At 33.6% G+C, this 372,728-nt stretch carries 327 protein-coding genes and 3 pseudogenes; 150 read left to right on the top strand and 180 right to left on the bottom strand.

The features are described 5' to 3' along the window. Both DMB71_RS13630 and DMB71_RS13625 read left to right on the top strand, forming a co-directional pair. Nucleotides 1–1,981: T9SS type A sorting domain-containing protein (locus tag DMB71_RS13630; RefSeq protein WP_162614823.1), on the top strand; the 1,981-nt coding region annotated here is incomplete at its 5' end. 218 nt (nt 1,982–2,199) lie between these two features. Next, on the top strand, nt 2,200–2,727 hold the full coding sequence (locus DMB71_RS13625) for a hypothetical protein (RefSeq protein WP_111366945.1): 528 nt from the start codon (nt 2,200–2,202) through the stop codon (nt 2,725–2,727). 68 nt (nt 2,728–2,795) lie between these two features. Here DMB71_RS13625 and DMB71_RS13620 read toward each other — a convergent pair whose 3' ends face one another. From DMB71_RS13620 to DMB71_RS13610, 3 genes are all read right to left on the bottom strand, one after another. Continuing rightward, the gene (locus tag DMB71_RS13620) at nt 2,796–4,616 is read right to left on the bottom strand and encodes a T9SS type A sorting domain-containing protein (RefSeq protein WP_111366944.1); all 1,821 of its coding nucleotides are present in this window, start codon (nt 4,614–4,616) and stop codon (nt 2,796–2,798) included. A 162-nt stretch (nt 4,617–4,778) separates the two neighbouring features. Then, on the bottom strand, nt 4,779–5,750 hold the full coding sequence (locus tag DMB71_RS13615; protein WP_111366942.1) for a TerC family protein: 972 nt from the start codon (nt 5,748–5,750) through the stop codon (nt 4,779–4,781). A 216-nt stretch (nt 5,751–5,966) separates the two neighbouring features. Then, nucleotides 5,967–6,983: a glutamine synthetase beta-grasp domain-containing protein gene (locus tag DMB71_RS13610; protein WP_111366941.1), complete on the bottom strand. Its 1,017-nt coding sequence runs from the start codon at nt 6,981–6,983 to the stop codon at nt 5,967–5,969. A 430-nt stretch (nt 6,984–7,413) separates the two neighbouring features. On the opposite strand from DMB71_RS13610, the gene DMB71_RS13605 reads away from it, so the two are divergent. From DMB71_RS13605 to DMB71_RS13595, 3 genes are all read left to right on the top strand, one after another. Then, nucleotides 7,414–9,603 carry a glutamine synthetase III family protein gene (locus DMB71_RS13605; protein ID WP_111366939.1) on the top strand — a complete coding sequence of 730 codons (2,190 nt, stop codon included), beginning with the start codon at nt 7,414–7,416 and terminating at the stop codon, nt 9,601–9,603. Between the two features lie 186 nt (nt 9,604–9,789). Further along, complete coding sequence (locus DMB71_RS13600) at nt 9,790–10,968, top strand: AIR synthase related protein (RefSeq protein WP_111366976.1); 1,179 nt, start codon at nt 9,790–9,792, stop codon at nt 10,966–10,968. Between the two features lie 153 nt (nt 10,969–11,121). Beyond that, nucleotides 11,122–11,478 carry a hypothetical protein gene (locus DMB71_RS13595; protein ID WP_111366937.1) on the top strand — a complete coding sequence of 119 codons (357 nt, stop codon included), beginning with the start codon at nt 11,122–11,124 and terminating at the stop codon, nt 11,476–11,478. Between the two features lie 82 nt (nt 11,479–11,560). Here DMB71_RS13595 and DMB71_RS13590 read toward each other — a convergent pair whose 3' ends face one another. After that, nucleotides 11,561–12,184 (bottom strand): M949_RS01915 family surface polysaccharide biosynthesis protein, encoded by a 624-nt coding sequence (locus tag DMB71_RS13590; protein ID WP_111366936.1) that lies wholly within the window; start codon nt 12,182–12,184, stop codon nt 11,561–11,563. Between the two features lie 136 nt (nt 12,185–12,320). Here DMB71_RS13590 and DMB71_RS13585 point away from each other — a divergent pair, with 136 nt between their 5' ends. Together DMB71_RS13585 and DMB71_RS13580 are read left to right on the top strand one after the other, a co-directional pair. After that, nucleotides 12,321–14,648 carry a GH92 family glycosyl hydrolase gene (locus DMB71_RS13585; RefSeq protein WP_111366934.1) on the top strand — a complete coding sequence of 776 codons (2,328 nt, stop codon included), beginning with the start codon at nt 12,321–12,323 and terminating at the stop codon, nt 14,646–14,648. Nucleotides 14,649–14,836: 188 nt separating this feature from the next. Further along, a complete protein-coding gene (locus DMB71_RS13580) occupies nt 14,837–15,280 on the top strand; it encodes a hypothetical protein (protein WP_111366933.1) in 444 nt (147 codons plus the stop codon). 102 nt (nt 15,281–15,382) lie between these two features. On the opposite strand, the gene DMB71_RS13575 is transcribed toward DMB71_RS13580, so the two are convergent. From DMB71_RS13575 to DMB71_RS13505, 15 genes are all read right to left on the bottom strand, one after another. After that, complete coding sequence (locus DMB71_RS13575; protein ID WP_111366931.1) at nt 15,383–17,239, bottom strand: M61 family metallopeptidase; 1,857 nt, start codon at nt 17,237–17,239, stop codon at nt 15,383–15,385. Nucleotides 17,240–17,349: 110 nt separating this feature from the next. After that, entirely contained in the window at nt 17,350–17,628 is a 279-nt protein-coding gene (locus DMB71_RS13570) for a DUF2805 domain-containing protein (RefSeq protein WP_008462445.1), read from the bottom strand. A gap of 121 nt (nt 17,629–17,749) precedes the next feature. Further along, entirely contained in the window at nt 17,750–18,577 is an 828-nt protein-coding gene (locus DMB71_RS13565) for a sterol desaturase family protein (protein ID WP_111366930.1), read from the bottom strand. A 125-nt stretch (nt 18,578–18,702) separates the two neighbouring features. Further along, the gene (locus DMB71_RS13560; protein WP_111366928.1) at nt 18,703–18,942 is read right to left on the bottom strand and encodes a GlsB/YeaQ/YmgE family stress response membrane protein; all 240 of its coding nucleotides are present in this window, start codon (nt 18,940–18,942) and stop codon (nt 18,703–18,705) included. 40 nt (nt 18,943–18,982) lie between these two features. Beyond that, nucleotides 18,983–19,690: an aquaporin Z gene (aqpZ, locus tag DMB71_RS13555; protein WP_111366926.1), complete on the bottom strand. Its 708-nt coding sequence runs from the start codon at nt 19,688–19,690 to the stop codon at nt 18,983–18,985. 25 nt (nt 19,691–19,715) lie between these two features. Continuing rightward, on the bottom strand, nt 19,716–20,072 hold the full coding sequence (locus DMB71_RS13550; RefSeq protein WP_111366925.1) for a DoxX family protein: 357 nt from the start codon (nt 20,070–20,072) through the stop codon (nt 19,716–19,718). 87 nt (nt 20,073–20,159) lie between these two features. After that, nucleotides 20,160–21,062 (bottom strand): EamA family transporter, encoded by a 903-nt coding sequence (locus DMB71_RS13545; protein WP_111366923.1) that lies wholly within the window; start codon nt 21,060–21,062, stop codon nt 20,160–20,162. Between the two features lie 224 nt (nt 21,063–21,286). After that, nucleotides 21,287–22,417 carry a peptidylprolyl isomerase gene (locus DMB71_RS13540; RefSeq protein ID WP_111366921.1) on the bottom strand — a complete coding sequence of 377 codons (1,131 nt, stop codon included), beginning with the start codon at nt 22,415–22,417 and terminating at the stop codon, nt 21,287–21,289. Between the two features lie 30 nt (nt 22,418–22,447). Further along, nucleotides 22,448–23,524, bottom strand: coding sequence for a peptidylprolyl isomerase (locus tag DMB71_RS13535; RefSeq protein WP_111366920.1), 1,077 nt, complete (start codon nt 23,522–23,524; stop codon nt 22,448–22,450). Between the two features lie 15 nt (nt 23,525–23,539). Beyond that, nucleotides 23,540–24,196 (bottom strand): gliding motility-associated peptidyl-prolyl isomerase GldI, encoded by a 657-nt coding sequence (gene gldI / locus DMB71_RS13530; RefSeq protein ID WP_111366918.1) that lies wholly within the window; start codon nt 24,194–24,196, stop codon nt 23,540–23,542. 8 nt (nt 24,197–24,204) lie between these two features. Next, nucleotides 24,205–25,209: a DHH family phosphoesterase gene (locus tag DMB71_RS13525; protein WP_111366917.1), complete on the bottom strand. Its 1,005-nt coding sequence runs from the start codon at nt 25,207–25,209 to the stop codon at nt 24,205–24,207. 132 nt (nt 25,210–25,341) lie between these two features. Then, nucleotides 25,342–26,586, bottom strand: coding sequence for a voltage-gated chloride channel family protein (locus DMB71_RS13520; protein ID WP_111366916.1), 1,245 nt, complete (start codon nt 26,584–26,586; stop codon nt 25,342–25,344). Nucleotides 26,587–26,687: 101 nt separating this feature from the next. Then, nucleotides 26,688–27,068 carry a RidA family protein gene (locus DMB71_RS13515; RefSeq protein WP_111366914.1) on the bottom strand — a complete coding sequence of 127 codons (381 nt, stop codon included), beginning with the start codon at nt 27,066–27,068 and terminating at the stop codon, nt 26,688–26,690. Between the two features lie 145 nt (nt 27,069–27,213). Continuing rightward, nucleotides 27,214–27,519, bottom strand: coding sequence for a chaperone modulator CbpM (locus tag DMB71_RS13510; protein WP_111366913.1), 306 nt, complete (start codon nt 27,517–27,519; stop codon nt 27,214–27,216). Beyond that, complete coding sequence (locus DMB71_RS13505) at nt 27,516–28,442, bottom strand: DnaJ C-terminal domain-containing protein (RefSeq protein ID WP_111366911.1); 927 nt, start codon at nt 28,440–28,442, stop codon at nt 27,516–27,518. The genes DMB71_RS13510 and DMB71_RS13505 overlap by 4 nt, the downstream gene beginning before the upstream one ends. 295 nt (nt 28,443–28,737) lie before the next feature. Between DMB71_RS13505 and DMB71_RS13500 the strand changes: the two genes are divergently transcribed. Further along, entirely contained in the window at nt 28,738–29,451 is a 714-nt protein-coding gene (locus tag DMB71_RS13500) for a hypothetical protein (protein WP_111366910.1), read from the top strand. Between the two features lie 152 nt (nt 29,452–29,603). On the opposite strand, the gene DMB71_RS13495 is transcribed toward DMB71_RS13500, so the two are convergent. After that, a complete protein-coding gene (locus tag DMB71_RS13495; RefSeq protein WP_111366908.1) occupies nt 29,604–30,131 on the bottom strand; it encodes a hypothetical protein in 528 nt (175 codons plus the stop codon). Nucleotides 30,132–30,355: 224 nt separating this feature from the next. Here DMB71_RS13495 and guaA point away from each other — a divergent pair, with 224 nt between their 5' ends. The 4 genes from guaA (at nt 30,356) to DMB71_RS13475 (ending at nt 36,430) form a co-directional block, all read left to right on the top strand. After that, nucleotides 30,356–31,885, top strand: a complete 1,530-nt coding sequence (guaA, locus tag DMB71_RS13490) for a glutamine-hydrolyzing GMP synthase (RefSeq protein WP_111366907.1) — start codon at nt 30,356–30,358, stop codon at nt 31,883–31,885. Nucleotides 31,886–31,948: 63 nt separating this feature from the next. Further along, complete coding sequence (locus tag DMB71_RS13485) at nt 31,949–33,862, top strand: lytic transglycosylase (protein ID WP_111366905.1); 1,914 nt, start codon at nt 31,949–31,951, stop codon at nt 33,860–33,862. A 94-nt stretch (nt 33,863–33,956) separates the two neighbouring features. Continuing rightward, on the top strand, nt 33,957–36,029 hold the full coding sequence (locus tag DMB71_RS13480) for a PBP1 and LysM peptidoglycan-binding domain-containing protein (protein ID WP_111366903.1): 2,073 nt from the start codon (nt 33,957–33,959) through the stop codon (nt 36,027–36,029). Continuing rightward, a complete protein-coding gene (locus tag DMB71_RS13475; RefSeq protein WP_111366901.1) occupies nt 36,029–36,430 on the top strand; it encodes an OsmC family protein in 402 nt (133 codons plus the stop codon). The genes DMB71_RS13480 and DMB71_RS13475 overlap by 1 nt, the downstream gene beginning before the upstream one ends. Before the next feature lie 154 nt (nt 36,431–36,584). Here the strand turns inward: DMB71_RS13475 and DMB71_RS13470 are convergent, their stop codons facing one another. The 8 genes from DMB71_RS13470 to DMB71_RS13435 form a co-directional block, all read right to left on the bottom strand. Next, the gene (locus tag DMB71_RS13470; RefSeq protein ID WP_239452971.1) at nt 36,585–37,922 is read right to left on the bottom strand and encodes a Gfo/Idh/MocA family protein; all 1,338 of its coding nucleotides are present in this window, start codon (nt 37,920–37,922) and stop codon (nt 36,585–36,587) included. 147 nt (nt 37,923–38,069) lie between these two features. After that, on the bottom strand, nt 38,070–40,253 hold the full coding sequence (locus DMB71_RS13465) for a M1 family metallopeptidase (RefSeq protein ID WP_111366897.1): 2,184 nt from the start codon (nt 40,251–40,253) through the stop codon (nt 38,070–38,072). Between the two features lie 21 nt (nt 40,254–40,274). Next, the gene (locus DMB71_RS13460; protein ID WP_111366895.1) at nt 40,275–43,370 is read right to left on the bottom strand and encodes a DUF5107 domain-containing protein; all 3,096 of its coding nucleotides are present in this window, start codon (nt 43,368–43,370) and stop codon (nt 40,275–40,277) included. 261 nt (nt 43,371–43,631) lie between these two features. Continuing rightward, the gene (locus DMB71_RS13455; RefSeq protein ID WP_239452970.1) at nt 43,632–46,634 is read right to left on the bottom strand and encodes a glycoside hydrolase domain-containing protein; all 3,003 of its coding nucleotides are present in this window, start codon (nt 46,632–46,634) and stop codon (nt 43,632–43,634) included. 37 nt (nt 46,635–46,671) lie between these two features. After that, nucleotides 46,672–47,667: a c-type cytochrome gene (locus tag DMB71_RS13450; RefSeq protein WP_111366975.1), complete on the bottom strand. Its 996-nt coding sequence runs from the start codon at nt 47,665–47,667 to the stop codon at nt 46,672–46,674. A 112-nt stretch (nt 47,668–47,779) separates the two neighbouring features. Then, nucleotides 47,780–49,186 carry an aryl-sulfate sulfotransferase gene (locus DMB71_RS13445; RefSeq protein ID WP_111366891.1) on the bottom strand — a complete coding sequence of 469 codons (1,407 nt, stop codon included), beginning with the start codon at nt 49,184–49,186 and terminating at the stop codon, nt 47,780–47,782. Nucleotides 49,187–49,283: 97 nt separating this feature from the next. Further along, entirely contained in the window at nt 49,284–50,795 is a 1,512-nt protein-coding gene (locus tag DMB71_RS13440; protein ID WP_111366973.1) for a RagB/SusD family nutrient uptake outer membrane protein, read from the bottom strand. Between the two features lie 36 nt (nt 50,796–50,831). Then, entirely contained in the window at nt 50,832–53,918 is a 3,087-nt protein-coding gene (locus DMB71_RS13435) for a SusC/RagA family TonB-linked outer membrane protein (RefSeq protein WP_111366889.1), read from the bottom strand. Nucleotides 53,919–54,598: 680 nt separating this feature from the next. Between DMB71_RS13435 and DMB71_RS13430 the strand changes: the two genes are divergently transcribed. Then, the gene (locus DMB71_RS13430) at nt 54,599–55,237 is read left to right on the top strand and encodes a sugar-binding protein (RefSeq protein WP_111366887.1); all 639 of its coding nucleotides are present in this window, start codon (nt 54,599–54,601) and stop codon (nt 55,235–55,237) included. A gap of 273 nt (nt 55,238–55,510) precedes the next feature. Here DMB71_RS13430 and DMB71_RS13425 read toward each other — a convergent pair whose 3' ends face one another. Beyond that, nucleotides 55,511–56,551 carry a LacI family DNA-binding transcriptional regulator gene (locus tag DMB71_RS13425; RefSeq protein ID WP_111366885.1) on the bottom strand — a complete coding sequence of 347 codons (1,041 nt, stop codon included), beginning with the start codon at nt 56,549–56,551 and terminating at the stop codon, nt 55,511–55,513. 231 nt (nt 56,552–56,782) lie between these two features. Here DMB71_RS13425 and DMB71_RS13420 point away from each other — a divergent pair, with 231 nt between their 5' ends. The 12 genes from DMB71_RS13420 (at nt 56,783) to DMB71_RS13365 (ending at nt 69,793) form a co-directional block, all read left to right on the top strand. After that, complete coding sequence (locus DMB71_RS13420) at nt 56,783–57,874, top strand: mevalonate kinase family protein (protein ID WP_111366883.1); 1,092 nt, start codon at nt 56,783–56,785, stop codon at nt 57,872–57,874. A 6-nt stretch (nt 57,875–57,880) separates the two neighbouring features. After that, on the top strand, nt 57,881–58,762 hold the full coding sequence (locus tag DMB71_RS13415; RefSeq protein ID WP_111366881.1) for a sugar phosphate nucleotidyltransferase: 882 nt from the start codon (nt 57,881–57,883) through the stop codon (nt 58,760–58,762). Nucleotides 58,763–58,927: 165 nt separating this feature from the next. After that, nucleotides 58,928–60,307 (top strand): sugar MFS transporter, encoded by a 1,380-nt coding sequence (locus tag DMB71_RS13410; RefSeq protein WP_111366879.1) that lies wholly within the window; start codon nt 58,928–58,930, stop codon nt 60,305–60,307. Nucleotides 60,308–60,331: 24 nt separating this feature from the next. Beyond that, nucleotides 60,332–62,260 (top strand): glucosamine-6-phosphate deaminase, encoded by a 1,929-nt coding sequence (nagB, locus tag DMB71_RS13405; RefSeq protein WP_111366877.1) that lies wholly within the window; start codon nt 60,332–60,334, stop codon nt 62,258–62,260. A gap of 292 nt (nt 62,261–62,552) precedes the next feature. Further along, nucleotides 62,553–62,783, top strand: coding sequence for a DUF3820 family protein (locus DMB71_RS13400; RefSeq protein WP_008462478.1), 231 nt, complete (start codon nt 62,553–62,555; stop codon nt 62,781–62,783). A 104-nt stretch (nt 62,784–62,887) separates the two neighbouring features. Next, nucleotides 62,888–63,298, top strand: a complete 411-nt coding sequence (locus DMB71_RS13395; protein ID WP_008462479.1) for a DUF4190 domain-containing protein — start codon at nt 62,888–62,890, stop codon at nt 63,296–63,298. A 13-nt stretch (nt 63,299–63,311) separates the two neighbouring features. Further along, nucleotides 63,312–63,701: a DUF2752 domain-containing protein gene (locus DMB71_RS22290; protein ID WP_111366875.1), complete on the top strand. Its 390-nt coding sequence runs from the start codon at nt 63,312–63,314 to the stop codon at nt 63,699–63,701. A gap of 217 nt (nt 63,702–63,918) precedes the next feature. Beyond that, a complete protein-coding gene (locus DMB71_RS13385; RefSeq protein WP_111366873.1) occupies nt 63,919–65,532 on the top strand; it encodes a CTP synthase in 1,614 nt (537 codons plus the stop codon). A 79-nt stretch (nt 65,533–65,611) separates the two neighbouring features. After that, entirely contained in the window at nt 65,612–67,534 is a 1,923-nt protein-coding gene (gene yidC / locus DMB71_RS13380) for a membrane protein insertase YidC (RefSeq protein WP_111366872.1), read from the top strand. A 96-nt stretch (nt 67,535–67,630) separates the two neighbouring features. Further along, nucleotides 67,631–68,356, top strand: a complete 726-nt coding sequence (locus DMB71_RS13375; protein ID WP_111366870.1) for a toxin-antitoxin system YwqK family antitoxin — start codon at nt 67,631–67,633, stop codon at nt 68,354–68,356. A gap of 21 nt (nt 68,357–68,377) precedes the next feature. Continuing rightward, on the top strand, nt 68,378–69,199 hold the full coding sequence (locus DMB71_RS13370) for a DKNYY domain-containing protein (protein ID WP_111366868.1): 822 nt from the start codon (nt 68,378–68,380) through the stop codon (nt 69,197–69,199). Nucleotides 69,200–69,235: 36 nt separating this feature from the next. Further along, nucleotides 69,236–69,793: a DUF4956 domain-containing protein gene (locus tag DMB71_RS13365; RefSeq protein ID WP_111366866.1), complete on the top strand. Its 558-nt coding sequence runs from the start codon at nt 69,236–69,238 to the stop codon at nt 69,791–69,793. Here the strand turns inward: DMB71_RS13365 and DMB71_RS13360 are convergent. Then, nucleotides 69,790–71,667 carry a PEP/pyruvate-binding domain-containing protein gene (locus DMB71_RS13360; RefSeq protein ID WP_111366864.1) on the bottom strand — a complete coding sequence of 626 codons (1,878 nt, stop codon included), beginning with the start codon at nt 71,665–71,667 and terminating at the stop codon, nt 69,790–69,792. The two genes, DMB71_RS13365 and DMB71_RS13360, sit on opposite strands and share 4 nt — an antisense overlap. 143 nt (nt 71,668–71,810) lie before the next feature. Here DMB71_RS13360 and mnmA point away from each other — a divergent pair, with 143 nt between their 5' ends. Genes mnmA through DMB71_RS13340 form a run of 4 tightly spaced genes read left to right on the top strand, consistent with a single transcriptional unit; the run spans nt 71,811 to nt 76,031 of the window. Continuing rightward, nucleotides 71,811–72,998 (top strand): tRNA 2-thiouridine(34) synthase MnmA, encoded by a 1,188-nt coding sequence (gene mnmA, locus DMB71_RS13355; RefSeq protein WP_111366862.1) that lies wholly within the window; start codon nt 71,811–71,813, stop codon nt 72,996–72,998. A 44-nt stretch (nt 72,999–73,042) separates the two neighbouring features. Then, nucleotides 73,043–74,650, top strand: coding sequence for a S8 family serine peptidase (locus tag DMB71_RS13350; protein WP_111366860.1), 1,608 nt, complete (start codon nt 73,043–73,045; stop codon nt 74,648–74,650). A 5-nt stretch (nt 74,651–74,655) separates the two neighbouring features. Then, entirely contained in the window at nt 74,656–75,600 is a 945-nt protein-coding gene (locus DMB71_RS13345) for an NAD(P)H-dependent flavin oxidoreductase (protein WP_111366858.1), read from the top strand. A 20-nt stretch (nt 75,601–75,620) separates the two neighbouring features. Beyond that, entirely contained in the window at nt 75,621–76,031 is a 411-nt protein-coding gene (locus DMB71_RS13340) for a hypothetical protein (RefSeq protein WP_111366856.1), read from the top strand. A gap of 148 nt (nt 76,032–76,179) precedes the next feature. Here the strand turns inward: DMB71_RS13340 and DMB71_RS13335 are convergent, their stop codons facing one another. Continuing rightward, nucleotides 76,180–76,617 carry a DUF4268 domain-containing protein gene (locus DMB71_RS13335; protein WP_111366854.1) on the bottom strand — a complete coding sequence of 146 codons (438 nt, stop codon included), beginning with the start codon at nt 76,615–76,617 and terminating at the stop codon, nt 76,180–76,182. Nucleotides 76,618–76,710: 93 nt separating this feature from the next. Here DMB71_RS13335 and DMB71_RS13330 point away from each other — a divergent pair, with 93 nt between their 5' ends. Together DMB71_RS13330 and DMB71_RS13325 are read left to right on the top strand one after the other, a co-directional pair. Beyond that, a complete protein-coding gene (locus DMB71_RS13330; protein WP_111366852.1) occupies nt 76,711–77,355 on the top strand; it encodes an NUDIX hydrolase in 645 nt (214 codons plus the stop codon). 132 nt (nt 77,356–77,487) lie between these two features. Next, entirely contained in the window at nt 77,488–78,297 is an 810-nt protein-coding gene (locus DMB71_RS13325) for a lysophospholipid acyltransferase family protein (protein ID WP_111366850.1), read from the top strand. A gap of 256 nt (nt 78,298–78,553) precedes the next feature. Here DMB71_RS13325 and DMB71_RS13320 read toward each other — a convergent pair whose 3' ends face one another. The 3 genes from DMB71_RS13320 to DMB71_RS13310 form a co-directional block, all read right to left on the bottom strand. After that, nucleotides 78,554–79,186 (bottom strand): hypothetical protein, encoded by a 633-nt coding sequence (locus DMB71_RS13320; protein ID WP_111366848.1) that lies wholly within the window; start codon nt 79,184–79,186, stop codon nt 78,554–78,556. An 8-nt stretch (nt 79,187–79,194) separates the two neighbouring features. Beyond that, complete coding sequence (locus tag DMB71_RS13315; protein WP_008462500.1) at nt 79,195–79,689, bottom strand: RNA polymerase sigma factor; 495 nt, start codon at nt 79,687–79,689, stop codon at nt 79,195–79,197. 154 nt (nt 79,690–79,843) lie between these two features. Next, complete coding sequence (locus tag DMB71_RS13310; protein WP_111366846.1) at nt 79,844–80,905, bottom strand: DUF3810 domain-containing protein; 1,062 nt, start codon at nt 80,903–80,905, stop codon at nt 79,844–79,846. A 178-nt stretch (nt 80,906–81,083) separates the two neighbouring features. On the opposite strand from DMB71_RS13310, the gene DMB71_RS13305 reads away from it, so the two are divergent. Beyond that, a complete protein-coding gene (locus tag DMB71_RS13305) occupies nt 81,084–82,544 on the top strand; it encodes an aminoacyl-histidine dipeptidase (RefSeq protein ID WP_111366844.1) in 1,461 nt (486 codons plus the stop codon). Between the two features lie 71 nt (nt 82,545–82,615). Here DMB71_RS13305 and DMB71_RS13300 read toward each other — a convergent pair whose 3' ends face one another. The 4 genes from DMB71_RS13300 to DMB71_RS13285 form a co-directional block, all read right to left on the bottom strand. Further along, the gene (locus tag DMB71_RS13300) at nt 82,616–82,954 is read right to left on the bottom strand and encodes a DHCW motif cupin fold protein (RefSeq protein ID WP_111366842.1); all 339 of its coding nucleotides are present in this window, start codon (nt 82,952–82,954) and stop codon (nt 82,616–82,618) included. 91 nt (nt 82,955–83,045) lie between these two features. After that, nucleotides 83,046–83,828, bottom strand: a complete 783-nt coding sequence (locus DMB71_RS13295) for a carboxypeptidase-like regulatory domain-containing protein (protein WP_111366840.1) — start codon at nt 83,826–83,828, stop codon at nt 83,046–83,048. A 173-nt stretch (nt 83,829–84,001) separates the two neighbouring features. Continuing rightward, nucleotides 84,002–85,915, bottom strand: a complete 1,914-nt coding sequence (locus DMB71_RS13290) for a DEAD/DEAH box helicase (RefSeq protein ID WP_111366838.1) — start codon at nt 85,913–85,915, stop codon at nt 84,002–84,004. Between the two features lie 203 nt (nt 85,916–86,118). Continuing rightward, the gene (locus DMB71_RS13285) at nt 86,119–86,697 is read right to left on the bottom strand and encodes a non-canonical purine NTP diphosphatase (protein WP_111366836.1); all 579 of its coding nucleotides are present in this window, start codon (nt 86,695–86,697) and stop codon (nt 86,119–86,121) included. A gap of 76 nt (nt 86,698–86,773) precedes the next feature. On the opposite strand from DMB71_RS13285, the gene DMB71_RS13280 reads away from it, so the two are divergent. Next, nucleotides 86,774–88,552 carry an ABC transporter ATP-binding protein gene (locus tag DMB71_RS13280; protein WP_111366834.1) on the top strand — a complete coding sequence of 593 codons (1,779 nt, stop codon included), beginning with the start codon at nt 86,774–86,776 and terminating at the stop codon, nt 88,550–88,552. On the opposite strand, the gene DMB71_RS13275 is transcribed toward DMB71_RS13280, so the two are convergent. Next, nucleotides 88,533–88,916, bottom strand: a complete 384-nt coding sequence (locus tag DMB71_RS13275) for a ribosomal maturation YjgA family protein (protein ID WP_111366832.1) — start codon at nt 88,914–88,916, stop codon at nt 88,533–88,535. The genes DMB71_RS13280 and DMB71_RS13275 overlap by 20 nt on opposite strands. 237 nt (nt 88,917–89,153) lie before the next feature. Between DMB71_RS13275 and DMB71_RS13270 the strand changes: the two genes are divergently transcribed. From DMB71_RS13270 to DMB71_RS13255, 4 genes are all read left to right on the top strand, one after another. Next, a complete protein-coding gene (locus tag DMB71_RS13270; RefSeq protein WP_239452968.1) occupies nt 89,154–89,756 on the top strand; it encodes a hypothetical protein in 603 nt (200 codons plus the stop codon). Nucleotides 89,757–89,936: 180 nt separating this feature from the next. Further along, entirely contained in the window at nt 89,937–91,115 is a 1,179-nt protein-coding gene (locus DMB71_RS13265; protein ID WP_111366830.1) for a glycoside hydrolase family 88 protein, read from the top strand. Between the two features lie 6 nt (nt 91,116–91,121). Next, on the top strand, nt 91,122–91,529 hold the full coding sequence (locus DMB71_RS13260) for a hypothetical protein (RefSeq protein WP_111366828.1): 408 nt from the start codon (nt 91,122–91,124) through the stop codon (nt 91,527–91,529). 267 nt (nt 91,530–91,796) lie between these two features. After that, nucleotides 91,797–92,228 carry a hypothetical protein gene (locus DMB71_RS13255; RefSeq protein WP_111366826.1) on the top strand — a complete coding sequence of 144 codons (432 nt, stop codon included), beginning with the start codon at nt 91,797–91,799 and terminating at the stop codon, nt 92,226–92,228. A 95-nt stretch (nt 92,229–92,323) separates the two neighbouring features. Here DMB71_RS13255 and DMB71_RS13250 read toward each other — a convergent pair whose 3' ends face one another. Both DMB71_RS13250 and DMB71_RS13245 read right to left on the bottom strand, forming a co-directional pair. Further along, nucleotides 92,324–93,838 (bottom strand): FMN-binding glutamate synthase family protein, encoded by a 1,515-nt coding sequence (locus tag DMB71_RS13250; protein ID WP_111366824.1) that lies wholly within the window; start codon nt 93,836–93,838, stop codon nt 92,324–92,326. Between the two features lie 37 nt (nt 93,839–93,875). Then, nucleotides 93,876–94,655 (bottom strand): NYN domain-containing protein, encoded by a 780-nt coding sequence (locus tag DMB71_RS13245; protein WP_111366822.1) that lies wholly within the window; start codon nt 94,653–94,655, stop codon nt 93,876–93,878. 379 nt (nt 94,656–95,034) lie between these two features. Here DMB71_RS13245 and DMB71_RS13240 point away from each other — a divergent pair, with 379 nt between their 5' ends. Both DMB71_RS13240 and DMB71_RS13235 read left to right on the top strand, forming a co-directional pair. Then, nucleotides 95,035–96,294 carry an aminotransferase class I/II-fold pyridoxal phosphate-dependent enzyme gene (locus tag DMB71_RS13240; protein ID WP_008462520.1) on the top strand — a complete coding sequence of 420 codons (1,260 nt, stop codon included), beginning with the start codon at nt 95,035–95,037 and terminating at the stop codon, nt 96,292–96,294. A 121-nt stretch (nt 96,295–96,415) separates the two neighbouring features. Beyond that, nucleotides 96,416–96,901, top strand: coding sequence for a hypothetical protein (locus tag DMB71_RS13235; RefSeq protein WP_111366820.1), 486 nt, complete (start codon nt 96,416–96,418; stop codon nt 96,899–96,901). A 105-nt stretch (nt 96,902–97,006) separates the two neighbouring features. On the opposite strand, the gene DMB71_RS13230 is transcribed toward DMB71_RS13235, so the two are convergent. Then, nucleotides 97,007–98,125 carry a GTP cyclohydrolase gene (locus tag DMB71_RS13230; RefSeq protein ID WP_111366818.1) on the bottom strand — a complete coding sequence of 373 codons (1,119 nt, stop codon included), beginning with the start codon at nt 98,123–98,125 and terminating at the stop codon, nt 97,007–97,009. Nucleotides 98,126–98,171: 46 nt separating this feature from the next. Further along, complete coding sequence (locus DMB71_RS13225) at nt 98,172–99,140, bottom strand: transporter (protein WP_111366816.1); 969 nt, start codon at nt 99,138–99,140, stop codon at nt 98,172–98,174. Between the two features lie 123 nt (nt 99,141–99,263). Here DMB71_RS13225 and DMB71_RS13220 point away from each other — a divergent pair, with 123 nt between their 5' ends. From DMB71_RS13220 to DMB71_RS13195, 6 genes are all read left to right on the top strand, one after another. Beyond that, entirely contained in the window at nt 99,264–99,557 is a 294-nt protein-coding gene (locus DMB71_RS13220; RefSeq protein WP_111366970.1) for a DUF4834 family protein, read from the top strand. Nucleotides 99,558–99,606: 49 nt separating this feature from the next. Continuing rightward, a complete protein-coding gene (locus tag DMB71_RS13215) occupies nt 99,607–102,060 on the top strand; it encodes a YfhO family protein (RefSeq protein WP_111366814.1) in 2,454 nt (817 codons plus the stop codon). Nucleotides 102,061–102,118: 58 nt separating this feature from the next. After that, entirely contained in the window at nt 102,119–103,405 is a 1,287-nt protein-coding gene (locus DMB71_RS13210) for a glycosyltransferase family 4 protein (protein WP_111366812.1), read from the top strand. Between the two features lie 32 nt (nt 103,406–103,437). Further along, on the top strand, nt 103,438–104,907 hold the full coding sequence (locus tag DMB71_RS13205) for an oligosaccharide flippase family protein (RefSeq protein ID WP_111366810.1): 1,470 nt from the start codon (nt 103,438–103,440) through the stop codon (nt 104,905–104,907). Nucleotides 104,908–105,004: 97 nt separating this feature from the next. Further along, nucleotides 105,005–106,657 (top strand): mechanosensitive ion channel family protein, encoded by a 1,653-nt coding sequence (locus DMB71_RS13200; protein WP_111366808.1) that lies wholly within the window; start codon nt 105,005–105,007, stop codon nt 106,655–106,657. A 280-nt stretch (nt 106,658–106,937) separates the two neighbouring features. Continuing rightward, nucleotides 106,938–107,186: a hypothetical protein gene (locus DMB71_RS13195; protein WP_236940403.1), complete on the top strand. Its 249-nt coding sequence runs from the start codon at nt 106,938–106,940 to the stop codon at nt 107,184–107,186. A gap of 91 nt (nt 107,187–107,277) precedes the next feature. Here the strand turns inward: DMB71_RS13195 and uvrA are convergent, their stop codons facing one another. After that, nucleotides 107,278–110,073 carry an excinuclease ABC subunit UvrA gene (gene uvrA, locus DMB71_RS13190; RefSeq protein ID WP_111366806.1) on the bottom strand — a complete coding sequence of 932 codons (2,796 nt, stop codon included), beginning with the start codon at nt 110,071–110,073 and terminating at the stop codon, nt 107,278–107,280. 524 nt (nt 110,074–110,597) lie between these two features. Between uvrA and DMB71_RS13185 the strand changes: the two genes are divergently transcribed. The 3 genes from DMB71_RS13185 to DMB71_RS13180 all read left to right on the top strand — a co-directional run bounded on the left by DMB71_RS13185 (nt 110,598) and on the right by DMB71_RS13180 (nt 112,991). Next, the gene (locus DMB71_RS13185) at nt 110,598–111,182 is read left to right on the top strand and encodes an RNA polymerase sigma factor (protein WP_111366804.1); all 585 of its coding nucleotides are present in this window, start codon (nt 110,598–110,600) and stop codon (nt 111,180–111,182) included. Nucleotides 111,183–111,233: 51 nt separating this feature from the next. Beyond that, entirely contained in the window at nt 111,234–111,377 is a 144-nt protein-coding gene (locus DMB71_RS22095; RefSeq protein WP_204251791.1) for a hypothetical protein, read from the top strand. 549 nt (nt 111,378–111,926) lie between these two features. Further along, nucleotides 111,927–112,991, top strand: coding sequence for a tetratricopeptide repeat protein (locus tag DMB71_RS13180; protein ID WP_111366802.1), 1,065 nt, complete (start codon nt 111,927–111,929; stop codon nt 112,989–112,991). A gap of 112 nt (nt 112,992–113,103) precedes the next feature. On the opposite strand, the gene DMB71_RS13175 is transcribed toward DMB71_RS13180, so the two are convergent. Continuing rightward, nucleotides 113,104–113,766, bottom strand: a complete 663-nt coding sequence (locus tag DMB71_RS13175; protein ID WP_111366968.1) for an endonuclease III domain-containing protein — start codon at nt 113,764–113,766, stop codon at nt 113,104–113,106. A gap of 324 nt (nt 113,767–114,090) precedes the next feature. On the opposite strand from DMB71_RS13175, the gene bcp reads away from it, so the two are divergent. Continuing rightward, entirely contained in the window at nt 114,091–114,543 is a 453-nt protein-coding gene (gene bcp, locus DMB71_RS13170; protein ID WP_111366800.1) for a thioredoxin-dependent thiol peroxidase, read from the top strand. Between the two features lie 258 nt (nt 114,544–114,801). Here the strand turns inward: bcp and DMB71_RS13165 are convergent, their stop codons facing one another. After that, entirely contained in the window at nt 114,802–116,262 is a 1,461-nt protein-coding gene (locus DMB71_RS13165; RefSeq protein ID WP_111366798.1) for a TonB-dependent receptor, read from the bottom strand. Between the two features lie 90 nt (nt 116,263–116,352). On the opposite strand from DMB71_RS13165, the gene DMB71_RS13160 reads away from it, so the two are divergent. Genes DMB71_RS13160 through DMB71_RS13150 form a run of 3 tightly spaced genes read left to right on the top strand, consistent with a single transcriptional unit; the run spans nt 116,353 to nt 118,107 of the window. Further along, the gene (locus DMB71_RS13160; protein WP_111366797.1) at nt 116,353–117,117 is read left to right on the top strand and encodes an MBL fold metallo-hydrolase; all 765 of its coding nucleotides are present in this window, start codon (nt 116,353–116,355) and stop codon (nt 117,115–117,117) included. A gap of 12 nt (nt 117,118–117,129) precedes the next feature. Further along, nucleotides 117,130–117,633 carry a hypothetical protein gene (locus tag DMB71_RS13155; protein WP_111366796.1) on the top strand — a complete coding sequence of 168 codons (504 nt, stop codon included), beginning with the start codon at nt 117,130–117,132 and terminating at the stop codon, nt 117,631–117,633. Between the two features lie 45 nt (nt 117,634–117,678). Further along, nucleotides 117,679–118,107 (top strand): hypothetical protein, encoded by a 429-nt coding sequence (locus DMB71_RS13150; RefSeq protein WP_239452967.1) that lies wholly within the window; start codon nt 117,679–117,681, stop codon nt 118,105–118,107. 90 nt (nt 118,108–118,197) lie between these two features. On the opposite strand, the gene DMB71_RS13145 is transcribed toward DMB71_RS13150, so the two are convergent. The 7 genes from DMB71_RS13145 to DMB71_RS13115 all read right to left on the bottom strand — a co-directional run bounded on the left by DMB71_RS13145 (nt 118,198) and on the right by DMB71_RS13115 (nt 123,988). Beyond that, a complete protein-coding gene (locus DMB71_RS13145; protein ID WP_111366795.1) occupies nt 118,198–118,767 on the bottom strand; it encodes a cysteine hydrolase family protein in 570 nt (189 codons plus the stop codon). Between the two features lie 24 nt (nt 118,768–118,791). After that, complete coding sequence (locus DMB71_RS13140) at nt 118,792–119,106, bottom strand: helix-turn-helix transcriptional regulator (RefSeq protein ID WP_111366794.1); 315 nt, start codon at nt 119,104–119,106, stop codon at nt 118,792–118,794. Between the two features lie 15 nt (nt 119,107–119,121). Continuing rightward, nucleotides 119,122–119,460 carry a type II toxin-antitoxin system RelE/ParE family toxin gene (locus DMB71_RS13135; RefSeq protein ID WP_111366793.1) on the bottom strand — a complete coding sequence of 113 codons (339 nt, stop codon included), beginning with the start codon at nt 119,458–119,460 and terminating at the stop codon, nt 119,122–119,124. A 172-nt stretch (nt 119,461–119,632) separates the two neighbouring features. Further along, nucleotides 119,633–120,277: an alpha/beta hydrolase gene (locus tag DMB71_RS13130; RefSeq protein WP_111366792.1), complete on the bottom strand. Its 645-nt coding sequence runs from the start codon at nt 120,275–120,277 to the stop codon at nt 119,633–119,635. Nucleotides 120,278–120,411: 134 nt separating this feature from the next. Next, nucleotides 120,412–120,738 (bottom strand): hypothetical protein, encoded by a 327-nt coding sequence (locus DMB71_RS13125; RefSeq protein WP_111366791.1) that lies wholly within the window; start codon nt 120,736–120,738, stop codon nt 120,412–120,414. A gap of 4 nt (nt 120,739–120,742) precedes the next feature. Beyond that, a complete protein-coding gene (locus DMB71_RS13120; protein ID WP_111366789.1) occupies nt 120,743–121,993 on the bottom strand; it encodes a dihydroorotase in 1,251 nt (416 codons plus the stop codon). Nucleotides 121,994–122,059: 66 nt separating this feature from the next. Beyond that, nucleotides 122,060–123,988 (bottom strand): BatA domain-containing protein, encoded by a 1,929-nt coding sequence (locus DMB71_RS13115; protein WP_111366787.1) that lies wholly within the window; start codon nt 123,986–123,988, stop codon nt 122,060–122,062. A gap of 250 nt (nt 123,989–124,238) precedes the next feature. On the opposite strand from DMB71_RS13115, the gene DMB71_RS13110 reads away from it, so the two are divergent. Beyond that, nucleotides 124,239–125,351, top strand: coding sequence for a lactonase family protein (locus DMB71_RS13110; protein WP_111366785.1), 1,113 nt, complete (start codon nt 124,239–124,241; stop codon nt 125,349–125,351). Nucleotides 125,352–125,470: 119 nt separating this feature from the next. On the opposite strand, the gene DMB71_RS13105 is transcribed toward DMB71_RS13110, so the two are convergent. The 4 genes and pseudogenes from DMB71_RS13105 to DMB71_RS22265 form a co-directional block, all read right to left on the bottom strand. Then, nucleotides 125,471–126,820 carry a DEAD/DEAH box helicase gene (locus DMB71_RS13105; protein WP_111366783.1) on the bottom strand — a complete coding sequence of 450 codons (1,350 nt, stop codon included), beginning with the start codon at nt 126,818–126,820 and terminating at the stop codon, nt 125,471–125,473. Nucleotides 126,821–126,922: 102 nt separating this feature from the next. Then, nucleotides 126,923–127,687: a TIGR02757 family protein gene (locus DMB71_RS13100; protein WP_111366781.1), complete on the bottom strand. Its 765-nt coding sequence runs from the start codon at nt 127,685–127,687 to the stop codon at nt 126,923–126,925. A gap of 120 nt (nt 127,688–127,807) precedes the next feature. Continuing rightward, a pseudogene (locus DMB71_RS22270) lies at nt 127,808–128,257 on the bottom strand (ABC transporter ATP-binding protein); the annotation flags it as partial. Between the two features lie 216 nt (nt 128,258–128,473). Then, nucleotides 128,474–128,686, bottom strand: a pseudogene (locus DMB71_RS22265) (ATP-binding cassette domain-containing protein); the annotation flags it as partial. A gap of 203 nt (nt 128,687–128,889) precedes the next feature. On the opposite strand from DMB71_RS22265, the gene DMB71_RS13090 reads away from it, so the two are divergent. Continuing rightward, entirely contained in the window at nt 128,890–129,174 is a 285-nt protein-coding gene (locus DMB71_RS13090; protein ID WP_111366777.1) for a hypothetical protein, read from the top strand. 34 nt (nt 129,175–129,208) lie between these two features. Here the strand turns inward: DMB71_RS13090 and DMB71_RS13085 are convergent, their stop codons facing one another. The 7 genes from DMB71_RS13085 to DMB71_RS13055 all read right to left on the bottom strand — a co-directional run bounded on the left by DMB71_RS13085 (nt 129,209) and on the right by DMB71_RS13055 (nt 137,287). Then, the gene (locus DMB71_RS13085; protein WP_111366775.1) at nt 129,209–131,989 is read right to left on the bottom strand and encodes a T9SS type A sorting domain-containing protein; all 2,781 of its coding nucleotides are present in this window, start codon (nt 131,987–131,989) and stop codon (nt 129,209–129,211) included. 362 nt (nt 131,990–132,351) lie between these two features. After that, nucleotides 132,352–132,654: a DUF6787 family protein gene (locus tag DMB71_RS13080; protein ID WP_111366773.1), complete on the bottom strand. Its 303-nt coding sequence runs from the start codon at nt 132,652–132,654 to the stop codon at nt 132,352–132,354. A gap of 31 nt (nt 132,655–132,685) precedes the next feature. Continuing rightward, a complete protein-coding gene (locus tag DMB71_RS13075; protein WP_111366771.1) occupies nt 132,686–133,120 on the bottom strand; it encodes a DUF6146 family protein in 435 nt (144 codons plus the stop codon). Nucleotides 133,121–133,284: 164 nt separating this feature from the next. Then, entirely contained in the window at nt 133,285–133,848 is a 564-nt protein-coding gene (locus DMB71_RS13070; RefSeq protein ID WP_111366769.1) for a DUF937 domain-containing protein, read from the bottom strand. 102 nt (nt 133,849–133,950) lie between these two features. Further along, complete coding sequence (locus DMB71_RS13065) at nt 133,951–134,901, bottom strand: D-2-hydroxyacid dehydrogenase (RefSeq protein ID WP_111366767.1); 951 nt, start codon at nt 134,899–134,901, stop codon at nt 133,951–133,953. Between the two features lie 148 nt (nt 134,902–135,049). Further along, nucleotides 135,050–136,120 carry a 3-phosphoserine/phosphohydroxythreonine transaminase gene (serC, locus tag DMB71_RS13060; protein ID WP_111366765.1) on the bottom strand — a complete coding sequence of 357 codons (1,071 nt, stop codon included), beginning with the start codon at nt 136,118–136,120 and terminating at the stop codon, nt 135,050–135,052. Nucleotides 136,121–136,213: 93 nt separating this feature from the next. Continuing rightward, nucleotides 136,214–137,287 carry an acyl-CoA reductase gene (locus tag DMB71_RS13055; RefSeq protein WP_111366763.1) on the bottom strand — a complete coding sequence of 358 codons (1,074 nt, stop codon included), beginning with the start codon at nt 137,285–137,287 and terminating at the stop codon, nt 136,214–136,216. 177 nt (nt 137,288–137,464) lie between these two features. Between DMB71_RS13055 and DMB71_RS13050 the strand changes: the two genes are divergently transcribed. After that, nucleotides 137,465–137,815, top strand: a complete 351-nt coding sequence (locus DMB71_RS13050; RefSeq protein ID WP_111366760.1) for a 4Fe-4S dicluster domain-containing protein — start codon at nt 137,465–137,467, stop codon at nt 137,813–137,815. A gap of 170 nt (nt 137,816–137,985) precedes the next feature. Beyond that, entirely contained in the window at nt 137,986–139,149 is a 1,164-nt protein-coding gene (locus DMB71_RS13045; RefSeq protein ID WP_111366758.1) for a peptidase associated/transthyretin-like domain-containing protein, read from the top strand. A gap of 89 nt (nt 139,150–139,238) precedes the next feature. Here DMB71_RS13045 and DMB71_RS13040 read toward each other — a convergent pair whose 3' ends face one another. Further along, nucleotides 139,239–141,872, bottom strand: coding sequence for a TonB-dependent receptor (locus DMB71_RS13040; protein ID WP_111366964.1), 2,634 nt, complete (start codon nt 141,870–141,872; stop codon nt 139,239–139,241). Nucleotides 141,873–142,167: 295 nt separating this feature from the next. Between DMB71_RS13040 and ychF the strand changes: the two genes are divergently transcribed. From ychF to DMB71_RS13000, 8 genes are all read left to right on the top strand, one after another. Continuing rightward, on the top strand, nt 142,168–143,262 hold the full coding sequence (gene ychF, locus DMB71_RS13035) for a redox-regulated ATPase YchF (RefSeq protein ID WP_111366756.1): 1,095 nt from the start codon (nt 142,168–142,170) through the stop codon (nt 143,260–143,262). A 331-nt stretch (nt 143,263–143,593) separates the two neighbouring features. Beyond that, nucleotides 143,594–144,271: a TIGR02117 family protein gene (locus tag DMB71_RS13030; protein WP_111366754.1), complete on the top strand. Its 678-nt coding sequence runs from the start codon at nt 143,594–143,596 to the stop codon at nt 144,269–144,271. A gap of 338 nt (nt 144,272–144,609) precedes the next feature. Continuing rightward, nucleotides 144,610–145,527, top strand: a complete 918-nt coding sequence (locus tag DMB71_RS13025; RefSeq protein ID WP_111366752.1) for a YihY/virulence factor BrkB family protein — start codon at nt 144,610–144,612, stop codon at nt 145,525–145,527. Between the two features lie 86 nt (nt 145,528–145,613). Continuing rightward, nucleotides 145,614–146,138 carry an NADPH-dependent FMN reductase gene (locus DMB71_RS13020; protein ID WP_111366750.1) on the top strand — a complete coding sequence of 175 codons (525 nt, stop codon included), beginning with the start codon at nt 145,614–145,616 and terminating at the stop codon, nt 146,136–146,138. Next, a complete protein-coding gene (locus tag DMB71_RS13015; RefSeq protein WP_111366748.1) occupies nt 146,139–147,113 on the top strand; it encodes a transglutaminase domain-containing protein in 975 nt (324 codons plus the stop codon). 82 nt (nt 147,114–147,195) lie between these two features. Further along, nucleotides 147,196–148,371, top strand: coding sequence for a nicotinate phosphoribosyltransferase (gene pncB / locus DMB71_RS13010; protein WP_111366746.1), 1,176 nt, complete (start codon nt 147,196–147,198; stop codon nt 148,369–148,371). Between the two features lie 163 nt (nt 148,372–148,534). Next, complete coding sequence (locus tag DMB71_RS13005; RefSeq protein WP_111366744.1) at nt 148,535–150,403, top strand: DNA topoisomerase IV subunit B; 1,869 nt, start codon at nt 148,535–148,537, stop codon at nt 150,401–150,403. A gap of 132 nt (nt 150,404–150,535) precedes the next feature. Then, the gene (locus tag DMB71_RS13000) at nt 150,536–153,250 is read left to right on the top strand and encodes a DNA gyrase/topoisomerase IV subunit A (protein ID WP_111366742.1); all 2,715 of its coding nucleotides are present in this window, start codon (nt 150,536–150,538) and stop codon (nt 153,248–153,250) included. Between the two features lie 56 nt (nt 153,251–153,306). Here the strand turns inward: DMB71_RS13000 and DMB71_RS12995 are convergent. Then, nucleotides 153,307–153,966 (bottom strand): annotated as a pseudogene (locus DMB71_RS12995) (AAA family ATPase); the annotation flags it as partial. A gap of 2 nt (nt 153,967–153,968) precedes the next feature. Here DMB71_RS12995 and DMB71_RS12990 point away from each other — a divergent pair. After that, nucleotides 153,969–155,735, top strand: coding sequence for a type VI secretion system baseplate subunit TssF (locus DMB71_RS12990; RefSeq protein WP_239452966.1), 1,767 nt, complete (start codon nt 153,969–153,971; stop codon nt 155,733–155,735). Between the two features lie 64 nt (nt 155,736–155,799). Here DMB71_RS12990 and DMB71_RS12985 read toward each other — a convergent pair whose 3' ends face one another. The 10 genes from DMB71_RS12985 to murQ all read right to left on the bottom strand — a co-directional run bounded on the left by DMB71_RS12985 (nt 155,800) and on the right by murQ (nt 165,626). Beyond that, nucleotides 155,800–157,584 (bottom strand): cytochrome-c peroxidase, encoded by a 1,785-nt coding sequence (locus tag DMB71_RS12985; RefSeq protein WP_111366740.1) that lies wholly within the window; start codon nt 157,582–157,584, stop codon nt 155,800–155,802. Between the two features lie 68 nt (nt 157,585–157,652). Then, nucleotides 157,653–159,131, bottom strand: coding sequence for a PhoX family protein (locus DMB71_RS12980; protein ID WP_111366738.1), 1,479 nt, complete (start codon nt 159,129–159,131; stop codon nt 157,653–157,655). A gap of 162 nt (nt 159,132–159,293) precedes the next feature. Continuing rightward, a complete protein-coding gene (locus tag DMB71_RS12975; protein ID WP_111366736.1) occupies nt 159,294–159,923 on the bottom strand; it encodes a 3'-5' exonuclease in 630 nt (209 codons plus the stop codon). 2 nt (nt 159,924–159,925) lie between these two features. Then, nucleotides 159,926–161,845, bottom strand: a complete 1,920-nt coding sequence (locus DMB71_RS12970) for a DUF294 nucleotidyltransferase-like domain-containing protein (RefSeq protein ID WP_111366734.1) — start codon at nt 161,843–161,845, stop codon at nt 159,926–159,928. A gap of 268 nt (nt 161,846–162,113) precedes the next feature. Further along, complete coding sequence (locus tag DMB71_RS12965; RefSeq protein WP_111366732.1) at nt 162,114–162,485, bottom strand: DNA topoisomerase IV; 372 nt, start codon at nt 162,483–162,485, stop codon at nt 162,114–162,116. Nucleotides 162,486–162,616: 131 nt separating this feature from the next. Continuing rightward, on the bottom strand, nt 162,617–163,081 hold the full coding sequence (locus tag DMB71_RS12960; RefSeq protein WP_111366730.1) for a hypothetical protein: 465 nt from the start codon (nt 163,079–163,081) through the stop codon (nt 162,617–162,619). A gap of 15 nt (nt 163,082–163,096) precedes the next feature. Next, entirely contained in the window at nt 163,097–163,672 is a 576-nt protein-coding gene (locus DMB71_RS12955; RefSeq protein WP_111366728.1) for a DUF1572 family protein, read from the bottom strand. Nucleotides 163,673–163,674: 2 nt separating this feature from the next. Then, entirely contained in the window at nt 163,675–164,247 is a 573-nt protein-coding gene (locus DMB71_RS12950; protein WP_111366726.1) for a pentapeptide repeat-containing protein, read from the bottom strand. A gap of 157 nt (nt 164,248–164,404) precedes the next feature. Further along, nucleotides 164,405–164,626: a DUF6095 family protein gene (locus DMB71_RS12945; protein WP_111366962.1), complete on the bottom strand. Its 222-nt coding sequence runs from the start codon at nt 164,624–164,626 to the stop codon at nt 164,405–164,407. A gap of 187 nt (nt 164,627–164,813) precedes the next feature. Then, complete coding sequence (murQ, locus tag DMB71_RS12940; protein ID WP_111366724.1) at nt 164,814–165,626, bottom strand: N-acetylmuramic acid 6-phosphate etherase; 813 nt, start codon at nt 165,624–165,626, stop codon at nt 164,814–164,816. Nucleotides 165,627–165,795: 169 nt separating this feature from the next. On the opposite strand from murQ, the gene DMB71_RS12935 reads away from it, so the two are divergent. From DMB71_RS12935 to DMB71_RS12925, 3 genes are all read left to right on the top strand, one after another. Continuing rightward, entirely contained in the window at nt 165,796–166,941 is a 1,146-nt protein-coding gene (locus tag DMB71_RS12935; protein ID WP_111366722.1) for a helix-turn-helix domain-containing protein, read from the top strand. A gap of 160 nt (nt 166,942–167,101) precedes the next feature. After that, nucleotides 167,102–168,148 (top strand): helix-turn-helix domain-containing protein, encoded by a 1,047-nt coding sequence (locus DMB71_RS12930; protein WP_239452965.1) that lies wholly within the window; start codon nt 167,102–167,104, stop codon nt 168,146–168,148. A gap of 153 nt (nt 168,149–168,301) precedes the next feature. Continuing rightward, nucleotides 168,302–170,680 (top strand): TonB-dependent receptor domain-containing protein, encoded by a 2,379-nt coding sequence (locus DMB71_RS12925; protein ID WP_111366718.1) that lies wholly within the window; start codon nt 168,302–168,304, stop codon nt 170,678–170,680. A 64-nt stretch (nt 170,681–170,744) separates the two neighbouring features. Here the strand turns inward: DMB71_RS12925 and DMB71_RS12920 are convergent, their stop codons facing one another. Together DMB71_RS12920 and DMB71_RS12915 are read right to left on the bottom strand one after the other, a co-directional pair. Then, nucleotides 170,745–171,413, bottom strand: coding sequence for a ZIP family metal transporter (locus DMB71_RS12920; protein WP_111366716.1), 669 nt, complete (start codon nt 171,411–171,413; stop codon nt 170,745–170,747). A gap of 87 nt (nt 171,414–171,500) precedes the next feature. Next, nucleotides 171,501–172,265: a class I SAM-dependent methyltransferase gene (locus tag DMB71_RS12915; RefSeq protein ID WP_111366714.1), complete on the bottom strand. Its 765-nt coding sequence runs from the start codon at nt 172,263–172,265 to the stop codon at nt 171,501–171,503. Nucleotides 172,266–172,400: 135 nt separating this feature from the next. Here DMB71_RS12915 and DMB71_RS12910 point away from each other — a divergent pair, with 135 nt between their 5' ends. The 3 genes from DMB71_RS12910 (at nt 172,401) to DMB71_RS12900 (ending at nt 174,698) form a co-directional block, all read left to right on the top strand. Further along, complete coding sequence (locus tag DMB71_RS12910) at nt 172,401–173,564, top strand: THUMP domain-containing class I SAM-dependent RNA methyltransferase (protein WP_111366712.1); 1,164 nt, start codon at nt 172,401–172,403, stop codon at nt 173,562–173,564. A 192-nt stretch (nt 173,565–173,756) separates the two neighbouring features. After that, the gene (locus tag DMB71_RS12905) at nt 173,757–173,993 is read left to right on the top strand and encodes a hypothetical protein (RefSeq protein ID WP_111366710.1); all 237 of its coding nucleotides are present in this window, start codon (nt 173,757–173,759) and stop codon (nt 173,991–173,993) included. Between the two features lie 12 nt (nt 173,994–174,005). After that, complete coding sequence (locus DMB71_RS12900; RefSeq protein ID WP_111366708.1) at nt 174,006–174,698, top strand: aspartate/glutamate racemase family protein; 693 nt, start codon at nt 174,006–174,008, stop codon at nt 174,696–174,698. A gap of 151 nt (nt 174,699–174,849) precedes the next feature. Here the strand turns inward: DMB71_RS12900 and DMB71_RS12895 are convergent, their stop codons facing one another. Genes DMB71_RS12895 through rlmD form a run of 3 tightly spaced genes read right to left on the bottom strand, consistent with a single transcriptional unit; the run spans nt 174,850 to nt 177,617 of the window. Beyond that, the gene (locus DMB71_RS12895; protein ID WP_111366706.1) at nt 174,850–175,689 is read right to left on the bottom strand and encodes a DUF6048 family protein; all 840 of its coding nucleotides are present in this window, start codon (nt 175,687–175,689) and stop codon (nt 174,850–174,852) included. Beyond that, the gene (locus DMB71_RS12890; RefSeq protein ID WP_111366704.1) at nt 175,661–176,197 is read right to left on the bottom strand and encodes a DUF6452 family protein; all 537 of its coding nucleotides are present in this window, start codon (nt 176,195–176,197) and stop codon (nt 175,661–175,663) included. The genes DMB71_RS12895 and DMB71_RS12890 overlap by 29 nt, the downstream gene beginning before the upstream one ends. A gap of 7 nt (nt 176,198–176,204) precedes the next feature. After that, nucleotides 176,205–177,617 carry a 23S rRNA (uracil(1939)-C(5))-methyltransferase RlmD gene (gene rlmD / locus DMB71_RS12885; RefSeq protein WP_111366702.1) on the bottom strand — a complete coding sequence of 471 codons (1,413 nt, stop codon included), beginning with the start codon at nt 177,615–177,617 and terminating at the stop codon, nt 176,205–176,207. A gap of 159 nt (nt 177,618–177,776) precedes the next feature. Here rlmD and DMB71_RS12880 point away from each other — a divergent pair, with 159 nt between their 5' ends. Next, nucleotides 177,777–178,826 carry a sensor histidine kinase gene (locus DMB71_RS12880; protein ID WP_111366700.1) on the top strand — a complete coding sequence of 350 codons (1,050 nt, stop codon included), beginning with the start codon at nt 177,777–177,779 and terminating at the stop codon, nt 178,824–178,826. A gap of 49 nt (nt 178,827–178,875) precedes the next feature. On the opposite strand, the gene DMB71_RS12875 is transcribed toward DMB71_RS12880, so the two are convergent. The 4 genes from DMB71_RS12875 to DMB71_RS12860 form a co-directional block, all read right to left on the bottom strand. Beyond that, the gene (locus tag DMB71_RS12875) at nt 178,876–179,286 is read right to left on the bottom strand and encodes a hypothetical protein (RefSeq protein WP_111366698.1); all 411 of its coding nucleotides are present in this window, start codon (nt 179,284–179,286) and stop codon (nt 178,876–178,878) included. 154 nt (nt 179,287–179,440) lie between these two features. Then, a complete protein-coding gene (locus DMB71_RS12870; RefSeq protein WP_111366696.1) occupies nt 179,441–180,427 on the bottom strand; it encodes an aldo/keto reductase in 987 nt (328 codons plus the stop codon). A gap of 102 nt (nt 180,428–180,529) precedes the next feature. Then, nucleotides 180,530–181,417, bottom strand: a complete 888-nt coding sequence (gene cysM, locus DMB71_RS12865; RefSeq protein ID WP_111366694.1) for a cysteine synthase CysM — start codon at nt 181,415–181,417, stop codon at nt 180,530–180,532. Nucleotide 181,418: 1 nt separating this feature from the next. After that, nucleotides 181,419–182,210, bottom strand: a complete 792-nt coding sequence (locus tag DMB71_RS12860; protein ID WP_111366961.1) for a serine O-acetyltransferase — start codon at nt 182,208–182,210, stop codon at nt 181,419–181,421. 190 nt (nt 182,211–182,400) lie between these two features. On the opposite strand from DMB71_RS12860, the gene DMB71_RS12855 reads away from it, so the two are divergent. Continuing rightward, complete coding sequence (locus tag DMB71_RS12855; RefSeq protein WP_111366692.1) at nt 182,401–183,102, top strand: DUF1003 domain-containing protein; 702 nt, start codon at nt 182,401–182,403, stop codon at nt 183,100–183,102. A 144-nt stretch (nt 183,103–183,246) separates the two neighbouring features. On the opposite strand, the gene DMB71_RS12850 is transcribed toward DMB71_RS12855, so the two are convergent. Continuing rightward, a complete protein-coding gene (locus DMB71_RS12850; protein WP_111366690.1) occupies nt 183,247–183,531 on the bottom strand; it encodes a DUF2752 domain-containing protein in 285 nt (94 codons plus the stop codon). 108 nt (nt 183,532–183,639) lie between these two features. Between DMB71_RS12850 and DMB71_RS22090 the strand changes: the two genes are divergently transcribed. Then, nucleotides 183,640–183,813, top strand: a complete 174-nt coding sequence (locus DMB71_RS22090; RefSeq protein ID WP_008462622.1) for a hypothetical protein — start codon at nt 183,640–183,642, stop codon at nt 183,811–183,813. Nucleotides 183,814–183,815: 2 nt separating this feature from the next. Beyond that, complete coding sequence (locus DMB71_RS12845) at nt 183,816–184,367, top strand: Smr/MutS family protein (protein ID WP_111366688.1); 552 nt, start codon at nt 183,816–183,818, stop codon at nt 184,365–184,367. A 149-nt stretch (nt 184,368–184,516) separates the two neighbouring features. Here DMB71_RS12845 and DMB71_RS12840 read toward each other — a convergent pair whose 3' ends face one another. Then, a complete protein-coding gene (locus tag DMB71_RS12840; RefSeq protein WP_111366686.1) occupies nt 184,517–185,503 on the bottom strand; it encodes a hypothetical protein in 987 nt (328 codons plus the stop codon). A gap of 87 nt (nt 185,504–185,590) precedes the next feature. Between DMB71_RS12840 and DMB71_RS12835 the strand changes: the two genes are divergently transcribed. Further along, nucleotides 185,591–186,715, top strand: coding sequence for a cysteine desulfurase family protein (locus DMB71_RS12835; RefSeq protein ID WP_111366684.1), 1,125 nt, complete (start codon nt 185,591–185,593; stop codon nt 186,713–186,715). A 65-nt stretch (nt 186,716–186,780) separates the two neighbouring features. Here the strand turns inward: DMB71_RS12835 and DMB71_RS12830 are convergent, their stop codons facing one another. From DMB71_RS12830 to DMB71_RS12820, 3 genes are all read right to left on the bottom strand, one after another. Further along, complete coding sequence (locus DMB71_RS12830) at nt 186,781–187,341, bottom strand: L-threonylcarbamoyladenylate synthase (RefSeq protein WP_111366682.1); 561 nt, start codon at nt 187,339–187,341, stop codon at nt 186,781–186,783. A 125-nt stretch (nt 187,342–187,466) separates the two neighbouring features. Further along, nucleotides 187,467–188,630, bottom strand: a complete 1,164-nt coding sequence (locus DMB71_RS12825) for an acyltransferase family protein (protein ID WP_111366680.1) — start codon at nt 188,628–188,630, stop codon at nt 187,467–187,469. Nucleotides 188,631–188,787: 157 nt separating this feature from the next. Next, complete coding sequence (locus DMB71_RS12820) at nt 188,788–189,759, bottom strand: CgeB family protein (RefSeq protein ID WP_111366678.1); 972 nt, start codon at nt 189,757–189,759, stop codon at nt 188,788–188,790. 60 nt (nt 189,760–189,819) lie between these two features. On the opposite strand from DMB71_RS12820, the gene DMB71_RS12815 reads away from it, so the two are divergent. Further along, entirely contained in the window at nt 189,820–190,587 is a 768-nt protein-coding gene (locus tag DMB71_RS12815) for a lipopolysaccharide kinase InaA family protein (RefSeq protein ID WP_111366959.1), read from the top strand. On the opposite strand, the gene DMB71_RS12810 is transcribed toward DMB71_RS12815, so the two are convergent. Beyond that, nucleotides 190,568–191,338, bottom strand: a complete 771-nt coding sequence (locus DMB71_RS12810; RefSeq protein WP_111366676.1) for a glycosyltransferase family 2 protein — start codon at nt 191,336–191,338, stop codon at nt 190,568–190,570. The two genes, DMB71_RS12815 and DMB71_RS12810, sit on opposite strands and share 20 nt — an antisense overlap. Nucleotides 191,339–191,359: 21 nt before the next feature. Continuing rightward, complete coding sequence (locus tag DMB71_RS12805; protein ID WP_111366674.1) at nt 191,360–192,424, bottom strand: glycosyltransferase family 9 protein; 1,065 nt, start codon at nt 192,422–192,424, stop codon at nt 191,360–191,362. Between the two features lie 125 nt (nt 192,425–192,549). On the opposite strand from DMB71_RS12805, the gene DMB71_RS12800 reads away from it, so the two are divergent. The 3 genes from DMB71_RS12800 (at nt 192,550) to DMB71_RS12790 (ending at nt 195,073) form a co-directional block, all read left to right on the top strand. Next, nucleotides 192,550–193,299: a glycosyltransferase family 2 protein gene (locus DMB71_RS12800; RefSeq protein WP_111366672.1), complete on the top strand. Its 750-nt coding sequence runs from the start codon at nt 192,550–192,552 to the stop codon at nt 193,297–193,299. Nucleotides 193,300–193,594: 295 nt separating this feature from the next. Further along, the gene (locus tag DMB71_RS12795; protein WP_111366670.1) at nt 193,595–194,308 is read left to right on the top strand and encodes a polysaccharide deacetylase family protein; all 714 of its coding nucleotides are present in this window, start codon (nt 193,595–193,597) and stop codon (nt 194,306–194,308) included. Nucleotides 194,309–194,317: 9 nt separating this feature from the next. Next, a complete protein-coding gene (locus DMB71_RS12790; protein WP_111366668.1) occupies nt 194,318–195,073 on the top strand; it encodes a glycosyltransferase family 2 protein in 756 nt (251 codons plus the stop codon). Between the two features lie 114 nt (nt 195,074–195,187). On the opposite strand, the gene DMB71_RS21970 is transcribed toward DMB71_RS12790, so the two are convergent. After that, entirely contained in the window at nt 195,188–195,706 is a 519-nt protein-coding gene (locus DMB71_RS21970) for a hypothetical protein (protein ID WP_162614822.1), read from the bottom strand. Nucleotides 195,707–195,878: 172 nt separating this feature from the next. Next, nucleotides 195,879–196,694: a 2,3,4,5-tetrahydropyridine-2,6-dicarboxylate N-succinyltransferase gene (locus tag DMB71_RS12785; RefSeq protein WP_008462641.1), complete on the bottom strand. Its 816-nt coding sequence runs from the start codon at nt 196,692–196,694 to the stop codon at nt 195,879–195,881. 262 nt (nt 196,695–196,956) lie between these two features. Between DMB71_RS12785 and DMB71_RS12780 the strand changes: the two genes are divergently transcribed. The 5 genes from DMB71_RS12780 to DMB71_RS12760 all read left to right on the top strand — a co-directional run bounded on the left by DMB71_RS12780 (nt 196,957) and on the right by DMB71_RS12760 (nt 200,304). After that, complete coding sequence (locus DMB71_RS12780) at nt 196,957–197,589, top strand: PAS domain-containing protein (protein ID WP_111366666.1); 633 nt, start codon at nt 196,957–196,959, stop codon at nt 197,587–197,589. Nucleotides 197,590–197,721: 132 nt separating this feature from the next. After that, the gene (locus DMB71_RS12775; protein WP_111366664.1) at nt 197,722–197,955 is read left to right on the top strand and encodes a hypothetical protein; all 234 of its coding nucleotides are present in this window, start codon (nt 197,722–197,724) and stop codon (nt 197,953–197,955) included. Next, nucleotides 197,945–198,226, top strand: a complete 282-nt coding sequence (locus tag DMB71_RS12770) for a type II toxin-antitoxin system RelE/ParE family toxin (RefSeq protein ID WP_111366662.1) — start codon at nt 197,945–197,947, stop codon at nt 198,224–198,226. The genes DMB71_RS12775 and DMB71_RS12770 overlap by 11 nt, the downstream gene beginning before the upstream one ends. 44 nt (nt 198,227–198,270) lie before the next feature. Next, nucleotides 198,271–198,684 (top strand): Holliday junction resolvase RuvX, encoded by a 414-nt coding sequence (ruvX, locus tag DMB71_RS12765; protein ID WP_111366660.1) that lies wholly within the window; start codon nt 198,271–198,273, stop codon nt 198,682–198,684. A gap of 126 nt (nt 198,685–198,810) precedes the next feature. Beyond that, a complete protein-coding gene (locus DMB71_RS12760) occupies nt 198,811–200,304 on the top strand; it encodes a malate:quinone oxidoreductase (RefSeq protein WP_111366658.1) in 1,494 nt (497 codons plus the stop codon). A gap of 39 nt (nt 200,305–200,343) precedes the next feature. On the opposite strand, the gene DMB71_RS12755 is transcribed toward DMB71_RS12760, so the two are convergent. After that, nucleotides 200,344–202,566, bottom strand: coding sequence for an FUSC family protein (locus DMB71_RS12755; protein ID WP_111366656.1), 2,223 nt, complete (start codon nt 202,564–202,566; stop codon nt 200,344–200,346). Between the two features lie 200 nt (nt 202,567–202,766). Between DMB71_RS12755 and def the strand changes: the two genes are divergently transcribed. From def to mazG, 3 genes are all read left to right on the top strand, one after another. Further along, on the top strand, nt 202,767–203,357 hold the full coding sequence (def, locus tag DMB71_RS12750; protein ID WP_008462650.1) for a peptide deformylase: 591 nt from the start codon (nt 202,767–202,769) through the stop codon (nt 203,355–203,357). Between the two features lie 61 nt (nt 203,358–203,418). Further along, nucleotides 203,419–203,904, top strand: a complete 486-nt coding sequence (locus DMB71_RS12745) for a DUF5606 family protein (RefSeq protein ID WP_111366654.1) — start codon at nt 203,419–203,421, stop codon at nt 203,902–203,904. Between the two features lie 97 nt (nt 203,905–204,001). Beyond that, nucleotides 204,002–204,772, top strand: a complete 771-nt coding sequence (gene mazG / locus DMB71_RS12740) for a nucleoside triphosphate pyrophosphohydrolase (protein ID WP_111366652.1) — start codon at nt 204,002–204,004, stop codon at nt 204,770–204,772. Here mazG and DMB71_RS12735 read toward each other — a convergent pair. Further along, a complete protein-coding gene (locus tag DMB71_RS12735; protein WP_111366650.1) occupies nt 204,769–205,452 on the bottom strand; it encodes a Crp/Fnr family transcriptional regulator in 684 nt (227 codons plus the stop codon). The two genes, mazG and DMB71_RS12735, sit on opposite strands and share 4 nt — an antisense overlap. A 202-nt stretch (nt 205,453–205,654) precedes the next feature. Here DMB71_RS12735 and DMB71_RS12730 point away from each other — a divergent pair, with 202 nt between their 5' ends. The 8 genes from DMB71_RS12730 (at nt 205,655) to DMB71_RS12695 (ending at nt 214,277) form a co-directional block, all read left to right on the top strand. Next, nucleotides 205,655–208,042, top strand: coding sequence for a heavy metal translocating P-type ATPase (locus DMB71_RS12730; RefSeq protein ID WP_111366648.1), 2,388 nt, complete (start codon nt 205,655–205,657; stop codon nt 208,040–208,042). A gap of 115 nt (nt 208,043–208,157) precedes the next feature. Next, nucleotides 208,158–208,349: a cbb3-type cytochrome oxidase assembly protein CcoS gene (ccoS, locus tag DMB71_RS12725; protein WP_095930917.1), complete on the top strand. Its 192-nt coding sequence runs from the start codon at nt 208,158–208,160 to the stop codon at nt 208,347–208,349. Between the two features lie 2 nt (nt 208,350–208,351). Next, the gene (ccoN, locus tag DMB71_RS12720; RefSeq protein ID WP_111366646.1) at nt 208,352–210,535 is read left to right on the top strand and encodes a cytochrome-c oxidase, cbb3-type subunit I; all 2,184 of its coding nucleotides are present in this window, start codon (nt 208,352–208,354) and stop codon (nt 210,533–210,535) included. Between the two features lie 7 nt (nt 210,536–210,542). Further along, nucleotides 210,543–210,737: a CcoQ/FixQ family Cbb3-type cytochrome c oxidase assembly chaperone gene (locus DMB71_RS12715; RefSeq protein ID WP_111366644.1), complete on the top strand. Its 195-nt coding sequence runs from the start codon at nt 210,543–210,545 to the stop codon at nt 210,735–210,737. 2 nt (nt 210,738–210,739) lie between these two features. Then, nucleotides 210,740–211,678, top strand: coding sequence for a cbb3-type cytochrome c oxidase N-terminal domain-containing protein (locus tag DMB71_RS12710; RefSeq protein ID WP_111366642.1), 939 nt, complete (start codon nt 210,740–210,742; stop codon nt 211,676–211,678). Nucleotides 211,679–211,688: 10 nt separating this feature from the next. Further along, entirely contained in the window at nt 211,689–213,107 is a 1,419-nt protein-coding gene (gene ccoG, locus DMB71_RS12705) for a cytochrome c oxidase accessory protein CcoG (RefSeq protein ID WP_111366640.1), read from the top strand. A 12-nt stretch (nt 213,108–213,119) separates the two neighbouring features. Further along, nucleotides 213,120–213,569: a FixH family protein gene (locus DMB71_RS12700; protein ID WP_111366638.1), complete on the top strand. Its 450-nt coding sequence runs from the start codon at nt 213,120–213,122 to the stop codon at nt 213,567–213,569. Between the two features lie 6 nt (nt 213,570–213,575). Next, the gene (locus tag DMB71_RS12695) at nt 213,576–214,277 is read left to right on the top strand and encodes a sulfite exporter TauE/SafE family protein (protein WP_111366636.1); all 702 of its coding nucleotides are present in this window, start codon (nt 213,576–213,578) and stop codon (nt 214,275–214,277) included. Between the two features lie 20 nt (nt 214,278–214,297). Here DMB71_RS12695 and hemN read toward each other — a convergent pair whose 3' ends face one another. The 7 genes from hemN to prfB form a co-directional block, all read right to left on the bottom strand. Then, nucleotides 214,298–215,662, bottom strand: coding sequence for an oxygen-independent coproporphyrinogen III oxidase (hemN, locus tag DMB71_RS12690; protein ID WP_111366634.1), 1,365 nt, complete (start codon nt 215,660–215,662; stop codon nt 214,298–214,300). Nucleotides 215,663–215,781: 119 nt separating this feature from the next. Continuing rightward, nucleotides 215,782–216,258, bottom strand: coding sequence for a hypothetical protein (locus tag DMB71_RS12685; protein WP_111366632.1), 477 nt, complete (start codon nt 216,256–216,258; stop codon nt 215,782–215,784). Between the two features lie 105 nt (nt 216,259–216,363). Beyond that, nucleotides 216,364–216,711: a hypothetical protein gene (locus tag DMB71_RS12680; RefSeq protein ID WP_111366630.1), complete on the bottom strand. Its 348-nt coding sequence runs from the start codon at nt 216,709–216,711 to the stop codon at nt 216,364–216,366. Between the two features lie 97 nt (nt 216,712–216,808). Continuing rightward, a complete protein-coding gene (locus DMB71_RS12675; RefSeq protein ID WP_111366628.1) occupies nt 216,809–217,231 on the bottom strand; it encodes a DoxX family protein in 423 nt (140 codons plus the stop codon). Between the two features lie 122 nt (nt 217,232–217,353). Then, complete coding sequence (locus tag DMB71_RS12670) at nt 217,354–218,982, bottom strand: acyl-CoA carboxylase subunit beta (RefSeq protein WP_111366626.1); 1,629 nt, start codon at nt 218,980–218,982, stop codon at nt 217,354–217,356. Between the two features lie 176 nt (nt 218,983–219,158). Next, nucleotides 219,159–219,605: a peptide-methionine (R)-S-oxide reductase MsrB gene (gene msrB, locus DMB71_RS12665; RefSeq protein WP_111366624.1), complete on the bottom strand. Its 447-nt coding sequence runs from the start codon at nt 219,603–219,605 to the stop codon at nt 219,159–219,161. A 60-nt stretch (nt 219,606–219,665) separates the two neighbouring features. Then, nucleotides 219,666–220,764 (bottom strand): peptide chain release factor 2 gene (gene prfB / locus DMB71_RS12660; protein ID WP_111366622.1). Its coding sequence is split into 2 segments (ribosomal slippage): nt 219,666–220,700 and nt 220,702–220,764, totalling 1,098 coding nucleotides; the frame shifts between segments, so codons are not numbered across the junction. A 152-nt stretch (nt 220,765–220,916) separates the two neighbouring features. Here prfB and DMB71_RS12655 point away from each other — a divergent pair. Next, the gene (locus DMB71_RS12655) at nt 220,917–221,936 is read left to right on the top strand and encodes a threonine aldolase family protein (RefSeq protein ID WP_111366620.1); all 1,020 of its coding nucleotides are present in this window, start codon (nt 220,917–220,919) and stop codon (nt 221,934–221,936) included. A gap of 132 nt (nt 221,937–222,068) precedes the next feature. Here the strand turns inward: DMB71_RS12655 and DMB71_RS12650 are convergent, their stop codons facing one another. After that, nucleotides 222,069–222,389, bottom strand: a complete 321-nt coding sequence (locus DMB71_RS12650) for a YbaB/EbfC family nucleoid-associated protein (protein ID WP_008462685.1) — start codon at nt 222,387–222,389, stop codon at nt 222,069–222,071. Between the two features lie 69 nt (nt 222,390–222,458). Between DMB71_RS12650 and DMB71_RS12645 the strand changes: the two genes are divergently transcribed. The 4 genes from DMB71_RS12645 to DMB71_RS12630 all read left to right on the top strand — a co-directional run bounded on the left by DMB71_RS12645 (nt 222,459) and on the right by DMB71_RS12630 (nt 228,204). Then, a complete protein-coding gene (locus tag DMB71_RS12645) occupies nt 222,459–224,594 on the top strand; it encodes a S9 family peptidase (protein ID WP_111366618.1) in 2,136 nt (711 codons plus the stop codon). A gap of 71 nt (nt 224,595–224,665) precedes the next feature. After that, on the top strand, nt 224,666–225,706 hold the full coding sequence (locus tag DMB71_RS12640) for a PLP-dependent cysteine synthase family protein (protein ID WP_111366616.1): 1,041 nt from the start codon (nt 224,666–224,668) through the stop codon (nt 225,704–225,706). Nucleotides 225,707–226,059: 353 nt separating this feature from the next. Then, complete coding sequence (locus tag DMB71_RS12635; protein ID WP_111366614.1) at nt 226,060–226,956, top strand: LamG domain-containing protein; 897 nt, start codon at nt 226,060–226,062, stop codon at nt 226,954–226,956. Nucleotides 226,957–227,298: 342 nt separating this feature from the next. Further along, a complete protein-coding gene (locus tag DMB71_RS12630; protein WP_204251790.1) occupies nt 227,299–228,204 on the top strand; it encodes a LamG domain-containing protein in 906 nt (301 codons plus the stop codon). Between the two features lie 481 nt (nt 228,205–228,685). On the opposite strand, the gene DMB71_RS12620 is transcribed toward DMB71_RS12630, so the two are convergent. The 3 genes from DMB71_RS12620 to gcvT all read right to left on the bottom strand — a co-directional run bounded on the left by DMB71_RS12620 (nt 228,686) and on the right by gcvT (nt 233,036). Further along, the gene (locus tag DMB71_RS12620) at nt 228,686–229,399 is read right to left on the bottom strand and encodes a YebC/PmpR family DNA-binding transcriptional regulator (protein ID WP_012024626.1); all 714 of its coding nucleotides are present in this window, start codon (nt 229,397–229,399) and stop codon (nt 228,686–228,688) included. Nucleotides 229,400–229,715: 316 nt separating this feature from the next. Then, on the bottom strand, nt 229,716–231,752 hold the full coding sequence (locus DMB71_RS12615) for a S41 family peptidase (protein ID WP_111366610.1): 2,037 nt from the start codon (nt 231,750–231,752) through the stop codon (nt 229,716–229,718). Between the two features lie 201 nt (nt 231,753–231,953). Further along, nucleotides 231,954–233,036 carry a glycine cleavage system aminomethyltransferase GcvT gene (gene gcvT / locus DMB71_RS12610; protein WP_111366608.1) on the bottom strand — a complete coding sequence of 361 codons (1,083 nt, stop codon included), beginning with the start codon at nt 233,034–233,036 and terminating at the stop codon, nt 231,954–231,956. A gap of 255 nt (nt 233,037–233,291) precedes the next feature. Between gcvT and DMB71_RS12605 the strand changes: the two genes are divergently transcribed. From DMB71_RS12605 to DMB71_RS12595, 3 genes are all read left to right on the top strand, one after another. Beyond that, nucleotides 233,292–234,137: an NAD(P)H-hydrate dehydratase gene (locus tag DMB71_RS12605; RefSeq protein ID WP_111366606.1), complete on the top strand. Its 846-nt coding sequence runs from the start codon at nt 233,292–233,294 to the stop codon at nt 234,135–234,137. 243 nt (nt 234,138–234,380) lie between these two features. After that, a complete protein-coding gene (locus DMB71_RS12600; protein ID WP_111366604.1) occupies nt 234,381–235,160 on the top strand; it encodes a HipA family kinase in 780 nt (259 codons plus the stop codon). After that, nucleotides 235,150–235,533, top strand: coding sequence for a DUF3037 domain-containing protein (locus tag DMB71_RS12595; protein ID WP_111366602.1), 384 nt, complete (start codon nt 235,150–235,152; stop codon nt 235,531–235,533). Before DMB71_RS12600 ends, DMB71_RS12595 begins: the two co-directional genes overlap by 11 nt. Nucleotides 235,534–235,923: 390 nt before the next feature. Here DMB71_RS12595 and DMB71_RS12590 read toward each other — a convergent pair whose 3' ends face one another. Beyond that, a complete protein-coding gene (locus DMB71_RS12590; protein WP_111366600.1) occupies nt 235,924–237,042 on the bottom strand; it encodes a pectate lyase family protein in 1,119 nt (372 codons plus the stop codon). A 245-nt stretch (nt 237,043–237,287) separates the two neighbouring features. On the opposite strand from DMB71_RS12590, the gene DMB71_RS12585 reads away from it, so the two are divergent. Beyond that, the gene (locus DMB71_RS12585; protein ID WP_111366598.1) at nt 237,288–237,860 is read left to right on the top strand and encodes a Crp/Fnr family transcriptional regulator; all 573 of its coding nucleotides are present in this window, start codon (nt 237,288–237,290) and stop codon (nt 237,858–237,860) included. A 326-nt stretch (nt 237,861–238,186) separates the two neighbouring features. On the opposite strand, the gene DMB71_RS12580 is transcribed toward DMB71_RS12585, so the two are convergent. The 3 genes from DMB71_RS12580 to DMB71_RS12570 all read right to left on the bottom strand — a co-directional run bounded on the left by DMB71_RS12580 (nt 238,187) and on the right by DMB71_RS12570 (nt 239,807). Further along, on the bottom strand, nt 238,187–238,735 hold the full coding sequence (locus DMB71_RS12580) for a HutD family protein (RefSeq protein WP_111366596.1): 549 nt from the start codon (nt 238,733–238,735) through the stop codon (nt 238,187–238,189). Nucleotides 238,736–238,742: 7 nt separating this feature from the next. After that, complete coding sequence (locus DMB71_RS12575) at nt 238,743–239,249, bottom strand: GNAT family N-acetyltransferase (RefSeq protein WP_111366594.1); 507 nt, start codon at nt 239,247–239,249, stop codon at nt 238,743–238,745. A 249-nt stretch (nt 239,250–239,498) separates the two neighbouring features. Beyond that, the gene (locus DMB71_RS12570; protein WP_111366592.1) at nt 239,499–239,807 is read right to left on the bottom strand and encodes a hypothetical protein; all 309 of its coding nucleotides are present in this window, start codon (nt 239,805–239,807) and stop codon (nt 239,499–239,501) included. A gap of 163 nt (nt 239,808–239,970) precedes the next feature. Here DMB71_RS12570 and DMB71_RS12565 point away from each other — a divergent pair, with 163 nt between their 5' ends. Then, nucleotides 239,971–240,363: a helix-turn-helix domain-containing protein gene (locus tag DMB71_RS12565; protein WP_111366590.1), complete on the top strand. Its 393-nt coding sequence runs from the start codon at nt 239,971–239,973 to the stop codon at nt 240,361–240,363. A 119-nt stretch (nt 240,364–240,482) separates the two neighbouring features. Here DMB71_RS12565 and DMB71_RS12560 read toward each other — a convergent pair whose 3' ends face one another. The 7 genes from DMB71_RS12560 to thrA form a co-directional block, all read right to left on the bottom strand. Next, nucleotides 240,483–240,884, bottom strand: coding sequence for a hypothetical protein (locus tag DMB71_RS12560; RefSeq protein WP_111366588.1), 402 nt, complete (start codon nt 240,882–240,884; stop codon nt 240,483–240,485). A gap of 97 nt (nt 240,885–240,981) precedes the next feature. Beyond that, nucleotides 240,982–241,191 (bottom strand): DUF5677 domain-containing protein, encoded by a 210-nt coding sequence (locus DMB71_RS12555; protein WP_111366586.1) that lies wholly within the window; start codon nt 241,189–241,191, stop codon nt 240,982–240,984. A 153-nt stretch (nt 241,192–241,344) separates the two neighbouring features. Then, nucleotides 241,345–242,169, bottom strand: coding sequence for a hypothetical protein (locus DMB71_RS12550; RefSeq protein WP_111366584.1), 825 nt, complete (start codon nt 242,167–242,169; stop codon nt 241,345–241,347). Continuing rightward, complete coding sequence (locus tag DMB71_RS12545; protein ID WP_162614821.1) at nt 242,159–243,364, bottom strand: hypothetical protein; 1,206 nt, start codon at nt 243,362–243,364, stop codon at nt 242,159–242,161. The genes DMB71_RS12550 and DMB71_RS12545 overlap by 11 nt, the downstream gene beginning before the upstream one ends. A gap of 202 nt (nt 243,365–243,566) precedes the next feature. Next, entirely contained in the window at nt 243,567–244,856 is a 1,290-nt protein-coding gene (gene thrC, locus DMB71_RS12540) for a threonine synthase (protein ID WP_111366580.1), read from the bottom strand. A 103-nt stretch (nt 244,857–244,959) separates the two neighbouring features. Beyond that, complete coding sequence (locus DMB71_RS12535) at nt 244,960–245,880, bottom strand: homoserine kinase (protein WP_111366578.1); 921 nt, start codon at nt 245,878–245,880, stop codon at nt 244,960–244,962. A 144-nt stretch (nt 245,881–246,024) separates the two neighbouring features. Then, on the bottom strand, nt 246,025–248,472 hold the full coding sequence (gene thrA, locus DMB71_RS12530) for a bifunctional aspartate kinase/homoserine dehydrogenase I (protein ID WP_111366576.1): 2,448 nt from the start codon (nt 248,470–248,472) through the stop codon (nt 246,025–246,027). Nucleotides 248,473–249,112: 640 nt separating this feature from the next. On the opposite strand from thrA, the gene hutH reads away from it, so the two are divergent. The 4 genes from hutH (at nt 249,113) to DMB71_RS12510 (ending at nt 253,867) form a co-directional block, all read left to right on the top strand. Then, entirely contained in the window at nt 249,113–250,627 is a 1,515-nt protein-coding gene (hutH, locus tag DMB71_RS12525; RefSeq protein WP_111366574.1) for a histidine ammonia-lyase, read from the top strand. 49 nt (nt 250,628–250,676) lie between these two features. Beyond that, nucleotides 250,677–251,321 (top strand): DUF47 domain-containing protein, encoded by a 645-nt coding sequence (locus tag DMB71_RS12520; RefSeq protein ID WP_008462731.1) that lies wholly within the window; start codon nt 250,677–250,679, stop codon nt 251,319–251,321. Between the two features lie 30 nt (nt 251,322–251,351). Then, nucleotides 251,352–252,683, top strand: a complete 1,332-nt coding sequence (locus DMB71_RS12515; protein WP_111366572.1) for an inorganic phosphate transporter — start codon at nt 251,352–251,354, stop codon at nt 252,681–252,683. Nucleotides 252,684–252,871: 188 nt separating this feature from the next. After that, entirely contained in the window at nt 252,872–253,867 is a 996-nt protein-coding gene (locus DMB71_RS12510; RefSeq protein ID WP_111366570.1) for a WG repeat-containing protein, read from the top strand. A 2-nt stretch (nt 253,868–253,869) separates the two neighbouring features. Here DMB71_RS12510 and DMB71_RS12505 read toward each other — a convergent pair whose 3' ends face one another. The 3 genes from DMB71_RS12505 to DMB71_RS12495 form a co-directional block, all read right to left on the bottom strand. Continuing rightward, entirely contained in the window at nt 253,870–254,388 is a 519-nt protein-coding gene (locus DMB71_RS12505) for a DUF421 domain-containing protein (protein ID WP_111366568.1), read from the bottom strand. A gap of 101 nt (nt 254,389–254,489) precedes the next feature. Further along, nucleotides 254,490–255,857 carry a 30S ribosomal protein S6--L-glutamate ligase gene (rimK, locus tag DMB71_RS12500; protein WP_111366567.1) on the bottom strand — a complete coding sequence of 456 codons (1,368 nt, stop codon included), beginning with the start codon at nt 255,855–255,857 and terminating at the stop codon, nt 254,490–254,492. 140 nt (nt 255,858–255,997) lie between these two features. Next, a complete protein-coding gene (locus DMB71_RS12495) occupies nt 255,998–258,544 on the bottom strand; it encodes an ATP-dependent Clp protease ATP-binding subunit (RefSeq protein ID WP_111366565.1) in 2,547 nt (848 codons plus the stop codon). Nucleotides 258,545–258,802: 258 nt separating this feature from the next. Between DMB71_RS12495 and gyrA the strand changes: the two genes are divergently transcribed. Both gyrA and DMB71_RS12485 read left to right on the top strand, forming a co-directional pair. Beyond that, nucleotides 258,803–261,448 (top strand): DNA gyrase subunit A, encoded by a 2,646-nt coding sequence (gene gyrA / locus DMB71_RS12490; RefSeq protein WP_111366564.1) that lies wholly within the window; start codon nt 258,803–258,805, stop codon nt 261,446–261,448. Nucleotides 261,449–261,484: 36 nt separating this feature from the next. Beyond that, complete coding sequence (locus DMB71_RS12485) at nt 261,485–262,753, top strand: tetratricopeptide repeat protein (protein ID WP_111366562.1); 1,269 nt, start codon at nt 261,485–261,487, stop codon at nt 262,751–262,753. A 62-nt stretch (nt 262,754–262,815) separates the two neighbouring features. On the opposite strand, the gene DMB71_RS12480 is transcribed toward DMB71_RS12485, so the two are convergent. The 7 genes from DMB71_RS12480 to DMB71_RS12450 form a co-directional block, all read right to left on the bottom strand. Further along, nucleotides 262,816–263,235, bottom strand: a complete 420-nt coding sequence (locus DMB71_RS12480; RefSeq protein ID WP_111366560.1) for an OsmC family protein — start codon at nt 263,233–263,235, stop codon at nt 262,816–262,818. Nucleotides 263,236–263,590: 355 nt separating this feature from the next. Continuing rightward, nucleotides 263,591–265,570 carry a DUF349 domain-containing protein gene (locus tag DMB71_RS12475; protein ID WP_111366558.1) on the bottom strand — a complete coding sequence of 660 codons (1,980 nt, stop codon included), beginning with the start codon at nt 265,568–265,570 and terminating at the stop codon, nt 263,591–263,593. A gap of 251 nt (nt 265,571–265,821) precedes the next feature. Further along, nucleotides 265,822–266,574, bottom strand: coding sequence for a lipid A phosphoethanolamine transferase (locus DMB71_RS12470; RefSeq protein ID WP_111366556.1), 753 nt, complete (start codon nt 266,572–266,574; stop codon nt 265,822–265,824). A gap of 55 nt (nt 266,575–266,629) precedes the next feature. Next, on the bottom strand, nt 266,630–267,382 hold the full coding sequence (locus DMB71_RS12465) for a shikimate dehydrogenase family protein (protein WP_111366956.1): 753 nt from the start codon (nt 267,380–267,382) through the stop codon (nt 266,630–266,632). A 2-nt stretch (nt 267,383–267,384) separates the two neighbouring features. After that, a complete protein-coding gene (locus tag DMB71_RS12460) occupies nt 267,385–268,779 on the bottom strand; it encodes a tetratricopeptide repeat protein (RefSeq protein WP_111366554.1) in 1,395 nt (464 codons plus the stop codon). Nucleotides 268,780–269,044: 265 nt separating this feature from the next. Further along, nucleotides 269,045–270,235 (bottom strand): aspartate aminotransferase family protein, encoded by a 1,191-nt coding sequence (locus tag DMB71_RS12455; protein WP_111366552.1) that lies wholly within the window; start codon nt 270,233–270,235, stop codon nt 269,045–269,047. An 89-nt stretch (nt 270,236–270,324) separates the two neighbouring features. Continuing rightward, on the bottom strand, nt 270,325–272,004 hold the full coding sequence (locus DMB71_RS12450) for an OstA-like protein (protein WP_111366550.1): 1,680 nt from the start codon (nt 272,002–272,004) through the stop codon (nt 270,325–270,327). 283 nt (nt 272,005–272,287) lie between these two features. On the opposite strand from DMB71_RS12450, the gene DMB71_RS12445 reads away from it, so the two are divergent. Continuing rightward, nucleotides 272,288–274,159 carry an alpha-amylase family protein gene (locus tag DMB71_RS12445; protein ID WP_111366955.1) on the top strand — a complete coding sequence of 624 codons (1,872 nt, stop codon included), beginning with the start codon at nt 272,288–272,290 and terminating at the stop codon, nt 274,157–274,159. A gap of 64 nt (nt 274,160–274,223) precedes the next feature. On the opposite strand, the gene DMB71_RS12440 is transcribed toward DMB71_RS12445, so the two are convergent. The 8 genes from DMB71_RS12440 to rsfS all read right to left on the bottom strand — a co-directional run bounded on the left by DMB71_RS12440 (nt 274,224) and on the right by rsfS (nt 280,976). Continuing rightward, on the bottom strand, nt 274,224–275,282 hold the full coding sequence (locus DMB71_RS12440) for a glycoside hydrolase family 130 protein (protein WP_111366548.1): 1,059 nt from the start codon (nt 275,280–275,282) through the stop codon (nt 274,224–274,226). Nucleotides 275,283–275,347: 65 nt separating this feature from the next. Then, nucleotides 275,348–276,127: a superoxide dismutase gene (locus DMB71_RS12435; protein ID WP_111366546.1), complete on the bottom strand. Its 780-nt coding sequence runs from the start codon at nt 276,125–276,127 to the stop codon at nt 275,348–275,350. A gap of 7 nt (nt 276,128–276,134) precedes the next feature. Beyond that, complete coding sequence (locus tag DMB71_RS12430) at nt 276,135–276,404, bottom strand: acyl-CoA-binding protein (RefSeq protein ID WP_111366544.1); 270 nt, start codon at nt 276,402–276,404, stop codon at nt 276,135–276,137. After that, nucleotides 276,405–277,058 (bottom strand): phosphatidylserine decarboxylase family protein, encoded by a 654-nt coding sequence (locus tag DMB71_RS12425; protein WP_111366542.1) that lies wholly within the window; start codon nt 277,056–277,058, stop codon nt 276,405–276,407. Further along, complete coding sequence (locus DMB71_RS12420) at nt 277,048–277,938, bottom strand: phosphatidate cytidylyltransferase (RefSeq protein ID WP_111366540.1); 891 nt, start codon at nt 277,936–277,938, stop codon at nt 277,048–277,050. Before DMB71_RS12420 ends, DMB71_RS12425 begins: the two co-directional genes overlap by 11 nt. A 1-nt stretch (nt 277,939) precedes the next feature. Further along, nucleotides 277,940–278,545, bottom strand: a complete 606-nt coding sequence (locus DMB71_RS12415; RefSeq protein ID WP_111366538.1) for a lactate utilization protein B/C — start codon at nt 278,543–278,545, stop codon at nt 277,940–277,942. A gap of 118 nt (nt 278,546–278,663) precedes the next feature. After that, nucleotides 278,664–280,589 (bottom strand): ATP-dependent zinc metalloprotease FtsH, encoded by a 1,926-nt coding sequence (gene ftsH / locus DMB71_RS12410; RefSeq protein ID WP_111366536.1) that lies wholly within the window; start codon nt 280,587–280,589, stop codon nt 278,664–278,666. A 15-nt stretch (nt 280,590–280,604) separates the two neighbouring features. After that, nucleotides 280,605–280,976 carry a ribosome silencing factor gene (gene rsfS, locus DMB71_RS12405; RefSeq protein WP_111366534.1) on the bottom strand — a complete coding sequence of 124 codons (372 nt, stop codon included), beginning with the start codon at nt 280,974–280,976 and terminating at the stop codon, nt 280,605–280,607. A 92-nt stretch (nt 280,977–281,068) separates the two neighbouring features. Here rsfS and DMB71_RS12400 point away from each other — a divergent pair, with 92 nt between their 5' ends. Continuing rightward, nucleotides 281,069–281,797, top strand: a complete 729-nt coding sequence (locus DMB71_RS12400; protein WP_111366532.1) for a biotin--[acetyl-CoA-carboxylase] ligase — start codon at nt 281,069–281,071, stop codon at nt 281,795–281,797. A 178-nt stretch (nt 281,798–281,975) separates the two neighbouring features. Here the strand turns inward: DMB71_RS12400 and DMB71_RS12395 are convergent, their stop codons facing one another. Both DMB71_RS12395 and pyrE read right to left on the bottom strand, forming a co-directional pair. After that, the gene (locus tag DMB71_RS12395) at nt 281,976–282,368 is read right to left on the bottom strand and encodes an SRPBCC family protein (protein WP_111366530.1); all 393 of its coding nucleotides are present in this window, start codon (nt 282,366–282,368) and stop codon (nt 281,976–281,978) included. Nucleotides 282,369–282,557: 189 nt separating this feature from the next. Then, nucleotides 282,558–283,205 (bottom strand): orotate phosphoribosyltransferase, encoded by a 648-nt coding sequence (gene pyrE, locus DMB71_RS12390; protein WP_111366528.1) that lies wholly within the window; start codon nt 283,203–283,205, stop codon nt 282,558–282,560. 7 nt (nt 283,206–283,212) lie between these two features. Here pyrE and DMB71_RS12385 point away from each other — a divergent pair, with 7 nt between their 5' ends. Beyond that, on the top strand, nt 283,213–283,863 hold the full coding sequence (locus DMB71_RS12385) for an NUDIX hydrolase (RefSeq protein ID WP_111366526.1): 651 nt from the start codon (nt 283,213–283,215) through the stop codon (nt 283,861–283,863). A gap of 184 nt (nt 283,864–284,047) precedes the next feature. Here the strand turns inward: DMB71_RS12385 and DMB71_RS12380 are convergent, their stop codons facing one another. Together DMB71_RS12380 and DMB71_RS12375 are read right to left on the bottom strand one after the other, a co-directional pair. Next, on the bottom strand, nt 284,048–284,461 hold the full coding sequence (locus tag DMB71_RS12380; protein ID WP_111366524.1) for a hypothetical protein: 414 nt from the start codon (nt 284,459–284,461) through the stop codon (nt 284,048–284,050). Between the two features lie 9 nt (nt 284,462–284,470). Continuing rightward, nucleotides 284,471–285,211, bottom strand: a complete 741-nt coding sequence (locus tag DMB71_RS12375; RefSeq protein ID WP_111366522.1) for a DUF6882 domain-containing protein — start codon at nt 285,209–285,211, stop codon at nt 284,471–284,473. A 165-nt stretch (nt 285,212–285,376) separates the two neighbouring features. Here DMB71_RS12375 and DMB71_RS12370 point away from each other — a divergent pair, with 165 nt between their 5' ends. Then, the gene (locus DMB71_RS12370) at nt 285,377–285,793 is read left to right on the top strand and encodes a helix-turn-helix domain-containing protein (RefSeq protein ID WP_111366520.1); all 417 of its coding nucleotides are present in this window, start codon (nt 285,377–285,379) and stop codon (nt 285,791–285,793) included. Nucleotides 285,794–285,890: 97 nt separating this feature from the next. On the opposite strand, the gene DMB71_RS12365 is transcribed toward DMB71_RS12370, so the two are convergent. Further along, nucleotides 285,891–287,339, bottom strand: coding sequence for a P-loop NTPase fold protein (locus tag DMB71_RS12365; RefSeq protein WP_111366518.1), 1,449 nt, complete (start codon nt 287,337–287,339; stop codon nt 285,891–285,893). Between the two features lie 223 nt (nt 287,340–287,562). Then, nucleotides 287,563–289,290, bottom strand: a complete 1,728-nt coding sequence (locus DMB71_RS12360) for a M14 family metallopeptidase (protein WP_111366516.1) — start codon at nt 289,288–289,290, stop codon at nt 287,563–287,565. 345 nt (nt 289,291–289,635) lie between these two features. On the opposite strand from DMB71_RS12360, the gene DMB71_RS12355 reads away from it, so the two are divergent. Next, nucleotides 289,636–290,997 (top strand): DEAD/DEAH box helicase, encoded by a 1,362-nt coding sequence (locus tag DMB71_RS12355; protein ID WP_111366514.1) that lies wholly within the window; start codon nt 289,636–289,638, stop codon nt 290,995–290,997. Nucleotides 290,998–291,209: 212 nt separating this feature from the next. Further along, nucleotides 291,210–291,656 (top strand): hypothetical protein, encoded by a 447-nt coding sequence (locus DMB71_RS12350; RefSeq protein ID WP_111366512.1) that lies wholly within the window; start codon nt 291,210–291,212, stop codon nt 291,654–291,656. A 174-nt stretch (nt 291,657–291,830) separates the two neighbouring features. Here DMB71_RS12350 and DMB71_RS12345 read toward each other — a convergent pair whose 3' ends face one another. The 3 genes from DMB71_RS12345 to DMB71_RS12335 all read right to left on the bottom strand — a co-directional run bounded on the left by DMB71_RS12345 (nt 291,831) and on the right by DMB71_RS12335 (nt 294,147). Continuing rightward, nucleotides 291,831–292,409, bottom strand: coding sequence for a PhnA domain-containing protein (locus DMB71_RS12345; protein ID WP_111366510.1), 579 nt, complete (start codon nt 292,407–292,409; stop codon nt 291,831–291,833). A gap of 171 nt (nt 292,410–292,580) precedes the next feature. After that, complete coding sequence (coaD, locus tag DMB71_RS12340; RefSeq protein WP_111366508.1) at nt 292,581–293,039, bottom strand: pantetheine-phosphate adenylyltransferase; 459 nt, start codon at nt 293,037–293,039, stop codon at nt 292,581–292,583. 136 nt (nt 293,040–293,175) lie between these two features. Beyond that, a complete protein-coding gene (locus tag DMB71_RS12335) occupies nt 293,176–294,147 on the bottom strand; it encodes a D-alanine--D-alanine ligase (protein ID WP_111366506.1) in 972 nt (323 codons plus the stop codon). Nucleotides 294,148–294,604: 457 nt separating this feature from the next. Here DMB71_RS12335 and DMB71_RS12330 point away from each other — a divergent pair, with 457 nt between their 5' ends. Both DMB71_RS12330 and DMB71_RS12325 read left to right on the top strand, forming a co-directional pair. Beyond that, on the top strand, nt 294,605–295,225 hold the full coding sequence (locus DMB71_RS12330; protein WP_111366953.1) for a PASTA domain-containing protein: 621 nt from the start codon (nt 294,605–294,607) through the stop codon (nt 295,223–295,225). Beyond that, nucleotides 295,215–296,255, top strand: coding sequence for an RluA family pseudouridine synthase (locus tag DMB71_RS12325; protein ID WP_111366504.1), 1,041 nt, complete (start codon nt 295,215–295,217; stop codon nt 296,253–296,255). Before DMB71_RS12330 ends, DMB71_RS12325 begins: the two co-directional genes overlap by 11 nt. Nucleotides 296,256–296,490: 235 nt before the next feature. Here the strand turns inward: DMB71_RS12325 and DMB71_RS12320 are convergent, their stop codons facing one another. The 6 genes from DMB71_RS12320 to DMB71_RS12295 all read right to left on the bottom strand — a co-directional run bounded on the left by DMB71_RS12320 (nt 296,491) and on the right by DMB71_RS12295 (nt 301,694). Further along, complete coding sequence (locus tag DMB71_RS12320; protein ID WP_111366502.1) at nt 296,491–297,102, bottom strand: hypothetical protein; 612 nt, start codon at nt 297,100–297,102, stop codon at nt 296,491–296,493. A gap of 19 nt (nt 297,103–297,121) precedes the next feature. Next, a complete protein-coding gene (locus DMB71_RS12315) occupies nt 297,122–298,345 on the bottom strand; it encodes an ATP-binding cassette domain-containing protein (RefSeq protein WP_111366500.1) in 1,224 nt (407 codons plus the stop codon). Nucleotides 298,346–298,425: 80 nt separating this feature from the next. Beyond that, entirely contained in the window at nt 298,426–299,271 is an 846-nt protein-coding gene (locus tag DMB71_RS12310) for a sulfurtransferase (protein ID WP_111366498.1), read from the bottom strand. Between the two features lie 3 nt (nt 299,272–299,274). Next, a complete protein-coding gene (locus DMB71_RS12305; protein ID WP_111366496.1) occupies nt 299,275–300,132 on the bottom strand; it encodes a ThuA domain-containing protein in 858 nt (285 codons plus the stop codon). 14 nt (nt 300,133–300,146) lie between these two features. After that, complete coding sequence (locus DMB71_RS12300) at nt 300,147–300,536, bottom strand: DUF1398 domain-containing protein (RefSeq protein WP_111366494.1); 390 nt, start codon at nt 300,534–300,536, stop codon at nt 300,147–300,149. A gap of 168 nt (nt 300,537–300,704) precedes the next feature. Continuing rightward, nucleotides 300,705–301,694 carry an alpha/beta fold hydrolase gene (locus tag DMB71_RS12295; protein WP_111366492.1) on the bottom strand — a complete coding sequence of 330 codons (990 nt, stop codon included), beginning with the start codon at nt 301,692–301,694 and terminating at the stop codon, nt 300,705–300,707. A 280-nt stretch (nt 301,695–301,974) separates the two neighbouring features. Between DMB71_RS12295 and DMB71_RS12290 the strand changes: the two genes are divergently transcribed. Next, nucleotides 301,975–302,667, top strand: coding sequence for a hypothetical protein (locus DMB71_RS12290; RefSeq protein ID WP_111366490.1), 693 nt, complete (start codon nt 301,975–301,977; stop codon nt 302,665–302,667). A gap of 92 nt (nt 302,668–302,759) precedes the next feature. On the opposite strand, the gene DMB71_RS12285 is transcribed toward DMB71_RS12290, so the two are convergent. The 5 genes from DMB71_RS12285 to DMB71_RS12265 all read right to left on the bottom strand — a co-directional run bounded on the left by DMB71_RS12285 (nt 302,760) and on the right by DMB71_RS12265 (nt 306,167). Next, on the bottom strand, nt 302,760–303,197 hold the full coding sequence (locus tag DMB71_RS12285; protein WP_111366488.1) for an acyl-CoA thioesterase: 438 nt from the start codon (nt 303,195–303,197) through the stop codon (nt 302,760–302,762). 116 nt (nt 303,198–303,313) lie between these two features. Beyond that, nucleotides 303,314–303,787: a DUF1203 domain-containing protein gene (locus DMB71_RS12280; RefSeq protein WP_111366486.1), complete on the bottom strand. Its 474-nt coding sequence runs from the start codon at nt 303,785–303,787 to the stop codon at nt 303,314–303,316. Between the two features lie 76 nt (nt 303,788–303,863). Further along, complete coding sequence (locus DMB71_RS12275; protein ID WP_111366484.1) at nt 303,864–304,325, bottom strand: SRPBCC family protein; 462 nt, start codon at nt 304,323–304,325, stop codon at nt 303,864–303,866. A gap of 55 nt (nt 304,326–304,380) precedes the next feature. Then, nucleotides 304,381–304,848: a hypothetical protein gene (locus DMB71_RS12270; RefSeq protein WP_111366482.1), complete on the bottom strand. Its 468-nt coding sequence runs from the start codon at nt 304,846–304,848 to the stop codon at nt 304,381–304,383. Between the two features lie 41 nt (nt 304,849–304,889). Continuing rightward, nucleotides 304,890–306,167, bottom strand: a complete 1,278-nt coding sequence (locus DMB71_RS12265) for a Na+/H+ antiporter (protein WP_111366480.1) — start codon at nt 306,165–306,167, stop codon at nt 304,890–304,892. Between the two features lie 363 nt (nt 306,168–306,530). Between DMB71_RS12265 and dnaK the strand changes: the two genes are divergently transcribed. From dnaK to DMB71_RS12200, 13 genes are all read left to right on the top strand, one after another. Further along, nucleotides 306,531–308,414, top strand: coding sequence for a molecular chaperone DnaK (dnaK, locus tag DMB71_RS12260; protein ID WP_111366478.1), 1,884 nt, complete (start codon nt 306,531–306,533; stop codon nt 308,412–308,414). A gap of 202 nt (nt 308,415–308,616) precedes the next feature. Next, complete coding sequence (corA, locus tag DMB71_RS12255; RefSeq protein WP_111366476.1) at nt 308,617–309,690, top strand: magnesium/cobalt transporter CorA; 1,074 nt, start codon at nt 308,617–308,619, stop codon at nt 309,688–309,690. A gap of 64 nt (nt 309,691–309,754) precedes the next feature. After that, nucleotides 309,755–311,848, top strand: a complete 2,094-nt coding sequence (pta, locus tag DMB71_RS12250) for a phosphate acetyltransferase (protein ID WP_111366474.1) — start codon at nt 309,755–309,757, stop codon at nt 311,846–311,848. A gap of 89 nt (nt 311,849–311,937) precedes the next feature. Next, nucleotides 311,938–313,122, top strand: a complete 1,185-nt coding sequence (locus tag DMB71_RS12245) for an acetate/propionate family kinase (RefSeq protein ID WP_111366472.1) — start codon at nt 311,938–311,940, stop codon at nt 313,120–313,122. Nucleotides 313,123–313,223: 101 nt separating this feature from the next. Continuing rightward, nucleotides 313,224–315,968 (top strand): helix-turn-helix and ligand-binding sensor domain-containing protein, encoded by a 2,745-nt coding sequence (locus tag DMB71_RS12240; protein WP_111366951.1) that lies wholly within the window; start codon nt 313,224–313,226, stop codon nt 315,966–315,968. Nucleotides 315,969–316,212: 244 nt separating this feature from the next. Further along, nucleotides 316,213–319,221, top strand: coding sequence for a SusC/RagA family TonB-linked outer membrane protein (locus DMB71_RS12235; protein WP_111366470.1), 3,009 nt, complete (start codon nt 316,213–316,215; stop codon nt 319,219–319,221). A 4-nt stretch (nt 319,222–319,225) separates the two neighbouring features. After that, nucleotides 319,226–320,689: a RagB/SusD family nutrient uptake outer membrane protein gene (locus tag DMB71_RS12230; protein ID WP_111366468.1), complete on the top strand. Its 1,464-nt coding sequence runs from the start codon at nt 319,226–319,228 to the stop codon at nt 320,687–320,689. A gap of 75 nt (nt 320,690–320,764) precedes the next feature. Then, nucleotides 320,765–322,144, top strand: coding sequence for a glucoamylase family protein (locus DMB71_RS12225; protein ID WP_111366466.1), 1,380 nt, complete (start codon nt 320,765–320,767; stop codon nt 322,142–322,144). A gap of 5 nt (nt 322,145–322,149) precedes the next feature. Beyond that, nucleotides 322,150–322,863, top strand: coding sequence for a carboxylesterase family protein (locus DMB71_RS12220; protein WP_111366464.1), 714 nt, complete (start codon nt 322,150–322,152; stop codon nt 322,861–322,863). Nucleotides 322,864–322,955: 92 nt separating this feature from the next. Then, nucleotides 322,956–325,256, top strand: a complete 2,301-nt coding sequence (bglX, locus tag DMB71_RS12215) for a beta-glucosidase BglX (RefSeq protein WP_111366463.1) — start codon at nt 322,956–322,958, stop codon at nt 325,254–325,256. 90 nt (nt 325,257–325,346) lie between these two features. Then, the gene (locus tag DMB71_RS12210; protein WP_111366461.1) at nt 325,347–326,120 is read left to right on the top strand and encodes a glycerophosphodiester phosphodiesterase family protein; all 774 of its coding nucleotides are present in this window, start codon (nt 325,347–325,349) and stop codon (nt 326,118–326,120) included. Nucleotides 326,121–326,151: 31 nt separating this feature from the next. Next, entirely contained in the window at nt 326,152–328,071 is a 1,920-nt protein-coding gene (locus DMB71_RS12205) for a discoidin domain-containing protein (protein WP_111366459.1), read from the top strand. 165 nt (nt 328,072–328,236) lie between these two features. Beyond that, nucleotides 328,237–329,628, top strand: a complete 1,392-nt coding sequence (locus DMB71_RS12200) for a M20/M25/M40 family metallo-hydrolase (RefSeq protein ID WP_111366457.1) — start codon at nt 328,237–328,239, stop codon at nt 329,626–329,628. A gap of 255 nt (nt 329,629–329,883) precedes the next feature. Here the strand turns inward: DMB71_RS12200 and DMB71_RS12195 are convergent, their stop codons facing one another. The 11 genes from DMB71_RS12195 to prmA all read right to left on the bottom strand — a co-directional run bounded on the left by DMB71_RS12195 (nt 329,884) and on the right by prmA (nt 339,143). Further along, nucleotides 329,884–330,189, bottom strand: coding sequence for a hypothetical protein (locus tag DMB71_RS12195; protein ID WP_111366455.1), 306 nt, complete (start codon nt 330,187–330,189; stop codon nt 329,884–329,886). Between the two features lie 4 nt (nt 330,190–330,193). After that, nucleotides 330,194–330,646, bottom strand: coding sequence for a hypothetical protein (locus DMB71_RS12190; protein WP_111366453.1), 453 nt, complete (start codon nt 330,644–330,646; stop codon nt 330,194–330,196). Between the two features lie 94 nt (nt 330,647–330,740). Then, nucleotides 330,741–331,421 (bottom strand): YiiX family permuted papain-like enzyme, encoded by a 681-nt coding sequence (locus tag DMB71_RS12185; protein WP_111366451.1) that lies wholly within the window; start codon nt 331,419–331,421, stop codon nt 330,741–330,743. A 100-nt stretch (nt 331,422–331,521) separates the two neighbouring features. Further along, nucleotides 331,522–332,427, bottom strand: a complete 906-nt coding sequence (locus DMB71_RS12180; RefSeq protein ID WP_111366449.1) for a hypothetical protein — start codon at nt 332,425–332,427, stop codon at nt 331,522–331,524. 19 nt (nt 332,428–332,446) lie between these two features. Next, nucleotides 332,447–333,265 carry a 3-deoxy-8-phosphooctulonate synthase gene (gene kdsA, locus DMB71_RS12175; protein WP_111366447.1) on the bottom strand — a complete coding sequence of 273 codons (819 nt, stop codon included), beginning with the start codon at nt 333,263–333,265 and terminating at the stop codon, nt 332,447–332,449. A 596-nt stretch (nt 333,266–333,861) separates the two neighbouring features. After that, nucleotides 333,862–334,308, bottom strand: coding sequence for a 2-dehydro-3-deoxyphosphooctonate aldolase (locus tag DMB71_RS12165; protein ID WP_111366443.1), 447 nt, complete (start codon nt 334,306–334,308; stop codon nt 333,862–333,864). A 14-nt stretch (nt 334,309–334,322) separates the two neighbouring features. Further along, complete coding sequence (locus DMB71_RS12160; protein WP_111366441.1) at nt 334,323–335,009, bottom strand: lysoplasmalogenase; 687 nt, start codon at nt 335,007–335,009, stop codon at nt 334,323–334,325. A gap of 8 nt (nt 335,010–335,017) precedes the next feature. Continuing rightward, nucleotides 335,018–336,289, bottom strand: a complete 1,272-nt coding sequence (locus DMB71_RS12155; protein WP_111366439.1) for a sterol desaturase family protein — start codon at nt 336,287–336,289, stop codon at nt 335,018–335,020. Between the two features lie 109 nt (nt 336,290–336,398). Beyond that, complete coding sequence (locus DMB71_RS12150) at nt 336,399–337,910, bottom strand: WG repeat-containing protein (RefSeq protein ID WP_111366437.1); 1,512 nt, start codon at nt 337,908–337,910, stop codon at nt 336,399–336,401. Between the two features lie 85 nt (nt 337,911–337,995). Beyond that, a complete protein-coding gene (locus DMB71_RS12145; RefSeq protein ID WP_095927736.1) occupies nt 337,996–338,271 on the bottom strand; it encodes an ATP-dependent Clp protease adaptor ClpS in 276 nt (91 codons plus the stop codon). Nucleotides 338,272–338,309: 38 nt separating this feature from the next. After that, nucleotides 338,310–339,143, bottom strand: a complete 834-nt coding sequence (prmA, locus tag DMB71_RS12140) for a 50S ribosomal protein L11 methyltransferase (RefSeq protein WP_008462980.1) — start codon at nt 339,141–339,143, stop codon at nt 338,310–338,312. Between the two features lie 110 nt (nt 339,144–339,253). On the opposite strand from prmA, the gene DMB71_RS12135 reads away from it, so the two are divergent. Next, nucleotides 339,254–340,396 carry a hypothetical protein gene (locus DMB71_RS12135; RefSeq protein WP_111366435.1) on the top strand — a complete coding sequence of 381 codons (1,143 nt, stop codon included), beginning with the start codon at nt 339,254–339,256 and terminating at the stop codon, nt 340,394–340,396. Next, nucleotides 340,356–342,692 carry a hypothetical protein gene (locus DMB71_RS12130; RefSeq protein ID WP_111366433.1) on the top strand — a complete coding sequence of 779 codons (2,337 nt, stop codon included), beginning with the start codon at nt 340,356–340,358 and terminating at the stop codon, nt 342,690–342,692. The genes DMB71_RS12135 and DMB71_RS12130 overlap by 41 nt, the downstream gene beginning before the upstream one ends. 188 nt (nt 342,693–342,880) lie before the next feature. Here DMB71_RS12130 and tpiA read toward each other — a convergent pair whose 3' ends face one another. From tpiA to DMB71_RS12110, 4 genes are all read right to left on the bottom strand, one after another. After that, nucleotides 342,881–343,633, bottom strand: coding sequence for a triose-phosphate isomerase (tpiA, locus tag DMB71_RS12125; protein WP_111366431.1), 753 nt, complete (start codon nt 343,631–343,633; stop codon nt 342,881–342,883). A 44-nt stretch (nt 343,634–343,677) separates the two neighbouring features. Further along, nucleotides 343,678–344,187 carry a TlpA family protein disulfide reductase gene (locus DMB71_RS12120; protein ID WP_111366429.1) on the bottom strand — a complete coding sequence of 170 codons (510 nt, stop codon included), beginning with the start codon at nt 344,185–344,187 and terminating at the stop codon, nt 343,678–343,680. A 428-nt stretch (nt 344,188–344,615) separates the two neighbouring features. Beyond that, nucleotides 344,616–345,716: a BT_3928 family protein gene (locus tag DMB71_RS12115; RefSeq protein ID WP_111366427.1), complete on the bottom strand. Its 1,101-nt coding sequence runs from the start codon at nt 345,714–345,716 to the stop codon at nt 344,616–344,618. 72 nt (nt 345,717–345,788) lie between these two features. Further along, on the bottom strand, nt 345,789–346,331 hold the full coding sequence (locus DMB71_RS12110; protein ID WP_111366425.1) for a DUF1599 domain-containing protein: 543 nt from the start codon (nt 346,329–346,331) through the stop codon (nt 345,789–345,791). Nucleotides 346,332–346,551: 220 nt separating this feature from the next. Here DMB71_RS12110 and folP point away from each other — a divergent pair, with 220 nt between their 5' ends. Continuing rightward, a complete protein-coding gene (gene folP / locus DMB71_RS12105) occupies nt 346,552–347,379 on the top strand; it encodes a dihydropteroate synthase (RefSeq protein ID WP_111366950.1) in 828 nt (275 codons plus the stop codon). A 178-nt stretch (nt 347,380–347,557) separates the two neighbouring features. After that, the gene (locus DMB71_RS12100; protein WP_239452964.1) at nt 347,558–348,193 is read left to right on the top strand and encodes a hypothetical protein; all 636 of its coding nucleotides are present in this window, start codon (nt 347,558–347,560) and stop codon (nt 348,191–348,193) included. Between the two features lie 60 nt (nt 348,194–348,253). On the opposite strand, the gene DMB71_RS12095 is transcribed toward DMB71_RS12100, so the two are convergent. The 8 genes from DMB71_RS12095 to DMB71_RS12060 all read right to left on the bottom strand — a co-directional run bounded on the left by DMB71_RS12095 (nt 348,254) and on the right by DMB71_RS12060 (nt 354,467). Then, nucleotides 348,254–348,601: a CHRD domain-containing protein gene (locus DMB71_RS12095; RefSeq protein WP_162614820.1), complete on the bottom strand. Its 348-nt coding sequence runs from the start codon at nt 348,599–348,601 to the stop codon at nt 348,254–348,256. Between the two features lie 269 nt (nt 348,602–348,870). Continuing rightward, nucleotides 348,871–349,344: a 23S rRNA (pseudouridine(1915)-N(3))-methyltransferase RlmH gene (rlmH, locus tag DMB71_RS12090; protein ID WP_111366411.1), complete on the bottom strand. Its 474-nt coding sequence runs from the start codon at nt 349,342–349,344 to the stop codon at nt 348,871–348,873. A 171-nt stretch (nt 349,345–349,515) separates the two neighbouring features. After that, nucleotides 349,516–349,818, bottom strand: coding sequence for an antibiotic biosynthesis monooxygenase family protein (locus DMB71_RS12085; protein ID WP_111366410.1), 303 nt, complete (start codon nt 349,816–349,818; stop codon nt 349,516–349,518). Nucleotides 349,819–349,910: 92 nt separating this feature from the next. Further along, on the bottom strand, nt 349,911–351,326 hold the full coding sequence (locus tag DMB71_RS12080; protein WP_111366408.1) for an amidohydrolase family protein: 1,416 nt from the start codon (nt 351,324–351,326) through the stop codon (nt 349,911–349,913). Between the two features lie 174 nt (nt 351,327–351,500). Further along, nucleotides 351,501–351,785, bottom strand: a complete 285-nt coding sequence (locus tag DMB71_RS12075; RefSeq protein WP_111366406.1) for a GNAT family N-acetyltransferase — start codon at nt 351,783–351,785, stop codon at nt 351,501–351,503. Nucleotides 351,786–351,790: 5 nt separating this feature from the next. Beyond that, nucleotides 351,791–352,186, bottom strand: coding sequence for an OsmC family protein (locus tag DMB71_RS12070; RefSeq protein ID WP_111366405.1), 396 nt, complete (start codon nt 352,184–352,186; stop codon nt 351,791–351,793). A 2-nt stretch (nt 352,187–352,188) separates the two neighbouring features. Then, nucleotides 352,189–353,070: a pirin family protein gene (locus DMB71_RS12065; protein ID WP_111366403.1), complete on the bottom strand. Its 882-nt coding sequence runs from the start codon at nt 353,068–353,070 to the stop codon at nt 352,189–352,191. Between the two features lie 296 nt (nt 353,071–353,366). Beyond that, nucleotides 353,367–354,467, bottom strand: coding sequence for a DNA alkylation repair protein (locus DMB71_RS12060; RefSeq protein ID WP_111366402.1), 1,101 nt, complete (start codon nt 354,465–354,467; stop codon nt 353,367–353,369). Between the two features lie 204 nt (nt 354,468–354,671). Between DMB71_RS12060 and nadC the strand changes: the two genes are divergently transcribed. From nadC to priA, 7 genes are all read left to right on the top strand, one after another. Further along, nucleotides 354,672–355,529, top strand: coding sequence for a carboxylating nicotinate-nucleotide diphosphorylase (nadC, locus tag DMB71_RS12055; RefSeq protein WP_111366400.1), 858 nt, complete (start codon nt 354,672–354,674; stop codon nt 355,527–355,529). A 76-nt stretch (nt 355,530–355,605) separates the two neighbouring features. Beyond that, nucleotides 355,606–356,529, top strand: a complete 924-nt coding sequence (locus DMB71_RS12050) for a YihY/virulence factor BrkB family protein (protein WP_111366398.1) — start codon at nt 355,606–355,608, stop codon at nt 356,527–356,529. A 1-nt stretch (nt 356,530) separates the two neighbouring features. After that, a complete protein-coding gene (locus tag DMB71_RS12045; protein ID WP_111366397.1) occupies nt 356,531–356,959 on the top strand; it encodes a DUF2147 domain-containing protein in 429 nt (142 codons plus the stop codon). Nucleotides 356,960–356,970: 11 nt separating this feature from the next. After that, nucleotides 356,971–357,705 carry a subclass B1 metallo-beta-lactamase gene (gene bla-B1-FLAV, locus DMB71_RS12040; RefSeq protein WP_111366395.1) on the top strand — a complete coding sequence of 245 codons (735 nt, stop codon included), beginning with the start codon at nt 356,971–356,973 and terminating at the stop codon, nt 357,703–357,705. Between the two features lie 86 nt (nt 357,706–357,791). Next, the gene (locus DMB71_RS12035; protein WP_111366394.1) at nt 357,792–358,028 is read left to right on the top strand and encodes a hypothetical protein; all 237 of its coding nucleotides are present in this window, start codon (nt 357,792–357,794) and stop codon (nt 358,026–358,028) included. Further along, nucleotides 358,028–358,432, top strand: coding sequence for a type II toxin-antitoxin system VapC family toxin (locus DMB71_RS12030; protein WP_111366392.1), 405 nt, complete (start codon nt 358,028–358,030; stop codon nt 358,430–358,432). The genes DMB71_RS12035 and DMB71_RS12030 overlap by 1 nt, the downstream gene beginning before the upstream one ends. 46 nt (nt 358,433–358,478) lie before the next feature. Beyond that, nucleotides 358,479–360,929 carry a replication restart helicase PriA gene (gene priA, locus DMB71_RS12025; protein ID WP_111366391.1) on the top strand — a complete coding sequence of 817 codons (2,451 nt, stop codon included), beginning with the start codon at nt 358,479–358,481 and terminating at the stop codon, nt 360,927–360,929. 10 nt (nt 360,930–360,939) lie between these two features. Here the strand turns inward: priA and DMB71_RS12020 are convergent, their stop codons facing one another. Further along, nucleotides 360,940–361,638: a LytR/AlgR family response regulator transcription factor gene (locus DMB71_RS12020; protein ID WP_008463025.1), complete on the bottom strand. Its 699-nt coding sequence runs from the start codon at nt 361,636–361,638 to the stop codon at nt 360,940–360,942. Nucleotides 361,639–361,815: 177 nt separating this feature from the next. On the opposite strand from DMB71_RS12020, the gene rpsF reads away from it, so the two are divergent. The 5 genes from rpsF to DMB71_RS11995 form a co-directional block, all read left to right on the top strand. Next, nucleotides 361,816–362,157 (top strand): 30S ribosomal protein S6, encoded by a 342-nt coding sequence (gene rpsF / locus DMB71_RS12015; protein ID WP_068842999.1) that lies wholly within the window; start codon nt 361,816–361,818, stop codon nt 362,155–362,157. 5 nt (nt 362,158–362,162) lie between these two features. Beyond that, nucleotides 362,163–362,459 carry a 30S ribosomal protein S18 gene (gene rpsR, locus DMB71_RS12010; protein ID WP_002987043.1) on the top strand — a complete coding sequence of 99 codons (297 nt, stop codon included), beginning with the start codon at nt 362,163–362,165 and terminating at the stop codon, nt 362,457–362,459. A gap of 65 nt (nt 362,460–362,524) precedes the next feature. Then, nucleotides 362,525–362,965: a 50S ribosomal protein L9 gene (gene rplI / locus DMB71_RS12005; protein ID WP_111366389.1), complete on the top strand. Its 441-nt coding sequence runs from the start codon at nt 362,525–362,527 to the stop codon at nt 362,963–362,965. Nucleotides 362,966–363,096: 131 nt separating this feature from the next. Continuing rightward, nucleotides 363,097–363,570, top strand: coding sequence for a DUF6495 family protein (locus tag DMB71_RS12000; protein ID WP_111366387.1), 474 nt, complete (start codon nt 363,097–363,099; stop codon nt 363,568–363,570). A 1,171-nt stretch (nt 363,571–364,741) separates the two neighbouring features. Continuing rightward, a partial coding sequence (locus DMB71_RS11995) for an Ig-like domain-containing protein (protein WP_111366948.1) occupies nt 364,742–372,728 on the top strand: 7,987 nt, incomplete at its 3' end.

The raw sequence follows: 372,728 nt of genomic DNA, 5'->3' as shown, positions 1-372,728 counted from the left end.
ATTGGATGCCGCTTTCGAAACCTTCAAAGCGGGCTTTAAAGTGAGCGGAGGATGCGATGCGAAAGGACAGATCCAAGGAAATCCTAAGGCTCCGAAACTATGCGACGGAGGCACAACAACAGTGACCTATAAAGTGACCGACAAATGCTACGAGACCACCATCAGCCGAGACTTCACCATCACGGCTCCTGCAGCAGTAGTTCCTTTATCACCTAATCCTTTTAGTGCTTCCGCTTGTGCTTATGCTGACCAAGCTGCAGTAAATGCTGCTTTTGAAATCTTCAAACAAGGCTTTAGTGTAAGTGGTGGTTGTGATGCCAAAGGTGTATTTGTAGGTAATCCGGTAGCGCCAAACTTATGTCAGGGAGGAACGACCAGTGTTAGTTATAAGGTAACTGATAAATGTTATACTACTACAATCAGCAGAGACTTCACTATTACTATTCCTGCAGCAGTAACGCCAGAGACTCCTGCAGCAGTAAATGCTTTAGCTTGCGCTTATGCGGATCAGGCCGCACTGGATGCAGCTTTCGAGATATTCAAAGCTGGTTTTAAAGTGAGCGGAGGATGCGATGCGAAAGGAGTTATTCAAGGCAGTCCGGTTGCGCCGAAACTATGCGAAGGAGGAACAACAACAGTCAGTTATAAAGTAACTGATAAATGTTATGAAACTACTATTAGCCGAGACTTCACTATTACTAAAGTTAATTTGCTTAATGTTTCAAGTCCTCCAAATAAAACAGTTGTTTGCGGTGAAAATCCAGATGGTGCATTTGCTGCATGGATTGCTGGATTTAAATTTACTGGAGGATGTACAGGAAATGTTCAAGCTACAGATTTATCTCAATTTGTAAAACCTGAGATTGGAACGGCATTAGTTATTGAATATGTTGTTTCGAATAATTGTGAAACGATTAAAAAAACATCAACATTTTTAATCACTCCATGTACAACTCCAATTTGTACATATACTCAAGGAGCTTACGGAAATATTGGAGGTATGGCCTGTGCAGGAGGACAATCTTACACAACTAAAGCTCTTATCGCAAAAGCATTAAGTGCGTACCCAGGAGGAACAATGACAATTGGTTTAGTTGGAAAATCTGTTTTAGTATCTAATAATCAGGCTGATATTAACGGTGTAATAGCAGTTTTACCAGGAGGAGGAGGAAGCAAAATGCTTGCAAATGGAAACCCTCACATTAGTGCATTACCTTCATCATATCTTAAAAATGGAAGAATCAATAATACTTTATTGGCTCAAACCATTACTTTAGGGCTTAATTTAGGTATTGATAGTGAGTTGAGTAAATTTAAATTGCAAGCAGGTATATTGGCAGTTGCTCAACCTGAAGGCGGTTGCGGATCTAAAACTCCAAAAGTGCGTTCTTGTAATCTTGACGGAACAGTAAGTAATGAGTACAAATATTACACTATTCCAAACAATGTGGTTAGTAAACTAGGAGGAGATAAAACAGTTGGTGATTTGTTTAATTTGGCTAATCAAGCATTAGGAGGCGGAAACACTAATGGAGTTTCTCTTTCTGATATTGCAAGCTTGGTAGATTTGATAAATAATGCATTTGATGAATGTAGAATCGCTATAGGATACAACATTCAACCACTTGCGTGTGGAGCTACTCAAGAATCAATAGTTACTCAGACACCTACTACTACAGAAAAACCTGTATTGGAAAGTACTGCAAAAGAAAGTAAAAAACCTGGTTTTGATGCTTATCCTGTTCCATTCAAAAATTACATTACTATTCGTTATAACTTTGATTATACGAGCAATGTCAGAATTGAATTGTTTGATCTATCAGGAAAATTGTTGTCTTCTAAAACAGATACAGATTCGTATTTTGGAAAAGAATATAACTTTAATATTGATTTCTACGTAGGTAAATTCCAAGTTTACATTTTACAAATTACGACTAATAAAGGCAGCAGTAGTAAAAAAATCATTTCTGCTGGTAATTAAATTCATTTATAAATCTTATTTAAAGCATCCGTTAAAAGCGGGTGCTTTTTTTTGAAAATTATTTTTCTTTTATCCTTTAATTATGAGTGTTTTACGAGTAAAATGATTTAGCGAATGCAGATGAGATTTAAAAAAAATAGAGGAAAAATCATGTTTTTCTTTTTTTTGGTTTAATTTTTGGAATACCTTTATATAGTATAATCCTTAAAAAAATAATTATGAAAAAGATACTTACCTTATTTGCAGTTATCGGTTTAATTGCATTTTCTAGTTGTGAAGGACCAGAAGGGCCTCCAGGACCTCGTGGTCCAGAAGGGCCTGTTGCCGAAGTTTTTGAACTTCAAAATGTAAATTTTGATTATAACAAAGATGATGGTTATAATATTTATAGAAAATTAACACCAAATATTGTGGATTCAGATGTTATTTTGATATATCGATTGTCAGGATTAATTAACTCTACAACTCCAATTTGGCAGCAAATTCCAAGAACACTTTTTCTGTCTCAAGGTGAGCTTGATTATGATTTTGATTTTAGTAGAACTGATTTCACTATTTATGCAAGAGGAACTTATGATTTGTCTTTAACTCCAGATCTTATTAGAAATCAAACTTTTAGAATTGTAATTGTTCCAGGCGATTTTTCAACAACAGGAAAATCTGTTAGCAAGCCTGATTATTCAGATTATAATGCCGTTATCAAGAAATATAACATTGACGATAGTAATGTTAAGCATTTAAATTAATATTTTTGAAATTGATTTAAAACATAAAAAAAGGAAATCGTAAAGATTTCCTTTTTTATTTAAAGTTGTTATTGTTTAATAAAAGATAATTTAGTGATTCTTGTTGGAGTTGATTGAATATTTATAAAATATATTCCCACTGGCAGATTTGAAATATCTATACTTATTATATATGGGGTTATAAGTGAGAAATTATTTAAATTGACAGTTTCTCCAATGTTATTGACAATACTTACTTGAGTAGTCTCTGTTTTATAAGCAAAATTTGTATTTTCAATGTTTATTACTGAAGTGGCCGGATTTGGATATATTTTTATGTCAGATTGGTTACCATTTCCAGTTAATGAAACCTCATTGCTGTAACTTTTTGATTTTCCAGAAATCCATTTGTTATTTTGGTCATAACCACTATAGGTGACTTCAGTAATTCTTCTGTATTTATAATTGTTTTTTAATGTTAACGATTCTCCTCTTCTTGAAACAATTTCTAATGGTTGTGTTGGTGTGTAATCTTTATTTGTTGCTCCAACTATGTTCTGCCAGGAATTATCAGTAATGTCACTGCCGTTTACTTGAAGTTGCCATTGGTATGTGACATAGTGCTGGTGGATTGTAACTATATTTGGATCAGACGTTATAGATGAACCACTTATAGATTCTGGAGATTCAATTTGAGTTGGAGATGAAATTTTTAAGACTTGATCACAGCATATTGTGTTATTGTTTCTAATTGTCCTAACTAATATTTTTAGTTCATTACTTACTCTTTTTAAATTTTGATATACTGCAATTCGTCTTACTAAATAGTAGTTATCTTCATTAAAATCAAGATCATTAGGTAAGAAATTTCCTAGACTCTCTGAGTTTTCATTTTGTATAGTTTTCCAATTTTTAATATTTGTTTTTGTGTATTCCCATTCATATCTATCCACATTAACAACGTTATCTCCTCTTTGTTCTGTTTGGTTTGGATTTTGTAAAATTGTTAAGTTTATTTTTACTCTTGCTCCATTAATGTTTTTTGAATTTGTGGATATTGTTTCAGCAAAACCATTTGTGTCAAATGGTCCGTCAATTGAAATTATATTTTCAGAAAATGGAGATTTGATTACAGTGATAGTTACAACATTACTTGTGTTTGGGTAGTCATTAAGATAACTATAGCCTAGCATTCTTTTTACTGTGAAGGTTCCAAGAGAACTTGTATAATCTAAAGCTATGCTCTGGTTAATGTTGTCCACATTCAAAAAGTTGGGAGGAAGCGGATTGCCATTTGTTTCCCAACTAGCTTTTATGCCATAAGGTTCATTATCGTATGGATTTAAGTATTTAGATCCGGTTATTGGTTGTGGTCTTTCTCCTAATCTAACCGTCTGATTACAGCATAATGTATTGGTAATATTTCTTGGATTAGGGGCATCTGCAGGAGGATTTAGAGTGGTGCCTGAATTCATAGTCGAATTTTTAATCACCGCTAAATTGGAGCTTCTATAAGCTGTTCCAGCAGGATTTTTGTATTCAGCATAAATGAATCCCCCGGAAGTTAGAAAATCACTCCAGTATAAATTTATTACAACGCTTCGAGTTGCAGTCCTTCCTCCACCAAAAAAAAGTGCGCCACCATCTCCACCAGCTGCTACATTAGCATTTGTACTGCTTAAATTGGAATAGTAAATTTTTAATGTTCCATAATCGTTAACAGCAACATTACTAGGAATATCAACTTTAATGTTTAATGAAATAGTTGAATTTGGCATCGAAGCTAAATTGATTGGACCAGTATTTATATTGGTATTATTTACTGCTGTAGGTGTTAATGTAACGGTTTGTGCGAACATTAATGTACTGAGCATTAATGTTGCAATTAGAAATAAGTAATTTTTTTTCATGATTATAATTTAAATTAAAAAGTCTAAAGTAAATGTTTATATGTAATTTCTTTAATTTTAAAAGTTAAATTATAAGAAAAGTAATAAAAAATAACTTATTGTTATAAAAAAAAAGGAAATCTTACGATTTCCTTTTTTTATGAATATATGTTTTGTAGCTAATTATTCTTCGCTTGACGAATCATTTAAAACTTTTTCTGGTCCGAATTTAAGGGAAACTAAAATTCCTACTAGAAGAGATAAAGCAATAAATCCTAAAGAAGCCCATTCTGGAACGTGGAAGAAATCGTGTAAAAGCATTTTTAATCCCACAAAAGCTAAAATTGCAACTAAGCTGTATTCTAAATAGCTGAATTTTGCCAACATATTTGCTAAGAAGAAATACATAGAACGTAATCCTAAAATAGCAAAAATATTAGAGCTAAATACTAAAAACGGATCTTTGGTAATGGCAAGAATTGCTGGAACACTGTCAACTGCAAAAAGAACGTCCATAACTTCAATAACAATTAAAGCTACGAATAATGGAGTAGCGGCTTTTTTTGCAGTTTTGGTTGTGATGAAAAATTTTTCTCCATCCGTTTCCGATGTAATCGGCATCACTTTGCCTAAAGCTTTATAGATAAAAGAATCTTTTGGGTGAAAATCTTCTTCTTCTCCAGAAAAAAGCATTTTTATAGCGGTAAAAATTAAGAAAACTCCAAATACATACGTTGTCCAAGCAAATTTATTGATCAACATTACTCCGAAGAAAATCATTAATCCGCGGAAAACAATAGCGCCTAAAATTCCCCAGAACAAAACGCGGTGCTGATACTTTTGCGGAATTTTGAATGAAGCAAAAATAATCGCAATAACAAATATGTTATCTACACTCAGCGAAAGCTCAATCAAATAACCCGTTATAAACTTCATTGAAGCCACAGTCGGCTTCAAATTGTCAGGGTTATCAATATAGTCTGTGGTGTAAAGCCAATAAATTACTCCTGAAAAAAGAAAAGATAAAGTTACCCAAACCAAAGTCCATTTACTGGCTTCTTTAGTACTAATGATGTGGGGTGTTTTGTTGAAGACACCTAAGTCTAAAGCAAGAATAAAAATTACAGCAAGTAAAAAGAGTGACCAGACTATCATAATGATTTTTTTTAATGATTTACAAAGATAAGTTTTGATATCTAACTTAAAAATTAAATTTATCAGAAACTTACTTTTAAAATTATGAGTTATAAGTTTTGAGAGAACTTTGTCAAAGTTTGAAACTTTGACAAAGTTGAACTTGCTAAGATTGTCTAAAAAAAAGTGCCAGCAATTATGCTGGCACTTTTTAGAATATATATTGTAAGCTTTGAATTATAGCGCTGAGTTAACAGTTTTGATAATTCTAGCAGCAATTTTGTAAGGGTCTCCGTTTGAAGCTGGTCTTCTGTCTTCTAACCAACCTTTCCAACCTTTTTGAACAGTCATCAAAGGAATTCTGATAGAACATCCTCTGTCTGAAACTCCATAAGAGAAATCGTTGATAGAAGCAGTTTCGTGTTTACCAGTTAAACGTTGCTCGTTGTAAGCTCCGTAAACCGCGATGTGCTCTTTTGTAACAGGACGGAAAGCCTCGCAGATTTTCTCGTAAGTTTCTTGAGAACCACATGTTCTAAGAACTGTGTTAGAGAAGTTAGCGTGCATACCAGAACCATTCCAGTCAGTATCTCCTAATGGTTTTGGGTGATATTCGATATAATAACCATATTTCTCAGTTAAACGGTCTAATAGGTAACGAGCAACCCAGATTTCGTCTCCAGCTTTTTTAGCTCCTTTAGCGAATAATTGGAACTCCCATTGTCCGCAAGCAACCTCTTGGTTGATTCCTTCAAAGTTGATTCCAGCAGCGATACATAAGTCAGCGTGCTCTTCAACTAATTTTCTACCGTGTGTGTTTTTTCCACCTACTGAACAGTAGTACATCCCTTGTGGAGCAGGGTATCCTCCAACTGGGAAACCAAGTGGAAGTTGTGTTTTAGTATCCATGATGAAATACTCTTGCTCGAATCCAAACCAAAAATCATCATTATCATCATCAATTGTAGCTCTACCGTTAGAAGGGTGTGGTGTTCCGTCAGCATACATAACTTCGCACATAACTAACCATCCATTGATACGAGTTGGATCTGGATAGATTGCAACTGGAACTAATAAACAGTCAGAAGATCCACCTTCAGCTTGTCTTGTTGATGAACCATCAAATGACCAATTTCCAAGTTCTTCTAATGTTCCTTTGAAGTTTTCGTGCTCTTCAACTTTAGTTTTACTTCTAAGATTTTGAGTTGGTTCATATCCGTCTAACCAAATGTACTCTAACTTAATTTTAGCCATAATAATATAAATTAATTTTTTTGTTTTTTTTTCGTTGGGTCAAATATAGATTTATTTTTTCAGTCCCAAAAATTAGGGGGCTATTTTGTTTTATGAAGTATAATTTTTTAGATAAGCGCAATTTTGATGGGGGTATATTTCAAAATAAGCAATTTTAATTACCTTAAAAAAATAAATTCGTAATAATTAAGGTTCATTTTTGAATTTATGAGTTAAGGAATTATGAAAAAATGTTTATTTAATCAATAATGCCGTACAGTTTTGTTATATTTCTGTAGTTTGAATTCATTATTCTTTGAAAAAAGCCTTTTATGTTGAAAAATTATAGTTCAAAAATCTAAAATTTATATTCCAAACAGGTGTTTTAATTGTTTATATTTGCTGATCATTTTTTAATGAAAATTATTACGAATTTAAAATATACATAACCATGTCAACATTACGTTTTCAAGCTTTACAACAAGCTTCTAACAGAAAGCCGGTGCATTTTGAAGAAATTGGCCGAAAATCAAATCTTTTTGGTGCCAATGTTTTTAATGAAAAGGCTATGAAGCAGTATTTAACTTCAGATGCTTTTAGAGGAGTAAGAGATGCTATCCAGCACGGAACAAAAATAGATAGAAAGCTGGCAGATTATATTGCCATGGGAATGAAGGAGTGGGCTCTTTCTAAAGGAGTTACTCATTATACGCATTGGTTCCAACCATTAACAGGAACAACGGCGGAGAAACACGATGCTTTTTTTGAAACTTCTTATGACGGAAGTGAATCTGTAGAAAAATTCGGCGGTGCTCAATTGGTACAGCAGGAACCAGATGCATCTAGTTTCCCGAACGGCGGAATCAGAAATACTTTTGAAGCAAGAGGTTATACAGCTTGGGATCCGACTTCTCCAGCTTTTATATATGGTACAACTTTATGTATTCCGACAGTATTTATCGCTTACACAGGTGAAGCTTTAGATAATAAAATACCTTTATTAAGAGCATTGTCTGCAATTGACGAAGCGGCTACAGAAGTTTGTAAATATTTTGACAAAAACGTAAAAAAGGTAACGGCAACTTTAGGATGGGAGCAAGAATATTTCTTGATTGACAAAGCTTTGGCAAATTCTCGTCCTGATTTAATGATGACAGGAAGAACATTATTAGGTCACACTTCAGCAAAAGGGCAACAGTTAGACGATCACTATTTTGGATCTATCCCAACTCGTGCTCTTACTTATATGAGAGATTTAGAGCAGGAATGTATGTTATTAGGTATTCCAGTAAAAACGCGTCACAACGAGGTTGCGCCAAATCAGTTTGAGTTGGCTCCAATTTTTGAAGAAACTAATTTGGCAGTTGACCACAACTCGTTATTAATGGATGTAATGCAAAGAGTGGCTGAACGTCATGACTTTAAAGTATTATTTCACGAAAAACCATTTAAAGGAGTAAACGGTTCAGGAAAACATAACAACTGGTCATTGGCTACAGATACAGGAGTTAATTTATTGAGTCCGAGCAAAACGCCAATGAGCAATTTACAGTTCTTGACTTTCTTTATTAATACGATTAAAGCAGTAAACGATAACGAAACTTTATTAAGAGCGTCTATCGCAACAGCAAGCAACGATCATAGGTTAGGAGCAAACGAAGCGCCGCCAGCGATTATGTCTGTATTTATTGGAGCGCAATTGACAAAAGTTTTATCTGAGTTAGAAAGCGTAACGACAGGAAAACTTTCGCCAGAAGAAAAAACAGACTTGAAATTGAATGTTGTTGGTAAAATTCCAGACGTATTATTAGACAATACAGATCGTAACAGAACTTCGCCTTTTGCTTTTACAGGAAATAAATTTGAGTTTAGAGCAGTGGGTTCAAATTCAAACTGCTCGAATGCAATGACAACTTTGAATGCGATTGTAGCAAAACAGTTAATCGACTTTAAAAATGAAGTAGAGAACTTGATTGAAAATAAAGACATGAAAAAAGACGATGCGATCTTCAATGTCTTAAGAGAATACATCAAACAATCTAAAAAGATTCTTTTTGAAGGAGACGGTTATAGCGAAGCTTGGGAAAAAGAAGCGGCAAAAAGAGGTTTAAGCAATTTTAAAACAACTCCAGAAGCTATAAAAGCAAAAGTTTCTAAACAAGCATTGGATTTATTTGAGCAATTAGGAATTTTTAATCATGTTGAAGCTGAAGCGCGTTACGAAATCGAATTGGAAGAATACACTAAAAAAATCCAAATTGAAGGACGTGTTTTAGGAGATATTGCTAGAAACCATGTTATTCCGACAGCAATTCGTTATCAAAATACTTTAATTGACAACGTAAAAGGATTAAAAGAAATTTTCGGAAAAGATTTTGAAGCATTGGCTAAAGAGCAAATTGTTCTGATAAGAGAAATTTCTGGCCATATTGAAGGAATCAATTCTAAAGTATTGGCTATGACTAACGAAAGAAAGAAAGCAAACCAATTGACTGATGCTCAAAAAATGGCAGAAGCGTATTGCAATAACGTAAAACCATATTTTGATGAAATTCGTAATCACTGTGACAAATTGGAGTTACTAGTAGATGACGAAAGTTGGACATTAACCAAATACAGAGAGCTATTATTTACGAAATAGTCATTTTTGCTGAATAGTTTTTGCCACGAGTTGGACTAATTCTCCCAGTTATTTTTTTATAAAGAATAGAAATTGGTGGAAATCAGTGTAATTCGTGGCAAACTTTTTTTGAATCAAATATGCGAATCATTCAAAGAATTAAAAAAAGGGATTATCTTTGCTGCACATCAACACAAACTAATTTTCATGAGTTCAGATTCTAGCAAAAGATATGCACAAAGAGGTGTTTCGGCATCAAAAGAAGACGTACATAACGCTATAAAAAATATTGACAAAGGTTTATTTCCGCAGGCATTCTGTAAAATCGTTCCTGATTATCTAACGCAGGATGATGAGCACTGCCTTATTATGCATGCTGACGGAGCAGGTACAAAGTCATCTTTGGCCTATATGTATTGGAAAGAAACTGGAGATCTTTCGGTTTGGAAAGGAATCGCTCAAGATGCCTTAATCATGAATATTGATGATTTATTATGTGTTGGAGCAACAGATAATATCTTACTTTCTTCAACTATCGGAAGAAATAAAAACCTTATTCCAGCCGAAGTTATTTCTGCAATCATCAACGGAACAGAAGAATTAATCAATGAATTAAAATCATTCGGAGTTACCATTCATTCAACAGGAGGAGAAACTGCCGATGTTGGTGATGTTGTTCGTACTATTATTGTAGATTCTACTGTAACAGCTAGAATGAAGCGTTCTGATGTTGTAGATAATGCAAACATTCAAGCGGGAGACGTAATTGTTGGTTTGGCTTCTTTCGGTCAAGCAACTTATGAAAAAGGTTATAACGGCGGAATGGGAAGTAACGGATTAACTTCTGCGCGTCACGACGTTTTCGGAAAATATTTAGCTAAAAAATACCCAGAAAGTTATGATGCAGCGGTTCCAGAAGAATTAATTTACTCAGGACAAATAAATTTAACTGACGAAGTTGAAAACAGTCCGATAAATGCCGGTCAATTAGTGCTTTCTCCAACAAGAACTTACGCACCAATTATCAAGAAAATTTTAGACAAATATACTCCAGAAGATATTCACGGAATGGTACACTGCAGTGGTGGTGCACAAACTAAAATTTTACATTTCGTAAAAGATTTACATGTTATAAAAGACAATTTATTTCCGGTTCCACCATTGTTCAAGTTAATTCAAGAACAATCAAAAACAGATTGGAAAGAAATGTATCAGGTTTTCAACTGTGGTCACAGAATGGAGCTTTACGTTCCAGAAAATATCGCTCAAGATATCATTGAAATTTCGAAATCATTCAATGTTGATGCACAAATCGTAGGTCGAGTAGAAGCATCAGATTCTAAAAAGCTGACTATTACTAGTGAATACGGAACATTCAACTATTAAAAAAATAACCATATAAGTGAAATAAGTTCATTTTAAGTTAGATTGTCAGGCTGAGCGAAGTCGAAGCACTGTTTTGATTTGACAGCTTTCTATTCTAATCAGAAAGAATTTATATTTTCTTATATCACTTATATGGTTTAAAAATATTTAATTATGTACGAATTACTTTTTTGGAAATATCTAGACGAAATCTACCTGAACAATCAGGAAGTTTATGAAGCGCTACTTGAAAAAGAAGAAGTAGAAGGTTTAGCTGTTCTTCAAGTTGAAGTAATCATAAATAGAATTAATTCTGTTTTTTCCGAATGGGAAAGGGTAGATGAAAACAGCTGGAAAAATCCAAAAGGAAAAGGTGCATTTCAAGTGATTACAACACCTCAAAGTGTAAAAATTGACTGCTACGGAACAGAAGGAAAAAACATGAATAAACTAGTTGATATCATGGAAGAATTCAAATGTCCGCTTTACGATCCGCAAGTTCCAGAACGTTACGATGAAATGAGCGAGTAAAAAATAATTGTAAATTGTTAATTGTAAATGGTGAATTATGAACAGCCATCAATCATTTACAATTAACAATTAACAATTAAATCTATCCATTTTTCAAAAGCACATCCTGCTCTTTTCTCATTTTTTCAGTCAATTGATTGATATGCGTTTTTATCTTCTGCGGAAGCGTATTCCAACTTTGATCTTTTTCAAAACTTCTGCAATTATCAAAATCGCATTCAACTGCACGAATAACATATTTTTTGTTTTTATAAATCGTAATAATTTTTACGCGTCTTATATAACCATCTTCGTTGCGAGTTCCATAAACAATAACAGGTTCAATATAACCGTCGTCATCAATATCTTTTGTACTGCAATATTTTGTCCAGAACCAAATGTTTGTTTCTTTTGGGAGAGTATCTTCAAGCAAATCATTAATTTTCCATTGATTTAAAAATCCGCCATGATCATTAATCACACAAACTGCTTGTATTTTGGTATTTAATGTATCTTTCTTAGAAATTGTTTTCTGATTTTCGCCCAAAACCAATTCATAAACACCGCCTTTATCGCTAAATTCAAATGCTCTGTAGATAGGAAAATCAGTTAGATTTTCGAGTTCGCGCTCTGCAATTTCCTGTTTGGTTAATTTATGGCTTTCAATTTTTTGAGAAAAAATAAATGAAGAAGAGAAAGAAAGTAGAATTAAAATATATTTTTTCATGTTTTGGATTCGCTTTTAGTATACCAAAGATATTTAAACCTTTTGAGTCCTGCTAAATTTATGTTTTTTAAAAATAGATTTTATTGTACTTTTCTACATTCAAATGACAACAAAGATTTAAAAGAAAAACTATAATATGATCAAAATAAAACACAGTAATTTTCTTCTTGCATTAATATTGCTTTCGGTTGTTAATGTAATGGCGCAAAAAAGAATTCAAAATAAAAACCTTATTCAGTACGTTGATCCAATGATTGGAACGGCAAAAATGGGGCACACCTATCCAGGAGCAACAGTTCCTTTTGGAAGCGTGCAATTAAGTCCCGAAACCGATACAATCGCTTATAGTTTAAATGGAAAATATAATGGCGAAGTTTATAAATACTGTGCAGGATATCAATATGAAGATAAAACCATTGTAGGTTTCAGCCATACCCATTTTAGTGGAACTGGACATTCAGATTTGGGCGATTTCTTAATTATGCCAACAACAGGAAAATTGCAATTAAATCCTGGTGTGGAATCAAAACCGTTATCAGGGTATAGATCGGCATTTTCGCATTCGACAGAAAGAGCTGAACCAGCCTATTATAGCGTTTTTCTGGAAGATCATAAAATAAAAGCAGAATTGACAGCCACAACTCGCGTTGGAATGCATCAGTACACTTTTCCAAAGTCTGATGAAGCGCATATCATTTTGGACTTGACTTCTGGCATTTATAATTATGATAAAAAGAATGTTTGGACTTTTGTTCGTGTAGAAAATGATACTTTGATAACAGGATACCGCCAAACAAATGGCTGGGCGAGAACTAGAACAGTTTATTTTGCGATGTCTTTCAGCAAACCAATTAAAAGTTACGGACAAGCGGCTCAAGAAAAAAGTGTTTACAGAGGTTTCTGGGGAAGATTTGATCAAACGAAAAACTTTCCAGAAATGGCAGGACAAAACTTAAAATTGTTTTTTGATTTTGATACGAATGAAGGAGAGAAAATCAAAATTAAAATGGCATTATCGCCTGTGAGTTCTGCTGGAGCATTAGAAAACATGAAAAAAGAAACTCCTGATTGGAATTTTGAAAAAGTGAAAAAGCAAAGTCAGGAAGTTTGGAATAGAGAATTGAATAAAATTCAGGTTGAAACCATTCAAAAAGAAGATTTAGTAAACTTTTATACCGGAATGTATCATGCTTTTTTAGGTCCAACTGAATACATGGATTTAGACGGAAATTATAAAGGTTTGGATATGAATGTTCATAAAGCCGAAAATTTTACCAATTATACCAGTTATTCGCTTTGGGATACGTATCGTGCTTTGCATCCATTATTTAATATTGTACAGCCAAAAAGAAACGCTGATATGGTGAGTTCGATGCTGGCGCATTCAGATCAGAGTGTTCATAAAATGCTTCCGATCTGGTCGCATTATGCAAACGAAAACTGGTGTATGATTGGATATCATTCTGTTTCGGTTGTGGCAGATGCAATTGTAAAAGGCAATATTAGTTTTGATGCCGAGAAAGCGCTTCAAGCTTGTGTGAATACTGCAAAAGTTCCATACTACGATGGATTGGAGTTTTATGTGAATAAAGGATACGTGCCAGAAGACAAAAGCGGTGCTTCGGTTTCTAAAACCTTAGAATATGCTTATGATGACTGGGCAATCGCGCAAGCTGCAAAGAAATTGGGTAAAACGGAAATTTATAATGAATTCATTGAAAGGTCGAAAAATTATAAAAATGTTTACGATGAGAAAACAGGTTTTATGCGTCCAAAATTGAATGACGGAACATTTAAGAAAGAATTTGATCCATTAGATACTCACGGACAAGGTTTTATTGAAGGAAACTCTTGGAATTACAGTCTGTATGTTCCGCAAGATCCTGCCAATATGATTCAATTGATGGGAGGAAATGAGAAATTTAAAGTTCGTTTAGATTCGTTATTCAACATGCACTTGCCAGATAAGTATTTTGAAAATACAGAAGATATAACAAGAGACGGAATTATCGGGAATTATGTTCACGGAAATGAACCTTCGCATCATGTTGTGTACTTATACAATTGGACAGATTCTCCGTGGAAAGCGCAGGATAAAATTAGAATGATCTTGAAAAAAATGTACCGAAATGGCGCTGACGGTTTAGGAGGAAATGATGATTTCGGACAAATGAGTGCTTGGTATATTTTCAGCAGTTTAGGATTTTATCCAGTTGCTCCAGGTTCTGATGAATATGCATTAGGAAGTCCGCTGATGAAAAATGCTGTTTTGAATTTAGAAAACGGAAAAACTTTTGAAGTAGAAACCATAAATCAATCAGATAAAAATGTATTTGTTTCAAAAGTACTTTTGAATGGAAAAGAACTTTCTAGACCTTTCTTGAAACATGAAGATGTTATGAATGGCGGGAAAATTACGTTTTATATGAGCAGTAAACCGAATAAAAGAGTTATTAAGAGATAGGTGCTGAGATTCTAAGGTTCTAAGGTGCTAAGTTTTTTGACTTTTTTGGATCTAAATCTAGATATAAACCTAACAGGTTTTAAAAACCTGTTAGGTTTCATTAGAATAATAATTAGTATAATTCGTGAATTCGTGGCAAATAACAAAAAACTTCACGAAATTTGCACTTCAAATAAAGACAAGTATATATGAAAATTAATCTAAAATCGGGAATTGACAAGTTGCTTTTCGGAATGAAGCAGAATGACGTAACAGCTGCTTTAGGAAAACCTGATAAAAATTATAAAGACGAAGATGACAACGTAATTTTTGTTTACAATGCTCATAAAATGAGATTAACTTTTTATCAAGAAGAAGATCTCAAATTAGGATATATTGTAGCATCAAGTAATGACTTAGAAGTTTTCGGATTCAAATTAATCGGAAGAAAAATTGCTGATGTAAAGAAAGATTTCGCTGCAAAAGGAATCAATAAATACAACCAGGAAACTTTTGATACTTTCGAAAATTACTTCAACGAAGACAATTGGTTTATCCTTCAAACAGAATTTGATGAGGTGGTGAAGTTTGAAATTGGAGCGATCATCAACAGTAAAGACGAGTTTGACTGGAAATTTCCTGTGAAGAAATAGCATACCGAAAACTTTGTCAAAGTTTTAAACTTTGACAAAGTTCCTAAAAGACATAAAAAAACCGACAATCACTTGTCGGTTTTTTTATATCGTAAAAAGAAATTAACCTTTTAACCATGCATTTTTAAGTTTCTCTTTTGAAGCATCAGTTGCTTTAAAAGTTTCAGCCTCTTCAAATGGCAATTTTACAGTTCCTTTAATGGTTTCTTCTTTTCCGCCACGTTTTATTTTCAAAGTAATTGGATCGTTATCTTTCCAGTTTTCACTTTCAGTAACCAAATCATAAATGTTGTCCAAATTGTATGATTTATTGTTTACTGCTAAGATTTTATCGCCACCTTTTAAATTCAAGTTTTTGTAGAAATCAACAGATTCTGAATCCGGACGAACAGCGATTTCTTTTGTCGCCTTATCAACCGTAATGTATGGAGTTTGCCCTTTAATAAACGGATTTCCTGTTTTTTTCTCCATTGCTTTTGTAACACCAACTTTAGCTAAATAGAAATCGTAAGGGATTGGAGTAGTTCCAGCCACATATTTGTTTAAAAAGTCTCCAACTTCAGGATAAGTCAGCGAAGTGATTTTAGCAAATAATTCATCATCATTAAACGGTTTTTCAACACCATACTCATCAGATAATTTATGCATTAGATCCAAAATACCTCTTTCGCCATTGCTTTTTTCTCTAATTATGATATCGATACACATACCAATTAAAGCTCCTTTTTGGTATACATTTAAGTATTGGTCTTTGTAAGGCTGTTCTAATACATTTTTACTCATTACAGTAAATGACATTGTATCATTTAAGCCTTTAGCTTGCTGAATTTTATCGGCAATACGAGTGTAGAATTCTGCTTCGTTAATCAAACCTTGGTTGATTTGGAAAAGATTAGCGAAATATTCTGTAACACCTTCGTACATCCATAAATGCTCAGACATTTGCGGTGCATTGTAGTCAAAATACTGAATTTCTTTTGAGTGTATAGTCAATGGAGTAACAATGTGGAAGAACTCGTGAGAAACCACATCTTTCATAGATTCTACCAATTTTTCTTTTGGCATAGATTCCGGTAGAACTACAGTTGTAGCAGTTGGGTGCTCTAAAGCTCCAAAACCGTGAGCATCATCTTTTGCCATACTTGATAAGTACAATAAGACAGTATATTTTTTAGTAGAGTTTACTTTTCCTAAAAAGTTTTTCTGTGCTGTCATCATCGTTTTCATCTCTGGAGTAATGCTTTCAGCAGTATATTTTCCAGTAGGAGAGTACACAGCAATTAAGATATCCATTCCGTTTACATTAAAAGTAGTGTAATCAGGTTTAGAATACATAATTGGGTTTTCTACCAAAATAGCATAACGAGAAGTTGTAAACACGTCAGAAGTATTGCTTGCATCTTGATCTGTCATAGAAGTTGCTCCCCAAAGTGTTTCAGGATGTGTGATAGTAACTTTGTAAGGAACGTCTAATTTATCTTTAAAATACCCTACAAATCCATGAGTATTAACCATGAAGTTTTTTCCTGCGTCGATGTTTGTTCCTGCTGGAGAAAATACATCATCATTTCCAAATCCAGTTCCTTTTTCTGTGTCAAAACTATCGTTTACCAAATAAGTGATTTTTTTCAACGTTTTTGCGTTTGAAATAGACCAAGAATTATCGTCTAATCTTTTTACCGTAAGCGGATTTCCTTTAGCATCAAATGCTCTAAAATCTTCAGAGAATTTTCCGTAGTTATCTGTTGAATAAGTACCAGGAACGGTTTTCGGAATACTATAAACAACTTCATCTGTTTTAAAGGCTGGCGGTGTAACTGTTACCAAAACTTTATCATCTTTAACATCAGTTAAATTGATATTAACTTCAACAATATTGCTTTTTGCGGTTCCAGTGCTCCCTGTTTTACAGCTCCAAAAAGTGACCGCTAGAGCTAAGGTGTAAAGTATTTTTTTCATTTCTATATGTTTAGTTAATTGTATTTGACACAAAAATTACCAAAAAGTTACTAAAAAATCACATTAAATTTAAAGATAAAAAAAAACTCCTGAAAAACAGGAGCTCTATGTTAGTCTAATTTATTCTTGATATAATATTTTCCGTCCAAATCTTCATCAAAATCATCTATTTTAACTGGTTTTGGTTTTGGCTTATTTGCAATTGCCTTCTTTTTCCACATCTCAAATTTTTCAAGAGGCATTTTCTTTTTCATAATGTCCAGGACTTCTTTTTCTGCCAATCCAAACTCTTTTTTTATAATTTCAAATGGATTTCTTTCTTCTAAAGCTAACGAAACAAGTCTTTCGGTTTGTTCCGGAGTTAATTCTTTGCGGCTACTCTTTTTCATCTCGTGAAAATTAATTCAAAATAGGGTGTTAATTATTAATAGATTGATTTTCAATTCTAGTATCAATATTAAAAAAAAAAATAATAAGTTGTTTCAGTAAAGTGCACTTTTTTTAGAGAATTTAGCTGTTTTTAAAGGATCTTGATTTTTGAAATGGAATTTTTAGCAGATTCTTCAATTCATTATTTTCTTCAGGCAGCATATGAGTGTCTACACCATATACAAGCTGATCTTTGGGCAAATAGGTAAATGTTCCAAAAAGTCTGTCCCATACAGAAAAAATATTACCATAATTACTATCTGTATACGGCAATACATAATGGTGATGCACTTTATGCATATTGGGAGAAACAATAAAATAGCTTAAGAAAGCATCCAGTTTTTCAGGAAGCGAAATATTGGCATGATTAAATTGTGAAGCAACGACTGATAATGATTGATAGAGAAAAACCATCCACATGGGAGATCCAACAACTAAAACGCCTAAAGTGGTAAAAACAAAACGCACTACGCTTTCTCCAGGATGATGCCTGTTTGCGGTTGTAGTATCGATCCAAGTATCGGTATGATGCACCAAATGAAACTGCCATAGGATTTTTACTTTATGTTCTACTAAATGGGCTAAATAAGCTCCAATTAAATCCAAAAGCAATAATCCAATTATAGTATAAAGCCAGATGGGCATTTGAGGAAGCCATTGCAGAATTCCAAAATTATTTTCTATTGTCCAAGCGGCGGTTTTTATTAAAATAAACGCTAGAATAAAATTGACTACAATTGTTGTGAAGGTAAAAAAGAAGTTTATCCCAGCGTGGGGCCATTTTTTATATTGCATTTTAAACAAAGGAAAACTGCTTTCAATAAGCCAAAAAATGGTAATACCGCCAACTAGAATAAGGCTTCTATGTGACGACGGAATCGTACTGAAGTAAGAAATGATTTCGTTCATAATACATACATATTTGAGTTGAAATAAAATTTTCTTGTCGATTTTATCCAAACAAAAAGAGAAAATCAAATATAAATATATCAGATTTTCTCTTTCAAATTAAATTATATACTAATAATTGCGTATTATTTTTTGATGAGGCTGATTATAAATAACAAAACCCAAGCACCACCTACGGCAATCAGAATCTGCCATAGAAGCCCGCCGCCTCCAATACCAAGTTTTCCAGCGATCCATCCTCCGATAAATCCTCCGATGATTCCAACAACGATATTGCCAATTAAACCAAATCCAGCACCTTTCCAGATTTGACCAGCTAGCCATCCAGAAATGGCTCCTATAAGTAAGAAATATAAAAATTCCATATTTTATTTTTTTTTTGATGATGCGACTTCTTTTCTCTTTTTATGCTTCAGCATGATTTTGAAGCAGTGTCTTATAAAGGAATCCAGCTGCTAATGCACCAAGAATAGGGGCAACCCAAAACAGCCAAACCTGAGATAACGGCTCTCCACCAACAAAAATAGCTTGAGATAATGATCTCGCAGGGTTTACAGAAGTATTTGTAATTGGAATACTGATTAAATGTATTAATGTCAGAGCCAAACCAATTGCAATCCCAGCAAATCTACCATTTGCAAATTTATCAGTAGCTCCTAAAATCACTAATAAGAAGAATAAAGTAAGCACAAATTCTGCAATAAAAGCAGACTGTAACGAATAACCATCAGGAGAAAAAGCTCCAAAACCATTAGATGCAAAGGCACCGGCTTTTGTATTGTCTATTGCAAAGCCCGCTTTTCCAGAGGCTATTGTGTATAAAGTTCCTGCCGCTGCAGCAGCTCCAATACATTGTGCAATGATGTACGGAATAAGATCTTTGCCAGAAAATCTTCCGCCAGCCCATAAGCCAAAAGAAACCGCTGGATTAAAATGTCCGCCAGAAATATGGCCAACCGCGTATGCCATGGTAAGTACCGTTAAACCAAAAGCCAAAGCAACACCCGCAAACCCGATTCCTAAATCTGGAATTCCAGCAGCAAAAATAGCGCTTCCGCATCCGCCAAAAACAAGCCAATAAGTCCCGAAAAACTCTGCAAATAATTTTTTCATAATAAAATAATTTAATGGTTAATGTTTAGAATGTATATTGGTAAGCCCAATAAATTAAAACAAATTGTAAGGGCAAACGTACAAATAAAATCCATATTGGTAAACCAAAACCTGCTTTTTTATTTTGAAACATGTACAAATTGGCAGGGAAAATAATAATCAATAGCATTATAATTCCCCAGGCAGCAAAATGTGATGAAAAAGGCAGGAGCAGAAAGATGCCTAGAATGATTTCGGCGGCACCACTTAAAATATTTATTAATTTGGGGTTTTTAAATGCGGGCGGAATGATTTTTATGTACATTCCTGGATTTCTAAAATGATTTATCCCAGCAAGAATATATAAGCAAGCCATTAAATATAAATGCCAAGGTAGAATCATGATATTTAATTGTTTATCACGAATTTATAAAAAATTTAACAATTATTGCATTACAGATCCTCTTTTTTTGAAACTATGTATTTTGAGTTATTTTTTGGACTTGAAATTTACATTCATAATAATGATGGCAAGAATAATCAATACGATGCCAACCCATTGAGAAAAGATTACTTTTTCGTTTAATAAAACATACGCCATCATTACAGAAACTGGCAATTCAAGCGCAGAAACAATACTTCCCAGACCAATTCCAGTTAAAGGAAAACCAGCAGTCATTAAAAGCGGTGGAATAATAGTACCGAATAATGACAAGACAATTCCCCATTTCAAGAAGATTTCTAAATTAAAAGCAGTTTCCTGAGTTGCAAATGCAAAAGAAAATACAATAACAGCACCTCCCAAAAGCATATAAAGACTTCTTTGTGCGGATGAAATTTCTGTTGCAACACTATTTGCGGTAAACATCGTAGTTGTAAAAGAAGCGGCAGCTAACATTCCCCAAACTAAACCTCTCCAATCTAATTGGATATCATTATTGATGATATTGGTAGCCAAAACAGTTCCGAAAAGCACTATAACTACTGCAATTACCTTTTGTTTTGAAGGCAGTTTTTTTTCTAAAATCATTTCGAGCAAAACACCCATCCAAACGGTTTGCATCAATAAAACAATTCCGATAGAAACGGGAATATATTTTACAGCCAAATAGTAAAATAAACTTGTCATTCCTAATGAAGTTCCTGCAAGCATTAAACTGAAAATATTTTTACGAGATGCTTTTACGGCAGGTTTGTTTTTGTTTTTAATTCGCTGAAAAAGATTGATCAGAAGAATTCCTAGAATTCCGTAAATAAATTGAGAGGTTGTGACTTCTGCAGTTGTGTATCCTTCAGAATAAGCCATTTTTACAAAAGTGGCCAACATTCCGTAAGTGGTTGCTCCCAAAGCAACAAGAAAAACACCTTTTAATACATTATTTTGCGACGTCATAAATTATCTGTTTTTAAAAAATTAAGCCGGCAAAGGTAAGCTATTTTATTCAGGATTTTATCGTACTATGTTGAAAATAGTAATTAAATGGCAACAAAATCGATTTTTAAAGTCTTGAATTTAGAATTCTTTAAAAAGTGAAAATGCTAAAAAATAGAAAAGCCATCAAAAATAATTCTGATGGCTCTTTTTATGTTTTAAAGAATAAATGTTCTCTTTTCTAATTATTTAGGCTGATTTTGATATGTCTCAATTTCAAAAATCAGAGTTGCATTTGGGGGAATTACTCCACCAGCCCCTTTTTCTCCATAAGCTAAATTTGAAGGCAAGAAGAAAGTTGCTTTTTCTCCGTCTGTCATCATATCAAGAGCCTCAAGGAAACCAGGAATCATACCGTCTTTTTTACCAACTGTAAAAGGAAAAGCTTTGTAACCGCCTTGAGCGTCTCTGTTTGCATCATATTTTCCATATGTTTTTGCTACCTGAGCCATGCTACTGTCAAATAAGGTTCCATCTTCGAAATATCCTGCATAGTGAAAGTAGATTGTAGAGCCTTCAGCGCCTTTAACGCCAGTTCCTTTTTTAGTGATTACATATTTTAAACCTGTAGAAGTTGCAGTAGCTTTTGCTTTCATGTCTTTGAAATAAGCGGCTTTTGTAGCCACTATTTTTTTAGCTTCTTCTTTTTGCAATTCTCCTTTTTTCATTTCATCGCTAAAAATTTTTACTGCATCAAATTTCTTGGCAGCTGCTCCTTTGCGTGTAATGGTAATTTTATTAATAATATCATCCTGAACAATTTTATTTACATTGTCCATACCTGAAACTACATGTCCAAAAATCGTGTGTTTTCCGTTCAGCCAAGGAGTATCTTTGTGCGTAATGAAAAATTGGCTTCCGTTTGTTGCAGGACCAGAATTTGCCATAGCTAAAACTCCTCCTTTTTCAAATTTTAATTCTCCAACAAATTCATCTTTAAAAGAATATCCAGGATCTCCAGCTCCAGTTCCTTGCGGATCTCCACCTTGAATCATAAAATCATTAATAACTCTATGAAATTTTAAACCATCGTAAAATGGCTTCCCTTTTAAACGTTCTACTTTTACATAAGGATTTTTACCTTCTGCCAAAGTGATAAAGTTAGCAACTGTCACAGGCGCTTTTACATATTCTAAAGAAACCACGATATCTCCTTTTGCAGTAGAGATTGTAGCAAAAATTCCATCGTCTGGATTCGCTGCAGTAGTTGCCACTTTGCTTGCGGGTTTTGCTGTTGGTTTTGCAGCAGGCTTTTTGGTTTGAGCCTGAATATTTACTATTGCTAAGCAGAATAAAAATAGAAATTTTAATTTCATTGCTTTTTAATTTTTAAGTCTATAATTCGATTACTGTTTGTCTGAAATCTGAATTTCGAAAATGATATTAGCATTTGGCGGAATTACACCTCCTGCACCAGTTGCTCCATAAGCTAAATGAGATGGGATGAAAAGAACCGCTTTGTCTCCATAAGATAATTGCTCAACTCCTTCAATAAAACCAGGAATTAAACCATCTTTTTTACCAGCTTGAAATTGAATTGGCTGGTAGCCCCCTTGTGCTGCTCTCGCAGGATCATATTTTCCGAATTGTTTTGCCACTTCTTCAATACTAGCGTCAAATAAAGTTCCGTCTTCAAGGAAACCAGCGTAATGAATGTAAATTGGATTTCCAGCAACAGGTTTTTTACCGTTTCCTTTTTCTGTAATAACATATTGTAAACCGCTAGCGGTTTTAGTTGCTTTTGCTTTTAAAGCAGCGTAAGATTCTACTTTTTCTTTCTGAACACCAGCGTATTTGCTTTGTTCTTTTGCAATGTCAGCAAAGTAATCATGAAATACTTTTACAGCATCAAATTTTTTAGCCGCTTCACCATTTCTGATAATTGTTACAGAAACGATATTGTCACCTTGAATTACTTTGTTTACTACTTCCTGATCTTTTGCATCTACAACATGACCAAAAATAGTATGCTTTCCGTCTAACCAAGGAGTTTCAACATGTGTGATGAAAAATTGGCTGCTGTTTGTACCAGGACCATTATTAGCCATTGCTAGAACACCAGCTTTGTCAAATTTTAAATCTGAAAATTCATCTTTAAATTTATATCCTGTATCTCCAGAACCTGTTCCTAATGGATCACCACTCTGAATCATAAAACTTTCAATAACTCTGTGGAATTTTAAACCATCAAAAAAAGGCTTGTTTTTAAGGTTTTCATGTGTTACAAACTCGTTTTTACCTTCAGCTAAAGTCACGAAGTTAGCCACAGTTATTGGTGCTTTTTTGTAATCAAGTTCTACAATAATGTGACCTTTGTTTGTTTCGATGTCAGCATATAAACCATCTGGCAGATTGCTGTGATCGTCTTTACAAGAATAAAATGAGCTTACGGCTATTAGTAATAATAAAATACTCTTTTTCATTTTAAGATATTGTTTTTATTGAGTTAATGTGTCTTTTTTGGCTTGCACGGCAGGTTTTGCAACGGCAGGTTTTGGTGTTAAGGTTTGAGTAGACTGTGTAGCAGGTTTTGCTGTTTGAGCCGTTGGATCTGGAACAAAATTTCTAAGTGTAACCGTAACGATTAAAGATTCGTTTGGACCAATTTTTTTGTTATCCCCATGGTAACCGTATGCCATATGAGATGGAAATAAAAACGTGACCGTTTCATTTTTATGCATTCTTTTAATTCCGTCTCGTAAACCCATCATAATGTCTTGTTTGTCTACATAATAGGTTTGCGGACCAAGATCAGAATCAGAGTAAATAGTATTGCCTTTAATATCTTTTATTTCCATATTAAAATAGGCAATATCTCCCTTTCTTGGTGCTGCAGTTTCTGCCGCATTCTTTTCCTCATAGCAAAACCAATACCCTTTTGGAGTGGCAAAATATTTTACTTTCGGATTGCTTTTGATTATTTTTTTAATGACGCTTTCTTCATTTGCCACTAACTTTTTATTTCGGTCAGCCGATTTCTTCATGAATGTTCCCGAAGCTCTAGAAATAGGTCTTCTGGCTTCTTCATGATGCTTACAGCTGCTTAACAAAACAGTAAAAAGCAAAGTGTAAATGCTAAGTTTTAGGTAATTCATGATTTGGATTATAATTTTAGTTTTTTGACTAAATCTTCAAATTTATTTACTGTTTCTTCCATAGATGCTTCAGATCTTCCGCCTGCTGCATTGACATGCCCACCTCCGTTAAAATGGTCTCTTGCAAACTGATTAACATCAAATCCTCCTTGAGAACGGAAAGAAATTTTAATTATTTTCTCTTCTCTATTTTCAATAAATATAGCTGTAAAAACAATTCCGCGAATGCTTAATCCGTAGTTTACAATTCCTTCAGTATCACCTTTTACATAGTTAAACGAATCAAGTTCTTCTTGTGTAAGAGTCATGTAAGAGGTTTTGTGTTCCTCAAAAATCTTCATGTTTTGAAGTGCACGGCCTAGTAACTGCAAACGACTAAAAGAGCTATTATCGTATAGTAAGACCGGAATTTGAGTGTTTTCGACTCCTAAATCGATCAATTCGGCAATAATTCTGTGCGTATTTCCAGTAGTTCCTGGAAAACGGAAAGAACCAGAATCGGTCAAAATTCCAGTATAAATGCAGGTTGCAATGGTTTTATTAATATCTTCTTTTTTGTTTAAAAAGGCAATAAAATTATAAACCATCTCGCACGTAGATCCGTATGAAGTGTCTGAATATGTATAAGCTGCATAATCATGAGGTTTTTCATGATGATCGATCATGATAAAAGGAGCCGTAAGTTTTGCAAGCGTATGCTCCATTTCGCCTGTACGATGAAAAGCATTAAAATCTAGCGTAAAAATAAGCTCAGCTTCTTCTAATATTTTAATACAGTTTTGAGTGTCTTTTTCATAGATTTTCACTGTTTCTGAACCTGGAAGCCAAGCTAAAAAATCAGGAAAATCATTTGGAGAAATAACAGTTGGCTGATGATTATTTTTGAGTAAAAAATGGTACAAAGCTAGAGTAGAACCCATGGCATCACCATCTGGTCCTCTGTGCGGAATTATTGCAATTTTCTTTGGCGTAGCAAGCAATAATTGAATTGCTTGAATATCTCGTATTTTCATAGTGTGCGAATTTACATTTTTTTAATGTAATGCTGAAAATAATTTTAGTATTCAAGTGGCAGTGGTCAGTGGTCAGTTTTCTTAGGGGCCAGTCTCAATTGCAGTTTTCAGTAAAGTTTGTAGTTTGGAATTTTAAAAATTGGAATTTAACCTTTGGTATAGTTTGTATTTCGCACCTTTTACAATCTGAGATTTATAAATTCCGATAGAACCAGAAGAAAAATAAGCAATTGTGCAGGCGATTGCGATGAAGATTCCAGGAGCAATTCCGAATAATTCCATTCCCATTACTGTGCAGGCAATAGGAGTGTGGGTTGCGCCAGAGAAAACAGCAACAAATCCGATTCCTGCTAAAAGAGCAATTGGCATCGGAATTACGGTTGATAAAGCACTTCCTAAAGTCGCTCCAACAAAAAATAGCGGGGTTACTTCTCCGCCTTTAAAACCAGCTCCAAGTGTAAATCCTGTAAATAAGATTTTAAGAAGAAAGTCATACCATTGATTTGGATTTAAAAAGGAATCAACAATAACAGGAACGCCTAGTCCTGAAAATTTTGTAAAACCTAAGCCAGCAATGGCTACGGCTAAAACCGCACCGCCAATTACAGGACGAAGCGGCGGATATTTAATGTTTTTAGAAAAAAGAGAACCCCAAAAATGAGTGCTTCTAGAAAATAATAGCGCAGCAAATCCTGATAAAACCCCAACAATAAGAGTGAAAATGATATTGTTTAAACTAAGTTCTGGAACAGTTGGAATGCTGTAATGTGTATGTTTTATTTCCCAAAATTCTACAGTAAAATAAGCTGCATAAGCCACTAGAAAAGAAAGCAGAATACTTTTAAAATTGATTTTACTGAAATATAAAACTTCCAAAGCGAAAATTGCGCCAGCTAAAGGCGTCCCAAAAACAGAAGCAAAACCAGCGCTGATTCCGAGAATGATTAAAATTCTGCGTTCTGAATTATCAAGATTGAAAAACTTGGTAAATTGATCGGCAATTGCGCCTCCCATTTGTACCGCAGTTCCTTCTCGTCCTGCAGATCCTCCAAATAAATGAGTCAAAAGCGTTCCTAAAAGAACTAAAGGTGCCATTTTAAAAGGAATGACTTTCTTCGGACTTTCATATTCTTCGAGCAAAAGATTATTTCCTTTTGTAACCGATTCTCCCCAATAGTAATAACTTAATCCAACCAAAAATCCGCCGAAAGGCAAAAGCCAGATAATCCAGTCATGCTGAATTCTAAATTGAGTAACCCATTCTAAAGAAACTAAAAAGAAAGCAGATGCAGAACCTGAAAATATACCAACTAAAGCACAGATAAGAATCCATTTAGGAAGTGAAAGCAGGAATTGTTTTGGATTTTGAGTAGTCATTTAAGATTTGAGTGACTTTTTTTGCCACGAATTCACAAATTTAAAGAATTGGATTCTTTTTGATAAAAAAATAATTCGTGAATTCGTGGCGAAAAAAAATATTATACTACAGCAGTAAATTCGATTTCTACCAAATATTCTGGAGCTACCAATTTACTAATTCCGTAAAATCCTGTTGTTGGTTTTACATCTTTAAAGAAAGCAGAGTGTGCTCTGGCCACTTCTTCGAAAGTAGAAACGTCTGTTGTGAAAATTCTTGTTCTAATAACATCTTTCATTCCCACATTTAAATCTTCTAAAACTTTTTCAACACGTTCCAAAATATTATACGTTTGAGCATAAGCGTCATCAGCTTTTACTTTATCGCCGTCAACAATGGCTACAGTTCCAGAAACTTCAACAATATTGCCAATTCTTACGGCACGGCAATATCCCATTTTGTCTTCCCACGGAGATCCAGTCAAGATGTTTTCTCTTTTCATTTTTTATAATTTTTGCGAATTTGTCAGTACGGTTTTAAAAGCAAATTCAGGTTAATTAAAGCTGCCGCAATTTAAGAATTATGCTTCTGACTGCGATTAAAAAAAGCTTGAAATCAATTCAGAAATCAAGCTTTTTTGTGATATTTTATTCAGTTTCTCTTTCTTCGTAAAGACGGAGCTTATTTTGGACTGTATTCAAATTTTGCTGCAAGGTTTCAATCTTATTCAAAAGATTTGCAATAGCATCAATCCCTTCCAGATTTATTTTGAGATCGTAGTGCATTCGTATCATTTTTTCTATTGTTGGAAGCTGTTCAGGTTCCAGATATTCATCATTTTCTTCCGTTATAATATGAATGAGACCGTAATTATGAAGTTCAGTTATAAAAGTGTTTTCAATTTCGTGGTAAATACAAAACTGTTTGATCTGGATTAAATTTTTATTTTTCATGACTTTCTTAGTTTTGCTAATTCTTCAAATAACTCTTTTTCTTTATCCGACAGTTTTGTTGGAAGTTTTATAGTGTATGTAATGTATAAATCGCCAAACTGATTCTCTTTTTTGTAAACAGGGAAGCCTTTCCCTTTCAACTTCACTTTTGTTCCCGGCTGAGTTTCTGCAGGCACTTTTATTTTTACCTTTCCGTCAAAAGTATTGATATAAGTTTCTCCGCCTAAAATTGCAGTGTACAAATCAATTGGAGCATCAGCATATAAATTATTGCCTTCACGTTTAAAATCTGAATTATTAGAAATTATAAACGTAATGTACAAATCTCCGTTTGGTCCACCATTTACACCGGGTCCACCATGATTTGGAATTTTAATAATCTGTCCGTTTTCAACACCTGCAGGAATTGTAATTCGGATATTTTTTCCGTTTACGGTTAAGTTTTGTTTATGTGTTGTGTAAGCGGCTTTAAGATCTAATTCTAATTCCGCATTAAAATCCTGTCCTCTATATTTAGCTTGCGATCTGCTTCTGCCTGCGCTTTGGCCATACATCGAATTGAAAAAATCCGAAAAATCGCTTCCTGAAAAATCTCCTCCTCCAAAACCAGAAAAATCGCCTTCAGAATATTGATAACCGCCTTGCTGTCTGCTTTGCTGCTGATTAGGGTCATAACCTGCTTTTTCAAATTCGTCAGCATGTTTCCAGTCTTTTCCGTATTTATCGTATTTTTTTCGATTTTCTGGATTGCTTAAAACTTCGTTGGCTTCATTTATTTCTTTGAATTTTTTTTCGGCTTCTTTATCATTCGGATTCAAATCGGGATGATATTTTCTCGCCAGTTTTCGATATGCTTTTTTGATGTCTGCTTCAGTAGCCGATTTTGTAACATCTAATACTTTGTAATAATCGATATAATCCATTTTGCTGAGATTTTATAAATGGTAAATAAAGTATTGAAGTTAAGAATAAGTTGTTAATAATCAAAATGCTGAGTGTTTTTATAAAGTGATTTTTTGGAATTTGGAATTTTCAGATTTGAAATTTATTTTTTACAAAGTAAAAAATCTTGGCAGGTTTTTTGCTTCCAAAAATTAGCTTAATTATATGTTATAAAACTCCTAAAGTTGTAGCAAGTAAGTAAATTATACTATTTTTGTGAAGCTGGACTTTTGATTTATATTAATTATAAAAGGCGATTCGATAATACTTTTTTCAATGAAGCACATTTTATTTTTCATATTATTTTTTACTGCACTGTCTGTATCAGCCCAAATTGAGTCTAGTACAAAATTCAAAACTATTCCAGGCGGAAAGTTTACTGCAAAACCTAAAAAGACTCCAGTTCCTGAGACAAAAGATCCACTGGCAGATTTTAATGATATGCCAGCAATTAAAACTCCAAATGTTTTTGAAAATACAACTATAACTCCAAAATCAAAATTTCAGATTGGAGAAGAGAAAAGCAAATTTACCATGTCTACAGAAACCGATTTTGCCAATCCGGGCGATCGATATGTGGCAAAAATGGAAAAGGATTTAGATAAATCTTTAAAGGATGCTGGTTTGCGAGAAGGTCGCGGTGTTTTGGTAAAGAGAAACATTTCGCTTGGAGATTTTAAAACTAAATCGGAATACTTTATTGTCAAATTCCGTGATTTTGGGGCAATTGATGGAGATTTAGTAAAAGTATCTTCAAATGATTATGTCATTAGAGATCGAATTTTATTGGATTCCAATTTCCAGCAAGTAAAAATCAATCTTGCGCCAGGCTTTAATAAATTAGATTTTGAAGCTTTAAATATAGGTTCACTAGGAGGAAATACAGCAGAAATACAAGTTTACGACGATAAAGGAAATCTTGTGACAAATGATTATTGGGATAATTTAGCCGCAGGATTTAAAGCTTCTATTGTTGTAACGAAAGAGTGATTTTTTAAAGGTGCTAAGATACTAAGATTCTAAGTTTTTATATAAAAGCAAACAAAAAGGGAGGTTCTAAAATAGAACCTCCCTTTTTGTTATATCAAAAACCTGAAAAGCCTCAGAATCTTAGTATCTTAGAAGCTTAGAATCTTAGCACCTTAAAAAGGATCCGCCGTCACCTTAAACTTCATATCTGCTTTTACCGTCACATCTTTTGTTAAAGTTTCTTTTATGGTCACTTTAGTTCTTATTTTGTAGCTATCTGCTTTAATGTATTGATCTAGTTTTTGATCGGTACAAATCAAATCGATTGTATTGCTAGATACGTTAATATTATCAGCATAAGCCAATTCGATTTCATCAGAATTTGTTGTTGAAATATATAAATGAACCGATTTTAAAAACGTAAATGTTTTATCTGAAGGATCTGTAATAGATAATTTCAATGATTTGATTTTAACATCTTTTACCAAGCTAGCTTTTGTTTTATTGTTTTCAAATTCAGCCGAAGAATTGGTTGTAACTTCTGGTGTAAAAATTTCCGAAGGCAAATTAATTGGTGAAGTGCTTTTGATTGTAATCGAAGTATTATTCGAAATAGTAAATGTCAATAAATCATCGACAGTATTACAAGAGGAGAAAAATGCAGACATAAAAAAAGTCAGCGCAATAATTTTTGATTTCATAGTTAAATTTAATTGGGTTTTTGTTAAATACGATTTTTTGAGTTGTTTGGATTTTTTTTTCTTTTAAGGGACTAAGTTTCTAAGGAGCTAAGATGCTAAGTTTTTTTTAGATTTTGAAACATAAAATCTCAGAATCTTAGAATCTTAGAACCTTAGCATCTTTTGATTTAAAAAAAAATCAAAAATCAATTTTTGAATTTCGAATATAAAAAGTACTTTTGCGCATGCAACACAACGTACTTATTTTAGATTTCGGGTCGCAATATACTCAGCTTATTGCGCGTAGAGTTCGCGAATTAAATATATTCTGCGAAATTTTTCCTTACAATCACATTCCAAGTGATTTATCAAGTTATAAAGCCGTAATTTTAGGAGGAAGCCCTTTCTCTGTTAGAGGAGAAGATGCACCGCATCCTGATTTATCGCAAATTAGAGGTAAAATGCCTTTGCTTGCTGTTTGTTACGGAGCACAATATTTAGCACACTTTAGTGGTGGAGAAGTTGCTGCTTCAAACACAAGAGAATACGGAAGAGCTAACTTGTCTTATATTAAAGAAGGCGAAACTTTCTTTGAAGGAGTTTCAGAAAACAGCCAAGTTTGGATGAGCCATAGCGATAGTATCAAAGCGCTTCCAACAAACGCTGTAAAACTGGCAAGCACGCATGATGTAGAATACGCAGCTTACAAAATTGAAGGTGAAACTACTTATGCAATTCAGTACCATCCAGAAGTTTACCATTCAACAGATGGAAAAAAAATGTTGGAGAACTTCTTAGTGAAAATTGCTGAAGTTCCTCAAAACTTTACTCCAAATGCTTTCGTTGACGAAATGGTAGCAGAATTAAAAGAAAAACTAGGTGATGATAAAGTGGTTCTTGGTTTATCTGGAGGAGTAGATTCTACAGTAGCAGCAGTTTTATTAAACAAAGCAATTGGACAAAATTTATATTGCATTTTCGTTAACAACGGACTTTTACGTAAAAACGAATTCCAAAATGTATTAGATCAATACAAAGGAATGGGATTAAACGTAAAAGGTGTAGATGCTGGAGATCGTTTCTTAGGTGAATTAGCCGGAATTAGTGATCCTGAAACAAAACGTAAAACAATTGGTCGTGTATTTATCGAAGTTTTTGATGATGAATCGCACTTATTAGAAGACGTAAAATGGTTGGCACAAGGAACAATTTACCCAGACGTAATTGAATCAGTTTCGGTAAAAGGACCATCTGCAACTATTAAATCGCACCACAACGTTGGTGGATTGCCAGATTATATGAAATTAAAAATTGTAGAACCGCTTAGAATGCTTTTCAAAGATGAAGTGAGAAGAGTAGGAGCTACATTAGGAATAGATCCTGAATTATTAGGAAGACACCCTTTCCCAGGACCAGGATTATCAATTAGAATTTTAGGAGATATTACTCCAGAGAAAGTAAGAATTTTACAAGATGTAGATTCTGTATTTATCGAAGGATTAAAATCTTGGGGATTATACGATAAAGTTTGGCAGGCTGGAGCAATTTTGCTTCCTGTAAACTCTGTTGGAGTTATGGGTGATGAGCGTACTTACGAAAAAGTAGTAGCGCTTAGAGCTGTAGAATCAACAGATGGTATGACGGCTGACTGGGTTCACTTACCTTACGATTTCTTGATGAAAGTGTCTAATGACATCATCAATAAAGTAAAAGGCGTGAATCGTGTAGTTTACGATATTAGTTCAAAACCACCAGCAACAATTGAGTGGGAATAGTAGCATAATTTAAAATTAAGGTCTTACATTTGTAAGGCCTTAATTTTTTATAACCTACTATTTATGAGAGAACTTTTAACGATTTCTCTTGTGTTTATTTTGTCTTTTAACAAAATAACTGCGCAAGATTCAATTATCGAGCACAAGATTCAAAAAGGTGAAACCGCTTATTTTATTGCCCAAAAATATAAGGTTTCTATTGACGAGATTTACAAGCTCAACCCCGAATCGCAAAACGGAATCAAAGACAATCAGGTTTTAAAGATTCCAGTTCACAACTCAGAAAACACAACTTCAAAGCAGCAAACTCACATTGTTGAACCAAAAGAGACATTGTTTGGTTTATCAAAACAATATCATGTTTCGGTTGAAGCCATTCAGAATGCTAATCAGGAAATATTGGCCAGCGGACTTCAAATTGGTCAAGAACTTATTATTCCTCAAAATTCAGATCATTCTTCAAAACAAGAAATCGCTATTTCTTCAAAAACAACGCATCAGGTTGTAGCAAAAGAATCTTTGTTCAGCATTGCGAGACAATACAATGTTTCGGTTCAGGATTTAGAAAATTTGAATAAAGACATTTTGATTAATGGATTGCAGATTGGTCAGACGATTTCAATTCCAAACAAAAGAAAAACATTGGATGGAAGAGTTCGTGTTATCAATCAGGAAACGGTTTTTCATATAGTTGAACCAAAGGAAACTAAATTCTCTATCGCAAAGAAATACGGAATTTCAATAGACCAATTAGAATCACAAAATCCAGAAATTGTAAACGGATTAATTGTTGGAAACAAATTGGCTATTAATACGAAAGGAATTCAACCAACAAACGAAAGTGAAGAATTAATGTTGGCTTTGGCCGAAAAACAAGTTGTTGTCGAGAAAACAAAAGCCAAAACGGTTGAAATTGAAGATTTGAAAGATCGTTTGGTTGTTCAGAAAGAAATGAATCAGAAAATTATAAAGATTAACGATTTGAAAGTGAATCTGAATGATATGAATGGTTCTAAAGAAAATTCGGTTGAAAAATTGCGTTTGGTTTTAGAAGCCAATAAAAATGTTCAAGATGTTTTAATGGCAAAATTAGATTCGCTTGTTGTAGCAATGAATGATGATTTGAAAGAACTGAAACGAATGGATATTTTGAATGTTGAAGAATCAAAAAGATTAGAAAAACAATCTTCTGAAGGAATTAGTAAAACAAATGAATTATCATCTCAACTGAAAAAAGAACTGGCAGAAAACAGAAAAGTGTATGCTGGTCTAATGAATAAAGTTGAGAAAATTGCTGTTGAGGAAAATCAGGAATACAAGAAAAAAATCCGCGAAAGCGAGAAAAAGTCCAATACAGAACCTTTGCAAGAGCGTTTGTCTCTAGAAGAAATTAAACGCTATAAAGAAGACCAGCAAAAAGGAGATGAAAAAAATCAGCTTTTAATTGCTAAAATTGATTCTCTTGACAATCAGAAAAAAATTGAAGTAAAAAGACACATCAGCAAAGCTTCCTATTATAGCATGGAAGCTCGAAAGTTTGATGATAAGCTGGCTTTGGTAAAACTGAAGAAATATCAGGACGAAGCAGTCAAAAAACAGAAAAAAAATAATACTGTCGAAAATTCAAAAACAATTTCGCTAGAAGAAATGAAACAAGAATTGAAAGACAATCCGTTACGACCTGATAAAACAGTAAAAGTAGAAGTTTATGATAATCTTAGAGAAGTTTCGAATGGGTATTACTTAGTTTTGGGTATATTTACAGACGCAGTTGACCGAGATAAGCTTATTATGAAACTCATTGATTCTGGCGATTTTAACGCTAGTTTCTTTTTCAATATTAACAGCCTTTCGTACTATGTTTACAGTGATAAATTCGAAAACATGGAAGAAGTGCTTTATAAATGCAAGAAAAAAGAAGAAGATGAGTTATATAAAGAAATCATAATTGCCAAAGTAGAAATCGATTTGAGATGATTTTTGAGTGAAATGACAAACGGCTCGAATTTTGCTTTTGGATAAATCTGTGAGATATTTTTAAATTAGAAATTAAATTGTTTTAAGCCATATTATGAAATACTATTTAACATTATTGTCTCTTGTATTTTTTATCAGTTCAAGTGCTTTTTCTCAGGAAAAAGTGGTGAAGTATAAAGTGTCAAGCGGTGAAACTATTAATCAGATTGCTCAAAAATTTAAGGTTACGCCTTATGATATTTATAAGCTGAATCCAGATGCTAGAGCGGGTTTAAGTCCGAACACAGTCTTGCTGATTCCTACAACAGGAGATGCAAAAAAAGAAGTTGCTGAAACAAAAACTGCTGTTGCTTCAGGAAAAGAAATTATTCATGAAGTACAACCAAAAGAAACGTTTTACAGCATCGAGAAAAAATACGGAATCTCTGATGAAGCTTTAAAGGCAGCAAATCCGTTTTTGGAGAAAAGTGGTGTTCAGATTGGACAGAAGCTGGTTATTCCTGCAAAAGGATCTGCTCCAAAAACAGCAGCGAAACCTGCTAAAGAAAAAGGTGCTGAAAAATACGTGTATCATGATGTTCAGCCAAAAGAAACAAAATTTGGAATTGCAAAACAGTATGATATGACTGTTGAAGAATTAGAAAAACGTAATCCTGATATTGTTTCTAGTCTGCCAGTTGGTTACAGATTGACAATAAAAGGAACAGCTCCTAAAACAGAACATGTTGCAACAGAAACAGTAAAACCTGCTGAAAATAAGAAACCAGCTGAATCTTCTAAAAAAGCTGTGACTTATATGGATTACCAGGTAAAACCGAAAGAAACGTTTTATAGTTTAGGAAGAGTTTTTCATTTAACGCAAGATGAATTAGTAGCATTAAATCCGTCGCTTTCTGAAGGTGTAAAAGAAGGAATGGTTTTGAAAGTTCCTGCTGGATATATTGCGCCAGCTCCGATTATTGCTGCCCAAGTACCTTCTGAAAAACCAGCTGATTCTTCAGTAAACAAACCAATAGAAAGTACTGGCGGTGGAATTAAGATTGTTGATAAGGTAAAATCTACTGAAAATGAAAATGTAGAAATTGTAGAATTGACTAAAAAAAGAGGGGTTAATGAGCGCAAAAAAGTAGTGTTATTACTTCCTTTTAATATGGCAAAAGTGCAAAGCGACACATCTGGAACTGCAAATAGAATTAAAAACGACAAGTTCTTAAATATGACTTTAGATTTTTATTCTGGAGCTTTAATGGCGATTGATTCTGCAAAAACGTTGAAACTACCAATTGATGTTGCTATTTACGATTCGCAAGAAACCAAAACTACTTCGAATGTTATAGGTTTGACTCAGAAACTTCAAGATGCAGATGCTGTAATTGGGCCATTTTACCAGAGTAATGCAGAAACGGCAGCAAGTATGCTGCGTTCGTATAATGTTCCTGTAATTTCGCCTTTGTCAAAAGATAGCGCAAATCCGATTGATAATTTGTACCAGACCGTACCTTCAAATGATGTAATCAGAAATTCGGTTTTTGACTATATGCGTTCTAAAAACGGAAATATTATAGCAGTAGTTGATAAGAAAAAAGAGTCGGTTATTAATTATATTAAACAAAACCAAAAAGGGGTTGCATTTGCATCTCTGACTGAAACTGGAGGTTTGGATGTGGCTAACTTAAAAAGTTTATTATTGCCAAATAGGATGAACTATGTGGTAATGGAGACAGGAAATACAGCAATGGTTAAAGCTACGATTAAGGCTTTGCTTGATTCTCAGAAAACATGTCAGGTTCAATTGGTAATTTTGGAACCAAATAGCACATTAGATACAGATGAAATTAGTTTTGATAATTTGGTGAAACTGAAATTAATGTATCCTTCTGTGACTCGTGAAAGTGATGAGCAGCCAGTTTTAATTTATGAAAAGCAATATCGTCTGAAAAACAAAGCAAATCCGACGACTTATGCAACTAGAGGTTTTGATGTGACATTTGACACGATGATGCGTCTGATGCAAGGAAAAACATTTCAGGAAACTGCTGATTTGATGACGACTCAGCAAGTAGATAATAAATTTCAATATTATAGAAAAGAAGATGGCGGACACGCTAACAAAGGCGTTTACATCTTGTATTATGATAGTGACTTAACTTTAAAAGTAGCAAATTAATGACATCAAAAGTAACCTATTTAGGAGATTTAAGAACAAGTTCAATTCATGTGCAGTCAGGAAGTGAAATCATTTCTGACGCACCAGTAGATAATAACGGAAAAGGAGAAGCCTTTTCTCCAACAGATACAGTTGCAAATGCTTTAGCAAGCTGCATGATGACTATTATGGGAATCAAAGCTCGTGATCTAGAAGTTGATTTTGTTGGATCTACAGCAGAAGTAACTAAGATTATGAATGCAGAACCAAGAAGAATTGGAGCAATCGAAATTGTATTTCAAATGAAAAGCAACGCTGACGAAAAAAGCAAAACTATTTTGGAACGTGCTGCAATGACTTGTCCAGTATTTTTAAGTTTAAACAGTGAAATCGAAAAGAAAATTACATTCAATTGGAATTAATTTTTAACTTAATATTAAAAGGAGCTGTCTCAAAAGGACAGCTTTTTTTATAAGCTTCGGAGATTCTGTGTTGATTTACAAATGGTCTAAAACAGACAAGAGAGCAACATCTACTTTGCTCTCTTGCCCCTTTCTAACTAACTAACCAATATATTTATTCTGAAAACTCTAATTTTTTAAGTTTGTTCCAGCCTCCACGAGTAAAATCAGGGATTTCAACCGGAGCAGAATTATGGTCTAATGAAATTTCTGTTAACGGCCCTAGACAAGACCATTCGGCTAAATCATAAACGTCCATATCCAAAGGAAGTCCTTTTTGCAAACAGTGAATTAAACGATAATCCATGATGAAATCCATTCCGCCATGACCGCCTACTTTTTTAGCTTGTTCTTCAATTCCTTTGGCAATTGGGTGTTTGTATTTTTCCATTAATGCTTTTTTCACTTCTTCAGGAACAAAAGAGTGTGCGCTCAATTTTTCGTGATTTGGTTTTACATCGTCACTTAATTCTTTTCCATTTAATGCATAACCTTCAAGCGGATATTTATTAGCAAAACCTTTTGTACCGCTCAATTGATACATTCTGCTGTACGGACGAGGAGAAGTCACGTCGTGCTGAATGTGGATTGTTTTTCCGTTTTCCGTACGAATCATCGTCATGGTGTGATCTCCGTTTCTAAAATCTTTAATTTCTTGTCCAGATTTTTCTTTGATGTATGCAGGATTTCCAACCGCTTTTGTATCCATAGAAACCAAGAAATTCATTTTGTCACCACGGTGAATATTTAGTGCCTGACATGCAGGTCCCATTCCGTGTGTCGCATAAATATCGCCGCGATGTTTAATGTTATAATCCATTCTCCAGTTGTTCCAGTATTCTCCCCAGAAAGGCTGTAAACCGTGAATGTAAGAACCTTCAGCATGAAGGATTTCTCCAAAGACACCTTGTTGTGCCATATTTAGAGTAGTCAATTCGAAGAAATCGTAAACGCAATTTTCCAATTGCATACAATGTTTTCTTGTTTTTTCTGAAGTATCAATCAGTTCCCAGATTTCTTTCATAGTTAAAGCTCCTGGAACTTCAATCGCAACATGTTTTCCATCTTTCATAGCCTGAACACCTATCACGGCATGATGTTTCCAGTCTGTTGCCACATAAACTAAATCTACATTTGGCAAAGCCGTAACCTTTCTCCAAGCATTTTCGTCTCCGTAGAATTCCTGTGCTTTTGGAAAGCCGGCTTTCGTTAAAATCTCATTTGATTTTGCCGTATTTTCCTGAGTCATGTCGCACAAAGCCACAATTTCTACACCCGGAATATGTGTCATACGTTCGACTGCTCCAGGGCCGCGCATTCCAAGTCCGATAAAGGCAACACGAACCGTTGGGATTGGATCTGCTGCCATTCTCAATACGTCTTGCTGTCCTTTCGGGCGTGCAGGTGTTTTGGTTTTAATCATTTGAGCCGATGCAAATGTTCCCCACAGCATAATGCATGCGGCTAAAATGAATTTTAAATTACTGGTTTTCATGATTAAGATTATATTAAATAAATAGTTATTCTAAAAACAACCTCTCTAATGAACCAAATTAGAGAGGTTTTCAAAAACAAAACAGACTCTAAGGACTCTTAATAATTATTTTTGACTACTAAATCTTTTCATTAATGGCGTTACATGTTTTTGGGTATCGTCATCTAATGAAGCCAATGCTTTATCTGCTTCGGTTGGCGCGTATTTTGTTAATCCTGTTAATCCTGCCGCAATTACGTTGTATGATTGTTCTTTAATGCTTTCTTCCATTAAATTTTTATAAGAAGCATCTCCTGTAGAAGCTAGTTTTACGATAGCATTTGCTCGCGCGATTGTCTTTTTATCATTTTTAGCAATATCAAGAAGTGTTTTTAAAATCTGATCTTTGGTTTGTTTTTCATTCAAATCAATTGCTTTGATACTTAATACTCTTAAATCTTCCTGTTGATCTTTTAGACCTTCCAGTAAAATAAGTTGCGATTCCTGGCTTCTGTCTTTTGTAGCAAATTTGATAGCTTCAATTCGGTTGTAATACGATGGCGCATTTTTATATTGAAAAAGATAATCAGCAGCCGTTTTTTTATCTACATTAACTTCACCAACCAAGATTTTATCTGGATCTAAATCTATAAATTCAGGTTTTGAAGGAAGGTCAAAACTGAAACTTTGCTGTCTTTTATTAATTAAAATATCTTTTCTGATTTTAGTTCCGTTTACATAAAGATCAACTTTTAAAGGTAATGTAAAGGTTTGCACTGCACTATCCTGAGATTGATTTACTGTAATAATAACTTTTCCGTTAGCATATTTGTAATTCACATCCAGAATTGGACTTCCAGCATTATAATACCATTGCTCAAAATAAGGTAACCAGTCTTTTCCAGTCACTTCTTCCATCGACAAACGCAATTGATGTGGTTCACCAGATTTATAAGCATTTGTGGTTAAATAATGATTTAATCCTTTAAAAAAGGCTTCATCACCCATTTGGTTTTTCATGGCATACAAAATGATTGAACCTTTAGAATAACTGATATTGTCAAACATATCGTCTGCGTTTTTGTAATGAAAACGTGCTAAAATCGGACTGTCGCCATTTTTTTGAGAGCGCAAATAATTTTGAAGCTTTTCATAACGCGATCTGTCCTCTGCATCTTGTCCTGCATCATGCCCATGCCATAAAACTTCTCCAAAAGTGGCAAATGATTCATTCATGGTTAAGTTTGACCAAGACTCAGCCGTTACGTAATCTCCAAACCATTGATGAAAAAGTTCATGAGCAATGGTACTTTCTTGATTGTCATCCAGTAATTCTCTGGCTGTTTTCTGTACATACTCGCCGTGAACGGTGGCAGAAGTATTTTCCATCGCACCTCCAAAATAATCTTTCACAACAATTTGCGCATATTTTGCCCAAGGATATTCTACGCCAAGCATTTTGCCATAAAAATTCATCATATCTGGCGTTTTATAAAAAATCTGTTTGGCATAAGGCGCATATTTTGGCTCCAAATAATAGCTGACTTCTTTTCCGTTGTATGAATCTTTATAGATTTTAAAATCACCAACGGCCATCATAAACAAGTAAGGTGCATTTGGCTGTTCCATCTTCCAGATATCAGTTCTTGTTCCGTCTTTGTTTACTTTTTGCGAAACTAATTTACCATTTGATAGTGTAGTATATTTAGCCTCAACAGTCATAGCAAGTTCAGAAGTTGTCTTCTGATTTGGTTTGTCGATTGTTGGGAACCAGCAAGAAGAGGCTTCCGTTTCGCCTTGCGTCCAAATTTGTGTTGGTTTGTCTCCTTTTCCATCAGGATTAATAAAATACAATCCGTTTGAGTTGGTAATCGATTCGCCAGCTTTGCTTTTTAGTTCTGCTGGTTTGGCAGTGTAATTAATGAAAATCGTGTACTTTTCAGTTCTTTTGTATTTTCTGTTTAAAGCGATTGAAAGTTCTTCGTTATCATATTTGTATTGCAACGGAATACTTTTTTTACCATCTATTATAGCAATTTCTTTAAAATCCATTCCTTTCGCGTCAAGCTTAAGCGAATCGGTTTCGTAAAAATGCGGTTTTAAAGTAATCCATTCTTTTCCGTATAAATAACGTTTTCCATAATCGAATGAAACTTCGAGTTTGGTATGAATTAAATCATGTGTTTTTAAAGGAGTAGTGCGATAAATGGATAATTCATCAGCCTTTTCTGCTTTGTTTTGTGCTTCAATTTTTGGACTCATCAAAACGACAAGACCCAAAAAAGTATATTTTAAAAAATGGTTTTTCATTTTATTGTTTTTGAAAGTTCTTTACAATTTTTCGATAATTCTGACTTCGCCGTCTTTTTCATCTTCGCTTAAAATATTCGATTGTTTTTTGGTGTAAGACAATAAAGTCCACTGAATTATTTTATTTGTCGGATATAAATTGGCCTGAGTTTTAATCCATTTTTCAGCTTCCTGAGCAGAAGAAGTTTTTTCGATCGCCCAAGCTGAAACTAACTGATTTGCCGGCAAGAAATTCATAACCGTATTATCAACTACTGGATGAAAAGCCACGATTTTATCTAAAGATTTTGAAGCCATTTCTTTGTTTCCAAGACTGTTATAACATTGATAATCTAGCCAGTTTTCAAGTCTTTCATCTATATTTTCGTCATAAGGTTTTCCAACCCCTAAATTCTCTGGAAACAGTTTGGCATCTGCAATAAATTGTAATGCTTTTTTATAATTTTTGCTTTTCATTTCGGCTAAAGCCTGCATCAATTTAGCTTCGTGATACAATTGTCTTCCTGCCGTTGCGCCTTCAAACGGAAGAATCTGCAATTTGGTTAAGAACGAATCGGCTTCGCGGTATTTTTTATTTAGCAATAAAGTTTTAGCGTAAAGCATTCCAATCAAATAATTGTCTTGATGTTTTTTATAGAAAGATTCAGCTGTTGCAAGCGCTTTGTCAAATTGTTTTTGAGCGATGTAATATTCTGCCAGCATTTTATGGTATCTCCAGCCTTGCGGATCTAATTTGATGGCTTGCTGAAGACTTGCCAACACGATTGCCGAATCATCTTTAAATAAAGAAGCTTTAGCTCCGTAAAATGCAGGATCATTTGGTTTTGTTCCGCATTGTGTAAACAATTCTATAGCTTCTGATATACTGTTACGATTCCATTCAATTAAACCTAAATGATATTTTAATTGGTATTGATCGTTTGTTTTAATCAATGATTTCAAAATTTCAGCCGTTTCATTTCTAAAAGGGAAACTAGTTCCAGGTTTGATTTTGCTTACATCAACTGGTTTATTTTCTAAGAAAGCTTTCCAATAGATAATTTCAGCGCTTGGTTCAGCGATAGAAAACACTTTTAGAGCATCTTCTTTTCTACTAATATTATTGTACCAAATTCCTAATTCAAGAAAAGTCTGTTCTGGCATTTCGTTTTGAATGGCAGAAACAAAAGCACTTTTTGAATCGGCTGAATTGCTCCAAAGGTGTTTTTCGAAATCAGCAAAATGATTCAGCGGATCCAATTTTGTAATGATTTTTAAAACCGAATTTGCTTTATCTGAATTATTTTGAAGACGATATAAAACCGCTAAAACCTGTAAAGCTTCTATATTGTATTGATTATAGATTAAGCTTTTTTCAGCATATTCAACCGCTTTTGGCAGATCGTTTTCTGCTAAATAAATTTTACTTAAAGCGGTGTAAGCAGGACTTCTAAATTCAACACTTGCTGCTGCAATATCAAAACCGTCTTTTGCATCGGTATTATTTCCTAAATGAAAATTCGCCAAAGCATAAAAATAATTGGCTGGAGGATCATAAGTATCAATTGATAAAGCTTTGCTTGCTGCATTTACAGCTGCTTTGTAATCTAATTTTCTGATTTGCAAAGAAGCCAATGCAGAAAGGGCAGGAGCGTAGTTCGGATCTAGTTTTAAACAAGCATTCAATTTATCTTCAGCCAAAACATAATCTTTGAAACTGATGTAATTTTTTCCTTGCTGATACAATCCATAAACCGAATTATGATCAAAATCTTTCGGAATTTCTACAGGGCGATTGATGTTTCCGTCTTCTGGCGCAGAATTCCAAACCAATTTGTTTCCACCCAAAACAAATTTCAATTTATTAGAGTCGACTTTTACTTGAATTGAATCTTTAAAAGTTTGCATGGTATTCAAAGCAATATCTTTAGAATACACTTTTTTATCGTTTTCAAAAACTTCAATTTTTTCATTTAATTTTTGAAGCGGAGAAAAATAGATTTTCAGCCAGCCGTTTTCGTTTTTAATATTGACAGATCCATAATTATTGGCTTTTACAAAACCTTTTGTGTGTTTTACAGGAAACCAATATTCAGTCCAAGTATCGGTTTGATAAGGTGCAAATGAGCGCTGTTTGAAAGGTGTAAGACTACTGGTTTCACTCGCCTGATTAAACAATCTTCCGCTTTGCACTTCTACATATTGTCCGTCAGTATCGGTTAATAATTTTTCCCAAATCATACCTTGCTGAGACAATCCCCAAATCCAGATTTTTTTGCCCGGTTTATCATCATGATTGCCATATCTTCCCATTCCGAAATCTTCGTCGTGATAATATCCTCCAAAGAAATCATCGTATTTCCCAAATACGTGATACGACTTGTAACCTCCAAAATTGTTGTTTTTGTAAAAAGATAAATCTTTGCCGTTTTCTTTGTCAATTGGCCAAGAATTGTATTCTCCGTTATGACCAATATAATTTTGTCCCGGATAAATAAATTGCAGATTTTCGGCTGCTTTTATTCCGGTATTCATCCAAGTATAGTAAGGCTGTTCAAATTCTGTTGTATTCGACCAAAACGAATTTGTGGTAAAATAGGCTTTGTCTTTTGGCAGATTGATGTCTAATTTCCAAGAAGTTCTGGTCAATAAATCTAAAACGCCAATCACACAGCTAATGCTTCCATCTTCTCTGTTTATAATTTTGTAGTCGACAGGCGTAGCACAGTTTGGCGTATGCCCGATAATTCCGTAATTGCCTTCAACACCGCCGCTTGTCCACGGTCCGCGCATGGCAATGTCTCTAAATTTTACCACATGATTATTGTAAACGATGTCTTTTCCTGTAGATTTTTCTATTGCCGACCAGACTTTTCCGCCAATTTCTGGCAAAATCATCAGTTTGATATAGTCGTTTTCGATTTCGATTACTTTCCATTCTTTTTGAACAGGTTTATCGGTAAAACCATCAAAACGGAAATACGGATAAAACTTGGTATCAGGCTTCGGAATCGGATCAGGATCTGAGAACGGATATGTGGTAAATACTTTTTTGTATTCTTTTACAGTGGGTTTGTTTTGTGCGTTGACAAACAGGCTTCCAAGGAGTAGAATTGATAATAATGGTCTAAATTTCATGATGGAGAGCTTGGTTTTTTGTGGTTATTTTTTTGCCACAGATTACACAGATTAAAAGGATTTTTTTAATCTATGCGTAATACAAATTAATCTGTGTTAATCTGTGTAATCTGTGGCATTATTTTTTTTTGAGCTTTTTTGTCATTTCGACGAAGGAGAAATCTTTGTAAGTAGCTCCGCAATGAAAAACCAATCTTTGTCGAGCTACTTGTGGAGATTTCTCCTTCGTCGAAATGACAAACAGTACTAGGTAATCGTTGGTTATTTCACAATCAACAGCCAACCTTTTCCTTTAGAAACTGGTATTTCGTCTTTTGTTGTGAACGTTTTTGCTGGTTGGAAATTGGTAACTTCTGGAGCTGTAATTGTTGCTTTTGCAGGATTGATTCCTAGTTTTTTCCAGTCGATGTTTAGTTTCACATTTACATCAGCATCTGCCCAACTTGCGATTGAGATTAAAGCTGTTCCGTTCTTTTTGTAAACTGTTGCTAAAACTTTATCGTTGTTTGTTTTTACAGGGCAGTTTTCACTCCAATATCCAATCATTTCAGAACCTTTAATTCCGAAAGAATCCCATACTTTCCAGATGTTTCTTGGGTCAGCACCATCGCTCCAAGGCAATCTATTTGTCATTCCGTAAACCATTCCTCTCCACGGATTTCCACCATCTTGAAGCATTTCTCCCATTAATCCAAACGGAATTCCGCTTACCTCAGTTAAGAAAAAGTCAGGCTGATTTTTTTCGTAATCAAAATATTCTCCAAACCATAATTTATTGATGTACGGGAAGTGCTCCATATATAAGTTGGCACTGTTATTAAATCCGTCACTTTTGTTGTATTGGTTCGCGCTATGTAAATCGATAATTCCAGGATGTCCGTCTTTAGTTAAAACTCTTTTGATACGTTTCATTGTGATTCTGTCGAAAGCAACGTCATCTAAATAAATTCCATCAATACCAACATTTTGAGTCAGCCAGTTCATTCCTTCCACATAATAATTGTGCCAACGGTTCATACCACTGTTTACAATTGCAGCATCTTTAATTTCTGGTACAAACCAAGCTGCGATATAATCGTCGCCAACGTGTTCTTGCAACCAAGAGAATCCGCCTCCTTTTCCTGGAGAATAAATTTCGTGGCCTAAACTTCTAAGGGCGAAAGTCTCATAAGCTTTGTTGGAAACCTCTCTAACCGTATTGTATATTTTTACTTTTAATCCTTTTTCATGAGCTTCATCGATATACGTTTTCATCTTTTTAAATTCGATAAAAGGATAATTGATATACGGATTGATTGCATTAGCGTGGTGAATATTAATTACCGTTGCACCAGTTTTAGCAATAGAATCGATTGGGCTGTATTTGTGGTAAAACTTAGTATCCCATTGAAAATCTGTGTTGATAGTATGGAATGGCGTAATCAATAAGTTGAAATTATAGTATAAAACATCGCCTTTTTTCATTGTTCTAGCACCGCTGTATGCATTTACTATAACCGATTTTTGATTTGGTGTAATCGTGATTCCTCCTTTGTTTTCATTGCCCCAAGAAGTTGGCAACAATAAAGGTTTTTGCAAGTAGAAATTCGTGTTTAACGGACGGCTATATTTTTCGTCTCTTAAAGAAAATTGCAATCCAGAGTTTACAGCACCAATCCAGGCACCGTCTTGATTTTTATGCGCAACATCCCATTTCCAGTCAAAAGTTGCAGGACGATCGCCACCTTTTTGACCTAATCCCATCATGTATTTTGCAGAAGTTGGCTGCATTGGCATTTGGAAATTAATGTCATTAAAAGATACATCTTCAAGAGCTGTAACTTTTACCGTATAATGTACAAAACCATCAAATTCAACAGAAGCGTTCACATCCATTTGAACCGATTTTGAAGTCGAAGTGCTTTCCCAAGAAACTATTCCAGCTTCTTTTTTAGTGAATTTTACGCCACTGTTTTTCCATTGTACTTCTTTTCCTGATGCGTCAACAAAATGAAAATCTATTGGAGCACTTAAAACATCATTTGCTTTTGTTCCTACCGAAGTCATTTCTGGAGTAAAATAAGTCTGAATTTGTGCAGGGAATCCGTTTGATCCTAAAGTCAGTTTTCTTCCTAATAAAGCAATTTCAGAATTATTTACAGTTAATGGAGTATAAGGAGCAATAACTGTATTTTCCTGAGCTAATGTCGAATTCAACCATTTTAAACGCGTCATTTTTTCTGGACTGTCGATGCCTCCGTTTTTTGTTACTTCATTAGAAACAATAATTTGAAGATTGATTTCTTTTGATTTTCCGTCAGCTGTTACAGTTGCTTTTCCATTATACGTTCCAGCTGCTGCTGTTTGCGGAACATCGATACCGCACCACATAGCCTGAATTTTTCCTTTTGAAACAGAAACGGTATTTGTAAAAGGAGTACCGTCATATCGAGTTCCGTCAGTATTGATACAGTTGATGTCTTTCGCTTCAATTGTTGCTCCCGTTGTACTTACTAAATTGGTGAAAGATACTTTTACGTTTTTCAAATCTTCAAGAGCATAAACTCCCAATTGAAAAGCTAAATATTCGCCTTTCATTGCCGTATCAGAAAAACTGTTTTGAACGCCTTTCTGAATCCATCTTTGTGGCAAGTCCGATTTTAATTTGATAGAATGTTCTCTGTCTTCTGGGAAAACTAAAAATGAATTTCCACTGTTTTTTGTCAAAAGAGCTGAAGTTTCAGACGCTGTTGCAATTACTTCCATTGGGTAAAAACTATTGAAAGCATTTACGCTCTGAATTTCTGTTACAGCCGCATTGTCTTTTAAGTTTGGTTTTATACTAGAAAGCCATTTTGCATCGGCTTTGTCTTCAGGTTTCTGATAAATTCCTTTTGGATAATTAGCAGTTCCTTCGTCTACATAAGGCATGTAATAAACATAATATGTTCCTTTTCCGGAAATTGGTTCAAAGAAAATAGTTCCGTTTTCTCTATTGATATTTTCGGTTTTTACGTTTTGAATTTCCTTTCCAGACGCATCTTGAACGATAATCTTTTTAAGTTCTGGATTCGTGTCTCTTCTTCGCCATTCAATAGTCGTTTTAGCAACATTTCCTGTGCCAGAAAAGACAACTACAGCACGGTGATTTCCTAATTGATTCGGATTCCAGCTGTCATTTCCGTCTGAATATTTAATTTGTGCAGTTAGAGAAATGCTGATTGTGAAAAGACACATTATCAGTATTCGGCTTAAAAGCGTTGTGTTGTTTAGGTTTAGTTTCATTGTATTGTATAATCAGGTTAAATAGTATATTTTGAGTTTAGTAAACGGCTTTCCATCCTTGTTTTTTCCAGTAAGCAATAATGGGTTTGTAAGGACCGTATTTATGCTGTTCTTCAGAAAAATTATCTTGAAAAGGGCTATGTGAATAATCAATTGGTTTAGACATTTTTTCAGCATAATCAAATGTTTTTGGGTTTGGTCTTTTATGCTGTGAATCGTCATTTACGAAAGCCGCAATATCAAGCGCTTGTTTGTCTGTAAGGTATGGTTTTCCAAGCAGTACTTTATCATAAGGCATATTGCTTTTTAGCCATTGTGCTTGTTTGATTACGCGATGCATGCTTGAACCTGGCTGATAACCGTATTGTCCCCAAAGAGGAGGGTAGGTGTAACCTGATTTGTCTGCATTGTAAACTCCCTCGCCATTATTTCCGTGGCATCTTGCGCAGTTTTCTGCAAATAGAACTTTTCCTCTTTCTGGACTTGCCGCAACATCTGGAAATTCGATTTCTAAATTTTTTGCTCCTTTAAAATTACCATCTTTTGGAACAAATTTGCTAATCCATTTAAAATAAGATAAAAACGCCACCATTTCTTTGCTATCTAGCGGAAGCGGTTTTCCAGAATGCGGACGCATAATGCAGTTATTAACTCTTTCTGCTAAAGTAAGGACTTTGTTTTCGCGTCCGCGATATTGTGGATAATTGTCATGCGAAGACATCAAATTGAATGCATGAGGTTTTGTCCCTGCATCTTGATGACAATTGGTGCAGTTCATTTTATTGCCTAAATATTGTCCGTTTTTTCCGTTTGGACCAATATAATATGCCGTTTTCATCATTAAGTCTCTTCCGTAACGAACCGATTCTCCAAATTGATCATCAGGAATCTGAGAAGTATCAATTGTGATATAGCCTTCGTCTTCTTCTTCAGTTGTTTTTGAAGCTAAAGTTTGTGAATTGGTTTTGGTGCAGGAATTGAAAACAGCTATTGAAAATGCTGAAAAAAGTCCGATAAGAATTGTTTTTTTCATGTCCATTATTTTTAATCTTGTTCTTATCCTAACAGGTTTCAAAAACCTGTTAGGTATTTTTTTCAATTTTATACCTACAAGGTTTGCAAAACCTTGCAGGAGAGTCATTTCTTTAATTCAGAAGAAAAGGTTTTAATTTTTCCTCCGGAATAAAGATGGTTCTGTATGGCGGAATTTCAGATTCTAAAGCCCATAGCAAAACTCCTTTTTTATTGGTTAAAACGGTAATATGTCTTTTAGAACAGCAAACTAAAAAGAGATCTTTATTGATCATATAGGCACTTCCCATTCTGTCGTTGTAAATATCTTTTGGCAATTTTATATGAAAATCCAGTTTTACTGAATTGCTTTTTTCGTCTACTTTTAAGGCAAAAACAGAAGATTGTTTTATATCAACACCATTATCAAAAAACAATAAACTGCCTTCTTTATCGATGTGTGCGGCATGCGCTTGCGAGAAATTGGTATCTGATGCCATTTTCATTGTGCCGCCTTTTCCTAATTTCCAGATTACTTTTCCTGTTTTAGAATTAATTTTCCAAATCTGACCATTGTTGTAGAAAGAAATTAGAAAGTTTCCATCTGTATCATAGCTCAAGCTGTTGGCATGTGTCCAGTCTTTCTTGTTCTTTAATAAATTTTTGTCTTTAAATGGATCTAAATCATCAAAAACACTCCATTTCCAAAGCTGTTTTCCTTTTTTATTTAAGATTATAATTCCGTCACCGTTGATGGTATCTTGTTTTTTTCCTCCAATAGAAGTTAAATCGATTATTTTTTGCTCGACAGTTAAAGCGACAATTTCGTCAGCCGATTTTTTTATGATTTCATGGTGGATAACTTGTTTTAAATCACCGTCACCTTTTTTGATGTGAGTTAAAGTATCGCCTTGAAGATTAATTTCTAGAATTTCGCTTCCATAACTTGTTGGTTCGTCGTTTGTGCCTAGAATAGAAAGAATAGTTTGATCTTTTGTAAAATGAGTAACTTTAAATCCTGTTCCTTCAAGTGTATGATACCATCTTAAATTTCCTTTGTAATCTACAATATAAGCTGTTCCAGGAGTTTCTCTTTTTGCTAAAAGCAAAAATCCTTTTTTGAAATTTTGTGGCAGTAATTCTGGTTTTGGACAATTGGCTTTGAATTGCTTTTGAAGCCATTCCGGAAGTTTTCTAGATTTGAAAGTATAAACTTTACTAGTTTGTTTATTTCCGTCTTGAACTGTAACTAATTGAAAACTATAATTGGTTTCTGGAATTATGTTGCAAAGTACCAATGAATGTTTTAAGCCAGAATTTGAAATAGGAGAGGTCATTTTATTTTGATTTCCTTCTTTGTCCGACCAATATTCTGCATATACCTGAGCTTGGTCATTCGTAGTAACATCGATCTGAATTTTCAATTGGTTGTTACCATGAGTGCCAATATTGATATTGGAGATAATTTGGCTTTTAGAACAGCTGACGAATGCTAGCAAGACTAAAATAAAACTTCCTTTTAATATTAAATTTTTGATCATTTGAAAAGCTTCTTTTGTGAAACAGAAAAGTACTTTTATTGTTATAAAAAATCAAGAATAGACAGACATTTAACTGTCTATTCTTGATTGGGTATTCTTATTGTCTGTCGGCGTTGCTTAAATTCGGATTAAGGTCAACCTGACTTTGTGGATACGTATAATATTTGTTTTGTGGCATTTTGATTAAAGCTGCCTCGCCGACTCTAAGGTGGTAAGCGTTTACTAAAACATCATATTTGTTCATTCTGATCAAATCTGCACGACGTTTTCCTTCGTAGAAAAGTTCCCAGCCTCTTTCTTGTAAAATAGCATCTCTTAAACTAGTTTGCGTTTGGCCAGATAAAACTAAAAGCTTAGCGTGCGATCTTCCTTTTACTTTATTGATAAGGTCAATAGCTTCCTGAGTTGGCCCACTGATTTCGTTTAAGGCTTCGGCTCTACTTAATAAAACATCAGCATAACGAAGGATATTTACACTATGGCCATCATAATAAGTAGTCGTTTCATCATCAGCATATTTTTTCGTAGAAACGTCTTGCATGTATAATTCTCCGGCTGGCGGCTGAGCTCCCAGTGAAGGTGCTTGTTTATGAAGAAGACCATCTGTACCCATAAATTCTGGGAAAAAGCATTGTTTTCTTTCATCTTCATCACCAAAAGTGTTGTAGAAATCCCAGTTTACAGTGTAATACTGCCATCTGTTCTGAACAACAGGGTGATCAACAGGACCAAAGTGGTTTAATAATTCTGTTCCGTTTGTGTTAGCGTCACTTAATGAAGAGAAGATATTTTCGCTGCACCATTTGTTACTTTCTTTAAACAAACCTAAGTAAGAAGGATAAAGTTGGTATTCGTTTAAATCCATTACTTTTTGTGTGTAAGTAACTACTTTTTGCCAATCGTGGCTTCTCAAGTATAATTTTGCTAATAATGTAAGTGCAGCTCCTTTTGTCGCGCGTCCCACATCATTTGTACCATAAATAGCATTGTTTTTATAATTAACTGGAAGAACATCAGCAGCTTCAGTCAATTCTTTAATCATGAAAGCATCTATTTCTTCAACTGATGAAGGCGGAGTTTGATCTAAATAACCAGGGTTTCCTAAGTTTGCTTCTGTAATTAGAATTACCGGTCCCCAAGAATCTGTCAAATCCATGTAAGCAGAACATCTTAAGAATTTAGCTTCTGCAATAAATTGAGCTTTTTCTGCAGCTGTAATACCGCTCATTGGTGTAATGTTGAAAATCGCATTATTAGCATTGGCAATCAATTTATACATTGCGTTCCAATCTTCTTTTAGAAGACCGTTTGCTGAGTTCCAAGTTCCTAATGATAATTGTCCTGGATCTCCTCCAAATTGACAGTGTCCTAAATCTGTTGCAATATCAGTTAGAGCAAAGTGTCTAGTAGCCCAGTATGAGAAGTTATCGCCTACAGATGGCCCTTTTAATCTTCCATAAATGGAATTAATAGCCGCAATAGCATCCGACTTTGTCTGATACCCATTGGTATTAGTCAAACTGCTATATACCGTAGGATCCAAGTCTTGGTTACAAGAAAACTGTGTCCCAGCGGCAAGTAAAAGTAATAAGATTGTATATTTTTTCATTTTAATCAATTTAATGTTACTGTAAAGCATTTTAGACTAGTGAATTGCTACTTTAATTCCAAGTATAAAAGTTCTTGAAGCTGGGAATGAGTTAAAATCGATTCCACCGCCTAAATTGTTCGTAGAGTGTCCATTTACTTCAGGATCATTTCCAGAATAATTTGTAATCGTCAATAAATTTTGTCCGATTGCATATAATCTGATGTTGTCAATAAATTTTACAGTTTTTAATGCGCTTTCTGGAATCGTATACCCGATAGAAACATTTTTTAGACGTAAGTAAGAAGCTTCTTCAACAAATTTAGAATTCACATAACTTCCGTATTTGCTTTTGTAATATCCATCTCTCGGAATATCTGTATTCTCATTTTTTCCAGCAACCCAGCGATTTAATGCATCAGTGCTTGTAGAAGATTCTCCAACCATTGCAGTCATATTGTAAACTGAATAATCAAAAGCACCTTGGAAAAAGATATTCATATCAAAATTTCCATACTTGAAATCGTTATTGAAACCTGCTACATAATGTGGAATTGTATTTCCTAAATAGGTTCTGTCTTTTGCCGTAATAGTTCCATCTCCATCAACGTCTACATACTTAGGATCTCCAGGCGCAGATAAAGGCTGAGGCGCGTAAGTTTCTCCTGTTTTGATAACTCCTGCATATTTATAACCATATAAAACTCCCATTTCTTTTCCAGGCTCCAATCTTGTAAATTCTTGACCAGAAACTACTCCACTTGGGTTAGAAGTATTTGTACTAATGATTTTAACGTTATCAGCAAGAGATACAACTTCTTGTTTATTATAAGCCACATTTAATGAAGTAGTCCAAGTAAATTTATCTGTTCTAAAGTTTGTAGTGCTTATTCCTAACTCAATACCATGGTTGTCAATAACTCCAGAGTTGACTCTTTGAGTACCAAATCCCCACCATCCTCCAACAGGAACATTTAAAAGAGCATCTGTTGTTCTTTTTTTGTAATAATCGAATGTAACAGAAAGCTTATCATTAAATAAACCTAAATCTAAACCAATATCAGTCTGAGCAGTTTGTTCCCATTTTAGATTTGGGTTAGCTAAGTTCGCTGGTTCTGTTCCTGCAACAAATTCATCTGGAGCAATAGTAACACCCCAAGAAGACAAGCGGCTCATGTAAGAGTAGTCTCCAATACCATCGCTACCTGTAATACCATAACTAGCTCTCAATTTAAGTTCAGAAATTTCTTTTACGTTTTGCATAAAAGATTCGTTAGAAACTTTCCAAGCAACAGCTCCAGAAGGGAAAATACCAAATCTATTGTTTGGTCCAAAACGTGAAGAACCGTCTTTTCTAATAGTGAAAGTTGCTAAGTATTTATCATTGAAAGCATAATTTAACCTTCCAAAATAAGAAGTCAATTTTGTTTCTGTTTTTTCCGTTTCAGGTTTTAAATATACTGAAGCTCCTTGCAAATTATAATAAGTCAATAAATCGCTAGAGAAACCTGTTCCAGCCGCTCTTACTCGCTCGTATGTATCTTTTTGGTTCGAAGTACCAATCATAGCAGTAATAGCATGTACTTCTTTGATGTCAAATTTATACGTTAAATATTGTTCTGTACTCCATCTGAAATACGTTTTGTTTTCCTCAGAACCTGAACCTTTTAACGCAGCTCCCGCTACTAGAGTACTAGGAGTATATTTTCCTTGAATATTTTCCTGCCATTCAGCACCAGCACCAAAGTGGTATGTTAAACCTTTAATAATCTGATAATCTAAAAACATGTTTCCGTTTACCAATCTATTAATAGTGTGGTCAGTAGGTTCCAGTAAAAGCGCTAAAGCATTGTCTTTTCCTTGGAATTTATAGTATGAACCATCTGCATTGTAAATAGGAATAGTTGGAGGAGCGGTCTGAATAGAGAACATTGGAGATAAAATATTATCGCCAAAATCGCTATTATTTCCTTCAGCAACAGCACCATAAGCATTCATACCCATGTTCAGCTTATCGTTGAATTTTTTCTCAGCTCCCATTCTCACGCTATATCTTTCAAAATCAGTGTTTACGATAGCACCAGTTTGTTTTAAATAGTTTCCAGAAAGAAAGAATTTTGAAGTTTGGTCGCTTCCGCTAAATGTAAGCGTTCTGTTCAGCACTTCACCAGGGCGAGTTGCAGCGTCAAACCAGTTAGTATTAGCCACAGGAAAACTAGAAGGGAAAAGTGGAGGTCGTCCGTTTTCAGCATTAAGAGCATTTTGATAATCTGCATATTGCTGTCCAGTCATTAAAGAAGGCTCTTTTATGATATTTTGAAAACCATCAGAAATTTCGGCCTCAACATTCATTTTTCCTGCCTTTCCTTTTTTAGTAGTAATCAAAATTACCCCATTTCCTCCACGAGCACCATAAATTGCTGTAGAAGCGGCATCTTTAAGAATCTGAATGTTTTCAATATCGTTCGGACTTATAGAAGCTCCAGTACTGGTAATGAATCCGTCAACAACATACAACGGAGCATTAGAAGTATTAATAGAGTTTCCTCCTCTAATTATTACAGACGGATTTGTTCCTGGCGCATAACTATTTTGCTGTACTTGTACTCCAGAAGCGCGTCCTTGAAGAGCTTGTCCAACATTGGCAACCGTTCCGCCTAAATTTAAATTGTCTTTACTAAGAGAACTTACAGAACCCGTAAGGTCTTTTTTCTTAGATTTTCCGTATCCAATCACCACCTCGTCTAGTTTTTGTCCTGCTTCTTTCATGACAATTTTTAGGGGAGCGCTTGTAATCGTTACTTCCTGATCTTCCATGCCAATGTAAGTAACCACCAATTTTGTGGCATTATCAGGAACTGTAATAGCAAAACTTCCGTCTACATCAGTCTGAACACCTTTGGTAGTACCTTTAACTACAACATTGGCACCTGGAAGCGGCATACCATTCTGATCTTTTACTGTTCCTTTTACAGTTTTTTCAAAAAACAGCGCCGTTTTAGTTTTGTCTGAAATATTGATAGAAGAAGTTGCAGAAGCCTGAAATGTAAAAACTAATAACGAGAGAACTGTTATTCCGATTTCTTTGCGGGATAAATTGTTAAGCCGAAAATCTCTTGGCTTTTTTTGGGTTAATAATTTCATACTGTTAAATTGGTTTTGGTTAATGTTTAATTGTTTTTTTCTTGTTTGTAGGTTTTAGACTTCTTTTTAGATCGTGGAACTCATTTTGATTTTTTAATTGTGTGTTGACTAAGTTATTTTCGATACAATTCAGAAGCTTCTTTTTTTTGCCCTAAACACTGCTTGTTTAGCTCGGTTTTCTTCCTTTTTTAAGCTTAAAAAACATCTAATATTTTGCATAATTAACTTAGTTTTAAGATTAATCTCTGACGAAACTAGAGATTATATTTTTATAAAACAAGAAAAAACACAAAAAATGTGCTCGAACACACAAAATTTATGTTCTCGAGCACATAAAATTGTGCGAATCATTTTTTTTGACTTAAATTGCTGTGATATTTTTAAAATAATCTTAAAAGGAAGTGTGTGTGAAAATGATGGTTTTTTGAATTATAAATAAGGATTTATTAAAAACTTATGAATTTCGCAATCACTAAAGTAAAAACGTAAAAATTAAACAGTCTTTTCTTATGTGGAAAGGAAGTTGATTTTTAGATTTAATTATGAATTTGATTTGTTTTTCAATTCAATTTTTAAACTATATTGGTCATCGAAGAAAAAGTCAAAATCGAGAAATGAATTAATGGTCATTTTGACCTTTTTTGAAAATAAAAAATTAACAGATTTTAAGAAGAAGAATTTTGAAAGAATACCACGTACAAATAATAGATAAAAACCAAAAGAATGGAACTAAGATTTTGGATCCTTTTTTTTGGAAAAAAGCAAATTGTTTAACTGATTTTGTTTCTCCATGGAATAATGATCTGGTTTTAAAGATTGAATTTCGCGCACTTTGGGATCGGGAAAATTTCTATTTTAATTTTAGAGTTTTTGATACTGATGTTTATATCGATCAAAAAGATAATAGTGTTGATAGTATTTGTAATTCAGACCGTGTGGAGTTATTTTTTAGAAGTAATGATCAGCTTAATCCGTATTACTGCTTAGAAATCGATCCTTCGACAAGATTGCTTGATTTTCATGCCCTTCCAAATAAAATCTTTGATTATGAATGGAAATGGCCTGAAAAGCATATTAAATTGCAATCTTCTGCAGATGATGTTTCTTTTACAGTTGCAGGATCAATTAGTATTGCTTCTCTAGAAGAATTAGATTTAATACATAATAATATTGTTGAAGCGGGAGTTTACAGAGCAAAATTCTCCAAAGATAAAAAAGGCAACTACGAACCAACCTGGATTACGTGGGTAAATCCAAATACTGTAGAACCGAATTTTCATATAGCATCTTCTTTTGGAAAGTTTGTTTTGATGAAATGATTAGCTACTAAGGCGTGAAGGCGCAAAGTTTTTATATTATAACTTTAATTGCCTCCAGCTTTAGCTGGAGGTTTCAGGATATCAACCAAAAGGGCTTTAGTCAAACTTGCGTAGTTTGGCTAAAGCCCTTTCCTATCTTATTTTAACACCTCCAGCTAAAGCTGGAGGCAATTAAAGTTGTAATTTAAAAGTAAAAAAAACTTTGCTTTGCGAGATTAAAATTGATAAATGGTAAAAAACTTCGTGCCTTAGCGCCTTAGTAGCAAAAAAAACTTAGCTGACGTAAAAAGAAGCATTCTCTACATTGATAATATCAATAGGAAGTAAAATAGTTTCTGGAATATCTTTTCTAAATAAAAAGTGTTCTACTAAAGTACTGACGCCTAAATAAGCCTGTCTTTTTTGATTTTGATGAATTAAAAAGTGAACCAATCCTTGATTTAAAAAGCTGACGTTTTTGTCAATTAAATCGTAACCAATCAAAGCAATTTTTTTATCAGTTGTATAAGAAAGCGTAGAAGCGATCTGATAAGCCTTTGAGGTGGTAATGAAGATACCGCTTAAATCTGGATTTTCGTTTACAAAGGCCGGAAGCTTAGTTTCTATATTGGAATACTTCAGTTTTAAAGTAGTTAAAGAAAAATCAGAAAGGTTTTTTTCTTCAAAGTAATTTCTAAAACCTCTTTCTTTTTCCTGCATGTGAACGGCGTTTTTCAAGCTTTCGTCAATATGGATAATAGCAATCTGGCCTTTAGGCAGAATTAAATTCATTAAGCTTGCAGCAACACGACCACTTTTGTATAAATCCTGTCCGACAAAACTTTTTATAGACGAAGATTCCACCTGGTTGTTAAAGGTATTTACCATAATTCCCAGTTCCTCATATTGTTTTATGATTTCTATGGTTTCTTTATGGAAAAGTGGTGCTAATAAAACAGCATCTGGTGATTTGGCTATAATAACTTCATGAGTTTTCAAGAAAGATTTTGTGCTTTCAGGATTAAAATAATGTGTTTCTATAACTACATTATACGCTTTAAATTCTGTTATAGCATCTTGAATTCCGTTAACACATGGAAGCCAATAAGGGTCAAATACAGGATCTGGAAGCAAGACGCAAATGCGATAAACTTTGGTGCTTTTTAAATTTCGTGCAATTAAGTTGGGTTCGTAATCAATAACATTCAAAACTTCATTGATTTTTTCCAATGCAGCAGGGGAGACTTTTCCTCTATTGTGCAACACTCGGTCTACGGTTCCTTTAGAAACTCCAGCCATTTGTGCTATATCCTTAATTGTGTACTTTTTATCCATATAAGCAAATATAAAAACTTTGAGTTAATAAATATAAAATTTCTGTAAGAATTATAAAATGTGCTCGAGAACATAAAATTAGTGTGTTCGAGCACATTTTTGTGTTTTTTCTTGTTTTATAAAAATATAATCTCTAGTTTCGTGAAATCAAAACCGAAAAACTAAAATAAAAATATAACCTAATTGTATTGTAATTTGTTGAATTGCAATATTTTAACACAATGTGTTTACGTGAAAAAAATTACCTCATTAGCTCCCGGCCGAACTTGTCTGTTTGGTGATCATCAGGATTATTTAGGGCTGCCTGTCATAGCCTGTGCGATAGATCGAAGCATTAAATTAATAGCAAAAGAAAATCAGACCGATACATTTGTTCTGAATATGATTGATATTAATGAAATTCGGATTATCGATATCCACGAAACTTTCGAAAAATTAGAATCAAGAGATTATTTTGCATCCTCTTTACGTGTCTTGCGCAGATATGGCTGTAAACCAACATCAGGTTATACCATTACAATTACTGGAGATATTCCGATTAATTCTGGAACTTCGAGTTCGTCGGCTTTATTGATGGCTTGGATTCGTTTCCTTATAGAAGCTTTCGGAATTGATCATGAAGTTACGCCTGAGTTTCTTTCTAAATTAGGTTATGAATCTGAAGTTTTAGAACACGGAGAACCTGGAGGAATGATGGATCATTTTAGTATTGGTGTTGGAAATATTGTTTATATCAATACAAAAAAACCGTTTTCTTTTGATGTAATTGGTACAGAGCTGAAAGGTTTAATTACTGGAGTTTCTGGTGTTCCAAAGGAAACTATTGGGCTTCTTGGTGAATTAAAAGGAAATGCTTTAATGGCAATTGACTTGGTTAAGCGCAATTATCCGCAATTTGATTTATATGCTTCAGAAATTGAAGATGTAGATAAATATAGAAATTGTCTGCCAGATCGTTTAATTCCGTTTTTTGAAGCAGCGATAAAGAATTATTATTACACAAAAGAAGCTTTAAAAGAATTTGAAAAACCAGTTTTAGATCTTAAAAAAATTGGAGCATTAATGAATGGCCATCATGAAGTTTTACGCGATTTGCTGAAAATTACTGTTCCAAGAATTGATGCAATGGTTAATGCGGCATTGAAAGCAGGGGCATTCGGAGCAAAAATTGTAGGCTCTGGCGGTGGCGGAAGTATCGTGGTAATCGCTGATCCTAGGAATGAAGATGTGGTTATTAAAGCAATTTTAGACGCAGGAGCACAAGAAGCTTATGCGGTAAATGTTGATCCGGGAGTACGAATTATTGATAATATTGAAAATTAAAATAAAATGCACGACAGTTTAGTGATTTTAGCCGGCGGAGCTTCTTCTCGTATGAAAAAAGAAGCGGTTACAAATAATTTATCTCCAGAAGAAATTGCACAAGCCAACGAAAGAAGTAAAGGTTTGATTGGTGTTGGCGTAAGCGGAAGACCTCTTTTGGATTACCTTTTATGGAATGCCAAAAAAGCAGGCTATAAAAACATCTATATTATAATAGGTGAACAAGGTGAGTTGTTTAAAGAGTTTTACGGCAGTAAAATGAAAAATAATGATTTTCATGGGCTCAATATTTCATTTGCAGTTCAATATATTCCTGATGGAAGGGTGAAACCTTTTGGGACTGCAGATGCTCTGTTTCAAGCTGTAGAACAATATCCGGAATTAAATTCACAATATTATTCGGTTTGTAATAGTGATAATTTGTATTCTGCAGAAGCATTACGTGCTTTGCGAGAAACAGAAAGTCCGAATGCTTTTATTAGTTATGACCGTGATGCAATGGATTTTCCGTTAGAGCGTATTTCGCGTTTTGCCATTGCAAAATTAGATCAGAAGAATCAGCTGTTGGATATTTTAGAAAAACCTACAGAAGAAGATTTGAAACAATATAAAGATGCAGAAGGAAAAATACGTGTCAGTATGAATGCTTTTAAATTTAATGGCAAGACTTTGTATATACATCTTAAAAATTGTCCTGTTCATCCAGAACGTGATGAAAAGGAGCTTCCAACGGTTCTTTTGAACTCTGTTAAGGAAAATCCGAATACAACAATAGGAATTCCGTTTTCTGAGCACGTTCCTGACTTGACGGCCAAAGAAGATATTGCCGAAGTAAAAACATATTTGGCAAAATATTATCCTGATTTAAATTGGAATAATAAAAATTAACAAAACTTTCATATCTAAATTAGAGAATAAGGAAATTTAATGTAGTACTTTTGTTTTGCAAAAAAAATGCAGATATTTGCATAAATTACGCAATCAATAATGTGAGAGTTGATTCTAATTTAGATTTTGAATTAAATAAATCTATAACTAAATCAACCAAAAATTATGACAAACATTCAAAGTACATTACAAGTAGAGAAAAAAAGTACCATTGTTCCGATGGTAATTTTAACCTTATTGTTTTTTATTCTAGGATTCGTAACCTGGCTTAACGGACCACTTATTCCGTTTTTTGAATTAGCTTGCGAATTAACTTCTTCGCAAGCCTATTTTGTGACTTTCGCATTTTATATTGCCTATTTTGTTATGGCAGTTCCTTCTTCATATATCATTGAAAAAGTGGGATATAAAAACGGAATTTCCTTAGGACTATTGATTATCGCCGCGGGAGCTTTTATGTTTTATCCAGCAGCTTCAAGTCGTACATTTCTCCTGTTTTTATTAGCATTATTTGTAATGGGAACCGGTTTGGCGGTTTTACAGACGGCATCTAATCCGTATGTTGTTGTAATTGGTCCTCGAGAAAGTGCTGCTGCAAGAATCAGTGTTTTAGGAATTGCAAATAAATTGGCTGGATTTGTAGCGCCAATTGTGCTTACAGTTTTGGTTTTGTCTAATATGCAAGACTTTACCGCAGACAAAATTGCCTTGATGGATGAAACTGCAAAAACTAGCGCATTAAATTCTCTTGCATTACAATTGCAAACACCGTATCTTTATATGGGGTTGATTATTACTGTTTTAGCTCTTATGGTAAAATTTTCTCCTCTGCCAGAAATTGATTTGGACGAAGAAGGGAATGTATCGAATTTAAGTGTTTTCAAACAGATTAAAAATGCTTTCAAGCACCCACAATTAGTTTTAGGAGTAATTACGTTAATGCTGTATTTATCAGCCGAAGTTCTAGCAGGAGATTCTATTGGAGCTTTCGGAAAACAGCTTGGAGTTTATGGTGACGAAGGAAATTTCTATCTTAAATTAACATCATTTACTATGTCGGCAATGGTTATCGGATACGTTCTTGGAATAGTATTGATTCCTAAATATGTTTCTCAAGTGGCTGCTTTAAAAGTGTCTGGAATGCTAGGTTTGGTGCTGGTTTTAACGATTGTTGTGATTTCGCCAAAAATAATGATTGCATTGCCAGGAACTCCAAATGTCCCATTGGTGATATTTCTAGTGGCGCTTTTAGGTTTGGCAAATGCATTATGCTGGCCGGCAATCTGGCCAATGGCTCTAGAGGATTTAGGAGGGTATACAAAAATAGGAAGCGCTATTTTGATTATGGGAATTATCGGTGGAGCAGTTTTTCCATTATTCTACGGAATGATCACTGAAAGCATCAATTCTGCAAATCTTGCAAAAAATATGCAAGATGTTTCAAAAAGCGGAAATCAATTGGCGTATTTAATGCTACTGCCTTCTTATGCAATGATTTTGTTTTATGCTGTAAAAGGGCATAAATACAGGAAATGGAATAGTTGAACAAAAAATAAAAATTAATATATCATGTTAAAAAGTAAAATCGACAAAGCAACAGGTTTCGAAAAACGATTCGAAAACATCAACACAGTTGTTTTTGAAAACTCAACAGATGCTTCAAAAGAGGTAGCGCAAGAAATTGCGGCTTTAATCAGAGAAAAACAAAAAGAAGGAAAACCATGTATTCTTGGTTTGGCTACAGGTTCTTCTCCAAAAGGATTATATGCTGAATTAGTGCGTCTGCATAAAGAAGAAGGTTTGAGTTTTAAAAACGTAATCAGTTTTAACTTGGATGAATATTATCCAATGGAACCAAATTCAATCAACAGTTATGTTCGTTTCATGAAAGAGCTTTTGTTTGATCATGTCGATATTCTGCCTGAAAACGCTCACGTTCCAGACGGACTTTTGACAAAAGAACAAATTGCAGATTACTGCCATGAATATGAAGCTAAAATCGAAGCTTTAGGCGGAATTGATCTTCAGATTCTTGGAATTGGAGGAAACGGACATATTGGTTTCAACGAATCAGGTTCGCTTCAAAACTCTAAAACTCGTTTAGTAGCTTTAGATCATATTACAAGAGTTGCGGCAAGTAAAGATTTCTTTGGTTTAAATAATACGCCAAGAACTGCGATTACGCTTGGAGTTAAAAAAATCATGGAAGCGAAAAGAGTGATCTTATTAGCTTGGGGTGAAGGAAAAGCAAATATTGTAAAAAAATCTGTTGAAGATGAAGTTACAAACAGGGTTCCAGCTTCATTCTTGCAAGAGCACAACAATGCGGTTTTTGTTTTAGATAAAGAAGCTTCTTCAAAACTAACTAGAATTAACAAGCCTTGGTTGGTTGAGAAAATTGTTTGGACAGATAAATTGACTCGTAAAGCAGTTTTAGGATTGGCATTAGATCTTAAAAAACCAATTTTAATGCTTACTGATGCAGATTATATCGAAAACGGTATGAGCGATTTATTGGCAGATTCAGGTCCGGCTTACGATATTAACATCAAGATATTTAATAAATTACAAAACACGATTACAGGTTGGCCAGGTGGAAAACCAAATTCAGATGATACCAATCGTCCTGAAAGAGCAGAACCTGCTAAAAAACGTGTATTGATTTTCAGCCCGCACCCTGATGATGATATTATCAGTATGGGAGGAACTTTCATGCGTCTGCAAGAGCAAGGTCATGAAGTGCACGTAGCTTACCAAACTTCAGGGAATATTGCAGTTGCTGATGATGAAGCACTTCGTTTTGCAAGATTCGTAATTGATTACAATGAGAAATTCGGAATCAAAAGCGAAGAAGCAGATAATATCTACAAAAAAGCTGAAGCGTTTTTACAGAACAAAAAGAACAGCGAAATTGATATTCCAGAAGTTCGTTATATTAAAGGTTTAATCAGAAAAGGAGAGGCGAGAGCTACAAGTTATTTTGTTGGTCTTCCAGATTCTCAAATTCACTTTATGGAATTGCCTTTCTACGAAACAGGAACAATTGAGAAAAAACCAATTGGTCCAGAAGATATTCAGTTGACGGTTGATTTAATTGAGAAAATTAAGCCACACCAAATTTATGCAGCTGGAGATTTAGCTGATCCACATGGAACTCACAAAGTTTGTCTAGATGCAATTTTTGAAGCGGTTAAAGTTTTAAAACCAAAAGAATTCATGAAAGACTGCTGGTTATGGTTATACCGTGGAGCTTGGCAAGAGTGGGGAATTGACGAGGTTGAAATGGCTGTTCCAATGAGTCCAGACCAAGTTTTAGCAAAACGTCACGGAATCTTCAAACACCAGTCACAAAAAGATGGAGTTGTTTTCCAAGGAACAGACGCAAGAGAGTTCTGGCAGAGAGCAGAAGACAGAAACCGCGAAACAGCTGAGTTGTACCACCAATTAGGTTTGGCAACGTATGCTGCGATGGAAGCTTTCGTGAGATGGCACTATTAAAAAGTGACAAAGGTTCAGAGAGACAAAGGGACAAAGGTTTCTAATCTGTGCTGAACTTTTTTCAAATAATATTTTTGAAGCAGGAAGAGGGAACGAAAAATAGTTCTTTTTTCTTGCTTCTTTTTTTAAAGTCGCTAAGGTTCTAAGATTCTGAGATTCTAAGTTTTTAATCTTTGATTTAATAATCTGTGAGAATCCTTTTAATCTGTGGCAAATAAATAATAGCTTTGCATATAATTGAAGCAAGAAGAAAGTATAAGTCTTTCCTCTTGCTTCTTTCTTCTTAAAAACTATGGATCAAGACAAAAAACAGCTCATAAAATTAGCCCATACCAAAATGCCTTTCGGAAAATACGAGGGAAAATATCTAATAGACTTACCTGAATATTATGTCGTTTGGTATCATAATAAGGGATTTCCAAAAGGAGAGCTTGGACAGCAACTGCAATTAATTTATGAGTTGAAATTAAATGGATTGGAAGAATTGATTCGAAATATTAAAAAACAATACCCAAAACCCTAATTCAGAAAAAGAAGGTTAATTTAATTGTTGATAACTTAGATTGTATCGGCCTAGTTTGTGTTAGTCGTTTTCTATTTTTGTCAGAACTAACAAAAACATTTTTTATGGAAAACAATTTACCTTCTTCAAATGCTGGCCAGTCATTGGGTATTATCGCTTTAATTTTTGGTATTATCGGTGTATTAGCAGCATTTATCCCTTGCTTTGGTTTTATTGCAGTTTTATTCGGAATTCTTGCAATTGTATTTGGAGCAATTGCTTTAAATCAGGCAAAAAAAGAAAATGCATCGACTTCTTTACCAAAAGCTGGTCTTTATTTGGGAATTGCGGCGACAATTTTCGTTATTATCTGGGTTGCAATTTTTGTAGGCTCAGTTGGCTCTATGGCTTTAGAGCATAAAGATGAGATTCAGAGAGCTTTGGATTCTGTCAAAATAGAGAAAATACAAACAGATGATTCTTTAAATGTGAAAGTACAAGTGGATTCAACTACAATTGAAACTACTGTAAAATAACTTCTTGAATAAAATGTCTGTTTATCAAGGAATTGATTCTTATAAAAAGATAAATGTAATTTTGATTTTCATCATTATGTTTATCTTTTTTTATTGCTTTTTTCTTCCGTATTTAAATTTCGGTTTGAGTTCATCTTGTGAGGGTTTGCCGTTGGCATACTGTAAAAGCCGTGGACTTACAAGAGCTTTTTCTCAAATCCTTCGATTCCATTTTCAGCAAGCAATCGCTTACAATCCATTTTCTGTAAAAATTTTTTGTTTCTTTTTCTTTCAGCTTATTGCTAGGTTTTTGATCAATCGGATCATTTCTTTTTCCATATTTAGAAGGATATTAATTTTTGATGTCTTCATAAGTGCAATTTCTTTTCTCTTCTGCTTTTATAATTTAGTGCTTCCTTACTAAGAAATTAATTAGATTGTGTTTTTGAGTTTTAATTGTGAATTTTTAGCTAATAATGATAAAAAGCATTCATTTTGATAAGATAATTGATACGTAAGTATATAAAATAAAATGTGCTTAAAATTTTAAAAATTATCTCATTCTGGAATTGATAAATTGTCTAATTAAATTTGTACTTTTGCCAAGTTTTTTACACAACTACTTACAAACAAACAACAGAATGAATCAAACAAAATATATTTTTGTTACAGGAGGTGTGACCTCTTCATTGGGAAAAGGAATTATCGCGGCATCTTTGGCAAAATTGTTACAAGGAAGAGGATACCGCACAACAATTCAGAAATTTGATCCATATATTAATGTAGATCCGGGGACACTAAACCCGTATGAGCACGGAGAATGTTATGTGACAGATGATGGAGCTGAAACTGACTTAGACTTAGGGCATTACGAGCGTTTCTTGAACGTTCCTACTTCTCAGGCTAATAACGTTACCACAGGAAGAGTTTATCTTTCGGTTATTGAAAAAGAAAGAAGAGGAGAATTTTTAGGAAAAACGGTTCAAGTTGTTCCTCATATCACAAACGAAATCAAAGACAGAATGCAATTGCTAGGTAAATCTGGCGATTATGATATTGTAATTACTGAAATTGGAGGTACAGTTGGTGATATCGAATCTCTACCTTATATAGAATCTGTTCGTCAATTAGTTTGGGAATTAGGTGAAAATAACGGAATTGTTATTCACTTAACATTAGTTCCTTATTTGGCTGCAGCTGGTGAGTTGAAAACAAAACCAACTCAGCACTCTGTTAAAACTTTAATGGAAAGCGGTATCAAAGCAGATATTTTGGTTTGTAGAACAGAGCACGAATTATCTCAGGAATTACGCCAGAAATTAGCCTTATTCTGTAATGTAAAGAAAGAAGCGGTTATTCAGTCAATTGACGCTTCTACTATATATGAAGTTCCAAATTTAATGCTTGAAGAAGGATTAGATGTTGTGGCTTTAAAGAAATTAGATTTGCCTAAAAAAGCATCTCCAGATCTTAAAACTTGGAATACTTTCTTAAAAAGATTAAAAAGTCCAAAACAAACTGTAAATATTGGTTTGGTTGGTAAATATGTAGAAATGCAAGATTGTTACAAATCTATTTTAGAGGCGTTCATTCATGCAGGAGCTGCAAACGAAACAAAGGTAAATGTAATTTCAATTCACTCAGAGCATATCAATGCTGATAATGTGGAAGAAAAATTAGGTTCTTTAGATGGAGTTTTAGTTGCTCCTGGTTTTGGTGAAAGAGGTATTGAAGGAAAAATCGAAGCAGTTCGTTTTGTGCGTGAAAACAACATTCCTTTCTTTGGAATTTGTTTAGGAATGCAGATGTCTGTTATCGAATATTCTAGAAATATTTTAGGTTATGCAGAAGCGAATTCAACAGAGATGAACGACAAAACGCCTCATCCAGTTGTTAGTTTAATGGAAGAGCAGAAAAATGTAACCGACAAAGGTGGAACAATGCGTCTAGGTGCTTGGAAATGTGATATTAAACCAGACACTTTAGCATACAAAATTTACGGAGAAAAAACTATTTCGGAGCGTCACCGTCACCGTTATGAGTACAACAATAAATATGCTGATGAATTGCAAAAAGCTGGTTTAAAAGCTTCTGGAGTTAATCCTGATACAGGATTAGTAGAAATCGTGGAGCTTGAAAATCACCCGTTCTTTATTGGTGTACAATACCATCCAGAATACAAGAGTACAGTTGCAAATCCGCACCCTATTTTTGTGAACTTTGTGGCAGCTGCTGTAAATGCACATAAAAAATAATAATTATATTCTAAGAGGTTGTAACTTTTAAATTAAACGAACAACTAATAGCCTCAAACGAATAACTTTTTTAATAATAATGGAAGAAAAAAAATTAGACCTCAATTCGATCATTGGTTTTGTGTTGATCTTTGGAATTTTGATTTGGATCATGTATCAAAATCAGCCTTCTGAAAAAGAAATTGCTGCTGAAAAAGCCAAGAAAGAATTAGTTGCTAAACAGGAAGCACAAGCAAAAGCAGATAAAGCTAAAACTGCGTCATTACCAGCTGCAGCTGTAACTCCTGGAGATACAGTTCAATTGGCTCAATTGCAAAAAACTTTAGGAGGATTTGCTTATTCTGCAACACTTCCTTCTGCAAAAGAAGCTTTTACTACAATCGAAAACGAAAAATTAAGATTAAAGATTGCTAATAAAGGTGGATATATTGTTGAAGCTACTTTAAAAGAATTCGAAAGATTAAAAAAAGGTTCTGGTCAATTAGTTGAGTTAATCAAAAACAACAACTCAAACTTAAATTTACAGCTTCTTACTACAGATAATAGAACATTAAATTCTAAAGATTTGTATTTTGAGCCAACATTAGAAAAAATTGGTGCAGACCAAGTTCTTTCTATGCGTTTAAAAGCTGGAGCTAACGAATTTTTAGAATATAAATACATCCTTAAACCAAACGATTATTTAGTTGGTTTTGATATTCGTTCTCAAGGGTTAAACAGAGTTTTAAATTCTGGTAAACCAGTTGATTTGCAATGGGATTTAAAAACATACAGAAACGAAAAAAGCGTTGCGTATGAAAATCGTTATGCTCAAATTGATTTTAAATACGAAGAATCAAAATACAATAACGTAAGTTCACACGGACAAGGAAAAGAAGAAACTCCTACGAAAGTTAGTTATGTTGCGTTCAAACAGCACTTCTTTACTACAATTTTATCTACAGAAAAACCTTTTGAAACTTCAAAATTACAATCTGACGATTTAGTTAAGGATGATAAAATTGATACAGTTTTTACTAAACAGTTCAGAGCTAATTTGCCTTTAGCGTTTTCAAATGGAGAGATCGATTACAAAATGAATTTGTATATGGGTCCTGCGGATTACAAAACATTAAAAGCTTACGATAAAAACTTCGAGAAGATTATTCCGCTTGGATGGGGAATCTTCGGATGGATCAATAAATGGATTTTTATTCCATTATTCGGATTCTTAAGTTCAACAATTGGATTGTCATTAGGTATCGCGATTATTATCTTTACAATTATCATCAAATTGGCTATGTCGCCAATTACCTATAAGTCATTCTTGTCTCAGGCTAAAATGAAAGTTTTAAGACCTGATATCGCTGAGTTGGGAGAGAAATTCAAAAAAGACCCAATGAAGAAACAACAGGAAACAATGAAATTGTACAACAAGGCAGGAGTGAACCCAATGGCAGGATGTATTCCAGCATTGATTCAGCTTCCATTTATGTATGCATCTTTCCAGTTTTTCCCTGCAGCGTTTGAATTAAGACAAAAAAGTTTCCTTTGGGCAGACGATTTATCTTCTTTTGACTCAATTGTAAAATTACCATTCAACATTCCGATGTATGGAGACCATATCAGTTTGTTCCCAATCTTGGCAGCAATTGCGATTTTCTTCTACATGAAAATGACTTCAGGAGATCAGCAAATGGCTGCTCCTCAGCAAGAAGGTATGCCAGATATGGCAAAAATGATGAAAATCATGATTTATGTTTCGCCATTAATGATGTTAATTTTCTTCAATAACTACGGTTCTGGATTATCTTTATACAACTTTATTTCGAACTTAATTACAATCGGAATTATGTTTGTGATCAAGAATTATATTGTAGATAGTGATAAAATTCACGCTCAGATTCAAGAGAATAAACAAAGAGAACCTAAAAAGCCTAGCAAGTTCCAACAGCGTCTTCAAGAAGTAATGGAGCAGCAAGAAGCGGCAAAAGCAGCTCAAGCAAACAAAAAGAAGAAATAATTCTCAATAAAAAAATCTCGATTTAATCGGGATTTTTTTATACCATTATACTTTATAATTTAGATTTTCGTTAAGCTTATAAAAATAGAATTTACCATGATCTCAAAAAAAATCACATTTGGAGTATTATTACTAGCAACATTATTTTCGAATGCGCAAACAGATATTAATAAAACAGATGCTGCAGGAAAAAAAGATGGACTTTGGAAAGGCACTTATGCAGAATCTAAACGCCCTCGCTATGAAGGAACTTTTGATCATGGAAAAGAGACCGGTCTCTTTAAATTTTTTGATGATACAAAAAAAGGCGATGTTATAGCTACAAGAGATTTTAGTGCAAATGATGGAAGTTCTTACACTATTTTTTATGATCAGAGTAAAAATAAAGTAAGCGAAGGAAAAGAGATAGGGAAATCACGTGAAGGAGAATGGAAATATTATCATAAAGCTTCTAAGGTTTTAATGACCGTTGAGAATTATAAAAATGGGAAATTAGAAGGATTAAAAACGATCTATTATCCAAATGGTCAAACAGCTGAAGAAATGACTTATAAAAATGGTTTAAAGGAAGGACCGTATAAAAAAATAGGCATAGACGGAACACTTCTAGAAGAATCCTACTTTAAAAATAACGAATACAATGGAGAAACTGTTTTTTATGATTCAGATAAATCTATTGCTTCTAAAGGCAAGTTTGTAAATGGTAAAAAAGCTGGAATTTGGCAGTTTTATCAGAAAGGAAAATTAGTGAAAGAAGTAAATATGAGCGATCCTAAAAACACGAATAAAGCTTCTGAAAAAGGAGGAGCGCCAAAAAAGTAAACAATATTATATTTTGATAGAATGAAAGGGAGTAAATTGTCAGAATTTTACGATGCTAATGAAAATGCATTGTATTGGACAGATGGAAAAGTGGTTTATTTTCGTGAAGATAAAATTAAAAATGCCGATATAGATTCTTTTGAGCAATTTCCAGGTTGTTGGGCAAAAGATAAAAATTCTTGTTATTCGGGAAATACAAAACTCAAAGATGCTGATAGTTTAACTTTTGAAGTTCTAAATTACACTTACGCTAAGGACAAAAACAATGTCTGGACATTAGAAGGACATATTCCTGAGGCTGATGCTAAAACTTTCGAAGTTTGTGATAATGGCAAAAAGTCTTTGGGAATTACATTTGTACTTACAGAAAACAATAAAAAACAAGGTAAAGAATCATTTGTTCCCTATGGATTCGCTAAAGATACAAATAATGTTTTTTATTATGATTTTCAAGGCAAAACAAAAGTTGTTAAAAAAGCTATTCCATCCTCTTTTAAATCTTTAAATGATGGAGATTTTGGGTATGATGAAAATTCAGTTTTTTATGGGAAAAATATTCTTTCAAAAGCTAATCCAAAAACTTGGAAAAAATTGCATGCTAAATATTTCTATTCAATAGATCAAAATAAGGTATATTATTTTAATCGATTAATGAAAGATGCAGATGCAGAATCTTTTGAGATAGTATTTGTTTCATCAATATTCGAAACTCCGACTCAATATGCAAAAGATAAAAATCATTTCTATTTAAATGATACTATTTGTTCGAGCGAAGAGTTTGAGAAATATGTAACGGAAACGATTGCCCGTAATAAGGAAGCCGAAAGTAAAATTAATGGATAATTTGTTTACATTTGAGTAATCAATTTATTCTAATCAATGGATTTAAAAGAACTCTTAGGACGATTTTTACTGCTGTTTTGCTCAATTTTGGTTTTGTATTTTTTCTCTAACAGAAAAGATAATGCAACCATAAATCCGTTGATGGTTATTGTTGGGCTTTGCACTTTTTCGCTTTGTTATTTATTTACTAAAATCGAAATTGGAGTAGGAATAGGGTTTGGTCTTTTCGCCATTTTTTCAATTCTCCGTTTTAGAACCCAGTCTTTTACTGTAAACGCTATAATCTTTCTTTTTGCAACCATTACGCTGTCTATTTTAGACATAATGTATCCGTTTGAAAAGATCGAATTACTGTTGTTCTTTCAAATCATTATCATCGGATTTTATGTCGCAGCTTCAATTATTGTCAATAAAAAAGCTTCAAAATATCTCAATTCTGTAGATATGAAAATTCCGCTTGACGAAAATTTTTCTTTAAATTCGGAAGTAATTCGAAAGTCAATTCAAGAGAAAATTAAGATTGACGATTTTGATTTTAGAATTGTCTTAATTAATACATCTGCCAACGAAATAGACTTATTAGTTTTCTATTAATCGTTGAAAGGGCGAACTTGTTTAATATATAAATCTCTTTTTTCGCCCACAATTTTAAACTCAATATCTACAGGATGAAATTGGTTTTTGCGCCAATATCGATACATTTTACTTTCAATTTTTTTACTGACATCATAGAGGTTACTCATTTCTTTTCTGGTCAATAAAGGTTCGTTATTATTCAGATTTGAATTTGAAGTATAATCGATATCAAAATCGGTTTCGTCTTTTCCGTCATTAAAATGATAGGCAACAAATTGCTCGCAGATTTCTCCTTTTTGGGGTTTTACAACCGAGTTTTCTCCTTTTTGAACATTAACCGTAATTCCAGGAAAATTTTCTCTAAATATATTTTTGGTGATAATAACACCATTTGCTAATTCGTCAGGAAACGAACGATGTACTAAAACGCCCATAGCAATATTTTGCTGGTCAATTCCAAAAAGTTCTCTTTCGTTATATGAAGCTTCGTTCCATACGCTTGCCCAGACTTGTTTGATTGCTTTTTCAAATGTTTTGATGGAGTCGCCCAAAATTCCTGTTTTTGAATCATATAGTCCAGCGCCATTAAAATCATCCAAATCTTCTGCATTGGTAGAAGAACGAAATCTAAAATTTTTGAATTTAGCATCTTTGAAAGCTATATTCAATTTTGAAATTAATTCCGGATCAATAGATTCTTTTTTGATGGCATCTCTAATTTTTTTAAGCTGTTTATTAATCCAAACCGTAGAATCTTTTTGAGGAAAAGCTAAAAGTTCTGCAATTAAAGGAGAGATAGAAGGTTTTTGGATATGTTTCGTATAAAAATAAAACGGAATAGCATGTGCATTTTCTGGAACTTTAAATGGAATTTCTTTTGAAATGGCAATTAAATACGCCATGTTTTGGGCTTTAGAGCCAATGTAATTCACTCCCTTTTTGGGAATTTCAGATAAGTTGACCAAATCAGTTACAGAATTGTCAATTGTTAGTTTTTTCTTTTTTCCAGCAGATTTTACTGGGATTTTTTTAGTAGTTTCTTTGATGAAAAAAGTATCGACTTCTATTTTTAATTCTACTTTTTTAGAAAGCAGTTTTTTGATATTGTTATCTTTTTCAATGTCGGTGTAAGCCATAATCGGAATCTTTCTGTTTTTTCCTAAAAGAACCAAATGGCTTAAAGGTGTCTGAAGTTCATTCACAATAATGCCTCGAACGTTTGGAAGAATATCTGGCGTTCCATCCAAAATAATAATTTCGTCAGAACTTGGTCTGGCAGTTTCTAATTCTTTGATTTTGTATTTCTTGAGAATTCCAACATTACTGCCTCGAACAACTTCTTGATATTTAATTTCGCCAAAAATATAATCTGATTTGACGCAAGGAATTTTGAATTTCTGCTCCTGATACCAATTCATCATATCTGGATTATTCAAGTAAAATTTAAGCTTTTCGCCAATAAAAGTGGAGCTTTTAACCATATTGAAGAAACGCTCAATCAATGGTAAAGGCATATGATCGGATGCGGCGAGTTCAAAAATCCATTTATCAGTTCCTTTTATATGATTTAAATTTCCCAGAAGAAAATCTCTGTTTTTCTCCGTATCGCTGTAATTTTCATTATTAAAAACTTCAAGATCTTGACTGTAGCCTAAATAATTGACAACAAAATCGTAATGAAGCGGAATAACGCTGCTGTTGAAATAATACATTTTCTGTTTTCGAAGATCATAGATCACTTTTACTGACTCAATATTCGAAAATTTATCAGACAAAGGTTTTCCTCTAAATGCTTTGTAGGCCTCATAATTTGCTAAAGAAGCACTAAATCGCTGCGCACTTAACGAGGTTAAGACGAAAAGGAAAAATAAGCTGTAAATGAATTTTTTCATACAATAAAAAATGGATGATTAAATGTACTTAAAAAAGTAATAAGTTTTATCTACCGCGAGATTGCTTAAACTAATGAAAACCATGCTGAAATTTTCTATTATTTGGCGTATCTTTGCAACCTTAAAAAATTAAACATTTCAAAATGAAACGAGTAGTTGTTGGACTTTCAGGTGGAGTAGATTCTAGTGTTGCAGCATATTTATTGCAACAGCAGGGATACGAAGTTATTGGCCTTTTTATGAAGAACTGGCACGATGATTCGGTTACTATTTCTAACGAATGTCCTTGGCTGGAAGACAGTAACGATGCTTTGCTTGTTGCTGAAAAACTTGGAATACCGTTTCAAACAGTTGATTTGAGCGAAGAATACAAAGAGAAAATCGTTGACTATATGTTCAACGAATACGAAAAAGGGAGAACTCCAAATCCTGACGTGCTTTGTAACCGCGAAATCAAATTTGATGTGTTTATGAAAATTGCTTTAAGTCTTGGTGCAGATTACGTAGCAACAGGGCACTATTGCCAAAAAAGCGAAATCGAAGTGGACGGAAAAACGGTGTATCAATTGATTGCCGGAAATGATGTTAACAAAGATCAATCATATTTCTTATGCCAGTTGTCTCAAGAGCAATTGTCAAAAGCTTTATTTCCAATCGGAGCTTTAACAAAACCAGAAGTGCGCGAAATTGCTGCTGAAATGGAATTAGTTACAGCAGAAAAGAAAGATTCTCAAGGATTGTGTTTTATTGGAAAAGTTCGCCTTCCAGAATTTTTGCAGCAAAAATTACAGCCTAAAGAAGGTAAAATTGTTCAGGTTGATAAAAATGATCCGATTTACAGTATTGAGAAATCAGCTGACCTTTCTTTGGAGGAAAGATTAAAGTTAGAATCTCAAAAACTAGACTATGTTCCAACAATGGGAAAAGTGGTTGGAAAACACCAAGGCGCTCATTACTTTACAGTCGGGCAAAGAAAAGGTTTGAATGTAGGAGGAACAATAGATCCTTTATTTGTAATTGCTACTGACGTAGAAACTAATACCATTTATACAGGTATGTCTAGCGAGCATCCAGGTTTGTTCAAAAAAGCACTTTTTGTTGGAAAATCTGAAGTACATTGGATTAGAGAAGATATGACGCTAAAAGCAGGAGAAAAAATGGAAGTGATGGCAAGAATCCGTTACCGTCAGCCTTTGCAAAAAGCGGTTTTGTACCAATTTGAAGATGGAATGTATGTGGAATTTGAAGAACCACAGTCTGCTATTACAGAAGGACAATTTGTTGCTTGGTATTTAGAAAATGAATTAGTTGGTTCGGGAGTAATTTCTTAGCTTTATACTTTATTTGGGAGTAAATCCCTTAAAGGTATAAATTGATGAGATATAACTTTACTTTTCTTTTATTGCTTCTTTCATTTACGGTATTTTCACAAGAAGATGCGTGGGTTTATTTTAATGGCAAGCCTAATGCGCAGACTTTTTATGACAATCCGTTAACCGAACTTTCGCAAAGAGCTTTGGATCGAAGAACGAACCAGAATATCGCTTTGGCTATTACTGATGCTCCTCTGGAATCTTCGTATGTAAATCAAATTACTTCAAGCGCTGGAATTACGGTAAAAGCACAATCAAAATGGCTGAACGCACTTCATATTCAAGGAACTCAGGCTAATATTAATGCTTTAAAATCCTTGGCTTTTGTTTCTAGAATTGAGTTTGCCGACAAAACTTTAAATACTACAGGAAAAAGAGCTTCTGAGACTTCGATAAGCCAAATTCATGAACAGTTAAAAGAAACAATTGATTATTCGTATGGAAATTCTGCGAATCAAATTCAGATGCTAAACGGGCAAGTTCTGCATCAGCAGAATTATACTGGAGAAGGCAAAATCATAGCGATTATGGATGGTGGTTTTCCTGGAGTAAACACCGCACAGCCATTTGAAAATCTTAGAATTAATAATAAAATTCTAGGCGGTTATGATTATACGACTAGAAGCAGTAACTTCTATACAGGAGATTCTCATGGAACTTCGGTGCTTTCGACAATGGGCGGTTTTAAAGCAAATTCGTTAGTGGGAACTGCTCCAAATGCATCTTATTATCTTTTTATTACAGAAATTCAAGCTCAAGAGATTCCGTTAGAAGAATCGCTGTGGGTAGAAGCTGCAGAAAAGGCTGATGCTTTAGGTGTTGATATTATTACTACTTCATTGGGATATTTTTTGGATAGAGATGAAATCAGGTACAATCATACCTATAGCGATATGAACGGAATTACGACTTTTATTTCTCGTGGCGCAGAAATCGCTTTTAGCAAAGGAATTTTGGTTTTGGCGTCTGCTGGAAATGAAGGAACTCAGGTAGAAAAACATGTTGGCGCTCCTGCAGATGCAGTTTCTGTATTGGCAATTGGTTCGGTTACGGCATCAAAAGTAAAATCTGGATTCAGTTCTATCGGACCAAGTTATGATGGAAGAATAAAGCCAGATATTATGGCGCAAGGATCGTTGGCTGTGGTTTCTGATGCAAATGGAAATATTGGTACAGCAAATGGGACTTCATTTTCATGCCCAATAATGGCGGGAATGGCGGCTTCTTTATGGCAGGCATTTCCAACTAAAACCAATAAGGAAATCAGGCAAATGATCTTGGCATCTGCTGATAGATATGCTAATCCAGATAATAATTACGGATACGGAATTCCAAATTTTGGCGCCACATTAAGCGTTGACAGTTTTATTGCAGAAGCTTCGTTTGCGGTATATCCAAATCCAGCTAAAAATGAGGTTTCGTTTTCTTTTCTAAATGAAAACAACACAGCCTCAGTGACAATTTATTCGATCTTAGGACAAAAATTAATAGAAGAAAAAATCAATAATTCAAATCCAGTTCTTTCCCTGCAATCACTTCAAAGCGGATTGTATATTTATAGTTTTGATGCCGATAATCTGCACAAAACTGGAAAGATAATCAAGCAATAATTTTAATGAATAAAATCACCCAGCTTTTCAATATAAAATACCCAATCATCCAAGGCGGAATGATCTGGAACAGTGGTTACAAATTGGCTTCGGCCGTAAGCAATGCAGGAGGTTTAGGACTTATTGGTGCAGGTTCAATGTACCCGGAAGTTTTAAGAGAACACATTCAGAAATGTAAAAAAGCCACCGATAAGCCTTTCGGAGTGAATATTCCAATGTTATATCCAAACATTGAAGAAATTATGAATATCGTAGTCGAAGAAGACGTAAAAATTGTCTTTACTTCGGCTGGAAATCCGAAAACTTGGACTTCTTTTTTGAAAGAAAAAGGTATTACAGTTGTTCATGTGGTTAGCAGCAGTATTTTTGCGTTGAAAGCCCAAGATGCTGGCGTAGATGCAGTTGTTGCTGAAGGTTTTGAAGCTGGCGGACACAACGGACGTGAAGAAACCACTACTTTTACTTTGATTCCAATGGTAAAAGAAAAAATTCAGATTCCGCTAATTGCTGCAGGAGGAATTGCTACAGGAAGAGGAATGCTGGCTGCGATGGTTTTAGGAGCAGATGGTGTTCAGGTTGGAAGTCGTTTTGCTGCTTCTGTAGAATCTTCTTCGCACAATAATTTTAAAGAAACAATAGTTAATACTATAGAAGGAGGTACGCAATTGACTTTAAAGGAATTAGCACCTGTTCGATTGATAAAGAACAAATTCTATCAAGATGTTCAGGATTTGTATCAAAAATGTCCTTCTAAGGAAGAATTGGTTCAGCTTTTAGGAAGAGCAAGAGCCAAAAAAGGAATGTTTGAAGGAGATTTGGAAGAGGGAGAATTGGAAATTGGGCAAGTAGCAGGTCTGATTCACGAGATTTTACCAGTTGAAGAAATTATTCAACAAATGATAGCCGAATTTGAAACCGCATCCAAAGAAAAGATTACATTTGAGTTTTAATTGAATGCAAGAAATATTTTATGAATTCCCTACGCCCCTACATATTGCTATTGTTTTTGATTTTTGGATTGCAACAAGTTCAGAGTCAGACTTATCATTTTAAAACATCCGGATTTAGTGTTTTAGAAAAAAACGAAAGAGGAAAGTGGGGAGAATGGTCCAATTTGGATTTGGTAAATCTTTCGGTGGTTTTAGATACCAATAAGCATAGAATTGTAGTCTATTCTCAAGAAATCCAGCTTTACAATATTTTGGATTATATCGAAAGAGAAGAAAACGATACCGATATTGTGTACTCTTTTATGTGTAAGGATAATGATGGAAGAGAATGTAAATTATCAATCATAACTCGAAAAAAGCAGGATTATCGAAAGCAGCTTTATATCAATTACGATGATCATATTATTGTGTATAATATTATTACTGTTTAGGTAAGGTTCTAAGATGCTAAGCTTCTAAGGTGCTAAGTTTTTTTTAGGATTTAGATAAAAATAATAAACCCGACAGGTTTAAAAAACCTGTCGGGTTTGCTATATAAACTCAGAGCTTAGTACCTTAGAAGCTTAGCATCTTAGAACCTCAATTCTCCACATCCTTAATAAACTCATCATATTCTAAGTAGAACATTTCTAGAGCATGCATGTTTTCGTTGAAAAAATCAAAAATAGCATCCCAAGTATTTTTATTGCTGAAACCAACGCCAAGTTTTTCAATCCAAATTCTGCTGATAGTTTTACCGCTTTCAAGAGTATAATTTTTTTCAAAAACCAAATCTTTAATGAATTCTTCTTCTAGAATATTTTTTAGAGCTTCTAGTTTTTCAAAATAAGCAATGCGTTTTTCATCGCTTCGCTGTTCAATATCAATTAAAACCTGGGCCTTTTTATTGTCAACATAAAATTTAAAAGAGAAGTCTTTAATCTTTGTATCATAAAGCACCCATTTACGAGGATATTTTTCGGCAAAAGCTACCCAAAATTCTCTTTTTATTCTTTGTGATTCTTCTTTGCTGTACATTTTTTTTAGGCTTTAATAGTAGAAAACTTGTGGCACTGCGTTTTCTGGAGTATATTTATGTTTTATTTGAAAATACAAAAATAAGCTTTGATTATGAATTTTCAAGACTTTTTGAAATATGTTCCCAATATAATTCCAGTAGAGCTGCCAGCAGTAATTTCACATTTAAAAATGGCTCCAAAAGAGCGTATAGAGGGATTAAAAAATCTTGATATTGATGCACTGAACGCCAGAATGGCAGGGGTAATGATGCTGTTTTATCCTAAACAGGAAAAAACGCATTTGGTTTTGATTGTTAGAAATGCTTATGATGGAGTTCATTCGGCCCAAATCGCATTTCCTGGAGGCAAGTATGAAAAGGATGATTTAAATTTTGAAACCACAGCTCTTAGAGAAACCCATGAAGAGATTGGAATTACAGGCGATAAAATAGATATCATTAAACATTTCTCACCAATGTATATTCCGCCAAGCAATTTTTTGGTGCATCCGTTTTTAGGAATTGCCAAAGAAGAACTTTCTTTTTATCCCGATATAAGAGAAGTGGCCGGAATTATCGAACTGCCTTTATCTGTTTTTTTAAATGATGATATAATTATCGAAGCCAGATTGTCAACTTCTTACGGAGCCAATATTTTAGTTCCTGCTTTCAATATTCAGAATCATGTGGTTTGGGGAGCGACGGCAATGATTTTGAGCGAATTGCGAGATGTCTTAAAAGAAGCAATGGTAAAATAAATTTGATAAAGATTATTTAATGATTTGATATTCATTTGAATAACTCTTAAGTCGAGAAATTGTTTTATACTATTGCTAAAAGAATAATTTTTGTATGTTTGCGACCTAACAAAAAAATAAGATAAATTAGTTATGGGATTGTTTAAACGAAATCCTTTTGGGCATATATTATTCATCAAGAAATGGTTGATCCGAGTTCTAGGTGCCATGACTCATAAGAGATATAGAGGTTTTAATGAATTGCAGATTGAAGGATCTGAAATTATTAAGACACTTCCAGATACTAATGTTTTGTTTATTTCCAACCACCAAACTTACTTTGCAGACGTTGTAGCGATGTTTCATGTCTTTAATGCCAGTTTATCAGGACGTCAAGACACGATTAAGAATATTGGTTATTTGTGGCAACCAAAAATGAATATTTATTATGTGGCAGCCAAAGAGACTATGCAAGCTGGATTATTGCCAAGAATTTTAGCTTATGTAGGTGCAATTACTGTCGAAAGAACTTGGCGCGCAAAAGGCGTTGATGTAACAGAAAAGCGAGAAGTAAACCCTAACGATACCGAAAACATCAGAATAGCTCTTGAAGACGGCTGGGTTATTACTTTTCCTCAAGGAACCACAAAATCATTTAAGCCAGTTCGTAAAGGAACTGCACATATAATTAAACAGCACAAACCGATCGTTATTCCAATTGTAATTGACGGTTTCCGTAGATCATTCGACAAAAAAGGACTTCGAATGAAGAAAAAAGGAATCCTACAATCTTTCATCATCAAAGAACCTCTTGATATTGATTATGAAAATGATACCATCGAACAAATTGTAGAAAAAGTAGAATACGCAATAGAACAGCATCCATCATTTTTAAAAGTTATTCCTGCTGAAGAAATTAAAGCACAAGAAGAACTGAATAAAATGAGACAATGGGATTATTAAAATTTTAGATTTTAGATTGCTGATTTTTGATCTTATAGATTTTCTTTTGATTTAAGCTTTTTGTCTGGCTGGGCGAAGTCGAAGCCCGCTTCAACTGTATCTTTTTCCCAAGTTTCTAAACTTTTAATGTGAGAAAAAAAATAGTTTCAAGTTTCAGGTTTAAAGTTAGAGAAACTTTGTCCCTTTGTAACTCTGTCACTTTGTAACTTTAAAAAAAAACTTAGAACCTTAGCATCTCAGAACCTTAGAACCTTTTTCAGAAATCAATCTTCTTCAACTCTTTGTAATTTGCATACAGTCTTCTTAAAAGTGTTCCGTAAATAATTCTGTAAAAACACCAGAACAATCCGAAGAAGCCTAATATTACTAGAAATAGTATCCCGATTGTAACAAACATAGCTTTTCCATTCATGGCTAATTTTTCTCTTAGAAACTCCATATCTGGGTTGTAGACGAAAGCAATAAAAAAGCTTAAAATAGCAGTAATTACAATCATTCCTAAATTGTACCAAACATAATATTGAACTGTTTTGCGAGTTCTTAAAATAGCACTCATTAAAGATTTTGTGGCTATTGTGGTAGAAATGGTTTTGTAATTTTTATAGAATATATAGACGAATATTAAAACCACAACATAATTGAAATACGTTAGAAACTCTAAAGCAGTTACAATTTCAGGGTGATTCATTTTATGCAAGACATCGTCTGTATTGATAAAAATGTTCGAAAATGTCCAAAACGAAATTTCTAAAATACTGATAATCAAAATCCATTTTACAATGGAAGATGATTTTCTGTGAATCATCTTATAGATTTCGTTTTCAGAAATTTGTTGAAAAGAATCAGAGTTCTTTTGCCAGTCTTTTTTTAATAAATCCAGTTCTTTCATAATATTTTTTAAGGATTTAGTATTTTTTTAAGTTTCCCCTTAATTCTGTTCATTTTCACGCGCGCATTCACTTCGCTGATTCCTAAGGTTTCAGCTATTTCTTGATAATCTTTGTCTTCTAAATACATAAAAACTAATGCCTTTTCAATGTCATTCAATTGATAAACCGCTTTGTACATCAGTTTAATCTGTTCTTCTTCTTCATAATTGTAGTCAACATCTTTTACAAAATGCTGATGATTTTCATAATCTACAGTCGAAATAGTTCTTTTGGTTTTGCGGTATAAGGTAATTGCTGTGTTTAAGGCAACACGATACGTCCAAGTCGAAAATTTGCTGTCGCCTCTAAATTTTGGATAAGCTTTCCAAAGCTGAATGGTAATCTCTTGAAACAGATCTTTATGAGCGTCTTCGCCAGCAGTATATAATCTACAAATCTTGTGGATTATATTCTGATTTGCCTGCAGCTGCGCAACAAATGACTGTTCTAGATTTTCGCTCATAAATATATTAGTAGTTATGAAATCATTTTTGTTACAGTTGAATTTATTTTTTTTTGCCGCAGATTGAAGAGATTTTAATGATTTTTATTTTTAGGTTAAACATAAAAAGAGATTAGAAATCCTTTTTAATCATTCAATCTGTGGCAAAAGAAAACTACAGTTCTCTTGTTTTGTAATAATTAATAGTTAAGTCAATAAATCTGCTATAACTTTCCATTCCATCTTTCTGGTTATTCGATTTTAGGAAATTATCGTATAAAAAATGAAAACCTTCGTCAATAAACGTATCGTACTTTTTCCAGAAATCCTGGCTTTCCTGATAGTTTTTTAAAATTCCTGGATTTACTTGTTTCTTTAAAACTTCGAATACTTTCTCATTTTTAAACTTCCAAATTCCAAGACAATAACGCAAAGTGAAACTATATCCAGAATATTGAAAATACAAATTATCGTTTTTTACAGATGCTAAAACACCAATAAAATTACATTCATTTTCGCTTGCATAACCTATCTGATGTGCCATTTCGTGAGAAGCTGTGAGCGGGAAAGAGTACATTGGCAGCAAATCGTTTACCTGAGCTTCATTTGTAAACGGATTTAAATATCCGCCAAATCCCATATATGTTAAAGGTAGGCTAAATAATGATTTCTTAATGCTTAAAGTGTTGTATTTAAAATATGGATGCTCTTGAGATAAATTATGGTATCCGTTTAAATTCATTTTAAAAACTTCTTCTTGAGAATACGGAAGTTGAATTTTTTCATTTTTATTTTTTGCGATTTTAAACTGAATTTCATTGGTTTTTACAATCAATTTTTTGGTAAAGGCCAATAAATCTACGTCATTATATTCTCTTTTAATATTCATTTTTTGAGAAAGAGGTTCGCGATAATAATTGAAAGCCCAAAGCAGATGAAAGAGAAAATAATAAATAGAAATTTTGCCTGCTATTTTTAAAAGATGATCTTTCCAGTCTGTTTTCCATGTCTTTCTAATTCTCCAAAACCAGCTGATTATAGAAATGATTAAAAGGCCATAAAAAAAGTCGCCAACAGAAAATGGAATTTTTCCTAAAACTGTTCTTGAAAGATGCGAAATTCTGATATATAAATTTTTGCTGTAAAAGCCCTCTACAAAGTCTGGAAAGTAAACAAGGATTTTATAAAAGATGATTTGAACTATAAGAAATAGGGGAAGTATATATTTTGATTTCACAGTGTAATTTTTGAATACGTAAATATAATTACAATTATTTATAACTAAAAAAGAATAGTATTTGCGAAATTTGATTTTAAGGCGGGCAATTAGTGCTAATTTGTGAAATTTGTGGCGAAAAAAAATATAAACTTTGTAACTTTGAAGCTCTTAATTGTTAAACATCAAACAAAACATAATGAGTCAAGAAATAAGAAATTTGGAGCCAAAAGCACTTTGGAACAAATTTGCAGATTTAAACGCTGTTCCGCGTCCATCAAAGAAAGAAGAGCGTGTAATTGAGTTTATGAAAAACTTTGGAAACAGCTTAGGTTTAGAAACTTTCGAAGATGAAATCAGAAACGTAATCATCAGAAAACCGGCAACTCCTGGAATGGAAAACCGCAAACCAATCGTTATGCAAGGGCATTTAGATATGGTACACCAAAAAAATGCAGATACTGTTTTTGATTTTGATACACAAGGAATCGACATGTATGTTGATGGTGACTGGGTTCGCGCGCGCGGCACAACACTTGGAGCTGATAATGGGTTAGGAGTGGCGACTATTATGGCTATTTTAGAAAGCAAAGATATTACGCATCCTGCAATCGAAGCTTTGTTTACAATTGATGAAGAAACAGGAATGACAGGAGCTTTAAACTTAAAAGGAGGAATTCTTCAAGGTCAGATTTTATTGAATTTAGATACAGAAGAAGATGATGAAATTGATATTGGATGTGCTGGTGGAATTGATGTAACTGCAACAAGAACGTATCATGAAGAAGAAGTTCCAGAAGGTTCTGTTGGATATACGATTACAGTAAAAGGTCTGAACGGTGGACATTCAGGAATGGATATCCATAAAGGTTTAGGAAATGCCAATAAAATCATGAACCGTTTGTTATTTGATGCATTTGAAAACTTTGGTTTGCAGATTGCTGAAATTAATGGTGGAAGTCTTAGAAATGCAATTCCGAGAGAAAGTGTTGCCAAAGTAATTATTTCTCAAATGTTTGATGAAGCTTATGTGTATGATATGCAGGAAATCATTTCTGATATTAAAGCTGAATATAAAACAACCGAGCCGAACTTGACTATTGAAATCGTAAAAGGTGATTTGCCTGAAAAAGTGATGGATTTAGGAGTTCAAGAAGGTATCATCAGAGCGATTTATGCAGCTCAGAATGGAGTTTATAAAATGAGCGCTGATATGGCTGATTTGGTTGAAACTTCAAATAATATTGCTCGTGTTGTAATAAAAGACGGAGAAATCTTGGTTGGGTGTTTAACACGTTCTTCTGTAGAATCTTCAAAATTTGATTTGGCTAATTCTTTACGTTCTGCTTTTGAATTGGTTGGATGTGAAGTCGAACTTTCAGGTTCTTATCCAGGTTGGACTCCAAATGTAAATTCTGAAATTTTAGAAGTTTTAAAAGAGATCTACGAAAAGCAAAATGGAGAACAGCCAAAAGTTGTAGCTTGCCACGCAGGTTTAGAATGCGGAATTTTAGGAACAAATTACCCAGATATGGATATGATTTCTTTCGGTCCGACTATTCATGGAGCGCATTCTCCAGATGAAAGAGCAAGCATTTCTTCTGCTCAGAAATATTGGAAATTTGTATTGGAAATTCTTTCTAATATACCAGTTAAATAAATAGTTTTCAGTCACAGTCTCAGTGATCAGTTTTGTAAAACTGTGAACTGAGACTGTAAACTGAGACTAAACTAAACTAAAAAGTCTCCATCTATTATTAGTAGTTCGACACCTTTAGTTGTAATAGAGCGATGAGAACTCATATCGTCAGAAACAATATAGGTCATTCCCTTTGTCAATGTCATTTTTTCACCGTTATCTAATTCACTGATAAAATCCCCTTTCAAACAATGCACAATGTGTCCTTTTTGACACCAGTGATCTGCAAGATAATTTTTACTGTAAACAACTTTTCGAACACGTAAACCTCCTAATTGTATGGTCTGCCAATAAGCAATTCCGGTTTCTCCTGTGTGTTCTGTTTTTTCGATTTGACTCCAATCAATCGTCTGAAAAGGTATTGTAGACATTTTTTTTGTGGTTTAGGTAGTTAGTAGTTATATTTAAAACAAAAAAAATCCTCAATTTTAAAAATGAGGATTGATTTTTTATGTTGTGGCTTTAATTTCGTTTCAAAACTTTATACTGTTCATAACAAGCGCTTATTGCATCCATAATCTGGAGATCATTTGCCGTTTGGATGAAAGAATCAGAATAGTTGCAACGATGCATAATTTCAGGAATTTCGTCTTTGCTGATACCTAGTAATACTGCAACCGTTTCACGATCATATTTGGATTCTAAAAGTGTACGAACAGTGTCATCTTTTTTCATTTCCTTCAGTTTCTTGAGTTCTTTACCATTCTTGCCAAAGAAATTATAGAGCATATCGGCAGGATTGAAAATTGAACCGAGGACTTTTCCAAAGGCATTTGGCGCATATTCTCCAGCTTCATAACCTTGTGTAAGACCAGAAATACTGTAACGATAGTTTTCTTTTGTTGGAATTAATTTAGAGTCAATTTCAAGATATCCTGTTAAAGAAAACGGAGCAATAACAACCTCTTCCAAAGCAATTGCTTTTTCAGTAAGCTGAATTCTAGTTACTTTATTTTTTATCCAGTCATTTGTAACTCTGATTCTTAGCGATTGAAATCCTAGGATAGAAAAATGTAGCGTATCGTTGACTTGTACATCAATTTCAAAATATCCTTTTTCATCAGATTTTGCACCACGTACCTTGTTGGTGTTAATGATGTTTACTCCAGCAAGTGGCTGTTTGCTGTCGTCGTTAATAACGTAACCTGAAACTCTTTGTGGAACTGTTGGCTGTGTATCTTGCGTATCTTGTGCAAAACCAATGTTAGCGAGAAGTGTAAAAAAGAAAATTGCGAAATATTTCATATCCTGATTTAAAGCTCTAAAAGTAGTAAATAGGGATTAAATATCTCGCAGTCTTGGAATTTAATTATAAGAAAATTAACAAAGACATTGATAAGATTATTAGATATAAGAAAAAATCCCAAATTCCGTATAAAATTGGAATTTGGGATTTTGTATTTTAAGAAATTAGATTATTAATCTCTTCTTGATCTTCTTGGTCTTGAGCTATCGCCAAAGTTTTCAGAACGTCTTGGAGCTCTGTCTGAACCACCTTCATTTCTTGGAGCAGAACTTCTAAAACCACCATCTCTTCTTGAAGATGAGTTTCTGTCACCTCTAAAACCTCCGTCACGAGATCCGCCATCGCGTGAACCTCCGTCTCTTGAGCCTCTGTCGCTTCTAAATCCGCCTTCGCGTCTTGGAGCAAAATTTCCGTCTCTTCTTCCAGAATCGCGTCTTCCGCCACGGTTGTTATGGTCGCGTCTTCCACCACCATCATTTTTAGAAATCTCAACATTGATACGACGACCTTCTAATTGTACGTTGTTTAAAACGTCCATTACTTTGTCAGTATGCTGTGGATCTGTGTTAAAGAAAGAGAAACCTTCTTTTACATCTACTTTAAAGATATCATCACGACCTAAATCTAATGTTTCTTTCAAGTAATCTTTTAATGACATCCAGTCAAAGTTGTCTCTAGAACCAATGTTTACAAAATAACGAACTGCTCCATTATTGCTGAATTCTCTTGGTTCAGAATCACCTCTTTCGCGTCTTTCGCCACCAGAAACAGAAATATCTCTATTCTTTTTATAGTAAGTGATGAAACGGTTAAATTCTACTGAAACCATTTTCTTAATCAATTCTTCTTTAGATAAATCTTCAAGAACATTGTTGATTGCTGGTAAATAGTTGTCAATTTCGTGATCAACCTCAGTATCTTTAATTTTGTTTGCTAAGTGTAACAACTGAATTTCGCAGATTTCAATTCCAGATGGAATAGTCTTTTCTTCGAATTTTTGTTTGATGATTCTCTCGATAGAAGAAATTTTACGTAACTCGCTTTTTGTAACAATTACAATAGAAGTACCTAATTTTCCAGCTCTACCTGTACGTCCAGAACGGTGGTTGTATGTTTCAATTTCGTCTGGCAATTGATAGTTTACAACGTGAGTTACGTTATCAACGTCAATACCACGTGCAGCAACGTCAGTAGCAACAAGCATCTGGATTTGTCTTCCACGGAACGATTTCATTACACCATCACGTTGTGCTTGAGATAAATCTCCGTGTAACGCAGCGGCGCTATATCCATCTTCAATTAATTTCTCAGCAATAGCTTGCGTGTCTCTCTTTGTACGACAGAAAACTACAGAGAAAATGTCTGGATTAGCATCAGCTAAACGTTTTAAAGCTTCGTAACGGTCACGAGCATTTACTAAATAAAATTCGTGAGAAACTGTAGATGAACCTGAATTTTTTGTTCCAACAGTAATCTCTAATGGATCGCTCATGAATTGTTTTGCAATTCTAGCAACCTCTTGTGGCATAGTTGCAGAAAACAACCATGTACTTTTTTCATCTGGAGTATCTGATAAAATAGATACGATATCATCATAGAATCCCATGTTTAACATTTCGTCAGCCTCATCAAGAACACAGTAATCTATGTTTTTAATGTTTACCAAACCTCTGTTAATCATGTCTTGCATTCTTCCTGGAGTTGCCACAATAATTTGTGCACCTCTTTTTACTTCTCTTGCTTGCTCTGTTATACTAGCTCCTCCGTAAACTGCTACCACATTAATACCTTTTTCGTATTTTGAGTAGTTTTTAAGTTCGTTAGTAATCTGTAAACATAACTCGCGTGTTGGCGATAAAACTAATGCTTGTGTATTTCTGTTGTCGGCATCAATTTTTTGAATTAGCGGAAAACCGAAAGCTGCCGTTTTCCCTGTCCCTGTTTGAGCCAACGCAACCATATCCGTGTCTTTTTCCAATAATAGGGGAATCGCCTTTTCCTGTACCTCTGACGGATTTTCAAATCCTAGATCTAAAATCGCCTTCAGTAACGATTCATTCAATCCTAATTGTTCAAATTTATTCATATGTGTTTTAAAATAGGGTGCAAAATTACTGTTAATTATTCAGATAAACTAATACGATTTTAAGAATTATGTATTTGTTAAGAATTGATTATCAAAAAGTTACAGTTTTATTAAAATAAATTTTTGCTAGAAACGCAGAAAGAGGCCAAAAAATACGTCGTGAAATGTAAAATTTAGCCTCTAAAATGTTGTATTTTAAACAATTATTTTGTGGTGCTCAGAAAATCAATTAGTTGCTTAACGGCTTTTCCGCGATGACCAATCGTGTTTTTGGTTGCTAAAGGCAGTTCTGCAAAGGTTTCATTGAAATTTTCAGGCTTAAAAATAGGATCGTAGCCAAAACCGTTTGTTCCTGTTTTGGTTAGCGTGATGTCTCCTTTTGCAATTCCGGTAAATAGATATTGTTTTCCGTCAAGATTCAAAGTGATAACGGTCTTGAACTGGGCACTGCGGTTTTCTTCATTTTTCAAAGCTTCCAAAAGCTTGTTCATATTATCATCTGCATTTTTTTGCTCGCCAGCATATCTCGCAGAATAAACTCCAGGTTCTCCATTTAAAGCATTCACCTCTAAGCCTGTATCATCTGCGAAACAATTATAGCCATATTTCTGGGTTACATAATCGGCTTTCAAAATGGCATTTCCTTCTATGGTATCAGCTGTTTCCGGAATATCTTCTAAACAATTTATGTCTTCTAAGCTTAATATTTTAATGCTTTCAGGAAGCATACTTTGAATTTCGGCGATTTTATTTTTATTGTTTGAAGCGAAAACGAGTTTCATAGAATTAAGTGTTTAAATGATTTTCAACACAAATTTAGAATTCTTATATTTGATATGTTAGCTAAAATTCAAATAAATGCAATTATCAGTACTTTATAAAAAAATCCTGCCTTTTGTAAAGCCGTACAGAAAAATGGTAATTGCAACTTTACTGCTCACATTTTTAGGTTCATTTGCAGCGCAGGTAAATGCTGTAATCTTAAAATATACTGTCGATACCATAAACAATTTGATGGTTGCTCATGAACCATTATCGAAAGGATTTCATTTGCTCGGAATTATTAGTATTGTATTGTTAACTAAAGAATTGGTTAATTCTGTTGTGCAATTTGGACAGAAATTCTATGGAGAAAAACTCCGAATTTTCATTACCCGTGATATCTCTCAAACCATTGTAGAAAAAATTCTAAGTTATAGAATGGAGTTTTACACTTCTGATGAAAATGAAAGCGGGAAACTCCAAACGAGAATTGATGCCGGAATTAGCAGTTTAACGCGATTGGTGCAAAACTTTTTTATTGATATTCTTCCCTTATTTGCCAACGCTTTTGTCGCTTTGGTAATTATGTTTTATGCCAATGTTTATGTGGGTTTGGTAAGTTTGTGTATTATTCCGATTTATTTTTATATAAGTCAATTGCAGGCAACAAAATTGAGCGGATTTAGACGAAGAATGCGTAATTATCGTGAAACTAAAAATAACGGAATCATCAGTTTAATTGAATCGATAACGGTAATAAAATCTTTTGTTCGGGAATCTACAGAAGCCGATCGTCATGAAAAGATTCAATACGAAATGACCGAAAATCAACTGCAAACAAGAAAGACCAGTTTTATTTTTGAAAGTATTAAAAGTTTTGTCGAACAGATTGGAGTAGTAATAATCATTATTCTTACGGCTTATTTTGTTTTGAATAATCAAATGACAATTGGGGCCATTATGTTTCATATTATGTTATTCAATAATGTTTCATCGCCAATTAGACAATTGCATAGAATTTATGACGAAGTAAATGATGCTTTGATTTATTCGGAAGGATTCTTTGATATTCTGGAAGCAGAAAAAGAAGTTGAGACCAGTGGAGATTATATTCCAGAAAAAATTGTTGGATTAATAGAAGTGAAAAATGTAGATTTTGTATATCCAAATGGAACTCAAGCTCTTTTTGATATTAATTTCACTGTAAAACCAAATGAAACCACGGCTTTGGTCGGATTAAGCGGAGCTGGAAAAAGTACGATTATCAATTTGCTGGATAAATTTTATCTTCCAACGTCAGGACAGATCTTTTTAGATGGAGTTGATTTGGTTGAATATAACACCGATTTTCTACGTAAAAATATCGGATTGGTGCTTCAGAAAAATCACATTTTTAAAGGAACAATAGCCGAAAATATTTTATATGGAAATCCTGGAGCTTCGAAGGATGAAGTAATAGAAGCAGCAAAACAAGCCTATATTCACGAACAGGTAATTCAGTTGCCAAAAGGTTACGATTCAGATGCGCATTTGCTTTCGGGCGGTCAGCAGCAACGTATTGCCATTGCTAGACTTTTTCTAAAAAACCCACCGATTATTTTTCTAGATGAGCCTACCGCAAGTTTGGATGCCATTGCAACAGAACAAATTAAAAAGTCTTTAGATGCCATAAAAAAAGACAGAACTGTGATTATCATATCGCATAGTATTTCTCAAATTATTGACGCCTCAAATATTATTGTTTTAGAAAAAGGACGATGTGTCGAAAAAGGAACTCACGATGAATTGTATGATAATAAAGGAACATACCATCAAATATTTATGGCAATGGCAAACAGTTTAAACATCGAAAAAATCACACAGACTTTTGATTGAGAAAATTCAAAGTCAACTTTTCTGCCATAAAAGCAGTAAGTATTCCAAAAGTATAAGCCAGAATATCTTCCCACAGAAATCCTTGTCCTAGAACATATCTTCCAAAAAGTGTTTTTCTAAGTTCGATCATCCATTCGCCTTGGTACGATTGTAGAAATTCAATTCCATAACAAATCAATAGAGAAAGGAATGCAATTAAGAAAACATTTTTAAATGGAAGAAATATTCGAACTAAAAAGTAAATCATGAGAGCATATAGAAAATCGCCAATCCATAAAGGGATAAAAGAGATTTTTCTTGAAAAGATTCCGAGGAAAATGATGCTTAGAAAGATTAAGAAATAGCTAGTTCTAGTTTTGTTCAAGTTGAGATTGGGTTTTGGTTAAAGCAAATGTATATAATCAGTTGTAATTCCTCTTTGTTAAAGTTTAAAACTTTGACAAAGATTTCCATCTAAAGCAAATCAAGTTTTCTAATGAAACGTGATGATTTCTCTTTGTCAAAGTTCAAAACTTTGACAAAGATTTCTTTATAGATTTTTTTTAAGAAAAATCTTATTTTTTATATTTTTGATTTTCTAATTTTTAAAGAAATTAAATTAGTGGATATCAGAAATCAAAATTTAGAACCAGACTGTTTTTATCATATTTATAATCGAGGAGTTACTGGAGATAAAGTTTTTCAAGAAAATGATAATTACAAATTTTTCATGTCCCAGTTCCTTAAATATTTGAGTCATGTCCTTGATCTGAATGCTTATTGTCTAATGCCGAATCACTTTCATTTTGTAATTAAAATTAAATCTCAAAAAGATTTGTTGGATTTCTTCGAAGAAAAAAATAATAAGCCAATTAAAAAAGGATTGCACTCAATAGAAAGTCTTGCTCGTAAGCAATTAAGTAAATTTATTAGTTCTTATACTCAGGCTTATAATAAAGTTTTTTATAGACATGGTCCATTGTTTGAATCTCCTTTTAAAAGAAAGAAGATAGATTCTGAAAAGTACTTGAGGAATTTAATTATTTATGTTCATCAAAATCCTATAGATATTAAAAAAGATTTCAAGACTTATAAGTTTTCGTCATATGTAACTGTTTTATCTTCATTAAAAACAAACTTAAAAAGAAGTGAAGTTATTAAGTATTTTGATGATTTGGAGAATTTTGTTTTTTGCCATAATAATATCATTGATTTCAAATTCTGAGGTATTAAAGAATCTTTGTCAAAGTTTTAAACTTTGACAAAGAGAAGCAGAACAGGAAAAAACATGAATGAAGTAGTGCATCAATAATCCGTTTTTAGGGAGCAAAAAATACAAAACCAGAATCGATTTACTTTATTTCATACATTTATCGGTTAAAATAACTATTTATCAAGAAACCACATGAAGGCAAAATTTTTTACCCTGATTGCAGCTTTGTTTCTTTTAGGAAATCAAGGCTATTCTCAAAAAGACAATTCGTTTAATGTCAAAAAGCAATTGGATTATTGCGCAGAGCAAGCTTCAAAAACATTAAAAGTGATTCCAAACGACGGAACTTCTCCAAGAACAGTTCCGAACGGAAGCAATGAATGGAAATTTGTTGGCTATAAAGATTGGACTAGCGGATTCTGGCCTGGAGAATTATGGTTTTTGTATGAAGCAACAAAAGATAAAAAATGGGAAAAAGAAGCAGATAAATTCAGTCGTTTTTTAACGCCACTATCAACTAGTAAAGCTGCTGATCACGATTTAGGATTTCAAGTTTTTAATAGTTTCGGGAATGGATACAGATTGACTAAAAATCCAGAATACAAGCAAATTATCTTAAGAACTGCAGATACATTGGCAACACTTTTTAATCCAAAAGTGGGAACAATCCAATCTTGGCCGCATAATAAAATGGGCGGTCATAATACGATCATTGATAATATGATGAATTTGGAGCTTTTGTTTTGGGCATCTAAAAATGGAGGAAACAAAAAACTTTACGACATTGCTGTAAAACATGCCGAAACTACAATGGCAAATCATTTTAGACCAGATAATACTTCTTATCATGTTATAATCTATGATTTTGAAACGGGTAAAAAAATAAAAGGAAGAACAGCGCAAGGATATAGTGATGACAGTATGTGGGCACGTGGTCAGGCGTGGGCGATCTATGGTTTCACGATGACTTATAGAGAAACAAAAGATGTTAAGTTTTTAGATTTTGCTCATAAACTAACGCGTGTTTATTTGGACAAATTAACAACAGAAGATTTAATTCCGTATTGGGATTTTAATGCGCCAAACATTCCTAACGAACCTCGCGATGCTTCGGCAGCGGCGATTGTTTCATCTGCATTGTTAGAATTAAGTTCTTATACAAAAGACAAGAATTTAAAAGCTGAATATTTGACAAAAGCCAAAAAGATGATCGTCTCACTTTCTAATAATTATCAGAGTCATGATTTAAACTCAGCTTTTTTATTGCATTCGACAGGACATAAACCAGCAAATAGTGAGATAGATTGTTCTATAAATTATGCAGATTATTACTATCTTGAGGCATTATTAAGACTTCAAAAACTAAAATAGAAAATTATGCTAAAGAAAATAAGCCAGATTGCCTTTGCAATAATGATGGTATTGACACTTGCGAGCTGTAAAAATACCAAACAAAAACTTCAAGAATATGTTGTTATGTACAACAAAACCATTGCTCCGAGTTTTAGAGCCGATAATGTAACACTTACTACGGCTAGAGGTTATATTAACGATGATAAAATCGAATTGCGATTTGAAACTGATTTAGAGCAAAATGAAGTCAACAAATCGGCATCTGTTATTTCTTTTCCAAAATTGATAAAAGTAATGATTGATAAAGATGAAATCCCAAGACAATTAATTGAGGAAGGAGTAAAGTTTGATGTTTATTTTCTGGCAGACGATAATACCGTTTTAGACAAAGAAACCTTAACGGGAGAATCTCTTAAAGATTTTTTGAAATAAAAGATTGAGTTTTTATAGAAAACAGATCATTTTGATTCTTACATATTAAAAGTCTCTTTAAAGTTTATTTAAAGAGACTTTTTTGTATTTAAGGCTAAAAGTTAAGTGTGAACAAAACGTTTTTATTCTTACAAATGATTCTTCTTTTAAGAGTGTAATTGGTTTGTTTTCAAATAATTGTAGATGTATTTTTTGTAATTTAATATTGTTTTTATGTTATGAATTAATTATGTTTGAGTTAAAAAATAACTATTAAACCAAAAATTTATGAAAAAAATTACCCAAATCGCATTTGTGCTAGCTTTTGCATTATTTTTAATTAGCTGTAAAAATACCAAACAGAAAATCCAGGAACATGTAAGTAACTACAATAATTCTGTCTCTATAAAAGGAAATGGCATTACGAGCACATCAGCAAAAGCCTTCTTAAATGACAATAAAATCGAAATCAGGATTGAAACCAATTTAGAAGAAAACGATGCAAATAAGTTAGCCTACAAAGAATCTTTTCCAGACTTATTGAAAGAGATGATCAAGAACGACCAGATTTCTCCTTCTCTTATTGCTGAAGGTGTAAAGTTTGATGTCTATTTCTTGGCTTATAATAACGCTATTTTGGCTCAAGAAGTTGTAGATCAGGATGAATTGGCGGTTTTAGAAGGAAATGCAAAGGCAGGTAAAGAAACGGCAAAATTATAGCATTAAACTATTTTTAATATTCCTTTGGAATGAATTGCGTTTATTAGCTCTATCAAATAAAAAAATCCTCTTCTATTTTGAAGAGGATTTTCTGTTTATGAGAATTGAGTAACGTTTTTCAAATTATCTGGGAAATAGAGTTCCGATAAATTCGTAAACTCATCACCGCGCATAAAAATGTTGATATCAACATCTGCAAATGATGTTTTTCCAGCTGCTGCCAAAAGTTCATTCGCAGCATGAAGCGTATTTTTATGAAAATGGTAAACTCTCTCAGACTTATCGGTAACAACCAAACCTTTCATCAGCATTTTATTCTGAGTTGCAACTCCAGTTGGACATTCATTATTATGACAACGTAAAGCCTGAATACAGCCTAAAGAAAACATAAATCCTCTTGCGCTGTTACACATATCTGCGCCCAGCGCAATCGCATGCAGAATAGAATAACCAGAAATGATTTTTCCGCTTCCGATAATGCGTATTTTATCACGAATGCCTAAACGCACCAAAGTTTTATTCACAAAAATTAAAGCAGGCTCAAAAGGCATTCCGACACCGTCTGCAAACTCAAGTGGAGCAGCTCCAGTTCCTCCTTCAGCTCCGTCAACTGTAATGAAATCTGGGTAAGTATCTTCGTTAATCATTTCTTGGCAAATAGCTTCAAATTCAGCTGTATTTCCAATACATAATTTAAATCCGATTGGTTTTCCATTAGATAAATCACGCAATTGTTTAATAAACTGAATTAATCCGTTAGCATCAGAAAAAGCATGATGCCCAGGAGGAGAAAGAATCATCGTATGTGGTACAACACCTCTAATTTTAGCAATCTGCTCAGTGTTTTTTCTTGCAGGAAGAACTCCACCATGGCCTGGTTTTGCACCTTGAGAGATTTTAATCTCAATCATCTTTACATTTGGTAGATTGGCTTTTTCTTTGAAGTTTTCAGGGCTGAAATTACCTTCTGCATCACGACATCCAAAATATCCAGTACCAATCTGCCAAGTAATATCTCCGCCGCCTGCAAGGTGAAATTCTGTTAATCCGCCTTCTCCGGTATTTTGATAGAAATTTCCTTTTTGCGCGCCAATATTGATGGCGCGAACTGCATGTTCGCTCAAAGAGCCAAAGCTCATTGCCGAAACATTAAATAAAGAAGCCGAATAAGGCTGTTTGCAATCTTTTCCTCCAACTAAAACGCGAGGCAATTCTTCATTTACTTTTGCTGGAAAAATAGAATGTTTGATTCCTTCGTAGTTCTCTGTATTTAAGTTTAATTGTGTTCCAAAAGGCGTACTCGAATCAATATTTTTTGCTCTTTGATACACTAACGAACGTTGGTTTCTTGAAAAAGGTTTTCCGTCTGTAGACCTTTCGATAAAATATTGCTGAATTTCAGGTGCAATCATTTCAAACAAATATCTGAAATATCCCAGAACTGGGAAGTTCCTTAAAATAGCATGTTTTTCTTGAGATGCGTTGTAAACTCCGACAATTAGCAAAAGCGGAATAATAAATACGAGTAAATAACCTCGTCCTGTGTAGTAATAAATTGCTGCAACAATTAGAAACAATAAGAATCCGTAAATAAAGAATTTTTTTCTCATGTTTTTAAAAAATTAGATAGGTAATAAAATGCGATAATTAGTTGAATCTTAAACGTACATAAACGTGTTTGATTCCTTTTTTGTCTGACTCTCTTTCATCAATTTCCAGAATATCGGTTAACGATTTAAGCATTGGTGTTAATTTAGAATAACCATAATTTCGAGGGTCAAATTCAGGTTTTTTCTTTACGATTAGATTTCCGACATCCCCAAGAAACGCCCAGCCATCATCATCTTCAATGTCTTCAATTGTAGATTCAATAAGTTCAATGGTTTGTTTGTCTATTTTATGAAGTGCTTTTTCAGCAGGTTTTTCAACTGGTTTTTTGGTATCAACTGCGACTGTTTTTGGTTTTTTCTTTTGAGTTGCACCATCCAAAACTTCAATATAAATAAATCGGTCGCAGGCTACAATAAAGGAGTTTGGCGTTTTCTTTTCTCCAATTCCGATCACTTTCATGCCCGATTCACGAAGTCTGACAGCAAGTCTTGTAAAATCGCTGTCGCTGGAAACAATGCAAAAGCCATCTAATTTTCCAGAATATAATAAATCCATTGCATCAATAATTAGAGCAGAATCTGAGGAATTCTTTCCAACCGTGTAGCTATATTGTTGAATAGGAGTAATGGCATGTTCTAATAAAACACCTTTCCAGCCATTTGCATTAGGTTTTGTCCAGTCGGCATAAATCCTTTTCGTGGTTGGAGTTCCTAGTTTTGCAATTTCTTCCATCATGCCTTTTACATTGCTATATGGCACATTGTCTGCATCAATAAGGACTGCCAGTTTTAAATCTTTTGAATTGCTTAAAGGCATTTGTTAAATATTTAAAATTTAATACTCTCAAAGTTAAAATTAAAATTGGTTTTTATAAGAATTGAAGGATGAATATATGTTTTTATGGCTATTAATTAGTTTCATTATAAATAAAGGAAATACGAGGTTTGCTTTTGAAAATACTGACTATTACAACATTGGAATATGCTACAATTTGCTCGCATTCTTTTTAATATTAATCATTTTATGGAGTAATTTTGGGCTAAGGAGTTTTGTGGGTAAAATAAATGGATGTAAAATCTTGTTATTTTTTTGTAGTCGATTATTTTTAAATAAAAATAATTGAGTCTCTTCATTTTAAATTAATAATGATTATTTTTGCTCGCTGATTAAGTAAAAAAAATTACTACATATAATTATGGTAAAAGATTTATTCGAAAGAATTCAGGACAATAAAGGACCTTTAGGAAAATGGGCTTCTCAAGCAGAAGGTTATTACGTTTTCCCAAAGTTAGAAGGAGAGTTGGGTCCTAGAATGCAATTTCACGGAAAAAATATTTTAAACTGGAGTTTAAATGATTATTTAGGTCTAGCTAATCATCCAGAAGTTCGTCAGGCAGATACAGATGCAGCAATTCAGTTTGGTGCAGCTTATCCGATGGGAGCTCGTATGATGTCTGGACACACTACGTACCACGAGCAATTAGAGAATGAATTAGCAGAATTTGTAATGAAAGAATCTGCTTATTTATTGAATTTTGGTTACCAAGGAATGGTTTCTATCATTGACGCTTTGGTTACTAAAAATGACATTATTGTTTATGACGTAGATTCACATGCTTGTATCATTGATGGTGTTCGTTTACACATGGGTAAACGTTTCACATACAAACACAATGATTTGGAAAGTATGGAGAAAAACTTGCAGCGTGCTACTAAAATGGCAGAAGAAACAGGCGGAGGTATTTTATTTATTACTGAAGGTGTTTTTGGAATGCGCGGACAGCAAGGAAAATTAAAAGAAATTGCTGAATTAAAGAAAAAATACAATTTCAGATTATTGGTAGATGATGCTCACGGTTTTGGTACACTTGGTAAAACAGGTGCTGGAGCAGGTGAGGAGCAAGGAGTTCAAGATCAGATTGATGTTTACTTCTCTACTTTTGCAAAATCTATGGCTAATATCGGAGCTTTCGTAGCAGCTGATAAAACAGTTATCGATTATTTGAAATACAACTTGCGTTCTCAAATGTTTGCTAAAGCATTGCCAATGATTCAGACAATCGGATCTTTGAAACGTTTAGAGTTATTGCGTAAATCTTCTGCAATTAAAGATAAGCTTTGGGAAAACGTAAATGCATTGCAAAACGGTCTTAAAGAAAAAGGATTTAATATTGGAGATACAAATACCTGTATTACACCAGTTTACTTAGAAGGAAGTATTCCTGAGGCAATGGTAATGGTAAACGATTTAAGAGAAAATTATGGTATTTTCCTTTCTATCGTGGTGTATCCAGTTATTCCAAAAGGAATTATTTTATTGAGAATGATTCCTACAGCTTCTCATACATTAGAAGATATCAATGAAACGTTAACAGCTTTCGAAGCAATCCGCGAGAAACTGACTAACGGAACTTATAAAGAAATTGCAGAGCGTACTACTGTAGACGTTTCGTAAATTTATAAAATAGATTTCCTTAAGTGGGAATTATGTAAAAAAATCCATTTGTTCTACGAATGGATTTTTTTTTATTTGAGGTAACTTTATATTCATAATCACAAAATAAAAAGATAGAATTATGAAAAAAGTACTTACAATAGCGGTAGTAGTGCTGGCTGTTTTTGTCTCCTGCAAAAAAGAAGCCACAACGACAGAACCGATACAAATAACACCAAGTCCGCCAAAAGAAGCTGAAATTGTAGAACCTACTGGAGATCAATGTTATGCTTGGAAATCTAATGGAAGCGTTATTGAAATGAGTTTTAATGTTAATTCTCATCAAGAAGTAAACGGAAAACTAAGCTATAATCTGGTTGGAAAAGATAAAAACGAAGGAACCTTAATCGGCAACATGAAAGGAGATACTTTGGTTGCAGATTATACTTTTAACTCTGAAGGTGTTTCATCTGTGAGAGAAGTTGTTTTTCTGCAAAAAGACGGAACTTTTATTGAAGGATACGGCGATGTTGTAGATGCAAATAATAAGGTTTCTTTTAAAGATAAATCAAAACTAAAATTTGATGCCAAAAATACTTTGGTAAAAGTAGATTGCAAAGTAGAGTAATAATGTGTTTTATAAAGTGAAAAATCCATTCGTTTGGGGGCGAATGGATTTTTTTATTTTTAAGTTTTTAAAACTGAAAACTGTGACTGCGACTGAAAACTAAATTTAAAGGTTCTTCAAATAAGTCTTTCTCTGACAATGAATAATAGGATCAAAGTTTTTCCAAAGTAAATGAATAGCGTTATTTTCTAATAACTCTGGCGTTCTAATGCAAGTTTGGATTCCTTTGGCCGAAAACGTTTTGTAATATTCATCAAAAATAATAGCGGTTACCCCTTTGTTCTGGTAATCAGGATGAACTCCGATAAGATAAAATACAACATCTTTACTGTGTTTTCTAGCCTTTAATAATTGCAGAAAACCAAATGGGAACAATTTCCCTCTTATTTTTTGTAGAGCTTCAACAAAACTTGGCATTACAATACTAAAAGCAACCAAATTATCGTCTTTATCAACCACAAATTTGATGTATTCTGGATTGATGAAGCTGATGTATTTCTTTTTAAAATATTCTTTTTGAACATCAGAAATGGCTACAAAAGAAGCTAGTTTTTCGTAAGATTCATTAAACAAATCAAACATTTTGTCTACGTGAGGCATAATGTCTTTTGTTTTGGTAAAATTAAGCGCTTTAAGGCCGTAGCGTTTCTTGATTAACTCCTGTGCTTTCTGAAAGAATTCTGGTTTAACATTAGAAAAAGGAAATATACTTTCAATATATTGTTTTTCAACCTGAAAGCCTAATTCTTCAAAGTGTCTCACATAATATTCATGATTATACCAGGTAATCATGGTTCCAACCTGATCAAAACCTTCAGTAAGAACTCCAACTTTATCTAAGTTTGAGAATCCCATTGGTCCTTCAGCATGTTCTAAGTTGTGTTTTCTTCCTAATTCATATACTTTTTCTAGAAGCGCTTTAGTAACTTCAATATCATCAATTACATCAAACCAACCAAAACGAACTTTTCTTTTATTCTGATTGTTCACTTCAGACCAATTGATAATAGCGGTAATGCGGCCAACAATTTTATTATCTCTGTATGCTAAATAAAAATAAGCTTCGGCATTATCAAAAGCAGGATTTTTAGTTTTATCGAAAGATTCCAATTCATCTGAGATAATAGGAGGTACCCAATACGGATTATCCTTGTATAAAGAAAAAGGAAATTTGATGTATTCGGTTAATTCTTTCTTGCTTTTGGCTTCTTTAATTGTAATCATTAGATGGTATTGAGAGTCCTTAAAAAAAGGATCTAGTTATTTATGTTTATTCGTATTTCGCTTTACGTTTTCTTTCTCTTTCTTGATAATCTATTGGTTTCTCGTTGTCAGGGTTCTTTTTTGCTCTAGCGGCTGCTTTGTCCTCTATTACTTTTTCTTTGTACCATCCGTCATAACGCCATGATACTCCAACTCCGCCATATAAAATAGACGGTGTATTTTTGAAATTCGTACTTATAGAGGCATCGACCTGCATGTTCGATGAAAGAAGAAAAGCTGCTCCGCCGCGAAGAATAGAATCACTATAAAAATCGCTTTTATATCCTTGATTTTCAATAAAACCAGACCATCTATCGTTAAATCCGTGCGTCAAAGTTAATACATATCCGTAACTTGGATAGTCTGTACTGATATAATCTGCAATAATATTAGTGACAAAAACCCAAGATCCGCCTCCAAGAAGGTTTTGGGTAATTATGGAAACCTTAGGAGAAATGGCTCCATCTGGAGAAAAATAATAAGGATTGTCAGCGCCAACAAAATTAGCCCCAGCAAAAACTGAAACTGCAGGAATCAGCTCTCGCCATTGAAAATTACGATTGGCTTTGTAACTATAAATATTTACTTCACGTTTGTAATTTTTATAGGGATCATAAATAAGATATTTAGCTCCTAAAACGGTTTGTCTGAAATTATTCTTTTTATAGCTGGTGTACGGAGTATCAAAGTTTTCGGCTTGATATTGTAAATCAGCAACAAACTCTAATTGTTCTAGAAAAGCACCAAATCTAATGGTTAAATCTGTGCCAAATCCGCTGGCATCGTAGTCTAATAAATCGTGTTTTTCTTTAATGCCATAAACACCAAGTTCGGCTTGAATTACAGATTTTCCGACAGCATATGCTGACATGGTTTCGCCAGGACGATTGGAATTGATAACGTCGGTGTATTGCGCAAAAAATAGTTGTGGAATAAAAAAAAGTACCGGGGCAAGTAAGTTTTTAATTTTGGACATATAATTTTTTTTGGATTAAAAAATAATAACGCATTTCAAATGTACATATTTTATTATTTATTTAAGATTCATATTTTATTTTTAAGGAATGGATTTATTAATTTTGGAAAAAAATATATAGTTATGCAAGAAGCATCATTTTCAGGTTTGTTTAAAACCATCATGTGGGTTATAGCTTTTTATTACATTTTTAAATTTTTAGCTAGAATCTTTTTGCCAGTATTGGTTAAAAAGGCGGTAGAGAATGCTAGTGAAAATTTTCAAAGACAACAGCAGCAGTATAATCAAGGCAATACATATCAGAACAATCGCAATACAAGTAATAATGATGAAATAATCATTAATACTGCTAATGCTAAAAATCCGCGCGAAACCAAAAAAGTGGGAGAGTATGTCGATTACGAAGAAATAGATTAGATTTGTGTCCTGAAAATTTAGGATTCATTTTAACCCAAACTAGCCAAAATTGAAAATAGTAAATAAGTTCTATCCGCATGCCCTTGTTATCTTGGGCTTTATTTTTGTTTCGTTAATTTATTTTTATCCAGTTCTACAAGGAAAACAAATTTTCCAGTCTGATATTGCTCAATACACCGGAATGGCAAAAGAGCAAAATGACTTTAGAGCAATGGAAAATGCTGAGCCTTATTGGACAAACTCTGCTTTTGGAGGTATGCCAACGTATCAGCTTGGAGCAAATTATCCAAACGATTTTATTGGTAAAGTAGATGACGTATTGCGTTTTCTTCCTCGTCCTGCAGATTACTTATTCTTATATTTCCTTGGTTTCTACGGTTTATTATTGGTTTTAAAAACAGATCCTTTGAAGGCGTTTATTGGTTCAATTGCATTTGGTTTTTCAACTTATATGATTATCATCTTAGGAGTTGGGCACAATGCAAAAGCGCATGCAATAGCCTACATGCCTTTGGTAATTGCTGGTTTTATACTTGTCTTTCAGAAAAAATATATTAAGGGAGGTCTGATCACCATGTTTGCAGTGGCATTAGAAATTAGTGCCAATCACTTCCAGATGACCTATTATTTATTGATTTTCTTATTGATACTTTCAGGCTACTATGCTTTTAACTATATCAAAGAAAAAGATTTTAAGGGTCTTCTAATTTCTTGTGGCGTTTTATTGGTTGCTGGAATTTTTGCTTTAGGTGCCAACGCAGGTAATTTAATGGCAACAAACGAATATGCTAAATATAGCATCAGAGATAAAAGCGAGTTGACTTTTAATCCAGACGGATCTAAAAATGAAACCACTGCATCGATGACTACAGATTATATCACTGAATATAGTTATGGTATTGCTGAGAGCTTAAATTTAATTGCTCCAAGAATTTTTGGAGGTTCGAGCCACGAAAATGTAGGTACAGACAGTCGTATGTACGCATTTATGCTTGAGCAGGGAGTTCCTGCTTCTCAAGCTCAAGATTTTGTTTCGGGAATGCCTACTTATTGGGGAGATCAGCCAATTGTTTCGGCGCCAGCTTACATTGGGGCTGTAGTTTTCTTTTTGGCAGTTTTAGCTTTATTTATTGACGAAAGAAAAATTAAATATGTTTTCCTTACTGGAGCACTTTTCACTTTAGTACTTTCTTGGGGTAAAAACTTCTCTTTATTGACAGACTTTTTTATCGAATATGTTCCTCTTTATGATAAATTTAGAGCAGTATCTTCAATTCAGGTTATTTTAGAATTATGTTTTCCTGTTTTGGCTGTTATGGGATTGCAATCATTCTTTAAAGCTAAAGATGAACCGAAATTACAGCAGAAAGCATTAGTGCAAACAGGAGTTTTTGGTTTAGGAATACTTGTTATTTTACTTATTGCGAAAAGCTTCTTCCATTTTACAGGAATGAATGACAATGCTTATTTGGAAAGCTACGGACCAGGTTTTGTTGATGCTTTAAGAGAGGACAGGATGACCATGTACTATGCAGATTTGTTAAGATCTGGGTTCTTAATTATAGTGACATTTGTGGTTCTTTGGATGTTTGTAAAGAACAAATTCTCTCAAACAACCACTTTAATTGTAGTTGGAATCGTAATGATTTTTGATTTGTTCTTCGTGGATAAAAAATATGTTTCTGCTAAAGATTTTGTAAGCCCAGTTCAGATTGCAGCACCTTTCCAAGAAACACAAGCAGATGCTCAAATTTTAAAAGATACTTCGATTTACCGTGTATTTGATCTTCAAGGACAATTGCAAGGAAGATCTTCATACTTCCATAAAACAATTGGAGGATACAGTGCAGTAAGACCAAGAAGAATGCAGCAATTGTATGATTATCAAATTGCTAAAAATAATCTAGAAGTGCTTAATATGTTGAATGTTAAGTATGTTATTCAAGTAGACAAGGACGGAAATCAAATTCCTGCTGTTAATCCAGATGCTAACGGAAATGCTTGGTTTGTGGAGACGGTAAAACTGGTAAATAAGCCGGACGACGTAATGAAAGCTTTGAATACTTTAGATACTAAAAAAGTAGCGGTTTTCAATGTGCACGAACATGAAAGCAAGTTCCAAAATGCAAGATTGAAGAAAGCATTTGATACAACAGGTACAATTAAGGTTGTTACGTATAAGCCAAATTATATCAAATACAAATCAGAAAATAAAGGAGATGGTTTAGCTGTTTTCTCTGAAATGTACTATAAAAATGGTTGGAACGCTTATATCGATGGTAAATTAACAGATCATTTCCCTGTTGATTATGTTTTAAGAGCTATGGAAATTCCTGCTGGAAAACACACTGTCGAATTTAAATTTGAACCTCAGATTATCAAAACAGGAGGAACAATTACTTTGATAAGTTCAATTGGAATGTTATTACTTTTAGCTGGAGGGATTTATTTTGAGTTCTTTCGCAAAGATTCACAAAGAAGCCACGGAGAGACTCAGAAATAATTAAAAAAAACTTTACGATACTTAGTGTTCACTTTGCGAATCTCTGTGTAATTGGAATATGGAACAAAAAAAACTTTTAATAATTACCTATTATTTTCCGCCTGCGGGTGGGCCGGGAGTACAGCGTTGGCTGAAGTTTGTAAAATATTTGCCAGAATTTGATGTGCAACCCATTGTTTATGTTCCAGAAAACCCAACTTATCCAATTGTTGATGAAGGATTGGTAAGCGAAATATCAGATAAAGTAATTGTTTTAAAGAATAAAATTTGGGAGCCTTATCAATTGGCTTCCATTTTTTCGAAAAATAAAACCAAGAAAATTAGTTCTGGAATTTTTCCGCAAAAGAAAAAACAGACTTTTTTAGATAAGACATTTCTTTGGGTTCGAGGAAATCTTTTTATTCCAGATGCGCGTGTTTTTTGGGTAAAACCATCTGTTTCTTATTTAGAAAAATACATTCAAGAAAATAATATCGATACGATTGTAACTTCTGGACCGCCTCACAGTTTGCACTTAATTGGTTTAGAATTGCAGCAGAAATTAAAAGTAAAATGGTTTGCCGATTTTCGCGATCCATGGACGACAATTGGGTATCATAAAGCACTTCGTCTGTCTTCTTATGCTGAAAAAAAGCATAAAAATCTAGAGCATAAAGTGCTTAATTCTGCAGATGAAATTATTGTAACAAGTAAAACTACAAAAACTGAATTTGAAGCTGTTACCAATAAACCAATTACGGTAATTACAAATGGTTACGATGTTGAAACTGTCGAAAAACAAACTTTAGATACTAAATTTACTTTAGCTCATATTGGTTCTTTCTTGTCTGATAGAAACCCACCATTTTTATGGGAAGTTTTGGTTGAATTACTGCAAGAAGTTCCAGAATTTAAGTCTCATTTAGAAATAAAATTAATTGGAGCAGTGAGCCAAGAAGTTTTGGATGCTATTCAAGAACATCAATTAAATGATTATTTGAACTTAGTGGGTTACGTTTCTCACAAAGAGGCCGTTGCACACCAAAGAAAATCTCAGGTATTGCTTTTAATAGAAATTAATTCTGAAGATACAAAAAGCATTATTCCAGGAAAATTGTTCGAATACATGGTTTCAAACCGTCCAATAATTGCGATTGGACCTCAGGGATCTGACTTTGCCGATATCGTTACACAGACCAATACTGGAGTATTTTTCGATTATTCTGAAAAAGCGAAATTAAAAAGTGTAATTTTGGACTTTTTTAATCAGTTTTTGGAAGGGAAATTGCAATCGCATGGAATTGGTTTACAGCAATATTCAAGAAAAAATCTAACCAAACAATTAGCACAGCTGATTAAAGGATAATCATTAAAATAAATACAATCTAAACTCAAGAAATGGGTATTGTCTTAAATCAGTCTTTTAAAAACACTATAATTACATACATTGGTTTTGGTATCGGAGCCATTAATACATTATATCTTTATCCCGTTTTTCTTGGGGCAACTTATTACGCATTAACTAATTACATTACTTCGGCAGCAAACGTAATTATGCCTTTGTTTGCTATCGGAATGCAAAATACGCTTGTAAAATTTTATTCGCAGTATAAAACAGAAGAAGAAAGAGAGCAATTCTTGTCCTTTACGGCGCTGTTTCCAATTTTAATGTGTATTCCGTTAGGACTTATCGGAATCTTCTTTTACGACGATATAACCGATTTTGTTTCTAAAGAAAATCCAGTTGTTCGTGAGTTCATGCTTCTTATTCCATTTATCGGAATCTGTATGGCTTATTTTGAGATTTTTTATGCGTGGGCAAGGGTTCACATGCATTCTGTTTTTGGGAACTTTATTAAAGAAGTTGGTTTAAGGTTACTTTCGACATTTGCCTTAATTGGTTTGTATTTCAATTGGATTTCATTGGTTGGATTTGTGTACATAACAGCAGGAATCTATTTCTTTGCATTTTTGATCACGATGTTTTATGCATTTTACATCAAAAGACCAAATTTCCAGATTACAATACCTGAAAATGTAAAAGCAGTAATGGAATATACTTTTTACATTATTCTTTCAGGAAGTGTTGCCAATTTACTTCTGGATGGTGATAAGCTGATGTTGAATCAATATATGAAGATCGAGAATATCGCTTATTATTCTGTAGCAACTTATATTGCTTTGGTTATTTCTGTGCCAAGCCGTGCTATGCATCAAATTGTGTATCCAATTACAGCAAAATTAATGCATGAAAATAAACACGACGAATTAAATCAGCTGTATAAAAAAACGTCAATTAATTTACAGATTGTCGGCGGATTTGTGATGCTGTGCATTTTTGTGAATATCAGACAGTTATACGAATTGGTTCCAAAAGAATACAGTGGCGGTATTGCGGTTGTATTTATGATTGGTCTTTCTAAATATTTTGATCTGATTTTAGGAAATAACAATGCTATTATTTTCAATACTAAATATTACCGAATGGTTTTGTATTTAGGATTAATGTTGGTTGTTTTAACTGTGATTTTAAATATGCTGTTCATTCCAGATTTTGGAATTATGGGTTCAGCATTTGCGACACTTTTGTCTATTACATTGTATAGTTTGGCAAAATTACTTTTTGTAGTTAAGAAGCTTGATTTGTTTCCTTTTACAAAACAAACGATTCATTCAATGCTTCTAACCTTTGCGTTGTTTTTACTGTTTTATTTCTGGGAATTTCCATTTTTCCAATTAATCAGTATTGCTTTAAAATCGATATTGGTAACCATTTTATATCTGTATTTGAACTATAAGTTCAAGATTTCATCAGATATCAATAACGTTATTGATTCGATTTTTAAAAAGTTAGGCTTTAAAATTTGATGTGATTTTTCTGTAAAAAAGAAACCAATTTAAAGAATTGTAGCTTTTTTGTTTCTATATTTGTTAGAAAGGATAACTAATTTATTTCTAATTGAATATGAGAATAAAAGTACTTAGGTTATTAGCTTTCTTTTTTGTCTTATTTTCTTTTTCAGTAATTGCCCAGAAAAATAATCTGAAAGCCACTGAAAAAGATTCTGTAGCAGTAAAACTAAAAGGTTATCCTGTAAAGCCTTTTAACGACACACTTTTTTTTATTTATCATAATGTCGGATCTTTTTCTGCAAAAGAACGGGCTCAATACATTACAGATAAAATTAAAAGGTTGTACAATGAGTCCTTTTTTGAAAAAGATTCTATAAAAGTTATTCCTTCTGATGTTTCGATGGATATTGTCTATCAAAGTGATTTGGTAATAATGTCTGTTTTAGAAGCCGATGCAAAAGCAGAAAACACTACGATAAAGGTTATTGCCAATCGTAATCTGGATAAAATTAAAAGCGCAATACTTTTTCAGAATGAAAATTATTCACAATTGCCAAAACGAATTGGCTATACGGCGTTATTAGTTCTTATAATTGGATTAGTCTTATTTTTGACGTCGAGGATTTTTAATTTTATAAAAAAATATATTGTAAAAAACAGAGCAAAGTATTTTAAAGGAGTTCATTATAATTCCATAAAAATATTATCACCAGAGAAACAGCTTATTTTATTGCTTCGAATCTTTAGTGTTGTCAAAATAATCACGCTTATTTTGATAGTGTATCTTTCGCTTCCTGTTCTATTCAGTATTTTTCCAGCAACAAAAGATTATACTACAACATTGCTTAGATGGATTTTAACGCCTGCAAAATCTGCCTTTATGGGTTTTGTTGGTTTTCTTCCGAGCTTATTTACGATAATTGTAATCATCATTATTTTTAAATATTCGATTAAAATAATTAAGTTCTTCTTTTATGAAATAAAATCAGAGAATATTAAGATTAGTGGTTTTTATAGCGATTGGGCATTGCCGACATTCAATATTATTCGTCTTTTGATGTACGCCTTCATGCTGGTGATTATTTTTCCGTACTTGCCAGGTTCAGATTCACCGATTTTCAAAGGAGTTTCGGTTTTTGTTGGGGTTTTATTTTCACTCGGTTCTTCCAATGCGATTGCCAATATGGTAGCGGGTTTGGTTATTACGTATATGCGGCCGTTTAAGATCGGAGATTATATAAAAATTGGCGATGTAAGCGGAGAAGTAATTGAAAAAACAGCACTAGTTACTCGAATTAGAACACCAAAATTTGAAGATATTACGATTCCAAATGCAACCGTTCTGTCTAGTACTTCAACAAATTATTCAGCAAATACAAATCAAGCGACTAATGGATTATTAATTCATACCACAGTAACAATTGGATACGATGTTCCTTGGAAAGACATTCATGCTGCTTTGATTGATGCGGCTTTAAAGACAGAAATGACCGAAAAAGAACCTAAACCGTTTGTACTTCAAACCAGTCTAGAGGATTTTTATGTTTCGTATCAGATTAACGTCTACACAAAAGAACCAACAAAACAGCCACGAATTTATTCTTCGCTTCATCAGAATATTCAAGACTCTTTTAATGCCGCTGGAATTGAGATCATGTCGCCACATTACAGCGCTTTACGAGACGGAAACACCACGACAATTCCGCCAAATTATTTAAAAGAAGATTACGAATCTCCTGTTTTTAATATTAAAAACAAAGGTTAAATAATTGATACCGAGTGATTAAATTTAAAATTTTAACACCTGAATACTTTGTAATTAATTGAATAAAAATTAACTTTATCATGAAAGTTTAGCAGTACTTTGCTCAAAACGTAGTTTTTTTTCTAACAAAACGATTAAATGTAAGTGTTTTTTTATTTTTTAGAATTAAATATTTTTGCAGGAAATTACGAATAAAAGTGTAACCAGAATTAATTGTAGATTAGTAATTATGAAGTACAATCATCTCAGCCATGAACAAAGCATGCAAGTATTTTCTAATATGATATCAAACAAGGTTCATAACGGATTTACTTTAGAAGAAAGGAATGATGAGCTTCTTTTTGCAGTCTTATCTAAAGGCGGAAAAGTGGTAAATCACAGTTTAAATTTTATGATTTTCTGTTTAACTCTAGGTTTGTGGTCATTTGCGTGGCTTTATCTCACTTTTGAGGCTTCAAAACAGAAAAAGATTTTAGTAGCTATTGATGAAGATGGTCTTCCTTTTGAAGAAAGATGTTTAGTAGCTTAAGAACATTAAAAAAAGAGAAATAAAATATAAAGCCATAAATACAAACTAATCAATTGTATTTATGGCTTTGTTATTTAAAAAGGGCTAGATGTTATAATTTATCTTTTAAGTAAACTCCCGTTACAGATTCTTTTACTTTTACAATGCCTTCTGGAGTTCCAGATGCCAATAAATGACCACCGTTTTCTCCACCTTCAGGCCCTAAGTCAAGTATCCAATCGGCACATTTAATTAGATCCAGATTATGTTCGATTACAATTATCGAATGCCCTTTTTCTATTAAAGCATCAAACGAAGCCAAAAGTTTTTTAATGTCATGAAAATGAAGACCAGTTGTAGGTTCATCAAAAACGAATAACGCTTTTTCTTTCGTTGCGCCTTTTACCAGAAAAGAAGCCAATTTAATACGCTGTGCCTCTCCGCCAGAAAGAGTAGAAGAAGATTGCCCTAATTGAACATATCCTAAACCAACATCTTGCAGAGGCTGTAATTTTTGAGTGATTTTAGACTGCTTATTTTTCTCGAAAAAAGCAATCGCATCATCAATCGTCATGGTAAGAATGTCGTTGATGTTTTGATTGTCAAAAGTAACTTCTAAAATCTCTTTCTTGAATCTTTTTCCTCCACAGGTTTCGCATGGTAGAGAAACATCGGCCATAAAAACCATTTCGACATTTATAGAGCCTTCTCCTTTACAAGTTTCGCATCGACCACCGTCAACATTAAAAGAGAAATGTTTGGCCTGATAACCTCTTATTTTTGATAGTTTTTCTTTGGCATACAAATCGCGAATATCATCGTAAGCTTTGATATACGTCACAGGATTTGATCGAGAGCTTCTACCAATCGGATTTTGATCTACATATTCAATATGTTTAATGTGGGAAAAAGATCCTGAAATCTCTGTAAATTGCCCTGCTTTTTCGGCAGCGCTTTCTAATTTTTTCTGTACGGCAGGAAACAAAATTTTCTTAATCAATGTACTTTTTCCGCTTCCAGAAACGCCTGTAACAACAGTTAGAACATCTAAAGGGAAAGTAACATTTATATTTTTTAAGTTGTTTTCGCGTGCGCCGATGATATCAATATGATTTTTGAATTTTCTTCTTTTTTTCGGAACAGAGATTTCTAAGTCACCATTTAAATATTTTGCTGTCAGAGAATCTGACTTTAAAATTTCATCATAAGTTCCTTGAGCGACCAATTTCCCTCCAAAAGTTCCAGCTTCTGGACCAATGTCAATAATCATGTCGGCAGCCTTCATAATGTCTTCATCATGTTCAACCACAATTACAGTGTTGCCAAGATCACGAAGAGAAAGGAGTACTTTGATTAATCTTTCAGAATCTTTAGGATGCAAACCAATACTTGGTTCATCAAGAATATACATAGATCCAACCAAGCTGCTTCCAAGAGAAGTTGCTAGGTTAATTCGCTGTGATTCTCCTCCAGAAAGAGTCGCAGAATTTCTATTCAGTGTAAGATAATCTAATCCAACCTCAGATAAAAAAGATAAACGATTGTTAATCTCTATCATTAATCGTTTAGCAATCTGCTGCTCGTATTGGTTTAATTCGATGTTTTTGAAGAAAGTAACCAAATGTTTGATTGGTAAATCAACCAAATCAGAAACTGTTTTTCCGTTGATTTTTACGTAAGAGGCTTCTTCGCGCAAGCGTTTGCCTTTACAAGCGTGACATTTTGTTTTTCCGCGATAGCGAGAAAGCATTACACGGTTTTGAATCTTATAATTTTTTTCTTCTAATTCTCTGAAGAAATCATTCAATCCTTGAAAATATTGATTTCCAGTCCAGATTAAATCTTTTTGCTCTTCAGTTAATTGAAAATACGGTTTGTGAATTGGGAAATCAAATTTATAAGCATGTTTTATCAATTCATCTTTATACCAGCTCATGCTTTCGCCGCGCCACGGATAAATGGCACTTTCGTAAATTGACAATGCGGTATTTGGAACAACCAAATCGGCATCAATTCCTATGATATTTCCATAACCTTCACAAACTGGACAAGCTCCGTAAGGATTATTGAAACTGAATAAATGAACATTTGGCTCTAGAAAAGTCATTCCGTCAAGCTCAAAATTATTGGAATACGAAAATCTCTTTTCTCCGTTTAGTTCCTGAAGAAAACAAATTCCTTTTCCTTCAAAAAAAGCAGTTTGCACAGCATCGGCCAAACGATTGTAAAATTCTTCTTCTTCCTTAACTACAATACGGTCAATAATCAGTAAAATGTCTTTATTGTCAAATTGATGTAAATCTGAAGCCGAAAATTCATCTAAACGAACCATTTCGTTATCAACCAAAATACGGGCAAAACCTTGCTGTAAGAGCACTTTTAGTTTGTCTTCAAGCTGTCTTCCTTCTTCTAAATGAATAGGAGCAAGGAGAAGCCATCTGCTGTCTAGAGGAAGGCTCTTGACATCAGAAATAACATCTGTAACCGTATTTTTTTTAACTTCTTGTCCAGAAATAGGAGAGTATGTGCGCCCAATTCTGGCAAACAAAAGTTTGATGTAATCGTAAATCTCTGTAGAAGTTCCAACAGTAGAACGGGCATTGGTTGTATTTACTTTTTGCTCAATTGCAATTGCAGGAGCAATGCCTTTAATATATTCTACTTTCGGTTTGTCTAAACGCCCCAAGAACTGACGTGCATAAGACGACAAACTTTCTACATAACGTCTTTGTCCTTCGGCATATAAAGTATCAAAAGCTAAACTCGATTTTCCTGATCCTGAAAGACCTGTAATAACAACCAGTTTATTTCTCGGAATAACCACATCTACATTTTTCAAGTTATGTACCTGTGCTCCTTTAATTATAATATTTGATTTTGGATCTATTTTAGAAAGGTCAATTTGCATAAAAAAGTCAATTTTTACAAAAGTAATCAATTTTGAATTGGATTTAGTTAAGGATTTAGTTCCGAATCATAACTATTTTATCATAATTAGGATACTTTCTGACCAATCTCTTTTTACTTGAAAAATCTGCTTTTAGAATACCAAAAGATGCAGTTTGAAGTCTTTTTTAGAAAATTATCGAGAATTTGTCGATTTATTTCGGGAAAAATTGTAATTTAAATTTAGATTTGATGCAAACATTAAACTTTATCTTACTAATTGTAAGGTGGTTATGTTTGTTTTTTAACATTTTTTGAGAGCTTTTGTTTTACGGATCTTTAGCTCTTTTTACGTAAAATTTATATTTATTATATATTAATAAAAGTTTTACTAACAATAATTAATGATTTTATTTGCTTTTTAAAAGTAAAATTTGTTAAATTTGGTCAAAATATTAACATAACCAAAAAAGATACGCCTATATAAAAAAACTACTTTTTAGAAAATACTCCAAATTTTAAAATAAAACTAAAAAAGTAGTTATTATGGCTGATCTGCATACTCCAGATGCTCTATTAGTAAAAAATTATGTTGACGGTAGCGAAGCTGCTCTGGCAACATTAATAAAAAGGCACGAATCTAAGATATATGGATTTATATATTCTAAGATAGCTGATAGAGATATTTCAAATGATATTTTTCAAGACACATTTATTAAAGTAATTAAAACTTTAAAAAGCAACTCCTACAACGAGGAAGGTAAATTTTTGCCTTGGGTAATGCGTATTTCTCATAACTTAATAGTTGATCATTTTCGTAAAACCAAGAAAATGCCAATGTATAGAGAAACAGAAGAGTTTTCTATCTTCTCTATTATGTCAGACGACGCGCTTACAATTGAAGGTAAAATGATTGTAGATCAGGTAGAACTTGATTTAAAAAAGCTAATCGAAGAACTTCCGGAAGATCAAAAAGAGGTACTTGTAATGCGTATGTATCAGGATATGAGTTTTAAAGAAATCTCAGAAATAACTGGCGTAAGCATCAACACAGCACTTGGAAGAATGCGTTATGCACTGATGAATTTGAGAAAAATTATAGATAAACATCAAATTATTTTAACCAACTAATACTATTTTGATAATTAGCCCGTTATACTAGTATAAAACATTTTTGATAGTATGGGGAAAATTTACTCAAAAAAAGCAATAGCTTCTAAAAATCTTAAACCTAAAAAAGAAGTCGTTTCTTTTTTATTGAATTACTCAAAAGCCTTGACTGTTGTTAAGATTGATGATAAAAATTTTGAGATTATAGCTAACTAAACAGCCCACTGCCTCCCGTCGGATGTTTATAAAAAAAATAAACCAAATGGTCGTTTTGGTTTAAGAACTCACTGTTTGTATATTATATACAAGTAGTGAGTTTTTTCTGTTTAGATTTTCCTGTGAAAAAAATATAAGGTTTTTACAGCATTTTTCTTCTGATTTGTTAAAATTTAATATTTTGACTAGATTTTATGGGTTTGTTTGGTTTTTAATTCTATTTTAGTTAAAAAACTATTTTTTTGTTCAGTAAAAATGCTTTTGTGAAGTGTTATTCGCATTGATGAAATAGTTTGAGTGAAAGAATTAGGAAAACAAAATACTAAGAATTAAATAATTAACCCCAAAACAGATTGTTTATGAAGAAAAACTACCCTGCATTATTTTGTTAAGTTTGATGTCATTTGATTTTTTGAGAGACTATTTGGACCAGCAGATGTTACTCATGAAATAGTAATAAAGATAATTTTCAAACCAGTTTAATTGTCTTTTTACTGTACCTCAAAACAAATTAAGAAAATCATTTAATCACCAAAACTTAACCGCAAAATGAAAGATAACATTAAAGTGTTGTCATGCTTATTACTTATAAGTATTGGCGCATTTGCTCAGAAAGACAAAATTAAAGAAGCACAGTCTTTGTTTGATAAAGGAAATAGCCAAGAAGCTTTGGCAATTTTAACCAAAACCGAATACCTTATTCTTAACGCATCCGATGAAGATAAATCTGATTACTACTATTTAAAAGGAAATGTACTGAAAGATTTAGCTGTAAAAAATGTAGATGCAGCTAATAATTTTACCTTGGCATCTCAATCATACCAAGACGTATTCTTGTATGAGAACGAATCAGGAAAATTTAAATGGACTATTAAAGCTAATATGGCTTTAAAAGACATGAAAGCCAGTCTTGTAAATGGTGCAATGGCAGATTTTAATGCCGGAAAATTTAAAGAAAGTGCCGAGAAAAGTTATAAAGTGTATTTATTCGATAAGAAAGATACTATCAATCTGTATAATGCTGCATCTTCGTCTATAAATGCAAAAGATTTCAACTCAGCCGTTACTTATTATGAACTCTTGAAAAAGATTAATTTTTCTGGAAAAGGAGTTCTGTATTATGCTACAAATAAGAAAACAAAAGAAGAAGATGCCTTTGTTTCTCCAAAAGCTAGAGAATCAGCAATTCAGCAAGGATTTTATGAAAAACCAAGAACAGAATCTGTGCCTTCTAAAAAAATAGAAGTAAACAATAATCTTGCTTATGCATACCTAGAAAGAAAAGAGTATTCAAAGGCTGAAACGGTATATAATTATGTTTTAGAATTGAATCCAAATTACGTAGATGCCTATATTAATTTGGCTTATTTGAAACTGCAAATAAAGAAAGATTTGGCTGATGAAATATCTTCATTAGGGACTACTCCAGCAGAAATGCAAAAGTACGATAAGCTGAATGCCAGAAAAGATGATATTACAAGAAGTGCGATTCCGTACTTGAAAAAAGTGCTTACGCTTGAACCGAAAAATCCAGATGCAACAAAAACATTGCTAGGTGTTTATAGATCGCTTGATATGAATGCGGAATATAATGCTCTAAAAGCTGGAATGTGAATGAATTAGGTAATGAGAAAATTTGATAATTAGAAAATTTCTACACATTCTGAACAATTGTCTAATTTTCTAATTGGCACATTAAAGCACAAAGATCTTTAATCTTTGTGCTTTATTTTTTTGAAACTGTTTTTTCTAATTCTTCAATAAGAGATTTTTTACCAACAGTTTTTGTTATAATATCTTTTTCTAGATTCCATCCGCGTGCTGGAGAATATTCTCTGCCGTACCAAATAATCTGCAAATGCAAGTCGTTCCATAATTCTCTCGGGAATAATCTTTTGGCATCTTTCTCAGTTTGTGCTACATTCTTTCCGTTAGACAAATTCCATCTGTACATCAATCTGTGAATATGTGTGTCAACAGGAAAAGCAGGAACGCCAAAGGCTTGTGACATTACTACACTTGCCGTTTTATGTCCAACCGCTGGTAAAGCCTCAAGCGCTTCAAAACTTTGCGGAACCTCGCCATTATGCTTTTCAATCAAAATTTCAGATAACCCATGAATCCCTTTCGATTTCATTGGTGATAAGCCACACGGACGAATAATTTCTTTGATTTCCTCAATAGACATCTTCACCATATCATACGGATTGTCTGCCTTTGCGAACAAAAGAGGCGTAATCTGATTCACTCGAACATCAGTGCATTGAGCAGAAAGTAAAACCGCAATCAAAAGCGTATAAGGATCTTTATGGTCAAGCGGAACAGGTATAGTAGGGTAGAGTTCTTTTAAGGTGTCGATAACAAATTGTACGCGAGCTTCTTTATTCATTTCCGTATTTTTAATTCCGTAAAAATAGTATAATTTTAATGATGTGCCTAATTCAGCTTTCCGTTTCAACTCCTCATTATGCTAGCAACATTTTTAAGTATTTAAAAGAGCTTCCGTTGGTCGCTTTTTAAATACAAAAAATGTAAGCTATCATAATTCCGGGGTTTTCACTGCAATCTGGGGCATGAAAAAAGTTATGATTATAAGTTATGAATTATAAGTTAATGGGTTAAGAGTTGTGAGTTAAAAGTTATCTTTGTGAATAATCTGAAATCAGCAATCCAGAATCTAAAATCTAAAATCAACAATCTAAAATAAAAAGATATGACAACATTAAAAGCAGGAGATAAAGCGCCCAATTTTTCAGGAATAGACCAAGACGGAAAAACGCATAAACTGGCAGATTACGCTGGAAAAAAACTAGTAGTGTTCTTTTATCCGAAAGCTAGTACTCCAGGATGTACAGCAGAAGCTTGTGATTTAAGAGATAATTTTCACCGTTTTCAAGCCAATAATTATGAGCTTCTTGGAGTAAGTGCAGACAGTGCAAAAGCACAAATTAAGTTTAAAGAGAAATACGAATTGCCTTTCCCATTAATCGCAGACGAAGACAAATCGGTTATTAATGCTTTTGGAGTTTGGGGACCAAAGAAATTCATGGGAAGAGAATATGACGGAATTCATAGAACTACTTTCATAATCAACGAAAAAGGAATCATAGAAGAAGTAATCGAGAAAGTAAAAACAAAAGAACATGCTTCTCAGATTTTGAAATAGCGTTTTTTGTTTCCGGTTTCAGGTTTCAAGTTGCCTGTTGGGACTTGTATTTTAACCGCAAAGCACGCTAAGATATGCGCAAAGTTCGCAAAGCTTTATATAGATTAAGCTTTGCGAACTTTGCATTTTTAGCGTAAACGGAGACACGAAAACTTAGCGTGCTTTGCGTTAAAAAAAATATCCGCTCCAACAATAACTTGAGACCTGAAACAAAGAAAACCTAAAACAAATAAAAAGTCCCATCAAAGGGACTTTTTATTATGTATTTTGTTCTAATTCTTTCTGCGGATGATATCCAAAAAGGTGATGTTCTTTGATGATTTCTGGAATACCAGGAGGAAGCATTGGTTCCCAACCCGTTTTGCCTTGATTGATCATTTTTAAAACTTCTCTAGAGAAAACATCTAGAATATTTGGATCATAATCTTCAATGTCAACTACTTTTCCGTTGAATTTAAAGAATTTGTACAATTCTTTCATTCTTGGGTGAACTTTTAAGTTGTTTGAGTTCATCAATTCCCCATTTTCATCCAGCATCGGATACAAGAAAACTTTCATATCGCGATAGAATAATTTTCCAAATGCTTCTAAGATTCCTCCGCTTAAGTGGCGATAGTATTTCTCATCAAAAATATCAACAAGGTTGTTTACGCCCATTGCCAATCCCATACGGGCTTTGGTATAATTTGCGAAATATTCAACAACTTTATAATATTCTTGGAAATTCGAAATCATAACCGTTTGTCCAAGAGAACAAAGCAATTCTGCTCTGTCCATAAAGTCGCGTTCATCGATTTCACCATCCGAACGTAAATTCGAAAGTGTGATTTCAAAAATAACCAGTGTATTATTTTTTTCAACTTTATTCTCTTCAAGGAACATTTTTAATGATTTCTCATACATGTCCATATTTACTTTCGTAACTGGGCGGAAACTTCCTCTTAGAGCTAAAAGGTTCTTTTTGTATAAGATAGCAGCCGGAAGAATGTTTTTTCCCTCTGGGTTAAACATCACGGCATCTGTCATTCCGTTTTTAACCAATTGCAAACTCATCAAACGATTGTCTACATCGGCAAAACGAGGTCCAGAAAAGTTAATGGTATCGATTTCTAATTGATCTTTGTCTAAGTGATCGTATAAGTAGCGAAGTAATCGTTTTGGATCGTTGTATTTGTAAAAAGCACCGTAAATTAAGTTAACTCCTAAAATACCAAGTGTTTCTTGTTGTAATCTTGCGTCTGTCTCTTTAAAACGAATATGAAGGATAATTTCGTTATAAGCTTCATCTGGCTCAATTTGGTAACGAATTCCAACCCATCCGTGACCTTTAAACTGTTTGGCAAAATCTATCGTTGCAACAGTGTTAGCGTAACTAAAGAAAAGTTTTGTAGGGTGTTTTTCTCGACTTAAACGCTCTTCAATAATCTGGCTTTCATGGGTAAGCATTTTTTTTAAACGCTCTTCGGTAACATATCTTCCGTCACTTTCAGCTCCATAAACAGCATCACTAAAATCTTTATCATAGGCAGACATCGCTTTTGCAATAGTTCCTGAAGAACCTCCGGATCTGAAAAAGTGTCTAACTGTCTCCTGTCCAGCGCCAATCTCAGCAAATGTTCCGTAAATATTCTCGTTTAAATTAATGCGTAATGCTTTGTCTTTTATAGAAGGAATCTGTTCGATGACCTTGTCACCTTTGAGTTTTATTTCTGTACCCATTTTGTTTTAAATAGATTTGTTACAAAGTTAGTAAATTAGCAGTTTAATGAAAGAGAAATAATCCTATTTTTGTAAAAAAATTAAGTTCAATTGAAGGTTTATTTTTTAGGTACAGGTACTTCTCAAGGCATTCCAATTATCGGAATCGATCATCCAGTTTGTAAAAGCACTGATGCTAAGGATAAAAGGCTTCGCGTGTCTATTTGGATAACATGGGACGAGCACTCTTATGTCATTGACTGCGGTCCCGATTTCAGACAGCAGATGCTTTCATGCGGATGCCGAAAACTCGATGCGATTCTTTTTACCCACGAGCATGCTGATCACACTGCTGGTTTAGACGATATTCGTCCGTTTAATTTCAGACAAGGAGAAATTCCAATTTATGGACATAAACGTGTTTTAGATAATCTGAGACGCCGTTTTGATTACGTTTTTGAGACTGTGAATAAATATCCAGGAGCTCCAAGCGTAAAAACAATCGAAGTGCAAAACAATGCGCCTTTTGCTGTTGGAGATAAAATGGCAATTCCGATAAACGCTATGCACGGTGATTTACAGGTTTTTGGGTACAGAATAGCAGATTTTGCCTATTTAACCGATGTAAAAACGATTGAACAAACTGAAGTTGAAAAATTGAAAGGAATAAAAGTTCTGGTTGTAAATGCTTTGCGTGTTGAACCTCATGACACTCATTTTAATCTTCAAGAAGCGCTTGATTTTATTGATTTGGTTAAGCCTGAAAGAGCGTATTTAACCCATATAAGTCATGTTTTAGGCTTTCATGAAGAAGTACAGCAAAAACTTCCTGAAAATGTTTTCTTGGCTTATGACAATTTAGAAATTACAATTTAATTATAACACACAATGAAAAAATCCTTAATGCTTTATCTTTTTATTCTTGCCATTTTAATGAATGTGTTTACATACGCATTTTACAGCGGAGAAGTAAAATTTGGTCAAGAGCGATATGATAAAACAACTAAGAAACTTAGAGATAGCATTAGTCTTATGAAAAATAAATTGGCAGAGGCTGATTATTTTTCTTTAGAACACAATGAGAATGCACAAAATTACTTTGATAACAGTGCTTCTGGCGGAAAAGTGATTTTATATGAAAAACTGATTCCGGTTGTGACTGAAAAGTTATTGGACTTTAATTCTAATCCAAAAGGAAATCCTTACACGGGACAAGATCAAATTGGTCCAAACAAATTTATCATCAATAAAGTAAAAATCTTAAACCACCGTTGGATTATTGCAGATTACAGCAATGGTGAATTATGGGGAGAAGTCTTGTTAAAATACTTTGTTGATAACGACGATAATATTACCTTTGAAGTAAATCAAACTTGGTTATATCAAAAATAGGATTTTATAATCCTATTTTTTTTTGACCTTTAAATAAATAGGATTATGAAAAAGATATTTTTGTTTTTGATTCTGGCAAGTGCAATTTCTTGCGGGAAAAAGATTTCTCAAGATAATACAAGCGCATCTCCAAAAGAACCTAAGAAGGAAGCTGTAGTTGGCGGAGATTCAGATTCTCACGGATGCAAAGCTTCAGCAGGTTATACTTGGTCTGCGCTTAAAAAAGAATGTATCAGAGTTTTTGAAAACAGCACAAGACTAAATCATGCTGAAGATGGAAAAACGTATTCGACAGTTTCCTATGTAATTTTTGACGGAAACAAAGCAGAACTTTTCTTAGATACTCAAAAAGAATCCATCATTTTAGAGAGAAAATCAGAAGGTGATTCTTGGGTTAACGGCGATTGGCAGTTAATTCCTTGGAAAGGATATGTTCTGAAAAAAGCAGGTAAGATTCTTTATACGGGAGAATAAAGTTTACAGTCACAGTCTCAGTTTTCAGTTAGAATTTTGTCAAAGTTTTTTTTGCTATTCAAAACTGAAAACTGCCACTGAGACTGAATACTAAATTATTTCTTTAATAAACTCAGAATCTACAACCTGAGCAAATTCTTCATTTAAACTTGCTAAAGCGGTCTGATGTATTAATTCTGCAGAGAATTCTTCTCCGTTTAATCCTTTTTTATTAAAAGTTGCTGTTGCATCAGAAACTAGATAAACGTTGTAACCGAAATTTCCAGCCATTCTCGTTGTGGTAGAAACGCAGTGATCTGTAGTTAAACCAACAATTACCAGATTCGTTATTTTAGCATTATCTAGAAGCTCTTTTAAATTCGTTCCAATAAAAGCACTATTGACATTCTTTTTGATGACGGTTTCGCCTTCGAGAGGTTTTACAACATTTTGAAATTCATTTCCAGCATTTGTTTCGTTTAAAATTGAATTTGGATTTGAAGAACAATGCTGTACATGAAAAATAGGCAGTTTTTTGTTTCTCCAAATTTCCAGAAGTTCGCCAGCTTTTTCTTCTGCTGAAACATTATTACGGTCTCCGCCCCAATAGGCAACATCGTGAAAACCTTTTTGAATATCAATTAAAATTAATGCGGGATTATTAAGTTTTTTGGTGTTCATTAGAAAGTATTTTAGTTATAAAAATTATTTCTCTAGACTAATTTTTAAGTCTTTTAGTTCTATTTGAAATTTGACTGTAGCTTTTAGTGCTGTAAAAACTTTGATAACAGTTTCTAGTGTTACATTTCCAGCATTTTTTTCAAGTTTAGATATTTGCGCTTTTTGAACGCCAATAAGTTTTCCTAATTCTTCTTGAGTTAAATTGCGCTCTTTACGAGTTTGTTTAATGGCATTTCCAATTAAATCCATTTGCAAATCATACTCAAATTGATCTCTTGCAGGAGTCCCAAGTTTGCCTACGATCTCATCTGTCACTTGATTCAAAGTATATGTTTTCATATTCTTAAATTGAATTTAATCTTTATCTTTAAAATATTCTATTTTTAATTTTTGCGCTTTTGATATTTCTTTCTCAGGCACTTTGCCTTGTTTTTTTATAAAGCCATGCGTAGAAATTACTAAAGCGTTTTGTGTATTGGTTTTATCCCAAAATGCTAATAATCGATAATGATTTCCTTGATATAAAGTTCGAAACTCCCAAATTTCATTGTTTAACTTTTTAAAAAGTTCAGGGTCGTTTTTTGTTTGCGATTTTCGAATGTTATAAAGTATTTTTTCTGAATGTTTTGGTTTTAAGTTTCTTAAAAAATCAAAAACTTCTTCTAGAAAAATTATATCAAAATTTTTTTTCATTCTCTTACTGTTACAAAAATACCCAAAAGTTTCCTTTTGAAGAAACTTTTGGGTATTTAATTATTTTTAATCTCTTTTAGTAAACTAGGCTTAGTTTGTTAAAACTAAAATACAATTTATAATTTGTAAAGAATAAAATAAAATAAGTTTTTTCTTTCTTTTTTATAAGGAATTACAAAGCCAACCAATTCCTAAAATCAAAGAAATTCTGAGGAGAAACTCCATGTCCAACAGGATATTCCTTATAAGTAAGCGGGATATTTAATTTTTCTAAAGCGGCTGGTGTTTTTCTTGCCCATTCAATCGGAATAACCTGATCGACAGTTCCATGGGAAGCGAAGAATTTTAAGTTTTTGAAATCATTGTTTTCAAAGCCTTCTTTGATGATTTCTTCATTAAAATAACCACTCATTGCCACAACTCTCTGAATTTTTTCTGGATAAGAAAGTGCTGTTGCATAACTCAAAATAGAACCCTGACTGAATCCGATTAAAGTAACATTGTTAGCATCAATTGGATAAGTTGCCACTAATTCATCAATGAACTTTGCAATTAAATCTCTTGAAGTTTTGGCTTGTTCGTTATCTGAAAATTTATTTTGATCTGCATCAAAGTTGATGGCATACCAAGCATAAGCGCCATATTGTAAATCGTAAGGGGCTCTTGCAGAAATGATGTAATAATTATCTGGAAGTTCAGAAGCAAAAGAGAATAAATCGGCTTCATTGCTGCCATATCCATGTAATAAAAGCAATAACGGATTTTTGTCTAAAATTACTTTTGGTTCTCTTATTTTATATTCTAATGATAAACTCATATTTTAATTGTGAATGTAAGTTGTGAATTGTAAATTTTTGGTCTCAGTCTCAGTCGCGGTTTTTCAGTTCTTAACTTTGACAAAGGTTTAAGTTGGAATTTGGTCCCGTTAACTATCGGGAGGAATTTAAAAGATTAGCCAATCTTTTTAAACCATTTTTGAAACAATTCCCCAACCAAAGGAATTGGTCTCATTTGCCCTTGAATGGCATTAAAAATCCCAAAAGTCCATAGAATTGAAATACAAATCCACATTGGGAAAGTGATAAAAAAACTATCGAAATTACTTATGATTGCTCCGAAAGAAATAAAAGTTAGGGATAATCCTAAAGATTGACGGATATGAAAAGAAGCAAAACTGTTTTTGTTTTCAGAATTCATACTCATAGCGATTAAAACACCAATAATTAGAATATAACTGGTAATAGCAATTGGTTTTCCTTCTTCGACTGAATTATTCATTTTATTATTTTGTAACTAATTGATTTTGATTTAAAATTCCGTAAACACATCCTTTAAGCTCGGTTCCTAAGAAAGCAGAATTTTTAGATTTTGAAAGAATGTTTTCTTTCGTAAAAGTTGATTTTCCTTCTGTCGTAAATAAAGTTAGGTTTGCTTTGGCTCCTTCTTGAATAACATTGTTTTCTAAACCAAAAACATTTTTAGCTGCTGTTAGTTTTGCAACAACCGTTTCAACAGGTAAAACGGTTAATAAAGCTCCGAAAGCGCTTTCTAAACCTATAGTTCCGTTTTTAGCCGTATCAAATTCCATTTTTTTGAATTCAATATCAATTGGGTTGTGATCTGAAGTAATCATGTCGATAGTTCCGTCAGCAATTCCGTTTAGTAAAGCTTGTCTGTCAACTTCAGTTCTTAATGGTGGAGTCACTTTAAAACGAGTATCAAAACCGTCCAGTTTTTCATCCGTTAAAACCAAATGATGAACGGAAACACTTGCAGTAACCTTTAAGCCTTTTGCTTTAGCTTCTCTAATTAATTCAACCGATTTTGCTGTAGAAATTGTCGGAATATGAAGTTTTCCTCCTGTATATTCTAGTAAAAATAAGTTTCTTGAAATTTGAAGTTCTTCAGCTAAGTTTGGAATTCCTTTTAAACCTAATCTTGTAGAAACAATTCCTTCATTTGCAACACCATTTCCTTTAATGTTCGGATCTTGTGAATAGGCGATTACCAAACCATCAAAATCTTGCACATATTGTAGAGCGATTTTCAAGATATTGGCGTTATCAATGCTTTTATTGTAGTCTCCAAAAGCGATTGCACCGGCATTTTTCATATCGTAAAGTTCTGCCATATCTTTTCCTTCACTTGCTTTGGTCAAAGCTCCGATTGGGAAAATTTCTGTTGCAAAACCGTTTGCTTTATTTTTTACAAAACTTACTTGAGATTGATTATCAATGATTGGTAAAGAATTGGGCTGTAAACCAATTGCTGTAAAACCGCTTTTTGCAGCAACATTCAGTCCGTTTGCGATAGTTTCTCTGTCTTCGTAACCTGGCTCGCCCAACGAGACGCTACTGTCAAACCATCCTTGAGAAACATGAAGATTATCAAATCGCACTACTTCTGTATCATCGTTTGGAAGTGAAACGCCTATTTTTTCTATTAAACCATCTGCAATTAAAAGATCAACGGTCTGATTGTGAAACGGACTTTTTGAGTCGATAATTTTGGCGCTTTTGATGATTAGTTTCATATTTAGATATTTTTTTGTCGTAAAATGATTTTTGTAAAAGGTAAGACGTTTTAGAAAACGAGAAACCTATTTTACAAATTTTATAATTGCCATTTCTAATGCTAAAAATAACAGTGCAAAGATAACAAACCATTTCCAAATTTGGCTGTCAGTTCTTTCTGTTTGTAACGTATTGAAAATGGTCGAAATTGTATCGGCAGTTTTGAAATCAGAAACCACATTTGTGTTTACTTGGCTTAAATCGCTTTCGGTTCTTTTGTAATTAAAGCTGATGTTTTCTACCCATTCCTTTTTGTCAAAAACGCTATAGTTTCCAGCTGTTTCAGGGAAATCATTAAAAGTTAATTTGACTTTGTTATTCAAAATCTGCTGAATCGGAATAAACGAATCGTCTGTTCCTTTCACTTCCAAAATAGCATCTTTAGTCAATAAAACATCAACAAAATAAGGCTGACTGTTTCCTATTGTCAAAGCATTTACGCCGGTTTTCTGATTGTTCTGAGCAATTTTGTAAAACAATGGGACAATTAAAGGCGATTGCTGAAAATTAGAATTTGTGCTATTAATAGGCGCTGTAAAAACTGTTATCCCAGAAACCTGATTTTGAACAGCCGTTACAAAAGCAGTTTGATCTTCAAACGAAAGAACTGCTGGATATGAACTCGAAACAGCAAACGAACTGTTTACCTTCGGATATTGGAAATTGGTTATTTTGTTTTCGAAAACGCCTGAAAATAAAGGATGATCGAAATTAATTTTAGTGATTAATTTGCTGTTAGTCTCTAAATTCCCAAATTGAATTTTCCCAAAATTTCCCAATAAAGCATTTAAACTCGAAAGAGATGTTTTCTCAGACGGAATCACAACTAGATTTCCTCCTTTAGAAACAAAAGCTTTCAAAGTCGTTTGCAGTGCTTGTGGAATGTCAATTAATTCGTTTAAAATAATAGTATTCTGTTTTTCTAAACTATTATAATCTAGAGAACTGATTGGATAATTGTTGTAATTGAATTCTGCTGAAGTATAAATTCTCGATAAGAAATTGCTTTTTTCAGGTTCACCAATACTGATAACGTTTGTTTTTTTGTTTTTAGAAATACTGAAAAACAATTTATTGTCATAAGTCAATCCATTGTCTTCAATTGTTACATATCCGTGAAAAGCTTCTTTGGGAATGGTAAAATTGATTTTCTTTTTCTTGGCGTCAAAATTGACAATAGTTTTGGCGATCAGTTTATTTTGATTGTAAAGTGCTGTTGAAACTGGTTTAAAATCTTCGCCATAGGCTGATAAATTTATGCCGATTTCGTAAAAGTTTTCTAAAGTCTGATTGATATAAACGCTGTCAATAGAAACATTATTTTTTTGCTCTGCTTCTGGAACAATAAAGTATGGTTTTTCTTCAAAATCTATACTTTTAATAGCTGCTTCTTTCAAGCCAACAGCATCAGTGATAATGACAATATCTTTTTTATGTGCCGATTTATGAGCTTTTATTTTAGCCGAGATTGCTGAAAGATCAAAAGGAGAAGCGCTGTATTTTAAGTTTTGTAAAGCACTTCTAGAAGATTTTATATCTGTATTCCAGAAATTTTCGGTGTTAGTTAAAAGAGAAAATTGAGTGTTTTCGGGAGTATTTTCAAGCAATTCCTGAACGGCTCTTTTTAATAATTCTCCTTTTTTGCCTTTTGCCTGCATACTAAAAGAATTGTCCAATACAATATACATCTCATTTGAAGCGTTCTTGCTGTCGGCAGCTTCAAAAAAAGGCTGTGCAAAGGCGATAATGGCGCAGGTAAGCAATAACAAACGGGTCGCTAATAAAAGTCGTTTTTTGATTTTAGAACTCTTACGAGTCTGAATGGCAAGTTCTTTTAAGAAGCGAACATTAGTGAAATAAGAAGTTTTAAATCGTCTTAATTGAAATAAGTGAACCAAAATTGGAACGATCAATAAAAACAGAAAGTATAGAATTTCGGGATGTTTAAAATGCATTCTGGCTTCGATTTACTTCACTACGTTTTGTTTTTCGCGAAGATGCAGGTCAAAAATACAAATTAAAATTATTAAACCATATAAGTAGGAGAATTATGAATTGTTAATTGTCAATTATAAATTGAAAATGTTTTGCGTGGCATAAAAAATATCAAAAAATGTAACTTTTGTAATTTCTTTGTAACTTAGAAGCTCCTTCAAACAGATATTATTACTTATTTTAGCTAAATTCAAATAATAAAAATAAACTATGAAAAAAATATATCTTGTATTATTTTCAGCTTTATCATTAACCGCGGTAAAAGCTCAGAATAAATTCAATTTATTGGTTGGAACATATACCAATACTTGCCAAAGCAACGGAATCTATGTGTATGAATTTGATGCTTCTACAGGTGATTATAAATTGAAGAGTTCTTCTGAAAGTGTTGTAAGTCCAAGTTATTTATCGGTTTCTGCAGATAATAAATTTATTTATGCTGTAAACGAAAACGGTACGCAAAGTACAGTAAGTTCTTTTTCTTATGATTCACAATCTGGAAAGATCAATCTTTTGAACAAAAATGATGCTTTAGGAGCAGATCCTTGCCATTTAATAAATGATGATAAAAATGTAATCGTAGCCAATTATTCTGGGGGAAGCATTGTGGTTTTAAAAAAGAATCCTGATGGAAGCATTACAGAAGTGCAGCAGTTGATTCAGCATGAAGGAAAGGGGCTAAATGCGGCACGTCAGGAAAAAGCGCACGTGCATATGGTTATGTTTTCTCCAGATAAAAAGTTTGTATTGTCAAATGATTTAGGTTTAGATAAAGTGTTTATTTACAAATACAATCCAAATGCAAAAAGCGACATTCTGACTTTAAAAGGCAGTGTTGATGTAAAACCAGGAAGCGGGCCAAGACACTTGACTTTTAGTAAAGACGGAAAATTTGTGTATTTGGTTCAGGAATTGGATGGAACTTTAACAACTTTAAGCTGGGATAAAACTGGAAGTTTGAAAGTAGTTGCTGAGACAAGCATTCTTGCAAAAGATTTTAAAGGAGGAACTGGAGCAGCAGCAATCAAACTTTCGCCTGATGGAAACTTTTTATATGTTACTGACCGTGTAGATGCCAATGCTATTTCAGTTTACAAAATCTCTAAAACAGGAGCTTTAGAATTGGTAGAACAGCAAAGTACTTTAGGAAAAGGTCCACGTGATTTTGCAATTGATCCAACAGGAAATTACCTTTTAGTAGGACATCAATATACTAATGATATAGTTATTTTTAAAAGAGATATCGCAACAGGAAAAATTGTAGATACTGGGAGAAGAATACAATTGTGTTCGCCAGTGGGACTTTTGTTTACGAAAATTTAGTTCAAAGGCAAAGGCTCAAAGTAGCAAAGGCTCAAAGGTACAGAGGTTTAAAACTGTACTTTTGGGCCTTTTGTAGGCTTTGTCACTTTGTTCCTTTGAACCTTTGTCCCTAAGAAAAATTATTTATTTTTCTTCTTCTTTTCATTTCTTGTCTTCAACATATTTCTGTTGACAGAACCGTGAGTTTTCTTTTTGGTTTTTGAAGGGCCTCCAAGATTGACTTTTTGATTTTTTTTAGATTTTTCGTGAAAAGCGCCTTCACCTTCTAGTTTCGGTTTTTTCAATAAAAACTTTCTTGGCAATTTGTCTTTTTCAGCTTCAATAAGCTTTTCAGAAACTTCAACTTCTTCAGGGAAATCGGCTATATCTAGCTCTTGATCCATCAAAAGTTCTGTTGCAATTTTGAATTCTTCTTCTCTTGGAGTAACAAAACTAATTGCAGTTCCTGTTGCATCTGCACGACCCGTACGACCAATTCTGTGCATGTACAATTCAGGCTCTTCTGGAAGTTCGAAGTTAATTACGTGTGTAATATTCGAAATGTCCAAACCCCTTGCCATAACGTCAGTTGTAATTAAACCGCGAAGATTTCCTTCCTGAAATTCAGCCATTGTACTCAAACGATAATTTTGAGATTTATTGGAGTGAATTACACCAAATTGTCCGTCAAAAAGTTCATCAATACGATTGAAAAGCATATCTGAAATCTTTTTGTTGTTTACGAAAACCAAAATACGGCTCATGCTTTCATCGGTTTCCAATAAATGTTTTAGCAGATTTACTTTTGTATTGAAATTCGGAACATTATAAGTAATCTGAGTAATTTTTTCAAGAGGAGTTCCTGATGGCGCTAAAGTCACTTCTTCAGGAAAATCGAAATAATCATTTAATAAATCGTCAACTTCATCTGTCATCGTTGCTGAGAAAAGAATATTTTGACGTTTGGTTTTCATCATGGCGAAAAGCGAAGTCAGCTGTGGTCTGAAGCCTAAATTCAGCATTTCGTCAAACTCGTCGATAACCAGTTTTTGTGTTTCATCAAAACGAACAACTGCGTCAAGCGCTAAATCCATTGTACGTCCAGGCGTTCCAACTAAAATGTCAACACCTTCGTAAACAGCTTTCTTTTGTGTATTGATGTTTACACCTCCATAAATTCCAAGAGTTTTAACCGACATATATTTCGTCAGTTTTTCTACTTCTTCAACCACTTGAACAACCAATTCACGTGTTGGAACAAGAATTACAATTTTTGGCGTATTGGTATGAGTGAATTTGTAAAGCTTTAAAAGAGGCAGTAAATAAGCAAATGTTTTACCGGTTCCGGTTTGTGCAATTCCCATCATATCACGTCCAGACATGATTACAGAAAAAGATTTTTCTTGAATAGGAGTAGGCGTAACAAATCCTAATTCGTCAACTGCTTTTTGTAATGATTTTGGAAGATTAAATTTTTCGAAAGTGCTCATTTGCTTTAAATTTTGTGCAAATGTACGTTAAATTCATGGTTTGTTTATCAAATTCTTAAAATCATGTGATAATTTATTATTCTAACTGTTTAATTTCCAATATTAAAAACCTTCAAAAACTCCTAATCCAAACAAAGCAAAATCATATTTTACAGGATCTTTTGCATCCATTTTTCTTAATTTGGTATCCAATTCTAATAAAGCTTTTGCATCGTTTTGCTTTCGCGAAAGAATACCAAGTTTGCGCGCAACATTTCCAGAATGAACGTCAAGCGGACAAGACAAAACAGATGGTGAAATGCTTTTCCAGATTCCTAAATCGACACCTTTTGCATCTTGGCGAACCATCCAACGAAGGTACATATTGATTCTCTTCGCTGCTGAATTGTTTAACGGATCTGAAATATGTTTCTGAGTTCGAGCTAAATGATCTGTTTCGAAGAATATCTTTTTGAATTCGCTGATGCTTTTCTGCAGACTGTCTTTTTCTTGATTTTTAGCAAAAACAGATTCTAGTCCGTTGTGGTTTTGGTAGATATGCTTTAGACCCTTTATAAAACCTGCAAAATCATTTCCGTTGAAAGTTCTGTGAACAAATGTTTCAAGTCTTGCTAAATCTTCATCAGAATGTGACATGATGAAATCGTAAGGTGTGTTGCCCATTAATTCCATCATTTTATGCGAATTCTTGATAATCATTTTACGGTTTCCCCAAGCAATAGAAGCGCTAAGAAAACCTGCAATTTCAATATCTTCTTTTTGAGTAAAGAGATGCGGAATCTGAACAGGATCACTTTCTATAAAGTCCTGATTGTTATATTGAATGACTTTTTCGTCTAGAAATTCTTTGAGTTCTTTTTGGTTCATTTTAAATGAAATCTTCTTATGTATTCGAGTGCCCTAGCCCTGATGGGAGCGGCATCCTTTTTCTGGCTTCTTTAGCCAGGAAAAGATATAGCGGACAGCAGGAAATAGCTTCTGATTATTTTAATTGCTAATCTGTCCATCAACCATAACTAATTTTCTGTCAGCCATGTTTGCTAATTCTTCGTTGTGGGTTACAATAACAAAAGTCTGTCCAAACTCATCTCGAAGCTGAAAAAACAATTGGTGCAAGTTTTCGGCAGAATGCGTGTCCAGATTTCCTGAAGGTTCGTCTGCGAAAATTACATCGGGTTTATTGATTAAGGCTCTTGCTACCGCAACACGCTGCTGTTCACCGCCCGAAAGTTCGCTAGGTTTATGATTAATTCTATGAGAAAGTCCGAGATAAGAAAGAAGTTTTTTTGCTTCTTCTTCAGTTTCTGCTGTTTTTTTTCCTGCAATGTGAGCTGGAATACAAACGTTTTCTAAGGCTGTGAACTCAGGCAAAAGCTGATGAAATTGAAAAATGAATCCGAGATTTAAGTTTCTAAAGTCGGATAAAACTTTGTCTTGTCTGCTTTTCTTTTTGAAGTAGCGATTATAATAAAACAATAATAGTAAAGTCGGTGTGAGGATTACTGTCCAAGTGCCGTAACCGAAAATATCATTTTCTATTTTGCTTCTAAAAAACAATAAAAATACAGCCAATAAAACAAAATAAAGGGCTCCTAACCAAGTAATGATTTTAAACGCTTTTTCTTGATTAGAGCTTTCGTTTTTGATGTTTTGAAGCTCTAAAACGTTTTTGCCGTTAATAGTCAGAGATGAATCTGGATTATGGTCTGGTTTGTCTAAAGTTCCTAAAATCTGCAATAATGTCGTTTTACCAGCACCCGAAGCACCAACAATAGAAACAATTTCACCTTTTTTAATATGTAGATCGACTCCTTTTAGAACTTCAAGTTTGTCGTAGAATTTATGTATGTTTTTTGCGTGTATCATGTACTGAAACTGTTTTTACAAAGAAACGAAGATTATAATCAATATCAAATTACAAAACTCAATATCAATATCAAAAGTCAATGGTGAAATTCCAAAATCGGTACGTAAATTGATATGGGAATGTTGGAAATTAAATTTAGAAAAGAAATAATAGAGTTTCAGGAATAATTTTTAATTTCGATTAACTTAAAAGTGAATGTGTTATGCAAGATTTAGAAGTTGTAGAAGATAACAGAATGTCAAAATTAATCATTGGATTAGTTTTGGACGGAATTGGTATGATTTCTTTCTCGATTCCGTTTCTGGGTGAGTTCTCAGATGTGGTATGGGCGCCTATTGCGGCAATAATTATGGCGAGAATGTATAAAGGAAGAGTAGGGAAAGTTGCTGGGGTTTTGACTTTTTTGGAAGAGATACTGCCTTTTACAGATGTGATTCCGTCTTTTACCCTGACTTGGATTTATACTTATTTTTTTGAAAAGAAATAGAAAAGACGGCTCAGAGCCGTCTTTTTTTATGTTGCTATTGCACAATTATTTTCTTCACATATTGTGTTTTCTTTGTCAGCGGATTTACGACTTTGATCAAGAAAACTCCTTTTGAGTGTAACTGAATATTTTCTTGTGTGTTTCCTCTAATTTTTTGCTTTAGCAATTCTTTTCCGAAAACATCATAGATTTTTAAATCTGAAACTTCTGTTTCTTCGCTCTCAATGAGTACTGAGAAAGTTCCTTTGCTTGGAATTGGCCAAACGTTAAAAGCATTATTTTTATTTTCTTTAATAAGATCATCTGTTCCTAAAGTTAAACTTTGTCCGCTAATAACGTTTACTTTTCTTTTCATAGTTCCTCCTTCAGAATCGGTTACTGTAAATTCAAAAGAGCATAATCCGTTCGAAGCAGGAGTAAAGGCAACAACATCAGTATTTAGAGTTGCGTTTCCGTTTATTACATTTGAAATTGCGTAAGAAACTCCACTCGTAAAACCTCTAGATAATTTTTGAATATTGATGTTTATTTTGGTTCCGTTTGGAGATTCGTAATGAGGCAAAGACATCCATTGTAAATATTTGTCCAGATTGGTATAACCATCTAAATCAGGATCTGCATTTGCGTCTGAGAAATCTCCAATCGCAGAGTTTACATTTGTTCCAATGATATTTTCCCACCAATTTGGCAGTCCGTCCTGATCTGAGTCCCAATTTGAATCTCTAACTATTGTTGGGTAGCTTTCAAAACCTCCAACATCGGCTTCATTGTCAGGGAATCCAGGTTTTCCCGTTACACTTCCAACAGCAGAATATGTTCCGTTTAAAGTTTCTGAAATGATTCGCTGATCATGATCGTCAAATTCAGGCTGGGTGCATCCAACATCAGAAAGGACAATTTTATAAGCATTTTTTGCAGATTGAGTCGTTACATAAGAAGGAAAAAATGGTGCGTTTACAAAGTTGTCATAAGGAACCGTATTACCCGAAGCTTTTCTACCCAGCGTCTGATTTTTTTCATCGAAATAACCCGGCATAACATTTCCGTTAAAATAGCATTGTTGCATTCCTGTTCCAACGCCTTCATTTTGCTGATTGAAAGCGACAAATATTTTTGATCCTGCGCCTGGTTTATAGTAGTTGTTGACGAAATTTACTTCTTTTGTTCCTCCGTCGGTTGTTCTTCCTCCCCAATTGTAAACCACATTATTGGTAATGTCCATTCGTCCTGTATAAGCGCCGCTTCCGTCCAATCCACCACCTAAACTCCAGTTACGTCCATAACAATGTGCTAATAAATTATGGTGAAAACTTCCGATATCACCACCAATTGTAGCGGCATAACCGTGTTCTGTTCCTGCTGGATAATTTTGGTGGTTTGCTGCATTTAGGGCTTCAGAAATAAGTGTTCTCTGTAATGTAATGTTTTTTCCAGATCTAGAGCTGAAAGATTCGTCGATAGTCCAGCTGATAGAACAATGATCTATAATACTGTTGTCTGCGCCTGTTAATCCCATACCGTCATAAGTTGGTCCAGCACCAACTCTAACTCTTAGATTTTGCACAATTGCATCATTTCCTGTAACGCCAAATGGCGCAGAACGAATGCAAATTCCTTTTCCTGGTGCAGTTTGTCCAGCAACAGTTACATAAGGCTGACTTAAAACTAAACGGGATTGTAATTGAATTACTCCAGAAGTATTAAAAACAATTGTTCTTGGACCAATATCGTTTGTAACGGCTTCGCGGAAACTTCCTGGACCGCTGTCGTTTAGATTGGTAACGGTAACTACTTTTCCTCCGCGTCCTCCGCGTGCGAAACGGCCATATCCTTCGGCTTCTGGAAAAGCAAGCTGTGCGGGACGAAAACGCCAAACATTCCCCTTTTCAACTCCATTTGCTAAAACTTCGTCTATACGCCAGTAATAAGTTGCCCCTGTATATAAGCCGTTTACTTGATAAGAATTGTTGGCTAGAGCTTGGTTTCCTTTAAATTCTGGAGAAGATGTTGTAGCATTGTCAACAGCTGTTTGATCTGTTCCAAAATAAATATTATGGGAAACAGCGTTTGCTGCCGCTGTCCATTGCAATAATTTTCCGCCAGAGGTTAATTCGACATGTTCGTCATTTTGTTTTGGATTTGGATTTGTAGCTTGATAAAAAATATTAGGCGTATTTAATTCAAAACCATTAAAAATGAAGTTTTTGACATTTTCCGTTCCCGAAGTTTCAGCTGCCATTAAAATCACAACATCAGTTCCTGCTATCGCTTGAAATTTTAAATAAGTAGATTTAGCATCAGCAGTTTTAGTTGCTCTAACAGACGGAATCAAATTATCTACTACTAGATTTCCGTCAACAGAAATGTCTATTGGACTAAAGGTATTGGTTGTCGGACTGTCTACATTATTAAAAAAGGCCAATAATGTATGTTCGCCGGTTGCTAAACCGCTTATTTTAAGTTCGATTTGCGCGCCAAGATTTGCAGTTGTGCCCTTTACGGTAATTCCGTCAGACACCAATCGGGCATAATAAGGGGCCTGAATTCCTGCTTTGTACCAGTTGGTTCCTAAGTTGTCTCCATTGTTTCCAACGCGAGTAATGATAAATGTAACTCCATTTTCAGTATAGGTGCTAGTGTTGCCAGAAGCGATTACCCAAGTGGTATAATCAGGGTCGTTTACTTCTGCTTTAGGTCTTCCTGACTGATCAAAATCAATTTTTACAATTGGATTTTGGGCAAAAATCTTGTTTACCGGCGTAATTAGGCAGATTACTGCCGCTACTACGGAGAGTTTTAAGTAATTTTTCAGCATGTCAAATTGTGGTTTGGTTAGTAAGCAATAATGTAAGTCGAAGAAATTAAAGGACTGATTGTCAGTTTTGAATAATTAATTTCGACTATTGTAAAGTTTATTATTACTTAAAATAAAACTATCCTGCACAATGCTGTTCTGCCTAATGTATTATTGTGAAATCGAGACAAAAAGCAATATTATTCTTTTCTTTTGTGCTAATTTTTTAAATACTTAATATCTTATAAATACAGGGATTGATCCAAATAAAGCTTATAAAATATAATTAATTGAAGAAGATGAAAAAGAAACTAAAAAAATAAGAATTAAGGAAAATCTTGACCAGAACGGTTTTTGAAATTTAAAAGAGAGAAAGTGGAAGGTTAATCTTTAAACAAAAATCCAAGTCCCATGTTTTTAAGCATTTTCTTTTCGAAGTTCCAAAAGAATTTAAATTGCCCAAAAATAGTTCCGATAGCAACCAATAGAACTTGATAAATAGGGAAGATGATAATAAGACGAATAAGTGTAAACCAGCCACCAAAATCTTCTTTAGTAATTCCTAGCCAAACGCAGAAGGGTTTAGACAGCCAAGCAGATGCCGATCCTGTGATGGCAAAAACGATAAATATAATTATGGCTTGTAAATTGGAGGTAATTCCCCAGCGTTTTTTTAATCTGTTCATTGCTATTTGTAATGATTACAAATATAGTATATTATCTTGAGGGAACATAACCCCAAAGCTTTTGTTTGTAAGTATTTTGAAAATAAATCATGTAATTGTAAATTAGGTAATTTACTTCGTAGCCATAATGAATGTCAGGGCGATAGTCAATTGACATTTCGTACAAATTTGGGTTGTAGCGTTGTGGCTGTAAAACACGATTATTCCATTCGGTTACATACAGATAATTTTTGTTTTCAAGATATTGCAAGGAGTGATAGTTTCGTGGATAGGCGCGAGAGGCAAGCCAGTTTGAAAATCCGTTATCGATAATAATGACTTCGTATTCTAAAGAATCATTCGCAATTCTCACGGTATCACTTCCTTTTTTGTTTGAAACAACATCAGTGCTCGCAATATTCTTAGAAGCTGTAGAACACGCAATAATGGTAAATAAAACAATTAATATGGAAATGCCTTTTTTCATAGCATAAATTTACGATTTTTTTTGCAGGTTCAGAGAAGCAAAGGTTCAAAGTAACAAAGGTTTAACTTCTTGCTAATAAAAATAAAAAAGGATTACAATTTTGTAATCCTTTTTTATTAAAAGCCTTTGTTACTTTGAACCTATGCAACTTTGTAGCTGAAGAACTATTTACTTCCAAAAAGTTTTCCGATAAAACCTGCAATTCCTCCTTTACTTTTGGTAACTACAAGTACATCTGCAACGTCAACTTTTCCGTCATTGTTTTGGTCAAGTCCGAATTGCATTCCGTATTTAGAAATAGTATCCATTATTCCAGAAGCTTGTCCGCTGTTTCCAGAAATGGAATTTACAATATCTGAGATTTGAAAACTGCTATCGTTTGGATCTTTTGCTTTATTGACTAAAGAACCTAAAATCTGCGGAATCAAATTGGAAGCAACTCCATTTGAATCAGCACTGCTCAAACCAAATTTTTCGCCAAGATTTCCGCTCAATTGCTGTTGAATTTGCTGAACAACAGGATTAGAACTATCTATTGGAGAATTTCCGTTAAATAATCCCGCAATCTGATCTGTGTTTCCTTCAGAAACCATCTTTTTTAATCCTTCAAAAATAGAACTGCTTGTTTCGCTTATTACAGCTTCATTGTGTTCATTTGGAACAGCAGAATTGTTTACAACTGCATCACCACCGTATTGCTGCACTAATTGTGTTAATTGTTCAAACATAATTTTAATAGTTTTAGATTATACACCAAAATTAAACAAAAGAAAGGGATTTACTACAAAATTGTAATAAATCCCTTTAAAGATAATCTATTTTTTGATTGGTTAGCTCAACAAAGTGATAATTTGTGATGCTAATTCAGTACCAATTCTATCTTGTGCTTCTCCTGTAGCAGCTCCAATATGAGGAGTTAAAGAGATTTTAGAGTGCATTAAGATTGCCATTTCTGGTTTTGGCTCACTTTCAAAAACATCTAAACCAGCAAAAGCAACTTTTCCTGAATCTAAAGCTTTTACCAAAGCTACTTCATCAATAACACCACCACGCGCACAGTTTACGATTCCAACACCATCTTTCATAATTGCAAGTTCTTTTTCTCCAATGATATATCCATCTTGAGCAGGAACGTGTAATGTAATGAAATCAGCTTCTTTAAATAAAGACTCTAAAGATTGAGAAACAATTGTAGTTGTAATTGACTGTCCGTCGAAAAATTCAACTTTTACATCAACTTGAGGGATAAAGCTATCTGCAGCGATAACTTTCATTCCTAAACCAAGAGCCATTTTTGCAGTAGCTTGTCCGATACGACCAATACCAACAATACCTAAAGTTTTTCCTCTCAATTCAGTTCCGTTAGCGTAAGCTTTTTTCAAACCATCAAAGTTTGAATCTCCTTCAAGAGGCATATTTCTGTTAGAATCATGTAAAAAACGTACACCAGAGAATAAGTGTCCAAATACTAATTCTGCAACAGATTCTGAAGATGAAGCAGGAGTATTGATTACATGGATTCCTTTGCTTTTTGCATAATCCACATCGATATTATCCATACCAACACCACCACGACCGATGATTTTGATTCCAGGACAAGCATCGATAATATCTTTACGAACTTTAGTTGCGCTACGAACTAAAATTACATCAATATTGTTATCATTTATATAGTTAGCCACTTGTTCTTGAGCTACTTTTGTAGTGATAACTTCAAAACCGCCTTTTTCTAAGGCTAGAATTCCGCTTTTAGAAATTCCGTCATTTGCTAATACTTTCATTGCAGGATTTATTTTTTTATTTGGTTTAATCGTTTAATTGTTTAATCGATAAACCAACTATTTGATTTTTCTTTTTTTGATATTTTAAAGCAAGTGTTTTTTGACGATTAAACAGTTAAACAAATTAACGATTAACCAAAAAAAAAAATTAAACTTTAGTTTCTAGTGCTTTCATTACGTCAACTAAAACCTGAACGCTTTCAATTGGCATAGCGTTGTAGATAGAAGCTCTGTAACCGCCAACAGAACGGTGTCCTGGCAATCCAGAAATGTTTGCAGCTTTCCATAAAGCATCGAAAGTCTCTGTGTGATCAGGATTTGTCAGTAAGAAAGTTACGTTCATGTTTGAACGATCTTCTACTTTAGCAGCACCTTTAAATAATGGGTTTCTGTCGATTTCAGCGTAAAGCAATTCAGCTTTAGCATTGTTTAATTTTTCAACAGCAGCGATTCCGCCTTTTTCTTTAATCCATTGTAAAGTTAAAAGAGAAACGTAAACAGCAAATACAGGTGGAGTATTATACATACTTTCTCCTTTAATGTGCTTAGCATAATCTAGCATACTTGGAATAGTTCTTCCGTTTTTGCCTAAGATTTCTTCTTTAACCACTACTAATGTAGTTCCGGCAGGCCCCATATTTTTTTGAGCTCCAGCATAGATTAAGTCGAATTTAGAAAAGTCTAATTCACGTGAAAAAATATCAGAACTCATATCGCAAACAACAGGTACATTTGTTGCTGGGAATTCTTTCATTTGAGTTCCAAAGATGGTATTGTTACTTGTGCAGTGGAAATAATCAGCATCAGCTGGAATTTCGTAACCTTTTGGAACGTAAGTATAATTGTCTTCTTTTGAAGAAGCTACGACAACAGTCTCACCGAAAAGTTTCGCTTCTTTGATTGCCGCAGTTGCCCACGTTCCTGAATCTAAATAAGCAGCTTTTCCGTTTTCTTTCATTAAGTTATATGGAGCCATTAAGAATGCTGTGCTGGCACCACCTTGTAAAAATAAAGCTTGATAACCTTTCCCCTGAAGACCTAATAATTCTAAAGCAAGGGAACGAGCTTCCTCCATAACTGCAACGAAATCTTTGCTTCGGTGCGAGATTTCAAGGATAGATAACCCTGAATCATTAAAATTTAAAATTGCTTTTGATGCCTTCTCAAAAACTTCCTGAGGTAAAATACTTGGTCCTGCGCTGTAGTTGTGTTTTTTCATGGTTGTTGTTAATAGTCGAAAATTTTAAAGACGCAAATTTCGGCAATAAGAGCCGAAAAAGCGTTAAAATATTCGAAATAATTAAACATTTTATTACTTTGTTGTTAACAAAAACGTTATAGTATCCACATTGTCTGCGTAATCCCACAATTGAGGTTTTTGGGTTTCTCCAAATGCAATACTATTTGTCGTTAAATTATTGCTAACAATGCACTGAATTTGATCTGCGTCCTCCTGAAGACGTTTTTGGAGTTCTTCAAGATTTTCGTAGTATTCATAAAAAACACTCGAAATAGGTGAAGCGTAACTTGAATCTTCTTTTAAAGTCAAAAATCCGTTGTCTAATAATTTGAAATTGCTCATTAAAAAAACAGCTTTGTTATAATCATAATTATTAGCGAATTTTTCATAATGAATGACATCTTGATATTTGAACATTGCTTGAAAAAATGCATCAAAAGAATAATCTTTCGGAATATACAATTTTGATACATTTCGACATCCTAAACCAAAATATCTGAAAATATCTTCTCCAAGTGCTTCTAGATCTTCATTGGTTTCTTTTCCAGTTAAAATGGCAGCCGAATTTCTGTTTTTACGAATAATCGACGGCTTGTCTTTAAAATAATATTCAAAATAACGAGCTGTATTGTTGCTTCCTGTTGCAATTACAGCATCAAAGTTTTCTAGTTTTCCTTCTACAAAAGTGATTTTATCTTTGAAATTTTCATCAACAGCAATTAAATATTTAGCTAAAAATGGCAATAAATGCTGGTCGTTTGATGAAGTCTTGATTAAAGCTTTATTTCCAGTTATTAAAACAGATAAAAAATCATGAAAACCTACTAACGGAATATTTCCAGCTAAAATTAAAGCAACAGTTTTTCCATTTTTGTCATCCTGAGCGGAGTCGAAGGAATAAGCTGAAAGCCATTTGTCTATATTTTCTTTGGTTAAAGCTTCAGCCCAAGATTGTATAGAGAAATAGACTTGTTCTGGAGTATACCATCCATTATGAGATTGTGATAAACGAATTAGATTTTCGAAATCTTCAAAAAAGATGTCGTTATATAAAACGTCAGATTTTTGCGCAGAAGCACCTTCAGAAAACTGACTTAAAAATTTTCCTAATTCAACAAAAACACTTTTTTTTGTTTCTAATGTCATAATGTTTGTTTATGAATTGTTTTGATTGTAATTTTGCACAAAAATAAGCATAATTAAGTCGAAAGACAAAAGTCCAAAGTTGAAAAGGCTATTATACTTTAACTTTAGTACTTTCAAACTTTATGACAGATTTTATGACTTTAGACTTTATGACTTTTAAACTTTAAGACTAAAAAGATGGCAATTATTATAACTGACGAATGCATCAATTGCGGGGCTTGCGAACCAGAGTGCCCAAATACAGCAATATATGAAGGAGCAGATGATTGGAGATATAAAGACGGAACAAGTCTTTCTGGAAAAATAGTTTTACCTGACGGAACTGAAGTTGACGCTGACGATGCGCAAACTCCAATTTCTGATGAAATTTATTATATCGTACCTGGAAAATGTACAGAATGTAAAGGTTTTCACGATGAGCCCCAGTGTGCTGCTGTTTGTCCTGTTGACTGTTGTGTACCTGATGACAATCACGTTGAAGACGAAGAAACTTTATTAGAAAGACAAGCTTTTTTACATAACGAGTAAAAATAATTGTTTGATAAATTATAGAATCCTGAGTCGAAAAACTCAGGATTTTTTTTACCCTGATTTCAGGTATTTGCAAGTGTTAGTCACTTGATAGCGAATGTTTTATTTTTAGGCTGTTGCTTTATTGTTAGAAAAACAATACTTTAGTTGAAAAAATAACAGTGCCTATGAAGAAATTGCTACTTTTATTTATTGTTTTGCTCAACTGCGTAAGCGTTTTTGCACAAAAGGAGGAGTATTCTATTATTGTTAAGGATATAGAAACCATGGAGCCAATACCAAATGCTACGGTTAAAATAATGAAAACTCAACAAATTTTATTGAGCAACGAAGAAGGGAAAGTTACTTTTATGCTGACTGGCGGATCTAATGTTCAGGTTTCTGAAACTAATTATGAAGATTTGACCGTACGCTGGACTTCTTTGAATGGAGAGCAAAAATTTGTTGTTTATTTAAAGAGTAAAAACAATAAATTAGATGAAGTAGTTTTGTCTAAGGAATCTCCAGAAAAAATACTGCAGAAATTGGTTAACAATTCTACAAAGAAAATTAGTATCTCGCATAGACAGAAAGTATATGTTAGAGAGTTTTTTATGCTCGACAATCAGTATACGTATTATAATGATGGATTGGTAAATTTTCAATTTGATAAGAATAATAATGAAACCACTTTGCTGGTGGAACAAAATCGTTCTTACGGATTATTAGAAGCTGATGTAAGTGCTGATTTGAAAGGTTATAATTTGAATAATATAATGGAGAATTATTCGAGTTTTAAATACTTAGAACCTTTACTGGATTCAAAAGCCAAAAAGGAATATGATTTTACAACCAAAGGGCATTCTAAAAACAAAGATTACTACGTAATGTCAGTTGTTCCGCTGGATAAAGCCAAAGAAGCAATTGATAATTTCGAAATCATTTATGATCCCGTGAAAAAAATTATTGTAGAATTTACTATTTCTGTCACGCCTGCAACTCTTGATAAAGTGGAAGAGAAGACAAAAGAAGGCGAAAAAAACCTCACAAAGTCGTTTGTAAAAGTAAATTATAGATGGGATGGAACCGATTACTACTTATTGAGTTCTAATGAAGAAATTGGTTATAATGTTGTTTTAAAGGATAAAACTAAAAATGTACAGGTAAGGAATAGTTTTGTCACAACGGGTTTCAACAAACAAAATTTCACTTATAACGAAAGTGACGTCTTTAAAGAAAAATCACTTTTTAATAAGAAAAACAAAATCCTAACCAATTATTGGGATATTTCAGGATTTACAGCAACCGATGAAGAAAAAGCTATCATTGCATCGTTAGAGTTTAAATTGTAATTATAAATAGAAATGAAAAATCCTGAACGTTATGTTCAGGATTTTTTTGTTCTGTCAGGCTGAGCGAAGTCGAAGCCCTCTTTTAATAATTAAAAATTAAATCCAAGTCTTGCGTAGTAATAAGCTCCGCTGAAACCCATTTGTACTGCATCCCAATAACCTCCTGCTTCTGTATTTCCTTGTTCGTCTTGTTTAGTTGGGTATACATTAAATAAGTTGTTGCTTCCTATAGTCAGTTTTAAGCTTTTTGTAAACTGATATCCAAGAGTTAAATCGGTAATCAATCTCGGATTGTAAATGTCGTCTTCGTCAGCATAATCAACCAAAACCACTTTGCTAAAACGAGTAAAAGCTAGTCCTGCATCAAATTTGTTTTTAGCATAAGTAAGGTTTAAACCAAATTTATTGTCTGGAGCTGAAGCCAATAAGAATGCTTTTTCTCGTTTTCCAAAGAAAATAGATTCGTCAAGAGTACCATTTTTAACTTTGTCAATTTTCATGTCGTTGATGTTTCCAACTAAAGTTGCACCAAACTGGCCGAAATCAAATTTCTTTTTCCAAGAGAAAACCAAATCCAAACCATGCGTGCTTGTGTCAACTCCATTCACAAAAAACTGAGCTTCAGAAACGCCTAAATTTAAAGAGCTGGCATCAAAATATCCTGTTAAAACGATACGGTCTTTTACCTGAATATAATATCCGTCAACTGTTGCTGTAAAATCGCCAAAAGATGCAGTAAAACCAAACGAAGCATTTACCGCTTTTTCTTCATTTAATTTCTGAATTCCGAACGCTCTTGTTACTGGACTATCGTTTGGAGCCAATAATACTTCTGTTGCTCCGCTTGCGTTAAAGTTGGTAAAACGTAAATTATAATAAATTTGAGCTAAAGATGGCGCACGAAACCCTGTACTTATAGATCCTCTGGCGTTGATATGATCTGTAATTTTAAGTCTTGATGCTAATTTTCCATTAAGTGTGCTTCCGAAATCACTATAATTTTCAAAACGCAAAGCTCCGCTTAACATCCAAGCTTCTGTAACATCCAATTCGGCATCAGTATAAAGAGAAAAATTAGTTCTGTCTTTGTTTACTTCGTTTGCAGGGCTGTATCCAGGGAAACCTTGTGAGCCTCCAGGTCTTGGTTCTCCAGTTACTGGATCAATTGGCGCGCTTTGAGTTGTAGGATCTGTAATAGGTTTTCCGTTTGTATCGTAAGTTGCGTATGAACCTTCTTCGCCAGCAAAAATTTCAAATTGTTCTACTCTAAATTCTGCTCCAAAAGCAATATTTAAACCTTTTAAAACATCTCCATAATTTTTCGAAATATCAAAATTTGTGGTGTTTTGAAGCAAACTGTGTCCTCCAGCATCAAATTCGTGAGGAGATTTTTCTTCAAGAGAAGCATTTATAGTTCCTTTAATATCGTATTGAAATTTGTTTTTACCAAAAGTATTGCTCAAATCAAATTTCCATCCGCCAGAAGATTCAGTTCTAATTCCTGCTGCGATAGAATTGTCATTAATTTTAGAAGTAATTCTTGGGGTATATCCACCTGGATAAACAGATTCTACAACTCTTTCACCATCATTTCTGGTAAAAGCATAAGCGTCTGTATCTCTGAAATTGCTTCCGCCAAAAGCATAAAATTCAGTTTTATCAGAAATAGGAATTGCTAAATTGGCAAACAAATTAACACCTGTCATTTCTGCATCACCAAAACCTTTTCTGAAATCGTAAGCAGGTCTTAGTGTTTTGTTTTTGCTTAAAAATTCTCCTGTAACATTTACATAACCACCTTTAGAACCAATTCCAGTTCCATAATTTGCTGCTACTCTTACAGAGCCTCCGTCAAAATCCTGATTTTTTCCATATGAATTTCCGTTTCCATTCTGATCCAATCTAAATCCTTTTGTGTTTGGAGTTCCTAGCAAGAATTCGCCTTTGGCATGCGTATTAAAAACGCCATACGTAACAGAGCCTGTTAATTCGTCAACGTTGTCGTTTGTCACAATATTAATAACTCCAGCAATGGCATCAGAACCATATTGAGCAGAAGCACCATCGCGCAAAATTTCAATTCTCTTGATAGACGCAGCTGGAATAGCATTCAAATCTGTTCCTGTGTTTCCACGTCCGCGAGTTCCAAATAAATTGATTAGGGAAGATTGATGTCTTCTTTTTCCGTTAATCAAAACCAGAGTCTGATCTGGCCCCATACCTCTCAAAGAAGCTGGGTCAACGTGGTCGGCACCATCAGATCCCGATTGTTTATTGGCATTAAATGAAGGAGCTACATATTGTAATAACTGATTAATTTCGATTTTTCCGCTTTGTGTAGTTACATCTTTTACATTGATTACATCAATAGGAACTGCCGAATTTACAACGGTTCTCTTAGCATTTCTGGAACCAACTACAACAACGTCGTTTAAAACCTGCCCATCATTCTCGCTTAACGTAACACTTATCTTATCTCCAGAAACTGTTTTTTCAACTGTTGTAAATCCTACATAACTGAAAATCAAAGTTGCGCCTTCTTTAACTTTTATTCTAAAGCTTCCCTCAAAATCGGTAGAGACACCATTAGAAGTTCCTTTTTCGACAATATTAACGCCTGGAAGCGGATTTCCAGTTTTATCTTTCACAAGACCCGAGACCTCTTTTTGTGCAAAAAGAAATGCTGAATTCAGCACAAATAGTAATAATGCAATCTTTTTCATAGTTGTTGGTTTATTGGTTTGTTTTTTGTTGATTAGTTTTATAAAAGTAATGTTTTTTAACAAAAATTTAATAAAATGTTTAAAAATTTCATTGCATATATCTAAAATTATATTATTGACCATTTTTACTTCGCGCAAGAGCTATTAAATCTTATATTTGCAAAATTTTAAAGCCAAAAAATAGCATTTTGGCAGAAAATGATAAAATCAGGTAAATCATAAGCCATTAAATCACAAGGTTTAATGTATAGGGTTTAAATTTGAAGACCCGCATAAAATAAATAGAAACAAACAGATGAAAGCAGGAATTGTAGGATTACCAAATGTTGGAAAATCAACATTATTTAATTGTTTATCTAATGCAAAAGCGCAGAGTGCAAACTTTCCGTTTTGTACAATCGAACCTAATATTGGTGTTGTAAACGTTCCAGATCCAAGAATCAACAAGTTGGAAGAATTGGTAAAACCAGAGCGCGTTCAAATGGCAACTGTAGATATCGTTGATATTGCTGGTTTGGTAAAAGGAGCAAGTAAAGGCGAAGGTCTTGGAAACCAGTTTTTAGGAAACATTAGAGAGTGTAATGCTATCATTCACGTTTTACGTTGTTTTGATAATGACAATATTGTACACGTTGACGGAAACGTAAACCCAATTCGTGACAAAGAAACTATCGATATCGAATTGCAGTTAAAAGATTTGGAAACAATCGAAAAACGTTTGGAGAAAGTAAAACGTGCTGCAAAAACAGGAAATAAAGAGGCTCAAACAGAAGAAGCTTTATTAAACAGAATTAGAGAAGCCTTATTGCAAGCAAAATCTGCAAGAACAATCGTTCCTCAAAACAATGACGAAGAAGTTCTTATGGAAAGTTTCCAATTAATTACAGCAAAACCAGTTTTATACGTTTGTAACGTTGACGAAAGTTCTGCAGTAAGCGGAAACAAATATGTAGATCAAGTTCGCGAATTAGTAAAAGATGAAGAAGCTGAAGTTATTGTACTTTCAGTAGGAGCAGAAGCTGATATCACAGAATTAGAAAGCTACGAAGAGCGTCAGGTTTTCCTTGAAGATATGGGATTAGAAGAGCCAGGAGCGTCAGTTTTAATTCGTGCAGCTTACAAATTATTAAAACAGCAAACTTACTTTACAGCTGGTGTAAAAGAAGTTCGCGCTTGGACAATAAATATTGGGGCAACTGCACCACAAGCAGCTGGAGTTATCCACACTGATTTTGAAAAAGGTTTTATCCGTGCAGAGGTAATTTCATATGACGACTACGTTCACTACGGTTCTGAGGCAAAAGCGAAAGAAGCTGGAAAATTCAGAGTGGAAGGAAAAGAATATATCGTGAAAGATGGTGATGTAATGCATTTCCGTTTTAACGTTTAATTTTTTTTTAGAGAAAAGAAACAAGAAGAAAGATAATAGACTAAACTGCTGGAGAGATTCAGCAGTTTTTTTTTACCGAAAAGTTAATACTCACAAAGTATGTCATCCTGAGGAACGAAGGATCACACTAGAGACTCCGCACAGAGAGTTGTCAATCTTTGTCGAGTTACTTGTGTGATTTCTCCTTTCAGTCGAAATGACAAATTAGTGCGCTTTCGCGAAAGCGAATCAGTAAAATCCGCGTCCCATTTTAGCAACTGAAAATTTTTGGCTCAAAAATTGGTTACAGAAAAATTAACCAAATTACTAATCTAAAAATCAACCAATCAAAATGCTAAAAAAATCATTCAAAATTCTAGGCTGGACACTTTTCGGAATCTTTAGTTTTCTTGCCCTTTACATTTCATCGGTTTTAATTATTTCTAAAATTACAGTCAACTCAGATATTGCAAAAGTTGAAGAAAAAGATGCCGTTCCCATTTATATTCTTTCAAATGGAGTTCATACCGATATTGTGGTTCCTATAAAAAATGAAATCAAAGATTGGCGAAACGAAATTCAGTTTAATCAAACTCAGTCAAAAGATTCGTTAATGAATTATATCGCTTTTGGTTGGGGAGATAAAGGATTTTATTTGGAAACACCTGAATGGTCAGATTTAAAAGCAAGCACAGCTTTTAAAGCCGCATTTGGAATCAGTTCTTCTGCTGTGCATGCGACGTTTTTTAAACAATTAAGAGAAGGTGAAGACTGCAAACGCATTTTGATTTCAAGAGAAAACTATCAAAACTTAGTCAATTATATTTCAAATAGTTTTAGTGATCCAATTCATCCACAATGGATTGAAGGTCATAGTTATGGAAGAAAAGATGCTTTCTATGAAGCTAAAGGAAGCTATAGCCTTTTTTATACTTGTAATACTTGGGCGAACAATGCTTTAAAAGCGGCCAACCAGAAAGCAAGTTTATGGACGGTTTATGATAAAGGGATTTTTTGCCATTATAAATGATTTTTGATGTTAAGTCTTTACGGGACAGTTAAAGTGTTGTTTTTTTTGAGTTACCAATATTAAATCTCTACGAGATTGTTTTGTTAAGGATTTAATATTGTTGATTTAAATCATGGATCTTAAAAAGGAATTACATATTGGTAAATCGAGAATTCAGCTCTAAAAAAATATTCCGTTAGGAATTAAATATTGGTAGAAATATAAAGGTGTTTCCAGCACAATTATTCCGCTAGGAATTAAATATTATATATGGAAAAAATATAAAATTCTAACAAAATCCAAGAAGTAAGGAATTTTCATTATTGATTAAATTTGAGTGAATATCAAAAAATCAGCAAATGAAAAATCACAATATCTTTTCGAAAACTTGGTATTTATTAAAAACAACATTTTTAGAATTCAACGATGACAATGCTATAAAGCTTAGCGCGGCGTTATCTTATTATACCATTTTTGCTTTGCCTCCTTTATTGATTATTATAATTACCATTTGTGGCTTCTTTTTTGGGGAAGAGGCAGTCACAGGTCAGTTATATGGTCAGATAAATCGATTGGTTGGAAATAATGCTGCAGTACAGATTCAGGAGGCAATCAAGAATGTTCAATTATCAGACAGTAATGTCTTTGTAACCGTTTTTGGAGTTGTGATGTTACTGATTGGAGCATCAGGAGTTTTTGCGGAAATTCAGAGCTCTATCAATTATATTTGGGGACTTCGCGCAAAGCCCAATAAAGGTTTGAAAAAGTTCATTCAAAACAGGTTGATGTCTTTTTCTATGATTGTCTCAGTTGGATTTTTAATGCTGGTCAGTTTGATGGTCAATGCCACACTTGATCTTTTAAATGCTCGTTTAAAACTCTATTTTCCAGACACAACTGTTTACTTTTTTTATGTGGTTAATTTGGTGATTGTTTTTGCCAGTATTACATTGCTTTTTGCTATTATATTCCGAACTTTACCAGACGGAGTTATCAAATGGAAAGATGCTTTTATTGGAGCATCAAGCACAGCAATTTTATTTATGATAGGTAAATTTGCAATCGGAGTATATTTAGGAAATTCTACTGTTGCAAGTGTTTATGGCGCAGCAGGTTCTGTAATTATAATTTTGGTTTGGGTATATTATTCAGCGATAATTTTATATTTTGGAGCAGAATTTACTAAAGTCTATGCAAAAGCTTTCGGCGGAAGTATTTCACCAAATGATTATTCTGTAGAAATACAAAAAGAGATTTTTGAAATCGAAAATAACTAAATAACTGTCACAGATTAAATAGATTTCTACAAATTAAAAATCATTTTAATCTTCTTAATCTGTGGCAAAAAACAAATACCACAAATATGAAAATAGTAGCCTTTGGAGGAAGTAACAGTAAGAACTCAATTAATAAACGTTTAGCGACTTACGCATCAAGCTTGTTTGAAAATGCAGATGTTGAGGTTTTAGATCTTAATGATTTTGCAATGCCAGTTTTTAGCGTAGATCTAGAGAAAGAAATTGGTCAGCATGAAGTGGCGCAGGCATTCTTGAATAAACTTAAAGAAGCTGATATTCTAGTAGTTTCAATGGCAGAAAATAACGGAAATTATTCTGTTGCTTTCAAAAATGTTTTCGATTGGAGTTCTCGAATAGAGAAAGACGTTTTTCAGCATAAACCAATGTTATTATTAGCAACTTCTCCAGGCGGTCGAGGAGGTGCATCTGTTTTAGGAATTGCTCAGAATCTTTTCCCGCGTTATGGAGCAGAAATTAAAGGAAGTTTCTCATTACCAGCATTTGGCTCGAATTTTGATTTACAAGAAAATAAAATCTCTAATCCTGAATTAGATCAAGAACTGAAAGATATTATTAAATCAAATTTTTAAATGCCACAAAAAAAGATTGCCCTTATTTTCCTTTTATTAAATAGTATTTTTATCAATTTTACTTTTGCTCAAAAGATTAGTGAAGTTGATAAAATAATTGCAAAATACCCAAAAAGCTTTGATAGCACCGAAAAATTAGCCGACAAAATCGAAAAAGATTTTGATTCGGATTATGATCGAGCGCGTGCTATTTACAGCTGGATTGCTTTCAATATAAGATACGATTATAATGCGTATTTGAATCCGCCAAGAACGCAAGGCTTCAGCTATTCTTCAGAAGCAGAAAAACAGCGAAAAATAAAACAACTGAATGATAATCTAATTCAGAAAGCTTTTAAATCTAAAAAAGCAGTTTGTGAAGGTTTTACAGCCTTGTACCAGCATTTGGCTACTTTGATGGGAATTAAATGCGAAATAATTCGCGGTGATTCTAAAATTTCAGTTAGGGATATTGGAAGAAAAACCACTTCATCCAATCATGCTTGGAATATGGTTTTGATTGATAAAAAATGGCGTCTTTTGGATGTAACCTGGGGGCAAGGCTATTATGACAGCAGTAAAGGCAGAATGGTTAACGATTTTAATCCTGCTTATTTTGATACAGACCCAGATTATTTCTTTGCAAAGCACTTTCCAGATTCAGGTTCTTATTTAGGAAACAGATTAAGTAAAGAAGATTTCTTGAATGGACCTTTGATTTACAATACAACAATCGAAAAAGATTATAAAATTAAATCGCCAGACTCTGGAATAATTGAGGCTAGAAATGGAGATAAAATTACAGTTGAAATCAAAAACATATCAAAATCCAATCAAGTTTTTTATTTGAATAAATACAATAAAGCTGTTAAAGTTCAAAATCCAAAAGAAAAACGAGGGGGATTAGAATTTCAAATTGGCATTGATAACAATATTGGAGATTATATTACTGTTTTTGTAGATGGAAATAGTGTTGTTTCTTTTAAAATAGTTTAAAAATAATGAGCTAAGAATCCAGTAATTTTCATCTTTTCTGAAATTGCCGTATCTTAGCAATAATGATCCGAATTTGAACACTATGGAAGCCACTTTTCTGAAATCAATCTTAGATAATGATTTCTATAAATTTACGATGCAGCATGCTGTAATTAAACTTTTTCCAAAAGCAAAAGTTCGATACGGATTTATAAACCGCGGAAAACATATTTTTCCAGAAGGTTTTGCGGAGTTGCTTCGAAATTCTGTCGATGCTATGGCAGATTTGCGTTTAACAAAGGAAGAAAAAAATTATCTCGCTCATTATTGTCCTTATCTTGATCCCACTTATTTAGATTTTCTGCAAGGATATAGTTTTGATCCGTCTGAAGTTCAGATTAGTCAGGAAGGTTCAGAAATAAAAGTTACCGTTGAAGGTTATTGGTACAGAACCATTTTGTGGGAAGTGCCGTTAATGGCTTTGATTTCGGAGCTTTTTTATAAGTCAAATCATTTAATTCGTTTAGACGATGAGACTGTAAAAAGTCTTACGAAAGAAAAGATAGAGAATTACAATAGGCTTGGTGTTTCAATATTAGAATTTGGAACAAGACGTCGTCACTCTTACGACGTGCAGAGTCTTGTAAATGAGACTTTGCAAGCTTATGGAGGACAGAGTTTCATTGGTACAAGCAATGTGCATTTCGCAATGGTCAATAATCGAAGACCTTTGGGAACACATGCTCACGAATGGTTTATGTTTCATGCGGCACAATATGGTTTTCAGGTGGCAAATTTTATAAGTCTTGAAAACTGGACGAAAGTTTATGGCGGTGATCTGGGAATTGCTTTAACAGACACCTATACTACAGAAATATTTTTCAATCAGTTTGATAAAAAATATTCCAAACTTTTTGATGGCGTTCGACATGACAGTGGCGATCCGATTGAGTTTGCCCAAAAAGTAATTTCGCATTACATCAAAATGGGAATTGATCCGAAATCAAAAGTTATTGTTTTTTCAGATTCGCTCAATTATGACAAAGTAAAAAAGATTGCCGATTTCTGTCAAGATAAAATAAAAATGTCGTTTGGAATAGGAACAAATTTTACCAACGATGTTGGTCTTCCAGCCATGAATATGGTTATAAAATTAACTGATACAAAACCTGATAATGTACATTGGCAAGGTGTTGTAAAACTTTCTGATGAAAAAAACAAAAATACGGGAACGCCGGAAATGATTGCTTTGGCAAAAGAAGTACTCGGAATCAGATAGTGTTTTTTTTGCTGAAAAAGCAGTTTTTTATAATTTTGACGCCCGTTTTATTTTAAAATCAACTTAAATAGATTTTAAACTGTTATTATTCATAACAAAAAAGAAATACGCTTTCATTTTTTGTTAAGAAATGGTACATTAGCAAAAAATCCTAAAATCATATATGCTAGAGCAAAATCAATATACCGAAGATAATATTCGTTCGCTTGATTGGAAAGAACATATCCGTATGCGTCCTGGGATGTATATCGGAAAACTTGGAGACGGATCTGCGCCGGATGATGGTATTTACATTCTTCTAAAAGAGGTTTTAGACAACTGTATCGATGAGTTCGTAATGGGCTCTGGAAAAACTATTGAAGTAAGTATCAAAGACAAAACGGTTACGGTTCGTGATTACGGACGTGGTATTCCGTTAGGAAAAGTGGTCGATGTAGTTTCGAAGATGAATACGGGAGGAAAGTATGATACAAAAGCTTTCCAGAAATCAGTAGGTCTGAATGGAGTCGGAACAAAAGCAGTAAATGCACTTTCGACATATTTCCGTGTAGAATCTGTTCGTGATGACAAACAAAAAGCGGCAGAATTTTCAGCAGGAAATTTAGTTTCAGAAGAAGATGTAATTGATACTACAAAACGTAAAGGAACGAAAGTGACTTTTACGCCAGACGAAACGATTTTCAAAAACTTTAAATTCCGTTTAGAATATGTAGTCAAAATGGTTAAAAACTATTGTTACTTAAACAATGGTTTGACGATTATTTTTAATGGAGAAAAATATTATTCAGAAAATGGACTTCGCGATTTATTAGAAGAAACGATCAACGAAGAAGACTTAGAATACCCAATTATTCATTTAAAAGATCACGATATTGAGGTTGCGCTTACACACAGTAAAACGCAGTATAGCGAAGAATATCACTCTTTCGTAAACGGTCAGAATACAACGCAGGGAGGAACGCACTTAGCGGCTTACCGTGAAGCGGTTGTAAAAACAATTCGAGAGTTTTATAACAAGAATTTTGATGCGTCAGACGTTCGAAAATCTATTGTAAGTGCGATTAGCATTAAAGTGATGGAACCGGTTTTCGAGTCTCAGACCAAAACAAAATTAGGTTCTACCGATATGGGGTCTGACGACGGAACACCAGCAGTTTCTGTTCGTACTTTCGTTAACGATTTCATCAAAACGAAACTGGACAATTACCTGCATAAAAATCCGCCGACAGCCGAAGCTTTATTGCGTAAAATTCTTCAGGCAGAACGTGAAAGAAAAGAATTATCAGGAATTAGAAAACTGGCGACAGATCGTGCTAAAAAAGCCAATCTTCACAATAAAAAATTAAGAGACTGCCGCGCGCATCTTCCTGATACTAAAAATCCAAGAAACTTAGAAAGTACGCTTTTTATTACCGAGGGAGATTCGGCTTCCGGATCGATTACAAAGTCGCGTGACGTAAACACACAAGCCGTTTTCAGTTTACGTGGTAAACCTCTGAATTCATACGGAATGTCTAAAAAGATTGTGTATGAAAACGAAGAATTCAACTTGCTTCAAGCGGCACTAGATATCGAAGACGGATTGGAAAAATTGCGTTACAACAACATCGTAATCGCAACAGATGCCGATGTCGATGGAATGCACATTCGTTTATTGTTGATTACTTTCTTTTTGCAGTTTTTCCCAGAATTAATAAAAGAAGGGCATTTGTATATTCTACAAACACCTCTTTTCAGGGTTCGAAACAAAAAAGAGACAATTTATTGTTACTCAGAAGAAGAAAGGAAAGACGCGATTGAGAAATTAAAACCAAAACCAGAAATCACGCGATTTAAAGGTTTGGGAGAGATTTCGCCAGATGAGTTCAAAAACTTTATTGGAGACACCATCCGTCTTGATCCCGTTATGATGGATAAACATACTTCAATAGAGCAGTTGTTATCTTTTTATATGGGTAAAAACACGCCAGACAGACAAGATTTTATTATCAAAAATTTGAAGGTTGAAATTGATGAGCTTGAAGAAGCTTAAAGAGAAAATAAAAATACTAGGCAATGACTAGTATATTTTAATTTTGAAAAAAACGCAGTCAGTGACTGCGGAATTGAAAATACTTCTGTTAAAATTAAATTGAAAAAATACTGAAATAAATTCAGCATAAAAATGAAAGACGAAGAAGACGATAACATAATTCCAAACGACGACGAGAATAATCAAGATGAAAATCTGGATAACATTCAAGATGGCGATGATGATGTGATTGATGGAGAAGGTAAACATTTTGAAGGAGCACATTTCTACGAAAATCAGGAAGAAGAAGGAGAAGATGTTATTACGAAGGTAACGGGAATGTATAAAGATTGGTTCTTGGATTACGCTTCGTACGTAATTCTGGAACGTGCAGTTCCTGCTATCGAGGACGGATTCAAGCCTGTTCAGCGTCGTATTATGCACTCTTTAAAAGAGCTGGATGACGGTCGTTATAATAAAGTTGCCAATGTTGTTGGTCACACCATGCAGTATCACCCGCACGGAGATGCGAGTATTGGTGATGCAATGGTGCAAATTGGTCAAAAAGATTTATTGATTGACTGCCAAGGAAACTGGGGAAATATTCTAACAGGCGACGGTGCAGCTGCGCCCCGTTATATTGAGGCACGTCTATCGAAATTTGCTTTGGAGGTTTTGTATTCTCCAAAAATCACAGAATGGGGATTATCATATGATGGTAGAAAAGCAGAGCCAATTAATCTTCCGGTAAAATTCCCTTTGCTTTTAGCACAAGGGGCTGAAGGTATTGCGGTTGGTTTATCAACAAAAGTTTTGCCTCATAATTTCAATGAATTAATTGACGCTTCGATTAAAATCTTAAAAGGAAAGCCATTTACGCTTTATCCTGATTTTATGACGCAAGGTATTGCTGACGTTTCGAATTACAATGACGGAATGCGTGGCGGACGTGTACGTGTGCGTGCTAAAATTTCGCAGTTAGACAAAAATACATTGGTAATTACGCAGATTCCGTTTTCGACCAATACCTCGAGTTTAATTGATAGTATTTTGAAAGCCAATGAAAAAGGTAAAATCAAAATCAAGAAAATTGAAGATAATACTGCAGCCGATGTTGAAATTTTAATTCATCTTTTCCCAGGTGTTTCACCAGATAAAACTATTGATGCTTTATTTGCTTTTACAGCTTGTGAAACTTCTGTCGCACCTCTAGGTTGTGTTATCGAAGACAATAAACCGTTGTTTATTGGAGTTTCTCAAATGTTGAAAATTTCGACAGAGAGAACAGTTGATTTACTTCGTCAGGAATTAGAAATACAATTAGAAGAATTAAAAAATAAGTGGCATTTTTCTACTTTGGAGAAAATCTTCATTCGTGAAGAAATGTATATTGACTTCAAACTATACGGAGACAGAGAATCATTATACAAATACTTGTATGATAGATTTGAGCCTTTCAAAAAATCATTCGTTAGAGAAATCAACGACGATGATTTACAGCGTTTGACTCAAATTCCGATGATTCGTATTACTCGTTTTGATTCTGATAAAGCAGATGAATTGATTTCGAGGTTAGAAGAAGAAATGAAAGAAGTAGAGTATAATCTGGAGCATTTAACAGATTTTGCAATTGCTTACTTTACAAAATTAAAAGAGAAATACGGAAAAGGGAGAGAACGTCAGACAGAACTTCGTGTGTTTGATAACGTTGAAGCTACGAAAGTAGTTTTACGTAATACAAAACTTTACGTAAATCGCGAAGAAGGTTTTGTTGGTACAAGCTTAAAGAAAGACGAATATGTAGGCGACTGTTCTGATATTGATGATGTAATCGTGTTTTTACGAGACGGAACCATGATGATTACAAAAGTCGATGCCAAAACTTTTATTGGAAAAGACATTATACATGCCGCTGTTTTTGATAAAAACGATAAACGTACCATTTATAATATGATGTATCGTGACGGTAAATCAGGACCATCTTATATCAAACGTTTCAATGTTACTGGTGTAACACGTGATAAAGCTTATGATTTGACAAACGGAACGAATGGTTCTCAGGTGGTTTATTTCTCGCATAATCCAAATGGAGAAGCTGAGGTTGTAACTATTTTATTGCGTCAGGTTGGAACGATCAAGAAACTGAAATTTGATATTGATTTTGCTAAATTGGCGATTAAGGGGCGTGGTTCTAAAGGAAACTTGGTAACCAAATATCCAATCAAGAAAATCGAATTAAAAGAAAAAGGAATTTCGACTTTACTGCCAAGAAAAGTTTGGTTTGATGATACTGTAAAGCGTTTAAATGTTGACGCAAGAGGAGAACTATTAGGAGAATTTAAACCGACAGATAAAATTTTAGTTATTAGTCAGTCAGGAAAATTGAAAGTAATCATTCCAGAATTATCAACACATTTCGATGAAGACATGATTGTTTTGGAAAAATGGAAACCTAAAAAACCAATTTCTGCGATTTATTATGATGGAGAAAAAGAGCGTTACTTCTTGAAACGTTTCCTTGTAGAAAACGAAGGAAAAGAAGAAAGCTTCATTACAGACCATCCTAATTCGCAGTTAGAGATCGTATCTACCGATTATCGCCCTGTAGCGCAATTGGTTTTTGCAAAAGTAAAAGGAGTTCAAAAAGACGATCTGCATATAGATGTAGAAGACTTTATAGCCGTAAAAGGTTTTAAAGCTTTAGGAAACCAATTAACCACAGATAAGTTAAGACAAGTGAATTTATTAGACCCACTTCCTTATGAAGAACCAGTCGAAGAAGTTCCTGAAAAACCTGAAATTTCAGAAGACGATCCTGTAGAAACAGAATTAGATGACGATGGCCAAATAGGCCTAGTTTTAGAATAAAAACAAAAAAACGCTAAGATTTATTTCTTAGCGTTTTTTTATTTGATAAGGTTTAATTAATTCTCAACTGAAATAGGTTCTGTTATAACCCATTTTACTTCATTATCTTCAATAATTACGGAAATAGTATCGTTGTCTTTTACCTCTCCAGATATTATTTTCTTTGCTAAAGGCCTTCTTAAATGCGTTCTAATAATGTTTTTGATAGGTCTTGCACCATATTTGGCATTATATCCGTTTTCAGCGAGATACAGTTTTGTTTCTAATGGAATCTCTATTGTAAGATTGCTATTTTTTAATAAATCGACGAATTCTTTTTTAAGGTGAATTTCAAAGATTTTTAATGCATTTTCCTTGCTGATTGGAGCAAAGGGTACAATTTCAGTTAATCGTCCTAAAAATTCAGGCCTGAAATAATTAGCCATGATTTCCATTAACGAACTTGATGCTGGAATTTCGCCATTATTAAAGGTATTAACGATATGATCTGCACCAATATTTGAGGTAAAAAGTATAATGGCATTAGAGAAATCACCTTCTTTTCCTAAACGATCGTGCAGTTTTCCTTCGTCCATAATCTGTAGAAATACATCAAAGACGGAAGGATGTGCTTTTTCAATTTCATCAAACAGAACAATAGAATACGGTTTTTGTCTAATCTTGTTGACTAATAATCCACCTTCTTCGTAACCAACATAGCCAGGAGGCGCACCGTGAGATGGAAACATCTTTTGATCCTGTAGTATCAATGATGCTTAATGCATTGTCTTACGAGTTAGAAAAAGTAGCTCATGAGCTTGAAGACTCTAAAACAAGAGTTGTAGAAAGAGTTCTGGAAATTATGTTTCCAGAAGTTACAACAGGAGTAAAACCTGCAAGAGCAATTTTGCATGCTTTGCCAATAGAGAATAATATGAAAGTTTCACTGCAGAATCAGATGTCGGCAAATCGAAGAATTCATAATATTTACAATCCTTTAGCGCCAATTACTAAAGAGATTGCGCTATCGCCAACATTAGAAGTAAAGCTGTCGTCTGCAGAGATAAAATATGTGGCTTATGAGCGTAATTTGTTCGAGGTTTCGAATCTTTTTTACAAAGATAGCATACAAGATTATAATAATTCACTACCTTCTGGTGTCGTGTTCTTAGGAATTGAATTAACCAATCCGAAAGTTGAGGATATTGAAGATTTAATGTTATATATTGACATTAAAAATATACATCAGAAAGAAATGTTTCATTATTATTTAAAGCAAATGAAATGCTTTCATGATGATATACAAATTGCCGTAGAAGAAGGTTACAATGTTACTGTAAACAATATTGATATAGAAAATATTATCAATCGTAATTACACGCATTTGAGTGAAATTATGCAGGAAGTAAACGAGTTTTATTTTGATAATTTTTATACACTGAAAGGGGCTTTAAAGTATAAACCTCTTAATGAATACAGTGCAGAATATAAACGCTTTGAAGTTGCAACAGAAAGAAATGATAATCCGATTATTTGGGTAAAAATGATTTTTCCAGAATCGTTAATTCCGCAAATATTAGATAATGTTTCTTTTACGGCAAACTGCTTTCCTGTAATTAATAAAAAGAAGCATATTATCAATAAAACGCTGGGTAATTTCTTGTCATACATTGCATTAGAAACAGACAATAATTTCTATCTGGATGTTGATACCGTCATCGATGGATTCAATAATCACTATGAAATAAAAGAATTTAAAGACGGTGTGCTTGAAGAAGGAAATGCCGTATTAAGAACAGGTGGTGTTTCGAGATTCGATTCTAGAAGTGCATCAGAATTGCTTCAAAATGTATTAGACTTGCTAAAGGACGAAAGTTCCTCTTTTGCAGGTTTGGGTAAAGACTTTATGAACAGTTCTTTGGTTGAAATTAATCAGCTTTTAGCCTCTGTGGAACAGCAGGCAAGAGAAAGCAGTTTTTCTAAAAATAATGATCCTTACCTAATGATTAAGCCAAAGATTGACGAATCTATAGGAAAGTCATTTGCGATACATTATTGGTCAACTTGTGCAGAAGAAGGAAATGACATCAAAGCAGGAACCGTTTTAGAATCTAAAGACGATTTGCTGTTTGTAAGTAAAGAAGCAGTTTTGGTTACCAATACTGTGGGCGGAATGAACAAGCAGAATAATAAAGACCGTATTTTGGCTTATAGAAATGCTTTACTTACTCGTGGCAGAATCGTAACATTTGCAGACATAAAAGCGTTTGGGTTTAATCATTTTAAAAGCTGTTTAACAGATATTAGAATCGAAAAAGGAACTCGAAAAGAAATTTCTGTAAAAGCAGGTTTTAGTAGAACGGTAGATATTTATCTAAAAATAAATGCAACAGAGAGAAATTATCTATCAACTACAGAATGGGATTATTTGTGCGAAAGTTTTATAAAAAACTTAAAAAATAGATCATCAAATGTATTTCCTTATCGTCTTTTCATAGAAGAATAAAAAATAGAAAACGCCGAAAAAAATACTTTTCGGCGTTTTTGTTTAATAGAGATTTATTTTGGTTTTACTGGTATTTCTTGTCCGTTAGTGTTTTCATAAAAGCAACAAGCGCTTTTTCTTCTTTTACAGTTAAATTCAGTTTATCAAAAGGAAGCGTTTGGTTTTCTACTTTGTAGCCTAAACCAATTCCACCACCTTTATTGTAAAAAGAAACCACTTCTTCTAACGTTTTAAAAACTCCGTTGTGCATGTATGGAGCGGTAACGGCAGCATTTCTTACTGTAGGCGTTTTAAAAGCACCGACTAACTGAGGCATTTGGTTGTAAATGTAACGGCCTTTATCTGGACTTAAAGCTTTTCCTGAAGGATCATTTGGAGTTCCGATAACTTCGTGCTCGGTTTTGGAATAACTTGGCGGAACGGTTCCGTTAAACAGAGGCGTAAAATGGCAGGTTGCGCATTTGGCTTTTCCCATAAAAAGGTTCATTCCTTCGATTTCCAAATCGTTTAGAGCATTTTTATTTCCTCTCATGTATTCATCAAATTTCGAATCAAAAGAGTTTAAAGAACGCACATAACTCGCAATAGCATTTTGAATCTGCCACGCTTCTGGTTTTGAGATTTTTGGATAAGCTTTTTTGAATAATTTTACATATTCTTTATCAAGCTGAATTTTAGCGTGAATATTTTCCATCGAACCATGCATTTCGTCTTTATTCTGAATCACATCTACACTTTGTTTTTCTAAATCCAACTGACGCATATCCCAAAATTGAGCATTCTGCAAAGAAGCATAGGTTAGAGTAGGAGTGTTTCGCGGTAAATTCATTCCCGTTAATGAAACATTGGTTTTTAAACCGTCTGTAAAAGCCTTTTCTGGATTATGGCAAGTTGCACAGCTTCGGTCATTGTTTTTTGAAAGACTTGTATCATAAAACAATTTTTCGCCTAAAATCGCTTTTTCTTTAGTAAAATTATATTCTTTAGAAAGTACAAAAGCATTTACATCAAAAGCATCTTTGTCAAATAGAGTTTCAATTGTTGGTTTTAGAGGACTGCTTTTCTTTATATTTTTGATATTTTCTTTTTTCTGAAAAGTTTTCAGTTTTTTCGAAATCGGATTTAGATATTCAGTTATAAAAACGGCACGATTGAAAGCATTGAAATTATTATTTTCAGAGCAGTATTTTTGTGCGTTTTTGGTTAATTCTCTTAATTCAGATACCGATTTATTATTCATATTAATCTTTTCAAGCGTTTCTGGAATTGAGATTAAACTCTGTCCAGCTTCTGGAATTGAAGACTGTAAAATCGGACTGTCAAAGCCTGTTATTCCTAATGCAATAACTCTAAAAACATTCTGTTGCATGGCATCCAAAACGTAATCATCGCTAATGGTAATCACTTCAAAAGTGCTTTTAAGCTGTTTTATATTCGATTGAAAAATATTCAATTCTCTCGTTAAATCTTCTTTGCTTTCGGGATTGTATTCAGGATAAATCATTTCTTCCATAACCTGAAAACCATGGGGTTCAAAAGATCGGTTTTCTTCCAATTCCATTTCATCCAAAGCAGGACCATTCATAAATCTGGCGGTTTCAGGAATGAAATATTCAATTGCCCATTCGACTTTTTTGTATGCCAGACGTGATTTTTTAAATTGTTCTACAATTTCTTTCTGCGAAGAATTGCTTTTTGCAAGTTTTTGAAATTGAGTAATTTCATTGCCAAGTTTACTTAAGTCTACAAGTAATTCTTGTTTAACCGTTGGTTTTGAGGTTTCACTTTCTTTGCATGAAAAGAAAAAAGAAAGCAGTAGGAATAGAAAAGTAAAATGTTTTAATTTCATAGTGGAGTTGTAATAAAAACAACCCTTATCGCAAAATAAGGGTTGTCAATAGATTTTGGTAGAAATTATTAGCGTTGTACGTTTCTAATAATTACAGTTTGTCCTCCCTCTTTGTTAGTTTGAGTTCCTGAACCATCAGCATTTTTAAACGCATCACTTTGCCAAGTATGAGGGTGAATATTTACAGTGAAAGTATCTGGAACACCAATGATATCTGAGATGTCTTGCATAGCTCCAAATTCCCAGCTTCCAAATCTCATTTCGCCAGTTTGGTTGTAAAGTGTGTTCCAAGCTGTATCTGTCCTTTTGTGGTTCATGTTTAACCACGGTTTATTTTGTTTTGTAGCGATATTGTATTGCCAGATGTATGAATCGTGTTTTGCGTCTGCATAATAACTATCACCATCTTCCTGAATGTAAACGTAGTTTTCAGTCACGCATAAATTATCAGGATTGATAATTCCAGTTCCAGGAGTACTGTCACCTTCAACAGCCAATTCTAAAGTTCCTTTTAATGGGTTTGTTGCGTCTAATTTTACTTTATAAACTCTTCCCCACATTGTATATCCGTCAACAGGAGCGTTGTTAGTTGCCTGACCAGTTGCTGTAAAATAGATTTCTCTATTGTTGCTTGCACTTCCTTTTCTATAATCTACATCTTCAACTCTTGAAAAACGAATTGCTTTTAAGTCATTAACCGTTGTATTGATTACAGCACCAGTTAAGTTTTTAGCATTTGGAATTTCAACAAATTCAACTGGGTATGAATTGTTTAACTTGATAGTCGTTTCAACCTGATTTCCATCAGTTCTTTTTAAAGCATATAATTTTCCGTTAGATAAATCACCAACTGTACTAACATACATAATCAGCTGACCAGCACTTACATGAGAGGTTGCATACGATTGATCTTCACCTATTAAAATAACTGTTTTTCCAGGATAAGCCTCTTTTGGAAGCGGAACAGCATTTTCCATACTTGCTTTTCCTAAAGCTGGTAAAACTCTGTCAGTTCTAGCTTTATCAGAAGATAATCCAAGAGGATTAATTCCGTGAACCATACTTTCTTGTCCGCTTTCTCCTGCAGTTAAAAAGATTGGCCCAAATCCGTGAATTTCTGGAGTTGCCAAAGTAGCAGAACATAAGCGAGTAAGACCTCCAACGCCATCAACGATATAATCTCCTTTTACAGGTTTGAAAGTTTTATCTAAATAAACTCTTGATACAGATTGAATGATTTCGTGGTTAGTAATCATAATGTATCCATCGCTATTTGGATCTTTCATTAATCCAGCTCCGTCTGGCTGTGCTCCATAAACAAAAGAAGGTGAATTTGGAAGAACATCTGCACTTGTAATTAAAGTACTGATTTTTAAGTTTTCAAAACCTGTTTGAGCATACACAAAAGGAGGTACTTTTGAATGTGAAGTAAAATCGATACTTGCGTTTACATCGTTTTTTGAATCTTTGTCATCATTTTGACAGCTTATTGCAGAAAGACCCGCAAGTCCAAGCAAGGTAATTGATTTTAAAAAGTTAGCTTTCATAAGTGTTTTTTATTTTTTTGATTAAGGCAAAGCTATCTCTCCAAAACAAATTACAAGTTATGTTAATTTTTTCTTAATGCTAATAAATGTAAGTCTTGTATTATGAAAAAGTAAATTAAAGGTTTCGAATGTAAATTTAAGATTCCCAAAAAAATCTTAAAACTATTTGAAGAGCTGATTTAGATTAGTTGCTTTCTTCTCTTTCAGTTTTTTAACAATTTTGAGAAAAGCAATCGCAGTTATGTATGCGTCTCCCAAAGCAGTGTGACGATCTTTTTTTGAAATATCAAATTTATCAGCCAAATCATCTAAGGTATAATGATCTTTTCGCTCAAATAAATGTGATTGAATTAATGTCTTTTTGTATAAATAACCCGTATCTAACGTTTGGTTTTGCAATTGCGAGAGCCCATTGCGTTCTAAAGCTCTATTAATCATCGTAACATCAAAAATGGTATGATGTGCAATGATTATGGAATCTCCTAGAAAATCCAAAAACTGCTGTAAAGCTTCTAATTCGGTAGGACGTTTAACGAGCAGATCTTTTAAAATGCCATGAATCTGGGCTGTCGATTTATCATAATGATCTTGTTCCAGATAAACTTCAAAGCTTTCCTGAACATTAATAATTCCGTTTTGAAGAACCAAGGCACCGATACATAAAATACGGTCATTATCATAATCAAAACCTGTAGTTTCGGTATCTAAAACTACGAAACGAGTTTCTTCGATCGTAATATTTTCATCGAATAGATTGTTTTCTTCTTTCTTCCAAAAATTGAATAAACTCATTATTATACTAGATTTGAGATATTAAAACGCACCGAAATAAGTTCCTGAAGTTCTTTTATAGTTTTAAAAGTACGTTTCAACTTAATTTTTTCCATTTTGGTTAAAGATTCCAATTCGATAAACTGACCCGAATCATGATGCAATAATCCTTGTTTAGTTCTGAATTTTAATAATGCTTTAAATGAATAAGAACATGATAAATACAATTCTCTGTTATTAGGTTCCAATTCAGCCAATTTCTCAAAACGTTCCGCCGTATTGCTGATTCCTTTTACCGAATGCGATAAAATTAAAACACGAGCGGCATCTGTCAATGGCATTAATGCTCTTCGTTTAATATCGAAATTGTCTTTGTTTGCGCCATCTTGTTCAACCAGAAATTGTCTAAAGAAACCGGTAGGAGAAGGGCTTTGCAAAGCACCGCTCACCAAATGCATATAAAAAATTGGATTCGCTTTTATGGTTTCAAAAATATAATCTGATAATTGATTTACAGTTTCGGAATCTCCATAAGTTTTGCTGTAATCGAAGAAAATAAACGAAAGTAAAACTTCATTTTTCCCTGGATTTGTAATCCAATGATGTACTTGAGTTTTCCATTCCTCCAGACTCATACACCATTTCGGACTTGAAGCCATCATATCGGCAGGGCAATAATCGTAACCAATTTCAAAAAGACCTTTATTTACAAGACTAGCAAATTTGTGAAAATACACTCTAGTTTCATCTCTAAAAACCTCATTGACATTTTCGTAAACAATCGCATTGTCCTGATCGGTATGCAGCATTTGTTCGCCACGTCCTTGGCTTCCTAGTGCTAACCATGCAAATTTTACAGGTGGCGGACTACTCATTTTTTCCAAACAAATTTCGATAACACGAGTCGTACAGGCTTCATTCAATTCAGTAATGATTTTGGTAATCAAAGTCATCGGAATATTTTGATCGAGATAACCTTGAAGCAATTGCATGATTCGGTTACGAATTGGCTTTATTTCCTTGATTTTTTTAGTACGTTTCAATGCTTTTATCAAAACCGCTGGATTATTTCCAAGCGCTACCATTACGTCGTGTTTCGATAAAATTCCGACCGCTTTGGTATTTACCGTTCCATCTTTCGTTAAACATAAATGGCTGATATTACTTTTCATCATGGCCATTTGCGCCTCAGTGACCGTCATTTTTTTCGGATACGTAATAACAGGCTTCGTCATTATGGTTTCTGCAGTTGTTGTTATCGGAAAATCGCCTGTAACTATTTTGTTTCGAAGATCTTTATCGGTCAAAATACCAATCGGAAGCATTTCATCAACAATTAAGATGGCGCCAACTTTCTTTTTATTCATAATCTTTGCCACTTCCTTAACCGTTGTTGACGGACTGCAGGTAACTATTTTTTTTGAGTATTTGATTGGCGCTAAATCAAATGAATGATTGCTGGAATGCAGATTTTCATTCAGCTGATCATCACCATATAATTTGTCTTTATGAATATCTGAATACGGATTTCGAGTATTTGAAGCATAACTCTCAATCAGGAAATTACCAACATTTCTATTTTCTAGCGCATAAGGTTTAAAAACGGCAATCGGAATAGCGTAAAGAATACTTTCTTCGTGCGCTACAGCTTCCATAATGTAATTTTCTTGTGCCAAAAGCGGACGAAGTCCAAAAATATCGCCTTCATCACACATGTCTAAAACCGTATTTTTAGTGCTTTTTTTCAAAGCTACAGCACCTTTGTGAACCACATAAAAGGAATCATGTGTTTTATCATTTTCAGCGAAAATTACCGAATCTTTTTCTTTATAAATAATGGAAATCTGTTCAGATAGTTTTTCTAAATCTCTCTGATGCAAAAAATTAAACGGCGGATATCCTTTTAGAAAGTCAGCTACTCTTTGCGAAATGGTATTTTTCATTTGGTTGGATTAAAGTTCTAATGTACTATTTAAAATAGAAATGTAAAAGAAACATTTTTGTTTTTTGAGTTGCAAAGGTACAGAGTAACAAAGCTTTTTCATTGATTTCTCGATCAGTTTGTCATTTCGACGAAGGAGAAATCTTCGCAAGTAGCTCCATGCAAACTGTTGCCAATCTTTGTAGAGTTTCTAACGGAGATTTCTCCTTCGTCGAAATGACAAAAATGAGTATAATAAAAAAAGCTCCCATTTGGAGCTTTTATATATTTTAATCCACTTTGTAAACCGTTCCTCTTTGTTTCTCCTCAGAACCAACTAAGCCAAATTCAAAAGTGTAAGAATCTTTAGAAGTCGTTAAAATCTTCATGCTGATTGCTTTTTCTTCAGCCATATTTTTTGGATGTTTTTTCTGCAACACATATTCGCAATCACTTACCCAACGAATGGTTGCCGTATCTGTTTTGCCTTCAAAAGTTTCGATTTCAATATCGTCTTTGCGCTCAAAATAAGTTGTTTTTTTTTCACCGTTGACTTCTGTTTCAAATTTGAATTTCCCAGTTTTGAAATCTTTGCAATTGTGTTCAGTATTATAACAAGACACTAAAGCCAATATTGGAAATAAGAATACTATTTTTTTCATTTTAATTAAGTTGTTTTTTAGGAGCTGATTCCTGCTGTCCGCTATATCTTTTGTGGCGAACCCCGCCACAAAAGGATGCCGCTTCCATCAGGGCTAGGGCATTAGGATTACAATAAACAGTTGTATTATAATTAGATTTTTTGAATATAAAACTCTTTCAGTTTTTTAGATTCTTTGATTTCTTCTCTCATTTCCTCTTTTGACTCACTTTTAATTGCTTTAGGCCAGATATGAAAACCTCCTTTTGTCATCGCTTTAATTTGTTGAAGAACGTTTGGCGAAAAATCAGCAAAAAAACTCAAGTCTTCCGGGTTATCCCAAAGACCCCAAATGCCGTTTTCGTCTATATCTCCAGCATAATTAATGATATGTGTTGGATAAGTTTTGACCATTTTAAGTTTAAAATCTTCCAAATTATAAGAGCCGTTCCATCGAAATGAGTCTACATCATCAATTCCAGAGCCTGTAATAATTGAATTTGCAAAACTTAATTCAATAGACATTTTATGTTGTGAGGGCGAATTAGAATAGCAATAAAATCCTTCCCATTCTCCGCTTGGTAAAAAGTGATGCGTTTCGTTATCTTTTGATTTCATATTTAGAAAGATAAATTATTTCAATCTCTTTAATTCATCATCGGTAAAGTTCTTGATTTCTTTTTCTTTGGCAAACTTTTCAGCATTATAATTTCCTGATTTATTTTTCGGAATCGATAAACTATTCCATTCGCTGTTTTTCAATTGTTTGGCATAAAAAACAATTTGTCCGACATGATAAGGATAATGCGCCAGCTGACGATTGATGGCTTCAATAACGGTATGACCTTCATTCCTAATATAAATAATATCTGAAAGCTGTTCTGGTTTTAAACTTTCCAAAGCATTTTCAAGACAATTCCAGCCTTTGTTCCAGATTTCCAAAACCTCTTCTTTAGATTGCAGATCGTTTTCAAATTCTGAATCACGATTTCGCCATTCTTTTTCACCATCAGAAGATAGAAAATCAGTCCAGCGCGAAAGCATGTTGCCAGAAATGTGTTTTATGATTGTAGCAATGCTGTTGGTGTCGTCATTAAAAGAAACGAAAAGCTGTGACGGTTCGAGTTGATCAATAGCTTTTTCTCCAAGCATTTTATAATACAAAAATTGCTTTTTGACACTTTCTAGGTAAGATTGATCTGCATTCATAATCAAACAATTTTAATGTCATACTTATCCAATAATCCAACAATTCCTTCAGTAGAAAACTGCGCTTTTTTCATCGGATTAAATTCAGGGTCAATTTTATAATTGTAAGCGGTTTTAAAATTAACTCCCGCCAATTGCGTTTCGTTAAAAATAGCGCCGTCAAGATTGCAATTGTCAAAAACAGAACTCGTTAAATTGGTTCCGATAAAAGTCACTTCACGCACAGAAGAATTGATAAACTTCGTTTTAGGCATTTTTTTATTCGAAAAAAGCGCATAATCTAGAACACAATCTTCAAAATAAACCTGAAATAAGAAATCGTCACATTCATTAAAAGCAATTCCGAGAAGCTTGCAGTTTTTAAAAGTGACATTTTTTAAACTTGTTCCTGCTAAACTCGTCATAGAGAGATTGCAGTCAATAAATTCGCAATCAAGAAAAGTATTAGAATTAAAATTGCTGTTGGAAAAATCACAGTTTTTAAAAACACAATCTTCAAACTCGCGATTGTTTATTTTCTTATCGATGTAAACAACTTTCTCAAATGTTTTCTGAATGTGAATTAGACTTTCCATTTTTTATAAAGTATTATATTTTGAAAATATTCTTTCTCTAGCTAATGAATAGATTCAAGAAGATTTTTTAGTTTTTTAATAGTTCGAGGATTTTTTATTTTATCAATTTCTTGATGAATCCATTTAATATCTTCTTCCATAAAAAAAAGATTTTCAATTAGTCATTAAATATACCTTTCATAATGATTTTCAACCCTAAAAAGATCAAAAGCATAGAAGAGAGACAAGCCATAATTCCGATTCCTAAAACTAGATAGTGCCAATTGTTGCTTTGATTCTGAAAAGCATTATAAATCAATGTTGGGCCAAGAAACATAAGAGGCAGAGCGCCTGATAAATATTTCACTCCTTTTTTTAGTAATTCTTTATTTGTTGCCATCTTTTTTGTTTCAGGTTTCAAGTTGTTTGACTTTTGTCTAACCGCAAAGGTCGCAAAGTTTTTTTACATTAGAAACTTTAATAAAACGCAAGGTTCGCAAAGCTTTGAAAAAACTTGCGAACCTTGCGTAAATCTTAGCTCCCGATAGCTATCGGGATTGCGGTTAAATTAACACCGTAAAAACTTTTTACTTTTTATAATTATCAACAGCATTTCTCACGCTGCCATATTTTTTTAATAATTCAGAAGCTTCATCATACGAAACTGAAATCTCGTCCATAATCATTTTTACACCACGATCAACGAGTTTTACATTGCTTAATTGCATATCGACCATTTTGTTTCCTCTTACTTTTCCAAGCTGAATCATTGCAGCGGTCGAAATCATGTTTAAAACCAATTTCTGTGCAGTTCCAGCTTTCATTCTAGAGCTTCCTGTAACGAACTCAGGTCCAACTACAACTTCAATAGGAAATTGAGCCGTCAATGCCAACGGACTTCCCGCATTACAAGTAATGCATCCTGTAACAATGTTATTTGCATTACAAGCTTCTAAACCGCTAATAACATAAGGAGTTGTACCAGAAGCGGCGATTCCGATTACGACATCATTTGAATGGATATTATGATTTTGAAGATCGATCCAAGCGTTGGTTGTACTGTCTTCAGCGTTTTCTACAGCACGTCTGATGGCAGTATCTCCGCCAGCAATAATGCCATTTACTAAATCAAACGGAACACCAAATGTAGGCGGACATTCAGAAGCGTCAACAACACCAAGTCGGCCAGAGGTTCCTGCTCCAATATAAAACAATCTGCCGCCTAACTTTAATTTGTCGACTATCTGCGGAATCAAAGCTTCGATTTGTGGCAAAGCCTTTTCGACAGCATAAGGAACAGTTTTGTCTTCTTGATTAATATTAGATAGCAATTCATGAACAGACATTTTCTCTAAATGCTCATATTTTGATGCTTGTTCCGTGGTTTTCGTAAATGTCATTTTATAGTTGTTTAGACGCGTCAAAATTAATATATTTTATCCCAATCTCGCAAAGTTCAAAGCTTTATAATCTTCATTTTCTTTTATTTTTTTTGAATAAAGACGCTTCTTTCCCATCATTGTTACATAAACTAAAATATTATATTTGTTTTATATTCATCAAAAATAAATGGACAAATTAGATTTACTACAGGGAATTGCTAGAATTTCTGTTTTCGTTTCCTTATTAATGGCATTTTTTCTGCTGACTGTTAAAACAGAAAATAAACTGGCAAACCGCATTTTTGCTTTGTTTTTTATTTTTTCGGCTATAGATCTTAGCGGTTTTTTTATGTACTTGTATACAGAAGATCACAGAAATCTAGAAATCTTTAGAGCAACCTTTTGTCTGTTAGGAATGCCGTCATTTTATTTTTATGTATTAGCCGTTTGCTATTCAGATTTTCGATTGAAATGGAAACATTTAATCCATCTGCTTCCATTTATAATAGTCAATTTAATTTTTATGCCTAGGATATATTTAAGTATTGTAAATGGAAGTTTCATTGGCCCATTAAATGAAATGTCTGAAATCTATTTTATTCAGGTTTTAATTGAATTGCAGTATATTTTTTATATCGTAAGCGTATTTCTGATTTTGAAGAAGTATAAAGAAATCTATTTGGAGAATTATGCCAATACAGGTATTTCGACTTACAAATGGCTTTTTCAAATGACTTGCGTATTTCTAGTTGCGCATTCTATTGTAGCATTAAAAAATGTACTTCGATATAGCGGTTTTAGAGAAGTTTTTTTATGGGCAAATGTACTTGTTGGAACTATTGCTTTATTTATAACTTGTTGGTTTATAATGAAAGCGTTAAAACATCCAGAGCTTTTTAGAGGAGTAAATTCTAAATTAAAACTAACCAAAGATATTCTGCCTGAAGTTGAAGAAAAAACAGAAACAATCAATGAGCAAAACGCTCTGATTAAAACCCAGATCACGACATTAAAACAATATATGGCAGAAAAAGAGCCGTTTCTTGATCCGTCACTTACGATTCAGGAACTGGCGAATCAAATTAATATGCCTGTCAGAGATTTATCTGTTTTGATTAATCATCATATGGACCAGCATTTTTTTGATTTTGTGAATGAATATCGCATTCAGAAAGCGATGAGTATTTTAAAAGATCAATCGAAAAACCAGCTTACGGTATTGGAAATATTGTATGAAGTTGGTTTTAATTCGAAATCTTCATTTAATACTTCTTTTAAAAAACATACAAATCTTACACCTACAGTTTATCGAAACACTATAAATTTATTCTAACTTCTGATGAATTTATGTTTAAGAACTAAAATATTATATTTGTTAAATAATCAAAAAAGTAATGAATATAGTCACTTTTTTAAATGGTATGGCCGGAATATCAGTTTTTGTTTCCTTATTGCTGGCCTTTTTTTTACTCACTGTGCAAACAAAAAATAAATTGGCAAATAGGCTATTTGCGAGCTATTTGATATTTTTTGCCATTGATAATAGCGGTATTTTCATCGATGAGAACTTCATTATACATCATTTTAATTTCGAATTTTTTAGATGGACTATTTGTACGTTAGTACTGCCAGCTTTCTATCTTTATGTTGTATCCGTTTGTTTTGCTGATTTTAGATTGCGTTCAAAGCATTTGTTGCATTTAGTTCCGTTTGTTCTAACAAATGTGGTTTTCTTGTTTAGACTCTATCTTTTAAATGAAGCCCAAAAAAGACTGTTTTATGACCATCGTGACCAATCGCCAGAAATGTTTTATTTGTTTCTTATTCTAGGTTTACAAATAGTCGTTTATAGCGTAGGCGTCTTTTTGGTTTTGAAAAAGTACAGAGAAATATTTCAGGAAAATTATACGAATCCGAGAACTTCTATTTTTAAATGGTTGTTTCAGATCTCTATGGCACTTTTTGTTTTGTATTACCTATCAATAGCCAAAAATATATTGCGATATGCTGCTGTTGATTTCTTATGGTGGTCTAACACCATATTGCAGTTTTGGGTTTTGACGATCACCTGTTGGTTTGTTTTAAAAGCGCTGAATTATCCTGAACTTTTTAGAGGCATCGATTCTAAATTGTTATTATCAAGAGATATTCTTCCTAAAAAGAATATTGAAAGTACTGATGCAAAAGACAGCCAAAACGAAATAATTGCAAAGCAGATTCAGGCATTGAAACACTATATGACAGAAAAAGAACCTTTTCTTGATCCGTCGCTTACAATTCAGGAACTTTCCAATCAAATTGAAATTCCGGTTCGAGATTTATCTGTTTTGATTAATCATCATATCGATCAGCATTTTTTTGATTTTGTGAATGAATATCGCATTCAAAAAGCGATGGGAATTCTTAAAAATCCTTCCAAAAAAGATCTAACGGTTTTAGAAATCTTGTACGAAGTAGGATTTAATTCAAAATCATCTTTTAATACTTCGTTCAAAAAATATACCAATTTAACACCAACGGCTTACCGAAACGCTTTATAATTAAGGTTTTGTAAAAAGTCGTACTTCATACCAAATAAAGTCGAACCAATTTCTATTTAGGAAATTGGTTCGACTTTTTTTTGTCGGTCGCATACGCAGATTTTCTAAGGCAACTTTGCTTCAAATTAATCGAACAAGTTAAAATTAGAAATCATGAAAAAATTAAATCTCCTAATCTTTTTACTATTGCCTTTGTTTTGTTTAGCACAATCAACATTAAAAGGAAAAGTAGCCAGTGAAACAAAAGTTCTAGAATGGGCAGAAATTTCAATATTAAATAAAGAAGGAAAAATTATCGATGGAACTACAACTAAAAAAGACGGTTCTTTTGAAATAAATCTTAAAAACGCTATTTATAAAATAGAAATCAATCTTTTAGGATTTACTAACTATGAAAAAGAAATTTCGCTAGAAAAAAATACCGATTTAGGAACTATTATTCTCAAAGAAAATGAAACCAAATTAGTTGAAGTTTTGGTTCAGTCTAAAAAGAAAACCATCGAACAGAAAACAGATCGCTTGGTTTATAACCTCGAAAACAATGTTACAACAACTGGAGGAGATGCTTTAACAGCCATTAATACAGCGCCTGGAGTTGTAGTAAAGAATGATGTAATTACCATTTTAGGAAAAGGAACTTCACGCGTGATGATAGACGGGCGTTTGATCGAATTGACTGGCGAGGAATTGAATAATTTCTTGAAATCAATTTCTGCAGCAGATATTAAGAATATTGAAATTATAAGCAATCCGCCAGCAAAATATGAAGCTGATGGGACTGGAGGATTGATAAATATTATTATGAAAAAAGGGGTTCGTGATTCTTGGAAAAATTCGACGACAGTTTCTTATGAACAAAATAAATACGGAATCTATACTTTGAGAGATAATTTTTTCTACAGTAAAAATAAGTTTAGATTTTCGGCAAGTGTAAATGGTAAAACAGGTTATAAAAATTCTACAGAGAATTTGGACATGTATTTTCCTGATGGACTTTCAACAATGAGAGCTGATACAAAAATTAAAAGCGAGAATTTTTCAGGAAAATTGGCTTTAGATTATGATTTATCACCGCGCACTTCTGTTGGTTTTCAGTTTATGAATGATAGAAATAATCCAGATTTTGGTTCAGATATAAGAATCGAAAAGTATAATACGCAAAACGAATTACAGCATGTAACATTAAATAAAAGTTTTACAGATAATGGTTCTAAAAATCAGACTTATAATGCGCATTTCATTACAAAGTTGGATTCGCTAAACCGAAAATTGTCTTTTGATGTAGATTATTTTGATTATAGTTCAAAATTCGATAGAAATTTTATAGCTAACGATTATAATCCAGATATGGAATTTATTGACCTTAATCAGGCAGGAAGAAATATTTCTAACCAGGATATTGATAATTGGAGTTTTAAGGCAGATATGGAACACCCTTTTCAATCGTTTAATTTATCTTATGGAGCAAAAATGAGTTTTACCAATAGCATAAGCGATGTCGTTTTTTACAATACTGCTACTGGAACTCCAGAATTAGATCCTAGTCAATCAAATCGATTTAAATACACTGAAAATAATCAGGCGGTTTACATTAACGGAGATAAAAAAATAAACGAAAAGTGGAATCTTCAATTGGGGTTACGACTTGAAAATACGCAGACTAATGGGTTTTCTGAAACCATAAATCAGGAAAATACAAATAATTATTTGAAGCTGTTTCCGACTTTTTATGCTTCTTACAAGAAAAACGAGAACAATAGTTTTAGTTTCAATTATGGGAAAAGAATCAATAGACCTCGTTTTGATTTGCTGAATCCGTTTAGAGTTTATATTAATAGCAATAGTTATTCTGAGGGAAATCCGTTTTTAAAGCCTTCATTTAGTGATAATTTTGAATTGGCGCATTCTTATAAAGAAGTTTTAAGAACAAGTGTTTTTGTAAATGCCATTACAAACGGATATGGAATTGTTTTTACCTCAAACCCAGAAACAAATACGCAAATCGTAACGCGTGAGAATTATTATAATGGTTTGAATTACGGTGTTGGGGAAACTTATTCGGCAACTTTTGCAGACTGGTGGCAAAGCGAAAATACATTGTACTTTTTGGGATCTGAAACGAAGTTTATAAACGGCATAAATGCAACGCCTTCAAATAGTTTACAGATTGATTTTACGACAAATAATACATTTGTTTTAGGGAAAAACACGAAACTTCAAATTGATTTCAATTATAGTTCACCTTTTAAAAGTGGATTATATGAAATAGGATACGCTTCGAGTTTTGATATTGGTTTCAAACAAGATTTGTTGAATAAAACGCTTCAGATTGCCTTTTTAGCTAATGATATTTTTAATACTTCTTATTTAAAAGATTTTACTTCGGTGGTCAATGGTGTGAAACAGGTTTATAGCCAAAATGAAAGTAATCGTTTTGTGCGTTTGTCTGTGGTTTACAATTTTGGAAATAAAAAGATCAACGTTAAAGAACGCAATTTCGGAAATCAAGAGGAGAGAAAGAGAGCTAATTAATGAGCCAATGTGTCAATTGGATAATGAGATAATTTTCTAATTGACACATTTTCTAATTAAAAAATTATAAAAAGAATGCCAATAAAATTCCGAGAACAATCATAGAAACTTTGGCAATATTGAATTTGTGCCCTTCGCTGCTTTCGAAAATAATTGTTGAGGAAATATGGAATAAAATACCAATTACGATGGCTGTTATTTCGGTGTAATATTTACTTAAAAAGGGTAAATATTCTGAAGCGATTGTTCCAAGTGGCGTCATGATGGCAAAGGTCACCATGAAAGCAAAAATGGCTTTTTTATTTAAATCGGCATTAATGAAAAATGTCGTTAAGATTACAGCAATTGGCAAATGATGAATGGCAATTCCGACTGCTAAACCGTGATGATGGCTTACTGGAAAACCTTCTAAAAAGGCATGAATGCAAAGACTAATAAACAGTAGCCACGGAATCTGAGACATTTTTGCATGTCCGTGAACATGTCCGTGTTCGGCACCTTTTGAGAAGAACTCTAGTACAATCTGGAATAAAATCCCGACCATTATAAAGATTCCGATATTATGATTGTGTGATTCGTAAACTTCTGGAAGAAGATGCATTACGGTCAATGACAATAAAAAAGAACCGCTAAAAGCCAGCAGCAATTTTAAATTGGTTTTGTTTTCGGGTTTTATAAACAAAGCCGCGCTATATCCTAAAAGTACAGAAAATAAAGGTAATAAATAGTTCATTTATATTTGTTTAACCGTTGATTCGTTTAATCGTTTAATTGTTTTTGCTTCCGATTAAACGGTTAAACAATTAAACGATTAACCAATTTATTTAAAAATCATGATTAATCTTTCGCTTTCAGTTTTATGGAATTTTTTGAGTTTATAGTCTCCAAAAATGTCCAGCAGGAAAATTCCAGCTTCGTCCATTAGATCCTGAAAGTCTTTCAAAGTTAGTGCTTTTACTTTTTCTGTAAAATGATATTTTCTGCCTTTGTCTTCAAAATCAATTTCTTTGAAAATATGTCCGTCTTCAACATATCTTTTAATGTGAAAATCAATTTCATCAACGGTTTTTACTTCTTGGGGTACAAGGTTTTCAATAACGTTTGCTACGTTCATGAAATCGATAACCGCAAAACCGTATTCAGATAAGCTTTCTTTGATTGCTTTTAAGGTTGTCAGATTATCGTCATCGCTTTCAAAATAGCCAAAACTAGTGAAAAGGTTGAAAATAGCGTCGAACTTTTCTTCAAACGGCTCGCGCATATCATGGACTTTAAAATGCAGTGTTTCGTTACTGTTTTTGCTGGCTTCGGCAATACTGTTTTCAGACAAATCTGCTCCTAAAACATCGTAGCCTAATTGATTTAAATAAATAGAATGACGGCCTTTTCCGCACGCTAAATCCAAAACTTTTGCTTTTTCTGGCAAGTTAAGGTAATGCGTTAAATTGTCCATGAAAACCTGAGCTTCACGATAATTACGATCCTTATAAAGAATGTGATAATATGGCGTGTCAAACCATGAAGAATACCAGTTTTGATTGTCGTCTTCTTGATTCGGGATTGATGCGTTAGGTTCTTGAGACATTTATTCTATTTCAATTAATTCAAAGTCCGGCAAATTTAGTGTATTTTTGCCGAAAAATAACTATTTCGCTTCGATACGTATTTATACCAGTATAATAAAATGTTATAGCGATTGGCTTTTTTTAATTGAAAAAAAATGGAAGAAAATTTTAAAATGATTGCCAAATGTTTTTTTGGCTTTGAAGAAATATTAGAAAAAGAATTGCGCACACTTGGCGCTCAAGATGTTGAAAAAGGCGTGAGAATGGTGAGCTTTAAAGGCGATAAAGGTTTTATGTATAAAGCCAATTTGTCTTTACGTACAGCTCTTAAAGTTCTTAAACCAATTTATTCTCTTAGAGCCAATAATGAGCAGGCTTTGTACAAAGGTATTTCGGGTTTAAACTGGTCAAAATATTTAAATGCGAACCAAACTTTTGTGATCGATACAACAGTGCACTCTACTTATTTCAATCATTCTGAATTTGTTTCTCAGAAATGTAAAGATGCCATTGTAGATCAGTTTAGAGAGAGAACGGGACAACGTCCAAGTATCGATAAACAATACCCAGATTTACGTATTAATATTCACATCGATAAAGATCAGGTTTCTGTAGCTTTAGATACTTCTGGAGCTTCGCTTCATCAGCGTGGTTATAGAACGGCTACGAATATTGCGCCAATTAATGAGGTTTTGGCAGCAGGAATTCTATTGTTATCTGGATGGGATGGACAAAGCCATTTTCTAGATCCAATGTGCGGTTCTGGAACTTTCTTGGCAGAGGCGGCTATGATTGCTTGCAACATTCCAGCAAACATTAACAGAAGAGAATTTGCTTTTGAAAAATGGAAAGATTGGGATAATGATCTTTTTGATAAGATTGTTGACAGTTTAATGAAAAAGACTAGAGAATTTCATTATACTATTAAAGGTTTTGATAAAGCGCCAAGTGCGGTTAGTAAAGCTAAAGATAATATCAGAAATGCCAATTTAGAAGATTATATTAAAGTTTACGAAGAGAATTTCTTTGATACAGAAAAAGAAACGGAAGGAAAGCTTCATATTGTTTTTAATCCGCCTTATGATGAACGTTTAGATATTCACATGGAAAGATTTTATGCGAATATTGGAGACACTTTAAAGAAAAATTATCCAGGAACCAACGCTTGGTTTATCACGGCTAATCTAGAAGCTTTAAAATTCGTCGGATTAAAACCTTCAAGAAAAATCAAACTTTTCAACGGAAGCCTTGAAGCGCGTTTGGTAAAATACGAAATGTACGAAGGAAGTAAGAGAACGAAATTTCAGGTTTCTGAATAGGTGCAAAGTAACAAAGGTTCAAAGGGACAAAGTGAAATACTTTGTCGTTTAGAAAACCGAAACTTTAATCTGAAAAAAGAGTACTAAAAATATAATTTATTATCCGTTAAAAGAGCAAAGCTTTAAAAACCGCAAAGTGAAAAAACTTTGCCCCTCTGAGCCTTTGCAACTTTGAACCTTAAAAATAAAAAAATGTCAAAACTACAACTACGAGCTTTTTTATACCAATTGGCAGCTTTTGCAATCTTATTTCTTGCATTTAGATATTTGATTGCTGCTTATACAGGATTAACAGGAATCTGGATTCCGATGACGGCATTTGTAATCGGGACTATTATTGGACCTAAATTTCAAGCTGTGAGAACCAAAGATGGTGAAAAGCTTTTTATGAAATGGCTTTTTATAAAAGGAATCAAAGAGATTGAATAATCTAGAAAACATATGAGGAAAATTGGACTTATTGGCGGAATCAGCTGGGTTTCTACCTCTGATTATTATACCTTGATTAATAAAGGAATTAATGAAAAGCTCGGCGGATTGAATTTCTCTGAGTGTTTAATTTACTCTTTTAATTATGCCGATATTAAAAAGAATAACGATGCCAACGATTGGGATTCGACTTTTAATATGCTTTTGAAAGCGGCAGAAGTTTTAAAATCGGGTGGGGCAGAAGCTATTCTTTTATGTGCCAATACCATGCATCTCGTTGCTGATAGATTGCAGCAGGCTATTGATATTCCTCTTATTCATATTGCCGAAGAAACAGCGATTGAAATCGAGAAAAAACAGCTGAAAAAAGTAGGTCTGTTAGGAACCAAATTTACAATGGAATTGGATTTCTTCAAAGATAAATTGGCTGAAAAAGGAATTGAAACGATAATTCCTGAGAATGAAGAAGTAAAGGATTTTATTCATTACACTATTTTCGAAGAGTTAGGAAGAGGAATTGCAAAGGAGGAAACGAAAAAACGTTATCTAGAAATTGCGAATGAATTGATAAAAAACGGAGCAGAAGGAATAATTTTAGGATGTACTGAAATTCCGCTGGTAATAAAAGAAGGCGACTTAAATGTCCCAATTTTTGATACTACTTTAATACATACACAAGCTGCAATTAATTTTCAGTTAAGTTAGTTTAGGTACTGAGGTTCTAAGCTGCTAAGGTTCTAAGTTTCGAGCTTGAAATCATAAAAATAAAAAAAAGGCAAATTCAATTTTTTGAATTTGCCTTTTTTTAAACCTTAGAATCTTAGTGCCTCAGGACCTTAGCTCCTTTAAAAAAAAACTATTTCTTTTTCTTAGGTTCTTCCTTTTTTTGAATTTCAGATGCCATGGTTTTTTTCTTATAAATCGGAATAAAGTAAGAAACCGTATAGTTGAAACCAATTCCGAAGTTTCCGTCGTAAGTTCTGTTGAATCCTGGAATATAAAGGTTTTCAAAATTATTAGGCTCTTTATTAGTCGTCAGAAGTTTAAGCTGTACGCCAAAACCAACAAAGACGTTTCTAAAAACTTGCGCTTTTAATCCCATTGCAACTTCGATCCAAGTAGCTGTAAGTCCGTTGTATTTTTGACCTTCTGTTATAGGCGGTAATTCTCCCCAATACGGATTCGGATTATAGATTTTGTAATTAATCAGTTCTTGACTAAAAGAACTAAAACCACCACGAAGTCCTATCGTAATTAGGTTTTCCATATCTAGCCAGTTTTGATAAAAATTATAATCAAAACCTGCTTTTAGATACGTTCCATTTGCCGCAGATGTTAATCGGTCATCTTCTGTCGTTTTGTCTTCATAGCCTAATTCTGCCGCTATATAGTATTTTTTTGTCAAGCGCCAGTCTCCAACAAACTCGATTCCTTTATAGTCTTTATCATAAAGTCCGCGGGTCAGTTTGTACAAGTCAACACCAACACGAAGTCCGTAGCGATCAGTTTTTACAACACTGTCTTTTTGAACTTCCTGAACTTCGGGTTTTGCCGCTTTTACAGTTTTTTCTGTTTGAGGCTTTTTAGCTGTTATTGTGTCCTTATTTTTAGAAATCTCAGGAACATCCTGAGCGTAACCTAAAAACATTGAAAACAATAATGAAAGACTAGAAATAAACTTTAATGTGTGTTTCATTTTCAGATTCAATGTTAGGGTTTTCTAAAATAACGTCGGTCATCCAGATACTATCTCCGTCTGGATCAGTCTGAACAAAAGGAAGAACGTTTCTTAACTGAAAGATAGTTTTAAATCCACATGCTCTAGAAACATATACATTTTGTGTACTATAGTTAAATTTAAGTACGTCTGTATTAATCGCCGCGGGATTTAATGAATTGTAAATAAACTTGAAAGTAACTGTACTGTCATTTACTTTTAACGGAATCATAACGGTGCTTGCATTGGTGACATACCTTGATGGATCATCTTCTGCAAGATTTTCATTAAAAACAATCCCCTCTTTCATTTCGTCACCAATAACTTTTAAGTTGCTGACATTTTTAGTTTTTGTCGGATTTGCAATATCATAAAATGTAATAACCAATCTAGGTGTAGTTGGTGTATTGGCATCACAGATATCATCTTTCTCACAGCTAGATAAGCCAAAAGTAAAGAGAAGTAAAAGAGAGATTAGTTTTTTCATCTATTTTTTATCGAAGTTCTAAAAGTACAACATTTTCAACATGATGTGTCTGCGGAAACATATCTACAGGTCTTACACGCGTTACTTTGTATTTTTCATCCATTAAAGCTAAATCACGTGCTTGAGTGGCAGAATTACAGCTTACATACACGACTCTTTTTGGAGCAATTTTTAAAATTTGCTCTACTACGTCTTTATGCATTCCGTCACGAGGCGGGTCTGTAATAATAACATCTGGTTTTCCGTGCTGTGCAATAAAAGCTTCATTAAAGACAACTTTCATGTCACCAACAAAAAACTCGCAATTTGTAATATTATTGCGTTCTGCATTGGCTTTTGCATCAATAATAGCTTCTGGGACACTTTCTACTCCAATAACTTTTTTTGCTTTTTTAGAAACAAACTGAGCGATTGTTCCTGTTCCTGTATACAAGTCATAAACAGTCTCATTTCCTGTAAGACCAGCAAAATCTCTGGTTATTTTGTATAATTCGTAAGCTTGGTCAGAATTAGTCTGGTAGAAAGATTTAGCATTAATGCTGAATTTTAAACCTTCCATTTCTTCCAAGATATAATCTCTTCCTTTGTAAAGAACAACGTCTTGATCGTAAATAGTATCGTTTTGTTTTCCGTTTACTACATATTGTAATGAAGTGATTTGTGGAAACTTCTCATATAAATGGTCAAGAATTAATTCTCTGTTTTCTTTGTCATCTTCAAAAAACTGAATTAATACCATAATTTCTCCTGTCGAAACAGTACGAATCATAACGGTTCTCAATAATCCAGAATGTTCTCTAGGATTAAAAAACGCTAAATTATGCTCATTTGCAAAAGCTCTGATTTCGTTACGAATAGCATTTGAAGGATCTTCTTGCAGATGGCATTTGTTGATGTCCAGAATTTTATCCCACATTTTCGGAATATGAAATCCTAAAGCGTTTCTGTTTCCTAAATCTTCAGTACTTCCAATTTCTTTTTCTGTAAGCCAACGGCTGTTAGAAAAAGAAAATTCCATTTTATTTCTATAAAAGAACTGTTTCTCAGAACCTAAAATATCTTCAAATTCTGGAAGCTCTATTTTTCCTATTCTTTGTAAATGATTTTTAACTTCATTTTGTTTAAATGCAAGCTGTTGGCTATATTTCATATTCTGCCATTTACAGCCTCCACACACTCCAAAATGCTCGCAGATTGGCTCTACTCTATATTCAGATAATTCATGAAATTTTACAGCTTTACCTTCGTAATAAGCCTTTCTTTTTTTTAATGTCTGTACGTCTACAACATCTCCAGGTACCACATTCGGAATAAAGATTACTTTTCCGTCAGGTGCTTTGGCTACTGAAACCCCTTTTGCACCAGCATCAAGAACTTGAATTTGATGAAAGACAACTTTGTCTGTATTTTTTCTTCCCATAGCGCAAAAATAAGCCTTTGAAAACTTTTACAAATTTAATTTTTGAAAAAATTTAGAAATTCTTCAAAATATTAGTTTAATTGGCGATAAAAGTTAATTTTGTTTTGGCAATTACCTCAGTAAAAATAGCTATTAACCTACGCTTAGTCTCATTTTTTTATGAATTTGTATCATAAACTCTCACAAATCAGCTTTCTTAAAAAAAGTTATGCTTTTAAATTCCTATTTGTTGCTTTCATAGGTATTCATATTCCGTTAATTGGAATTTTGTTTTTTGTTTTATTTTTTGAACATGAGGTATCATCGACTTCAATTCTTGTTTTTTCTTTAATTATGACATTGCTGGCAACGGCAATAACACTTTTGGTTTTAAATAAGTTGATAAATCCTATTGCTAAGGCTTCAAAAGCTTTGGACGACTACAGAACTTCAAGAAAATTGTCTGATCTGCCAACAGAATATACTGATGAAGCGGGACTTTTGTTGTGCAACATACAGGAATCTATTAATGAAGCTGAGAATTTTATTAATGAAAAACAGGATTTAATCTATATGCTTTCGCACGATTTGAAGAATTTTGCTGGAAATCCGCAAGCTTTGGCTCAATTGATCATTAGCGAAAATCCATCAGAATCGGTCAAGAATCTAGCCGAATTGATTTGCGAATCGACTGATCTTCAGTTTAGATATATCGAGAACTTTATTAAACTGCTAAAAGAACAAGACGATGTTGCAAAAGTAAGTCCAGATGCTAAAATGATTGTATTCTCTAATATTCTTCCTTTTATTAATGAACAAGTGGAGCAAAGATTATTAGACAAAAATATAAGACTGGATTTAACAATAGAATGTTCAGAAGCTAGACTAAGAATAGATGAAGGACTTTTGATTCAGGTTTTAGTAAATCTAATCAGCAACGCGATTAAGTTTTCTTATTTTGAAAGCGAAATAAAAGTCAGAATCTTTTCAGAAAAATCAAAATTGATTATAACAGTAAAAGATCACGGAATAGGCTTTGATAAAAATCAGATTGAAGAATTATTTAAAAAATTCACCAAAATGAGCCGACTTGGAACTGCAAGCGAAGGTTCTACGGGAATTGGACTTTATTTGTGCAAAAAAATCATTGAAAGAAATAAAGGACAACTGACAGCATCAAGTAAAGGAAAAAATAAAGGCGCCGAATTTAGAATTGAATTTGATATTTAAAAGAAAAAAAGCTTGTTAAGATTTTAGTCCAACAGCTTTTTTAAGTTTTTTAATGCAATACAGGATCGTACGATAATTGTGGTTTCCCATCAACACATTTTACGCCTGTTGGCTGTATAACCATATTATCGCAAAGTATAATAATATTCCATTTTTTATTAAAGTCAGCATAAGATTGATTATATGCTTTCACTTTGTCTAAGAAAACTGTTGTATTGGTTTTTTTAGAGTAAGCAATGTAGCTATTTCCGCCGCAAACTGTTGTTGTAGCAATACTTGTAAAAGCCCAATCATTAGAATCTGTGCACTGTTGAGTATTAATGCCAGAAAGTTGTGCGATTTCCTCATACATTCGGTCTAACTTTGCTTTCTCTTGTTCTTGAGTAGTTGAAGAATCGTCGTTGTTGCAAGAAATGAATGTTAGTGATGCAACGAATAATATAAAACTTAGTTTTTTCATGGTTAGTGATTTATGGTTAGTTTTATTATTAGATGTGCTGATAAAGAAAAGGTTGCGTTTAAGCTGTAAGAAAAATTTTCTTTAGTGGTTTTAAGATTTCAAGATGCTGAAATTATTGCGAATTTCAACATCTTAAAAAACTTTTATATAAGTTTTACCAAAGCTGATGAACAGAAGATTTGATCAAATCGTTGTAGATTTTATTCATGGCAGCAATCTGCTCTGAAGTTAATTTTGGAGTATCGTAAACCGATAAATTAGATAGAACGTGTTCTGTTTTTGATGCACCTGGAATAATGCAACTTACTTCATCAAAACTCAAAATCCACTGAAGAGCAATGGCTGCTAGATTTTTTGATTCTGGAAATAAAGCTTTTAATTCCTCAACTGCTTTTAAACCTAGTTCATAATCAATTCCAGAAAAAGTTTCGCCTTTATCAAAAGCTTCTCCGTTACGATTAAAATTACGGTGATCCTGAGGTTCGAAAGTAGTTTTTGAATCAAATTTACCAGTTAAAAGCCCGCTTGCCAGTGGAACTCTTGCGATAATTCCAATGTCTTTCTTTTTGGCTTCTGAGAAAAATAATTCAGAAGGGCGTTGGCGAAATAGATTGAAAATAATCTGAACCGTTGTTACGTTCGAATATTCGATAGCTTTTAAAGCTTCTTCGACTTTTTCAACGCTTACTCCAAGATTAAGAATTTTTCCTTGATCTTTTAATCGGTCAAAAAGTTCAAATATTTCAGGACGATAGTAAACTTCTGTAGGCGGGCAGTGCAATTGAATTAAATCAAGTGTTTCTAAACCAGTTCTTTTTAAACTGTCTTCAACAAATTTTTGAAGCACTTTTGGAGTATATCCTTCATTCACATGCGGATTTATCTGGCGTCCGCATTTTGTGGCAACAAAAATTCGTTCAGAACGAGAGCGAACCACCCTTCCAACGGCAGTTTCACTTAATCCGTTTTCGTAAACATCGGCAGTATCAATAAAGTTTACGCCATTGTCAATAGCCGTATTCAAAAGCTCGTCGGCCGTTTTATTGTCAAAACCCGATCCCCATTTTCCTCCAACTTGCCAAGTGCCAAGGGAGATTTCGGAGATGTTAAAATTTGTTTTTCCTAGTTTTCTATAATTCATTTCTTTTTAGGTTCAAAGGTTCAGAGGTTCAAAGGGACAAAGTTTTTTTAGGGAAAGTTTAGAAACTTTGTCCCTTTGAACCTTTGTCGCTTTGTACCTTCTTTAGTCAAATAAATCCGAAGATAAATAACGGTCGCCACGATCACAAATTACAGCAACCACAACTCCAGACTCTAATTGTTCAGCGATTTTTAGAGCAACTGAAACAGAACCTCCGCTACTCATTCCAGCAAAAACGCCTTCTTCAAGAGCCAATCTTTTGGTCATAGCACGTGCTTCTTCTTCGCTCACATCGATAACCGTGTCAACTTTAGAAGCATCAAATATTTTTGGAAGATATTCCTGTGGCCATTTACGGATTCCAGGAATCTGAGAGCCATCGCTTGGCTGCGCGCCAATAATCTGTACGTTTGGATTCTTTTCTTTCAAATAAGTAGAAGTTCCTATAATGGTTCCAGTTGTTCCCATAGCAGAAACAAAATGCGTTACAGTTCCGTCAGTATCATTCCAAATTTCTGGTCCAGTTGTTTTATAGTGCGCTTTCCAGTTGTCATCATTAGCAAATTGATTTAGCATCAAGTATCCGCCTTGAGCGACTTTTTTATCTGCATAATCTCTAGAGCCGATAATTCCTTCGCTTGCAGGTGTAAGGATAACTGTTGCACCATAAGCACGCATAGTCTGAGTACGTTCTTTGGTTGAATCTTCTGGTAAAACCAATTCGATTTCAATTCCAAACAATTGAGCAATCATAGCCAAAGCAATTCCAGTATTTCCGCTAGTTGCTTCAATTAATTTATCTCCTTTTTTGATGTCGCCTCGTTCCAAAGCGGCAGCAATCATATTGTATGCAGCTCTGTCTTTTACACTTCCTCCCGGGTTGTTTCCTTCCAGTTTCAGTAAAAGTTTGACGTTTTTATTTTTAACCAGATTGACCGTTTCCATTAATGGAGTATTGCCAATTAGGTTTAATAATTTATGTGAATTCATGTTATTTTTTTTCTTTTATTTTAACTTCAGTAGTTGTGGTGTTTAAAACGATAGAATCTGCGGGAATAGATTTTGTAATCCAAGCATTTCCTCCAACAATACTGTTTTTTCCAATTACAGTTTCTCCGCCCAGAATAGTTGCATTGGCATAAATGCAAACATTGGCTTCTACAGTTGGATGTCTTTTGGCATTTTTCATTTCTTTGCTTACACTTAATGCACCAAGCGTAACCCCCTGATAGATTTTTACATGTTTTTTAATAACAGTAGTTTCGCCAATTACAATACCTGTTGCGTGATCGATAAAAAATGGAGATGCAATATCGGCTCCGGCATGAATATCTGTACCTGTGATTCTATGCGCATATTCGCTCATCAAACGAGAAAAAAGCAATAAATCGAGATGATATAATTCGTGGCTTAGTCTGTAAATTGCAATCGCATAAAATCCAGGATACCCCAGATAAACCTCATCAATACTGTTTGAAGCGGGATCGTTTTCAAGAATATATTCGGCATCTTGATTTAGCTTTTCTAAAACTCCGGGAAGTTTTTCTAAAAAGCGGTCCCAAATTGATTCGCATAAATTTTGAGGTTTTTTGCAAGCCAAAACTGCAATTTCTTTAAAGCGAAACTCTAGTTCGTCAATGCTTTCGTCCAACGCCGCATTCGAATCAAATAGGGTATAAAAAAGCTTTTCTGTAAAGTCTTCCGTTTTGGTTTTAATGCCGTAATTTATGTGTGAATGGCTCTTTAAAGCTCGTATATTTTGTATGATATTGTCTTTTGTCACAATGGTAAAAATGAATGAATAATTTTGGAACGTTAAAAGTAAGGCGTTTTTTGGAAATAAAACCACGATTTAACTAAAGAAATTTTCTTTGCAAAGTTTGATTTGTGATAAAAAACGAATTCTAAACTGTTCTTTTTTATGCAATTCTTAAGAAGTTTATTGCGTAAATTAGCTTTTAAAATATATTAAAATGAAAAACAGCCAAACATTTAAAAGTGATATTTCTGGGATTTCTTTTCCCGAAAATGAGAAAATATATGGAAGAGCAATTCATGATCCGATTTTGGGATTAATTAAAAAAGAATATCCTGATTTTGATGGTGAAGACTGCATTTCTATAAATGAGTTAAATGTTTATCGCCAAAAATATATTTCAAATTATCTTTCCTCCGAAATTGGAGCGCTTTCTGCAATGGAGAAAAATGTAATTTCTTCATTGAAAGAAGATAAATCGATTGTGAGCATTGTAGAAGAAGAGGAAGAAACGAGGAATTTAGGGCAGATAGTGGCCGATAAAGTGGCTGATTTTGGAGGAAGCTGGACTTTTATTATTTCTTTCGTGGTTTTTATTACGCTTTGGATTGGCTCAAATGTTTTTATTTTTTTAAACAAAGGATTTGATCCTTATCCGTTTATTCTCTTAAATCTAATTTTGTCTTGTGTGGCAGCTTTGCAGGCACCTGTTATTATGATGAGTCAAAACCGTCAAGAAGAAAAAGATCGTAATCGTGCTAAAAAAGATTTTATGATTAATCTGAAATCAGAATTGGAGATTAGATTAATTCACGATAAAATTGATCATTTGATTATGCATCAGCAGCAAGAATTGATCGAAATTCAAAAAGTTCAAATAGAGATGATGAACGATATTTTGGATCAGATTAAGAAGTGAAAGATATTTAAAATTCCAATTTTTAATCCCGATAGCTATCGGGACAAATTCCAAAAAAGAGCGAAGCGATTTTTAGAAAATCTAAAATCTAAAATCTAAAATCTAAAATCTAAAATCTAAAATCTAAAATCTAAAATCTAAAATCTAAAAATAAAAGTGCTTCAGGTAATATCCACCAAGCATAAAAAATAGATTTATAATGGCCATTCTCCAAATCATTTTTTTATAATTTCTTGACTTATCTAGAAAATGAAAAGCTGAAAAAATGAAGAGTAAAAGGCAGGTGTAAATTGCTGGATACATTTTAAAGGCTGCTAAAAAATCGCCTTGAAAAAGTAAGAATAAAGACCTCTGAAAACCACACCCCAAACAGTCATAACCAAACACGGTTTTGAACATACAAGGAAGCATATATTTCTCTAAACTCATGGCAGATCTTTTTTGCAATTTTACTAAAAAATTATGACAAACGTTTGGAGTGGTATTGAGGGACTTTCTGAAAGTTTTATATTTTTGAAATCTTAAAATAAAGAGAGGATGAAAACTTTTAAAATTATAATAATGATTCTTGCGATTTCGGTTGCGTTATACGAACAGGTTTCGGAAGAAAAAAACATCTATATCATGATTGCTGCAATTGTAGTTTTCATGTTCGGAATGATGCAGCTGAGTGCAAAAACACCAAGTAAAAATAACGACAAAGAGGAGTAGGAATGCTGGCAAAAGGAGATAAGGTTTCAGTATTAGATGAAGCCATAAACGGAACGGTAGTTTCGGTTAAAAATAACGAGGTCTTAATTGAAACGGAAGATGGTTTTATGATGACATTTTTAGTCAATGAATTACTTAAAATTCAAGAAACCAGTAATTTAATGAATTCTATTAAAAGAATTAATTTAGATGAAGTTTCAAAAGAGAAAACTGAGCCAAAACCGAGAAGTTTTGTCAAAGAAAAGAAAGAAAAGCGTGATGTTGGCGTTCCAGAATTTGATTTGCATATCGAAAAATTGGTTCCTAATAAACGCGGAATGTCAAACTATGATATTTTGACACTCCAGACAGAAACGGCAAAAAGACATATTGAATTTGCGATAAGAAATCGCATTCCGAAAATCGTTTTTATTCATGGAGTTGGCGAAGGAATTTTAAAAGCCGAACTTGATTTTTTATTGGGCCGTTATGACGGAATTGATTTCCAGGATGCCAATTATCAAAAATATGGTCTTGGAGCTACAGAAGTTTATATAAGACAAAACAATAAATAAAACAGCTTTTAAGGGCATAAAAAGCCTACTTGTAAAGCATAAAAAAACGTCTGTTTTTTGATTCGATTTAGTTGTAAAATCATCTCAAAAAACAAACGTTTTTTTGTAAGAATTATTTCTGCTGATTTCTTCTTAGAAATCTGTGTTTTTTAGATTGTTGCTGCTCTAGTAATTTTTCCAAGAACAAAACTGCTTCCCAATTTAAAACTGCTGTTTCCTTTTTGTAAAATTACATTTTTAAGCACGATTGTGTGCTCGTAAACTTGTCCAGTTAAAGTAGTCGTTACTTCAATAATTCCACTTGTATTGGCAACTCCAAGTTGGCCAGTCCAAGTCTCTTCAATTGCAGGTGCTGATGGTTGTATTTTAGAGCAAACAAAAGCTGGTGTTATAGATCCGGTTCCCTCTTTTGCAGTTTTGTAAAACACTTTATTTTGTGTTGCTGTTATTAAACTTGTGCGAGGTTGGTTGGTTGGAGTAACAACATTGACAAGTAAAGCAGGATCGATATCATCAATAGATAAGTAAAATGTATTATTGTAGTTGTAAACTCTAGCAATTTCGTCACACTCATAAGCAGAACCATTTGGGTTTGTTCTAAAAGTAAGATTGGCAGGTGTTACTATAGTTTTATACAATCCAAATTCAAATTTTGGTTCGATCTGATCTCCTGCAGGCTTTTGAAAAGTAATATTTCTAAAAATTATACTATGGGTATATCCTGTTATTCTTGTTCCATCGTCAGTTTTGTTCGGTTCTTCATTTTGAGTTGTTGAAATTTCAATTATACCGTTTGTTGCAAGCCATTCTTCAGTTACTTTTGGAGTGCTTGGAGGAATTAAACCGCAAATGTTTTCTTTTGCAACAGCTCCATCATAAGCTCTATAAACAACATTATATGTTTTTGCGTCTATAGTATAAGTGTATTCACCCGGATCATTTTTAATTGATCCTTCTGGCATTTGAAGTAGTAGAGCTTCCTGAGGCTTAAGTTTGTAAAGCAAGGTATTTGTTGTAACATCACAAGCTTGAGATTCTGCAATATCTTCAAAATCTATTTTATCTACAGTCAAATCTCCATCATCGCATCCGTTTAAAAAAAGAGCAAATAACAGGAGGGCAGCATATTTTTTCATCGTAAAATTTATTTGGGTCAAAAATAGTGAAAAAATTGCCAAATGATATTTAAGATTTGACAATTGATATTTCTTAACTTTGCAGCAATGAAAAAAGTATATCTAGATAATGCCTCAACAACTGCCATGCGTCCTGAAGTAATTCAGGAAATGACAAAAATAATGCTTGAGGATTACGGAAATCCATCGTCTACGCATAGTTTCGGAAGAAACGGCAAAACAATATTAGAGCTTTCGAGAAAGAGCATTGCGAAGCATCTTAATTGCACTGCTCAAGAAATAATTTTTACTTCTGGCGGGACTGAAGCCGACAACTGGATTCTACGTTCTGCAGTAGAAGATTTAAAAGTTGAAAGAATTATTACTTCAAAAATTGAACACCATGCGGTTTTGCATACCGTTTGGGCGCTTCAGGAAGAGTACAATGTTCAGGTTGATTACGTGAATGTAAATGCAGACGGAAGTTTGGATTTAACGCATTTGTCAAATTTATTGTCTGATGAAAAAAAGACAATAGTAAGTTTAATGCATGTAAACAACGAAACGGGAACTGTTTTAGATCTAGATCGCGTTAGCTTGATTTGCAAGCAGTATAATGCTCTGTTTCATTCGGATACAGTTCAGTCTGTAGGGAAAACTGAAATTGATCTGCAAAAGACTCCGGTTGACTTTATTTTGGCAAGTGCACATAAATTTCACGGGCCAAAAGGAATTGGATTTGCTTTTATCAGAAAAAATTCTGGTTTACAGCCTTTGCTTTTTGGTGGTGAACAAGAAAAAGGACTTCGTGCCGGGACAGAAGCCGTGCATCAGATTGCTGGAATGGCAAAAGCTTTATCTATTTCTTATGAAAAACTAAATGAAGAAAGAGCTTATATCCTTGGAATAAAAAAATATCTAATTGAACAGTTAGAAATTCATTTTCCAGATTTTAGAATAAACGGAAAGAAAGATGATTTCTATAATATCATCAATATTATTCTGCCTTTTTCATCAGACAAAACTTCGATGCTGCTTTTTAGTTTGGATATGAAAGGAATTGCAGTTTCTAGAGGAAGCGCTTGTCAGTCTGGAAGTATAAAACCTTCACATGTCTTAAATGAAATGCTTTCGGAGACTGATTTAAAATTACCAAATCTCCGAATTTCATTTAGTCATTATAATACCAAAGAAGATATCGATTGGCTTATTGAGAGTTTGAAAACCCTTTAAGGTTCAAAGGCTCAAAGAGACAAAGGTTCAAAGTGAATTAACAATTTATAATTAACAATTCACAATTACTTGCGAATTACTTTTACTTGAGAATCGCTAGTTAGTTTGATGATGGTAGAAGATTTTCCGTTGATTTTGTCTTGGTTTAATTTTACAACATAATCCACGCCATTGATAATTTCAGGACTGATGTCTTTGAAACTTTGTGGTGTTGGCTGTCCAGAAATATTGGCCGAAGTAGATACCAAAGGTTTTTTCATTCTTTCCATCAATTTGTAACAGAAAGGCTCTTTTACCAATCTAACTCCAAGAGATTTGTCGGCAGCAATGATGTTTGGAGCTACGTTTCTTGCATTGTCAAGAATTAGAGTAGTTGGTTTTTCAGATAAATCTATAATTTGCCATGCTACTTCTGGAATGTCTTTAAAAACATTATACATCATTTTTTCGCTGTTCATTAAAACAATCATACTTTGAGTTTCTGCTCGCTGTTTTAATTTATAGATTTTTGCAACAGCTTCTGCATTTGTAGCATCACAGCCAATTCCCCAAACGGTATCAGTTGGGTACAAGATTATGCCCCCGTTTTTAATTACTTCGTATGCGTTGATGATTTCCTCGTTCATTTTATAAATGTATAATTTACTTCATTAAGACAGCAAAGTTATAAATTTTACTTGTAATTGTTTTTCTAAAGACTTTGCAAAAGAAATCGAAGAGTTTTTAAACTATTTTGAATAAAGGGGAATGCTTATGATTTTACTGATTTCGATTTTGATTTCGTCTTTGCAAATTCCATAAGAGGGTGCTCAATGTACTTGAATGTTAACTGGCTGATAAGGATTAGTGGGAGGATTGATGAAGCAATGATAGACCAAAATTCAAAATCTGTTAACTCTTTGGCTCTTTCAAAACCAATGATAAAGTAAAAAAGGACGAATAATAAAGTACCATGAATTAAATAAATACTATACGTTATTTGTCCAAATTTTCGAGAAAAAGTACTAGAAAGAATTCCGAAAAAGTTATTTCCAGAAGCAATTATTATAAATACGATTGAAGTAATAATGACTGGAATTGGTTTTCTTCCGCTATTGAAAAAATAAACAGAGCAAGCAACTAGTAAAATAGCTAAAACCGCATATTTTTTTTGTTTTAAAATAGTGCCAAATGTATTTTTGCTAACTACTAAAGCCGCAATAATACCTCCAATAAAAGGCAGAAAGTGTCTCAAGGAAGCACCATTGATAATCATTATAAGAGCCGCTGTAATGGTGAAAGAAACAATGATTTTATAATTTACTTTAATCGTAAAAAATAGGGCAATAAGAGGCAGTAAGAAATAGAAAGCCCATTCATAAGGCAATGTCCAAGTTACACCAGCATTTAGCAAGAAGCTATCTTCTAATCCGTTGATGTTTAATCCTTTTTTAACATTGAAAAATATCCATGAAAGTATGGCTAGTATATTTTCTGAGAAAGGAATTCTAGATTTGAAATTGGTTAAATAACCTGCTATTAAAAAAATAATCCCAACTGAAAAAAGATACATAGGAAAAAGTCTGTATAGACGAGCATTGATATACGCCGACCAATTGATTTCCTTGTTTTTACTGTTGATTAATTTTAGAGTAAATAAGAAAGCAGTGATGACAAAGAAAAAAGCAACCGTAGTCTGTCCAAAATGATTGAATAAATTTGATTTTGGCTCTTCCCATTCACCTTTTTGAAGAAAAAAACGCCAAATATAACTGTGATGCAGGAAAACAAAAAATGCAAGGTAACCTCTTAAGCCATCAATTTCTGGATAACGAACTTCTTGCACATCTATTTTTACCACTCTATTAGTAAATGCTACAGAAATAATTAGAGCAAATAAGATAAGAAAAGAACAAAGCAAGAAAGTGGCTGTCATTTTTTGAAAGGATAGTTTTTTATTAAGGTGTTTTTTGATAAATTTTTAATATTTCGGCAAAAATAGAAAACATTTTCAAATGCAAAAATAGTAGGGTTAAAATTATCTTAAACAAAAATACGAATCCTTACAAGCCTAAAATCATTTTTATTATTAATTATGAAGAAGAGTAAGAGTTGTCTTGAAAAATAACATAATTTGTCCAGCCTTTCAAAGTGTATTGATTCAAAATGGAATCTGGAATTTTTTCATATTCATTTTCAAAAAAAGCTACCGGTATAACTGGATTTTTTTCGTCGATAATCAAAATATTATTTGGATTATAAAAATCGTAGTTTTTGATATCTGCATTAGTAGTTATCAATTTCTTCTCTAAACCCAAACTTTCAAAAACTCTGAAAGTAAGTCCGATTTGACCAAGTCTGTTAATGTCTAAAAGCACTTTCGAACGATTGATGTAATCATTTACTTCACTCAAAGGCATGTGGCTTTTTATGTAAGTGATATTTTCGTCATTGTCTTTTTGCTTTTTATCATAAACAATGAATTTGAATTTTGAATGCTGCGAAGCCAAATTAGCGGCAATTCTTTTTAATATCGGAAGTCGCTTGTCAATTGAGCTTATATTAAAAACATCATATTCAAATTGATTATTATGGATTGCGTTTTCTGAATTATAAATCCAGTTTGGAGCAAATTTTAAATTGTATTTTTCACAGTCTTCTTTTTCAAACGAGAAAACCTCGTCGAAGCAATGAAGAACACGTTTGATTTTTGGGCAACGATAAGTGTTGTCATTAAAGAATCCGATTGATTTTTTTGTGTAATTCTTAAATTCTAAAATGCTTTTCGGAGTTATAAAATCTCCTTTTATGGTTAAAATTACATCTTGAATCTGATTATTTTTCTTTAATTCATTGATGATTTCTTTTCCGTAATGCTGATGCTTCAGATTTGTTTTAAAAAACGCTTTTAATATAACATTATACGCTTTATGAAATACAGAAGGATATTTATATTTGAATGTATTAAAATCGATATAACGAACCGTATGGCCTTGTTTTTCTAAGTCTGCCGCTATATGTTTGTTAAGTCCCCAGTTGTCTAAACTTATAAGAGTAATATGCATTATCTACGAAATAGTTTTTATTAGTTGGTAAAACTAGCTAAATTTGCTGAAACAATTTTTATGATTTTAAGATTAAATCGCGGATATGAAAAATTTGAAAATATTCTTCTTGAATATATTCGTTTTTTTGATACAAAAGGAGAGGACTTTGTAATTGGCCAGCGCAATCAGATAAAACTTTTTGATTTAGACGATGAAAAAATAAACATAAAATCGTTTAAGGTTCCGCACTTTATCAATAAAATCGCTTATAAATACTTCAGAAAATCAAAAGCAAAACGTTCTTTTGAGTTTGCAAACAAATTGCTGGAATTGGGTGTTGGAACTCCAAAACCTATTGCATTTGCGGAATTTTCATCAATATTAGGTTTAGAAAAAAGCTTCTACGTAAGCGAGCAATTGCAGTGTGATCTTACTTATAGAGAATTGGTAGAAATTCCTGATTTTCCAGATCGCGAAAATATCTTAAGGCAGTTTACTAAATTTAGTTTCAATCTTCATGAAAAAGGAATTGAGTTTTTGGATCATTCTCCAGGAAATACTTTAATTAAAAAGAATGCCAGCGGAAATTATGATTTCTTTTTGGTCGACTTAAACAGAATGGAATTTCATGATTCGATGCCTTTTGAAATGCGTATGAAAAACCTTTGCCGTTTGACGCCTTTAGAAGAAATGGTGGCAACAATGAGTAATGAGTATGCTAAATATTATAAAGCCGAATCTGAGGAGAAGATTTTCGAGACTTTATGGAAATATACTTCAGATTTTCAAGAGAAGTTTTACAGAAAAAAGCGTCTGAAAAAGAAGCTTAAGTTCTGGAAGAAGTAATTCTTCGTAATTCTTTATAGCGAATATAAACGCTATAGGCATTCAAATAACAAATAATTACTCCTTTTCTGCCATCCAAAAAGCCAAAACGGATTATAAACTGATATAAGAAAGTGTATAAAGGATGGAGAAACTTCAGTAAAAATCGAGGTTTCATTCCTTTTGCAAATTTTTCATTGGCTTTAAGGATTCCATAATTATACATTTTTGATTTATAATCTTCATAGGAAGAATAAGAATAATGTATGATTTTATGTTTTAATGAAGCAATTTCTCCGTTGACGATTAATTTTTCGTGAACAGTTCTTTCTTCATTGTATCGACACTTCAATTTATCAAAAAGTCTAAAAATCTTATCAGTCTGCCATCCGCTGAAATTTAATCTGCTGTTTTTAAACATAAAAACGCGATAGATAAAATAAGCGCTTGCCGCATTTTTAGAATTAATTGCAGTAACGATTTCAGACTTTAATTCTGGTGTGAGTTTTTCGTCGGCATCAATAAATAAAACCCATTGATTTTTGACTTGGTCCAAAGCAAAATTTCGCTGCGAAGTATAATCTATAAAAGGATGTTGAATTAATTTTACCTTTTTGAAAGATTCAACAATGCTTACTGTTTTGTCAGTGCTGTAGGAATCAACAACAATTATTTCATCAGCAAAATCAACGTCTTCAAGAAGCGATTTTATATGCTTTTCTTCGTTAAGCGTAATAATCAGAACTGATAATTTCTGCTTTTCACTATTCATTATAGATTCCTTTTACTTTTCTCAATTTTTATATTCTTGAAAATAAGTATCCAATTTTTGGAGCATCAATTCCAAAGGATATTCAGAATAATATTCAAAAGTATGTTCTTTTATATATTGCTCTGTATGCTTCTCGTAGATTTCAGGCTTTAAATCTTTCAAATGAACAGAAACATTCTTTGCTTCATTTTCAAATAATTGCCATGTTTCTTTTCTAACAGAAGGAGTGAAAATAGAGAAAGTTGGAATCTCAAGGGCTTTTGCCATATTTACAGCGCCTCCTTCGTTTCCAATAAGCATTTCGCATTGCGAAAGTATTGCTAAAAACTGACGTAAATCTGTAGCGTATAAATCAAAAATGATATGTTTTTTAGTTTTTTCAGAACAATGATTATATACTTCTAGAGCCTGTTCTTTTTGGTTTGGAATATAATTAAATAGAATGGTAGCGTTTGTTTTGGCAACGGTAAAATCGATAATTTTTGCCATTCCTTCAAGCGGATACGTTTTGTAATGCTCACTTCCTAAAATTCCAAACATAATGATTGGTTTTTCAGGATCTACATTGTAGCTTTTTAAAGTATTTTTAGCTTCAGCAATCTCAGATCCTTTTAAAAAGATTTTCGGTTTTACGTTTGTTATTTTTTCTGAGAAAAAAGGTTTAAGAAGCAATAATCGATTTTCAATTGCCAAACCAAATTCTGATTTTATGGCATCAAAACGCTCGTAGCTATAATTGTAAAATATGTTAGAGTACCATTTGTGGTAAGAAACTTTGTATTTTGCGCCAGAGAAAAATGTGATTAGACTAGTTCCTAATTTACTGTAAACGTCTATTACTGCATCATATTTTTTTCTTCGAATTTCAAAAATGAATTTAATGAATTCAAAAGTAGATTTTCGAGTTTTATTAGTCACCAGAATAATATTATCAATATTCGGATTTTCTTTCAGAACATCAATCGAATTAGGGTAACACATATAGTCAATTGTAGAATCAGGAAACTTGGCTTTAAGATTGTTGCAAATAATTGTGCTCGTTAAAACGTCTCCGATTCTTTTTTGCTGAATGACTAATATTCTCATTTTTTTAATACAATTTAGAAGGCTAAAGTACAAACTATTTTGTGAAGTGTACAAGCGATGGGCGCAATAAGATTTTACTAAATTAAAAAGTTATATTTTTGTGCTCAACAAATTAAAATTTATAAATGGGAATTAGCGGTTTAGTTATTACTTTCAATGAAGAAAAAAACATTGGAAAATGTATAGATGCTTTATTTAAAGTTTGTGACGAAGTTATTATTGTGGACTCTTTCAGTAAAGATCGCACGGTAGAAATAGCTAAAGAAAAAGGAGCACAAGTTATTCAGCAGGCATTTTTAGGAGATGGCCCACAACGTACACACGGATTGCCTTTTTGTAAAAATGACTGGATCTTAAATCTTGATGCAGATGAATTTTTAGATAAAGATGCAGAAGAATTTATTTTAAATAAAAAGTATTTGGAAGGAAATTATGATGCTTTTAGTTTTAGGGTAAAAAACTTTTTAGCAGATAAATTAATTGATTTCTCAGGATGGTATCCAGATCACAAAGTTCGTTTTTTTAATAAGCAAACAGCTCATCCTTCAGATTCTAAAGTACATCAGAAAATTGTAACTCAAAATGAAAAAAAGGTTGCTGTACATATTTTACACTATGGCTGGGATTCGTTAGATCAGATTATTGCTAAAAAGAATCAATATTCTGGATGGCATGCACAGCAGTTGTTTGATCAAGGAAAAAGAATTAATGCATTTAAACCTGTTCTTAATGGTACTGTAGCTTTTGTTCGCTGTTATTTCTTTAAAAAAGGAATTTTCAATGGTCTTGACGGGCTATCAATCGCAATGATTCAGGCTTTCTTCTCCTACATGAAATATGCCAAGCTTTTTAAACTTCAAAAAACGCTAAAATAAAAATAAAGAACACAAATGTTTTATTTTTTTGCTTAACTGAGTATCACCGCTGGTTAAGCAAAAAAATAAGTGTGTCTAAGACGTTTTTTTATTTCCTCTAAAATAGTACCGTTTTATAAAATTACGTAATCTTTTCTTAATACAAATTAATTTTTTAATCTATTGATATTCAGTTTTTTACTAATATAAAAATGATTTAAAGAGTATGTGTTTTCTACCAATATTATTTTTTGCTTAATTTTTATTTGGAGCAATAAATTATGCTGTTAATCTTATAGATTTGTAAGAAAAAAGCATGTCAAAGCTGCCAATCTTAATGTATCATAATGTAGTTCAAGATGAAGATAAATCTTTGGGCTTAAGTATTTCTGTTTCAAAATTAGAGTCGCAACTAAAATTTCTTCGTGACAATAATTACACCACATTTCATTTTAGGGATTTGGAGAATTTAAAACGTCTCCCTTCAAAAAGCATCATTATAACTTTTGATGACGCTACAGAGTGTCAGCTACTTTACGCTGTGCCTTTGCTTGAAAAGTATAAATTAAAAGCTTCTTTTTTTGTGCCTTTTTCTTTTGTTGGGAATTTTGATTACTGGATTGAAGGAAAAGAAAAAATAATGAGTGTGGAGCAATTGAAAGGCTTAAATAGCAATTTAATTGAGTTAGGATATCACTCTTTTGAACATAAAAGATATGGTTCATTATCAAGAGAGGAGTTAGAAGCAGACTTTACTAAATCAAATAACTTTATTAAAGAATATGAACTAGATATAAAACCTGTTTTGGCATATCCTTTTGGCAATTATGCTAAGAAAGAGGCTCAATTTAGTGTTTTTGAAAAAATGATGCGCGAGAATGGTATAAACTATGGCTTGAGAATAGGAAACAGAGTGAATAAATTTCCTTTTAAAAATAATTATTTGGTTAAAAGAATAGATATCAAAGGAGAAGACAGTTTGTTTAGATTTAGGTTAAAATTGAGAGTAGGAAAACTTAAGTTATTTTGAGAATAAAGTATGGAAATCAGTGGATTAGTAATAGCCTATAATGAGGAAAAAAATATAGGGAAATGTATAGATGCTCTGTTTAGAATTTGTGATGAAGTTATTGTTATAGATTCATTGAGCGCTGATAATACAGTAAAAATTGCAGAAGAAAAAGGAGCTAAAGTTATCTCCCAACCGTTTTTAGGAGATGGGCCTCAAAGAATTCATGGATTGCAGTATTGTAAAAATGATTGGATTCTAAATATGGACGCTGACGAAATTTTGGCCAAAGATGCTGAGGATTTTATATTGTCAGGAAAATATAAAAATCAAAGTTTTGATGTTTTTACTTTTAGATTGTACAATTATTTAGGAGAAAAGAAAATAAATTTTGCAGGTTGGTATCCTGATAAAACAGCGCGTTTTTTTAATAAAACAACAGCTTCCCCTTCAAAAGACAGAGTGCATCAAAAGGTTTCGGGCAACAATAAGGCACATTTAAAAGTGCATATACATCACTATGCTTGGGACAGTTTTGAGCAATTCATCAATAAGAAAAATTTATATTCTACATGGCACGCGCAGCAGCTTTACGATCAAGGGAAAAGGATAAATGGTTTTAAACCAGTTTTAAATGGAACAGTGTCTTTTGTAAGGTGTTATTTTTTTAAAAAAGGTTTCTTAAACGGATTGGATGGATTTACATTTTCGATGATGCAAGCCTCTTTCTCTTACATGAAATATGCTAAACTTATAAAACTTCAAAAAGCAAAAAAGGATAATTAGAAACCAAGTTTATTATCAATTACTCTTTCGTTAAAATTTTGAATGTAGGCTTTCAAAAAATTTGAAATTTCTTGTGTTTTATAGGTATTGAAGTGAGAAAGTAAAAAGATTGCTTTAGGAATTTTTCTTTTGTGAAACTTTTATTTCGTTTTTGTTTTTGAAATTAGGTATCGATTTCCAAAAAAAGATACTTAAGATAATGAACAGTAAAAGGATATACCAAAATTCTTTGGCAAAAGAAAAAAACAAGCCTAATGCTTCTTTTTCCATTCCTTTTGCGGTAATCATGCTAAAGGTGCTTCTTCTTCCTGTGAATCGGAAATATATAATGTCAATGAGATTTGCTGCAATGAATAAAAGATTTATTAGAAAGAAAGAAATTTTTAATACGATTTGATACGTTTTGCGATACTTAAAGTTTCCCGGAATTGCGTGTGCTATTAAGAATATAAAAGTTAGATATGAAATAGCAGATAAGTCAAACAAAACACTTCCTAATATATTTTCAACTGTTATATGGTCAAAGTATTTAGAGTTTAATAGGTAAAAGAAGATATTACAAATCTGATAGATTAAAAAAATTAGAGAATATCGGTATATAAATATTTTTAAACTGTAAGTATAGTTTTTCATTAATATGCGTTTAATAAAGAGTCAACATGCTTTTAGAAGACATTTAAAAAAGCGCAAAATAGTATAATTTTCTTACTTTTACATGTTTGTAAGATTTTTATTTATTATTTGTTTGCTGGTATAAAAAAAGAGCGGTAAAGACCGCCCTAGTGTATTAAGATTTTTATATCAATTAAACTGCAACATCGTACTCACGAAGTGCATTGTTTAAAGAAGTTTTTAAATCTGTAGATGGTTTACGAGTTCCAATGATTAAGGCACAAGGAACTTGATATTCTCCAGCAGCAAATTTCTTAGTGTAGCTTCCAGGGATAACCACAGAACGAGCAGGTACGTAACCTTTCATTTCAACTGGTTCATCGCCCGTAACGTCGATAATTTTAGTAGATGCTGTCAAACATACGTTAGCTCCAAGAACTGCTTCTTTACCAACGTGAACACCTTCAACAACAATACAACGAGAACCGATAAAAGCACCGTCTTCAATAATTACTGGAGCTGCTTGCAATGGCTCAAGAACACCACCAATACCAACACCACCGCTTAAGTGAACGTTTTTACCAATTTGAGCACAGCTTCCTACAGTTGCCCAAGTATCAACCATTGTTCCTTCGTCTACATAAGCCCCAATGTTTACGTAACTTGGCATTAAGATTACACCGCTTGAGATGTAAGCGCCATAACGCGCAACAGCATTTGGTACCACGCGGATTCCTTTTTCAGCATAATTTCTTTTTAGCAACATTTTGTCGTGGTATTCAAAAATACCAGATTCCCATGTTTCCATTTTCTGAATCGGGAAATACATTACAACTGCCTTTTTAACCCATTCGTTTACTTGCCATTTGTCACCAACTGGTTCAGCAACACGTAATTTTCCTGCATCTACCAATTCGATAACTTCTCTAATGGCGTCAGTAGTTGTAGTTTCTTGCAATAAAGCTCTGTTTTCCCAAGCTTGTTCAATTATAGTCTGTAAAGAATTCATACGTTTAATTTTTTGGCAAAGATAACGTATTTGTAGAAATGCAAAAAAGCAAAACCACTTGAAAATGTTACAGATTTAACTTTTTGTTTCTTATTTGTAAAGTAGAAGAGGTGCGCATGTGTTTTCGGTTAATATTATTACCACTAGAAGTTTTTTTTATATCAAAATATGACAAAAGTCAGGATTTCTCTTTTTTCTTCACTTTAATTTCGCAGAGTTGATCAACATTCCATTCCATAAATAATCATATAAGCAGTAAAATATGAATCAAGAAAATCACCTTCAAAACAGAGTAATTATAGATAAAGAAGTAAGCTGGGATAAAACTCAGGTTATTATGAGTAAAACAAACGCATACGGAATTATAGAATACGCCAATGAAGTATTTGTAGATGTTTGTGGTTACGAAGACTATGAATTAATGGGACAACCTCATAATATCATACGTCACCCGGATATGCCAAAAGTAATTTTTAAAGTACTGTGGGAAAATCTTAAAAACGGCAAAAACTTTCACGCTATTGTAAAAAACCTTGCAAAGTCTGGAAGATACTATTGGGTAATTACAGATTTTGAAATTGCCAGAGACGAAAATGACGTTATTGTAAATTATTTCGGAAGAAGACAAGCCGTGCCACAAGAAGTAATTGCATTGCATATTGAGCCTTTGTATAAAAAGTTATTACAAATCGAGGCAGCAAGCGGAGTAGAGTTTAGCGAAAAGTACTTGATCGGATTCTTAGAAGAGAAGAAGAGGACTTACGTTGAATATATTAAGGAGCTGATTTACGAACATGAAAAGTCACAATCTAAGTTTGCTAATTATTCTGAAGAAGAGGATGCAGGAGAGGAAGAAGAACACAGAGGTTTTTTCAGCCGTTTGTTCGGAAGATAAATTGAGTTATTTTTTAGGTTTGAATATTTGGATAAAAATCCGTCTTGAGTTTTCAGGGCGGATTTTTTTAAGTTTAATTTAAAAAACATGAATTTAAAAAGATTTATATTTGTGTTGTAAAATTGAAGTGTTATGGAAGCGATTAGATTAGAATTTCAGCCAGAAATTAGAGAGAAAGTGCTTAAGTTATTAAGTGAATTTTCTCCTAATGAATTGACAATTATTGAAGAAGATTCTGATTTTGAAAATGATAAGAAAAAAGTGCATGCAGCTTATGCTAAATTAAAAAGTGGTAATGAAAAATTGTATTCAATAGACGAGGCAGATTCAATTTTAGACAATACATTTTCGGAATATGACAATTAAAATTTCGAATGAATTTTTAGAGTTATTAAAAGAACAAGTTCATTATATTTATAAAGATAAACCTAGAGCAGCGTTAAAGTTTAGGAAAGATTTGCTTAGAAGTATTAAAAAAGATTTAAAACATCCTTTTCTTTTTAAAAAATCAAGATATTTTGATAATGAAAATATTAGGGATTATGTTTTTAAAGGTTACGTTTCTGTTTATGAGGTTGATATCGATAAAAACATTGTTTTCGTTTTCAGTTTTATAAAATATAAAAACTCTCTTTAAAGATTATAATTTTACTTTCTAACCTTTTACAACATCTAAATAAAATGCCAAGAATCCTTTCAATAGATTACGGACAAAAACGCACAGGAATTGCAGTTACAGACGAAATGCAGATTATTGCTTCGGGCTTAACAACAATTCCTACACACACTTTAGTTGACTTTTTAAAAGATTATTTTGCTAAAGAAAAAGTCGAAGCGGTTTTGATTGGCGAACCCAAACAGATGAACGGTCAGCCATCTGAAAGTGCTTCTGTAATTAATGGCTTTGCAAAACATTTTTCGAATATCTTTCCAGACATGAAAGTGATTCGTGTTGATGAACGTTTTACTTCAAAAATGGCATTTCAAACCATGATCGACAGTGGTTTAAGTAAAAAACAGCGTCAGAACAAAGGTTTAATAGATGAAATTTCTGCCACAATTCTGCTTCAAGATTATCTTTCCGCAAAAAAATAGCGCTGTTCGTCGTATTTTTTATTTATAATTTAATGGTTTTTAGAAAATCCTAACTTTTATCATCTAAAAATTAGTTTTTTTTTGCAATTAAAAAAGTACCTTTGCACTTTAAATAAAAATACTGTTATGCCTGACGAAACCATACGTTCAAATAGTGATGTAGTACTCATTGGCGCTGGAATAATGAGTGCCACTCTAGGGGTAATTTTGAAAGAATTACAACCAGATATAAAAATTGAAATTTACGAAAGATTAGATGTTGCTGCAGCAGAAAGCTCTGATGCTTGGAATAATGCAGGAACTGGACACTCTGCTTTTTGTGAACTAAATTATACTCCAGAAAAGGCAGACGGAAGCATAGATCCTAAAAAAGCAATAAGCATTGCAGAATCATTTGAGATTTCTCGCCAGTTTTGGTCTTACTTAGTACAGCAAAATAAAGTGCCATCTCCGGATAATTTTATTAAAAGCGTGCCTCATATGAGTTTTGTGTGGGGAGATAAAAACGTAGATTATTTAAAAAAGAGATTTGAAGTGCTTCAGAGCAATCCAATCTTTGCCGACATGACTTTTAGCACCGATTTTGAACAACTTCAGAAATGGATGCCGTTAGTAATGGAAGGCAGAAATGCTGATGAGAAATTAGCAGCGACACATATGGAAATTGGTACCGATGTTAATTTTGGTGCTTTAACAAGAAGTATGTTCAATTACTTAGAAAAACTAGACGGTGTTTCTTTGTTCTTCAATCACGAAGTTAAAAAATTAAGACAGCGTGAGGATAAATCTTGGAGAATTAAAATTAAAGATCTGTCAACAGGAACTACTCGTAAAGCCTATACGAAATTTGTATTTATTGGTGCAGGAGGAGGTTCTCTTCCTTTATTGGAGAAAGCAAATGTTCCTGAAGGAAACGGATATGGAGGTTTCCCCGTAAGCGGACAATGGCTGAAATGTACAAATCCAGAAGTAATTGCAAAACACCAAGCAAAAGTTTATGGAAAAGCAAGTGTTGGAGCTCCTCCAATGTCTGTTCCACATATTGATACTCGTGTAATTGATGGCGAAAAAGCACTTCTTTTTGGTCCATTTGCAGGATTTTCAACTCGTTTCCTTAAAAATGGTTCTTATTTAGATTTGCCGATGTCTATTAAACCAAACAATTTAATCCCAATGCTGGCTGCAGGATATCATAATATTCCATTAACGAAATATTTGATTGAGCAAGTTCGTCAGTCTCCAAAAGACAGAATGAAAGCGTTACGCGAATACCTTCCGACAGCACGTTCTAAAGACTGGAAATTGGAAAAAGCTGGACAACGTGTTCAGGTTATCAAAAAAGATGAAAAAGAAGGCGGAGTTTTAGAGTTTGGTACAGAAGTTATCAATACGCATGACGGAACTTTAGCAGTTTTATTAGGTGCTTCTCCAGGAGCTTCTACAGCTGTGGCAATTATGGTTGATTTGGTAAGCAGATGTTTTACAAATCAAATTAAAACACCAGAATGGCAAGCGAAATTAAAAACAATGATTCCTTCTTACGGACAAACTTTAAATGATAAGCCAGAACTTTTAGAACAGCTTAGAAAACAAACAGCAGAAGTTTTAAAATTAAATTAAGCTTCATATATTTTAATATAAAAAACAAATCCAGATGAATTAATCTGGATTTGTTGCTTTTAAGTCGGTTGTGTTTTTTAGAATTTTTTCTGCCAGATTGCTCATCCAAATCAATTGCTCAATTACCATTTGCGCTTCTTGCATTTTGGCCTGACGCGTTTCTTTATCCAAATCATCATCTTCTGCCAAACGAGTAAAATGTCTACGTTTTAATTCTTCAAATTGTAAAGTCACATCTTCTTTTTCGAAAAAAGTATCTTGTACCACGACTTCGTTTCTTAAAACAGAAATGGAATGGTCCAAATTGGCTAAAATTGTTTTAATAATGTAGTTAAAAGAATCAGACGCTGAAGTGGTTTGATGAGACTGAATATATGTCGACAAGGATGCCAAAGCAGATAATAAAGAGTGATTTAAAACCACCAGCTTATTTACCAAAGGCATTGTTTTTTGTTTCGACTTAGGTTCCTGCATCATACGCTGAAAAGAAGTCATTAAATTTCCTATTTCAACAAAGGCATTTTTTCTTGCTAGACGATATGAAGTAGGAACTTCTCCTTTTTTATTATAAAAATCGGCAATCTCTTTTAAGTAATTTCTATTGGCTCGAATCGTGTTTTCAATATGAATGGGCGTGTTAATAAATTCCCAAGCTGGCCATAAAAACTGATTGGCAATAAAAGCTAAAGTTGCTCCCGCAAGGGTATCCAATATTCTATACTGAATTACTTCATTAATATCCGGAGTTAAAATTCCGTAGATGAAAACGACGTACATCGTGACAAATGTTGCGCTGATCCTATAATTGATTTGGGTAAACGAGATTCCAAGAAGCATGCATACAATAGAGAAAATGCTCAATGCAACATGATTTTGGATAACAGATACAATTCCGAAAGCTATAATTCCTCCTAAAACAGTACCGAACATTCTGTTATACGATCGTTCTTTTGTTAAACCATAACCAGGACGCATGATTACGACAATGGTCAGCAGAATCCAATATACGTTTTGAAATGGCAACACATGTCCAAGAAAAAAACCGATCAAAATAGTAATCGTTAATCGTATTGAATGTCTGAAAATTGAGGAAGAATAACTTAAGTTTTCAATTAAAGTTCTAAGCGGATAATATTGTGGCGTAAGGAATTTTTCAAGCTCTTTGTCTTGATCTTTCAATTTGTAAGATTGCATTGCCAAAGAAAGCGCACGTTGGATGGTTTTGATTTTTCCAACCTGATTTTTAGCATATTTCAGCATATTGGTCAGCATTAAAACGCCTTCTGCGGCTTCTTCTTTTCCTAATGATTTTTCATAATCAAAAATGGCAAATTCTAGAGCGTCCAATTCGTTTTTCAAATCATGTTTGTCAACATAAGTACTAATATGACTAACATTTTTTGAGAGTTTTTTGAGAGTTGAAGCCAATTTATATGCCACATTTTGGTACGTTCTTAAAACATCAGGGTGTTTGGCAAATTTTTCATGAAGTTTGCTGTGGTCAAAAGAGGTATATAATGCCAATTCTTGAATTTCGACTAAAGTGATAAAAACCAAAAGCATTTTTCGATTTTGACTAGTAGTTCCAGATGCATTCTGGTTTCCAATAAGCATTTTTCTTAAATCTTCATGGATAAGATTCAATTCTACCTGTACAGCAAGTTGTTTTTCGATAATGGCTGTTCTATTCGCTTCGGGGCTCCATAAATCACCTCTTAATTTGAGATATTTTGCAGTGAGTTTTATTCCTTCCGCAATTTGTAATTCGACATATTTATAGGGTTGTACAAAATGAAAAACAAGAGATACTATTAAATAAAGGATTCCTCCAATAAAAATGAAGCCAGAATATTCAAAAGCTTCCCAACCTTCATGTAAATGCCCGAAAGATAGAGAGATTGATAATAAAGCAGAGAAAGAAATTAAGGTAGCTCGTTGTCCATAAACTGAAATCATGGAACATAAAAACAGCAGAAAACCTAAAAAGATATAAAAAAGTAAAGGATACGGATAAACGAGATTGACCAAAAGGTTAACTCCAGAAACTATAAAAGAAGCTGCAATTAATCCTTTTATTTTATGGCTGAGAGAACTCGGAATATCGCTGGGATAAGTATAAAACGCACCAAGCGCAATTGTAAAACCAATTTCAAAATGACCTAGAAAATTTAAAACTAAGACAGGAACAACAGAAGCAATAGTTACTTTAGAGGCATTTAGAAAGGAAGTGCTGTTAGTAAATTTCGAAATTCTATCAATCATAAAAAGAGGTTTACTAACAAAGGTAAGAATTGTAGGAGTGATTTTGGCATAATTATGGATGAGATTTTTAGGATCAAGTAAAAAATACGAATAATACATTATAAGAATTATTCATTGACTATTTTTTACTATTTTTGCCAGCTGAAATATCAGAACTTTAATTCTGTTTTTGCAGCACATTAAAATATAAATAAAAACAAATGATTTTACCAATTGTAGGATACGGTGATCCTGTTTTAAGAAAAGTAGGACAGGATATTACACCAGAATATCCAAACCTAAAAGAAACGATCGCAAATATGTACGAGACTATGTACAATGCGTATGGAGTTGGACTTGCAGCGCCGCAAGTTGGACTGCCAATTCGTTTGTTTGTGATAGATACAACGCCTTTTAGTGATGATGAGGATCTTCCTTCAGAGGAACAAAAAGATTTGAAAGGTTTCAAAAAGACTTTTATCAATGCTAAAATCGTTAAAGAAGAAGGAGAAGAGTGGGGATTTAATGAAGGCTGTTTGAGCATTCCTGATGTGCGTGAAGACGTTTACAGAAAGCCAACTGTTACAATCGAATATTGTGAAGAAGATTTTGTAATGAAAACAGAAGTATTTGACGGATTAATCGCACGAGTTATCCAACACGAATATGATCACATTGAAGGAATCTTGTTTACAGATAAAATCTCATCTCTAAAAAAACGTTTAATCCAAAAGAAATTGAAAAATATTACTGAAGGAAAAACGTCTCAGGAATATAGAATGAAATTTTTTGCAGCTAAAAAAGCAAGATAAGTTTTCTAAATAATTTAGAAACAAAAAATAAATAAAATTCTTAATACTAATTTTAATAAAAATGAATTTAACGAAAATTTTAGCCATTTCAGGAAAACCAGGTTTATACGAATTAAAAGTACAAACTCGTACAGGTTTTGTGGCGGAATCATTAATTGATGGGAAGAAGATTACTGTAAATCTAAAAAGCAATGTAAGTTTATTGTCTGAAATTTCGATTTATACTTATGAAGGCGAAAAACCGTTAACTGAAGTAATGCAGCAGATTTCCGTTAAAGAAAACAAAGGTCAAGCGATTTCTCACAAAGAAGACAACGCTACTTTGTCTGCTTATTTTAAACAAATTCTTCCTGATTATGATGAAGAAAGAGTTTATCCATCAGATATCAAAAAAGTATTAAGCTGGTATAACACACTTCAAGCAAAAGGGTTAGTTACAGATTTAGCTCCTGCAGCTGAAGAACCAAAAGAAGAAGCTCCAGTAGCTGCTGAAAAGCCTAAAAAAGCTCCAGCGGCTAAGAAAGCAAAAGCTAAAAAAGAAGAATAGCAGTTTTTCTTTAAACATATATAATCCTGTTAAGATGTTTTCTTGACAGGATTTTTTAATTTTACAGAATCGAGTTTAAATCAAAAGAAACTTTAAAATGAGTAGAGAAAACCAGTTAAAAGCATTTGAGAGATTATTAAATATCATGGATGAACTTCGTGAGCAATGTCCGTGGGATAAAAAGCAAACGCTGCAGACATTAAGACATTTGACAATCGAAGAAACTTATGAATTGGGCGATGCTATTCTAGACAATGATTTAAATGAAGTTAAAAAAGAATTAGGTGATTTACTGCTTCATATTGTTTTCTATGCCAAAATAGGCAGTGAAACCAATGATTTTGATATTGCTGATGTTTGTAATGAAATCTGTGACAAACTGATTCATCGTCATCCTCATATTTACGGAGACGTAAAAGTAGAAAATGAAGAAGAGGTAAAACAAAACTGGGAAAAGCTAAAACTTAAAGAAGGTAAAAAATCAGTTTTAGAAGGTGTTCCGAGAAGTCTTCCTGCAATGGTCAAAGCAAGCCGAATTCAAGATAAGGTAAAAGGAGTGGGCTTTGATTGGGAAGAACCTCATCAGGTTTGGGATAAAGTCCAAGAAGAATTACAGGAATTGCAAGACGAAGTAAAATCTGGAAAGCAAGACAAAATCGAAGATGAATTCGGAGATGTTTTGTTTTCTATGATTAATTACGCTCGATTTTTGAATGTAAATCCAGAAGATGCTTTAGAAAGAACCAATAAAAAATTCATTAAACGTTTTCAATATCTAGAAAGTAAAGCAAATGAATTAGGAAAACCATTAATGGATATGACGCTTACAGAAATGGATGTTTTCTGGAATGAGGCTAAAAAACTCTAATTGTCTGCCAATTTCTTTAAAGCGCGAACATCTTTAAGCATGATTTTTTTACCAACTAATTCTATTAATCCCAATTTATTAAAATCAGATAATAGACGAATACAGCTTTCGGTAGCAGTTCCAATAATACCAGCAAGTTCTTCTCTTGTTAATTGCACTTTAAGTGTTTTATCGGCATCTTCGCCAAACTCATCATGTAAATGCAGTAAAGTTTCGGCAAGCCTCTGCTTAACTGTTTTTTGAACAAGTGCAATTTTTTCGTTTTCAGATTCCTTTAAATCTTCGCATACAGATTGCATCATGTTTAAAGAAAACTGATTGTTGTTATTAAAGAAATTAATGATTTCAGTTTTAGGAATAAAACAAACTTCCATGTCAGCAATCGCTTTTGCAGTCAGATTTGCAGGCTCATTGCTAATCATAGAACGTTGCCCAAGAAGTTCGCCAGATTTTACCAATTTTACAATTTGGTCTTTTCCGTTTGCGCTCAGTTTTGAGAGTTTTCCAACACCATCTTTTACACAAAAGACACCATTGGTTACTTCGCCTTCTTCAAAAAGAGCCTCACCTTTCTTAATTTTGTAAGTTGTTTTGCTGCTGGCTAATTTTATAACTTCTTCTTTGTTAAGGGCTTTTAATGAGCTTAACTGGCGTACAATGCATTGATCACATTTATTCATGACAATATTTGTTTGCTGCAAAAGTAAGGATATTTGAGGGTTTTAACCACCTTTATAAGGTAAATTTATTATAAATTAGGGTTAGTTCTTTTTTGAGCTTTTTATTTTATAAATTTAGGAATCCAATTTCAAAATAACATGACAATTATCATCTTAATAATTGTGCTTTAATTGGAAATTTGTGGCAAATAAAAACAAGTTTATGAGGGAGCAAAGTTGTTTTCATTGTGGTTTAACTATTGAACAAAATGAAGAAATTGATTTTGATTATAAAAAGTTTTGTTGCACAGGCTGTAAAACAGTTTACGAAATTTTCAGCATCAATGACCTAACATCTTATTATGACTTTGAAAAGTCTCCGGGTGCCACACCGCAAGACATCAAAGGAAAATATGATTTTTTAGAAAACGAAGCCATATTGGCAAAAATTCTAGAATTTCAAGAAGGAAACACTTCAATTGTTTCTCTAAATATTCCACATATCCATTGCAGTTCTTGTATTTGGATTTTAGAAAATCTAAACCGTCTTCAGTCAGGAATTAGCACTTCTCAAGTTAATTTTCACGAAAAGAAAGTTAGAATTACCTTTAATTCTGATGCAGTTTCTTTAAAAGAAATAGTTTATCTCCTAAGCTCTATAGGTTATGAACCTTACATTAGTTTAGAAAATTACGGATCCGCAAAAGCAAAAGTAGATAGAAGTTTAACTTATAAATTGGGGGTCGCTTTTTTCTGTTTTGGAAATATTATGCTGCTTTCATTTCCGGAATATTTCGAAATGAAAGAGTTCTGGCTCGATAGTTACAAACCGTTTTTCAGATTACTGATTTTTCTTCTAGCATTACCAACTTTCTTGTATTCAGCAAGCGGATATTATGTTTCTGCATATCATAGCATTAGAACAAAAATGCTTAATATTGATATTCCGATTGCTTTAGGAATTATCGTGATGTTTATTCGCAGTACTTATGATATGCTAATGGATCACAGCCCAGGTTTTTTTGACAGTTTGGCCAGTTTGATATTTTTTATGCTTCTTGGTAAAATGTTTCAGATTAAAACCTATAGTTTTTTAAGTTTCGAAAGAGATTTTAAATCCTATTTTCCAATTGCGGTTACCAAAATCAATAAAGATTCTTCTGAAGATAATGTAGCGATTTATGATGTTCTGAAAGGAGATCGATTGTTAATTAGAAATCAGGAGCTTATTCCTGTTGATGGAATTTTAATCAGCGAAAGCGCAGAAATAGATTATAGTTTTGTTACGGGAGAAGCAGTCCCAATTACTAAAAAATCTGGAGATAAGGTATTTGCTGGCGGAAAACAGATTGGAAAAGTGATCGAAATGGAAGTTTTGCATTCTGTTTCTCAAAGTTATTTAACTCAATTATGGAGTAACGAAATTTTTCAGAAAAAAGTAGATCAGAAACACAAAACCATAACAGATGCGATAAGCCGATATTTTACCCCCATCTTATTGCTCATTGCATTTGCTGGTTTTGGTTATTGGATTTTTATAGATGCCAATACCGCTTTTAATGTCTTTACGGCCGTATTAATTGTGGCTTGTCCTTGTGCCTTGGCTCTTACAGCTCCATTTACTTTTGGAAACATATTGCGTATTTTAGGTAAAAAGAAATTTTATTTGAAAAATGCTGTTGTAATTGAACAGCTTGCCAAAGTTGATACGATTGTTTTTGATAAAACAGGGACTATTACAACCAATAAAAAATCGAATATAATATATGAAGGAAATCCTATTTCAGATTCAGATGTTGTATTGGTTAAAAATGTATTGCGAGGTTCAAATCACCCTTTAAGCCGAATGCTTTATGATTTTCTTCCAGAATCAAAACGCATTAATATAGAAGAGTTTCAAGAATTTACAGGAAAAGGAATTTTGGCTACTGTTGATGGGAACGAAATAAAAATTGGTTCTGGACAATTTGTAAATGATATAGTTGCAGATGGTTCAGAAATAGAAAAAACAGCATTACATATTAAAATAGGGGAGATTTATTTCGGAAAATTTACTTTCCAGAATCAATATCGTGAAGGTTTGGAAAAGCTTTTTGCAAATCTGAGTAAAGAGTATCAAATCAAAGTACTTTCTGGTGATAATGATGGTGAAAGAGCAAATCTAGAAGCGATTCTGCCAAAAGGTACCGAATTGATATTCAATCAGAAACCAGAGCAAAAGCTCGAATATATAAAGAAACTTCAGGAAAAAGGCCAAAATGTAATGATGGTAGGCGATGGACTCAATGATGCCGGAGCTTTGGCGCAAAGCAATGTCGGGATTTCGATATCAGAAAACGTAAATGTGTTTTCTCCTGCTTGTGATGCCATTTTAGATGCATCAGAATTTTCACGTCTCAATTACTTTTTAAAGCTTTCTCATAAAGCAATTGCGATTATAAAAATGAGTTTTGGCTTATCATTGCTGTACAACGTTGTTGGACTTGCATTTGCAGTTACAGGAAACCTCCTTCCGTTAGTTGCTGCGATCATTATGCCTTTGAGTACAATTACTATTGTAAGTTTTGTGACTTTTATGTCTAACTATTTCAGTAACAGAAATTTAGAATGATTTTAAATTGTTTTGAAAGATATTTTTTATAAATTTAACATATCTTTTTGCTCATGATAATTATCATATTTTATGCGCCCTTAACGAAGTAATTTTGTTAATATAAATCTAAGGTATGAGTGTTATTTATCTTTTAATTTCAGTAAGTATTTTTGTGGCAATCTGTTTCTTTATTGCCTTTATCGCAGCTGTCAAATCTGGACAGTATGATGATGATTATACTCCTTCAGTCAGAATTCTTTTTGATGACGAAACAAAAATTAATTCCCAAAATAATAATTCACCAATCGAAGAAAAACAAGTATAATTATGGAAATGGAACAGTTTTATTACGACAACAAAATTGTAAAAAAATTCATTTATGCCACAATTCTTTTTGGAGTTGTTGGTATGTTAGTGGGGCTTACCTTAGCGGTAATGTACCTTTTTCCCAACATTACAGATGGGATTTCGTGGCTGAGTTACGGCCGATTAAGACCATTGCACACCAATGCAGTTATTTTTGCCTTTGTGGGTAATGCCTTTTTTGCCGGTATGTATTACTCGCTGCAAAGATTGCTAAAAGCCAGAATGTTTAGTGATTTTTTAAGTAATCTTCATTTCTGGGGTTGGCAGTTAATTATTGTAGCTGCTGCAATTACACTTCCGTTAGGTTATACTTCTTCTAAAGAATATGCAGAGCTAGAGTGGCCAATTGATATTGCAATCGCTTTGATTTGGGTTGTAATGGGAATTAATATGATTGGTACTATGCTACGTCGTAGAGAGCGTCACCTATATGTTGCAATCTGGTTTTATCTAGCAACATTTGTAACGGTAGCTGTACTGCATATCTTTAACAATATTGAAATTCCTGTTTCAGGTTTAAAAAGCTACTCTGTATATGCAGGTGTTCAGGATGCGCTTGTACAATGGTGGTACGGGCACAATGCGGTGGCATTTTTCCTTACTACTCCGTTCTTGGGATTAATGTATTATTTCGTTCCAAAAATTGCAAACAGGCCTGTTTACTCCTATAGATTATCTATTATTCACTTTTGGTCTTTAATCTTTATCTATATCTGGGCTGGACCACACCACTTATTATATTCTGCACTGCCAAACTGGGCTCAGAATTTAGGAGTTGCATTCTCAGTAATGTTAATTGCTCCATCTTGGGGTGGTATGATCAACGGACTTCTTACATTAAGAGGAGCTTGGGATAAAGTTCGTGAAGAACCGGTCTTAAAATTCTTTGTAGTAGCGATTACAGGTTATGGTATGGCAACTTTTGAAGGACCAATGTTATCTTTAAAAAATGTAAATGCTATTGCGCACTATACTGACTGGATCGTAGCGCACGTACACGTAGGAGCTTTAGCTTGGAATGGTTTTATGTCGTTTGGCATTATCTATTGGTTAATTCCAAGAATGACAAAATCGGAGTTGTTCTCTAAGAAATTGGCAAACTTCCATTTCTGGATTGGTACTTTAGGTATTATCGTATATACAATTCCATTATATGTGGCTGGTTTTCAACAAGCATCTATGTGGAAACAATTTAATCCAGATGGGACTTTAACTTATGGAAACTTCCTTGAAACGGTAACAGCTATTATGCCAATGTATTGGATGAGAGCTATTGGAGGTACTTTGTATCTAGTTGGGATGCTGACATTGGTTTACAACATCATTATGACAGTAAAAGCTGGTAATACAATCGAAGATGAATTGGCTCAGGCTCCAGCATTACAAACCATAAAAAGCGGTAGATTAAGCGGAGAGAAATTCCACTCATGGTTAGAAAGAAAACCAATTCAGTTAACCATTCTAGCTACTATAGCAATTTTAATTGGAGGTATTATTCAGATTGTGCCAACAATTATGGTGAAATCAAATATTCCAACTATTTCGAGTGTAAAACCATATACACCGTTAGAGCTTGAAGGACGTGACTTATATATTAGAGAAGGTTGCGTTGGTTGTCACTCACAATCAGTTCGTCCTTTTAGAAGTGAAGTAGAACGTTATGGAGTTCAATCAAAAGCGGGAGAGTTTGTTTACGACCATCCATTCTTATGGGGATCTAAACGTACAGGACCAGATTTATTGAGAGTAGGTGGTAAGTACAATGACAACTGGCATTTTAACCACATGTGGAATCCGCAAAGTACATCTGCAGGATCTATTATGCCGGGTTACAAATGGTTGTTTGATAACAAACCAATGGACATTTCATTGACTCAGAAGAAAATGCAAGCGATGATTTCTTTAGGAGTACCATATACTCCAGAAGAAGTTGCAAATGCACAGAAAACTTTAAGAGAGCAGGCTGTTAAGATTGAAAAAAGCTTAGAAAGCGATCCTGATTTCGTTAAGAGTTATGAAGACAGCCGTAAAAAGGCTTCTGCAAAAGGCGAGAAATTCATTCCGATGAACGAAAGAGAAATCGTTGCTTTGATCGCTTATATTCAAAGACTTGGTACTGATATTAAAGTAAAAGAAACTAAATAACAGCATTATGTTTGAACAGATAAAACACAATATGGAAACAATATCGGGTGTAGAATTATACCCGATTATTTCCCTCTTGATTTTCTTCTTCTTCTTTGTAGGATTAGGCATTTGGGTGTTCTCTTATAGAAAAGAAAAAATTCAAGAAATGAGTAATATACCTTTAGATGAAGGACTTATTGTAATCACAAAAGATAGATAAAAATGAAAAAGCTTTTCCCAGTATATGTTAGAGTACCGCTGATTTTCTTCATCGTATTTGCTTTGATGGAATATTTTATAGATTCAGGCGATAAGCCGGCTTTTGTAAAATATCCAATGGTATCAGTCTTTTTATTTGTCTTTTTGTTTATTCTAATTGCGATCGAGATTACGCTTAGCGCTGTAAATCGAGTGATGTATCAATTATTATCACCAGAAGAAAAAGCTCAAAAAGAACTTGAAGAAAGTTTAAGTTTCAAAGAAAGCACTTGGTTTAAAAACCTAATGCACAAATTGACTAAAACAGAACCAATTGAAAAAGAAGCCGACTTATTGATGGATCATGATTATGACGGAATCAAAGAGTTGGATAATAATTTACCGCCATGGTGGGTATATTTATTCTACATCTGTATCATTTTTGGAGTAATTTATGTAGTTCGTTATGATGTCTTAGGAGCTGATGATCAGGAAATGGAGTTGAAAAAAGAAATGGCTCAGGCAAAAATTGATGTTGAAGAATACATGAAAACTGCTCCAGATTTAATGGACGAAAAAACGGTTGTTTTATTAACTGACGAACCAAGTTTAGCAGCAGGAAAAGAGATCTTTACAACAAACTGTGCAGCTTGTCACCGTGCCGATGCAGGAGGACAGATTGGGCCAAACCTTACAGATGATAGATGGATTTTAGGAGGAGGAATCAAAAATCTATTCCATACCATTACAAACGGAGGTAGAGACGGAAAAGGTATGATTGCTTGGAAAGGGACTCTTAAACCAAAAGAAATACAAAAAGTTGCGAGTTATATTCTGTCTTTGCAAGGAAGTAATCCAAAAGATCCAAAAGAAGCAGAAGGAGAAGTTTGGGTAGACGATAGTGCTCCTAAAACCGATGCCGCAGCAGCAACCACAAAAGATACCACAGAAGTTAAAAAATAATTAGAATATCATGTCAAATTTACCAGACGAAGCTTTTAGAAATACCATTGGAACAATAGATGAAGGTGGTAAGCGAAAATTTATATTTCCTAAAAAACCGTCTGGTAAATTTTATGATTATAGGAAAATTGTCAGCTATGTTTTGCTGGCAATTTTATTCATAAATCCGTTTATTAAAGTAAATGGGAACCAATTTATGATGTTCAATATTATGGAACGTCGTTTTAATATCTTTGGATTCCCTTTTTGGCCTCAGGATTTTTATCTCTTCGTAATTTCAATGCTTGTCGGCGTTGTATTTGTCATTTTATTTACGGTTGTTTTCGGAAGAATTTTTTGTGGCTGGATATGTCCGCAGACTATTTTCCTCGAAATGGTTTTCCGCCGCATCGAATATGCGATTGATGGAGACCGCGGTTCTCAGAGTCGTTTAGCAAAACAAGAATGGAATGCGGAGAAAATTAGAAAACGAGTTTTAAAATGGGCTATTTTCTTCTTAATCTCTTTTCTTATTGCCAATGTCTTTTTAGCTTATTTGGTTGGAAGCGATGCTTTGTTCTTAATGATTGAGCAAGGTCCAATTGCGCAAGCTAGTAATTTTATCGCACTGCTTATCTTTACTGGTGTTTTCTATTTTGTTTTTGTTTGGTTTCGTGAACAAGTTTGTATTATTGCTTGTCCATACGGAAGATTGCAAGGAGTTCTTTTAGATAATAAATCTATAAATGTTGCTTATGATTTTGTGCGAGGTGAAAAAGAAGAAGGACGCGCAAAATTCAAAAAAAATGAAGATAGAGCATTAACAGGAAAAGGAGATTGTATTGATTGTCTCCAATGCGTTCATGTTTGCCCAATGGGAATTGACATAAGAAACGGAACACAGCTAGAATGTACAAACTGTACAGCTTGTATCGACGAATGCGATCATATCATGGAATCTGTAGGATTGCCAAAAGGTCTTATCCGATACGCTTCTGAAGATGAAATTGCAAAAAAAGAACCTTTCAAGTTTACAGCAAGAATGAAAGGATATACAGCTGTTCTCTTCATTTTATTGAGTATTTTTGTTGGAATGCTGTTTTTGAGAACAGATGTACAGGCAGTAGTTTTACGCTTGCCTGGCCAGCTGTTCCAACATAATGGCGAAAAAATCAGTAATGTTTACACTTATAAAATTGTAAACAAAACAATGAAAGATTACAATGATATTCATTTCGAATTAATAAATCAAAAAGGAGAAATCAAAAATGTAGGGAAAAGACATTTTAAAGTTGCTAAAGAAGGAATTTCTCAAGGCACATTGTTTATCGAAATTGATGAAGTTCTACTCGAAAGCGATAAAACAAAAGTTAAAATTGGAGTTTATAATGGTTCTGAACTCCTTGAAACAACAACTACAAATTTCTTAGGGCCGCGAAGTTTTAATTAAAAATATAATATTATGAAGTTTAATTGGGGAACAGGAATTGTCATAGCATTCGCATTGTTTATGACGTTTATTTTATATTTTGTTTTTGAAGTGCAGTCAAATTCTAAATACGATAATGATTTGGTTGTTGAAGAATATTACAAACACGATACACATTTTCAGGAAGAGATGGCAAGAATTCAAAATGCACACGATTTGCAGCATAAACCATCAATTAAATATACTCCAGAAGGTGTGGCCGTGATTTTTCCAGCAGGATTTGAAAGTGACAAAGTGAAAGGAAATATCCAATTGTACAGACCTTCAAACAAAAAATTTGATTTTAATACTCAAATAGCTTTAACTAATTCAGAAATCATTATTCCACAGAAAAAATTAATAAAAGGGCGTTGGGATGTTAATATGGAATGGCAGTATGAAGGCAAAAAATATCTCACTAAAGAAGTTATTTACGTAAACTAAAACACGATGTTATTCTCTGCTTTCTTTTTGGGTTTAATCAGCAGTCTGCACTGTGTTGGAATGTGCGGGCCAATTGCCATGATGCTTCCCGTAGACAGGCAAAACGAAGCCAAAAAGGCAACACAGATTATTACCTATCATTTCGGACGATTAACAGCTTACGCTACAATCGGACTGATTTTTGGATTGTTAGGAAGAGGTTTTTTTCTGGCAGGATTACAGCAAAAAATGTCAATAATTATTGGTGTGATCATGATTATTGTGGTTTTAATTCCAGAGAAAAAATTTGCGCAATACAATTTTTCTAAACCTGTTTACAAAATCATTTCAAAAGTTAAAGCCAATCTTGGAAGTCAGTTTAAAAATAAGAGTTACAAATCTCTTTTTACAATTGGTCTTCTAAACGGTTTTTTACCTTGTGGAATGGTTTATGTTGCTTTATTTGGAGCAATTGCAATGCAAAGCGCAAATCTTGGAGTTCTTTATATGCTTTTGTTCGGAATTGGAACTATGCCATTAATGACGGTTGTAGTTTATGTCAACTCATTATTGAAATTGCCTTTCAGAAACAAAATCCAAAAGGCAATTCCGTATGTAGCAGTTATAATTGGTGTTTTATTTATCCTTCGCGGATTAGGATTGGGAATTCCATATATTTCTCCTTCAAATATGAGTCTTTTTGTGCAGCAGACTCCAAACTGCCATTAGAAAATATAATTTTAGATTTATTATACAGTCATCGAGAACAGATTTGTTTCCGGTGACTTTCTTTTTAGATGTAAATCAAATGCCATACAGATATTACGTACAAAAGGTCTTCCTTCTTCTGTAATCTTGATTTTATTATCTTCAATAATAATTAAATTATCATTTTCTATTTCTTTTAAAGCATTTAACACTTCAGGAAGTTCAGTGAAATTTAAAGATTCTGCAGTCCAGGAAGTTTCCAATTCGCAGGTTAAATTCAGAATATGTTTTCTAATAATAAGATCTTCATTATTTAAAATATGACCTTTTACAACAGGAAGTTTATCAGACTCTAAAATCTCGTAGTATTCCTCTAGGCTTTTTGTATTTTGAGCAAAACTATACCAGCTATCACTAATTGAAGAAACGCCTAAACCAATCATAACCTGAGTTTTAGAAGCGCTGTAGCCCATGAAATTTCTATGTAGATTTCCGTTGTGAGCCGCTTTGTATAAACTGTCACCAGCTAATGCAAAATGATCCATACCAATTTCGTGATAACCGTTCTGAATAAGAAGTTTTTTACCTATTTCATACAGTTTTCTCTTTTCGGCATCTTTTGGCAGATTCTCATCATTAAAACCGCGCTGTCCGTTTCCTTTTATCCAAGGCACATGTGCATAGCTATAAAATGCCAATCTATCTGGTTTTAATGAATTGGTTTTTTCTACCGTATCAACTACATCTTCGATAGTTTGAAAAGGAAGCCCAAAAATAATATCGTGACCAATTGAAGTATAGCCAATTTCTTTTGCCCAAAAAGTTACTTTGGCTACATTATGAAAAGGTTGAATTCTGTTGATTGCTTTTTGAACTGTAGGAGAATAATCTTGCACGCCAAAACTTACTCTGCGAAAGCCTAAATCGTATAGTTTTTTAAGCTGTTCGTGAGTTGTGTTATTTGGATGTCCTTCAAAACTAAATTCGTGATTTTCTGCTTTTACAGCATAATCAAAAATCCCGTTAATAAGACATTCTAGATTTTCTTTTGAAAAGAATGTAGGAGTTCCTCCGCCCAAGTGAATTTCTTTAATTACGGGTTTTTCGGGAAGCAAATCACAATACATTTTCCATTCTTTCAGAACTGCCTGAATGTATTTTTCTTCTACTGAGTGATTTTTTGTAATGCGTTTATTGCATCCGCAAAAAGTGCACATGCTTTCACAGAAAGGTAGGTGGATGTATAAACTTATTCCGTTTTTTGAATTGCTTTCAGAAAATGACTGCTTTAAAGTAGTAATCCATTTTTCTGAAGTAAAGTCTGCTTCATTCCAATATGGAACTGTAGGGTAACTAGTATATCTTGGACCTGGGACATTATACTTTTGAGTCAAAGAAATTTTCATAATGACGGATTTAGTTTACATCAAAATTAAAACTTCAAGCCAAGACATAAAATGACAAATATCATGTAAGGAGCAAAAAAAAGAGGCCTATAATAGAACCTCTTTTCTGAATTAAATAACTAACGTGATATAGAATCTTGGATGATTTTAAGCCATTTTTTCGCAAACTGATGATCTTGATAGACGCTAATCTGTTTGATGCGGTCATCGTCAAAATCATAGAATGGAATTATTATTTTTTTACCAGTTTCTTTTTCTTGAAAATCAAAGTCAATTTTAACAATAGTATCAGAACCAGAATCTGTTGTTGGAATTAATTTGCATGAAGCAATTGTATTTAAATCGACATATATTGATTCTTGCTGATTTGGATTGAAATTCATCAAAATAAACTTATTGTTTTTCTGATCAATTGTCAAAGTTTTATTGTTGATTGATTCTGTTAAATCAAAATCTTCTGGATGATTTGGATTGAATCTTTTTTTGATGTTTAAAATTCTTGATTTGCTAGCTGCTGATGAACGCGCAGAAAAATAGATTGGGATAGCAACAATAATTAAAATCACAATACCCATTATTGTGGTAGTAGTTTCCATGATGTTTTTAATGTAATAAATAAATGATATGCAAAACAGTTTTCAGTTTGAAAACGGCTAAGTAAGTGCTGAAGAGATAATTCTTCTAAAAAATCAAGTATTTATTTACCAGAAAAAATGGAAAGCATAGAGTATGACTGAAACCTTTTTACTTTGAGTAGTAAATAGTTTAGTATATGCTGTAGTGTGTGCAACGGTTTGATGCTGTGGAACAAGCGGTAAAAGGTTGTCAAAACATTTAATTATTCCGGTAGGATTTGTTTTGATGTTTGCTGCAAACTGATAACTTCCCTGTGGTTGTATAAATGCAGACGAATCAGGAATGTCTTTACAGAAGTTGGTGTCGGATTTTTCCGTTTCAATTACGTGTATAGAAGCTTGGTCTGCCTGATAAGCAAACAGCCCTGCAAGTATAAGTGTAATAAGAATAACGGTTTTACGAATCCAATTCATGTCGGCGAATTTAAGTCATAAAACGCAATTAAAGAAATTTTATAGAATTAATTAACACTCAAAAAAAAGTCCTCAGCGTAACTGAGGACTTATGAGGTTATTGTTGCATTTTAAAATAATAATCTGCGGAATGTTTGCCACTTCCATAAAATAGAAAGAATAAGCAGACTAATAAAACGACTATTGCTAAAACTAAACTTTCAGAATGCATTCTTCCCATAGAGTTGACAAGAACTGCACCAAATAAAATGGGTAATTGAGCAGCGATTGCCCATCTGGTCAAAAGCCCAAAAATAATCATTATACCACCAATCATGTGGGCAGGAGCAATGTAATGCAGCATAAACATGCCTCCGCCATACTTATCGATAGGGGAAATCAAATCATGCAGGTATTGAACATTGGTGACGAAAGAGACACCTTTCATAAATAAAAATCCACCCAAAACAATACGTACTAAATCAACTGGTAAATAAGTGTGCGAATTTGCCCATTTATTCAAACTTTTTACATTTTCCATGATGTTGTGTGATTAAAAATTACATACTAAGTTACTAATTTTTAGTGATATATGTATTTTTAATAAATGAAAAATAAGTTTTTTGCTTTTTATTTAACGTATTGCTGCCAATTCTTAAATCATTAAACCTGAATGACTCCTAAATTGAATGGTTTTTGAATAGGAGCGTGGTTTGCAGCCTCAATTCCTATTGAAATCCAATTACGCGTCTCAAGCGGGTCAATGATTGCATCCGTCCAAAGTCTTGAAGCAGCATAGTAAGGTGATGTCTGCTCATCATAACGTGCTTTTATTTTATCGAATAATTCGGTTTCTTTTGCTTCATCAACAGTTTCTCCTTTCGCTTTAAGCGAAGAAGCTTCAATTTGCGCTAAAACTTTTGCTGCTTGAGTTCCGCCCATAACAGCAAGTTCGGCACTTGGCCAAGCAAATATTAATCTAGGATCGTATGCTTTTCCGCACATGGCGTAATTTCCTGCACCATACGAATTCCCGACAATTACAGTAAATTTAGGAACAACAGAATTACTTACGGCATTTACCATTTTGGCACCATCTTTAATAATTCCGCCGTGTTCTGATTTTGAACCTACCATAAAACCTGTTACGTCTTGTAAAAATACCAACGGAATCTTTTTCTGATTGCAATTGGCAATAAAACGAGTTGCCTTGTCAGCGCTATCAGAATAAATAACGCCTCCAAACTGCATTTCACCTTTTTTGGTTTTTACCACTTTTCTTTGATTGGCAACAATTCCAACAGCCCAACCATCAATTCTGGCATAACCTGTTATTAGAGATTGTCCATAGCCTTCTTTGTAAGCTTCAAATTCAGAATTATCTACCAAACGTTTGATAATTTCCAACATATCATATTGCTCGGTTCTGGCTTTTGGAAGAATTCCGTAAATCTCATTTGGATCTAGAGCTGGTTTTTCGGCTTTGATTCTGCTGTAACCAGCTTTTTCAAAGTCACCAATTTTATCTACAATATTTTTGATTTTATCTAAAGCGTCTTTGTCGTCTTTAGCTTTATAATCGGTAACACCTGAAATTTCACAGTGAGTTGTTGCTCCGCCAAGAGTTTCGTTGTCGATTGTTTCGCCAATTGCGGCTTTTACTAAATAACTTCCTGCAAGGAAAATACTCCCTGTTTTGTCTACAATTAGAGCTTCATCGCTCATAATTGGAAGATAAGCGCCTCCAGCAACACAGCTTCCCATAACAGCAGCAATTTGAGTAATTCCCATGCTGCTCATTTGAGCATTGTTTCTAAAGATACGTCCGAAATGTTCTTTGTCAGGGAAAATTTCATCCTGCATTGGCAAATAAACTCCTGCGCTATCTACAAGATAAATAATTGGGAGTCGGTTTTCCATTGCTATTTCCTGTGCGCGAAGGTTTTTCTTTCCCGTTATCGGAAACCAGGCTCCAGCTTTTACTGTAGCATCATTGGCAACCACTATACATTGCTTTCCTCTGATGTAGCCAATTTTTACCACAACACCTCCCGAAGGACATCCGCCGTGTTCTGGATACATTCCTTCGCCAGCAAAACCTCCAATTTCAATACTTTTAGAATTTTCATCCAATAAATAAGCAATTCTTTCGCGAGCGGTCATTTTGCCTTCAGCATGTAGTTTTTCGATTCTTTTTTCGCCTCCGCCTAATTTCACTTTGGCAAATTTTTGTTTTAATTCAGAAAGAAGTAATTTATTGTGATCTTCGTTTTTATTGAAGTTTAAATCCATGATATAGTATTGATTTGATAAAATAGTGTTGGCTAATTTACAAAATCAATTGAAATAAAACGAATGTGAGATTAGTTCTCAATTTTAAAATTTTGAAAAAAAATAGAGAGTTAAAAATAAAAATCGGCTCATTTTGCAAACAAACGAGCCGATTTTTTAATATTAGAAAATAGAAACTATTCTTTTACTTTATTCAAAGAAAGTGCATTAATGCAGTAACGCAATCCACTTGGTGGTGGACCATCGGGGAAAATATGTCCTAAATGCGAGTCACAAACATTACAAGTTACCTCAACACGAATCATTCCGTGCGATCTGTCGGCATGATATCCAACTGCATTTTCTTTTACAGGTTGAGTAAAAGACGGCCATCCTGTTCCAGATTCAAACTTCTCGCTTGCATCAAACAATAAAGTGCCACAGCATTTGCATTCATAAATTCCTGGCTCGAATAAACTGCACATTTCTGAGCTAAAAGATCTTTCAGTTCCTTTTAAACGAGTTACCTGAAATTCTTCTGGAGTTAAAAGCTGTTTCCATTCTTCCTCCGTTTTCTCCACTCTTTTGTCTGGAGTTGGATTCCCTTTATTTGTAAAATGAATTACATCTGCCCATTTTATCATAACTTTTTCTTTTTAGTGAATGTTTCAGGTTTCAAGTTTCAGGTTTACTGTGACTGATTTCTATTCTTCTTCTTTCTGTCCCATCATCATCAGATAGGCTTTAAGGAAAGGATCGATATTTCCGTTCATTACACCGTCAACATCGCTGGTTTCGTAACCTGTGCGAACGTCTTTGACTAATTTATAAGGTTGCATCACGTAATTACGAATCTGCGAACCCCATTCGATTTTCATTTTTCCAGCTTCAATATCAGCACGTTGCGCTTGCTGTTTCTTCAATTCGATTTCGTACAATTGAGAACGAAGCATCTGCATAGCACGCTGTCTGTTATCTTGTTGAGAACGAGTTTCAGAACATTGAATCTGAATTCCAGTAGGCTTGTGAACCAATTGAACTTTAGTTTCAACCTTATTTACGTTTTGTCCTCCAGCACCACTCGAACGAGAAGTGGTAATTTCGATATCGGCAGGGTTAATGTCGATTTCGATACTGTCATCAACCAATGGATAAACGTAAACTGATACGAAAGAAGTATGACGTTTAGCATTACTGTCAAAAGGCGAAATACGTACCAAACGGTGAACTCCATTTTCTCCTTTTAGATATCCAAAAGAATAATCTCCTTCGAATTCTAAAGTTACGGTTTTAATTCCGGCAACATCGCCTTCTTGAAAGTTAAGTTCTTTGATTTTGTAACCATAACTTTCTCCCCACATCATGTACATACGCATCAGCATTCCTGCCCAGTCACAGCTTTCAGTTCCTCCAGCACCGGCTGTAATTTGAACTACGGCGCTTAGACTGTCGCCTTCGTCAGAAAGCATGTTTTTGAATTCGATGTTTTCAATATGTGCTTGCGCGGCATTGTATTGTTCATCTAATTCATCTACAGAAAGTTCGCCTTCTTTATAAAAATCATAAGCAAGCTGTAACTCTTCTGTAAGAGAGACTGCTTTATCATAATCTTCAATCCATTTTTTCTTGTTTCGAAGATTTTTTACAATGTTTTCTGCTTCTTTTGGATTGTTCCAAAAGTCAGGGGCAAAAGTTTTTTCTTCTTCGTTTGCAATTTCGATTAGCTTGGCATCAACGTCAAAGATACCTCCTCAACGCACCAAGGCGCTCCACAATACCTTTTACTTGTTCGGCTGTTGTCATAAATTAATTAATAGGTTTTTATATGTTTTTTAGAATTATTACGTTAATTTGGTCTAGAGAAACCAGCGAGTTAAATTTTACCAAAACTTGCTGAGAATAACTATAAGTAATACGTAATTTTGCATACAAAAATAAGATATAGTTTTTAGAATATGGAAATAAATTTAATCAGCGATACCATAACAAAGCCTACTTATGAAATGCTGCAGTATATGTTTAACGCCCACGTTGGCGATGACGTATACAAACAGGACCCAACGGTGATTGAATTGGAAAATAGAACAGCAGAGTTTTTTGGTATGGAAGCTGGACTTTTCTTTCCGTCTGGAACTATGGCAAACCAGACTGCAATAAAACTGCATACGCAGCCTGGCGAACAGCTAATAGCTGACAAATACGCTCACGTTTACCATTATGAAGGAGGAGGAGTTTCTTTTAACAGCGGTGTTTCGTGCTGTCTTTTGGATGGAAATCGAGGTATGATAACAGCTGCGCAAGTTAAAGCAGCAATAAACGATCCAGAGTTTTATCATAGTCCGTTAACGAGTTTGGTTTGTGTTGAAAATACAACCAATAAAGGCGGCGGCGCGTGTTACGAATTGGAAGATTTAAGAGAAATAAAAAAGGTTTGCGATGCTCATAATTTGAAGTTTCATTTAGATGGAGCAAGGATTTGGAATGCATTAGTGGCTAAAAGACAAAATCCTAGAGAGTTCGGAGCTATTTTCGATACTATTTCAGTTTGTTTATCAAAAGGATTAGGTGCTCCAATTGGTTCTGTATTGCTTGGAAGTAAAGCTGATATTCACAGAGCGTTGAGAATCAGAAAGATATTGGGTGGGGGGATGCGTCAAGTTGGTTATTTGGCTGCGGCAGGATTATATGCTTTGGCTCATAATATTGAAAGATTGGCTGAAGACCACCGCAGAGCAAAAGAAATTGCCAAAATCTTAAGCACAAAACCTTGGATTGCGTCAATTGAACCTGTAGAAACTAATATCTTGATTTTTTCGCTTGCAGAAGGCTACAGCGATCAATTATTAATTGAGAAATTAAAACAGAAAAATATATTAATAAGTTCGCTTGGACACAACAAACTTAGAATCGTAACACATTTAGACTATAAGGAAGTAATGCATACATATGTTTTAGAAACGCTTTTGAAGTTTTGAAAGAAAGGTTCAAAGCTGCAAAGGTTCAGAGGAACAAAGGTTAAAAAAAAGAGGATGTTAAAACATCCTCTTTTTTTGTGGCAAAGAAAGAAAACCTTTGAACCTTTGTCACTCTGAACCTTTGTTTCTATTTTATTTAAACAAATTATCCATTCCAGGAATAGAAGGCATGTCCATTCTTGCAACAGCATCTAATTCTCTTTCGTTTACACTTGTTGCTTTTTCTATAGCTTTATTTAGCGTTACAATTAAGTAATCTTCTAGTTGCTCCTTATCTTCTAAAAGAGAATCGTCAATAGAAAGAGATTTTATTTTTCTGCTTGCTGTAATAGTAACTTTTAATAATCCGTCAGCGCTTTGTTCATCAATCAAAACAGTATCTAAACGCTTTTTTGTATCTTCAATTTTTTGTTGGGTTTCTTTAAGTTTACCCATCATTCCCATTAAATCCATTTTTGTTGATTTTTTAAATTATTTCAGACAAAATTAGTATATTGCTGTGTTAATTCAATAGAATATTTTATGAAAAAATTAATTTTGTTCTGTTGGGTTTGTGCTATTTTTGCGTCTTCATATTTAAAAATTAATGCTCAATCAATGCAAAATGATATATCGGCCCCAAAGGCTAAAATAATTCCAAAGACATTAAAAAAACATAAAGAATCTAGAGTTGACAACTATTTCTGGCTTAATGACAGAGAAAATCCAGAAGTAATAGATTATTTAAATCAAGAGAATGCTTATTACGAAAGCATGACTGCCCATACTCAAAATTTGAAAGATAATCTATTTGAAGAAATGAAAGGCAGAATTAAAGAAGACGATTCTTCGGTTCCTTATTTCTACAATGGATATTTTTACATTACCCGTTTTGAAACAGGTCAAGATTATCCAATTTTCGCTCGAAAAAAGGGAAGTCTTTCTGCAGATGAAGAAATTCTTTTTGACTGTAACGAAATGGCAAAAGGGCATGCTTATTTCAAATTGGGAGGTTTAAGCATTAGTCCAGATAACAAATTTGCTAGTTTTGGAGTAGATATCGTTGGAAGAAGAATCTATACAATTCAAATAAAAAACTTAGAAACAGGCGAAATCTTAGCTGATAAAATAGAAAATGTTACAGGAGCTTCTGTTTGGGCAAATGATAATAATACTATATTTTATGTAAGACAAGATCAGGTGACATTAAGAGCTGATAAAGTTTTCAGACATAAATTAAACACAAAATCTGAAAAAGATGCTTTAGTTTATGATGAAACAGATGACACTTTTAATGTGTCAATCAGTAAAGAAAAATCAAGAAAGTATATTGTTATTGGTTCTGGAAGCACTTTGACGACAGAATATAGAATTTTGAATTCTAATAATCCAGATGGAGAATTTACTGTTTTCCAGCCACGTGTTCGCGGATTAGAATATAGCATTTCTCATTACGAAGATTCTTTTTATGTTTTGACTAATAAAGATAAGGCGACTAATTTTAAATTAATGAAAACGCCAGAAGCCAAAACGGGAAAGAAAAACTGGGTAGATCTTATTCCACATAGAGAAGATGTTTTATTAGAAGATATCGAGATTTTTAAGAACTATTTGGTTGTTGAAGAACGCTCTAACGGATTGAATCATATAAGAATCATGCCTTGGAATGGCGAACCAGATTATTATCTTCCTTTTGGCAGTGAAACGTATAATGCGTACACTACAACCAATGTTGATTTTGATACCGATATTTTGCGTTATAGCTATCAATCATTAGCAACTCCGTCTTCTGTAATTGATTTTAATATGAAGACTAAAACTAAAGAAATCTTAAAAGAACAGCAGGTTTTAGGAGGAAAGTTTGATAAAGAGAATTATATAGAGGAGAGAGTTTGGGCAACTGCTAGAGATGGAGTAAAGGTGCCAATTTCTATGGTTTACCGAAAAGGATTAGAGAAAAATGGAAAAAATCCGTTATTGCTTTATGCGTATGGCTCTTACGGAATTACAATGGATACTTATTTTTCTTCAACAAGATTATCGCTTCTAGACCGCGGATTTGTTTACGCAATTGCGCATATTAGAGGAGGTGAAGACTTAGGAAGACAATGGTATGAGGACGGAAAACTGTTAAAAAAGAAAAATACCTTTACAGATTTCATCGATTGCTCTAAATTTGTAATAGACCAAAAGTACACTTCTCCTGAACATCTGTATGCTGAAGGAGGGTCTGCCGGAGGACTTTTGATGGGAGTTATCGTGAATGAAGCTCCTGAATTGTATAATGGCGTTATCGCTCAGGTGCCTTTTGTAGACGTAATTACTACGATGCTAGATGATAGTATTCCGCTTACAACTGGAGAGTATGACGAATGGGGAAACCCAAACAATAAAAAATATTACGATTATATGTTGTCGTATTCGCCTTACGATAATGTAAAAGCACAGGAATATCCTAATATGTATGTATCTACCGGCTTACATGATTCGCAGGTACAATACTGGGAGCCAGCTAAATGGGTTGCGAAATTGAGGGAATTAAAAACAAATAATAAAATTTTGTTTTTAGATACCAACATGGATGCAGGTCATGGCGGGGCTTCGGGACGTTTTGAGGCTTTAAAAGACTTAGCAAAAGAATTTAGTTTTTTATTAGATTTGGAAAAAATTAAAAGCTAATTAGAAATTTTTTGTTAAATTTGCAACCTATCAAGGTTAATTTAAAAAGACCTTTGATTAACTATTTTTTTATGAAAGAAGAAATAAGCGCTTATAATAATGTTTTAGAGTTAATAGGAAACACCCCTCTTATTAAACTAAATAAAATCACCGAAGAGTTAGAAGGAAATTTCTACGCAAAGGTAGAAGCTTTCAATCCAGGTCATTCCTCAAAAGATAGAATAGCATTATATATTATTGAAGAAGCAGAGAGAAAAGGAATTCTATCACCAGGAGATACCATTATCGAAACTACCTCTGGTAACACAGGATTTAGTTTAGCAATGGTAAGCATTATTAAAGGTTACAATTGTATTTTGGCTGTAAGCTCAAAATCATCTAAGGATAAAATTGACATGTTGAGAAGTTTAGGCGCCAAAGTGTATGTCTGTCCGGCTCACGTTTCTGCAGATGATGAAAGATCTTATTATAATGTAGCCAAACGTTTGCACGAAGAGACAAAAGGATCAGTCTATATTAATCAATATTTCAACCAGCTAAATATTGATGCCCACTACAACACTACAGGTCCAGAGATTTGGGAACAAACAAAAGGACAAATCACGCACTTAGTTGCTTGCAGCGGAACAGGAGGAACTATCTCTGGAACTGCAAAATTCTTAAAAGAAAAAAATCCAAATATTAGAATCTTAGGAGTTGATGCTTTTGGATCTGTATTGAAAAAATACCATGAGACAAGAGAATTTGACAGCAAAGAAATTTACCCTTACCGTATAGAAGGTCTTGGTAAAAACTTAATTCCATCGGCAACCGATTTTGATATTATTGATAAATTCATGAAAGTAACCGACGAGGAAAGCGCTCACTCTGCTAGAGAGGTTACCAGAAAAGAAGGTTTATTTGTTGGGTATACTTCTGGTGCAGTAATGCAGGCTATTAAACAATATGCTGAAGAAGGAGAATTTACAAAAGACAGTAATATTATTGCTATTTTCCCAGATCATGGTTCTCGTTACATGAGTAAAGTATTCAGCGATGACTGGATGAACGAGCAAGGCTTCTTTGATAGTGTTAATGAAGAAGAAGCTCAAAAAATTGAATTCGTAAAGTAATAAAAGTACTTTTCAAAATATAAAGACTCCATTTGTTTTTCGAATGGAGTTTTTTTTTTTTTTTTTTTTTTCTAACTTTTCTCGGTGATAAATTTTGTAAAAGTTAAAATTTATTATTTTGATGAATATACTGTGTTTATACGTAGGAAAATATAATTTTATTTGCTTTTATTGTAATATTTTAATAAAACTTTTGAGTTTTTAAAAATGTTTTTATCATCAAAATCCAGGAAAAACGTTGTTTAAACGATTTTTTAGGCACTTTATCGGGAATTTTTTCTTTAAAAATCATAATGGTCTAGTTTTGAGATGTTAAGATAACGAAAGTTGTTTAATCCCTAAAATCTATTACTATGAAAAAATTACTACTAACAGTTTTGTTTGTAAGTTTTTTGAATGTGAATGCACAAACACCGATTCAGGAATTTAACTTTAATGGTACTTTAAACAATACGGCAAATACAATTTCATTTATTGGAACCAATAATTTTGTAGCAGATAGAGCTGGAGCCTTAAAAGGAGCTCAGCGACTAAACAATAAAGCTTTAGAAGCAGTAATCGATAATCTGCCTCAAGGAAAAAGCGCAAGAACAATTAGTATTTGGGTTAAATTCAATGATATTTCAAATGCAAATTATATTTGGGGATACGGAAATCCTTTAAATGCTCAGTATTGCGGTTTATTGCAGCAAGGAACAGCTTCTTCCAACTCTGATTTAAGTTTAGCAGCTTGGGGCGCTTCTAATGATATTATAGTATCTACACCACTTGAAAAGAATGTTTGGTACAATTATGCGATTACATATGAAGGCACTACTTCTAAAATATATCGAGATGGTAAATTATTAAAGTACTCGGAAGGTATGGTGAAATCTACAAATGGAAACATTTTTAGATTGGGAGAAATCAATACAATGGTTGGAATAAATGCTGATATAGATGATTTAAAGATTTATAATGTTGCTTTGACTCTAGAGCAGGTAAATGAATTATACGAGACCGAAAAGCCGTCTAATTTGCTTACAGCGACAGTTGCTGAGGCTATAACGGCAAAAACAGCAGTGAAAGCGAAAACAAGTCAAACTATTATTACCTCTGGAGATGTAAACGGAACCACAAAAAGTATTGAAGTTTATTCGCAAGGGCAAAAAATAGTGGGAAGTAATGCAACGAATTTAATCGATCTTCCAGAGGGGACATATTTATTAAAAATTACCAGTACTCCATCTAAAAAAATTACCTCAAAATAAATAGTTTTTTAGTTTACTTTTTAAATGTTAGTTAGTTTTTTATTGCGCAAGCAATTGGGTTTTTGGAATAGTAAGGAAAGCTTTCTGTGTTCAGGAGGCTTTTTTTAATTTCCATCAAAAATAGTTTTGAAATGCGCAAAAAGGATAATATTTCTATCATCAAAGTGTTTTTGTGAGAATTGTGTATTTGTATGTAGGAATCGTTTGGATATGTTGAATTAAAATTATAGTTTTAACAAAATTTTTGAAAATAATAAATGATTTTTTGAATTTGCAGAATCTGTATTTTACAATCAACTACTAGTTGCCTTAACCCCAAGTCACTCTCATAAATCTATGCCTATGAAAAAAATATTACTCACTTTATTGTTTGTAAATTTTTTAACTGCTAATGCGCAAAATCCCGTGCAGGAATTTAATTTCAATGGTAATCTTAACAGCGCCGACAATAGCATTTCATTTGTTGGAACTCCGCTTTATGTGAATGACAGAATGGGAACACCAAGAGGAGCTTTAAGATTAGTTAATAAATCTTTACAGGCTGTTGTTGGTGAGCTTCCGCAAGATAATAAACCAAGGACGATATCAGTTTGGGTAAAATTTAATGCCATAAATATTCCTAATTATATTTTAGGTTATGGAGCTGCAGTAAACGGGCAATATTTTGGTTTAGTTCAGCAACCCGTAAGTGGAGGAAGTTCAGATTTAAGCCTAGTAGGGTGGGGAGATAACAACAATGTAATTGTATCAGTTCCTCTTGTTAAAGAAACCTGGTATATGTATAGTGTTACTTACGATGGTAATGTCTCAAAAATTTACCGTAACGGTGAATTGTTAAAAACGGCTAACGGGATTCAACGTTCAGCGAAAGGCTATATTTTAAATCTAGGGAGATTAAATACCTCAATGAGTATCAACGCAGATATTGATGATTTAAGACTATATAGTGTTGCTATGACTGATGAACAGGTTAGAGAAGCATACAATAGCTCGAAACCAAATGGCGGGACAGTAACTGAAACAACTGTTACAAATTCGTCACCTTTAAGTGCTTCAAAAAAAACTGTTGCTGTAGCTGCAAAACCTTCAGCACCTGCGGACAACACTGTTGAAACAAATAAAACTGGTAAAAAGATTGAAGTTTTCTCACAAGGAAGACAAATAATGAGTGCTAATGCTTCTAACATTACGGATTTACCTGAAGGAACTTATTTAATTAAGGTTATTAATACGAATGCTAAAAAGTAGAGTTCTTATCTGTTTATAATACCACAAAAGCCTTCTGGAATTTTCAGAAGGCTTGTGTTTGTTATCTTTTTTTCTGTTGACCGGGAGCATATGCTTTGGCGCTTTGGTCTCCATTCATTTTTTTTGCTTGTCCTGGCGGTATTTTTTTTCCCGGAGCAGGGTGATGATGATGGTCGTGAGTGTGTACATGAGTACTGCAGCTGATTACGCTTAGCACTAAGAACAAAAGAACCAGTGCTACTACCGCAATTCGAGTGATTTTTGATGTTTGCATTTTTAGTTTTAATTTTATTTGAGGTGTTGCAAATATAATCGAAATGTTATCTTTAGAAGTGTTTAATCTTATTTTAAAATGAATTCAAATAATATTTTCGTTTTCGTTTCAAAATAGTTGTTTTGAAGTTTTTTAAGTAAACTTTTCAAAAACAAAAAAGCTCCAGAAAAATCCAGAGCTTTTTTTAAGATATATTTTATAGAAAGACTATTCTTCTTTCATGGTATGATAAACGTTCATTACGTCATCATCTTCTTCTATTTTTTCGATCAATTTCTCAACGTCAGCGATTTGAGCTTCGGTTAATTCTTTAGTAATTTGCGGAATACGCTCAAAACCAGAAGAAAGGATTTCAAGACCTCTGTTTTCTAATTCTTTTTGCAAAGCACCAAAACTTCCAAAAGGAGCATAGATTAAGATTCCGTCTTCATCTTCAAAAACCTCTTCAGCACCAAAATCAATTAATTCTAGTTCTAATTCCTCAGCATCGATACCATCTTTTGCAATTCTGAAGTTGCAAGTGTGGTCAAACATAAACTCAACAGAACCTTGAGTTCCCATTGTTCCGTTGCATTTGTTGAAATAACTACGAATGTTTGCTACAGTTCTGTTATTGTTATCAGAAGCAGTTTCAATTAAAATAGCAATTCCGTGAGGAGCATATCCTTCAAACAAAATTTCCTTATAGTTGGCAGTATCTTTATTACTTGCATTTTTAATAGCGCGCTCCACATTGTCCTTAGGCATGTTTGCGGCTTTTGCATTTTGAATAACAGCTCTTAATCTAGAATTGGCGTCTGGGTTTGGTCCGCCTTCTTTAACAGCCATTACGATATCTTTACCAATTCTGGTAAATGTTTTGGCCATTGCTGACCAACGTTTCATTTTTCTTCCTTTTCTAAATTCGAACGCTCTTCCCATTTCTAATTTTTAGTTTTGTGATGCAAAAATACGGTTTTCCTAATTTTTACAAAAACAAAATTGTTCTTTTTTGTTTCAGGTTTCAAGTTTCAAGTTGAATGGCTTACGCTGATTTTAACCGCAAAGTTCGCTAGGATTTACGCAAAGAGCACAAGGATTTTTTTTAAGACTTTAATATCTAGTTTTATAAAAGTTCACAAATCTAAATTTTAAACAAATCCAAATTACAAAAAGAGCGAAGCGATTTTTAAAATCTAAAATCTAAAATCTAAAATCTAAAATCTAAAATCTAAAATCTAAAATCTAAAATCTAAAATCACTTGGCTCCTCCGTTAAATTCATTAATAATATTAACGGCTTCATTTAGATACGGATTAGTTTTAAGATTATCCATTTGATATTGATTAATCGTTTTGTCATTTGGATAGGCTCCAAGAAGAAACTGATTGACACTCGAATTGTATACATCAAGCGGATTATTTTCGTCATTAAACGTATTGATCTCTGTCCAAAGTGCATTTAATGTTTTCTTCTGATTGAAAACCGCATCTAATGTCAGCGGAATTTCAGCTTTTGGAGCATTCACAATCTGATCTATTTTAAGATTGATCTTTTTTATATTGTCAAAAAAGTAATTGTCTGATAATCTCGCCGAGCTGTTTTTAGCAATTTTGTCTATCAGATTTCGCTTCACATATGTTTTGTATTTTAAGAAAGGCTCAATACTGTCATTTTTTATAGCCGTCGGAAAATCACTTTCTTTTTGGTAAATATCTTCATAAAACTCAGGAAGCACAACATCTGGTCTTACTCCGATATATTGATGGCTTTTGCCCGTAATTCTGTAAAATTTATTGATAGTTATCTTTAAGAAATCAGTATTTTTTTCTTCTTCAAGCGGAAGAATAGTCTGCATGGTTGCTTTTCCTAACGTAGTGCTTCCTAACAAAAGCGCACGATTGTAATCTTGCATAATAGAAGCAAAAAATTCACTTGCCGAAGCCGTATTGCTGTTAACCAAAACTACGATTGGACCTCTATAAATTACACCTTTAAAAGGATCATTAATTACAGATTTCTCTTTTTTACTGTCAATTACAATAGAAAGCGGACCATAATCTACAAACATTCCAGCCAATTTTATGGCTTCTTCCATAGAACCGCCACCGTTGTCTATAAGATCAATTACAAGGCCTTTTATGCTGTCTCTTTGCAGTTTTATAACCTCACGCGCAACGTCGTCGGCACAACCTTTTCTGCTGCTGCCGTCAAGATCTGCATAGAAACTCGGAATTTTTATGTAGCCAATTTTGCTGTCTTTGCCAATGATAAAACTGAAAACGGAATTTTCTTCATCTTTCATCATTTGTTTTTCAATGTAAACATCAAAACTTTTACCCGAATTGCGTTTTAAGGTTAACGTAATATGTTTGTTGCTTTCAGATAAAATCATAGACGATATAGACTCTAACGAAGCGCAAGAAACCTGAAGCGTTTCTTTCTGATTGGAAATAGAAATAATCTGATCGCCTTTTTTTACTTGTCCAGTCTGATATGCGGGTCCGTTTGGATCTACCTCATCAATAATGATTTCGTTTTTCTCATTGAGGTTTACCGTCATTCCAAGCGATAAATGTTCTTTTGATAAAGAAGCAACAAAGCTAGTTTTAGAATCATCGCTAAAGTAAGCCGTATGAGGATCAAAATACGTGCAGAAAAAATTATAGAGTTTTTCTTCCTGTTTGGTATTTGATTCTATTAATGTGCTGAAACGACATATTTCATTCGAAACGATTTGATTTTTAGAAGCTTGTTCGATCGATTTAAAATTCGTTTTTATAGAATCTAAATTTTCACTCATTTCAGCAATATCATCTAGAATCTGATAGCGCAGTTTTTTTATCCAAACCTTTTCTATGTCTTCTTTCTTTAAATAAAAAGCAAAAGATTTTTTATAAAAACGAATTGTATCTTTCTTAGTATAATCTATCGGGATTGTCTGGATTTTTTCTAAAACTTTTTTGGTGCGTAAAAGACCATTTACATATTTGGCTTTTATATCAGTAAGAAAACTGCAATCGTTCTTTAGAATTAGATCATCTAAGTTATAACGATATTTCTGAGCCAATTCATCATATTCGCTCTTAAAAAATATATTGCGAGAAGGGTCAAGTTCGTTAATTAAGTTGTCAAAAACGAACACAGATAAGCTATCATCAACTGGTTTTGGTCTTAGGTGTTCTGCTTGAATAAGCGCATTTATTTTGTTTAATATTTCACAAGTTTCTGCGCTGTTCTGACCAAAAGATATAGTTGATGTCAGCAAAAAAAGGAGTAGTGAAATCTTTTTCATAAATGGAAATTCATGGTTTATGATTAAAGTTACACTAATTTTTTTACAAATTGTAGTATTTTTAGCAAAATATCGACAACGAAAAGCATTTAACCGTTAAACGAATACACAGCAGATAAATTAACCTGAATCTGCTTATTTTAAAGCAAAAAAAATGCGTTACAACCGTAACGCATTCTTTAATTTTATAAAGTTCAAAACTTATTTCTTGTAAAATGGTAATTTAACCACTTTTGCAGGAACATCATTCTTTCTGATTCTAATAAAAATATCGCTGTCAACCGCACTGTTTGCAACTGTTACATATCCTAAACCAATTCCTTTATTCATAGAAGGAGACATAGTTCCAGAAGTTACAATTCCGATTACCGATCCAGAACCATCAACAATCTCGTAATCATGTCTTGGCACAGCGCGCTCTTGCATTTCAAAAGCAATTAATTTTCTGGTAACACCCGCTTCTTTTTGTTTTTTAAGAGCTTCAGAATTAGTAAAATCTTTAGTAAATTTAGTAATCCATCCTAAACCAGCTTCAAGAGGAGAGGTAGTATCATTAATATCATTTCCGTAAAGGCAGAATCCCATTTCTAAACGTAAAGTATCACGAGCTGCAAGACCAATTGGTTTAATTCCGAAAGCAGCTCCAGCTTCAAAAACTTTGTTCCAGATAGCCTCAGCATCTGCATTTTTGCAATAGATCTCAAAACCTCCAGAACCAGTATAACCAGTAGCAGAAATAATAACATCGTTGAATCCTGCAAAATCAGCTACTTCAAAATGATAATAAACAATAGCAGACAAATCAACAGAAGTCAAAGACTGCATAGCTTCAACAGCTTTTGGACCTTGAATTGCCAATAAAGAATATTCGTCAGAAAGGTTCTTCATTTCAACTCCCAAATCATTATGAGATGAAATCCAGTTCCAGTCTTTTTCAATATTAGAAGCATTTACAACCAGTAAATACTCTTCTTCTTTCATTTTATAAATAATCAAATCGTCAACAATTCCGCCTTCATTATTCGGAAGACATGAATATTGTGCTCTTCCAATTGTCAAAGTAGATGCATCGTTTGAAGTCACTTTCTGAATCAAAGCCAAAGCATTTGGACCTGTCAATAAAAATTCACCCATGTGAGAAACGTCAAAAACGCCCACACCATTACGAACCGTTTCGTGTTCAGCATTAACCCCTTCATAAGTGATAGGCATATTATAACCAGCAAAAGGAAGCATTTTCGCTCCTAAACCTTCATGTATGTGCGTAAGCGCAGTATTTTTCATTGTGTTGTTTTATAAAATTGTTTTGCAAATCTATTCAAAAAATATCAAATTAAAAGACCTTAAATTATAAATTTCGCAATAATTTGGAGCTATTTCCTGCTATACGCTATATTCCCGATAAACAAAACTACGGCTAAAGAGCCTTGTTTTTCTAAATCGGGAGATGCCGCTGCTATCAGGGCTAGGGCTAACAGTTTCATTAGAAGAATCATGATTTCGATTTTTTATGTAATTTTATTGTATAAAAGCGTCTAGATGAAATCACCGTATTTAATTAATAAAGAAGAAATTCAGAAATTATACAAACCTGTAAATCCTCAAACTCACAAAGGAACACAAGGTCATGCAGTGATTATTGCGGGAAGTTACGGCAAAATAGGAGCGGCGGTTTTAGCTTCAAAATCCTGTCTTAAAACAGGTTGCGGACTCGTAACGACTTTTATACCCAAATGCGGTTATCAAATACTTCAAATCTCCATTCCCGAAGTAATGACAGTAACCGACGAAAATACAAATTTCATTACCAATATTCATTTGCCACTAATTCCGCAAGCAGTTGGAATTGGGCCAGGAATAGGAAAGGAGCTTGGAACACAAAAAGCTTTATTTGAATTTTTGAGAGTTAACAAAGCGCCTTTAGTTCTAGATGCAGATGCTTTAAACATTATTTCAGAAAACATTTCGTGGTTAGAATTGGTTCCCGAAGACACGATTCTAACACCTCATCCAAAAGAATTAGAACGTTTGATTGGAAAGTGGAATTCGGAAGCCGAGAAATTCCAGAAAACAATTGCTTTTTCAGAAAAATACAAAGTGATTGTGGTCATGAAAGGCGCGCCAACCTACATTATCAACAGAAGTTCAGTCTACGAAAACACAAGCGGAAACGCTGCACTAGCAACCGCAGGAAGTGGCGACGTTTTAACTGGAATCTTCACAAGTCTTTTAGCACAAGGATACGAACCCAAATATGCTTCCAAAATGGGTGTCTACCTCCACGGATTAACAGCCGATTTAGCTTTGCCAAAAACTGGTTATGAATCTTTTACAGCTTCTACGATTATTAAGTATTTAGGGAAAGCTTTTTTGAGTTTAGTTTAACCGCAAAGAGCGCTAAGGTTTACGTAAGGTTCGCAAAACTTTTTTAATCTCGCAAAGACGCAAAATCGCAAAGAATATAAAAACTTTGCGACTTTGCGAGCAAAAATTTTCCATCATGTAAAAACAATCCTCGCGAACTTTGCGTAAACCTCCGCGAACTTTGCGTTACAAAAAAGTTCATAAGAAGAAAAAATCTAAAATCTACACTCTACAATCTAAAATCAAAAATTGTAAGTTTGTAATATGAAAAACTTCGATCTTAGAACAGTAAATGTCATGCGTTATATAACGCCGCTGCGCGAAGGCGGTTCTTTACCCGCTTTAGCAGAAGCCGATGACGACTTTAAATACGTATTAAAATTTAGAGGAGCCGGTCACGGCGTAAAAGCTCTAATAGCCGAATTAGTTGGCGGGCAAATTGCAAAAGCCTTAAAACTGCAATTGCCAGAATTAGTATTCGCAAACCTGGACGAAGCTTTCGGAAGAACCGAAGCCGATGAAGAAATTCAAGATTTACTGCAAGGAAGCCAAGGATTAAATCTAGCACTTCACTTTTTGTCAGGAGCCATTACTTTTGATCCTGCTGTAACAACTGTCGATGCTAAATTGGCTTCGCAAATTGTTTGGCTAGACGCTTATATCACAAACGTAGATCGAACTTTCAAAAATACCAATATGCTGATTTGGCATAAAGAATTATGGCTGATCGATCATGGCGCTTGTTTGTACTTTCATCATTCTTGGCACAACTGGGAACAGCATGCTAAAAGTCCATTTGCATTAATAAAAGATCACGTTTTGTTACCTCAAGCTTCAATGTTAAAAGAAGTTGATGCCGAATTTAAAGCGATTTTAACACCCGAAATTTTAGAAGAAATCGTGAATACCATTCCGTTAGACTGGTTGCAGTGGGAAGATGCGGACGAAACACCAGAAGGATTGCGAAACGTTTATTTGCAGTTTTTAAAAACAAGATTAGAGAATTCAGAAATATTTGTAAATCAGGCGCAAAATGCAAGATAGTCACTTATACGAATATGCTGTGATTCGTGTTGTACCAAGGGTAGAACGCGAAGAATTCCTGAATATCGGAATCATTTTGTTTTGCAAAAAAGCCAAATTTATAAAGGTTCTATTTCATTTAAATAAAGAAAAAATACAAGCCCTTTCTAATGATTTCGACATCGAACAATTAGAATGTAATTTAACCTCTTTAGTAAAAATCGCAAACGGAGCGAAAGACGGAGGACCAATTGCTGAATTTGAGATTCCAGAGCGTTTTAGATGGCTAACGGCTATTAGAAGTTCTGCAATTCAAACTTCAAGACCTCATCCTGGGTTGAGTCAGGATTTGGAAAAAACCATTCAGCGTTTGTTTGAGGAGTTGGTTCTTTAAAAAGGGGCAAAGTTACATAGGAACAAAGCGACAAAGGTTTTTCTGTAGAGACGCACTGCAGTGCATCTATTTGTTTGCCACAGATTAAATGGATTAAAATGATTTTTGTTTCTCAATCTGGTCATTTCGACGAAGGAGAAATCTCCACAAGTAACTCCGCAGTGATAATCCAAATCTTTGTAGAGCTTCTAGCAGAGATTTCTCCTTCGTCGAAATGACAAACTGGATGGAAACTTTATCTAATACTTTGCGGCTCTGCGACTTTGCGAGATTAAAAAAAACTTAGTGTCTTCGCGTCCTCTTGGCAAGAAAATAAAACCACGAACTGCATTGAAACGCAATCCGTGGTTTAAAAACTAGAAAATAACTTATTTTTAAATATGATTCCTTTTAGAAAGAACCACAAACATTACCTCCCAAAGTAGGTCCTGCATTTGCAGAAATATCAGCTTTAACAGCAGTATTAGCTAATTTCACGATAGAATAGGGCGGAGTAAAAGCCGTTCCGCTTCCAGCTTGAGTTCCCGTTACACTTGTAAATACATTGCTTGTAGAAGTAACGGCTGTAAAACCAGTCATTAATTCAATCGGATTTTTTACGCCTTCAAAAACATTGCTTTCTACGCGAATATTTGCTTCAAATCCTGCAGCAATACACTTATTGCTTACGGTACTGTTAAAGAAACTGTTTACAATATGCACTTGTCCGAAACGAACTCTTGGCATTCTTTCTCTACAACCTGGAGCCCACCAGCATCTTGCAAAAGTGATTCTCAATTTTCCGCGATCAGCAGTTGCGCCATCGCTTGAACCAATTAAATTTGAATATCTATGATCATCTGATCCTCCAGAACCGCCCGCTTTTGGAGGTTTTAGGTAATGGAATTTAGTGTACGTAACCGAAATATAATCTGATTTGTTTTTGATGTCGAAGTTTCCGTCAACACCATCTCTAAATTCGCAGTGATCTATCCAAACATTTGTACATTCGTCTAGAACAGCATTATCCCATCCGTCAGTATCGTAAGCGCCTGGCCCTTCAAAAATCAAGTTTCTGATGATGATGTTTTTACATCTTTTGATGTTGAAAATTCCAGAACCATCTTTAGTTTGGTCAGTAGAAACTAATTTAGCGCCGCTTGTACCATAAATCGTTTTTCCAGTCTGATCCTGAAATGACAATCTTGCGGTAATAGTAATGGTTCCAGAAACCCTGATCACTTTTACAGCCGTGTTTTCTACAGCCGATTTCAGTTGAGCGTAAGTGGTAACTGTGGTTTCGGCAGAAGAACCTCCACCAGTTGTACCTCCGTTTTGTGAAGCCCATCCTGGAACCTCGGCGCAGTTTCCGATTTTAGCAGTCGGATTGGTTGCAGAAGCATCAATCGCTGTTTCGTTTGTTGGTTGAATTCTTGCTTCTGTGCTTGAAGCAACTTCTTCAGAGTTACATGCCGTAAATCCGAAAATCAATGCTGCAGCGAACATTGAAAATGTTGATTTTAAGTTCATAATTAAAGTTTGGTTATATAATAAGTTAACAACGCAAAACTCAATATTATTTGTAGGAAAAAAGTTGAACAAGTTCAAACTTTCGTAAAAAAATCTATGAAATATGTTTTTTTAACACTTCTAAATTTACAAAAATGCATTTTATGTTTATTTTTACGTAATCGATTACATTAATTTAAGCCCCTAATTAATAATGAGTTGAAAAAACAAATTTAAACCTCACAAAAAACCACAAAAACCACAACATGTACAACCTACTAAGAGCAAACATTGAGCGAAAAATTCCGCTCACAGATGAAGAATGGGATATTATTGTCTCCAAAGCAGAACTCATTAAACTGAAGAAGAATCAGTTCTTGCAAATCCAGAATTCGAACAGCTGCTATGAAGGATTTATTTTGAAAGGTTCGTTCAAAACCTACATTCTAAACGAAAACGGAACGGAAACCGTTATTTTCTTCTCCTTTGAAAACGAATGGATCTGTGATCTGGAAAGTTTCTACCATCAAAAGCCAACCACTTACAATATTAAAGCCATAGAAGACAGCGAAATAGTAGTTATCAGTAAAATGCAAAAAGCGTATCTGTTTGCTATGATTCCAAAACTCATTAAATTTCATGTACTGATGATAGAACGCGCTAATGTCGCCATTCAGCAAAGACTTTTGGATGTTCTGCATAAAACCTCAAAACAGCGCTATTTGGATTTTAAAGAACGTTATCCGCAAAAGGTAAGTTCTATAAACAATAAGAATTTGTCTTCGTATTTGGGCGTTTCTCACGAATTTCTTTCGAAGATTAAGAGAACGGTTTCTTAGTTTTGAGGTTCAAAGGTGCAGAGATGCAAAGGGTCAAAGGTTTTCTGTAAAAGACGTACTGCAGTGCGCCTCACGTTTTATGAAAATCTCGCAAAGACGCAAAGACGCAAAGTTTTAGATAAAGTTTCCATACAGTTTGTCATTTCGACGAAGGAGAAATCTTCGTTAGAAGCTCTACAAAGATTGGCGAAATACTTTGCGGAGCCACTTGTGGAGATTTCTCCTTCGTCGAAATGACAAAAATGAGAATAAAACTTTGCGTCTTTGCGACTTTGCGAGATTAAAAAAAAAACTTTGCGTAACTCTTTGCGAACTTTGCGGTAAAATTAAAAATCCAATATTCCAAACAGGCAATCATTAGAAAAATGCAGCATAACATTTTCCTTTTTCTCATTTTCAATAACCAATAAATCATTGATTTCTAAATGGTATGGCTTTTTATTAATTGTAATAATTGTCGCCTCTAAAGAAAACAAAATGATTATTTCAGCATTACAATTCTGATTACTATTTGCTATTCCTAGTTTACGATGGTTTATTTTTTCAGAAACCATCCAATTAAAATCAGTGCCTTTTGTATACGAAATCACGTCATCATCAGAATTAAATTCCATGATTTCATATTTCTTATATGATTTTTTTTCTTTATTGATTTCAACATCTAAGTCGTTATTAAGTATAACTAGATATCGGTGGTAGCCTTTAAATTTGGTAAACTCTGAAGGCACTTCTTCAATTGTAGCGCTGCTTATTCTAAACCCAAAATCTCTATCGGCGTAATTTGCCGTTTTCGGATAGACCATATATTCATATGTCAATCCGCCGCTCCAAATAGAGGGTTTTGTGTCTTTTTTAAGGAAATGGCTAATATTCATTTTTTAGTTAAATCTTTTTCTCTAAGTAAATAAACTCCAACGGAACTTCAGAAACTGTAGTATGAATTTCGCTTTCAGGAAAAGCCTCACGTTTGCCAGTATCAACATAACCGTGACGTTTGTACCACGCCACAAGCTCTTCGCGAACTGAAATAACCGTCATAATAATACTTGCCAAATTCAAAGACTTTGCATGATTTTCGGCTTCAGCCAAAAGTTTTTTTCCGATTCCGCTGTTTTGAAGTTCTGGAGAAACAGTAAGCATTCCTAAGTACAATTGATGTCCTTTTTCTACTAATAAAACCGATCCAATAATCTTGTCATTTTCTGTAAATTTCAAAATCGTATTTTTTGGATCAAGAAATATTTCGGTCATTTCCTGTTCGTCGGTTCTTTTTCCTTCTAGTAAATGCGCTTCGGTTGTCCAGCCTTTTTTAGACGTTTCACCTCTGTATGCTGAGTTTATTAAGGTTGTTAATGCTGGAATATCTTCGATTGTTGCTTTTGTAATCATTGTAATACTAGGCTGTAATTTTTAAGTCTTGAATTGAAATTTTGCTTTAGCAAAAGACAAAATTGAATTGCCTCCAGCTTTAGCTGGAGGAACAAAATTAAATAAGAAAAATGGCTTTAGCCTAATCTTTTGTGTTTTTTGGCTAAAGCCTTTTAATTGTGCAAAACAAAACCTCCAGCTAAAGCAGGAGGCAATTGAGGTTTTAGAATTTTATTTGATAGCATAAGGTGTGCCGAAGTCCTGATAGTACTAGTTATGAGAAATCACTTTATACAACTCATCCAACAATTCCATTTCATCAGAAGGCAAAAGCTGTATCGCGATTTCAAGAAGAAGCATAACATCAATGGCAGTTTTAGAATCTTCATGTTGAAGCGTGTTAATACTTGTTCTTAATAGCGAAATAATGGTTTGCATTAATTCGTTGTAACAAGATATAGTCATTTTGGTTTTAAAAGAGTTTCTGTTCTTTTTACTGGGTTTTAATTGTGTAAAATAGTTAACTCTGGCTGCAAATTCTAAAAAATCGGTTATTGATAATTTACTTGATTTTGTCATGGCTTATAGTTTTAATTGATGTAAAAATCTTACTTTTGTGTAATTAGCGGCAAGTAAGCCAGAGATTTTGAGTTACAAAAATATTTATGTTTGTGTATCACAAATGGACTTAGTTTTTTACAAAAATCTATTTTTCCTTAAGAATTTTAAATATCTTTGATTCATGAGCACAGCAGTAAAACCAAAACATATCGGCAGAAATATTAGCCGAATTAGAGAACTAAAAGGCATGAAGCAGGAAGCTTTGGCAATGGCAATTGGCGTAACGCAACAAACAGTTTCTAATATTGAAGCGAGTGAAAGTGTTGAGGACGAAAAACTGAACCAAATTGCAGAAGCTCTTGAAGTAACTGTTGAAGCAATTAAAAACTTTTCGGAAGAAGCGGTTTTTAATTATTTTAATAGTTTTCATGATAATATTGTTACAACGGGCAGTATTTTTGCAACTGATTGTACTTTTAATCCTTTAGATAAAGTTGTTGAACTTTACGAACGTTTGGTGCAAGCTGAAAAAGATAAAGTGGAGTATTTGGAGAAGTTGTTGAATGGGAAATAAACGTTTTGAAGATATATTAAATTGAAAAGAGACCTTTGAGATGGTCTCTTTTTTTGTTCTATTGCTAGCGCGAGCGTCTCGCTCGTGCACGTTCCAAATGGTTTTTAATTTCTTTATGTTCACGAGCGGGGAATTGGAAAAGAAAAATTTAAAATTTTATTTCCATTTTCATCATATCCAGAAGGATAAACACCATAACGACTTTTGAATTCTTCTACCGTGGCAGGTTCTCCCATATTGCCATGAAAATCATGAGGACTTAAATTTTCGTACCATATTTTCCATTTTTCATCTTCTTGTTCCCTTTCTTCTTTTGTCATAGCATTTAATCGTTCCTGTTCTTTTCTTCTGATTAATTCACCTAGTTTATTATGAACTTGGAATAATTGTGAATCGGTCAATTTCTTGTAACACTCACGCCATTCAGTAGATGTTGGTGTTTCACCTAACATTTCGGCTAAAACTTCTAATTGTTCATCACTTAAACTCTCTGTTAATTCTTCTGGTTTAATTCGGTTCATATAATTTTAGTCATAATTGTTTAGAATCAATATTATAAACGTTTTTCTTCTGTTTTGATTGGTTCTTGAGTTTCTTTGTGTTCACGAGCGGGGGGTATTAGTTGTAGAAATACTTTTTAATTCTTTCTATAGAATCCATTAAATATTTTTGATTATTTACAAGTAATATGCTTTTAAACTCATTAGAATTTTTGGTTTCATCATCTACGTTAATTGACCAGGATGTTGGGTGTACATATTTAGAATAAAATTTATAAAAACCTAAATATTCTTCTTCTAGATTTACATTTTTAGAAAGAGTTCTCATATCAGTATGTCCGACAAGATTTATAGAATTTTCAATGGCATATGATTTTATCTCTTAAATTCTTCCATTTAAAATTTCTGTGTGTTCGTTCCTTTTGCTGGCGCGAGCGTCCCGCTCGTGCCCGTTTCAATTGTTTTTTGAATTTCTTAGTGTTCACGAGCGGGACGCTCGCGCTAGCGGGGGAAGTGTTTTTTTGTAATCTAACATATTTTGCACCACTAAATTATTTAGTTCTTTCCAACTTTCATCATTTCCAATAACAATTTTGAAACTTTCATTCATGGAGTTTCCAAAAAACTTATGTGCAACAGGGCAATCTTTTTCATTTGTATAAAAGAATAGAGCATAATCAACCGTATAAATAGCATAAGAGTTTGGACCGGAATTATATGCACTAAATATTCCTCGAGTTTTGTATTTAGGTTTAATTAGACATAAATAATAATTTGGAATATTCTGTATTTTTTTAGAATGTTCTAATAAATCACTATGTAATTCTCGCAAATTATTATTCAGAAAAACTCTAATTTCTTCTTCTATAATGGATTCAATTGAAAATGTGTCGAATAGTAAGTCTTTAGAAATTGAACATCTCCAAATAAGAGAGTATAAAAATAAATAGAACATTGAGGGATTGATATCTTCACAATGTAAGATTTCTTGATTTTGAGCATTTTCCAACTTATATTTTCTGCGAGCATTTTGTAATGAATTTACGTCCGTAAAAACTTTAGAGAAATATGTTTCGAGTTTTTCTAGTCGTTTTTCACACCAACTACAAAAAATATGATTTTCCTTTGGAATATCTTGAAGTTTAGTTTGAAACCCATCTTTTGAAACCTGAATAGTATGCCTTGGATTTGCATTTTCAAAAAGCCTTTTGCACATAAATTTAGGAATTATGTGCGAGTTGAGTTTGTCGGCAATTTGAGTTTTACAAAGCCTGCAATTTTGTATCACTTCTTTTTTATTTGTCATAATGGAATGCTATTATTTCAAGTAAAACTTTTTTATTTTCATCTTGAGGCAGTCTAAATACATAACTAAAAGAGGATTCTCCATTTTCTCCATTAGAGCTAACATAATATTCATGATTGATAACTTCGTCTTTAATTGTGCTTAGTACATTAGTAAAGTCCTTGTTCGTAACAAATAGGATTAAAGCAACTTTTGAATCTCGCCAAGTTAAATACCTATCAAATAATTGAGAAATTGCTTTTAAAAACTCTGAAACACCATGCCAAAATTTGCATTCAGCAACAAATACATTGCTGTTGTCATTAGCATATTTAAGTATAATATCTGTTTTTCCTCCACGATTAAATGTTTCTCCTGTAGCAGTCGTTCCATCGTATCTTGTTTCTAAAAACAACAAGATTTGATCTCTTAAAGCCTCTTCATCTTTATTTTGATAAGTTGAAGGTTTTTTCTCCATGCTTTTACCTACATCGTAAATTACTTTCAGAATATCAGTGTACATATTCATTGACATGGTTGGTTCGCTGGAAAATTCTTTGTTTTTGGATACTGTAGGTTGCGGAATATCTTTTTTAGTAATAGTTGGAATTGTAAAAACGGATTGAGTGTCTTTATTAATGCTAACATTTATAGCAGCAAAAAAATCATTTTCCTGTTTGAATTTATTTTTTTCATTGTGAAATGTTCGTTTCACAGCACTTTCAAAACTATCGCTTATAGATTGTACATTATTATTAATTTTCTCTAAGTTATTAAAAGCATAAGAATAAGCTTCTGACTTTACTCTATTAAACTCTCTAACATCTTGTTGGTAAATTGAAATTGAAAATGAAACTCTGTTATTTTTTACATGTATATCATAGCTGGCAGTAGTTCTCGGATTTGGTTGAACAAAAAATAATTCTTCACTTCCTGTAAATTGATAGCTTATTGTAAAGTAATATACTTCAGCATCAAAATAATATCCCCAAGGATCACTTCTTTTTTCTATTTTTTTTATAGGTTCTGAAATGGATTCAGTTTCAAGATGAATCTGTAATGGTTCAAGTCTGTATTTTTCTACTAAATATTCAATAAATTTTTCCTCATCTATTTTAAGAATATAATCTTTTCCTTTAGATAATATTTCTTCTTTTATTCTGTCAAAATGTTGTCTTGGGAAATCTAGCCAAGAAATACCTGAAAATGATTCCATTCTTTTTGAAGTTAAATTAGGATAAAAATGTTGGTAATTAAGTTTCTCAAATTTACAAATTGTTATGATTGCTAACATTTTTTTTTATAAACATGTTTCGGTTAATAACTAATATTGCTATATTCGAGACAAGCTACATATTCCTAAAAAAAAACGACTGAAATAAATCCCAGTCGTTTTGTATATGATGTTTTATAAAATGTTAACCTAAGAAACTCTTCAACTCCTCATAACTCCCAATCTTCACACTAACTTTCTCTTCATTAATAACACTCTCAATCTGGTTAGGAATAGGAAGTGTAATTCCTAAAGCTGGTTCAACCACATCTAAGAATTTAATAGGATGCGCTGTTTCTAAGAAAATACCAATAGCATTAGGGTGCTTTTCAAGTTCTTTTTTTAAACCTAAATAACCAACAGCGCCGTGCGGTTCTGCGATATAACCGTCTGTGTTGTAAATTTTCTTTAGCGCTTCAAGTGTTTCTTCATCAGTATAACTATAAGAAGAAAAGTCTTTTTCGAAAGCTTTTAAGTCGTTGTTGTACAATTCCTGAATTCTAATAAAGTTACTTGGGTTTCCAACGTCCATGGCGTTAGAAATTGTTGCTTTAGAAGGTTTCGGGTCGTATTTTCCGTTTTCTAAGAATCTTGGTACCGTGTCGTTTACGTTTGTAGAAGCAACAAAATGTTCAATTGGCAAACCTAATTTCTTAGCCATAATTCCGGCGCAGATATTCCCGAAGTTTCCGCTTGGGCAAGAGAAAACTAGAGGTTTGTTTTGGCTTTTCAACGCTTTGTAAGCAAAGAAGAAATAAAACATTTGTGGCAGCCAGCGCGCAATATTAATAGAGTTTGCAGAAGTCAGGTTTTTGTGTGCCAAAGTTTCATCTAAAAACGCTTTTTTCACCATATCCTGACAATCGTCAAAAACGCCGTCAACTTCCAGTGCTTTTATGTTTTGACCTAAAGTAGTCAATTGTTTTTCCTGAATATCGCTCACTTTTCCAGACGGATATAAAATGACAACATCAACGCCGTCAACGCCTAAAAATCCGCTTGCAACCGCTCCGCCTGTGTCTCCCGAAGTCGCTACTAAAACGGTATTTTTAGAATCTTTTTTGTCTTTATTGAAATAACCCAAACAACGCGACATAAAACGCGCTCCAACGTCTTTAAATGCCATTGTTGGTCCGTGAAATAATTCTAAGGAATAGATTCCGTTTTCGACTTTCACAACAGGGAAATCAAAAACTAAAGTTTCAGCAATGATTTCTTTTAATTTTTCTGCTGGGATTTCGTCGCCAACAAATTGTTTAATCGCTTCAAAAGCAATTTCTTCGTGGCTTAAACTTTCGATTTTATCAAAAAATGAAGGATCAAGCGGTGTAATGCTTTCTGGGAAATATAATCCTTTGTCAGTTGCTAATCCTTGTATAACAGCTTCTTGAAAAGAAACTTTTGGGGCATTATGGTTTAAACTGTAGTATTTCATTTTGTGTTTTTATTTTAAACCATATAAGTGATATAAGTTAATATAAATTCATGCGCTTTTTAATTAAATGAACTTAAATCACTTATATGGTTAGTAATATTGCTTAGAGAATTCTTACGCCATCAGGGTTGATTTTCGAGACGTGAATCTCATACGGTAAATTCATTTTTTCGTAAACGTCGCTCATGGCTTTTGCGATTTTTTCGGCGGTTTCTTTTCCTCTGCTTAAAGCGAAAATAGATGGGCCAGATCCTGAAATTCCAGAACCTAAAGCACCGTTTTCGTAAGCCGTTTGTTTGATTTGGTCGAATCCTGGAATCAAAACGCTTCGAACTGGTTCAACGATTTCGTCGTGAAGTGATCTTCCGATTAAATTGTAATCTTTGGTGTAAAGACCTGCAACCAATCCGCCTACGTTACCCCATTGCGTGATAGCGCTTTTTAGGGAAACGTTTTGTTTTAAAACCGAACGGGCGTCAGATGTTTTTAACTCAATCTGCGGATGAACAACCGTTGCGTATAATTCTTCCGGACTGTCAATTCTGATAATATCCAAAGGCGAATAACTTCTTACCAAAGTAAAAGCGCCTAAAAGGGCAGGAGCAACGTTGTCGGCGTGTGCGTTTCCGCTGGCTAATTTCTCGCCCTGCATCGCAAACTGAACTAAATCTTTACGAGAATACGGTCTTCCCAATAATTCATTGATTCCGAAAACCGCTCCGGCAGAACTCGCCGCACTGCTTCCGATTCCGCTTCCGGCTTTTATGTTTTTATAAATTTCGATTTCAAATCCGAAATCCAATTCGTCTAAAGTTTCCAACATTGCCAAAGCAGCAACTCCAGAGACGTTTTTCTCGGTTTCTAAAGGCAAATCGGCACCGACAATTTTAGTGATTCGAACTCCTTTTTGATCGACTTTTCGAACAATCATTTCATCGCCCGCATTGTCTAAGCAAAGTCCCAATACGTCAAATCCGCATGAGAGGTTGGCGATAGTTGCTGGGCAAAATAGTTTTATTTCCATTTTTTTTATAAGGTTCAAAGTGGCAAAGGCTCAGAGGTTCAGAGGTTTTCCACTCATTATTTTTTAAGGTTCATAATAGCAAAGGTTCATAGTAGCAAAGGTTTTAACTTTGTCCCTTTGCACCTTTGAGCCTTTGTACCTTTACTAGATATTTCCAATTCTAATTACATCTGCAAAAATTCCTGATGCTGTAACCGCAGCACCCGCTCCGGCTCCTTTGATCAATAAAGGCTGATCTACGTAACGATCTGTGTAGAAAAGTACGATATTGTCTTTTCCTTCTAAATTATAGAAAGGATGATCTTTTGGAATGAATTGCAGACCAACGCTTGCTTTTCCGTTTTCGAATTGTGCTACGTATTTCAATCTTGAATCTTTGGCTAAAGCTTCTTTATAAATGTCTTCAAAATGAGAAGCGTGTTTGATTAACGAAGCAAAGAAATCGTCGTTATTTGTTGTTGCTAAACATTCTGCAGGCAAGAACGATTCGTTTGCAATGGCGTCGATGTCCATTTCATACCCGCTTTCGCGAATTAAGATTAGGATTTTACGCGCTACGTCGATTCCGCTTAAGTCGATTTTTGGATCTGGTTCTGTGAAACCTTGAACTCCTGCTTCTTTCACTACATCGTGGAAAGAATTGTTTTCATCAAAGTTGTTGAAAATAAAGTTCAAACTTCCTGATAAAACGGCTTGAATTTTGTGCACTTTATCTCCAGATGCAATCAGATTTTTTACAGTATCAATAATTGGCAATCCCGCACCAACATTCGTTTCAAACAAGAAAGGAGCATTGTATTGACGAGATAAGCTTTTTAGTTTTTTATAGTTGTCGTAAGCAGATGAACAAGCAATTTTATTGCAAGTTACAACGGCAATACTTTCTTTTAAGAATTTCTCGTAAGCTTCAGAAACCGTTGCATTTGCAGTGATATCTACAAAAATACTGTTACGTAAATTCAATTCTTTTGCTTTTTTGATAAATTCTTCAATACTTGCTGGTTCACCTTCGCTTAAAGCGGCATCCCAATTTTTTAAAGAAATTCCGTCTTCGTCAAATACCATTTTTCTTGAGTTTGACAAAGCAATTACGCGAACGTTTATCTTTAAATTATCTTTTAAAAACTTTCTTTGGTTGTGAATTTGCTCGATGAATTTTTCACCCACATTTCCAACTCCCATTACAAATAAGTTGAGCTGTTTTGTGTTTTCTTCGAAGAAATTTTCGTGCAAAGTATTCAGCGCTTTTTTAACGTCTCTTTCGTTAATTACAGTCGAAATGTTTCTTTCAGAAGCACCTTGCGCAATGGCACGAATGTTTACGTTATTTTTTCCTAAAGTACTGAACATTCTACCGCTTAAACCTTGGTGATTTTTCATATTTTCACCCACCAAAGCAATAATGCAAAGGTCTTTTTCTACATAACAAGGATCGATTTTGTTTTGCGAAATTTCGATTTCGAATGCTCTGTTAATTGCAGCTTCGGCATTATCAGCATCCGAATTTAAAATTCCGATACAAATAGAGTGCTCAGAAGAAGCCTGAGTAATAAAAATAACATTGATTTTTTCTTGAGATAATACTTCAAACAAACGTCTAGAAGAACCTGCAACTCCAATCATTCCTGGACCTTCAAGAGTTAAAAGCGAAATATGATCAATATGGCTAATTCCTTTTACAACAGTATCTTTTGATGAAACCTGATTGGAAATTAAAGTTCCCTCAGCTTCTGGCTCAAAAGTATTTTTGATTAAGATTGGAATGTTTTTTCTTAAAACTGGCTGAATTGTTGGTGGATATAAAACTTTTGCTCCAAAATGCGACAATTCCATTGCTTCTTGATAAGAGATATTCGCAATTGGCTGGGCTTGTTTCACGATTTTTGGGTTGGCTGTAAACATTCCGTTTACGTCTGTCCAGATTTCCAATTGTTCCGCATTGATTGCTCCAGCGATAATGGCAGCAGTATAATCTGAACCTCCGCGACCTAAAGTCGAAGTGATTCCGTCTAAAGTCTGCGCTATAAATCCAGGCATGATATTGATTTTCGATTCATTAGAACCAAAATATTCCTGAATCAATTTATTCGAAACTTCAAAGTTTACAACTGCTTTTCCGAAGTTGTTATCTGTTTTGATTAATTCTCGGCTGTCTTTGTAAACCGCATCTTTACTGATTTGCTCATAGGCTTTAGCAATAATGAATGATGATAGCAGTTCTCCAAAACTTAAAATAGTGTCGGCAGTTCTTGGAGATAATTCGCCAAGCAAGAAACATCCGTCTAATAAAGTTTCTAAATGGTTGATAATTCTCTTAACATGGCTTAAAAGACTGCTTTGTTCGCTTACTGGAATCAGTTCTTTAAGCGTGTCAAGGTGTTTTTTCTCGATTTCAGCAACAACTTCTCTAAAGCTTTCGTCGTTTGCAGCTGCTTTTGCCGCCGCCAATTGCAGTAAATCAGTTACTTTGCTTAAAGCAGAAACTACAACAACTAATTGATCTTGCTTTGCTTTTTGGTTAACAATGTCGAGAACGAGTTTTATATTTTGAGCATTGGCTACCGAAGTTCCGCCAAATTTTAATACTTTCATTTTATGTGATATTTTTTAATAAGGTGCAGAGATTTTGAGTGAAGGTTCAAAGGTTATCAACTGTGAACTGAAACTGAAAACTGCGACTTTTTTTTGTAAATGTTTTTTATGTATCCAATATCTCTCTTCTTTCAAGAAAAAAGTATAGGTAACCTAGGATTATATGTAAAAATGTATACCCCTAAGGGGTAGTAGTTGTTGTTGTAGTAATAATGGTAGCAGCAATTGCAACTCCTGTTTGAGCTGTAATAATTGTAGACTGATATTTTATGCTGTTACTTTTCATTTTTGATTTTTCAAAAGTACAGTTTTTTATAAGAGTTAAAAACCCAAAAAGCTTTTTTACGAATATTTTAATAATTCAAATCTCTATAAATCAATATTGAGTATTTGTTAAAATTGAATATGTTAAATTGATGTTTTGATATAATTTGAACAGCTATTTTTATAGATTGAACCTCTGCAAAGGATTGATGGATAGGTCAAAAACATATGGAAAACTGGAAAAAAAGAGATGTTTTGATTTGAAAAGCTTTTTAAAGTATGTTAAGAGCTTTTATTGAAATCTTAATTATTGTGATAAATTGTTGCTTTTTAATATTGATTTGTTGAATTTTGGCGTTTAAAATTTACAATCATCATGAGAGAGATCCATTATATAAGTTCGGAAACGATTACTTTAGAAACATTACAAGAAATTTTAAGTCAAAATAAAATACTTGAATTATCTGAAGAAGCTAAAGTAAATGTTCAGAAATGCCGTGATTATTTAGATAAGAAAATGGCATCGCATACAGCGCCAATTTACGGTATTAATACAGGTTTCGGATCTTTATATAGTGTGAAAATCTCTAATGAGAATTTATCTAAACTTCAAGAAAATCTTGTAAAATCACACTCTTGCGGAACTGGCGAGGAAGTTCCTGCAGAAATTGTAAAAATGATGCTGTTGCTTAAGATACAATCTTTGAGTTACGGACATTCAGGAGTTCAGTTGATTACTTTACAGCGATTGGTTGATTTTTACAATAATGATATTCTTCCTATTATTTATACGCAAGGTTCGCTTGGAGCTTCTGGAGATTTAGCTCCTTTGGCGCATTTGTCTTTGCCTTTAATTGGAGAAGGAATTGTTTTGTTTGAAGGAAAAAAAGTGGCTTCTGCCGAAATTTTGAAGCAGTTTAATTGGGAACCGATCGTTTTACAGTCAAAAGAAGGTTTGGCTTTATTGAATGGAACTCAGTTTATGAGTGCTTATGGAGCTCATATTTTAATTAAAGCGTATAAATATTCGTATTTGGCAGATTTAATCGGAACTATTTCTCTAGAAGGTTTTGATGGAAGAATCGAACCATTTAATGAATTGATACATTATATACGTCCGCACAAAGGACAAATCGTAACAGCACAAAGAATTACTGAATTCTTAGACGGAAGTGAAATTATTGCTCAAGAAAAGAAACACGTTCAAGATCCGTATTCTTTCCGTTGTATGCCACAGGTTCACGGAGCTTCAAAAGATGCGATTGATTATGTTCGAAAAGTATTCAAAACAGAAATCAATTCGGTAACTGATAATCCTAATATCTTTATCGAAGCTGATCAGATTATTTCGGGAGGAAATTTCCACGGACAGCCTTTAGCTTTAGCTTTAGATTTTATGGCAATTGCTTTGGCCGAATTAGGAAGTATTTCTGAAAGAAGAACCTATCAGTTAATTTCAGGATTGCGTAATCTTCCAGCATTTTTGGTAGATAATCCGGGATTGAATTCAGGATTTATGATTCCACAATATACAGCTGCAAGTATCGCAAGCCAGAACAAACAATTGGCAACTCCAGCAAGTATCGATAGTATTGTTTCGAGCAATGGTCAGGAAGATCACGTGAGTATGGGAGCAAATGGTGCGACAAAAGCCTTACGTGTTTTAGATAATTTGGAGCGTATTTTAGCAATCGAATTATTAAATGCTTCTCAGGCAATTGCGTACAGAGAGCCATTAAAACCAAGTGATTTTATCGAAATGTTCTTAAGCAGTTACAGAGAAGTTGTGCCTTTGGTAAAAGAAGATAGAATCTTACATAATGACATAGAAAACACGGTTTTATTCCTTTCGAGTTTTCAAATTGAAAACGATTTGTTAACAATGGCTTAACACTGAAACGTGTTATTGAAGGTAATTTTGCACTATCAAAAATAAAACAATGTCAATAAACAGTATTTTCCAATTTTTAGTGCCGAAAGACAAAAAATTCTTTCCACTTTTTGAAGAAGCTTCTAGCAATTTAATTGAATTAGCATCTAACTTGCACGAAGCTGTAAATTTACCATTAAAAGAAAGAGAAATTCTTTTTCAAAAAATTGACGAATTAGAACAAAAAGGAGAAGACATTACTCGTCAGACAAACTTAGAGTTAAGCAGAAACTTTATTACTCCGTTTGACAGAGAAGATATTCATACATTAATTACTTCAATTGATAATGTTGCAGATTACCTTCACGGTGCATCTAGCCGTATGAGATTGTATCAGGTAGATAAGATTACAAAATCTATCAGAAAGATGACAGAAATCAACCTTGAAGCTTGCCAAAACATTGACAGTGCAGTAAAAGAGTTGAGAAACTTACAAAATTTTAAAGTTATTAAAGATGCGTGTGCTAGAATTAACAAACTAGAAAACAAATCTGATAACGTTTATAACAAAGCAGTTTTTGAAATTTTTGAAAACGAAACAGACGCTAAAAATATTATTAAATATAAAGAGGTGTTATCTGTTTTAGAATCAGCAACAGATAAATGTAAGAGTGTTGCGAACATACTAGAATCTATTTCTGTAAAACATTCTTAATTCAATTTTTCAATCTGAAGTTATAATCTTATGACTATACTTATATTAATTATAGTACTTGCCTTAATTTTTGATTACATCAATGGTTTTCATGATGCGGCAAATGCTATAGCGACTGTTGTTGCAACAAAGGTTTTGACACCTTTTCAGGCGGTAGTCTGGGCAGCATTTTTTAACTTTCTGGCGTATTGGGTTTTTGGATTTGGTGTTGCTGATACTGTTGCTAAAACAGCGCACACTATGGAAATTAACCTAGTAGTAATCTTGGCTGGAGTTATCGCTGCAATCTGTTGGAATTTATTGACTTGGTGGTTAGGAATTCCTTCAAGTTCTTCTCATACACTTATTGGAGGTTTTGCAGGAGCAGCTGTAGCACATGCTATCGCAGTCCATGGTTTCTCAGGTTATGTTGGAGAAGACGGAGCAACTCACTACTGGTATGAAATTGTAAGCTGGTATAAGGCAGGTAAAGACGGAGCAATGCCTTCGGGAGTTCTCATTATCATTGCTTTTATTGTTTTAGCGCCATTATTAGGAGCATTGGCTTCTTATTTAATTTCGATTTGGCTTTTAAATGCTTCTCGTAAAACAATTGGTCCTAAAATCTTTACTGCAGCTTTAATGGTTGCTACAATTGTATTTGTGTACTATCAAATGGTGCCTTATGATAAGATTGAAAAACCAAGATTTGATTCTCATTTTTGGAGCGTTGCATTTGAAGCTCATAATATTAAATGGTTTTTAGTAGCGTTTATTATCTTAACAGTAAGCGGATTTTGTTTAATATTCAGCAGTTTAAATCTTCATCAGGCAGATGCTGCTTTAAAGAAAATGCAGTTGTTATCTTCTGCGGCATTTAGTTTAGGTCACGGAGGAAACGATTCTCAAAAAGTAATGGGTATTATTGCTGCAGCTGTAGCAGTTTATATCAATACAAATCCTGGAGTTCATATGGATGCTTGGTTAGATGTTGTGCTTCCAAATGATGACGCAGGTATTAAAGGTGTAATGCCAAGTTGGATTCCGTTAGCATGTTATTCTGCTATTGCTGCGGGAACTTTAAGCGGTGGATGGAAAATTGTGAAAACAATGGGTTCTAAAATTACCAAAGTAAGTTCGTTTGAAGGTGTTGCTGCAGAAACAGCAGGAGCTTTGACACTTTACTTTACAGAACACTTAAAAATTCCAGTAAGTACAACCCATACTATTACAGGATCTATTATTGGAGTTGGATTAACAAAACGTGTTTCTGCCGTTAGATGGGGAGTTACAGTAAGTTTAATCTGGGCTTGGATCTTAACTATTCCAATTTCAGCTTTATTAGCAGGTTTGGTTTATTTTATTCTAAGCGTATTTATTTAATCTGAGAAAATGAATTTTGTGAAATGTGAAAAGTAAGTCACATTTTGTTAATATACAAAACCGATTTCAAATTTGAAATCGGTTTTTTTTGTTTTAATTTGTTTTAAAGTAAAAGAATAAAAGCTTTTAGAGGCTATAGGAATAGCCAATTTTGCAGACTTTTGTAGATAGTTTAATATTATAAATAAATGAAGAGAATAATTGTATTGGTTTTATTTCTGATTGTAAAATCTAGTTTTGCTCAATTAAAAGAAAAAACTTTTAAATATGGTTTTGTCGATCAGACAGGAAAAGAAATCGTTCCTTGTAAATATGATGGTATTAGCGCATTTGAAAATGGTTTTGCGGTTGTACAATTAAAAGGCAAAAGCGGTGTGGTAGATAAAACAGGCAAGGAAGTAATTCGTTGCATTTATGATGAAATAGTCAATAATCCAAATTGGATAATAGTTAGCAATAAAAATGCTAAAGCTCAGTATCTAGTTAAATCAACCGACGTGTTGTTAACTAAAAAATACGATGAAGCAAAAATTTTGTCGCCAGAAATAACAGCTGTAAAACTGAATAATAAATGGGGTTTTATTGATGTGGTTGGAGAAGAAATAAGTCCAAAATATGATGAAATAATTGACTTTTCGGATAGGTTTGCAGTTGTGAAACTAAATGGCAAATTTGGCATTGTAGATCAGATTGGGAAAGAGGTTGTTTCGCCAATTTATGATCATGTTCAAAATTTTAAAGATGGTTTTGCAGTAGTAGAATCAAATAATAAGTTTGGAGTTATTGATGAAGATGGCAAAATTGTAGTTCCTGTAAAATACGATATGAATTTTTCTTTTGCAGATAATGTTTCTGTTGTAAAGCTGAATGAAAAATACGGAGTATTGGATAATAACGGAAAAGAAATCGTTCCTGCAAATTATGATTTCATGATGCTAAATGATGATTTATTGCAGGTAAAACTTGCTGATAAATCTGGATTAATTGATAAAACAGGAAAAGAAATTGTTCCTGCAAAATATGATATAATTGAGTCTTTTAAAGATGGAATCGCCGTAGTAAAACTGGATGGAAAATATGGTTTTATTAATAAGGAAGGAAAAGAAATCGTAACTCCAAAATACGAAAAAGCAGATGATTTTAAAGATGGTTTAGGTGCTGTTAGAATTGAGGTTGGGAAGTAAAATTAAAGCTTTTGAAGGTTTTTATGGTTATGTTTACGTTTGTAATGTGTTTGTTTCAGATGCTTTTTATCCGCTGAAATTATACTGATTGTTCCATCAATTTCAAGCATCGCAAGTTTGATATCAGTGAGATGTTCTAAACCGTGCTCGCGCGCTGCTTCTTTTAGTTCTTCGTGTGAAACATCTAATCGGCTCAAAGCTTTGAAATCTAATATTCCGTTATGAATTAATACTTCTGGTTTATCTAATAATAAATCGCCAAGAGTTTTGAATTTCTTTGTTAGCTTTTTGATTGCAAAATTGATTGTAAATAATACTAAAGCGGCAATCAAGCCTCCAATTAAACTTGTATCAGGGCCAACCATTGCATTTTGGACAGAGTTGCTGATTAATAAAATCAGAATAATATCAGCAGTGTTTAATTGCGAAAGTTCTTTTTTGCCGAATATTCTTAAAGCAATTGTCATGAAGAAATAGACAGCAACACTTCGGATAATAATATCTAAATAGGGGAAAACCATGTTTTTTTATTTTAAAGTTAAATAAAAAAGCTTTGTCAAAGTTTTAAACTTTGACAAAGCTGCTAAATTATTTACGAGATATTAAGTTTAAATGAACTTAATTATAATTTAAAATTCTTTTCAATCGCTTTTATCATTTCTCCAGCTACATCTTTGTTAGTTGCGCCCTCGATTCCTTCAAGACCTGGAGAAGAGTTTACCTCAAGCAATAATGGGCCTTTAGACGAACGAATGATATCAACACCAGCAACTTTTAAATCCATTGCTTTTGCGGCTTTTATAGCAATCTTTTTCTCTTCAGAAGTAATTTTAATGACAGATGCTGTTCCGCCAAGGTGAATATTAGCTCTGAATTCGCCAGGCATTGCCTCACGCTGGATTGCGGCAACTACTTTTCCATCAATCACAAAACAGCGGATGTCTTTTCCGTTGGCTTCTTTAATGAATTCTTGAACCAAAATATTGGCATTTAAACTTTTGAAAGCATTGATAACACTTTCTGCAGCTTTTTTGGTTTCGGCCAAAACAACACCTTTTCCTTGTGTTCCTTCCAATAATTTTACAATTAAAGGGGAACCGCCAACCATTTTAATTAAATTGTCTGTATCAAGCGGAGAATTGGCAAATCCTGTAGTTGGAATATCAATTCCGCTGTTCAATAATAATTGTAAAGAATATAGTTTATCTCGAGATTGAGTTATAGCTGTCGCCGAATTCAAAACAAAAACCTTCAAAGCTTCAAACTGGCGCGTTAAAGCACAACCGTAAAACGTAATGCTTGGTCGAATTCTTGGAATAATAGCGTCAAATTCATTTAAGATTTTTCCGCCTCTGTAATGAATTTCAGGTTTTTTGGCATCCAATTTCATGTAACATTCCTTGATGTTTAAGAAATGCATTTCGTGACCGCGCATTTCACCAGCTTCCATGATTCTTTTATTGCTGTATAATTCTGGATTGCTGGCCAAAAGACCAATTCGCAAGCCAGTTTTTGCTTTTTCTGAATTTTGGTATAATTCTTTTAAAGATTCTGCTGTAGGCTGTCCTAACAGGTATTTTTGTTCAGGATCGACCAAAACCCTTCCGCTCATCGCTTCGCGTCCTAAAAGCATTCTAAATCCCATAGAATCGCGATTAGTTAAGGTCATTTCGATTGGCCATTTGGCGTCGCCAATTTTTAAGCTGGTTTGGATCACATAACGATGTTCTCTAAAACCGCTCGAACTTTTTACAATTCGCTTGTCGACCAAAGGAGCTTCACAATGAATAATGGTTTTGATATTATTCTGAATCGGATTAATGTCGAATTTAACCCAATTAGCATCATTTTTTATAAAAGGCGCTATGTTTAAAGCGTGCATTGCCGAAGTTTTGGCACCAGAATCTACACGAGCCTTAATTGTCGGGATTCCAAGTTCTGGAAATGAGCACCATTCTTCGCTGCCTAAAATGACTTTGTTTTGAAGCATATTTTGTTTTGTATTATAGAATTTAAATTCAAAAATAGCTATTTGCTTTTACTAAAGATAGTGATTTTTAATAAAAAAAATACCCGTTATGTTATGAAAACGTAACGGGTAAGTTATTTCTGTTATAAATTTTGACTAATTTATTGATTCGTTGGCTCTTCTGCTTTATGAATTTCTACTGATAATTCTTGTGAATCATCTTTCAAGTCCATCATGATTTCATCGCCTGAATGTATTTTTGAAGTGATGATTTCTTCTGCTAACAAATCTTCAACATATTTCTGGATTGCTCTTTTTAGCGGTCTTGCTCCAAATTGCTTATCAAAACCTTTATCAGCAATAAATGCTTTGGCTTTGTCTGTTAAAGTTAATTTGTAGCCTAACTCTGCAATACGAGAATATAGTTTTTTCAATTCGATTTCGATAATCAAATCGATATCAGCTTTTTCTAAACTGTTGAATACAATTACGTCGTCAATTCTGTTTAAGAACTCAGGAGCAAAAGTTTTCTTCAATGCATTTTCGATAATGCTTTTTGAGTTTTCATCGGCTTGAGCTGTTCTCGCAGCGGTACCGAATCCAACGCCTTGTCCGAAGTCTTTCAACTGACGTGCACCAACGTTAGATGTCATGATAATGATCGTGTTTTTGAAGTCAATTTTACGACCTAAACTATCAGTCAAATATCCATCATCTAAGACTTGAAGCATCATATTGAATACATCTGGGTGGGCTTTTTCGATCTCGTCTAAAAGAACCACACAGTAAGGTTTTCTACGAACTTTCTCAGTCAATTGACCTCCTTCTTCGTAACCAACGTATCCCGGAGGCGCTCCAACTAAACGAGAAATCGCAAATTTCTCCATGTATTCGCTCATGTCGATACGAACCAAAGCATCTTCAGAATCAAATAATTCTTTTGCTAAAACTTTAGCTAATTGCGTTTTACCAACCCCTGTCTGACCTAAGAAAATGAATGAACCAATTGGTTTGTTTGGATCTTTAAGTCCAGCTCTGTTACGTTGAATAGAACGTGCAATTTTAAGAACTGCCTCATTTTGTCCAATTACTTTATTTTGGATCAATTCAGGCAAGTGAGCTAATTTGTTGCTTTCTGTCTGTGCAATTCTATTTACAGGAATTCCGGTCATCATAGAAACAACATCGGCTACATTATCTTCTGTAACTTCGATTCTGTTGTTTTTAGAATCTTCTTCCCATTGTTCTTGTGCTAAAGCAAGATCTTTTTCGATACGTTTTTCATCATCGCGAAGTTTGGCTGCTTCTTCATATTTTTGTTTTTTAACAACCATATTTTTCATTTCGCGAACTTCTTCCAACTGACGTTCTAGATCCAAAATTTGTTTCGGAACATCAATGTTTGTAATGTGTACGCGAGAACCAGCCTCGTCCATTGCATCGATCGCTTTGTCTGGTAAGAAACGCTCAGACATATATCTGTTCGTTAACTTAACGCAAGCTTCGATAGCTTCTGGAGTATAAGTTACGTTGTGGTGATCTTCGTATTTGTCTTTTACGTTGTTCAAAATAGCGATTGTCTCTTCAACAGAAGTCGGTTCAACAATTACTTTTTGGAAACGTCTTTCTAAAGCACCGTCTTTCTCAATATATTGTCTGTACTCATCAAGAGTAGTAGCACCAATACATTGGATTTCACCTCTTGCTAAAGCAGGTTTGAACATGTTTGAAGCATCAAGCGAACCTGTTGCTCCACCAGCACCTACAATAGTGTGGATCTCGTCAATGAAAAGAATAATATCATCGTTTTTTTCAAGCTCGTTCATAACGGCTTTCATTCTTTCTTCAAATTGTCCTCTGTATTTAGTTCCAGCCACTAAACTTGCAAGATCTAAAGTAACAACACGTTTATGGAAAAGAATACGAGATACTTTCTTTTGGATAATACGTAGGGCAAGTCCTTCTGCAATAGCAGATTTACCAACTCCAGGTTCTCCAATAAGAAGCGGATTGTTCTTTTTTCTACGGCTTAAAATTTGCGATACACGCTCAATTTCTTTTTCTCGTCCTACAACAGGGTCTAATTTCCCTTCCTCAGCCATTTCTGTTAAATCTCTCCCAAAATTATCTAAAACTGGAGTCTTAGATTTTTTGTTTGACTTATTGGCGGGATTATTAAAGCTGCTTTCTTTTAGACTGTCATCTTGTCCTGAATCGTCATTGTATGATTCGTTTCTTGGCAAGTTTTCTAAGAATTCTTCTTCGTTTGGAGTCATATTTAAGTACTGTTCTTTAGCTACGTCATAATCTATTTTTAGTTTATTCAGCAGCTTGGTTGTTGGATCGTTTTCGTTTCTCAAGATACATAACAGCAAATGTGCCGTGCTAATCGATGAACTTTGAAATACTTTTGCTTCAAGAAAAGTGGTCTTCAGGGCTCTTTCGGCCTGTCGGGTAAGATGAAGGTTTTTCTTTTCTGCATTTACTTCAACGCTCAGGTTGGCAGGGCTCAGTATTTCTACTTTTCTGCGTAAATGATCTAAATCGACAGCTAGGTTATTAAGTATATGAATAGCTTTTCCGTTACCATCTCTCAAAATACCTAGCATAAGATGTTCTGTACCAATAAAGTCGTGCCCTAGACGTAGAGCCTCTTCCTTACTGTACGTAATTACATCTTTTACTCTTGGTGAAAAATTATCATCCATAATATATAATTGGTATTGTAAATTTAGTGAATTACAGTTTTAAAAACAAAAACCGTACCCATCGACATCTCCTGTCAGCTAATAGACGAAAAAAAAGACAATAAAACAGTTAAAAAACGTTTAATTTATTAACTAAAAGCCAAAATAAAGTTGTTAATAAATCATTGAAATAAGTGTAAGGAAATAGCTGAAAAAATTTCAAAAAAACGTATCTTGGCACGCTTTGAAAACTAATATAATTATTTAATATAACAACTTATGTCTGAAGGAGAAAAGTTAATTCCCATTAACATAGAGGATGAAATGAAGTCAGCTTACATCGATTATTCGATGTCAGTAATTGTATCGAGAGCACTTCCTGATGTTAGAGATGGCTTGAAACCAGTGCATCGAAGAGTTCTTTACGGAATGTATGATTTAGGTGTAACATCAAGATCTGCCCACAAAAAGTCTGCGAGAATTGTAGGGGAGGTTCTGGGTAAGTATCACCCTCACGGTGATACCTCTGTTTATGATGCAATGGTGCGTATGGCGCAGGAATGGAGTATGCGTTATTTATTAGTTGACGGACAGGGTAACTTTGGTTCTGTCGATGGAGACAGTCCTGCAGCAATGCGTTATACTGAGGCCAGAATGCGTAAAATTTCTGAAGAGATTATGGCCGATATCGAAAAAGAAACAGTTGATTTTCAATTGAACTTTGACGATACAATTTACGAACCTAAAGTAATGCCAACAAGAGTTCCTACTTTGTTAGTAAACGGAGCGACAGGTATTGCAGTTGGTATGGCGACAAACATGCCGCCGCACAATTTAACTGAAGTTATCAACGGTACTTTGGCGTATCTTGATAATAATGATATTGAAGTTGATGAGTTAATGACTCACATCAAAGCTCCAGATTTTCCTACTGGAGGTATTATTTACGGATACGAAGGTGTTCGTGAAGCTTTTAAAACGGGTAGAGGACGTATTGTAATGCGTGCTAAAGTTGGTTTTGAAGAAGTTGACGGAAGAGAGTGCATTATCGTTACCGAAATTCCATACCAAGTTAACAAAGCCGAAATGATTAAACGTACGGCTGATTTAGTTAACGAGAAAAAAATCGAAGGTATTGCGAATATTCGTGACGAGTCGGATAGAAGCGGTATGCGTATCGTATATATTTTGAAACGTGATGCTACGCCAAACGTAGTTTTAAATACTTTATACAAATACACTCAATTACAGTCTTCTTTTAGTGTAAATAACATTGCATTAGTAAAAGGACGTCCTCAATTATTGAATCTAAAAGATATGATTCACTACTTTATTGAGCACCGTCACGATGTAGTAGTTAGAAGAACACAGTTTGAATTACGTAAAGCAGAAGAAAGAGCTCATATATTAGAAGGATTAATCATTGCTTCTGATAATATCGACGAAGTAATCGCGTTAATTAGAGGATCTAAAAACACAGACGAAGCAAGAGAGAAATTAATCGAAAGATTTAAATTATCAGATATTCAGGCTCGTGCTATTGTTGAGATGCGTTTACGTCAGTTAACAGGTCTGGAGCAAGATAAATTAAGAGCTGAGTTTGACGAATTGATGAAGTTAATCGAGCATTTGAAAGCTTTATTAGCAGATGTTAATTTAAGAATTGACTTAATTAAGGAAGAGCTTACAGAAATTCGCGATAAATACGGGGACGAAAGACGTTCTCAAATTGAATATTCTGGAGGTGATGTAAGTATTGAAGATTTAATTGCTGACGAAAATGTGGTTATTACTATTTCGCACGCAGGTTACATCAAACGTACAAACTTATCTGAGTACAAAACTCAAAATAGAGGTGGAGTTGGACAGAAGAGCGCTGGAACAAGAGATCAAGATTTCTTGGAGCACATGTTCGTGGCAACAAACCATCAATATATGATGTTCTTTACTCAAAAAGGAAAATGTTTCTGGATGCGTGTTTATGAAATTCCAGAAGGAAGCAAAACAGCAAAAGGTAGAGCAATTCAGAACCTGGTGAACATTGAAAGCGATGATAAAGTAAAAGCTTTCATTTGTACACAAGACTTAAAAGACAAAGATTACATCAATACGCATAACCTTGTAATGGTAACAAAACAAGGTCAGGTGAAGAAAACTTCTTTAGAAAAATATTCTAAACCAAGAGCAAATGGAGTTGCGGCAATTACAATTAAAGAAGGTGATGAGTTAATTGGAGCTCAGTTGACAAACGGAGAAAGCCAAATTATCTTAGCAGTTAAATCTGGTAAATTGGTTCGTTTTGAAGAAACTAAAACACGTCCGATGGGAAGAACAGCTTCTGGAGTTCGTGGAATTACTTTAAAAGACGAAACAGATGAAGTAATCGGAATGGTTACGGTTGATAAAAACGATATTTCTACATCTCAAATCTTAGTTGTAACTGAAAATGGATACGGAAAACGTACTAAATTGGTTGACGACGATGGAGAAGATGTGTATAGAATTACAAACCGTGGAGGTAAAGGGGTTAAAACTCTTAACATTACGGAGAAAACTGGTAAACTGATTTCTATCAATGCCGTTACAGATGCAGACGATTTAATGATTATTAATAAATCTGGATTAACGATCAGAATGGCTATTGAAGATTTGCGTGTTATGGGACGTGCCACTCAAGGTGTTAGATTAATTAACCTTAAAGGAAAAGATTCTATCGCTGCCGTTACAACAGTAATGAAAGACGATGCAGAAGAAGTAGAAGTTGATGAAGACGGAAACGTAATCGAATCTGCAATCGAGAGAGTGAAACCAGATATGGAAGTTCTTGAAGATGATGGAACAGCAGAAGAAGATGATGATTCTGATGATGATGTAGCAGAAGATGAAGATGATGCTGAGGCAGAAGATGAAGAATCTGATGAATAAGTAAAAACAAAAAATTAAATACAAATAAATACCATTATGAAAAGTAAATATGTAATACTTGCATCGGCATTACTGATCTCTGTAGCGACGTTTGCTCAAAAAGATCAAATTAAGAATGCTGAAAAAGCATTAAAAGGTGGAGATGCACAAGGAGCTCTTGCACAATTGAAAGATGCTGAGAACTTAATTGCAAATGCTAAAGATACTGAACAAGCACAATATTATTTCGTTCAAGGAAATGCTTTTCTTGACCTTGCAAACAAAAAGGTTGAAGAAGGTAAAAACTTGTTAGCAGCTGCAGATAGCTACAAAAAATTAATTGATGTGGAAAAAGCTTCTGGAAAGCTAAAGTATTCTACACAAGCTGCAGCATCAATTACTGACATTAAAGGTTTATTGATTAATTCTGCAATTGCTGATACACAGGCAAACAAACATGTTGATGGTGCAAAAAAATTGTACCAAGCTTATGAATTAGATAAAAAAGACACTATCAACTTGTACTATGCTGCTTCTACAGCTGTAAATTCACAAGATTTTGATCTTGCTTTGCCAATGTATGAAGAATTAAAAAAATTAAACTATTCTGGAAAAGGAACTTTGTACTTAGCGGCAAACAAAGCTAATGGAAACGAAGATAATTTTGCTAATGCTAAGGAAAGAGATTTAGCTGTTAAATTAGGAACTCACGAAAAACCTAAAACTGAAGCGATTCCTTCTAAAAGAGGTGAGATCTACAAAAATTTAGCATTAATCTTAGTTCAAAAAGGACGTACTGAAGATGCTAAAAAAGCAATCGCTGATGCTAGAAAAGCAAATCCAGATGATACTTCTTTAATCTTGACAGAAGCTAATTTATATCTAGAGACTAAAGACTACGATATGTACAAAAAATTAGTTAACGAAGCTTTAGAGAAAGATCCTAAAAATGCTGATTTAGTATTTAATTTAGGAGTAATTAGTGCTGGAGCTAAAAATGCTGCTGACGCAGAAAAATATTACTTAAGAGCTATCGAAATCAACCCTGATTACACAAATGCTTACTTAAATCTTGCTGCTTTAAAATTAGAGGCTGAAAAACCAATCATTGACGAAATGAATAAATTGGGAACTTCTGCTAAAGACATGAAACGTTACGATGTTTTAAAAGCGCAAAGAGAAGCAGTTTTCAAAGGAGTAATTCCTTATCTTAAAAAAGCAAACGAATTAGATCCTAAAAACGAGGATGTTTCTAAAACATTATTAGGAGTTTACAATGCTCTAGAAATGACTGCAGAAGCTAAAGCTTTAAAAGCAAAAATGTAATAATTACCGCTTTTTAAAAATAAAAAAAACCATTCACCGCGGTGAATGGTTTTTTTATGCTTTTAGCTGATTAGTTCAGCAGATAAAGTAATGGTCGTGTTTAATAGTTTTGAAATCGGGCAGATTTCTTTTGCTTTAGCAGCTGTTGAGGCAAATTCCTCGGCAGAAATTGAAGGAACTTTTCCTTTTAAATCTAAATGGATTAAAGTAATTGTTCCGTCTTCAAAAGTTACTGTCGCTTCTGTGGTTAAATCATCAGCTGTAAAACCTGCTTCGTTAAGTAAAAAGCTTAATTGCATAGTAAAACAGCCAGAATGAGCTGCAGCAACCAATTCTTCTGGATTTGTGCCAACGCCGTCAGCAAATCTTGTTTTAAAAGACAGTTGTGCATTATCTAAAGTTGTACTTTGAGTACTAATTGTTCCTTTTCCTTCCATACCGGTTCCTTTCCAGTTGGCGTGTGCTTTTCTTGTAAATTTCATATTCTCTTATTTAAAAATTAGTATTAAATGTTATTTGCTTGATTTTTAGTTAATAGTGGTAACTCAAATATAATCAATATTTTGCAGAATAATTTTATGAAATTTAATTGTATTGTTAAGTTTTGGGGTTTTAGGTTGGAGTGAGTTTTAACCGCAAAGTGCGCAAGGGTTTACGCAAAGCGCGCGAAGTTTTTGTATCATAGTAAGACAATGCTTTGTGAAGGTTGTGGTTTTAAAAAAAAAGACACAATGATTGTCATTGTGTCTTTTTAAATTAGTCAAAAAATAAAATTCCAAATTCCAATAAACAACGTTTAATTGGAATTTGGAATTTAAAAAAATGGAATTTTAAAACTTATTCTTGTCCCAAGTTTCTTAATTGTTTCAATTTATCCTTCCATACTTCAAGGCTTTCTTTGTGGATAGCGATGTTTTTGCGTACTTCCGTAACAATTGAATTCTCTTTTTTGGCATTTTTAGTATTTGTAAAGAACTGAATGTTGTTTTCTAACTGGAAAATTTCATTTTGAACTTCCTCAATTTTACGCATAATAAAGATTTTTTCATTGTCTAATTTACGCGTGTCATTACTGTCAGTTAGAGAATCAATGCGGTTTGCAAAACGCATCATTTCAGATTCTTTTTTGCTTAAACTCAGTTTTTCAAAAAGAGCATCCAATATTTTATTGAATTTTCCTTCGATGTGTCTTCTAGAAAAAGGAACTTTTCCAAAACCTTTCCAAGTTTCTATATGTGCTTTTATAGCATCTAAGTCAGTTTTGTGATCTCCAGTTAATTGGAAAGCTCTTAAAGTATCTAAATATGCTTTTTTATTATCAAAAGCAGCTATTTCTTCACTATTTTCTTCAGACTTGTGCTCTTTTAATTTGTCGAAATAATGGTTGCAAGCATCTTTGAATTCTTTCCAGATTTTGTCTGAATATTTTTTAGGAACATGGCCAATTTGTTTCCATTCTTCCTGGATTTGTTTCATCACAGGAGTTGTAGTTTGAAAATCGGTGCTTTCCTGTAATTCTTTTGCTTTTGCAACAAGAGCCAGTTTCTTATTTAAATTATCGTTTTGATCTTTTTTGATGTCTTTATAAAACGAATTTTTAAAAGCATTGAAGTTTCTAACCGCAGTTTTAAAAGCAGCCCAAGTTTCTTCATTAACTTCAGAAGGGACTTTTCCTGCCGCAAAAAACTCATTTCTTAAATCTTCTACTTTTTGAATCTGAACAAGCCATTGCGAGTGAGAATTTACTTTTTCGCTTCCAAGAGCTTCAATTTTAGCAATAATTTCTTTTTTTATTTCAAGATTTTTTTGCTCATTTGCTCTTTGGCTTTCAAATAAAAGCTCTCTCTTATCGTGTATTTTCTTAGTTAGTTCGCTAAACTGATTCCAGATAGCATCGCGATGCTCTTTAGAAACAGGTCCGATTTCTTCTTTCCAGATTCGGTGTAAATCTTGTAATTCGCGGAAAGATTTGCTTACATCAGCATCGTTTACCAATTCTTCAACGCGAGCTATAATTTTTTGTTTTAATTCTAAGTTGTGTTTAAAATCTAAATCTCTGGCCTCACGGTCTAAATGAAGATAATCGTAGAAGTTTTCTACATGGAAATGATAATTATTCCAAACGTGATTATATTTGTCTTTCGGGATAGCTCCTGCATTTTTCCATCTTTCTCTTAATTCATTAAAATGCTTAAGAGTATCTTTTATATTTTCCTGCGGATTAATTAATTCCTTTAATTCTTCAACAATAGCCAGACGATTATCTAAGTTGGTTTTTAAATTAGTTTGTAAATGTTTAAAATGAGCATTTCTTTTCTCTCTAAAAACATTATAATATTCGTCAAATTTTGATTTTAAAGGAAGATGATATTCAAACTCTTCATTAGGATCTGGATTAGAAGCTAAAAACTCTTCTTTTTTCTCTTCTATAAGATGGTGATATTGTAGCAGGAAAGCTTTTTTGATTTCTTCGATATGATCTTTTACAGACATTGTCTTGTCTATATTCACCAGTTTTTTTAGTTCATCAACAAGCGCATCTAGAGAAAACGTATTGTAATCTTGCATAGGAATGTCATGACGTTCCTTCAAAGTTTCGTCTTCGCTTTCAGCAGCGTTCGAATTGGTAATAACATCTAATGCTTCCTGATGGGCATCTTCTTGATTAGCTAATTCATTTTCAGTTTCTGGAGCCAAATCTTCGGTCAGAGTTTCAGAATCTGAGATTTCAATTGCATCATTTGCTACAGAATCATTTACTTCGATTCCAGTTTTTCCGTCTGCTTCATGCAGGTTATCATTCTTTTCTTCTAACATCTTGAAATGTATAAGGTTTTTATTGTAAACAGTGCGAAAGATAGTAAAGGTGTTTCTAAATACAAAATAAATCCTTTGTTTATACGCTAATTTACGGTGAAATTCTCATTGTTTAATTCAATTTAGCAGTATGATATATTAATTTTTGTTATTTTAATTGATAAGATAGGAATAATATTTTTTGCGAGTTTTTTAATGAAAAAAGAAAAAAATATTAAAAAATGAAGCTGAATCAAGGGATTGTTTGTGTATCAAAACAAAACTAAGAGTCCCACTTCGACACCAAAATTATATGATTTTTCACCGCCAAAAGCTACGCTAGGGTGTACATAAACTAAATTTGTTGGAGTGATTTTTCGACCAAATTCCATAAAAGCATTATTTTGAAAACCGTCCAAAACGTAATTGTATCTAAAACCTACATCTGTAGCAATCCAATTTTTGCCAAAAAACCATAACAAGTTGTTTTCTAAGAGAGTTACGCTCACGTCACTTCGGTTGCTTGATCCTGCAAAACTCTGGGAATGTTCAACAGTTGCAAGCCATAAGAATTTCTTCTGATTGAAGTATTTTGCAAAAATACCAGCAGGAATTACAACCCATTTCCCTGTACCAAAACTGGGGTCTGCAGCAGAATTTGAAATGACACGGGTTCTAAGGCCAATGCCACTGTTTTTTTTAAAATAAGGGATAAAACTAAGCCCAACACCTACATCACCAAGTCCGGTTTGATTGATAGAATTAGAGTTAGTTGAAATTAAAGGCAAATCAAATCTCAGATTCCAAGCTTTGTTACCAATTGGCTGTAAAATACGCAAATCTGTAGTATTATATGAGCCATTCTTAGTGTCTAAATACTCATTATATAATAAAATGGTCTGAAGAAAGTAATGATATCGAGGCTCAGCAAATGGACTATTGCTTCTGTCTATATCTTCGTCTTGGGCTGATGCAAGAACTGTAATAAGAAAAAAAATGCTAAAGTAAAGTAAATGTTTTTTCATAACTGTCTGCAAATGAGTAGACTAATTTACAAAAATTACTTTAACATTTTATTTTTTATTTATTCCAGATTTTCCATGCTTTTTCAGCCTGAAAAATAAGCATATCGTGCCCGTTTTTAATGACAGCGCCTTTTTCTTTTGCTTTTCTTAAGAAAGTAGTTTCTGCTGGATTATAGATTAAATCGTATGCAATATGTTTTTCTGTAAAAAACTCATAAGGCAAAGTTGGACAAGCTTCAACATTCGGACTTGTTCCAACTGGTGTACAATTAATTATAATCTGAAAATTGTCAAAAGTTGTCGCATTGATTAAATCATAATCAATAATATTTTCTTTTGCTTCTCTAGAAACAAAAGTGTACGGAATATCCAATTCGTCCAAAGCAAAAGCAACACCTTTAGAAGCGCCTCCTGTTCCCAAAATAAGAGCTTTTTTATGATGAGGCTCTAATAATGGCTTTAAAGACTTCTTGAATCCGTAATAATCGGTATTATATCCTTTTAGCTTACCGCTTTTAGTAAATTTAATCGTATTAACAGCGCCAATTAGAGCAGCTTTTTTTGATAGTTTATCTAAGAAAGGAATAACTTGTTCTTTGTACGGAATAGTAACATTTAAACCTTTTAAATCAGGATTGTTTTTAATTAACTCTGTGAAGTAATTAATCTCAGAAATGTCAAAATTCTCATAGCTGTTACCAGCAAAAACTTCATTATTAAATTTTTCTGTAAAATAACCTTTTGAAAAAGAGTAGCTTATGTTGCGTCCCAATAATCCAAAACGTCTTCTCAATAAAATATCAACCATTCTTATTTGCGATGTTTTTCTATATAATTTTTTACTGTTTTTTTTGTCCAAACTACTGGAAACAAATCTTCTATTAAGATATAGTTGTCAAAGTTTAAACGTAAACCATTGCTTAAATGAAATTTAGCTTTTGTGTTGTCTTGAATCATAAAATACAATCCAGCCAAACGGTATTCGATTTCGTTCTCTTCAGGGAAATATTCTGTCGCTTGCAATAAAGTCTGGATAGCCGTTTCAAATTCTCCTAAAAATTGAAGAATATCAACCCAAAATAACCAAGTGTCTAATGCATAATCTCCAAATTCAACTGCTTTTCTAAAACCAAATTCAGCTTCTTCAAAGAAATTCATCTGTTTATTGATTGTAGCATATCTTTTCCAGTACAAGCGATTCTGATTGTCGATTGCCAATGCTTTATTGACAAAAAACAATGCTTTCTGATAGTTTTTCTGGCGAAGGTGAAAATCTGTTATCGCAATCCAGCCTTTATCTAAGAGAGGATCTTCATGAACAGTTTGGTTATAATATTGAATCGCTTTCGCTAAATTTCCAAGTTTTTCATAACATTTTCCAATTCGAAGAAGAGCGTACGAAGTTGCATCGTCCAATTCGATGGTTCTGTTATAGCTTTCAATTGCTTCATTGTATTTTTTTAGGCGCTCGTAAGCTTTTGCTTTTTCCATAAAAGCACCCAAAAATTCATCATCAATCAGCGTTGCATAATCAAATGCACGTATCGCTGCTTCATATTCTTTTACGCCATAATGGAGACGTCCAAGCTGATGCCATGCAATTTCACTGTAGGGATTTCTGTTGATATATTCGTTAAGATAAACAATAGCTTCTTGGTTCTGATCTAAAAATTCAAAACAATACACTACGTTATAAAGAGCAGATTGATCTTCTAAGTCTTCTTCAAGACATTTGATGAAACTCTCCTTTGCCAGCTCGAGGTTGTCCATAAAAAGATATTCCATTCCAATCAAATTATACACATCAGCATAATCATCAGTATATTGAAGCGCGATTTTTAACAGTTCGACTGCTTTTTCGTGCTGGTCTCTTTTGGAACAGATATTGGCTTTCTGGATATAGATTTCCTCGTTGTTAGGTTCAATTGCGTATAACTCATTCAAAAGCTTTTCAGCGATCTCGAGTTTGTCATCATAAACTAGCATTTCTACTTGTACTAATTTTAAGCCTGTAGATTTTGGATGCTGGTCTAATGCAAGTTTTAAGGCCTTTTTTGCTAAATTAGCCTTACCTATGTCTAAATAATGAAGAATTATTTCTTCGAATTCTTCAGAATCAAAAAAGAGTACTTTGTTGGTTTTTAACATCGACTCAAATTTGGATAGGGATAGGTTATAATCTTCTTCTTCGTTGCTTAATTGCATACTTCGTATTTTTGAAATTAGCCTGTTATAAATTTAGGCAACCATATAATCGCTGTAAGGATAGGAAATTAATTGTTTTGAACAATTTAATTAACAAAATATGGCGTTTTTTATTCTATTTTGGGAAGAAATCTCCTTTATTCTTAAGGGATTAGCTTCGGTTTTGTCATTTTTTTATTTCTATCGGAAGACTTTTTTGAAGTAGAAATTGAGTTTTAATTTCTGTCAGTTTTATTAAAAATACTGCTCAAATAATTTTTATTTTTTAGTTGTTCTTCTTCATTATTTCATCCATCACTTCTAAAATAATCGCGCATCCTTCTCTAATTTCATCTTCAGAAATGGTCAAAGGAGGTGTAATTCGTATAGCACATCCTTCAAATAAAAGCCAGAATAAAATAAGTCCTCTGTCTTGACAGGTTAAAATGACTTCGTTGGTAATGTCTGCCGATTCTGTCATAGCGGCAAGCATTAATCCTTTTCCTCTAACTTCTGTAATCAAAGGATGTACCAAAAGCGATCTGAAGAGTTTTTCCTTTTCTAGCGTTTCTGCCATTAAATTTGTTTCAGTTAATTCTTGCAAAGTAGCTAAACAAGCTGACGCAATGACAGGATGACCTCCAAAAGTGGTAATATGTCCCAACTTTGGATTTTCTGTTAAAAGATCCATTTTTTCGGCAGAAGCAGTAAAAGCGCCAACAGGCATTCCGCCACCCATTCCTTTACCCATAACCACGATATCAGGAACAACGTCGTAATTTTGGAAACCAAAAAGTTTTCCCGTTCTTCCAAAACCTGGTTGGATTTCATCAACAATCATTAAGGCTCCAACCTCATCACAGCGTTTGCGGACTTTTTGAAGGAAGTTGTTTTCTGGCTGAATAAAACCAGCGCCACCTTGAATAGTTTCTAAAAGAATTGCCGCTGTTCGAGTAGTTATTTTTTGTAGATCTTCTTCATTGTTGAAAGTGATAAAATCAACATCTGGAAGTAATGGTCTAAAAGCTTGTTTGCGCTCTTCAAATCCCATTACGCTCATAGAACCCATTGTGTTTCCATGATAAGCGTTGTGGCAAGAAATAAGCTGACTACGGCCTGTAACTCGTTTTGCAAGCTTTAAAGAGCCTTCAATCGCTTCTGTACCAGAATTAACCAAATAGGTTTTATTTAAAGATTCTGGAAGCAGAGAGGCCATCATTTTGCAATATTGAACGGCTGGACTTTGAGAATATTCTCCGTAAACCATTACATGCGAATATTTATCCAACTGATCTTTTATAGCTTGGTTTACTCTTGGATGCTGATGCCCTAGAGTACATGCCGAAACTCCAGCAACAAAATCTAAATATTTTTTATCGTTTGTGTCGTATATGTATGAGCCAATGGCATGCGAAACTTCCATTCCGAGTGGGTAAGGAGAAGTCTGCGCTTGATATTTTATAAAATCTGGATTCATTTCTTTTAAGCTTCTAAGTTGCTGAGATACTAAGATTCTAAGCTTCTAGGTTTTAACTGTAAACTGCGACCGCGACTGTGACTAAAGAACTATTTGCTTTTAGCCTTAATTTCTGTCTTAATAGCTGGTTTCTTCTTATCGTAGTTCAATGTTTCCTTTCTGACTTTCAGAGGAACATTTTTACCTTTTTCTTCCTCGTCTTTTCCTTGTTTAATAAGTTTGTCATTTTCTTCATTTTCTTCTGCGGTGAAAATGTCGTCTTTCGATTTTATTCTTTCATCGCCACGCCATTTCATTCCTCTTAGTCTACGGGCATTTTCAGGAAGTTCATCTTCAGGAAAAATATCTCCGTCGACTTTGTTGAAGAACGTAATCGTTTCAATGGCATTGTTTTCCAATATCATATTGATTTTACTGCTGACATTTTTATTGATTCCGATTAGTTCATGCGCGTCATTACGCATATAATAAATTACTTCGGTGTTTTTGATAACATCAACATCATGTAGTTTTCCGTCCCTGAATTTCCCAAACAAATTGAGTCCCTTAACTTGATTAAATCCTGTTCCGAGTGTATCTTTAGATAAGACAAAAGTATTGTTAAGCACTTTCAAAGAGTCAATTTTTCTTGTTTTATTATCGCTAATCAAATGCATTACATCTCCTGTAATCTGGTTGTCGCCATTCCAAAGAATCGGATTTCCGATCAATTTTGTTAAGGCTATTTTAGAATCAGAATGTATTGAGTCGCATTTACCGCTCATATCTGTTTTGTAGAAACGAACATTTTTATACGCTCTCAAAATTCTTTCTCCTTCTTTTCCTGTAACCATTAATTTTTGTCCGTGAATGTAAACCGAGTCATTTTCAACCAGATTTACAGCAACAGCTCTTTTGGTTACAAACATGGAGTCTTTCAGTTTATAAAGCTCTGCATAATGGCCTTTTACGATTCCTTTGTTTATAGAATCGGTTATTTTTACATTTCGTGTGGCCGAAGCAAATTCGGTATTTCGATTATAAAATAAACTATCGCCTTCTATACGCCTGTCGTCATATTTTATGTACGATTTTCGCAGAAAATGAGCTAAGTTTTTCTTGGTGTCATAAAACCCTTTTTCTGTATAAATGTAATTGGCTTTACTTGTAATGGTTGAAGGTCCAAGAAGATAGGTGTGTCCAGAATTGCTGTAATAATCTAAATGATTTGATTTAATCACATATTTCGGATTTGTAATTGTAACTTCAGTTAAAAACTGAAACTTCTTTTCTTTTACAAAATATCTTCCCGATTTACTGACCAAAGTATTGTCTTTGTTTATGATAGTACCTTTGGTATTGTAAAATGCCTCTTGAACATTTCTGTCAAAATTAATGGTGTCGGTTTGCAAAGTGGCGTCTGGCGAAGTCAAAACGGCATTTCCTGTTGCAAAAGCTTTTTTTGCATTACCGCTATATTCTGCATATTTGCTATTCAAGAATAAAGTGTCTCCTTGTACTAATTGTACATTTCCGAATGCTTTTAGGTAATTTTCTTTTTGAAAAAAATAAGCCTTGTTGCAAGTCAATACCACACCATCATGATTTACTTTTACATTTCCAGTAAGTAATAGCGCATCTGGCACATTAACCTGATCCACATCAGAAAAGTCAGCATTTTCGATGACAATTGTTTTAGGGGTTTGTGCAGGTTTTTTTGTTTGAGCGAAAGTAAATTGAACGCTTAAAAAAGACAGGCAAATAAATATGAAAAAGAGTGATTTCTTCAACTGATTAAATTTTTGTCAAATTTATAAAAAAGGTTAGAACCTGTGGCCGATATTAGGATTAATTTATAATAAGTCATCAACAGTTTAAAGTCAGATTTAAGCCTCATTTAATTTTTCAACAAAATTGTAAACTCTCACGTTGTAGTAGTTATCTTTTATGCTGAAAACATTGTAAATTAGATAAAACGTTTTCGGGATTTTAAAAAATGGTCTATTTTTAGAAAATTGTTTTTTAATGCTTTTAGCATTGGAGCAAAAAAATGATAAGAATAGCCTAAAATATATGATAAGCAAAAAAATAATCGCAGCCGGATTAACATTAACGATACTATTTTCAGCCTGTAAAACAAAAGATTTAAAAATGAGCAAAGCAAATGAACAGACTGCAACAGAGAAAAAAGTTGTAGTTTATCAAGTTTTTACGCGCCTTTTTGGAAATAAAAATACAACCAATAAACCTTGGGGTACTATTGAAGAGAATGGTGTCGGAAAATTTAATGATTTTACAGACAAAGCGCTTCATGAGATAAAAGATTTAGGGGTTACTTATATTTGGTATACAGGAGTTCCGCATCATGCTCTAGTACGTGATTATACGGCTTACGGAATTTCAAATGATGATCCAGAAGTAGTGAAAGGGCGTGCAGGTTCTCCCTATGCTGTAAAAGATTATTATAATGTAAATCCAGATTTGGCTGTAAATCCTGCAAAACGATTAGATGAATTTGAAGCTTTAATCACACGAACTCATGATGCAGGTTTGAAAGTGATCATTGATATCGTTCCAAACCATATCGCAAGAAAATACGAAGGAAAATCAAATCCAGAAGGAGTAAAAGATTTTGGCGCGGATGATGATGTTACAGTTGAATATAAGCGAGACAATAATTTCTATTACATTCCACAGCAGCATTTTGAAATTCCTGATGGTGATATTCCTTTAAACGGAGAGAAAAATCCGCTTATTGATGGGAAATTTGACGAAAATCCTGCAAAATGGACAGGAAATGGCTCTCGTAAAATTAAACCAGACCAAAATGATTGGTACGAAACAGTTAAAGTAAATTACGGAGTGCGTCCCGACGGGACTAAAGATTTTCCTGAACTTCCTGCAGGTTTTGACCAAAAATCATATAAAGAACATTTTGCCTTTTGGCAAGATAAAGACGTTCCTGATTCTTGGAAGAAATTTAGAGATATTGCATTATACTGGACAGCAAAAGGCGTTGACGGATTTCGTTATGATATGGCCGAAATGGTTCCCTACGAGTTTTGGAGTTATATGAACTCTTCCATCAAAATGAAGAATCCGAATGCATTTTTATTGGCTGAAGTTTATAATCCGAATGAATATCGCAATTATATTCGCTTAGGAAAAATGGATTATCTGTATGATAAAGTTGAGACTTATGATAAACTGAAAGATATCATTCGAAGGAAATCTTCTCCAGACGAATTGACAAAAATCCAAATCGGCATGTCGGATATTGAACATCATATGCTTCATTTTCTAGATAATCATGACGAACAGCGTTTGGCAAGCCCAGAATTTGCTGGAACGCCAGAGAGAGGAAAGCCTTTAATGGTGGTTTCGGCAACAATTAGCACTTCGCCAACGATGATTTATTTTGGGCAGGAAGTAGGAGAGGCAGGTAACGAAGACGCAGGTTTTGGAAAACGCTCTAGAACATCAATTTTTGATTATATTGGAGTTCCAAATCATCAGCGTTGGATGAATGGCGGTAAATTTGATGGAGGACAGCTTTCAGAATCTGAAAAACAGCTTCGTGATTTTTACAAACGATTATTGAATTTTACGATTAACAGCAGCGCCTTGATGGGAAGCTTCGAAGAAATTCAAACTGTAAACCGTCAAAATAATGAGAATTATGATACATTGCTGTATTCTTACGCACGCTGGTCCGAAAACCAAAAACTGGTTATAGTAGCTAATTTCTCTTCTGAAAAAGGAAGCGAGTTTGATTTAAAAGTTCCTTCATCGCTTATTTCAAAATGGAATTTAAAAGATGGAGAATATCAAATGAAAGACCAATTGTATCAAGATAAAACGTTTGTATTGAAAGTACAAAATGGGCAAGGAGAAGCTAAAATCTCAATTCAACCTTCAGAATCTTTGATTTTGGAATTGAAATAAAAGAATCAAAATATTATAAAACAAAAAAACTTGTTTAGTCAATTCTAAACAAGTTTTTTTGTTTTTAAACCCTTTTTAGCAAAGAAAAAATCTCTTTTATAGAAAATGTTGCACCACAAACAAATTCATCAGAAGCGCCATAATAAACGGTTAATGTATCGCCATCAGGATCAAGAATATGACCGTTTGTAAAAACGACATTTCCGAAGAATCCGCTTAATTCATAATTCGTTTTCGGAAACATAATTGGAGTTTCGGTTCTGGAAATCACTTTTGTAGGATCTTCTAGATCCAATAAAAAAGCGCCTAGACAATATTGATGAAATTCGTTGGCTCCATGGTAAATTTCTAGCCAGCCTAATTCTGTTTTTATCGGTGCAGCTCCAGCGCCAACTCTTTTGCTGTCCCAGCTTTCTTTTCTGGTTTTGATAATGCATTTATGATTTCCCCAATGAATGCCATCTGGAGAAGAAGCAATCCAAATGTAATTTCCGCCAATATCTACACTGCTTGGGCGGTGCAAAACATAAAACAAACCATTGATTTTCTCTTCAAAAATAGCGCAGTCTTTATTGTGAGGAGGAAAAATCATTCCGTGTTTTTCGAAGTTCTTCCAATCGGTTGTGGTTCTTAAACCAACGCCAACACCACTAGGAGAAACGGAAGTAAAAGTAAGGTAATATTTCCCTTCAATAAGAGAAACGCGACAATCTTCTATTCCGAAAGTTTCCAATATTCCTTCGCCAACCAAATGTGGATAATCTTCAGGTTCATAAAATCTTTTTCCATCTTCACTGCATAACAATCGAATGTGAGATAAAGTGGTTAAATAATCAATGCCTTGATAATTAATTACGCGCGCGTCTGTTGCTATAAGTTCGGGATGGTTTTTTAGAATTTCAATAATTTGAATTGTTCCTGCGTCTGTTAAGATTGGAAACGAAATGATGTTTTCAATTTGTTTTGGTCTTTCGGCAACACGTACAGCCAGCCAAATTTTATTTTGAAATTGAAAAACGCCAGGATTTAAGAGACAGGTAATTTCTAGGCCTTCTCTGCTTGGCGGTATATCTGAAGGAGACAATAAGGGATTTTCTGTAAAACGATTGGCAATGTCTTTCATGATCTTCGTTTAAGTACCTAAAAGGTATAAAAAAAAGCTGATACTTAATTGCATCAGCTTCTTTTCTATACTTTTTTAACCTTTTTGAGTGCTTCAACGTAATATTCGTTTACTTTTTCCCAATTAATATGATTGTAAAAGGCATCAATATAACTGCCTTTTCGGTTTTGGTAATCTAAATAATAAGCATGTTCCCAAAGATCAATTCCCATAATTGGAGTTCCTGGAATCAAAGCGTTTTTCATCAATGGATTATCCTGATTGTCTGTTGTCGTAATTTGCAATTTGCCATAACGATCAACAACTAGCCACACCCATCCCGAACCAAACTGTTTTTCCGACTGCGCTTTAAATTGATTGGTCAGATTGTTAAAAGAACCGAATTCTTTAGTAATAGAACCTGCAAGCGTATCTTTTGGCGTCTGTTCTTTTGGAGTTAGAATATTAAAATACAAAGTATGATTGTAATATCCACCCGCATTCTGACGAAGCTTTAAATTAGTAAGAGGCATCTTTTTCAAAATGTCTTCAATAGGCATGTTTTCAAACTCAGTCGAAAGAATTTCTTTGTTGAAATTATTTGTATAAGACAAATAATGCTTAGAATAATGAGTTTCTAAAGTTAAGCTTCTAATGTCTGGTGCCAATGCATCATAATTAAATGGCAATTTTGTCATTTCAAAAGAGCCAGGATCGGCTTTGACATCGTTTGGTGAGCCAATAGTTATTTTTTCTTCTTTTGTTGGAAGAGGAACTTCAACTACTTCAACCAGCTTATCTTCTTTACAAGAAAATAATAGTAAAAATGAAGCTAAAGTGCTGAAAAGAACAACGTTTTTCTTCATAATATTTTTATTTTGATGTTAATGAATTGATGATTTCGATATAATTTTCTTTGGCTTCATCTGCAGATATATGGCTTATTTGCATCCAAGCATTAGTTTTAAAAGCGTCACGCAAATCAAAATTTTGAGATTGATTGTAAACTGCTGTTCCAAAAGTAGCCTGTTTGTAAAAAGCATAAAGTCTTAACTGCACATCTTGCGGCAGCGAAGCCTGAGTCATTGTCATTGCAACTTCTACGGCTTTGGCAAATCGAATATCTAAATCTTTATCAGCCATTTATGCTTTTGTAGCAATAATAGTTTTTCCACCAATTGCTTTCTGATTTAACTCAACATTAATTGGCGTACCTAAAGGTAAAAATAAATCTACTCTTGATCCAAATTTAATAAAACCAGCGTCGGTTCCTTGAACAACTTGCATTCCTTCTTTAGCGTAGTTTACAATTCTACGAGCCAAAGCACCTGCAATTTGTCTGTACAAAATAGCGCCAAAAGTTTCGTTTTCGATTACTACAGTAGTTCTTTCATTTTCTTCACTTGCTTTTGGGTGCCAAGCAACTAAGAATTTACCTGGGTGATATTTGCTAAATTTAATGATACCATCCATGGCGTAACGTGTTACATGCACATTGATTGGCGACATAAAGATAGAAACCTGTAAACGTTTGTCTTTAAAATATTCTCCTTCATAAACTTCTTCGATAACCACCACTTTTCCATCAACAGGAGCTAGGATGTGATCGCTGTTTCTAACCGCAATTCTTTTCGGATTTCTAAAGAATTGTAAAATAATAATCAAAATTACAAGCGCTGCAATTTGAATAAGCATTCTAAGCCAATTGATATCTATAAATCTTTCAGCAATTAAAAGTACAGCTACAGTAAATACAGTACCTAGTAAAATGGATGGACCTCCTTCTTTATGAAACATAATATAAAATTTGATAAAATAAAAATATAATTGGTGCTACAAATATAACACTATCTAATCGATCTAAAATACCCCCATGACCGGGCATTATCGAACCGCTGTCTTTAATGCCAGCAATTCGTTTAAATTTGGATTCTATCAAGTCGCCAATAGTTCCAAAAATGCTAACAATTAATGCGATAATTGTCCATATTAAGATCGATGTGTTGCTAAACTCAGGTTTAGGCTGAATGTAGAGTTTAGAAATTAAAAAACCAGCAAATGCAGCAAAAACAACACCGCCAAGAAAACCTTCAATTGTTTTTTTAGGAGACACGCGTTCAAATAATTTGTGTTTTCCCATTGATTTTCCAACTAAATAAGCAAAAGTGTCATTCGTCCAAATCAAAACAAATAATCCCAAGATAATTTTCGGATTATAATCATTTGTTCCAAAAGAGATTTTTACAATGAATACAAAAGGAAGCGTAATATACCCCAGAAGGTATAAGTATTTTGAAGAAGTGCTTACTTTTTGTACAGAATCGTAAAATAAAAATATGATACATTTTATAGAAACGACAATAGTAACGGCTAGAAGAATTAAATCCAACTGTTTGATATTGGTTTCTAAGCTGATATTAGAATTGAATGTATCGTTTACAAATTTAGTCGTCTGTTTGTTGTAATGGCTTACAAGGATAATTGCAACATAAACTAAAGTTCCGAAGAGAATAGAAAATACTTTGTTCAGGTTTACGATATTAGAAAATTCGTATATCGTAATAATCAAGAAAACACCAAAAAGTGTAATGAAGCTTTCTGTAGAAAACAATATCGAAGTTAATAATAAAGCGATATAAACAGCACCAGAAATGGTTCTCTTCAGTGTTTCGTTCATCTTAAAGATCTTCTAGAAGCAGTAAATAAAGGTTTTTGGCAACACTTCCGTATTGTGTAAAATCTTCGTCTTTCGCTTTTTCGAAATATTTTATTGTAGTGATATTAGTAGGTATGTCTCTTTCGTACTTGCGTTTTATTGCGCTCAATCCGTCGCTTTTCATAGGAAGGATTTGGCTGGTAGTGGCTATAATAACAATATTTGCAGGTAATTCGTTTGGTTTGTTTTGTCTTATTTGTTTTGATGAAAATAAAATAGAACCTTCATCGGCTATAAGGTTCTCACAGCTTGCCAATAAGAATTTTGGTTTGGCAGGAGCAATATAAAATAATTTATTTTCGTCTAATAAACCAAATAAAGCAGGTTCGTAACATAAAACTTCCTGTTCAAACCAGTCATTTTCTTCTAAAATGTTTTCAAACTGTTCAGAAAGTTCTCCCGTGTTTTCGCAGTACAAGAATTTACCTCCATTTTTTTTAAAATTGAAAATAAATTGCTCATCTAAGGATAAATGGCTATTCTGCGCAGAAGTTCCTGCATATTCGCTTTCGTTCACTTCGTCAGAAGCGGCCTCACTAGAGCCAAATATTTTTTTGAAAAAATTCATTTTTTATATGAAATGCTTTACATGTTAATTGAAAACGTTCAAAGATAAAAAAATCTTAATTCAAAAGGGACTTTTGAATTAAGATTTTGAAAAATATTATTATGTATTTGGTAATTCGTTACGAAACTACCTCTTCTAAATTTTTATCGAAAGTACGTTTTCCGAAGATGTTTTCTAAGTCATCTTTAAAAATTACTTCTTTTTCAATCAGAATATCAGCAAGTTGGTTTAACTTGTCTTTGTTTTCTTCTAATATCTGAATAGCTCTTTGATACTGACCTTCGATTAAATCTGAAATTTCTTTGTCAATAATTTTTGCAGTTTCGTCAGAATATGGTTTAGAGAAATTGTATTCGCTTTGTCCAGTTGAGTCGTAATATGTCACGTTTCCGATTTTATCGTTCAATCCGTAGATAGTTACCATTGCACGAGCCTGACGAGTTACTTTTTCTAAGTCGCTTAATGCACCAGTAGAAATTCTGTCAAAAGTTACTTTCTCTGCAGCTCTACCACCCATAGTAGCACACATTTCGTCTAACATTTGGTCTGTTCTTACGATTTGTCTCTCTTCTGGCAAGTACCAAGCAGCACCTAAACTTTGTCCTCGAGGAACAATTGTAACTTTAATAAGTGGTGCAGCATGCTCCAACATCCAGCTTACAGTTGCGTGACCAGCTTCGTGAATTGCAATTGCTCTTTTTTCTTCTGGAGTAATGATTTTGTTTTTCTTTTCAAGACCACCAATAATTCTATCAACAGCATCAAGAAAGTCTTGTCTATCAACAGCCGCTTTATTATTACGAGCAGCAATAAGTGCAGCTTCGTTACAAACATTTGCGATATCTGCACCAGAGAATCCTGGGGTTTGTTTTGCTAAGAAATCTAAATCAAGACCTTCAACTTTTTTGATAGGAGCCAAGTGTACTTTGAAGATTTCAGCTCTTTCGCGAATGTCTGGTAAATCAACAAAAATTTGTCTGTCAAAACGTCCAGCGCGCATTAAAGCTTTGTCTAAAACGTCAGCTCTGTTGGTTGCGGCTAGAACAATTACGTTAGAGTTTGTACCAAAACCATCCATTTCTGTAAGTAATTGGTTTAAAGTATTTTCTCTTTCGTCGTTTCCGCCAGACATATTGCTTTTTCCTCTCGCTCTACCAACAGCATCAATCTCATCGATGAAAATGATAGCAGGAGATTTTTCTTTTGCTTGTTTGAATAAATCACGTACACGAGAAGCACCAACTCCTACAAACATCTCTACGAAATCAGAACCTGAAAGAGAGAAGAAAGGTACTTGCGCTTCACCAGCAACAGCTTTTGCCAGTAAAGTTTTACCAGTTCCCGGAGGTCCTACCAATAAAGCTCCTTTTGGAATTTTACCTCCTAAGTTTGTATATTTTTCTGGGTTCTTAAGAAATTCAACAATTTCTTGAATCTCTTCTTTAGCACCTTCTAAACCTGCAACATCTTTAAAAGTAGTTTTAATGTCTGTTTTTTCATCAAACAATTTAGCTTTAGATTTTCCGATATTGAAAATCTGTCCGCCTCCGCCAGCGCCTCCGCCAGACATTTTACGCATAATGAAAATCCATACACCAACAATGATGATGATAGGAAGTAAGCTGATTAAAATATCGCTCCAGTTATTTTTTTGAAGGAAATTATAATCTTTTAGTTTATGTTCGTTAACTGCTTTTTCTAATTTAGTCTGAAAGATTTGATCATTACCAATTTCCAACGTATAATGTGGGCCTTTGTTTGGCTGTTTGAAAATATCTTCAGCTACTTTTTTGTTTGCTGGGTCTTTAAGAGCCGCAGCATTTAAGTATACCTCAGCTTCTGCTTTATTGTAAACAATTACTTTTTCAATTTGGCCTTTTTCTAAAAGCGTATTGAATTTAGAAGATGTTAATTGGGCAGGTTCGCTTAAGCTTGATCCTCCTGTGGCAAAACTTATGAATAAAAAAACTAAAAGTATTGCGGTGTATATTAACCAAGGACTTATTTTAAATTTATTCGGATTTGGATTATTATCTTTAGCCATTTAATGAAAGTTTCTTTAGTATTTGTTCTCGATTGAAGTTATTTTGGCATCGCCCCAAAGGCTTTCGATGTTGTAATATTCGCGAATATGTTTCTGGAAAACGTGTACTACAATGTGTACATAGTCCATTAAAACCCATTCTGCATTATCGGTTCCTTCTACGTGCCAAGGTTTATCTTTTAAGTCTTTTGATACAATTTTTTGAATTGAGTTTACGATGGCGTTAACTTGGGTGTTTGAGCTACCGTTGCAAATAACAAAATAGTCGCATACAGCAGTATCTATATCTCTTAAGTCAAGAATGTCGATATCATTTCCTTTTACTTCCTCAATCCCTTTGATTATGTTCGCCAGTAGAACATCATTATTAATAGTCTTTTTCGCCATGAATTATTTTATATGAATTTGTAAAGTTACCAAATTTTGTGATTATTTTTGAACCTTAACAAAATATTAAATTAAGATATTTAAATTATTTAATGAAACTAATCAAACTCGATGCCATAGATTCTACAAATGACTTCCTAAAGGCTTTGGCAAGTCAAGATGAACTGGAGAATTTTACAACGGTAACAGCTGAAAATCAGACAAAAGGAAAGGGGCAAGTAGGCGGTGTATGGAAGACTGAAGCTGGTAAAAACTTAACTATGAGCGTTTTGATTAAAGATTTTCTCTTTAATAACGACGAAGTTTTCAATTTAAGTCTCGTTGTATCTTTATCGGTTGCAGAGGTTTTAAAAACATTAAATATTCCTGATATTTGTATTAAATGGCCAAACGACATTCTGTCATACAATAAGAAATTGGTTGGCATATTAATCGAAAATACCTTAAAAAGCGATGGCAGAATCGTGTCAGTTGCCGGAATCGGAATCAATGTCAATCAAACCGATTTTACCGAATTGCCAACTGCTTCTTCTATGTCAGTTATTGCAAGCAAATCTTTTGACAAAGAAGAATTGGCAATTTTAATCGTTGAAAAACTAAAAGAGAAAATCCAATTGTGGAATACCTCAGCACAGATTTTCTGGGACGATTATTTTAATTTTTTGTTTAAAAAAGGAATACCAACAGCATTTAGAGCTAACAATAATCAAGATTTTATGGGAATCATTCAGGGCGTTTCTCCAATGGGTAAACTTCAGATTTTATTGGAGGATGATTCGATTGCAGAGTTTGAGATTAAAGAAGTGAAAATGCTTTATTGAGAGGTTCAAAAGTACAGAGGTTCAGAGTGACAAAGGTTTTCTGTAGAGACGCACTGCAGTGCGTCTAATAATTGATGAAATAAAAACTTTGCGTCTCTGCGACTTTGCGAGAGCATAAAAAAAATGTCCAACAATAGTCGGACATTTTCATTTATAATTCACAATTTACAATTAAGCATTATAATTTGTTCATATTGTTTGCTAAAGTCTCAATAAACTTTCCGATTGGACCTTTAACCATCATTGCCATCATAGCGTTGAATTCTCCTTCGAAGAACAATTGAACCGCACTTTCTGAATCAGAAACAGTGTCAATGTTTGAAGTTAGTGTAAACGGAAGTTTATCACTTGCAGCACCCAAAACGATTTTGTTTGGCGCTACTTTATCTTTCATTTTTAATTTGATTTCTGGCATTCCTTTCAATCCAAAAATAAAAGCGTCTTCGCCAGTCACTTCAAATTTAGCGATATTGTCTGGCATTAATTTTTCGAAATTCTTTACGTCAGTCAGTTGATCAAATAGATCCTGAGCCGATTTCTGAACAGTAACTTTTGGACTTTCTAAGTTCATATAGTGTTTTTTGTTTTTGTTTTTACTGCAATGTTTTTTTACCGCAAAGGGCGCAAGGTTTTTTTATGCTACTTTGACTTTATTTAAGTTCGCAAAGCTGAAATTTTAAATAAAATCCCAATTTTTTAATCCCGATAGCTATCGGGACAAAGTCCAAAAATCTTGATCGTACAGAACAGAAATCTAAAATTAGCTTTCTTGTCCCCAAGTAGATGGGCTTACGCTCCATTCTTGAAGAGTAGATTGCTGATCTTCTGTAATATATTGTTTTTGAACTGCTAAATCTAATAGGTTTTCGTAGTTGCTTAATGTAAATAAATCAACATTGGCTTCTTTGAAGTTTTCTTCGGCAACGCCAAAACCGTAAGTAAACACAGCCGCCATACCTTTAATATTAGCACCTTCGTTTCTTAAAGCTTCAACAGCCAGCAAACTGCTTTTTCCTGTACTAATTAAATCCTCAACAACCACAACATTTTGTCCTTTTTGTAAAAAACCTTCCACTTGATTTTGTCTACCGTGTTTTTTAGGTTCAGGACGCACGTATACGAATGGAAGACCCAAACTTTCGGCAACCAAAATTCCAACTCCAATGGCTCCAGTAGCAACACCAGCAATCACATCAGGTTTTCCAAATTGTTTTTCGATGTTTTTAGCAAACTCATCACGAACATAATTTCTGATGCTCGGAAATGAAAGAATTAACCTATTATCGCAGTAAATAGGAGATTTCCAACCAGAAGCCCATGTAAAAGGATTTTCGGGATTCAATTTAATTGCATTTATTTGCAAAAGCAATTCGGCTGTTTTTTCGGCAGTATCTTTATTAAAAATCATAATACAAATGTATAAAGTTTTTGTAAACGACAAACCACTTTTTTTGACAAATGAAATCTCGAAAGAAACAGATTTCCAATTGTTCTTGTTGGAGAGTATTGATATCGAACAGCTTATTATAAAAATTTTTCAAAATAAAATTCAAAAAGCTATTCTATATCATCCCGACGAAAGTGAGATGATGAAAACCCTAAAAGCCAAGATTCCGGTAAATAAAGCGGGCGGAGGCTTTGTCTATAACAAGAAAGGCGAAGTCTTGTTTATCTTTAGAAACGGAAAATGGGATCTGCCAAAAGGCGGAATCGAGAAAGGGGAAGACATTGAAGCGACGGCTATGCGTGAGGTAGAGGAGGAGACAGGAGTAAACCAGCTTCGTATTACGAATAAACTTCAAAAAACCTATCATATCTTTAAACGCAACGGAAAATACAAACTCAAAATCACGCATTGGTTCGAAATGCAGTCTGATTTTGAAGGAACACCACACGGGCAACTAGAAGAAGGAATCGAAAAAGTAGCGTGGTTAAATCCAGAACAAATTAAAGAAGCACTTAAAAACTCTTACGAAAACATCAAATTATTGTTTGAAGAAGAAAATAAAACAATAGAAAAAATCGGTGCGCCAATTGCCTATCGTTCGGGCCCAGATTCTAAATAAACTGATATTTTAAGTCTCTAAATTGGAATTTGGAATTTAAAATTTAATATTTAGGTCGTGCCACCAATAAAAAAAAGACCCAATCAACTTTGCTTTCATTGGGTCTTTTTTTTATTGCTGTCGGGCTATCCGCTCCGCCGCGGCGGATTGCTTCTATCCCTCACGCGAGAGAGAACTTTATCATTTATTTCAATTGATTGTATTGTAGAATAAAATTAGAAAGTCTTTCTTCATCAATTGTAAAATCCTCTTTAATGACATTGTATTCAGCTAAAGCAAAGATTAGATTATTTCTTCCAATAATTTTTTCATTTGAAAATTGTTTTCCAGATGCAGTAAATGTAATTATGCTCGAAAATTTCCCATCTCCGAGTGAAGTAATTTGTCCTGAAATTATTTCTTTGTTTTGAAGATCTAGAATAGAAAAGTTATTTCCATCTTTTTTATAGCTGTACGCGAGCTTATTATTTAAAATAATTTTATCTGTTTCAAATTGAACTGCTTTTATTGCTTGCTCTTTATTTTCCTTTTGCGCAAATAAATTACTGTTTGAAAAACTCAATAGTAGAATTAGAAGGATAAGATTTAAAATTTTCATAATTGATTATTAAGAATTACCATTTAAATCTACTAAAAGATTATTCTCATTAAAAATAGCATTAATTGTTTTTCTATTTTTTTCTGCTTTGACTTCATTTTCATTCGAACTCAATTCAAAACCTTTTTGAGAAAGATAATTCGTAAAGGCATTTTTATGATTTTGAATTTCAAAAGTCGAAATCAATTCTGGGAAAACAGTCAAAATTCTAGAGAATTCCTCACTTTCAGTATTGTCAATTGCATCATCTTTTATAGTAACAACCATTGTTCCTTGACCGTAATTTCCAAGGTAATAACCGCTTAAATCAAACATTGTTGTAGCGACCATTCCTATAAGATGTAAATCATTCGGAACAGCGTCAAATTTTCCAACGCTTAATAAATCAATATTATTTTCTTCTCCGTATTTCTTCAATGAAAGCGCTTGTTGCATAACAGATTCTGCATAACCTCCCGCTTTATTTTCCCAAAGCCAAAGCCAAGTTTCTGAAGAATGCGAAAATGAACCCAAAACCTGCATTGGAAAAGTAAGATTATCACCAAAAGTAATTTCTTCAGCATTCATATCAACATTCCACGAAAGACCTCCAGTTACCGCATAGAGATTTCTTTGTTTCTCTAAAGCCAAAGCTCCATATTTCTCTAAAAAATCATTTTCAGAATCAAAACTGATAGTTGGATTGTTTTGCGTATTTGTTGAAGCAGCTTTTTCTTCTTTCTTTTTGAAGATATTATCAAATATTCCCATTTATTTTGGCTTTTAATGATTTATAAATTATTGATTTCAAATATATAATTTTAAAAATAAGTAGGAAATTGATGAATTAGAATAATTGATTAATATTTATTGTATTTTTGTTCGAAATGCAATAGCAAAACATTACTAGTTATTACCTGAATAGTATTTTGAATTATGAGCACACTAGCAAAACCAAACCACATAGGACGAAAAATAAGCCGAATTCGTGAACTTAGAGATATGAAGCAGGAAGCTTTGGCACAAGCTTTAGGAGTAAGCCAACAATCTATTTCTAACATTGAAAATAGCGAAACAATCGATGATGAAAGACTTGTTGATATTGCAAAAGCTTTGGGAGTAACTGTAGAAGCTCTTAAGAATTTTTCAGAAGAAAGTGTGTTCAATTATTTTAATAATTTCTACGATAATAGTGGTAGTAATGGTGCATTTTCACATGGACCGGTATTCACTTTTAATCCATTAGATAAGTTAATGGAAACCATCGAAGAAAATAAAAAGCTTTACGAACGTTTGGTTCAAGCTGAAAAAGATAAAGTGGAGTATTTAGAAAAAATATTGAAGGGTAAATAAGTTTTTTATTCTTTCTTGAATATAGAAAAGCCTAATAAAATTTGTTTTTATTAGGCTTTTTTGCTTGATATTGCTAGCATTTTTCGGTTACGTTTTTTTATTTGATTTTTGAAAGATTGACATATTCTTCAAATGCAATTTTTAGTAATTGTGAGAAAGGGAAATCAAATCTTTGCATGGAATTATTGATATATTCCAAATTTATAATATCAGCGCTAATTTCTTCATGGGAATTACCAAACCTTGATATTGAGTAATTGATTTTTAAATTCAGATTTGGATTTTTATATTGAAAATTTCCTTCTGTGTTTTTGTGGTTTCTGTAATCTAAAAGAGTTATTAAGTTTCCATATTTTCTTATTCCATACTTATCTATCATCTTGTATGGATTTCTTTCATTCAATTTAGTTAAAGCTGTTCTTACACTTGTTACGGAACCATAAAAAGAGACTAAAAAATCAAATATTAATATTTTTTTGTAATGCCAACTGGAAACATTTCGTGAATTTTCATCAATTTTAAAGCGAAAAAAAATAAAATCATATTCTTTATCGGCTAATTTTAATAAAGTTCTAAGGTTTAACAAATCATAATTCACTAAATCTACTAATACTTCTCTAAAGTTATCTGTAGACATTTTATTAGAGTCTTTGAAGTTAATTATATGTTCGTAATTCCCTTTAAAATTTATAGATGCAAGAATTTTATTAATTGATTGATTAACAATCTCTTTGTTGTTGTATAAAAATATTTCACGACTATAAAATTTATCAATATATCCAGAAAAGTCTACATTTAAGCCGTATTTTGAATGAAATAAATTTCTGATATTATCTATGTCGCAAACAAGTATTACTTTATGAAATCCAAATTTATTTTTGGTAAAATTTGGCAAATCAAAATGACAAGCAAAAACATTTAGTATTCTAAAAATATGCTCAGGATCTAATCTGTCAAGGTCGTCAATAATTAAAATGATTTCTTTAGAATTTTCTTTAAGTTTTTCAATTAAGCCAGAGATTAATTCTGTAATTCTATTTTCTTCATATATTGAATTATCTTTTAGAGTTATTTTTTTTAGAAAATCAATTAATTCAGTTTGTTCGTCAATTTGTACTTCTTTATTATGTAGCTTAATGTTATTAATAAGTTCTTTTAGATTTTCGTAAATATCTCCGAGCGCCTTCCCAATTTTCCCTCCATTTTTTGCCAATAATGCGATTGTATCAAGAAAATTCTCTTTAAGATAAAATTGAGACGTAAGTAATGTTGAGAAGTCAGTTTTTTCGAAATCAATATTTTTGCTTAAAAGTTGAAAAGCAATATCATATTTTATATATTCTATAATGTCATCATTCTGGGATATTGAATAATTTACAGGAGACAAAAGAAAAGAGTCGTATTTTTCATTTTTTGTTTCAAAAAACTCTTTTAAAAAATATGTTTTTCCTATTCCAAAAATTCCAGAGAAAATAATTTGATTATTATCTAATAAATTTAAATGATTGTTAAATCTTTCAATTTCGGATGTAATTTCAAGTTTCATTTTTTGACTACGATTTGTAAGAGTTCAATATTATTAATTTCAAATATAAATGTTTAGAATAGACAAAAAGTATGGAAAAACATAATTGCAATTTATTTTACAGTATTTCAACTTAGACAAGCTCTACAGCCAAAGCTTTGCGTTCTTCTCGCAAGCCAAACCTAATCAAAATCAAAAAAATCTTAGCGTACTTTGCGTTAAAAAAAAAGCAATCAAAAAAAATCTACAAAACTCGATAAACAGGATATTGCATATGCGCTTTTTCATAATAAACCGAATGCTTGTAAATCCAATCCAATTGTGCTTGGGAGTTTTTAGCAAATTCACTGTCGTTTTGTTTTTTGGTTTCTAATTCTGCTTTTAGATCTGGATTTTCTTTTAAAAGTTGTCCCGCAGTATCTTCAAAAATATATTCTGAGTAATGTTCTTTTTGTTGTAAAATTGGGTCGAAGAAATTCCAGTTAAAGAACGAATCAACACCTTCTGGTTCAAAAGCTTCTAGAATGTATTTTACGCCTTTTTGGTTTGTTGGAACTAGATAATCTCCTTTGGCGAAAGCCATTTTAACGATTTTAGAAGTTACCGTTGTATTTCGGTGTAAATAATGTCCTTCGTAAGCAGAAGGAACGGTTTTAAAATCGGCAATTCTGTAGCTTTCGACTTCTATAATCGTATCGTTTTTAATTTGTTTAAACGAGATATTATTGTTTTTCAAAAGCTCAATAATATTCCAATATCCTCTAGGAATAATATAAGCCGTAGGAATCACAACTTCTTTAACCGATTTAAATTCTTTAATGTACGGAACGTCTTTTTTGTACGGTTTGCTTCTGTCGTAATACAAACGATTTCCTGTTGTCGCTTCGCTTTTTTTGTAGCCTGCTTCATATCCTAAAAACGAAAAAGTAGTTGCTTTTGTGCTGTCCATTTCCCATTTTAAAGTATAAGATTTTTTAGGCTGATATTGTTCTAAATTTTGTACTCTTAAATCTTTTATTTTCTGATAGTTTGCATCGGTAAAATCCATAGTCGATTTCATGTATTCATACGTCATTTTTACGCGTTCTGCATACTTTTTCAGCATGTGTGTTTCGACTACAAAACCAATTGTATTAAACAGCGAAGTATAACCCGTAGTATATCGCGGACTATCTACAAACTGCCCAAAACCTTTGTCTGGCGTATCTTTAAACGAATCGACATAAGGCGTAGTTTCAATTTTCTTTTTCTGAAGATCTTTTACCAAAGCAGGCATCATTTCGTTATTCATAAAATCGCCTAGAACCGTTCCGAGTTTGTTGTGCTGCGTCATGATGTACGTCAGTTTGTATTGATAATCAGAGCCGTTGCTCACGTGATTGTCGATAAAAACATCGGCATTTATTTTCTGGAAAATCTCTACAAAACTTTCAGTATTTCGAGTATCCGATTTCATTAAATCACGATTCAAATCGTAGTTTCTGGCATTTCCTCTAAAACCATAAATTTCTGGTCCGTCCTGATTCGCGCGAGTTGTCGAATTTCGGTTTAAAGCTCCACCAATATTATAAACGGGAATCGTAACCAAAACGGTATGTTTTGGCGCTTTCATTTTTCCTGTTGCCAAATCTCTGTAGAATTGCATGGTTGCATCGATTCCGTCTGGTTCTCCAGCATGGATTCCGTTATTTACAAACAAAACGGCTTTTGTTTTTTGTATTTTATCAAAATCAAATTCTTTGTCCGGATTGAAAGTAATCATGTGCAAAGGTTCGCCAGAATCGGTTAATCCCATTTCTTTCATTTGAATCGTTGGGAAATCTGCAGCAAGTATCTTCCAATAAGCGATAGTTTCTTGATAAGAGGCAGATTGATTACCGTTTCCTTTCTCAAAAAACGTATCGTATTTTTTATTGCTTTGCGCGGAAATAGTTATGGTGAAAAGTGAAAAAAGAATTGTAAAAAGTTTCATGATTTTGGGTTTAATAGGAATCAAATATAAAATTTTTTGTTTCAAGTTTAAGGTTTCAAGTTTTATGTATTGTGTGTTTTTTTTAACGCAAAGCGCGCAAAGATTTTTTTATATTCAAGGTTTTGAAAAACGCTAAGTTCGCAAAGCTTTGAACATAAACTTTGCGTGAACTTTTGATATGCTTTATGCTTTTTAACCGCAAAGAGCGCAAAGTTTTTATTTAAGGGTTTTATAAAAACGCAAAGTTCGCGAAGCTTTGCAGATAAAATTTGCGACCTTTGCGTATCCCGATAGCCATCGGGATTGCGTGCTTTGCGGTTAAAAAACTTTCCCTACTTTTGCAGCATGAAAAAACACCATTCCAACGATATACTTTCGAATTTAGCGATTCAGAACCTCAACGAGATGCAGGAAACTGCTCATGACGTTATTCTGAACGATAACAACGTTTTATTGCTTTCTCCAACAGGATCTGGAAAAACATTAGCGTTTTTGCTGCCAGTTTTAGAATTGCTGCAAGCAGAAATCTTATCGGTTCAATGTTTGATTTTGGTTCCGTCGCGCGAATTGGGATTACAAATCGAACAGGTTTGGAAGAAAATGGGAACGCAGTACAAAGTAAATATTTGTTACGGCGGACATTCGATTGAAACGGAAATGAAAAACTTAAGCAATCCGCCAGCGGTTTTAATTGGAACGCCTGGAAGAATTGCAGATCATATTGACAGAGATACTTTTAGAACCGATAAAATTCAGACTTTAATTTTAGATGAGTTTGATAAATCGCTTCAATTAGGGTTTCACGAGCAAATGTCTTTTATTATTGGCAGATTGCCGAAAGTAAATAAAAGAGTTTTGGTTTCTGCCACTTCAGATATTGAAATTCCGAAATATACACGTGTTATAAATCCGACTGTTTTAGATTTTATTCCAGAGGAAGAAGAAAAGACAAATCTTTCAATGAAAATGGTGATTTCGCCATCAAAAGATAAACTGCAAAGTTTATTCAATTTGATTTGTTCTCTAAAATCAGAATCAGCAATTATTTTCTGTAATCATCGCGACGCTGCAGAACGTATTAGCGATACTTTAAACGAGAAAGGAATCTATTCGGTGTATTATCACGGCGGAATGGATCAGGATGAGCGTGAGAGGGCTTTAATTCAGTTTAGAAACGGAAGTGTGACGTATTTAGTGACAACCGATCTGGCTGCGAGAGGTTTGGATATTCCAGAAATGAAACATGTTATTCATTACCATCTTCCGTTAAAAGAAGACGAATTTACGCATCGTAACGGGCGCACAGCACGTATGCAGGCAACGGGAACGGCTTATATTATCATTCACGAAAGTGAAAAGCAATTAGATTACCTAGATTATGAAATGGAGGTTTTTGATGTGGAAGGGAAAGTTTCGCTTCCAAAACCACCTCAATTTCAAACTATATACATCAGTGGCGGAAAGAAAACAAAACTGAACAAATTTGATATCGTTGGATTCTTTTCTCAAAAAGGAAAACTAGAAAAAGACGATTTAGGATTAATCGAAGTAAAAGATTTTGTTTCGTTTGCAGCGGTTAAATACAATAAAGTAAAAGACTTGCTGAAAAACATTAAAGATGAAAAAATGAAAGGCAAGAAGTTTAAAATCGAAGTTGCCCGAAATGTCATCAAGAAAGTAGAAGAGGAGAAGAGAGGGAAGTACTGATTTCTGATTATTAGAAGAAAGATGCAAGAAGCAAGATTTAGATGTGAAGATTGAAATTTTAATTTTTAATATTTATTTTGTTGTATTTCAGTAGTTTATAATTTTGTGATTAAGTTTTACAATTTTATGTTAAAAAAATAATGATTTGATAGGTGTTTTTTCAATAATTCTATGTTTTTTTGCTACAGTAAAATTGTAACCCCAAATTCAGTATGAAAAACATTATTACCCTTGCAGCTATGTTATTTAGCTTTGTTTCGTTTGCACAAGTAAAGGTTCTTGAAACTGTTCCTGTTGAGAAATTAGGGAAAGTAAATAACAATTACATCCAAAAAATTGGAGATGAGTACACGGTGTATTATACTATTATCCAAAACGATGAAGATTCTTCTAACTTAAGAAAGTTTTCATTCAAAAACATCGATAATGCCTACAATAACCTTTATAACATTATTGTTGGAGGATTTACAGCAACACCTTTGTATGATATCAAATTAGAATTGCCAAATAACTACATTTGGTTGCACTACACAGGAAATGTAGTTCCAGACAAAGCAACTGTACAATTTATGGTTTCTAGCAAAGAAAGAGATGCTGATACAAACAACGTTTCTGAGCCTTTCGTAAAAGACCAAATCAGTAAATTATTCCAAAAATAATTTTTTTGAGGTTCAGAGGAACAAAGGTTTAAAGGGACAAAGTTTTTTAGTTGTCTCTTCTATACATAAAAAAAGCTGTTCTTATGAACAGCTTTTTTGTTTTTAGGCTCAAAGGTTTGATTTCAATTAGAAATCTTTGTTCCTTTAAACCTTTGTTCCTCTGAACCTCAAAAATTATATTTTCTTAACATACTGTGTAATAATCACAATCTGTTGTCCATCTACTTTTCCTTCAATGTATTCAGCGTTTTCGTGATCTAAACGAATGTTTCTAACAGCAGTTCCTTGTTTGGCAACCATACTAGAACCTTTTACTTTAAGATCTTTGATTAAAACTACAGAATCTCCGTGTTGTAGCACTACGCCATTACTGTCGCGGTGAACTAATTTATTTTCATCATCTTCGCCTTCGCCTGTTGCTTTTGCCCATTCTAGCGTTTCGTCGTCTAGGTACATCATATCAAGCAATTCTTGTGGCCATCCTGCAGCACGCATACGGCTTAACATTCTCCAAGCCACAACTTGTACCGGAATATTTTCGTTCCACATACTGTCGTTAAGACATCTCCAGTGATTTAAATCTACGTTGTCTGGATTTTCAATTTGGTCAATGCAAGTGTTACAGGCAAATATTGCTTCATCAAGACCTCCTTTTCTAGTAGGAAGGACTTGATAAACTTTTAAATTTTCTTCATTACCGCAAAGTTCACATTTTGACCCGCTTCGTTTGCTTAATTCTCTCTCGATACTCATTGTTTGTTGTTTGTTTTAAAAATGCGAAATTACTTATAATTGATAAGCATTGCAAATTTATGATTTGATTGTTGTGTTTGGTCATTGCGAGGAACGAAGCAATCTCATGAGGATATGCTTTGTGAAATGCAAATGTGATTGCTTCGTTCCTCGCAATGGCTTTTAGGGTGTTTATTTCTTAACTCTAACCGCATCTGGAACCAGCATTTCGTATTCGCCTCCATGGCGCAATACGTCACGTACAATGCTTGAACTGATAAATGAGGTACTTGCAGCTGTCAGCAAGAAAACAGTTTCTATTTTAGACAGTTTTCTGTTGGTGTGCGCAATCGCTTTTTCGAATTCGAAATCGGCCGGGTTGCGTAAACCTCTTAAAATGAAATTAGCTTTTTCTTTTTTTGCCAAATCGATTGTTAATCCTTCGTAAGTAATAACCGTAATTTTTGGTTCGTCTTTGAAGGTTTCTTCTATGAAACGTTTTCTTTCTTCTAATGAAAACATGTATTTTTTTTCGGCATTGACACCAATGGCAATTACAATTTCATCAAATAAAGGAATTCCTCTTTTGATAATGTCTTCGTGTCCTAAAGTAATTGGGTCAAATGATCCTGGGAATATGGCTTTTCGCATTTTTTTTTTGTTTGAGGTTCAAAGGCTCAGAGTGACAAAGGTTCAAAGTTTTTCGCTTTGCTCAGTCTGATAATTTTGTAAGTGAAAAAAAGGTTCTGGAATCTTAGTAACTTAGAATCTCAGAACCTTAGTATCTTTAAGCTAAAGCTAACTCAATTGCATTTGTAAATAAATCTTCTAGAGAAATTCCTGCTGCTTTTGCTTGTTGCGGAATCAAACTTTCTGTTGTTAAACCTGGAATAGTGTTCATCTCAAGCATGTGCGGTTCGCCGTTTACAATGATGAACTCACTTCTTGAAAAACCTCTCATTTTTAAAACTTCGTAAGCACGTTTTGCAGTTTCTGAGACTTTTTTAGTCAGTTCGTCAGAGATTCTTGCTGGCGTAATTTCTTGCGATTTTCCTTCGTATTTGGCTTCGTAATCAAAGAAATCGTTGTCTGATACGATTTCTGTAATTGGTAAAACGATAATCTCACCTTTGTAATTGATAACTCCAACAGAAACTTCAGTTCCGTCAAGGAAACTTTCAATAATAATTTCGTTATCTTCTTTATAAGCTACTTCAATTGCAATTGGCAATTCAGCTTCGGTTTTTACTTTTGAGATTCCGAAACTAGATCCTGCTTTGTTTGGTTTTACGAAACAAGGCAATCCTACTTTTTTAACGATTTCTGTAGTGTTGATTTCGTCTCCTTTATTCAAATAATAAGAAATTGCCGTTTTGATTCCGTATGGTTTTAAAACGGACAATAAATCTCTTTTATTAAATGTTAATGCCGATTGGTAATAATCGCAAGAAGATTGTGGCATTCCGATTAATTCAAAGTAAGCTTGCATTAATCCGTCTTCGCCTGGAGTTCCGTGAATAGCGTTGAAAACACAGTCAAAAGTAATTTTCTGACCGTTTACAGTTACTGAAAAATCATTTCTATCAATTGGAAATTCGGCTTCATTTTCGTCTACATAGACCCATTTCTCTTTGAAAATGTGGATGCGGAATCCGTTGAATTTTGTTTTGTCAAGATATTGATACACGACATTCCCGCTGATTAATGATATTTTGTATTCGCTGGAATAGCCGCCCATGATGATGGCAATGTTTTTCATTGTATGTTTTTATTTTTTAATTGTTTCAAGTTTAATGTTTCAAGTTTTTTGCCACTGATTACACTAATTAAAAAGATTTTTTCTCAATATTGTCATTTCGACGAAGGAGAAATCTTCGCAAGTAGCTCCATAAAGATTGTCAATTTACTTTGTGTAAATCCTTCGGCTTTGCTCAGGAAGACAAACTTTATGCTGATAGTTCTCTTGAGAATAGAATAGTACTATTTTCTTTTAAAGAACGTTCTTATGAAACTGAGTGCCCTAGCCCTGATAGAAGCGGCATCCTTTTGTGCCGGGGTTCGGCGCAAAAGATACAGCGGATAGCAGGAAATAGCTTCTGAAATTTGTCCTTCGACTTCGCTAAGGATGACAATCACGGCACTTTCTTGTTTTAAACAAAATTATCATTTTTTTTGAAATGAAATACTTTATCTTTGTCGCTATTAAAAATAAATTTATGAGTTTACGTCAGTATTTAACAAGCCGAGTTTTTTTCTTGCAATTGCTTGCGGCCGCAGCTATAATCGCTGTTATTGGTTATTTATTTATGCATTGGTTAACTTTTACAACGGATCATGGACATGAAATTGCTGTTCCGAATTTGTCTAAACTAACTGAGGAGCAAGTTGAAAATAAATTGGATGAACTGGATTTGGACTATGTTCTTTTAGACAGTGTTGATTACAGAAGTGAATACCCAAAATATAGTGTTGTTGAGCAAGATCCGTTGCCTGGAACAATGGTAAAAGTGGGTAGAAAAATTTATATCAAGATTAATGCTTCTGGTTTTTCTTCTGTGAAAATTCCAGATCTGATCGAGAAAACTTATCGTGAGGCTGTTCCAACGTTGAAAGCGTTAGGTCTTGAGCCAGGAACGATTACGTATATTCCGAACCTTGGAAAAGATATGGTTTTGGAAATGCGTTTAAAAGGAAGAAACTTAAAAGTAGGAGATCGCGTTTTGAAAGCGTCTAAAATCGATTTGGTTTTAGGAGACGGAAAAGCAAGTTATGTAGATGAAAGTCAGGCAACAGATAGTACTGCGGTGCCTGCAGAAACCCCAAAAGATGAACAATAATATTGAAGAAAATTTAGATCTGGAAGACGAATTATTTGAGCACTACAGATTTGAAGTCCCAAAAGGTCAAGCGTTTTTGCGTATTGACAAATATTTAATGTATTTGATTCCGAATGCCACGCGAAATAAAATTCAGAACGCGGCAACTAACGGAAACATTTTTGTGAATGATATTCCGGTAAAATCAAATTACAAAGTAAAACCTTTTGATGTGATAACGGTAATGTTGTCGCATCCTCCGTTTGAAAATAGAGTAGATCCTGAAGATATTCCGTTGGATATTGTTTATGAGGATGATGCGTTATTGCTGATCAATAAGCCACCAGGATTGGTTGTACACCCAGGACATGGAAATTATACTGGAACTTTGGTGAACGCTTTGGCATTTCATTTTGAAAATCTGCCAATGAACAGCAGCGAACGTCCAGGTTTGGTTCACCGAATTGACAAAGATACTTCTGGTCTTTTGGTTGTGGCTAAAACAGAAGCTGCTATGACGCATTTAGCAAAGCAGTTTGAAGCTAAAACTACCGAGCGTGAGTATATTGCTCTAGTTTGGGGAAATGTTGTAGCTGACAGCGGTACAATTGAAGGAAACTTAGCCAGACATTTGAAAGACCGTATGCAAATGGCGGTTTTTGATGATCCAGAAATCGGAAAACCTGCTATTACGCATTATAAAGTTTTGGAGCGTTTTGGCTATGTGACTCTTATTTCTTGTAAACTGGAAACAGGAAGAACGCACCAGATTCGTGCTCACATGAAACATATTGGTCATCCTTTATTTAACGATGAGCGTTACGGCGGTCATTTGATTTTGAAGGGAACGACTTTTACAAAATACAAACAGTTTATCGAGAATTGTTTTAAAGCTTTACCACGTCAGGCGCTGCATGCTAAAACGCTTGGATTTGTTCACCCGAATACGGGAGAATTAATGCGTTTTGATACAGAATTGCCTCAGGATTTTCAGGATTGTATTGAGAAATGGCGCAATTATGTGAAGTCGCATAACACCGACGAAGAATAGTAATTAGATAATTTGGCAATTAGGAAATTAGATAATTTCTTTTGGCAGAAATAAAAAAATAGCTCCTTAGGGAGCTATTTTTTTTATATTTTTTTGACGTTCCAATATTCTGTAGAGGCGCACTGCAGTGCGTCTCCGCAACGAATATCCACAATATGTTAGACGCACTGCAGTGCGCCTCTACAGATATGCTTTATGTTATTATACGGATATGGTAAATTTTGTTTTTATCAGTTTAATTCTGAATATTTTTGATTTTTAAATCCGTTATTTTGACTTCTCCGTTGGTTATGAAACCCAGTTTTCCTTTTTGGTTTAAATTGCTTTTTTCTAGCGAACATTCTAAAGTTGTTTTATCGTCAACAGAAAACGATAATTGATTATTTAAAACTTTAATTTTTACAGAATACCATTTGTTGTTTTCTAATTGCATTGGTTTTCTAAACAATGTTTTTCCACCTCGTTTACCATACGAATCGTCTTTTTTATCATAGACACCATCTCCAATTACTATGTTCTGGTCAATTTGATATAGGTAGGTTCTAATGTATTTTCCTTTATCCAAATTGAGCATGATTTCGAATAAAGATTCTTCAATCATGTTGACTTTAAAATCGATTTCATAATTTTTGGGAAGTCGTTTTTTTGATTCCATTACTCCCCAATGCAACGGTACTCCATGTCCGATTAAGGTATCTTTTTTCAGAAACCATTCATTTAAATTGCAATGTGATTTGAATTGAGAATCTTTGGTGATTTTATATTCTTTTTTTGCTGTTGAAATTGTGCTAGAACACGAAATCAATATTAATTGTAAAAGGAGGAATACAACAAATTTTATTTTCATTTTAATTTAATTCTGATTGCTATTTTATTTTTCCGATTGAGCCTGTTTCTGATGGTAAAAGTTCGAAAACAGAAGTAGGAGCAAGGCCTTGTTCGATTCGGTGCGAAACGTAGAGTATAGAAACATTGGTTTCTTGTTTTATAGTGTTGATTAGCTGAATTACCAAATCTACATTTTCGTCGTCTAAACCTTCTACGGGTTCGTCTAAGATCAATAAAGGTGGATGTTTTAAAACGGCACGAACAATTAATGCAACGCGTTGCTGTCCGATAGAAAGATCTATAAAACGTTTTTTGCGTAAATGAGTCATTTCGATTACTTCAAGCCATTGTGTCACGATATTCTTTTGATGTGTTGTAGGTTCTGTATACAATCCGATTTGGTCAAAGAAACCTGAAAGAATCATTTGCTCCAATGTATGTCCTTTTTGAAACAGATCCATCATCGAAGTGGCGTAAATCCCGATTTGTTTTTTAATATCCCAAACACTTTCACCAGTTCCTTTTTTTCTTCCGAATAAAAACAAGTTTTGTCCAAAACCTTTCGGGTTATCTCCTGTAATTAATGATAAAATAGTACTTTTTCCAGAACCATTTGGACCAATTAACTGCCAGAATTCACCTTGTTTGATAGTCCAAGAAATGTTGTTGAGAATTTTTCTTTCGTCATAACTTACCGAAACATTTTCCAATCTGATTAATTCATTTTCAGGAAAAGTATGAGTTTCTGTCGCTTTCGGAATTGCAGTTGTATTTAATGTTTTGAAATGATTTTCGGCTTTTTTAAATGGATGCAGTTCAAATGTGTTGTCTTTTATTTGCGCTTTATTTGGTACAAATTCAAGCACATCAACGGTACGATTTAAAAGCTGAATAATCGCAATGTCATTAGTTAAGTCTTTTAACGAATCGGCTAAAACTACTCGTGAGGCCTGATCCAAATGATCAAAAGGATTATCGAAAATGATAAAATCTGGTTTTTGATTGATACAGTATTTTAAAAACTCTTTTTTACGTTCGCCAGAAGAAAAAGTTCGAAGTTGTCTGTGCGAATCTGGAGAAGCTTCTACGCTGTCATATTGAAACTCTTTTTCGATAAATTTTTCGATCGCTATATCAGAAAACAGTATTCCTTTTTGATCGTTAAAAATGGCTAATTCTCCCGTTGCTTCGCCATTTAATATATTGTCTATTAACTTCTTTTTATTTACCTGATTTGATAAAAGTATATCCCAGTGTTGCATTGTAATTTTTATTTGTATTATTTTTTAGCCAAAGATTAAAGGATTAAAAAAGATTAATAATCTGTGGCAAAAAAAATATTTTATTCTGTTTTTTGTGTCGCCATTTCGCGATCATTTCTAGACCATTCGCTCCAAGAGCCTGCATATAATTTCGGAATTGGAAGTCCGGCGTAATCTATTGCCAATAACGTATGGCAAGCTGTAACTCCAGAACCGCAATGAACGATTGTATTTTCTGGTTTTATGTCTTTCAGAACAGTTTTGTATTTTTCAGCCAATTCATCAGCAGGTTTAAAGAATCCGTGTTCATCAAGATTTTCCGTTAGTGGAACATTGATAGCTCCAGGAATATGTCCTGCAATTAAATCTAACGGTTCTGTTAAGCCATCATAACGGCTTTTATCACGAACATCGATTACGATATTTTGATCGTTTTTTCGAGCTTTTTCGACTTCTTCAATATCGGCTAAAGGCAATTTCCATTCTTGGGAAGGATAAACTGTTTTTTCAAAAGTCTCAATTCCAGAATTAGTTGGAAATCCTTCTTGCGTTGCTGCTTGATAGCCACCATTTAAAACTTGAATTTTTTCATGTCCAATCGCACGCATCATCCACCAGAATCGAGCTGCGAAATTAGAACCGTTTTTGTCGTCATAAACCACAACATGATCAGAAGGCGAAATTCCTAATGAAGATAGAGTTTTTGAAAAATCTTCTGGAGAAGGCAACGGATGTCTTCCTCCATTTGCTTGATTTTCTGGAATTGCAGCCAAATCGCGATTTAAATCTACAAAGCGAGCGCCTTCTAGATGTTCTTTTTGATAGTTTTCAAAAGTATTCGCGCCAGCTCTAGCATCAACTAAAATAATTTTAGAATTAGAAATTAATTCTTGAGCTGTAATTAAGGGTGAAAGTGTAGCAGACATTTTTTATTTTTTCTTAGAATTGCCAAGCCAAAGCAAAGCATTCAAAATTAATTGACTTTGTGTTTTGTTTTCAAAAGTGTACGATAAGGTTTTGTTTGTTCCGCCTTCATAATCTATATCATTGTGTCCCATATTTACATACAGCATTTTGTATTTTTTATTGGTCCAAACAACAGGATAATAACCGCTATGCCAGATTTCATGCGCTTTTGGCCCAGTTCCTAACGGAAAACTCGATTCGTCTATGGCTAACAAAATTTCAATGTCTGGATTTTTGGTTAAATCATTAGACCATCTGTACCATTCGTTTGGAGCAGAAGAAAAGGTTTTAGGTAGATTTTTGGTCACAGGATGCTGATTTTCTACTTTTAAAACTGCCGAAGTTGGTTTCCAAGTATTGCTGCCGTATTCGCCAGAACCTAAAAAAGTGTTGTGATACCAGTCCCAATCTTGATTATAACTTGAATTGTTTAAAGCAAATGCCGAGAAATGAAACCCTATAAAACCTCCGCCATTTTCCATGTACTTTTGAAAAGCTTCGCGTTGTTCTTTTTTCTCAGGGCGTGTGTCTAAAAACAAAACAACCTGATATTTCGTCAAAAACTTAGCGTTTAGATTGTCCCAATTGCTGGTAGAATCATACTGAAAATGATTTTCTTTGGCTAATTTTGGAAAGTATTTATTGGCTTCATGCACAAAACTGATATGTGCTTGATCATTTTTTGCGGTATAAAAAGCAATGACTTTAAATTTTGGGTTTTCTTTTTTGTTTTGCGAAAAGCCAAAAAATGAAACAAGGAAAAGGAAAATTAAAAGGCTTCTTTTGAAAAAAGTTTGATGGTTTTGGTTGAAAATAGTCATGAATGGTTAAAGAATTATACTGGGATTTTTTCGATTAGAATTTCATTTTCAGATTTGTCAAAATAAGTGCAAGTCATTTCAACGATATCAACGCGCCATTTTGCAATACCGCATTGAGCGCAATGCTTGCAGAAAGTCATATAATCAGTTTCGCCATGCTGGTGTTTTACCAAATTTTCTATAAAAAGTTCTTTGTTAGGAAAATCAGCAACTTTTATTTCAGGATATTTTTCCTCGGCTGCAGTAGTATAGTTGTTTAATCCGTAGTAAATAACGCTTCCGTCGTGTACAAACGTGTCATATCCTTTCACGCCTAAAATGATTAAATCTTGAATATAATTTGGAAAATCTGCTCCTGTTTTTACTTTTGCGTGTGCTTCTTTTATTTGTTCTATTGTAAACATAATTTTAATTTTAGATTGTTAAAAAATTTTCGCCACGAATTCACGAATTTTTTTAAAAAAAATCACCTTAAAAATAATTCGCGAATTGCTTCGCTTTTGCTCGAGCCAAGAATTATTTTTTAATTCAGATACGAATAAAAATTTGTGAATTCGTGGCGAAAAAAAATATCATTTCAAAAATACGATTAATGATTTTATAAACGAATCAAAAGATTCGATATGTGGCAAATGTCCTGTATTTGGAATCTCCACGAGTTTTGCATTTGGAATTGCTTTTTGTGTTTTCTTGCCTAATTCAGCATAATTTCCCATTGTTTTTCGTACTTCTTCAGAAACCAATGGTTTTCCTAAAGCCGTTTTATCTCTCGTTCCGATAATCAGGAGTGTTGGGCATTTAATATTTTTAAATTCATACAAAACGGGTTGCGTAAAAATCATATCGTACAAAAGAGCCGAATTCCAAGCAACTACATCATAATCGGGTGCGGTTGTCCAGCCCGCGCCAAGTTCAGCCCATTTTTGATAATCTGCATTCCATTTTCCGTCATAATAATTTGCCATTTGGTATTGCTTGATGCTTTCGTAATTCTGCTTTAATTCTGATTCATACCACCAATCAACAGGTTTGTATGGAACAACTAATTTCCAGTCTTCTAAACCAATCGGATTTTCTAAAACTAATTTTTCTGTCGTTTCCGGATACATTAATGCAAAGCGCGTTGCCAGCATTCCGCCCATAGAGTGTCCTAAAACAGTAGTTTTTTGAATGCCTAAATGATCTAAAAGCCTTTTGGTATTTTCTGCCAGCTGTTGAAAAGTGTATTGAAAATGATCTGGTTTCGTAGATTTTCCAAAACCAATTTGATCAGGGACAATTACGCGATAACCTTCTTTTGTCAGCGCTTTAATCGTGGTTTCCCAATAAGCGCCATTGAAATTTTTCCCGTGAAGCAAAATAATATTTTTCTGATTGTAATTTTCTGGAATAATATCCATATAACTCATTTTTAGGTACTGGCGCTGACTGCTCAATTCGATAAAATGAACAGGAAAAGGATATTCGTAATTAGTTAAATTAATATCGAGAGCTTTTATATTGCCCTTTTGGCCAAAGCTTAAACAAGGAATAAGTATGAATAATAGTTTCAGGATTTTCATTTGGAGGCAATTGTTTTTATGATTTATAAAGTTAAACCGAACCATTTTTAAAACAAAGCTTAAAATCTTAAAATTATCAGAAAAAAAGCTTTTGAAAAGGTTTCACTGTTTTTAATGCCAATAATCGATGATTTATTGAAATTTTATCGATTAAATGATTGTGATTTTGAAAATAATGTATTTTAACGAATAATGTAGCACTTCAAAGGACTTCTTTTATTAACAGGAAAAATGTATGTAATTTAGTATCAGAATGTTGTAAGCCTTAAATATTAGTATTATGAAAAAGACAATACTTTTGCTCCTGCTAACAGTCCCCACATTTGCCCAAGAACTCAATACATTTGATTTTGCAGTTATCAACTCAACCTTAATTTCTGCAAATATTGACCTCGATAAAGGCCGGAGCGTTGTTGCGGCAAACCAAGATCAATATTCGGCTTATTTTCAATACGCTCTTACGATGTGTGAAGACGATATTATTTTTGGTGCTGGAATTGACAAGTCTGAAATTGATCGTACTTATGTGGGTTATATCGGTAAAATTTGCGATAAATTTAGAGCTACGATTGGCATAGGATATGTCAATTCTAGAAGTGGTTACGAAGGAACTTTTACAGGTTTTAGCATCTCTTGGCATTTTTCTGAAAACACCTATATCGGCGGAAACTTAGAAAATTTACATTCGTCAATAATTGATTATGATACCGACGAAAGTTTTGATTATTATAAAAAACTCGTTCCCAAAGTTTTTGGAAGTTACGAGATTATCCCAAATGTGATTGTTTTTGGACAATTGAGTTCGAGAGTAAATGATATTGCTTTAAAATATCAAGTTCGCCGGTTTTCTGCTGGAGGATTTTATTCTGGACATTCATTTGGCGGAATTTTTGGAACTGTCAACGTCGGACGATTTGCCTTTTCTTGCAGTACCACTTTTGAAAGAGTAAACTTTGGACTAAAGTTTCAATAGGAAATTAAAATACAGTTTGGTTAAGAGAAAAATCCCAAAGACAATATCAGTAATTGTTTTTGGGATTTTTTATAAGATTAAGATTTGTGGGGTTATAGCCCAACAAAATCATCGCTTTTAGGGAAAATACTCAACGCTTGGATTGCGATTTCTGGGGTAGGAGAAGCCAATTTTCTAAGTTTGGTATCCATCCATGCACCATCAACCGTAATCGTTGCGCAAAGTGTATCGTCTTCTCTTCTAAATTCGTGAATGATGGACCAGCGAGAAGCATCGGCTTTCATTTTTGAGGTTTTAGTATGAATGAAAATTTTGTCTGAAAGTTTTAATTCTTTTCTAAAAACGCATTCTTCTCTAAATAAAACAGGTCCAAAGCCTTGTGTCTGCATTACTTTTAAAGTTAATCCAAGTTCTTCAAGGATTTCGATACGATGCTGTGCACCAAAATCGTAATAAGCACTGTGACGAACGTGGAAATTTGGGTCTAAATCTGACCAGCGGAAAGATATTTCTTTTACAAATGAAGCCATTTTAATATTTTATTTTATTGAAAACCGAAATTACGAATAAAAAACAAACGAATTTCATAAAATTACTATGCATGCATATTTTTTATTTCATTTGATCTAAAAAGAAGCATTTTAAATTATACTCTTTCAACTAAACAGTTGTAACAGCCAGGTCTTGCATTATGGATGTGGATGTAATCTATTTTTTCGTTTTGAAAAGTTTTGATTATACTTTCTTTCAGAGTAGTTCCTTCAACTACAGATGCTTCTTTCATCATGCCTTTTTTATCATAACCGCGTAACGAAAGCAATCTATGATTAAACATAAGTGGAATTTGATTTGTTTCGAATGTAGGTGTAGTGGCTTTTTTTCGTATAAAAATTGGTCCGCTTGCTTGATAAGGTGAGGTTGTTTTATGATGGTTGTAGGGCAAAAGAATAACTTCTTCGCCAATTTGAGCATCTTCTAAGCTTATTCTGCAAGGAAAACCTGGAAATTTATCGACTGTCATTTTAATTGCGCCGATTTTTTCTAGTTCTAGATCTGTTAATTCAAAGTAGCCTGAAAATTCTGTATGATTTAAAGGTTTGATTTTAAAATTTGCTTCCATAATTTTTTTTTATACAAAAATCATACTTGTTAGGAAGCAAAAAAATCCAAATCTTGCTATGTTTTTAAATGGCGTATTACAATGCCATTTTCGCCAATTCAACTTCAAGTTTATCGAAGTTTTCTTCATTTTTATCGACAACATATTGTTTGAGTTTTTGGCATTCTGCTTCGGTTTCAAAAAGCATTTTGAAAACTACTTTTGTTTGGTTTTCAGAAATGGCTTCAAAGGTTGTCAGAATCTGAAAAAGTGGTTTTGAATGGCGTTTCCACGCAATAAGATTAGGTTTTTCTATTTTTATGAATTCGCATTCGTTTTCAAAATTTCCTCTTTCGGCCCCGTGCATGGTAAATTTCCATATTCCGCCTACGCGAAAATCAAATTCATGAAATGTATTGGTGAAGCCTTTTGGTCCCCACCAATTTTTCAAATGATCAGGATTGCTCCATGCCTTGAAAACAAGTTCTTGTGGAAAATTCAGAATTCGTGTTGTCACGATTTCTGAATCTGGTGTTGTGGAAAGGATTTCTGAAGTCATTTTTTGATTATTTTAAATTAAACAAAAATGTAGAGTTATAAAATTACGCTATTTCTTAGATACTTTCAAGATTATCCCATTCGTATTCAATTTTATTAATTTTCATGAAATATGGAATTAATAGTAGAATTTCTAATCTAAAAGAAAAATGATCTTTTCCTGCACTGAAAGGAAGTATAAATAAAGATGCAACACAAATTGCAATGCCTACAAGTGCGTCTATTTTGGCAATCATGATAGCATTGGGTTTTTCGAACCAAAGTGAAAATGCTGCAAATGCTTTTAAAAGCATAATAGAAATTATAAAAATTCCAGTTCCAGAATAGGCAGTGTCAGTTGAGAATCCGTAAAGAGATAAATTTACATTCGAAACAAAAAGATTAGTGATGAGCGAACCTATTGCACAAATTCCCATTAGCATAAAAATCCAGCAGAAAACTTTTATCCACCAAGGCAGAAGTTTACGTCTTATTATTTCAGGTTTTTCAAATTCATCAAAATGACCTTTTAGTTCTTGTTCCATAGTTTTTGGTTTAAATTGGGCTAGTTAGTGTATTTAGAATTTTATTGGTTTAGCTCCTTTTTTTCTTCAATTTCATTTATTTTTTTGACAATCCACGGAAGTGTTAATCCTTGTCCGATTAATGTCATAAGCACCACTGCAACAGAAATGAAAATAATGGCATTTCTGAGCGGAAAAGGAGTTCCGTCTTCAAGAAATCTAGGCAATCCAATCGCAATAGCTAATGAAACAATTCCTCGCATTCCTGACCAGCTTATTATTAAACTGTTTCCGAAATCAAGAAGTGCATGTTCACTCACTTTTCTTTTTCCATTTTTACTCTTTTGAAATGCTTTTTGGAGATTGATTTTCTGCAAATAAACTCTCGCCATTCGGACTAATAACGCGACAATTGTAATAATTGCGGCATAGCCAATATAAGGAAGAATCATTTCGTTGTCAATGTCCTTCAAAATATAGCGAAAATTGAGTCCAATGAGAATAAAGATTAATCCGTTTAAAAGAAATATAATTACATCCCACAGACCCTTTGATTGATTTTTAAGGCTTTCAGGAAATATTTTTTTGCTGAATCTCGAAATGGCCAATCCAAGAATAACGACTGCAATTACGCCTGAAACATGCAAATGTTCTGCTACAAGATAGGTTACAAAGGGCATTAAAAGCATAAAACTGATGGTTACTTCGGGCTTTTTTTGCACTCGTTTTAAGATGAATGCCAAAATTTTTGACATTACAAATCCAACCAGAAAACCGCCACCAAGCAATAAAATAAATTCTAATGCTGCTTTCCATATTATAAAAGCGGCTCCCATTACGGCTGCTACTGCAAAACGATAAGCTACCAGCGCCGAGGCATCGTTAATTAAACTTTCGCCTTCTAAAATGGTAATGGTTTTATGTGGTATTTTAAGTCCTTTAGTAATGTTTATTGCAGCAACGGCATCTGTAGCCGAAAGTATTGCGCCTAAAACAAACGCCAATGGCCATGTCATTTCTGGAATTAAGTAATAAGCCACAACTGCAATTGCAATAGTGGTAAGGAAAACAAGCCAAATTGCCAAAGTAGTTATCGTATGGAGATTGGTTTTAAAATCTTTTGACGAAATATTAAAAGAAGCATCGTATAATAAAGGAGGAAGAAATAACAGGAAAATAATTTCGGGATTGATTTCAATTTCTGCCATGGTTGGAATAAAGCCAATTTCAACTCCAACTATAACCAAAAGAATAGGATAGGGGATTTTTAATTTATCTGCAAAAGCTGATAGTCCTATTACGATGGTGAGTATGAAAATGATAATGCTGTAGTTTTCCATTATTTTAATTTTGAAAAATGCTAATGTAATTAATTTCAATTTAATGAAAGTATTCTGATTTTTAAAAAGTAAGATCTTCTAAAAACAGATGCCCTAGCCCCGATAGAAGCGGCATCCTTTTATGCCAGTGTTTGGCATAAAAGATATAGCGGATAGCGGGAAATAGCTTCTTAATTGCTTCATAATGACATGAAAAAAGATGTCGTGCCATGATTGTCAGGTTTGAAAAATGTCATGTTGGCAGATGATTTTTAGGTCACTGGCGCAAAACTGACAATTTTATTTGGTTTTTTATATTGGCACAAAGATTGACTTATGCCACCTGAGTTATTAAAATAAAATCAAAAATTAAATATATAAAAAATGGGTAAAATAATCGGAATTGACTTAGGTACGACGAACTCTTGTGTTTCTGTAATGGAAGGTAACGAAGCAGTTGTTATCCCTAACGCAGAAGGAAAAAGAACTACACCATCTATCATCGCTTTTGTTGAAGGTGGAGAAATTAAAGTAGGTGATCCTGCAAAAAGACAAGCAGTAACGAATCCTACAAAAACGATTGCTTCTATTAAACGTTTTATGGGACATACTTTTGCAGAAACTGAAGGTGAAGCAAAAAGAGTTCCTTACAAAGTGGTAAAAGGTGACAACAATACTCCACGTGTGGATATTGATGGTCGTTTATATACTCCACAAGAATTGTCTGCAATGACACTTCAAAAAATGAAAAAAACTGCTGAAGACTATTTAGGTCAAACAGTTTCTGAGGCAGTTATTACTGTTCCTGCTTACTTTAACGATGCTCAGCGTCAGGCTACAAAAGAAGCTGGTGAAATCGCTGGTCTTAAAGTTATGCGTATCATCAACGAGCCAACTGCTGCTGCACTTGCTTACGGATTAGATAAAAAAGGAACTGATCAAAAAATTGCTGTTTACGATTTAGGTGGAGGTACTTTTGATATCTCTGTTCTTGAATTAGGAGACGGTGTATTTGAAGTATTATCTACAAACGGTGATACTCACTTAGGTGGTGATGATTTTGACCAAGTTATTATTGACTGGTTAGCTGACGAATTCAAAACTGAAGAAGGAATTGATTTACGTTTAGATCCAATGTCATTACAGCGTTTGAAAGAAGCTGCTGAGAAAGCTAAGATTGAATTATCATCTTCTGCTGAAACAGAAATCAACTTACCATACGTAACTGCTACTGCTTCTGGACCAAAACACTTAGTTAAAAAATTAACTAGAGCTAAATTTGAGCAATTATCTGATTCTTTAGTAAAACGTTCTATGGAGCCAGTTGCTAAAGCGTTAAAAGATGCAGGTTTATCTACATCTGATATCGACGAAGTAATCCTTGTAGGAGGTTCTACTCGTATGCCAAGAATCGCTGACGAAGTAGAAAAATTCTTCGGTAAAAAAGCTTCTAAAGGAGTTAACCCTGATGAGGTTGTGGCTATTGGAGCTGCTATTCAAGGTGGAGTTTTATCTGGAGATGTAAAAGATGTATTGTTACTTGACGTAACTCCTCTTTCTTTAGGTATCGAAACTATGGGTGGTGTATTAACTAAATTAATTGAGGCTAACACAACTATCCCAACTAAAAAATCTCAAGTATTCTCTACTGCTGCTGATTCTCAACCATCTGTTGAAATCCACGTATTGCAAGGAGAAAGAGCAATGGCTGCTGATAACAAAACTATCGGTCGTTTCCACTTAGATGGTATTCCACCAGCACCAAGAGGAGTTCCTCAAATCGAAGTAACTTTCGATATTGATGCTAATGGTATCATCAAAGTTTCTGCAACTGATAAAGGAACGGGAAAATCTCACGATATCCGTATCGAAGCTTCTTCTGGATTAACAGCTGAAGAAATCGAAAAAATGAAAAAAGATGCTGAAGCTAATGCTGATGCTGACAGAATTGCAAAAGAAAGAGCTGAGAAATTGAACGAAGCTGACAGTACTATCTTCCAAACTGAATCTCAATTGAAAGAATTAGGAGATAAATTGACAGACGATCAAAAAACAGCTATCGAATACGCTTTAACTGAATTGAGAATGGCTCACCAATCTCAAGATCTTGACGCAATCCAAAAAGGATTAGACAATGTAAATGCAGCTTGGAAAACAGCTACAGAAGCAATGTACGCTCAAGGAGGTGAAGGACAACAAGCTGCTCCACAACAAGAGCAGTCTTCTGGAGACAACGTTGAAGACGTTGAATTCGAAGAGGTAAAATAATTTACTCCGTAAATACGCATTGCGATGCGTCTTTACAAATGAATATAGGAACCGAGTCAGAAATGGCTCGGTTTTTTTTATAGATATTGTTTTGCGTAGAGATGCACTGCAGTGCGTCTAGATTTAGGTTTTTCACAAACTGATAATTGTCATTTCCCATTCAGATTCTTTTTCGTAATATTACTATTGTAAATTTTCATGAATGAGAAAGATCAAATACAAGAAAGGACGCAAGCTGCAACACATTACTTTAGAGTATACTGGCACACATAGAGAGCACGAAACAGAGATGCAACTTTTTGTATATAATGACGCAGATGTTGTCGAGTATGATAAGTTTACTGTCCTAGCTTTGAATTCTTGTTTTGATTTTACAAAAAACAACTGGCTCAATATTCACGGACTTAATGATATTGACCTTATTAAAACGATTGGCGCGCATTTTAAATTAGATGATTTTCTTCTTGCCGATATTTTAAACACAACCAAAAGAACAAAATTAGAAGATCAGCAAGACATTCTGTTTTTCAATATAAAATCACTTCTTCCTTCTGAATATTCGGATAATATTAGTGTTGAACAATTAAGCTTTATTCTGAAGGACGGAATTTTAATTTCCTTTCAAGAAAAGCGTAGCGACTTCTTTACCCACATTCGAGAGCGTTTACGTACGCATGCTGGAATTGTTAGAACCAAAAAGGTAGATTATCTCTTGTATTTACTTTTAGACGCTGTAATGGAGAATTTCTACATTACATTGGAAGATGAAGAAGATAAAATCGAAGATTTAATCAATTTGACTAAAAAAGATGCTAAACCAGTTATTTTAGAGAAAATTGAAAATCATCGCGATAACTTAAATTTCTTAAAACGTTCCATCGTTCCACTTCGAGATTCTCTTTATTATTTAAAAACGAAAAAAGATGATGACGATGATAATGGATTAATTCAAAAAGAAACTTTCAATTTCTTTATTAGATTGCATCAGAAAAGTTTAGAGCTTTTAGATCAGATAGAATCAGATATGAGCGCTTTAGAAAGTGCTTCCAATTTCTATTTTTCGGAGCAAAGCCGAAAAATGAATGAAATCATGAAAACGCTGACTATCATATCAGCGATATTTATTCCGCTTACTTTTATAGTGGGAGTATACGGAATGAACTTTGAAAACATGCCAGAACTCAAAACGCAAAATGGCTATTTTATAGTCATGGGCGTAATGTTTTTGCTGGTTATAGCCCTAATAATCTATTTCAAAAGGCGACGCTGGTTTTAGCGTTATTTTAGATTTGAAAACTTGATTTTTGTAAATTTGATATTTAGAATAAATGTAAATAAATATGAGTAAAGCAATATATATAGCCACTAGTGACCATAACAGCGGTAAATCGATTATTACGCTCGGATTGATGAGTATCTTGATTGGTAAAACAGCCAAAGTAGGTTATTTTAGACCTATAATCGAAGATTTTGTTGATGGTGAGGTAGACAATCATATTGAGACCGTTTTGTCTTATTTTAACCTTGATATTCAGTTTGAAGATGCTTATGCCATTACCAAAAGCAGACTAATCAAAAAGAAGAATAAAGGTAAAATAGGGGAGGTTCTAGATTTAATTATTGAAAAATATAAAAAACTGGAAGAACGTTTTGATTTCGTTTTGGTCGAAGGAACCAGTTTTACCGGTGAAGGAACTTCTATCGAATTGGATTTGAATGTTTTAATCGCTAAAAATCTAGGAATTCCAACCATAATTGTTGGTTCTGGAGTGGGTAAAACCTTAGAGGAACTTTTAGACAGCTTGTATCTGGTTTATGATTCTTTCAAAATAAAAGAGGTTGAAGTTTTATCGGTTTTTGCAAATAAAGTACAACCAGAAAATATTGAATTGGTTACTAGTAGTTTGCAAAAAAGTCTTCCTTCAAATGTACTAATTAATACTATTCCGCTTGTTTCAAGTTTGAATAATCCAACTATGCAGGAAATTGTAAGCGAATTAAATGCTAAAGTTCTTTTTGGAGAAAATTATCTGAATAACGAAATCGGGCACTATAGTGTTGGAGCCATGCAACTTCATAATTATCTAGTGCATTTGCATGACAATGCTTTGGTAATTACTCCTGGAGATCGTTCTGATATTATTTTGGGAGCTTTACAGGCAAATGAATCGGCCAATTATCCAACAATTTCTGGAATTATTCTAACAGGTAATATCGTTCCAGAGGAAAGTATTTTAAAGCTCATTGAAGGACTTTCTGCTATTGTACCAATTATTGCGGTTGATGGCGGAACTTATCATATTACCAATAAAATAGGATCTATCAAATCGCAGATTTACGCCAACAATACACACAAGATTGAAACTTCAATAAATACTTTTGAAAAATACGTCGAAATCGAAGCTTTATCGCAAAGAGTAATTACTTTTCAGCCAGAAGGCATGACGCCAAAAATGTTTCAATACAATATGGTTAAAAGGGCAAAACAGCACAGAAAACATATTGTATTGCCAGAAGGAAATGATGACCGAATTATTACAGCAGCATCTAGATTGTTAGATATGGATGTGGTTGATATTTCGATTATTGGAGATAAAAAACAAATAGAAAGCAAGGTTGCAGAATTAGGTCTGACATTTGATTTTTCTAAAGTAAATATCATCAACCCGATAGAATCTGAAATGTATGAAGATTATGCGAATACTTATTATGAGCTTAGAAAAGCCAAAAATGTAAGTATTACAATGGCAAGAGATTTAATGGAAGACGTTTCCTATTTCGGAACCATGATGGTGTACAAAGGCCATGCAGACGGAATGGTTTCTGGCGCGGCGCATACAACGCAACACACCATTTTGCCAGCGCTGCAATTCATTAAAACAAAACCAAATTCATCTGTAGTTTCTTCCGTATTCTTTATGTGTTTAGAAGACCGTGTTTCTGTTTTTGGAGACTGCGCTATTAATCCAAACCCGACGGCAGAACAATTGGCAGAAATCGCTATTTCTTCGGCAGAGTCAAGCTTAGCTTTTGGTATTGAACCAAAAATTGCCATGCTTTCCTATTCTTCTGGATCATCAGGAAAAGGAGATGAAGTTGATAAAGTGCGAACAGCAACAGCAATTGTAAAAGAAAAAAGACCAGATTTAAAAATCGAAGGTCCAATTCAGTACGACGCAGCAGTTGATTTAAGTGTTGGAAAAAGCAAAATGCCAGATTCAGAAGTAGCAGGACAAGCAAGCGTATTGATTTTTCCTGATTTAAATACAGGAAACAATACTTACAAAGCTGTTCAGAGAGAAACTGGGGCTTTAGCAATTGGTCCAATGTTACAAGGTTTGAATAAGCCCGTAAACGACTTAAGCCGTGGATGTACTGTGGATGATATTATCAACACTGTGGTAATTACAGCCATTCAGGCACAGGGAATGTAAATTCAATTAAGAATTAAAATTAAAAATTTCTGTTTTTGGGAAAAACTCAGAATATTAGAAACTTAGCATCTTAGCACCTTTAATAAAAAATGAAAATACTAATTATAAATTCAGGAAGCTCTTCAATTAAATACCAATTAATGGTAATGCCAGAAAACGAAGTGATTTGTTCTGGAATGATTGACCGAATTGGTTTGGAAACTTCAAATATCACTTTTAAAACAGCTGTTGCTTCACGAGAAGAAACACTTTCAATTCCGAATCATAAGGTAGGTTTGCAGAAAGTAGCCAACATGCTTTTAGATCCTGAAAAAGGAGTAATTAAATCAACTTCAGAGATTACAGCTGTCGGACATCGTGTTGTGCATGGCGGAAGCGATTTTAGCGCTACAGTTAAAATCGATGAGAAAGTAAAAGAAAAAATCAAGCAGCTTTTTGAATTGGCACCATTGCATAATCCAGCCAATTTAGAAGGAATTAATGTAGCGGAGGAGATTTTCAGTTCGGCTGAACAAATAGCTGTTTTTGATACTGCATTTCATCAGACGATGCCAGAAGTAGCGTATAAATATGCCATTCCGAATTATCTTTTAACAGAAAATAAAGTGCGTGTTTATGGTTTTCATGGAACGAGCCACAAATATGTTTCTGAAAAGGCCATTAATTATTTAAAAGATAATTCTAAAATAATTACCATTCACTTAGGAAATGGCTGTAGTATGGCCGCTGTAAAAGACGGAAAATGTATTGATACCTCAATGGGATTTTCGCCTTCAAACGGTTTAATTATGGGAACACGAGCAGGAGATATTGATCAGTCTGTTGTTTTTTATATGATTAAAAATTTAGGTTATACTCCAGACGAAGTAAATGCAGTTTTACTGAAACAAAGCGGTATGCTTGGACTTACGGGTTACAGCGATTTGCGCGATATTGAAGCAGAAGCAGAAAAAGGAAACAAGGATTGTATTTTGGCATTACAGATGAATGCATATAGAATTAGAAAAACTATCGGTGCTTATGCAGCAGCTTTAAACGGATTGAACGCGATTGTGTTTACTGCAGGAATTGGAGAAAACTCATCTTATATGCGTAATTTGATTTGTACAGACATGGATTATTTCGGAATTGAAATTGACACAGGAAAAAATGAACTGCGTTCAAAAGAATTAAGAGAAATCAATTCAGAAAAATCTATAGTTAAAGTTTTGGTTGTTCCGACTGATGAAGAATATGAAATTGCGAATCAAGTTTTTCAATTGATTGAAAATTAAAGAGTTTTGTTTTTAACTTAATTAATGGCTCCTTTTTGGAGCCTTTTTTATGCTTTCAGTTTAAGTTTTTGTCAGTATCTTTGAATTTAAAAAATAACATCTTGAAATCGATACTTTTTAAATCCGTTTTCTTCTTTTTCATCGCTTTACAGCTTCACGCACAAGAATTACTTCCATTTGTCGAAAATTACAGCAAATCAGATTATCAGGGAGATAATCAGATTTGGAATGTAGCGCAAGGCGATGACAATGCCATGTATTTTGCTAATAATCACTATTTGCTTCGTTACGACGGAGTAAAATGGGAAAAATATACACTTCCGAACAAAACCATTATTCGTTCTATTCTGATTGAAGGAGATAAAATTTACTCTGGGTCTTATAAAGAATTTGGTTATTGGTACAGAAAAGATGGAACAATGCATTACGTTTCGATTACCAAAAATCTGAGATTATTTGATGAAAAAGATAATGAGGAGATTTGGAAAATATTCAGATTTAATGGTTCACTATATTTTCAATCCTTTAATGATGTTTTTATTTATAATGGAAAAACAATTAAGAAAATCAAATTTCCCTTTCTCATTTCATATTGTTTTGGTGTAGATAAAGATTTATACGTTGCTTCTGTTAAAGATGGAATTTATAAAATGAACGGTAAATATATCTCCAATCCAAAAGGATGGGATGTTTTAAAAAATACTGTTGTTCACGCTATAGAAAAGTTTCAAAATACGACTTATATTTTTACACAGAAAAAAGGAGTTTTCATTGTAGAAAAAAATGGACTTAAAAGTTGGGATCATCCTATAAATGAAACCTTAAAATCGGCAACAATCAATGTGGCCAAATTTGTCAAAAATGACAAGCTAGTTATTGGAACAGGAAACCGCGGAATTTACATTTTAGATTTAAAAAATAATTCCTATAAAAATATCGAACGCAACAACGTTTTAATGAATAATTCGGTTCTGAGTATAGGATTGGACAAAGAAAACGATCTCTGGGTTGGTTTAGATAATGGAATTGCACATGTTGAGGTTAATTCTCCTATTTCTTTCTTTTATGATAATTCTGGTCTTTTAGGATCTGTTTACGCTGTGGCGGCAATTAATAAAGGTTATTTAATTGCATCTAATCACGGTATTTTTGAATACAGTGCTGGAAAATTTAATATGATGCCTAATACGCAAGGGCAGGGCTGGAATATTTCTCTAATTGACGGAAAATATATTATTGGCCACAATGATGGCACTTTTTCCTATGAAAATAATACTTTAACCAAAATAAATGGTGTCAGCGGTGGATGGAATATGTCTAAAAGCAGTATCAACAACACCTATTTTCAATCTACTTATAGTGGTATTCTGGTTTATGATGATCCGTCAAACATGTCTCACTATAAAATCATAAAAGATCTGGCAAAGCCAATAAAATATGTTGCTCAAAATAAAAAAAATGAAATATGGGCAGCAGATAATTATCGTGGTTTGTACCGTGTTTTGCTAGATGATAATTATAATACGTTAAAAGTTGAAAACGTTACACAGCAGAGTAAAATACAGAATGATTTTGGAATAAAGATTTTTGAGTTTAGAAAAGAAATTCTATTCCTAATTAACAACTCTTGGTATACTTACAATTCTATATCTAATAAATTGGAGGAAAATGAATTGTTTAATACAAATTTCAAAAATGTGACAGATGTCGTTTCGATAGACGAAGATCATTTTATGGTTCTGCAAAATGGAATCTTATACCATATTTATGCTCAAGGAAACAAATTTGTTTGGAATATTATTCAGGAGAAATATTATAAAGGAAAATTGATTAATGAAAATCTAAGAATTTTCAAAAAAGACAATTACTACTTGTTTAATCTTGATGACGGTTTTATTTCTCTTAAACTCGAATATGAGAACAAGCAGAATTCAGAAGTGAAGATTGAAGCATTTAGTAATGATGCTTTAGTTCCGAACGAAGAAAAAATTAAATTCAATACTGAATTAAAAATTAATGTTATTTCTGGAATTTACGGAGCTAGCAAACCAAATTTATTTTATAAGCTTGACAAAGAAAAAGAGTTTATTCCAATTTCAGACGGATTGATCGTTTTGAATAATTTGAGTAGTGGTTATCATTCTGTAGAAATTTTTAAACATGATGGAGCAACTTACGATGCCGTTTCCTCGTTTAAATTTAAAGTTGCAGAACCTTGGTATTTTTCATTTTGGATGATTCTTCTATATTTTCTTGTAATTGGAGCAGTTTTGTTCTTTTATTATAAATGGAACAAACTTCGTTATATGCAAAAATTAAAATTGCAAGCTGAAGAATTAAAACATCAAAGAGAAATTCTTGAAATGGAATTGAAAAAAGAAAATGAACTTAATATTCAGGAATATGAAAAACACATTTTAGAATTGGAATTGCAGGCAAAATCTTCGGAAGTGGCTGGTAAGTCATTATCGATTGCCAAACAAACCGAGATGATTGATAAAATTCAAGGTATTTTGGAAAGTGAAAAAGACTTTAGTAAACTTAAAAATGAAATTAGAAAAGCGATTAAGATTAATGAAGTGAATAAACACGAATGGGAAACATTTGAAACCAATTTGAATCAAATCCATAATGAGTTTATCATAAATCTATCTAAAAAATATCCGCAACTAACTCCAAAGGATATAAAACTATGTGTTTATCTTAAAATGAACCTTTCTTCTAAAGAAATTGCTCCTATGATGAATATCTCATTTAGAGGTGTAGAACTGCATAGATATCGTCTTAGAAAGAAGCTAAACCTTACTCAGGACGAAAACCTCTCAAAGTTTTTATTAACTCTGTAAGATTCCATTTTATTTTTTACAGAATTTATATTTTTCCATATCATTTTTTATATAATTGCGATACATCATTACTACATCATAATGTTGTGTTAAAGGATTTTTTTTAACATTTATTTCTTTGATAATCATTGTTATATGGTTAAATTTTAACACATTGATGTGGCTATGTTGTAGTGGTGTTTGATGTACTACAACGTTGTAATTGCTTAATTTGGCTCTACTAACTTAAACGATTACGTACTGTATGAAAAATTTTATTTTTAGCTTTTTAGCGCTCTTGTTGCTGCCTACATTTATGTTAGGACAGACACAAGCAATTAAAGGAAAAGTAGTAGACAGTAGTGGAATGGGAATTCCAGGAGCAATTATTGCTTCAGCTGATGCTAGAGCTACTGCAGATGCAGATTTTGATGGAAACTTTACAATTAATGCAAAACCTGGAGACATTTTAAAGATCTCTATGTTAGGATTTGATTCGGTTTCTGTACCGGCTACAGCCGCACCAATGACAATTACCTTAAAAGAAGCAGGTGATACGGCTTTAAAAGAAGTAGTTGTAATCGGGTACGGTACAAGAAAGAAAATTGATAATACTTCGGCGGTTAGCTCAATTAAGTCCGAAGAAATTACCAAAATGAAAGTAATGAATGCCTCTCAAGCTATTCAAGGTAAAGCTGCTGGGGTTCAGGTGTCTACTTCAGATGCGCCAGGAAGTACGCCTTCAGTTGTGATCAGAGGTGCTGGTACAGCATTAGGAGGAAGAAACCCTCTTTATGTGGTAGATGGTATGCCAACTGATAATATCAACAACATCAATACTAATGATATTACATCTTACGAAGTATTAAAAGACGCTTCTTCATTGGCTATTTATGGTACCAGAGGTGCAAATGGTGTAATTATGATTACAACCAAAGCAGGTAAAGGAAAAATTACTGTAGATGTAGAAAGTTTTGCAGGAGTTAGATCTCCTTTAAAAACTGTAAAAATGGCAAACGCTGATGAGTATGTTCGTTACAGTAACGCTGCTTATAGCAACGTTTTTCCACAAGGAAGATTTTCTGCAAATCAGCCATATAATACTGATTGGCTTGACGCAATTACAAGAACAGGGTCTTATACTCAGAACAATATTTCTGTTTCAGGATCTTCAGAAAATGTAAAATACTTTTTCAGTCTTGGAAATTATGAAGAAAAAGGAATCTTAAATGGTTCTGATTATGGACGTACAACGTTCAGAAATAATAATGAGTTTAAACTTTCTGAAAAAGTTAAGTTAAGTCAAAACTTTAGTGTAAGTAATATTAAAAATACGCCAATGCCTTTGAGCGCATTTACAAATGCTTACAGACAATCACCATTAGTTCCTGTTCGTTATGCTGACGGTAAATATGGAGTGCCATTTATTTCTAACGGAGTAGTATCTGAAACTGGTACATCTTTTAATAATGTTGGAAACCCAGTAGCTCAATTAGATTATACAAATGAGCAACAGCAATCTGTTACTTTACAAGGTGGATTAAAATTAGATTGGGATATTCTTAAATCTTTGAAATTTACTTCACAATTTAATGGAGAATTTTATACTTACAAGCAGTATAATTATGTAGATAATCTTGCACTTTGGCTATCTGCAGACCCTACTCGTGTAGCAGAAAAATATCCTTCAGATTTGAATAAAAATACTTTAACAAGAAACAGAGATCAATATTTTAACTGGAACTTGTCTAACTACTTAACGTATAATAAAGTTTTTGCTGAAATTCATGATGTAGAAGTTACTGCTGGTATTGAGGCGAATGTTCAAGGTACAAGAGAAAAGTTAACGATTGACAGAAAGAACGTAAATGCAAATTCAAATTATTGGTCTTTAAAAGATGTTAATGTTGCAGGTACTGTTACAGGTTTAAAAGACGAAGCTTTAAATGAAAGAAGATTGGCATCTTATTTTGCTCGTTTTCAATATAAATTAATGGACAAGTATTTGGTTACAGGTACTGTAAGACGTGATGGTTCATCTCAATTTGCTGAAGACAAACGTTGGGGAACATTCCCATCAGTTGGTTTAGGTTGGATAGTTTCAAAAGAAAGTTTTTTAAGCAATGTAGAACCAATTAATTTATTAAAAATTAGAGGTTCTTGGGGTAGATTAGGAAATCAAAATGTACCACTTAATACACAATTATTAACTTCTGGATTAGATTATTCAGGTTTAGGTTCAGGTACTACAATTAACTCTCAAGTAGACCCTAATTTATCTTGGGAAATTGTTGAAGAACTTTCAGGAGGTTTTGATTTTGAAGTATTGAACAGTAGATTAAAAGGATCATTTGATGTATATGATAAAAATACAACAAATACAATTTTAAATGTTAAGCCTTATTCAACTTCTGGAATTACGCTGGCTACACCAGCACATGTTGGAGAAGTATCTAACAAAGGTTATGAAATTGCATTACGTTGGGATGATAAAATCAACGATAATTTAAGCTACTGGGTAGGAGGGAATTTCTCTCATAATAAAAACGAACTTACTAGTCTTAAAAATGTTCAGTTAAATCCAATTATTGGAGGAAGTTTAGGAAACGGTCAAAATACCAAAATACTTGATAACACTTCAGTGGGACAGCCATTAGGTAGTTTCTTTATGTATGAGTATGCAGGAGTTGACCCAACAAACGGTCAAATGCTATACTACAAAGCTGATGGTTCTAAAGTTGCTCAATCAGGATTAGACGAACTTAAAGATAAAAAATACGTAGGTTCTCTTTTGCCAACGTCTACTTATGGAGTTACTTTAGGACTAACTTACAAAAACATTGATTTCTCTGTTGATGGTTATGGAACAGGAGGAGCAAAAGTTTATAATGGAAAAAAAGCACAAAGATTTGGAGGAGAAAATGTAGAAGCTTCTATGGCTAATGGTTTTTGGACACCAACAAATACTACATCCTCAATTCCAGCACCTTCTAATTTAGTTCCTTATGCTTCAACATATTATTTAGAATCTGCGGACTTCTTTAGAATCAATAACATCACCTTAGGATATAAACTTCCATTAAGAGAAAACAACTTTATTAGCTATTGCAGATTATATGTAAATGCAATTAACCCATTCATTACACAAAAATTCTCTGGATTCTCACCAGATGTTGTTTCTGATGGCAAGTTAGTTGAAGGTACTCAGGGTGTTGAGCTAGATGCTTACCCTTCATTGAGATCATTTGTAATTGGTGCTAATTTAAAATTTTAATATCATGAAAAGAATATATATATCAATGTTTGTACTTTCTGGATTATTCTTATCTGGATGTTCAAATGATTTTTTAGATGTAGAACCAACAGAAGCTATTCCAGCTGATCCAAATTTGGTAAATAGCGATGATGGGGCTAAAGGTTTTGTAACTGCTATTTACAATCAATTTTTAGGATGGGAAATGTCTTCTTTTGGATGGAATGCAGTCTCAAGTATAATCTCAGATGATGCTGATAAAGGATCAGATCCAGGAGATACAGGGGGAGATAAAGATATTGTTGACGCTTTGACATATAATGCTTCAACTCCATCATTTGAATCTACTTGGAATGCAAATTATGCTGGAATTAACAGATGCAATCAGGCATTGGCTATGTTTCCTAAATTGGATAAAGCCTCATCTGATTTAAAAGCAAGATTAGTAGGAGAAACAAAATTCATGAGAGCATTCATGTATTTTACTTTAGTTAAAGGATATGGAGGAGTTCCTATTATAGATCATTTAGCTACAGTTCCAATTTCTGAAGAAGATAGAAAAATGCAATTGACACGTAAATCAGTAGCAGAAGTTTATGCTTTTATAGAACAAGATTTAAATGATGCAATTGAAGCTTTGCCTGTAAAATCAGCTTACACAGGAGCAGATGTTGTTAGAGCTTCAAAAGGAGCAGCTTACGCTTTATTAGCAAAAGTAAATTTGTATCAAAAAAACTGGCAAAAGGTAATTGATAATTGTGATAAAGTAACAGGTTATTCTCTAGTTTCTGATTATGCTTTGCAGTATAAAAAAGAAGGAGAGTTTGGCCCAGAATCTATTTTCGAAATTAATGGAGTAGGTTCTACTTCTAGTCCTGGATTTGGAATTGGAAACTATACTGTTTCTCAAGCACCTCGTGGAGCTGGAGGATGGGGTTGGGGATTCAACACACCAACTGAAGGTTTAGCAAATGCATATGAGGAAGGAGATGTTAGAAAAGACGCTACAATTATTTTCAGAGGTTCAGTTTTATATGATGGTAGAGAAGTACCGTCAACTGTAGCAAATCCAAGATATAATTATAAAGCATATTCATCATCTTTCTATAACCAAGAATTTACAGATACAAATCTTAGATATTTAAGATATGCTGAGGTTATATTAATGAAAGCTGAAGCTTTAAATGAATTAGGAGAAACTGCTGCAGCAATTCCTTTAGTAAACCAAATTCGTCATAGAGCAGGTTTAGGAGATACTCCATATACTTCTCAAACTGATATTAGAAAAGCAATTTATAAAGAGAGAAGATTAGAATTTGCTTTTGAGCATGACAGATGGTTTGATATCGTTAGAACAGGTCAAGCAGAGGCGGCTATGGCTGCAGATGGTAAAACATTCATCGTTGGAAAACATGAGTTATGGCCAATACCAACTTCGTTCTTGAGAGAAGCTAACGGGCTTTCTGAGCAAAATCCTGGTGGTTATTAATCAAAATCTTTAAAATCACTTCCCTCCAGATTTTCTGGAGGGAGTGATTATTTTTTCAATACTTAAATTTTTATAATGGTTAGAATTTCAGTTTTATTTTTAGCATTTACTTTTTTTAGTTGTGGATCAAATGCTGATAAGTCAAAAGAAAATGTACAGGAAAATACTTCTGGCGTTACTGCATTAACAGATGAACAGCTTTTGGATGCTGTTCAAAAACAAACATTTAAATATTTCTGGGATTATGCAGAACCAAATTCTGGATTAGCCAGAGAGCGTTATCATCCAGACGGAGTTTATCCTGAAAACGATTCTAATATTGTAACAACAGGAGGTTCAGGTTTTGGATTAATGGCTCTTGTTTCGGGTATGTCTCAAGGATACATTACTAAAGAACAAGGTGTAGAACGTCTTAACAAAATTGCAGATTTTTTAGGCAAAGCAGATCGTTTTCACGGAGCATGGTCACATTGGATTGACGGAAATACAGGAAAAGTAAAGCCTTTTGGAACCAAAGATAATGGTGGCGATTTAGTTGAAACTTCATTTTTGGTTGCAGGAATGATTACCGTTCGTGAATATCTTAAAGATGGTTCTGAAAAAGAAAAAGCGGTAGCACAAAAATACGATGCACTTTGGAAAGGCGTTGACTGGCAATGGTACACAAATAACAAAAATGTATTATATTGGCACTGGTCTCCGAGTTATGCTTGGGAGATGAATTTCCCTTTACAAGGATATAACGAATGCCTTATTACTTACGTAATGGCAGCATCTTCGCCAACGCATACAATCGATGCGAAAGCATATCATGAAGGATGGGCAAGAAGCGGTGGCATAGTTTCTTCAAAAGCAAAATATAATATTCCGCTTATTTTAAAGCACAATGGCGCTGAAGAATTTGGAGGTCCTTTATTCTGGGCACACTATTCTTATGTAGGTTTAGATCCAAATAAATTAACAGATAAATATGCGAACTACTGGGATTTAAATGTAAATCAGACTAAAATTAATTATGAGTATTGTGTTGAAAATCCAAATAAAAATGCAGGTTATGGTTCCGAATATTGGGGTTTAACAGCTTCTTATTCTAGAAATCCTGACGGATCGATTGGATACAATGCACATATGCCGAGCAATGATCAAGGTGTAATTTCACCAACAGCAGCAATTAGTTCAATTGTTTATACGCCAAAAGAATCTATGGCTTTGATTAGAAACTTATACGAAAACCATAAAGACGAAACTTGGGGAGATGCAGGTTTTTATGATGCTCTAAGTTTAGGAAATAAATGGGTGGCAAAACGTTATTTAGCAATTGATCAAGGTCCAGAAGTTGTAATGATTGAAAATTACAGAACAGGATTGATATGGAAATTATTTATGAATGCACCAGAAGTAAAACAAGGTTTAACAAAACTTGGCTTTAAATCTGGAAAATACGGGATTCAATAATTGACATGAAGTACAAATTAGCTTTTTTATCTTTTCTGTTTTCACTTGTAGGTTTTAGCCAGAGTGAGACGACCGGAAAAATTAATACAGTTGTAATGGCAAAATATGAACTGGGTTATGTACTGCATAAACCGGCAAATACAAAAGAGAAAAAGCCTTTGATAGTTTTTATTTCTGGAGATGGAGAAAAAGGAACTGATCTTGAAAAAGTAAAAATTCACGGTCCTTTAAAATATTTAAAAACACATCAATTAGATGCTTACGTTCTTGCTCCACAATGTAAAGAAGATGAGAATTGGGATATAGAATCAATTTATCAGCTGATTTTAAAAATTCAGAAAGAAAATAAGATTGATTCAGAAAGAATTTATGTTACTGGTTTGAGCTCAGGAGGTTGGGCTTCTTGGAATTTGGCTTTTGCACATCCAGATCTATTTGCCGCAAATGTACCTGTCGCTGGCTTTGTAGATTTGATTCAGTTAGAAAAAGCATGTGAAATAGCCAATATTCCAACCAGGATTTTTCACGGATTGCTAGATGATGTGGTGAACGTGAATTATGCTATAACGATTTACAAAGAGTTGAAAAAATGCAATGCTAAAGATTTCAAGCTGACCATTTTTGATGATGCAGGACATGACAGCTGGACAAAAGTATATGATAATCAAGAAATCTACGACTGGATGTTACAGCAAAGAAAAACGAATACAAACAAATAAATAGAATAGAATGAAATCGCTTTGATTCAAATAAATAACTAAACGAAGAAAAGCGATTCCATGTTCCGATTAAAAACAAATATTAAATACACATGAAAAACAAATTAGTTTTACTTTTTTTAGGATGTGCTGTTTTGGGTTATGCTCAAAAAAAGCCTGCTAAAAATACAGTGAAAATTAAACCAAAGTCTGAATTTGTGGCGGAATTAATGTCAAAAATGACTTTAGACGAGAAATTGGGTCAGTTAAACTTGCCAACATCTGGTGATATTACCACAGGGCAAGCAAACAGCTCAAATGTGGCAAAAAATATTGCTGAAGGAAAAGTGGGCGGTTTGTTCAACATTAAATCAGTTCAAAAAATTAAAGAAGTGCAGAAAATTGCGGTTGAAAAAAGCCGTTTAAAAATTCCGTTGCTTTTTGGTATGGACGTTATTCACGGTTACGAAACAACATTCCCAATTCCGTTAGGATTATCTTGTACTTGGGATATGGGATTAATTGAAAGAAGTGCTCAAATTGCTGCAAAAGAAGCTAGTGCTGATGGTATTAACTGGACATTCTCTCCAATGGTTGACATTTCTCGTGATCCAAGATGGGGAAGAGTTTCTGAGGGTTCAGGAGAAGATCCATATTTAGGAAGCCAGATTGCAAAAGCAATGGTTAACGGTTACCAACAAAATGATCTTTCTAAAAATAACTCAATTTTAGCTTGTGTTAAGCACTTCGCATTATATGGAGCGCCAGAAGGCGGACGTGATTATAACACGGTAGATATGAGCCACATCAGAATGTTTAATGATTATTTCCCTCCTTACAAAGCTGCAGTTGATGCTGGTGTAGGTTCTGTAATGGCTTCTTTCAATGAAGTTGACGGAATTCCAGCAACAGGAAATAAATGGTTAATGACAGACGTTTTGAGAAAACAATGGGGTTTCAAAGGATTTGTTGTAACCGATTTTACAGGTATTCCTGAAATGATTCCGCACGGAATGGGAGATTTACAGCAAGTATCTGCTTTAGCATTAAATGCTGGAGTTGAAATGGATATGGTTGGAGAAGGTTTCTTAGGAACTTTGAAAAAATCTTTAGACGAAGGAAAAGTAAAAATCGAAACTATCGATAACGCTGTAAAACTTATTTTAGAAGCAAAATACGATTTAGGATTATTCCAAGATCCATACAAATACTGTGATGAAAAAAGAGCTAAAACTGAAATCTTCACTACAGATAGTAGAAAAGAAGCACGTGATATTGCGGCTCAATCATTGGTTTTATTAAAAAACCAAAATCAGTTATTGCCACTTAAAAAATCTGGAACAATTGGTTTAATCGGACCATTGGCAGATGCTAAAGAAAATATGCCAGGAACTTGGAGTGTGGCTACAAAAATGGAAAATGCCGTTTCGTTGTTGAGAGGTATTAAAGAAGTTGCTGGAGCTGGAACTAAAGTTTTATATGCAAAAGGAAGTAATTTAGATTACGATGAAACTTTTGAAACGAATGCGACAATGTTCGGTAAAACATTACACCGTGATGCTCGTACAAAAGAAGAATTATTAGCAGAAGCTCTAAAAGTAGCTGAGCAGTCAGATGTAATTGTTGCAGCTTTAGGAGAATCTGCAGAAATGAGCGGAGAATCTAGCAGCCGTACAAACTTAGAAATTCCACAAGCGCAAAAAGATTTATTAAATGCTTTATTAAAAACAGGAAAACCAGTTGTTTTAGTTTTATTTGACGGACGTCCGTTAGTAATTACAGACGAAGAGAAAACAGTTCCTGCAATTTTAAATGTTTGGTTTGCTGGTACAGAAGCTGGTTATGCTATTGCTGATGTGTTATTTGGAGATGTAAACCCTTCTGGAAAATTGACTTCAACTTTCCCAAGAAGCGTTGGACAATTGCCAATTTACTACGCGCACAAAAATACAGGAAGACCGCTTTCTAACACAGAAGGTAAATTTGAGAAATTCAGATCAAATTATATTGACGAAAGAAACGAGCCTTTATTCCCATTCGGATTTGGTTTAAGCTACACCACTTTTGATTATTCAAACTTGAAAATTTCTTCTGATAAAATGAATGCTTCAGGGAAATTAAAAGTAACAGTTGATGTAACAAACACAGGAAATTTTGACGGAAAAGAAACAGTTCAATTATACATTAGAGATTTAGTTGGTTCAGTAACAAGACCAGTTAGAGAGCTAAAAGGTTTCCAAAAAATAGCACTTAAAAAAGGTGAAAAACAGACAGTAAGTTTTGATATTACTGCTGAAGATTTAAAATTCTATAACTCTGATTTACAATTTGTGGCAGAGCCTGGGCAGTTTGATATTTTCGTGGGAGGAAATTCAAATGCCGATAAGAAAGTTAGTTTTGAGTTAACTGAATAGTTGGTTTATTTGATTAGTGAAAAGCCCTTCGTTTGGAGGGCTTTTTTTTAAGAGCAAAAGACCTTTTTGTAATTTTTTAACTACGTTATTATGAATAAAATCAAAATATTTAGTGCCGTTTGCCTTATGGCTTTTTCGTATTGCAATGCGCAAAAAAATGCAATTGTAGCGCATCGTGGTGCTTGGAAAAAGAACAATCTGCCAGAAAATTCAATTGCATCATTACGACATGCAATCGATTTAAAATTGCCAGGTTCAGAGTTTGATGTTTGGAGAACGGCAGACGACTCGCTTGTAATCAATCATGATGCACATTACAACAAACTGCTTATCGAAGAAACGAATTATGCAGATTTGATAAAATTTAAACTTTCAAACGGAGAAAAACTGCCAACCCTTCATGAATATATTTCAGAAGGAATGCGTAATAATAAGTACACACTTTTGGTTTGTGAAATAAAACCGTCAGAAATCAGTAAAGAAAGAGGACAAAAAACTGGTGTAGCTGCAGTCGAAACCATTAAAAAATTAAAAGCCGATAAAAATACCTGCTACATCAGTTTTGATTATGATATTCTAAAGAAAATTAGGGAGATAGATTCTAAAACTTCTCTTCAATATTTAGAAGGAAATAAATCTCCAAAAGAAGTCAAAGCAGATAAAATTAATGGTGTAGACTATCATTATTCTGTTTTTCAAAAACATCCAGAATGGATCCAAGAAGCAAAAGACAATAAAGTGATTTTAAACGCTTGGACTGTTAACGATGCAAAAGATATGGATTGGATTATTGCTCATAAATTCAATTACATTACAACAAATGAACCCGAACTTTTAAAGGAAAGAAAAGAGATTAAAAAATAGTCTTTAAAACTTAACTTAAGAAAATCTAACCATGAAGAAAATATATAAAAAACTAACGCCAATTGTATTGTTTTCGATGATTTTCGGAAACAGTCTTTTAGCGCAAAATTCTGGCAAGACAGAATGGTTTGACCCAAGCAGACCTGCGACGACTTACTGTAATCCCATAAATATCGGATACAATTTTACGACTCATAATCATAACGGAATTCCAGAATCACGCCGTTCAAGTGCCGATCCGGTAATTATTACATACAAAGGCGAGTATTATTTATTTGCTACCAATCAGGCAGGTTTTTTTTGGAGTAAAGATATGTCAGACTGGAATTTTGTATACGGAAGTTTCCAAAGACAGCCAGGCGATGACGATCAATGCGCTCCTGCAGCTTGGGTTGTAAATGATACTTTATTTTATGTAGGTTCAACTTGGAAAAGAAATCATCCAATTTGGAAAACTGCAGATCCAAAATCAGGGAGATGGACACGTCACGTAGACAAAGCAATGCTCCCAACTTGGGATCCAGCGATTTTTCAAGATGATGACAAAAAAGTCTATATGTATTACGGTTCAAGTGGAAAATTACCACTTGTAGGTGTTGAGGTTGATTATAAAACTTGGCTTCCAAAAGGAAATCAGGCTGATTATGCAACATTATATAAAGCGAAAGAAGTAGAGGATATTCAGAAACCTTACGGACAAATTAAAGAAGTTGCTATTCTAGATCCATCAGCTCACGGATGGGAACGCTTTGGACCAAATAACGATATGGAACCTGCTCCTTGGGGAAATTTTATTGAAGGAGCTTGGATGACCAAACATAATGGGAAATATTATATGCAATATGGAGCACCAGCGACTGAATTTAAAGGATATGCAAATGGTGTTCATGTTGGAGATAATCCGTTAGGGCCATTTACGTATCAGAAACATAATCCAATGTCTTATAAACCGGGCGGATTTGTAATTGGAGCCGGACATGGAAATACTTTCGCCGATAATTATGGAAATTACTGGAATACAGGAACGTGCAAAATCTCTATTAAAGATCGTTTTGAGCGTCGTATAGATATGTTTCCTGCTGGATTTGATAAAGATGACGTAATGTATTCTATTACCGCTTATGGGGATTTTCCAATTGTATTGCCAACAGCTCAACGTGATCAAACAAAAGGAGCTTCCTCTGGATGGATGCTGCTTTCCTATAAAAAGCCTGTAACGGTTTCTTCTTCTGAAGAATGTATGGAAGTAGAAACACACAGAATGGATCATGGCGGTAAAAAAGTGTATGAGAAATTCTGTTACGGAGCTGAAAATCTTACAGATGAAAACATTCAAACCTATTGGTCAGCTAAAACTAGCAATCCAGGTGAATGGCTTCAAATGGATTTAGGACGTCAAATGGAAATCAATGCGCTTCAAATTAATTACGCAGATCATAAAGCAACTCAGTTTAACAAAGCAATGGATATTTATTATCAATACAAGATATTCATGTCTGATGATGCCCAAAATTGGACTTTGGTAGTTGATAAATCTAAAAATGATAAAGATGCGCCACATGATTATGTCGAGCTTACAAAGCCATTTAAAGCGCGTTACATTAAAATGGAAAATATCCATAATGCTTCTGGATTGTTTGCAATTTCTGATTTTAGAGTTTTTGGAAACGGATTGGCAGCAAAACCAAAACCTGTAGCTTCTTTTAAAGTAGACAGAAAAAAGGCAGATTCTAGAAATGCTATGATTTCATGGAAAAAGCAAGCAGATGCAATTGGTTACAATATTTATTATGGAATTTCTCCTGATAAATTGTATAACAGCATTATGGTTTATGACGATAATAAATATGATTTTAGAGGTCTAGATAAAGGCACAAAATATTATTTTACCATAGAGCCTTTTAATGAAAATGGTATTGGAACAAAAAATAAGATTATTGAAGTAAAATAATCTTTATTTATAAAATATATAAAAGCTCCGATTGCAAATTGAATAATTTGTAATTGGAGCTTTTTTTTGAGAAAAGCTTGAGGAAAAGACTTCACAAATGTCAATAATTTTGTTCCTTTGTGAATATGCTATACGCATGCTAAACTCCAAATTACTACAGAAACTATGAAAAAAACGATTCTTTTAACTGCTTTAGTTTTAAACGGATTGACATCTTTTGCACAGACAAATGATGAAAAAAACATTAAATTATTTTACAAAAAAGCTTTAACCGAAGCAAAATGCTACACTTGGCTAGAATATTTGTCTAATGATATCGGAGCTCGTTTGTCTGGATCTAAAGGTGCAGAACAGGCAGTTGATTATACTAAAAGACAATTAGAAAGTTTAGGTCTTGATAAAGTATATCTGCAAGAGGTTATGGTTCCTCATTGGGTGCGTGGCGAAAAAGAAACAGCTTATATCCTTGACGGAAAAGTAAAAACCAATGTGCCAATTTGCGCATTAGGAGGTTCAGTAGCAACTCCAAAAACTGGTCTTACAGCAGAAATAATCGAAGTTCAAGGAATAAAAGAATTGAATGAACTTGGAGCTGATAAAGTAAAAGGTAAAATTGTTTTCTACAACAGACCAATGAACCCTGAAAACATTGAAACTTTTACTTCTTACGGAGCTTGTGTTGACCAAAGATATGCAGGAGCAAAAGAAGCTGCCAAATTGGGGGCAGTTGGAACAATTGTTCGTTCTATGAATTTACGTCTAGATGATTTCCCTCATACAGGAGCTCAAAGCTATGGCGACTTGCCAAAAGCACAGTATATTCCAACAGCTGCAATCAGTACAAACGGAGCAGAATTGTTGAGCAAATCTTTAAAAGCAAATCCAGCTTTGAAATTTTACTTTAAACAATCTTGTGAGACTTTACCAGATGCATTGTCTTACAACGTAATTGGTGAATTAACAGGAACTGTAACTCCAGAAAACATTATGGTTGTTGGAGGACATTTAGATTCTTGGGATTTAGCAGATGGTTCTCACGATGATGGAGCAGGAGTAGTGCAGAGTATGGAAGTAATTCGTATTTTGAAAAACTTAAATTACAAGCCTAAAAATACAATTCGTGTTGTTTTATTCATGAATGAAGAAAACGGCGGAAAAGGTGGAGCTAAATATGAAGAAGTTTCAAAACAAAATAAAGAGAACCACATTTTTGCTTTAGAAAGTGATTCAGGCGGATTTTCGCCAAGAGGTTTTTCAATTGAAGCTGACGATGTTAATTTGAAAAAGATTCAAGGCTATAAAGATCTTTTTGAGCCTTATTTAGTACACAGTTTTACAATTGGCCACGCAGGTTCAGATATTAACCATTTAACTTCTCCAGCTATTGTAAAAGCAGGTTTAAAACCAGATTCTCAACGTTATTTTGATTATCACCACGCAGCAAACGATACTTTTGATGCAATCAACAAAAGAGAATTAGAGCTTGGTGCTGCAACAATGACTACATTAATGTATTTATTAGACCAAAACGGAATCGAGACTAAAAAAGCAAATTAAGAGTCAAAATAATAAATCAAAAGGGCTATCTCAAAAGGATAGCTCTTTTTTTTGTAAGCTTCCGAGAAGCGGCATATTTATAGAAAAGAGGAAATGTCTCCAATATAAAGCTCCAGCGGAGCGACATATTTTTTGCAATGTAAACTGTATGTCGCTCCGCTGGAGCTTTTTTTATTGTCAATATTTAAATTCTATAAATATTTTACCCCTTCTAGGGTTTAGGATAATGTTTTTCTATGAATACGTTTTTTTAAATCAAGATTTCATTACAACCAGATAATACAAAAATGTGATTGGAATGTTAGAAAGCAATAATAAGATTTTAAAACCAATGTCTTTTCGCTGTTGAGTCAAATGAATAAATCTTTCTGTTAAATGAAAAAACATAATCAAATTGACTACAATAGCCGCTAAAGCAAATGGCCATGCAATTACTAAAACATTCGGATTTTCATTCGAAATAATATAAAGCATAAACAATATTGTACTGATTGTAAATGTGCCAATCGCCAATTCTATAGACTGTTTTTCTTGAAAAGGTTTGTTGTGTATTGTTTTCATGATTTTAAATTTTAAAAGTTTGCTGAATAGTTTGAATAGGCATAAAAAGCATTTGTGAAAAATCGAGATAATAGAATGCATTTGCTTTCTTTCCTCTTTTAAATTGCTGAATGAAATAGCTCATATGTTTCGGATAAAAAATAGTTCCAGTTGCTATTACCATAAACAAATACAAGCTTTTCTTTCCGTTTCCGAGCAAATAGTACTGCATGCCAATTTCTTCATAAACCGAAACTCCAGTATTCGTAAGAACATGTATGATGTCATGATCTTCGAGTTTTTCCTGAATATCAAAATGATTTTTGTAAAGAAAATTTCCCAAGCCAAATCCTAAACTTTCTTCTGGATAGTTCATTAATAAGGTTTTATCAATATTCCAAGGTTCATTCTTCTTGAAATATTTTTGATACGGTTTTTTAGAACATTCATATAGTTTTTCAATCAGATAATCTCTCATTTTTTTTTTTTTTTTGTTTTAAAAGTTCTTTGAATTTCAAAGTTAATCAGCAAATAAAAAAGCTAGAATGAACTAAGACTAGCTTTTTAAGATATTAATAAGTGTCTACGACTGTTTTCAATATAGTAGAATCAGCAAGGTCAGAAGGAGCAACAACTTTTTCTTCTAACGGAATATCGTTGCCATAACGCTCTTTTAGTATTTTCTGAACTCTCGGATCTTGCAAATTAAAATCTTTCAATTCTCTGAGTTTAGTCAATTCGATTCCTGCAGCGTTTTTATAAATCTTCCAGATCAATTCAGAGCAATAAATTCTGTTATCCGTCCATTCAAAATAAGCGTCGTATTCTTTGCCGTCAAATTGTTGACTGTAATCTTTCATTTTTTGCAAAACCTGAGGATTCAAAACGCTATCGTCTTTTAATCTTTTTACAACATATTTGCTGTCTTTTCCCTGTTTAATCCAGTCTTCAATTGGAGTAAGTTTTACAGGTTGAACTGCTTCAAAAACAAACCAATTTCCGTTAATATCATAAATAATTCCACAGTGTGAGAATTTAGAATTGGTTGCTATACGAACCGCTTCGCATTGTTTAGATTCTGAAGTCTGAAAAATAAGATCTCCATCTTTAAACTTGCTAACTGTTGTTTTTTCTTTTTCTTCTTTGTTTCCTGTAAACGGATTGTTCGGAAAAACTTTTATAGCAACAAATAGCGCACATCCAAAACTTAAAAAGAAAGTAACGATCGGGAATAGATATTTTTTGATTTTCATAAAGTATAAAATAAAGTACTTTGAGTTGCAAAGTAAATGATAAAAAAAATAGTTGCCAAATAAAATGACAGCTATTTTTCTAAATATATTTTGCGAAATATTAGATTCTAAAAATTCCTCCAACAGCAATAATACGTTGGAAATAAGTAAAGTGTTGAGACGCTTTGTCCTCAGGACTTGTAGTAGTTTTAATATCTGGCATGTTGATATAACCTCCTTTTAACTCTCCTTGCACATAAAAATGTTTGAAAAAAGTAACGTTAAGACCTGCTTTTGCAGAAACTCCATAACCAGAAACATGAAAATCATCGTGGCGCTCTTTACCTAAAATTGTAGTATTGGTTTTTGGATATAAAACCCCAGCACCAATACCTTCAGTTAAGTTAATCTGAACTTTATCAATATTTGGCAATCCAAACCATTTAGAAACATCGTCAAATCTAGCAACCTCAGTATTGATATAGTTTAAGCCATCCGTATGCTCATACATTAAAAAAGCTGGACCGTTTAGATTTACTTCACCATTGCCATAACCACCTTCTTTAGCTCCTCCCTGAGACATATCTACAGGTCTGTTAATGTATTCTCCATTATAAATATGGGCAGGGTCATTATCAGGTAAATTGATGTATCCATTTACGTTTGCAATCTGATTCTGCGCCATTACATACTTCATGTGGTCAACACCAATTGTAACGCTATAATGATCGCTAAAAAAATAACCAAATCTCAAATTAGTTTGAGGAATAGTCATATTTGCAGGATTGATATAATCTACATGCCATCCTTTTGGTTTGTCATGAGCTGCCATATTCTCAACAGTAAAGTTGTAATCTTTACCTCTAAAGTTTACATCAGATTTTGAGTAACTTTCTCTATTGCCACCCCACATTACAAAGAATTTCCCTTTGTTGTGAGCAGCGTATTTTTGTACAGGTATTTCTTCCTGAGCAAATGTGTTTAAAGAAACACAAGCCAGTAAGAAAAATAAAATTTTTGTTTTCAAAGAACTTAAGTATTATAAATTAAAATGCGTTAACTGTTTTTCTGATAGCAACTAACTTATTCATTAAACCTTCAAAATAGTCTAAATGAAGCATATTAGCACCATCACTTTTTGCGTTAGCTGGATCAAAATGCGTTTCGATAAAAATACCATCAACACCAACTGCGATACCCGCTTTAGCTACTGTTTCGATCATATCAGGTCTTCCTCCTGTAACTCCAGCTGTTTGATTTGGCTGTTGTAAAGAATGTGTTACGTCCAGAACCGTAGAAGCATATTGCTGCATAGTAGGAATTCCTCTAAAATCAACAATCATATCTTGGTAGCCAAACATAGTACCGCGATCTGTAACCATAACATTCTCGTTGTTACAGTCTAAAACTTTCTGAACAGCATGTTTCATGCTCTCTGGACTCATAAATTGTCCTTTTTTCAAGTTTACTGTTTTTCCTGTATTAGCTGCAGCCACAACAAGATCAGTCTGACGAACCAAGAAAGCAGGAATCTGCAATACATCTACATATTGTGCAGCCATATCAGCGTCTTCATTTGTATGAATATCTGTTACAGTAGGAACGTGAAAAGTTTCAGAAACTTTTCTTAAGATTTTTAATGCTTTTTCATCACCAATTCCAGAAAAACTGTCAATTCTAGAACGGTTTGCTTTTTTAAAAGATCCTTTAAATACATAAGGGATTTGAAGATTGTCGGTAATACCAACTAGTTTTTCAGCAATTCTAAGAGCCATTTCTTCTCCTTCAATAGCGCAAGGTCCTGCTAATAAAAAGAAATTTCCGCTGTTAGTATGCTTAATTTGTGGAATATGTTGTAAGTTCATAAAATTATTTTTTTGCAATGCAAAGGTAGTTATGATTTATGAATAGCAGATGAAGATTTAAGATTATTTTAAGAACTCTAATAACTGACTTGTAGCTTAGTAGAATTAACGAATTTTTAAAATTTCTTTTAAATGATTAAATGCTTTTTCCGAGGCAATATTAAAGCATGAAAAGAAACTTATAGATGATATTTATCATGTTCTAAAGTTTTGTGCTTAATACTGTTTTTTAGTTTTGACTAAATCTACCTTTTTGATTGATTTTCTCTCCATTTTTTAATCAAAAATTGAATTGTGATAATCAAAATCAGAACAAAAAGTAAAAAGAAACAAGCCATAGCGATGCCTAAAAGAGGCATTCCACATCGTACAGGATTTGGATATTGTTCGTATAGTTTAGAAAAATTATAATCTGCAATATTAAAAGCTACAAAAGAGAGTGCAATTTGCAGAATACAATTTATCCATGAAATATGGCTGAATTTTAACGAGGAAGTTATATAGATAGAAAATGTTCCCAGTATTAACTGTGATAATACTGGTAAAATAATAAGCAGCAATGGCAATACATTAAGCATGATTTTTGTTTGAGGATATTATTTTAACCTCAATCCTACAGGAACCATTAAAATTCCTTTTTCGTAGATATTTAAATAAAGCTTAACAGGCTTTTTTTGACCTTCCCATTTCAATTCATAAACATTCAAAAATCCAGCACCCATATTGCTTCTTTTAGTAGGGAATGGACAACAGGTTTCTAATCTGGAATACGTTATTTTTTCGCCATTTGGACCAGCCAAAGCATTTAAGAAACGAGTTTCGTTTAAGGCTTCGTTGTTGGTGTTCTGGAAAAATATATTAATCGGATAGTCAGGGTCGTAACCGTATTTTTTGTCTTTAGCAAATTGTGTTATAGAGAAAGTATTATCCTTTTTCAAGATTAAATCAGGCGCATTGTCATCGACATTTTTTAAAGTCGATTTTGTGCTTATACAAGAAGAAACACTGATTAATAAAACAATTAAAAAAGCTATTTTTTTCATGGTTGAAATATGGGTTAAACTGCTTGCTCTACTTTTTTCGGATTTAGTTTTAGTGTACCAACTACAATCAGATATTGTGCCAGAAGATAAGTCAGCATAATAAAAAATGAACTTTTAGGAATTGGAGTATAAAATTTATTTACAGCCAGAATACTATCTGAAATAATAAAGAAAACGGCACCTAAAAACACAAACTGATTGCCTGGTTTTTCCCAGACCAAAAATCCGTTGAATGCAAATAAAAGCATAATTGAGATTACTGAAGCATAAATAGAAACAGGAATTTCAAGATCGCCTAAATGAGGCATTAAAACAGAAATCATTCCTATAAGGTAAAATGCAATTAAGATGCTGCCAAATATAAAAAGAGGTTTGTTCTGTTTTTTTCTAATTCTTTTCTGTTTATTAAAAAGTATGCAATAGATTATGTGAGCTGTCAAAAAGCATACTAGTCCTAAAATAAAGTAAATCTCTCCAAGATCTGTAAAAAGCAAAATCACATCTCCGAGCCATGAAAATACTAGTGCCGCCAATAAAATATTCTTACTTTGAAACTTTCTGTAAAAGTAAGCTCCAAACCCTATAATAGGAATTAAAATAGGCTTGAGAAAGAGATCAAAACGTTCGTAACCAGAAAGCAGTATAATGAGGTACACTATACTAAAAGCAACATAAATTTTAAAAAAAGAAGAGTTTCTCATAATAGGGGTTATGAATTGATATATTGGTTTCGGTAGGTTTTAAAATCAAAATTAACAAAATAAAATGTCGTTAAAAAAGATAAAATCAGGTAAGTGAAAATAATATAGTTACTAGTTGGAATGACACGATTTAAACCAAACCAATCTCCATAATAGCCAATAATGCAAATTACAATCCCAAATCGAAATCCTTCCCATAAAAGCGCATATTTACTTTTGTCCATTAACTCTGTGTAGCTATAAATGGTTAGAAAAATAAAAAAGCCATAAATAAAAATATTTGGAAGACCTATTTTGGCAATGTTGTCAAAGAGATAACTCACAAAAAGTAATGTTATTAAAACCTGTGCAACAGACCAGTATATTAGTTTTTGAGAGTTTTGCGTGCCATATTTCTCAAAATTAAAAACATTTTCAATCTTGTTTACAGGATATTCTTCTTCAAAATTTTCAGGACGCCAGCCAGTTGGCTTAAACCAAATAGTCAATTTGTCTTTCCATTTTGGAGCACGCCAAGCATCTTTTATTAGTAAACTCAAATGCTGAAAATTTATTTTAATCGGATTCCAAGTATTGGCTGGTCTTGTAATGCCAAAAACCGGAGGAACATCATCTAATTCTTCTTGAAAAGTGCCGAAAAGCTTATCCCAAAAAATAAAAATCTGAGAATGGTTTTTGTCCAAATATTCAGGATTAATGGCATGATGCACACGATGATGTGAAGGTGTTACCAAAATATGTTCAATAAATCCCATTTTCTTGATGTGTTTGGTATGATACCAAAACTGTAAAAATAGATGAATAGGCAATGTAATAGCAATTACAGAAGCAGGAACGCCCAGCAAAGCTGCAGGAATCAATAAAAAGGTAAAGAGATTTACTAGACTTGCAATGGGCTGGCGAAGCGCACAGGCAAGATTAAATTCTTCACTGCTATGGTGTATGGCATGTTTATTCCAAAGAAAATTAATCTGATGAGCCAAACGATGACTCCAATAACCATAAAAATCAATCACAAAAAAGGCAATGCAGTAGGAGAGGACATTGGCTTCTAAATGCTGTAACGCAATTTTAGAAACCAGCCATTCATAGGAAAGAAAAGTAACACTCAGGCCCAAAACATCTTTTACCGAATTGGTAATGCCAGAACTTATGCTTGATACGCTATCTATCAATGGAGCAGTATCGTTCTTTTTATAAATGCCGTAGATTTTTTCAATAACAATTAAAGCTAAAAAAACAGGCATTGCGATAATCAATATCTTTCCGTATTCTTCCATAAAAAATGCATTCTATTTCGTTCAAATATATAATAAAAACGAATGCATTTTGAATTATTTGCAATTAAACAGTTATGAATATGTTATTTATTCAAAATCTAAATACAAATTATTGAGACTCAAAAGGATATTTTATCGAATAGAATTTAGGTGTTTTTTGGTTTTTTATATTAAATCGAACCACTTCTTTGATAATCTGAAATGAGTCGTATTTTAATTCCAATTGTATTTTGTTATCGGAGTTTACAATGCCAAACTTATTGTTTTTCTTTACAACAAATTCTCCAGTTCCGTAAATCTCTGTAATCGCATCGTATTGTGCTGGAATGGCAATTTTATTCTCATTGCTATAAACTCCAAATTTGTCTTTGTTTTTAAAAATTTGATAATTACTCTTAGAAAATCCTCTAAAGTACTGATTGCTTTTTAGAAACTCATCTACAAAGATTTCGGCTTCACTGTAATTGTTGTTTTCGACTGTGAGAAGATATTTTTTAGAGTTTTTTACAGCAAAAATTTTGTTTTGGGCAACACTATAAAAAACATAATCTTCAGGAATAATAATTTCACCTTTAGCAGAAAACAATCCGCCTTTATTTTCTGAATTAGTTGTGATATAGTAATTAGAAAAAGGATCGATATATTTGTATGATATCGGAATGATTTCCTTTTCCTGATAAGGATTTATCACGCCTTGCAAATTGTTTTTATAAGCAAAATACTGATTTTTGAATGAAATGCTGTCTCTAGAAAAAACACCATAAATGTTATCATAAATAAAAGGTTTCAAAATAGTGTCTTTTTGGTCGATTATTCCTTCCTTGCCATTGCTTTTTACAATATAAATAGAATTTGAAGGTATAATCTCATCGTACTTGCATTCGATTTCATATTGTCCGTTTGAATTTATGATTCCTTTTTTCTTCGTTATATTGTTAAAAATAAGGAAAGAATTCTGGGAAAGAATCCTTTCAAACTGATGATTTTTAATAGTATTTAAAACAGTATTTCCTAAAGTATCGATTATGAATGTGTTTTTGTTTTGAAGCGTCACAATCGATCTTTTATGCTGAAAATACTCAATATCAAAAGCTTGAAAATTGGTAATTTGTTTTCCTTTTGCATCAAATAAATCAAGACTGCTATTATTTTGAACAAATAAAATTCCATTGCTGCTCATTATATCAGTGTATTTAATAGGTAGAATGACTTTATTTTCAGTGTCAACAACACCAACTTTGTTGTTTTTTGAAACCCTTACAAGATTATTTCCTAAATAGTAAACATCTTCATATTCAAAGGGAATTTTAATTTTGCCTTGTAAATCTATATATCCTCTTTTAAAATTTTTGTTAACGATAATTCCGGCTTCAAATATATTTCTTAGTTCTTTTCTGTTCTCTATATATTCATAATTAGGTTTAAGAACTACATTGCCTAAAGAATCAATCAATCCCATTTTTTGTTTAAAAGTTCTGAATACGGCATAGTTGTTTTCAAAACCATAAACATATTCGTAAGTTTTATTTTTTATTAGTTGTTTACGAAGTGCTTCAAATTTCGATTGCCCTTTTATTACAAAAGAAAATAACAGAATTACTAAAAGAAGGATATTTCTCATGATTTTTATTTGCTACAAATAAAAACGCATTCTATTCAATTCTAGTATAGAATAAAACAGAATGCGTTTTAAAATTATGAATCAATTACACAATTTCGGCGCTAAGACCCGCTTCCAAAAGTTGAGTGCATTGAGGTTTAAGTTTTTCAATCGGACCAGTTTTTACAGTGCATTTTCCATTGTAGTGAACAATTAAAGAACATTGCTCGGCTTGTTCAGCCGTATGGTCACAAACACGCATAAGAGTATCAATTACGTGATCAAAAGTATTTACATCATCATTGTACACAATGATCTCGTTATTAAAAGCAATGGCTTCTTTTTCGCGAACTCTTTCTCTTACTTTTTCTTTAGTACTCATATTGTTATAGTTTTTGTACTGAATTGATTATCAGTAGTCTAATTTACGTATTTTAAAGATACCCAGTTGTTTCTCTGAAGCTTTTTAACATAAGTTAAACCTTTTTCAACGCAAGAAGCATCAATAAACGGAATGTCTTCTTCGTAAAAACCGCTAAAAAGGATAATCCCTTTTGGATTTAAAGCGTCAACATAAGCTTGCATATCGTTCAACAGAATGTTTCTGTTGATATTGGCAATAATTAAATCATACTTTTTACCTGCCAATAATGCTGCATCACCTTCATAAACGCTGATATGTTTGCAATTATTGCGTTCAGCATTTTCGATGGAGTTGAGGTAGCACCAGTTGTCAATATCAATGGCATCAATTGGTTCAGCACCTTTCATTTCAGCCAAAATAGCCAAAATAGCTGTTCCGCATCCCATATCAAGTGTTTTTAAACCTTTTACATCCATTTCCAATAAATGTTGAATCATCATGTGAGTGGTTTCATGATGTCCCGTTCCAAAACTCATTTTAGGTTCAATCACAATATCAAATTCAGCATCAGTTTTTTCGTGAAAAGGAGCACGAACGTGGCATTTACCGTCAACATCAATTGGCTCAAAATTCTTTTCCCATTCCTCGTTCCAGTTTACCTGATCGATTTCTTCAATGGTATATTCAATTTTAAACTCCTCAGATTGTAGAATATAAATATCATCTAGAATATTTTCGTCCCATAAATCCTTCTTCACAAAAGCAGAAATTCCGTTTTCAGTCTCTGTAAAACTTTCAAACGCTTTTTCGCCCAATTCAGCCACTAAAATTTCAGAACCCAACTCTTTTGGCTCAATTGTAAAATGATATCCTAAATATATATTCGACATAAATAAAAAATTTTTGCAAAGGTAAGAATACAAAGCAAAAGTTGTTCATAAATAAATCATATTGTTATAAATTTTAATACTAATTTTGAATAGTATTTTGTAAGTTTTTTATGATTGTGAAAAATATTTTTTTTATAATGCTTTTGTTTGTTTTAAGTGCCGCTAGTTGCGAAAATGAACATGATGTTATCCGATCTTTTTGTTATTGGAAAACCGATATGTATTTTCAGGAAGCAGAAGATTCTTTGGTCAAGAAGATGGATGTCCAGCATATGTATGTCCGTTTTTTTGATGTAGATTATAATCCATATTCAAAAGAACCACTGCCTGTTGCAACTATTTCGAATATTTCACTCAATAAAAGTAATCTTGAGATTACACCAAGTATTTTTATTACTAATGAAGTGGTTTTAAAATCGGATACCAAACAATTGGATAGTCTTGCTGCGAGAATGGCACGCCGAATTGGTCAGATTGGAAAAAAAATGAATGACAGAAAAGCAGAAACCAATGCCTATAACATTGTTTATCCAAAAGATTATTACAAACAGAAAGACTTTAAGGCCTTAGATTACGATTCAGTAAAAAAAGCAGAATCGGCCAAATTAAAAGTCGATTTTAAAGAAATCCTGATTGACTGTGACTGGACCGAAAAATCGGAGAAAAATTATTTCTATTTATTAAAGCAGATTAAAAAGCTATATCCAAATTCAAAAATTGTGGCAACAATCAGGCTTTGGCAGTATAAATATGCTACAAAAGCTGGAATACCGCCAGTAGATAAAGGCTTGCTGATGTGTTACAACATTACAAAACCAGACGATTTTCAGACTAAAAACTCTATTGGAACAAGTGAAGAATTATCGCAATATATTACACACAGCGATTACAAACTCAAATTAGATATTGCTTTGCCATTGTATAGTTGGGGAGTTGCTTTTAGAGGAAATCAGTTTAAAGGCATTTTATCTGATTATGATCGATTGATAAAAGATAGCATTAAGGTGAAAAAAGTATCGGATGACAAATATGTTTTGCAAGATGATGTTTTAGTTGGGCAGACGTATCTTAGAAATGGCGACGAAATTAGAATCGAAAAAATATCAGATAATGAAATCGACAAAATGATTTCAATTATTAAAAACAAAATTCAGATTGAAAATCAGACAAAAGTGACTTTTTTCTCTTTTGATAAAAAATACATAAACGATTATGGAACCGAAAATATCTCCAATTTTTATACGCGTTTTTAGTAGTTTTTTTCTCGTTTTAAGCGTTCAGTTTACATTTGCCTGCGGATGGAGTGTTTCTCCAGAAACTAGCCGTTTAGCTTTGTTTAGAGCACAGCGTGAAGGTTTCTTTAAATTGACGCCATTTTATTATTCAGCCGATTATTATTATGCGACCAATACTGTTTCTAGCGTAGATCAGGAAAAGAATTGTTTAGAATGGAAAAAGAAATTAGGAAACAGCATTAATCCAGATGACGTTCATACGATTTTGTATGAAACAGATTCGGAGCAATTTCAAACTGCTTTTGAAAACAAAACTTTAAAAAGTGCATTTCCTAAAAACACTTTTGTGGAAGCTTTATTATTGTCTAAAAATAAAGCCTTTTTAAATTATATTTTGCTGGCTAAAAAGTTGGAATATGGGAATGTCGAATATACAAAATGGGAATCTTGGGATCAAGTAGGAAGCAATTATAAAAACTATGATTTAGAAGATAATTTCGATTTTGAGAAGAAAATAAAGTCTACTAAAGATTCATTTTTAAAACAGCGTTATGCGTTTTTAGCTTTGCGTTATTATTTTTATGCACAGCAAAAGCAAAATGTTGTGCAATTATATGATACCTATTTTGCTTCTGAATCAAATACAATTCTTAAACCTTGGGCATTATATTACAATGCTTTATGTGTTGATAATTTACCTTTGCAAAATTACTTGTTGAGTAAAGTTTTTAATTCCTGCGAAGAAAAATCGTTTGCTGTGTTGCAGCATTACAATTGGAAATTGACGGAGGAAACTTTGGCGCTAGCTCAAAACGATGAAGAACGAAGCGTTATTTTATCTATTGAAAGTCTTCGAAATCCAGCGCCGGGTTTAAAATCGATTCAGGAAATTTATGAATTAAGTCCGAATAGTTTGTTTTTGAGTTTCTTGATTGGAAGAGAAATAAACAAACTCGAAGATTGGATTTTTACGCCTCAGTATACCAATGACGGAACTCCTTCTGTGGTTTTCGGCAGTACAGATTGGTATGAAAATTACGCTAAAGCGAAAGAAGAAAACTTCAACAAGGATATTTTATATTTGAGAGAATTAGAATATTACCTGATTTCGATTCGCGAACAGACTTCTGGAGAACAGAAAGATTATATTACTGCTGCAATTGCTCAATTATGCTTTATTGACGATCAGGTTGATGAAGGAAAAAAGTATACTGATATGATTTCTAATAAAGCCAATGCTTCGATCCAGATGCAGAAAAATATTCAGTTGGCTTTGGTGTCTTTAAAGCAAGATAATTTAAAGAATGAAAAAGTTCAGAATCAGCTTTACAAATACTTTGATTCAGTTGAGAATTTAGTAGAAACCGATCACGGATTATTTAAAAATTTATACAGTTTATACCGAATTGCAAGTAACGATTTTCGCAAAAAAGGCGACATTGTTACGGCTGGTTTGCTTTCAATGAAATCGGATATTAAAAATGATGGAGAATATGCATCATATAATAATCCTTATTTCTTCAGTTACATAGGATATTTTGATAGAAATGCCTCTGTAAAAGACATGGATCTTTTAATTGCTTTACAGCAGAAAACAGATAAAACACCTTTTGAAAAATATATCTGTTCAGGAACAATCGCTCCAAATATCAATTACTACAAAGATTTAAAAGGAACAATCGCCTTTAGAAATAACAATTTGGAATTGGCTTATGAAACGTTTTCAAGTATGCCTCAGGATTTTTGGGAAAAGAATTATGAATACAAAACGTATTTGAACGAAAACCCTTTTGCTCCTAAAATTTTGCAGAAACAAGAAGAGCGAAAGTTTGATTATCGTTTCAATAAAACCGATTTTATAGCCAAATTAATTCAATTGAAAAAGCAAAATACCGCAAGCAGTAATCTGCAATTGGCTCATGCGTACTTTAATGTTTCGTATTTAGGAAATTCCTGGATGATGACGGCTTATGACTGGACTTCTGGAGCATCTTACACAGATTATGTTTACGGAGATAACACAGAAAACGAAAAGAAATATCAAAACGGTAATTATTACAATTTGAAAATGGCCAAAATGTATTACGAAAAAGCTTTAAAGATGTCTAAAAACAATAACGAAAAAGCAATGGCTAGTTTAATGATTTTTGAATGCAATTACTACAATCACTATGCTCAGTTGATTACTGCCGAAGAAGAAGCTAAAAATCCGTTTAAAGCAGGGAAGGAGCTGGTTAATTTTTATTCGATTTACAAAACAACGCCAACGTTTAAAAAGTACAATTGCCCACTTTTGAAATCGTTTATTAATTAGTTTTTTTGTGAGATGTGAGAAATGAGTGAAGTGAAAAGATGAAAGAGAAAAGATAGAGACATAAAAAAAGCGATACTCAAAGTATCGCTTTTTATTTTAAGCCACAGATTATAAGGATTAAATGGATTTTATTTAAAAATTAGAATAAAATCTGTGGAAATCATTTTAATCTGTGGCTAAATAATTTTTTAGATAGCTGTAACGATTGCTAAGAAATCGTCGGCTTTTAAAGCTGCGCCTCCAATTAAACCACCATCTACGTCTGGTTTAGAGAAGATTTCTTTAGCATTTTCTGGTTTTACAGAACCACCGTATAAAATAGAAACTTCATCAGCGATTTCAGCTCCGAAAGCTTTACGGATTGTTTCTCTAATAAATTCGTGCATTTCTTGAGCTTGCTCTGGCGAAGCAGTTTCTCCAGTTCCAATAGCCCAAACTGGTTCGTATGCTAAAACAATTTTAGACCAAGATTCTTTTGCAATATGGAAAACTCCGTCACGCAATTGGTTCTCCACAATGTTGAAGTGATTTCCAGACTGACGGTCTTTTAATTCTTCTCCAAAACAGAAGATTACTGTCATATCATGTTTTAAAGCTGTATCTACTTTGTTTGCGATTAAAGCGTCTGTTTCGTGGAAAATAGCTCTACGCTCAGAGTGACCTAAGATTACTGTATTAACGTCAATGCTTGTTAACATATCTGCAGAAATTTCTCCTGTAAAAGCTCCACCTTCAGCTTGGTGAACGTTTTGAGCAGAAACTCCGATAGTTGTATTTTTTAATTTAGTCGCTGCCGCTTGTAAGTTTACAAAAGTTGGCGCTACAATTACTTGTGCATTTGTTTTTGCTGGAATTTTAGCAATTAATTCATTCAATAATTCTTCAGTTTGTGCAGCATTTTTGTGCATTTTCCAGTTTCCTGCAACAATTGATTTTCTCATTTTGGTAGTTTTATATTATTTTTTGTTTTTAATATGTCTGGGACTTATTCGTATTGTGTTTCTTTTACTTTCTCATTGATTTTATCAAAATCAGTTTCAATAGCACGGTACAGTACAATAGTGCCAAATCTGTCAATAACAATATATCTTGGAATCCAGTCTAAGTCAATGGCTTTCCCGAAAACGCCTTTCATTCCGTCATTCATCATATAATGATCACCTTTTAATTCATGTTTTTCGATTCCAGCTTTCCATTTGTCAGTCGTTTTATCGGCAGAAAGGAATAAATAAGATACATTTGGATTTGCAGCTTGTAATTCTTTTAGTTTTGGCATTGCTTTTACACAATCTCCACACCATGAAGCCCAAACTTCAATAACTAGATTTTTTCCTTTGTATTTTTTTAAAATGTCTTTAAAAGCAACTTGACTTCCATCTGCGGCTAGTAATTTTTCTGATAACGCTTCTTGTGAAAAACTTGTTTTCTGTGCTTTCTGCGCTTGAGAACAAGAAAATGTAATAAATGCGATAACGATTAGGGCTAATTGTTTCATATAAGTTTATATTTTAATTTTAATACTGAATTCACAAAGTTAAACAAACAAATGGAATGCCAATTGCAGATTAACAAAATTTGAAGAGTCGTTTATTTTGTAACAAAACGACGTTTTTTGGTTGAAAAAAGCGTTTTGAAATCGTAATAGTTGGCTGGAAAATCATGTATTTTTCAGAAATACTTTTTTAAGAGGCAATTAAAAAGTAACTTTTTTGTTTTAAGAAGAAAAATTCGAAGCGAAAAAACGTCTGAATTTAATCAAAAGCCATAAATAAAATTGGAATTATTGACGGCTTCTTTTATGTTTTTTGAATGGTTCTGATTAATTGTACGATTATTATTCGTAATATGAAAAATGCTTAAAATAAAAAAGCGCTAGTAAACGTAATGTTTATTAGCGCTTTTGTAACTTATATTTTTAAAGCGTTACAATTTCAAATCATCAACATCATTGTAGTGTACTTTTTGAGCAATAGTTCCATCATGTACCACAACAATACTTGGATTTGCTCTTTCGACAGTTTTTAAAGCTGTACCGTCGCAGAAATAGAAATCTATGTCTAAAGCGTAATCTTTTTTAGCTTTTGCAATTTCCTCAGCTCCAGAAGCCGTCATTCCGATTACTTTGTAACCTTTTGCTTTTGCATCTGCCGTAACTTTTGCTAATTTTTTCATTCCTTCAGGATTTGACAAATTCAAATCATAAGTTACATAGATTAACAATTTTGGCTCTTTTAGTAATTCTTCTTTATAGTCAGAATCATCTTTTGTCATAGTAAAATCATGGATAGGAGGAACGTAACCTTCAGAAATTACTTTGTCTTTGCGATCAACAAATACAGCTCCTTCAGGAATATTCATCAAATCTTTCTCAGTAAATTCTTTATCAACACCATTTACTTTATAGATAAAAATCATTTCTACCACCGATTTAGGTGCGCCTTCAGGAATTTCCATTCCTTTCTCGATGTTTGTTCCTACTTTATATGGACGGAAATCTTTGATAGGATTGTGATTGATAACCCAAACTGCCATAAATACACATAAAATAATGCTGACCAAAGTGATAATATTAGTAACCAATTTAGAAAATAAAGGTTTAACTAATTTTTTATTGATAAATAAAATCAGGATAAAGAATAGCAAAACAACATCTTTTGTAAACGATTGCCAAGGCGTTAAGTGTAAAGCATCTCCAAAACAGCCACAGTCTTTTACCACATCAAAATAAGCAGAGTAGAAAGTAAGGAAAGTAAAGAATACAATTAAAAGCAATAATGCCCAAATCGTTAGTTTTGATTTATAACCCACCAAAAGCATCACACCTAAAACTACTTCCAGAATAACTAAAAAGATTGCTAAACCTAAGGCTAATGGCTCTAAGAATGGCATATTGAAAACTGGTTCACTGAAATATTCAGCAAGTTTATAAGAGAAACCAACAGGATCATTCAGTTTTATTAATCCGGAAATGATAAATAATACACCGACAAATAATCGGGAGAATTGGGTAATGATGTTTTTCATAATGAATATTTAAAAATTCAAATTCCAAATTCCAAGTTTAGCATTGGAATTTGGAATTTAAAATTTGGAATTTTACTTAGTAATTGGGTTTAAGATTAAAGCAAAAACAGAATAATTGATCATATCCTGATAATTAGCATCGATTCCTTCAGAAACAATTGTTTTTCCTTTATTATCTTCAATCTGTTTAACACGAAGCAATTTCTGCAGAATTAAATCGGTTAAAGAACTTACACGCATATCGCGCCAAGCTTCACCATAATCATGGTTTTTAGCTTCCATTAAATCTTTGGTAAGCTTTACTTTAACATCGTATAATTCAGTTGCTTTTTCAACGTCAAGATCCGGCTGATCTACAACACCCAATTCTAACTGAATCAAAGCCATAATAGAATAATTGATGATTCCGATAAATTCTCCTTTTTCATCTTCATCTACTTTACGAACTTCGTTTTCCTGTAAACTTCTGATTCGTTGTGCTTTTATGAAAATTTGATCCGTCAATGATGGTAATCTTAAGATTCTCCACGCACTGCCATAATCTTTCATTTTATTGATAAACAACGTACGGCAAACCGCGATAACATTATCAAACTCTTGGGAAGTATTCTTCATTTATATGCTGTATATTTGCTAAAATTTCTTCAAAAATAAGGATTAAATTAAAGAGTTTCAAGTTTCATGTTTTCTTTGTTTCAAGTTTTTTCTAAACAAAGTGTTAACACGGATAATTTGAAACAAAAAAATGTTTCAAGTTTCAGGTTTCAAGTTTTACGTTCCAAAACTTGCGAAATCTGCATCAACTTGAAACTTGAAACCTGAAACAAAACAAACAATGACAATAAACTGTAAAGGCGAACTTATAGATTTATCGGTTCCTAAAGTAATGGGAATCTTAAATGTTACGCCAAATTCTTTCTTTGACGGAGGAAAATATAAAAACGAAGACGAGATTATTTCTCAAGTTAATAAAATGCTTTCTGAGGGCGCAACTTTCATCGATATTGGAGCGTATTCTAGTAAGCCAAGTGCCGAGTTTGTTTCAGAACAGGAAGAAATCGACAGAATTGTTCCAGCAATAGAATTGATTTTAAAGCATTTTCCGAAAACATTATTATCAATTGATACTTTTAGAGCTGAGGTTGCAAAAGCAAGTATAGAAAGCGGCGCAGCAATTATAAACGATATTGCGGCTGGCGAATTAGACGAAAAAATGTTTGATGTTATTGCCAAATATAATGTTCCTTACATTATGATGCACATGCGTGGAAATCCGCAGACGATGCAGAGTTTGACGCATTACGATGATATTGTAAAAGAAATGCTTTTCTATTTTTCAGAAAAAGTAAAAAAAGCAAGAACTTTAGGAATCAACGATTTGATTTTAGATCCAGGTTTTGGTTTTGCCAAAACAACCGATCAAAATTATGAAGTAATGCAAAAAATGGAACTTTTCAATTGTTTAGAATTGCCCGTTTTAGCAGGAATTTCAAGAAAATCAATGATTTATAAAACGCTTGATATTACGCCGCAAGAAGCTTTAAACGGAACAACGTTTCTAAATACAATTGCTTTGACAAAAGGAGCTAAGATTCTCCGTGTACATGATGTGAAAGAAGCGATGGAATGTGTTACTTTGTTTAATAAAATGAGTTTCGAATAATATTTAACGATCGTTTTGTCATTCCGAGGAACGAGGAATCACACTCGAAATTCGACAAAGATTGGCGACATGCTTTGAGGAAATACTGGTGTGATTGCTTCGCCAGTTCGCTATCGCTCATGTCCTCGTTCCTCGGAATGACAAAACGTTGTATTAATTCTTTGTGTAAAAACTAAATATGATGAAATATTTCACATTAATTATCGCTTTCCTTCTTTTTTCCTGTGGAAAAAAAGAAGATGTTTTATTGCCAAAATCAAATGTTTCAATTGTAAAAGACGTACAAGATCATTCGCCAATTTACATCTTTTTTAAAGTTGATGAAAAAGACACAATTGCCGATTTAAATCGAAAAAGTGCCATTATTTCGACCAATTGGATTTTCAATATCGACAAACGTCTTCCTTTGAAACTGTTGATTCCTCAAGTAATCAAAATGCAGGATAAAAAACGAAACGAGAAAATGCATCAAAATGAAGAATCTGAGAACTATTATTCTTATGCCGATTCTGTTGGAAAAAATCTAGCCTTTTTACCTTTCACGAAAGTGTTCTATAAAATGGAGAAACCTACTGCGGGAAGTTTCGTTGTTTACTTTAAAAAAGGAAAAAAACAGGTTTTTATGGGAAATCAGGAAATAAAAATATCAGAAATTTTAAAGCATTTCTATAGCATAAAGTTTGAGAAAGTGCCAGATTTGGTGTTTTTGTTTGATAAGGATATGAGTTATGAAGAATATATTCAATACAAAATTCTATTGCAAAAAGAGGTAACTTATAATCTCGATAGACTTCCTGTAGAATTTATTTTTTAATAAGCTAATATAAGAACAAAAGCCTTTCTAATTCAAGAAAGGCTTTTTAGTTTTAGAAGTTTAATAGCCACCGCCACCGCCACCACCGGCAGAAGTGTCAGTTTTTGTGAGAGTCCCGCTGATTTCTCCATTAGGATATGCAGTAGTGTGTAAATTAACATAATAATGATTAGCCATCAGCTCAGTAATTTGTGCATCAGTAATAGAACCAGACACAGATATTGGAGAGGTAGATACACTAGCATCAGGAAACGGAATAACAATTGTACCGTCTGCCGCATGTATATGTCCATGTATTGGTGTTAATCCTGAAAAATTTACTTTAAGATCAAATGTTTTAGCAGTCTGATTTAATTTAAGTGTAGCACTACCTGAAGCTGAAGAAGTCGCACCTGCAACTGGGGTCAAATTAGCAGTAAATGTCACAATTACAGGTGGTGTGTAATTGTCGTCATACCCATTAGAACAAGAAGTTCCAATTAAAAGCAACAGTAGGATTGCAGAAAGTTGAAATAAAGATTTCATAATTATATGCTTTTTAGGTTAGAAATAAGGTTAAAAAACTATAATTATTAAATTTTATTAAGATTTAATAAATCACTATAAATTTACGCTTTTATTTTTGAATTAATCGGTTTTTTTGTTTTTTAAAATACTGATTTTTAATAATTTGTGTATTATTGATGGTGATAAGGTTCGTTTCTTAAAATTGTAAATCCTCGATACAATTGTTCTATAAAAAATAAACGAACCATTTGGTGCGAAAATGTCATTAGCGAAAGCGAAACTTTTCCCTGTGCTTTTTTATAAACCGTTTCAGAAAATCCGTAAGGTCCGCCAATTACGAAAACCAATGTTTTTACACCAGAATTCATTTTTTTTTGTAATTCTTCGGAGAAACCAACGCTTGAGAATGTTTTTCCGTTTTCATCCAATAAAATTAATTGGTCTGTTGCCGTAAGCTTTGAAAGAATCAATTCGCCTTCTTTTTCCTTCTGCTGGCTCTCAGATAGGTTTTTTACGTTTTTGATGTCAGGAATAATCTCCAATTCAAACTTGATGTAAAAAGACAAACGTTTGGTGTAATCGTCAATCAGAGTTTGAAGCGATTTATTATCTGTTTTGCCTATGGCGATGAGTTTGATGTTCATTGATTGAGTTTTTTAGCCACGACCCGAGCGATAGCGAACGGACGAAGTAATTGCACAAATTAGCACGAATTTATTTTTTCTGCCACAGATTAAAAGGATTAACACAGATTAATTATTTTAAATTTAAAAAAAATCTTTTTAATCCTTTTAATCTGTGGCAAAATGAAAACTTTATTTTTTGTTTTCAAAAACTGTTTCGAAATGTTCTACAATTGGAAACGGTTCATAATAATGATGTAAAATCTTTTTCCATTCCAAATACGCTTCAGAAGTTCTGAAACCTACGGTATGATCTTCAAGCGTATTCCAGTCAACCAATAAAAGATATTTGTTCTCTACTTCGAGACATTTTTCCAAACGATGTCCTAGATAACCATCGATTGATGAAATATATTGACTTGCTTTTCTAAAATCGGCTTCAAATGTTGACGCTAATTCTGGTTTTACGAAAAGAAATGCGGCTTCTAGAATCATATTTAAAATGAGTTTTATCTACTTGATCAGCTAAATCTGCGGGAAAAAATTATACTCTCGCAGATTTATCGGATTTGGCTGATTTTATTTTACTAATTTTTAGAAAACTTCGCTTCAAAAGTTTTAAAGCGATTTTCCAAATCTTTAATTAATTGCTTTTTTACCGATGCATCTTGAATGAAACTGTAATTGATGCTGTTGTAAACGTATTTTTTGATCGTTTCGTAATTCACATCAGGATATCTTTTCGCCAGTAGAACATATTGTTCTGTCATACTGCTTCTTAAAATTCCTGCATCGTCTGTACTAATTACAATTGGCACATTAAACTCTTTGTAAAGTGTAAATGGATGTCTGTTTTCTTTTACTTTCAAAATGAATTCGTTGCTCACTAAATTGATTTCAATCGGAATATTATTTTTCGACATATATTTCAATAAATCATACGAGTTAGCTTCGTAAGCAATATCCACTCCGTGGCCAATTCTGTTGGCGCCTGCCACATAAATCGCGTCGTTGATGTGCCACGTTAATTCTTCTGGCTGAACTAGACCTAAAGTTAATTCACCTGCATGAAGCGTATATTTTACATCAGGAAATTTCGAGTGGCAATATTTAAACATCACCATGTGTAGCCAATAATCTTTCATTGAATTTTCGCCATGTTCAGGAGAAACAATGTTTACACCTGCAGTCAGTTTACTTTCGCTTGACGAAATAAAAGCAATAACCAAATTTTTGAACAAATCTACAGGCTCCATAAAACGAAGCACAAAGTTTTGATAACGCATCGTGAATTTGTCGTCATCTATTTTTAAGTCTTTATGAAGTTTTGCTATAAAGTTATTATTGAAATCTTCGGCATATTTTTTAGCCTCTTTTTTCTGAAGCGATTTATATAATTCATCCAAAAGTTTCAAAACTGCTTTTTCATCTTTTTGACTAGCTGCCTGACGAAGATTGGTATTGAATTCTGCTAAATCAGAAACGTTCATATCGCATGGAATTGTTGATAATTGTGTTTCGATATACGTTACATTTTCTGCAATGGCACGTTTTTTTAATTCAAGCATTCCTTCTGCAAAATGACCGGCAATAGTAGGTTCAAACTTCATGAAAGAATCAAAAAACTGATCATCAGAAGGAACCGATCCGTTATAATCTTTAACGGACCAAGTCTGCATAATTTGCTGTTCGTAATACTCTAATTTTCCTTTATTTTTAATAGATGAGAAGTTTTCCCAGTTTCCGTTTGCAGGTTTGGTTTTTGAAACCGCCATTGTTTCCAGATTCAAATAAAAGTTTTCTGCAATGGCTCTTTCTAAAAGCGATTCTGCATAAACTGATCCTGAAAAATGGTGGTGTAAATCGCCTCCTTTTGGCATTTGTTGAAAGAAAGCTGTTAAGAGAGCTTCATTATTTCTGATTTTTTCTAAATAACTCTCAGCCGATTGAGAAAAGCTGATTTGTGCTATAAAAATACAGAAAAGCGTAATTATCCTTGTCATACATTAAGTTTAAATTACGCGCAAATATACGATTTTTTTTTGAGGTTCAAAGTTACAAAGTTACATAGGGGCAAAGTTTAGAATAAATGATTAATGGCAATTAAATAAAAAAGACGCACAGTAGTACGTCTCTAAATAAGCCTTTGTTCCTTTGTAACTTTGAACCTTTGTTACTTAAGAAAAAAGTACATCATGTATTTCAGGAACCTTATCAAAAACGCTTTTTGCGAAAGGACAAAGTGGAATAATTTTCAGATCATTATTTCTGGCATATTCTACGGCGGCCATAACCAGTTTTTTACCAACACCTTTTCCGTTAAAATCAGGACTTACTTCAGTATGATCGATGATAAATTTTGAATCTCCTGCCCAAGTATAGGTCATTTTTCCTGCTTCTTTTCCGTCTTCTATGGCTTCAAAATAGCCTCTTCTTGTATCGTTTATTTGTTGAATTTCCATTGTAATTATATTAGTGTGGTTTTGATTTCGATTGAATGTGTCAATGTTTTATGAATTGGACAACTGTTTGCAATCGTTTCTAGTCTTTGTCTTTGCTCTTCGTTAACGTCGCCTATTACTTCAATTCTTCTGGTAAAAGAGGTACAATTTCGCTCTGAATCTCTTTCAAAATCAATTTTGATATTGATTTCTTCCACATTCCATTGCTTGCGATTAATGTACATTCGTAAAGTAATTAAGGTGCAAGAAGCCAATGATGAAGCCAAAAGTTCTGTTGGGTTTAAACCTAAATTTTTTCCGCCTAATGATTGTGGTTCATCTGAAATTAAAACATTTCCGCTTGCCGAAGTAATTTCCGTTCGATACAAACGCGTATCTATTTTTGCTGAAATTGTATCCATAATTATTTAATTCTTGGTTCTGGCAATGGCACAAATTCTGTTTCGCCAGGAACTTTTGGGAAAGTTTGGTTTGTCCAGTCAGTTTTTGCTTTTTCGATGAGGTTTTTGTCTGATGAAACGAAGTTCCAAAAGATAAAATGTTCTTCAGGAAACGGCTGTCCGCCAAAAAGATAAACTGTAGAGTTTTCAGAAATTTCAAATTCGCAAAGAGAAGCTTCAGTTGTAATTAAAATCTGTTTTGGATCGTAAACATGTTCACCATTTTTGATGCTTCCTTCTAAAATATACAAACCGCTTTCGCCAAATAAATGATGTCCAATATTGATTTTCTTAGCTTCTTTGCTTTTAATTTCAATAAAATATAACGGACTATAAACAGGAACTGGTGATTTTTTGCCAAAAGCTTCACCAGCAATTAATTTGTATGAAACGCCATCTTCTTTCCAAGCCGGAATATCGTCAGCTTCAACATGTGTGAAATTAGGTTCCATTTGCTCCAATTCTTTCGGAAGCGCCACCCAAATCTGCAATCCATGAAGCATTTTATCTGTATGTCTTAAATATTCTGGAGTTCTTTCAGAATGCACGATTCCTTTTCCAGCGGTCATCCAGTTTACAGCGCCTGGTTTTATTTCTAGTTCTGTTCCTAAACTGTCGCGATGCATAATGCTTCCTTCAAACAAAAAAGTAAGCGTTGAAAGTCCGATATGCGGATGCGGAGGAACATCCATATTTTCATGGTCACTTAAATGTGCTGGGCCCATATGATCGATAAATACAAATGGCCCAACGGCTCTTTTTTCACGGAAAGGCAATAAACGGCCTACCAAAAAGTTGCCGATATTGGCAGCACGTTCTTCGATAATTAAACTGATATTTGACATGTGATATTATTTGATTTGAAAACAAAATTACAGCAATGGTATTTGTCTGTAACTTAATTTAGATTAAGAAAAGTTGTTTTTTTGTGTTAGCTATAAAAGTAGGGAAAATGTAGAATATTTCAAATTGTTGATTTTTATGTTTTTACGTTTTTTTTGTCATTTCGACGAAGGAGAAATCTTCGTAAGAAACTCTACAAAGATTTAATTTTCGTTGCGGAGCTACTTGTGGAGATTTCTCCTTCGTCGAAATGACAAACTAGACGGTTAAATGGTAGTAATTTGTAAAAATTGTATTTTTAATCAATCAACTCAAACTCCAAAACTTCACTTTCATTTCCATTAATAATAATAGACAATTGATGAATTCCGGTATGAAAAACACGCGTCGTAATTAATTTAAAAGACTGATTTCTTTCAATTTTAGTCAATTGATTTGGATGATAAATCTTTTCGCTGATTTTGAAGACTTTTTTCGCCAAATGCCCTTTTGCTTTTTTGTAATGAACAGCGTATTCTAAACGAACCGTTTTTGGTTCTTCATTTTTATTGTTTAAGTGAAATTGAAACTGAAGATAGTCACCAATTTTAACCACAGGTGTTTTGATTTCGAAAGAAGAAAGTACAATATTAGTGCTTTCTAAACCATAATGACTTAAAATTTCTGGATGTCCTTGCTTTAGTAAAGTTCGTGAACCATGTTTTATAATTCCATCGGTTTCTTTGCTGTGGCCTTTCCATCTTGAAGCGATTTCTAATACAATCTGCGGATTATCTTTAGCAATATCATTTAAATTATTGGCAACACTTCTTCGAACATATTCTGAAGAATCATTTTTTAAGTTTTCCAAAATGGGAAGAATAGAAGAGGGATCTTTTTTCAGAAACGGAATCGCCATAGCCCACGGCAATCTTGAGCGTGAACCTTCGCTTGCTAAACGACGTACATGATGATTTTTATGCAATGACCATTTGATCATTTCATCAATCATTTTTTCTTTATATTTTAAAATGAAAGGGCGAACGGCAAATTCGCAACTTATAAATTGAGTTACAGAAACAAAGGCTTTCTTAGAAGTTTCAAAATCATCTAAACCGTAAATTTCGATATAATCAGCAAAGAAAATGAAAGCAAGATTGCTGTCTGCAAAATTGTTTTTTCTTAGGTTTTCTATGATTTTGTCAATTAGATAAACAGCTTCGGGAAAGTTTTGAGGCATAAATTGATGAAATACAACGGTTGTGTGTTTCATTCTTTCTTTCCATTCTTTTTGGGCAAAATCGCCTTCGTAAATCGCTTCAATAAATTTTTGTCTGTTGAATGCTGGATATACTTCGGCAACAGCCTGACTGAAATTTTCGTAAAAAGAAACGGAGTAAATGTCTTTAATTAATCCCATAATTTTGCTTGATTGAACCTCAAAGATATTTAATTGAAAGCTTATTAAGAGATTAAGTGTTGTTAAGAATTATAACTTTATTTTTATGAATATCTTAATGGTTAAAAAAGAGATATTTAATGTTTTGTATAACTTTTCATGTTAGAGGAATTTTCAAATCCATAAAATAAGTTCTAATTTAGCATTATTATTAAAAACAGAAAAATGATAAGCGAAGCTCAATTTCAAGCAGAATTACAACTTTTAATCAGTAATGCCATTAGAGAAGATGTGGGACCAGGTGATTACAGTTCGCTGGCGTGTATTCCAGATACTGCTCATGGTCAGGCAAAACTATTGGTAAAAGATCAAGGAATCATTGCCGGAGTTGAACTTGCCAAAATGATATTTGAACATGTAGATCCGAAACTAAAAGTAAAAACTTTTATCGAAGACGGTACGCGTGTAGAATATGGCGAAGTTGTTTTTGAAGTTTCTGGAAGTTCGCAATCTATTCTAAAAGCCGAAAGAGTAGTTTTGAATACCATGCAGAGAATGTCGGCGATTGCTACAAAAACCAGCCATTTAATGGGGCTTTTGGAAGGAACAAACGCAAAGATTTTGGATACGCGCAAAACAACTCCAAATTTTAGAGTGGCTGAAAAATGGGCTGTAAAAATTGGCGGAGGCGAAAATCATCGTTATGCTTTGTACGATATGATTATGCTGAAAGACAATCATATTGATTTTGCTGGCGGAATTACGCGCGCTATTGCAAAAACAAAAGAATATTTGAAAGAGAATAATCTTGACTTGAAAATTATTGTTGAAGCTCGTGATTTGGATGAAATCAGAGAAATTTTATTGAGCGATGGAGTTCACAGAATCCTGATAGATAACTTTAATTATGAAGATACAAAAACGGCAGTTGCTTTAATTGGTTCAAAATGTCAGACGGAATCTTCTGGAAATATCAGTGAAAAAACAGTTCGCGAATATGCTTTGTGTGGCGTAAATTATATTTCATCTGGCGCGTTAACGCATTCTGTTTACAATATGGATTTGAGCTTGAAAGCTTTTTAATGGAGTTATGAATTTTGAGTTATGAGTTATAAGTTATAAGTTGATTTTTACAATCTAAAATCTAAAATCAAAAAATATGTCGAAAGAGATAGAAGATCGGATTGAGAAGCTGCCTGTAATACGCAATCTGGCCCGACTTTTTAAAAGAATAAAATTCCCTTGGTTAGAGGGATTTTCTTTGTATGATTTGCTCGAAATGTACACCATCGGAATTATTGATGGTGCATTTTCATATCATGCAAGCGCAGTTTCTTTTAGCTTTTTCATGGCTTTATTTCCATTTGCTTTATTTATTTTAAACTTAATTCCGTTTATTCCCATAGAGAATTTTCAGGAGGATTTCCTGCAGTTTGTGCAGCAAAGCGTTCCTCCAAATACTTTCGATGCGATTAGTAAAATTATCAGCGATATCTTAAATAATAGTCACTCCGGATTATTATCGTCTGGATTTTTGCTTTCGATATTTTTAATGGCAAACGGAATTAACGGAATTTTAAGCGGTTTTGAATCCTCAAAACACGTTTTTGATAAACGAGGTTTTCTGCATCAATATCTAGTAGCTCTAGCCATTTCACTCATTATGACAATAATTTTATTTGTTACAGTGGCTACTATCGTAGTTTTTGAGGTTTTTATTCAGAAAACCATCATTCAAGATGTGCTGAGCGACCGAATCCCGCTTATTATTTTAGGGAGATATTTATTCGTGATCTTAATGATTTTGATAACATCTTCAATATTATTGCGTTATGGTACAAAACAGTATAATAAAGTGCCTTTTATTAGCATTGGTTCTGTTTTTACAACGGTCTTAATTGTTATATCTTCGTTCTTTTTTGGGATTTGGGTTATAAAATTTTCAAAATACAACGAACTTTATGGTTCAATTGGGACATTATTAATTCTAATGTTTTATATTTGGATAAACTGTATGATTCTGCTTTTAGGGTTCGAATTGAATGCTTCTATCAGAAAATTAAAACAAAAAAAAGAAAAATAATATGAAAAATTTGATTCTAACTATCGGAGTGTTCTTCTTTGCCCTAACCATGCAAAGTCAAAGTGTAATTGGAAAATGGAAGACAATTGACGATGAAACTGGCGAAGCAAAATCGATTGTAGAGATTTATGAGAAATCTGGAAAAATATATGGCAAAATCGTAGACATACTTCGCGAGAGCCACAAAAAAGATGTATGTGTAAAATGCGATGGTCCTGAAAAGAACAAACCAATTTTAGGAATGGTTATCATAAACGGACTTAAAAAAGATGGTTCTGAATATAATGGAGGAACAATCTTGGATCCCACAAGCGGTAAAAAATACAAATGTTATGTTACTCTAGAATCTGCCGATAAATTGAAACTTCGCGGTTATGTTGGAATTTCTCTTATGGGAAGAACACAATATTGGACGAGAGTAAAAAATTAATTAATATCTAAATGCGAAAATTAGCTTCGATAATTTTATTCTTAGCAGTAGTTTCAAACAGCTTTGGACAATCTAAGAATTCGCCATTACCAATAAGTCATCTAACAGGTGACTTTTATGTTTATAAAACGTTTCATGATTACGATGGAACGTTGATTTCTGCTAATGCCATGTATCTAGTTACAGATAAAGGTGTTGTGCTTTTTGATGCGCCTTGGGATAAAAATCAGTTTCAGCCTTTGCTGGACAGCATAAAAGCAAAACACAATAAAGCGGTTGTGATGCTTTTTGGCACGCATTCTCATGAAGATCGTGCAGGCGGATTTGATTTTTATAGAAAAAAAGGAATCAAAACGTACTCAATTAAACTGACAGATGATATTTTAAAAAGTAAAAATGAACCAAGAGCTGAATTTATAATTCCAAATGATACTACTTTTACTGTTGGGCAATATAAGTTTGAAGTGTATTATCCAGGCAAAGGACATGCGCCAGATAATATCGTAGCGTGGTTCGAGAAAGATAAAATTCTTTATGGCGGATGTTTTATAAAAAGTGAAGAAGCGAAAGATTTAGGATATTTAGGAGATGCTGATGTCAAAGAATGGGAGAAATCAATCAAGAAAGTTCAATTAAAGTTTAAAAATCCAAAGTATGTTATTCCGGGACATGATGGCGGAACAACCAATAAATCAATAGATCATACTTTGAAATTGATTAAGGAGTATTTGTCGGCAAAGTCTTAGAGCAAACAGAATTTTTAAAACTAGTAATCTGTGTTTAGAGTTTAAAAATAGCTTAATTTTGTGTTTAAATCAATAAGAAAAATAGAATGACTGTTACGGATAAAAATATACTTGAAGCTTATTCAAACTTATTTGAAGGACTTAGTTTTTCTAATAAAATCGAACTCATAGAAAGACTGACAAAATCTATAAAAAGCAATAAATCAAAAGAAAATAATTTTTATAAATCTTTTGGGGCTTTTGCATCTGAAAAATCTGCGGAAGAAATTATTTCTGAAATAAAATCGAACAGGAACTTTAAAGATAAAGAAATTAAGTTTTAATGGGATATTTATTAGATACAAGTATTTGTGTTTTCTTTTTGAGAGGAAAGCTTAATCTTGATAAAATTGTTAGAGAAGTTGGTCTAGAGAATTGTTATATCTCTGAAATAACGGTTGCGGAACTTCGGTTTGGTGCTGAAAATAGTGATAATCCTATAAAATCTAATAAAGCTGTAGATGTTTTTTTGAAAGGGTTAACAATACTTCCAATTTTTGGTTCTATTAAAAGGTATGCTGTTGAGAAAGTGAGGCTTAGGAGAATTGGAAAACCTATTAATGATGAATTTGATCTTTTAATTGGGGTTACTGCAGTTGAGAATCAATTGACTTTGGTTACAGATAATACAAATGACTTTAAGCTTTTAGATGGGATTAAAATGGAGAATTGGTTTGAAAGAAACTAATTCTAATTTCATTTAAATTCATTTCCCAATCTTATAAAATATCTGAATGCATTTCATCGAAGTCATTTTACCGCTTTCTTTAGCTAAGACATTTACCTATAGAGTTTCTGAAGCTGAATTTCATTTCATTAAAAAAGGAATGCGGGTTGCGGTACCTTTTGGTAAAAGTAAAATATATACGGCGCTCGTTTTGGATGTTCATGAAAATGCACCCACATTGTATGAAGCCAAAGAAATTCATCAGATTTTAGATGAAAAACCAATTGCGACCGAAATTCAGATTAAACACTGGCTTTGGATTGCGGATTATTATATGTGCGGAATTGGTGATGTGTATCGTGGAGCGTTTCCAAGCGGATTATTGCTGGAAAGCGAAACCATTATTTCGCATAAACCAGATGTTGTGGTAAACGACAGCGAACTTTCTGATGATGAGTTTCTAATTTACGAAGCTTTGCATCACCAGAGTTCGTTAAAGGTTCACGAGATTGTTTCTATTTTAAATAAAAAAAATATACTTCCGATTTTGCAAAAACTGATTGCGAAGGATATCATTTTTTTAGATGAAGAAATAAAAGAAACATACAAGCCAAAGTTGGTTCGATATGTAAAACTGCATTCAAAATACGAATCGGATAGTGGTTTGGAAGAACTGTTAACGGTGCTGAAAAATGCCAATAAACAAAGGGAAATTGTTTTGGCATATTTTCAAATTAGTGCTTCCGAAAAAAAGCCAATTACAGTAAAAAAGCTTACAGAGGTTTCAAATGCAGGATCGGCAGCTGTCAAATCTTTAATTGAAAAGGAAATATTTGAAGAGTATTATTTGCAGCATGACCGTGTTACGTTTGATGGAGAAAAATCTGAAAAAGAGTTAAAGCTAAGTGTAGCTCAGGAAAAGGCTTTTTCTGGAATAAAAAACAGCTTTTTGGAAAAAGAAGTATGCTTGCTTCATGGAGTTACTTCGAGCGGAAAGACCGAAATTTATATTAAATTAATTGAGGAATATTTACAGACTGAAAAACAGGTTTTGTATTTGCTTCCAGAAATAGCGCTTACGACGCAACTTGTTTCGAGACTGCGTCTTCATTTTGGGGATAAAGTAGCTGTTTTTCATTCGAAATATAGTAATAATGAAAGGGTTGAGGTTTGGAGACAAACGCTAGAAAATTCTACAAAAGCTCAAATTGTAATTGGAGCGAGATCGGCTTTGTTTTTACCTTTTAATGATCTAGGATTGCTTATTGTTGATGAAGAGCATGAACAGACTTTTAAACAGACAGATCCTGCGCCAAGATACCACGCTAGAGATGCTGCAATTGTTTTGGCTAATTTTCATAAAGCCAAAGTTTTGCTTGGTTCAGCAACTCCTAGTATTGAAACCTATTTTAATACACAAAATGATAAATACGGATTGGTAACGCTTTCTGAACGTTATAAAAATGTACGTTTGCCTGAAGTGGTTTTAGTTGACATAAAAGACAAGCATTTCAGAAAAAGAATGACAGGGCATTTTAGCGATCTTTTGATTGAAGAAATTGCTGAATCATTGTCGGTAGGCGAACAAGTTATTTTGTTTCAAAATAGAAGAGGATATTCGCCTATAATTGAATGTATGACTTGCGGTCACGTTCCGCATTGTCAGCAGTGTGATGTGAGTTTGACGTATCATAAACACAAAAACCAGCTTCGTTGCCACTACTGCGGTTATTCAATTGCAAAACCGACTAATTGCCATAGTTGTTCTAGCATCGATTTGACGACAAAAGGATTCGGAACAGAACAAATAGAGCAAGAGTTATCTTCACTTTTTCCTAAAGCAAAAACAGCCAGAATGGATCAAGACACCACTCGAGGTAAATTTGGTTTTGAAAAAATAATAGATACATTTAAAAATCGTGAGATTGACATTTTGGTCGGCACTCAAATGTTGGCCAAAGGACTTGATTTTGACAATGTAGGTCTAGTCGGAATTATGAATGCCGATAATATGCTGCATCATCCCGATTTTAGGGCTTTTGAACGTAGTTTTCAGATGATGACGCAAGTTGCGGGAAGAGCTGGAAGATCAGAAAAACAAGGGAAAGTGGTTATTCAGACTTACAATCCGAATCATAATACAATTCAGCAAGTTACAAACCATAATTATATAGGTATGTATAAAGAGCAGTTGTATGACAGGCAAATCTATAAATATCCACCTTATTTCAGAATTATAAGGCTTACGCTAAAGCACAAAGATTTTGATAAGCTGAAAGAAGGATCGATGTGGCTATATCGGGTTTTGAGTCAAAATTTGGGAATGCCAGTTTTGGGCCCAGAAGAACCTGCAATAAGCAGAATACGAAACGAGTATATCAGAACTATATTAATTAAAATTCCGCAAAATCTTCATTTAGGAAACACAAAAAAAACTATTCAGAAAATGCTGAATAGTTTTGAGACTGTGGCTCAATATAGAGCTATAAAAGTTGTGATTAATGTAGATTTCTACTAAGACAGCACAATTAAGAAGAAGTTGAAAGTGCTTTTACAAGGTCTTCTTTTTTGTTTCGGCTTAAAGGTATTTTGGTAATTCCTATTTCGGCAAATTTGCTATTAAAGCGCTCAACCTTATCTATATTAATAATATATGATTTGTGAACACGTATGAATTTATCTTTCGATAAATCATTTTCAAAAGATTTCATGGTAGAAAGAACAAGATTGCTGTCGTCTTCGGTAACTACTCTTACATAATCTCCAAAAGCTTCAATCCATTTTATTTTTGAAGTGAAGATTTTAAGTTTTTTTAGATTACTTTTGATGAATATATGTTCTCCTTCTTCTTCTTTGATATCTTTTTTAAGCAAATGCATGTCGATTGCCCTTTTTACGGAGGCATTGAAGCGATCTACTGCAATTGGTTTTTGAAGATAGTCGGTAGCATCATAGTCGAAAGCTTTTAGGGCATATTCGGCTTTAGAAGTGATAAATATAATCTGCGGTTTTGATTTTAATCCGTCAAGGAAATCAAATCCGTTAATAACTGGCATTTCTATGTCAAGAAATATTAAATCGATATTATTTAATGAGATACAACTTTTTGCTTCAATGGCATTAGAGAAATCCCCGATTAAATGCAAGCCTGGGTGATTATTTACCAATTTGGCAATAATTGTCCTTTGTATAGAACTATCATCTACAACAACACAGTTTAGTTTCATAACATTTAAATTTAGAATAAATTCAGGATAGCAGTAGTAAATGTATTATTTTTTTGTAAAAAAAACTAAAGTTGAGGCATCTTTTTTGCATTATGACGAATAAAAGAAAAAAAATGTTGGATATATAAATTTAATGCTTACTTTTGCACCCAATTTTAACAAATAAAATTTTTATTTATGAATCATTATGAAACTGTTTTCATTTTAAATCCCGTTTTATCTGAGGTTCAGGTGAAGGAAACAGTAACGAAATTTGAAGAATTTCTTACTAGTAGAGGAGCTGAAATGGTATCGAAAGAGGATTGGGGTCTTAAAAAAATGGCTTACGAAATCCAAAACAAAAAAAGTGGTTTTTATCACTTATTCGAATTCAAAGTAGCTGGAGAAGTTCTTTTAGCTTTTGAAACTGAATTCAGACGTGATGAAAGAGTTATGCGTTTCTTAACTGTAAGTTTAGACAAACATGCTATTTCATGGGCTGAGAGAAGAAGAGCAAAATTAAAATCTACTAAAGCGTAATTATTATGTCTACAATCGAACAATCTGCAAAAGGGAAAAAAGACGGAGATATCAGATATTTAACGCCTTTAAACATTGAAACTAACAAAACTAAAAAGTATTGCCGTTTCAAAAAATCAGGAATCAAATATATCGATTATAAAGATGCTGATTTCTTATTGAAATTCGTTAATGAGCAAGGAAAAATTCTTCCTCGTCGTTTAACTGGAACTTCATTAAAATACCAAAGAAAAGTTTCTGTAGCTGTGAAAAGAGCTCGTCACTTAGCTTTAATGCCATACGTGGCCGATTTATTAAAATAGTATAAAAATCTAGTCGCTGGTTTCTGTTGAAGCAGAACCTAACTTCTAAAAATAAGGACAACAACATGGAAATTATTTTAAAACAAGACGTACAAAACTTAGGATTTAAAGATGATGTAGTATCTGTAAAACCTGGTTACGGTCGTAACTTTTTAATTCCTCAAGGTTTTGCTACTTTAGCAACTCCTTCTGCTAAAAAAGTTTTAGCTGAAAATCTAAAACAAAGAGCACACAAAGAAGCTAAAATTGTTGCAGATGCTAAATCATTGGCTGAAGCAATTAAAGCTCTTGAAATTAAAATTTCTGCAAAAGCTGGTGGAGAGAAACTTTTTGGTTCTATCACAAACATCGACATTGCTGAAGCTTTAGAAAAATCTGGAAACGCTATCGACAGAAAATTCATCACTAGTGGTATCGTAAAACGTACTGGAAAATACAGTGCTAGTATCCGTTTACACAGAGATGTAATTGTTGAGTTACCATACGAAATTGTTGCTGAAAAGTAATAGTTTTAAAATCTATACCAAAATCCCGATGTAAATCGGGATTTTTTTGTTTAATAAAGGATTGATATTAATAATTAGACTTATGGCTGAGGCTTAGAGCGTACAGCGTAAAGCACAAAGCCTTAAAAGAAATGAAATACGCAAGATTAACAAAAGAACAATTTGATGAATTACATGCTGAATTTGCCAGTTTTTTGGCTACACAAGCAATAGATAGAAAAGAGTGGGAAGAACTTAAAGTTAATAAACCAGAAGTTGCAGAACAGGAGCTTGATGTTTTTTCAGATTTGATTTGGGAAGGGGTATTGACAAGAGCAGAATATTTAGAGCATTTTTCTAAAAATCATATCTTTTTGTTTCATTGTTTCGATACTTATATTCAATCTATTGTTTTAAAATCGTTTTCTCCTGAAGTTGATTTTTTAACCAAAGAAGGACTTCAGTGGTTAAGTGATAATATGTTTACGGACAATATTGAGATGAAAGTTGGTAAGAAGGTATTTACAGATGAGCGAAATTCTTCGATTTTTGAATTGATTAAACAAGGAGCTTTTTTAAGTGATGGTCAATTATTTAAACAGATTAATACAATTATAGAATCGTAGTTTTATTTTCCAAAATATTTAAAAGGCAGGCAATTGTTAATTAGTTGCCTGCTTTTTTTGTTTTTTAACTTTTGTTTAATCTTTTTCTAAATTTTAACCCCGTATTTCTACTTGTTTTTTTGAAATTCTTCAAAGTCTTTCAAAATTGAATTTTTTTGAAGGAAATTGAATGTTTTTACGCTTAATTACGCTTAATTAGGGTCAATTTTATCAATAAAATTATACAAATTGTAAGATTATACTTCTATTACAACGATTTAACATATTTTGTTTAAGATTTTATTTAATTGATATATGACCGTCAAATTATGTTAAAAGTACCGTTTTTTCTGATGTTTAGCGTTGTGTATAATTTTGAAATAAAAGTTTTAAGAATAAATTATAAGAATTTTAGGCTTGTTTTATGTTTTTGTTTTTCCTAATTTTAGGTAACAAAAGTTAAACAAAGTTTTTCTTTTTGTTTTCAAAACATATAATGTAAAATTATTTTTCTAATTGTTGAGATAGAAATTAGAAAAATTAAATAATAACTTAATAAGTCTGCGTATGGAATTGACAATTACTTTCTTTATCAAATTTACTTTAGTTGTTTACTTTATTTTAGGTTTATTTTTCACATTAATAGGCTTACTTCATCTCAACGATAGTTTTAATCGTTATAACATATTTAATTTTTTCTCAAAAAACTTGCATTTTGGTTTGCTGTCTTATAATTACCCCATTGGGTGTGGCGATTATAAGGAGTAATATTTTTATTGGATATAATGTAGATTCTAATCGAGCTTTGTAGCTGGATATTTTTAGGAATGACTAATCAACTTTCTCTAAAAAATGAATTGACTCATATATAAGAACTCCCCAGTTCTGCCTCAATTAAATTTTCGTTATGAAAATTAGGCCTGCAACAAATCACTCCTATAGGAAAATTGACTACAATCATTTTCCTCAAAAAGCAGAACTTATTTTGTCTCAGAGAGATTGAATATGTTCTCCGGTATATTTTGATATGCCGAATTCAGCATATTTTTTTTGCAAAACAGAATTTAGGAGCTTTTTAGTAAGTTGCTAGGATTTGTTTTAACTGTTTGATTTTTAATTGATTGTTTATTGCGTAGGTGTTTGAACTTACTGCAAGAGGTGTTTTATTGTCCATTTTCTAATCTTCCAAATTATGAAAAAAAAATTTACTTTTTGTAATCTCAACTCTCAAATGAGATTATTAGGACTTTTAGCTTTATTCTTTATATGCACTAATGCATTCTCTCAGACTATTTGTAGACCTGTGTCTCAGACAAATAGTGCGGGAGGAGGGCTTTTGTGTTTAGGAGTAGATGTTAACAGTCCTGCCAATGCTTTTGATAGCGCTGGCTTATCCACCTATGCGACCTTATCAAATGGTGTTGCAGTAGCTGGGTGTTTTGCAGAAGAAACATTGACCTTAAATCAAACGGCTCGAGCCGGTGACCAAGTTGCAATATACATTGGTACTGGCAACGGATTACTTGATTTAAGTTTGTTATCAAATGCAACAGTTCAAGCTAAAAATTCGGGAAGCAACGTTGGTTCAAGTGTGGCTTTAAATAGTCCGCTTTTGAATTTAAGTTTGCTAAGTGGCAATACTGTTGCTGTTGCAAAATTCCCTATTACGGGTGATACCAATCAAATTCAAATTCAAGTTGGAGGAGGTGTGTTAGCTCTTCTAACAAGCTTAAGAGTCTATGATGTTAGACTAGAATTTGCACAGCCAACTGTCTCTGGTGGTTTAACACAAACTGTTTGTGCTGGAGTTCCGACAACTCTTACCGCAACACCTGCGGCAGGTACTACGCTAGCTTGGTATGGTTCTGAATTTTCAACAACAGCTTTGGCAGTAGGGAATACATATACAACTCCTGCTTTAACAGCAAATACTACATATTATATAGGAATAACTAGAGCAGCAGGATGCGAAGGAAATGTTCGTGTGCCTGTTGTCTTAAATGTTTCTAATCCAGTTGCACCTGCTTATAGCAATGTGGGAACCACAGTTTGTTCTAGCGGTGCAACACAGCAAACTACATTATCGTTAGTGAATGCCGTGCCTGGAACAACATATAATTGGTTTTCTTCGCCAACGGGAGGTTTATCTCTAGCGAGTGGAACTACTTATTCTCCAACAGTGCCTCTAGGAACGACCTCATTTTATGTAGAAGCTTCTATCGGAAGCTGTATTAGTCCGACTCGTACTAAGATTGATGTTGTTTCTACAGCTGTACCGGTTACACCGACAGTTCTCACTCAAAGTGTAACTATACAATCTGGGCAGAATGCAACCTTAAGTGCTACAACTACTGATGTTGGAGCACAATTGAATTGGTACGAAACCGCAACTGGCGGTACGGCGGTTGCAACAAATACATCCACTTTTACCACACCAATTTTAACAGCTACTAAAACTTATTATGTTGAAGCGCAAAGCCCAAATGGAAATTGTGTTAGCGCAACTAGAGTACCAGTTACTGTAACGGTTCAGCCATCAGCTTTGGGAGGATGTCTTGAAGCTAGCAGTCAGGTAACTAGCCAAGTGGGAATATGTTTATTGTGTAATGCTACAAATCCGAATTTCTCTGTAGACGGAAATCCTGCAACTGCAGCAAGACTGACTATTCCTGCTAATGTAGTAGGGTCTATGCAGCAAACATTACAATTTACTAATCCTGGAAAAGCAGGAGATCGTGTTGATGTTGACTTAGAATTGCCAGGAGGTTTAGCCGATGTTCAGTTATTAAGCGTAATTAGTTTGGCAACTTACAATGGTACAACTTATAATAATGATAGAGTTGCGATTAATAATCCTCTAATTACTTTGCAATTATTAAGTGGTACTAAATATAGAGCTAGCGTTACGGCTGGTGCCAATTTTGACCGCGTAGAGGTTCGTTTAGGAGGTATTGCAGGTCTTTTAACTAATTTAGACATTTATCAGGCAGCCTATACTTATAAAGCTCCAGTTGTTTCTGGGGATACTACTATTTGCAGCGGAACAACAACTACTTTAACAGCTGCACTTGCAGTAGGAGAAACAGTAAATTGGTATAATGTTCCTACAGGAGGCACTTCATTGGCTTCGACAGCGTCTTATACAACGCCAGCTTTAACTGCACCAGCGACTTATTATCTTGAGGTTACGAGAAATGGCTGTGTGAATAGTGAAAGATCATCGGTTCAAGTTTTAATTGATAATCCTGTAGCGCCAGCTGTTACGCCGACTCCATTGAATCTTTGCGCTGGACAGACATCTACTATTACAGTGCAAGCGCCAGTGGTCGGGACTACATATAATTGGTATGATGCTGCTACCGGCGGTACTTTACTATTTACAGGTAATTCTTTTGCGACTCCTGTATTAACTGTAAATACATCTTATTTTGTAGAAGCTACTATTGGTGCATGTACATCGCCAACACGTACAGCGGTAAATTTGACTGTTAGTCCAATACCTGCAACACCAACTTTTACATCATCTAATGTAATTATTCAGTCTGGTCAAAGTGCTACATTGACTATTGCAAATCCAGTTGGTGGAGTAAGATACAATTGGTTTGATGCAGCAACAAATGGAAATCTAGTGGCTAGTAATGTTACTTCCTTTACGACTCCAATATTAACAAGTAATCAAACTTATTATGTAGAGGCTTCTAGCCTAGCTACTGATTGTGCTAATACTGCAAGAGGTGTTGTAACGGTTACGGTAATAGATGCAATAAGCACTTGTCTTCATGCAAATTTACAGGCAATAGCGAAAGGAGGAGCAACAGGTTGTTTGACATGTGGCTCTGCTAATGATGGTAATTCTGTTGACAATAGCAATACTACAGCAGCTACTTTAAACGTACCTTTAGGTGTAGTTGATTATATTCAACAGACATTGACTTTTGCTTCTTCCGGACAAGCAGGAGATATTATTGATGTAGAATTGGGTATTCCAACGGGACTTCTCGATATTAGTGCACTTTCTAACATTAGTTTGCAAAGTTTTAACGGAGGAACTCCAAATACTGATCTGACTAATATTAGCTCATTATTGAATGTACAGCTTTTAGGTGGTAATCGTTTTAGAGCTAGCCTTGTTGCAGCTGGAGCATTTACAAGTGTTCAAGTTCGCTTGACAGGACTATTAACAGCTCTTTCTTCTCTAGATATTTATGATGCTTCTTACAGATTTGCAAATGCTACCATCACAGGAGCAGCAACACCAATCTGTGCAGGGCAAACAGCTTCGTTGTCAGCTTCTTCAACGGGAGGAGAAACTTTTGCATGGTATGATGCTCCAACAGGTGGTAATATTGTAAGTGTAGCTCCAACAGCTCCATTAACAACCACCACCACATATTATTTAGAAGCGACACGTGGAGGTACTTGTGTTAACAGCTTACGCCAAGCAGTGACAGTGAATGTTTTACCAATTCCGACTGCGGCAAATATTGTTATTGCAAGTCCAATTGAAGCGACTTGTACAGGAACAGCTGTGTTAGCTCCATCTTCTGATATTGCTGGAGCTACATTTAAATATTATACAGATCAAAACAAAACTACAGAAATTGTAGATGGAAGTGTTATTGGCGGAGTAACATTCGCAAAAGATGCGGTTACCGGAGCTCTTTCATTAACAGGTTTAACTGCGGTTGGATCACCTTACAATTATTACATAGCAGCTTTAAATGGTGGTACTTGTGAAAATGTTAATGGAGATTTAAAACTAGTAACAGTTAATTTCCCTTCAACCACACCTTTAACTGTTATCGCTACTCCATTGCAAGCCTGTGGAAGTGCTAATTTGGTAAATGCAATTACTAATTTTGATTCATCAGGAAGTACGACTTATACATTTTATGATCCTTCAAATAATGTAATAACTGCTGATGCCGCTGCAAATATTACAGTAAGTGGTGTTTATTCTATAGAGGCACAAAGTACAGGAAGTACTTGTCCTTCTGTTAGACAATCTGTAACCGTATCGATTACTGCATCACCAACTTTAGTGGTAACTAACCCACAAGAATCTGTAAATGTTGGAACAGATGTCGCATTAGTAGCAACTTCTACAGGAACAATTACATGGTTTAATCCACAAGGAGTTGCGATTGCAGGTCCTCCTTTTGCAACAGGACCATTAAATACGCCTGGGATCTATACTTACACAGCTGTTGCAACAGACGGAACTTGTACAGCTACAGCAACTAAAGTAATTAATGTAATTGATCTTACAAGCTGTCAAAACTTAACAGATCGAGTTTATGCAACAGCTCAAACTCAAGGGTCTATAATTACTGGAGGTGTTTCAAACGGTGCAAATGCAGTAGATGGAAACCCTCAAACATTCTCAACCATTACTACTGGTTTAGGACTTTTGGGTGTTGGTACAACATGGCAAAATTTAACTTGGCCAGCCAATATTGCTAAAGGTACTCCTGTAACAGTTAAATTAGGTTCTGAATATAGTCTATTGGCTGTTGGTCAGAATTTATCGGTAGTGGGCACAAAAAATGGTGCTCTAATCGGTACTGGGCAACCAGTATCAGGATCATTATTAAATTTACTTTCAGGAGATAATACGTATGAATTTACTTTTGTTCCTTCAGATGCTTCAGGACCGCAAGATTATGACGGTATTCGTGTTGTGTCTTCTTCTGTTTTAAGTGTTGCTCAAAATACAAAAGTATTTGATGCTTATTATAAAAAACCGGTTACTTCGGTAACATGTACAGATGGAGATATTCAAGATGTTTTTTATGGAGCAACTGACTTAGGAATTGGAGCTGCGACTGCTTTGGTAGGAGTAAGTGATGTTTGGAATGTTGCTGATAAGGATATATCTACTTTTGCTACAATGTATAGTGGGGCAGGAGTTTTAGCGGCTGCAGACTTAACAGTACAATTTAAAACCCCTTCTGTTCTTAGTGATACATTAAGAATAGTGGTTTCTAAACCAGGTACTCTTTTAACAGTTAATTTGCTAACAGGATTTTCAGTTCAACGTTATTTAGGAAATGTGGCAGTTGGTGCTCCAATCCAAAATACAAGTACTTTATTAAGTTTAAAATTATTACCAGGAAATTCTTTGGCGATGGTATTGGTATCTTCTCCAACAGAAATTTATGATCGAGTAAGAATTCGTTTTGGAGGTGTTGCTGGAGTATTAGACTTTTTAAGAGTTCATACTGTGGAAAGAACAGCCAATACAACTGTTATAGGTGCAGATCCGCAGAATAAAATAACGGTCTGTCCAGGAACCGATATTAAGCTCCAAATTCCAGAGGTGGCTTGTTCGACTTATAGATGGTATGATGCGCCAACAGGAGGAAACTTGCTTGCATCGGGAATTACCTTTACGGTGCCAGCAAATTTAACTGCTGGAATTTATAAATACTATGTACAGCCAGTACGTTATGGTTGCGAAAATTATACAAGAGGAGAAGTAACTGTCGAAGTTAGAGCTTCTGCTCCAGTAAATGCTTTAACAGATATTACTTTAAATGGAGGAACAGCAACTTCGGTTTGTTCTGCTTCAGGAGCTGTAACTTTGGCAACAGGTTTAACAGGAACGCCAGTTTTAACAAACCCTGTTTATCATTGGTATCGTTTTGACGGAACAACAGCTCAGTTGGTGACAGGTCAAACAACGGCACAATTGGTAGTAAACGGATTGATTCCGGGAACTTATACCTATTTTGTGGGAGTGAGTTCAGATGAATTCTGTGAAATCGCGGCAGCAGATAGAAAACAAATTACATTTACAATTTTACCTCCTTCAACAGTAAATGATATTTTAGTAGATGATGTAACAGTTTGTAATGGTGTACCTGCATCATTAACGCCAACTGCACCAACATTATCAAGTCCAGTATTTACTTGGTATTTAGATGCAAATAAAACACAGCCAATTACAAACGGAGCTGTTATAGCGGGAGTTACTTATACTATAGATGCTGCCGGTGTTTTGACCGCTTCAGGTTTAACAAAAGCAGTAAGCCCTAAAACTTATTATGTTGCTGTTGCAAGCACTAATACTTGCGAAAACTTAGCAGGAACATTACAAGATGCGGTAATTATTGTTAGTGATCCAAATACACCAACAACTACACAGAATCCTCAGAATTTCTGTTTGTCTAGTGCTTCTACAGTTGCCAACATCCAAGTAAACGAAAGCAATGTGGTTTGGTACGATGCGGCAACAGGAGGAAATGTAATTGCTTCGACTACTCCGTTAATAACAAGAATTTATTATGGAGCAGCTATTGATGCTGTTACAGGTTGTGAAAGTTCAGTAAGATTAGCAGTTACAGTAAATGTAAATGATCCAGGAACTCCGACTTTGGTAACAGCAGGAACGCAAAACTTCTGTTTGGCAAATGCGCCAACATTTGCAAGCGTTCAGTTTAATGAAGCCAATATTGTGTGGTATACAGCTTTAACAGGCGGAACAGCAATTCCATCTACAACAGCTTTAACCACTGGCACTTATTATGCTGCGATAAAAGATCCGACAACAAACTGCGAAAGTTCAGTGAGATTGGCGGTAACAGTAAATGTAAATGATCCAGGAACTCCGACTTTGGTAACAGCAGGAACGCAAAACTTCTGTTTGTCAAATGCGCCAACATTTGCAAGCGTTCAGTTTAATGAAGCCAATATTGTGTGGTATACAGCTTTAACAGGCGGAACAGCAATTCCATCTACAACAGCTTTAACCACTGGCACTTATTATGCTGCGATAAAAGATCCGACAACAAACTGCGAAAGCGCAGTAAGACTTGCAGTTGACGTGATTGTCAGCGATTCGGGAACTCCAACATTGGTAACAGCAGGAACGCAAAACTTCTGTTTGTCAAATGCGCCAACATTTGCAAGTGTTCAGTTTAATGAGGCCAATATTATATGGTATACAGCTTTAACAGGGGGAACTGCAATTCCATCTACAACAGCTTTAACTACAGGCACCTATTATGCTGCGATAAAAGATCCGACAACAGGCTGCGAAAGCGCTGCAAGATTAACGGTTGATGTGATTGTAAGCGATCCGGGAACTCCAACATTGGTGACTGCGGGAGCACAAAACTTCTGTTTGGCAAATGCACCGACATTTGCAAGCATTCAGACAAATGAAACCAATATAGTTTGGTATACAGCCATAACAGCCGGAACGTTGATTCCATCTACTACAGCTTTGACAACAGGACAATATTTTGCCGCAATCTCAGATCCTACGACAGGCTGCGAGAGCGCTTCAAGATTAACGGTTGATGTGATTGTAAGCGATCCGGGAACACCTACATTGGTGACTGCAGGAACACAGAACTTCTGTGAGGCAAATGCTCCAACTTTTGCAAGCATTCAGTTCAATCAAACAAACGTAGTTTGGTACACAGCTTTAACAGGCGGACCGTTGATTCCATCTACTACGGCTCTAACAACAGGACAATATTTTGCAGCAATCTCAGATCCTACGACAGGCTGCGAGAGCGCTGTAAGACTGGCGGTTGACGTGATTGTAAGCGATCCGGGAACACCGACATTGGTTACTGCGGGAACACAGAACTTCTGTTTGGCAAATGCGCCGACATTTGCAAGTGTTCAGTTTAACCAAGCTAATATTGTTTGGTATACGGCTCTGACAGGCGGAACAGCGATTCCATCAGCCACAGCTTTAACAAGCGGCACATACTATGCGGCAATCTCAGATCCGGCAACAGGCTGCGAGAGCGCTGTAAGGCTGGCAGTTGACGTGATTGTGAGCGATCCTGGAACACCAACATTAGTGACTGCAGGAACACAGAACTTCTGTCAGGCAAATGCGCCGACATTTGCAAGCGTTCAGTTTAACCAAACTAATATTGTATGGTATACTGCTTTAACAGGCGGAACAGTTATAGCTCCAACAACAGCTTTAACAAGCGGCACATACTATGCAGCAATCTCAGATCCAGCAACGGGATGCGAGAGCACTGTTAGGCTGGCAGTTGACGTGATTGTAAGCGATCCGGGAACACCAACATTGGTGACCGCAGGAACACAAAACTTCTGTCAGGCAAATGCGCCGACATTTGCAAGCGTTCAGTTTAATCAAGCTAATATTATATGGTATACGGCTCTGACAGGCGGAACAGCGATTCCATCAA

This window comes from Flavobacterium tistrianum (assembly GCF_003254545.1).
Taxonomy (GTDB): Bacteria; Bacteroidota; Bacteroidia; order Flavobacteriales; family Flavobacteriaceae; genus Flavobacterium; species Flavobacterium tistrianum.
This window is presented reverse-complemented; position numbering and strand designations above follow the sequence as displayed.

What these genes read in the sequence shown, in the direction of transcription:
- DMB71_RS13625 (WP_111366945.1), top strand. Translation starts at nt 2,200, where the DNA reads ATGAAAAAGATACTTACCTTATTTGCAGTTATCGGTTTAATTGCATTT.
- DMB71_RS13620 (WP_111366944.1), bottom strand. Translation starts at nt 4,616, where the DNA reads ATGAAAAAAAATTACTTATTTCTAATTGCAACATTAATGCTCAGTACA.
- DMB71_RS13615 (WP_111366942.1), bottom strand. Translation starts at nt 5,750, where the DNA reads ATGATAGTCTGGTCACTCTTTTTACTTGCTGTAATTTTTATTCTTGCT.
- DMB71_RS13610 (WP_111366941.1), bottom strand. Translation starts at nt 6,983, where the DNA reads ATGGCTAAAATTAAGTTAGAGTACATTTGGTTAGACGGATATGAACCA.
- DMB71_RS13605 (WP_111366939.1), top strand. Translation starts at nt 7,414, where the DNA reads ATGTCAACATTACGTTTTCAAGCTTTACAACAAGCTTCTAACAGAAAG.
- DMB71_RS13600 (WP_111366976.1), top strand. Translation starts at nt 9,790, where the DNA reads ATGAGTTCAGATTCTAGCAAAAGATATGCACAAAGAGGTGTTTCGGCA.
- DMB71_RS13595 (WP_111366937.1), top strand. Translation starts at nt 11,122, where the DNA reads ATGTACGAATTACTTTTTTGGAAATATCTAGACGAAATCTACCTGAAC.
- DMB71_RS13590 (WP_111366936.1), bottom strand. Translation starts at nt 12,184, where the DNA reads ATGAAAAAATATATTTTAATTCTACTTTCTTTCTCTTCTTCATTTATT.
- DMB71_RS13585 (WP_111366934.1), top strand. Translation starts at nt 12,321, where the DNA reads ATGATCAAAATAAAACACAGTAATTTTCTTCTTGCATTAATATTGCTT.
- DMB71_RS13580 (WP_111366933.1), top strand. Translation starts at nt 14,837, where the DNA reads ATGAAAATTAATCTAAAATCGGGAATTGACAAGTTGCTTTTCGGAATG.
- DMB71_RS13575 (WP_111366931.1), bottom strand. Translation starts at nt 17,239, where the DNA reads ATGAAAAAAATACTTTACACCTTAGCTCTAGCGGTCACTTTTTGGAGC.
- DMB71_RS13570 (WP_008462445.1), bottom strand. Translation starts at nt 17,628, where the DNA reads ATGAAAAAGAGTAGCCGCAAAGAATTAACTCCGGAACAAACCGAAAGA.
- DMB71_RS13565 (WP_111366930.1), bottom strand. Translation starts at nt 18,577, where the DNA reads ATGAACGAAATCATTTCTTACTTCAGTACGATTCCGTCGTCACATAGA.
- DMB71_RS13560 (WP_111366928.1), bottom strand. Translation starts at nt 18,942, where the DNA reads ATGGAATTTTTATATTTCTTACTTATAGGAGCCATTTCTGGATGGCTA.
- aqpZ (WP_111366926.1), bottom strand. Translation starts at nt 19,690, where the DNA reads ATGAAAAAATTATTTGCAGAGTTTTTCGGGACTTATTGGCTTGTTTTT.
- DMB71_RS13550 (WP_111366925.1), bottom strand. Translation starts at nt 20,072, where the DNA reads ATGATTCTACCTTGGCATTTATATTTAATGGCTTGCTTATATATTCTT.
- DMB71_RS13545 (WP_111366923.1), bottom strand. Translation starts at nt 21,062, where the DNA reads ATGACGTCGCAAAATAATGTATTAAAAGGTGTTTTTCTTGTTGCTTTG.
- DMB71_RS13540 (WP_111366921.1), bottom strand. Translation starts at nt 22,417, where the DNA reads ATGAAATTAAAATTTCTATTTTTATTCTGCTTAGCAATAGTAAATATT.
- DMB71_RS13535 (WP_111366920.1), bottom strand. Translation starts at nt 23,524, where the DNA reads ATGAAAAAGAGTATTTTATTATTACTAATAGCCGTAAGCTCATTTTAT.
- gldI (WP_111366918.1), bottom strand. Translation starts at nt 24,196, where the DNA reads ATGAATTACCTAAAACTTAGCATTTACACTTTGCTTTTTACTGTTTTG.
- DMB71_RS13525 (WP_111366917.1), bottom strand. Translation starts at nt 25,209, where the DNA reads ATGAAAATACGAGATATTCAAGCAATTCAATTATTGCTTGCTACGCCA.
- DMB71_RS13520 (WP_111366916.1), bottom strand. Translation starts at nt 26,586, where the DNA reads ATGACTACTCAAAATCCAAAACAATTCCTGCTTTCACTTCCTAAATGG.
- DMB71_RS13515 (WP_111366914.1), bottom strand. Translation starts at nt 27,068, where the DNA reads ATGAAAAGAGAAAACATCTTGACTGGATCTCCGTGGGAAGACAAAATG.
- DMB71_RS13510 (WP_111366913.1), bottom strand. Translation starts at nt 27,519, where the DNA reads ATGAAAAATAAAAATTTAATCCAGATCAAACAGTTTTGTATTTACCAC.
- DMB71_RS13505 (WP_111366911.1), bottom strand. Translation starts at nt 28,442, where the DNA reads ATGGATTATATCGATTATTACAAAGTATTAGATGTTACAAAATCGGCT.
- DMB71_RS13500 (WP_111366910.1), top strand. Translation starts at nt 28,738, where the DNA reads ATGAAGCACATTTTATTTTTCATATTATTTTTTACTGCACTGTCTGTA.
- DMB71_RS13495 (WP_111366908.1), bottom strand. Translation starts at nt 30,131, where the DNA reads ATGAAATCAAAAATTATTGCGCTGACTTTTTTTATGTCTGCATTTTTC.
- guaA (WP_111366907.1), top strand. Translation starts at nt 30,356, where the DNA reads ATGCAACACAACGTACTTATTTTAGATTTCGGGTCGCAATATACTCAG.
- DMB71_RS13485 (WP_111366905.1), top strand. Translation starts at nt 31,949, where the DNA reads ATGAGAGAACTTTTAACGATTTCTCTTGTGTTTATTTTGTCTTTTAAC.
- DMB71_RS13480 (WP_111366903.1), top strand. Translation starts at nt 33,957, where the DNA reads ATGAAATACTATTTAACATTATTGTCTCTTGTATTTTTTATCAGTTCA.
- DMB71_RS13475 (WP_111366901.1), top strand. Translation starts at nt 36,029, where the DNA reads ATGACATCAAAAGTAACCTATTTAGGAGATTTAAGAACAAGTTCAATT.
- DMB71_RS13470 (WP_239452971.1), bottom strand. Translation starts at nt 37,922, where the DNA reads ATGCTGTGGGGAACATTTGCATCGGCTCAAATGATTAAAACCAAAACA.
- DMB71_RS13465 (WP_111366897.1), bottom strand. Translation starts at nt 40,253, where the DNA reads ATGAAAAACCATTTTTTAAAATATACTTTTTTGGGTCTTGTCGTTTTG.
- DMB71_RS13460 (WP_111366895.1), bottom strand. Translation starts at nt 43,370, where the DNA reads ATGAAATTTAGACCATTATTATCAATTCTACTCCTTGGAAGCCTGTTT.
- DMB71_RS13455 (WP_239452970.1), bottom strand. Translation starts at nt 46,634, where the DNA reads ATGAAACTAAACCTAAACAACACAACGCTTTTAAGCCGAATACTGATA.
- DMB71_RS13450 (WP_111366975.1), bottom strand. Translation starts at nt 47,667, where the DNA reads ATGAAAAAAACAATTCTTATCGGACTTTTTTCAGCATTTTCAATAGCT.
- DMB71_RS13445 (WP_111366891.1), bottom strand. Translation starts at nt 49,186, where the DNA reads ATGATCAAAAATTTAATATTAAAAGGAAGTTTTATTTTAGTCTTGCTA.
- DMB71_RS13440 (WP_111366973.1), bottom strand. Translation starts at nt 50,795, where the DNA reads ATGAAAAAATATACAATCTTATTACTTTTACTTGCCGCTGGGACACAG.
- DMB71_RS13435 (WP_111366889.1), bottom strand. Translation starts at nt 53,918, where the DNA reads ATGAAATTATTAACCCAAAAAAAGCCAAGAGATTTTCGGCTTAACAAT.
- DMB71_RS13425 (WP_111366885.1), bottom strand. Translation starts at nt 56,551, where the DNA reads ATGGATAAAAAGTACACAATTAAGGATATAGCACAAATGGCTGGAGTT.
- DMB71_RS13415 (WP_111366881.1), top strand. Translation starts at nt 57,881, where the DNA reads ATGCACGACAGTTTAGTGATTTTAGCCGGCGGAGCTTCTTCTCGTATG.
- DMB71_RS13410 (WP_111366879.1), top strand. Translation starts at nt 58,928, where the DNA reads ATGACAAACATTCAAAGTACATTACAAGTAGAGAAAAAAAGTACCATT.
- nagB (WP_111366877.1), top strand. Translation starts at nt 60,332, where the DNA reads ATGTTAAAAAGTAAAATCGACAAAGCAACAGGTTTCGAAAAACGATTC.
- DMB71_RS13400 (WP_008462478.1), top strand. Translation starts at nt 62,553, where the DNA reads ATGGATCAAGACAAAAAACAGCTCATAAAATTAGCCCATACCAAAATG.
- DMB71_RS13395 (WP_008462479.1), top strand. Translation starts at nt 62,888, where the DNA reads ATGGAAAACAATTTACCTTCTTCAAATGCTGGCCAGTCATTGGGTATT.
- DMB71_RS22290 (WP_111366875.1), top strand. Translation starts at nt 63,312, where the DNA reads ATGTCTGTTTATCAAGGAATTGATTCTTATAAAAAGATAAATGTAATT.
- DMB71_RS13385 (WP_111366873.1), top strand. Translation starts at nt 63,919, where the DNA reads ATGAATCAAACAAAATATATTTTTGTTACAGGAGGTGTGACCTCTTCA.
- yidC (WP_111366872.1), top strand. Translation starts at nt 65,612, where the DNA reads ATGGAAGAAAAAAAATTAGACCTCAATTCGATCATTGGTTTTGTGTTG.
- DMB71_RS13375 (WP_111366870.1), top strand. Translation starts at nt 67,631, where the DNA reads ATGATCTCAAAAAAAATCACATTTGGAGTATTATTACTAGCAACATTA.
- DMB71_RS13370 (WP_111366868.1), top strand. Translation starts at nt 68,378, where the DNA reads ATGAAAGGGAGTAAATTGTCAGAATTTTACGATGCTAATGAAAATGCA.
- DMB71_RS13365 (WP_111366866.1), top strand. Translation starts at nt 69,236, where the DNA reads ATGGATTTAAAAGAACTCTTAGGACGATTTTTACTGCTGTTTTGCTCA.
- DMB71_RS13360 (WP_111366864.1), bottom strand. Translation starts at nt 71,667, where the DNA reads ATGAAAAAATTCATTTACAGCTTATTTTTCCTTTTCGTCTTAACCTCG.
- mnmA (WP_111366862.1), top strand. Translation starts at nt 71,811, where the DNA reads ATGAAACGAGTAGTTGTTGGACTTTCAGGTGGAGTAGATTCTAGTGTT.
- DMB71_RS13350 (WP_111366860.1), top strand. Translation starts at nt 73,043, where the DNA reads ATGAGATATAACTTTACTTTTCTTTTATTGCTTCTTTCATTTACGGTA.
- DMB71_RS13345 (WP_111366858.1), top strand. Translation starts at nt 74,656, where the DNA reads ATGAATAAAATCACCCAGCTTTTCAATATAAAATACCCAATCATCCAA.
- DMB71_RS13340 (WP_111366856.1), top strand. Translation starts at nt 75,621, where the DNA reads ATGAATTCCCTACGCCCCTACATATTGCTATTGTTTTTGATTTTTGGA.
- DMB71_RS13335 (WP_111366854.1), bottom strand. Translation starts at nt 76,617, where the DNA reads ATGTACAGCAAAGAAGAATCACAAAGAATAAAAAGAGAATTTTGGGTA.
- DMB71_RS13330 (WP_111366852.1), top strand. Translation starts at nt 76,711, where the DNA reads ATGAATTTTCAAGACTTTTTGAAATATGTTCCCAATATAATTCCAGTA.
- DMB71_RS13325 (WP_111366850.1), top strand. Translation starts at nt 77,488, where the DNA reads ATGGGATTGTTTAAACGAAATCCTTTTGGGCATATATTATTCATCAAG.
- DMB71_RS13320 (WP_111366848.1), bottom strand. Translation starts at nt 79,186, where the DNA reads ATGAAAGAACTGGATTTATTAAAAAAAGACTGGCAAAAGAACTCTGAT.
- DMB71_RS13315 (WP_008462500.1), bottom strand. Translation starts at nt 79,689, where the DNA reads ATGAGCGAAAATCTAGAACAGTCATTTGTTGCGCAGCTGCAGGCAAAT.
- DMB71_RS13305 (WP_111366844.1), top strand. Translation starts at nt 81,084, where the DNA reads ATGAGTCAAGAAATAAGAAATTTGGAGCCAAAAGCACTTTGGAACAAA.
- DMB71_RS13300 (WP_111366842.1), bottom strand. Translation starts at nt 82,954, where the DNA reads ATGTCTACAATACCTTTTCAGACGATTGATTGGAGTCAAATCGAAAAA.
- DMB71_RS13295 (WP_111366840.1), bottom strand. Translation starts at nt 83,828, where the DNA reads ATGAAATATTTCGCAATTTTCTTTTTTACACTTCTCGCTAACATTGGT.
- DMB71_RS13290 (WP_111366838.1), bottom strand. Translation starts at nt 85,915, where the DNA reads ATGAATAAATTTGAACAATTAGGATTGAATGAATCGTTACTGAAGGCG.
- DMB71_RS13285 (WP_111366836.1), bottom strand. Translation starts at nt 86,697, where the DNA reads ATGAAACTCGTTTTCGCTTCAAACAATAAAAATAAAATCGCCGAAATT.
- DMB71_RS13280 (WP_111366834.1), top strand. Translation starts at nt 86,774, where the DNA reads ATGCAATTATCAGTACTTTATAAAAAAATCCTGCCTTTTGTAAAGCCG.
- DMB71_RS13265 (WP_111366830.1), top strand. Translation starts at nt 89,937, where the DNA reads ATGAAGGCAAAATTTTTTACCCTGATTGCAGCTTTGTTTCTTTTAGGA.
- DMB71_RS13260 (WP_111366828.1), top strand. Translation starts at nt 91,122, where the DNA reads ATGCTAAAGAAAATAAGCCAGATTGCCTTTGCAATAATGATGGTATTG.
- DMB71_RS13255 (WP_111366826.1), top strand. Translation starts at nt 91,797, where the DNA reads ATGAAAAAAATTACCCAAATCGCATTTGTGCTAGCTTTTGCATTATTT.
- DMB71_RS13250 (WP_111366824.1), bottom strand. Translation starts at nt 93,838, where the DNA reads ATGAGAAAAAAATTCTTTATTTACGGATTCTTATTGTTTCTAATTGTT.
- DMB71_RS13245 (WP_111366822.1), bottom strand. Translation starts at nt 94,655, where the DNA reads ATGCCTTTAAGCAATTCAAAAGATTTAAAACTGGCAGTCCTTATTGAT.
- DMB71_RS13240 (WP_008462520.1), top strand. Translation starts at nt 95,035, where the DNA reads ATGGTAAAAGATTTATTCGAAAGAATTCAGGACAATAAAGGACCTTTA.
- DMB71_RS13235 (WP_111366820.1), top strand. Translation starts at nt 96,416, where the DNA reads ATGAAAAAAGTACTTACAATAGCGGTAGTAGTGCTGGCTGTTTTTGTC.
- DMB71_RS13230 (WP_111366818.1), bottom strand. Translation starts at nt 98,125, where the DNA reads ATGATTACAATTAAAGAAGCCAAAAGCAAGAAAGAATTAACCGAATAC.
- DMB71_RS13225 (WP_111366816.1), bottom strand. Translation starts at nt 99,140, where the DNA reads ATGTCCAAAATTAAAAACTTACTTGCCCCGGTACTTTTTTTTATTCCA.
- DMB71_RS13220 (WP_111366970.1), top strand. Translation starts at nt 99,264, where the DNA reads ATGCAAGAAGCATCATTTTCAGGTTTGTTTAAAACCATCATGTGGGTT.
- DMB71_RS13210 (WP_111366812.1), top strand. Translation starts at nt 102,119, where the DNA reads ATGGAACAAAAAAAACTTTTAATAATTACCTATTATTTTCCGCCTGCG.
- DMB71_RS13205 (WP_111366810.1), top strand. Translation starts at nt 103,438, where the DNA reads ATGGGTATTGTCTTAAATCAGTCTTTTAAAAACACTATAATTACATAC.
- DMB71_RS13200 (WP_111366808.1), top strand. Translation starts at nt 105,005, where the DNA reads ATGAGAATAAAAGTACTTAGGTTATTAGCTTTCTTTTTTGTCTTATTT.
- DMB71_RS13195 (WP_236940403.1), top strand. Translation starts at nt 106,938, where the DNA reads ATGATATCAAACAAGGTTCATAACGGATTTACTTTAGAAGAAAGGAAT.
- uvrA (WP_111366806.1), bottom strand. Translation starts at nt 110,073, where the DNA reads ATGCAAATTGACCTTTCTAAAATAGATCCAAAATCAAATATTATAATT.
- DMB71_RS13185 (WP_111366804.1), top strand. Translation starts at nt 110,598, where the DNA reads ATGGCTGATCTGCATACTCCAGATGCTCTATTAGTAAAAAATTATGTT.
- DMB71_RS22095 (WP_204251791.1), top strand. Translation starts at nt 111,234, where the DNA reads ATGGGGAAAATTTACTCAAAAAAAGCAATAGCTTCTAAAAATCTTAAA.
- DMB71_RS13180 (WP_111366802.1), top strand. Translation starts at nt 111,927, where the DNA reads ATGAAAGATAACATTAAAGTGTTGTCATGCTTATTACTTATAAGTATT.
- DMB71_RS13175 (WP_111366968.1), bottom strand. Translation starts at nt 113,766, where the DNA reads ATGAATAAAGAAGCTCGCGTACAATTTGTTATCGACACCTTAAAAGAA.
- bcp (WP_111366800.1), top strand. Translation starts at nt 114,091, where the DNA reads ATGACAACATTAAAAGCAGGAGATAAAGCGCCCAATTTTTCAGGAATA.
- DMB71_RS13165 (WP_111366798.1), bottom strand. Translation starts at nt 116,262, where the DNA reads ATGGGTACAGAAATAAAACTCAAAGGTGACAAGGTCATCGAACAGATT.
- DMB71_RS13155 (WP_111366796.1), top strand. Translation starts at nt 117,130, where the DNA reads ATGAAAAAATCCTTAATGCTTTATCTTTTTATTCTTGCCATTTTAATG.
- DMB71_RS13150 (WP_239452967.1), top strand. Translation starts at nt 117,679, where the DNA reads ATGAAAAAGATATTTTTGTTTTTGATTCTGGCAAGTGCAATTTCTTGC.
- DMB71_RS13145 (WP_111366795.1), bottom strand. Translation starts at nt 118,767, where the DNA reads ATGAACACCAAAAAACTTAATAATCCCGCATTAATTTTAATTGATATT.
- DMB71_RS13140 (WP_111366794.1), bottom strand. Translation starts at nt 119,106, where the DNA reads ATGAAAACATATACTTTGAATCAAGTGACAGATGAGATCGTAGGCAAA.
- DMB71_RS13135 (WP_111366793.1), bottom strand. Translation starts at nt 119,460, where the DNA reads ATGAAAAAAAATTTTGATATAATTTTTCTAGAAGAAGTTTTTGATTTT.
- DMB71_RS13130 (WP_111366792.1), bottom strand. Translation starts at nt 120,277, where the DNA reads ATGAGTTTATCATTAGAATATAAAATAAGAGAACCAAAAGTAATTTTA.
- DMB71_RS13125 (WP_111366791.1), bottom strand. Translation starts at nt 120,738, where the DNA reads ATGAATAATTCAGTCGAAGAAGGAAAACCAATTGCTATTACCAGTTAT.
- DMB71_RS13120 (WP_111366789.1), bottom strand. Translation starts at nt 121,993, where the DNA reads ATGAAACTAATCATCAAAAGCGCCAAAATTATCGACTCAAAAAGTCCG.
- DMB71_RS13115 (WP_111366787.1), bottom strand. Translation starts at nt 123,988, where the DNA reads ATGCATTTTAAACATCCCGAAATTCTATACTTTCTGTTTTTATTGATC.
- DMB71_RS13110 (WP_111366785.1), top strand. Translation starts at nt 124,239, where the DNA reads ATGAAAAAAATATATCTTGTATTATTTTCAGCTTTATCATTAACCGCG.
- DMB71_RS13105 (WP_111366783.1), bottom strand. Translation starts at nt 126,820, where the DNA reads ATGAGCACTTTCGAAAAATTTAATCTTCCAAAATCATTACAAAAAGCA.
- DMB71_RS13100 (WP_111366781.1), bottom strand. Translation starts at nt 127,687, where the DNA reads ATGAACCAAAAAGAACTCAAAGAATTTCTAGACGAAAAAGTCATTCAA.
- DMB71_RS13090 (WP_111366777.1), top strand. Translation starts at nt 128,890, where the DNA reads ATGCAAGATTTAGAAGTTGTAGAAGATAACAGAATGTCAAAATTAATC.
- DMB71_RS13085 (WP_111366775.1), bottom strand. Translation starts at nt 131,989, where the DNA reads ATGCTGAAAAATTACTTAAAACTCTCCGTAGTAGCGGCAGTAATCTGC.
- DMB71_RS13080 (WP_111366773.1), bottom strand. Translation starts at nt 132,654, where the DNA reads ATGAACAGATTAAAAAAACGCTGGGGAATTACCTCCAATTTACAAGCC.
- DMB71_RS13075 (WP_111366771.1), bottom strand. Translation starts at nt 133,120, where the DNA reads ATGAAAAAAGGCATTTCCATATTAATTGTTTTATTTACCATTATTGCG.
- DMB71_RS13070 (WP_111366769.1), bottom strand. Translation starts at nt 133,848, where the DNA reads ATGTTTGAACAATTAACACAATTAGTGCAGCAATACGGTGGTGATGCA.
- DMB71_RS13065 (WP_111366767.1), bottom strand. Translation starts at nt 134,901, where the DNA reads ATGAAAGTATTAGCAAATGACGGAATTTCTAAAAGCGGAATTCTAGCC.
- serC (WP_111366765.1), bottom strand. Translation starts at nt 136,120, where the DNA reads ATGAAAAAACACAACTACAGCGCAGGACCAAGTATTTTACCTCAGGAA.
- DMB71_RS13055 (WP_111366763.1), bottom strand. Translation starts at nt 137,287, where the DNA reads ATGACATTAGAAACAAAAAAAAGTGTTTTTGTTGAATTAGGAAAATTT.
- DMB71_RS13050 (WP_111366760.1), top strand. Translation starts at nt 137,465, where the DNA reads ATGGCAATTATTATAACTGACGAATGCATCAATTGCGGGGCTTGCGAA.
- DMB71_RS13045 (WP_111366758.1), top strand. Translation starts at nt 137,986, where the DNA reads ATGAAGAAATTGCTACTTTTATTTATTGTTTTGCTCAACTGCGTAAGC.
- DMB71_RS13040 (WP_111366964.1), bottom strand. Translation starts at nt 141,872, where the DNA reads ATGAAAAAGATTGCATTATTACTATTTGTGCTGAATTCAGCATTTCTT.
- ychF (WP_111366756.1), top strand. Translation starts at nt 142,168, where the DNA reads ATGAAAGCAGGAATTGTAGGATTACCAAATGTTGGAAAATCAACATTA.
- DMB71_RS13030 (WP_111366754.1), top strand. Translation starts at nt 143,594, where the DNA reads ATGCTAAAAAAATCATTCAAAATTCTAGGCTGGACACTTTTCGGAATC.
- DMB71_RS13025 (WP_111366752.1), top strand. Translation starts at nt 144,610, where the DNA reads ATGAAAAATCACAATATCTTTTCGAAAACTTGGTATTTATTAAAAACA.
- DMB71_RS13020 (WP_111366750.1), top strand. Translation starts at nt 145,614, where the DNA reads ATGAAAATAGTAGCCTTTGGAGGAAGTAACAGTAAGAACTCAATTAAT.
- DMB71_RS13015 (WP_111366748.1), top strand. Translation starts at nt 146,139, where the DNA reads ATGCCACAAAAAAAGATTGCCCTTATTTTCCTTTTATTAAATAGTATT.
- pncB (WP_111366746.1), top strand. Translation starts at nt 147,196, where the DNA reads ATGGAAGCCACTTTTCTGAAATCAATCTTAGATAATGATTTCTATAAA.
- DMB71_RS13005 (WP_111366744.1), top strand. Translation starts at nt 148,535, where the DNA reads ATGCTAGAGCAAAATCAATATACCGAAGATAATATTCGTTCGCTTGAT.
- DMB71_RS13000 (WP_111366742.1), top strand. Translation starts at nt 150,536, where the DNA reads ATGAAAGACGAAGAAGACGATAACATAATTCCAAACGACGACGAGAAT.
- DMB71_RS12990 (WP_239452966.1), top strand. Translation starts at nt 153,969, where the DNA reads ATGGAAACATCTTTTGATCCTGTAGTATCAATGATGCTTAATGCATTG.
- DMB71_RS12985 (WP_111366740.1), bottom strand. Translation starts at nt 157,584, where the DNA reads ATGAAATTAAAACATTTTACTTTTCTATTCCTACTGCTTTCTTTTTTC.
- DMB71_RS12980 (WP_111366738.1), bottom strand. Translation starts at nt 159,131, where the DNA reads ATGAAAGCTAACTTTTTAAAATCAATTACCTTGCTTGGACTTGCGGGT.
- DMB71_RS12975 (WP_111366736.1), bottom strand. Translation starts at nt 159,923, where the DNA reads ATGAGTTTATTCAATTTTTGGAAGAAAGAAGAAAACAATCTATTCGAT.
- DMB71_RS12970 (WP_111366734.1), bottom strand. Translation starts at nt 161,845, where the DNA reads ATGAAAAATACCATTTCGCAAAGAGTAGCTGACTTTCTAAAAGGATAT.
- DMB71_RS12965 (WP_111366732.1), bottom strand. Translation starts at nt 162,485, where the DNA reads ATGAAAAAAATAGTATTCTTATTTCCAATATTGGCTTTAGTGTCTTGT.
- DMB71_RS12960 (WP_111366730.1), bottom strand. Translation starts at nt 163,081, where the DNA reads ATGAAATCAAAAGATAACGAAACGCATCACTTTTTACCAAGCGGAGAA.
- DMB71_RS12955 (WP_111366728.1), bottom strand. Translation starts at nt 163,672, where the DNA reads ATGAATGCAGATCAATCTTACCTAGAAAGTGTCAAAAAGCAATTTTTG.
- DMB71_RS12950 (WP_111366726.1), bottom strand. Translation starts at nt 164,247, where the DNA reads ATGGAAAGTCTAATTCACATTCAGAAAACATTTGAGAAAGTTGTTTAC.
- DMB71_RS12945 (WP_111366962.1), bottom strand. Translation starts at nt 164,626, where the DNA reads ATGGCAACAAATAAAGAATTACTAAAAAAAGGAGTGAAATATTTATCA.
- murQ (WP_111366724.1), bottom strand. Translation starts at nt 165,626, where the DNA reads ATGACATTTACGAAAACCACGGAACAAGCATCAAAATATGAGCATTTA.
- DMB71_RS12935 (WP_111366722.1), top strand. Translation starts at nt 165,796, where the DNA reads ATGGACAAATTAGATTTACTACAGGGAATTGCTAGAATTTCTGTTTTC.
- DMB71_RS12925 (WP_111366718.1), top strand. Translation starts at nt 168,302, where the DNA reads ATGAAAAAATTAAATCTCCTAATCTTTTTACTATTGCCTTTGTTTTGT.
- DMB71_RS12920 (WP_111366716.1), bottom strand. Translation starts at nt 171,413, where the DNA reads ATGAACTATTTATTACCTTTATTTTCTGTACTTTTAGGATATAGCGCG.
- DMB71_RS12915 (WP_111366714.1), bottom strand. Translation starts at nt 172,265, where the DNA reads ATGTCTCAAGAACCTAACGCATCAATCCCGAATCAAGAAGACGACAAT.
- DMB71_RS12910 (WP_111366712.1), top strand. Translation starts at nt 172,401, where the DNA reads ATGGAAGAAAATTTTAAAATGATTGCCAAATGTTTTTTTGGCTTTGAA.
- DMB71_RS12905 (WP_111366710.1), top strand. Translation starts at nt 173,757, where the DNA reads ATGTCAAAACTACAACTACGAGCTTTTTTATACCAATTGGCAGCTTTT.
- DMB71_RS12900 (WP_111366708.1), top strand. Translation starts at nt 174,006, where the DNA reads ATGAGGAAAATTGGACTTATTGGCGGAATCAGCTGGGTTTCTACCTCT.
- DMB71_RS12895 (WP_111366706.1), bottom strand. Translation starts at nt 175,689, where the DNA reads ATGAAACACACATTAAAGTTTATTTCTAGTCTTTCATTATTGTTTTCA.
- DMB71_RS12890 (WP_111366704.1), bottom strand. Translation starts at nt 176,197, where the DNA reads ATGAAAAAACTAATCTCTCTTTTACTTCTCTTTACTTTTGGCTTATCT.
- rlmD (WP_111366702.1), bottom strand. Translation starts at nt 177,617, where the DNA reads ATGGGAAGAAAAAATACAGACAAAGTTGTCTTTCATCAAATTCAAGTT.
- DMB71_RS12880 (WP_111366700.1), top strand. Translation starts at nt 177,777, where the DNA reads ATGAATTTGTATCATAAACTCTCACAAATCAGCTTTCTTAAAAAAAGT.
- DMB71_RS12875 (WP_111366698.1), bottom strand. Translation starts at nt 179,286, where the DNA reads ATGAAAAAACTAAGTTTTATATTATTCGTTGCATCACTAACATTCATT.
- DMB71_RS12870 (WP_111366696.1), bottom strand. Translation starts at nt 180,427, where the DNA reads ATGAATTATAGAAAACTAGGAAAAACAAATTTTAACATCTCCGAAATC.
- cysM (WP_111366694.1), bottom strand. Translation starts at nt 181,417, where the DNA reads ATGAATTCACATAAATTATTAAACCTAATTGGCAATACTCCATTAATG.
- DMB71_RS12855 (WP_111366692.1), top strand. Translation starts at nt 182,401, where the DNA reads ATGAAAAACAGCCAAACATTTAAAAGTGATATTTCTGGGATTTCTTTT.
- DMB71_RS12850 (WP_111366690.1), bottom strand. Translation starts at nt 183,531, where the DNA reads ATGAGTTTAGAGAAATATATGCTTCCTTGTATGTTCAAAACCGTGTTT.
- DMB71_RS22090 (WP_008462622.1), top strand. Translation starts at nt 183,640, where the DNA reads ATGAAAACTTTTAAAATTATAATAATGATTCTTGCGATTTCGGTTGCG.
- DMB71_RS12845 (WP_111366688.1), top strand. Translation starts at nt 183,816, where the DNA reads ATGCTGGCAAAAGGAGATAAGGTTTCAGTATTAGATGAAGCCATAAAC.
- DMB71_RS12840 (WP_111366686.1), bottom strand. Translation starts at nt 185,503, where the DNA reads ATGAAAAAATATGCTGCCCTCCTGTTATTTGCTCTTTTTTTAAACGGA.
- DMB71_RS12835 (WP_111366684.1), top strand. Translation starts at nt 185,591, where the DNA reads ATGAAAAAAGTATATCTAGATAATGCCTCAACAACTGCCATGCGTCCT.
- DMB71_RS12830 (WP_111366682.1), bottom strand. Translation starts at nt 187,341, where the DNA reads ATGAACGAGGAAATCATCAACGCATACGAAGTAATTAAAAACGGGGGC.
- DMB71_RS12825 (WP_111366680.1), bottom strand. Translation starts at nt 188,630, where the DNA reads ATGACAGCCACTTTCTTGCTTTGTTCTTTTCTTATCTTATTTGCTCTA.
- DMB71_RS12820 (WP_111366678.1), bottom strand. Translation starts at nt 189,759, where the DNA reads ATGCATATTACTCTTATAAGTTTAGACAACTGGGGACTTAACAAACAT.
- DMB71_RS12815 (WP_111366959.1), top strand. Translation starts at nt 189,820, where the DNA reads ATGATTTTAAGATTAAATCGCGGATATGAAAAATTTGAAAATATTCTT.
- DMB71_RS12810 (WP_111366676.1), bottom strand. Translation starts at nt 191,338, where the DNA reads ATGAATAGTGAAAAGCAGAAATTATCAGTTCTGATTATTACGCTTAAC.
- DMB71_RS12805 (WP_111366674.1), bottom strand. Translation starts at nt 192,424, where the DNA reads ATGAGAATATTAGTCATTCAGCAAAAAAGAATCGGAGACGTTTTAACG.
- DMB71_RS12800 (WP_111366672.1), top strand. Translation starts at nt 192,550, where the DNA reads ATGGGAATTAGCGGTTTAGTTATTACTTTCAATGAAGAAAAAAACATT.
- DMB71_RS12795 (WP_111366670.1), top strand. Translation starts at nt 193,595, where the DNA reads ATGTCAAAGCTGCCAATCTTAATGTATCATAATGTAGTTCAAGATGAA.
- DMB71_RS12790 (WP_111366668.1), top strand. Translation starts at nt 194,318, where the DNA reads ATGGAAATCAGTGGATTAGTAATAGCCTATAATGAGGAAAAAAATATA.
- DMB71_RS21970 (WP_162614822.1), bottom strand. Translation starts at nt 195,706, where the DNA reads ATGAAAAACTATACTTACAGTTTAAAAATATTTATATACCGATATTCT.
- DMB71_RS12785 (WP_008462641.1), bottom strand. Translation starts at nt 196,694, where the DNA reads ATGAATTCTTTACAGACTATAATTGAACAAGCTTGGGAAAACAGAGCT.
- DMB71_RS12780 (WP_111366666.1), top strand. Translation starts at nt 196,957, where the DNA reads ATGAATCAAGAAAATCACCTTCAAAACAGAGTAATTATAGATAAAGAA.
- DMB71_RS12775 (WP_111366664.1), top strand. Translation starts at nt 197,722, where the DNA reads ATGGAAGCGATTAGATTAGAATTTCAGCCAGAAATTAGAGAGAAAGTG.
- DMB71_RS12770 (WP_111366662.1), top strand. Translation starts at nt 197,945, where the DNA reads ATGACAATTAAAATTTCGAATGAATTTTTAGAGTTATTAAAAGAACAA.
- ruvX (WP_111366660.1), top strand. Translation starts at nt 198,271, where the DNA reads ATGCCAAGAATCCTTTCAATAGATTACGGACAAAAACGCACAGGAATT.
- DMB71_RS12760 (WP_111366658.1), top strand. Translation starts at nt 198,811, where the DNA reads ATGCCTGACGAAACCATACGTTCAAATAGTGATGTAGTACTCATTGGC.
- DMB71_RS12755 (WP_111366656.1), bottom strand. Translation starts at nt 202,566, where the DNA reads ATGATTGATAGAATTTCGAAATTTACTAACAGCACTTCCTTTCTAAAT.
- def (WP_008462650.1), top strand. Translation starts at nt 202,767, where the DNA reads ATGATTTTACCAATTGTAGGATACGGTGATCCTGTTTTAAGAAAAGTA.
- DMB71_RS12745 (WP_111366654.1), top strand. Translation starts at nt 203,419, where the DNA reads ATGAATTTAACGAAAATTTTAGCCATTTCAGGAAAACCAGGTTTATAC.
- mazG (WP_111366652.1), top strand. Translation starts at nt 204,002, where the DNA reads ATGAGTAGAGAAAACCAGTTAAAAGCATTTGAGAGATTATTAAATATC.
- DMB71_RS12735 (WP_111366650.1), bottom strand. Translation starts at nt 205,452, where the DNA reads ATGAATAAATGTGATCAATGCATTGTACGCCAGTTAAGCTCATTAAAA.
- DMB71_RS12730 (WP_111366648.1), top strand. Translation starts at nt 205,655, where the DNA reads ATGAGGGAGCAAAGTTGTTTTCATTGTGGTTTAACTATTGAACAAAAT.
- ccoS (WP_095930917.1), top strand. Translation starts at nt 208,158, where the DNA reads ATGAGTGTTATTTATCTTTTAATTTCAGTAAGTATTTTTGTGGCAATC.
- ccoN (WP_111366646.1), top strand. Translation starts at nt 208,352, where the DNA reads ATGGAAATGGAACAGTTTTATTACGACAACAAAATTGTAAAAAAATTC.
- DMB71_RS12715 (WP_111366644.1), top strand. Translation starts at nt 210,543, where the DNA reads ATGTTTGAACAGATAAAACACAATATGGAAACAATATCGGGTGTAGAA.
- DMB71_RS12710 (WP_111366642.1), top strand. Translation starts at nt 210,740, where the DNA reads ATGAAAAAGCTTTTCCCAGTATATGTTAGAGTACCGCTGATTTTCTTC.
- ccoG (WP_111366640.1), top strand. Translation starts at nt 211,689, where the DNA reads ATGTCAAATTTACCAGACGAAGCTTTTAGAAATACCATTGGAACAATA.
- DMB71_RS12700 (WP_111366638.1), top strand. Translation starts at nt 213,120, where the DNA reads ATGAAGTTTAATTGGGGAACAGGAATTGTCATAGCATTCGCATTGTTT.
- DMB71_RS12695 (WP_111366636.1), top strand. Translation starts at nt 213,576, where the DNA reads ATGTTATTCTCTGCTTTCTTTTTGGGTTTAATCAGCAGTCTGCACTGT.
- hemN (WP_111366634.1), bottom strand. Translation starts at nt 215,662, where the DNA reads ATGAAAATTTCTTTGACTCAAAAGTATAATGTCCCAGGTCCAAGATAT.
- DMB71_RS12685 (WP_111366632.1), bottom strand. Translation starts at nt 216,258, where the DNA reads ATGGAAACTACTACCACAATAATGGGTATTGTGATTTTAATTATTGTT.
- DMB71_RS12680 (WP_111366630.1), bottom strand. Translation starts at nt 216,711, where the DNA reads ATGAATTGGATTCGTAAAACCGTTATTCTTATTACACTTATACTTGCA.
- DMB71_RS12675 (WP_111366628.1), bottom strand. Translation starts at nt 217,231, where the DNA reads ATGGAAAATGTAAAAAGTTTGAATAAATGGGCAAATTCGCACACTTAT.
- DMB71_RS12670 (WP_111366626.1), bottom strand. Translation starts at nt 218,982, where the DNA reads ATGGATTTAAACTTCAATAAAAACGAAGATCACAATAAATTACTTCTT.
- msrB (WP_111366624.1), bottom strand. Translation starts at nt 219,605, where the DNA reads ATGATAAAATGGGCAGATGTAATTCATTTTACAAATAAAGGGAATCCA.
- DMB71_RS12655 (WP_111366620.1), top strand. Translation starts at nt 220,917, where the DNA reads ATGGAAATAAATTTAATCAGCGATACCATAACAAAGCCTACTTATGAA.
- DMB71_RS12650 (WP_008462685.1), bottom strand. Translation starts at nt 222,389, where the DNA reads ATGGATTTAATGGGAATGATGGGTAAACTTAAAGAAACCCAACAAAAA.
- DMB71_RS12645 (WP_111366618.1), top strand. Translation starts at nt 222,459, where the DNA reads ATGAAAAAATTAATTTTGTTCTGTTGGGTTTGTGCTATTTTTGCGTCT.
- DMB71_RS12640 (WP_111366616.1), top strand. Translation starts at nt 224,666, where the DNA reads ATGAAAGAAGAAATAAGCGCTTATAATAATGTTTTAGAGTTAATAGGA.
- DMB71_RS12635 (WP_111366614.1), top strand. Translation starts at nt 226,060, where the DNA reads ATGAAAAAATTACTACTAACAGTTTTGTTTGTAAGTTTTTTGAATGTG.
- DMB71_RS12630 (WP_204251790.1), top strand. Translation starts at nt 227,299, where the DNA reads ATGAAAAAAATATTACTCACTTTATTGTTTGTAAATTTTTTAACTGCT.
- DMB71_RS12620 (WP_012024626.1), bottom strand. Translation starts at nt 229,399, where the DNA reads ATGGGAAGAGCGTTCGAATTTAGAAAAGGAAGAAAAATGAAACGTTGG.
- DMB71_RS12615 (WP_111366610.1), bottom strand. Translation starts at nt 231,752, where the DNA reads ATGAAAAAGATTTCACTACTCCTTTTTTTGCTGACATCAACTATATCT.
- gcvT (WP_111366608.1), bottom strand. Translation starts at nt 233,036, where the DNA reads ATGAAAAATACTGCGCTTACGCACATACATGAAGGTTTAGGAGCGAAA.
- DMB71_RS12605 (WP_111366606.1), top strand. Translation starts at nt 233,292, where the DNA reads ATGAAATCACCGTATTTAATTAATAAAGAAGAAATTCAGAAATTATAC.
- DMB71_RS12600 (WP_111366604.1), top strand. Translation starts at nt 234,381, where the DNA reads ATGAAAAACTTCGATCTTAGAACAGTAAATGTCATGCGTTATATAACG.
- DMB71_RS12595 (WP_111366602.1), top strand. Translation starts at nt 235,150, where the DNA reads ATGCAAGATAGTCACTTATACGAATATGCTGTGATTCGTGTTGTACCA.
- DMB71_RS12590 (WP_111366600.1), bottom strand. Translation starts at nt 237,042, where the DNA reads ATGAACTTAAAATCAACATTTTCAATGTTCGCTGCAGCATTGATTTTC.
- DMB71_RS12585 (WP_111366598.1), top strand. Translation starts at nt 237,288, where the DNA reads ATGTACAACCTACTAAGAGCAAACATTGAGCGAAAAATTCCGCTCACA.
- DMB71_RS12580 (WP_111366596.1), bottom strand. Translation starts at nt 238,735, where the DNA reads ATGAATATTAGCCATTTCCTTAAAAAAGACACAAAACCCTCTATTTGG.
- DMB71_RS12575 (WP_111366594.1), bottom strand. Translation starts at nt 239,249, where the DNA reads ATGATTACAAAAGCAACAATCGAAGATATTCCAGCATTAACAACCTTA.
- DMB71_RS12570 (WP_111366592.1), bottom strand. Translation starts at nt 239,807, where the DNA reads ATGACAAAATCAAGTAAATTATCAATAACCGATTTTTTAGAATTTGCA.
- DMB71_RS12565 (WP_111366590.1), top strand. Translation starts at nt 239,971, where the DNA reads ATGAGCACAGCAGTAAAACCAAAACATATCGGCAGAAATATTAGCCGA.
- DMB71_RS12560 (WP_111366588.1), bottom strand. Translation starts at nt 240,884, where the DNA reads ATGAACCGAATTAAACCAGAAGAATTAACAGAGAGTTTAAGTGATGAA.
- DMB71_RS12555 (WP_111366586.1), bottom strand. Translation starts at nt 241,191, where the DNA reads ATGAGAACTCTTTCTAAAAATGTAAATCTAGAAGAAGAATATTTAGGT.
- DMB71_RS12550 (WP_111366584.1), bottom strand. Translation starts at nt 242,169, where the DNA reads ATGACAAATAAAAAAGAAGTGATACAAAATTGCAGGCTTTGTAAAACT.
- DMB71_RS12545 (WP_162614821.1), bottom strand. Translation starts at nt 243,364, where the DNA reads ATGGAATCATTTTCAGGTATTTCTTGGCTAGATTTCCCAAGACAACAT.
- thrC (WP_111366580.1), bottom strand. Translation starts at nt 244,856, where the DNA reads ATGAAATACTACAGTTTAAACCATAATGCCCCAAAAGTTTCTTTTCAA.
- DMB71_RS12535 (WP_111366578.1), bottom strand. Translation starts at nt 245,880, where the DNA reads ATGGAAATAAAACTATTTTGCCCAGCAACTATCGCCAACCTCTCATGC.
- thrA (WP_111366576.1), bottom strand. Translation starts at nt 248,472, where the DNA reads ATGAAAGTATTAAAATTTGGCGGAACTTCGGTAGCCAATGCTCAAAAT.
- hutH (WP_111366574.1), top strand. Translation starts at nt 249,113, where the DNA reads ATGAGAGAGATCCATTATATAAGTTCGGAAACGATTACTTTAGAAACA.
- DMB71_RS12520 (WP_008462731.1), top strand. Translation starts at nt 250,677, where the DNA reads ATGTCAATAAACAGTATTTTCCAATTTTTAGTGCCGAAAGACAAAAAA.
- DMB71_RS12515 (WP_111366572.1), top strand. Translation starts at nt 251,352, where the DNA reads ATGACTATACTTATATTAATTATAGTACTTGCCTTAATTTTTGATTAC.
- DMB71_RS12510 (WP_111366570.1), top strand. Translation starts at nt 252,872, where the DNA reads ATGAAGAGAATAATTGTATTGGTTTTATTTCTGATTGTAAAATCTAGT.
- DMB71_RS12505 (WP_111366568.1), bottom strand. Translation starts at nt 254,388, where the DNA reads ATGGTTTTCCCCTATTTAGATATTATTATCCGAAGTGTTGCTGTCTAT.
- rimK (WP_111366567.1), bottom strand. Translation starts at nt 255,857, where the DNA reads ATGCTTCAAAACAAAGTCATTTTAGGCAGCGAAGAATGGTGCTCATTT.
- DMB71_RS12495 (WP_111366565.1), bottom strand. Translation starts at nt 258,544, where the DNA reads ATGGATGATAATTTTTCACCAAGAGTAAAAGATGTAATTACGTACAGT.
- gyrA (WP_111366564.1), top strand. Translation starts at nt 258,803, where the DNA reads ATGTCTGAAGGAGAAAAGTTAATTCCCATTAACATAGAGGATGAAATG.
- DMB71_RS12485 (WP_111366562.1), top strand. Translation starts at nt 261,485, where the DNA reads ATGAAAAGTAAATATGTAATACTTGCATCGGCATTACTGATCTCTGTA.
- DMB71_RS12480 (WP_111366560.1), bottom strand. Translation starts at nt 263,235, where the DNA reads ATGAAATTTACAAGAAAAGCACACGCCAACTGGAAAGGAACCGGTATG.
- DMB71_RS12475 (WP_111366558.1), bottom strand. Translation starts at nt 265,570, where the DNA reads ATGTTAGAAGAAAAGAATGATAACCTGCATGAAGCAGACGGAAAAACT.
- DMB71_RS12470 (WP_111366556.1), bottom strand. Translation starts at nt 266,574, where the DNA reads ATGAAAAAACATTTACTTTACTTTAGCATTTTTTTTCTTATTACAGTT.
- DMB71_RS12465 (WP_111366956.1), bottom strand. Translation starts at nt 267,382, where the DNA reads ATGGTTGATATTTTATTGAGAAGACGTTTTGGATTATTGGGACGCAAC.
- DMB71_RS12460 (WP_111366554.1), bottom strand. Translation starts at nt 268,779, where the DNA reads ATGCAATTAAGCAACGAAGAAGAAGATTATAACCTATCCCTATCCAAA.
- DMB71_RS12455 (WP_111366552.1), bottom strand. Translation starts at nt 270,235, where the DNA reads ATGAATCCAGATTTTATAAAATATCAAGCGCAGACTTCTCCTTACCCA.
- DMB71_RS12445 (WP_111366955.1), top strand. Translation starts at nt 272,288, where the DNA reads ATGATAAGCAAAAAAATAATCGCAGCCGGATTAACATTAACGATACTA.
- DMB71_RS12440 (WP_111366548.1), bottom strand. Translation starts at nt 275,282, where the DNA reads ATGAAAGACATTGCCAATCGTTTTACAGAAAATCCCTTATTGTCTCCT.
- DMB71_RS12435 (WP_111366546.1), bottom strand. Translation starts at nt 276,127, where the DNA reads ATGAAGAAAAACGTTGTTCTTTTCAGCACTTTAGCTTCATTTTTACTA.
- DMB71_RS12430 (WP_111366544.1), bottom strand. Translation starts at nt 276,404, where the DNA reads ATGGCTGATAAAGATTTAGATATTCGATTTGCCAAAGCCGTAGAAGTT.
- DMB71_RS12425 (WP_111366542.1), bottom strand. Translation starts at nt 277,058, where the DNA reads ATGTTTCATAAAGAAGGAGGTCCATCCATTTTACTAGGTACTGTATTT.
- DMB71_RS12420 (WP_111366540.1), bottom strand. Translation starts at nt 277,938, where the DNA reads ATGAACGAAACACTGAAGAGAACCATTTCTGGTGCTGTTTATATCGCT.
- DMB71_RS12415 (WP_111366538.1), bottom strand. Translation starts at nt 278,545, where the DNA reads ATGAATTTTTTCAAAAAAATATTTGGCTCTAGTGAGGCCGCTTCTGAC.
- ftsH (WP_111366536.1), bottom strand. Translation starts at nt 280,589, where the DNA reads ATGGCTAAAGATAATAATCCAAATCCGAATAAATTTAAAATAAGTCCT.
- rsfS (WP_111366534.1), bottom strand. Translation starts at nt 280,976, where the DNA reads ATGGCGAAAAAGACTATTAATAATGATGTTCTACTGGCGAACATAATC.
- DMB71_RS12400 (WP_111366532.1), top strand. Translation starts at nt 281,069, where the DNA reads ATGAAACTAATCAAACTCGATGCCATAGATTCTACAAATGACTTCCTA.
- DMB71_RS12395 (WP_111366530.1), bottom strand. Translation starts at nt 282,368, where the DNA reads ATGAACTTAGAAAGTCCAAAAGTTACTGTTCAGAAATCGGCTCAGGAT.
- pyrE (WP_111366528.1), bottom strand. Translation starts at nt 283,205, where the DNA reads ATGATTTTTAATAAAGATACTGCCGAAAAAACAGCCGAATTGCTTTTG.
- DMB71_RS12385 (WP_111366526.1), top strand. Translation starts at nt 283,213, where the DNA reads ATGTATAAAGTTTTTGTAAACGACAAACCACTTTTTTTGACAAATGAA.
- DMB71_RS12380 (WP_111366524.1), bottom strand. Translation starts at nt 284,461, where the DNA reads ATGAAAATTTTAAATCTTATCCTTCTAATTCTACTATTGAGTTTTTCA.
- DMB71_RS12375 (WP_111366522.1), bottom strand. Translation starts at nt 285,211, where the DNA reads ATGGGAATATTTGATAATATCTTCAAAAAGAAAGAAGAAAAAGCTGCT.
- DMB71_RS12370 (WP_111366520.1), top strand. Translation starts at nt 285,377, where the DNA reads ATGAGCACACTAGCAAAACCAAACCACATAGGACGAAAAATAAGCCGA.
- DMB71_RS12365 (WP_111366518.1), bottom strand. Translation starts at nt 287,339, where the DNA reads ATGAAACTTGAAATTACATCCGAAATTGAAAGATTTAACAATCATTTA.
- DMB71_RS12360 (WP_111366516.1), bottom strand. Translation starts at nt 289,290, where the DNA reads ATGAAACTTTTTACAATTCTTTTTTCACTTTTCACCATAACTATTTCC.
- DMB71_RS12355 (WP_111366514.1), top strand. Translation starts at nt 289,636, where the DNA reads ATGAAAAAACACCATTCCAACGATATACTTTCGAATTTAGCGATTCAG.
- DMB71_RS12350 (WP_111366512.1), top strand. Translation starts at nt 291,210, where the DNA reads ATGAAAAACATTATTACCCTTGCAGCTATGTTATTTAGCTTTGTTTCG.
- DMB71_RS12345 (WP_111366510.1), bottom strand. Translation starts at nt 292,409, where the DNA reads ATGAGTATCGAGAGAGAATTAAGCAAACGAAGCGGGTCAAAATGTGAA.
- coaD (WP_111366508.1), bottom strand. Translation starts at nt 293,039, where the DNA reads ATGCGAAAAGCCATATTCCCAGGATCATTTGACCCAATTACTTTAGGA.
- DMB71_RS12335 (WP_111366506.1), bottom strand. Translation starts at nt 294,147, where the DNA reads ATGAAAAACATTGCCATCATCATGGGCGGCTATTCCAGCGAATACAAA.
- DMB71_RS12330 (WP_111366953.1), top strand. Translation starts at nt 294,605, where the DNA reads ATGAGTTTACGTCAGTATTTAACAAGCCGAGTTTTTTTCTTGCAATTG.
- DMB71_RS12325 (WP_111366504.1), top strand. Translation starts at nt 295,215, where the DNA reads ATGAACAATAATATTGAAGAAAATTTAGATCTGGAAGACGAATTATTT.
- DMB71_RS12320 (WP_111366502.1), bottom strand. Translation starts at nt 297,102, where the DNA reads ATGAAAATAAAATTTGTTGTATTCCTCCTTTTACAATTAATATTGATT.
- DMB71_RS12315 (WP_111366500.1), bottom strand. Translation starts at nt 298,345, where the DNA reads ATGCAACACTGGGATATACTTTTATCAAATCAGGTAAATAAAAAGAAG.
- DMB71_RS12310 (WP_111366498.1), bottom strand. Translation starts at nt 299,271, where the DNA reads ATGTCTGCTACACTTTCACCCTTAATTACAGCTCAAGAATTAATTTCT.
- DMB71_RS12305 (WP_111366496.1), bottom strand. Translation starts at nt 300,132, where the DNA reads ATGACTATTTTCAACCAAAACCATCAAACTTTTTTCAAAAGAAGCCTT.
- DMB71_RS12300 (WP_111366494.1), bottom strand. Translation starts at nt 300,536, where the DNA reads ATGTTTACAATAGAACAAATAAAAGAAGCACACGCAAAAGTAAAAACA.
- DMB71_RS12295 (WP_111366492.1), bottom strand. Translation starts at nt 301,694, where the DNA reads ATGAAAATCCTGAAACTATTATTCATACTTATTCCTTGTTTAAGCTTT.
- DMB71_RS12290 (WP_111366490.1), top strand. Translation starts at nt 301,975, where the DNA reads ATGAAAAAGACAATACTTTTGCTCCTGCTAACAGTCCCCACATTTGCC.
- DMB71_RS12285 (WP_111366488.1), bottom strand. Translation starts at nt 303,197, where the DNA reads ATGGCTTCATTTGTAAAAGAAATATCTTTCCGCTGGTCAGATTTAGAC.
- DMB71_RS12280 (WP_111366486.1), bottom strand. Translation starts at nt 303,787, where the DNA reads ATGGAAGCAAATTTTAAAATCAAACCTTTAAATCATACAGAATTTTCA.
- DMB71_RS12275 (WP_111366484.1), bottom strand. Translation starts at nt 304,325, where the DNA reads ATGACTTCAGAAATCCTTTCCACAACACCAGATTCAGAAATCGTGACA.
- DMB71_RS12270 (WP_111366482.1), bottom strand. Translation starts at nt 304,848, where the DNA reads ATGGAACAAGAACTAAAAGGTCATTTTGATGAATTTGAAAAACCTGAA.
- DMB71_RS12265 (WP_111366480.1), bottom strand. Translation starts at nt 306,167, where the DNA reads ATGGAAAACTACAGCATTATCATTTTCATACTCACCATCGTAATAGGA.
- dnaK (WP_111366478.1), top strand. Translation starts at nt 306,531, where the DNA reads ATGGGTAAAATAATCGGAATTGACTTAGGTACGACGAACTCTTGTGTT.
- corA (WP_111366476.1), top strand. Translation starts at nt 308,617, where the DNA reads ATGAGAAAGATCAAATACAAGAAAGGACGCAAGCTGCAACACATTACT.
- pta (WP_111366474.1), top strand. Translation starts at nt 309,755, where the DNA reads ATGAGTAAAGCAATATATATAGCCACTAGTGACCATAACAGCGGTAAA.
- DMB71_RS12245 (WP_111366472.1), top strand. Translation starts at nt 311,938, where the DNA reads ATGAAAATACTAATTATAAATTCAGGAAGCTCTTCAATTAAATACCAA.
- DMB71_RS12235 (WP_111366470.1), top strand. Translation starts at nt 316,213, where the DNA reads ATGAAAAATTTTATTTTTAGCTTTTTAGCGCTCTTGTTGCTGCCTACA.
- DMB71_RS12230 (WP_111366468.1), top strand. Translation starts at nt 319,226, where the DNA reads ATGAAAAGAATATATATATCAATGTTTGTACTTTCTGGATTATTCTTA.
- DMB71_RS12225 (WP_111366466.1), top strand. Translation starts at nt 320,765, where the DNA reads ATGGTTAGAATTTCAGTTTTATTTTTAGCATTTACTTTTTTTAGTTGT.
- DMB71_RS12220 (WP_111366464.1), top strand. Translation starts at nt 322,150, where the DNA reads ATGAAGTACAAATTAGCTTTTTTATCTTTTCTGTTTTCACTTGTAGGT.
- bglX (WP_111366463.1), top strand. Translation starts at nt 322,956, where the DNA reads ATGAAAAACAAATTAGTTTTACTTTTTTTAGGATGTGCTGTTTTGGGT.
- DMB71_RS12210 (WP_111366461.1), top strand. Translation starts at nt 325,347, where the DNA reads ATGAATAAAATCAAAATATTTAGTGCCGTTTGCCTTATGGCTTTTTCG.
- DMB71_RS12205 (WP_111366459.1), top strand. Translation starts at nt 326,152, where the DNA reads ATGAAGAAAATATATAAAAAACTAACGCCAATTGTATTGTTTTCGATG.
- DMB71_RS12200 (WP_111366457.1), top strand. Translation starts at nt 328,237, where the DNA reads ATGAAAAAAACGATTCTTTTAACTGCTTTAGTTTTAAACGGATTGACA.
- DMB71_RS12195 (WP_111366455.1), bottom strand. Translation starts at nt 330,189, where the DNA reads ATGAAAACAATACACAACAAACCTTTTCAAGAAAAACAGTCTATAGAA.
- DMB71_RS12190 (WP_111366453.1), bottom strand. Translation starts at nt 330,646, where the DNA reads ATGAGAGATTATCTGATTGAAAAACTATATGAATGTTCTAAAAAACCG.
- DMB71_RS12185 (WP_111366451.1), bottom strand. Translation starts at nt 331,421, where the DNA reads ATGAAAATCAAAAAATATCTATTCCCGATCGTTACTTTCTTTTTAAGT.
- kdsA (WP_111366447.1), bottom strand. Translation starts at nt 333,265, where the DNA reads ATGAACTTACAACATATTCCACAAATTAAGCATACTAACAGCGGAAAT.
- DMB71_RS12165 (WP_111366443.1), bottom strand. Translation starts at nt 334,308, where the DNA reads ATGAAAAAAATAGCTTTTTTAATTGTTTTATTAATCAGTGTTTCTTCT.
- DMB71_RS12160 (WP_111366441.1), bottom strand. Translation starts at nt 335,009, where the DNA reads ATGAGAAACTCTTCTTTTTTTAAAATTTATGTTGCTTTTAGTATAGTG.
- DMB71_RS12155 (WP_111366439.1), bottom strand. Translation starts at nt 336,289, where the DNA reads ATGGAAGAATACGGAAAGATATTGATTATCGCAATGCCTGTTTTTTTA.
- DMB71_RS12150 (WP_111366437.1), bottom strand. Translation starts at nt 337,910, where the DNA reads ATGAGAAATATCCTTCTTTTAGTAATTCTGTTATTTTCTTTTGTAATA.
- DMB71_RS12145 (WP_095927736.1), bottom strand. Translation starts at nt 338,271, where the DNA reads ATGAGTACTAAAGAAAAAGTAAGAGAAAGAGTTCGCGAAAAAGAAGCC.
- prmA (WP_008462980.1), bottom strand. Translation starts at nt 339,143, where the DNA reads ATGTCGAATATATATTTAGGATATCATTTTACAATTGAGCCAAAAGAG.
- DMB71_RS12135 (WP_111366435.1), top strand. Translation starts at nt 339,254, where the DNA reads ATGATTGTGAAAAATATTTTTTTTATAATGCTTTTGTTTGTTTTAAGT.
- DMB71_RS12130 (WP_111366433.1), top strand. Translation starts at nt 340,356, where the DNA reads ATGGAACCGAAAATATCTCCAATTTTTATACGCGTTTTTAGTAGTTTT.
- tpiA (WP_111366431.1), bottom strand. Translation starts at nt 343,633, where the DNA reads ATGAGAAAATCAATTGTTGCAGGAAACTGGAAAATGCACAAAAATGCT.
- DMB71_RS12120 (WP_111366429.1), bottom strand. Translation starts at nt 344,187, where the DNA reads ATGAAACAATTAGCCCTAATCGTTATCGCATTTATTACATTTTCTTGT.
- DMB71_RS12115 (WP_111366427.1), bottom strand. Translation starts at nt 345,716, where the DNA reads ATGAAAAACATCATTACCCAATTCTCCCGATTATTTGTCGGTGTATTA.
- DMB71_RS12110 (WP_111366425.1), bottom strand. Translation starts at nt 346,331, where the DNA reads ATGAAGAATACTTCCCAAGAGTTTGATAATGTTATCGCGGTTTGCCGT.
- folP (WP_111366950.1), top strand. Translation starts at nt 346,552, where the DNA reads ATGACAATAAACTGTAAAGGCGAACTTATAGATTTATCGGTTCCTAAA.
- DMB71_RS12100 (WP_239452964.1), top strand. Translation starts at nt 347,558, where the DNA reads ATGATGAAATATTTCACATTAATTATCGCTTTCCTTCTTTTTTCCTGT.
- rlmH (WP_111366411.1), bottom strand. Translation starts at nt 349,344, where the DNA reads ATGAACATCAAACTCATCGCCATAGGCAAAACAGATAATAAATCGCTT.
- DMB71_RS12085 (WP_111366410.1), bottom strand. Translation starts at nt 349,818, where the DNA reads ATGATTCTAGAAGCCGCATTTCTTTTCGTAAAACCAGAATTAGCGTCA.
- DMB71_RS12080 (WP_111366408.1), bottom strand. Translation starts at nt 351,326, where the DNA reads ATGACAAGGATAATTACGCTTTTCTGTATTTTTATAGCACAAATCAGC.
- DMB71_RS12075 (WP_111366406.1), bottom strand. Translation starts at nt 351,785, where the DNA reads ATGGAAATTCAACAAATAAACGATACAAGAAGAGGCTATTTTGAAGCC.
- DMB71_RS12070 (WP_111366405.1), bottom strand. Translation starts at nt 352,186, where the DNA reads ATGGATACAATTTCAGCAAAAATAGATACGCGTTTGTATCGAACGGAA.
- DMB71_RS12065 (WP_111366403.1), bottom strand. Translation starts at nt 353,070, where the DNA reads ATGTCAAATATCAGTTTAATTATCGAAGAACGTGCTGCCAATATCGGC.
- DMB71_RS12060 (WP_111366402.1), bottom strand. Translation starts at nt 354,467, where the DNA reads ATGGGATTAATTAAAGACATTTACTCCGTTTCTTTTTACGAAAATTTC.
- nadC (WP_111366400.1), top strand. Translation starts at nt 354,672, where the DNA reads ATGATAAGCGAAGCTCAATTTCAAGCAGAATTACAACTTTTAATCAGT.
- DMB71_RS12050 (WP_111366398.1), top strand. Translation starts at nt 355,606, where the DNA reads ATGTCGAAAGAGATAGAAGATCGGATTGAGAAGCTGCCTGTAATACGC.
- DMB71_RS12045 (WP_111366397.1), top strand. Translation starts at nt 356,531, where the DNA reads ATGAAAAATTTGATTCTAACTATCGGAGTGTTCTTCTTTGCCCTAACC.
- bla-B1-FLAV (WP_111366395.1), top strand. Translation starts at nt 356,971, where the DNA reads ATGCGAAAATTAGCTTCGATAATTTTATTCTTAGCAGTAGTTTCAAAC.
- DMB71_RS12035 (WP_111366394.1), top strand. Translation starts at nt 357,792, where the DNA reads ATGACTGTTACGGATAAAAATATACTTGAAGCTTATTCAAACTTATTT.
- DMB71_RS12030 (WP_111366392.1), top strand. Translation starts at nt 358,028, where the DNA reads ATGGGATATTTATTAGATACAAGTATTTGTGTTTTCTTTTTGAGAGGA.
- priA (WP_111366391.1), top strand. Translation starts at nt 358,479, where the DNA reads ATGCATTTCATCGAAGTCATTTTACCGCTTTCTTTAGCTAAGACATTT.
- DMB71_RS12020 (WP_008463025.1), bottom strand. Translation starts at nt 361,638, where the DNA reads ATGAAACTAAACTGTGTTGTTGTAGATGATAGTTCTATACAAAGGACA.
- rpsF (WP_068842999.1), top strand. Translation starts at nt 361,816, where the DNA reads ATGAATCATTATGAAACTGTTTTCATTTTAAATCCCGTTTTATCTGAG.
- rpsR (WP_002987043.1), top strand. Translation starts at nt 362,163, where the DNA reads ATGTCTACAATCGAACAATCTGCAAAAGGGAAAAAAGACGGAGATATC.
- rplI (WP_111366389.1), top strand. Translation starts at nt 362,525, where the DNA reads ATGGAAATTATTTTAAAACAAGACGTACAAAACTTAGGATTTAAAGAT.
- DMB71_RS12000 (WP_111366387.1), top strand. Translation starts at nt 363,097, where the DNA reads ATGAAATACGCAAGATTAACAAAAGAACAATTTGATGAATTACATGCT.